The organism is Pseudomonas sp. NyZ201, assembly GCF_049860765.1.
GTDB lineage: Bacteria > Pseudomonadota > Gammaproteobacteria > Pseudomonadales > Pseudomonadaceae > Aquipseudomonas > Aquipseudomonas bharatica.
On sequence record NZ_CP187557.1, the window covers coordinates 947501 to 1399817 of the forward strand.

Annotated in this window: 402 protein-coding genes, 6 tRNA genes, 2 rRNA genes, 1 other RNA gene and 16 pseudogenes (2 of these 427 cut by a window edge); 221 read left to right on the top strand and 206 right to left on the bottom strand. The window is 62.9% G+C overall.

The genetic code is table 11. The annotated features are described in order from the left end of the window. The 5 genes from ACPFMA_RS04330 to ACPFMA_RS04350 form a co-directional block, all read left to right on the top strand. Positions 1–2168: ribosomal RNA gene (locus ACPFMA_RS04330) — 23S ribosomal RNA — on the top strand; it begins 723 nt to the left of the window's first position. Between the two features lie 136 nt (positions 2169–2304). Then, positions 2305–2420: ribosomal RNA gene (rrf, locus tag ACPFMA_RS04335) — 5S ribosomal RNA — on the top strand. 116 nt (positions 2421–2536) lie between these two features. Beyond that, the gene (locus ACPFMA_RS04340; RefSeq protein ID WP_279899596.1) at positions 2537–3196 is read left to right on the top strand and encodes a paraquat-inducible protein A; all 660 of its coding nucleotides are present in this window, start codon (positions 2537–2539) and stop codon (positions 3194–3196) included. Further along, the gene (locus ACPFMA_RS04345; RefSeq protein ID WP_009403533.1) at positions 3183–3806 is read left to right on the top strand and encodes a paraquat-inducible protein A; all 624 of its coding nucleotides are present in this window, start codon (positions 3183–3185) and stop codon (positions 3804–3806) included. Before ACPFMA_RS04340 ends, ACPFMA_RS04345 begins: the two co-directional genes overlap by 14 nt. Then, complete coding sequence (locus ACPFMA_RS04350) at positions 3790–6105, top strand: intermembrane transport protein PqiB (RefSeq protein WP_425929732.1); 2316 nt, start codon at positions 3790–3792, stop codon at positions 6103–6105. Before ACPFMA_RS04345 ends, ACPFMA_RS04350 begins: the two co-directional genes overlap by 17 nt. A gap of 111 nt (positions 6106–6216) precedes the next feature. On the opposite strand, the gene rpsT is transcribed toward ACPFMA_RS04350, so the two are convergent. Continuing rightward, on the bottom strand, positions 6217–6489 hold the full coding sequence (rpsT, locus tag ACPFMA_RS04355) for a 30S ribosomal protein S20 (RefSeq protein WP_009403531.1): 273 nt from the start codon (positions 6487–6489) through the stop codon (positions 6217–6219). A gap of 252 nt (positions 6490–6741) precedes the next feature. Here rpsT and murJ point away from each other — a divergent pair, with 252 nt between their 5' ends. Beyond that, positions 6742–8280, top strand: a complete 1539-nt coding sequence (gene murJ / locus ACPFMA_RS04360; protein ID WP_009403530.1) for a murein biosynthesis integral membrane protein MurJ — start codon at positions 6742–6744, stop codon at positions 8278–8280. A gap of 13 nt (positions 8281–8293) precedes the next feature. Here murJ and ACPFMA_RS04365 read toward each other — a convergent pair whose 3' ends face one another. Continuing rightward, positions 8294–8491: a hypothetical protein gene (locus ACPFMA_RS04365; protein WP_167654060.1), complete on the bottom strand. Its 198-nt coding sequence runs from the start codon at positions 8489–8491 to the stop codon at positions 8294–8296. On the opposite strand from ACPFMA_RS04365, the gene ribF reads away from it, so the two are divergent. From ribF to ispH, 5 genes are read left to right on the top strand one after another with little or no spacing between them, the layout of a single operon-like run. Beyond that, complete coding sequence (gene ribF, locus ACPFMA_RS04370) at positions 8399–9349, top strand: bifunctional riboflavin kinase/FAD synthetase (RefSeq protein ID WP_009403528.1); 951 nt, start codon at positions 8399–8401, stop codon at positions 9347–9349. The two genes, ACPFMA_RS04365 and ribF, sit on opposite strands and share 93 nt — an antisense overlap. After that, positions 9346–12177, top strand: a complete 2832-nt coding sequence (gene ileS, locus ACPFMA_RS04375) for an isoleucine--tRNA ligase (RefSeq protein ID WP_064304369.1) — start codon at positions 9346–9348, stop codon at positions 12175–12177. Before ribF ends, ileS begins: the two co-directional genes overlap by 4 nt. After that, positions 12170–12685 carry a signal peptidase II gene (gene lspA / locus ACPFMA_RS04380; RefSeq protein ID WP_009403526.1) on the top strand — a complete coding sequence of 172 codons (516 nt, stop codon included), beginning with the start codon at positions 12170–12172 and terminating at the stop codon, positions 12683–12685. Before ileS ends, lspA begins: the two co-directional genes overlap by 8 nt. Beyond that, positions 12678–13115, top strand: coding sequence for an FKBP-type peptidyl-prolyl cis-trans isomerase (gene fkpB, locus ACPFMA_RS04385; RefSeq protein ID WP_009403525.1), 438 nt, complete (start codon positions 12678–12680; stop codon positions 13113–13115). The genes lspA and fkpB overlap by 8 nt, the downstream gene beginning before the upstream one ends. A gap of 14 nt (positions 13116–13129) precedes the next feature. Then, positions 13130–14077: a 4-hydroxy-3-methylbut-2-enyl diphosphate reductase gene (gene ispH / locus ACPFMA_RS04390; RefSeq protein ID WP_064304371.1), complete on the top strand. Its 948-nt coding sequence runs from the start codon at positions 13130–13132 to the stop codon at positions 14075–14077. Here the strand turns inward: ispH and ACPFMA_RS04395 are convergent. Next, entirely contained in the window at positions 14070–14579 is a 510-nt protein-coding gene (locus tag ACPFMA_RS04395; protein WP_420059577.1) for a GspH/FimT family pseudopilin, read from the bottom strand. The two genes, ispH and ACPFMA_RS04395, sit on opposite strands and share 8 nt — an antisense overlap. A 103-nt stretch (positions 14580–14682) precedes the next feature. On the opposite strand from ACPFMA_RS04395, the gene pilV reads away from it, so the two are divergent. Genes pilV through thiO form a run of 5 tightly spaced genes read left to right on the top strand, consistent with a single transcriptional unit; the run spans position 14683 to position 17764 of the window. Next, positions 14683–15033 (top strand): type IV pilus modification protein PilV, encoded by a 351-nt coding sequence (gene pilV / locus ACPFMA_RS04400; protein ID WP_425929733.1) that lies wholly within the window; start codon positions 14683–14685, stop codon positions 15031–15033. Between the two features lie 41 nt (positions 15034–15074). Further along, positions 15075–15674 carry a PilW family protein gene (locus ACPFMA_RS04405; protein WP_425929734.1) on the top strand — a complete coding sequence of 200 codons (600 nt, stop codon included), beginning with the start codon at positions 15075–15077 and terminating at the stop codon, positions 15672–15674. Then, entirely contained in the window at positions 15664–16194 is a 531-nt protein-coding gene (locus tag ACPFMA_RS04410) for a pilus assembly PilX family protein (protein WP_425929735.1), read from the top strand. Before ACPFMA_RS04405 ends, ACPFMA_RS04410 begins: the two co-directional genes overlap by 11 nt. Further along, a complete protein-coding gene (locus ACPFMA_RS04415) occupies positions 16194–16604 on the top strand; it encodes a type IV pilin protein (protein ID WP_081263259.1) in 411 nt (136 codons plus the stop codon). The genes ACPFMA_RS04410 and ACPFMA_RS04415 overlap by 1 nt, the downstream gene beginning before the upstream one ends. Positions 16605–16660: 56 nt before the next feature. Beyond that, positions 16661–17764, top strand: a complete 1104-nt coding sequence (thiO, locus tag ACPFMA_RS04420) for a glycine oxidase ThiO (protein WP_425929736.1) — start codon at positions 16661–16663, stop codon at positions 17762–17764. A gap of 13 nt (positions 17765–17777) precedes the next feature. Here thiO and ACPFMA_RS04425 read toward each other — a convergent pair whose 3' ends face one another. Continuing rightward, positions 17778–18008, bottom strand: a complete 231-nt coding sequence (locus ACPFMA_RS04425) for a PP0621 family protein (RefSeq protein WP_420058545.1) — start codon at positions 18006–18008, stop codon at positions 17778–17780. A 104-nt stretch (positions 18009–18112) separates the two neighbouring features. After that, complete coding sequence (locus tag ACPFMA_RS04430) at positions 18113–19129, bottom strand: outer membrane protein assembly factor BamD (RefSeq protein WP_425929737.1); 1017 nt, start codon at positions 19127–19129, stop codon at positions 18113–18115. A 151-nt stretch (positions 19130–19280) separates the two neighbouring features. On the opposite strand from ACPFMA_RS04430, the gene rluD reads away from it, so the two are divergent. From rluD to ACPFMA_RS04470, 8 genes are all read left to right on the top strand, one after another. Further along, entirely contained in the window at positions 19281–20243 is a 963-nt protein-coding gene (rluD, locus tag ACPFMA_RS04435) for a 23S rRNA pseudouridine(1911/1915/1917) synthase RluD (RefSeq protein WP_425929738.1), read from the top strand. Then, positions 20240–20980 (top strand): peptidoglycan editing factor PgeF, encoded by a 741-nt coding sequence (gene pgeF / locus ACPFMA_RS04440; protein ID WP_425929739.1) that lies wholly within the window; start codon positions 20240–20242, stop codon positions 20978–20980. Before rluD ends, pgeF begins: the two co-directional genes overlap by 4 nt. A 124-nt stretch (positions 20981–21104) precedes the next feature. Beyond that, the gene (gene clpB, locus ACPFMA_RS04445) at positions 21105–23669 is read left to right on the top strand and encodes an ATP-dependent chaperone ClpB (protein WP_425929740.1); all 2565 of its coding nucleotides are present in this window, start codon (positions 21105–21107) and stop codon (positions 23667–23669) included. 291 nt (positions 23670–23960) lie between these two features. Then, positions 23961–24036, top strand: a tRNA-Asn gene (locus ACPFMA_RS04450). Between the two features lie 10 nt (positions 24037–24046). Then, positions 24047–24123 (top strand) — tRNA-Pro (locus tag ACPFMA_RS04455). A gap of 5 nt (positions 24124–24128) precedes the next feature. Beyond that, positions 24129–24204 (top strand) — tRNA-Lys (locus tag ACPFMA_RS04460). Between the two features lie 98 nt (positions 24205–24302). Beyond that, positions 24303–24379, top strand: a tRNA-Pro gene (locus ACPFMA_RS04465). A gap of 235 nt (positions 24380–24614) precedes the next feature. Further along, positions 24615–26696, top strand: a complete 2082-nt coding sequence (locus tag ACPFMA_RS04470; RefSeq protein ID WP_425929741.1) for a multicopper oxidase family protein — start codon at positions 24615–24617, stop codon at positions 26694–26696. Between the two features lie 161 nt (positions 26697–26857). Here the strand turns inward: ACPFMA_RS04470 and ACPFMA_RS04475 are convergent, their stop codons facing one another. From ACPFMA_RS04475 to ACPFMA_RS04485, 3 genes are all read right to left on the bottom strand, one after another. Next, a complete protein-coding gene (locus tag ACPFMA_RS04475) occupies positions 26858–28153 on the bottom strand; it encodes an NAD(P)/FAD-dependent oxidoreductase (protein ID WP_009403504.1) in 1296 nt (431 codons plus the stop codon). Positions 28154–28243: 90 nt separating this feature from the next. Beyond that, positions 28244–28417, bottom strand: coding sequence for a DUF3094 family protein (locus ACPFMA_RS04480; protein ID WP_009403502.1), 174 nt, complete (start codon positions 28415–28417; stop codon positions 28244–28246). A gap of 287 nt (positions 28418–28704) precedes the next feature. Next, on the bottom strand, positions 28705–29334 hold the full coding sequence (locus ACPFMA_RS04485; protein ID WP_009403501.1) for a DUF1780 domain-containing protein: 630 nt from the start codon (positions 29332–29334) through the stop codon (positions 28705–28707). Between the two features lie 140 nt (positions 29335–29474). On the opposite strand from ACPFMA_RS04485, the gene ACPFMA_RS04490 reads away from it, so the two are divergent. Beyond that, the gene (locus ACPFMA_RS04490; protein ID WP_425929742.1) at positions 29475–30158 is read left to right on the top strand and encodes an energy-coupling factor ABC transporter permease; all 684 of its coding nucleotides are present in this window, start codon (positions 29475–29477) and stop codon (positions 30156–30158) included. Here ACPFMA_RS04490 and yacG read toward each other — a convergent pair. The 4 genes from yacG to ACPFMA_RS04510 are packed head-to-tail and all read right to left on the bottom strand — an operon-like array spanning position 30155 to position 33058. Continuing rightward, positions 30155–30361, bottom strand: a complete 207-nt coding sequence (gene yacG / locus ACPFMA_RS04495) for a DNA gyrase inhibitor YacG (protein ID WP_009403497.1) — start codon at positions 30359–30361, stop codon at positions 30155–30157. The two genes, ACPFMA_RS04490 and yacG, sit on opposite strands and share 4 nt — an antisense overlap. Next, positions 30358–30981, bottom strand: a complete 624-nt coding sequence (gene coaE, locus ACPFMA_RS04500; RefSeq protein WP_009403495.1) for a dephospho-CoA kinase — start codon at positions 30979–30981, stop codon at positions 30358–30360. Before coaE ends, yacG begins: the two co-directional genes overlap by 4 nt. Continuing rightward, positions 30981–31850, bottom strand: a complete 870-nt coding sequence (locus tag ACPFMA_RS04505; protein ID WP_425929743.1) for a prepilin peptidase — start codon at positions 31848–31850, stop codon at positions 30981–30983. Before ACPFMA_RS04505 ends, coaE begins: the two co-directional genes overlap by 1 nt. 2 nt (positions 31851–31852) lie before the next feature. Then, positions 31853–33058: a type II secretion system F family protein gene (locus tag ACPFMA_RS04510; RefSeq protein WP_425929744.1), complete on the bottom strand. Its 1206-nt coding sequence runs from the start codon at positions 33056–33058 to the stop codon at positions 31853–31855. A gap of 208 nt (positions 33059–33266) precedes the next feature. On the opposite strand from ACPFMA_RS04510, the gene ACPFMA_RS04515 reads away from it, so the two are divergent. The 3 genes and pseudogenes from ACPFMA_RS04515 to ACPFMA_RS04525 form a co-directional block, all read left to right on the top strand. Continuing rightward, on the top strand, positions 33267–33683 hold the full coding sequence (locus ACPFMA_RS04515; RefSeq protein ID WP_420058552.1) for a pilin: 417 nt from the start codon (positions 33267–33269) through the stop codon (positions 33681–33683). Positions 33684–33740: 57 nt separating this feature from the next. Continuing rightward, a tRNA-Thr gene (locus ACPFMA_RS04520) sits at positions 33741–33816 on the top strand. 349 nt (positions 33817–34165) lie between these two features. Next, a pseudogene (locus ACPFMA_RS04525) lies at positions 34166–34487 on the top strand (transposase domain-containing protein); the annotation flags it as partial. Positions 34488–34556: 69 nt separating this feature from the next. Here the strand turns inward: ACPFMA_RS04525 and ACPFMA_RS04530 are convergent. Then, on the bottom strand, positions 34557–35483 hold the full coding sequence (locus ACPFMA_RS04530) for a LysR family transcriptional regulator (protein ID WP_425929745.1): 927 nt from the start codon (positions 35481–35483) through the stop codon (positions 34557–34559). Between the two features lie 261 nt (positions 35484–35744). On the opposite strand from ACPFMA_RS04530, the gene ACPFMA_RS04535 reads away from it, so the two are divergent. The 3 genes from ACPFMA_RS04535 to ACPFMA_RS04545 all read left to right on the top strand — a co-directional run bounded on the left by ACPFMA_RS04535 (position 35745) and on the right by ACPFMA_RS04545 (position 38173). Then, positions 35745–37181, top strand: a complete 1437-nt coding sequence (locus ACPFMA_RS04535; protein ID WP_425929746.1) for an NAD-dependent succinate-semialdehyde dehydrogenase — start codon at positions 35745–35747, stop codon at positions 37179–37181. Positions 37182–37191: 10 nt separating this feature from the next. Beyond that, on the top strand, positions 37192–37506 hold the full coding sequence (locus ACPFMA_RS04540; RefSeq protein WP_425929747.1) for a carboxymuconolactone decarboxylase family protein: 315 nt from the start codon (positions 37192–37194) through the stop codon (positions 37504–37506). Between the two features lie 541 nt (positions 37507–38047). Next, entirely contained in the window at positions 38048–38173 is a 126-nt protein-coding gene (locus ACPFMA_RS04545) for a hypothetical protein (protein ID WP_425929748.1), read from the top strand. Positions 38174–38258: 85 nt separating this feature from the next. Here ACPFMA_RS04545 and ACPFMA_RS04550 read toward each other — a convergent pair. The 4 genes and pseudogenes from ACPFMA_RS04550 to ACPFMA_RS04565 all read right to left on the bottom strand — a co-directional run bounded on the left by ACPFMA_RS04550 (position 38259) and on the right by ACPFMA_RS04565 (position 40835). Continuing rightward, positions 38259–39242, bottom strand: a pseudogene (locus ACPFMA_RS04550) (IS5 family transposase). An 86-nt stretch (positions 39243–39328) separates the two neighbouring features. Continuing rightward, positions 39329–39538, bottom strand: a complete 210-nt coding sequence (locus ACPFMA_RS04555) for a hypothetical protein (protein WP_425929749.1) — start codon at positions 39536–39538, stop codon at positions 39329–39331. Positions 39539–39627: 89 nt separating this feature from the next. Then, positions 39628–40410 carry a DNA adenine methylase gene (locus ACPFMA_RS04560; protein ID WP_425929750.1) on the bottom strand — a complete coding sequence of 261 codons (783 nt, stop codon included), beginning with the start codon at positions 40408–40410 and terminating at the stop codon, positions 39628–39630. Positions 40411–40574: 164 nt separating this feature from the next. Further along, positions 40575–40835, bottom strand: a pseudogene (locus tag ACPFMA_RS04565) (hypothetical protein). A 56-nt stretch (positions 40836–40891) separates the two neighbouring features. Between ACPFMA_RS04565 and ACPFMA_RS04570 the strand changes: the two are divergent. The 4 genes and pseudogenes from ACPFMA_RS04570 to ACPFMA_RS04585 all read left to right on the top strand — a co-directional run. After that, entirely contained in the window at positions 40892–41248 is a 357-nt protein-coding gene (locus ACPFMA_RS04570) for a hypothetical protein (RefSeq protein WP_425929751.1), read from the top strand. A gap of 525 nt (positions 41249–41773) precedes the next feature. Further along, positions 41774–42169, top strand: coding sequence for a hypothetical protein (locus ACPFMA_RS04575; RefSeq protein WP_425929752.1), 396 nt, complete (start codon positions 41774–41776; stop codon positions 42167–42169). 302 nt (positions 42170–42471) lie between these two features. Further along, positions 42472–42708, top strand: a complete 237-nt coding sequence (locus tag ACPFMA_RS04580; protein ID WP_425929753.1) for an excisionase — start codon at positions 42472–42474, stop codon at positions 42706–42708. Beyond that, a pseudogene (locus tag ACPFMA_RS04585) lies at positions 42663–43080 on the top strand (site-specific integrase); the annotation flags it as partial. The gene ACPFMA_RS04580 and the pseudogene ACPFMA_RS04585, both read left to right, overlap by 46 nt. Here the strand turns inward: ACPFMA_RS04585 and ACPFMA_RS04590 are convergent. The 3 genes and pseudogenes from ACPFMA_RS04590 to ACPFMA_RS04600 all read right to left on the bottom strand — a co-directional run. Continuing rightward, a pseudogene (locus ACPFMA_RS04590) lies at positions 43076–43398 on the bottom strand (IS5/IS1182 family transposase); the annotation flags it as partial. The pseudogenes ACPFMA_RS04585 and ACPFMA_RS04590 overlap by 5 nt on opposite strands. Before the next feature lie 127 nt (positions 43399–43525). Beyond that, positions 43526–43897, bottom strand: coding sequence for a histone-like nucleoid-structuring protein, MvaT/MvaU family (locus ACPFMA_RS04595; protein WP_425929754.1), 372 nt, complete (start codon positions 43895–43897; stop codon positions 43526–43528). Positions 43898–44173: 276 nt separating this feature from the next. Beyond that, positions 44174–44502, bottom strand: a pseudogene (locus tag ACPFMA_RS04600) (IS5/IS1182 family transposase); the annotation flags it as partial. Positions 44503–44906: 404 nt separating this feature from the next. Between ACPFMA_RS04600 and ACPFMA_RS04605 the strand changes: the two are divergent. From ACPFMA_RS04605 to ACPFMA_RS04640, 8 genes and pseudogenes are all read left to right on the top strand, one after another. Continuing rightward, positions 44907–45158 carry a hypothetical protein gene (locus tag ACPFMA_RS04605; RefSeq protein ID WP_425929755.1) on the top strand — a complete coding sequence of 84 codons (252 nt, stop codon included), beginning with the start codon at positions 44907–44909 and terminating at the stop codon, positions 45156–45158. A 162-nt stretch (positions 45159–45320) separates the two neighbouring features. Continuing rightward, positions 45321–45948 (top strand): annotated as a pseudogene (locus tag ACPFMA_RS04610) (IS5 family transposase); the annotation flags it as partial. Positions 45949–46049: 101 nt separating this feature from the next. Then, positions 46050–46370, top strand: coding sequence for an IS66-like element accessory protein TnpA (gene tnpA / locus ACPFMA_RS04615; RefSeq protein WP_425928707.1), 321 nt, complete (start codon positions 46050–46052; stop codon positions 46368–46370). Further along, complete coding sequence (tnpB, locus tag ACPFMA_RS04620) at positions 46367–46702, top strand: IS66 family insertion sequence element accessory protein TnpB (RefSeq protein WP_003189483.1); 336 nt, start codon at positions 46367–46369, stop codon at positions 46700–46702. Before tnpA (ACPFMA_RS04615) ends, tnpB (ACPFMA_RS04620) begins: the two co-directional genes overlap by 4 nt. Before the next feature lie 63 nt (positions 46703–46765). Further along, positions 46766–48316 carry an IS66 family transposase gene (gene tnpC, locus ACPFMA_RS04625; protein ID WP_425928706.1) on the top strand — a complete coding sequence of 517 codons (1551 nt, stop codon included), beginning with the start codon at positions 46766–46768 and terminating at the stop codon, positions 48314–48316. 15 nt (positions 48317–48331) lie between these two features. Continuing rightward, positions 48332–48484 (top strand): annotated as a pseudogene (locus ACPFMA_RS04630) (transposase); the annotation flags it as partial. A 113-nt stretch (positions 48485–48597) separates the two neighbouring features. Then, the gene (locus tag ACPFMA_RS04635) at positions 48598–49146 is read left to right on the top strand and encodes a GNAT family N-acetyltransferase (RefSeq protein WP_425928705.1); all 549 of its coding nucleotides are present in this window, start codon (positions 48598–48600) and stop codon (positions 49144–49146) included. A 417-nt stretch (positions 49147–49563) separates the two neighbouring features. Then, complete coding sequence (locus ACPFMA_RS04640) at positions 49564–49995, top strand: response regulator (protein ID WP_425929756.1); 432 nt, start codon at positions 49564–49566, stop codon at positions 49993–49995. Positions 49996–50106: 111 nt separating this feature from the next. Here the strand turns inward: ACPFMA_RS04640 and ACPFMA_RS04645 are convergent, their stop codons facing one another. The 5 genes and pseudogenes from ACPFMA_RS04645 to tnpA (ACPFMA_RS04665) form a co-directional block, all read right to left on the bottom strand. Then, the gene (locus tag ACPFMA_RS04645) at positions 50107–50970 is read right to left on the bottom strand and encodes a methyl-accepting chemotaxis protein (protein WP_425930569.1); all 864 of its coding nucleotides are present in this window, start codon (positions 50968–50970) and stop codon (positions 50107–50109) included. Next, positions 50962–51732 (bottom strand): annotated as a pseudogene (locus ACPFMA_RS04650) (MCP four helix bundle domain-containing protein); the annotation flags it as partial. The pseudogene ACPFMA_RS04650 and the gene ACPFMA_RS04645, both read right to left, overlap by 9 nt. A gap of 204 nt (positions 51733–51936) precedes the next feature. Beyond that, entirely contained in the window at positions 51937–53472 is a 1536-nt protein-coding gene (tnpC, locus tag ACPFMA_RS04655; RefSeq protein ID WP_425929757.1) for an IS66 family transposase, read from the bottom strand. A gap of 63 nt (positions 53473–53535) precedes the next feature. Further along, entirely contained in the window at positions 53536–53871 is a 336-nt protein-coding gene (tnpB, locus tag ACPFMA_RS04660) for an IS66 family insertion sequence element accessory protein TnpB (protein ID WP_003189483.1), read from the bottom strand. Beyond that, positions 53868–54188, bottom strand: coding sequence for an IS66-like element accessory protein TnpA (gene tnpA, locus ACPFMA_RS04665; RefSeq protein ID WP_425929758.1), 321 nt, complete (start codon positions 54186–54188; stop codon positions 53868–53870). The genes tnpB (ACPFMA_RS04660) and tnpA (ACPFMA_RS04665) overlap by 4 nt, the downstream gene beginning before the upstream one ends. 101 nt (positions 54189–54289) lie before the next feature. Between tnpA (ACPFMA_RS04665) and ACPFMA_RS04670 the strand changes: the two are divergent. Next, positions 54290–54652, top strand: a pseudogene (locus tag ACPFMA_RS04670) (transposase); the annotation flags it as partial. Positions 54653–54818: 166 nt separating this feature from the next. On the opposite strand, the gene ACPFMA_RS04675 reads toward ACPFMA_RS04670, so the two are convergent. From ACPFMA_RS04675 to ACPFMA_RS04685, 3 genes are all read right to left on the bottom strand, one after another. Continuing rightward, entirely contained in the window at positions 54819–55808 is a 990-nt protein-coding gene (locus tag ACPFMA_RS04675; protein WP_425930570.1) for a diguanylate cyclase, read from the bottom strand. A gap of 74 nt (positions 55809–55882) precedes the next feature. Continuing rightward, positions 55883–56095 carry a hypothetical protein gene (locus ACPFMA_RS04680; protein ID WP_425929759.1) on the bottom strand — a complete coding sequence of 71 codons (213 nt, stop codon included), beginning with the start codon at positions 56093–56095 and terminating at the stop codon, positions 55883–55885. A 752-nt stretch (positions 56096–56847) separates the two neighbouring features. Continuing rightward, on the bottom strand, positions 56848–57597 hold the full coding sequence (locus ACPFMA_RS04685) for a substrate-binding periplasmic protein (RefSeq protein WP_425929760.1): 750 nt from the start codon (positions 57595–57597) through the stop codon (positions 56848–56850). Between the two features lie 259 nt (positions 57598–57856). Here ACPFMA_RS04685 and ACPFMA_RS04690 point away from each other — a divergent pair. Both ACPFMA_RS04690 and ACPFMA_RS04695 read left to right on the top strand, forming a co-directional pair. After that, positions 57857–58840 (top strand): annotated as a pseudogene (locus ACPFMA_RS04690) (IS5 family transposase). A 479-nt stretch (positions 58841–59319) separates the two neighbouring features. Beyond that, on the top strand, positions 59320–59691 hold the full coding sequence (locus ACPFMA_RS04695; protein ID WP_081263125.1) for a response regulator: 372 nt from the start codon (positions 59320–59322) through the stop codon (positions 59689–59691). A gap of 11 nt (positions 59692–59702) precedes the next feature. On the opposite strand, the gene ACPFMA_RS04700 is transcribed toward ACPFMA_RS04695, so the two are convergent. Continuing rightward, positions 59703–61253, bottom strand: a complete 1551-nt coding sequence (locus tag ACPFMA_RS04700) for a sensor histidine kinase (RefSeq protein ID WP_425929761.1) — start codon at positions 61251–61253, stop codon at positions 59703–59705. A 523-nt stretch (positions 61254–61776) separates the two neighbouring features. Here ACPFMA_RS04700 and ACPFMA_RS04705 point away from each other — a divergent pair. Continuing rightward, positions 61777–62142, top strand: a complete 366-nt coding sequence (locus ACPFMA_RS04705) for a response regulator (protein WP_425930571.1) — start codon at positions 61777–61779, stop codon at positions 62140–62142. A 100-nt stretch (positions 62143–62242) separates the two neighbouring features. On the opposite strand, the pseudogene ACPFMA_RS04710 reads toward ACPFMA_RS04705, so the two are convergent. Next, positions 62243–62410 (bottom strand): annotated as a pseudogene (locus ACPFMA_RS04710) (integrase); the annotation flags it as partial. A 144-nt stretch (positions 62411–62554) separates the two neighbouring features. On the opposite strand from ACPFMA_RS04710, the gene ACPFMA_RS04715 reads away from it, so the two are divergent. Both ACPFMA_RS04715 and ACPFMA_RS04720 read left to right on the top strand, forming a co-directional pair. Further along, positions 62555–62761: a hypothetical protein gene (locus ACPFMA_RS04715; protein ID WP_009403477.1), complete on the top strand. Its 207-nt coding sequence runs from the start codon at positions 62555–62557 to the stop codon at positions 62759–62761. A 153-nt stretch (positions 62762–62914) separates the two neighbouring features. After that, complete coding sequence (locus tag ACPFMA_RS04720; RefSeq protein WP_425929762.1) at positions 62915–64045, top strand: DUF4365 domain-containing protein; 1131 nt, start codon at positions 62915–62917, stop codon at positions 64043–64045. A gap of 365 nt (positions 64046–64410) precedes the next feature. On the opposite strand, the pseudogene ACPFMA_RS04725 reads toward ACPFMA_RS04720, so the two are convergent. Both ACPFMA_RS04725 and ACPFMA_RS04730 read right to left on the bottom strand, forming a co-directional pair. After that, positions 64411–65784, bottom strand: a pseudogene (locus ACPFMA_RS04725) (transposase). Between the two features lie 177 nt (positions 65785–65961). Then, positions 65962–66207, bottom strand: coding sequence for a helix-turn-helix domain-containing protein (locus ACPFMA_RS04730; protein ID WP_009402735.1), 246 nt, complete (start codon positions 66205–66207; stop codon positions 65962–65964). A 172-nt stretch (positions 66208–66379) separates the two neighbouring features. Between ACPFMA_RS04730 and ACPFMA_RS04735 the strand changes: the two genes are divergently transcribed. Continuing rightward, positions 66380–66634 (top strand): hypothetical protein, encoded by a 255-nt coding sequence (locus ACPFMA_RS04735; RefSeq protein ID WP_425929763.1) that lies wholly within the window; start codon positions 66380–66382, stop codon positions 66632–66634. 217 nt (positions 66635–66851) lie between these two features. Here ACPFMA_RS04735 and ACPFMA_RS04740 read toward each other — a convergent pair whose 3' ends face one another. The 6 genes from ACPFMA_RS04740 to ACPFMA_RS04765 all read right to left on the bottom strand — a co-directional run bounded on the left by ACPFMA_RS04740 (position 66852) and on the right by ACPFMA_RS04765 (position 71901). Continuing rightward, complete coding sequence (locus ACPFMA_RS04740) at positions 66852–67658, bottom strand: hypothetical protein (RefSeq protein ID WP_425929764.1); 807 nt, start codon at positions 67656–67658, stop codon at positions 66852–66854. Positions 67659–67775: 117 nt separating this feature from the next. Continuing rightward, on the bottom strand, positions 67776–68048 hold the full coding sequence (locus tag ACPFMA_RS04745) for a helix-turn-helix domain-containing protein (protein WP_425929765.1): 273 nt from the start codon (positions 68046–68048) through the stop codon (positions 67776–67778). Between the two features lie 99 nt (positions 68049–68147). Then, complete coding sequence (locus ACPFMA_RS04750; RefSeq protein ID WP_425929766.1) at positions 68148–68741, bottom strand: hypothetical protein; 594 nt, start codon at positions 68739–68741, stop codon at positions 68148–68150. Between the two features lie 10 nt (positions 68742–68751). Then, a complete protein-coding gene (locus tag ACPFMA_RS04755) occupies positions 68752–70107 on the bottom strand; it encodes a tyrosine-type recombinase/integrase (protein ID WP_425929767.1) in 1356 nt (451 codons plus the stop codon). Positions 70108–70416: 309 nt separating this feature from the next. Continuing rightward, a complete protein-coding gene (locus ACPFMA_RS04760) occupies positions 70417–70683 on the bottom strand; it encodes a hypothetical protein (protein ID WP_420058553.1) in 267 nt (88 codons plus the stop codon). A 252-nt stretch (positions 70684–70935) separates the two neighbouring features. After that, complete coding sequence (locus ACPFMA_RS04765; protein WP_425930572.1) at positions 70936–71901, bottom strand: GlxA family transcriptional regulator; 966 nt, start codon at positions 71899–71901, stop codon at positions 70936–70938. A 95-nt stretch (positions 71902–71996) separates the two neighbouring features. Here ACPFMA_RS04765 and ACPFMA_RS04770 point away from each other — a divergent pair, with 95 nt between their 5' ends. Continuing rightward, the gene (locus ACPFMA_RS04770) at positions 71997–72446 is read left to right on the top strand and encodes a tautomerase family protein (RefSeq protein WP_425929768.1); all 450 of its coding nucleotides are present in this window, start codon (positions 71997–71999) and stop codon (positions 72444–72446) included. A 118-nt stretch (positions 72447–72564) separates the two neighbouring features. Continuing rightward, positions 72565–73626 (top strand): hypothetical protein, encoded by a 1062-nt coding sequence (locus ACPFMA_RS04775; RefSeq protein ID WP_009402721.1) that lies wholly within the window; start codon positions 72565–72567, stop codon positions 73624–73626. Here the strand turns inward: ACPFMA_RS04775 and ACPFMA_RS04780 are convergent. After that, entirely contained in the window at positions 73613–73861 is a 249-nt protein-coding gene (locus tag ACPFMA_RS04780) for a helix-turn-helix domain-containing protein (protein ID WP_420058555.1), read from the bottom strand. The two genes, ACPFMA_RS04775 and ACPFMA_RS04780, sit on opposite strands and share 14 nt — an antisense overlap. A gap of 103 nt (positions 73862–73964) precedes the next feature. Here ACPFMA_RS04780 and ACPFMA_RS04785 point away from each other — a divergent pair, with 103 nt between their 5' ends. Next, on the top strand, positions 73965–74276 hold the full coding sequence (locus ACPFMA_RS04785; RefSeq protein WP_425929769.1) for a DUF3077 domain-containing protein: 312 nt from the start codon (positions 73965–73967) through the stop codon (positions 74274–74276). 82 nt (positions 74277–74358) lie between these two features. On the opposite strand, the gene ACPFMA_RS04790 is transcribed toward ACPFMA_RS04785, so the two are convergent. Beyond that, positions 74359–74796: an acetyltransferase gene (locus tag ACPFMA_RS04790; protein ID WP_425929770.1), complete on the bottom strand. Its 438-nt coding sequence runs from the start codon at positions 74794–74796 to the stop codon at positions 74359–74361. Between the two features lie 641 nt (positions 74797–75437). On the opposite strand from ACPFMA_RS04790, the gene ACPFMA_RS04795 reads away from it, so the two are divergent. Next, a complete protein-coding gene (locus tag ACPFMA_RS04795; RefSeq protein WP_425930573.1) occupies positions 75438–91709 on the top strand; it encodes an autotransporter-associated beta strand repeat-containing protein in 16272 nt (5423 codons plus the stop codon). Positions 91710–91821: 112 nt separating this feature from the next. Then, positions 91822–92385 carry a hypothetical protein gene (locus ACPFMA_RS04800; RefSeq protein WP_425929771.1) on the top strand — a complete coding sequence of 188 codons (564 nt, stop codon included), beginning with the start codon at positions 91822–91824 and terminating at the stop codon, positions 92383–92385. A gap of 187 nt (positions 92386–92572) precedes the next feature. Here ACPFMA_RS04800 and ACPFMA_RS04805 read toward each other — a convergent pair whose 3' ends face one another. The 4 genes from ACPFMA_RS04805 to ACPFMA_RS04820 form a co-directional block, all read right to left on the bottom strand. Further along, positions 92573–92914 (bottom strand): HopJ type III effector protein, encoded by a 342-nt coding sequence (locus ACPFMA_RS04805; protein ID WP_009395092.1) that lies wholly within the window; start codon positions 92912–92914, stop codon positions 92573–92575. Continuing rightward, positions 92907–93203: a DUF1244 domain-containing protein gene (locus ACPFMA_RS04810; protein WP_064302383.1), complete on the bottom strand. Its 297-nt coding sequence runs from the start codon at positions 93201–93203 to the stop codon at positions 92907–92909. The genes ACPFMA_RS04805 and ACPFMA_RS04810 overlap by 8 nt, the downstream gene beginning before the upstream one ends. A 14-nt stretch (positions 93204–93217) precedes the next feature. After that, positions 93218–93907, bottom strand: a complete 690-nt coding sequence (folM, locus tag ACPFMA_RS04815) for a dihydromonapterin reductase (protein WP_425929772.1) — start codon at positions 93905–93907, stop codon at positions 93218–93220. A gap of 82 nt (positions 93908–93989) precedes the next feature. Next, complete coding sequence (locus ACPFMA_RS04820; RefSeq protein ID WP_009395098.1) at positions 93990–94571, bottom strand: hypothetical protein; 582 nt, start codon at positions 94569–94571, stop codon at positions 93990–93992. A gap of 216 nt (positions 94572–94787) precedes the next feature. On the opposite strand from ACPFMA_RS04820, the gene ACPFMA_RS04825 reads away from it, so the two are divergent. Continuing rightward, complete coding sequence (locus ACPFMA_RS04825) at positions 94788–95735, top strand: MerR family transcriptional regulator (protein WP_064302386.1); 948 nt, start codon at positions 94788–94790, stop codon at positions 95733–95735. Here the strand turns inward: ACPFMA_RS04825 and ACPFMA_RS04830 are convergent. Beyond that, positions 95732–96340, bottom strand: coding sequence for a hypothetical protein (locus tag ACPFMA_RS04830; RefSeq protein WP_009395101.1), 609 nt, complete (start codon positions 96338–96340; stop codon positions 95732–95734). The two genes, ACPFMA_RS04825 and ACPFMA_RS04830, sit on opposite strands and share 4 nt — an antisense overlap. Positions 96341–96397: 57 nt before the next feature. Then, on the bottom strand, positions 96398–96859 hold the full coding sequence (locus tag ACPFMA_RS04835; protein WP_064302387.1) for a PAS domain S-box protein: 462 nt from the start codon (positions 96857–96859) through the stop codon (positions 96398–96400). A 208-nt stretch (positions 96860–97067) separates the two neighbouring features. Here ACPFMA_RS04835 and ACPFMA_RS04840 point away from each other — a divergent pair, with 208 nt between their 5' ends. Next, the gene (locus tag ACPFMA_RS04840) at positions 97068–97523 is read left to right on the top strand and encodes a flavodoxin (RefSeq protein WP_420058561.1); all 456 of its coding nucleotides are present in this window, start codon (positions 97068–97070) and stop codon (positions 97521–97523) included. A gap of 1 nt (position 97524) precedes the next feature. Here the strand turns inward: ACPFMA_RS04840 and ACPFMA_RS04845 are convergent, their stop codons facing one another. Next, positions 97525–98412, bottom strand: coding sequence for a LysR family transcriptional regulator (locus tag ACPFMA_RS04845; RefSeq protein ID WP_420058605.1), 888 nt, complete (start codon positions 98410–98412; stop codon positions 97525–97527). A gap of 100 nt (positions 98413–98512) precedes the next feature. Between ACPFMA_RS04845 and ACPFMA_RS04850 the strand changes: the two genes are divergently transcribed. From ACPFMA_RS04850 to ACPFMA_RS04870, 5 genes are all read left to right on the top strand, one after another. Further along, entirely contained in the window at positions 98513–98899 is a 387-nt protein-coding gene (locus ACPFMA_RS04850; protein WP_425929773.1) for a CidA/LrgA family protein, read from the top strand. Continuing rightward, positions 98889–99575, top strand: a complete 687-nt coding sequence (locus tag ACPFMA_RS04855; RefSeq protein ID WP_064302390.1) for an LrgB family protein — start codon at positions 98889–98891, stop codon at positions 99573–99575. Before ACPFMA_RS04850 ends, ACPFMA_RS04855 begins: the two co-directional genes overlap by 11 nt. A 146-nt stretch (positions 99576–99721) precedes the next feature. Beyond that, positions 99722–100627 (top strand): alpha/beta fold hydrolase, encoded by a 906-nt coding sequence (locus ACPFMA_RS04860; protein ID WP_037058698.1) that lies wholly within the window; start codon positions 99722–99724, stop codon positions 100625–100627. A gap of 109 nt (positions 100628–100736) precedes the next feature. Next, positions 100737–101651 carry an SDR family oxidoreductase gene (locus tag ACPFMA_RS04865; protein ID WP_064302391.1) on the top strand — a complete coding sequence of 305 codons (915 nt, stop codon included), beginning with the start codon at positions 100737–100739 and terminating at the stop codon, positions 101649–101651. Between the two features lie 66 nt (positions 101652–101717). Beyond that, the gene (locus ACPFMA_RS04870; RefSeq protein WP_064302392.1) at positions 101718–102056 is read left to right on the top strand and encodes a hypothetical protein; all 339 of its coding nucleotides are present in this window, start codon (positions 101718–101720) and stop codon (positions 102054–102056) included. A gap of 385 nt (positions 102057–102441) precedes the next feature. Here ACPFMA_RS04870 and ACPFMA_RS04875 read toward each other — a convergent pair whose 3' ends face one another. After that, positions 102442–103227, bottom strand: a complete 786-nt coding sequence (locus ACPFMA_RS04875; RefSeq protein WP_425929774.1) for an IclR family transcriptional regulator — start codon at positions 103225–103227, stop codon at positions 102442–102444. 203 nt (positions 103228–103430) lie between these two features. On the opposite strand from ACPFMA_RS04875, the gene hmgA reads away from it, so the two are divergent. From hmgA to maiA, 3 genes are read left to right on the top strand one after another with little or no spacing between them, the layout of a single operon-like run. Further along, a complete protein-coding gene (hmgA, locus tag ACPFMA_RS04880) occupies positions 103431–104732 on the top strand; it encodes a homogentisate 1,2-dioxygenase (protein WP_425929775.1) in 1302 nt (433 codons plus the stop codon). A 2-nt stretch (positions 104733–104734) separates the two neighbouring features. Then, positions 104735–106027, top strand: a complete 1293-nt coding sequence (gene fahA / locus ACPFMA_RS04885; protein ID WP_425929776.1) for a fumarylacetoacetase — start codon at positions 104735–104737, stop codon at positions 106025–106027. A gap of 16 nt (positions 106028–106043) precedes the next feature. Then, on the top strand, positions 106044–106679 hold the full coding sequence (maiA, locus tag ACPFMA_RS04890) for a maleylacetoacetate isomerase (protein ID WP_064302396.1): 636 nt from the start codon (positions 106044–106046) through the stop codon (positions 106677–106679). 109 nt (positions 106680–106788) lie between these two features. On the opposite strand, the gene ACPFMA_RS04895 is transcribed toward maiA, so the two are convergent. Next, complete coding sequence (locus ACPFMA_RS04895; protein ID WP_064302397.1) at positions 106789–107595, bottom strand: transglutaminase family protein; 807 nt, start codon at positions 107593–107595, stop codon at positions 106789–106791. 116 nt (positions 107596–107711) lie between these two features. Here ACPFMA_RS04895 and ACPFMA_RS04900 point away from each other — a divergent pair, with 116 nt between their 5' ends. Further along, positions 107712–108737, top strand: a complete 1026-nt coding sequence (locus ACPFMA_RS04900; protein WP_064302398.1) for a Leu/Phe/Val dehydrogenase — start codon at positions 107712–107714, stop codon at positions 108735–108737. A 3-nt stretch (positions 108738–108740) separates the two neighbouring features. On the opposite strand, the gene ACPFMA_RS04905 is transcribed toward ACPFMA_RS04900, so the two are convergent. Then, entirely contained in the window at positions 108741–109007 is a 267-nt protein-coding gene (locus ACPFMA_RS04905) for a YebG family protein (protein ID WP_009395127.1), read from the bottom strand. A 246-nt stretch (positions 109008–109253) separates the two neighbouring features. Between ACPFMA_RS04905 and ACPFMA_RS04910 the strand changes: the two genes are divergently transcribed. The 9 genes from ACPFMA_RS04910 to ACPFMA_RS04950 all read left to right on the top strand — a co-directional run bounded on the left by ACPFMA_RS04910 (position 109254) and on the right by ACPFMA_RS04950 (position 119480). Next, on the top strand, positions 109254–109724 hold the full coding sequence (locus tag ACPFMA_RS04910; RefSeq protein WP_009395129.1) for a phosphate-starvation-inducible protein PsiE: 471 nt from the start codon (positions 109254–109256) through the stop codon (positions 109722–109724). Positions 109725–109905: 181 nt separating this feature from the next. Then, positions 109906–110847 (top strand): fatty acid desaturase, encoded by a 942-nt coding sequence (locus ACPFMA_RS04915; RefSeq protein WP_425929777.1) that lies wholly within the window; start codon positions 109906–109908, stop codon positions 110845–110847. Between the two features lie 12 nt (positions 110848–110859). Continuing rightward, positions 110860–111627, top strand: coding sequence for a phosphate/phosphite/phosphonate ABC transporter substrate-binding protein (locus ACPFMA_RS04920; RefSeq protein WP_425929778.1), 768 nt, complete (start codon positions 110860–110862; stop codon positions 111625–111627). A gap of 100 nt (positions 111628–111727) precedes the next feature. After that, positions 111728–112234, top strand: a complete 507-nt coding sequence (locus tag ACPFMA_RS04925) for a sigma-70 family RNA polymerase sigma factor (protein WP_064302401.1) — start codon at positions 111728–111730, stop codon at positions 112232–112234. Position 112235: 1 nt separating this feature from the next. After that, entirely contained in the window at positions 112236–113177 is a 942-nt protein-coding gene (locus ACPFMA_RS04930) for a DUF4880 domain-containing protein (protein WP_425929779.1), read from the top strand. Between the two features lie 105 nt (positions 113178–113282). Next, positions 113283–115943: a TonB-dependent receptor domain-containing protein gene (locus ACPFMA_RS04935; protein WP_425929780.1), complete on the top strand. Its 2661-nt coding sequence runs from the start codon at positions 113283–113285 to the stop codon at positions 115941–115943. Between the two features lie 110 nt (positions 115944–116053). Further along, a complete protein-coding gene (locus tag ACPFMA_RS04940) occupies positions 116054–117058 on the top strand; it encodes an ABC transporter substrate-binding protein (RefSeq protein ID WP_064302403.1) in 1005 nt (334 codons plus the stop codon). Further along, positions 117058–118074 carry an ornithine cyclodeaminase family protein gene (locus ACPFMA_RS04945; protein ID WP_064302404.1) on the top strand — a complete coding sequence of 339 codons (1017 nt, stop codon included), beginning with the start codon at positions 117058–117060 and terminating at the stop codon, positions 118072–118074. The genes ACPFMA_RS04940 and ACPFMA_RS04945 overlap by 1 nt, the downstream gene beginning before the upstream one ends. Further along, positions 118071–119480 (top strand): HAL/PAL/TAL family ammonia-lyase, encoded by a 1410-nt coding sequence (locus ACPFMA_RS04950; RefSeq protein ID WP_064302405.1) that lies wholly within the window; start codon positions 118071–118073, stop codon positions 119478–119480. The genes ACPFMA_RS04945 and ACPFMA_RS04950 overlap by 4 nt, the downstream gene beginning before the upstream one ends. Before the next feature lie 49 nt (positions 119481–119529). Here ACPFMA_RS04950 and ACPFMA_RS04955 read toward each other — a convergent pair whose 3' ends face one another. Both ACPFMA_RS04955 and ACPFMA_RS04960 read right to left on the bottom strand, forming a co-directional pair. Beyond that, complete coding sequence (locus ACPFMA_RS04955) at positions 119530–119853, bottom strand: DUF3509 domain-containing protein (protein WP_064302406.1); 324 nt, start codon at positions 119851–119853, stop codon at positions 119530–119532. 165 nt (positions 119854–120018) lie between these two features. Next, on the bottom strand, positions 120019–120474 hold the full coding sequence (locus tag ACPFMA_RS04960) for a universal stress protein (protein WP_420058574.1): 456 nt from the start codon (positions 120472–120474) through the stop codon (positions 120019–120021). Positions 120475–120624: 150 nt separating this feature from the next. On the opposite strand from ACPFMA_RS04960, the gene ACPFMA_RS04965 reads away from it, so the two are divergent. The 5 genes from ACPFMA_RS04965 to ACPFMA_RS04985 all read left to right on the top strand — a co-directional run bounded on the left by ACPFMA_RS04965 (position 120625) and on the right by ACPFMA_RS04985 (position 126460). After that, positions 120625–121530: a LysR family transcriptional regulator gene (locus tag ACPFMA_RS04965; protein ID WP_064302408.1), complete on the top strand. Its 906-nt coding sequence runs from the start codon at positions 120625–120627 to the stop codon at positions 121528–121530. Between the two features lie 106 nt (positions 121531–121636). Further along, positions 121637–123178: an MFS transporter gene (locus ACPFMA_RS04970; protein WP_425929781.1), complete on the top strand. Its 1542-nt coding sequence runs from the start codon at positions 121637–121639 to the stop codon at positions 123176–123178. A gap of 27 nt (positions 123179–123205) precedes the next feature. Next, positions 123206–124267: an HlyD family secretion protein gene (locus ACPFMA_RS04975; RefSeq protein ID WP_425929782.1), complete on the top strand. Its 1062-nt coding sequence runs from the start codon at positions 123206–123208 to the stop codon at positions 124265–124267. Beyond that, positions 124264–125727, top strand: a complete 1464-nt coding sequence (locus tag ACPFMA_RS04980) for an efflux transporter outer membrane subunit (RefSeq protein WP_425929783.1) — start codon at positions 124264–124266, stop codon at positions 125725–125727. The genes ACPFMA_RS04975 and ACPFMA_RS04980 overlap by 4 nt, the downstream gene beginning before the upstream one ends. Before the next feature lie 490 nt (positions 125728–126217). Next, a complete protein-coding gene (locus tag ACPFMA_RS04985) occupies positions 126218–126460 on the top strand; it encodes a hypothetical protein (protein WP_081263132.1) in 243 nt (80 codons plus the stop codon). 54 nt (positions 126461–126514) lie between these two features. On the opposite strand, the gene ACPFMA_RS04990 is transcribed toward ACPFMA_RS04985, so the two are convergent. The 3 genes from ACPFMA_RS04990 to ACPFMA_RS05000 all read right to left on the bottom strand — a co-directional run bounded on the left by ACPFMA_RS04990 (position 126515) and on the right by ACPFMA_RS05000 (position 128299). Further along, complete coding sequence (locus ACPFMA_RS04990; protein WP_425929784.1) at positions 126515–127339, bottom strand: SDR family oxidoreductase; 825 nt, start codon at positions 127337–127339, stop codon at positions 126515–126517. A 65-nt stretch (positions 127340–127404) separates the two neighbouring features. Continuing rightward, on the bottom strand, positions 127405–127758 hold the full coding sequence (locus ACPFMA_RS04995; protein ID WP_425929785.1) for a hypothetical protein: 354 nt from the start codon (positions 127756–127758) through the stop codon (positions 127405–127407). Between the two features lie 76 nt (positions 127759–127834). Further along, entirely contained in the window at positions 127835–128299 is a 465-nt protein-coding gene (locus ACPFMA_RS05000; RefSeq protein ID WP_425929786.1) for a multidrug transporter, read from the bottom strand. Between the two features lie 131 nt (positions 128300–128430). Here ACPFMA_RS05000 and ACPFMA_RS05005 point away from each other — a divergent pair, with 131 nt between their 5' ends. After that, entirely contained in the window at positions 128431–131214 is a 2784-nt protein-coding gene (locus ACPFMA_RS05005) for an RHS repeat domain-containing protein (protein WP_425929787.1), read from the top strand. A gap of 47 nt (positions 131215–131261) precedes the next feature. Here ACPFMA_RS05005 and ACPFMA_RS05010 read toward each other — a convergent pair whose 3' ends face one another. The 13 genes from ACPFMA_RS05010 to yaaA form a co-directional block, all read right to left on the bottom strand. Continuing rightward, positions 131262–132713 carry a mannose-1-phosphate guanylyltransferase/mannose-6-phosphate isomerase gene (locus ACPFMA_RS05010; protein ID WP_064302415.1) on the bottom strand — a complete coding sequence of 484 codons (1452 nt, stop codon included), beginning with the start codon at positions 132711–132713 and terminating at the stop codon, positions 131262–131264. Positions 132714–132749: 36 nt separating this feature from the next. Beyond that, positions 132750–133406 carry an alginate O-acetyltransferase AlgF gene (locus ACPFMA_RS05015; RefSeq protein WP_009395042.1) on the bottom strand — a complete coding sequence of 219 codons (657 nt, stop codon included), beginning with the start codon at positions 133404–133406 and terminating at the stop codon, positions 132750–132752. Positions 133407–133418: 12 nt separating this feature from the next. Continuing rightward, on the bottom strand, positions 133419–134570 hold the full coding sequence (locus tag ACPFMA_RS05020) for an alginate O-acetyltransferase (RefSeq protein ID WP_425929788.1): 1152 nt from the start codon (positions 134568–134570) through the stop codon (positions 133419–133421). An 11-nt stretch (positions 134571–134581) separates the two neighbouring features. Then, on the bottom strand, positions 134582–136039 hold the full coding sequence (locus ACPFMA_RS05025; RefSeq protein ID WP_064302417.1) for an MBOAT family O-acyltransferase: 1458 nt from the start codon (positions 136037–136039) through the stop codon (positions 134582–134584). 191 nt (positions 136040–136230) lie between these two features. Continuing rightward, positions 136231–137322 carry a mannuronate-specific alginate lyase gene (locus ACPFMA_RS05030; protein ID WP_420058580.1) on the bottom strand — a complete coding sequence of 364 codons (1092 nt, stop codon included), beginning with the start codon at positions 137320–137322 and terminating at the stop codon, positions 136231–136233. Between the two features lie 7 nt (positions 137323–137329). Then, a complete protein-coding gene (locus tag ACPFMA_RS05035; RefSeq protein ID WP_064302419.1) occupies positions 137330–138772 on the bottom strand; it encodes an alginate O-acetyltransferase in 1443 nt (480 codons plus the stop codon). A 12-nt stretch (positions 138773–138784) separates the two neighbouring features. After that, a complete protein-coding gene (algG, locus tag ACPFMA_RS05040; RefSeq protein WP_064302420.1) occupies positions 138785–140353 on the bottom strand; it encodes a mannuronan 5-epimerase AlgG in 1569 nt (522 codons plus the stop codon). A gap of 18 nt (positions 140354–140371) precedes the next feature. Further along, positions 140372–141859 (bottom strand): alginate export family protein, encoded by a 1488-nt coding sequence (locus tag ACPFMA_RS05045; RefSeq protein WP_425929789.1) that lies wholly within the window; start codon positions 141857–141859, stop codon positions 140372–140374. Continuing rightward, positions 141856–143271, bottom strand: a complete 1416-nt coding sequence (algK, locus tag ACPFMA_RS05050; RefSeq protein ID WP_420058582.1) for an alginate biosynthesis TPR repeat lipoprotein AlgK — start codon at positions 143269–143271, stop codon at positions 141856–141858. The genes ACPFMA_RS05045 and algK overlap by 4 nt, the downstream gene beginning before the upstream one ends. Before the next feature lie 119 nt (positions 143272–143390). Next, positions 143391–144557 (bottom strand): PilZ domain-containing protein, encoded by a 1167-nt coding sequence (locus tag ACPFMA_RS05055; protein WP_425929790.1) that lies wholly within the window; start codon positions 144555–144557, stop codon positions 143391–143393. 39 nt (positions 144558–144596) lie between these two features. Then, positions 144597–146078, bottom strand: a complete 1482-nt coding sequence (gene alg8, locus ACPFMA_RS05060; protein ID WP_009395031.1) for a mannuronan synthase — start codon at positions 146076–146078, stop codon at positions 144597–144599. A gap of 70 nt (positions 146079–146148) precedes the next feature. After that, positions 146149–147465, bottom strand: coding sequence for a nucleotide sugar dehydrogenase (locus ACPFMA_RS05065; RefSeq protein WP_425929791.1), 1317 nt, complete (start codon positions 147463–147465; stop codon positions 146149–146151). A gap of 819 nt (positions 147466–148284) precedes the next feature. Continuing rightward, positions 148285–149064: a peroxide stress protein YaaA gene (yaaA, locus tag ACPFMA_RS05070; RefSeq protein ID WP_425929792.1), complete on the bottom strand. Its 780-nt coding sequence runs from the start codon at positions 149062–149064 to the stop codon at positions 148285–148287. A gap of 121 nt (positions 149065–149185) precedes the next feature. Between yaaA and ACPFMA_RS05075 the strand changes: the two genes are divergently transcribed. The 6 genes from ACPFMA_RS05075 to ACPFMA_RS05100 all read left to right on the top strand — a co-directional run bounded on the left by ACPFMA_RS05075 (position 149186) and on the right by ACPFMA_RS05100 (position 154251). After that, complete coding sequence (locus ACPFMA_RS05075) at positions 149186–150310, top strand: polysaccharide deacetylase family protein (protein WP_425929793.1); 1125 nt, start codon at positions 149186–149188, stop codon at positions 150308–150310. Positions 150311–150619: 309 nt separating this feature from the next. Further along, positions 150620–152014: a PhoH family protein gene (locus ACPFMA_RS05080; protein ID WP_009408163.1), complete on the top strand. Its 1395-nt coding sequence runs from the start codon at positions 150620–150622 to the stop codon at positions 152012–152014. A 99-nt stretch (positions 152015–152113) separates the two neighbouring features. Then, entirely contained in the window at positions 152114–152587 is a 474-nt protein-coding gene (gene moaC, locus ACPFMA_RS05085; RefSeq protein WP_064302425.1) for a cyclic pyranopterin monophosphate synthase MoaC, read from the top strand. Beyond that, entirely contained in the window at positions 152584–152829 is a 246-nt protein-coding gene (locus ACPFMA_RS05090; RefSeq protein ID WP_425929794.1) for a MoaD/ThiS family protein, read from the top strand. Before moaC ends, ACPFMA_RS05090 begins: the two co-directional genes overlap by 4 nt. 1 nt (position 152830) lies before the next feature. Further along, the gene (moaE, locus tag ACPFMA_RS05095) at positions 152831–153277 is read left to right on the top strand and encodes a molybdopterin synthase catalytic subunit MoaE (protein ID WP_425929795.1); all 447 of its coding nucleotides are present in this window, start codon (positions 152831–152833) and stop codon (positions 153275–153277) included. Between the two features lie 194 nt (positions 153278–153471). Beyond that, positions 153472–154251: an ABC transporter substrate-binding protein gene (locus ACPFMA_RS05100; RefSeq protein ID WP_064302428.1), complete on the top strand. Its 780-nt coding sequence runs from the start codon at positions 153472–153474 to the stop codon at positions 154249–154251. Between the two features lie 31 nt (positions 154252–154282). On the opposite strand, the gene ACPFMA_RS05105 is transcribed toward ACPFMA_RS05100, so the two are convergent. The 5 genes from ACPFMA_RS05105 to ACPFMA_RS05125 form a co-directional block, all read right to left on the bottom strand. Continuing rightward, positions 154283–154903, bottom strand: a complete 621-nt coding sequence (locus ACPFMA_RS05105) for a helix-turn-helix transcriptional regulator (RefSeq protein ID WP_064302429.1) — start codon at positions 154901–154903, stop codon at positions 154283–154285. A gap of 74 nt (positions 154904–154977) precedes the next feature. Continuing rightward, positions 154978–156108 (bottom strand): NAD(P)/FAD-dependent oxidoreductase, encoded by a 1131-nt coding sequence (locus tag ACPFMA_RS05110; RefSeq protein WP_425929796.1) that lies wholly within the window; start codon positions 156106–156108, stop codon positions 154978–154980. Between the two features lie 15 nt (positions 156109–156123). Further along, positions 156124–157074: an ornithine cyclodeaminase family protein gene (locus ACPFMA_RS05115; RefSeq protein WP_425929797.1), complete on the bottom strand. Its 951-nt coding sequence runs from the start codon at positions 157072–157074 to the stop codon at positions 156124–156126. A 224-nt stretch (positions 157075–157298) separates the two neighbouring features. Next, a complete protein-coding gene (gene rhlB, locus ACPFMA_RS05120) occupies positions 157299–158753 on the bottom strand; it encodes an ATP-dependent RNA helicase RhlB (RefSeq protein WP_425929798.1) in 1455 nt (484 codons plus the stop codon). Positions 158754–158855: 102 nt separating this feature from the next. Continuing rightward, positions 158856–159512 (bottom strand): alpha/beta hydrolase, encoded by a 657-nt coding sequence (locus ACPFMA_RS05125; protein WP_064302433.1) that lies wholly within the window; start codon positions 159510–159512, stop codon positions 158856–158858. A gap of 335 nt (positions 159513–159847) precedes the next feature. Between ACPFMA_RS05125 and ACPFMA_RS05130 the strand changes: the two genes are divergently transcribed. From ACPFMA_RS05130 to ACPFMA_RS05145, 4 genes are all read left to right on the top strand, one after another. Beyond that, positions 159848–160876 carry an amino acid ABC transporter substrate-binding protein gene (locus ACPFMA_RS05130; RefSeq protein WP_009408182.1) on the top strand — a complete coding sequence of 343 codons (1029 nt, stop codon included), beginning with the start codon at positions 159848–159850 and terminating at the stop codon, positions 160874–160876. A gap of 67 nt (positions 160877–160943) precedes the next feature. Beyond that, positions 160944–162113, top strand: a complete 1170-nt coding sequence (locus ACPFMA_RS05135) for an amino acid ABC transporter permease (RefSeq protein ID WP_064302434.1) — start codon at positions 160944–160946, stop codon at positions 162111–162113. A gap of 10 nt (positions 162114–162123) precedes the next feature. Continuing rightward, a complete protein-coding gene (locus ACPFMA_RS05140; protein ID WP_009408186.1) occupies positions 162124–163218 on the top strand; it encodes an amino acid ABC transporter permease in 1095 nt (364 codons plus the stop codon). An 11-nt stretch (positions 163219–163229) separates the two neighbouring features. Continuing rightward, positions 163230–163994, top strand: coding sequence for an amino acid ABC transporter ATP-binding protein (locus ACPFMA_RS05145; RefSeq protein WP_420058589.1), 765 nt, complete (start codon positions 163230–163232; stop codon positions 163992–163994). 139 nt (positions 163995–164133) lie between these two features. Here the strand turns inward: ACPFMA_RS05145 and algW are convergent, their stop codons facing one another. Next, the gene (algW, locus tag ACPFMA_RS05150; RefSeq protein WP_009408189.1) at positions 164134–165294 is read right to left on the bottom strand and encodes a Do family serine endopeptidase AlgW; all 1161 of its coding nucleotides are present in this window, start codon (positions 165292–165294) and stop codon (positions 164134–164136) included. Between the two features lie 241 nt (positions 165295–165535). Here algW and ACPFMA_RS05155 point away from each other — a divergent pair, with 241 nt between their 5' ends. From ACPFMA_RS05155 to cysN, 3 genes are all read left to right on the top strand, one after another. Further along, positions 165536–166294: a Nif3-like dinuclear metal center hexameric protein gene (locus ACPFMA_RS05155; RefSeq protein ID WP_009408191.1), complete on the top strand. Its 759-nt coding sequence runs from the start codon at positions 165536–165538 to the stop codon at positions 166292–166294. Between the two features lie 137 nt (positions 166295–166431). After that, positions 166432–167349, top strand: a complete 918-nt coding sequence (cysD, locus tag ACPFMA_RS05160; protein WP_009408193.1) for a sulfate adenylyltransferase subunit CysD — start codon at positions 166432–166434, stop codon at positions 167347–167349. A 15-nt stretch (positions 167350–167364) separates the two neighbouring features. Next, complete coding sequence (gene cysN, locus ACPFMA_RS05165; RefSeq protein WP_064302437.1) at positions 167365–169266, top strand: sulfate adenylyltransferase subunit CysN; 1902 nt, start codon at positions 167365–167367, stop codon at positions 169264–169266. A 68-nt stretch (positions 169267–169334) separates the two neighbouring features. Here the strand turns inward: cysN and ACPFMA_RS05170 are convergent, their stop codons facing one another. From ACPFMA_RS05170 to ACPFMA_RS05185, 4 genes are all read right to left on the bottom strand, one after another. Beyond that, positions 169335–169598, bottom strand: coding sequence for a bacteriocin immunity protein (locus ACPFMA_RS05170; RefSeq protein ID WP_064302438.1), 264 nt, complete (start codon positions 169596–169598; stop codon positions 169335–169337). Beyond that, complete coding sequence (locus tag ACPFMA_RS05175) at positions 169595–170140, bottom strand: S-type pyocin domain-containing protein (protein ID WP_425929799.1); 546 nt, start codon at positions 170138–170140, stop codon at positions 169595–169597. Before ACPFMA_RS05175 ends, ACPFMA_RS05170 begins: the two co-directional genes overlap by 4 nt. Then, complete coding sequence (locus ACPFMA_RS05180; protein WP_425929800.1) at positions 170119–171834, bottom strand: S-type pyocin domain-containing protein; 1716 nt, start codon at positions 171832–171834, stop codon at positions 170119–170121. Before ACPFMA_RS05180 ends, ACPFMA_RS05175 begins: the two co-directional genes overlap by 22 nt. A 114-nt stretch (positions 171835–171948) precedes the next feature. After that, entirely contained in the window at positions 171949–172428 is a 480-nt protein-coding gene (locus ACPFMA_RS05185; RefSeq protein ID WP_420058606.1) for an Lrp/AsnC family transcriptional regulator, read from the bottom strand. A 128-nt stretch (positions 172429–172556) separates the two neighbouring features. On the opposite strand from ACPFMA_RS05185, the gene ACPFMA_RS05190 reads away from it, so the two are divergent. Further along, positions 172557–173753 (top strand): methionine gamma-lyase, encoded by a 1197-nt coding sequence (locus ACPFMA_RS05190; RefSeq protein WP_425929801.1) that lies wholly within the window; start codon positions 172557–172559, stop codon positions 173751–173753. A 55-nt stretch (positions 173754–173808) separates the two neighbouring features. Here the strand turns inward: ACPFMA_RS05190 and ACPFMA_RS05195 are convergent, their stop codons facing one another. Next, a complete protein-coding gene (locus ACPFMA_RS05195) occupies positions 173809–174243 on the bottom strand; it encodes a YhcB family protein (protein WP_420058592.1) in 435 nt (144 codons plus the stop codon). 140 nt (positions 174244–174383) lie between these two features. Between ACPFMA_RS05195 and ACPFMA_RS05200 the strand changes: the two genes are divergently transcribed. From ACPFMA_RS05200 to zapE, 3 genes are all read left to right on the top strand, one after another. Next, positions 174384–175019, top strand: coding sequence for an alpha/beta hydrolase (locus ACPFMA_RS05200; RefSeq protein ID WP_009408210.1), 636 nt, complete (start codon positions 174384–174386; stop codon positions 175017–175019). Positions 175020–175042: 23 nt separating this feature from the next. Beyond that, the gene (locus ACPFMA_RS05205; RefSeq protein WP_420058593.1) at positions 175043–176392 is read left to right on the top strand and encodes a tryptophan--tRNA ligase; all 1350 of its coding nucleotides are present in this window, start codon (positions 175043–175045) and stop codon (positions 176390–176392) included. Between the two features lie 81 nt (positions 176393–176473). Then, positions 176474–177568 carry a cell division protein ZapE gene (zapE, locus tag ACPFMA_RS05210; protein WP_009408214.1) on the top strand — a complete coding sequence of 365 codons (1095 nt, stop codon included), beginning with the start codon at positions 176474–176476 and terminating at the stop codon, positions 177566–177568. 90 nt (positions 177569–177658) lie between these two features. Here the strand turns inward: zapE and ACPFMA_RS05215 are convergent, their stop codons facing one another. Further along, on the bottom strand, positions 177659–178555 hold the full coding sequence (locus ACPFMA_RS05215) for a GlxA family transcriptional regulator (RefSeq protein WP_167654031.1): 897 nt from the start codon (positions 178553–178555) through the stop codon (positions 177659–177661). 473 nt (positions 178556–179028) lie between these two features. On the opposite strand from ACPFMA_RS05215, the gene rplM reads away from it, so the two are divergent. From rplM to ACPFMA_RS05250, 7 genes are all read left to right on the top strand, one after another. Further along, positions 179029–179457, top strand: coding sequence for a 50S ribosomal protein L13 (gene rplM / locus ACPFMA_RS05220; protein WP_009404632.1), 429 nt, complete (start codon positions 179029–179031; stop codon positions 179455–179457). A 14-nt stretch (positions 179458–179471) separates the two neighbouring features. Beyond that, entirely contained in the window at positions 179472–179864 is a 393-nt protein-coding gene (rpsI, locus tag ACPFMA_RS05225) for a 30S ribosomal protein S9 (protein WP_009404633.1), read from the top strand. 263 nt (positions 179865–180127) lie between these two features. Further along, entirely contained in the window at positions 180128–180721 is a 594-nt protein-coding gene (gene petA / locus ACPFMA_RS05230; protein WP_064302446.1) for a ubiquinol-cytochrome c reductase iron-sulfur subunit, read from the top strand. After that, positions 180721–181932, top strand: a complete 1212-nt coding sequence (locus ACPFMA_RS05235) for a cytochrome b (protein WP_037059365.1) — start codon at positions 180721–180723, stop codon at positions 181930–181932. The genes petA and ACPFMA_RS05235 overlap by 1 nt, the downstream gene beginning before the upstream one ends. Further along, positions 181932–182714 (top strand): cytochrome c1, encoded by a 783-nt coding sequence (locus ACPFMA_RS05240; protein WP_009396637.1) that lies wholly within the window; start codon positions 181932–181934, stop codon positions 182712–182714. Before ACPFMA_RS05235 ends, ACPFMA_RS05240 begins: the two co-directional genes overlap by 1 nt. Before the next feature lie 117 nt (positions 182715–182831). After that, the gene (locus ACPFMA_RS05245; RefSeq protein WP_009396639.1) at positions 182832–183455 is read left to right on the top strand and encodes a glutathione S-transferase N-terminal domain-containing protein; all 624 of its coding nucleotides are present in this window, start codon (positions 182832–182834) and stop codon (positions 183453–183455) included. A gap of 10 nt (positions 183456–183465) precedes the next feature. Beyond that, complete coding sequence (locus tag ACPFMA_RS05250) at positions 183466–183885, top strand: ClpXP protease specificity-enhancing factor (protein ID WP_064302447.1); 420 nt, start codon at positions 183466–183468, stop codon at positions 183883–183885. Between the two features lie 117 nt (positions 183886–184002). Here the strand turns inward: ACPFMA_RS05250 and ACPFMA_RS05255 are convergent, their stop codons facing one another. The 4 genes from ACPFMA_RS05255 to ACPFMA_RS05270 form a co-directional block, all read right to left on the bottom strand. Then, positions 184003–184581, bottom strand: a complete 579-nt coding sequence (locus ACPFMA_RS05255; protein ID WP_009396643.1) for a BON domain-containing protein — start codon at positions 184579–184581, stop codon at positions 184003–184005. After that, entirely contained in the window at positions 184578–185171 is a 594-nt protein-coding gene (locus ACPFMA_RS05260; RefSeq protein WP_064302449.1) for a phosphoheptose isomerase, read from the bottom strand. The genes ACPFMA_RS05255 and ACPFMA_RS05260 overlap by 4 nt, the downstream gene beginning before the upstream one ends. Positions 185172–185293: 122 nt before the next feature. Beyond that, positions 185294–185665 (bottom strand): YraN family protein, encoded by a 372-nt coding sequence (locus ACPFMA_RS05265; protein WP_279898134.1) that lies wholly within the window; start codon positions 185663–185665, stop codon positions 185294–185296. Between the two features lies 1 nt (position 185666). Further along, positions 185667–187481 (bottom strand): penicillin-binding protein activator, encoded by a 1815-nt coding sequence (locus tag ACPFMA_RS05270; RefSeq protein ID WP_425929802.1) that lies wholly within the window; start codon positions 187479–187481, stop codon positions 185667–185669. Between the two features lie 176 nt (positions 187482–187657). Here ACPFMA_RS05270 and rsmI point away from each other — a divergent pair, with 176 nt between their 5' ends. The 18 genes from rsmI (at position 187658) to lpxC (ending at position 207056) form a co-directional block, all read left to right on the top strand. Then, positions 187658–188533: a 16S rRNA (cytidine(1402)-2'-O)-methyltransferase gene (gene rsmI / locus ACPFMA_RS05275; RefSeq protein WP_425929803.1), complete on the top strand. Its 876-nt coding sequence runs from the start codon at positions 187658–187660 to the stop codon at positions 188531–188533. A 67-nt stretch (positions 188534–188600) separates the two neighbouring features. Next, positions 188601–188960, top strand: an RNA gene (gene rnpB / locus ACPFMA_RS05280) — RNase P RNA component class A. 312 nt (positions 188961–189272) lie between these two features. After that, positions 189273–189728, top strand: a complete 456-nt coding sequence (mraZ, locus tag ACPFMA_RS05285) for a division/cell wall cluster transcriptional repressor MraZ (protein WP_009396653.1) — start codon at positions 189273–189275, stop codon at positions 189726–189728. Next, complete coding sequence (rsmH, locus tag ACPFMA_RS05290) at positions 189725–190672, top strand: 16S rRNA (cytosine(1402)-N(4))-methyltransferase RsmH (RefSeq protein ID WP_064302453.1); 948 nt, start codon at positions 189725–189727, stop codon at positions 190670–190672. Before mraZ ends, rsmH begins: the two co-directional genes overlap by 4 nt. Further along, positions 190669–190962 carry a cell division protein FtsL gene (gene ftsL, locus ACPFMA_RS05295; RefSeq protein WP_009396658.1) on the top strand — a complete coding sequence of 98 codons (294 nt, stop codon included), beginning with the start codon at positions 190669–190671 and terminating at the stop codon, positions 190960–190962. The genes rsmH and ftsL overlap by 4 nt, the downstream gene beginning before the upstream one ends. Further along, on the top strand, positions 190962–192692 hold the full coding sequence (locus ACPFMA_RS05300) for a peptidoglycan D,D-transpeptidase FtsI family protein (protein ID WP_009396660.1): 1731 nt from the start codon (positions 190962–190964) through the stop codon (positions 192690–192692). The genes ftsL and ACPFMA_RS05300 overlap by 1 nt, the downstream gene beginning before the upstream one ends. Next, the gene (locus tag ACPFMA_RS05305) at positions 192692–194155 is read left to right on the top strand and encodes a UDP-N-acetylmuramoyl-L-alanyl-D-glutamate--2,6-diaminopimelate ligase (RefSeq protein WP_425929804.1); all 1464 of its coding nucleotides are present in this window, start codon (positions 192692–192694) and stop codon (positions 194153–194155) included. The genes ACPFMA_RS05300 and ACPFMA_RS05305 overlap by 1 nt, the downstream gene beginning before the upstream one ends. Continuing rightward, the gene (locus tag ACPFMA_RS05310) at positions 194148–195515 is read left to right on the top strand and encodes a UDP-N-acetylmuramoyl-tripeptide--D-alanyl-D-alanine ligase (RefSeq protein ID WP_425929805.1); all 1368 of its coding nucleotides are present in this window, start codon (positions 194148–194150) and stop codon (positions 195513–195515) included. Before ACPFMA_RS05305 ends, ACPFMA_RS05310 begins: the two co-directional genes overlap by 8 nt. Beyond that, on the top strand, positions 195515–196597 hold the full coding sequence (gene mraY, locus ACPFMA_RS05315) for a phospho-N-acetylmuramoyl-pentapeptide-transferase (protein WP_009396666.1): 1083 nt from the start codon (positions 195515–195517) through the stop codon (positions 196595–196597). Before ACPFMA_RS05310 ends, mraY begins: the two co-directional genes overlap by 1 nt. A gap of 5 nt (positions 196598–196602) precedes the next feature. After that, positions 196603–197949 carry a UDP-N-acetylmuramoyl-L-alanine--D-glutamate ligase gene (gene murD / locus ACPFMA_RS05320; protein WP_425929806.1) on the top strand — a complete coding sequence of 449 codons (1347 nt, stop codon included), beginning with the start codon at positions 196603–196605 and terminating at the stop codon, positions 197947–197949. Then, positions 197946–199163 carry a putative lipid II flippase FtsW gene (gene ftsW, locus ACPFMA_RS05325; protein WP_064302456.1) on the top strand — a complete coding sequence of 406 codons (1218 nt, stop codon included), beginning with the start codon at positions 197946–197948 and terminating at the stop codon, positions 199161–199163. Before murD ends, ftsW begins: the two co-directional genes overlap by 4 nt. Further along, the gene (gene murG, locus ACPFMA_RS05330) at positions 199153–200232 is read left to right on the top strand and encodes an undecaprenyldiphospho-muramoylpentapeptide beta-N-acetylglucosaminyltransferase (protein ID WP_425929807.1); all 1080 of its coding nucleotides are present in this window, start codon (positions 199153–199155) and stop codon (positions 200230–200232) included. Before ftsW ends, murG begins: the two co-directional genes overlap by 11 nt. Beyond that, positions 200225–201679: a UDP-N-acetylmuramate--L-alanine ligase gene (murC, locus tag ACPFMA_RS05335; protein ID WP_064302458.1), complete on the top strand. Its 1455-nt coding sequence runs from the start codon at positions 200225–200227 to the stop codon at positions 201677–201679. The genes murG and murC overlap by 8 nt, the downstream gene beginning before the upstream one ends. Next, positions 201676–202635 (top strand): D-alanine--D-alanine ligase, encoded by a 960-nt coding sequence (locus tag ACPFMA_RS05340; protein ID WP_064302459.1) that lies wholly within the window; start codon positions 201676–201678, stop codon positions 202633–202635. The genes murC and ACPFMA_RS05340 overlap by 4 nt, the downstream gene beginning before the upstream one ends. Before the next feature lie 4 nt (positions 202636–202639). After that, the gene (locus tag ACPFMA_RS05345; protein WP_009396675.1) at positions 202640–203509 is read left to right on the top strand and encodes a cell division protein FtsQ/DivIB; all 870 of its coding nucleotides are present in this window, start codon (positions 202640–202642) and stop codon (positions 203507–203509) included. A gap of 15 nt (positions 203510–203524) precedes the next feature. Next, entirely contained in the window at positions 203525–204778 is a 1254-nt protein-coding gene (gene ftsA, locus ACPFMA_RS05350) for a cell division protein FtsA (protein WP_009396676.1), read from the top strand. A 57-nt stretch (positions 204779–204835) separates the two neighbouring features. Next, positions 204836–206032, top strand: a complete 1197-nt coding sequence (gene ftsZ, locus ACPFMA_RS05355) for a cell division protein FtsZ (RefSeq protein ID WP_009396678.1) — start codon at positions 204836–204838, stop codon at positions 206030–206032. A 112-nt stretch (positions 206033–206144) separates the two neighbouring features. Beyond that, positions 206145–207056 (top strand): UDP-3-O-acyl-N-acetylglucosamine deacetylase, encoded by a 912-nt coding sequence (lpxC, locus tag ACPFMA_RS05360; RefSeq protein ID WP_009396681.1) that lies wholly within the window; start codon positions 206145–206147, stop codon positions 207054–207056. A 163-nt stretch (positions 207057–207219) separates the two neighbouring features. On the opposite strand, the gene ACPFMA_RS05365 is transcribed toward lpxC, so the two are convergent. Then, positions 207220–207684, bottom strand: coding sequence for a DUF721 domain-containing protein (locus tag ACPFMA_RS05365; protein WP_064302460.1), 465 nt, complete (start codon positions 207682–207684; stop codon positions 207220–207222). 282 nt (positions 207685–207966) lie between these two features. Here ACPFMA_RS05365 and secA point away from each other — a divergent pair, with 282 nt between their 5' ends. From secA to ACPFMA_RS05380, 3 genes are all read left to right on the top strand, one after another. Continuing rightward, positions 207967–210702, top strand: coding sequence for a preprotein translocase subunit SecA (gene secA / locus ACPFMA_RS05370; RefSeq protein WP_009396687.1), 2736 nt, complete (start codon positions 207967–207969; stop codon positions 210700–210702). Between the two features lie 120 nt (positions 210703–210822). Continuing rightward, complete coding sequence (gene argJ, locus ACPFMA_RS05375; RefSeq protein WP_064302461.1) at positions 210823–212040, top strand: bifunctional glutamate N-acetyltransferase/amino-acid acetyltransferase ArgJ; 1218 nt, start codon at positions 210823–210825, stop codon at positions 212038–212040. Between the two features lie 61 nt (positions 212041–212101). Beyond that, complete coding sequence (locus ACPFMA_RS05380; protein ID WP_425929808.1) at positions 212102–213046, top strand: Nudix family hydrolase; 945 nt, start codon at positions 212102–212104, stop codon at positions 213044–213046. A gap of 127 nt (positions 213047–213173) precedes the next feature. Here ACPFMA_RS05380 and ACPFMA_RS05385 read toward each other — a convergent pair whose 3' ends face one another. Genes ACPFMA_RS05385 through ACPFMA_RS05395 form a run of 3 tightly spaced genes read right to left on the bottom strand, consistent with a single transcriptional unit; the run spans position 213174 to position 216731 of the window. Continuing rightward, positions 213174–213734: a cob(I)yrinic acid a,c-diamide adenosyltransferase gene (locus ACPFMA_RS05385; RefSeq protein WP_064302463.1), complete on the bottom strand. Its 561-nt coding sequence runs from the start codon at positions 213732–213734 to the stop codon at positions 213174–213176. Between the two features lie 2 nt (positions 213735–213736). Continuing rightward, the gene (locus tag ACPFMA_RS05390; protein WP_420059330.1) at positions 213737–215767 is read right to left on the bottom strand and encodes an ATP-binding protein; all 2031 of its coding nucleotides are present in this window, start codon (positions 215765–215767) and stop codon (positions 213737–213739) included. 46 nt (positions 215768–215813) lie between these two features. Then, positions 215814–216731 carry a putative 2-dehydropantoate 2-reductase gene (locus tag ACPFMA_RS05395; RefSeq protein ID WP_425929809.1) on the bottom strand — a complete coding sequence of 306 codons (918 nt, stop codon included), beginning with the start codon at positions 216729–216731 and terminating at the stop codon, positions 215814–215816. A 114-nt stretch (positions 216732–216845) separates the two neighbouring features. Here ACPFMA_RS05395 and ACPFMA_RS05400 point away from each other — a divergent pair, with 114 nt between their 5' ends. From ACPFMA_RS05400 to ACPFMA_RS05410, 3 genes are all read left to right on the top strand, one after another. Continuing rightward, complete coding sequence (locus ACPFMA_RS05400) at positions 216846–217331, top strand: YajQ family cyclic di-GMP-binding protein (RefSeq protein WP_009395536.1); 486 nt, start codon at positions 216846–216848, stop codon at positions 217329–217331. A gap of 108 nt (positions 217332–217439) precedes the next feature. Further along, the gene (locus ACPFMA_RS05405) at positions 217440–218285 is read left to right on the top strand and encodes a mechanosensitive ion channel family protein (protein WP_009395538.1); all 846 of its coding nucleotides are present in this window, start codon (positions 217440–217442) and stop codon (positions 218283–218285) included. A gap of 208 nt (positions 218286–218493) precedes the next feature. Further along, positions 218494–219717, top strand: coding sequence for an MFS transporter (locus tag ACPFMA_RS05410; protein ID WP_420059332.1), 1224 nt, complete (start codon positions 218494–218496; stop codon positions 219715–219717). Here ACPFMA_RS05410 and ACPFMA_RS05415 read toward each other — a convergent pair whose 3' ends face one another. After that, positions 219718–221289 (bottom strand): AmpG family muropeptide MFS transporter, encoded by a 1572-nt coding sequence (locus ACPFMA_RS05415; RefSeq protein WP_425929810.1) that lies wholly within the window; start codon positions 221287–221289, stop codon positions 219718–219720. It abuts the gene before it with no gap. Positions 221290–221332: 43 nt separating this feature from the next. Next, complete coding sequence (locus ACPFMA_RS05420) at positions 221333–221686, bottom strand: MGMT family protein (RefSeq protein ID WP_064302467.1); 354 nt, start codon at positions 221684–221686, stop codon at positions 221333–221335. A 144-nt stretch (positions 221687–221830) separates the two neighbouring features. Between ACPFMA_RS05420 and ACPFMA_RS05425 the strand changes: the two genes are divergently transcribed. The 5 genes from ACPFMA_RS05425 to groL all read left to right on the top strand — a co-directional run bounded on the left by ACPFMA_RS05425 (position 221831) and on the right by groL (position 226442). After that, the gene (locus ACPFMA_RS05425; protein WP_064302468.1) at positions 221831–222838 is read left to right on the top strand and encodes a DUF481 domain-containing protein; all 1008 of its coding nucleotides are present in this window, start codon (positions 221831–221833) and stop codon (positions 222836–222838) included. Positions 222839–222936: 98 nt separating this feature from the next. Continuing rightward, positions 222937–223668: a HugZ family protein gene (locus ACPFMA_RS05430; protein ID WP_420059333.1), complete on the top strand. Its 732-nt coding sequence runs from the start codon at positions 222937–222939 to the stop codon at positions 223666–223668. Positions 223669–223731: 63 nt separating this feature from the next. Then, positions 223732–224202: an FxsA family protein gene (locus ACPFMA_RS05435; protein WP_425929811.1), complete on the top strand. Its 471-nt coding sequence runs from the start codon at positions 223732–223734 to the stop codon at positions 224200–224202. A gap of 257 nt (positions 224203–224459) precedes the next feature. Further along, a complete protein-coding gene (locus ACPFMA_RS05440) occupies positions 224460–224753 on the top strand; it encodes a co-chaperone GroES (protein WP_009395550.1) in 294 nt (97 codons plus the stop codon). A 48-nt stretch (positions 224754–224801) separates the two neighbouring features. Beyond that, on the top strand, positions 224802–226442 hold the full coding sequence (gene groL / locus ACPFMA_RS05445; protein WP_009395552.1) for a chaperonin GroEL: 1641 nt from the start codon (positions 224802–224804) through the stop codon (positions 226440–226442). A 235-nt stretch (positions 226443–226677) separates the two neighbouring features. Here groL and ACPFMA_RS05450 read toward each other — a convergent pair whose 3' ends face one another. Beyond that, positions 226678–227424: a phosphatase PAP2 family protein gene (locus ACPFMA_RS05450; protein ID WP_425929812.1), complete on the bottom strand. Its 747-nt coding sequence runs from the start codon at positions 227422–227424 to the stop codon at positions 226678–226680. Between the two features lie 191 nt (positions 227425–227615). Here ACPFMA_RS05450 and colR point away from each other — a divergent pair, with 191 nt between their 5' ends. The 5 genes from colR (at position 227616) to ACPFMA_RS05475 (ending at position 231324) form a co-directional block, all read left to right on the top strand. Next, entirely contained in the window at positions 227616–228299 is a 684-nt protein-coding gene (colR, locus tag ACPFMA_RS05455; RefSeq protein WP_009395556.1) for a two-component system response regulator ColR, read from the top strand. After that, on the top strand, positions 228289–229581 hold the full coding sequence (locus tag ACPFMA_RS05460) for a sensor histidine kinase (protein WP_420059335.1): 1293 nt from the start codon (positions 228289–228291) through the stop codon (positions 229579–229581). Before colR ends, ACPFMA_RS05460 begins: the two co-directional genes overlap by 11 nt. A 129-nt stretch (positions 229582–229710) precedes the next feature. Beyond that, positions 229711–230391, top strand: coding sequence for a class I SAM-dependent methyltransferase (locus tag ACPFMA_RS05465; protein WP_064303865.1), 681 nt, complete (start codon positions 229711–229713; stop codon positions 230389–230391). A gap of 4 nt (positions 230392–230395) precedes the next feature. Then, positions 230396–231106, top strand: a complete 711-nt coding sequence (locus ACPFMA_RS05470) for a lipopolysaccharide kinase InaA family protein (protein WP_064303866.1) — start codon at positions 230396–230398, stop codon at positions 231104–231106. Continuing rightward, the gene (locus ACPFMA_RS05475) at positions 231106–231324 is read left to right on the top strand and encodes a hypothetical protein (RefSeq protein ID WP_009394722.1); all 219 of its coding nucleotides are present in this window, start codon (positions 231106–231108) and stop codon (positions 231322–231324) included. Before ACPFMA_RS05470 ends, ACPFMA_RS05475 begins: the two co-directional genes overlap by 1 nt. Before the next feature lie 82 nt (positions 231325–231406). On the opposite strand, the gene ACPFMA_RS05480 is transcribed toward ACPFMA_RS05475, so the two are convergent. From ACPFMA_RS05480 to ACPFMA_RS05525, 10 genes are all read right to left on the bottom strand, one after another. Next, positions 231407–232764, bottom strand: a protein-coding gene (locus ACPFMA_RS05480; protein WP_425928249.1) for an IS3 family transposase whose coding sequence is annotated in 2 segments (ribosomal slippage) — positions 231407–232288 and positions 232291–232764 — 1356 coding nt in all. Because the reading frame shifts where the segments join, the coding sequence is not laid out codon by codon here. A gap of 88 nt (positions 232765–232852) precedes the next feature. Beyond that, positions 232853–235900 carry a multidrug efflux RND transporter permease subunit gene (locus ACPFMA_RS05485; RefSeq protein ID WP_009394723.1) on the bottom strand — a complete coding sequence of 1016 codons (3048 nt, stop codon included), beginning with the start codon at positions 235898–235900 and terminating at the stop codon, positions 232853–232855. A gap of 12 nt (positions 235901–235912) precedes the next feature. Beyond that, positions 235913–237034: an efflux RND transporter periplasmic adaptor subunit gene (locus tag ACPFMA_RS05490; RefSeq protein WP_009394724.1), complete on the bottom strand. Its 1122-nt coding sequence runs from the start codon at positions 237032–237034 to the stop codon at positions 235913–235915. Between the two features lie 67 nt (positions 237035–237101). Next, the gene (locus ACPFMA_RS05495) at positions 237102–238199 is read right to left on the bottom strand and encodes a DUF1513 domain-containing protein (protein ID WP_425929813.1); all 1098 of its coding nucleotides are present in this window, start codon (positions 238197–238199) and stop codon (positions 237102–237104) included. Between the two features lie 2 nt (positions 238200–238201). Then, positions 238202–239266 carry an imelysin family protein gene (locus ACPFMA_RS05500; RefSeq protein WP_009394726.1) on the bottom strand — a complete coding sequence of 355 codons (1065 nt, stop codon included), beginning with the start codon at positions 239264–239266 and terminating at the stop codon, positions 238202–238204. 16 nt (positions 239267–239282) lie between these two features. Next, positions 239283–240710: a di-heme oxidoredictase family protein gene (locus ACPFMA_RS05505; protein WP_425929814.1), complete on the bottom strand. Its 1428-nt coding sequence runs from the start codon at positions 240708–240710 to the stop codon at positions 239283–239285. 270 nt (positions 240711–240980) lie between these two features. Beyond that, positions 240981–242321 (bottom strand): imelysin family protein, encoded by a 1341-nt coding sequence (locus tag ACPFMA_RS05510; protein WP_009394729.1) that lies wholly within the window; start codon positions 242319–242321, stop codon positions 240981–240983. 152 nt (positions 242322–242473) lie between these two features. Continuing rightward, on the bottom strand, positions 242474–244525 hold the full coding sequence (locus ACPFMA_RS05515) for a putative bifunctional diguanylate cyclase/phosphodiesterase (RefSeq protein WP_009394730.1): 2052 nt from the start codon (positions 244523–244525) through the stop codon (positions 242474–242476). Between the two features lie 295 nt (positions 244526–244820). Beyond that, complete coding sequence (locus tag ACPFMA_RS05520) at positions 244821–245417, bottom strand: superoxide dismutase (protein WP_009394731.1); 597 nt, start codon at positions 245415–245417, stop codon at positions 244821–244823. A gap of 190 nt (positions 245418–245607) precedes the next feature. Then, positions 245608–246207, bottom strand: coding sequence for a LysE/ArgO family amino acid transporter (locus ACPFMA_RS05525; protein WP_420059341.1), 600 nt, complete (start codon positions 246205–246207; stop codon positions 245608–245610). Between the two features lie 198 nt (positions 246208–246405). On the opposite strand from ACPFMA_RS05525, the gene ACPFMA_RS05530 reads away from it, so the two are divergent. The 3 genes from ACPFMA_RS05530 to ACPFMA_RS05540 all read left to right on the top strand — a co-directional run bounded on the left by ACPFMA_RS05530 (position 246406) and on the right by ACPFMA_RS05540 (position 249220). Beyond that, positions 246406–247335, top strand: coding sequence for a LysR family transcriptional regulator ArgP (locus ACPFMA_RS05530; RefSeq protein ID WP_420059342.1), 930 nt, complete (start codon positions 246406–246408; stop codon positions 247333–247335). A 13-nt stretch (positions 247336–247348) separates the two neighbouring features. Beyond that, the gene (locus ACPFMA_RS05535; RefSeq protein ID WP_009394734.1) at positions 247349–248344 is read left to right on the top strand and encodes an NAD-dependent epimerase/dehydratase family protein; all 996 of its coding nucleotides are present in this window, start codon (positions 247349–247351) and stop codon (positions 248342–248344) included. Between the two features lie 90 nt (positions 248345–248434). Further along, positions 248435–249220 carry an ATPase gene (locus tag ACPFMA_RS05540; protein WP_420059343.1) on the top strand — a complete coding sequence of 262 codons (786 nt, stop codon included), beginning with the start codon at positions 248435–248437 and terminating at the stop codon, positions 249218–249220. 77 nt (positions 249221–249297) lie between these two features. Here ACPFMA_RS05540 and ACPFMA_RS05545 read toward each other — a convergent pair whose 3' ends face one another. Genes ACPFMA_RS05545 through ACPFMA_RS05555 form a run of 3 tightly spaced genes read right to left on the bottom strand, consistent with a single transcriptional unit; the run spans position 249298 to position 251843 of the window. Beyond that, positions 249298–250347: an alkene reductase gene (locus ACPFMA_RS05545; protein ID WP_064303873.1), complete on the bottom strand. Its 1050-nt coding sequence runs from the start codon at positions 250345–250347 to the stop codon at positions 249298–249300. Between the two features lie 10 nt (positions 250348–250357). Continuing rightward, complete coding sequence (locus tag ACPFMA_RS05550) at positions 250358–251527, bottom strand: MFS transporter (protein WP_064303874.1); 1170 nt, start codon at positions 251525–251527, stop codon at positions 250358–250360. Positions 251528–251540: 13 nt separating this feature from the next. Next, positions 251541–251843 (bottom strand): ArsR/SmtB family transcription factor, encoded by a 303-nt coding sequence (locus ACPFMA_RS05555; protein ID WP_064303875.1) that lies wholly within the window; start codon positions 251841–251843, stop codon positions 251541–251543. A 245-nt stretch (positions 251844–252088) separates the two neighbouring features. Between ACPFMA_RS05555 and ACPFMA_RS05560 the strand changes: the two genes are divergently transcribed. Further along, positions 252089–252691: an ACP phosphodiesterase gene (locus ACPFMA_RS05560; RefSeq protein ID WP_009394739.1), complete on the top strand. Its 603-nt coding sequence runs from the start codon at positions 252089–252091 to the stop codon at positions 252689–252691. Here the strand turns inward: ACPFMA_RS05560 and ACPFMA_RS05565 are convergent. Both ACPFMA_RS05565 and olsB read right to left on the bottom strand, forming a co-directional pair. After that, positions 252667–253452, bottom strand: coding sequence for a lysophospholipid acyltransferase family protein (locus tag ACPFMA_RS05565; RefSeq protein ID WP_425929815.1), 786 nt, complete (start codon positions 253450–253452; stop codon positions 252667–252669). The genes ACPFMA_RS05560 and ACPFMA_RS05565 overlap by 25 nt on opposite strands. Next, on the bottom strand, positions 253452–254207 hold the full coding sequence (olsB, locus tag ACPFMA_RS05570) for an L-ornithine N(alpha)-acyltransferase (protein ID WP_064303877.1): 756 nt from the start codon (positions 254205–254207) through the stop codon (positions 253452–253454). Before olsB ends, ACPFMA_RS05565 begins: the two co-directional genes overlap by 1 nt. Positions 254208–254340: 133 nt before the next feature. Here olsB and ACPFMA_RS05575 point away from each other — a divergent pair, with 133 nt between their 5' ends. The 7 genes from ACPFMA_RS05575 (at position 254341) to ACPFMA_RS05605 (ending at position 259650) form a co-directional block, all read left to right on the top strand. Further along, a complete protein-coding gene (locus ACPFMA_RS05575; protein WP_420059344.1) occupies positions 254341–255231 on the top strand; it encodes an acyl-CoA dehydrogenase in 891 nt (296 codons plus the stop codon). 331 nt (positions 255232–255562) lie between these two features. Further along, positions 255563–256585, top strand: coding sequence for a serine hydrolase domain-containing protein (locus tag ACPFMA_RS05580; protein ID WP_425929816.1), 1023 nt, complete (start codon positions 255563–255565; stop codon positions 256583–256585). Beyond that, positions 256582–256878, top strand: a complete 297-nt coding sequence (locus ACPFMA_RS05585; protein WP_064303880.1) for a hypothetical protein — start codon at positions 256582–256584, stop codon at positions 256876–256878. The genes ACPFMA_RS05580 and ACPFMA_RS05585 overlap by 4 nt, the downstream gene beginning before the upstream one ends. 45 nt (positions 256879–256923) lie before the next feature. Continuing rightward, positions 256924–257505: a YceI family protein gene (locus tag ACPFMA_RS05590; protein ID WP_009394745.1), complete on the top strand. Its 582-nt coding sequence runs from the start codon at positions 256924–256926 to the stop codon at positions 257503–257505. A gap of 1 nt (position 257506) precedes the next feature. Next, the gene (locus tag ACPFMA_RS05595; RefSeq protein ID WP_064303882.1) at positions 257507–258664 is read left to right on the top strand and encodes a phospholipase D-like domain-containing protein; all 1158 of its coding nucleotides are present in this window, start codon (positions 257507–257509) and stop codon (positions 258662–258664) included. A 93-nt stretch (positions 258665–258757) separates the two neighbouring features. Then, complete coding sequence (locus ACPFMA_RS05600) at positions 258758–259339, top strand: DJ-1/PfpI family protein (RefSeq protein WP_009394747.1); 582 nt, start codon at positions 258758–258760, stop codon at positions 259337–259339. 11 nt (positions 259340–259350) lie between these two features. After that, the gene (locus ACPFMA_RS05605) at positions 259351–259650 is read left to right on the top strand and encodes a ribbon-helix-helix domain-containing protein (protein ID WP_009394748.1); all 300 of its coding nucleotides are present in this window, start codon (positions 259351–259353) and stop codon (positions 259648–259650) included. Positions 259651–259720: 70 nt separating this feature from the next. On the opposite strand, the gene ACPFMA_RS05610 is transcribed toward ACPFMA_RS05605, so the two are convergent. Then, entirely contained in the window at positions 259721–261244 is a 1524-nt protein-coding gene (locus ACPFMA_RS05610; RefSeq protein ID WP_009394749.1) for a fumarate hydratase, read from the bottom strand. Between the two features lie 269 nt (positions 261245–261513). Here ACPFMA_RS05610 and ACPFMA_RS05615 point away from each other — a divergent pair, with 269 nt between their 5' ends. Continuing rightward, positions 261514–262449, top strand: coding sequence for an iron-sulfur-binding ferredoxin reductase (locus ACPFMA_RS05615; RefSeq protein WP_425929817.1), 936 nt, complete (start codon positions 261514–261516; stop codon positions 262447–262449). Between the two features lie 145 nt (positions 262450–262594). Here ACPFMA_RS05615 and pyk read toward each other — a convergent pair whose 3' ends face one another. Beyond that, a complete protein-coding gene (gene pyk, locus ACPFMA_RS05620; RefSeq protein WP_009394751.1) occupies positions 262595–264046 on the bottom strand; it encodes a pyruvate kinase in 1452 nt (483 codons plus the stop codon). 232 nt (positions 264047–264278) lie between these two features. Here pyk and ACPFMA_RS05625 point away from each other — a divergent pair, with 232 nt between their 5' ends. From ACPFMA_RS05625 to sbcB, 3 genes are all read left to right on the top strand, one after another. After that, a complete protein-coding gene (locus ACPFMA_RS05625; RefSeq protein ID WP_009394752.1) occupies positions 264279–264665 on the top strand; it encodes a tetratricopeptide repeat protein in 387 nt (128 codons plus the stop codon). Between the two features lie 146 nt (positions 264666–264811). Further along, complete coding sequence (locus tag ACPFMA_RS05630; protein ID WP_064303885.1) at positions 264812–265171, top strand: hypothetical protein; 360 nt, start codon at positions 264812–264814, stop codon at positions 265169–265171. Between the two features lie 32 nt (positions 265172–265203). After that, the gene (gene sbcB, locus ACPFMA_RS05635; RefSeq protein ID WP_425930574.1) at positions 265204–266640 is read left to right on the top strand and encodes an exodeoxyribonuclease I; all 1437 of its coding nucleotides are present in this window, start codon (positions 265204–265206) and stop codon (positions 266638–266640) included. Positions 266641–266707: 67 nt separating this feature from the next. Here sbcB and mvaT read toward each other — a convergent pair whose 3' ends face one another. After that, the gene (gene mvaT / locus ACPFMA_RS05640) at positions 266708–267088 is read right to left on the bottom strand and encodes a histone-like nucleoid-structuring protein MvaT (RefSeq protein ID WP_009401198.1); all 381 of its coding nucleotides are present in this window, start codon (positions 267086–267088) and stop codon (positions 266708–266710) included. Between the two features lie 314 nt (positions 267089–267402). Between mvaT and purU the strand changes: the two genes are divergently transcribed. Further along, entirely contained in the window at positions 267403–268254 is an 852-nt protein-coding gene (gene purU / locus ACPFMA_RS05645; protein ID WP_064303887.1) for a formyltetrahydrofolate deformylase, read from the top strand. 4 nt (positions 268255–268258) lie between these two features. Then, positions 268259–268393 (top strand): annotated as a pseudogene (locus ACPFMA_RS05650) (hypothetical protein); the annotation flags it as partial. Positions 268394–268399: 6 nt separating this feature from the next. Here the strand turns inward: ACPFMA_RS05650 and ACPFMA_RS05655 are convergent. From ACPFMA_RS05655 to ACPFMA_RS05675, 5 genes and pseudogenes are all read right to left on the bottom strand, one after another. Next, positions 268400–269392: a lysylphosphatidylglycerol synthase transmembrane domain-containing protein gene (locus ACPFMA_RS05655; RefSeq protein ID WP_425930575.1), complete on the bottom strand. Its 993-nt coding sequence runs from the start codon at positions 269390–269392 to the stop codon at positions 268400–268402. Further along, the gene (locus tag ACPFMA_RS05660; protein ID WP_425929818.1) at positions 269389–270153 is read right to left on the bottom strand and encodes a DUF2334 domain-containing protein; all 765 of its coding nucleotides are present in this window, start codon (positions 270151–270153) and stop codon (positions 269389–269391) included. The genes ACPFMA_RS05655 and ACPFMA_RS05660 overlap by 4 nt, the downstream gene beginning before the upstream one ends. Next, the gene (locus ACPFMA_RS05665) at positions 270146–271261 is read right to left on the bottom strand and encodes a glycosyltransferase family 4 protein (protein ID WP_420059348.1); all 1116 of its coding nucleotides are present in this window, start codon (positions 271259–271261) and stop codon (positions 270146–270148) included. The genes ACPFMA_RS05660 and ACPFMA_RS05665 overlap by 8 nt, the downstream gene beginning before the upstream one ends. A gap of 153 nt (positions 271262–271414) precedes the next feature. Further along, entirely contained in the window at positions 271415–272179 is a 765-nt protein-coding gene (locus tag ACPFMA_RS05670; protein WP_376699740.1) for a methyl-accepting chemotaxis protein, read from the bottom strand. Positions 272180–272269: 90 nt separating this feature from the next. Continuing rightward, positions 272270–273289 (bottom strand): annotated as a pseudogene (locus tag ACPFMA_RS05675) (cache domain-containing protein); the annotation flags it as partial. 173 nt (positions 273290–273462) lie between these two features. Here ACPFMA_RS05675 and ACPFMA_RS05680 point away from each other — a divergent pair. Beyond that, a complete protein-coding gene (locus ACPFMA_RS05680; RefSeq protein ID WP_420059349.1) occupies positions 273463–274929 on the top strand; it encodes a helicase HerA-like domain-containing protein in 1467 nt (488 codons plus the stop codon). A gap of 102 nt (positions 274930–275031) precedes the next feature. Here ACPFMA_RS05680 and ACPFMA_RS05685 read toward each other — a convergent pair whose 3' ends face one another. Both ACPFMA_RS05685 and ACPFMA_RS05690 read right to left on the bottom strand, forming a co-directional pair. Next, positions 275032–276504 (bottom strand): inorganic phosphate transporter, encoded by a 1473-nt coding sequence (locus tag ACPFMA_RS05685; RefSeq protein ID WP_064303892.1) that lies wholly within the window; start codon positions 276502–276504, stop codon positions 275032–275034. A gap of 328 nt (positions 276505–276832) precedes the next feature. Next, positions 276833–277039, bottom strand: a complete 207-nt coding sequence (locus tag ACPFMA_RS05690; protein ID WP_064303893.1) for a hypothetical protein — start codon at positions 277037–277039, stop codon at positions 276833–276835. Positions 277040–277575: 536 nt separating this feature from the next. Between ACPFMA_RS05690 and pcaR the strand changes: the two genes are divergently transcribed. The 7 genes from pcaR to pcaC all read left to right on the top strand — a co-directional run bounded on the left by pcaR (position 277576) and on the right by pcaC (position 285534). Then, positions 277576–278451: a pca regulon transcriptional regulator PcaR gene (gene pcaR / locus ACPFMA_RS05695; protein WP_425929819.1), complete on the top strand. Its 876-nt coding sequence runs from the start codon at positions 277576–277578 to the stop codon at positions 278449–278451. A gap of 266 nt (positions 278452–278717) precedes the next feature. Next, positions 278718–280064 (top strand): MFS transporter, encoded by a 1347-nt coding sequence (locus ACPFMA_RS05700; protein WP_425929820.1) that lies wholly within the window; start codon positions 278718–278720, stop codon positions 280062–280064. Between the two features lie 234 nt (positions 280065–280298). Continuing rightward, a complete protein-coding gene (gene pcaF / locus ACPFMA_RS05705; RefSeq protein WP_170394296.1) occupies positions 280299–281504 on the top strand; it encodes a 3-oxoadipyl-CoA thiolase in 1206 nt (401 codons plus the stop codon). Between the two features lie 122 nt (positions 281505–281626). After that, a complete protein-coding gene (locus tag ACPFMA_RS05710; protein ID WP_425929821.1) occupies positions 281627–282916 on the top strand; it encodes an MFS family transporter in 1290 nt (429 codons plus the stop codon). A 45-nt stretch (positions 282917–282961) separates the two neighbouring features. Beyond that, the gene (locus tag ACPFMA_RS05715) at positions 282962–284326 is read left to right on the top strand and encodes a 3-carboxy-cis,cis-muconate cycloisomerase (RefSeq protein WP_420059089.1); all 1365 of its coding nucleotides are present in this window, start codon (positions 282962–282964) and stop codon (positions 284324–284326) included. An 11-nt stretch (positions 284327–284337) separates the two neighbouring features. Further along, positions 284338–285129: a 3-oxoadipate enol-lactonase gene (pcaD, locus tag ACPFMA_RS05720; RefSeq protein WP_425929822.1), complete on the top strand. Its 792-nt coding sequence runs from the start codon at positions 284338–284340 to the stop codon at positions 285127–285129. A gap of 12 nt (positions 285130–285141) precedes the next feature. Further along, a complete protein-coding gene (gene pcaC, locus ACPFMA_RS05725) occupies positions 285142–285534 on the top strand; it encodes a 4-carboxymuconolactone decarboxylase (protein ID WP_009401183.1) in 393 nt (130 codons plus the stop codon). Between the two features lie 90 nt (positions 285535–285624). On the opposite strand, the gene ACPFMA_RS05730 is transcribed toward pcaC, so the two are convergent. After that, positions 285625–286149, bottom strand: a complete 525-nt coding sequence (locus tag ACPFMA_RS05730) for a DUF962 domain-containing protein (RefSeq protein WP_420059091.1) — start codon at positions 286147–286149, stop codon at positions 285625–285627. Between the two features lie 88 nt (positions 286150–286237). On the opposite strand from ACPFMA_RS05730, the gene ACPFMA_RS05735 reads away from it, so the two are divergent. Beyond that, entirely contained in the window at positions 286238–286927 is a 690-nt protein-coding gene (locus ACPFMA_RS05735; protein WP_064303445.1) for a Crp/Fnr family transcriptional regulator, read from the top strand. Here ACPFMA_RS05735 and ACPFMA_RS05740 read toward each other — a convergent pair. The 5 genes from ACPFMA_RS05740 to ACPFMA_RS05760 form a co-directional block, all read right to left on the bottom strand. Continuing rightward, the gene (locus tag ACPFMA_RS05740) at positions 286913–287842 is read right to left on the bottom strand and encodes a LysR family transcriptional regulator (protein ID WP_009401180.1); all 930 of its coding nucleotides are present in this window, start codon (positions 287840–287842) and stop codon (positions 286913–286915) included. The genes ACPFMA_RS05735 and ACPFMA_RS05740 overlap by 15 nt on opposite strands. A 193-nt stretch (positions 287843–288035) precedes the next feature. Beyond that, entirely contained in the window at positions 288036–289292 is a 1257-nt protein-coding gene (locus ACPFMA_RS05745) for an OprD family porin (protein ID WP_064303444.1), read from the bottom strand. 363 nt (positions 289293–289655) lie between these two features. After that, entirely contained in the window at positions 289656–291089 is a 1434-nt protein-coding gene (adeC, locus tag ACPFMA_RS05750; protein ID WP_009401178.1) for an AdeC/AdeK/OprM family multidrug efflux complex outer membrane factor, read from the bottom strand. Next, positions 291086–294238 (bottom strand): multidrug efflux RND transporter permease subunit TtgB, encoded by a 3153-nt coding sequence (gene ttgB, locus ACPFMA_RS05755; protein WP_425929823.1) that lies wholly within the window; start codon positions 294236–294238, stop codon positions 291086–291088. Before ttgB ends, adeC begins: the two co-directional genes overlap by 4 nt. Positions 294239–294241: 3 nt before the next feature. After that, on the bottom strand, positions 294242–295393 hold the full coding sequence (locus tag ACPFMA_RS05760) for an efflux RND transporter periplasmic adaptor subunit (RefSeq protein WP_009401176.1): 1152 nt from the start codon (positions 295391–295393) through the stop codon (positions 294242–294244). A 266-nt stretch (positions 295394–295659) separates the two neighbouring features. On the opposite strand from ACPFMA_RS05760, the gene ACPFMA_RS05765 reads away from it, so the two are divergent. Together ACPFMA_RS05765 and ACPFMA_RS05770 are read left to right on the top strand one after the other, a co-directional pair. Then, on the top strand, positions 295660–296292 hold the full coding sequence (locus ACPFMA_RS05765; RefSeq protein ID WP_420059094.1) for a TetR family transcriptional regulator: 633 nt from the start codon (positions 295660–295662) through the stop codon (positions 296290–296292). 156 nt (positions 296293–296448) lie between these two features. Next, positions 296449–297333 (top strand): DMT family transporter, encoded by an 885-nt coding sequence (locus tag ACPFMA_RS05770; protein ID WP_425929824.1) that lies wholly within the window; start codon positions 296449–296451, stop codon positions 297331–297333. On the opposite strand, the gene ACPFMA_RS05775 is transcribed toward ACPFMA_RS05770, so the two are convergent. Both ACPFMA_RS05775 and ACPFMA_RS05780 read right to left on the bottom strand, forming a co-directional pair. Beyond that, on the bottom strand, positions 297334–298734 hold the full coding sequence (locus ACPFMA_RS05775) for an MDR family MFS transporter (protein ID WP_425930576.1): 1401 nt from the start codon (positions 298732–298734) through the stop codon (positions 297334–297336). Between the two features lie 430 nt (positions 298735–299164). Beyond that, positions 299165–300073 carry a LysR family transcriptional regulator gene (locus ACPFMA_RS05780; protein WP_425929825.1) on the bottom strand — a complete coding sequence of 303 codons (909 nt, stop codon included), beginning with the start codon at positions 300071–300073 and terminating at the stop codon, positions 299165–299167. A gap of 123 nt (positions 300074–300196) precedes the next feature. Here ACPFMA_RS05780 and ACPFMA_RS05785 point away from each other — a divergent pair, with 123 nt between their 5' ends. Next, entirely contained in the window at positions 300197–300811 is a 615-nt protein-coding gene (locus tag ACPFMA_RS05785) for an NAD(P)-dependent oxidoreductase (protein WP_420059096.1), read from the top strand. Positions 300812–300898: 87 nt separating this feature from the next. On the opposite strand, the gene ACPFMA_RS05790 is transcribed toward ACPFMA_RS05785, so the two are convergent. Continuing rightward, positions 300899–301771 (bottom strand): LysR substrate-binding domain-containing protein, encoded by an 873-nt coding sequence (locus tag ACPFMA_RS05790; protein WP_425929826.1) that lies wholly within the window; start codon positions 301769–301771, stop codon positions 300899–300901. Between the two features lie 116 nt (positions 301772–301887). Between ACPFMA_RS05790 and ACPFMA_RS05795 the strand changes: the two genes are divergently transcribed. Continuing rightward, positions 301888–303525 (top strand): 5-guanidino-2-oxopentanoate decarboxylase, encoded by a 1638-nt coding sequence (locus ACPFMA_RS05795; RefSeq protein WP_425929827.1) that lies wholly within the window; start codon positions 301888–301890, stop codon positions 303523–303525. Here ACPFMA_RS05795 and ACPFMA_RS05800 read toward each other — a convergent pair. Next, positions 303522–304421 carry an AraC family transcriptional regulator gene (locus ACPFMA_RS05800; protein WP_064303435.1) on the bottom strand — a complete coding sequence of 300 codons (900 nt, stop codon included), beginning with the start codon at positions 304419–304421 and terminating at the stop codon, positions 303522–303524. The genes ACPFMA_RS05795 and ACPFMA_RS05800 overlap by 4 nt on opposite strands. A 305-nt stretch (positions 304422–304726) precedes the next feature. Here ACPFMA_RS05800 and ACPFMA_RS05805 point away from each other — a divergent pair, with 305 nt between their 5' ends. Next, positions 304727–305020, top strand: a complete 294-nt coding sequence (locus ACPFMA_RS05805; RefSeq protein ID WP_009401167.1) for an antibiotic biosynthesis monooxygenase family protein — start codon at positions 304727–304729, stop codon at positions 305018–305020. Positions 305021–305058: 38 nt separating this feature from the next. Further along, complete coding sequence (locus ACPFMA_RS05810) at positions 305059–305289, top strand: hypothetical protein (protein ID WP_009401166.1); 231 nt, start codon at positions 305059–305061, stop codon at positions 305287–305289. Positions 305290–305296: 7 nt separating this feature from the next. Here ACPFMA_RS05810 and ACPFMA_RS05815 read toward each other — a convergent pair whose 3' ends face one another. Further along, positions 305297–305902 carry a flavin reductase family protein gene (locus ACPFMA_RS05815; RefSeq protein ID WP_009401165.1) on the bottom strand — a complete coding sequence of 202 codons (606 nt, stop codon included), beginning with the start codon at positions 305900–305902 and terminating at the stop codon, positions 305297–305299. A gap of 117 nt (positions 305903–306019) precedes the next feature. Beyond that, the gene (locus ACPFMA_RS05820; protein ID WP_425929828.1) at positions 306020–306385 is read right to left on the bottom strand and encodes a hypothetical protein; all 366 of its coding nucleotides are present in this window, start codon (positions 306383–306385) and stop codon (positions 306020–306022) included. A 333-nt stretch (positions 306386–306718) separates the two neighbouring features. Between ACPFMA_RS05820 and ACPFMA_RS05825 the strand changes: the two genes are divergently transcribed. Next, positions 306719–307471, top strand: coding sequence for a hypothetical protein (locus ACPFMA_RS05825; RefSeq protein WP_425929829.1), 753 nt, complete (start codon positions 306719–306721; stop codon positions 307469–307471). A 61-nt stretch (positions 307472–307532) separates the two neighbouring features. Here ACPFMA_RS05825 and ACPFMA_RS05830 read toward each other — a convergent pair whose 3' ends face one another. From ACPFMA_RS05830 to bglX, 4 genes are all read right to left on the bottom strand, one after another. Further along, a complete protein-coding gene (locus ACPFMA_RS05830) occupies positions 307533–308858 on the bottom strand; it encodes an MFS transporter (protein ID WP_279900345.1) in 1326 nt (441 codons plus the stop codon). A gap of 269 nt (positions 308859–309127) precedes the next feature. Beyond that, the gene (locus tag ACPFMA_RS05835; protein WP_425929830.1) at positions 309128–310462 is read right to left on the bottom strand and encodes a sigma-54-dependent transcriptional regulator; all 1335 of its coding nucleotides are present in this window, start codon (positions 310460–310462) and stop codon (positions 309128–309130) included. Further along, on the bottom strand, positions 310456–312213 hold the full coding sequence (locus tag ACPFMA_RS05840) for an ATP-binding protein (protein WP_009401158.1): 1758 nt from the start codon (positions 312211–312213) through the stop codon (positions 310456–310458). The genes ACPFMA_RS05835 and ACPFMA_RS05840 overlap by 7 nt, the downstream gene beginning before the upstream one ends. A 60-nt stretch (positions 312214–312273) precedes the next feature. After that, a complete protein-coding gene (gene bglX / locus ACPFMA_RS05845; RefSeq protein ID WP_425929831.1) occupies positions 312274–314571 on the bottom strand; it encodes a beta-glucosidase BglX in 2298 nt (765 codons plus the stop codon). Between the two features lie 185 nt (positions 314572–314756). Here bglX and ACPFMA_RS05850 point away from each other — a divergent pair, with 185 nt between their 5' ends. The 5 genes from ACPFMA_RS05850 (at position 314757) to ACPFMA_RS05870 (ending at position 318756) form a co-directional block, all read left to right on the top strand. After that, positions 314757–315353: a LemA family protein gene (locus tag ACPFMA_RS05850; protein ID WP_009401156.1), complete on the top strand. Its 597-nt coding sequence runs from the start codon at positions 314757–314759 to the stop codon at positions 315351–315353. Continuing rightward, positions 315353–316090 carry a TPM domain-containing protein gene (locus ACPFMA_RS05855; RefSeq protein WP_064303426.1) on the top strand — a complete coding sequence of 246 codons (738 nt, stop codon included), beginning with the start codon at positions 315353–315355 and terminating at the stop codon, positions 316088–316090. Before ACPFMA_RS05850 ends, ACPFMA_RS05855 begins: the two co-directional genes overlap by 1 nt. Before the next feature lie 127 nt (positions 316091–316217). Continuing rightward, positions 316218–316835, top strand: coding sequence for a TPM domain-containing protein (locus tag ACPFMA_RS05860; protein WP_064303425.1), 618 nt, complete (start codon positions 316218–316220; stop codon positions 316833–316835). Positions 316836–316913: 78 nt separating this feature from the next. Then, the gene (locus ACPFMA_RS05865; RefSeq protein ID WP_420059105.1) at positions 316914–318125 is read left to right on the top strand and encodes a class I SAM-dependent methyltransferase; all 1212 of its coding nucleotides are present in this window, start codon (positions 316914–316916) and stop codon (positions 318123–318125) included. Positions 318126–318513: 388 nt separating this feature from the next. Further along, on the top strand, positions 318514–318756 hold the full coding sequence (locus ACPFMA_RS05870; protein ID WP_009401152.1) for a hypothetical protein: 243 nt from the start codon (positions 318514–318516) through the stop codon (positions 318754–318756). 127 nt (positions 318757–318883) lie between these two features. On the opposite strand, the gene ACPFMA_RS05875 is transcribed toward ACPFMA_RS05870, so the two are convergent. The 4 genes from ACPFMA_RS05875 to ACPFMA_RS05890 form a co-directional block, all read right to left on the bottom strand. Then, positions 318884–321445: a TonB-dependent hemoglobin/transferrin/lactoferrin family receptor gene (locus ACPFMA_RS05875; protein ID WP_425929832.1), complete on the bottom strand. Its 2562-nt coding sequence runs from the start codon at positions 321443–321445 to the stop codon at positions 318884–318886. A gap of 237 nt (positions 321446–321682) precedes the next feature. Further along, positions 321683–322630 carry a FecR family protein gene (locus ACPFMA_RS05880; RefSeq protein ID WP_420059107.1) on the bottom strand — a complete coding sequence of 316 codons (948 nt, stop codon included), beginning with the start codon at positions 322628–322630 and terminating at the stop codon, positions 321683–321685. Continuing rightward, positions 322627–323169, bottom strand: a complete 543-nt coding sequence (locus tag ACPFMA_RS05885) for an RNA polymerase sigma factor (protein WP_425929833.1) — start codon at positions 323167–323169, stop codon at positions 322627–322629. Before ACPFMA_RS05885 ends, ACPFMA_RS05880 begins: the two co-directional genes overlap by 4 nt. Before the next feature lie 75 nt (positions 323170–323244). Beyond that, on the bottom strand, positions 323245–324267 hold the full coding sequence (locus ACPFMA_RS05890) for a DUF4917 family protein (protein ID WP_064303420.1): 1023 nt from the start codon (positions 324265–324267) through the stop codon (positions 323245–323247). Between the two features lie 114 nt (positions 324268–324381). Here ACPFMA_RS05890 and ACPFMA_RS05895 point away from each other — a divergent pair, with 114 nt between their 5' ends. The 3 genes from ACPFMA_RS05895 to ACPFMA_RS05905 all read left to right on the top strand — a co-directional run bounded on the left by ACPFMA_RS05895 (position 324382) and on the right by ACPFMA_RS05905 (position 327575). Continuing rightward, entirely contained in the window at positions 324382–325449 is a 1068-nt protein-coding gene (locus tag ACPFMA_RS05895; RefSeq protein ID WP_425929834.1) for a glycerophosphodiester phosphodiesterase, read from the top strand. 54 nt (positions 325450–325503) lie between these two features. Further along, complete coding sequence (locus tag ACPFMA_RS05900) at positions 325504–326139, top strand: LysE family translocator (RefSeq protein ID WP_064303418.1); 636 nt, start codon at positions 325504–325506, stop codon at positions 326137–326139. Between the two features lie 134 nt (positions 326140–326273). Then, positions 326274–327575 carry a transposase gene (locus ACPFMA_RS05905; RefSeq protein ID WP_425928556.1) on the top strand — a complete coding sequence of 434 codons (1302 nt, stop codon included), beginning with the start codon at positions 326274–326276 and terminating at the stop codon, positions 327573–327575. Positions 327576–327615: 40 nt separating this feature from the next. Here ACPFMA_RS05905 and ACPFMA_RS05910 read toward each other — a convergent pair whose 3' ends face one another. The 12 genes and pseudogenes from ACPFMA_RS05910 to ACPFMA_RS05965 all read right to left on the bottom strand — a co-directional run bounded on the left by ACPFMA_RS05910 (position 327616) and on the right by ACPFMA_RS05965 (position 339159). After that, positions 327616–329346 (bottom strand): SulP family inorganic anion transporter, encoded by a 1731-nt coding sequence (locus tag ACPFMA_RS05910; RefSeq protein WP_420059112.1) that lies wholly within the window; start codon positions 329344–329346, stop codon positions 327616–327618. Between the two features lie 264 nt (positions 329347–329610). Next, positions 329611–330558, bottom strand: coding sequence for a cation diffusion facilitator family transporter (locus ACPFMA_RS05915; RefSeq protein WP_009401144.1), 948 nt, complete (start codon positions 330556–330558; stop codon positions 329611–329613). A 29-nt stretch (positions 330559–330587) separates the two neighbouring features. Then, positions 330588–331343 (bottom strand): methyl-accepting chemotaxis protein, encoded by a 756-nt coding sequence (locus ACPFMA_RS05920; RefSeq protein ID WP_425930577.1) that lies wholly within the window; start codon positions 331341–331343, stop codon positions 330588–330590. Positions 331344–331445: 102 nt separating this feature from the next. Then, positions 331446–332654 (bottom strand): annotated as a pseudogene (locus ACPFMA_RS05925) (HAMP domain-containing protein); the annotation flags it as partial. A 65-nt stretch (positions 332655–332719) separates the two neighbouring features. Continuing rightward, a complete protein-coding gene (locus tag ACPFMA_RS05930) occupies positions 332720–334072 on the bottom strand; it encodes an APC family permease (RefSeq protein WP_064303415.1) in 1353 nt (450 codons plus the stop codon). A gap of 518 nt (positions 334073–334590) precedes the next feature. Next, positions 334591–335013: a type II toxin-antitoxin system YafO family toxin gene (locus tag ACPFMA_RS05935; protein ID WP_425929835.1), complete on the bottom strand. Its 423-nt coding sequence runs from the start codon at positions 335011–335013 to the stop codon at positions 334591–334593. 6 nt (positions 335014–335019) lie between these two features. Further along, positions 335020–335175 (bottom strand): hypothetical protein, encoded by a 156-nt coding sequence (locus tag ACPFMA_RS05940; RefSeq protein ID WP_167654044.1) that lies wholly within the window; start codon positions 335173–335175, stop codon positions 335020–335022. Between the two features lie 124 nt (positions 335176–335299). Beyond that, a tRNA-Gly gene (locus ACPFMA_RS05945) sits at positions 335300–335373 on the bottom strand. 148 nt (positions 335374–335521) lie between these two features. Further along, positions 335522–336406 carry an alpha/beta fold hydrolase gene (locus tag ACPFMA_RS05950; protein ID WP_425929836.1) on the bottom strand — a complete coding sequence of 295 codons (885 nt, stop codon included), beginning with the start codon at positions 336404–336406 and terminating at the stop codon, positions 335522–335524. A 324-nt stretch (positions 336407–336730) separates the two neighbouring features. After that, positions 336731–337423: a pseudouridine synthase gene (locus ACPFMA_RS05955; protein WP_425929837.1), complete on the bottom strand. Its 693-nt coding sequence runs from the start codon at positions 337421–337423 to the stop codon at positions 336731–336733. 34 nt (positions 337424–337457) lie between these two features. Continuing rightward, positions 337458–337679 carry a cysteine-rich CWC family protein gene (locus ACPFMA_RS05960; protein WP_425929838.1) on the bottom strand — a complete coding sequence of 74 codons (222 nt, stop codon included), beginning with the start codon at positions 337677–337679 and terminating at the stop codon, positions 337458–337460. After that, on the bottom strand, positions 337672–339159 hold the full coding sequence (locus ACPFMA_RS05965; RefSeq protein ID WP_420059117.1) for a sensor domain-containing diguanylate cyclase: 1488 nt from the start codon (positions 339157–339159) through the stop codon (positions 337672–337674). Before ACPFMA_RS05965 ends, ACPFMA_RS05960 begins: the two co-directional genes overlap by 8 nt. A gap of 215 nt (positions 339160–339374) precedes the next feature. Here ACPFMA_RS05965 and ACPFMA_RS05970 point away from each other — a divergent pair, with 215 nt between their 5' ends. After that, positions 339375–339794, top strand: coding sequence for a hypothetical protein (locus ACPFMA_RS05970; RefSeq protein WP_009399894.1), 420 nt, complete (start codon positions 339375–339377; stop codon positions 339792–339794). Positions 339795–339817: 23 nt separating this feature from the next. On the opposite strand, the gene ACPFMA_RS05975 is transcribed toward ACPFMA_RS05970, so the two are convergent. Then, a complete protein-coding gene (locus tag ACPFMA_RS05975) occupies positions 339818–340924 on the bottom strand; it encodes an enoyl-CoA hydratase/isomerase family protein (RefSeq protein WP_425929839.1) in 1107 nt (368 codons plus the stop codon). 129 nt (positions 340925–341053) lie between these two features. On the opposite strand from ACPFMA_RS05975, the gene ung reads away from it, so the two are divergent. Continuing rightward, positions 341054–341746, top strand: a complete 693-nt coding sequence (gene ung / locus ACPFMA_RS05980; protein WP_009399891.1) for a uracil-DNA glycosylase — start codon at positions 341054–341056, stop codon at positions 341744–341746. A gap of 112 nt (positions 341747–341858) precedes the next feature. Here ung and ACPFMA_RS05985 read toward each other — a convergent pair whose 3' ends face one another. The 5 genes from ACPFMA_RS05985 to ACPFMA_RS06005 form a co-directional block, all read right to left on the bottom strand. Continuing rightward, positions 341859–342902: an AbrB family transcriptional regulator gene (locus tag ACPFMA_RS05985; protein WP_064303407.1), complete on the bottom strand. Its 1044-nt coding sequence runs from the start codon at positions 342900–342902 to the stop codon at positions 341859–341861. After that, positions 342895–344409 carry a tripartite tricarboxylate transporter permease gene (locus tag ACPFMA_RS05990; protein WP_425929840.1) on the bottom strand — a complete coding sequence of 505 codons (1515 nt, stop codon included), beginning with the start codon at positions 344407–344409 and terminating at the stop codon, positions 342895–342897. Before ACPFMA_RS05990 ends, ACPFMA_RS05985 begins: the two co-directional genes overlap by 8 nt. 1 nt (position 344410) lies before the next feature. Then, on the bottom strand, positions 344411–344869 hold the full coding sequence (locus ACPFMA_RS05995) for a tripartite tricarboxylate transporter TctB family protein (protein WP_009399885.1): 459 nt from the start codon (positions 344867–344869) through the stop codon (positions 344411–344413). A gap of 135 nt (positions 344870–345004) precedes the next feature. Further along, positions 345005–345991, bottom strand: a complete 987-nt coding sequence (locus ACPFMA_RS06000) for a Bug family tripartite tricarboxylate transporter substrate binding protein (RefSeq protein WP_376699743.1) — start codon at positions 345989–345991, stop codon at positions 345005–345007. 29 nt (positions 345992–346020) lie between these two features. After that, positions 346021–347310 carry an OprD family porin gene (locus tag ACPFMA_RS06005; RefSeq protein ID WP_420059121.1) on the bottom strand — a complete coding sequence of 430 codons (1290 nt, stop codon included), beginning with the start codon at positions 347308–347310 and terminating at the stop codon, positions 346021–346023. Positions 347311–347513: 203 nt separating this feature from the next. Here ACPFMA_RS06005 and ACPFMA_RS06010 point away from each other — a divergent pair, with 203 nt between their 5' ends. After that, a complete protein-coding gene (locus tag ACPFMA_RS06010; protein WP_064303404.1) occupies positions 347514–348185 on the top strand; it encodes a response regulator in 672 nt (223 codons plus the stop codon). Next, the gene (locus ACPFMA_RS06015; protein ID WP_425929841.1) at positions 348178–349560 is read left to right on the top strand and encodes a sensor histidine kinase; all 1383 of its coding nucleotides are present in this window, start codon (positions 348178–348180) and stop codon (positions 349558–349560) included. Before ACPFMA_RS06010 ends, ACPFMA_RS06015 begins: the two co-directional genes overlap by 8 nt. Before the next feature lie 99 nt (positions 349561–349659). Here ACPFMA_RS06015 and ACPFMA_RS06020 read toward each other — a convergent pair whose 3' ends face one another. Both ACPFMA_RS06020 and ACPFMA_RS06025 read right to left on the bottom strand, forming a co-directional pair. Continuing rightward, positions 349660–350469 (bottom strand): HDOD domain-containing protein, encoded by an 810-nt coding sequence (locus ACPFMA_RS06020; protein WP_420059122.1) that lies wholly within the window; start codon positions 350467–350469, stop codon positions 349660–349662. Positions 350470–350528: 59 nt separating this feature from the next. Then, the gene (locus tag ACPFMA_RS06025) at positions 350529–351458 is read right to left on the bottom strand and encodes a YgfZ/GcvT domain-containing protein (protein WP_009399875.1); all 930 of its coding nucleotides are present in this window, start codon (positions 351456–351458) and stop codon (positions 350529–350531) included. Between the two features lie 145 nt (positions 351459–351603). Between ACPFMA_RS06025 and ACPFMA_RS06030 the strand changes: the two genes are divergently transcribed. Next, positions 351604–351858 carry a succinate dehydrogenase assembly factor 2 gene (locus ACPFMA_RS06030; protein ID WP_003252043.1) on the top strand — a complete coding sequence of 85 codons (255 nt, stop codon included), beginning with the start codon at positions 351604–351606 and terminating at the stop codon, positions 351856–351858. After that, positions 351842–352294 carry a protein YgfX gene (locus ACPFMA_RS06035; RefSeq protein WP_425929842.1) on the top strand — a complete coding sequence of 151 codons (453 nt, stop codon included), beginning with the start codon at positions 351842–351844 and terminating at the stop codon, positions 352292–352294. The genes ACPFMA_RS06030 and ACPFMA_RS06035 overlap by 17 nt, the downstream gene beginning before the upstream one ends. Here ACPFMA_RS06035 and nadB read toward each other — a convergent pair. Beyond that, entirely contained in the window at positions 352263–353879 is a 1617-nt protein-coding gene (gene nadB, locus ACPFMA_RS06040; RefSeq protein ID WP_009399867.1) for an L-aspartate oxidase, read from the bottom strand. The two genes, ACPFMA_RS06035 and nadB, sit on opposite strands and share 32 nt — an antisense overlap. A gap of 457 nt (positions 353880–354336) precedes the next feature. On the opposite strand from nadB, the gene rpoE reads away from it, so the two are divergent. The 10 genes from rpoE (at position 354337) to pdxJ (ending at position 364505) form a co-directional block, all read left to right on the top strand. Next, on the top strand, positions 354337–354918 hold the full coding sequence (gene rpoE, locus ACPFMA_RS06045; RefSeq protein ID WP_003252049.1) for an RNA polymerase sigma factor RpoE: 582 nt from the start codon (positions 354337–354339) through the stop codon (positions 354916–354918). A gap of 31 nt (positions 354919–354949) precedes the next feature. Then, entirely contained in the window at positions 354950–355543 is a 594-nt protein-coding gene (locus ACPFMA_RS06050; protein WP_064303394.1) for a sigma-E factor negative regulatory protein, read from the top strand. Between the two features lie 26 nt (positions 355544–355569). Continuing rightward, complete coding sequence (locus ACPFMA_RS06055) at positions 355570–356535, top strand: MucB/RseB C-terminal domain-containing protein (protein WP_064303393.1); 966 nt, start codon at positions 355570–355572, stop codon at positions 356533–356535. A 316-nt stretch (positions 356536–356851) separates the two neighbouring features. Next, on the top strand, positions 356852–358231 hold the full coding sequence (locus ACPFMA_RS06060) for a DegQ family serine endoprotease (protein WP_420059134.1): 1380 nt from the start codon (positions 356852–356854) through the stop codon (positions 358229–358231). Positions 358232–358500: 269 nt separating this feature from the next. Beyond that, on the top strand, positions 358501–360300 hold the full coding sequence (lepA, locus tag ACPFMA_RS06065; RefSeq protein WP_037060434.1) for a translation elongation factor 4: 1800 nt from the start codon (positions 358501–358503) through the stop codon (positions 360298–360300). Between the two features lie 5 nt (positions 360301–360305). Next, complete coding sequence (lepB, locus tag ACPFMA_RS06070; RefSeq protein ID WP_009399851.1) at positions 360306–361160, top strand: signal peptidase I; 855 nt, start codon at positions 360306–360308, stop codon at positions 361158–361160. Positions 361161–361394: 234 nt separating this feature from the next. After that, positions 361395–362084: a ribonuclease III gene (gene rnc / locus ACPFMA_RS06075; protein WP_009399849.1), complete on the top strand. Its 690-nt coding sequence runs from the start codon at positions 361395–361397 to the stop codon at positions 362082–362084. Beyond that, the gene (gene era / locus ACPFMA_RS06080; protein ID WP_009399847.1) at positions 362077–362979 is read left to right on the top strand and encodes a GTPase Era; all 903 of its coding nucleotides are present in this window, start codon (positions 362077–362079) and stop codon (positions 362977–362979) included. The genes rnc and era overlap by 8 nt, the downstream gene beginning before the upstream one ends. Positions 362980–363033: 54 nt before the next feature. Beyond that, positions 363034–363717, top strand: a complete 684-nt coding sequence (gene recO, locus ACPFMA_RS06085) for a DNA repair protein RecO (RefSeq protein WP_425929843.1) — start codon at positions 363034–363036, stop codon at positions 363715–363717. Positions 363718–363761: 44 nt separating this feature from the next. Continuing rightward, on the top strand, positions 363762–364505 hold the full coding sequence (gene pdxJ, locus ACPFMA_RS06090) for a pyridoxine 5'-phosphate synthase (RefSeq protein WP_009399844.1): 744 nt from the start codon (positions 363762–363764) through the stop codon (positions 364503–364505). A gap of 88 nt (positions 364506–364593) precedes the next feature. On the opposite strand, the gene ACPFMA_RS06095 is transcribed toward pdxJ, so the two are convergent. The 4 genes from ACPFMA_RS06095 to cmoA form a co-directional block, all read right to left on the bottom strand. Then, positions 364594–365973, bottom strand: coding sequence for a heavy metal sensor histidine kinase (locus ACPFMA_RS06095; RefSeq protein WP_420059126.1), 1380 nt, complete (start codon positions 365971–365973; stop codon positions 364594–364596). Then, positions 365970–366644, bottom strand: a complete 675-nt coding sequence (locus tag ACPFMA_RS06100; protein ID WP_420059127.1) for a heavy metal response regulator transcription factor — start codon at positions 366642–366644, stop codon at positions 365970–365972. The genes ACPFMA_RS06095 and ACPFMA_RS06100 overlap by 4 nt, the downstream gene beginning before the upstream one ends. Before the next feature lie 252 nt (positions 366645–366896). Beyond that, entirely contained in the window at positions 366897–367853 is a 957-nt protein-coding gene (gene cmoB / locus ACPFMA_RS06105; protein ID WP_425929844.1) for a tRNA 5-methoxyuridine(34)/uridine 5-oxyacetic acid(34) synthase CmoB, read from the bottom strand. Beyond that, complete coding sequence (gene cmoA / locus ACPFMA_RS06110; RefSeq protein ID WP_205884625.1) at positions 367850–368629, bottom strand: carboxy-S-adenosyl-L-methionine synthase CmoA; 780 nt, start codon at positions 368627–368629, stop codon at positions 367850–367852. The genes cmoB and cmoA overlap by 4 nt, the downstream gene beginning before the upstream one ends. Positions 368630–368811: 182 nt before the next feature. On the opposite strand from cmoA, the gene ACPFMA_RS06115 reads away from it, so the two are divergent. Together ACPFMA_RS06115 and ACPFMA_RS06120 are read left to right on the top strand one after the other, a co-directional pair. Beyond that, complete coding sequence (locus ACPFMA_RS06115; RefSeq protein WP_420059130.1) at positions 368812–370020, top strand: alpha-xenorhabdolysin family binary toxin subunit A; 1209 nt, start codon at positions 368812–368814, stop codon at positions 370018–370020. Continuing rightward, entirely contained in the window at positions 370017–370970 is a 954-nt protein-coding gene (locus ACPFMA_RS06120) for an alpha-xenorhabdolysin family binary toxin subunit B (protein WP_425929845.1), read from the top strand. Before ACPFMA_RS06115 ends, ACPFMA_RS06120 begins: the two co-directional genes overlap by 4 nt. On the opposite strand, the gene ACPFMA_RS06125 is transcribed toward ACPFMA_RS06120, so the two are convergent. Together ACPFMA_RS06125 and lon are read right to left on the bottom strand one after the other, a co-directional pair. Continuing rightward, positions 370967–371365, bottom strand: a complete 399-nt coding sequence (locus ACPFMA_RS06125; RefSeq protein ID WP_425929846.1) for a protease inhibitor I42 family protein — start codon at positions 371363–371365, stop codon at positions 370967–370969. The genes ACPFMA_RS06120 and ACPFMA_RS06125 overlap by 4 nt on opposite strands. Positions 371366–371559: 194 nt before the next feature. Further along, positions 371560–373983 (bottom strand): endopeptidase La, encoded by a 2424-nt coding sequence (gene lon / locus ACPFMA_RS06130; RefSeq protein ID WP_064305054.1) that lies wholly within the window; start codon positions 373981–373983, stop codon positions 371560–371562. Positions 373984–374160: 177 nt separating this feature from the next. Here lon and ACPFMA_RS06135 point away from each other — a divergent pair, with 177 nt between their 5' ends. Continuing rightward, entirely contained in the window at positions 374161–374610 is a 450-nt protein-coding gene (locus tag ACPFMA_RS06135) for a ubiquitin-conjugating enzyme E2 (RefSeq protein WP_425929847.1), read from the top strand. Between the two features lie 106 nt (positions 374611–374716). Here the strand turns inward: ACPFMA_RS06135 and ACPFMA_RS06140 are convergent, their stop codons facing one another. Beyond that, complete coding sequence (locus ACPFMA_RS06140) at positions 374717–377125, bottom strand: glucose/quinate/shikimate family membrane-bound PQQ-dependent dehydrogenase (RefSeq protein ID WP_420059471.1); 2409 nt, start codon at positions 377123–377125, stop codon at positions 374717–374719. Between the two features lie 45 nt (positions 377126–377170). Then, positions 377171–378508 carry a carbohydrate porin gene (locus ACPFMA_RS06145; protein WP_420059470.1) on the bottom strand — a complete coding sequence of 446 codons (1338 nt, stop codon included), beginning with the start codon at positions 378506–378508 and terminating at the stop codon, positions 377171–377173. Positions 378509–378791: 283 nt separating this feature from the next. Here ACPFMA_RS06145 and ACPFMA_RS06150 point away from each other — a divergent pair. Further along, positions 378792–380149, top strand: a protein-coding gene (locus ACPFMA_RS06150; RefSeq protein ID WP_425928249.1) for an IS3 family transposase whose coding sequence is annotated in 2 segments (ribosomal slippage) — positions 378792–379265 and positions 379268–380149 — 1356 coding nt in all. Because the reading frame shifts where the segments join, the coding sequence is not laid out codon by codon here. 91 nt (positions 380150–380240) lie between these two features. On the opposite strand, the gene ACPFMA_RS06155 is transcribed toward ACPFMA_RS06150, so the two are convergent. Further along, positions 380241–382280 carry a TonB-dependent receptor gene (locus tag ACPFMA_RS06155; protein WP_425929848.1) on the bottom strand — a complete coding sequence of 680 codons (2040 nt, stop codon included), beginning with the start codon at positions 382278–382280 and terminating at the stop codon, positions 380241–380243. 162 nt (positions 382281–382442) lie between these two features. Between ACPFMA_RS06155 and ACPFMA_RS06160 the strand changes: the two genes are divergently transcribed. Further along, on the top strand, positions 382443–382676 hold the full coding sequence (locus ACPFMA_RS06160; protein ID WP_009399821.1) for a VF530 family DNA-binding protein: 234 nt from the start codon (positions 382443–382445) through the stop codon (positions 382674–382676). Between the two features lie 4 nt (positions 382677–382680). Next, a complete protein-coding gene (locus ACPFMA_RS06165; RefSeq protein ID WP_064305051.1) occupies positions 382681–383319 on the top strand; it encodes a Pr6Pr family membrane protein in 639 nt (212 codons plus the stop codon). Between the two features lie 6 nt (positions 383320–383325). Here the strand turns inward: ACPFMA_RS06165 and ACPFMA_RS06170 are convergent, their stop codons facing one another. The 3 genes from ACPFMA_RS06170 to ACPFMA_RS06180 all read right to left on the bottom strand — a co-directional run bounded on the left by ACPFMA_RS06170 (position 383326) and on the right by ACPFMA_RS06180 (position 387961). After that, positions 383326–384093 carry a siderophore-interacting protein gene (locus ACPFMA_RS06170; RefSeq protein ID WP_425929849.1) on the bottom strand — a complete coding sequence of 256 codons (768 nt, stop codon included), beginning with the start codon at positions 384091–384093 and terminating at the stop codon, positions 383326–383328. After that, on the bottom strand, positions 384090–384647 hold the full coding sequence (locus ACPFMA_RS06175) for a PadR family transcriptional regulator (protein WP_425929850.1): 558 nt from the start codon (positions 384645–384647) through the stop codon (positions 384090–384092). The genes ACPFMA_RS06170 and ACPFMA_RS06175 overlap by 4 nt, the downstream gene beginning before the upstream one ends. A gap of 146 nt (positions 384648–384793) precedes the next feature. Further along, positions 384794–387961 carry a transglycosylase domain-containing protein gene (locus ACPFMA_RS06180; protein ID WP_425929851.1) on the bottom strand — a complete coding sequence of 1056 codons (3168 nt, stop codon included), beginning with the start codon at positions 387959–387961 and terminating at the stop codon, positions 384794–384796. 203 nt (positions 387962–388164) lie between these two features. Here ACPFMA_RS06180 and ACPFMA_RS06185 point away from each other — a divergent pair, with 203 nt between their 5' ends. After that, entirely contained in the window at positions 388165–389502 is a 1338-nt protein-coding gene (locus ACPFMA_RS06185; RefSeq protein WP_425929852.1) for an amino acid permease, read from the top strand. A 104-nt stretch (positions 389503–389606) separates the two neighbouring features. On the opposite strand, the gene ACPFMA_RS06190 is transcribed toward ACPFMA_RS06185, so the two are convergent. The 3 genes from ACPFMA_RS06190 to ACPFMA_RS06200 form a co-directional block, all read right to left on the bottom strand. Beyond that, on the bottom strand, positions 389607–390731 hold the full coding sequence (locus ACPFMA_RS06190) for an OpgC family protein (RefSeq protein ID WP_425929853.1): 1125 nt from the start codon (positions 390729–390731) through the stop codon (positions 389607–389609). A gap of 145 nt (positions 390732–390876) precedes the next feature. Then, positions 390877–392496, bottom strand: a complete 1620-nt coding sequence (locus tag ACPFMA_RS06195; protein WP_009399809.1) for an FMN-binding glutamate synthase family protein — start codon at positions 392494–392496, stop codon at positions 390877–390879. A 66-nt stretch (positions 392497–392562) separates the two neighbouring features. Beyond that, positions 392563–396834, bottom strand: coding sequence for a DEAD/DEAH box helicase (locus tag ACPFMA_RS06200; protein ID WP_425929854.1), 4272 nt, complete (start codon positions 396832–396834; stop codon positions 392563–392565). A gap of 105 nt (positions 396835–396939) precedes the next feature. Here ACPFMA_RS06200 and ACPFMA_RS06205 point away from each other — a divergent pair, with 105 nt between their 5' ends. Together ACPFMA_RS06205 and ACPFMA_RS06210 are read left to right on the top strand one after the other, a co-directional pair. Further along, the gene (locus ACPFMA_RS06205) at positions 396940–397338 is read left to right on the top strand and encodes an NUDIX hydrolase (protein ID WP_064303645.1); all 399 of its coding nucleotides are present in this window, start codon (positions 396940–396942) and stop codon (positions 397336–397338) included. 111 nt (positions 397339–397449) lie between these two features. Then, positions 397450–398088: a LysE family translocator gene (locus ACPFMA_RS06210; protein WP_279899610.1), complete on the top strand. Its 639-nt coding sequence runs from the start codon at positions 397450–397452 to the stop codon at positions 398086–398088. 3 nt (positions 398089–398091) lie between these two features. Here ACPFMA_RS06210 and metR read toward each other — a convergent pair whose 3' ends face one another. Together metR and ACPFMA_RS06220 are read right to left on the bottom strand one after the other, a co-directional pair. Beyond that, the gene (gene metR, locus ACPFMA_RS06215; protein ID WP_009399801.1) at positions 398092–399009 is read right to left on the bottom strand and encodes a transcriptional regulator MetR; all 918 of its coding nucleotides are present in this window, start codon (positions 399007–399009) and stop codon (positions 398092–398094) included. 93 nt (positions 399010–399102) lie between these two features. Further along, positions 399103–404253, bottom strand: a complete 5151-nt coding sequence (locus ACPFMA_RS06220; RefSeq protein ID WP_425929855.1) for a dermonecrotic toxin domain-containing protein — start codon at positions 404251–404253, stop codon at positions 399103–399105. A gap of 244 nt (positions 404254–404497) precedes the next feature. Here ACPFMA_RS06220 and ACPFMA_RS06225 point away from each other — a divergent pair, with 244 nt between their 5' ends. Then, on the top strand, positions 404498–405493 hold the full coding sequence (locus tag ACPFMA_RS06225) for an alpha/beta fold hydrolase (RefSeq protein WP_425929856.1): 996 nt from the start codon (positions 404498–404500) through the stop codon (positions 405491–405493). A 20-nt stretch (positions 405494–405513) separates the two neighbouring features. On the opposite strand, the gene ACPFMA_RS06230 is transcribed toward ACPFMA_RS06225, so the two are convergent. From ACPFMA_RS06230 to ACPFMA_RS06275, 10 genes are all read right to left on the bottom strand, one after another. Beyond that, positions 405514–406839: a sigma-54-dependent transcriptional regulator gene (locus tag ACPFMA_RS06230; RefSeq protein ID WP_009399787.1), complete on the bottom strand. Its 1326-nt coding sequence runs from the start codon at positions 406837–406839 to the stop codon at positions 405514–405516. Beyond that, entirely contained in the window at positions 406836–408752 is a 1917-nt protein-coding gene (locus ACPFMA_RS06235) for a sensor histidine kinase (RefSeq protein WP_425929857.1), read from the bottom strand. The genes ACPFMA_RS06230 and ACPFMA_RS06235 overlap by 4 nt, the downstream gene beginning before the upstream one ends. Before the next feature lie 63 nt (positions 408753–408815). Further along, positions 408816–409550 carry an amino acid ABC transporter ATP-binding protein gene (locus tag ACPFMA_RS06240; protein WP_009399781.1) on the bottom strand — a complete coding sequence of 245 codons (735 nt, stop codon included), beginning with the start codon at positions 409548–409550 and terminating at the stop codon, positions 408816–408818. Next, on the bottom strand, positions 409547–410218 hold the full coding sequence (locus ACPFMA_RS06245) for an ABC transporter permease subunit (protein WP_009399779.1): 672 nt from the start codon (positions 410216–410218) through the stop codon (positions 409547–409549). The genes ACPFMA_RS06240 and ACPFMA_RS06245 overlap by 4 nt, the downstream gene beginning before the upstream one ends. Beyond that, complete coding sequence (locus tag ACPFMA_RS06250) at positions 410218–410964, bottom strand: amino acid ABC transporter permease (protein WP_009399778.1); 747 nt, start codon at positions 410962–410964, stop codon at positions 410218–410220. Before ACPFMA_RS06250 ends, ACPFMA_RS06245 begins: the two co-directional genes overlap by 1 nt. Positions 410965–411110: 146 nt before the next feature. Further along, the gene (locus ACPFMA_RS06255; protein ID WP_009399777.1) at positions 411111–412031 is read right to left on the bottom strand and encodes a glutamate/aspartate ABC transporter substrate-binding protein; all 921 of its coding nucleotides are present in this window, start codon (positions 412029–412031) and stop codon (positions 411111–411113) included. Between the two features lie 372 nt (positions 412032–412403). Further along, positions 412404–413924: a glycerol-3-phosphate dehydrogenase gene (glpD, locus tag ACPFMA_RS06260; protein WP_064303650.1), complete on the bottom strand. Its 1521-nt coding sequence runs from the start codon at positions 413922–413924 to the stop codon at positions 412404–412406. Between the two features lie 185 nt (positions 413925–414109). Continuing rightward, positions 414110–414865 carry a DeoR/GlpR family transcriptional regulator gene (locus ACPFMA_RS06265; RefSeq protein ID WP_009399774.1) on the bottom strand — a complete coding sequence of 252 codons (756 nt, stop codon included), beginning with the start codon at positions 414863–414865 and terminating at the stop codon, positions 414110–414112. A gap of 124 nt (positions 414866–414989) precedes the next feature. Beyond that, positions 414990–416489 (bottom strand): glycerol kinase GlpK, encoded by a 1500-nt coding sequence (glpK, locus tag ACPFMA_RS06270; protein ID WP_064303652.1) that lies wholly within the window; start codon positions 416487–416489, stop codon positions 414990–414992. Positions 416490–416546: 57 nt separating this feature from the next. Beyond that, positions 416547–417398, bottom strand: a complete 852-nt coding sequence (locus ACPFMA_RS06275) for an MIP/aquaporin family protein (RefSeq protein WP_425929858.1) — start codon at positions 417396–417398, stop codon at positions 416547–416549. Positions 417399–417700: 302 nt separating this feature from the next. On the opposite strand from ACPFMA_RS06275, the gene ybaK reads away from it, so the two are divergent. After that, positions 417701–418171 (top strand): Cys-tRNA(Pro) deacylase, encoded by a 471-nt coding sequence (gene ybaK / locus ACPFMA_RS06280; protein WP_009399764.1) that lies wholly within the window; start codon positions 417701–417703, stop codon positions 418169–418171. A 114-nt stretch (positions 418172–418285) separates the two neighbouring features. Here the strand turns inward: ybaK and ACPFMA_RS06285 are convergent, their stop codons facing one another. Together ACPFMA_RS06285 and argF are read right to left on the bottom strand one after the other, a co-directional pair. After that, positions 418286–419392 (bottom strand): ABC transporter ATP-binding protein, encoded by a 1107-nt coding sequence (locus ACPFMA_RS06285; RefSeq protein WP_425929859.1) that lies wholly within the window; start codon positions 419390–419392, stop codon positions 418286–418288. Next, on the bottom strand, positions 419389–420309 hold the full coding sequence (gene argF, locus ACPFMA_RS06290; RefSeq protein ID WP_009399755.1) for an ornithine carbamoyltransferase: 921 nt from the start codon (positions 420307–420309) through the stop codon (positions 419389–419391). The genes ACPFMA_RS06285 and argF overlap by 4 nt, the downstream gene beginning before the upstream one ends. Before the next feature lie 392 nt (positions 420310–420701). Between argF and ACPFMA_RS06295 the strand changes: the two genes are divergently transcribed. Both ACPFMA_RS06295 and grxD read left to right on the top strand, forming a co-directional pair. Beyond that, positions 420702–422810 carry a molybdopterin oxidoreductase family protein gene (locus tag ACPFMA_RS06295; protein ID WP_425929860.1) on the top strand — a complete coding sequence of 703 codons (2109 nt, stop codon included), beginning with the start codon at positions 420702–420704 and terminating at the stop codon, positions 422808–422810. A 92-nt stretch (positions 422811–422902) separates the two neighbouring features. After that, positions 422903–423238 (top strand): Grx4 family monothiol glutaredoxin, encoded by a 336-nt coding sequence (gene grxD, locus ACPFMA_RS06300; RefSeq protein WP_009399752.1) that lies wholly within the window; start codon positions 422903–422905, stop codon positions 423236–423238. A gap of 190 nt (positions 423239–423428) precedes the next feature. On the opposite strand, the gene bfr is transcribed toward grxD, so the two are convergent. After that, positions 423429–423899: a bacterioferritin gene (gene bfr, locus ACPFMA_RS06305; protein ID WP_064303656.1), complete on the bottom strand. Its 471-nt coding sequence runs from the start codon at positions 423897–423899 to the stop codon at positions 423429–423431. A gap of 208 nt (positions 423900–424107) precedes the next feature. Continuing rightward, the gene (locus ACPFMA_RS06310) at positions 424108–424329 is read right to left on the bottom strand and encodes a bacterioferritin-associated ferredoxin (protein ID WP_009399750.1); all 222 of its coding nucleotides are present in this window, start codon (positions 424327–424329) and stop codon (positions 424108–424110) included. Positions 424330–424559: 230 nt separating this feature from the next. Between ACPFMA_RS06310 and ACPFMA_RS06315 the strand changes: the two genes are divergently transcribed. Next, complete coding sequence (locus tag ACPFMA_RS06315; protein WP_009399747.1) at positions 424560–425162, top strand: peroxiredoxin; 603 nt, start codon at positions 424560–424562, stop codon at positions 425160–425162. A gap of 63 nt (positions 425163–425225) precedes the next feature. Here the strand turns inward: ACPFMA_RS06315 and rnt are convergent, their stop codons facing one another. Both rnt and pyrC read right to left on the bottom strand, forming a co-directional pair. Then, positions 425226–425900, bottom strand: coding sequence for a ribonuclease T (gene rnt, locus ACPFMA_RS06320; protein ID WP_064303657.1), 675 nt, complete (start codon positions 425898–425900; stop codon positions 425226–425228). Then, the gene (gene pyrC / locus ACPFMA_RS06325) at positions 425897–426943 is read right to left on the bottom strand and encodes a dihydroorotase (RefSeq protein ID WP_425929861.1); all 1047 of its coding nucleotides are present in this window, start codon (positions 426941–426943) and stop codon (positions 425897–425899) included. The genes rnt and pyrC overlap by 4 nt, the downstream gene beginning before the upstream one ends. Positions 426944–427073: 130 nt before the next feature. Between pyrC and ACPFMA_RS06330 the strand changes: the two genes are divergently transcribed. Both ACPFMA_RS06330 and ACPFMA_RS06335 read left to right on the top strand, forming a co-directional pair. Continuing rightward, positions 427074–428069, top strand: coding sequence for a flagellar protein MotY (locus ACPFMA_RS06330; RefSeq protein WP_420058985.1), 996 nt, complete (start codon positions 427074–427076; stop codon positions 428067–428069). 128 nt (positions 428070–428197) lie between these two features. Further along, the gene (locus tag ACPFMA_RS06335; RefSeq protein ID WP_009396513.1) at positions 428198–429415 is read left to right on the top strand and encodes an argininosuccinate synthase; all 1218 of its coding nucleotides are present in this window, start codon (positions 428198–428200) and stop codon (positions 429413–429415) included. 30 nt (positions 429416–429445) lie between these two features. Here ACPFMA_RS06335 and ACPFMA_RS06340 read toward each other — a convergent pair whose 3' ends face one another. Next, positions 429446–429964: a hypothetical protein gene (locus ACPFMA_RS06340; RefSeq protein WP_425929862.1), complete on the bottom strand. Its 519-nt coding sequence runs from the start codon at positions 429962–429964 to the stop codon at positions 429446–429448. Between the two features lie 463 nt (positions 429965–430427). On the opposite strand from ACPFMA_RS06340, the gene ACPFMA_RS06345 reads away from it, so the two are divergent. Then, positions 430428–431054, top strand: a complete 627-nt coding sequence (locus ACPFMA_RS06345) for a response regulator transcription factor (protein WP_009396511.1) — start codon at positions 430428–430430, stop codon at positions 431052–431054. 67 nt (positions 431055–431121) lie between these two features. Here ACPFMA_RS06345 and ACPFMA_RS06350 read toward each other — a convergent pair whose 3' ends face one another. The 7 genes from ACPFMA_RS06350 to metG all read right to left on the bottom strand — a co-directional run bounded on the left by ACPFMA_RS06350 (position 431122) and on the right by metG (position 436902). Beyond that, positions 431122–431301: a PA3496 family putative envelope integrity protein gene (locus ACPFMA_RS06350; RefSeq protein ID WP_009396510.1), complete on the bottom strand. Its 180-nt coding sequence runs from the start codon at positions 431299–431301 to the stop codon at positions 431122–431124. A 104-nt stretch (positions 431302–431405) separates the two neighbouring features. After that, positions 431406–432044, bottom strand: coding sequence for an endonuclease III (gene nth, locus ACPFMA_RS06355; protein WP_064303660.1), 639 nt, complete (start codon positions 432042–432044; stop codon positions 431406–431408). Further along, positions 432041–432568 (bottom strand): Rnf-Nqr domain containing protein, encoded by a 528-nt coding sequence (locus ACPFMA_RS06360; protein WP_425929863.1) that lies wholly within the window; start codon positions 432566–432568, stop codon positions 432041–432043. The genes nth and ACPFMA_RS06360 overlap by 4 nt, the downstream gene beginning before the upstream one ends. Next, positions 432565–433173: an RnfABCDGE type electron transport complex subunit G gene (locus tag ACPFMA_RS06365; RefSeq protein ID WP_425929864.1), complete on the bottom strand. Its 609-nt coding sequence runs from the start codon at positions 433171–433173 to the stop codon at positions 432565–432567. The genes ACPFMA_RS06360 and ACPFMA_RS06365 overlap by 4 nt, the downstream gene beginning before the upstream one ends. After that, positions 433170–434141, bottom strand: a complete 972-nt coding sequence (locus ACPFMA_RS06370) for an RnfABCDGE type electron transport complex subunit D (protein ID WP_425929865.1) — start codon at positions 434139–434141, stop codon at positions 433170–433172. Before ACPFMA_RS06370 ends, ACPFMA_RS06365 begins: the two co-directional genes overlap by 4 nt. Further along, positions 434138–434800 carry an Rnf-Nqr domain containing protein gene (locus ACPFMA_RS06375; protein ID WP_064303664.1) on the bottom strand — a complete coding sequence of 221 codons (663 nt, stop codon included), beginning with the start codon at positions 434798–434800 and terminating at the stop codon, positions 434138–434140. Before ACPFMA_RS06375 ends, ACPFMA_RS06370 begins: the two co-directional genes overlap by 4 nt. 59 nt (positions 434801–434859) lie before the next feature. After that, positions 434860–436902: a methionine--tRNA ligase gene (metG, locus tag ACPFMA_RS06380; protein WP_420058990.1), complete on the bottom strand. Its 2043-nt coding sequence runs from the start codon at positions 436900–436902 to the stop codon at positions 434860–434862. 154 nt (positions 436903–437056) lie between these two features. Between metG and apbC the strand changes: the two genes are divergently transcribed. Beyond that, a complete protein-coding gene (gene apbC, locus ACPFMA_RS06385; protein ID WP_009396492.1) occupies positions 437057–438151 on the top strand; it encodes an iron-sulfur cluster carrier protein ApbC in 1095 nt (364 codons plus the stop codon). 155 nt (positions 438152–438306) lie between these two features. On the opposite strand, the gene ACPFMA_RS06390 is transcribed toward apbC, so the two are convergent. Continuing rightward, positions 438307–438516: a cold-shock protein gene (locus tag ACPFMA_RS06390; RefSeq protein ID WP_009396490.1), complete on the bottom strand. Its 210-nt coding sequence runs from the start codon at positions 438514–438516 to the stop codon at positions 438307–438309. A gap of 335 nt (positions 438517–438851) precedes the next feature. Here ACPFMA_RS06390 and dcd point away from each other — a divergent pair, with 335 nt between their 5' ends. Both dcd and ACPFMA_RS06400 read left to right on the top strand, forming a co-directional pair. Further along, positions 438852–439418, top strand: a complete 567-nt coding sequence (dcd, locus tag ACPFMA_RS06395) for a dCTP deaminase (RefSeq protein WP_009396478.1) — start codon at positions 438852–438854, stop codon at positions 439416–439418. An 84-nt stretch (positions 439419–439502) separates the two neighbouring features. Next, positions 439503–439727 (top strand): hypothetical protein, encoded by a 225-nt coding sequence (locus tag ACPFMA_RS06400; RefSeq protein ID WP_009396477.1) that lies wholly within the window; start codon positions 439503–439505, stop codon positions 439725–439727. 2 nt (positions 439728–439729) lie between these two features. Here the strand turns inward: ACPFMA_RS06400 and pdeM are convergent, their stop codons facing one another. From pdeM to ACPFMA_RS06435, 7 genes are all read right to left on the bottom strand, one after another. Next, the gene (pdeM, locus tag ACPFMA_RS06405; protein WP_425929866.1) at positions 439730–440389 is read right to left on the bottom strand and encodes a ligase-associated DNA damage response endonuclease PdeM; all 660 of its coding nucleotides are present in this window, start codon (positions 440387–440389) and stop codon (positions 439730–439732) included. Then, positions 440373–442838: a ligase-associated DNA damage response DEXH box helicase gene (locus ACPFMA_RS06410; protein WP_425929867.1), complete on the bottom strand. Its 2466-nt coding sequence runs from the start codon at positions 442836–442838 to the stop codon at positions 440373–440375. Before ACPFMA_RS06410 ends, pdeM begins: the two co-directional genes overlap by 17 nt. A gap of 54 nt (positions 442839–442892) precedes the next feature. Beyond that, complete coding sequence (locus ACPFMA_RS06415) at positions 442893–443657, bottom strand: ABC transporter ATP-binding protein (RefSeq protein WP_420058993.1); 765 nt, start codon at positions 443655–443657, stop codon at positions 442893–442895. A 10-nt stretch (positions 443658–443667) separates the two neighbouring features. After that, positions 443668–444783 carry a succinylglutamate desuccinylase/aspartoacylase family protein gene (locus ACPFMA_RS06420; protein ID WP_420058994.1) on the bottom strand — a complete coding sequence of 372 codons (1116 nt, stop codon included), beginning with the start codon at positions 444781–444783 and terminating at the stop codon, positions 443668–443670. A gap of 12 nt (positions 444784–444795) precedes the next feature. Beyond that, positions 444796–445506: an ABC transporter permease gene (locus ACPFMA_RS06425; RefSeq protein ID WP_420058995.1), complete on the bottom strand. Its 711-nt coding sequence runs from the start codon at positions 445504–445506 to the stop codon at positions 444796–444798. Further along, entirely contained in the window at positions 445503–446231 is a 729-nt protein-coding gene (locus ACPFMA_RS06430; protein ID WP_009396468.1) for an ABC transporter permease, read from the bottom strand. The genes ACPFMA_RS06425 and ACPFMA_RS06430 overlap by 4 nt, the downstream gene beginning before the upstream one ends. A 64-nt stretch (positions 446232–446295) precedes the next feature. After that, complete coding sequence (locus ACPFMA_RS06435) at positions 446296–447078, bottom strand: transporter substrate-binding domain-containing protein (RefSeq protein ID WP_420058996.1); 783 nt, start codon at positions 447076–447078, stop codon at positions 446296–446298. Between the two features lie 327 nt (positions 447079–447405). Between ACPFMA_RS06435 and ACPFMA_RS06440 the strand changes: the two genes are divergently transcribed. The 5 genes from ACPFMA_RS06440 to ACPFMA_RS06460 all read left to right on the top strand — a co-directional run. After that, a complete protein-coding gene (locus tag ACPFMA_RS06440) occupies positions 447406–448068 on the top strand; it encodes a LuxR C-terminal-related transcriptional regulator (protein ID WP_420058997.1) in 663 nt (220 codons plus the stop codon). 371 nt (positions 448069–448439) lie between these two features. After that, a complete protein-coding gene (locus ACPFMA_RS06445) occupies positions 448440–449870 on the top strand; it encodes an NAD(P)/FAD-dependent oxidoreductase (protein ID WP_425929868.1) in 1431 nt (476 codons plus the stop codon). Further along, the gene (locus tag ACPFMA_RS06450) at positions 449867–450712 is read left to right on the top strand and encodes a N5-glutamine methyltransferase family protein (protein WP_425929869.1); all 846 of its coding nucleotides are present in this window, start codon (positions 449867–449869) and stop codon (positions 450710–450712) included. Before ACPFMA_RS06445 ends, ACPFMA_RS06450 begins: the two co-directional genes overlap by 4 nt. Then, positions 450709–451977 (top strand): aminotransferase class I/II-fold pyridoxal phosphate-dependent enzyme, encoded by a 1269-nt coding sequence (locus tag ACPFMA_RS06455; protein WP_425929870.1) that lies wholly within the window; start codon positions 450709–450711, stop codon positions 451975–451977. The genes ACPFMA_RS06450 and ACPFMA_RS06455 overlap by 4 nt, the downstream gene beginning before the upstream one ends. Before the next feature lie 17 nt (positions 451978–451994). Beyond that, positions 451995–452317 carry the 5' portion of a chorismate mutase gene (locus ACPFMA_RS06460; RefSeq protein WP_425929871.1) on the top strand. Its footprint extends 16 nt past the window's final position, so only the first 323 of its 339 coding nucleotides appear in the window; the start codon lies at positions 451995–451997; its stop codon lies off the right edge, out of view.

The window sequence follows — 452317 nt, forward strand, 5'->3', positions numbered from 1 at the left end:
GAACCGACTACCGTTGAAAAGTTAGCGGATGACCTGTGGATCGGAGTGAAAGGCTAATCAAGCTCGGAGATAGCTGGTTCTCCTCGAAAGCTATTTAGGTAGCGCCTCATGTATCACTCCAGGGGGTAGAGCACTGTTTCGGCTAGGGGGTCATCCCGACTTACCAAACCGATGCAAACTCCGAATACCTGGAAGTGCCGAGCATGGGAGACACACGGCGGGTGCTAACGTCCGTCGTGAAAAGGGAAACAACCCAGACCGTCAGCTAAGGTCCCAAAGTCATGGTTAAGTGGGAAACGATGTGGGAAGGCTTAGACAGCTAGGAGGTTGGCTTAGAAGCAGCCACCCTTTAAAGAAAGCGTAATAGCTCACTAGTCGAGTCGGCCTGCGCGGAAGATGTAACGGGGCTCAAACCATGCACCGAAGCTACGGGTATCACTCAGGTGATGCGGTAGAGGAGCGTTCTGTAAGCCTGTGAAGGTGAGTTGAGAAGCTTGCTGGAGGTATCAGAAGTGCGAATGCTGACATGAGTAACGACAATGGGAGTGAAAAACTCCCACGCCGAAAGACCAAGGTTTCCTGCGCAACGTTAATCGACGCAGGGTTAGTCGGTCCCTAAGGCGAGGCTGAAAAGCGTAGTCGATGGAAAACAGGTTAATATTCCTGTACTTCCGGTTATTGCGATGGAGGGACGGAGAAGGCTAGGCCAGCTTGGCGTTGGTTGTCCAAGTTTAAGGTGGTAGGCTGGAATCTTAGGTAAATCCGGGATTTCAAGGCCGAGAGCTGATGACGAGTTGCCTTCAGGCGACGAAGTGGTTGATGCCATGCTTCCAAGAAAAGCTTCTAAGCTTCAGATAACCGGGAACCGTACCCCAAACCGACACAGGTGGTTGGGTAGAGAATACCAAGGCGCTTGAGAGAACTCGGGTGAAGGAACTAGGCAAAATGGCACCGTAACTTCGGGAGAAGGTGCGCCGGCGAGGGTGAAGGACTTGCTCCGTAAGCCCATGCCGGTCGAAGATACCAGGCCGCTGCGACTGTTTATTAAAAACACAGCACTCTGCAAACACGAAAGTGGACGTATAGGGTGTGACGCCTGCCCGGTGCCGGAAGGTTAATTGATGGGGTTAGCTAACGCGAAGCTCTTGATCGAAGCCCCGGTAAACGGCGGCCGTAACTATAACGGTCCTAAGGTAGCGAAATTCCTTGTCGGGTAAGTTCCGACCTGCACGAATGGCGTAACGATGGCGGCGCTGTCTCCACCCGAGACTCAGTGAAATTGAAATCGCTGTGAAGATGCAGTGTATCCGCGGCTAGACGGAAAGACCCCGTGAACCTTTACTATAGCTTTGCACTGGACTTTGAATTTGCTTGTGTAGGATAGGTGGGAGGCTTTGAAGCGTGGACGCCAGTTCGCGTGGAGCCATCCTTGAAATACCACCCTGGCAACTTTGAGGTTCTAACTCAGGTCCGTCATCCGGATCGAGGACAGTGTATGGTGGGTAGTTTGACTGGGGCGGTCTCCTCCTAAAGAGTAACGGAGGAGTACGAAGGTGCGCTCAGACCGGTCGGAAATCGGTCGCAGAGTATAAAGGCAAAAGCGCGCTTGACTGCGAGACAGACACGTCGAGCAGGTACGAAAGTAGGTCTTAGTGATCCGGTGGTTCTGTATGGAAGGGCCATCGCTCAACGGATAAAAGGTACTCCGGGGATAACAGGCTGATACCGCCCAAGAGTTCATATCGACGGCGGTGTTTGGCACCTCGATGTCGGCTCATCACATCCTGGGGCTGAAGCCGGTCCCAAGGGTATGGCTGTTCGCCATTTAAAGTGGTACGCGAGCTGGGTTTAGAACGTCGTGAGACAGTTCGGTCCCTATCTGCCGTGGACGTTTGAGATTTGAGAGGGGCTGCTCCTAGTACGAGAGGACCGGAGTGGACGAACCTCTGGTGTTCCGGTTGTCACGCCAGTGGCATTGCCGGGTAGCTATGTTCGGAAGAGATAACCGCTGAAAGCATCTAAGCGGGAAACTTGCCTCAAGATGAGATCTCACTGGAGCCTTGAGCTCCCTGAAGGGCCGTCGAAGACTACGACGTTGATAGGTTGGGTGTGTAAGCGCTGTGAGGCGTTGAGCTAACCAATACTAATTGCCCGTGAGGCTTGACCATATAACACCCAAGCAATCTGCGCTGAGAAGCCGGATTGTGGTGGTGAAGACGCAATGAACCGAAAGTTCGTGCAAACCACAACTGTCACATACCCGATTTGCCGAGGCGTCGAAAGACGAGTTGGCACACAGAATTTCTTGACGACCATAGAGCATTGGAACCACCTGATCCCATCCCGAACTCAGCAGTGAAACGATGCATCGCCGATGGTAGTGTGGAGCTTCTCCATGTGAGAGTAGGTCATCGTCAAGATTCAATTCCGAAACCCCTATCTGCGTATGCAGGTAGGGGTTTTGTCTTTCCGGCTTCCCCACAAACCCGAGCGGCGCACTAGAATAGACCTCGACGCCGTCATTCAGAATTTTCCTATGTCCGATCCTGCCGACTCCCGGCCGCTTGCCAATCTGCCGCTGGACGAACTGGTGGCCTGCCACGAGTGCGACCTGCTGATGCGCAAGCCTGTACTCAAGCGCGATGAGAAGGCTGTGTGCCCCCGTTGTGGCTATGAGCTGTATGCCCACCGGCATAAGGTCGTAGAGCGGAGCCTTGCCCTGGTCCTCGCGGCATTGATGCTTTATGTCCCGGCGAACTTCTTGCCAATCATGCAGCTCCATTTGTTGGGGCAGAATTCGGACGACACCGTCTGGAGTGGCGTGCTCGGCCTCTACGATTCCGGGATGCGTGGCGTTGCCGTGGTGGTATTTCTCTGCAGCATGGCAATTCCGCTACTTAAGTTGCTATGCCAGCTTGCCGTGTTGTTGAGCATTCGCTGGAATGTCGGAAGAGGCTATGGCTTGCTGCTCTACCGTATTTATCACCATCTACGCGACTGGGGCATGCTCGAGGTCTACTTCATGGGTGTGCTGGTGGCTATCGTCAAGCTGGTGGACCTGGCCGAACTGAGTCTGGGTCTTGGGCTTTTGTGCTTTATCAGTCTGTTGCTTGTCCAGGTCTGGTTGGAAATAGTCATGTCGCCACACCAGATCTGGGTGGCGTTGTCGGGAGAAGACCTGCATGCGGGCGATTGATGCCGGGATCCTTATTTGTTGCGAGTGTCATGAACTCAACCGCCAGCAGCCTGAGTCCAGTTCACAGGTGTGTACCCGCTGCGGTGCGATCGTGCATGCCCGCCGTCCCAATAGTCTTGTCCGTACCTGGGCGTTGCTGATTACCGCGGCGATTCTTTATATTCCGGCCAACGTATTGCCCATCATGACCGTCAGTACCCTGGGGCAGGGTAGCCCCGACACCATCATGTCCGGGGTCATCACCTTGATGAAGCACGGCATGCTGCCGATCGCGGCTGTCGTATTCATCGCCAGTATCCTGGTGCCCACCTTCAAGTTGGTCGGTATCGCCCTGCTGCTCTATTCGGTGCAGCGCCACCAGCCGCTATCCGCTCGGCAGCGCATCCTGATGTACCGCTTTATCGAGTTCATCGGGCGGTGGTCGATGCTGGATATCTTCGTCATTGCGATTCTCGTCGCGGTGGTGAATTTCGGACGCATTGCCAGCGTCGAAGCCAACCTGGGCGCCGTCGCCTTTGCCAGCGTGGTGATACTGACGATGCTCGCAGCAGTAACTTTCGATCCCCGACTGATCTGGGATAACACGGAGTCGGATGACGACCATGAGTGACGATTTGCCTACGGCTAGAACCCGCCCAGCTTCGAACTGGTCGGCTATCTGGATTTTGCCCCTGATCGCCCTGGTCATTGGCGGCTGGCTTGGCTGGCAGGCCTACCGGGACTCGGGGGTGAATATCGAGGTCCGTTTCAAGAGCGGAGACGGCATCGTCGCCAACAAGACCGAGGTGGTCTACAAGGGGATGCCGGTCGGTAAGGTCAAGAGCCTGGTCCTGGATGCCAAGGGTAGTGATGCGGGAGTGGTCGCCACCATCGAAATGAATCCCGCCGCAGAGCCTCATCTGCTGACCAATACGCGTTTCTGGCTGGTCAAGCCCAGCGTCACGCTCGCGGGTATCACGGGGCTGGAGACTCTGGTTTCGGGTAACTATATTGCCGTCAGCCCGGGCGATGGCGAGCCGACCAGGTATTTCGTCGCCTTGCCGGAAGCGCCGCCGCTGTCCGATAGCGAGCCGGGCCTGCACCTGACCCTGAAGGCCGATCGCCTCGGCTCGCTCGACCGTGATAGTCCAGTGTTCTACAAGCAGATCCAGGTGGGTCGGGTGAAGAGCTATCGTCTGGCCGAAGACCAGGGAACGGTGGAGATCAAGGTCTTTATCGAGCCAGCCTATGCCTCGCTGGTGCGCAAGCACACGCGGTTCTGGAATGCCAGCGGGGTCAGTGTCGACGCCAGCCTGTCGGGGGTCAAGATTCGCAGCGAGTCCCTGGCCAGCATTGTTGCCGGCGGTATCGCCTTCGCCACGCCGGAATACCGCAAGGACAGCCCGCCCACGGATCCGAGCCTGCCGTTCCGCCTCTACGAAGATTTCGATGCGGCCCAGGCCGGTATTCGGGTGAAGGTCAAGCTAAGCGACTTCGAAGGTTTGCAGGCCGGTCGCACGCCAGTGATGTACAAGGGTATCCAGGTCGGTACGCTGAAAGCGCTGAAGGTCGAGTCCGATCTTAACAGTGCGATGGCCGAACTGACCCTCGATCCCCTGGCCGAGGACTACCTGGTGCAGGGCACCCAGTTCTGGGTAGTGAAGCCGTCGATTTCCCTTGCGGGCATCACCGGCCTTGAGGCCTTGGTCAAGGGTAATTACATCGCGGTACGGCCGGGCGACAAGGGCGCCTCGCCGCAGCGCGAGTTCGAGGCCCGGGCCAAGGCGCCACCTCTCGATCTCAAGTCGCCTGGCCTGCATCTCGTGCTGTTCACCGAAAATCTCGGATCGCTGGAAGTCGGCAGCCCTATCCTTTACCGCCAGGTGAAGGTTGGTACCGTGCAGAGTTACCAGTTCTCCCGTAAACACCAGAAGCGTCTGCTGATAGGTGTGCATATCGAGCCGGAGTATGCCGGCCTGGTCAACGGCTCGACGCGGTTCTGGAATGCCAGTGGCATTACGCTCACGGGCGGCTTGTCGGGCATCCAGATCAAGAGCGAGTCGCTGCAAAGCCTGATGGCGGGCGGTATTTCCTTCGATACCCCGACGCCCAACGTCCCGCTCAAGCGCCGGATACCTACCTTCCGCCTGCATGAAAGCCAGGAGGCAGCCAATCTTTCGGGTATCCCGATTACGATCAAGGTTGCCGACGCCGATGGTTTGAAAGTCGGCACGCCGATTCGATTCAAGGGGCTGGATGTCGGCAAGATCGAGGCCGTCGATCTTAGTGCCGATTTGCAGTCGGTGCTGCTTAAGGCGCGGATTACCGAGGTCCCCGAACGTATCGCTCGAGTAGGTACGCAGTTCTGGGTGGTCAAGCCGGCGTTGGGGATCGTCAAGACGGAGAACCTGGGCACCCTGATAACCGGACAATACCTGGAAGTTCAACCGGCAGCCCAGAACAAAGGGCCGCAGCGCGAGTTCACGGCCCTGCTGGAGGCGCCACAAGTCATCGGGCCGCCGGAAGGCCTGGCGCTGGTCTTGAGTGCGCCGAGGCGTGGTTCGATCAAGCCGGGGGTGCCGGTGACCTATCGGGAGATCCCCGTAGGCAAGGTGACGGGCTTCGAGTTGGGGCAGACCGCTGACCGCGTGCTCATCCATATCCTGATCGAGCCGCGATACGCAGCTCTGGTTCGCGGTGGCAGCCGGTTCTGGAATACCAGCGGCTTTGGTTTCGAATTCGGTTTGATCAAGGGCGCGACGATCCGGACCGAGTCCCTGGAAACCATGATCCAGGGTGGAATCGCCTTCGCCACGCCGGAAGGTGAGCAGATGGGCAGGCCTGCCCTGCCGCAGCAGACCTTCGCCTTGTTCGAAAAGGCCGAAGATGAATGGCTGCAGTGGGCGCCGAAGATTCCTATCGGCAAGTAACCAGGCAGGCCCGGGTGCATGAAGCGTCCGGGCCTCTTTCAACTAGCGATGGAAGAAATCGCAGGCAATAAAAAACCGACCCTAAGGTCGGTTCTTTAACAAGCTTGTCGCTTAGGCAGCAGCTTTCAGCGCCTTGATGTGGCCATTCAGACGGCCTTTATGGCGAGCAGCCTTGTTCTTGTGGATGATGCCCTTGTCGGCCATACGGTCGATTACAGGCACAGCCAGGATGTAAGCAGCTTGCGCTTTTTCGGCGTCTTTTGCGTCGATGGCCTTGACTACATTCTTGATGTAGGTACGAACCATGGAACGCAGGCTGGCGTTGTGGCTGCGACGCTTCTCAGCCTGTTTTGCACGTTTTTTGGCGGAAGGTGAGTTGGCCACCGTCGAGCTCCTCGAAAGACTTGGTAAATAGCAAACAAAATAGGCCGCGAATCATGCCGATGAGTTGACTGCTTGTCAAGGCCACGAGCGGGGTTCCGCTCGGCGGTCATTCTCTCCATCGGGATGATTCCCTTCTGGTGCACGACCTGTAAACTCGGGAGCTTTTGCGCTGCCTGTTTTGCGCGGCGCGCATTATTGCACATTCAAATGGCGTTCGGCCTGCACTTCATCCCACGACGTGAAAAACTTTCGATGAATCTCCTCAAATCCCTGGCTGCGGTCAGTTCCATCACCATGGTGTCGCGGGTTCTGGGCTTCGTCCGTGACACCATCCTGGCGCGCATCTTCGGCGCCGGCGTGGCCACCGACGCCTTCTTCATCGCCTTCAAGCTGCCCAACCTGCTGCGTCGGATCTTCGCCGAGGGCGCTTTTTCCCAGGCGTTCGTACCGATTTTGGCCGAATACAAGACCCAGCAGGGGGAGGAGGCGACCCGCACCTTCGTCGCCTACGTTGCTGGCTTGCTCACCTTGGTCCTGGCTCTGGTCACCGCCCTTGGCGTGCTGGCTGCGCCCTGGATCGTCTGGGCCACGGCGCCGGGTTTCGTCGACAGTGCGGAGAAATTCCAGCTGACCACCGATCTGTTGCGCGTGACCTTTCCTTATATATTGCTGATCTCGCTGTCGTCCCTGGCAGGCGCGATCCTCAATACCTGGAACCGCTTCTCGGTCCCGGCCTTCGTGCCAACCCTGCTCAACGTCGCGATGATCGTGTTCGCGCTGTTCCTCACGCCGTACTTCGATCCACCGGTCATGGCGCTGGGGTGGGCCGTGCTGGTCGGTGGGGTGTTGCAGCTCGCGTTCCAGCTCCCCCATTTGAAGAAGATCGGCATGCTTGTGCTGCCGCGCCTGAATCTGCGCGATACCGGCGTCTGGCGCGTGCTGAAGCAGATGTTGCCGGCCATCCTGGGAGTTTCGGTCAGCCAGATCTCGCTGATCATCAACACCATCTTCGCCTCCTTCCTGGTGGCCGGCTCCGTGTCCTGGATGTATTACGCCGATCGCCTGATGGAATTGCCCTCCGGCGTGCTTGGCGTTGCCTTGGGTACCATCCTTCTGCCGACCCTGGCCAAGACCTACGCCAACAAGGATCGCCAGCAATACTCGCAGATTCTCGACTGGGGCCTGCGCCTGTGCTTCCTGCTGGTGCTGCCCTGTTCCCTGGCCCTGGCGATTCTGTCCGAGCCGCTGACCGTGGCACTGTTCCAATACGGCAAGTTCGGCGCCTTCGATGCGCAGATGACCCAGCGCGCGCTGATCGCCTATTCGGTGGGCCTGCTTGGCATCATCATGATCAAGGTCCTGGCCCCTGGCTTCTATGCCCAGCAGAACATCCGTACGCCAGTGAAGATCGCCCTGTTTACCCTGGTGTCGACGCAATTGCTCAACCTGGTATTCATCGGCCCGTTGCAGCATGCCGGCCTGGCCCTGGCGATCAGCGTCGGTGCCTGTCTTAACGCAGGTCTGTTGTACTGGAAACTGCGCCAGCAGCGCCTGTTCGAGCCGCAGCCCGGCTGGACCGCTTTTCTGGTCAAGCTGGTGATCGCGGTGTTGCTGATGTGCGCCGTGCTGCTGGTCGGCATGCAGTTCATGCCACCCTGGGCACAAGGGGAGATGCCGATGCGCTTCCTGCGCCTGGGAGGACTGATTGTCGCAGGCGTAGTGACTTATTTTGGCTGCCTGTTCCTGTTCGGCTTCCGCCCCCGGGACTTCGCCCGCAAGGCCCTGCACTGACGGGCGGCGCAGGTCAGGCGTCGGTTTGGTGAAATCGGCGTGCTGGCGAGGTGCTGTTGCCTGTCGTCGGCGCCCGGGTATGGTTATAATCGACCACTTTATGAGCAAGAAGCGCGTTATGCAGCTGGTTCGAGGCCTTCAAAACCTTCGCCCCCGGCATCGGGGCTGTGTTGCTACCATTGGCAACTTCGACGGAGTTCATCGCGGTCACCAGGCCATCCTGGCGCGACTGCGCGAGCGTGCGGTGGAGTTGGGCGTGCCCAGCTGCGTGGTGATTTTCGAGCCGCAGCCGCGCGAGTACTTTGCCCCGGAAACCGCCCCGGCACGCCTGGCACGCCTGCGTGACAAGGTTGCCCTGCTTGCCGCGGAAGGGGTCGATCGGGTCCTGTGCCTGGCCTTCAACCAGCGCTTGAGCAAGCTTGGCGCCGACGAGTTCGTCGAGACCATCCTGGTCGACGGCCTCGGCGTGAAGCATCTGGAGGTCGGCGACGACTTCCGCTTCGGCTGCGACCGCCTCGGCGACTTCGCCTTCCTGCAGGACGCCGGCCAGCGCTACGGTTTCACTGTAGAAGCGGCGCGGACCGTCGAGCTGGATGGCCTGCGGGTCAGCAGCACCCAGGTGCGTGATGCCCTGGCCGCGGCGGACTTCGCCCTGGCCGAGCGCCTGCTGGGGCGGCCGTTCCGTATCGGCGGGCGGGTCCTGCATGGGCAGAAGCTGGCCCGGCAGTTGGGTACGCCCACCGCCAACGTACAACTCAAGCGCCGTCGCGTGCCACTGAGCGGGGTCTACCTGGTCAGTGTGCAGATCGACGGCAAGGTGTGGCCGGGGGTCGCCAATATTGGCGTGCGCCCCACCGTCGCCGGCGACGGCAGCGCCCACCTCGAAGTGCATTTGCTGGATTTCGCCGGTGATCTGTATGGCCGGCGCCTGACGGTGGAATTCCACCACAAGCTGCGTGAAGAGCAGCGCTTCGCCTCCCTGGAGGCGCTCAAGTCGGCGATCGATGCGGATATCGCCGCCGCTCGTGCCCATTGGCACGCTCAACCGCTAACCAAGAGCCTGAAATGACCGACTATAAAGCCACGCTAAACCTTCCGGACACCGCCTTCCCCATGAAGGCCGGCCTGCCACAGCGCGAACCGCAGATCCTGCAGCGTTGGGACAGTATTGGCCTGTACCGGAAGCTGCGCGAGATTGGCAAGGATCGTCCTAAGTTCGTCCTGCACGACGGCCCTCCCTATGCCAACGGCAAGATCCACATCGGTCACGCGCTCAACAAGATCCTCAAGGACATGATCATCCGTTCGAAGACCCTGTCGGGCTTCGACGCGCCTTATGTTCCGGGCTGGGACTGCCACGGCCTGCCGATCGAGCACAAGGTCGAGGTCACCCATGGCAAGAACCTGACGGCGGACAAGACCCGCGAGCTGTGCCGTGCCTACGCTGCCGAGCAGATCGAAGGCCAGAAGGCCGAATTCATCCGCCTGGGCGTGTTGGGCGACTGGGACAACCCATACAAGACCATGAGCTTCGCCAACGAGGCCGGCGAAATCCGCGCCCTGGCGGAGATGGTCAAGCACGGCTTCGTGTTCAAGGGCCTGAAGCCGGTGAACTGGTGCTTCGATTGCGGTTCGGCCCTGGCCGAGGCCGAGGTCGAGTACGCCGACAAGAAATCCCAGACCATCGATGTCGCCTTCAAGGCGGTCGATGAAGACAAGCTGGCCGCCGCGTTCGGCCTGGCGTCCCTGGGCAAGCCGGCCTCCATCGTGATCTGGACCACTACCCCGTGGACCATCCCCGCCAACCAGGCGCTGAACATCCATCCGGAGTTCACCTATGCCCTGGTCGATGTCGGCGACAAGCTGTTGATCCTTGCCGAAGAGCTGGTCGAATCCTGCCTGAAGCGCTTCTCCCTGGAAGGTTCGGTCATCGCCACCGCCCCGGGTTCGGCCCTGGAACTGATCAATTTCCGTCACCCGCTGTACGATCGCCTGTCGCCGGTCTACCTGGCCGACTACGTCGAGCTGGGCGCCGGTACCGGCGTGGTCCACTCCGCTCCAGCCTACGGTGAAGACGACTTCGTCACCTGCAAGCGCTACGGCATGGTCAACGACGACATCCTCACGCCTGTGCAGAGCAACGGTGTCTACGTCGACTCGCTGGAGTTCTTCGGCGGCCAGTTCATCTGGAAAGCCAACCCGCATATCGTCGAGAAGCTGGCCGAAGTCGGTGCGCTGATGTTCACCGAGACCATCAGCCACAGCTACATGCACTGCTGGCGCCACAAGACCCCGCTGATCTACCGCGCCACCGCGCAGTGGTTCGTCGGCATGGACAAGCAGCCGAACAATGGCGACACCCTGCGCGCACGCGCCCTGAAAGCCATCGAAGACACCAAGTTCGTCCCGGCCTGGGGCCAGGCGCGCTTGCATTCGATGATCGCCAACCGTCCCGACTGGTGTATCTCGCGCCAGCGCAACTGGGGTGTGCCGATCCCGTTCTTCCTGCACAAGCAGACCGGCGAGCTGCACCCGCGCACCGTCGAGCTGATGGAGGAAGTGGCCAAGCGCGTCGAGCAGGAAGGCATCGAGGCCTGGTTCAAGATGGACGCCGCCGAGCTGCTCGGTGACGAGGCCGGCCAATACGACAAGATCGCCGACACCCTCGACGTCTGGTTCGACTCCGGCACCACCCACTGGCACGTGCTGCGCGGTTCGCACAACATCGGCCACGAGACCGGCCCGCGCGCCGACCTGTACCTGGAAGGTTCCGACCAGCACCGCGGCTGGTTCCATTCCTCGTTGCTGACCGGCTGCGCCATCGACAACCACGCGCCCTACCGCGAGCTGCTGACCCACGGCTTCACCGTCGACGAAAACGGTCGCAAGATGTCCAAGTCGCTGGGCAACACCATCGAGCCGCAGAAGGTCAATGACACCCTGGGTGCCGATATCCTGCGCCTGTGGGTATCTGCCACCGATTACTCGGGCGAGATGGCGGTTTCCGAGCAGATCCTGCAGCGCAGCGCCGATGCCTATCGTCGCATCCGCAACACCGCCCGCTTCCTGCTTTCCAACCTGTCCGGCTTCGACCCGGCCCGCGACCTGCTGCCGGCCGAAGACATGCTGGCACTGGATCGCTGGGCCGTAGACCGCACCCTCCTGCTGCAACGCGAGCTGGAAGAGCACTACGGCGAATATCGCTTCTGGAACGTCTACTCGAAGATCCACAACTTCTGCGTGCAGGAGCTGGGCGGCTTCTACCTGGACATCATCAAGGACCGCCAGTACACCACCGGCGCCAACAGCGTTGCCCGTCGTTCCTGCCAGACCGCGCTGTACCACATCGCCGAAGCGCTGGTGCGCTGGATCGCGCCGATCCTGTCGTTCACCGCGGACGAGCTGTGGCAGTACCTGCCAGGCGAGCGCAATGAGTCGGTGATGCTCAACACCTGGTACCAGGGCCTCGCCGAGCTGCCGGAAGGCACCGAGCTGGATCGCGCCTACTGGGATCGCGTGATGGCGGTCAAGGCTGCCGTCAACAAGGAACTCGAGAACCAGCGTTCGGCCAAGGCCATCGGTGGCAACCTGCAGGCCGAAGTGACCCTGTTCGCCGACGAGGCCCTGGGCAACGACCTGACCAGGCTGGGCAACGAGCTGCGCTTCGTGCTGATCACCTCCGCTGCAAGCGTCGCGCCGTTCGTCGAAGCGCCTGCCGATGCCGTGGTCACCGAGGTTTCCGGCCTGAAGCTGAAGGTGGTCAAGTCCGCGCATGCCAAGTGCGGCCGTTGCTGGCACTTCCGCGCCGATGTCGGCATCAACCCGGAACATCCGGAAATCTGCGGTCGTTGCGTGGACAACATCAGCGGTAACGGCGAGGTGCGTCACTATGCCTAATGTGTCTGCGGGGCGGTTCGGCCGCCTCGCCTGGCTCTGGCTGAGCGCGCTGGTCCTGGTCCTCGACCAGGCCAGCAAGTTCCATTTCGAAAACTCGCTGAGCATGTACCAGCAGATCGTGGTCATTCCCGACTACTTCAGCTGGACCCTGGCCTACAATACCGGCGCCGCCTTCAGCTTCCTTGCCGACAGCTCCGGCTGGCAGCGCTGGCTGTTCGCCCTGATCGCCGTGGTGGTCAGTGCGGTGCTGGTGGTCTGGCTCAAGCGCCTGGGGCGCGGCGAGACCTGGCTGGCGATTGCCCTGGCCCTGGTCCTCGGGGGCGCATTGGGCAACCTGTACGACCGTATCGTGCTCGGCCACGTGATCGATTTCATCCTCGTGCACTGGCAGAACCGCTGGTACTTCCCGGCCTTCAACCTGGCCGACAGCGCCATTACCGTCGGTGCGGTGATGCTGGCGCTGGATATGTTCAAGAGCAAAAAGTCCGGAGAACCTGTCCATGAGTGACATCCGTATCGGCCAGAACACCGAAGTCACCCTGCACTTCGCCCTGCATCTGGAAAACGGCGATACCGTCGACAGTACCTTCGACAAGGCTCCGGCGGTGTTCAAGGTCGGCGATGGCAACCTGCTTCCCGGTTTCGAAGCGGCGATCTTCGGCTTCAAGGCCGGCGACAAGCGCAGCGTCACCGTGATCCCGGAAAACGCCTTCGGTCAGCCCAATCCGCAGAACGTGCAGATCATGCCGCGTTCGCAGTTCCAGGACATGGAGCTTTCCGAAGGCCTGCTGGTCATCTTCAACGATGCTGCCAACACTGAACTGCCCGGTGTGGTAAAGGCTTTCGACGATGCCCAGGTGACCGTCGATTTCAACCACCCACTGGCTGGCAAGACCCTGAACTTCGAGGTGGAAATCCTCGACGTGAAGGCCGTCTGAGCCGGGAGTCCCTCATGCAGATCAAACTCGCCAACCCTCGTGGCTTCTGTGCCGGCGTGGACCGGGCGATCGAAATCGTCAACCGCGCGCTGGAAGTCTTCGGGCCGCCGATCTATGTGCGTCACGAAGTGGTGCACAACAAGTTCGTCGTCGAAGACCTGCGCGCCCGCGGGGCCATCTTCGTCGAAGAGCTGGACCAGGTTCCGGACGACGTCATCGTCATCTTCAGTGCCCATGGTGTTTCCCAGGCCGTGCGCCAGGAGGCTGCCGGGCGCGGCCTGAAGGTGTTCGACGCCACCTGTCCGTTGGTGACCAAGGTGCATATCGAAGTCGCGCGCTACAGCCGCGACGGCAAGGAATGCATCCTGATCGGCCATGCCGGGCACCCGGAAGTCGAAGGCACCATGGGCCAGTACGACGACAGCAACGGTGGCTCCATCTACCTGGTCGAAGACGAGGACGATGTCGCCAGGCTCGAGGTGCGCAACCCCGATAGACTGGCGTTCGTGACCCAGACCACGCTGTCGATGGACGACACCAGTCGCGTTATCGATGCCCTCCGCACGCGCTTCCCGAGCATCGGCGGGCCGCGCAAGGACGACATCTGCTACGCCACCCAGAACCGTCAGGATGCGGTGAAGCAGCTGGCTGACGAGTGCGATGTGGTGCTGGTGGTCGGCAGCCCGAACAGCTCCAACTCCAATCGCCTGCGCGAGCTGGCCGAGCGCATGTCCACCCCGGCCTACCTGATCGATGGTGCCGAGGATCTGCAGCGCAACTGGTTCGACGGTGTCGAGCGGGTCGGCATCACCGCCGGGGCCTCGGCGCCGGAAGTGCTGGTGCGTGGTGTGATCCAGCAACTGCGCGAGTGGGGGGCCAGTGGAGCGGAGGAGCTCGATGGCCGCGAAGAAAATGTCACCTTCTCCATGCCCAAGGAATTGCGGGTCCGGACCGTCAACTGACGTCCCCGCCGCACAGCGGCTGGTCAGGCGGCGCATGGCGCAGGCTGACACGGCCGCTGGCCGACAGCCGCACCTGGTACAGCCTTTCCTGACCGGACGCCCCGCATACCAGCAGGGTTCCGGCCTGGAACGCGCCGCCCTCGCGCAAAGGAACGCCCGATCCGCTGAAGCGCACTTTGCGCGCCACCGGCTGATTACCGATCACCCTGATTCCAGCGCCGACCGAATATTCCCGTAACAACTGCTCCGGACCCTGTTCCAGGCGTATCTGCCAGCCGTTGCTCCAGTCATCCTCCAACGCTTGCAACACCACCACCTGGTTGCGTAGCAAAGCCTCGCTGCGCGTGGCGCGCAGGGCCAATGCGAGGTTCTCGGCGATGGCCTGCTGTTGCAGGTCGTGGCTCATCTTGCTGTAGGCCGATATTCCCAGCGGTGTCAGCAATGCCAGCAGCCCTGCTGCAAACAGCATCTGGATCAGTGTTACTCCCTGTTGCTTCACCATGCGTTCCTCCCTGGAAGTGCTTCGCTTAGGTTCAACTGCGCTGCGCTGGATGTCGAGTCAGCCGGGTTTGCAGTGTGCCGGGGAAACTTCGCAGGAGGCGGGTATGGCAAGAAAATGGCAGCGGGGGCTGACCCTGATCGAGGTGATGGTTGCGCAGGCGTTGCTGGCGCTGGGACTGCTGGCGGCGGCGGGGCTGCAACTGCGTTCGGTGCAAGGGACAGACAGTGCGCGGATGGTCAGCCAGGCGGCTTTCATCGCTCACGGGATGCTGGAGCGGGCGCGTTCGGCGCAGGGTGTCGACGGGCGTGACCAGGCCGAACTGCAGCGTCAGGTCGAGGCTTTCGCTGGCGCGGGGGGACGCGCTGTGTTTCGTGGAAATGGCGTGCTGGTCAGTTGGAGCGATGAGCGCGCCGGGGGAGGGCAGCGGTCCATCGAGCTGGGCGTCTCACGATGAGGTGGGCGGCGGGGTTCAGCCTGATCGAGGTGTTGCTTGCGATGAGCCTGGGGTTGCTGCTGATACTCGGTGGCAGCCGCGTGTTCATCGGGGCCTTGCACAGTTGGAAAGTACAGGAGGCGGCGGCGCGCTTGCAGGAGGATGCGCGCCTGGTGCTGCACCGGATGGCCGGGGATATTCGCATGGCTGGTATGTTTGGTTGCTTGCGTCGGGAGGCGATGAGCTTTCCCGAAGCGGAAACGGCGCGGGTATTCGCGCAGGCGGTGCGGCTCGAGCCGGCGAGCGATGGTGGGCTGGGCAGCCTGACGCTGGTCGCAGCCGAATGGGGCGAGTTGGCTGGCGCTCCCGACTGGACGCTGGTGACCGATTGCCTGGCCAGCGCCACGGTTGTGAAAGGCCGTGCAACCGCCGGCCCCGGCCAGTTCGCGGTGCCCATCCGACAGCAGGCCTACCGACTCGACGGTCGGAGCCTGTTGCTTGGCAGTGGGGGCAGCAGTGCGGTGCTGGTCGACAATGTTGGCCGATTCGGTGTTCGTCGGGATGATGATCGGATGCTGCTCAGCCTGACGTTGGAGGATCCCGGACAGCGGGTGCGCCCGCAGACCTATGAACTCACGGTAGTCCTGCGCAATGCGCTTTGAGCAACGCCGCCGACCCTGTGGGAGCGGGTTCACCCGCGATTGCGTCGGTGAATTCACTACCGCAATCGCGGGTGAACCCGCTCCCACAGGTCCGCGTAGGCAACGAGGCGCAGTACTGGCATTGGTCATGATTCTATTGGTCCTGTTGGGCATCCTCGGCTGTTTCGCCATCCAGGCCAGCACCCAGCAAACCCGCATGGCCAGCAACCACCTGGCCTCGCTCCAGGCCTTCGAAGCCGCAGAAAACCTCCTGGCAACAGCCGAAGCCCGCCTCACCGAAACGCCCCCATCCGGCTGGCAATCGTTCGGCACGGGGCGCTACCTCATCGAACACCTCGGCCAGACCCACCAGGCCGCGCACATGCCGGAAAACCTCCCCGTCATCCTGTTCCGCCTCACTGCCACCGCCGAAGAGCGCCAGGCCCGGATCACCCTGGAAAGCGTCGTGGCCTGGCCACTCTCGCCCGACCACGGCCCCGCCCGCCGCATCCTCTGGCGCCAGCTACCGGGAGAGTCTTGATGCAGCGCATGCAGAACGGCCTGAGCCTGATCGAAGTGTTGATTGTCGTCGCGCTGGTCGGCATGCTGGCGGGCATTGCCTACCCCGGCTACAGCGAGATGGTTCGCAAGGCCGCGCGCACGGAAATAAGCGCAATCCTGTACGAAAGCGCGCAGCACCTGGAGCAGCATCATTCCCGTACCGGCCGTTACCTCGATACCGATGCGTCGATTGTCCCGCTGCCGGACGGAAACGCCCACTACCGCCTGAATGCCCGGCGTGAAGCCGACAGCTTCCTGCTGAGCGCCACCCGGCGCCCGGATGGTGCGATGGCCTTCGATGCGTGTGGTGACTTCGAGCTGGATCATCGTGGCGTGCGCGGCAATCCCGGTGGCGACGCAGATGCCGGCAACGGCTGCTGGGGTGGTTGAAGGCATTCATGGCGCCTGTGTGGCGTCGCGGTTCATTTCGGGTACTGGATCTACAGATGAGCAAGCAAGTAGTGATTGTGGGGGGCGGCGTGATCGGCCTGCTGACGGCATTCAACCTGGCCGCGGAAGTGGATCAGGTCGTCGTCTGCGACAAAGGCGATCTGGGCGGCGAGTCGTCCTGGGCCGGCGGCGGTATCGTGTCGCCGCTCTACCCGTGGCGCTACAGCCCGGCGGTCACGGCCTTGGCGCATTGGTCGCAGGATTTCTATCCACAGCTCGGCGATCGCCTGCATGCTGCCACCGGTATCGATCCACAGGTCCATGTGACCGGCCTGTATTGGCTGGACCTGGACGACGAGGCCGAAGCGCTGGCCTGGGCCAGAAGGGAAGGGCGGCCATTGAGCAAGGTGGCGGTAACCGAAGCCTATTCGGCCGTGCCAGTCCTTGGGCCCGGTTTCGCCAGCGCCGTCTACATGGCCGGGGTCGCCAATGTGCGCAACCCCCGCTTGCTCAAGTCGCTCAAGGCGGCGTTGCAGAAACTGCCGAACGTGATCCTGAAAGAGCATTGCCCGGTGACCGGTTTCATCCGCGAAGGTGAACGTATCGCTGGCGTGGAAACGGTCGAAGGTGTCATCGCCGCCGATGAGGTGGTGCTGACTGCCGGCGCCTGGAGCGGCGACCTGTTGCGGCCCTTGGGCTTCGAGTTGCCAGTGGTACCGGTGAAAGGGCAGATGATCCTGTTCAAGTGCGCGGAGGATTTCCTGCCGAGCATGGTCCTGGCCAAAGGACGCTACGCGATTCCGCGACGAGACGGGCATATCCTGGTGGGGAGCACGCTGGAGCATGCCGGTTACGATAAAACCCCTACCGACGAAGCCCTGGACAGTCTACGGGCCTCTGCCATCGAGCTGGTTCCGGCATTGGCTGGCGCCGAACTGGCAGGTCATTGGGCCGGGTTGCGTCCGGGTTCGCCGGAGGGTGTGCCCTATATCGGCCGGGTCCCTGGTTGCGAAGGGCTGTGGCTGAACTGCGGGCATTACCGCAATGGCCTGGTGCTGGCCCCGGCTTCATGCCAGTTGTTCAGCGACCTGCTGGCCGGGCGCGAGCCGATCATCGATCCGGCACCCTACGCGCCGCAAGGGCGTCTGCAGGCGCTCTGAGCCCCTTGAGGCCTCAGCGCTTTTCGGCGGGGCCTTGCTCAAGGTGTGCAGTGCTGCAATACCACTCGTTGCCACGGTGCAGCGCGCGGTCGTTGGGCAGGTGCACACCGCAATGGGCGCAACGCACCATCTTGAGCGTGGCGTCCTGCTGCGGCTTCGATGAGGAGGCATTGCCGGCCTTGAACTTGCGCCACAGCCAGAAGGCGGCGGCGATCAGGGCAATCCAGAAAAGTAGGCGAACCATAATGTCCAGCTTATTCAGTGAAGATGCGGCAGTGTAGAAGAGCCGTCAGTCGCGGCCAATAAAAAAGGGAAGCCCAAGCTTCCCTTTTTTGTATTCGGTTGCGATCAGTCAAACACGCCGAACGTCATGTAGCTGAACCAGGAGCGGTCCTCATTGTTGCCTTCGGCTTCATGGTTCTCTTCTTCCACGGCGTCGCCGTCCTTCGGCAGCAATTCCTCCGGAATGGCTTCCTTGGCGTCCTCGTACTGCTTGATCACGTCCTGGTTGGCGCGGGTTTCGCCCGGTGGCAGCGGCGCGGCAGTGTTGATCAGGCCCAGGGTGGCCTTGGACAGCCAGGAGCGGTTGTCGGCCTCTTCCTGGCGCGGAACGAACTGGCCATCGACCAGGCTCGGATGGTCAGGGTAGTTCAGCTTCAGGGTTTCCAGGCTGGTGGCGGCCAGGTCGTCCAGGTGCAGGCGCTGGTAGGCTTCGGTCATCACTGCCAGGCCGTCACCGACCGATGGGGTTTCCTGGAAGTTCTCGACCACGTAGCGGCCACGGTTGGCGGCGGCGACATAGGCCTGGCGGGTCAGGTAGTAGTCGGCAACGTGGATTTCATAGGATGCCAGCAGGTTGCGCAGGTAGATCATGCGCTGCTTGGCGTCCGGCGCGTAGCGGCTGTTCGGGAAGCGGCTGGTGAGCTGGGCGAACTCGTTGTAGGAGTCGCGGGCGGCACCCGGGTCGCGCTTGGTCATGTCCAGCGGCAGGAAGCGCGCCAGCAGGCCGCGGTCCTGGTCGAACGAGGTCAGGCCCTTCAGGTAGTAGGCGTAATCGACGTTCGGGTGCTGCGGGTGCAGGCGGATGAAGCGCTCGGCCGCGGACTTGGCTGCTTCCGGCTCGGCGTTCTTGTAATTCGCGTAGATCAGCTCCAGCTGCGCCTGGTCGGCATAGCGACCGAACGGATAGCGGGACTCCAGGGCCTTCAGCTTGGAAGTGGCGCTGGTATAGCTGTGGTTGTCCAGGTCGGCCTGCGCCTGCTGGTACAGCTCGGCTTCGCTCAGGTTTTCGTCGACGACTTCCTTCGAAGAACAAGCAGCGGTGAGTCCGAGGATGGCGATCAGCAGCAGGTGTTTCACTTGCATGGCGGCTTGCGTCCCTATGACGGCCGCTGTCTTGGGCACGGCCGTCCTGTTATGATGAGCACCCCGTGGAGCACACCCGGGGCAAAAGACGCCGTATTTAACCACAAGCGCGCAGCCGAAACCAAAGGCTGTGCCGTCGCCTTGTCAGAGCATGTCCGAGATCATTCAACTTAGCGCAGAGGTGCCGTCCGAAATGGGCGGGCAACGCCTCGACCAGGTCGCCGCCCAATTGTTCGCCGAGCATTCGCGCTCGCGTCTGTCCGCCTGGATCAAGGACGGCCTGCTGACCGTCGACGGCAACGTCATGCGGCCCCGTGACATTGTCCACGGCGGTTCCGTGCTGGCGCTGCAGGCCGAACAGGAAGCCCAGGGCGAGTGGGTGGCCCAGGATATCGAGCTGGACATCGTCTACGAAGACGAGCAGATCCTGGTGATCAACAAGCCTGCGGGCCTGGTGGTCCACCCGGCTGCGGGCCATGCCGACGGCACCCTGCTCAACGCCTTGCTGCACCATGTGCCGGGCATCATCAACGTGCCGCGCGCGGGTATCGTGCACCGCCTCGACAAGGACACCACCGGCCTGATGGTGGTGGCCAAGACACTGGAAGCGCAGACCAGCCTGGTCACCCAGTTGCAGAGCCGCACGGTCAGCCGCATCTATGAATGCATCGTGGTTGGCGTGGTCACCGCCGGTGGCAAGATCAACGCGCCGATCGGCCGCCACGGCGGCCAGCGCCAGCGCATGGCGGTGACCGAGGGCGGCAAGCCGGCGGTCAGCCACTATCGCGTGCTCGAGCGCTTCCGCTCCCACACCCACGTGCGGGTCAAGCTGGAAACCGGTCGTACCCACCAGATCCGCGTGCACATGGCCCACGTCAACTTTCCGCTGGTTGGCGACCCCGTGTACGGCGGGCGCTTCCGCATTCCGCCGGCCGCCAGCCCGACCATGGTCGAGGCGGTCAAGACCTTCCCGCGCCAGGCCCTGCACGCGCGCTTCCTCGAACTGGAGCATCCGGAGACCGGCAAGCGCATGAAGTGGGAGTCTCCGCTGCCGGATGATTTCGTCTGGCTGCTGTCGTTGCTCAAGCAGGATCGCGAGGCCTTCATCGGATGAGCGACCTGGCCCCAAGCCTGCTGATTCCGGACTGGCCTGCGCCAGCCGGAGTCCGTGCGTGCGTGACCACGCGCGCGGGCGGGGTCAGTCTTGCACCGTATGACACCTTCAACCTGGGTGACCATGTCGGCGATGCGCCAGGCGCGGTGGCCGAAAATCGTCGCCGTCTCACCGATGAATGTGCCGCCCGTCCGGCCTGGCTCAAGCAGGTACACGGCCTTGCCGTCGCCTATGCCAACCCGCAGGTGATCGACGAGGCGGATGCCAGCTGGACCGACACGCCCGGCATCGCCTGCGCCGTGATGACCGCCGATTGCCTTCCCGCCCTGTTCTGCGATCGCGCCGGTACCCGGGTGGCCGCAGCCCATGCCGGCTGGCGCGGCCTGGCAGGTGGTGTGCTGGAAGCCACGCTCGACACCCTCGCTACCGATCCTGCCGATGTGCTGGTGTGGCTCGGCCCGGCCATCGGTCCGCACGCCTTCGAAGTGGGTGCCGAGGTTCGCGAGGCGTTCATCGCAACCCATCCCGATGCCGATGCAGCCTTCGTTGCAGGCGCGCAGCCGGGCAAGTTCATGGCCGATATCTACCAGCTGGCGCGCATCCGCCTTGCGGCGCGCGGCGTCACTGCCGTTCATGGTGGCGGTTACTGCACCGTGAGCGACCCGCGCTTCTTCTCCTATCGCCGCGCTTCCACCACCGGTCGCTTCGCCTCCCTGGTCTGGCTCGAATCACGCTGACCTGCGTCAACCCGTCTACGCTTGAATCTTCCAGAATGATCCCTATCTAGAGGGTATCTCAGGCAGGCTTTTCTTCATCAGGTGTGTCCATCGCTCCGGCCTGCCCTTTATAGGAAGGTAACTCATGCGTATAGACCGTTTGACCAGCAAGTTACAGCTGGCGTTATCCGATTCCCAATCCCTGGCCGTTGGCATGGACCATCCAGCCATCGAGCCCGTCCACCTGTTGCAGGCCCTGATCGACCAGCAGGGCGGTTCGATCAAACCGCTGCTGATGCAGGTCGGTTTCGACGTCAATGGCTTGCGGGCTGCGTTGAGCAAGGAACTCGACCAGTTGCCGAAGATCCAGAACCCCACTGGCGACGTGAACATGTCGCAGGACCTGGCGCGCCTGCTCAACCAGGCCGATCGCCTGGCTCAGCAGAAGGGTGACCAGTTCATCTCCAGCGAGCTGGTGCTGCTCGCCGCCATGGACGAGAACAGCAAGCTCGGCAAGTTGCTGCTGAGCCAGGGCGTGAGCAAGAAGGCCCTGGAGAATGCCATCAGCAACCTGCGCGGTGGCGAGGCGGTGAATGACCCTAACGCCGAAGAGTCGCGCCAGGCCCTGGACAAGTACACCGTCGACCTGACCAAGCGCGCCGAGGACGGCAAGCTCGATCCGGTGATCGGCCGTGACGACGAGATCCGTCGCACCATCCAGGTCCTGCAGCGGCGTACCAAGAACAACCCGGTATTGATCGGCGAGCCCGGCGTGGGTAAAACCGCCATCGCCGAGGGCCTGGCCCAGCGCATCATCAATGGCGAAGTGCCGGATGGCCTTAAGGGCAAGCGCCTGCTCTCCCTGGACATGGGCGCACTGATCGCGGGCGCCAAGTTCCGCGGTGAGTTCGAGGAGCGCCTGAAAGCGTTGCTCAACGAGCTGTCCAAGCAGGAAGGCCAGATCATCCTGTTCATCGATGAACTGCATACCATGGTCGGCGCCGGCAAGGGCGAAGGTTCCATGGATGCCGGCAACATGCTCAAGCCGGCCCTGGCCCGTGGCGAACTGCATTGTGTCGGTGCCACCACGCTGAACGAATACCGCCAGTACATCGAGAAGGACGCGGCGCTGGAGCGGCGTTTCCAGAAGGTGCTGGTGGAGGAGCCGAGCGAGGAAGACACCATCGCCATCCTTCGTGGCCTCAAGGAACGCTATGAAGTGCACCACAAGGTGGCGATCACCGACGGTGCCATCATTGCTGCGGCCAAGCTCAGCCATCGCTACATCACCGACCGGCAGTTGCCGGACAAGGCCATCGACCTGATCGACGAAGCCGCCAGCCGCATCCGCATGGAAATCGACTCCAAGCCGGAAGTGCTGGACCGTCTGGAGCGCCGCCTGATTCAGCTCAAGGTGGAATCCCAGGCGTTGAAGAAGGAAGACGACGAAGCCGCGCTCAAGCGCCTGGAGAAACTGACCGAGGAAATCGCCCGCCTGGAGCGCGAATACGCTGATCTGGAAGAGGTGTGGACCTCCGAAAAGGCTGAAGTGCAAGGTTCCGCGCAGATCCAGCAGAAGATCGAGCAATCCCGCCAGGAGCTGGAAGCCGCCCGGCGCAAGGGCGATCTCAGCCGCATGGCCGAGTTGCAATACGGGGTCATCCCCGACCTGGAGCGCAGCCTGCTGATGGTCGACCAGCACGGCAAGGCCGATAACCAGTTGCTGCGCAACAAGGTGACCGAGGAGGAAATCGCCGAAGTCGTCTCGAAGTGGACTGGTATCCCGGTGTCGAAGATGCTTGAAGGCGAGCGGGAAAAACTGCTGAAGATGGAAAGCCTTCTGCATGAGCGGGTAATCGGCCAGGAAGAGGCGGTGGTGGCAGTCGCCAACGCGGTACGGCGCTCCCGCGCCGGGCTGTCCGATCCGAACCGTCCGAGTGGCTCGTTCCTCTTCCTCGGCCCGACCGGTGTCGGCAAGACCGAACTGTGCAAGGCCTTGGCCGAGTTTCTCTTCGATACCGAGGAGGCCATGGTGCGCATCGACATGTCCGAGTTCATGGAAAAACACTCCGTGGCTCGTTTGATCGGCGCCCCGCCAGGCTATGTGGGTTATGAAGAGGGTGGTTACCTGACCGAGGCCGTGCGGCGCAAACCGTATTCGGTGGTGCTGCTGGACGAGGTGGAGAAGGCTCACCCGGATGTGTTCAACGTGCTTCTTCAGGTTCTGGAAGACGGTCGCCTGACTGACAGCCACGGACGCACGGTGGACTTCCGCAATACCGTGATCGTCATGACCTCCAACCTCGGTTCGGCGCAGATCCAGGATCTGGTGGGCGACCGTGAGGCGCAGCGTGCTGCGGTGATGGATGCCGTGGGCGCGCACTTCCGGCCGGAGTTCATCAACCGGATCGACGAAGTGGTGGTCTTCGAGCCACTGGGCCGCGACCAGATTGCCGGCATTACGCAAATCCAGCTCGGACGCCTGCGCAGCCGACTGGCCGAGCGCGAGCTGAGCCTGGAGCTGAGCCCGGAAGCCCTGGACAAGCTGATCGCCGTCGGCTACGACCCGGTCTATGGCGCTCGGCCGCTGAAACGGGCGATCCAGCGCTGGATCGAGAACCCGCTGGCGCAGTTGATCCTGGCGGGCCGCTTCCTGCCGGGCACTGCGATCACGGCGAAAGTGGAAGGCGAGGAGATCGTTTTCGCCTGATTTTCCACCGCTTGGATGAAGGCCCCGAAATTCGGGGCCTTTTTTCTTTGCATTTTCTTTCGAGTGCTTGTAAAGTGCGCCCCGCTGTAAGTCATCCCGGTTTCCAGGCAGTTTTGGAAATCTGAAAACAAGTTGCAAATCAGTAAGTTGAATGCAAATTGGGGGTTGACAAAGGTTTTGAAGGTTGTAGAATGACGCGCCTCAGAGACATGAACGCAGCGATGCACAAGGTCGATGGGTTCGAAGCGGTAGTGATACAGCGTTCGAAATTGCAGTAGATGAAATTGATGTTCCGCGATAGCTCAGTCGGTAGAGCAAATGACTGTTAATCATTGGGTCCCTGGTTCGAGTCCAGGTCGCGGAGCCAAATTTCAAGCCGGGGTATAGCGCAGTCCGGTAGCGCGCCTGCTTTGGGAGCAGGATGTCAGGAGTTCGAATCCCCTTACCCCGACCATTTTTGGGTCGTTAGCTCAGTTGGTAGAGCAGTTGGCTTTTAACCAATTGGTCGTAGGTTCGAATCCTACACGACCCACCATTTTCGAATCCGGTTCGCTGGGTTCGAATCTTAAAAGACTGGAACGCCATTAGCGTCCAGTCGTAAAAAAGGCGCCTTCATCGGTGCCTTTTTTTTACCGGGGTATAGCGCAGTCCGGTAGCGCGCCTGCTTTGGGAGCAGGATGTCAGGAGTTCGAATCCCCTTACCCCGACCATCTTCAGAAAAAGGGCACCTCGCAAGGGTGCCTTTTTTCGTTTTTGCAATGACCTTTTCCTGACCCTTCCTGTTGCGCTCCTGCACCGACCTTCACTAGGGTTGGCTGCGCAGGGATAGCACTTAGCCATTTCTTTCACGGACTCCTTTCCGTGCCTTTCCCTGCGCCATGGCCAATCCTGGCAGGCGGGGAGCCTGTCTGGTTCGCCTTATTTCGACTATGCAGGAGCATTGGCATGACAGGACTTCACCGACACAGGCACCTCGCCCTGAGCACATTGGCGTTGATGTGCGCCGCAGCGACGGCCCAGGCTGCGCAGGAACGTGCGTTCAATAACCCGCCCTCCCTCGAACAGGCCGCGCCGACCCTGGAGGCGGCCCGTGGAACACTGCTGATGAGTGCGGAACAGCCGGTCAATGCTGCTCCGCAACCCCACGCCGGTCGCGAGCGATTGCTCGACCTGGTGATCCAGTACACCCACAACACCATCTATAACCCGGGTACCAGGACCTACGTGCCAGTGTACCTGCGCAGCTACACCGGTACCGATGTCGACCCGCAGGTGCCGTTCGTCGCTCCGACGATCGACGTCACACCGGGTGACACGGTGCGCATCAACCTGGATAACCGTCTTCCACCGGATGAGACCTGCACGGCCACCGGTCCGGCGAAAATGAACAATCCTCACTGTTTCAACGGCACCAACCTGCACTCCCATGGCCTGTGGGTCAGTCCGGCGGGCAATAGCGATAACGTGCTGCTCAAAATCAATCCCGAGCAAAAATTCCAATACGAATACAACATTCCGTCTGACCATCCGGCCGGTACCTTCTGGTATCACCCGCATCTGCACGGCTCCACGGCGTTGCAGGTGGGCAGCGGCATGGCTGGCGCTCTGGTGATTCGTGGCGACCGCTTGCCAAAGGCCGACAAGAGCGGCGCCATCGTGCGTAACGGTGACATCGACACGCTGTTGAAGCCGATCAAGGGGCAGGAATTCCCTGAGCGGCTGCTGGTGATGCAGCAGATTCCCTATGCCTGCGTCGGTGACAAGGGCGAGGGCCCGGTCAAGAAGAAAAAGATCGTGGAAAAGGGCCAGGAAATCGAAGTGGTCGACTGGAGTTGCAAGGAGGGCGAGATCGGCGTGGTCAAGTCCTATGACCAGTTCAGCCCGAAAGAGTGGCAGCGCTCCGGCCGCTACACCAGCATCAACGGCCTGGTGCAACCGGTGTTCACGGCGCGGACCGGTGAAGTCCAGCGCTGGCGCCTGGTGCATGCCGGCATCCGCGACACCATCACCCTGAAAATCGTCAAGCTGAAGGATAACAAGCAGTTGAGCACGCTCGAGACGCCGCAGAGCGACGCCATCGACGCGGCCAAGGCCTTCATCGACCAGAGTTGCACCGGCGAGACCGTGCCGTACGAGGTGATTGCCGCCGATGGGCTGACCTACGCCAAGGCCCAGGGCAAGGAGACTGTGACGCTGCAGCCAGGCTACCGCCATGATCTGCTGGTGTCCTTCCCGAGCGACGGCGGATACTGCCTGATCGACGAATCTTCGCCACAGGCGGGCAGCGTCTCCCAGGAAAACAACACGCCTCAATTGCTGGGTTATGTGAAGGTCGAAGGCAAGGCGGTCACTGATGGCAAGGAGCACATCAAGAACACCCTGATCGCGGCGGCACAGAAGAACATGCCCGAAGGTGCGGTACGCAGCAAGGTGGTCGCGGACCTGAAGGACGGTCTTCAGCTCAACAGCTTCGTGCCGCATCGCACCGTCGAGCAAAGCGAGTTGCAGCCTGAAGTGCAGAAACTGGTGTTCAACATTTTCCAGAACAAGGAAAAGGTGACCCAATTCGCCATCGGCGAAACGGCGGAAACCGCCAAGGCCTACCAGCCGGGTGTGGTTGACCGTGAGCTGAAACTGGGCAACGCCCAGCAATGGCAATTGCAGTCGGCATTGGCCGGGCATCCGTTCCATATCCACGTGAACCCGTTCCAGATCGAGAAGATCATCGGCCCGGACGGCAAGACCGACCTCAGCGAGCCGGGCGCCGTGGACGTGGATGGCGATACGCAGTACGCGGGCCTCAAGGGCGTCTGGAAAGACACCCTGTTCGTCAAGCCCGGCGTAAAGAACAAGGCTGATCCGAACAAGCTCGACTACTACACCGTCTACGTCAACACCCGCTACGAGCGCTACATCGGCGAGTTCGTCTTGCACTGCCACATCCTCGACCACGAGGACCAGGGCATGATGCAGAACGTGCGGATCTCGCTGGATGGCAAATCCGGCGATGCCCACAGCGGGCATTAAAAAAACCGGGCCCTGATGGGCCCGGTTTTTCTTTGTCCTTTCCGGCCTCATCGCACAAAGTCCGTGGCGCACGCGCAACCTGTGGGAGCTGGCTTGTCGGGACGCCGCACCGCAGCGATGAGGCCGTGTCAGTCACTCAAAGGCTGAATGACTCACCGCCATCAGTGCAGCTTCAACCGCGGCTCGGTCCCACGTCCGATCCGGCTGCCGAGCATCAGCATCAAGGTGCGGAACGTGCCGTACAGCGCCATCTGGTGCATGCGATACAGCGATACGTAGAACATCCGCGCCAGCCAGCCTTCGAGCATGACGCTGCCGGTCAGGTTACCCATCAGGTTGCCCACTGCCGAGAACCGCGACAGCGATACCAGCGAGCCGTAGTCACGGTAGGCGTAGGTCGCCAGCGGTTTGCCTTCCAGGCGAGCCTTCAGGCTTTTCGCCAGCAGCGAGGCCTGCTGATGCGCTGCCTGCGCCCGTGGCGGCACATTGCGGTCGCTGCCAGGCTGCGGGCAGGCCGCGCAGTCGCCGAAGGCGAAGATATTGTCGTCCAGGGTGGTTTGCAGGGTGGGGCGCACCACCAGCTGGTTGATCCGGTTGGTTTCCAGCCCGTCGATATCCTTGAGGAAGGCCGGGGCGCGAATCCCCGCCGCCCAGACTTTCAGGCCGGCTTCGATCACGTCGCCGTTGGCGGTCTTCAGGCTGTCGGCATTGACTTCGCTGACGGCGGCATTGGTCATCACCTTCACGCCGAGTTTTTCCAGGGTCTGGTGCACTGGCACGCTGATGCGTTCCGGCAGCGCAGGCAGTACCCGCGGGCCGGCCTCGATGAGGGTGATGTGCATGTCTTCCGGTTTGATCCGGTCCAGACCATAGGCCGCCAGTTCATGGGCAGCATGGTGCAGCTCGGCGGCCAGTTCGACACCGGTGGCACCGGCGCCGACGATGGCGACGCTGATCTTTTCCTTGGCCTGGTCACCGGCATGGGCGCGCAGGTAATGGTTGAGCAGTTGCTGGTGGAAACGCTCGGCCTGCTTGCGGGTATCGAGGAACAGGCAATGCTGCGCCGCGCCCAGGGTGCCGAAGTCGTTGGTATTGCTGCCAACGGCGATCACCAGGGTGTCGTAGCCCAGGGTACGTGCAGGCAGCAGCTCGCGACCCTCTTCGTCGAGGGTGGCGGCGAGCTGGATCTGCTGGCTGGCGCGATCGAGACCACTCATGCGCCCGAGCTGGAACTGGAAGTGATTCCACTTGGCCTGGGCCACGTAGTTCAGTTCGTCTTCCGAGGAGTTCAGCGAGCCGGCGGCCACTTCGTGCAGAAGGGGCTTCCAGATGTGGGTCAGGTTGGCGTCGACCAGGGTGATCTCGGCGCTGCCTTTTTTACCCAGGGTCTTGCCCAGGCGGGTCGCCAGTTCCAGGCCGCCGGCGCCGCCGCCGACAATCACGATACGGTGAGTCATGGAGATATCTCATAAGGTTTACGGAATTCGGATTCGTGGCCTGAGTGACCGTCCGCGCAGGGCGGACGGAGCGGGCGAGCGCAAGGCAGCTCATAGCACCAGCAAACTCAGGAGGCGACTCAACAGGCCCAGACCCACAGTCACGCCCACCACCAGGACAAGGAGCAGCCAGGGCCGGAAAGGCTTGCGCTCGACTTGATGATGGGGGGCTTGCAGGTATTGATCGACACGTCGCTGGTCTTCAGGGGTCAGGCGGCTGGTCATGGTGGCCTCGGCAAGGTAGACGCTTGTGACTGTGGGAAAGCTACAGTGTTCACTGTAGCCGTTTGCCACTGGCGTACCTGCCGGCAACTGCTCGGGAGCGGAATGATGCGTTTTGTATCACCGCTGTCGGGTTTCTGCCAATCCTGCTTTGTGAGAACAGCAAACGAAAGCACGACGCGTACCCTGTGGGAGCGGGTTCACCCGCGATTGCTATGGTGACTTCACTACCGCAATCGCGGCGGTTCGGCGGTCCGATGAAACCGCTCCCACAGGGGGGCGATGAGGACCTAGAGACTGATACCCACATCGAAAACAATGCTGCGCCCCAGATTGCTGCGCAGGAAATCCGGTGCATCCGGATGGGCGAAGATCACCCGGGCAAAGGTCGGCCCGACCAGCGACAACGACCGCCACCCTTGTCGCAAATACTCGGTCGGCGCCGGAAAGTGACTGTTCAGGTCCAGTGTTTCCCGCTTCAGGGCGGTGAAGGCGATGATATCCAGCTCGCCCAGGTCCAGCCCGCGCTCGCGGTAGTTGTGCGCCTTCTTGCGCAAGGTTGGCGCCAGGCGCTGCAACAGCTCCGGTGCGCCGATCCGTCGTGGCCGGGCTTCGCGGCGCACCAGTTGCGCCAGGGAAAACGCACTGCGCCGCCGCTGCAACTCCTCGCGCCATTCGTCGTTCAAGCGACGCCCTTCATCCAGGACGAAAAACACCTCGAACGCGGCATCGCGGAACAAAACATCCGGCGGCTCTTGCCCGGCGGGGGTGAAGTCCTCGCTACGGTAGGGAATGTTCAAGCCTTGCAGCAGGCGCTGGCAGACCCAACGCTCGCGTTCCCATTTGCGGGCATTGGACAGGAATGCATTGGCTTGTTCGGCCTGGAGGGTGAGCAGGCGCAGGTAGTCTGAGTCGTCCATGGCAACAAGCTTAGCGCCCAATCGCCCGCTTGCGCGGAGCAAGTGGCTGATTCTGGTCGGGTTTGCCTGCCCCAGCGCAGGGCAGGAGGGCGGGGCGGGTGTAGACTTCGAGGATTCCCCGTGAACAAGGGCTGCCTGCCGTGATCTCTGCGCATCTGCTATCGGACCTGAGCCTGACCCTTGGCTGGCTGGCCTTCGTGCCCTTGCTCCTGTGGGCGGTGGCGCGCACGCGCTGGGTCGAGCTGTTCACCGACAGCCAGCGCCAGCATCTGCTGTTCGGCACGGTGTTCGCGCTGTTCGCCCTGTGGTTGGTACGCCGTGACTTCGACACCGGTGTGTCCTACCACTTCATCGGCATGACCGCCGTCACCCTTCTGCTGGACTGGCCACTGGCGGTGCTCGGCGCTTTCCTCGCCCAGCTTGGGCTTATCGCCCTGGGCCGTCAGGACCTTGCCGCCATGGGCGTCAACGGTGTGCTGCTGATCGGGGTTCCGGTCCTGGTCACCGAATGCTGCGCGATCCTTGTCGAGCGGGCGCAGCCGCGCAACCTGTTCGTGTACATCTTCTGTTCGGGATTCTTCGCCGCGGCGTTGTCGGCACTGCTGTGCCTGCTGGCGAGTCTGGGTGTGCTGTGGCTGGACGGGCGTTTCGCGATGCCGGTATGGCTGGAGGACTTTATTGGCTACCTATGGCTGATCATGTTCCCCGAAGCCTTTATCAACGGCATGGTGATCAGTGCGCTGGTGGTGTTCCGCCCGGAATGGCTGGAGACCTTCAACAGGACCCGCTATCTGCAGGCCCCATGGAAGGACGATGAACCTTAATGGTGGTCGCGCGGCATGAGTTCGCCGGAAAACAGTTCATCCTCGGCGTCCGGTGCCACCGGAATCTTGTGTTCTTCGGCAGCCCAGGCGCCCAGGTCGATCAATTTGCAGCGATCCGAGCAGAATGGGCGGTAGGTGCTGGCGCTGCTCCATTCGACGGGTGCGCCACAGGTCGGGCAATCAACGGTGATGGGCTGGCTCATTCACGGCCTCCTCGTAAAGTCAGGTAGAAAGTGTGCAGTCGGTCGACCTCCGCATGCAGCCAGGCGATATCGCGGTCATTGACCAGGATGTCGTCGGCGTGGCGCAGGCGTTCCTCGCGATTGGCCTGGGCCTTGAGGATGGCCTGGACCTGCTCGGGGCTGGTCTGGTCGCGCAGCAGGGTGCGTTCGATCTGCAGGTCTTGCGGCGCATCGATCACCAGCAGGCGGTCGGTGCGCTTGTATTGGCCCGACTCGATCATCAAGGGTGAAACGAATACCGCATAAGGCGACTCGGCCTTGGCCAGGTAGCTGAAGATCTCCTGGCCGATCAGCGGATGCAGCAGGGCCTCGACCCAGCGGCGCTGCTCCGGGTCGGCGAAGATCACCTGGCGCAGGGCGGCGCGGTCGAGTTGGCCATCTTCCAGCAGCATGCCGGGACCGAAGCGTTCGACGATGCTGGCCAAGGCCGGACGTCCGGGCTCGACCACCCAGCGCGCGGCCTGGTCGGCGTCCACCAGGTGCACGCCCAGCTCGACGAAACGTTGCGCGGCCGCACTCTTGCCGCTGCCGATGCCTCCGGTGAGGCCGAGAATCCAGGGGGTGAAAGCGGGCGTTGTCATCAGGATCCAGCGAAATGCAGATAGGAAGCGGGTATTTGACCACCCCAGAGCAGCGCGATCCACCCCGCGAGCGCCAGATAGGGACCGAAGGGTATCGGCGTGCCGGCCTGCTGGCCACGCGTACGCAGCAGGATCAGGCCGACCAGCGCCCCTGTGACCGAGCTCAACAGCAGGGTAAAAGGCAGGATCTGCCAGCCGCCCCAGGCCCCGAGGGCCGCCAGCAGCTTGAAGTCCCCATAGCCCATGCCGTCCTTGCCGGTTACCAGGCGAAACAGCCAATACATCGACCACAGGACCAGGTACCCGGCAACCGCCCCCCATAGCGCCTGGGCCAGCGGCACGAACAGACCGAACGCATTGACGATCAAGCCCAGCCACAGCAGCGGCAACACCAGCACGTCGTGCAGCAACTGGTGCTCGATATCGATCAGGCTCAGGGCCAGCAGGCCCCAGCTCAACAGCATGAAGGCTGCCGCATGGGCGCTGACCCCGAAGTGCCAGGCAGCGATCAGTGTCAGCACGGCACTGGCCAGCTCCACCAGCGGATAACGCCAGCTGATACGGCTGTTGCAGGCAGAGCAGCGCCCGCGCAGCAACAGATAGCCGAGCAGCGGAAGGTTTTCCCAGGGGCGGATCCGATGCTGGCAATGCGGACAATGGGAAGGCGGGAGAAACAGATCGAGGCGCTGCCTGGCCGGGGCCGCCGGCAAACCCAGGACTTCACGGGCTTCGTCCTGCCAGCGCCGCTCCATCATCAACGGCAAGCGATACACCAGCACATTGAGGAAGCTGCCAACGATCAACCCCAGCAGAAGAGCGCTGCCGAGATAGAGGGGCGGATGGCTGGCGAACAGGTCCCACAGGCTCATGGTCAGATCACGCTACCCAACTGGAAGATCGGCAGGTACATGGCTATCACCAGGCTGCCGATCAGAAGACCGAGGACCAGCACGATCACCGGTTCGAGCAGGCTGGTGAGGTTTTCCATCAGTTGATCGATGGACTGCTCATGGTGATTGGCGATGCGATCGAGCATATCGTCGAGGGTGCCGGATGTCTCGCCGATACTGCACATCTGCACGCAAAGATGGGGAAACAACGGGCTGGCGCGCATCGCCGTGCTGAGCGCCAGGCCATTGCCGAGGTCCTGGCGCAGGCGGCGGATCGCCCGTTCGTAGAGTGCATTGCCACTGGCCTTCGCCACGGGTACCAGCGCGTCGGTCAGCGGTATGCCTGCGGCAAGGCAGGTGTGCAGGGTGCGGGCGAAACGCGCCATCGCCGCATGCTGCAACAACCTGCCCACCAGTGGCAGGCGATGAGCCAGGCCCAGCACCCGCAGGTGAAACGCCTGGTGGTGACGAAAGAGCTGGCGCACACCGACGGCTGCCAGCGCCAACGCCAGGCTCAGGGCCAGGATGTGGGCGGACAGCCAGTCGGCGAGGCCGATGACCATCCGGGTAAAGGGTGGAAGCTCCGAGCCCATCCCGGCGAACAGCACCTCGAATTGCGGCACCACCTGCAACAGCAGCAGGCTGGCAACGCCCAGTCCGACCATCAACACCAGCAGCGGATAGAGCATCGCCTTGCGCATGCGCGAGCGCAGGGCGGCGCGCTTTTCCTGGTAGGTCGCCAGTTGGTCCAGCAGGACATCCAGGCGTCCCGACGCTTCGCCCACCGCCACCAGGTTGCAATACAGGGCATCGAAATAGCGCGGATGCTTGCGCAGCGATTCAGCCAGGCTGTTGCCCGCGCTGATGTCGCGCTTCAGCTCGGCCAGCAGCTTGATCATGCGTGGGTGGCGGCTGCCGTCGGCGATGATGTCCAGGCCGTGCAGCAAGGGAATTCCCGCCTGGAACAGCGTGGCGAGATGGCGGCTGAGCTGGGTCAGTTGTGCGGCATCGAGTTGCCGCGACCAGCGCAGGGCTGCGAGCCGCCGCGAATGGCGGATGCGGGTGGTATGGATACCGCGTTTGCGCAACATGGCCTTGACCAGCGCCGGGCTCTGCCCGTCACTGCGGCCGCTGACCCGGGCGCCGTTACGGTCGACGCCCTGCCAGCTATAGGTTCTGGTTTTCATGTGATGCCACGTCCTTGTCGCAATTGGCCAAACACAATTTCCGTTACAGCTCCAGCCGGCAGCGTTACCCGGCCCGCACTAGAGTAGACGAGCCACGCCGGGCGGCCCTGTTCAGCGAGGTGACAAAAGATGTCGGTTCGGGCCTACTGGCGCGCTTGCCGGCCCGCCCGGCCGAAATGACCTGGAATTCGAGAGGGGAAGCATGCCCATGAGGATGCAACGCGGTATTACATTGATCGAGCTGATGATCGTGATCGCCATCATTGGCCTGCTGATGACCATTGCCTTGCCGTTCTACACCGACCACCAGGCGCGAACCAAGGCCACGGCCGGCCTTGCCGAGATCAGCGCCCTGAAGACCGCCTTCGAAGTGCGCCTCAGCCAGGCCCAGGACGTTACCGGCCCGACCCAGCTCGGCGGCCAGGAGCGCACCGCCCACTGCACCATCACCGCCACGGGAACCGCCTCCGCCGGCACCGGCAGCATCACCTGCGCCCTGCTCGACGCCCCGGCGCCGGTGCAAGGCAAGGTCCTCACCCTGACCCGCTCCGCCAGCGGCTGGGCCTGCAGCACCGACGCCAGCGAAGATCTCGCGCCGAAGGGGTGTACCAGCACGGCTCAATAGTCGTTAGGAAACAGTGAATTGCGTAACCCGCGCGGCAGTGGTAGCGTTGCTGCCACCGCCGGTGTAGCTCAGTCGGTAGAGCAGCGCACTCGTAACGCGAAGGTCGCAGGTTCGATTCCTGTCCCCGGCACCAGTAAAATCAAGGCTTGCAGCGATGCAGGCCTTTTTTATTTTTGAGCGGGCTAGCACAGGGCTAGCAGGGTAGAGGATCTGAATTTCGAAAGAGCTTGAGCTTGGATTCGACTCCTGCTGGTTCACACGCTAGGAAACATTAGGATTTCTGCCCCTTTTTCTTGAGAGTTCCTCATCTAGTGACATGATCAGATCCGTGGCCCATCGCAAGCTACTTCCAGTCATTAGAGGCGGAATTCGGTTGATGCAGCATTGGGCTGGCGATTCTATCCGCCCCTTTTTCTCCGGAGCTCGCCAGTAGGGTGGCTGACGTGACCCTTAGTGCGCTTCTTTTTTTCTACATCGTTTGATCAGCCACGGCCAAAGCCCTCGATTACAGCTTGAAATGCTGAGTAGCGCTGACGCGCTACCTGGAAGATGGCATCTGTGCCCCTCGACAATAATCAGGTCGAGCACCAGATATGGCCATGGGCACTCGGGCGCTCGAACTGGCTGTTTGCCGGATCGCTGCGCAGCGGTAAACGAGCAGCTGCAATCACGAGCCTGATCCAATCGGCGCGCATGAATGGTGATGATCCGTATGCCTATCTCAAAGATCTGCTGACGCGCCTGCCGACACACCAGGCCAGTGAGATCGGGCAACTGCTGCCGCATCAGTGGATGCTGCGCTGACTTACGCAAGGTGAGTTCGCCGGACGCTTCCTCAGTGGCGCTCATCGTGGGAAATTGGATCTCCAGGGGTTACTTAACGAGCTCTGTTGTAATCGCAGACAGTTGGCCGCCAACTCGTGCTTTTAGAGCTTCGATAAAACGCGAAATTTTTGCGTCCACGAACTGGCGTGATGAGTACACAGCGTAAACGTTGCGCTCTTGGGTGTGGAAGTCCGGCAGCACTCGCACAATTTTTCCAGACCGCAGATCGTCTATTGCCGAGAATCCGGCCAGCAATCCAATTCCAGCACCGTCACGTACGGCGACGGCCATGGATTCCATATCGTTCACGCTGAAGCTGGGCCCAGTGGGTGCGAACGTCACTGAACCTGACTTGCTCATCAACTGCCACTCATCCTTGGCGTAATCAACCGTGCTAAGTAGCAAGCATTGATGATCGCTCAGGTCGTCGGGATGAGTCAGAGCTGGGCGCTGCGCGAGGTACTCAGGCGAAGCGACCAGCACGCAATGGCTGACTCCTATTTTCTGGCTAACGTACGCAGAATCCGGCAGGGTTCTGGCAATCAAGATCGATAGATCCAATTGGTCTTCCAGCAGGTTGGGCATCCGTTGAGACAGCAGAAGATCGACTGAAACCTCTGGATATTCCTTCCGGTAATCAAGTACAGCGCGCGTGATCAGATGGCGCGCGAGGCCTGGAACACAGTGCACCCGCAACATACCTTTTGGCTCTTGGAGCGTATCGCTCGCTTCAGCTTCGGCATGCTCAAGATCAGCCAGGATGGTACGGCAGCGCTCGTAGAATCGACGGCCAGCGTCTGTCACTGATAGCCGTCTGGTTGAACGTTGCAGCAGTCGGGTATTGAGCAGTGTTTCCAACGCTGAAACGGCGCGCGATACGTTGCCCACGGTCGAGTCGAGGTGATTGGCGACAGCAGTGAAGCTCCCCATTTCAACGACTTTTACGTACACAGCCATGTTGGAAAGCTTGTCCATTTGAACCGTCCTAACGGCAATTCTTATGCGTGCTTCGAGCACGCCTGATTTGTGAGCTTGGCAGCAAGGAAGGCCGAGAGCGTACCCCAAAAAAACTTCGCGATATTTGCTCTGTGCACAATATTACTTCCCATTCTTCGGACTAAATCAAAGCTGCCGCCCTCCATAGACTTGATTGCACAGGCCTGCTGAAGCGGACTCGCCACAGACGACACCCGCATCGGTGGCAATCATATTTCTGGTTATCAATGAGAGGCAGCAATGAACGCATTCTACGATTCGCTTTACCTGTTTATCGGCGGTGAGTGGATTGACGCACAACGGCGCGATACCGCTGCGGTCGTCAATCCGGCCACAGGGAGCGAGATCGGGCGTCTCCCACTCGCCACGGCTGAGGATCTCGATCAAGCCCTTGACGTAGCTCAGCGCAGCTTCCAGCAGTGGCGTCAGACGGTACCTGACCAACGTGCGAAAATCCTGAAGCGAGCTGCTGACCTAATCTTGGAGCGCGCTCCTCACATTGCCACTCAGATGACTCTGGAAGAGGGTAAGCCTATCGGAGAGGCGATGGACGAAGTCACTCGCGCCGCCGAGTATTTCGAGTGGTTTGCAGAGAGCGCTCGGCGTATTGATGGCCGCGTCGTCCCGGCAAACCGACCAGGCGTGCTGCAAATGGTGAAGCGCCAAGCGATCGGCCCAGTGGCAGCATTTACGCCTTGGAACTTCCCGGCCATCACGCCAGCTCGCAAGCTGTCTGCCGCTCTCGCAGCAGGGTGCAGTGTGATCCTCAAGCCGGGCGAAGAAAGCCCTTCTACGGCATTGGCTCTGGCGCGTGCGCTCGACGACGCAGGGCTGCCCAAAGGGGTTCTCCAGTTGGTGTTCGGTGTGCCCGACCAGGTGTCCAGCCACCTGATCGCCTCACCGGTGATTCGCAAGGTGACATTCACCGGCTCTGTACCCATTGGCCGTCTGCTCTCTGCCAGAGCGGCTGAGGGTGTGAAGCCAATCACGCTGGAGTTAGGCGGCCACGGCCCGGTACTCGTGTTCGATGATGCCGACATCCACAAGGCTGCCGTGGAAGGTGTTGCCAACAGGTTCCGCGGCACAGGTCAGGTCTGCATTTCATCTACTCGCTTTCTTATTCAGCGGGCGGCGTACGACCGCTTTGTCGAATCCTTCGTTACCGCAACCAAGGCGTTGCGAATTGGCAATGGCCTGCACCCTCACACTCAAGTGGGGCCGCTCGCAAACCCACGACAGTTGGGGAAGATGGAAGAGTTGATCGCTGACGCCGTGGCAAAAGGTGCACGCGTTTTGGCCGGAGGCGAGTGTTTGCCGGGGCAGGGTTTCTTCTTCGAGCCCACGGTGCTGGTTGATGTGCCCATGGATGCTCGGGTTATGCACGAGGAGCCCTTCGGACCTATCGCGATCCTGATGCCTTTCGACGACCTGAGCGACGGCCTTGCAGAAGCCAACCGGCTGCCTTACGGACTGTCCGCCTACGCCTTCACCTCCAGCGCACGCACTGCAATCGATGTCGCTGATGGCCTAGAGGCCGGAATGATCGGCATCAACCAATACCGCATCGTCGCTACTGAATTGCCGTTCGGAGGCATGAAGGAAAGTGGTCATGGTTCCGAGGGCGGTATCGAGGGCATCGAACACTACCTTACCAACAAATTCATCAGCCAGATCTGAGGGCGATTCCATGTCGAGCATCAATTTCAGCAGTCCACGTGAAGCTGCCAGGGCCTTCACTTCAAAGCTCTCTCAACTCGTGGATTCGACGCTTTATCCGCAGGACTGGGCCGATCCGGCGCTATCCCCACGTGATCGTAGCCTGACTACCCTCACGGCTTTGATTAGTGGAGGCCACGCAGACGAGCTGCCTGCGCATCTACGTCGTGCCGTGGCCAACGGCGTCACCCATGAGGAAATCGATGCAGCCATCACTCACTTGGCGTTCTACGTCGGATTTCCGGGCGCTATCACGGCGTCTGCTATTGCCAACGCTATCCTTTAATGCGAAGAGATTACTCAGCCATGAAAGCCATTCAGTTCGAAACGTTCGGTGATGCTGATGTCATGCAACTGGCCGATGCTGCAAGGCCAGAAGTTCGAGCCACCGATCTGCTTGTAAGGGTGTACGCAGCCGGGGTTAACCGAGCCGATCTAACCCATCGCACTGGTGGCTATGGACGCCCCGGTTACGCTGTCGGTGATCGTGTGATGGGGTAGTCGGCGGTGGTGCTTATGCGGAGCTGGCGCGCATTGACTATCGCATGGCCATGCCTATCCCGGCGCAGTTGGATTAGGTGCATGCGGCAGCTATTCCCGAGGTATTCGTCACCGCCCATGAGGCGATGTTGCACTTGGGCCAGCTAAAGGCAGGCGACTCGGTGCTAATCCATGCGGCTGCTGGCGGCGTTGGTTCGGCGGCAGTCCAACTTGCTTATGCGTCGGGTGCAACGGTGTACGCCACTACCGACGTCAGCAAGCTGTCTCGGATCGAGCACCTCGGAGCCGATTACGCCATTGATTACAAGACATAGGATTTTGCCGATGTGATCGCGACCAAGACAAATGGTCGCGGTGTCGATGTCATCATCGATTTTGTGGGTGAGCCTTATTTCGCCCGCAATCTCGCGTCGTTGGCTAGGGATTCTCCGATCAAGTTGCTCATCACCTGAAAATGGACGGTTTGGGCATGCCGAAAAGCCCGATTTTCAGCCGCTGATTATTGGATAACCAAGGCGTAGCCTTGGTTTTCTGCCTTCACGGGCGCACCACTCCCGCAGCAGGCAATAATTGCCGGCGCACCATCCACAGATTCGACAGTGCAAACAGCGTGGTCAGTTGCGCCGTGTTCTTGACCAAGCCACGGAAGCGGGTTTTCACATAGCCGAATTGGCGCTTGATCACACGAAATGGGTGTTCGTCCTTCGCTCGCGCCTGCGCTTTGACCTTCTCGATCTTGCGTCTGGCTTTGTAGAGCACGCTGCGCTTGCTCAAGTGCTTGTAGGTGCTACGACGAGCGGCAATCTGCCAGATCACCTGCCTTTCTTCATGCTCCGACCGTTTCTCCACGCCGGTATAACCCGCGTCGGCACAGATAACATTTTCTTCGCCATGCAACAGGTGAGCGACCTCCGTTACATCAGCCACTTCGCCGCTGTGCCGTGGACGTGGTGCACCAGCCCCGACTCAGCATCGGTACCAATGTGCGCCTTCGTGCCGAAGAAATACTGATTACCTTTCTTCGTCTGATGCATTTCAGGATCGCGCTTGCCTTCCTTGTTCTTGGTCGAACTGGGCGCATGGATGATGGTGGCGTCGACGATGGTGCCCTGGCGCAACGACAGGCCCTTGTCTCGCAGGTAATTGTTGATGGTTTCCAAAATGCCCGCCGCCAACTGATGCTTCTCCAGCAGGTGCCGGAAATTCATGACCGTCGTATCGTCGGGGATCGGAGCGCTGAGCGTCAGACGAGCAAACTGGCGCATCGAAGTAATCTCGTATAGCGCCTCTTCCATAGCGGGATCACTCAACGAGAACCAGTTCTGCAGCAGGTGAATGCGCAGCATGGTTTCCAGTGGATACTGGTTTGCGGCCACCGCCAGCCTTTGGGTAGTGAGGCTCGATCAACGCCACTAACCCACTCCATGGAACCACCTGCTCCATCTCGGCCAGGAAACGCTCGCGACGGGTTTGCTTGCGCTTACCGGCGTACTCGAAATCGGAAAAGCTCATCTGACTCATGGGATGGCGGGCTTGTAGAGGGCAGTTGGACGGACGGCTATTTCAGCACAGGTCAGATGGCCTGTGCTGACTTGATCGGAGAATCCCTAATGAAGCGTCTGCTGCTGATGACCAATATTGCGAAGCTGATAATCCGTCACGGCTTGAAACAGCGAATCCGCCAGGAGTCGTAAGCGCTCAACTTCTTCAGGTGCTGCCCTGGAGGCCTGGGCCTCGTGATACTGACGAAGCGCGGTGATCGCCTCCTGTATCAGCGGCTCACCTGCCTGGACCATCCCTTCAATAGTTCGCTTCATGATCAAGCCCTGCCGAGGTGATCAGGGAATTATAGCGGCCCCACAACCCCTATTGTCGCCTCGGCCAAGCGGTTGGTTTCCCGCGACCTTCACTTGTTCTGCACGGACCAGTTCATGATTACCAGTTCTGCAGCCTTCTTGGCCGCAGCAGTGCGTTGGTTGGTCGTCGTGTAGCTGGTCGCCAGGTGCTCCAAGCGGAACCCGGCGAACACCTCCCGGATCACCGGATGGTCGTTGATGCTGAGCATCACCTTCCCGTCACACCGTCGCATGAAGTCAGCCATGGCCTGGTATTGATCCAGACCGAAGTCCGCGCCATAGCCCTCGGTCTCCAAGTACGGCGGGTCCATGTAGTGAAAGGTATGCGGCCGATCGTACTTCTCAGAGCACTTCAGCCAAGACAGGTTTTCAACGTAGATTCCCGCCAGCCGTTGCCAGGCCTGCGACAGGTTCTCCTCGATCCGCAGCAGGTTGATCGGCCCGCCGGTAGTGGCGGTGCCAAACGTCTGGCTGGTGGGCTTTGCACCGAAGACGTGCTGCTGCAGGTAGAAGAAGCGCGCGGCGCGCTGGAAGTCCGTGAGTGTTTCCGGCCTGGTCATCTTCTGCCATTCGAAGATCTGGCGGGACGACAGCGTCCATTTGAACTGACGCACGAACTCTTCGAGGTGATGCTGGACGACGCGGTACAAGCACACAAGGTCTCCGTTGAAGTCGTTCAGTACCTCGACCTTGGCGGGCTCTGGTCGCTTGAAGAACAGCGCGGCCCCACCGGCGAACGTCTCGACATGGCAGGTGTGGTCAGGGAAAAGAGGAATGAGGGATTTGGCCAGGCGGCGCTTGCCACCCATCCATGGAACGATTGGGTTGGTCATTTTTGCAAACCTTTACTGTATGGATAAACAGGCGTTAGCCTCGCTCGGCTTTGTGCACGGAGCGGGAGCCTCGGTTGGGTTTGCAGGAATAGTCTGCAGATCTGGCGGTCAGCATGGATGTTGACGCATCCTGCTGGCCGCTCCTTTTGCATGAGGCGCCTGCCCTATCGACATGCGGCGACAGCCGCCTCAAGCTGTTTCTCGTACCCGATGCGCTGCCGGCGCTCGGCGAGCAGCGCACGCAGTTTCAATTCCAAGCTATCTGACCTGCGTAAGCCGGCAGTTGCCCACGGCGGATTAGTGACAGCCGGGGTGCGACAAGGCACCTGCACCGGTACCTCGACGCGCACGTATTACACCTGCGGCTCGACCTGGCCAACGCAGCCGGCCACCGCCAGCGCGACTACGATCAACAGTTTTCTCATAGCCCGAGCTCCTGGTTAATGATCGAGGTGCCTTCAGCATCGACGACCACGTCCGCATGGCTGCCGATGCTCGCTGGTATCGCCACCTGCGTGATCGTAAGTGCATCGAGGATTCCGCCACAGATTTGCTGGTGCTGCGCGGCGACACCTGGGTTACCGGCGATGAGCTAGACCGGGAGATCGACACAGTCCTGCGCCTGGAGGCCTTGCAGCACGTGGTGCAGGGAGCAGCAGCCATGAGCCAGGCCCGACAGGTACGGAACGAATTCGAGGACCTGGGCGAGCGCATGGTGCGCTTCGGCCGAGCCCTACAGGACAGCACCACCAGCGTGGCCAAACTCAACCAACTGGCACGCGAATGCGGTATCACGCTGCGCCTGCGCGCCGTTGCTCAATCGAGGGTCAAGCCATGAATGAGCACCATCCGACCTTGACTGCAACCACGTTATGCCGCCAACCGGAACGGCTAGCAGCAATGACGCTAGTCCGGCTCGGGAGGCGCATATCTCTTCTTCGTCACGTCAGCAATCTGAAGGCAGTGATCACCACTGTTGGCAAAACTTCGGGCTCGCTCCGTTCCCCACGTCAATGCGTGGGAAATAGCCTCCCCCTCGCGTCTCGGATAGTACTCCTCGAGGAGCATGGTCCCATCTTTTCTATAAACCCCGACAAAGAGCTGTGTAATCCCTTCCCTGGACAATCTGGATTGAACGTCGATGAGCAAGCCATCCGACAATCTTTCCTCATGGCAGCGACTATGCAGCTCGCGGTCGGCCCAGTCCCAAAACTTAGGTCCGCGACGGCGCATTTGTCTTTCACCTCGGTTATTCGCCCGCAAAATCCCGGCAGGCCCATAAAGGCTTATATGCCCGATGGACCTTTGTCAAAGGTGTGTCAAAAAGTAAGCAGCGTCTTACATTCATCAAAAGAGGTGAGCCATGGGCAGCCTCGCTGAAATGGCGCTGCAGCACGCACGCCTGCGCCTCGCAGGCAAGACCATGCCCGTCGCACAACCCCGCGCTGTTGAGACCCCATTGCCAACAGCGCAGGCCAAGAGCCTCGAGATCGTGGTCACCGGCCCGATCAACCACTTCATGTTTCTGGAGGGGCGCAACTGGAGGGTCGATATTGTCGCCTCGCTCCGCGCCGCACCGGCAGACGTTGTAATCGAGCGATTCACCCGCGCGACTGCAGGGCGGCCTGGAAGTTACGCCGCCTGCATCCAATCGGTCATCAAGGAGCTGCAGGAGGCCGCGAGTGAAGACGATGCTGCGCTCCCGCCACGACGGAGTGGCGTTCTATCTCAACACGGAGACATCGAGCCCTGGCAGTGACCACCGAAACAGGTACCGCCTGTTCCGGACATCTGGTCACGGCCGCAGCAAAGACAGATGGGTTCAGGTTGGTTCGCAGGATGGACAGCGCCTCTTGGCGATCGCCGACGAGCACGATCTGTTCCTGGCCTGCCAACGCCTGTTCGAACTGAAACAACCGAAAGCGTACTGACCGCAGGAGACGATCCGCGGGCAAGTGGGCGCCTGGGAGGGCGAAGCCTTCAAAACCAGGGTAAAAAAAGCTGACACGTCAGCTTCGCAAGAGAAACGAAACCTGACGCGACAGGCGTCGAGGTAGAGCAATGCGCTACATGACCGTCAGAAAATTCGCCAGCGAGTCTGGCTACACCGAAGACGCGATCCGCTCCAAGATCCGTGACGGGGTCTGGCGGCTGGGTGAAATCTGGGTAAAAGCGCCGGACGGCCGGACGCTTATCGACATGGACGGATACGAGGCATGGGTAGAGGCGGGAGTGGTGTCAGGGCAGTCTCAGATCCATTCTCACCCGAGGAACAGCAGGCCATCCTGGGCGCGCTGAGCGGCCAGGCCAAGAACATGGTGCAGTTCGCCTTGTGGACTGGGCTGCGGACGAGCGAGCTGGTTGCCCTGGACTGGGGGGATGTGGACTGGCTGCGGGGTGAGGTGATGATCAGCAGGGCAATGACCCAGGCGGCGGGTGGCGAGGCTGAGGTGAAGAAGACGGCAGCGGGACGCCGCTCTGTGAAGCTGCTCAAGCCGGCGATGGAGGCGCTCAAAGCGCAAAAGGACCACACCTTCCTTGCTGGCAAGGAAGTGTTCCAGAACCCTCGAACGCTGGGTCGGCGACCAGCCGATCCGGAAAACCATGTGGCATCCGGCGATGAAGAAGTCTGGTGTGCGTTACCGGCGCCCGTACCAGACCAGACATACTTAACCGTGCAAGTATCTCGACCACTCGTGGCCATTAAGCGTGATTAGGATTGGTAATAGATGCTTGCTGATCTGGGCTGGCGTGAAGTTGCGCTTCAATGTCCTTGAGCTTCGTCATCTACTGTTTCAGCTTTTCTATTTTTTCGCGTAGCCGTTCAGCCTTGGCCTCGGCGACCTCGGACGCTGCCCGATCCGCCGAATCTATCGCCGCAAGATAGTGGTCAACACACTGCTTGATCTGCTGCATGCGCGCCTTGATCTTGCCTTGAGTAAAGTTGCGGTCGCGGTTATTTACGGCTTTGAATGTGCTGCCGTCGATGACCTCCCTGTTCCAGCTATCCTCAATTTGGAAACGACTGGCCCTAAGCTGCCGTTCACCCTGACCGCAACCGGCCAGGAGCTATCATCAAGAGTCTACGAATTTAAGGGAGATTCAGTGTCGCCAGTTAGTTGGACAGCCATGACTCAACTGTCTCTGCCCCATACTCGGATTTCCAGGCCTTCAAGCGGCTATGGTTACCGCCCTTGGTCTCGATGATTTCACCGTTGTGTGGGTTCTTATAGACCTTGAGGGCGCGGGGTTTGCGAACGATGTTTGAAGGCGTCACTGCCGGTGGCGCTTTTCGAACAGCCGCAGCAGGATCAAGCAGGTTGATCACGTCGTGGAGGCTGAAGCCGTAATCCACGAGTAAGGTACGCAGTTTCTCTTCGAACTCAATTTCTTTCTTCAGCTCCGAGTTGCCTTTCAAGGCTTCCAGCTCTGCCAGTTGCTCTGCAAGTTGCTGTTCAAGTTTCCGAAACTCAGCCAGGCGTGACATCGCGCGGTTCCTTACTGTGAGGGCCATTTGGAGGGACGCAGGATTGTAAATGATCCACGAAAAAAGAGAAATCATTACTATCTGATCGAATGATCTCGGACTGCGATTTTTCCACGAATAGCTTGTCGGTCTACAGCGCGACTTTGAGCCCAACGAGTACAGCAAGATGTCCAGGATAGAACCAGTAGGCACATCGAGCCATAGGCGCGCCCTGTATGGTCAGGCTCAACCAGCGCAGCTTTACCCAGCATAGGTACCAAAGCACCAATATTCTGCAAACAAATCAGCGACCAGCGTCCATTCTGCGTCCGTCAGACAACTAGGTAGCGCTGTTCAGGCAGCTGACGCCGGTGGGCCTCGGTGTAACCATAAGACTTACGAGGCTCGGGTGGCTGGAAGCTACCTTTGGCTCGTTCCTTTACGCGAACGATCCCGGCCAGCTTGAGTGCTTTGGCAAAGGTATCGGGATGAGCGGTGATACCCGTTTCAGCATGGAATGCTTGCGCCAGTTCGGCTTGGCTGGAATAGGGCTGCGCATGAGCGAGTCTGGTCAGCAGAGGGTAATGCTCCGCAGCGATTACTGGCGGGCGTCTGTTTTTTGGCATGGTGAAATGCTGTGTAGGCAAGGTACAAACAGCTTAGTTTATTTTGTCTACACCCTCCTAAGTGGGTAAATTCGAGAGTATCATCTGGTCCTCAGTTATACGTACAATAGAGGTTGTCGGCAATGCGCTCTTTGGGCACCAGAAAATAATTTGTTGACCGGGGGGGGCATTCCTGATATCTCACTGAATGAGAGCACCAAAAAGTTGCCGGGGAGAGAACCACCCCGATTTCTATTCGACTGGATCGAATCCTCCATAAGACGCCGGCAGCCTAACCTGAAGCCTCTGCATTTAGCCTTTCACACGTGGCATAGATACCTTTGAGCCTCGACGAATTAAAGGCGAAAGCCCCATCTCACGCTTCAGTTTGCTGCGACCTCTAGGGTCGGGCACGAGCAGTCCCCATGCCGAGTTCCAAGTGTTTCTACACCCATGAAATGCTGTATCGCGGCTTTAAAGCCACCTTTAAGCTGAACTCGTCCTCTGTCGGCAGTCCCTGGAGAGCGGAACAGCGCACCGTCATTCAAGGAGACAATTTCGGCTACATTCTGATTCAGCCGCTCAAGGACGGAGTTATCCTCGATACGCTACTGCAGGTGTTCCAGGCTCGGGTGATGTCTATAGTGGATGAGCACTGCTATTCAAAAACTTCATAGGGCCTCAAATAGGGCGTTAGCTGTTCTCCACGGTTGGCAGTAAACGGGCTGACCTACTAAGAGTCCTACTGCCTAGGGATTCTCCGATCAAGTCAGCACAGGCCATCTGACCTGTGCTGAAATAGCCGTCCGTCCAACTGCCCTCTACAAGCCCGCCATCCCATGAGTCAGATGAGCTTTTCCGATTTCGAGTACGCCGGTAAGCGCAAGCAAACCCGTCGCGAGCGTTTCCTGGCCGAGATGGAGCAGGTGGTTCCATGGAGTGGGTTAGTGGCGTTGATCGAGCCTCACTACCCAAAGGCTGGCGGTGGCCGCAAACCAGTATCCACTGGAAACCATGCTGCGCATTCACCTGCTGCAGAACTGGTTCTCGTTGAGTGATCCCGCTATGGAAGAGGCGCTATACGAGATTACTTCGATGCGCCAGTTTGCTCGTCTGACGCTCAGCGCTCCGATCCCCGACGATACGACGGTCATGAATTTCCGGCACCTGCTGGAGAAGCATCAGTTGGCGGCGGGCATTTTGGAAACCATCAACAATTACCTGCGAGACAAGGGCCTGTCGTTGCGCCAGGGCACCATCGTCGACGCCACCATCATCCATGCGCCCAGTTCGACCAAGAACAAGGAAGGCAAGCGCGATCCTGAAATGCATCAGACGAAGAAAGGTAATCAGTATTTCTTCGGCACGAAGGCGCACATTGGTACCGATGCTGAGTCGGGGCTGGTGCACCACGTCCACGGCACAGCGGCGAATGTGGCTGATGTAACGGAGGTCGCTCACCTGTTGCGTAAGCGTCCGGCGAACTCACCTTCCGAACTCCAGCTTTAAGGGCGATGGTGTCCGCGTATTTTTAAGCGGACGCGATCGCCCTTATCGCCAGGATTTCAATGCGCCAACGAAACTCTTATCCGAAACCGTTCAAAGCCCAGGTCGTTCAGGAATGCCTGCAACCTGGCGCATCCATTTCCAGTGTCGCCATCAGCCACGGCATCAATGCCAACGTCATCCGTAAATGGATGCCGCTCTATCGAGATCAGCCCACAGCAACTTCACTACCGGCATTCGTCCCGCTAAAAGCCGCACCTAAACGGCCAGCCGAAGCGTCAGTGATCATCGAGTTGCCCATGGCCGGCCAAGTGATCACTGTGAAATGGCCAACCTCAGATCCCGAGGGCTGCGCGCAATTTATCCGGGCTGTCGCTCAATGATCCGCATCGATGCAATCTGGCTGGCCACCGAGCCGATGGACATGCGCGCCGGCACCGAAACGGCATTGGCCCGAGTGATCGCGGTGTTCGGTGCGGCGAAGCCGCACTGCGCTTATCTGTTCGCCAATCGCCGGGCTAACCGGATGAAAGTGCTGGTACACGACGGCGTGGGAGTCTGGCTTGCCGCACGGCGATTGAATCAAGGCAAGTTTCACTGGCCCGGCATTCGCCATGGTTGCGAAGTCGAACTCGACAGCGAGCAACTCCAGGCATTGGTACTGGGCCTGCCGTGGCAGCGGGTCGGCTCAGGCGGTGTGATCAGCATGCTGTAACCGCCGGCCATTTGGCCGGTCTGCTTGTCGTCGTTTCGCGCCTGCTCTGACACAATCGGCGCCATGACTTTCTCGCCTAACCTCGATCAGATGACCCCGGAACAGCTTCGTGCCTTGGCGGCACAGGCGTTGCAGTTGCAGTCCCAAGTCGAGGCGATGAGCAGGAAGATCCAGAACGATGAAACCATCATCGAACAGCTCACTTACGAAATCGCCCTGCTCAAACGCCACAAGTTTGCCAAGCGCAGCGAGCAAATCAGTCCGGCGCAAGGCAGCTTGCTGGATGACCTGCTCAATACAGACCTTGAAGCTATCGAAGCTGAGCTAAAACAGCTCCTCCCAGCTTCGTCACAGGCCGAGCCACGGCAATCACCCAAACGTGCGCCATTGCCACCGCATTTTCCGCGTACCGTGATTCGCCACGAGCCAGAAAACACTCATTGCGCCTGTGGCTGCCAACTTCAGCGTATTGGTGAAGACGTCAGCGAGAAGCTGGATTACACGCCGGGCGTGTTCACGGTCGAGCAACATGTGCGTGGCAAATGGGCCTGCCGTCAGTGCGAAACCTTGATTCAGGCGCCGGTGCCAGCGCAGGTCATCGACAAAGGTATTCCAACCGCAGGCCTGCTGGCCCACGTGATGGTGGCCAAGTTTGCCGATCACTTGCCGCTCTACCGGCAGGAGAAAATCTTTGGCCGCGCCGGGCTGGCAATTGCTCGCTCGACCTTGGCCCAGTGGGTCGGACAAACCGGCGTGCGGCTCCAACCTTTGGTCGATGCACTGCGTGAAGCGGTGCTGAACCAGGGCGTGATTCACGCTGACGAAACACCGGTTCAAATGCTTGCGCCGGGCGAGAAGAAAACCCACCGGGCCTACGTCTGGGCCTACAGCACTACGCCGTTTTCGGCGCTCAAAGCCGTGGTTTACGATTTCAGCCCAAGCCGTGCAGGCGAACATGCGCGCAACTTCCTGTGCGACTGGAACGGCAAGCTGGTCTGCGACGACTTTGCTGGCTACAAGGCTGGTTTTGAACAAGGCATCACTGAAATCGGCTGCATGGCCCACGCCCGTCGCAAGTTTTTCGATCTGCATGTCGCGAACAAAAGCCAGTTGGCCGAACAGGCGTTGCATTCGATTGGCGGTTTATACGAGATCGAGCGCCAGGCTCGGGACATGAGCGATGAAGATCGGTGGCGAATACGTCAGGAGTTGGCGGTACCGATCAGCAAAACACTGCATGAGTGGATGTTGGCCCAGCGCGACCTCGTGCCCAACGGATCAGCCACGGCCAAAGCCCTCGACTACAGCCTAAAACGCTGGGTAGCGCTGACGCGCTACCTGGACGATGGATCTGTGCCCATCGACAACAATCAGGTCGAGAACCAGATACGGCCATGGGCACTCGGGCGCTCGAACTGGTTGTTTGCCGGGTCGTTGCGCAGTGGCAAACGGGCTGCGGCGATTATGAGCCTGATTCAGTCGGCGCGCATGAATGGGCATGATCCGTATGCCTATCTCAAAGATGTTCTGAGGCGGTTGCCGACGCAACGGGCCAGTGAGATTGGGCAACTGCTACCGCATCGGTGGGTACAGGCCTTGCTTAGGCAAAGTTAGTTGGGCAGACGCTTACAACGGAACATCATCGAGCCTATGTTTGGCTGGGTGAAAGAGAGCCGGAGGATCGGCACCCGCTACGACAAGCTCGCCAGAAGTTTTGGCGCGATGGTCACGCTGGCTTGCGCGCTGCGATGCCCAAGGCAGTATTTTTCGTACAGAACCTAGAATGCTGTCGGCCTGATGCCGTTGCAGCCTCTCGAAAAATTTAGATCAGGACTTGCTGAGGGCTCAGCGATATCGTGGCAGTTGGGGGCAAGCCTGTTCGCTATGGGGGAAGAATGATTGAAACAAAGCGGTTGAAGCTTAGGGATTGGAGAGAGGCGGATAAGCCCCTGTTGAGCGTAATTCATGCTGATCCTGAGGTGATGCGGTTCCTCGGCGGCACGAAGACCGCGTCAGAGACCAGCAATATCGTTGACCAACTGACGCGGCTTTCCGAAGGCGGCGAGCCGACCTTTTGGGCTGCCGAGCGTATCGAGGACGGCTCGTTGATAGGCGCAGTTGGCCTACATTGGCTTGGGATTGATTTTCCATTCGGGCCGGCTTTAGAGGTGGGGTGGCGCCTTGGTCGAGATTATTGGGGCAACGGTTATGCGACAGAAGCAGCTCGCGCGGTCCTCAATTATGCGTTTGGCACCTTGGATGTGCCCCGCGTTTACGCCTTCACCGCATTGGCGAACAAGCGCTCTGAGACTGTAATGCAGCGGCTGGGGATGGCGAGAGTTGAAGGCGGGGAGTTCCCTCATCCCGATTATATGCCGACCGACCCTGGCCAAATGCACATGCTGTATGTTGCTGAAAAAAGCACATGGATGTCGGGTACTTAGGCTTTAAGCTCACAGAAGCGAAGTGTTGCCCGTAAGCGTCCGGTGATCACATCCGCCCTGGGTGCAACAAGGGGCGGCGTTCATTAGAAAGCGAGCGTATTGGCCGTACGCTTACACCATTTCCCTATTGGTGTCAGCTCATTCACCATTGTTTCCAAGGACTGACAGAAGGAAGGACAGACGGCGCAAGAGCGCAAGGCATGCGCACTCTAAAGGTATGGCGATGTCCGGCCGGATGTTCCGGTAAAGCCAGCGTGCTGAACTGGAGAATTGACCTGCAACTGACAAGTAATCGATCGATGCTGACCCACCGCTCGCATGCGACTTGACTTGCCATTTGTGGGCCGACCCGCGACACCTTAAAGCGGCAAGTAAAATCAGATGCTTTTAAACGCAGATATATGTTCGAGTGCTAGTATGAAATATTTTCTTCCAGTGACGAAGACACCCCGCCCTAAAGTTCTCGTTGTGGAGGACGAACCTATGCTTCGAGAGTTGCTGACGCTAATGATAGAAGATTGGGGTGCTGCCGTTACAGCGGTAAGCACTGCCGACGAAGGCCGTGAGCAACTGAGAAAGCCAGGCTGGTGCTTAGTGGTCACTGATACACAGACGCCAGGTTCGCTCAGCGGAGTGGATATTGCCTGGATTACCAATAAGGAACACCCTGAGGCTAGCATTATTGTCATGAGCGGACAATACGAGTTTGAAATCGGGTCTCTACCTGATCGCGCTATATTTCTGCCGAAGCCTTGGCAGGTGAAAAGCTTAGAAGAATTAGTTTCGTCGCACCTTAGCGCCCCAAAAAAAGCTTATAAACAAAACAACAACCCTCAAGACAACACTTAACAACATACAAGCAAAGAGAAATCCAAAACCATACTTACGACTGAGATCTCCTGCGTAACGTCATTAAAAAGCATCCCTGCCATCATAAGTGCGAAAAACACAAGCTAGAGATTAAAGCTTGAAGTCTTGCACTACACGATTGAGGCCAACCGCAAGATTGGAGACTTCCCCGCTGGCACTGGCCGTCTGGCTTGCACCGGCTGCGCTTTGAGTGGACAAATCCCGAATACTTGTGAGGTTTCGATCAATCTCTCGTGCCACCTGGGCCTGCTCTTCGGAAGCAGTCGCGATCAGAACATTTCGCTCATTGATCATAGTGATTGAATGAGAAATTTCCTCTAGCGACTCACTGGCCAGCCGTGCGACAGAGGTAGATTCATCAGCCATTTTCTGACTTTCGGCCATCGCCTTAACAGCCTGAAGCGAATCATTCTGGATAGAGCCAATCATTTGCTCAATTTCCTGAGTTGATTGTTGAGTACGATGGGCCAGAGCTCTAACCTCATCTGCAACAACTGCAAAGCCTCTACCTTGCTCCCCAGCCCTTGCGGCCTCAATTGCAGCATTCAATGCCAGTAAATTGGTTTGTTCAGCGATGGCTCTAATCACCTCAATGACTTTACTGATGTCTTGAGCTCGAGAAGAAAGCGTTTGGATCTGCTCACCCGTGGACTCAACATAGGAGGATAACGCTTGTATAGCTCCTAGGGTTCTCTTAACATTTTCGAGTCCAGATTTGGTTAGTTGTTGAGCTCGCCCGGATGCATCAGCGGCTTCCGCAGCATTGACGGCCACTTCATCAACTGCGGCACTCATCTCATTGACAGCGGTTGCAGCTTGATTGACTTCATCGTTTTGCTTGACTAATCCTCGACTACTTTCTTCAGTGACTGCTGCCATTTCTTCGGCAGCCGAAGCGAGTTGCGTTGAGCTTTCGGAGATATGGGCAAGGGTATCTTTTAAATTATTTTGCATTTGAGAGATAGCAGCAAGCATTGCAGCTGCCTCGTCCCGACCTGATACCTTGAAAGCCTGCGAGAGATCCTTGTTAGCTATAACCTTGGCAATTGAAAGCGCTTCATCCAGAGGCTGAGTCACACTCCGCACCAGCATGTAGCCGAGAACAACTGTAAGTGTCACCACAACCAAAAGCAGACTATAGATTGTGGCTAATCCGCTATGATAGATTTCACCTGTTAATACTCCTGCTGCTTTCGCACCTTGATCATTATAATCCATCAAATCAGAAATCTTATTAACAAGATCATTGGTAAGCGGGCGAATAGTTGAGCTAATCAGCGCAGACGCAGCTTCATTATCGCCAGAGAGAAGCATTGGCTCTAACTGATTCAAGAGTACGTCATATCTGTCAGCACTTGCCCTCACCTTGTCATATAGTGACTGCTCCTCAGGGCTCGCCACCACCGACTCATATTTTCTTACAAAACCTGTGAATTCCTGCCGATAATCTGGAAAGGTTTTCACTGTCTGATCACGAACAACAGGATCATTCGTGGTAGTAGCTCGAAGACTTTCCAACCTTAGTCTAAGAACACTTGAGTTTATAAGTCCAGCCAAACGTATACTAGCCATCCAGTTTTTTTCAACATCCTGTTCCGCTAGACGAAGCCTCTCCAACTTATTAGCAGAAAGCAGCCCCATTACGACAACTATCGAGACAATAATGGCGAAAACCAGCGTCGCACGCAGCCCTATTTTAAAATCACGGAACTTCATACTAAACCTCAATCGTACACACACGTGTACATTTATCGACCGAATCGTTTAATTCTTTAGGGTTGTAGAAAAAAATGACCAGTGGTTTTTTTCGTTGAGCCCCGGCTCTCCTGCATTAACCATCACACCAGACCCGAAGATGGATACCCAGTTAGTGGAGGCGCGCCTGCGACGTAAGCGTCCGCCCAACTCACCTTGCGTAAGTCAGGCCGGTACCCACTGATGCGGCAACAGTTGCCCGATCTCACTGGCTCGCTGTGTTGGCAACCGCGTCAGCACATCTTTGAGATAGGCATACGGATCATGCCCATTCATGCGCGCCGACTGGATCAAACTCATGATCGCCGCCGCCCGTTTGCCGCTGCGCAGCGACCCGGCAAATAACCAGTTCGAGCGCCCGAGTGCCCATGGCCGTATCTGGTTCTCGACCTGGTTGTTGTCGATAGGCACAGCTCCATCGTCCAGATAGCGCGTCAGCGCTACCCAGCGTTTCAGGCTGTAATCGAGGGCTTTGGCCGTGGCTGATCCGTTGGGCACCAAGTCGCGCTGGGCTAGCATCCAGTCATGCAATGTTTTGCTGATCGGTACTGCCATTTCCTGACGTATTCGCCAACGGTCTTCGTGGCTCATGTCCCGAGCCTGGCGTTCAACCTCGTACAAACCGCCAATTGAGTGCAGCGCCTGTTCGGCCAGCTGGCTTTTGTTCGCCACGTGCAGATCGAAAAACTTGCGACGGGCGTGAGCCATGCAGCCGATTTCAGTGATGCCTTGTTCAAAACCGGCCTTGTATCCTGCGAAGTCGTCGCAGACCAGCTTGCCGTTCCAGTCGCCCAGGAAGTTGCGTGCATGTTCTCCGGCACGGCTTGGGCTGAAGTCGTAAACCACCGCTTTGAGTGCCGAAAACGGCGTGGTGCTGTAGGCCCAGACATAGGCCCGGTGGGTTTTCTTCTCGCCTGGTGCAAGCATTTGCACCGGTGTTTCATCGGCGTGGATCACGTCCTGGTTCAGCACGGCTTCACGCAGTGCATCGACCAGTGGCTGAAGCCGCACGCCAGTTTGTCCGACCCACTGCGCCAGGGTCGAGCGGGCAATTGGCAGCCCGGCGCGGCCAAAGATTTTTTCCTGTCTGTACAGCGGCAAGTGATCGGCAAACTTGGCCACCATCACGTGGGCCAACAAACCTGCGGTCGGGATGCCTTTATCAATAACCTGGGCTGGTACCGGCGCCTGGATCAGGGTTTCGCACTGACGGCAGGCCCATTTGCCACGCACATGTTGCTCGACCGTGAACACGCCCGGCGTGTAATCCAGCTTCTCGCTGACGTCTTCACCAATACGCTGAAGTTGGCAGCCACAGGCGCAATGAGTGTTTTCTGGCTCGTGGCGAATCACGGTACGCGGAAAATGCGGTGGCAATGGCGCACGTTTGGGTGATTGCCGTGGCTCGGCCTGTGACGAAGCTGGGAGGAGCTGTTTTAGCTCAGCTTCGATAGCTTCAAGGTCTGTATTGAGCAGGTCATCCAGCAAGCTGCCTTGCGCCGGACTGATTTGCTCGCTGCGCTTGGCAAACTTGTGGCGTTTGAGCAGGGCGATTTCGTAAGTGAGCTGTTCGATGATGGTTTCATCGTTCTGGATCTTCCTGCTCATCGCCTCGACTTGGGACTGCAACTGCAACGCCTGTGCCGCCAAGGCACGAAGCTGTTCCGGGGTCATCTGATCGAGGTTAGGCGAGAAAGTCATGGCGCCGATTGTGTCAGAGCAGGCGCGAAACGACGACAAGCAGACCGGCCAAATGGCCGGCGGTTACAGCATGCTGATCACACCGCCTGAGCCGACCCGCTGCCACGGCAGGCCCAGTACCAATGCCTGGAGTTGCTCGCTGTCGAGTTCGACTTCGCAACCATGGCGAATGCCGGGCCAGTGAAACTTGCCTTGATTCAATCGCCGTGCGGCAAGCCAGACTCCCACGCCGTCGTGTACCAGCACTTTCATCCGGTTAGCCCGGCGATTGGCGAACAGATAAGCGCAGTGCGGCTTCGCCGCACCGAACACCGCGATCACTCGGGCCAATGCCGTTTCGGTGCCGGCGCGCATGTCCATCGGCTCGGTGGCCAGCCAGATTGCATCGATGCGGATCATTGAGCGACAGCCCGGATAAATTGCGCGCAGCCCTCGGGATCTGAGGTTGGCCATTTCACAGTGATCACTTGGCCGGCCATGGGCAATTCAATTGTCACTGACGTTTCGGTGGGCCGTTTAGGTGCAGCCTTCAGCGGGACAAATGCCGGCAGCGAAGGTGTTGCGGGCAGATCTCGATAGAGCGGCAGCCACTTGCGGATAACATTGGCGTTGATGCCGTGGCTGATGGCGACACTGGACACGGTTGCACCAGGTTGCAGGCATTCCTGAACGACCTGGGCTTTGAACGGTTTCGGGTAAGAGCTTCGTTGGCGCATGGAAATCCTGGCGATAAGGGTGATCGCGTCCGCTTAAAAATACGCGGACACCATCGCCCTTATCGTTGGGATTCTGAAGGTGTGTTCGCTGGCCGCTTACCCTGTTGCATGGCGAAGAAAATGTTATCTGTGCCGACGCGGGTTATACCGGCGTGGAGAAACGGTCGGAGCATGAAGAAAGGCAGGTGATCTGGCAGATTGCCGCTCGTCGTAGCACCTACAAGCACTTGAGCAAGCGCAGCGTGCTCTACAAAGCCAGACGCAAGATCGAGAAGGTCAAAGCGCAGGCGCGAGCGAAGGACGAACACCCATTTCGTGTGATCAAGCGCCAATTCGGCTATGTGAAAACCCGCTTCCGTGGCTTGGTCAAGAACACGGCGCAACTGACCACGCTGTTTGCACTGTCGAATCTGTGGATGGTGCGCCGGCAATTATTGCCTGCTGCGGGAGTGGTGCGCCCGTGAAGGCAGAAAACCAAGGCTACGCCTTGGTTATCCAATAATCAGCGGCTGAAAATCGGGCTTTTCGGCATGCCCAAACCGTCCATTTTCAGGTGATGAGCAACTTGTTCGGAGTTTCCCTAGCCATCATTTCTCCTTACAGCGCATTGAAGCGTTTAGCAAGGTGCGGCTACTTCGACTCTATCTCGATTCTGTCACGGCCTCTTTTCTTTGCTAGATAAAGAAGCTCGTCCGCCTTGGCGAACCATTGTATCGCTGTTTCAATGTCCTCCTGCCAGCCCGCGACTCCTATACTTATAGTAAGCGGTTTGCCTAACAGAGAGTTGCTTTCTTCCTTAAAGTTCATAAGAATACGATTCAAAATCGTAACTGCTTGGTCCGCAGTTGAATAATTCATCACAACACAAAACTCATCGCCTCCGAGTCGACCCACGAGATCGGTAGATCTCATTGAGTTTTTTAGAGTTCTGCTGAGAAGGCGAAGAATAGAGTCGCCAGTTGGATGGCCGTAGGTGTCATTTATTTCCTTAAAGTGATCTATATCAATAACAGCGAGAAATGTTTGATGTGCGCGGGCGCTATTGGTTGCTATTTCTATTAGTGTTTGATCAAAATGCCTGCGATTAATAAGGCCCGTAAGCCCATCAGTTATGCTTAACCTATTCAGCGTGGATTTTATTTTGTGAAGTTCCGTCGAAAGCTTGTACGATGCCAAGCCGACTGTCATGGGGTAGAGTGTCAAAAGTGGCAAGCTTGCCCACGCTGTTATCAAGGTGCTCTGCTCGAACTTTATGCCAAACAAAATATAATAAATGAGCAGACCGAGAAGTTGAAGAATGATTGTGATTTTTAACGCTTTTATGCCTCCGGTTGCGGTGGCATTCATAGCTACCATAGATGACATTGCAATAGATGATAGTGGATTCATCCCCATTACCCCTATCCAAACTCCACAAAATAGGGAGTCCGCTCTTAAGTTGTGCAGCTCTGCTATGTATGGATTTTTTGAATATTTAGATAAGCAATATGCAATGTGTGGCCATGCCCCTGCGTTGAGTGCTAGGCATATCCACATGAGTGCACTTTCATTCTCTCTAGATATTGACTCTGCAATCAATATGGCGCAAAGAATAGTACCAATTATTCTAGGTCCGTACATTAGTCTGTAGAAGCGTTTACCGTGCTGCAACCTGTCCAAAGCCCATCACCCGATAGTTTTTTGTATGCTGACATTTACTGTAAAGCTACGCCAGTATGGCATTTAAAAATTCCTTTTGCCGAAGGCTGTTCTAGAATGCTTATCGCTTGCATTTTAAATTTCAATGTAAAGAACCCTTTAATGCGGCCAACTCCCTCTTCTTCATCATCACGAAGCGACATTGAATACTCGGCGGTCGCAAGATTTTGCATCCGTAATCCACCCCGCCTAAGCGCCTGGTCGCTCATAGAAATGCTATCTAGCTAAGACTGCGGTTCCGTAACTCTTCAGATATGATAGTTATCCATAGGTTTTTGGCCCTGATGCCTGCTGGGGAACCGGCAGAAGGCATCCAGAGTCCGGACACGCGGCCAATCATTAGCCAGAAAGGAGGCATCTGTAAATGGCCGCTTTAGGTCGAAAGGGGTCGTTCGGGAGCGACTGCTTCCGACCCAAAGCTGACAGGCGCGGAACAATTTCGTCGGAAGTTGCTGGAGAAAGACACAGATGGAGCTTCAGGAGCCACGATGAACGAAGCGAGTGCGTAGGAATCTACTCGGATATGATGGAACGATGCCATCTGGATAACGTCATGACCGCAAACGAAGATTTGATTAATTGGAATACCCGCTGGCGACTTGCTGGTGGAGTTGTGTCTTGCAGGACATGTCATTCCCGACAGGCTGTGACTCACCGAGGAAGGCTTTTGAGCAGCTTCCGGGTTGTGGTCATGCGGGGCAGTACAGTACGCCGTGGGATGACCTAGACATGATCTGCCAGAGCTTCAAACACTACAAATGACCTGTTATCCCAATCAGTCGTAGTGGCACCGACTGCTTCTGGCCGTTAGCGACGGCCTGACTTCCACCGTCGCCATGCGGCTATCCCCTTATTCCAAGGCTGATGGCTGCGTGTTGCAAAAATGTTCTTGACTTATCCTCAAAGTTGAGGGTGTCGAGGCTGGATGGATGCGAAGCGGGCTTGCGCTGGTTCCGCGCTGTCATTGCCCGATGGGGTGATTGTATCGATCCTGGATGCGCTCCAGCTCGCCCGAGTGGCGCAGTTGCTCTAGGGCGTGGGCCCAGGAGGCTACCAGTTCATCGTCACAGTCGCGGCTGAAGGCGATGTACAGCGATGAGCGATAGAGCTCGATGGGAATCTGCCGCAGCGCGCCGGGGGCGATGTTCAACTGGCGGCTGTAGTAAACCACTCCCGCATCAGTGTCGCCTATGATGATATCGGTGCGCCCGGCTAGCAGCATGCGATAGAGCTGCAGGCTCTCGGTTGCAATTTTTTCGAGGTTGTTGAAGCCCCGCGACTGCAGAGTCTCGGGTATCAGGCCGGCATGTCTCGTCGTAATTTTTGGGGCGTGAAGTAGCTGCTCCAAGGAATTCACCGGCTGTTGCGCATTGGCTAACTGATAGGGGTGAATGGACTCTTCCACGATCGGTCCGACCCACTTGTATAGCGGTTCGCGCTCTGCCGTGCGGAATAGTGAATACATGATGGTCTTGGGCCGGGTTTTCAATGCACGGGCGCTTCGCATACTGGGCAGCAGCGCCACCTCAAAGTCATCCCCGGTCCGCGCCATTATGGCTCGAACGATCTCCGTCGCCATGCCGGTGAGGTGATTTTTCTGCCGGTAGTTGTACGGCGCCCACTCTTCAGTAACGACCTGATACTGCTCGGCCCTGACGGGAGTGCCAAGTAATAGGCAGAGCAGCGCGGCAGTAAGTGTCGAATGTTTCACGCGTTCTGCCTGGTGGGCTGTGCGGTGATTAAGGATGGATCTGATCAAAAGAGCGAAACTAGTATAGACCCTGACACGCGTCAAGCGCTTGATACAGTCCCGTAAACCGTCACCACGGTGACTGATACATACGAACCAGTACGCATTGGCGTAGGTATCTCAAGAGCGTTTAGGGATTCTCCGATCAAGTCAGCACAGGCCATCTGACCTGTGCTGAAATAGCCGTCCGTCCAACTGCCCTCTACAAGCCCGCCATCCCATGAGTCAGATGAGCTTTTCCGATTTCGAGTACGCCGGTAAGCGCAAGCAAACCCGTCGCGAGCGTTTCCTGGCCGAGATGGAGCAGGTGGTTCCATGGAGTGGGTTAGTGGCGTTGATCGAGCCTCACTACCCAAAGGCTGGCGGTGGCCGCAAACCAGTATCCACTGGAAACCATGCTGCGCATTCACCTGCTGCAGAACTGGTTCTCGTTGAGTGATCCCGCTATGGAAGAGGCGCTATACGAGATTACTTCGATGCGCCAGTTTGCTCGTCTGACGCTCAGCGCTCCGATCCCCGACGATACGACGGTCATGAATTTCCGGCACCTGCTGGAGAAGCATCAGTTGGCGGCGGGCATTTTGGAAACCATCAACAATTACCTGCGAGACAAGGGCCTGTCGTTGCGCCAGGGCACCATCGTCGACGCCACCATCATCCATGCGCCCAGTTCGACCAAGAACAAGGAAGGCAAGCGCGATCCTGAAATGCATCAGACGAAGAAAGGTAATCAGTATTTCTTCGGCACGAAGGCGCACATTGGTACCGATGCTGAGTCGGGGCTGGTGCACCACGTCCACGGCACAGCGGCGAAGTGGCTGATGTAACGGAGGTCGCTCACCTGTTGCATGGCGAAGAAAATGTTATCTGTGCCGACGCGGGTTATACCGGCGTGGAGAAACGGTCGGAGCATGAAGAAAGGCAGGTGATCTGGCAGATTGCCGCTCGTCGTAGCACCTACAAGCACTTGAGCAAGCGCAGCGTGCTCTACAAAGCCAGACGCAAGATCGAGAAGGTCAAAGCGCAGGCGCGAGCGAAGGACGAACACCCATTTCGTGTGATCAAGCGCCAATTCGGCTATGTGAAAACCCGCTTCCGTGGCTTGGTCAAGAACACGGCGCAACTGACCACGCTGTTTGCACTGTCGAATCTGTGGATGGTGCGCCGGCAATTATTGCCTGCTGCGGGAGTGGTGCGCCCGTGAAGGCAGAAAACCAAGGCTACGCCTTGGTTATCCAATAATCAGCGGCTGAAAATCGGGCTTTTCGGCATGCCCAAACCGTCCATTTTCAGGTGATGAGCAACTTGATCGGAGAATCCTTAGCGGATTGTCTCTTATCGATATCGGTTGGAACATGTTGTGACCGTCCGGTTCTGGCCGACTTCTGCCTTTGGCCACCGGCAGCTATGGGTCATAGCGGTCAGTGGCCACCGGCGGCTGTCGGCCACAAATGGCAAGTCAAGTCGCATGCGAGCGGTGGGTCAGCATCGATCGATTACTTGTCAATTGCAGGTCAATTCTCCAGTTCAGCACGCTGGCTTTACCGGAACATCCGGCCGGACATCGCCATACCTTTAGAGTGCGCATGCCTTGCGCTCTTGCGCCGTCTGTCCTTCCTTCTGTCAGTCCTTGGAAACAATGGTGAATGAGCTGACACCAATAGGGACATGGTGGGGGAATCTATGCGTGGGCTAGTGCTGGTGGTAGAGGATGACGACATCCTCCGATGGTTGATGACTGAAGTCGTAACGCACTTGGGACATGACGTCGTTGAGTGTGCAAGCGCCGATGACGCCATGCAAAAACTGCAAGAGGGTCAACCGCTGGCATTGTTGATTACCGATGTACGCATGCCCGGTCACTATGACGGTCTGGATCTGGCCAAGGCGGTCTGGGCGTTGCGCCCGGAGCTTCCGGTCATTATCGTTTCAGGCAATACGGTGCTCCAGCCTGGTTTTCTTCCGGCAAACGCTCGGTTCATCACCAAACCGTGCACTCTGGATGTATTAAGCCACGCGATCAATGAGCTTCTAGGCCCTGAAGCACAGAGTTAGCAGTCAAGCCCTTACACCTTGAATCGCACGCGGATGGTGCTTTTTCCGGACTGTCTGTCGATCGAGATGGCCGCATCCCCGTATCCGCAGTAATTCTTGACCAGGCGCATACCCAACCCGGTACCGGTCGGCTTAGGATAGGTGTCCGGGAAACCATCCCCCTCATCTGAAACGCTGATCAGGGCATGATCGCCGGCATCCTTCACCTCGACTTCAATGGTCCCTTTCCCGTATTTCAGCGCATTGGTGATCAACTCCGAAACCACCAGGCCTAACGGCGCCATGCGTTCCGGAGGAAGCACCAATGGGTCGGAATCCAGCTCGATTTTTCGGTCAGCCAGTGCTCGACCCAAGTCGCCCAGCAACGCCTTGAGGTAGTCCGATGCCAGAATGGCTTGCTCTTGCGAGGCGTTGTATAGGCGCTCATGCACGGTGGCAATGGTGACGACGCGACCGGCCGCTGTTTGAAGCTGAATCCTGACAGCCTCATCGGGAGTCAGGTTGGCTTGTAGGAGCAGCAAGGTATTGACCAGATGGAGGCTGTTCTTGACCCGGTGATGGACCTCCTCGACGTCCATGTTACTTCTGTTGAGTTGGGTGTTTTGCGCTTCGATCAGCGATAGCAACTGGGCTTCGTGATGCCGACGCTCTGTAATGTCCCGGGAGACCGCAATCACTTTTTCTACAGTGCCTTCAGGACCCAAGATAGGGGCGACTGTCACATCCCACCATTTGGGCTCACCGAGTGCTGTAGGACAGAGGGCCTCGAAACGCGTGGACTGCCCGCTCACGACCTTTTCCAATGCATCAAGTACCAGTGATTCGGACTCTTGGGGCCACAGATGCCACCAGGATTTGCCTTTGACCTGAGCCAGGTCGCCGATCTGCATCAAACACAGGCCGGCGTCGTTCATGAATTCGATTTCCCCCTCGGTTGAAAGAACCTTTACACAATCGGGACTGGCGTTGAGCATGCTTTCCGAATAAGGGTTTGGAGCGGGAACGTCAGCGTCGGAGGCCAGTCTTTCCAAGGTCATCGAGATAACGTTGGATATGCCTTCCAGAAAGACCAGGTCGCTTTCGATGAAGTCATCACCGTCACTACTGTCAGCTTCCAATACCCCAAAAGGAACCGAGATGCCCCGGATAGGCACGTTGATCGCGCGCTCTATGCCGTATCTCTTCAGCAGCTCTGGAGTCCGAAAACGCTCTTCCTGCCCGAGATGGTTAGAAAGCACTGGACGGTAGGTCGATATCGCATAGCCGGCCGGGCTTGCGACATCGCCACCTACAACCGCGCTACCGATGTCCTCCTCATCCCAGCCAACCCCGTAAGCAAGGAGGAAATCATTGGTGTCCTCAATCGGAGTAAGGACCTTGGCAAAGCGCGTTTGCATCCCCTCTGCCACCACCGTACATGCCTGATTAATCAACGGATCAAGGCTGTTCGATTTCAGCGAGTGAACACCAAACTCGACAACCAATTCATGCTGCCTCTTGAGTCGGGCATGAGTCTTTCGTAGCGCAGCCCGGATCGTCTCATCAGGAGTCGAGTGTTCCATAAACGGTGTTCCACAACGGGAGTGGGGGGGGCGTTATCGTCGCACCGGCGCACTACAGAAACAATCGCATCGATGATGGAGCTTCAGCGGTACTTGGGCAGCTCTCCAGCATAGTTCAGCCGCAGAGCGAATATCCTGGTCCTGGACCTTTAGGAGAAGGCTTTGTCGAGGATTAAGGCGTCCGCTTTCGCCGGGCCTGATAGCGTGCCAGGAGAGAGTGAACAGAGAGACCATGCGCAGGGAATACCACGCGATGGCTGAAAATTGCGGTCAAGCGGATCTGCTGGAGCCAAGCGCTCCTGAGGATGAGAGCAGCGCGTAAATATCAATCAGCAACGCTAGCCTGGAGCGTTTGATAGATTTGGTGAGGCAGAATGAATTTATCTTGAGCAAGCGATGTCGTAATGACATCGCGCACCAAGCCGCCTTGAAGACGGCGACGGGATGTCAACTCCGACCTAGTGCGCGTTACGCGAGCCAGATGATAAAACACACGATTTCCGCTCCACCGTTTCCCCCCGTGATGCTTGTAGAAGACGAACCTGCGTTAAGAGAAACCCTCACCTTTATGCTCGAGGATCTCGGAGCTGTGGTGACCAGCTTTGCAACCGCTGCTGAAGGACTCGCCGCTCTAAGTACTCAGAAATGGGCGTTGGTCCTGACGGACGTTAGAACCCCAGGGCCTGTCGATGGGCTTGCTCTTGCAACCACAGTCCGTGCAAGACTTCCTGCGGCTGGGGTCATAGTAATGAGCGGGTTCTATGAAGAGATGGGAAGACCACTGCCGATGGGAGTGTCTTTTCTGCCCAAACCGTGGCCTTCAGAGTGTTTTGACCAACTGGTAATGCCCGTTCTCGAACAGTTCAGCAAGCGGATGTACCCAGAGTAGGTGATTACCGGATCAAGGCTTGTCCGACGGCTTCAATGAGTTGTTCAAGTGTCCAGGGTTTGAAAAGGAAGATGGTCCGGGGATCGAGCCCACCTGTGTCCAGCTTGTTGTCTATGGCCAGATCGAAGAGAGCTAGGTCACGGGTTCTCCCTCCAATTTGAAGCCTTACTCGTATAGCCCAGATATCTCTCAGTCGGAGCGGAGCTTTCTGCCCGACCAATTTTCCTTTGTTCCAGGGCTGACGACCGCAGGTTGAGATGATGTTCATAGCAAATCCTCCACGTGTGGGAGGATAAGGATGGTTAGCCAGAGCAGCGGTCGCTAATGACCCAGTGCTGCCCTTGGCGGCGAGCAGCTAACGGCCTGAACTGCTAGGCGTCCTATACTGCGTAGGTCACAAAGGGAGGGCAGCATGGACGACTTACGAGACAAGATAGAGGCGAGTGAGCCGCTGATGCAGCAAGCCATTGAGGCACTGCGACGGTACCACGAAGCCAAAGCCGCAGAGAGCCCGCCCGATGAAATCGAGCGCCTTAAAATGCTAGCAGACTCGTTGTTCCAAGCCGTCTCGGAGTATCAACTTCGGGCGCTTGGAGGGCCAATTAGACCCCTTCAGTAAGTGTTGATGCCAACGGCTGCTTTCGACCCATTGCAGCCGTTCACGGCAGCCAGCTATCGGCCAGGACCGACCATCCAATACGTGCAAAAATCTCCGGGCAGTTCATCGAGCAATCTATATTTGTCACAGCTCGCCTGAGCAGGAAATGATCACTTGAAGGGGGAACTGGTCCGGAGGACATCTTCTCCCCCCTGCCAAAATGGCGAGCCGACTTATAATGCCCATCGCCAACCCGATTACCCACACGATACGCCGTTTCGCCCGCCTGAGGCAGCCATGAACCAACCCAGAAAACGCCGCTCAATCAACCAAGTAAAAGAAGAGATTTCCGTACAAGTCCTCCGAGAACGCCTTCCGGTGCAGTGGGTCATCCATGACTATGGTGCCGACTACGGCATCGACTGCGTGATCGAACTGTTTGACTTCGTAGAGGGCGATGCCACGGTTGCGGAGACGCTGGGGGAGAACATTTTCGTACAGCTCAAGGGGTCCAGCTCAATCAACTACGGTACGCGACGAGCGTATCACCGAGGAAACGTTGTCAAGGGGCCACTGGCCGAGTCCCGCGACCAGTACGATGATATCCCCGTCGCGAAATTCCAGCTTGAGATGTCCGAGATTCTGACGGTGCAAGCTATGGGCGTAGCAGTGCCTGTCCTGCTGGTTCTCGTAGATACCGCTACTAGGGAAGCATATTTCGTATGTCTGAATGACTACATTGACAAAGTGATCATTCCAGAAGACCCGCTGTACTACGAGAAAGGGCACAAAACCATAAACATTCCGCTAGCAAATAAAATCAGCACTCACGAGGATGGCTTGGTTCCGCTTCGGGCTTACGGCAAACGCTCGAAAATGTATGGTGCATTCGGGACATTCCATTATCAGCAGCAAGAAATTCGCCGAGCGCGAGGTAAGATGCTTGTAGAGGAGGTTAGGTCCCGAGAGGGCATAATCGCCATGGTCAACACCTTCACATCGGTGGCCCTCCGTCTAGATATCTGGAAAGGGCACGAGTTTTGGCAGCCTATGGGATGGAGCCATAAAGAACTCTCGGACATCCTCGAAAACATTCAGTCAGGCTTCGCTATTGAAAACTTCGAAGGCCTACTGGAGTATTGTGATCTGCATGTATGGCGCAGGCTGGCAAACCTTTCAAGCATGTATGAAGAGCTTGTGAGGGAATGGTTTATGCCTACTAGTCTTGCCGTTCTGTGCTCGTACCCCTCTAATTCCGAGGAGATGCCATATAACAATGATGCGATTGCCAGCAACGCCGGTTGAAATCGTTGCGCTCTCTCTAAAATGCTTAAATGGCCGGAGCTTGGCAATATTGCTACGCTTCGGCGCAGCATGTAAAAAAGGCCCCTTTGGACAGAGCACTATGCCGGCGACTAAGGCTTTCCTTAAACTGCAAAAGGTCGATTACAGCTCTCGGCGAAGATATCAACCCGCTGAAATCTACCATTACCGACTGGCAGCTTTGGGTCGATTCTGTTGAAAAAGTCGGTTTTTCAGCTGACCTGAACTCAGGCACGACCATCGCCTAAGAACCGACTCACCACATTGAGTGGTTTCTCGGCCCTTCGTTGACCGTTGCTGCTCAGTTAGTGGGTTAATTTGAGGTTTTTTGCTGAGTGCAGGCGCACCTATCCCGTGGCAGGTGGCCCTTGAGATGTAAATTTAGCCAGCCGTCGCAGGTTCTGTACCGCGGCGGCCAGCGTGAATTCATCGGTCGCGCCACTCATGCCACGTAGTCTCAGGCGATCCAGTTTCAGGATGCGCTTGAGGTGGGCAAACAACATTTCGACCTTCTTACGTTCGCGGCGAGAGCGCACGTACGCAGGTGTCGTTGCGATGCGCCGAGCCACATCGCGTGCGGTTTCATGGACGCTGCGGGCGATCTTGCGGACCGCAGTGTTCGGGCAACACTTGGCTTTCATCAGACAGGCAACGCAGTCGGTCTGCCTGGATCGGAAGATGATGGTGTTGGCTTTGGTGACGTGCGAACGCTTGTTCTTGAAGGCTCGCCATTCGCTACGTAATGCATTGCCAGCCGGGCAGCAGTATTCCTCAGACTCTTCATTCCAGCGGAAATCGTTGCTCGAAAAACTGTCGTTCTTGCGTTCGGTTTTGTCCCACACCGGCACATGTGGCTCGATGCCCTTTTCCTCCACCATCCAGGCCAGCATCGGCGCGGTACCGTAAGCGGTGTCGCCAATCAGGCGTTCCGGCTTGATGTCGAACTGCGCTTCGACCCGATCGATCATCGTCTTGGTGCTCTCGACTTCTGCGGTTCGATGAGCCGGTGTGGGTTCCACATCCATGATCACGCCGTGCTCGGTATCGATCAGATAATTCGTGGAGTAAGCGTAGAACGCTGGGCCACCTGGAGCTGCGGTCCAGCGGGCTTGAGGATCAGTCAGCTATAGGCGCTTCGGTAGCGTTTCGGCCAGAGCCTCTTCATCGAGCGCCTCAAGATACTCACGCACGGCGCGGGTGCTCAGGGCCGGATCGCTCCAGTTGACCGGTTCATCGCCCGGTACGCCGCGCTGCCGGCTGGCATCCGCCTTGATGATGCTGGCGTCCACGGCAAAGCCTTCACCTTTGACCAAGCCAGCGTCCATGCAACGACGCAGCACTTCATTGAACAGCCAGCGAAACAGATCGCTGTCCCGAAAACGGCCGTGTCGATTTTTGGAAAAGGTCGAGTGATTGGGGACCTCATCTTCAAGGCTCAACCGGCAGAACCAGCGATACGCCAGGTTCAAATGGGTCTCTTCGCACAGCCGCCGCTCTGAGCGAATGCCGTAGCAATAGCCCACGATCAGCATGCGGATCATCAGTTCGGGATCAATCGACGGACGCCCAATCGGGCTGTAAAAATCGGCGAGGTAATGGCGCAAGTCGCTCAGATCGAGACACCGATCAATGCTACGCAGAAGGTGATTGGCGGGGATGTGGTTTTCAAGGTTGAATGAGTAAAACAGCCGTTCCTGCCCACTCGATAACTGTCCCATCATGCTGCGTGCTTCCCTGCTGGCCGATGCGCAGATTTTGCTGCAGGCCAGACAGGGGAGCTACTTTTTCAACAGAATCGGTCGGAAGCGGTCGCTCACCAACGACCCCTTTTGACCCTTTGCAGCCGTTCGAGGTGTCTACGAAACTAGGGGCGATTCAGGCTTCCACTCGGCTAGGTGCTAGAGACTCGCATCGACTAGCAACTCGGAAGGCTTGCATTCCACAGCAACAGCTATTCGCAGGATGTTGAGAAAAGTGACATTCCTTTCTCCCCTCTCGATTTTTCCCATGTGAGAACGATCCACCCCCGCTGCGTCGGCTAATGCTTCCTGGGAAAGTGCGAGCGCGAGGCGACGGGCCCGAATTGCTGCACCGAGCTTTTTCAGACTGCCATCGTTGTCGAGGGTTGCGGAGATTCTTGCCATGACAAGAATCGTCTAGATATGATGCCTATATGACCACGGTATTTACGACTCATTTCATGGGCGTCGTGGCTACACCCAGGGGCGTCTAGGCGGCTGTAACACGATCAGAGAGAGCATCCATGGAAGGAGCGTGCGGAGCGCGCTGCTTGAGCGCGGTGGCGGTGTGACTGCGATGAACAGCCGTGCATGCAGCGAGCTAGGTATCAGGCGATCACGGCTTGGCTGGTTGAGCATCAGGTTCGATGGCGGCCCGTTTTATCCTGAGATGCTGGAAGCACTTCAGCAGGCGGTAATTGAATTTGGAGGTCTCGTCAGGCGGGGTGAGAGCTTGACTGCCGCCGAATGGCTTCAAAGAATCGATGCTATCGGCGGCAGGATCACGCCAGCTCAAATCCTGGCTATTCGAACGCTCATGTGGCCGCAGTGAAGTCGCAAGTAGCTTGCGTTTATCGGGGCTCAGGGCATTCGATCAGGCTCGGGAAACATTAGCTTTTGTGAGCTTTAGCTCTGCAAAGTCGTGGCAGTCGAAACGCTCCGGGGGGACCACCAGGACGACAAGTAGCTTGCTTCGACTGGTTGAGCTATTCGCGTCTGCCGTTGTGCGGTGGCAGGCCCGCAGGATGAGCGGGCCGGACCTACAAGAGTCAGGCTTGACTGCAGAAGCGGGCTGTCCACTCGTCTATATCTTGTAATGGTGGAGGCTTTTGCGCCGGTGGCAATTGAAATACAACACCGCTGCTCCTGTTTACCGCTTTACCGTGCTGCGAGCTGCACGTGTTTGATCTCGCCTGTGAGCCTTGTTTCCCGTGGCCTGCAGCGAATTCGTTGTCTGGCAGAGTTGTCCGGGAATTGTCTGCCTTTTGGCTGGATACTGTCAGGCTGTTGTCTGCCAGAAAAGCCCTTTTTATCTGCTCAGCAGTTACCGAGAGGGGGCGTAACGTCTTGCGGTCAAGGCGTTCGGAGCCACTGTCGCTACCGTCGGCGATGAACAAAATTCCCTTCAAGTTGCCCATGTAGTCGTGGAATGAGGACAATCGCGGGGGAATCTTCAGGCCGGAGCGCTCCCAGAATTTGTGAAATCCCCACCGCTGATTTTTAATTCGAAACTGGCCAGGAGGTAATCTCCCACCTTTTTTGCCTGTTATCGTATTTCTAGATCGAGATAGATCAGCGTTGTAGATCACATAGGCGTGGTTCCGTTTCACCACGGAGCGAAAATGGAGGGTTACGCCGGGGCAACGTTTCGGTCCGTAATAATCTGCTCCATATTCGTAATACTGGTATGCGTCTATTCCTAGCACAGAAAGAATATCTTTTATAATCGCTTCTGAATGTTCATCTAGCCATTCTTTCGGTACTGCCTTCTTACTCTTCGGGCGGATAGCTAGTCGTCCAGCTTCGATACTAACTTCGTCGCCTTTGTTAAGTAGTCGAGTGAGCATATTTGCCATTGAGCTAATGTACTTGTCGATGAGGTGCAGAAAAATTCGATTCGCGCAGCGCTTATGCGCGCCTCGGAGAGGTGCACAAGCGCCACGGTAGAAAACCGCCGAGAAAGCCGGCTTAGCTCAGAGGGACTTTCCGGTGTGGTCGGCAGTGCGGCGGGCCATGAACTCGGCCAGGCCACTCACTCGATAGCGCACCAGACGACCGACTTTCAGGAAGGGGAGGTTGTAGCGACCGGTAGAGCGCCAGACGGAGAGAGTGCTGACCTTCACACCCAGGATTTGGGCTGCTTGCTTGTCGTCTACATGAACAGGAGGGGTTTTGGGGTCGTATCCGAGTTGCGTGGCGATTTCGTTCTTGATTGCGTCGATCTGATTAGTAGTCGTGTCCTGCATGATGAATCCCTTTACGGCAGTAAGCTAGGCGGGGCTGCATGAAGCCCCGTATGTATTGATTGACCAGAGCTATGTTCCGTAAAGTTGACTGACGTGTCGTTACACCGAGGGCGTTAGCTGTTTCAGATATTCCTTAACCCAGCCCCTGACGGTTTGTGGGCGGTTTAGGCTTTCGTACTTTTCGCACATCTCTTCAGCGAATTTTACGATTTTCTTGTTGTCGTTGACTTCGAGTTGACCGCTTTTGATCCTTTCTATCAGTATTCCTTCAACCCTTTGTCTGTCTTTGCTACGTGTGAGGCGAGGGCGACTTGCAGCCGAACGAGCCTGTTTCGATTGAAGTTCCTTGTAAGCGTGGTCTCGGACAGCATGAGCGTTCTGGATGAGCCGCTGCGGCAAATATTTTGCTAGATCGTCGGGGCGAATGGTCTGGGCCAGCGCGGTCGCTTTGCTGACTTCGTAGATTGCTTTCTGCTCAAGCTCATCAAGGAGACAGAACAAAAGTGTTGGGGATAACCCTCCCGCTTTCTCCAGCTCGGGAGTGAGGCGCTCCATCCGCTCCTTCAGGTCATCTTCAGTCGCCGGGCTGTCTGTCCATAAAAAGCCCAAGAACTCCTGTTTCAGCAGCTCTACCACTGCGAGTTGAAGTTTGAGTTTCTGCTGCCCCTCGATGATTTTTTCAGTTATGGACATTCTGTTTCCATTAGTTAAGTCTTGGTTTACGACGTAGGTTTATCACCTCTGCAGCTCGCCTCAGGCCAGCTGCTTTCAGCATCGCTTGCGTGGCTGTATTGACCGATTGGCGAACGGGGTCCAGGTCAAGGCGGGCGTAAATCTGCGTTGCCTGATGAGTCTTGTGGTTGAGGCTTTTGCCAATGATTGCCAGCGAGGCGCCGGTTTTCGCCTGCCAACTGCCAAGCGTGCGGCGCAAATCGTGAATGCGTAGGTCAGTCATGTCATACAAAGCCGCGTCTATGGCGAGGCTATCTGCCAGTGCCCGGTATTTCCTTTCTGCTTTTGCCGAAGCGGTCAGAAGTTCGAAGTCAGCGGCCTGGCGTTCTTCGGTGCCCAGCTTGTTCTCTTTCTCCAGCAGATCCAGCAAGCGTCTCATGCTGGCACGGCGTAGCACTGTTGCCCACGCCTTCTTCGGTTCGACCAGATGTCCAGTTTTCCCCGTTCCTGGAAACACAAAGCTGGAGCCCTTCTTTTCAGGTTGCCGGTTTTTGAGTGTCGCCACGGCCTCCGGGGAGAGAGTGACGTTTTGCGGGCTTCCATTTTTGGTCATACCAAGACGCCAGATGCCCGCGTCGAGGTCGAGGTCGCGCCATGCCATCTCTTGCACGTTCGAGCGGCGTGCGCCTGTCAGCAGTGACAGCAAAAAGAAGTCGCAAAGATCTGACTCGGCGATGGCTTCCATCAGATAAGGAAGCTCCGGGCCCAAGGCGAATCGATCTCGCGATGGGGCGGGGTTCTTTTGGATGCGGCTTGCAGGGTTGCTGCCCGTGAACAGTTCGAGATCAGCGGCAAAGTTGTAGACCGACGATACGACGATGATCGCGCGATCAGCTTGAGCAGGGCTCTTCTTCGTAGTTCTGGAGTGAATCGTTTTGATCTCGGTCCGTGTGATCTGGGACAGCTTGCTGTCATGGATAGGTGCCAGGTACATGTTCACCACATCCGTATAGTCGCGCTTGGTGCGTTCGCTGAGCGGGGAGCCGTCGCGCTTTTTCTTCTCAGAAAGGTACTGCGTGAACACTTCCAGGAAGGTGGGTTCTTCCCGGATGGCTCGACGAACTGCTGCTGGGTTGGCGCCATTGGCGAACTCGCTCAGGACTGTCTGCGCTTTGATGCGAGCCTGCTCAACAGTCGTCTCCGGGAATGATCCGAGTTTGACCCATTCCATTGCACTTGAAACGCGCTTGATCACGTAGAAGGTGCGGCTGCCTGCTGCTGTGATGCGAAGCACCAGCTTGGGTATCTCGGTGTCGTACACGTTCAGGCGATTGATGGCTGGCGGTGCGATGGCTGTCAGGGCGGATTTGGTGAACTTGAGCTTCATGGCGGCTTCAACCTGAGTCGCTTGGCTAGCGCTGGGCTAGCGTGGGCTATCAAAAATGGTCCATCTTGGTGATGGTTCGTTAAGCCAAGACTAAGCTGAAAGCCCCATTCTGCATAGGTCTGTAGAGGGTGGTAAAGATTGGTGAAGCACCAGAGCATCTAACTCGTAACGCGAAGGTCGCAGGTTCGATTCCTGTCTCCGGCACCAGAAAAATCAAGGCTTGCAGTGAATGCAGGCCTTTTTGGGTTTTAGGGGCTGGAGGGGCTTAGGGCAAAAATAGATCTGTCCCCTTTCTGGCCAAATGCCTGCCTAGTTCTTCCTTTCTTCCTTTGCCTTGTTATCAATCGCGTCCCCATAGACGTCCCCTTGAATTCGGCTTTTGGCATCAAGCAGCTTTACTTCCAAGTTGTTCATATGCCACCAGAGTTCAGATTGCTTTACGTCTATTGGCACATCTTCACACAGAGCTAGCAGGGTTTCGACCTCTTGAAATGTCAACCGAACATCGGTTTCTCGCTTTCCCAGAGGTTTCTTGTCTAGCTCGTCCTGGACTCTCTGCTCGAATGACTTCGTCATGTTTAAGCTCCTTTGAAGTGGCCCCACTTAGATACAGCGCTTCTGCGGCTTCTAGCAAGGCCAGCTCGGTGGCGCGAACGCCAGTGACAGGGAAAAGGGGAAAAGGGGCAGATTTATTCTCTCCTCCGTCAGGAGGGGGCGAAGTTAGAACTACTGGTTGGATGGAGCAAAGAGAAATAAATCCGTCCCTATTCCGATTCCCATTTCCACTGACCCACAGCAGTCGGAAAAACCAGCGCTCCTGCAAACCAATCAACCAAGACGCAATTGCCGCGGAGTTACATCCAACAGACGACGCATCAAACGCCTAAGCGCCGTTGGGTCCCGATAGCCCACCCGTGTCGCGATTTCCTCAACAGAATATTGGCCGGATTCCAATAGCGCTCTTGCCTTGTTGAGCTGCACCCGCTGGATGAGCTGTCGGGTCGAGTGCCCTGTCGCTTTGTGCACGTGGCGCGACAAGGTTCGTTCCGACATGCCGACGCTCTCGGCCAGCGCCCTCACGCCGGTAAGCTCCGGCAGCGAGTCTTCGATCTGGGCGGTCAGGCGCGATACCAGGGCATTACCTTGCACCAGCACGGCGGGGATGACGAAAGGCGACTGCAGTTGCCGGCGGTCCAGCAGGAGTGCCTTGCCCACCCTGTCAGCGATGTCAGGTGAAAGGCGCCGACGCAGCAGGTGCAGTATCAGGTCGGTTTGCGCGAAGGCGGCGCCCGCTGTGGTTAGCGGGGGATCGGCCAGCACCATGAAGTCCGGGTCTACGCGGCAGCCTGGAGCATGGGCCTGCAGGTACGGAGCCAGCCACCAGGAGGTTGTAACCCGCCTCCCGTCAAGTAGCCCTGCTGCATGGAGTAGAAAGACGGCCGAGCAGGATGCGGCAACTTCCTTGCCGTTCCGGACGTGATTGGTCAACGCAGTGAGGAAGGGCGCTGACCAGGGTTCCGCGAGGCGCTCTTCAAGGTGCTCGACATCACTGATACCTATGCCTGGTATGACCCAGCAGGAGTTGTCCTCGGCACTCCGCTCTATCGGTTCCACCTGCAGCGCCAGGCCATGGCCGAGTGTCACGTGCCCAGGCTGAGGGCCGCAGATCCGCCAGCGCGGTGTGGCGAGGCCGCGCTGTTCAGCGATGGTTGCTGCGGTGGCGAGGATGTCCAGCGTGGAGGTCACGCTAGAAGCGAATGCGCCGGGTACGACCACAATCGTGAAATCATGCATTGTCGGATTATGCTCGAAAAAGGACGGATCGGACACTTTTGCCAGAAGCGAATGACAGGCCAAATAAAGCTCAATTCATCGCCAAGGTTTCAGCCATGCCCAACATCCTTATCAAGGTTCCTACTGGTGCTTTCAGCGCGGCGCAACGTGAACACCTGTTGAAGCGTGTCAGCGAGGCGGCTATCGCGCACGAGCGCATAGGCAACGATCCGCGGCAGCGTAGCCTGTGCTGGGTGCTTATCGAGGAGGTCCAGGCTGCCAACTGGTTATGTGGTGGTGTGAACGTGCACGCTCAGGCCATCCCCTGCATCGTTCTGGTCAAGGTGCCGGCCGGAGTCCTCGACGAGCAGATGCGCGCGGATTACGTATCGGGCCTGCACCAGGCTATCGAGCAATGCAGAGGAAGTGATGATCAGCGGATGCTGATGACGTCGATTCAATTGGTGGACATCGTCGATGGCACATGGGGGGCGAACGGGCGTCTCTGGCGCCTGAGCGACTTCACTCGCGCCGCCGGTTACGGACATCTTTTTCCTCGGCTCTAGAAGGTGTGCCGGCCCTTTCCCTGATTGACTGCCGGGCCCGCGCCGTCTACAACCATCGGTGGTCCGGATGCGATGTTATTTCGCCATCTCCATGCCCCCCACCAGCAAGGATGCAACCATGGTGCAGACAGTCGAATACTGGCGTGAAACCGATCAGTCCTGGCATCAGGGTCCGCCGGGGATTGCGGTGGTGACGGGGGATGACAACTACATCGGCAACCATCCGGTGACTGGCGTGGCACAGTTCATGACCTTTCCCGCGACGTTCCGCGGCCTGGTCGGCGATGCGCTGCGCTACATCCATGCGACCCCGGCCGGTCGGCAGATCCTGCTGCCGTTGTCGGCAGCCAGCGTGGTGTCGATCCTGCCGTCGCAGGGAGGGAACACGGTGGCGACGCGAGGCGGTGGGGCGATGAACCTGGTGGCCGAGGAGCTGACCCCGGCGAGCATGATAGGCGGCGTCACCCAGGCGGCGCTCAATCGCATCAATGTTCCGCACTATGCCCAGGCGAGCTGGCTGACCCATATGATCAACAGCTCTCCCGAGCTTCTGCTGGATGCGGTGCCGGGCGCCGGTACGGGGTTCTTCGCCCGGCTTGAGAAAGCCCGCCAGTACGCCAACCAATGGGGGCTGCTGGCCGACCGCCGTTACCTGCGCTGGACCAGTTCCAACGAGGGCTACTTCAATGACCAGACCCTGGGCCGCTCGCTTGACGCCGGGGGCTACAACATCGGCATCACGCTCCATGAAGTCGCCGGCTGGATCGCTGGCAATCCACTGCCGGCACGCCTGTCGCCGCGGGCGCAGAACCATGCGCTGGTCGCGACCCTCGCAGCGCTGCGCGATGTTTCACCGTCCGCCAATGGTGCCGAATCCGTGATCGGCTGGAATCCCTATGCCAGCAATCCGCTCAATCTCAGCCGTCCGCCTGCCATTGGCCTGGCCCATGAGCTGATTCACGCCTATTACAGCGGGCTGGGCCAGCAGCTCGGGCGTGATTTCGGGCATCCCAGCACGGTGTTGTTCGAGTTTCTCTGCGTCGGGCTCGGGCCGTGGGACGAGGCGCCGATTTCGGAAAACGGCATTCGCCGGCACTGGTATTCCCATGCGGTGCCGTTGATGGGGCCGGGGGAGAAGCAGAGTCGCAAGGCGATGCCGAAAAGGATCAAGTATCTGTAGGCATTACAAAAACAATCTCTTCGAGCATCTTGTGTGGGTCACTCCCCAGGCTCCTCGCGATCTCCAGAAACTCGATCACATCCAGTCTCCGTTCCCCCCGCTCGAACTTGGAAACGTACGATTGAGGCCTTCCCAGCCGCTCCGACAACTCCTGTTGTGTGAGTCCGGCCTCCTTCCGTGCCTTGACCAGCAGGAGAAGGAAGCGTTGATAAGCAGCGGTGTGAATCGTCTTCATCGTGGTGTGCCGGTTGATAAGCCGACCTACCTAATAAACCTGAAACAGGTTTATCCCAAAACGGGTTTTTGGTAGGCTCGGCCACTCATCACGGAAGAGGTCGATGCGCATCATGAATTCCCGAATGAATTTCAGCCCGGTAAACACCACCGCTGGCATCGCTACGTTCAGTAACTGCACTGCCGTCAGTGAGCCCTTGTTCCGTGTGAATCCTGGAGTACCGAGCACTGAGGCGCTGGCTCAGGCGTCCGTGCTGATGGACTGCATCAACCGCTTGACCCTAATCGGTGGCGTGGATGACGAAGGCGGCGCTCCGGTCTGGGCAGCCCATTATCTGGGCGAGCAGGTGAAGGCACTTATCGATGATGTGGGCATGGGGCTTCGCGACGGGCGAGGGGCAAAGGAGGCAGACTGATTTTCTGCTGGGCAGGATGAAGCTGGCATCAAATCTTAAAAAAGGCCCGCATCCACGCGGGCCTTCTTGTTTTACACGGGCCTCAGCCCCCCAACCTCATATGCAACAACGGAAACGGCCGCCCCTCGCCATCCAGCGGCGAGCGGCCGGTCTGCACGAATCCGTAGTGCAGATAAAAGCCCACCGCCTCGGGGTTCTGTTCGTTGACATCGACACTCAGCCCGCTGCACGAATGGCGGGCGTGGTCCAGCAGCGCGCGGCCAATCCCCTGGCCGCGCAGGTCCGGTTCGATGAAGAGCATTTCCACATGGTTTTCATTCAGGCCGATAAAGCCCGTTGGTAGGTCCTGGTCATCCACCGCTACCCATAACTCGACAGCAGGCAGGTAGATGTCACGAAGCTGCGGTAGCAGCGCGTCTATGTCGGACGGTTGCAGGAAGTGGTGGGTGGCGCGAACGGAGCGCAGCCAGAGGTCGAGCAGCAGCGGGTGGTCGGCGTTGGTGGCCTGACGAATGAGCATGAAAGCATCCTCGTGCACTTGATGTGAAAAACCAGGCTCGCCAGTAAATGGCGGCCATAAGTGCCGGCGAGATGGATGACCGCTTCGCGAATCAACGCCTGGCGGTGCACTACAGTGGGGCCGGGAAGGAGGGAGGCGGGACGATACTTAGAAGGCTATCGGGTCGTCAATGAGTCTGGATCGTTCGCCGGGATGGAGATTATCCGATCGAATGTTTTGCCATTCGAAAGCTCATCAAGGGTTCACCTTGAAACATTTTGAAATACTTTCCTAAGTCGACAAGCCTGAAGGAAATTTCATTCAGCCCCTACCGTTCGTCGGCTAAAACCCGCATGACACCTCGGTTTCACCCCATGTTCATAGGGGTTATCACTAAAGAATTAATACTAAGCGCGTGTACGAATTGTCCGGCGTGGATCCAATTTTTTGGCTACAAATCTCTCCCCATATGGAACCTGTATTCGCCAAGGTCAGGCTTTTCGACATGCAGTGTGTGTAGTTCCTCAAAGCTCTAGCACGCATTCAGAGACGGATTTGCCTGATCCACGAAGGAGTCGCACGTGGACAGAAGATTCGCCAAGAAAACCTTTACCGCTCGTTTTGCACCCTTGCCGCTGGCCGTCAGCATGGCGGCAGCCGGGATGGTTTCCGGATTCTTCAGTCCACAGGCGCAGGCCCTGTGTACAACAGTCGGCTCGACAATTTCCTGTACTGGCATCACCGTGGGCCTGGTCACCTCGACCAGCAACCTGACGGTCAACGTGCAGAACGGCGCGCAGATCTATCCTGGCGTTATCGATACGGTCAATGCGGTGTCGCTCACCGGTACCGGCACTACCGTGAACAACGCCGGGCGTATCGACCCTTCGCTGCTGCCGGGCCTGGTTTCCCTGGCTTCCGGTCTTAACCTCAGCAATGCCGCTGGCAGCACGGTGCTGGTCAACAACCTCTCCACCGGCCAGATCATGGGCACGTCCAGCCTGCTCGGAGCAAACCTGCTGGGCCTCGGCGGGATCGGCCTGGTGGTGCAGAACGGCGCGGGCGGCACCACCACGGTGAATAACACCGGCCTGATCAGCGGCGCTGCGCTGCTCAGCGCCGCTGTACTGCCGGAAGACATGGCCGTGATCGCGCTGCGCGGCGGGGCCAGGAACGTGCTGACCAACAATGCGTCCGGCCTTATCACCGGCCGCGTGGCGATGCAGGCGTCGGCCGCAGGCAACACCTTCACCAACGCCGGTACGGTCACCGGCAGTATCAACTTGGGTGCCGGTGCCGGCGCCAACACCTTCAATGCCATCACCGGTTCCGTGATGAGCGGCGGGGCGGGGGTCGGCGTCGATCTGGGTGTGCTCGGCGGCCTTGGCCTCGCCTACGTGGCGGCGGGTATCGTCAACGGCGGTACCGCCAACAACGGCAACACGCTCAATCTGCATAACGCCATCGGTGGCGGCGTCGGGCTGACGGGCTCTGGCACCATCGACGGCAGCAAGTACGTCAATTTCAGCAACCTGAATATCACCAGCGGTACCTGGTCCCTGACCAACCAACTGTTCGCGGGCGGCACCGTCAACCCGGCGGTCACGCTCAACGGCGGCCTGCTCAATGTGGACAGCGCGGCCCTCACCGGCGCAACCATTACCGCCAACGGCGGCGGCCTCGGTGCTGCGGTAGCGGGTGCCACGGTGAGCAACGGCATCACCCTCGGTACCAATGGCCTGCTGGTCAGCAACAGCGCCAATGGCCTGGTCCTGTCCGGCGTGCTCACCGGTGCCGGCGCCCTGACCAAGACCGGCACCGGCAACCTGACCCTCAGCGGTGCCAATGACTTCAGCGGCGGCACCACCCTGGCCGCCGGCACCCTGACCCTCGGCAATGCCGCGGCGCTTGGAGCCCAAGGCTTGAACGTCACCGGCGCCAGCACCCTGGCGAACTCGAGCGCGTTGTCCGTGAACAATGCCATCCTGCTCAACGGCGCCAACCTGACGGTGAACAGCGGCGCTGCCCTGACCCTGGGCGGGGCGATCAACGGCACCGGCTCGCTGACCAAGACCGGCACCGCCGACCTGACCCTGAGCGGCGCCAACAACTTCGGTGGCGGCCTCAACATCAACGCCGGCAAGCTGATCCTGGCCAACGCCGGGGCCACCGGCGGCGGTACCATCACTGCCGGCGTCGGCGGCACGGGGGCGCTGGACACCAGCACCGCCCAGACCCTGACCAACCTGATCCAGCTCAACGGCAACCTGACTCTGACCGGCAGCAACGACCTGACCCTGGTAGGCAAGATTTCCGGTACCGGCGGGCTGAACAAGGCCGGGACCAATACCCTGACCCTGAGCGGTGCCAACGATTTCACCGGCAACTCGACGCTGGGTGGCGGCACCCTCATCCTGCAGAACGCTACCGGCCTGGGCACCGGTCAACTGACCCTGAGCGCCAACTCCAGCCTGGATGCCAGCGGGCTCTCGCTCGCCAATAACATCAACCTGGCGACCCGCAACCTGACCCTGACCAACAGCACCGCCACCACCCTGGGCGGCGTGCTCAGCGGCACCGGTTCGCTGATCAAGGGCGGCGCTGGCGACCTCACGCTGGCTGGCGCCAACGCCAGCTACAACGGCGTCGTGCAACTGACCAACGGCAGGCTGGTGATCGCCAACGACGCCGCCATCGGCATCGGCAGCCTGCGGACTTCGGCCAACACCACGCTGGACAGCGATGCCTCGCGCACCATCAACAACGCCGTTCAGTTGCTGGGCAACCTGAACCTCGCCGGCAGCAACGACCTGGCCATCAACGGCAGCATCTCCGGTAACGGCGGGCTGACCAAGAACGGCTCGGCGACCCTGACCCTCGGCGGCGCCAGCACCTATGTCGGTGGTACCCGTCTTAACTCCGGTACCCTGGTCCTTGGCGGCAATACCTCGCTGGGCAACCCCAATAGCCGGCTGACCGCCGCAGCCAACACCACCCTGGATGCCAACACCGCCGTTTCCATCCTCAACCGCGTGGACCTCGCCGGCACCCTGACCATCGGCGGTACCTCGGCCCTCGGCCTGAATGGTGTGATCGACGGTGTCGCTGGCGCCGGCCTGATCAAGAACGGCACGGCCGACCTGATCCTCAACGCGGCCAACACCTACAGCGGCGATACCCAGCTCAACGCCGGGCGCCTGGTCGTCGGTAATGCCGGCGCGCTGGGATCGGGCAGGCTGCTGGCCAATGCCGGAAGTACCCTGGACGCCAACACCGCGCTCAACCTCGGTACGGCCATCACCCTCAACGGTGCAGTCAACGTCGGTGGCACTGCCGACCTGACCCTGAGCGGGCTGATCGATGGCACCGGCAGCCTGGTCAAGGTCGGTCCGACCAACCTGACCCTCACCGGCACCAACACCTACAACGGCACCACGCTGCTCGGCGGTACCCTGGCCCTGAGCAACGCCGGCGCCATCGGCAGCGGCGATATCACCGTCGGCGGCGTGTCCACCCTGGTGGGCACCACTGCGCTGGCGCTGGCCAACAATGTCCACCTGAACTCCGTCCTGAACCTGCCGGTCGGCAGCAACGCCCTGACCCTCGATGGTGTCATCGACGGCACCGGCAGCCTGAACAAGACCGGCAGCGGCACCCTGACCCTGAATGGCGTCAATACCTACGGCGGCGGCACAGTGCTGGCCGCCGGTACCTTGGCGGTGGGCAACGGCAGCGCCCTGGGCAGCGGCACCCTGAGCACCGCCGCCGGCACCACCCTGGATACCGCCGGCCCAATGACGCTCGGCAACGCCCTGAGCGTCAATGGCCAACTGAACCTGAGCGGCAGCAACCCGCTGACCCTGACCGGCAACATCAGCGGCACCGGCGGCTTGAACAAGAACGGCGCCAGCATCCTGACCCTCAGCGGCAACAACAACTACGCCGGGCTGACCAACCTCAACAGCGGCACGCTGGTGCTGGGCAGCAACACTGCACTCGGCATCGGCCTGCTCAATGCCGCAGCCAATACCGCGCTGGATTCCAGTACGGCCGTGGCCCTGACCAACCAGGTCAACCTGGGCGGCAACCTCACCATCGGCGGCAGCGCCGACCTCGCGCTGAACGGCCTGGTCACCGGCAGCGGCGGGCTGACCAAGAATGGCGCCGGCGTGCTGACCCTGGGCGGTGCCAATACCTTCCAGGGTGGTAGCCAGCTCAATGCCGGCACCCTGGTGGTTGGCAACAACACCTCGCTGGGGCTCGCCGCCCTGACCGTCGCCGGGCCGGCAACGCTGGACAACAGCGCCTCGGTCATCCTCAACAACCAGGTCACGCTCAATGGCGACCTCACCCTCGCCGGCAGCAACAACCTGGGCCTGAACGGAAGCCTGGGCGGCAGCGGCAACCTGATCAAGAACGGCGCAGGCAACCTGCTGCTCGGCGGCGTCAACGCCGGGTTCAGCGGCAACACCCTGCTGAACGCCGGTCTCATCGCGATCAGCGCCCAGAACGCGCTGGGTTCGGGCACCCTGATCGCGGCGGACGGCACGGGGCTCAATGCGCTGGCCGGGGTGAACCTGGCCAATGCCGTGATCCTCAATGGCGCGCTGTCCGTCGGCGGCACCGGCAACCTGGGCCTGGGCGGTCCCATCACCGGCACGGGCAGCCTGGTCAAGAGCGGCAACACCACCCTGACCCTGAGCGGCACCAACGACTATCTCGGCGGTACCACGCTGAACGCCGGTACCCTCAACATTGCCAGCGCCGGAGCCATCGGCAGTGGCGACCTGACCATCGCCGGCGCGTCCAGCCTGACCACCAGCGGCGCGCAGATCCTGGCCAATGCCGTGCACCTGAATGCCGGCCTGACCCTGCCGGGCAGCGCCAACCTGACCCTCAACGGCGTGCTCGACGGCCTCGGCAGCCTGACCAAGACCGGCACCGGCACCGTGACCCTGAACGGCGCCAATACCTACGGCGGCGGTACCCTGCTGACCGGCGGTACCCTGGTGGCAGGCTCCAATACCGCGTTGGGCAGCGGCACGCTGACTGCCGGCGCTGGCGCCTCGCTGGATGCGAACAAGGCGGTGAGCCTGGCCAACGCCGTGGCCCTGACCGGCAACCTCAACGTGCTCGGCGGCAGCGACCTGACCCTGGCCGGCGACATTGCCGGCGCGGGTGGCCTGACCAAGACCGGCAGCGCCACGCTGACCCTTTCGGGCAACAACAGCTTCGCCGGCCCGGTCAACCTCAACGGCGGCACCCTGAGCCTGGGCAGCAACACCGCGCTCGGCCTCGGCGTGCTCAACGCCAGCGGCAACGCGATCCTCAAGGCCGCCACGGCCGTCAGTATCAACAACCAGATCAACCTCAACGGCGGCCTGATCCTGGGCGGCAGCGCCGATCTGTCGCTCAATGGCCTGGTCACCGGCAGCGGTGGCCTGACCAAGCAGGGCACCTCGACCGTCACCCTGAACAGCGCCAACACCTATGGCGGCGGCACCACCCTGGCCAGCGGTACCCTGATGCTGGGCAACAGCCAGGCTTTGAGTGGCGGCGCAATTACCGTGACCGGGCCGGGCACGATCGACAGCCTCAGTGTCATCAACCTGGGCAACGACATCACCCTGAATGGCGCGCTGAGCATGGGCGGCAGCGCCGACCAGACCCTCAGCGGCGTGCTCAGCGGCGCCGGCTCCCTGACCGCCAACGGCCAGGGCAACCTCAGCCTCACCGGGGTCAATACCTTCAGCGGCGGCACCTTCCTCAGCGCCGGCAGCCTGACCCTCGGCAATGCCGGCGCCCTCGGCAGCGGTCGCCTGACCGTTACCGGCGCTTCGAGCCTGAACAACACTTCGCCGCTTGCCTTGGCCAACAACGTCACCCTGGGCGCCAACCTGAACCTCACCGGCCACAGCGACCTGACACTCAATGGCGTCATCGACGGCGCGGCCGGCCTGGTCAAGAGCGGTGCGGGCAATCTGACGCTCAACGGCGTCAACACCTACCTCGGCGGCACTACGCTCAATGCCGGCACGCTGACCTTGGGCAATGGCCTTGCCCTTGGCAACGGCAACCTGAACGTCACCGGTGCGGCCACCTTGAACAACAGCGCGGCCTTCGCGCTGGGCAACGGCATTAACCTTGGCGCCGACCTGACCCTGACCGGCAACAACGCCCTCAACCTGGGCGGCGTGATCAGCGGCAGCGGTGGCCTGGTCAAGACCGGCAGCGCCGATCTGATCCTCAGCGGCGGCAACAGCTTCACCGGCACGGTGGACATCCTCTCCGGCAGCCTGACCACCCTGGGTACCGGCTCGCTGGGCAATACCTCGGGTGTGAATGTCGCCACCGGCGCGCAACTCAACCTCGGCGCCAGCGCCACGATCGGTGGCCTGAACGGCGGCGGTGCGATCGCCCTGGGCAACAACACCAGCCTGAGCGTCGGCAGCGGCAACCTCGGCGGCCTGTTCAGCGGTGCGATCTCGGGCAACGGCAGCCTGGTCAAGGTCGGCAGCGGCAGCCTGCAACTGGCCGGCAGCAACACCTATACCGGCAATACCCAGGTCAATGGCGGCGTGCTGAACGTCAGCGGCACCCTGGCCGGCGGCCAGGTGCAGGTCAATACCGGCGCGACCCTGACCGGCAGCGGCAGCATCGCCGGCCCGGTGAATATCGCCGACGGTGCCCACCTGGCGCTGAACAGCGGTGCGCAGCTCGGCGTCGGTTCGCTGGTGCTCAATGGCAACTCCAACCTCGATGTGGGCCTCGGCTCGCCATCCACCGGCGGCACTTCGCTGCTCTCGGTGGGCGGCAACCTGACCCTCGACGGCAACCTCAATGTCAGCGATATCGGTGGCTTCGGTGCCGGTATCTATCGCCTGATCGACTACACCGGGACCCTCACCGACAACGGCCTGGTGATCGGCAGCGTGCCGGGCAGCGTCCAGCCGGGCGACCTGCAACTGCAAACCGCGATCGGCGCGCAGGTCAACCTGCTGGTGGGCGGCGCCAATGGCAGCGTGCTGTTCTGGGATGGCACCGGCACTGCCAACGATGGTGTGATCCAGGGCGGCAGCGGTACCTGGGATGCGGCCAGCACCAACTGGACCACGGTCAATGGCACCGGCAACCGCGACTGGAGCAGCAACTTCGCGGTGTTCCAGACCCCGGGTGGCACGGTCACGGTCAATGGCACCCAAACGCTCACCGGTATGCAGTTCACCACCGACGGCTATGTGCTCAACGGCCCGGGCGCGCTGCAACTGGTCAACAACAGCAGCGGCAATACCACTTTCCGTGTCGATCCGAACGCCACCGCGACCCTCAACCTCGGCCTGACCGGCAGCGGCCTGTTGAACAAGGTCGACGGCGGTACCTTGGTACTCAACGGCCCGAACAGCTACACCGGCGGCACCGTGCTCAATGGCGGCACCCTGGTGGTCGGCAATAACGCTGCGCTGGGTAACGGGACCCTGGTCACTGCGGCCAACACCACCCTGGACAGCAACACCGCGGTCACCTTGGGCAACAACATCGGTACCTTCGGTGCGCTCAACCTGACCGGCAGCAACGACCTGGTCCTGAACGGCCTGGTCACCGGTGGCGGCAGCCTGGTCAAGAACGGCAGCGGCACCCTGACCCTGAATGGCGCCAACGCCTACGTCGGCGGCACCACGGTGAATGCGGGTGCGCTGGTGCTGGGCAACGACACCGCCCTCGGCAGCGGCGCCCTGCACGTAGCCGGCGCGGGTGTCAGCCTGGACAACAGCCCGGCGCTGACCCTGGCCAATGCCATCGACCTGGGCAACAGCCTGACCCTGGCCGGCACCAGCGACCTGACCTTGAACGGTGTGGTCAGCGGCGCAGGCGGGCTAATCAAGAATGGCGCGGGCAACCTGGCCCTCAACGGTCTCAATACCTTCGGCGGCGCAACCACCCTGGCGGCCGGCTCCATCACCGTCGGCAACGGTGCCGCGCTGGGCAGCGGCGCGCTGAACGTGACGGGTGCTGCCAGCCTGAACAACAGCGTCGGCGTTGCCCTGGGCAATGCCGTCAACCTCGGTGCCGACCTGACCCTGCCGGGCACTGCCAACCTGACCTTGAACGGGGTGATCGCCGGTACCGGCGGCCTGAACAAGGTCGGCAGTGGCGTGCTCACCCTCAATGGCGCCAATGCCTACCAAGGTGCGACCAACCTGGCGGCGGGTACCCTGGTCGTCGGCAATGCCGCGGCCCTGGGCAGCAGCCAGCTGACTGCCGCAAACGGCACGGCGCTCGACAACAACACCGCCCTCAGCCTCGCCAACGGCATCACCCTGGCGGGCAGCCTGAACGTGCTCGGCAGCAACAACCTGACCCTGGCCGGCACCCTCGATGGTGCGGGCGGCCTGGTCAAGAGCGGCGCGGGTGTGCTGACCCTGACCGGTAATAACAGCAATACCGGCACCACCACCCTGAGCGGTGGCACCCTGGTGGTCGGCAGCAACACCGCGCTGGGTGCCGGCAGCCTGGATACCGCCGACGGCGTAACCCTCGGCACGCTCGCTGCGACCCTGCTGAACAACGCGGTCAACCTCGGCGGCAACCTCAACCTCACCGGCACCTCCGACCTGACCCTGGCGGGCGTGATCAACGGCGCGGGGGGCCTGACCAAGAACGGCGCGGGCAACCTGACCCTGACCGGCGCCAATGGCTACACCGGCCCGACCAACCTCAACGCGGGCACCCTGACCCTCGGCAACGATGAGGCCATCGGCACCGGCAGCCTGAATGTTGGTGGCGCTTCTACCCTGGCCGGCAGCACGGCCATCAACCTGGGCAACGCCGTCAACCTCGCGGCGCTGCTGACCCTCAACGGCGGCAACGACATCACCCTCAACGGCGCCATCGGCGGCACCGGTGCGTTGCTGAAAACCGGCGCGGGCACCTTGACCCTCAATGGCCCTGGCAGCTTCAGCGGTGGCACCAGCCTGGCCGGCGGCACCCTGCGCCTGGGCGACAACACGGCGCTGGGCAACGGCGCCCTGAACGTCACTGGCGCCGGAACCTTCCTCGATGCGGCCAACAACAGCGGCATCGCCGTGGCCAACGCCATCGCCCTGGGCGGCAACACCCTGACCCTCGGCGGTGGCAACGCACTGACGCTGAACGGCAACATCACCGGCACCGGCGGCCTGGTCAAGAACGGCCTGGCCGAGCTGACCCTGGGTGGCAACAATACCTTTGGCGGTGGCGTGCGCCTGAATGCCGGTACCCTGACGTTGGCCTCCCAGACCGGGTTGGGCAACGGCGCCCTGACCGCCGCCGGCGGCATCCTCAACAACACCGTCAGCGCCAGCCTGGGCAACGCGGTGCACCTGGTCGGCAGCCTGACCCTCAGCGGCGCGCAGAACCTGGCGCTCAATGGTGTGATCGACGGCACCGGCAACCTGGCCAAGACCGGCACCGGCGACCTGCTGCTGACCGGCAGCAACACCTATACCGGCAACACCTTCCTGCTCGGTGGCACCACCACCGTTGGCAGCAATACCGCGTTCGGTACTGGCTCCGTCAACACCGGCATCGCCAGGCTCGACAGCACCTCGGCCGTGACCCTGGCCAACAACTTCAACCTGCTCGCCGCCCTGACCGTAGGCGGCAGTTCCGACCTGACCCTGGCCGGCACGCTCGCCGGCACCGGTGGCAGCCTGGTCAAGAATGGTGCCGGTACCCTGACCCTGAGCGGCAACAACACCTACACCAACGGTACCGTGCTCAACCAGGGCACCCTGGCGGTCGGCCAGAACGGTTCGCTCGGCTCCGGCAACCTGACCGTCGGCGGCACCTCCACCCTGGTGGCAGCCAACAACGGCCTGGCCCTGGCCAACGGCGTTCAGCTCGATGGCGGCCTGACGGTCGGCGGCAGCAACGACCTGAGCCTGGGCGGCGTCATCGCCGGCAACGGCAGCCTGACCAAGGCCGGCACCGGTACCCTGACCCTCAACGGCGTCAACACCTGGAATGGCGGTACGGTACTCAACGGTGGCACGGTGGTAATCGGCAACAACGCCGCGTTCGGCAGCGGCGCGATCACCGCCAATGCCGCCACCACCCTGCGCAACAACCAACTGCGCATTCTCGGCAATGCCGTCGCGGTCAACGGCGACCTGACCCTGGAGACCAACAACGAACTCCAGCTCGCCGGCGCGCTCAGCGGCAACGGCACCCTGACCAAGACCGGCAGCGATGAAGTGCTGCTGCTGTCCGCCGGTACCTTCACCGGTAGCGTCAACGTACTGGGCGGCTACATCACGGCGATCGCCGCCAACTCGCTGGACACCCTGGCGTCTGCCAACCTGGCGGCCGGCGGCGGCCTGACCACTGCTGGCGATATCACCATCGGCAGCCTGACCGGTGCCGGCCAGCTCAACCTGTCCAATGCCGGACGCCTGAGCGTGGCCGGCAACAACCTGGACAGCCTGTTCGCCGGCTCGCTGGCCGGCAACGGCGGCCTGGACAAGTTCGGCGCCGGTGTACTGGAACTGTCCGGTACCAGCACCAACTCCGGCGTCAACAACGTGAAGGCGGGCACCCTGAAGGTAACCGGTGCGCTGAACGGGATCGGCGGTGTGAACGTCGATGCCGGCGCGAGCCTGACCGGTACCGGCAGCATCGCCGGCACCACCACCATCGCCGATGGCGGTACCCTGGTGGGCAACAGCGGCGAGACCCTGAGCTTCGGTTCGCTGGTGCTGTCGCAGAACAGCAACCTCGACCTCAACCTCGGCTCGCCGGTCACCGGCGGCACCTCGCTGTTCAATGTCGCCAGCGCGCTGACCCTGGGCGGCTCGATCAACATCGCCGACGCCGGTGCCCTGGGCAACGGTGTCTATCGCCTGTTCACCTACGGCGGCGGCCTGACCAACCTGGGCATCGGTTTCGGCAACCTGCCCAACGGCGTGGACGTTACCGAACTGTCCCTGCAGACCGGCCTCGCCGGCCAGGTCAACCTGCTGGTGAACTCGCCGAACCTGATCATGCAGTTCTGGGACGGTGTCGATACCACCAACAACGGCCTGATCGAAGGCGGTAGCGGGGTATGGGACGCCACCACCAGCAACTGGGTGCTCGGCGACGGCTTCAGCAACGATACCTGGCTGAATCAGTTCGCGGTGTTCATGGGCGCTACCGGCACCGTCACCGTGGATGGCCCGCAGTCGGTCAACGGCATGCAGTTCATGACCGATGGCTACCAACTGGTGGCGGGCACCAATGGCTCGCTGGATATCAACAACCGTAACGGCACCTACTTCGCCGTTCGTACCGACGCTGGCGTCACGGCGACCCTGGACCTGCCGCTGACCGGCACTGGCACCTTGAACAAGCTGGACACCGGCACCCTGGTGCTCAACGGTGATAACAGCTACAGCGGCGGCACCACCCTGAGCGGCGGCACCCTTGTGCTTGGCAACGACAACGCCCTGGGCACGGGGGCGCTGAGCACTGCCACCGGCACCACGCTGGACAGCAATACGGCGGTTGCCATCGGCAACGCCGTGGCCGTCACCGGCCAGCTCAACCTGGCCGGCAGCAACGACCTGACCCTCAATGGCGTGGTCAGCGGCAACGGCGGCCTGGTGAAGAACGGCGCCGGGGTGCTGACCCTGGGCAACGTGAACACCTTCCTGGGCGGCACCACCCTCAATGCCGGTGGCCTGGTCCTCGGCACCGACGGTGCGCTGGGCGCTGGCGCGCTGACCGCGGCCAACGGCACTACGCTGGACACCCTCGGTGCGGTCACCCTGGGCAACACCGTCAACCTGGCCGGCAACCTCCAGGTACTGGGCAACAACGACCTGACCCTGAGCGGTCCGATCAACGGTGCCGGCAGCCTGACCAAGCTGGGCGCCAACACCCTGACCCTCAACGGGCTGAATGCCTTTACCGGAGGCCTGAACCTGGCAGCCGGCCAACTCAGGCTGGGCAATGCCGGGGCGCTGGGCAGCGGTACCCTGTCCGTCACCGGGCCGTCCCAACTGGATAACAGCAGCCCAATGGCCGTGGCCAACAACGTGTTGCTGGCTTCCGGCGCTTCCGACCTGACCCTGGATGGCAGCAATGACCTGACCCTCAACGGCGTGATCTCCGGCAACGGCCGCCTGCTGAAGAACGGTCTTGGCAAGCTGACCCTCAATGGCGCCAACAACTTCGTCGGCGGCGTGACCGTCAACAGCGGCGACCTGACCCTGGGCAATGCCTTGGCACTGGGCAGCGGCGCGTTGCGCATCACCGGCACCACGCTACTGGACAACACCAGCGCCCTGGTGCTGGCCAACGATGTCGAGGTCGACAGCACGCTCTCGGTCGCCGGCAACAACGACCTGACCCTCAACGGTGTGCTCAGCGGCAACGGCACCCTGAACAAGAACGGCCTGGCCAACCTGACCCTGGGCGGTACCAATACCTTCGCCGGTATCCTCAACATCCTTTCCGGCAGCCTGACCGCCACCAACGGCGGCGCCCTGGGCAACCCGGCGCAGATCAACCTCGGCAGCGGGGCCTTGCTCAACCTCAACGGCAACACCAACCTCGGCGCCCTGCAAGGCAGCGGTGACGTGAACGTGGCCGCCGGCAACACCCTGACCCTCAGCGGTGGTGCCTTCGCCGGCTCGTTGAGCGGCGCGGGCCTTATCGACAAGGTGAGCATCGACACCCTGACCCTGACCGGCAGCAACAGCCACAGCGGCGCGACCACCATCAGCAATGGCAGCCTGGTGGTGGACGGCAGCCTCGACAGCGCCACGGTTTCGGTCGGCAACGCGGCCAACCTCGGCGGCAGCGGCGACCTCGCCGGCGCGGTAACCGTGACCAGCGGCGGCAACCTGAACCTGCAGAGCGGCAATACCCTCAACGTCGGCTCGCTGGTGCTGGACAGCGGATCCAACCTCAACACTGCCCTGGGCGCAGCGCTCGCAGGTGATCCGGCGCTGATCAGCGTCGCCGGCAACCTGACGTTGGGCGGCAACCTCAACGTTACCGATTTCGGCGGCTTTGGCGCCGGTGTCTACCACCTGGCCGGCTACGGCGGAACCCTGACCAACAACGGCCTGACCATCAACAGCCTGCCGGGCACCGTCAATCCGGGAGACGTGCTGGTACAGACCGCCGTCAGCAACCAGGTCAACCTGGTGGTCGGCGGCGCCAGCAACGTGCTGTTCTGGGATGGCAGCGAGACGGTCGGCAACGGTGCGGTACAGGGCGGCTTCGGTGTCTGGGACAGCACCAACAGCAACTGGACCAGCGCCGACGGCACCCTCAACCGGGCCTGGAACAATACCTTCGCGGTGTTCCAGGGCACGGGCGGTACCGTTACGGTCAACGGCAGCCATGCCATCACCGGCCTGCAGTTCGCCGGCAACGGCTACACCCTCAACGGCGGCATCGGCGGTGAACTGCTTACCAGCGCCGGCGCCACCAACGTGCGGGTCGATAGCGGCAATACCGCGACCCTGGGCGTAGCGATCAACGGCGCAGGGACCCTGACCAAAGTGGATGGCGGCACCCTGGTGCTCAATGGTGCCAACGGCTACACCGGCGGCACCGCACTCAACGGCGGCACCCTGGTGGTCGGCAATAACGCGGCCCTGGGCAGCGGCGACCTGACCGCCGCCGCCGGCACCACCCTGGACAGCAACACCGCAGTGGTCCTGGCCAACAACACCGTTCTCAACGGCGGTCTGAGCATCGGCGGCAGCCATGCCCTGACCCTCGATGGCGTGGTCAGCGGCAGCGGCAGCCTGACCAAGAACGGCAACGCCAACCTGACCCTGAACGGCATCAACACCTACGGCGGCGGCACCGTGCTCAACGGCGGCAGCCTGACCCTGGGCAACGATGGCGCCCTGGGCAGCGGCGGCCTCAGCGTGACCGGCGCCTCCGTGCTGGACAGCACGGGCGCGCTGCAACTGGCCAATGCAATCAACCTGACCTCGCAGCTGACCCTCGCCGGCAACCAGGACACCAGCCTCAGTGGCGTCATCAGCGGCACCGGCAGCCTGGTCAAGAACGGCAACGGTTCGCTGACCCTGGCGGGTGCCAACAACTACAGTGGCGGCACCACCATCAACGCCGGCAGCGTGACCGGTGACACCACCAGCCTGCAGGGCGCGATCCTTAACAATGGCGCGTTGACCTTCGCGCAGAATACCGATGGCACCTACGGCGGCAGCCTCACCGGTTCGGGCACCCTGACCAAGTTCGGCGCTGGCCGGCTGCTGCTCACCGGCAACAGCGGCTTTACCGGCAATACCCTGGTCAGCGCCGGCAGCCTGGTCAACAACGGCACCCTGGCCAGCGCCAACGTGCAGGTCGCCAGCGGCGCCAGCCTGGGCGGCAGCGGCACCTACAGCGGCACCGTCACCATCGCCGATGGTGCCAACCTGAACGCCGGCAGCGCCACCGCACCGCTGAGCGTGGGCAACCTCAACCTGTCGTCCGGCAGCAACCTGAACTTCGACCTCGGTGCGCCAGGTGGTTCCACCACCCTGGTGTCGGTGGCGGGCAACCTGGTGCTCGACGGTACGCTGAACATCAGCAATGCCGGTGGCTTCGGCCTTGGCGTGTACCAGTTGTTCACCTACGGCGGCAGCGTCACCGACAACGGCCTGGTGTACGGCAGCCTGCCGGGCACCACCTTGCCGGCCGACCTGACCCTGCAGACGGCCATTGCCAACCAGATCAACCTGGTGGTGGGCAGCGACACCGCCCTGCAGTTCTGGAACGGCAGCAAGACGGCGGCCGACGGCACCATCAGCGGTGGCAGCGGTACCTGGAACAGCAGCAGTAGCAACTGGACCAACACCACCGGCACCACCAGCAACGCCTGGGCCAACCAGTTCGCGGTGTTCGGCGGCCCGGCCCCGGTCAACACCCTGTACTCGGTCACTGTAGAAGGCCAGCAGACCTTCACCGGCATGCAGTTCCTGACCGATGGCTATGTCCTGAGTGCAGGCGCGGGCGGAGCCCTGGCGGCCAGCGGCAGCCAGGCAGCGATCCGCGTCGGTACCGGCACCGCAACCATTTCGGCGCCGCTGGTCGGCACCGGTGGTATCGAGAAACTCGACGCAGGCACCCTGGTACTTACCGGCGCCAACACCTACACCGGCGGCACCACCGTCAGTGGCGGCACGCTGATGGGTAACACCACCAGCCTGCAAGGCAACATCGCCAACAACGCCAACCTGGTGTTCGAGCAGGCCACCGCAGGCCAGTTCCGCGGCATCCTCAGCGGCAACGGCAGCATCGTCAAGCAAGGTACCGGCGACCTGCTGATCGTCGGCAGCCAGCCGTTCAACGGGGCCTTCGCGGTCAACCAGGGCAGCCTGACCGTGGGCAATGCGGCCAACCCGGGCACCGTGTTCGGCGCCCAGGTCACCGTCGCCAATGGCGCCGGCCTGACCGGCACCGGTAGCGTCGGCTCGGTGGACAACCATGGCACCGTCGCCACCGGTGCCAATGGCGCCAACCTGAGTGTGGCGGGCAACTTCACCAACGCCGCCGACGGCACCCTGGCCGTGAGCCTGTCGCCGGCGACCACCAACTACCTCAACGTGGGTGGCACGGCGAACCTGGGCGGCAGCCTGCAGGTGGGCAACCTTGGCGGATACACCGGCGACAGCCAATACACCCTGGTGTCGGCTACCGGCGGGGTCAACGGCACCTTTGCCAGCAACAACCTGGACAACCTGACGTTCCTCGATACCACGCTCAACTATGGCGCCAACGCCGTGACCCTGAACGTGGCGCGCAACGGCACCGCCTTCGCCAGCGTGGCGCAGACCGACAACCAGCGTGAAGTGGCCCAGGCCCTGGACAGCGCGTCGGCGCCGGCCAGCCTGCGCAGCACCATCATTGGCTCCAGTGCCGGCGATGCGGTGGCGGCGTTCGAAAGCCTGTCCGGCGAGATCTACGCCAGCACCGCGACCGTGCTGATCGAGGACTCGCGCTACATCCGCGACGCGGTCAATGACCGCATGCGCGATGCCGGCTGCAGCGACGAGCAGGACCCGCGCCGCACCCTGGCACCCAACAGCAACCAGCAGACCACCGGTCGTGGTTGCGGCGGTGAAGGGGTAGGCTGGATCCGTGCCGTGGGCGGCTGGGGTGACTACGACGGCGGCCACAATGCGGCCAACGTCAAGCGCGACCTGTCCGGCTTCCTGATCGGTTTCGACAACGACCTCAACGACCAGCTGCGCGCCGGTATCGCTGCCGGTTACACCAACAGCAGCATCAGCGCCAAGGGCAAGCCGCAGGACGCCTCGGTGGACAGCTACCACCTGGCGGCCTACCTGAGCTACCAGATGGACGCCCTCGCCGCACGCCTGGGCGCCGGCTACACCTGGCACGACATCGACAGCAAGCGCTACGTCGAGGCCGGCAGCTACAGCGAACGCCTGAAATCGAGCTACAAGGCGCGCACTGCCCAGGTGTTCGGTGAAGTGGGCTATGCCATCGATGCAGGCAACGGCGTGGCGCTGGAGCCGTTCGCCGGCCTGGCCTACGTCAACTACGACAGCGACAAGGCCCGCGAGAAAGGCGGGGCAGGGCGCCTGGAGGGCGATACCCAGCAGGACAACGTGTTCTCCACCGTCGGCCTGCGGGTTGGCAAGTCGTTCACCCTGGATAACGGCGCGACCGTCACGCCACGCGGCAGCCTCGGCTGGCGGCATGCCTTCGGCGACACCAAGCCGGACGCGGACCTGCGCTTCATCGAAGGCGGTGCCGGGTTCAGCAACTCCGGTGTACCGATCGCCAAGGATGCAGCGGTGGTCGAGCTGGGTGTCGACATGAACGTCGGCCCGATGAGCAAGGTGGGCGTGGGTTACTCCGGCCAGTTGGCCAGCGAAAGCCGCGACAACGCGGTGACCGTGAGCTTCAGCATGGAGTTCTGACAAGCGTCTGACTCGAGGGCCTCATCGCTGGCTTGCCAGCGATGAGGCCCTCAAGTCAAATCACCAAATTGCTGTATTGTCCCGGTTTCATCTCGCCACCCAAGGTCGCCGCATGGCGCGTCTCTACGTCACCCTCAGCCTTCTCCTCTATCTCCTGGCCCTGTGCCTCGATGCTGTGCACCTCAGCGGCGGCAATACGGTCACTGCCCAGCAGGCGCTGTTCCAGGGCCCTTGGGGCGTGGTCTTCGGTCTGTTCGGCTGGTTCGCCAATCCTCTGTTTGGTCTCGCCCTGCTGCTGCGCCGGCGGCTGCGCTGGCTGGCACTGTTCCTCGGTGCCTGGGCCCTTTACCTGGCGGTCATGAGCCACGCCATCGAGCGCCTGCCGGACAACATCAACTACAGCTTCCATGACGTCATCGGCTTCGCTCCGGGCTATTACCTTTGGGCGCTCGCCATCGCCGCCTTCTGCATCGGCCAGGCCTGGTGGTGCAGCCGCGGACGCGATGTCGAGGTGCCGCGCTGGAGCCTGCCGGAAGGCGCGCTGGCGCTGTTGCTGCTGGTGGTGATGGTGATCGGCCTGCGCGATGAAAACCTGCGCTTCGATTTCGACAAGCTGTTCGATATGCCGCCGTCAGTCTGGGAAATGCCGCCGCCGGCCCGGTACGAGTCGATCTGATGAGCCCAGAGCAAAACATAACTCTCTGATTTGCAGTGACTTTGTGGGAGCGGGTTTACCCGCGATTGCTGTAGTGAATTCACCTTAGTAATCGCGGGTGAACCCGCTCCCACAGGAACTGTTCTCTGCGCTACAGCGCAGCCTGAAGGGCTTGCCAGCGATCAGGCCATCAGCTGCATCAAAAGGCTCAAGCCTTGCGCTTGAGCGGCTCACCCTCGAATTTCACCCCGGCCAGGCCATGGGCGATCAGGGCGCGGATGTTGCCGTGGTCGGTGCCTTCCGGCGTTGCCAGCACCGAGCGGTAGTGCTCGCCGAACGCCAGCAAGGTTTCCTGGTCGCTCAAACCTTCCAGCAGGGCCAGGCCCAGGGTCTTGCACGAACCTTCGTTCTGTCCGGCGGCGCTGGCCAGGCCGCCATTGTCGAAGGCGGTCTGCTGGTAGTCGTAGTGCTCGGCAACGAAGGCCAGGGTATCGGCGAACTGGTGTTCGCCGGTGGCCAGGCTGGCACGCAGTTGAATCAGGTCAGTCATGGGTTTTTCCTTTGGCGAACGCGGCTTGCTGCTCGGCGCTGGCTTCTTTCTGGTATTGGCTTTTCCACTGCTCGTAAGGCATGCCGTAGACCACCTCGCGGGCGTCATCCAGGCTTACCTCGATCTGGCGTTCGTCCGCGGCGGCCTTGTACCACTTGGACAGGCAGTTGCGGCAGAAGCCGGACAGGTTCATCAGGTCGATGTTCTGCACGTCGGTACGGTTGCGCAGATGTTCGACCAGGCGACGGAACGCCGCCGCTTCGAGTTCGAGTTGCTCTTGTGGGGTCATGGCTGTCTCGTTGATCAGGCGATTCGGTTCTTCAGGTGGCGGCCACCGTTGATGACCACGTTGCTGCCGGTGCTGTACTGGCTTTCGAGAAGGAACAGCACCGCGTCGATCAGCGGCTGGGCGCCGGGTTCGAATTCCAGCAGGGCCTTCTTCAGGGTCTGCTGGCGATACTGTTCGTCGCCGCCCTCCTTGAGGATCAGCAGGCCCGGCAGGATACCGTTGACCCGCACCCTGGGCGCGTACTTTTCGGCGAAGGACAGCACCATGTTCTGCAGCGCGGCCTTGGTCGCGGCATAGCCGATATGGCTCTTGCTGCCGCGGGAGGAGGTTTCGTCGCAGATGTGGATGATGTCCGACTTGTCGAGCTTCAGCAGTTGCTCGCCCAGGGCCAGGTTGAGGTGGTAGGGCGCCTCGACGTGCAGCTTGAACATGGTGTTCAGGTTGTCGAGGTCGTCGTCCAGCCACAGCGAGGCATTGTGGACGATGGCGCGCAGGCCGTCGTACTGGGTGCGCAGGTGCTCGATCAGCGCTTCGCGATCGCGTTCGCTGCACAGGTCGGCCTGGAACGGGATGATGTTCGGGTGCGCCGGGGGGATCTTGCTGCGGCTGGCGCTGACCACCGTGTGGCCGGCCTGCGCCAGTTGCGTGGCCAGCGCCAGCCCGACTCGCTGGCTGCCACCGGTAACTAGGATTGGGCTGTTCATATGCGGGGACGGTCAACTTTTTCAGGTTCGCGGTCAGGTGCCAGCATACCCGAACTCGCCCGTATTGACCGCCCCCGGGGCGTCAGCGGCTTTCCAGGGATTCGCCGCGGTTTTCCCGTGCCGTAGCGGGCGCGGGCCGGGCATCGAGCCAACTGGCGAGGCAGCGGGTCGATAGCGGGATGAACAGGTACACCATCAGCGGCGTCAGGCCGAGGGTACTGAGCAGCACGCGCGGCAGCAGGTCCAGTTGCGCCAGCCAATGGCCGAACAGCAGGTTGAAGACCAGCGACACGGGAAAGAACGCGAGCCAGATCGCCACCGCCTGCTTCCAGCGGGGTGGACGCTGCGCGGCACTGTTGCCGAACCAGCCCTCTATACCGCTGACCCGCTGCTCGGTGGGTTGCTTGAACAGGCCGTTGCCGCGTGCCAGCCAGGCACTGCGCGAGGCTGAGAATTCCCAGGCGTGCAGGGTCTTTTCATCGACGAAGCGGAAGATGATCTGGAACTCGTCGCCCTGGGGCGGCGGGGCCAGTACGCCGGAACCGAGGTAGCCGGGGAAGTCGGTGGCGAGCTGCTCGCCTTCGTGGAGCCAGGCGATCATGTCCTGGTAACGGCCTTCGGCAACGCGCCGTGCGACCATCAGGGTGACGGGTGAGGTAGACATCGTGTATCTCCGGGCAAACGGGTCGCGGCGGGTAGCCTCGATCCTGGATACCACCCGGGGTATTGGGTGGCGTCCGAACTCAAGCAAGGATTATTCCGTAAATAATGTGACCCGTCAGTGTCAGTTTTCTCTCAAGTTGACCAAGGGTTTGTTCCGGCCGTTGACGAGCGGGGTAGAATGCGGGTCTTTTTCCTACAATCCGCAGCGTACAAGGCGATGATCGAATTTTCCCCGCCGCCACCCGGCGAACGTACCCTGGATCACGAGGAGTTGTTTCCCATCCGGGAAGTCGCACGGCTGACCGGGATCAACCCGGTGACCCTGCGCGCCTGGGAGCGCCGTTACGGGCTGGTACAGCCGACTCGCACCGAAAGTGGGCACCGTTTGTATTCCCGCGCCGATATCGACGAGGTCCGTACGATCCTTGGCTGGATCGAGCGGGGCGTGGCCGTGAGCAAGGTCGGCAAGATCCTCGCTCGCAACAGGGCTGCGCACGCCCGGCCCGAGGAGGCCGCGCAACCGCCTGCGAAGGATCATCAGCACTGGCAGAACCTGCTGCGTCAGGCCGCGCAGGGTTTCGATGAAGCGCGGCTCGAGCGCATCTATGGCCAGGTCTTCGCCAGCTACCCGCTGGAAGTGGTGTTCCAGGAGATCGTCATGCCGCTGTGGCAGGAGCTGCGTATTGCCCATGACGGCTTCGGCCGCCTCAGCGAATGGCTGTTCTTCGACACCTTCCTCCGTGCCCGGGCCTGGCAGCGCCTGCAACTGACCCGGGACGAACAGCCTACGCGCGTGCTCCTCGCCGGGCTGCCGGAGCAGTGCCGGGAACTCGAATTGCTGGTGTGCGCCCTGATGCTCGGCAGCAGCGAGGTGGCGGTATCGCTGCTGGCACCCGGACACCCCCTGGAAGAGTTGAGCCTGATCTGCGAGCGCATGGCGCCGGATGCCGTGGTGCTGTTCTCCAATCACGCCCCGGCGGCGGACCTGTCCAAGCGCCTGGCGCGCCTCTGTCTTGGTCTGGACTGCCCGCTGCTGTTCGCCGGCGAGGCGTCGGAAATGGCCCAGGACAGCCTGGTCGGGTCACAGGTGGTGTGTCTCGGCGGGGAAGGGCGCCTTATGCGTCGACGCCTGCAGCAGTGCCTCGACGGGCACCTCGACAGTTAACCGGCATGCAGCTCGGGGTGAGCGCGCCGGTGCTGCTGCAAAATGTACTGGCGCAGCCGTTCGATTTCTTCAGCCGGGCGCTGGCTCAGCCGGTAGGCGGCCAGGCCCTCGGCGGTGATGCGTTGCAAGGTGCCGCGCAGGGCGATGGGGGCGATGCCGTCGGGGGCGAACCAGAGGTTGAAGGACTTCGGCGGCTTCTTGCCTTGCGGTAGTTCCACCAGCACGCCCTTGAAGGAAATCTCCCGCACCTTCAGGCCACTGCTCAGCCCCAGCTGGTCTTCCAGCATCACCGGCTGGTCGAGGCTCAGGCGCCAGGGCCGGACCACCGCACCTTCCTCATAGATGCTCGGCGCCCCCAGTTGCAGGTGCAGGGCATGGAACTCGTCTTCCACCAGCAACAGCGGAAAGCTCATGTGCTGGTTGTCCACCTTTGCCTGCACCGTGACCTGCTCGTTGGCCACCAGCCGGGTCAGCAATTGCTGGACATCGCTGCGGCCATTGAGGCGCAGGCTGGAGTTCGGGTCCACGCGGTTGAGCTGGGGCGAGCGGTGCACGCTCTGGATATAGTCCAGCTCATCCTGGGTCAAAAGGGCGTCGGCTTGCATGGTCGTGAATACTGCGAGTCTACGGGGTGTTGAATGGACAGCGGATAAGTGCCTTTGTTAAGACCGTTGGTCGCTTTCCAGCGCCCGGATCCGCGCCCGTGCCTCGGCCAGTTCGCGTTCCAGCTCGGCGATCCGCTGCTCGGCTTCGACCTGAACGGTGACGTCCTTCTGCACACCGATGAAATAGGTGAGCTGGTCGGCTTCGTTGAACAGCGGGGTGATCGACAGCTCGTTCCAGAACGCGCTGCCGTCCTTGCGGTAGTTGCGCAGGATCTCCCGGCACGGCTGGCGGCTGTCCAGGGCCTGGCGGATACGCGCCCGGGCCGGCTGGTCGCGGTCTTCGCCCTGGAGGAAGCGGCAGTCGCGATAGAGAATGTCGCTGGCCTGGTAACCGCTCAAGCGCTCGAAGGCCGGATTCACGTAGATCAGGATGGTGTCTTCGTCGCCTTCCTGTTCGGCGACCACGATGCCATCGTTGGAGGCATCGATCATGCGTTGCAGCAGTTTGGCGTTGATCATCGGCGGGACCGGTCCAAGGCTTCGGATGAGCGATTCTAGTGCATGTGCGAGCAGGGGATAAGGCCTTGTGCCAGCCAAGGGTGCCAGGCGCTGCACGAAAAGCCTCGATACCCGTTCCTGCTGCGTTGAAAACAGTCTGACCTTCGTCTCAAGGCTTTTCGTACAGAACCTAGTATCCTGCGCGTTCGCTCAAGTAATGGAATCCCTCATGAAAGTGGTCATCCTGTCCGGTTCGGTCTATGGCACCGCCGAAGAAGTCGCCCGTCACGCCCAGTCGCTGCTCAAGGCCGCCGGTTTCGAAGCCTGGCACGCGGCCCGGGCGACCCTTGCCGATATCCAGGCATTCGAGCCCGAAGCGCTGCTTGCCGTGACCTCCACCACCGGCATGGGCGAACTGCCCGATGCACTGCTGCCGCTGTACAGCGAAATCCGCGACATCCTGCCTGCCGCCTGGCGCGGCTTGCCGGGCGGGGTCATCGCCCTGGGTGATTCCAGCTACGGCGATACCTACTGCGGCGGCGGCGAGCAATTGCGCGAGCTGTTCGCCGAGCTGGGCGTCAACGAGATCCAGCCAATGCTGCGCCTGGATGCCAGCGAGACCGTGACCCCTGAAGTCGACGCCGAACCCTGGCTCGCCGGGTTTGCCGACAGGCTGCGTGGCTGATTCATTGCCCCTGCGGAGACTCTTTCAACAGGTCCAGCCAGGCCCGGGCCGCCGCCGACAGGTAGGCGCCCCGGCGCCAGATGAAGGCGATGTCCCAGCGCAGGTCCTGCGGTTCGCGCAGGGCCAGGCGCACGACGCCGGGCCGTTCCAGCGCCCTCGCCACGATCCGCGGCAACAGCACCACGCCCTGGCCGGCTGCCACCAGCGCGGCGAGGAAATCCGCCTGTCCACTGCGTCCGCCTTCCCTGGGCGTGAAACCCAGGGCCTGGCAGGCACTCAATAGCCGGTCGTTGAGCACGAAACTGCGCTGATAGAGCAGGAAGGGCGTGTCTGCCAATTCTCCCAGGTGCACGCTGGCATTGCCGGCCAATGCGTGGTCCAGCGGCAGCAGGGCGTCCAGCGGTTCGTTGCAGAACGGCTGCCAGTCGAAGGCCGGATCGTTCGGCGTCAGGCTGCCGCCCAGCTCCAGTTCGCCACTGAGGACCGCCTGTTCGATGGTGCGGCTGCCGCCTTCGAGGATTTGCACCTTGATATTCGGATAGCGCCGCCGGTATTCGGCGAACAGCCCGGCGAACAGCGCGTCGCTGCCCAGCAACGGCAGGCCGAGGCTGAGCTCGCCGCGGGCCAGCTGGCTGAGGTCGTCCAGTTCGTTATGCAGGGCCTGGCTCAGGTGCAGGATGGCTTCGCCACGTTCCAGCACCACCTTGCCGGCGGCCGTCAGGTGCAGGCGCGAGGCGTGCCGTTCGAGGAGCGTTACACCGAGGTCCTGCTCCAGCTGGGCCACCTGCTTGCTCACTGCCGACTGGCTGATATGCAGGGTTTGCGCGGCCTGGGTGAAGCCGCCGCGGTGTATCACTTCGATGAAACTGCGCAGTTGCTTGAAGTCCATGCTCTTGAATTCCATTCTGGAATGCCGTGCAGTCTAACAATTCGCTTTTTGCATGGGTGAGCGCGATTTTAAAATGGGGACCTGCAGAGGAACCCCGTCCATGACTTTCGCTAATTTCAAATGCCTTGCGCGCCTGCTTGCCGAGCTGGGCGTGCTGCTGGCGTTGTACCTGCTCGGCGGGCAACTGGTGGCCTGGTTCGGCTGGCCCATACCCGGCGGTGTGATGGGCCTGGCGCTGCTGCTGGTGCTGTTCGCCCTCGGCTGGCTCAAGCCTGCCGCCTTGCAGCGCGGCGCCGGGGTGCTCATGGCCGAGATGCTGCTGTTCTTCATCCCGGCGCTGATGAGCCTGCTGGACTACGGCACGCTGCTGCGCGACGACGGCTGGCGCATACTGCTGGTGATAGCGGTCAGTACCTTGCTGGTAATGGTGGTCACCGCCTTTACCGTGGAATGGGTGTGCCGCCGGAGCCTGCGTCATGAGTCTTGAACCGATGCCGCTGTTCTGGCTGGCCCTGACCCTGCTGGCCTACCTGGGCAGCCGCTGGCTGTACCGGCGCACCGGGCGCTACCTGTTGTCGCCGCTGATCCTGGTGCCGGCGGTGCTGCTGGCCATTGCCGTGCCGCTGCATACCGCCTACGCCGAATACTCTCGCGACACCCACTGGCTGATGGCGGTGCTCGGCCCGGTGACCGTAGCCTTCGCGGTACCGATCTGGCAGCAGCGGCGCCTGCTGGCCAGGCATTGGAAGGCCCTGTGCCTGGGGATGCTGATGGGCAGTACGGCATCCATCGCCAGTTCCTGGGTGCTGGCACGGTTGCTGGCGCTGGACAGTTCGGTGAGCCTGTCGTTGCTGCCGCGCTCCATCACCACGCCGTTCGCCATGCCGCTGGCGCAGCAACTGGGCGGTGTGCCGGAACTGACGGCGGTGTTCGTGATGTTTACCGGGGTGCTCGGTGCGGTGTTCGGTGGCGTGCTGCTGCGCTACCTGCCGCTGCGCACGCCGCTGGCCCGGGGCGCGCTGTTCGGTGTCGGTGCCCATGGCGCCGGTGTCAGCCGGGCGCGGGAGGTGGGCGGCGAAGAGGGCTCGGTGGCGGGGCTGGTGATGGTCCTGACCGGTCTGCTCAACCTGTTCGCCGCGCCGTTGCTGACGATGGCGCTATAAGCCGTTCGGCGCGTGACCCGCAAGGTCAGCAAGCTGGCTGCCAAGGCAACTCCCGCCCTGGCGGCGGCTGACTATGCTCAGCGACAGAGCACAATCATGTGCCGCCGTGACCAACACTGATAACAACCACCAGCCGAGATCTCGCTATGCCTTTGGCAGAGATACCCTTGTGCGTCTGGCGGACACGGAGCCTGGGATACACGTTCCGCGGCCAGAGCATTCGCTACTGGACGGCAGGGCAGGGAGAGCCACTGCTACTTATTCACGGATTTCCTACCGCCAGCTGGGACTGGCACTACCTCTGGCAACCCTTGGCCCAGCGCTTTCGGGTAGTCGCCTGCGACATGCTGGGGTTCGGCGATTCGGCCAAACCGCCGGGGCATCGCTACAGCCTGCTGGAGCAGGCCGATCTGCAGCAGGCGTTGCTGGAGCATTTGCATATCCATGAGCCCGTGCATGTGTTGGCCCATGACTATGGCGGCAGCGTCGCCCAGGAACTGCTGGCGCGGCATCACGAAGGGCAGGGCCGGATCGCCAGTTGCGCGTTTCTCAATGCCGGGTTGTTTCCCGAGTGCCATCGCCCGTTGCTGCTTCAGCGCCTGCTGATCAGCCGGCTCGGCTGGCTGGTGGCGCGGGTCTTCGATCGTGACGACCTGGTGCGCAATGCCGGACAGATCTACGGGCCGGGTACCCAGCCCAGCGAAAGCGCGCTTGACGACTGCTGGAGCCTGATCGTGGCCAATCGCGGCAATCGCATCCTGCATCGGCTTTCGGAATACCTGATCGAACACCAGGCACATCGCCAGCGTTGGGTCGGGGCCTTGCAGAACGCGAGCCTGCCGCTGCGCTTCATCAACGGAGCGGCAGACCCGCTGTCGGGCGCGCACATGGTCGAGCGCTACGAGGAACTGATCCCCGAGCCCGATACCGTTCTACTCCATGGCATCGGGCACTATCCGCACACCGAGTCGCCGGCCCAGGTGCTGCGCCATTACCTGGATTTCCGTCACCAGCCGCTGGCCTGGAGCCTGCAGAAGGTGGCCTGGTCCTGACCCAAGCGTCACTTATCATCCGCCATTCAGCGCCCGCCCGGTTCGTTGTCCGGGCACAGGTGCTGGCCGACACTGGCGGCTCCGTTCCCTGTTCAGTTGGAGTTGAGCCATGACCGATTCGGTACGCCTGGAAGATAGAGTGGTGATCGTCACGGGGGCCGGCGGTGGCCTTGGCCGCGCCCATGCCCTGCTGTTCGCCCGGCACGGGGCGAAGGTGGTGGTCAACGATCTGGGCGGCTCGACCCACGGCGAAGGGGCGAACGCCTCGGCGGCCGACCGGGTGGTGGCGCAGATCCGCGAGGCCGGCGGCGAGGCGGTGGCCAACCATGACTCGGTGACCGATGGCCAGCGCATCGTCGAACAGGCCCTGGACAGCTTCGGCCGGGTCGATGTCGTGGTGAACAACGCCGGGATCCTGCGTGACAAGACCTTCCACAAGATGGAAGACGCCGACTGGGACCTGGTCTACAAGGTGCACGTCGAAGGTGCCTGGAAAGTGACCCGCGCCGCCTGGCCGCACCTGCGCGAGCAGAATTGGGGCCGGGTGATCTTCACCTCGTCCACGTCGGGCATCTATGGCAACTTCGGCCAGGCCAACTACGGCATGGCCAAGCTCGGCCTCTACGGCCTGACCCGCACCCTGGCCCTGGAAGGGCGCAAGAACGGCGTGCTGGTCAACGCCATCGCCCCCACCGGGGGCACGCGCATGACCGAAGGCCTGATTCCGCCGCAAGTGTTCGAGCAACTCAAGCCCGAGCTGATCAGTCCGTTGGTGGTCTACCTGGGCAGCGACCGCTGCCAGGACAGCGGCAACCTCTATGAGGTCGGCGGTGGCTGGATCGGCCAGGTGCGTTGGGAGCGCAGCCTCGGGGCCGGCTTCGATCCCCATGAAGGCTTCAGCGTCGAAGACGTGGCGGCCAGTTGGGGGCAAATCGGCGACTTCGACAACGCCGTGCATCCGAAGGACAGCCTGCAGGCCCTCGAGCAGATGATGAGCAATTTGCAACGATTTGCCCGGCGCTGATTTCTGTCGCGATCGGCGGATCTTTCCTAAGCTGGCTAGCCCGTCATCGCGACAAGGAGCGCGCACATGTATGAATCGAAGAACGAAGAAGTCATCTCGGCCGAACAGTTCCGCAGCCGGCTGTTGCTTCATGCGCTGGGTGCGCTGCTGTTGCTGCTGGGCTCGATCCTGATCGGCGTGGCCGGGCACCTGCATTTCGAGGAAGGGGTGAAGTGGTACGACGCGGCGTTCAACGCCACCCTGCTGCTGGGCGGCATGGGGCCGGTGGCGCTGCCGGAAACCCAGGGCGGAAAGTTGTTCTTCGCGGTGTACGGGCTGTATGTGGGGCTGGTTTTCGTCGCCAGTATCGGCCTGATCCTGGCGCCGGTGGCGCATCGGTTGCTGCACCGGTTTCATTGCGATTAAAAGCACACCGCGGGCCCTGTGGGAGCGGGTTCACCCGCGATTGCCATATTGGACTCACCGACGTAATCGCGGGTGAACCCGCTCCCACAAGGTCCGTGCAAGCCCCAAAAATAAAAAAGGCCGCTGCAAACGCAGCGGCCAACAAAGACGCAGATCAAGGAGCTTCAAAATCGACGTCGGTGAACTGAAGGGGACGCTTCGGAGCAACAATCGGGAGCACTCTAGGGGAAAAGCATTAACCGACCATTAAGGGGTCCGAAGCGTCAACTTCGCGCCCTGGCGAACACCGGATCGTCAGGGCAAGGCAAGGATAGTCAGGCGCAACCCACGGAAAAATAGCCCTTTCTGACATTCACTGTTGCATCCTCGGCAACAGTGCACCAATTCAGTTCACTGACGCCTGATAGCCCATCCGCCAGCTGATGGCGTTTGCCGTGGCAACCAGGCGCTGCGCTGCCGGGCCTTGTTCATCGGCATGGAAGATCGAGGTTGGCCCGACCACGGTGATTACCGCGGCGATCTGGCCCATGGCGTTGAACACCGGGGCCGACAGGGCGTCGACACCGGGCATCAGCAGGCCGTGGACATGATGCAGGCCGTGTTCGCGGATGGTGGCGAACAGGGCATCGTAATGGGCGATGTCGTGTCCGCTCTGCGCCAGTTCCCGATCCCGCAGTTCCACGGTTTCCCGTTCCGGCAGATAGGCGCCGAACACCAGTCCGGTGGACGAACTCAGCAGCGGCAGCACCGAGCCGATCTGGGTCACCACCGTCACCGCGCGCACTGCCGGTTCGATATTCACCACGGTCGCGCCCTGGTTGCCCCACACCGCGATAAAGCAGCTTTCATTCAGGTCGTCGCGCAATTGCGACAGCGGCATTGCCGCCACTTTCAGAACGTCCATCCCGCCCAGCGCCGCCAGGCCCACGCGCAACGCCTCGCGTCCGAGGCCGTAATGGTTGGTGGCCGGGTCCTGCTCGGCGAAGCCGCTGGCGATCAGTGCCTGCAGATAACGGTGCACCTTGCTCGCCGGCATGTCCACATGCTCGGCCAGGCGCGACAGCGAGGTAGCGGGGGAAAGCTCCGCCAGCGCCTTGAGAATGTCGGTACCGACCTCCGCCGAACGAACCTTCTGTTTACCGCTATCGGTGCTGGACGGAGCTTTACTCATGGGCGCTGTTTTCTCTGTGGGAGCGAGCGTGCTCGCAAAGGACCGCACGGCGGTCCCGGAATGGACGGCGATCTTTATAGCTTGACGCCATGGTGCGAGCAAATTACGTTATGCGTAATCCGTTTACGAATTAAAACAATGCAGAAGCACTTCCCTCTTGCCTGGGCGACAGGGTTGACAATCTGCCACCCCATGGAGGCTCGATGAACATCGACAACCCGTCCGACCTCGCTTACCAAAGCGGTTTCGGCAATGAGTTCGCCAGCGAAGCCCTGCCCGGTGCCCTGCCGGTCGGCCAGAACTCCCCGCAAAAAGCGCCCTACGGCCTGTACGCCGAACTGCTCTCCGGCACCGCCTTCACCATGAGCCGCCATGAACAGCGGCGCACCTGGCTGTACCGCATCCGCCCTTCGGCGCTGCACCCGGCCTTCGTGCGCCTGGAGCGGCAACTGGCCGGTGGCCCGCTGGGCGCGGTCACCCCCAATCGCCTGCGCTGGAGCCCGTTGGACATGCCCGGCGAGCCCACCGACTTCATCGATGGCTGGGTGACCATGGCTGCCAACTCGGCCGGCGACAAACCGGCCGGCGTCAGTATCCATATCTACCGCGCCAACCGTTCCATGGAGCGGGTGTTCTTCAACGGCGACGGTGAACTGCTGCTGGTGCCGCAACTGGGCCGTTTGCGCCTGGTCACCGAACTGGGCGTGCTGGAGGTTGAGCCGCTGGAGATCGCGGTGATCCCGCGCGGCATGAAGTTCCGCGTCGAGCTGCCGGATGGCGAAGCCCGCGGCTACATCGCCGAGAACCACGGCGCACCGCTGCGTATCCCGGACCTGGGCCCGATCGGCAGCAACGGCCTGGCCAATCCGCGAGATTTCCTCGCGCCGGTGGCGCACTACGAGGAAGCCCGGGGCCCAGTGCCTTTGGTGCAGAAGTTCCTTGGCGAGCTGTGGGGCTGCCAGTTGCAGCATTCACCGCTGGACGTGGTCGCCTGGCACGGCAACAACGTGCCGTACAAATATGACCTGCGACGTTTCAACACCATCGGCACGGTCAGCTTCGACCATCCCGATCCGTCGATCTTCACGGTATTGACCTCGCCGACCAGCGTGCCGGGCATGGCCAATATCGATTTCGTGATCTTCCCGCCGCGCTGGATGGTGGCCGAGAACACCTTCCGTCCGCCGTGGTTCCACCGCAACCTGATGAACGAGTTCATGGGCCTGATCAAGGGCGAATACGACGCCAAGGCCGAAGGCTTCCTGCCTGGTGGCGCCTCGCTGCACGGTTGCATGAGCGCCCACGGTCCGGATGCCGAAACCTGCGCCAAGGCCATCGCCGCGGAGCTGGCGCCGAGCAAGATCGACAACACCATGGCCTTCATGTTCGAGACCGGCCAGGTGCTGCGTCCGACCCGCCATGCCCTGGACTGCCCGCAGTTGCAGAACGACTACGATAGGTGCTGGGCCACGCTGCCGAGCACCTTCACCCCGAATCGGAGATAAGCATGAACCAGACCGCCATTGCCCGCAGTTGGGTCGAACACGCCAATGGGCATAGCGACTTCCCGTTGCAGAACCTGCCGCTGGGTATCTTCAGCCGCGCCGGCGGCGAGCGCCGCAGCGGCGTTGCCATCGGCGACGCCATCCTTGACCTTGAAGCGGTACTGGCTGCCGGTCTGTTCGAAGGCGAAGCCAGGGCGGCCGTGGAAGCCACTCGCGGCGGTGCACTGAACGCCTTCTTCGCCCTGGGTCGCAGTGCCCGGGTAGCCCTGCGCGAGCGCCTGCTGGCGCTGCTCGGCGAGGGCAGCGAGCACCAGGCCACGCTCAAGGCCGCGCTGTACCCGGCCGGCGAATGCGAGCTGCACGTGCCGGCCAGGATCGGCGACTACACCGACTTCTACGTCGGCATCCAGCATGCGACCAACGTCGGCAAGCTGTTCCGCCCGGACAACCCGTTGCTGCCCAACTACAAGTACGTACCGATCGGCTACCACGGTCGCGCCTCGACGATTCGCCCGTCCGGCACCGAAGTACGGCGCCCGAAAGGCCAGACCCTGCCGGCCGGGCAGAGCGAGCCGAGCTTCGGCCCTTGCGCGCGCCTGGACTACGAGCTGGAACTGGGCATCTGGATCGGCCAGGGCAACGACATGGGCCAGGCCATACCGATTGGTGACGCCGCCGAGCACATCGCCGGCTTCTGCCTGCTCAACGACTGGTCGGCGCGGGATATCCAGGCTTGGGAATACCAGCCGCTGGGGCCGTTCCTGTCCAAGAGCTTCATTTCCACCATTTCGCCCTGGGTGGTTACCGCCGAAGCCCTGGAGCCGTTCCGTTGCGCCCAGCCAGCCCGTCCGAACGGCGACCCGCAACCGCTGTCGTACCTTCTGGACAAGCGTGACCAGGCGGCCGGTGCCTTCGATATCGAACTGGAAGTGCTGCTGATCACCGAGCGCATGCGCGAGCAGAACCTGCCTGCGCATCGCCTGGGCCTGAGCAACACCCTGAGCATGTACTGGACCGTGGCGCAGCTGGTGGCGCACCACAGTGTCAACGGTTGCCAGTTGCAGCCGGGCGACCTGTTCGGTTCCGGCACGTTGTCCGGTGCCGAGCCCGGGCAGTACGGCAGCCTGCTGGAGATCACCGAGGGCGGCAAGCACCCGGTGGAACTGGCGTCGGGCGAGGTACGCAAGTTCCTCGAGGACGGCGATGAAATCATCCTGCGCGCCCGCGCCAGACGCGACGGCGTGGCCAGCATCGGCTTCGGCGAATGCCGTGGGAAAGTCGTTGCGGCGAACTGAAAGGGCCCTGAACCCAATGGAACTCTTCACTTACTACCGCTCCACCTCGTCGTACCGGGTTCGCATTGCCCTGGCGCTGAAGCAGCTGGAGTTCCAGTCGCTGCCGGTCAACCTGCTCAAGGGCGAGCAGCGCGCGGAACACTACCTTGCGCTCAATCCCCAGGGCCGGGTGCCGATGCTCAAGGCCGATTCCGGGGAATTGCTGGTGCAATCGCCGGCGATCATCGAGTACCTGGAAGAGGTTTATCCACAGCCGGCACTGCTGCCGCACGATCCGGTGCAACGGGCCCGGGCGCGGGGAGTGGCGGCCTTGATCGGTTGCGATATCCATCCGCTGCACAACGTCAGCGTCCTGAACCTACTGCGCGAGACGGGGCAGGATGAGGATGCGGTGAATCGCTGGATCGCGCACTGGATCAGCCAGGGGCTGGAAGCGGTGGAACGGTTGATCGGTGACGAAGGCTTCTGCTTCGGCGCGCAGCCGGGGCTGGCGGATGTCTACCTGATTCCGCAGGTGTATGCGGCCAGGCGCTTCAATGTCGATCTGGGCGGGTACCCGCGGATCCTGCGGGTGGTGGGGCTGGCGGAGGAGCATCCGGCGTTCGTGCTGGCGCATCCTTCGCGGCAGCCGGATACACCGGCTGCAGGCTAACGGCCTCCACGGGCCTTGTGGGAGCGGGTTCACCCGCGATGACGTCGGTGGGTTCACTATCGTCCTCGCGGGTGAACCCGCTCCCACAAGGTCCGCGTAAACCCGGCGGTCAATGCACGGATCGTTTCCCGCTGGGCAAATGCCCCAACCGCTCCGTCAGCCGCAGTCGCTGGATCGGGTCATCGGTCAGCAGCAAGGCATGCTCCAGGTCATGACGCTCGGCCTGCGGGCAATCGAGATGCTGGTACAGCGTGGCCCGGGCCAGGTAATCGCTGGCCAGTGGCGCTCCGAGCTCCATCACCCGCTCGGCATCCCTCAGCGCCGCGATATCGTCGCCGTGGGTCGAATGCAACTGCCGCAGATTGCGCGATAGCCGCTGGATCATCTCCCGCGCACTGGCCGTTTTCAGATGCTCGGCGGTCAACGGCACTTGCGGGCCGAACTGGCGCCCCAGCAGTTCCCGGCAATCGGCCGGATACAAACGCCGGCCGCCACAGGGATCGAGCAGATGGTCGGCACCCGGTACGCGCAAGAGGAAATGCCCCGGGAAATTCACCCCTTCCAACGGAATCGACAACCCCCGCGCCAGCTCCAGGCTGAGCAGGGCCAGGGCCAGCGGCTGGCCGCGACGACGTTGCATGAGTTGATCGAGCAGTGCCGCCTGGGGCCGCAAGGGGTGGTATTCGTCTTCCTGGAAACCCATCGAGCACAGCTTGCGCAGCAGCGGCTGGGCCAGCTCGTTCAGCGGCAGCAGCGGCAGGTCATTGCTGACCTCATGCTGCAGCTCGCGCAGCCCGCGCATCACCTGCGCCGGATCGACCTTGGCGTCATGCTCGGCAGCCACCCACAACCCGGCTTCGAACAAGGCCGGGGGCGTGCGTTCCAGACAGGCCAGGCAGGCGTGGCGTGGGTTCATGGCGATCTCCGTCGAGAGCTTCTGTTTTAGCCCTGGCACGGCGTTTCGTCCAGTGCTGCGGCAGCCATCGAGGGCACACCTATACTGGATGCAGCACTGTTCAAGAGGGCCCGCAGATGTTCGCTCTCATGCAAAGCACCCGCACCCGATCACTGCACCTTTGTACCGACCCGGCCACCGGCCTCAAGGCGGTGATCGCCATCCACAACGAGCAACTGGGCCCGGCGCTGGGTGGTTGTCGCTACCTGGCCTACCCGGATGACAACAGCGCCATGAGCGATGCCATCCGCCTGGCCCAGGGCATGACCTACAAGGCCGCCCTGGCCGGCTTGCCGCTGGGCGGCGGCAAGGCGGTGATCATCCGCAATCCCCATGTGGAAAATCGCGCTGCGCTGTTCGAAGCCTTCGGCCGTTTCATCGAGTCCCTCGAAGGCCGCTATATCACCGCCATCGACAGTGGCACCTCGACCCTCGACATGGACTGCATCGCCCAGTCCACCCGGCACGTCACCAGCACCACCCGCGCCGGCGACCCCTCGCCGCATTCGGCGATGGGCGTGTTCGCCGGCATTCGCGCCACGTCCATGGCGCGCCTGGGCAGCGACAACCTGGAGGGCTTGCGGGTAGCGGTGCAGGGGCTGGGCAATGTCGGCTATGCGCTGGCCGAACAGCTGCATGCGGCGGGCGCCGAGCTGCTGGTCAGCGACCACGACCAGGGCAGGGTGCAACTGGCGATGGAACAATTCGACGCCCAGCCCGTGGCTGCCGAAGCGATGGTAGGCACCCCTTGCGATATCTTCGCGCCGTGCGGCCTGGGCTCGATCCTCACCGGGCAAAGCGTGATGCAACTGCGCTGTGCGGCGGTGGCCGGCTCGGCCAACAACCAATTGACCAGCCTGCAGGTGGCCGATCAACTGGAAAGCCGCGGCATCCTTTATGCGCCGGACTACATCATCAATTCCGGCGGCCTGATCTACGTGGCACTGACCCATCAGGGCCAGGCACTGCCCGACATCACCGCCCACCTGGCGCGGATCCCCAGCCGGTTGACCGAGGTGTTCGCCCACGCCCAGGCGGAAAAACGCTCGCCGGCGCGGGTGGCGGAGCAATTGGCGGAGCGCCTGGTATACGGTAACGCCTAGGGCTCACTCCGCGTCCGCAGGTGCCTCGAGCAGTTCGGACAGGGCATCCGGCTGGCTCTTGAAGGCCTTGGCGAACACGTCGCGGTTCTTCGCCATGTAGATACCGATGTCATCGACCTGCTGTTCGTCCAGCGACGGCACGGCCTTCTTCAGGACTTCAGCCAGCATCTCGGCCAGCTCGAGCATCTTGTCGTGACGGTCTGCTTCGGCTTTATCCATGAACAAACGCTCCAGGTCGCGGCTGCTGCGGTACACCACTTCGACGGCCATTCATCACCTCACGCCTTTTTCGAAATTGAAGGAATACGGAATACTGGGTATTTATACAGTAATCGCCCGGTATTGGATAGTGGCCTTTTTATAGCCCAGATTTTTGCAGGCGGAGGGTATGCGGGCGTGCCTTGCGGCAATCGGTCGCCTTCTCAAGCGAGGCCGCTGGCCTTTTTACTGCATGCAGGCATAGCCGTCATATGCCGGCAGCATCCTTCTTCCAAGCCGTATCGGGGAATTCGCATCGTGAACATCAAATGGGCTGAAAAACTGCGCAAGGGCCTGCATGGCGGGGCCGACTCGCTGGGCAACCTGTGCGTCGAGGCGTTCCACTACCTGGCCCTGTTCGGGATCGGTGCCATCACCGCCTATGCGGCGGTCGCCACCTTCATCGACATGATCGGCAAGGGCGGGGTCAGCGTCGACGACATCTTGCTGCTGTTCATCTACCTGGAGCTGGGCGCGATGGTGGGGATCTATTTCAAGACCAACCACATGCCGATCCGCTTCCTGCTCTATGTGGCGATCACCGCGCTGACCCGCCTGCTGATCGGTGACGTCTCGCACCACAAGGCACCCGACGAAGGGCTGCTGTACCTGTGCGGCGGCATCCTGCTGCTGTCGTTCTCGATCCTGGTGGTGCGCTACGCGTCGTCGCGCTACCCGTCGAGCCGGGCGATCGATGCCAGTGGCAAGGATGTGGAGGAAGGCAGGTAGTTTTGCTTTGTTCTTGAAGGCCCTATCGCTGGCAAGCCAGCTCCCACAAGGATCCTGTGGGAGCTGGCCAGCGATGAGGCCCTCAAAACAACAAAAGATCCTGCTCTTTATAACCAATCGATCTGCAAGATTTTCCCGCCTCACTCCACAAGGGGTTATCCGCCATTTCAGGATCCCCTTCATGCCTCATTACCTCGACGACGCCCAGCGCGATGAAGTGCTGCGCCTGCACGCCAGCTTCCTCGGGCGCAGCGAGTGGCCGACCTGGCTGCTGCTGATAGGGGTCTATACCGGCTGGTTCGCCCTGTTGCTGGGCAGTTCGTTGCTCGGCGCCGGGCTCACCACTGTCCTGCTGATCCCGCTGCTGGTGCTCTGGCTGTCGTTGCAACATGAGCTGCTCCACGGCCATCCGACCCGCTTCCTCTGGCTGAACAAGCTGCTCGGCTACGCGCCGTTCGCCGTCTGGTACCCCTATACCCTGTATCGCGACAGCCATCTGCTGCATCACCGCGACGAAGATCTCACACTGCCGGGCCGCGACCCCGAAAGCCGCTACCTCGGCCAGCAGGCCTGGCAACGCACCCGGAAGACCGACCGGGCCCTGCGCTGGCTCGACAAGACCGTTCCCGGACGCCTGCTGACCGGCGCTCCGCAAGCCCTGTTCGGCCTTGCCCGGGAACAACTCGCCCGGCTGAAACAGGGGGACCGCCAGGCCTGGCGCATGTGGCTGACGCACGGTTTCTGCACACTGCTGATGTTTGCCTTCATCGCCGAATACAGCGCCCTGTCCATTGCCCAGTATGTATTCCTGGCCAGCGTGCCGGCGTTGTCCGTGGCCATGCTGCGTTCCTTCTACGAGCACCGCCCCGCCGAACGCCCGGAGCACCGCACTGTCCTCAACGAGGCCGGCTGGCCCTGGACCTGGCTGTTCCTGCACCTCAACCTGCACCTGGTGCACCACGACCTGCCAGGCCTGCCGTGGTATTTCCTGCCAACCGTCTACCGCCAGCGTCGCGAGCAATGGCTGGCGCGCAGTGGCGGCTATCTGGTGCACGGCTATGGCGAGCTGATCCGCGCGCACAGCCTGCGTCCCATCGACAGCCCCGAACATCCTTTCGCCTGACCCGGAGTACCCATGGCCTACGCCGAACTGCTGATGTACGTGGCACCCTCGCGGGTTCGCGCGGCCAGCGAATCCTGGCTGCAACACACGCTGGATCTGCTTGGTGGGGTACGTGAGGACGCCAGTGCCCTCGACCTGCCCACCCTTTGGCAATCGCCGAACCTGTTGTTCGCCCAGACCTGCGGCTACCCGCTGATGACCCTGCTGCGCGGCAAGGTCCGGGTCATTGGCCGCCCGGTCTACGAACTGCCCCACGCCAGCGCCGGCAACCATTGCAGCCTGCTGGTGGTGCGCGAAGACGATCCGCGTTGCACGCTGACCGACTTCTTCGACAGCCGCGGCCTGCTCAACAGCCCCGACTCCAATTCCGGCATGAACCTGTTGCGCCATCGCCTCGCGCCCTTGCAGCGGGACAACCGTTTCTTCTCCGCGATCCAGTACACCGGCGGCCACCGCGACAGCCTCAAGGCCCTGAAGGCAGGGCAGGGCGATCTGGCGGCGATCGACAGCATCACCTGGGATTACCTCGCCCGCGACCGCAGCGAAGAAGTCAGCGGCCTGCGGATTCTCGATAGCAGTGCGCCGAGCCCGACCTTGCCCTTCATCGGCCCGGCCCACCTCGACGAGACCGGCGCCGAACGCATCCGCCAAGCGCTGAACCAGACGCTGCAGGCGTTCGCCGACACCTTGGCGATCCGCGAAGTCCTGCCTGCCAGCGAAGCCGATTACCAGATCCTGCTCGACTACGAGCGCGATGCCGCTAATTTCAAATTCGAATAATCGAATGCTTTTTAAATATTTTTAAAGCATAAGCCCTCCCTCTAGCATGGCGTCACCGGACCACCGGACATCTCAAGCAATCCTCCTTCTGGAGTCATTCATGTCCGGTCTCGACCACGCCCACCGCGAATATGTGGGCTCGCTGTTCCGCAACCATTACCAGTGGCTGTGCCTGCGCCTGCGCCGACACCTGGGCGATGGTGGCGCTGAAGATATCGCCGCCGACACCTTCGTGCAGTTGCTCAGTGCTCCGGTCGCCGAGCCGATCCGCCAGCCGCGGGCACTGCTGACCACCATTGCCCAGCGCCTGATGTACCAGCTGTGGCGTCGCCGCGACCTGGAGCGCGCCTATCTCGATGCCCTGGACCTGGACGACGAGGCGCAGGCACCCTCGCCGGAAGAATTGGCGCAGATGCTCGAAGCCCTGCAGATCATCGACGAACTGCTCGACGGCCTGCCGGCCAAGGTCAAGGCGACTTTCCTGCTGTCCCAGGTCAACGGCCTGACCTACCCGGAAATCGCCGCGCAACTGGGCATCTCGCAACGCTCGGTGAGCGACTACATGGCCAAGGCCATCCACCGTTGTCTCAAGGCCAGCCTGGAGTGATATGAGCGCCGAACAGGAACGCCTGCTCGAACAGGCCACCCACTGGATCGTCCTGCTGCGTTCAGGCCAGGCCAGCGATGCGGAGCGCCAGGCTTTCCTGGCCTGGCGTGCCCGCGATCCGCGCCATGAAGAACTCTGCCTGCGCCTGGAACGCACCCTCGGCGTGTTCCAGGTGCCGATTGCCCAGGGTATCGATGGCGGTGTGCTGCAACGGGCGCTGGATGCGCCGTCGAGCCGGCGCAAGGTGTTGCAGCGGGCCTTGCTCGGTGCCGGCCTGATGATCGGCGGCGGCTGGAGCCTGACGCCGACTTTCGACTCGCTGAGTGCTGATTTTTCCACAGGCATCGGCCAGCGCCAGACCGTGCAGTTGGACGACGGCAGCGAACTGGTGCTCAACGCGCAAAGCGCCGTCGATGTGCAGTTCGACAGCCAGCGCCGCCTGCTGAAATGGCGGGATGGGGAAGGGCTGCTGCGGGTGGCCGCCGACCGCCGCCCCTTCATCCTGCAAACCAGTGGCGGCGAGGTGTATGGCCGCGATGCGCGGATTCTTCTGCGTGATCGCGACAGCCAGTGCCGGGTCGGCGCCATGCAGGCGCCGCTGCAGATCGTTACCCGTGGTGGCGACCGCCTGCAGTTGCAGCCCGGCCAGGAGGTCACCTTCGACCGCTTGCGTTTCGGCAGGGTTCAGGCCCTGCGCAGCGGCGACAGCGCCTGGGTCAATGGCCTGCTGGAGGTACGCGGCAGCCCGCTGAGCGAAGTGATCGAGGCCCTGCGCCCTTATCGCCATGGGGTGCTGCGCCTCGACCCGGCCATCGCCGATCTGCGGGTCAGCGGCCTGTACCGCCTCGACCAGAGCGATGTAGTCCTCGAAGCACTCAGCCGTACCTTGCCGATCCGCATCAATCGACGCAGCGATTACTGGGTCACGCTGACGGCGGCATAAGCCCATAACCAAACGATCTGCAAGATTTCCCCGGCCCGCGCCACACCCTTCCCGCAAGCGTTGCCGAGGGAGCAGCGCGGTTTGGATTCCGTGGGGGGAATCGTTGTGCGCAAGAATCAATACAACACGCAACGCAACAAGACATCCGTGGCCATCGCCTTCAGCCTGCTGCTGAGCGGTGCGGCCTTCGCCGACGAAGCGCGCCAGGCCTGGCATCTCGAATCCGGCCCGCTGGACGAGGTGCTGCTGAACATCAGCCGGCAGAGCGGCCAGGTGATTTCCTTCACGCCGGAGCTGGGGCGTTATTCCTCGGCGCGGGTCGACGGCAACCTGTCCGCGGCCCAGGCCATCGAGGCGGCGCTGCAGGGAACCGGGCTGGCCCTGGAAGTCAGCCCGACCGGCGCCTTCATCATCAAGGACAAGGCCGAATCGTCGTCGGCGACCGGCACTGCCAGTGCCAGCCGGATCGCCAACCGCGAAACCTCCGCCGCCAGCGTGCCGACCCTGGATCGCGTGGTCGCCCTCGGCACCCGCCGCAGCGACGCCACCGCCCTGACCAGCGCCGCGCCGGTAGATGTGATCAACAGCGAGGAACTGGTGCAGACCGGCGCCACCACGCTTAACCAGGCGCTGTTCCAACTGCTGCCGTCGTTCAACTTTCCGCAGAACCAGAGCGCCACCCGCGGGCAGAACCCCAAGGGCGCCTCGCTGCGCGGCCTGGCCCCGGACCAGACCCTGGTGCTGGTCAATGGCAAGCGCCGGCATGCCTCGGCGGTGGTGAACATTTCCGGCGGCGTGCCGTTCATTGGCGCACAGCCGGTCGACCTGGACATGATTCCGATCAGCGCCATCGACCATGTCGAGGTGCTGCGTGACGGCGCGTCTGCCCAGTACGGTTCCGACGCGGTGGCCGGGGTGGTCAACATCGTGCTCAAGGAGCGCGACAGCGGCGGCCAGCTCAATACCCAGCTGGGCAAGTACGCCCAGGGCGACGGCTTCAGCAAGAGCGCCGATGGCTGGTACGGCCTGGGCCTGCCGGGGGACGGCTTCCTCACCCTGAGCTTCAACGGGGTCAATACCAAGCCCACCGATATCGGCGACCAGTACCAGGCCGGCGGCACCTGGCAGGACCCGCGCTGGGGCGGTGCGTCTCGCGACAAGTACAACCTCGCTGCCAACGCCGAGGTCGGCCTGGATGACCAGTGGCGCCTTTACAGCTTCGCCACCTTCGGCCAGGACAAGTCGATCAACAACACGCCGCCGTTGCTGGCGTCCAACCCGAACAACGTCGCCGCGCTGTATCCCGGCGGCACCATTCCCAAGTATCGCTACCGCTACGAAGATGCCTCGTTCACCGTCGGCTCGCGCTTCGAAGACGAGGCCATCGGGCGCTTCGATTTCAGTGCCACCTATGGCCGCGACAAGCATGACGAGCTGGCCTTCGATACGGTCAACCCGAGTTATGGCGCCAACAGCCCGACCAAGTTCGATGTCGCGACCCTGGTCAACGAACAGACCAACCTTGGCATCGACTACGCCAGGGACCTGGCCGTGGCCTGGTCGGACAACCCGCTGACCGTCTCCGCCGGCATCGCCTATCGCCACGAGCAATACCGCCTCGAAGACGGCGACTACGACTCCTACTCCTATGGCGGCATCGATGGCGTGCAGGTGGGGGCGGTGCAGGCTTCCGGCCTGATGCCCGACGACGCCGGGACCTACAAGCGCGATGTTGGCGGGGTGTATTTCGGCCTGGAGAACCAGGTCACCGAGAAATTCCAGGTGGGCATCGCCGGGCGTACCGAGCACTACTCGGACTTCGGTTCGGCCACCACCGGCAAGCTCTCGGCGCGCTACGAGCTGACCCCGCAGGTGGGCCTGCGGGCCACGGTCAACAGCGCCTATCGCGCGCCGACCCTGGGCCAGATCGGCACCTCCTGGACCACCACCACCAACGTCGATGTCAACGGCAACCCGGTGTTGACGCGGATCCTTCCGGTCGATCACCCGGCGGCCCAGGCCCTGGGGGCCGAGGCGCTGAAGCCGGAGAAATCCACCAACTACTCCCTTGGCGTGGTATTCCGGCCGAGCGAGCAGGCGTCGCTGACCATCGACGCCTACCAGATCACCATCCGGGATCGCCTGCTCTACAGCGGCGGGATTTCCGGCCCGGACGCGGAGCGCATTCTCGCCGCCGCCGGTTACGGCCAGTACAGCTGGGCACAGTTCATGACCAATGCGGCCAATACCCGCACCCGGGGCGTCGATATCGTCGGCAAGTACAACCTGGATCTGCAGCGCTTCGGCAACCTGGCATTGTCGGCGGGCTATACCAAGGCGCGTACCACCATCGAATCGGTGAACGCCAACCCCTACGGTTTCGATGTGCTGACCCGCGAGGCGCGCGGCTTCCTCGAACACGGTTACCCGGAAGACAAGCTGGTGCTGGGCGCGGTGCACCGCTATGGGCCGTGGACTGTCAGCCTGGCCCAGACCCGTTATGGCGAGTACCGCAAATACGCGGCCTCGGCGGCCAACGCGCAGTACGACCAGACCTTCTCGGCGCAATGGAACACCGACCTGGACGTGAACTACGCGTTCAGCAAGCAACTGAAGCTGTCGGTGGGCGCCAACAACCTGTTCGACAGCAAGCCGGACGACTTCAACCTGCGCCTGCGCCAGACCCCGGGGCAGCAGTACAGCTACCTCGCGCCTTCGGCGCCCGAGGGGGCGTTCTATTACACCAAGCTCACCTACGACTTCTGATCTTCAGTGCCCTTCAGGGCCTCATCGCTGGCAAGCCAGCTCCCACAGTGTGGGAGCTGGCTTGCCAGCGATGAGGCCCTGAGGGACACAGCCGAACCCGAGGCATTAGCATGAAACTCCTGAAAACCCTGTTGGGCACCGCCCTCGTCACCCTCTCGTTGCTCACCCACGCCGCCGACAAACCCCAGCCCATCCACTTCGGCGACATCACCTGGGAAAGCGGCAGCTTCATCACCGAGGTCCTGCGCCTGCTGGTGGAAAAGGGCTACGGCTACACCACCGACACCCTGCCCGGCAGTACCGTCAGCCTCGAAGCGGGGCTGGCGAAAAACGATATCCAGGTGATCGGTGAAGAGTGGGCCGGCCGTAGCCCGGCCTGGGTCAAGGCCGAAGCCGAGGGCAAGGTATTCGGCCTCGGCGATACGGTGAAGGGCGCCACCGAAGGCTGGTGGGTGCCGGAATTCGTCGTCAAGGGCGATCCCGAACGCAATCTCCCGGCCCTGGCGCCGGACCTGAAATCGGTTGCCGATCTGCCGCGCTACGCCAAGCTGTTCCAGGATCCGGAAGCCCCGGACAAGGGTCGCTTCCTCAACAGCCCCACCGGCTGGACCTCGGAAATCGTCAATAGCCAGAAGCTCAAGGCCTATGGCCTGACCGACAGCTTCGTCAACTTCCGTACCGGCTCCGGTGCGGCGCTGGATGCCGAAGTGGCCTCGTCGATCCGCCGCGGCAAGCCGGTGTTGTTCTACTACTGGTCGCCGACCCCACTGTTGGGCCGCTACAAGCTGGTGAAGCTGGAAGAGCCGCCATTCGATGCCGAAGCCTGGAAAACCCTGGCCAACGCCAATCATCCCAATCCCCGGGGCAGCCGCTCGATGCCGGCACGCCTGGCGATTGGCGTGTCCGCACCTTTCCATGCCCAATATCCGGAGCTGGTGGACCTGTTCGGCAAGGTCGATCTGCCCATCGAGCTGCTCAACCAGACCCTCGCCCGCATGAGCGAAAAACGCCTGCAACCTCGCGCTGTTGCCGAGGATTTCCTGCGTGACCATCCACAGGTCTGGAGCGCCTGGGTGCCAGCCGACGTCGCCGCGAAAGTCAGCGGGAGCCTGTGATGAGCAGCGTGCATGAACCGATCTACATCGACTTTCTGAATGGTCTCGACGTCGCCGAACTGAACCTCGACAACGACGAAATCCTCGCCGCCGTCGAAGCCGGGCTGGCTTTGCAGGGGCAGGGCGAGGCGGTGATCGAGCCACGTACCCACCTGATTCCCGGTGCCGGGATCAATGGTCATTTCAATGTGCTGCGCGGCGTGCTCGGTGGTGGGATCGGCCGGGCCGGGGTCAAGGTGGTCGGTGATTTCGTCGACAACTATCGCCAGGGCCTGCCGTCGGAGCTGGCGATTCTCAACCTGCTGGACCCGGCCACCGGTGTGCCGAAGGCGATCCTCGATGCCTCGGCGATCACCGATATGCGCACCGGTGCACTGACCGCCATCGGAGCCCGGCACCTGGCCAGGCCCGGCAGCAAGGTGCTGGGGCACATCGGCGCGCGGGGCACGGCGTACTGGAATGTGCGCCTGCTGGATCACCTGTTCGATTTCGACGAGATCCGCGTGCATTCGCGTCGGGTCGAGAGCCGCGAAGCCTTCGCCGAGCGCCTGCGTCGTGACCTGGGCAAGCCGGTGGTGGTGACCGAGGACTGGGAGAGCACCGTGCGCGGCGCCGATATCGTGGTCGAAGCATCGCGGCTGGAACGGCCCGAGCCGTTGTTGCGCACCGAGTGGATCGAGCCGGGCGCCTTTGTCGTGCCCTACGGCACCATGAGCGCGGTGGAACTGTCGCTGACCGACATCATGGACAAGCTGGTGGTGGACGATTGGGGACAATGCAAGGGTGGGCAGTTCGGCTCGCTGCGTGCCCATGTCGAGGCAGGGCGGCTGAGCGCGCAGACCTTGCATGCCGAACTCGGGCAGATCGTCGCCGGGCTGAGGCCGGGGCGCGAGCATCCGGACGAGACCATCCTGTTCTGGCATCGCGGCTTGAGCCTGAGCGATATCGCCCTCGGCCATGCCTTGCTGGACAAGGCCCGGCACTTGGGGATTGGCCAGCGGTTGCGTTGGGCATGAGGCCCATCGAGCGTTTGCTGGCGGTGGTGGATGGCGAGGTGTCGGCGCGACTGGATGAAGGTATGCGAGGGCGCATCGACGCCGGGCATGCCTTGTTGCTGGAACTGATCGCAGCGGGTGCGCCCATCTATGGTGTGACTACCGGGCTGGGGGCTGCGGTGGATCACGCGCAGGGCGATGCCGGGTTCCAGCAGCGCATTGCTGCCGGCCGGGCGGTGGGTGTGGGGCGGCTGGCGTCGCGGCGGGAGGTACGGGCCATCATGGCGGCGCGGCTGGCCGGGCTGGCCCTGGGACGCTCGGGCATTTCTCTCGCCAGTGCCATGGCGCTTGGGGATTTTCTGGATCACGGCATTCACCCCGAGGTGCCGTTGCTCGGCTCGCTTGGGGCAAGTGACCTAGCGCCCCTGGCCCATGTGACCCTGGCTTTGCAGGGGCAGGGCTGGGTCGAGTATCACGGCGAGCGCTTGCCAGCGGCTGAAGCCTTGCAGCGGGCCGGGCTGGCGCCGTTGGTGCCACGGGACAAGGACGGCCTGGCGCTGGTCTCGGCGAATTCGGCAAGTATCGGGCTGGGGGCCTTGCTGGTCAGCGAGACGCAGCGGTTGCTGGACCGGCAGCGGGGTGTGCTGGCGTTGTCCTGCGAAGGTTATCGCGCTGGTGTGGCACCGTTTCAGGCGGCGCACTTGCGGCCCGCGCCGGGGCTGGTGGAGGAGTCGACAGCGTTGCTGGCCTTGCTCGAAGGCGGCGATCGGCAGGCGCGGCGATTGCAGGATCCGTTGAGCTTTCGCTGTTCCACGGTGGTGCTGGGGGCGGTACGTGATGCACTGGCGCGGGCCCGGGACATCGTCGTGATCGAGCTGCAGAGCGGGGCGGATAACCCGGCGCTGGTAGTGAAAAGCCGTGAGGTGCTGGTGACGGCGAACTTCGACAGTACCCATCTGGCGCTGGCATTCGAAGGTTTGGGGCTGGCCTTGAGCCGACTGGCGGTCGCCAGTGCCGAGCGAATGGCGAAGCTCTTGTCGCCTGGGTCCAGCGAGTTGCCGCACTCCTTGAGTCCGCGTCCGGGCAGTGTCGGGCTGGCGGCCCTGCAGCGCACGGCTGCGGCGCTGGTGGCGGAGATCGTGCACCTGGCCAATCCATTGCCGGCGCTCAGCGTGCCGGTGGCGGACCGGGTCGAGGATTACGCGGGGCAGGGGCTGGCGGTGGTGGAGAAGACCGCGCGGCTGGTGCAACGGGTGGAGTGGCTGGTCAGGATCGAGGCGGTGGTGGCGGCGCAGGCGGTGGATCTGCGGGCGGGGATCACGCTGGGTTCGGAGGCGTCCGCGATCTACCGGCAAATCAGGCAGGTGGTGGCGTTCGTGGAGGACGACAGGGCCATCGATGTGACCGGGGAATTCTGGGGCCGCTAGCGCGGCCCAATCGCTGGCAAGCCAGCTCCCACAGGTTTGATGTAGGGCTTCAGATCTGCGCGGACCCTGTGGGAGCTGGCTTTCCAGCGATGAGGCCCCAACGGCCACCGCCATGGCGCTCGGTCATCGCCGCCAGGATATCCACCGCGCTATGCCCCTGCTCGATGGCAATCCCGAACCTGATGCTGTCGATCAACCGCTCCAGCCGTTTCGGGCAATCTCGTTGCTCCCGGCTGATCAAGCGCTTGGCGACCACGCGCCCGTGTTCATTGGACAGGGTCAGCATGATGCTGCCGTCCAGGCGTTCGATGCTGAGGTTGACCCGGTACTCGTCCGAGAAGGCATCGCTGATCTGCTGAAAGGGATTGTGCATGGTGCTCACCTGACAAGGACATGCATCGATTGACTAAGCGCTCGATGGGTAGTTCCACAGGGTTGCAAGGCCCGGGCCGAGTGGTCATGTCAGTTCACAGATCTTTCGGTGCCCACCATCCCTGTGGGAGCTGGCTTGCCAGCGATAAGGCCCGAAAGATCGCCATCAATGCCCGGTAGCCCCCACCAGCACCGGGCACCCCACCTGATCGATCACCTTCCCGCTCACCGACGGATCCAGCAACCGCCCCAGCCGCGACAGGTGCCGGTGGCCCATGACGATCAACTCTACACCCAGCTCTCGCGCCGTACCAACGATCGCCTCCACCGGCTCGCCGGTCACCAGGCTGCCGGTGCAATCGCCGAACCCGGCCGTGCGCAGCGCCTTGACCGCCTCGCCGACCGCCCGCTCGGCCAATTGCTGTTCGTCGCAGGCCGCCGGGTATTCCTCCAGCTCGCCCCGGGTGTAGGGCGCAGGATGATCATGCACCGCGAAGGTGCTGTCGATCGCCAACAGCACATGCAGACGGTGCAGTTCAGGGCGGCAGTAGCGGCGCGCCAGGTCAAGCAGGGTGCTGCAGGCGGGAGAGGCATCAATGGCGATCAGTACCGGACTGGACATGCGGATTCCTTGGAAAGGAGCAGGAAACGGCATTCTCCGCCCATCGCCGCGCCCCGATAAATGGCCTGCCATGCACTGGAATGTTGCGTCCGGCGCAATCCAGCCAGCTGTTAAGATCGCATTTTCATCACTCGACAAACGGAAGCCGGCATGCAACTCCCGGACATGAACCTGCTGGTCGCCCTCGACGCCTTGCTCGACGAGGGCAGCGTGGTTGGCGCCGCCCAGCGCATGAACCTGAGCCCGGCGGCCATGAGCCGGACCCTGGGGCGTATTCGCGAAGCCCTGGGTGATCCGATCCTGGTCCGTGCCGGTCGCGGCTTGGTGCCGACGCCGCGGGCCCTGGCCCTGCAGGAGCAGGTGCGGGGGCTGGTGGAGCAGGCCGGGCAGGTCTTTCGCGGTGGCGACGAGGTGGACCTGCTCAACCTCGAGCGTGCCTTCAACATCCGCACCAACGATCTGTTCATCGCCTTGTATGGCGCGCAACTGCTGCGCGCCATGCACGAACAGGCACCGCGCACCGTGCTGCGCTTCGTTCCGGAAAGCGGCGGCGACGACGACGCAGTGCTGCGTGACGGACGCACCGACCTGCTCATCAGTTCAAGCATCGAGCTTGGGCCGGAGATCAAGGTGCAGAGCCTGTTCAATACCATCTACGTTGGCCTGGCGCGACGTGACCACCCGATCTTCGACAAGGAGATCACGCCTGAAACCTTCGCCGCCTATCCGCAGATCAGCGTGTCGCGCCGTGGCCGGGCCAACGGGCCTATCGATGTCGAACTGGCCAACTACAAGGTGCAGCGGCGAGTGGCGCTGATTACCCCGAGCTTCCACTCGGCGATGTTCTCCTTGCCGGCTTCGGACCTGATCCTGCCGATGCCGGCCAACATCCTCAACAGCGTGCACCGGCTCGGCTTGCCGCTGCGCTCCTTCGAGATTCCACTGCCGATGGAGCGGGTAACGGTGATGCAGGCCTGGCATCCACGCTTCCATAACGACCCCGCCCACCGCTGGCTGCGCCAGACCTTGAAGGCCTGTTGCGCAGTGGATCCGTGAGGCACGGATTGCGTCTGGCGCAACTGTAAGCTGTCGAGAAGTCAGTTTTCGTCAGCATTCGAGGTTTCTAGACTTTCTCCAGTCAATTTGTTGCTGGAGATTTCAATTGTCGTCCTTATCCACCCCTCTTGCCGCGCCTGTCGTTGCTGCTCAAACGACGGCCCCGGCGCAGCCGGCCTTCGGCCTGCAGGTGGTGGTCGGGCTGTTCGGCGTGTTGCTGGCGGTGCTGTGCGCCGGGCTCAACGAGATGGTGACCAAGATCTCCCTCGCGGACATTCGTGGTGCCATGGGCATCGGTGCCGACGAGGGCGCCTGGCTGGTCGCGGCCTATGCCGCTGCGTCCGTCTCGGCCATGGCCTTCTCACCGTGGCTGGCCACCACCTTTTCCCTGCGTCGCTTCACCTTGTCCGCCATCGCCCTGTTTGCCGTGCTCGGGCTGCTGCAGCCTTACGCCCCGGACCTGTACAGCCTGATGCTGCTGCGCATCCTCCAGGGGCTGGCCAGCGGTGCCCTGCCGCCGATGCTGATGAGCGTGGCCCTGCGCTTCCTGCCGCCGGGGATCAAGGTCTATGGCCTGGCCTGCTATGCCCTCACTGCCACCTTCGGCCCCAACCTGGGTACGCCCCTGGCCGGACTGTGGACCGAATATGTTGGCTGGCAGTGGTCGTTCTGGCAGATCATCGTGCCGTCGTTGCTAGCGATGTTCTGCGTCGGCTGGGGCCTGCCCCAGGACCCGCTGCGCCTGGAGCGTTTCCGGCAACTGGACTGGCGCGGCGTGCTACTGGGCCTGCCGGCGATCAGTTCGCTGGTGCTCGGCCTGAGCCTTGGCGACCGCTGGGGCTGGTTCGATTCGCCGCTGATCTGCTGGCTGCTCGGCGGCGGCCTGGTGCTGCTGGTGCTGTTCATGTTCAACGAATGGTCCGAGCCGCTGCCGTTCTTCCAGTTGCGCATGCTGGGCCGGCGCAACCTCAGCTTCGCCCTGGTGACCCTGGCCGGGGTGCTGATCGTGCTCTCCGCGGCGATCAGCATTCCCTCGGCTTACCTGGCCCAGGTCCAGGGTTATCGCCCGGCCCAGACCAGCCCGCTGATGCTGCTGGTGGCCATGCCGCAACTGATCTCGCTGCCGCTGGTGGCGGCGCTGTGCAATATCCGCGCAGTGGATTGCCGCTGGGTCCTGGCGTGCGGCCTGGGGCTGCTGGCCCTGGCCTGCCTCGGTGGCACCCAGCTGACGTCGGCGTGGATCCGCGACAACTTCTATGTCCTGCAACTGCTCCACGTGTTCGGCCAGCCGATGGCCGTGCTGCCGCTGCTGATGCTCTCCACCAATGGCATGAGCCCGCAGGAAGGGCCGTTCGCCTCGGCCTGGTTCAACACGGTGAAGGGCCTGGCGGCAGTGGTCGCCGGTGGCCTGCTGGATGCCCTCGGCACCCTGCGCCGGCATTTCCACTCCACCCACCTCAGCGACAGCCTGGGCAACGCGCCCTTGCTCGACGACAGCGCCGCCGGCCTTGCCGGGCGCATCCATGAACAGGCCCTGGTACTGACCTCGGCCGACCTGTACCTGGTCATGGCCTGCATCGCCGTGGCCCTGATCTGCCTGATTCCTTTCGTGCCTACACGGGTCTACCCACCGCGCGCGGTGGCCTGAGCCCGGATGAATTCGAGATTTGCCGACATGACCCCTACCCGCAAGAACATCCTTATCGGCTCGGTGCTCGCCATCGCCGTCCTCGCTGCTCTCGGCGGCCCGCACCTGCTGGGCAGCGACCAGCGGCAGAGCACCAACGATGCCTATGTCAGTGCCGACTACACCGTGGTCGCGCCCAAGGTGGCCGGTTTCATCAAGCAGGTGCTGGTCGAAGACAACCAGCAGGTCCAGGCCGGGCAACTGCTGGCGACCCTCGACGACCGCGATTACCAGGCTGCCCTCGATGCAGCCCAGGCGCAGTTGCTGGTGGCCCAGGCGCAGAGCGCCGATGCTCGTGCCACGCTCGTGCGCCAGGCTTCGCTGATCGCCCAGGCCGAAGCGGCGGTCAAGGCGGCGCAGGCGGAAGCGGCCTTTGCCGATCATGAAACCACCCGCTACAGCCGCCTGGCCGAGCAGGGCGCCGGTACCGTGCAGAATGCCCAGCAGGCGCGCAGCCGCGTGGACCAGGCCCGTGCACGGCTGGCCAACGCCCAGGCCGCCTTGCTGGCGACCCGCAAGCAGGTGGACATCCTCGAAGCCCAGGTAGCCAGCGCCGACGGCCAGCTCAAGCGGGCCGAAGCGGGTGTGGAAAAGGCCAACCTGGACCTGTCCTACACCCGCATCGTCGCCCCGGTGGACGGCATGGTCGGCGAGCGGGCGCTGCGCGTCGGTGCCTACGTCAACCCAGGAGCGCGCCTGCTCTCGGTGGTGCCGCTGGACCGCGCCTATGTCGTCGGCAACTTCCAGGAAACCCAACTGACCCATGTCCAGCCCGGCCAGCCGGTGAGCATCAGTGTCGATACCTTTGCCGGCGAAACCCTGCGCGGCCATGTGCAAAGCATCGCACCGGCCACCGGGGTGACCTTCGCCGCGGTCAAGCCTGATAACGCCACGGGCAATTTCACCAAGGTGGTCCAGCGCATTCCGGTGAAGATCGTCTTCGATGCCGACCAGCCGCTGCTAGAGCGCCTGCGGGTCGGCATGTCGGTCGAGGCGGTGATCGACACCCGGGGCGATACCCTGGATGGCAAGGAGGTCAGCGCACGATGAGCCAGCTGTTTCGCTTGACCCCGATCGTGCTCGGCATGCTGCTCGCCGGCTGCACCCTGGGCCCGGACTTCCAGCGCCCGGATAGCCAGGCGCCACAGCAGTGGACGCCCTTGCAAGGCGAGGCGGCGGCCAGCCGGCCGACGGCCGAGCCGCTGGACCTGCGCTGGTGGGAGAATTTTCACGATGCCCGTCTCAGTGCGCTGATCGAGAAGGTCGTGGCCAACAACCTCGACCTGCGCATGGCCAGCGCGCGCCTGCTGCAAAGCCGTGCCTTGCGCAGCAGCATCGCCGCCGATGAAACGCCATCGCTGGGCTTCAGCGGCGGCTACAGCCGGGCGCGCAATAGTGCCGAAGGGCTGAACGATCCGTCCGGGAATTCAGGCAAGGCCGCCTACAACCTTTGGCAGGGCGATCTGGTCGCCGGCTGGGAGCTGGACCTGTGGGGCCGGGTACGGCGTCAGGTCGAGGCGGCCGATGCTGGCGTGGAGGTGGCCGAGAACGACCGTCGCGGCGTGTTGCTGGCGTTGCTGGCGGAGACTGCGGGCGACTACATCCAGCTGCGCGCGGTGCAGCACACCCTGGCGGTGACGCGCGACAACCTGAAGGTCGCGCAACACAGCCTCAAGCTGTCCAATGACCGTCAGGTCCAAGGGGTCGCTACCCGTCTCGATGTGGCCCAGGCCAGTGCCCAGGTGGCCTCCATCGAGGCGCGCCTGCCGACGCTTGAAGCGCGCCAGGCCGACCTGATCAACGCCATCGGCCTGCTCGCCGCCGAACCCCCGCGCACCCTGCAAGGCGAGCTGCTGGAAAACGCCGAATTGCCCGCGCCGCAGCAGCGCTTCGCGATCGGCGTGCCGTCGCAACTGGCCGAGCGCCGGCCGGATATCCGCCAGGCCGAGGCCCGCCTGCATGCCGCCACGGCCAGCATCGGCGTGGCCAAGGCGGACTTCTACCCAAGTATTCGCTTGTCCGGGAATTTCGGTTTCCAGGCCATGCAACTGAGTGATTTCGGCGCCTGGGACTCACGGCGCTTCGCCATCGGTCCGCAGATTTCCCTGCCGCTCTTCGAAGGCGGGCGCCTGAGCGGTGTGCTCGAACTGCGCGAGGCACAGCAGCAGGAAGCGGCGCTGAACTACCGCAAGGTGGTGCTCGGCGCCTGGCATGAAATCGACGATGTGCTACGCCTTTACAACGCCAGTCAGTTGCGTCGCGACCATCTCGCCGAGGCGGTCAGGCAGAACCGCATCGCGCTGGACACGGCACAGCGGCAGTACGTCGAAGGCGCGGTGGATTTCCTCAATGTGCTGACCGTGCAAGGGGCATTGCTCGCCAGCGAGGAGCAATGGATCGACAGCTCGGCGGCGGTGTCGCAGGCGCTGGTGGGGTTGTACAAGGCGCTGGGTGGCGGCTGGCAGGCGTTCGATCTGGCTGAAACACCACAAATGGCCCAGTACCACTAAACCCTGTGGGAGCGGGTTCACCCGCGATTGCTATCGTGGATTCACCTCCGCAATCGCGGGTGAACCCGCTCCCACCCAATCTCCGTCGTTCTTTCGATTGATCTAACACCAGGAGGCCCACATGCAAACCTGTGGGAGCTGGCTTGCCAGCGATGAGGCCAGGATGAACAACACATCCATAAACTGTTGCATATCAGCTGGGAACTGCACCGACTTCCGACTTTCTTGCAGGTAATTTCCCAAGCATACTCCCGGACCCTGACTGGTGGTTGCGTCATCTGGAAACCGTACCTAGTCTTCGCGGGTCGTTGCGGTAATGACGACCGGTTTTGACAGACCGTTTTCCAGACGCCAGTGCTTATGGCAGCTGTGCGTGTGGGCGTCTTCGGGCGCGCCGGGCACCTGGACCGGTCTGTCAACCCACGTACAGCTGCCACCATCCGTTTGACAGCAGGTAGTGGCAGCTCCGTTTGTTTCCAGGAGCTAAACCATGAAGAAAATCGTTCCCGATCCACCCCCAACGCTCTGTGTCGGTCCAGGTCTCTCCCATGAGGAAGCCATCACCCGGGCTGCGGAACATCTCAACAGAGCGATACTTCGCGCTGCCTATCTTCCCGACCCTCCCGAAGCACACCACCGTGAAATGCTCAGCGACGCCTTGCTGAACATGCGGATCTCCAAGGCATTGCTGGCCATCGCCCAATCGCCATCGTCGGTAACCATCGCGGTGTGAAGAAAGGCCGCAGAGTGATCTGCGGCCCTTTCCGGGGTGTTGTTGATGAGCGCCTCACAAAGCCCGATTCAACCCAAACTTCTTCTTCAGTACCCCCTGCAACAACCGCGAAGGCAACAGGTTCGCCAGCAGCGGCAACGCCCGGCTGCCATTGCCCAGCCTGACCAGCCCCGGCACCGGCGTCTTGCGCACCGCCGCCAGTACACCGGCAGCGAACTCGCTTGCCGGTGTCGGCCGGTCCTGCGAGGCACGCGCCCGTGCCCGAATATTCTCGCGCAATGGCCACCAGGCCGATTCCGGTGTCAGCACCTGCTCTGCCTCATGCCCGGCATTGCTGGCGAAACTCGACTGGATCGCCCCCGGTTGCACTTCCATCACCCGGACGCCGAATGGCGCCAGTTCCAGGCGCAGGGCATCGCTCAGGGCATGTACCGCGGCCTTCGATGCGCAGTAGGCGCCGGCGAAGGGCGTTACCAGTACCCCGGAGACGCTGCCGATATTCACCACCAACCCGCGCGCGCGACGCAGCGCCGGGAACAGCGCGCGGGTCACCCCGACCACGGCGAAGACATTGGTCTCGAACTGCCGCTGCATCGCTTCGACCCCGCCATCCAGCAACGGGCCCATGGCGCCATAGCCGGCGTTGTTGATCAGCAGGTCAAGGCCGCCATGCTCGGTGTCGATGGCTTCGGCCAGATGTTGCAGCGCGCGGGCATCATTGACATCCAGCGGACAGGCGCGGAAACCGGCGGCGGCGAGTTTTTCCACATCCCCGGCCTTGCGCGCGGTGGCCCAGACCGTATAGCCGGCATCGCGGAACGTGTCGGCGAGGGCGCGGCCGATGCCGCTGGAGCAACCGGTGATCAGGGCGACAGGCATGGTGGGCGGTCCTTCGTGTCTAGGGAGAAGAGCCCGATCATACCGGTTCATCCGCGTCATGCACCTCAATACAGAAAGCGCAGGGCCCTCTTGATCGCCATCATGCTCACCGCGTTGATCACGCTGGGCCGGCAACCCCGGCTTGGCAGGAGAATCTGTGCCGGCAGCCTTTCGATACCAATGTCGTCAAGCAGGAGACTTAGCGTCCGGTCCTGCTCCGGGGAGCCGTAGTCGTCGAGATCGAACTGATAGAAGACGAATTGCGGATAGATCGGCGTATCGCGGCGAACCTCTTCCAGGAGGTCGCAACTGAGGCGGTCGCTGGCCGAGCCGACCAGGATCATGCCGGGGGCGTCGCGTTCATCGGTTTCCAGCAAGCGCGCCAAGGCATCGACTCCATTCAAAGGGCGGACGTCCATGGGCTTTCTCCTTCATGGTGAGCCTTCACCAGCTAATTGAAGACCCGACGCGCGCATCGCGAAACTGACAAAAATGCTAGTTGGCAAAGCTGCCTTGCAGGTGTTCGGCGCGGAATTCGAGGGTTTGCGGGCGATAGCCGGAGCGCAGCGGCGGCAATGGCAGGCAGTCGCTCCAGTCGGCGCCGGCCTGAAGTTCGCCGGGGCCGCGGTAACGCGGCGCGGCGTAGGTGTTTTCGGCAAGATTGACGCTGTCGCCGGGCGCATAGGCGGCGACGCGCCAGCGCAACTCGGTGAGTGGCACATCATTGCCATTGTTCATGCGGACCCGCAGCGGGCGTCCGGCGGGGCATTCCTGCGGCAGGTAGTCCAGGCGCAGTTCCAGGCGCGCCAACTGGCGAGCCTCGCGGGTGTCCAGCCACGCCACCCAGCCGCCTACCATCACCAGCCCGAGCAGCGCTGCCAGCGACACCGGCAGTGCCTTGGCCGGGTAACGCAGCAACAGGACCAGCCAGGTCAGAACAAGGAGGATGCCGATGAGCATGGTCGAAGCCTCGGGAAAGACGATTCCCCGATCCTAGCGACAAGGGCTCGACCTGTCATTTCTGCCAGCTGTGGCGGTGCGGGTTTGCGGTTATGTTGCAGCGATCGAAGACCAGCGCAAGGATTCCCGGCATGTCCCTCGCTGTCCATGCATTGACGCCTGTCCTGGCCGTTCGCGATGCCCGCGGCCTGGGGCTGCGCGAGGTGAATTACTGTCGTCGTGCGCCCGCCGATCCGTTGCAGCCGCGCATTCAAGGCAGCCAGTACGATGCCGCTGGACGCCTGCGGGCGTCCAGCGACCCACGCCTGTGGGCGCTGCAGGAACAGGACGCCGCGACGCCAGCCAACCTGGGCCAGGTGCATTCCTTGTCTGGCCGGGTGGTATGGCGTGAGAGCGTGGACTCGGGAAGTGTTTGCAGCCTATTCGGCGAAGCGGGACAGGTGGTGCGGGCCGAGGATGGCAAGGGCATTTGCCGTGAGTTCGACTACGACGCGATGCTGCGGCCCACTGCGCTGCATGAGCAGGCCAGCGGTCAACCGCGAGCCTGTCGCGAGCGCCTTGGCTATGCCGATGCCGCCCCTGAGCACGCTGCGCAAAATGCCTGCGGGCGCCTGCTGCGCCACGACGACACGGCGGGAACCCGGGAATTGCGGGGTTACGCCCTGAATGGTGAGGTCCGCAGCGAGGTCCGCCGTTTCAGCCGTGATGTGCAATCGCCGGACTGGCCGCTGCCGATTGCGGAGCGGGAGCTGCTGCTGGAGCCTGATACCGCAGCGGTTCTCTACTGTCACGGCCCGCTCGGCGAGGTGCTGGAACAGACGGATGCCAGCGACAATCGCCAGTCGCTCGGCCTGACCCTGTGCGGTGAGCTGCGCGAAGTGCGGGTGCAGCTCAAGGATGGCCGCCAGCACGTGCTGCTGGCGGCTGCCCGCTACAACGCCTTCGGCCAGCTGGAAGAGGAAATCCTGGGCAATGGCGTGCGCCTGCAACGTCTTTATCGCGAGGAAGATGGCCGCCTGTCGCAGCTTGCAGCCCGGCGCAGAAACGGCGATCTGCTGCAGGAGCTGCACTACGAATACGATCCGGCAGGCAATGTGCTGTCCATCGAAGACCGGGCCATGCCGGTGCGCCATTTCGCCAATCAGCAGGTCGAACCTCGTTGCGAGTACGGCTACGACAGCCTTTACCAACTGATCGAGGCGAAAGGCTGGGAAGCCGGCGCGGCCAGCAAGGGACCAGGTTCGCTGCTAGACCCCGGAGCGGTGAGCAATTACCGGCAAAGCTATGAATACGACGCCGGGGGCAACCTCCTGCACCTGGTGCATGCCGGCGCCCAGGCCCACGGTCGCACGCTGGTTGCGGCAAGACACTCCAATCGCTGCCTGCCGGCCAATGAAGACTTCGAGAAAGGCTTCGATGCCAACGGCAATCTGTTGAGCCTGCAACCGGGGCAGGCGTTGCTCTGGAACACGCGTAACGAACTGCGCGAAGTCCGGCCGGTGATCCGCGCAGGCGGCTCCGACGATTGGGAGCGGTATCTTTACGACGGTGCCGGCCGGCGCGTACGCAAGCTCGGCAGCGCGCAAGCCGCGAAGCGCACCCACAGCCGCGAGGTGCGGTATCTCCCGGGGTTGGAGCGGCATGACAACGGTAGCGAGCGTCTTGAGGTCATCACGGTCCAGGCCGGGACCTGCGGTGTGCGCATTCTCCACTGGCTGCAAGGGCGGCCTGCCGGCGTGGCGCAGGATCAGGTGCGTCATGCGCTTGGCGATCATCTCGGCTCCGTCTGCCTGGAACTGGATGGCGAGGCCGCGCTGCTCGGTCGTGAAGTCTTTCATCCCTTCGGCAGCACCGCCTGGTGGGCGGGGCGCAACGAGGTGGAGGCGGGCTACAAGACGGTACGGTATTCGGGCAAGGAGCGGGATGCGAGTGGGCTGTACTACTACGGTGCTCGCTATTACCGGGCCGATTGGCAGCGTTGGTTGAATCCGGATCCTGCGGGAGAGATGGATGGCCTGAATTTGTTCCGCATGGTGGGAAATGCGCCGATCAATCGCCGTGACTTCGATGGTTTGCTGGGGCATGACTCCATCGACCATGCCGAAACCATCCTAAGCACTGATGGCAATCGCCTTGTCGCCGATGGCTTCGACAAGTTCGAGCCTGAGTGGCAAAACAAGGTTCGCGAGGCCGTGCAGTGGGTTCAGCAGTGGACGACTGCTGCTAGAAAGGCATTGCAAGGAGAACTTGATCAACAATATCTGGAAGCTGCAATTGCCGCCTCGTTTGGTCCCGACCTGCTCAAACTGCCGGAGTCGCTGGATACCGTGAAAAAAGATCTTGGCGCCAGGTTGCAGAGCGCCGAAGACTTTCTTCAAGGTGCAATAAGCGACAGCGGAGGGCGCCTGCTTGTCGCAGAGTACGCAAACGAGCAACTGCAGGCTTTAACGCTGAAGTTTGGCCAGTGGGGGGCGCGAATTGCCCTTTCCGCTTCCGTAATACAGGGCAGCAAGCTCAATCTGGCGGCCACGCTGCTGCATGAAGCACTGCACGCAGCGGGCACGCAAACGGGGCGGGGTTGGGATCAGGATGATGTGCTGGATCACTGGTACGTGCTTCCGACACTGGTCGATGCTGAAGTTGGTCCAGGGCTCGAAGCCATGTTGCACAGTAGGGCGATCAGTACGGTGCAGGAAGGGCCGGACGAGCAAAAGATGAGCCCCTTCAACAGGCCGTTGTATATCGGCCTGATGGATAGGTTGACGAAGCAGTATCGGCGTCCGCCGGCCGCGTCGGCGGATGAGCGAGCACGGTATTTCAGGAATTATCCGCGCATGCGCCAGGCCGTCATTCTTCGTAATGCGGACTCCATCACTGCTTTCGCAATGACGTTCGATCGTTTCCGCACGGGTTGAAAATCCCGTCAGCCGGTATTGGCTGACGGGATCGGTTGGCGTGCAGGCTACTGCGCGATGGTCTTGATCGAAACCCCACGCTCCACCGGCGTCGAACGCCCGTAGATATCCTCGAAGCGTTCGATATCGTCCTCGCCCAGGTAGCTGCCGGATTGCACCTCGATGATCTCCAGCGGGATCTTGCCCGGATTGCGCAGGCGGTGGACGGAGGCGATGGGGATGTAGGTGGACTGGTTTTCGGTGAGCAGGAAGACGTTTTCGTCACAGGTCACTTCGGCGGTGCCGGACACCACGATCCAGTGCTCGGCACGGTGGTGGTGCATCTGCAGCGAGAGGCTGGCGCCGGGCTTGACCGTGATGTGCTTGACCTGGAAACGCCCGCCCATGTCCACCGAGTCGTAGGAACCCCACGGCCGGTAGACCTCGCAGTGGGTCTGGGTTTCGCTGCGGCCCTGGGCATCCAGGGTGTTGACCAGTTGCTTGACCCCCTGAACCTTGTCCTTGTGGGCGATCATCATGGCGTCCTTGGTTTCGACGACCACGATGTTCTCCAGGCCGATCACCGAGACCAGCTTGCCGTTGCCGTGGATCATGCAGTTGTGGCTGTCCTGCACCACCACATCGCCCTTGGTGACGTTGCCGTTGTCGTCCTTGGGGTGCACGTCCCACAGCGACGACCAGCAGCCGACATCGCTCCAGCCGGCGGTCAGCGGCACCACGCAGGCGCGCTGGGTCTTTTCCATCACCGCGTAGTCGATGGAGTTGTCCGGGCAGCAGGCGAAGGTGGCTTCGTCGATGCTCAGGCTGTCGCCGTCTTCCTGGCTGCGCTCGAGGGTCAGCAGGCAGGTGTCGTAGATGTCCGGATCGTGCTTTTTCAGCTCTTCGAGGAAGCGGCTGGCGCGGAACAGGAACATGCCGCTGTTCCAGAAGTAGCCGCCGCTCTGGACGAATTCGCGGGCGCGCTTTTCATCGGGTTTCTCGACGAACTGGGCGACCCGGCTGATGCCCTCGGGCAGCAGCGCGTCCTGGCTGGAACGGATGTAGCCGTAGCCGGTTTCCGGCTTGGTCGCAGGGATGCCGAACAGCACCATCTCGCCACGCTCCGCGGCCACGGTGGCCAGGGCCAGGGCGCGTTGCAGGGCTTTCTGGTCATCGATCACATGGTCGGCCGGCAGCACCAGCATCAGTTCGTCACGGCCTTCATTGACCAGCTTCATGGCGCTCAGGGCCACCGCTGGCGCGGTGTTGCGGCCGAAGGGCTCCATGAGGATGGCCTGGGTCTGCAGGTTCAGGCTTTGCAGTTGTTCGTTGACGATGAAACGGTGGTCCTTGTTGCACACCACGATGGGTGCGTCCATGCCTTCGAAGACCAGGCGCGAGAGGGTTTGCTGGAACAGCGTGTGCTCACCGGTCAGGGCGAGGAACTGCTTGGGGAACTGCTTGCGCGACAGGGGCCACAGGCGCGAACCGTTACCGCCGGACAGGATGACTGGAATCATGGTTTTGCTCTCCGAATCTAAAAGTTGGGCAGTGGATTAGCGGGTCGCTACCGGGCGCTTGACCCAGACCGGGGACAGGTTGCTGCCCGAGCCGGTGACGTAGAGCACGGCGGCTTCACCGCGCTCGAGGGCGACCGGTTTCAGGTCGCTGACTTTCTTGTCGCCTTCGTACAGGGCCAGGTTGACCTTGACCGGGTTGATCTCGCGCTCGCCACGGCTGGCGGCGGCCACCGGCTTGACCACTTCGGTCTTGCCGTCGGCGGTCTTCAGGGTCAGGGCCTGGTCACTGAGGTTCTGCACCCGCACCAGGGATTTCTGCTTGTTGCGGAATGGCGGTTCTTCAACCAGCTGCGGCTTGCCGTTGGCGTGGTTGACCAGGGTGTAGTAGTGGTCGGCCGCCAGCTTCACCGGCAGGGTGGCGTTACCCACCTTGGCGCTGTAGTCGCCTTGCGGCATGAAGCTGAAGTCGCTGCTGGCCTGGGCCCCCACCTGGTTGATCGGGGTGTTGCCGACGCTGGCGGCGACCGGCTGGCTGGAGGCGTTGTACAAACGCACGAAGGTCGAGCCCTTCGGCGCGCTCGGGCCGTAGAGTGCGGCGTCGCCGCCGGCCCAGGCTTGCAGCGAGGCGAGGGTGAGGCCGGCAGCGAGGGCGCAGGCTTTGGCGATACGGTGCTTGGACGTGTGCAAGGTCATGTGCATTTCCTCTTAGTGTTCGGTCCGGTTGGACGTCAGGGCCAGCTCTTGATTGGCGTTGCGGGTTTTCTTCAGTTGCGCGATCCATTGCGGGTCGAAGCCGCTGAGGTCGTTCTTGATTGGCAGATAACGCTCGGGGAACTCCCAGACCACGAGTTGCGGCGGGCTGTTCTTGAATTCATCGCTTTGCAGGTACTTGAGCATCGGCAGGATCGGCCCGTGGCCGTCCTCGGCGTAGTTCGCCACGTCGCTGCGCAGGGCCTGCTGCAGGGCGCCGACGAAGTTCCAGTTGGGGTTGGCGCTGTAGCTGGTACCGACCAGTGCCACGGGGATCTGCTTGTCGGCGAACAGCGCATCGTCACCGCCGTCGTCGGCGGCACGGGTGCTGCGCTTTTGCAACTGGTCCGGCTTGGGCAGCAGCTCGGTGAACAGCGGGTCCAGCGGCAGGAAGTTGGTCAGGTCGCCCTTGTACGGCGTCTGTTCCTGGTTCTCGGTGATGAAAGTCTGCGGCTGGCCGTTGAGCAGGGTCTGCCGGGCCACGGCCTCGGCCAGTTGCTGGGCGGCGACTTCCGCGCCCATGGGCGTCCAGTGGCTGTCGGTGCGCAGGAACACCTGGCCGCGGGCCTTGGCCGCTTCCAGCGGACCGAACAGGTCGGGGGCGAAGATGTTGGCCTGGCGCGCCTGGGCGTGGAACGCGTTGTACAGGTCATGGTGGACGCTGGCCGGGGTCTTTTCGCCGAGGTACTCGGGATAGACCCGGGCCTTGGCCGGGATGATCGCCAGTACCAGTTCCACGCCGTGCTGATGCAGGGTGTCGCGCACGCCACGCAGCAGGGCCAGGTTCTCGTTGCGGCTCAGTTCACCGTCGGCTGCCGGCTTGAACTCCTCGTCGCTGAACAGCCACTGGTCGCGGCCCAGCACCACGCCGGGGCGGCCTTCGTTGAACAGCTTGAAGTCCAGCGCCGCCCACAGGTTGGTGCCGATGCGCTTGAGCGGGAACTGCTCGTCGTAGTGGGTTTCGGCGGCCTTGGCCAGCTTGCCGTCGAGCAGGCTCATCTGCGCCGTGCGCTGGAAGCCGGCGAGCCCGCCGAGGGACCACAGCCCCAGGGCGGTGAGCAGGGCGAGGAACAGCAGCGAGTAAAGGATGCGAAGTGATCGGGTCATGGTCGGCTCGCTCAGAACTGGAAGTAGAGGAAGGGCGAGTAGCTCTGCGCCGAGAGCTTGAGGATCGACGCGACGAACAGCAGCAGAACCAGCACGCGGGTGGCGTACAGGCTCCAGTCGAGGCCGACGCTGCCGTCGTGGTGCACCACCACCGGGCTGGCTTTCGCGGTCGGCCTGGCATTGCGGTAGAAGTCGCGCAGGCCGAACCAGGCCAGGGTGAGGTAGGCCAGGACCAGGGTCGCCACCTGCAGGCCGGTGAGGCTGGCGCGGTTAAGCTCCGACAGGTTCCAGTCGCCCAGGCTGAACATCGCGGCGTACATGCGGCCGGCGACGTGCAGGTTCTCGGCGCGGAAGATCACCCAGCCGATTACTACCAGCAGGAAGGTGAAGGCCCATTTGACCGGGTTGAAGCGCTGCGGGTTGGTGTCGATGCCCAGGGCCCGCTCGATCGCCAGCCACATGCCGTGCCAGGCGCCCCAGATGATGTAGGTGAAGTTGGCACCGTGCCACAGGCCGCCCAGGAGCATGGTCAGGAACAGGTTGCGGTAGGTGGCGAAGGTGCCGCCGCGGTTGCCGCCCAGGGTGATGTACAGGTAGTCGCGCAGCCAGGTGGACAGGCTGATGTGCCAGCGCCGCCAGAACTCGGTGATCGACTGGCTGATGTACGGCTGCTTGAAGTTCTCCATGAAGCGGAAGCCCATCATCAGGCCCAGGCCGATGGCCATGTCGCTGTAGCCGGAGAAGTCGAAGTACAGCTGCGCGGTATAGGCCAGGGCGCCGAGCCAGGCGTCGCCGGTGCTGGGGTTTTCCAGGGCGAAGCAATGGTCGGCGACCACCGCCAGGGTGTCGGCGATGAATACCTTCTTGATGAAGCCCTGCATGAAGCGGGTGCAGCCCTCGGCGAACTTGTCGACGGTGTGGGTGCGGTGGTTGAACTGGTCGGCGAGGTCCTTGAAGCGCAGCACGGGGCCGGCGATCAGGTGCGGGAAGATCGCGACGAAGGCGGCGAAGTCGATCAGGTTGCGGGTTGCCGGGGTGTCGCCGCGGTATACGTCGATGATGTAGCTGATGGACTCGAAGATGTAGAACGAGATACCGATCGGCAGCAGTACGTGGGTCAGGATGAACGGCTCGAGGCCGAACGAGGCCATGATCGCGTTGATGCTCTCGACACCGAAGTTGGCGTACTTGAAATAGCCGAGGATGCACAGGTCCACGGCCACGCCGAGCAGCAACCAGCGCTGGGCCGGTTTGGTCCGTACGCCGGCGGCGCCGACTTTCAGGCCGATCCAGTAGTTCCACAGGGTGACCCCGGCGAACAGGGCCAGGAAGTCCACCCGCCACCAGGCGTAGAACAGGTAGCTGGCCAGCAGCAGTAGCAGGTTGCGATAGCGTTGCCCGCTCAGGTAGTACAGGCCGAGGAAGATCGGCAGGAACAGGAACAGGAACACATTGGACGAGAAGACCATCCCGGTTCTCCTTGGTGGTCAGCTACGGGGCAACAGCGCCCCCCAAACCCCCCAGTCAGAAACCGGGGGAAACCGATGTTTCAATGTCACCGCCGATCCCCTGTGGGAGCGGGTTCACCCGCGATTGCAGTGGTGGGCTCACCGACGTCATCGCGGATGAACCCGCTCCCACAGGGGACGCATAACGGCTGCTATTTGCGCTCTGCCGCCGGGTCGTAGACCCGGGTTACATCCCCGCCGAGGCGGAAGCTGTTGAACGGTTGCATGCCATGCCGGCGCTGCTGCACATCGGCATTGCACTGATAGAGGCTGCACCAGGGTTCGAGCCAGGCGTACTTGCTGTCGACCTTGAGGTCGTCCATATCCTGTTTCTCACCGTTCTTGCTCCTGAACGCCGAAGGATCCTTCGACCCACCCAGCACCCGCTCGCCCAGCCGTTTCAGCGCCTGGTGGTTTTCATCCTTCAGGTCCACGCCGTTGACCTGGGCGAAGCTGGCGATCATCGCCAGTGGCGGCAGGGCATAGTTGTGGTAGGCCAGGGCACGCTGCCTGCGCTTGAGCTCGTTGGGCAGGAAGCCCTGGTCATCCACCTGGTTGGCGGCGACGCGGTACTCCTTCACCGACCAGTCGAACAGGTCGCGGCGGTCGGTGGCCACGGCGGTGGCCATCACCGACCAGGCCGCCCAGTAGCTGTGGTTGTTGATCTTCGCCAACGGCAGGTCGCTCCAGTCGCTGACCACCTGGTCGGCGACGCGGCCGAACCATTTCTCGATCTCTTCGGCCTGGGCCTGGTGCGCCGCCAGCGGCTTGGCGTTGGAAAACTTCAGGCGCAGCCACGAGCCGCTGAGGCTGCCCAGCGCCCATTTGCGCATGGACTTGCCGGTGTGGTTGAAGTCCTTCGACAGCAAGGCGTCGGCGCGGGCCCAGGTGTCCAGCCAGGTCAGGGCGCAGTCGAGCTGCGCCGGGCGGCCGTCGCGCATGTACTGGGTGACCAGCTTGGCCACGCCGCGCTCCAGGGTGGTGATGTCCTTGGTCGAGTCGCGGAAGGCTTTCTCCGACACCGCGTTCAGGGTCGAGCGCGCCGAGTCCGAGCCCTCGTACTTGCTGCGGAATTGCAGGCTGCCGGTGTAGGGCGTGGGCACCGCTTCGCACTGGAAGTTGCCGTCGCCGGTCTTCTGTTTCTCGATGCCGGCGTAGTAGCCCTGGGGCGGTACCAGCCCGGCGAATGCCTGGCTGGAGGCCGCGAGCAATACCGCGCTGGCGATCATGCTGAGTCTGTTCATGGGGTCCTCACAGTCCGGCCTGGGCGTTGCGCGGGGCATCGCCGACAGGGCCGCGTTTGCACAGGGTGGCCTGGACTTTCTGGGTACCGCTCTCCGGCCCTTGCAGCTCGACGGCGAGCAGGGTCTGCCCGGCCCAGTCCTCGTCTTCACGCAACTGGAAGGCGAAGCGGCCATCGGTGTCGGAGGTGGTCGGCTTCTCGATCTTGATGTCCTCGTGGCGGCCGTTGAGGTACCAGAGGGTGGCCTGCATGACCTTGACCGAGGTGTCTTCGAAGCGGATGTCCAACTGGTGGTTGCGGTTGGTCAGGTCCTTGATCACGCCATCGCGGCCGTTGACCATCAGCTCGTTCTTGCCTGGCTTTATCGCGGTGCTGGCGCTCATTTGCGCCGGCTTGCCTTCGCAGCCGTTGTCGAGCAGGGCGAGCATCTGCCGCCAGATGGTTTCCTGGTTCAGCGGGTACAGCGGGGAGAATTCCCAGATCAGGATCTTCGGCGGGTTCTTCTTGAATTCCTCGCTGCCCAGGTACTGGATCATCGAGCCTTCCAGGCCGCCACCGGGGAAGGCGACGTTGAGCACGTCGGCGCCGATGTACTGTTCCAGGAAGCCCGAGAAGTTGTAGTTCTTGCCGCTGTGGCTGGTACCGACCAGGGTGATCTGCGCGTTGCCGGAATCACCGAACAGGTCGTCGCTGCCGCCGCTGGAGCCCTTCGGCTCGGTGGCGAACTGGTCCATGTACTGCACCGCATAGCTGGTGCCGCACAGCTGGCCGGCGACGTTGTGCAGGGTGCCGGTCTTGCCCATGCGCCCGGACTTCTTCGTCTCGAACTCCTTGCGCGGGATGCCTTCGAAGGCCGGCATGGCGTGCACGGTCTGGGCCACGATCTTCGCTGCGCGCTCGGCGCCGTACGGGGTCCAGTGCTGGTCGCCGCGGAAGTAGAAGTCCTTGCCCTGGTCGGCGGCGGCCAGTTGCTCGTTGGTCAGCGGCGACAGGTCGGGAACGTTGTAGCCCATGGCGCGGAAGCGCTTGAGCATGGCCTGGTAGTTGCCCAGGGCCTTCTGGTAATCGAACTTCGCCTTTTCCTCGGGGGTGAGCATGTTGCGGTTCACCAGGCCGCGGGTCGGCTGGTAGACCACCACCAGCTCGATGCCGCGCGCCTTGAAGGCGTCATGCAGTTGTTGCAGGCGCTTGTAGCCGGCGGGCGTGGTGTCGAATTCGGTACGCAGGTCTTCCCGGGTACGGAACAGCCAGTCGCCCTTGGCCTGGACCAGGGTGGTGAAGTTCTGCTGGTAGCGCGTGGTGTAGCGGCTCGCGTCGTGGGCCTCGGGGCACAGCTGGCAGCACGGCTCGGCGGTGAAGCTTGGGGCGGTGACCTGGTCGGCGCGCGCGCCGTTGGCGATTGCCAGCAGGGCGGCGCTGAGGCCCAGGAGTTTGATCAGGTGTGGAGTCATGTTCGGGCTTCCTCAGTCTGCCATTTCGGTCTGGCGTTCGACCGGATCGATCAGCACGGCCTTCTGCTGGCGCACCATCAGGTCGAGGATCTCGTTCTGCCGTTCGCCCAGCACGCCGGACAAACTGATACCGCTGGCCTTGCTCGGCGCCAGCATCGACACGCGGTACAGCTCCACGCTCAGCGGCGAGTCGATGGACAGCGGGCCGCTGCCGTTGGCCGCCAGCTCGCCGCCGACCACGATCAGCGAGACCTTGGTGTCGAAGGGGTCGAGGGCGATGTTGCGGTCGGTGTCGGAGAGGTCCTTGATGTGGCCGTAGACACCGACCAGGCCGTTGGCCATGGCGAGGTTTTCGTACAGGCGGATATTCACGCTGTTGCGCACGCGGATGCCGTGGCGGCGGTTGCTGATCAGCTTGTTGCCCCAGATCAGGTTGTCGCCGCTTTCATACAGGGTGATGCCGTCGGTGTGGTTGCGGTAGATCTCGTTGTAGGCGATCAGGTTGTTGACGCTGTTGCGGTCGATCACCACGCCGGAGAGCTTGTTGTCATAGCTCTTGTTGTTGATGATCCAGCTGTCGTTGACCTCCCGGGAAATGATGATCCCGTGCTTCTTCTTGGTGCCGTACACCGTGTTGCCGGCGATGATCAGGCGGTGCGAACGGTCGTGGGGGTCGATGCCGTAGACGATGTTGTCGCTGTAGGTGTTGTCCTTGACCACGAAGTCGCTGGTTTCATAGCAGTAGAAGCCGTACCACATGTCGCTGAAGGTCGAGCCGATGATCCAGCCGGTGGGTTCGGCGCGGCCCATCTGCTTGGCCATGTTCGGCGTGTACTGCGAGATGCTCACGCCATAGGATTTGCTTTTCGCATAGCCGAAGCTGGCCATGGTGCTGTTGACGATGTAGGTCTCGGTGCCGCCCCAGGACAGCAGGAACGGACGGAATTCGTCGGGCTTGCGGAAGGTCGCCGGGCCGTTGTCCTTCTCGCGCCAGCCGATCACCCGGGTGTCGCTGACGAACAGCTTGCCGTCGTTGACCAGGAACGAACCGCCCTCCTGGGACAGGCGCAGTTCCTTGACCTTGCCGTCGATTTCCAGGGTTGCGCCGTTGCCGACCACGATTGGCAGGCGGGCCAGGTACACGCCTGGCGAGGTCTGGCGGAGGAAGCGCTCGGGAACCTTCTTCGCCAGCTCGGTGAAGTTCACGTGGCCGCCGTCGATGAAGATCGCCTGGGGAATGCCGCGCTGGCGGGCCACCCATTCGGCGCCCTTGTTGTCGCCACCGATGAACTCCTTGAGCACGTCTTCCTGGAGCATGCGTCGCACCGAGACCTTGCCCGGCTTGCGCCGGTCGATCTTCTTCTGCACGGCCTCGGCGGTATAGCCGGAGAGGTCCGGCAGCTTCGGCGGATCGAGGTGCAGCGGCTCCACCGGCGCGGTGCTGACGGTGTAGGTCTTGGCCTGTTGCAGCTCCTTGGCCACTGGCGCCGGCGCCTGGCCGTTGCTGGCCTGGGCGACGCTGGTGGCCAGCAGCAAGGCGCCGGCCAGCAGGGTGTGAAGCCTGTTCGGGTGAAGGGTCATGTCAGTGCTCTCCGCTCATCAGAAGCGCCAGACCACGTCGATGAAGGCGCGGTGCATGTACGAGTCGGCCTCTTTGCCGTAGGCGTCGCCCGGCTTGAACACGCCGCCGCGAAAACGCACCAGTGCCGAGGGTTCGTCGATGGATTTGCTCAGGGCCGCCGGTAGCAGGCCCTGCTTGAAGTACTTGGTGACCACCAGGTCCATCTCCTGCCCGACATCCTTCTCGCCCTGGACCAGCGGACGGTTGATGCCGCCATCGTCGACCACCGCGTTGATGCCGCTGCCGCCGATGTTCTGGTCGCCGTCGACGCGCCAGAACTTGTGGTAGATCAGGCTGGCGTCGTAGTCGTCGCGCAGTTGCCAGGAGGTGAACAGGGTGGCCGCCTGCAGGTTGCCCAGTTCGCCGCGGAACGCCTCGCCGAAGCGGTGCACGCGCGAGCGCGTGCCGGTCCAGTTGGAGCGGTTGGATTCCAGGCCGGTCTGCTCGTAGTTGCTGGAGCCGTCGTCGCCGCCGCCGCCGCTGCCACGGGCATAGGCCGCACCGACCTGCCAGTTGGGGTCGAGGCGCAGGCGAATGCCGAGGTCGGTGGCCCAGGCGTTGACGTCGCCGCTTTGCTTGCCGGTGGCGACCTGCTCGCCGCCCACGCTGGTGCTGCTCAGGGTGTCACGATCGCCGGTCAGCCAGGTCACGCTGCCCCAGTAGTTGAGGGTGTTCTGGTTGCGCCAGTTGTAGGCGTCGCTGTTGGCTTCCAGGCCCAGCCAGGTGAGGTCGCCGGTGCGGGTCTTGTCGAGGGCGTCGAGGGTCTCGCCCGGGCTCTTGAGCTTGCCGTCGTCGTGGGTATGGTGGGCGCGCAGGCCGACCCAATGGCCCGGCGTCCACTGCGCGGCGATATCGCCGTAGACGTGCAGGCGGTCCTTGTCTTCGGCTGCCAGTTCGGTGAGGTCGGTGCGGTATTCGCTGAAGCGCTCGGCCACGCCCAGGTTGGCGCGCAGCAGGGTGGTGTCGAAGGTCCAGTTCAGCGCTTCGATATTGGTGTCGCGCCACATGCCGTCGTCGTTGCGCAGGCGCTGGCGGCCGAAGCGCAGCTCTTCGCCGGGGTAGGCGGTGAAGCCCTTGTAGCCGACCCAGAACTCGCGCATCGCCAGGTAGTTCTTCTTGGCTTCGCGGTCGTCGTTGCTGCTGTTGGAATCCTGGATCTCGCTGCCGTCGGCGGACTGGCGGCTGGTGTCGGTCTCGATGATATCGGTGGCCGCCACCGCCTGGCCCATGGCGTAGGCGCTCCAGTCGCCGCGCTCGAAGTACACCCAGGGGCGCAGGTCGATACCGAGGCCGTTGACGTCGCCACCGTCGCGGGTGCCGAGGTCGCGGTCGTCCTCGGACTGGCCGGTGATCTTCACTTCCAGGCCGAAGTTCTTCTCAGCGGTTTCGGCGGCCAGGGTCGGGCACGCCCAGAACAACGCGAAACTCAGGCCGATACCGGCTTTCATCCACGGGTTGAGCATCATAGGGAAGAGTCCTCACCTTGTTCTTCTTCATCGCCTTTCACGGCATGCAGCGCCAGCGCACCCGGGCCTGGACCGAGGGCGCCGCGGGCGGCGCGCTCCTGTTCCAGCAGGCGCTGGGCGGCGGCTTTCTGTTGCGGATTCAGTTGGCTGTCCAGCTCGCCGGCCAGGGCGGTGGACTGTTCGCTCGGGTTGGCCTGCGCCAGTTGCGCGAAGACCCATGCATTGACCGGGTTCTGGCGAATGCCGTGGCCTTCGCTGTACAGCTGGGCCAGGGCGTAGTCGGCGCTGAGCTGGCCGCCTCGGGCGGCCTGGAGCAGATGGTCGACCGCTTTCTGCGGTTCGACGGTGCCCAGGTAGCCGCGGCGATAGAGCTGGCCGAGGTAGTAATGGGCGCTGACCTCGCCGGCTGCGGCAGCGGCCAGCAGATGGGTCTCGGCCAGCTTGGCATCGGCGGGGATGCTCTTGCCTTCGTAATAGAGGCGACCGAGCAGCAATTCGGCGCGTGGCTGTTCAGCGTCGCGGCCCTTGTCGATGTATTCCATCAGCTTGTCGCTGTCGCCCAGTTCGGGGAAGTCGTACAGCAGTTGCGCCAGGCTGACCCACGACGCCGGATTCTGCGGGGCGATGTCTTCGAGCAGGGCCTGGGCGGTTTTCTCGTCGGTCTGGCCGAGGCTGCGGTCGGCGAGCACGCGGGCCACGCTGTCGACCCGGCTGGCCGGAACGGTGCCGCGCTGGTAAGCGTTCTTGAGCTGGTCCAGCAGCGCTGCCTGCTGTTCCGGCTGGGCGCGTTTCTGGTACACGGTGGCCAGTTCGACGTAGCAGATATCGGTGCTGTTCAGGGCCGCCTTGCAGATCCGTTCGACCTCGTCCAGATGCTGGTCGTAGGTGCCTTGGGTGCGGTAGAGCAGGACCTGGGCCAGGCCGGCCTCCGGGTAGCCGGCGCTGCGCCACTGGTCGATCTGCTGCTGGGCGTTCACCTTGGGGAAGCTCTGCGGGTATTGCAGGTAGAGCATCGCCAGGGGAATCAGGGTGTTGCTTTCGCCATTGGCGAAGGCCTGTTTCAGCAGGGTTTCGGCTTCGTGGCGTTCGGCTTCGCTGCTGTCCGGCTTGGCCACCAGCAGGCGACCGAGACGGGCCTGGGCGCGGGACGAGGTTTCAGCGGCAGCGCGGTAGGTGGCCTCGGCCTGCTTGAGTTCGGCCGGGTCACCGGTTGCCACCTGGATGTCGGCGAGGCCGACCTGCGCTTCGCTGTAGCCGAGGTCGGCGAGTTGCCGGTAGTTGCGTTCGGCGGTGGCGGTGTCGCCGTTCTTCAGGGCCTCGTTGGCCAGGCGCTGGTCGGGCAGGCCGGCGCAGCCGGTGAGGCTGATCGCCAGGGCCAGGGCACAGAGCAGTGGTACTGCTGAGGGCCTCATCGCGAGTGAACCCGCTCCCACAGGGGTTCCGCGCTCTCCTGTGGGAGCGGCGGTTCGGCGCCCCGATTTACCCGCGATTGGGTGCGACACGTAGTAACTGTTCATCACCGAACTCCTCTTCAGAGCCCATGCGCCATGGCGCTGTCGATCAGCCAGTCCAGCGACGGGCCGCGCTTGGCGTTGACGCTCGCCGGCAGGCCGACCATCTGGCTCGGCAGCGGTGCATCCGGCTTGATCTGCACGCGGATGTCCGAGGACAGGTCGTCGCTGTTGAGGTTGGCGCTGCTGACGATGCGCCCGGTGCGCTCTTCGCCGTCGCCGGCGATCTGGAAGTTGACCCGGGTGCCTGGCTTGACGTCGTCGAACTGGCGATAGCTGAAGCGTGCGTCGATGGTCGGGGTGCTGGTGCGCGGGATCAGCTGGAAGATCACCGCGCCCTTGGCCGCGTACTGGCCGTCATCCACCAGTTGGCGGGCGACGATGCAGTCGCACGGGCTGGTAAGGGTGCCGCTCATCTGCTTGCCGAACAGTTCCTCGACCTTGGCCGGTTCCAGTTGCTCGTCGTCCAGGTGGCCCTTGAGCAGGTCGAGCATGCTGGTGCTGAACGAAGCCAGCGGCGCGCCCTTGACGACCTCGGCACCGTTTTCCACCAGGGCCTGCAGGGTGCCGTCGCGCGGCATGGTGACCTGGGTGGTGGGCACGCTGACCACGCCGGCTTCGGCATGGCTGACGAAGTACACGCCGTACACCGACTTGGCGATGAAGGCGAAGGCGGCGACGCCGACTACGAACACGCCGAGGCTGAAGGTCACGGCGCGCAGGCGGCCCAGCGGGCTGAGGCCGCCGCCGTCGTTCTTCTGCTTGCGCGCCTTGGTGAAGTTGTCGCGCTGCAGGGTACTGAGCACGTCGCCGATGCTGATCAGCTCGCCGGACAGGTGCGAGGTGATCAGGTGGCGCAAGGTGGCGATGTCGCGTGGCTCGAGGTTCTGGAACTGCACGCCGGTCCGGCCGTCGGCCGCGTTGTGCGAGCGCACCTGGAACTCGATATCCATCGACAGGCCCAGGTTGTCGACGGTGAACTGCAGGCGTCCGCGCATCACTTCGCCCACGGGCAGCGGCTGTTTGGCGTGGAAGCTCAGGCCGCCTGCGGAAAGGTCTTCGACCTTGACCTCGACGGTCTCGCGGTTCGCGTTCAGGTAGCGCAGCCTGGCCGGGATCTTGACCCGGGCATGCTGGCGCTGGGTTTCGGACTCATGCACGACATTGACATTCACGGCGGTATTCATGGCGATGTTTTCCTGTTGGATCCGTAGGGTTGCGGCGACTCACACGACCACGAACAGCACAGCAACGAAGATGCTGGCCGCCGAGAAGGTCATGGTCCGGGAGGACCAGGTGTTGAACCATTGCTGGAAGCTGGCGAGGTCGCGTTTGAGTGCGGTGGGCTGGCGGGTCCAGGACTGGCGGTCGAGGCGGAAGAACACGTAGATCTTCATCAGCGCGCCGACGATCTGGTTGTAATAGAGGATCAGCGGGTAGGCCGGGCCGATCTTGTGTCCGGAGCACAGCAGCATGATCGTGAGGATCAGGCGGGTGATGCCGATCCACAGCAGGTAGGCGAGGATGAACTTGCCGCCGAACTTGAAGCTGGCGATCAGCGCCACGGTCAGGCCGAGCAGGCTGGTCCACATCGAGACGCGCTGGTCGAACAGCACCACGCTGGTGAACAGGCCGAGGCGGCGCATCCCCAGGCCCAGGGCGCGGGAGTTCTGCCGCAGGTTGTTGCCGTACCAGCGGTACATCAGCTTGCGGCTGGCCTTGAAGAAGCTCTTTTCCGGCGGGTGCTCGACGGTGTTGATGTCGGCGTCGGGCACGTAGAAGGTGTCGTAGCCCAGGCGCATCAGGCTGAACCAGCTGGACTTGTCGTCGCCGGTGAGGAATTTGAAGCGGCCGAGGCGCCAGTGGTACAGCGAGTCGCTTTCGACGTCGGCGATGAATTCGGGGTTGGTGACTACCGTGGCGCGGAACATCGACATGCGCCCGGTCATGGTCAGCACGCGCTTGGACAGGGCCATGGAGCACATGTTGATGTGGCGTTGGGCGAAGCGCAGCTTATGCCATTCGCTCATCACGTAGCCGCCGCGCACTTCGCAGAATTCGTTGGTGGTCAGGCCGCCGACATTGCCGAACAGCTTGAACCAGGGCACGGTCTTGCGTACCACGCCTTCGCCGAGCACGGTGTCGCCGTCGATCACCGCAACCACGGCATTCTCGTCCGGCAGGTGGCGGGAGATGGCGCGGAAACCGAAGGCCAGGCCGTCGCGCTTGCCGGTCCCGGCGATGCGCACGAAGTCCAGGCTGACGTGTTCCGGCGGGTTGTACTTGGCCCACAGGCTCTTGATCAGCAGCTCGTCGGACATTTCCACCAGCGAGCAAACCACGGTGGTCGGGTAGCCGCACTGGATCGCTTCGCGGATAACCGAGCTGTACACCTGGGCGGTGGTCAGGGCGTCGATGCGGAAACTGGTGACCATCAGGTACACGTGGGACGGATCGGCCGCCTTGCCCAGCTTGCGCACCTGGCGCCGCAGCCGTGGGTAGACCACGTAGAGGAACAGCATGCCGCGCACGAAGTGGGTCGCGCCCATGGAATAGCGCCAGATGCCGACGGCGCCGATCAGGAACAGGAAGTCCTTGGAGTCGGGGTCGAACAGGGTGTTGGGCAGGGCCAGGGCGATCAGCATGAGCAGGCTCACGTAGAACAGCCAACCGGCGGCCTGCAGCAGGCCGTGCTTGAGGCTTTGCATGTTCAGCATCCGTATCGGTGACGGGACGTTCGAAAAAGCGCGCGGGGCCGCAGGGCCCCGCGCAGCCTGCTTACCAGCAGATACCTTCGGTACGGCTGGCCGGGCAGGTGGTCTTGCTCATGAAGCCGACCAGGTCGATCACCTGCTTGCCGGCCGGGGCCTGCTGGGCCAGGGCACGGAACTGCTCGTCGCGGTTGCCCAGGACGATGATCTCGGCGTCGTCGATGACCTTCTGGAAGTCGTCGTTGAGCAGCGAGGAGACGTGGGGGATCTTCGACTCGATGTAGTCCTTGTTGGCGCCATGGACCCGGGCGTACTGCACGTTCTGGTCGTAGATGTTCAACTGGTAGCCCTTGCCGATCAGGCGTTCGGCCAGTTCCACCAGCGGGCTTTCGCGCAGGTCGTCGGTGCCGGCTTTGAAGCTCAGGCCGAGCAGGGCGACCTTGCGCTTGTCATGGCTTTCGATGATGTCGAAGGCGTTCTGCACCTGGGATTCGTTGCTGCGCATCAGCGAGTCGAGCAGCGGTGCCTTCACGTCGAGGCTGCCGGCGCGGTAGGTGAGGGCGCGTACGTCCTTGGGCAGGCACGAGCCGCCGAAGGCGAAGCCCGGGCGCATGTAGTACTGGGACAGGTTGAGGGCCTTGTCCTGGCAGACCACGTCCATCACCTCGCGGCCATCGACGCCGACGGCCTTGGCGATGTTGCCGATCTCGTTGGCGAAGGTGACCTTGGTCGCATGCCAGACGTTGCAGGTGTACTTGATCATCTCGGCGACTTCGATGTCCTTGCGGATGATCGGCGCATCGAGTTCCTCGTAGAGGGCTTGGAGCACGTCGCCGCTGGCCTTGTCCAGCTCACCGATGACGGTCATCGGCGGGTGGTCGTAGTCCTTGATCGCGGTGCTTTCACGCAGGAACTCGGGGTTGACCGCCACGCCGAAATCGATGCCGGCCTTCTTGCCCGAGCAGTCTTCGAGGATCGGGATCACCACGTTCTTCACGGTGCCCGGCAGTACGGTGCTGCGTACCACGATGGTGTGACGGCTGGCTTTCTCGCGCAGGACGAAGCCGATCTCGCGGCACACCGACTCGATGTACTCCAGGCCAAGGTCGCCGTTCTTCTTGCTCGGGGTGCCGACGCAGATCATCGACAGGTCGCTGTCGCGGATGGCCTGGGAGAAATCGGTGGTGCCACGCAGGCGACCGTTGGCGATACCCTGTTGCAACAGGGTTTCCAGGCCGGGTTCGACGATCGGGGACTTGCCCTGGTTGATCAGGTCGATCTTGGTTGCGGAAACATCCACGCCGATGACCTCATGGCCCCGGGCAGACAGGCATCCGGCACAGACTGCACCCACATAACCCAAACCAAAGATGCTGATACGCATCGCATTCACCTCATGTAGTTAGCTACGCCGATTCCATTCAAAGAACCGGACCGGGTTGATTACCAGCCGTTTTTCGGGCGCGCGAAACCGAAGCGAAAGTTCCGGGGTTCGCACGCAGGCATAAGTAAGTTGTGAGCGCTTAAATACATGCACTCAAATAAGGCAGCCAATGGCCATAAAACGGGGCATGCCCCAAACGCTAGCCGTCTTTATTGCAGTACCGCTGTTTCAATACTGCAGTGCTTGTTCTTTCAACTGGATTAAATCCTTTGAAATCAACCACTAGGACGAATTTTGAGTGCGTCTTCTCCTGGGCCTGAGCGGTGCTCCGGACGGGTTCCGGGCATAGGCTCGACTGGGTCCGTACAACTTCCACACTGGAATGTTTGTTATGTAAGTCATTTCTCACATGCTGCTCTGGAAAATCGTTACCGGTGGTATGAGCGGCTATCCGAGGGATAGTTCCGGAGGTGCGGGAGGCGTGGTGAAAGATTTTTTAATATTTTTTAATGGTGGAATACTTTCAATCTGATAGCACGCGGGAGTTTCACCCCGATATATACGGGGCGAACTTGGGGTGGGATGGTTTTGTGCCATTACGGAAAATTTTTTCAGGATTTTTCGTCAAAAAACTACGAACGGTCTTATGGCGTTTTGCGATAACGCAAGAAGGGTGGTTTTTTGGCGCCGGGATGTTGGCGGATTTGAGGGGCAGGGGGATTTGTTTTGTTCATGATGGCCTCATCGCTGGCAAGCCAGCTCCCACAGGTTCCGTGGGAGCTGGCTTGCCAGCGATGAGGCCATCGGCCATACGGCAGATCAATCGTCAGGATGATCCCGCAGGAACACCAGATTGTCCGGTTTCGACTGCTCGGCACTGTAGTAGTACCCCTGCACATCGAACTGCTTGAGCTGTTCCGGGTCGTTGATCCGCTCCTGGATCACGAAACGGCTCATCAGGCCCCGGGCTTTCTTGGCGTAGAAGCTGATGATCTTGTATTGCCCGTTCTTCTGGTCGCGAAACTCGGTATTGATCACCCGGGCCTTGAGCGCACTGCGTTTCACCGCGCTGAAATACTCGTTGCTGGCCAGGTTGAGCAGCAGGTCGTCGCCTTGCTCGGCCAGCGCCTGGTTCAACCATTCGCTGATCCGCGTGCCCCAGAAGGCGTACAGGTCCTTGCCGCGGGCGTTGGCCAGCTTGGTGCCCATCTCCAGGCGGTAGGGCTGCATCAGGTCCAGCGGGCGCAGCAGGCCATAGAGGCCGGAGAGCATGCGCAGGTGGTCCTGGGCGTAGCTGAAGTCGTCCTCGTCCAGGCTTTCGGCATCCAGCCCGGTATAGACGTCGCCCTTGAAGGCCAGCAGCGCCTGCTTGGCGTTGACCGGGGTGAACTGCGGGGTCCAGCTGCCGAAGCGCGCGGCATTGAGGCCGGCGAGCTTGTCGGAAAGGTGCATCAGCTCGCTGATCTGCGCCGGAGACAGCTCGCGCAGTTGCAGGATCAGTTCCTGGGAGTCGTCCAGGTATTGCGGCAGGGTGAAGCGCGAGGTCACCGGCGGGGTGTCGTAGTCGAGGGTCTTGGCGGGGGAAATCACCGTCAGCATAAGGTCGGCTCCTTGGATCGTCGGGCGATTCTACGGGGCGCGACTAATGTTCTCCAGCTATCGCGGCGATAGGCACAAGCGCTGCTATAGTGCCCGGCGGATCAATGCAAGAGTGTTCATCGTGCGTAAAGCCCTCGTCGCCCTGACCGTCCTGCTGGCCTTCGGCGCCCAGGCCGCTGTGCAGCCCGTTGCCGTTTTCGATCGTGCTGCCTGGCCGGAGACCCTGGATACCCCGGTGCTTTTCGACGTGGCCTCGCGGGCCGAGATCCTTTCCTTCGCGCGGGTACTGAGCGAAAGCGAAGTCCTCGACGACGCGACCCTTACCGCCCGGCTGCAACTGCGCCAGGCCAATATGCCGATGATCCGCGAAGTGCGTGAGCGCTTATGGCGCACCCTGTGGCGCAACTACGACATGGCCCAGCAAAGTTGCGAGCAGGATGCGTCGTTCTGCTACGTGGTGGAAAACCTCGGCGACCTGCGCCGTACGGCTGCTACCTTCGCCGTCGAGGCCGACTCCTTCTATGCCGGTTGGGCCGAACCGAGCCGGCAGTTCCATATCGCCTACCTGAACGAAATCCTGCGCAAGGCCGCGCTGTTTCCTCAGACCGCCAGCGAGGTGGCGCTCTTCTCGCCCCAGGAACTGACGGGGGACCGCCTGAATGACCGCCTGTTCCTGCTTAGCTTCGACGGCGGCCCCAGCGTGATCCCCGGCAATACCGAAGCCCTGGCCACCTTCCTGCGCAAGCAGAAGCTGCATGGCCTGTTCTTCGTTCTCGGGCAGAACCTGCAGAACCGCCGCGACCGGCAGTCGCTGCAGGCGCTGCGGGACATGTATCGCGGGCAATGCGTCGGTACCCAGGGCTGGCAGTACCGTTCCCATGCGCAGTGGAAGGACTGGGAGGACTCGGTGATTCGCGGGGTGGCGCGGGCGCAGAGCGATCTGCCGGAGCAGTACGTGCCGCTGTTCCGCCCGCCCTACGGGCAACGTCGTGCCGACAGCCCGGCCTTCTTCGCCAGTCAGAACCTCAGGGTCGCCCTGTGGGATATAGACGCCCAGGATCTCGGCGCACTGACCGCCGAGCAGTCGGCGCAGCGCACCCTGACCTTGATGCTGCTATGGCGTCGCGGCCTGATCCAGCTCAACGACAGCCAGCCCAAGGCCCTGGAAGTAGTGACCTGGCTGCTGACCAATACGGCACGAAGCGGGATCGGCTGGGAGGACTGCCGCGACTTCGCCGGGCAGTGATCGGACGGGGAGTGGTGAAAGGATTCAACGCAGTCCACTCCTGACTGTAGTCGGGGTTTCCCGGCTCGCCAAGGGCTATTCGTCAAAGCGAAAAATAAACTTCACCAACCGGTAAAAACGCTTTTTCCTGCAATGGTTTTTGCGGTATGTAGGAGTCAGACGGCCGAATCCTGCAGCCAGGTGGCGTCTCCAGGGACCTTCCTTATGCAGGTGTACTTCCCGCCCGTAACGACGCGGATACGGGAAGAACGGCGTCACTCTGCGATGCAGCCGTAGCGCATCGTGTAGCCCCACATAAGGTGACCGAGTATGGATGACCAAGGACGCACTTCTTCCTCCGACCAGCCAATCCTGTATGTGTTGGACACCAACGTCCTGATTCACGACCCCAATGCCCTGCTCAATTTCGAAGAACACCACGTCGCCATTCCCATGACGGTGCTGGAAGAACTCGACAAGCTCAAGACCGGCAAACATACAGTCGCCGCCGAATGCCGCCAGGCCATCCGCCTTATCGACCAGACCCTGGGCGATGCCACACCGTCCGATGTCGAGTTGGGTGTCCCCATCCAGCGCGGCAAGAGCGGTCCGAAGGGGTCGCTGTCGATCCTGATGACCGAGCGCACCGAACCCAATCGCCTGCTCCCTGAACACCTCAACGACAACATCATCATCAACCAGGTCCTGGACCTGCGCAGCAAGCACAAGCATCGCGACGTGGTGCTGGTGACCAAAGACATCAACATGCGCCTCAAGGCCCGCGCCTGCGGGATCGCGGCCGAGGACTACAGCACCGACCAACTGGTCGATGACGTCAGCCTGCTATCCAAGGGCTATCACTCGGTGACGGGCTCCTTCTGGGATCGCGTTGCGAAGGTCGAAACCCGTCAGGAGCGCGGCCGTACCTGGCATCGGGTGCAACTGATCGACAACCTGCCGGCGGTTCATGTGAACGAGTTCATCATCGATGAACAGGGCTTCGTTGGCTGGATCAAGGGCATCAAGGACAGCGAGCTGCTGCTCCTGGACCTGCACCAGGAACCGCTGCTGCACCAGGAGGCCTGGGGCCTCAAGCCGCGTGACATCCACCAGGGCCTGGCGCTGTTCGCCTTGCTCGACCCGGATATCCACCTGGTCAACCTGACCGGCGCCGCCGGTTCCGGCAAGACCATCCTGGCGCTGGCAGCGGCGATCGAGCAGACCATGGTCAGCAAGCGCTACCGGCGCATCATCGCAACCCGCAGCGTGCAGGGCCTGGACCAGGAAATCGGCTTCCTGCCCGGCACCGAGGCGGAAAAGATGGAGCCGTGGCTCGGCGCCATCACCGACAACCTCGAAGCCCTGCACATGGATGACGAGAGTACGCACGGCAGTGTCGAATACATTCTCGAAAGGGTCCCGTTGCAGTTCAAATCCCTGAACTACATCCGCGGGCGCAGCTTCCAGCAAAGCCTGATCCTCATCGACGAATGCCAGAACCTCACCCCGCACCAGATGAAAACCATCATCACCCGTGCCGGTGCAGGCTCCAAGGTGATCTGCCTGGGCAACCTGGCGCAGATCGACACGCCCTACCTCTCGGCCACCAGCTCGGGCCTGACCTACCTCACCGAGCGCTTCAAGGACTTCCCGAACGGGGTGCATATCACTCTGCAAGGGGTACCGCGGTCGATTCTGGCCGAATACGCCGAGTCGCATCTGTAAACGACAGCACCGGGCGGCCCAGCGCCGCCCGGCTTTTTTTCGCTGCCAGATCCTGACTCGCGGGTTTACAATCCCTACCCCCGATCAGGAGTTCCCTCTGTGCTGACTCATCTCGATTCCCAGGGCCGTGCCGCGATGGTCGATGTGACCGACAAGGCCGTGACCTTCCGCGAAGCCGTGGCCGAAGCGCGTGTGCGCATGCTGCCGCAGACCCTGAGCATGATCGTCGACGGTGCCCATCCCAAGGGCGATGTGTTCGCCGTGGCGCGTATCGCTGGCATCCAGGCGGCGAAGAAGACCAGTGATCTTATTCCGCTGTGCCATCCGCTGATGCTGACCGGGGTGAAGGTCGAGCTGAGCGCCGAGGGCAGCGACTGCGTGCATATCGTTGCGCGCTGCAAGCTGTCCGGGCAGACCGGGGTGGAGATGGAGGCGCTGACGGCCGCCAGCGTCGCCGCGCTGACCCTCTATGACATGTGCAAGGCGGTGGACCGCGGCATGACCATCGAGAGCGTGCGTCTGCTGGAGAAACTCGGCGGCAAGAGCGGCCATTACCAGGCTGATGCGCAATGAAGATCAATGTCGTGTATTTCGCCCGCTACCGCGAGGTGCTGGGGCTCGATGGCGAAACGCTGGAAGGCGATTTCGTCCGTATCGAGGATGTGCGCCAGGCCCTGCTCGGCAAGGGCGAGGCCTATGCGGTGCTGGCCGGGCAGAACCTGATGTGCGCGCGCAACCAGGATCTGTGCAGGACGGACGAAACCCTTGCAGACGGCGACGAAGTGGCTTTCTTCCCGCCGGTTACCGGAGGTTGAGATGAGCGTCAGGGTACAGGCTGCGCCTTTCGACCCGGGAGCGGAAACCAGTGCCATGCATGCGGCCAATGTCGGTGTTGGCGCGGTGGTGGCGTTTGTCGGCTATGTCCGCGATTTCAATGATGGCCTGGATGTGGCCGGGATGTTTCTCGAGCACTACCCAGGCATGACCGAAAAGGCCCTGGGCAAGATCGTGGCCGAGGCCGGGCAGCGCTGGCCGTTGCTCAAGGTCGAGGTGCTGCACCGGGTCGGGGCTCTGCAGCCAGGCGAGCCGATCGTCTTCGTCGGCGTCGCCAGCGCCCATCGCCAGGCGGCGTTCGACGCCTGCAATTTCATCATGGACTACCTCAAGACCCGGGCACCGTTCTGGAAGAAGGAGCAGACCAGCGAAGGGGAGCGCTGGGTCGAGGGCAGGCAGAGCGATACCGATGCGGCGGGGCGTTGGTAGACAACACTTCTGAAAACCATGCAAAACCCTGTGGGAACAGGGTTTTGTGTTGTTCTGGCGATTTAGGCTGTTGTGTTTCCATACGATAAAGTCCAGTATGGATTAACAAGTACAAATAACCACCGGCCCTCGGGCCCGACTCCTTTCCTCTGTCTTGTCACCCCCAACACAACAACGAGCGAGAGAGCCCCATCATGAAGACCACCCACCTGATCGCCGGCCTGGCCCTCGGCCTGCTGGCCAGCAGCCCGCTGTTCGCCGCGGAAAAGACCCTGCGCATCGGCATCGAGGCGGCCTACCCACCGTTCGCCTACAAGACCCCGGACGGCAATATCGCCGGCTTCGACTACGACATCGGCAACGCCCTGTGCGCCGAGATGAAGGTCGAGTGCAAGTGGACCGAACAGGAATACGATGGCCTGATCCCGTCGCTGAAGGTGAAGAAGATCGACGCCGCGCTGTCTTCGATCACCATCACCGAGGAACGCAAGAAATCCGTGGACTTCACCCACAAGTACTACTTCACCGGGGCGCGCCTGGCGATGAAGGAGGGCAGCCAGGTCGATGACCAGTACGAAGCCCTGAAAGGCAAGCGCATCGGCGTGCAGCGGGCGACCACCACCGACCGTTATGTCACTGCGGTGCTGGTGCCCAAGGGCGTGGAAGTGGTGCGCTACACCACCAACGAAGAAATCTTCATGGACATGGCCTCGGGCCGGCTCGACGGGGTTTTCGCCGACACCATCCCGCTGCAGTTGGGCTTCCTCGAGAGCGACAAGGGCAAGGGCTTCGCGTTCGTCGGCCCGGAACTGAAGGATCCCAAGTTCGTCGGTGAAGGCGCCGGCATCGCCGTGCGCAAGGGCAATACCGAGCTGGTCGCGGAACTGAACAAGGCCATCGATGCGATTCGCGCCAATGGCGAGTACCAGAAGATCCAGGCCAAGTACTTCAAGACCGATATCTACGGCGACTGATCTGTCGCCCCAAGCCAGGGCCTGACGCTGTTCAGGCCTTGAGCTCCTTCAGGTGCTTGTACACCGTCGCCCGCCCCATGTTCAGCACATTGGCCACATAGTTGGCCGCACTCTTGCCCTTGAACGCGCCTTCGGCATGCAGGGCCAGGACCAGTTCGCGCTTGTGATCGCGGGTGAGCAGGTTGAGGCTGAGCTGACGCTGGCGCAGCCAACTGTTGAGGAAGGTGTTGATACGTTCCTGCCAATCATCGCGGAACAGTGATTCCGGCTGTGGAATCAGCTTGCCCGGCGAAAGGAACAGGTCCAGCGCCGCCTTGACGTTCTCGAACAGGGAAATGTTCAGGTTGATGCACAGCACCGCCAGCGGCTGGCCCGACGGGTCGCGCAGCACGGTGCTCAGCGAGCGGATCTTCTGGCCGTCCCAGTTGAGCTTTTCATAAGGGCCGATATTGGTTTCATCGGTGCCCTCCTCGAACATGTCTTCCAGCGCCGCGTCGTCGCCGATCTCGCGCTTGGACAGGTTGTTGGCGATGTAGTCGATCTTCTGCGTGCGCAGGTCGTGCAAGACCACTTCGGCGTGGGGGAAGAACAAGGTGGCGATGGCATCGGCGATCGCCCGGTAGTTCTGCAGGAATGGATCGGGGCTGGACATTCTGGCGGGCTCCGCGATGGGGTCGGCGCCCTGGGTGCAGGGCGCTGGGAGTTTGCCGCAAACGGCCGGAGGAGTCACCCGCCGAGGCGCGCGGGTGACAGTTGTGCGGCGCTCAGGCCGAAGCCACGCAATTCGGCCGGCAATTCTTCTCCACGCACCAAGGCGGCGCTGGCCTGGCCCATGGCCGGCGAGGTCTGGATGCCATAGCCACCTTGTGCGGCGACCCAGAACAGGCCGCTCACCAAGGGATCGAAGCCGGCCACCAGGTCACCGTCGGCAACGAAGCTGCGCAGCCCGGCCCAGGTGCGGAAGGGGCGGCGGATCGTCAGGGTGGTGGCTTCCTCGATCTGGTAGATGCCCAGGGCGATGTCCAGCTCTTCCGGCTGTACATCGTGGGGCTCGACCGGGTCGGCGTTGCACGGCGAACCCAGGAGCATGCCGGCGTCGGGCTTCATGTAGAACGACTCGTCCAGGCTGACCAGCATCGGCCAGGCGTGGGTGTCGATGCCTGCCGGCGCTTCGAAGATGAACGCGGCGCGGCGCTTGGGTTGCAGGCCCAGCGGCCTGGCCCCGGCCAGCTCACCGATCCTGTCGGCCCAGCCTCCGGCGGCATTGATCAGCACCGGGGCGCGGAACTTACCGCGTGAGGTTTCGACGAGCCACTGACCCTGCGCATCCTTGTCCAGGCCCAGCACCTCGCAATCGCCATGGATCTCGCCCTGCTGGCGACGGATGCCGCGCAAGTAGCCCTGGTGCAGGCCGTCGGTATCGATATCGCTGGCGCTGGGGTCGTACAGGGCACCGTGGACCTTTTCCCGCTTGAGCACCGGAATCCGCGCGCAGGCTTCATCGGCGTCGAGCAACTGCATGTCCGGCACGCAGGCGCGGGCGCTTTCGAACTGGCGCTGGAGTTCTTCGGCATCGCCTTCGAAGTCCACGGTCATCTCGCCGCGCGGGGTCAGTAGCGGGTGGTCGGCGAAGCCAGCGGGCGGCTGGTCGAAGAAGGCCCGGCTGGCGAGGGTCAGGGCGCGTACCTGCGGCGTGCCGTAGGCAGCGGTGTAGAGCGCCGCCGAGCGACCGGTGGAGTGATAGCCCGGCAGGGTTTCGCGCTCCAGCAGCAGGACCTTGCCGTGGGGCGCCAGCCAGTAGCCGGTGGACGCGCCGGCAATGCCGGCGCCGATGATGATGTAGTCGGCCTGTTGCATGACAGTCTCCGCGACTCAGTGGCTGCACTGCAGATGGTAGAGGGCATTGGCCAGGGCGATGTCTTCCAGGCCGAGGCCGATGGAGCGGAAGAACGCATGGCGCTTGTATTCGGGGCGGGCGGCATGGCCGCTGACCAGTTCCGGCAGGTCGCCGACGATGGCGGCCTGGTTCCAGCCATGCTGTTCGGCGGCCAGGCGCATTTCGCCGGCGCTGCCCGGGGTGGTCCTGCGGTAGTCGCAGTAGACGTCCATCGCTGCCAGGCTGGCCGGTGGTACTTCGTGGGCGCGTACGGCGTTGGTGCTGATCGAGGTGATCAGCGCCGGTTTGCTCAGCTTGGCCGGGTCGATCACCGGCTTGGCCGAAGAGGTGCAAAGCAGGATCACATCGGCGTCGTGCAGCGCGCTATCGAGGTCAGCATGCAGGTCCAGGCGGCTGTCCAGGGCGAGAAGGGCGTTGCGCTGCTCGGCGCTTTTGCCGTGCAGGGAGGGCGAGTACAGGCGGATGTCCTGCCATTCGCGCAATTCGCTGACGTAATGCAAATGGGCGAGGGCGATCGGACCGCTGCCGATGATGGCCAGGCGCCGGGCGTCGGCCGGGGCCAGGTTATCCACCGCAACGGCGGTGGTGGCGGCGGTACGCGCCGTGGTCAGTTCGCCGGCGTCGCAGAGCAGCAGGGGCTGGCCGCTGTCCATCGACATCAGCAAGGTCCAGGCGGTCACCAGCGGCCCCTGGTCGCGGACGATGTAGGGAGACGTCTTGACGCCATAGACCCGTTCTTCGGCGAGCACGCCGCCGTAGTTGATGAAATCGCCCTGGCCGGCGGGAAACTCCACCAGTTGCTGTGGCGGTTGCACCGCCTGGCCGGCGGCCAGGTCGCGGAACAGGTCGCGCAGCACCCGGGGAACATCCACCCGGGCGAGCAGTTGGCGGGCTTGCTGCTGATCGATGACTAGAGGCGCGGCCATTGGGTGGGGCTCCGGGGTTGGTTGATAAACTAATTTTTCCATTATGGACTTTTAGTTTAAGTATTTTCCATCCCCAAGGTCTGAAATTTGTGGTGTTGCTGATGGCCCTATCGCTGGCGCGCCGCCGATCCTGTGGGAGCTGGCTTGCCAGCGATGAGGCCATCAGCATCACCAACAATCTCCAGGCATAAAAAAACGCAGTCCGAAGACTGCGTTCCTTGTCATCACCCGTGCTTTTTCGGCACCGGCTTGAGCAACTCCGTAGGCGGCATCTCGCAACTGATCTTGCGCCCGAGCAGTTCCTCGATCGCCGGCAATTGGTAGGAATCGTCCTCGCCGGCAAAGCTGATCGATACCCCGCTGGTCCCGGCCCGGCCGGTGCGGCCGATGCGGTGCACGTAGTCGTCCGGATCTTCCGGCAGGGTGAAGTTGATCACGTGGCTGATGCCATCGATGTGAATACCGCGACCGGCGACGTCGGTGGCGACCAGCACGGTGATGCGGCCTTCGCGGAAGTTCTCCAGGGTGCGGATGCGCTTGTGCTGCGGCACGTCGCCGGACAACTGCGCAGCGTTGACACCGTCGCGCACCAGGCGCTCTTCGATCCGCCGCACTTCGTCCTTGCGGTTGGCGAAGACGATGACCCGTTCCCACTTGTTCCCGGTGACCAGGTTGTACAGCAGCTTGTACTTGTCGCTGCCGGCAACGGCGTAGACATGCTGCTCCACGGTTTCGCTGGCAACGTTCTCCGGCTCGATCTCGACGATGGCCGGATTGGTGGTCCATTGCTTGGCCAGGTTCATCACGTCTTCGGTGAAGGTGGCCGAGAACAGCAGCGTCTGGCGCTCGCTCTTGGGCGGGGTCTGGCGAATGATCTGGCGCACTTGCGGAATGAAGCCCATGTCGAGCATGCGGTCGGCTTCGTCCAGCACCATCACCTCGACCATGTCCAGGTGCACTTCGCCACGCTGGTTGAAGTCCAGCAGGCGGCCCGGGGTGGCGACGAGGATGTCGCAGTGGCGGGCTTCGAGGGCCTTGAGCTGCTTGTCGTAGTCCATGCCCCCGACGAAGGTCATCACGTTGAGGCCGGTGTACTTGGTCAGCGCCGCGGCATCCTTGGCGATCTGCACCACCAGCTCGCGGGTCGGGGCAATGATCAGTGCCCGCGGCTCGCCCATGTAGCGCTCCTTGGGCGGCGGGGTCTGCTGCAGCTGGGTGATGATCGAGATCAGGAAGGCCGCGGTCTTGCCGGTGCCGGTCTGGGCCCGGCCGATTGCATCCTGGCCGCGCAGGGTGAACCCCAGCACCTGGGCCTGGATCGGCGTGCAATAGGGGAAGCCGAGGTCGTGGATGGCATGCATCAGCTCCGGCGAGAGCTTGAAATCATGGAAGCGGGTCTTGCCTTCCTGCGGCTCGACCACGAAGTCTTCCAGCTTCCAGGTCGAGGCCTGGGGCTTCGGCTTGCGTTCGCGGCGCGGCTTGGCGGCAGGCTGGCTGCGTGCAGGCTTGGCCGCCTCCGTGGTCTCTGCGCGGGCTGGCGTTTCGGCTTTGCGCTGGTCGACGGCGGGCGGTGCGGGAGCGGGAGCCGGGGCAGGTGGCTGCATCACGGGGGCAGCGCTTTCGGCGACGAGTTGCTCAACCTCGCCTTTGCCGAACATCTTCTTGAGTGCTTTGAGCACGATCTTCTCATCGATTGGTTAAGGAATGTACGCCGGGCAGTGTAATGCAAGATTCGGGCTCGGCGTAGTGGATTGATCCGACAACTACAGGTAATGCGACTTTCAGCGCAGACGCTGGCTCAGCCAGTCGAAGATGTCGCGGATTTCGTCCGGTACCACCTCGTGCTCCATCGGGTACTCCAGCCAGTTGACACTGACACCCCAGTGCTTGAGGTACTCGAACGCGGTTCTGCCCATGGCCGGGAGCACCACCGGGTCATTTACGCCGTGCAGGCACAGCGCCGGGATGCGCTGCTGGCTGGCGGTAAGCTGGGTGTCGTCCTTGAAGGTCGGCGCATAGGTGGACAGTGCCAGCACGCCTCCGAGCGCGCCTTGCCACCTTATATAGGCGGTATGCAGGACCACCGCGCCGCCCTGGGAGAAGCCGGCAAGAAAGATCCGGTTCGGGTCGATGCCGGCGGCGCGCTGATCTTCGATCAGACCGATGACCTGCTCGGCGGACTCTTCCAGTTGCGCCTCGTCGATGGCCCGGGCCGGGCTCATGGCCTTGATGTCGTACCAGCTGGGCATTTCATAGCCGCCGTTGATCGTCACCGCGCGGCTTGGTGCCTGGGGCATAACGAAACGGGTGGTGAGCAGATGCTCCTGCAACATCTCGGCAACCGGCATGAAGTCGTAGCGATCGGCCCCCAGCCCGTGCAACCAGATCACACAGGCGTCGGCGGTCTTCTGGGGTTCGAGAATCAATGGGTTGGTCATGACTGCTCCGAAGTAGTGCACGCGATCTCAATGCGGTGCATGAAAAAAAGGCACGCGAGGGCCACGGGGAAAAAAGATGTCGCATTGCTATAACTTTGCCAGTTGCCAAAGGCTGAACCGCTTTAGCCAAGCGATGTGGTACGCGCTTTGCTACACCCCCTTCGACATGATGTGGCGTGTTTCCTCGGTAACACCTCCTCATGGGAAAACCAAGGCTGTCACAGAACAGCGAATTGCGCCAATTGACCCAATAACAAGCCGAAACGGGTCGGATGCGCCTCATAAGGGTGCGGTGCAAGCCGGCTCAACACAATAAGAGCGAACTGGAGGTTTTAATGAAGATGTTGAAGTCCACCCTGGCAGTCATGACGGCTGCCGCAGCGCTGGGCCTGAGTTCCTTTGCCCAGGCGGGTGCAACCCTGGATGCGGTGCAGAAGAAAGGCTTTGTACAGTGTGGGGTCAGTGACGGTCTGCCGGGCTTCTCGGTGCCGGACGCCAAGGGCACCATCGTCGGTATCGACGCTGACGTCTGCCGCGCCGTGGCCGCCGCAGTGTTCGGCGACGCGACCAAGGTCAAGTTCAGCCAGCTGAACGCCAAGGAGCGTTTCACCGCGCTGCAGTCCGGTGAAGTCGACGTGCTGTCGCGCAATACCACCTGGACCAGCTCGCGCGATGCCGGCATGGGCCTGGTGTTCGCCGGTGTCACCTACTACGACGGCATCGGCTTCCTGGTGAACAAGAAGCTCGGCGTTTCCAGCGCCAAGGAGCTGGACGGTGCAACCATCTGCATCCAGGCCGGTACCACCACCGAACTGAACGTCTCCGACTACTTCCGTGCCAACGGCCTGAAGTACACCCCGATCACCTTCGACACGTCCGACGAAAGCGCCAAGTCGCTGGAGTCCGGCCGTTGCGACGTACTGACTTCGGACAAGTCGCAGCTCTACGCACAACGCTCCAAGCTGGCCTCGCCGACCGACTACGTCGTTCTGCCTGAAACCATCTCCAAGGAACCGCTGGGCCCCGTCGTGCGCAAAGGCGACGAAGAGTGGTTCTCCATCGTGCGCTGGACCCTGTTCGCCATGCTCAATGCCGAAGAGGCGGGCGTCACCTCGAAGAACGTCGAGGCTGAAGCCAAGTCGACCAAGAACCCGGACGTGGCCCGTATGCTCGGCGCCGACGGCGAGTACGGCAAGGACCTGAAACTGCCGAAGGACTGGGTCGTACAGATCGTCAAGCAAGTGGGCAACTACGGCGAAGTGTTCGAGAAGAACCTTGGCAAGAGCACCCCGCTGCAGATCGACCGCGGCCTGAACGCCCTGTGGAACAACGGCGGCATCCAGTACGCGCCTCCGGTGCGCTGATCGGGTCGGCCCGCGGTGACGTTGCTGTCACCGCGGGCCGTAGCGTTTCTTCTCTTCGGGGCCTTTCATGCACAATCCACCCAGGGGCTTGTCCCTTAGCGATCCACGCGTTCGCGCGTGGCTGTTCCAGATCCTCACGATAGTCTTCGTGGTCGGTCTGGGCTGGTATCTGTTCCACAACACCCAGACCAACCTGCAACACCGGGGCATCACCTCCGGCTTCGACTTCCTCGAGCGCAGCGCCGGCTTCGGCATCGCCCAGCATCTGATTCCCTACACCGAATCCGATTCCTATGCACGGGTCTTCGTCATCGGCCTGCTCAACACGTTGCTGGTGACCTTCATCGGTATCATCCTCGCGACCTTGCTCGGCTTCATCATCGGTGTGGCGCGGCTGTCGCCGAACTGGATGATCAACAAGCTGGCCACCGTCTACGTCGAGACCTTCCGCAACATCCCGCCGCTCCTGCAGATCCTCTTCTGGTATTTCGCGGTGTTCCTGACCCTGCCGGGGCCACGGGGCAGCATCAACATCAACGACACCTTCTTCATCAGCAACCGCGGGCTGAACATGCCCGGGGCCTCGCTGGCCGAAGGTTTCTGGCCGTTCGCGGTAGCCGTGCTGCTGGCGATCGTCGCCGTGGTCGCCATGGTGCGCTGGGCCAATCGCCGCTTCGAGGCCACCGGCGAGCCGTTCCACAAGTTCTGGGCCGCCGTCGGCCTGCTGCTGGTGATTCCGGGCTTGAGCGTGCTGCTGTTCGGCAACCCGCTGAGCTGGCAACTGCCGGAGTTGAAAGGCTTCAACTTCGCCGGTGGCTGGGTGCTGATTCCCGAGCTGCTGGCGCTGACCCTGGCGCTGACCATCTACACCGCGGCGTTCATTGCCGAGATCGTCCGTTCCGGGATCCGCTCGGTGAGCCACGGCCAGACCGAGGCGGCACGCTCTCTGGGCCTGCGCGAAGGGCCGACCCTGCGCAAGGTGATCATTCCCCAGGCCATGCGGGTGATCATTCCGCCGCTGACCAGCCAATACCTGAACCTGGCGAAGAACTCCTCGCTGGCGGCCGGTATCGGTTACCCGGAAATGGTTTCGCTGTTCGCTGGCACCGTGCTCAACCAGACCGGGCAGGCCATCGAGGTGATCGCCATCACCATGAGCGTGTACCTGGCCATCAGCATCAGCATTTCCCTGCTGATGAACTGGTACAACAAGCGCATTGCGCTGATCGAGCGGTAAGGAGACGCGCATGAGTACCCATGTTTTCAAACCCGACATGCCGCCACCGGTGAAGACCGTCGGTGTCGTCGCCTGGCTGCGGGCCAACCTGTTCTCCAGCTGGCTCAACACCCTGCTGACCCTGTTCGCCATCTACCTGGTCTGGCTGATCGTGCCGCCCTTGCTGCAATGGTCGATCTTCGACGCCAACTGGGTCGGCACGACCCGCGCCGACTGCACCAAGGAGGGCGCCTGCTGGGTGTTCGTCCAGCAGCGCTTCGGCCAGTTCATGTATGGCTATTACCCCACCGAGCTGCGCTGGCGCGTTGACCTGACGGTGTGGCTGGCAGTGATCGGCGCGGCGCCGCTGTTCATCTCGCGCTTCCCGCGCAAGGCGGTCTACGGCCTGTGCTTCCTCGTCGCCTACCCGATCATCGCCTACACCCTGCTGCATGGTGGCCTGGGCATGACCACGGTACCCACCAGCCAGTGGGGCGGCCTGATGCTGACCCTGGTGATCGCTACCGTGGGCATCGTCGGCGCCTTGCCGCTGGGCATCCTGCTGGCGCTGGGCCGGCGTTCGAAGATGCCGGCGGTGAAGGTGGTCTGCGTGACCTTCATCGAGTTCTGGCGCGGCGTGCCGTTGATCACCGTGCTGTTCATGTCCTCGGTGATGCTGCCGCTGTTCCTGCCCGAGGGCATGAGCTTCGACAAGCTGCTGCGCGCCATGATCGGGGTGATCCTGTTCCAGTCGGCCTACATCGCCGAAGTGGTGCGCGGTGGCCTGCAGGCCATTCCCAAGGGCCAGTACGAAGCCGCCGCCGCCATGGGCCTGGGCTACTGGCGCGCCATGGGCCTGGTGATCCTGCCGCAGGCCCTGAAGCTGGTGATTCCCGGCATCGTCAACACCTTCATTGCCCTGTTCAAGGACACCAGCCTGGTGATCATCATCGGCCTGTTCGACCTGCTCAACAGCGTCAAGCAGGCGGCTGCCGACCCCAAATGGCTGGGTATGGCGACCGAGGGCTACGTGTTCGCGGCCCTGGTGTTCTGGATTTTCTGTTTCGGTATGTCCCGCTACTCCATGCATCTGGAGCGCAAGCTGGATACAGGCCACAAGCGTTAGGAGAGATTTTGATGAGCGAAGCGATCAAACAGCCTGTAGGCCCTGAAGGCATTATCCAGATGCAGGGCGTGAACAAGTGGTACGGCCAGTTCCACGTGCTCAAGGACATCAACCTGAATGTGCGCCAGGGCGAGCGCATCGTCCTGTGCGGGCCGTCCGGCTCGGGCAAGTCCACCACCATCCGTTGCCTCAACCGTCTGGAAGAGCACCAGCAGGGCCGCATCGTGGTGGATGGCGTGGAACTGACCAACGACCTCAAGCAGATCGAGGCGATCCGCCGTGAAGTCGGCATGGTGTTCCAGCACTTCAACCTGTTCCCGCACCTGACCATCCTGCAGAACTGCACCCTGGCACCGATGTGGGTCCGCAAGATGCCCAAGCGCAAGGCCGAGGAAATCGCCATGCACTATCTGGAGCGGGTACGGATTCCGGAGCAGGCGCACAAATTCCCGGGGCAGTTGTCCGGTGGCCAGCAGCAGCGCGTGGCTATCGCCCGGGCGCTGTGCATGAAACCGAAGATCATGCTGTTCGACGAGCCGACCTCGGCACTCGACCCGGAGATGGTCAAGGAAGTGCTGGATACCATGGTCAGCCTGGCGGAAGACGGCATGACCATGCTCTGCGTGACCCACGAGATGGGCTTCGCCCGGACCGTGGCGAACCGGGTGATCTTCATGGACAAGGGGGAGATCGTCGAGCAGGCGGCACCGGATGACTTCTTCGACCGGCCGCAGAATGACCGGACCAGGTTGTTCCTGAGCCAGATCCTGCATTGATTGAGGTGGCTGGCAGATCCAGGTCTACCAGCCGTTCCTTGTGGTGCTCTTGAGGGCCTCATCGCTGGCAAGCCAGCTCCCACAGGTGTGGGAGCTGGCTTGCCAGCGATGAGGCCTCAAGAGCAATAAGACTCCTGGATCAGTTCTCTTCTTCCTTCACCACCGGCGCCGGTGGTGGCCGCAGCCCAACCTCGGCTACCAGCTTCAACTGCTTGCCATTGCGCATGACCTCGATGGCCACTTTCTCGCTCGGCTTGATCCGTGCCACCTGGTTCATCGAGCGCCGACCGTCCCCGGCCGGTTCGCCGTTGATACTCAGGATCACGTCACCCAGTTGCAGGCCAGCCCTTTGCGCCGGCCCGTCGCGGAAAATCCCCGCGACTACGATACCCGGGCGACCCTTCATGCCGAACGACTCCGCCAGCTCCTCGCTCAGCGGCTGTACTTCAAGGCCCAGCCAGCCGCGAATCACCTGGCCATGCTCGATGATCGACTTCATCACCTCCAGCGCCAGCTTGGTAGGGATCGCGAAACCGATGCCCTGGGAGCCGCCTGACTTGGAGAAGATCGCCGTATTGATCCCGGTCAGGTTGCCGTTGGCGTCCACCAGCGCGCCGCCGGAGTTGCCCGGGTTGATCGCAGCGTCGGTCTGGATGAAGTCCTCGTAGTTGTTCAGGCCCAGCTGGTTGCGGCCGGTGGCGCTGATGATGCCCATGGTCACGGTCTGGCCTACGCCGAAGGGGTTGCCGATGGCCAGGGCGACATCGCCGATGCGGATGGTGTCGGAGCGGCCGATGGTGATCGCCGGCAGGTTCTTCAGGTCGATCTTCAGCACCGCCAGGTCGGTTTCCGGGTCGCTGCCGATGACCCGGGCCAGGGTTTCACGACCGTCCTTGAGCGCCACCACGATCTGGTCGGCACCGGCGGTCACGTGGTTGTTGGTCAGCAGATAGCCTTCCGGGCTCATGATCACCGCCGAACCCAGGCTCGACTCCCAGCGGCGCTGCTTGGGCAGGTTGTCGCCGAAGAAGCGGCGGAACTGCGGATCCTCGAACAATGGATGGGCGGACTTGTTGACCACCTTGGTGGTGTACAGGTTGGCAACGGCCGGCGCCGCGTGGGTCACCGCGTCGGCGTAGGACACCGGACCCTGGACCACATTGGTGGTCTGCGGTGCCTGTTGCAGGTTGACGTCCTGGCTGGGCAGGCCGACCCACTCGGGAAAACGCTGGATGACCAGCATGGCGATCAGCACGCCGGTGAACAGCGGCCAGCCGAAGTAACGCAGAGCCTTGAACATTTAACGCATCCTGGGGGAGTTGGCCCGAGCCGGTGACGCTATGGGGAAAGTGGTTTGAAGCGCGCGATGATACTTCGGCAAGCACCCGGCAGGAACCGCTAAATCACTCGGCGAGCGATGCCTGCCACCGAGTGCCCCGGGGCATTGCCGGCGGTTTCCCCGAAACCGTCGACGGCCCATAATGGCCGGCATTATACGGGGCCTTGCGCCGCGCTGAACTGCTGAATTGAGGAGTCTTTCCATGGCTGTTGCCCTGACTACCCTGGTCGAGGAAGCCGACCGTTATCTCGGTAGCGCAAAAATCCAGGATTACTGCCCTAACGGCCTGCAGGTCGAGGGGCGCCCGCAGGTGACCCGCATCGTCAGCGGCGTTACCGCCAGCCAGGCACTGCTGGACGCGGCGGTCGAGGCGGGAGCGGACCTGGTGCTGGTGCATCACGGCTATTTCTGGAAAGGCGAGAACCCGTGCATCACCGGGATGAAGCAGCGGCGTTTGAAAACCCTGCTCAAGCACGACATCAGCCTGCTAGCCTACCACCTGCCGCTGGACGTGCACCCGGAGGTGGGCAACAACGTGCAGTTGGCCCGGCAACTGGACATCACCGTCGAAGGCCCGCTGGATCCGGCCAACCCGCGGGTGGTGGGGCTGGTCGGTTCGCTGGCCGAGCCAGTGTCGGCGCGAGACTTCGCCCGTCGGGTCAGTGAAGTCATGGGGCGTGAGCCGCTGCTGGTCGAGGGCGAGGACGTCATCCGCCGGGTGGGCTGGTGCACCGGCGGCGGCCAGGGCTATATCGACCAGGCGATCGAGGCGGGTGTGGACCTGTTCATCAGCGGCGAAGCGTCCGAGCAGACCTACCACAGCGCCCGGGAGAACGGCATCAGCTTCATCGCTGCCGGCCACCACGCGACCGAGCGCTACGGCGTCCAGGCGCTTGGCGATTACCTGGCCCGGCGTTTTGCCCTGGAGCATCTGTTCATCGACTGCCCCAACCCTGTGTGAGCCCAAACGGTCGGGCATATCCATAGATTGTTTCGTTCTAGCTACCCTCCTAAATAGAAGCGGGCGCTGTGATAGAGTGGCCCGCTCGAACACGGCCCGTTTGGCCGTCCACAAGATCGTTTTTCCCGTGAGTAGCCATGGTCGACAAACTGACGCATTTGAAACAGCTGGAGGCGGAAAGCATCCACATCATTCGTGAGGTGGCCGCCGAGTTCGACAACCCGGTGATGCTTTACTCCATTGGCAAGGATTCGGCCGTGATGCTGCATCTGGCACGCAAGGCCTTCTTCCCTGGCAAGCTGCCGTTTCCTGTGATGCACGTCGACACCCAGTGGAAATTCCAGGAGATGTACCGCTTCCGCGACAAGATGGTCGAGGAAATGGGCCTGGAGCTGATCACCCACGTCAACCCTGAAGGTGTTGCGCAGGGCATCAACCCGTTCACCCACGGCAGTTCCAAGCACACCGACATCATGAAGACCCAGGGCCTCAAGCAGGCGCTGGACAAGCACGGTTTCGACGCCGCCTTCGGTGGCGCGCGCCGCGACGAAGAGAAGTCGCGGGCCAAGGAACGCGTGTACTCCTTCCGCGACAGCAAGCACCGCTGGGACCCGAAGAACCAGCGTCCGGAGCTGTGGAACGTCTACAACGGCAAGGTCAACAAGGGCGAGTCGATCCGCGTGTTCCCCCTGTCGAACTGGACCGAGCTGGACATCTGGCAATACATCTATCTCGAGGGCATCCCGATCGTGCCGCTGTACTTCGCCGCCGAGCGTGAAGTCATCGAGAAGAACGGCACCCTGATCATGATCGACGACGATCGCATCCTCGAGCACCTGAGCGACGAGGAAAAAGCCCGCATCGTCAAGAAGAAGGTGCGTTTCCGTACCCTCGGCTGCTACCCGTTGACGGGTGCCGTCGAGTCGGAGGCCGAGACCCTGACGGACATCATCCAGGAGATGCTCCTGACCCGTACGTCCGAACGTCAGGGCCGTGTCATCGACCACGATGGCGCAGGCTCGATGGAAGACAAAAAACGTCAAGGCTACTTCTAATTTCAGGGTTACTCCATGTCGCACCAATCCGAATTGATCAGCGAAGACATCCTCGCTTATCTGGCTCAACACGAGCGTAAAGAACTGCTGCGTTTCCTCACCTGCGGCAACGTGGACGACGGCAAGAGCACCCTGATCGGTCGCCTGCTGCACGATTCGAAGATGATCTACGAGGACCACCTCGAGGCCATCACCCGTGACTCGAAGAAAGTCGGCACCACCGGCGAAGAGGTCGACCTGGCACTGCTGGTCGACGGCCTGCAGGCCGAGCGCGAGCAGGGCATCACCATCGATGTCGCCTACCGCTACTTCTCCACCGCCAAGCGCAAGTTCATCATCGCCGACACCCCGGGCCACGAGCAGTACACCCGCAACATGGCCACCGGTGCCTCCACCTGCGACCTGGCGATCATCCTCGTCGACGCCCGCTATGGTGTGCAGACCCAGACCCGCCGGCACAGCTACATCGCCTCGCTGCTGGGTATCAAGCACATCGTGGTCGCCGTCAACAAGATGGACCTGAAGGGCTTCGACGAGCAGGTCTTCGAGTCGATCAAGGCCGACTACCTGAAGTTCGCCGAAGGCATCCAGCTCAAGCCGAGCAGCCTGCACTTCGTGCCGATGTCGGCGCTCAAGGGCGACAACGTGGTCAACCGCAGCGAGCGTTCGCCGTGGTACACCGGCCCTGCGCTGATGGAAATCCTCGAGACCGTCGAAGTCGCCGCCGACCGCAACTTCACCGACCTGCGTTTCCCGGTGCAGTACGTCAACCGTCCGAACCTGAACTTCCGCGGCTTCGCCGGTACCATCGCCAGCGGCCTGGTGCACAAGGGTGACGAAGTGGTGGTCCTGCCGTCGGGCAAGAGCAGCCGCGTCAAGTCCATCGTCACCTTTGAAGGCGAGCTGGAAAGCGCGGGTCCTGGCCAGGCCGTGACCCTGACCATGGAAGACGAGATCGACATCTCCCGTGGCGACCTGCTGGTCCATGCCGACAACGTGCCGCCGGTGACCGACCAGTTCGACGCCATGCTGGTATGGATGTCCGAGGAGCCGATGCTTCCGGGCAAGAAGTACGACATCAAGCGCGCCACCAGCTATGTGCCGGGCTCGATTGCCAGCATCACCCACAAGGTCGATGTGAACACCCTCGAGCAGGGCGCTGCCAGTGCGCTGCAACTGAACGAGATCGGCCGGGTCAAGGTGGCCCTCGACGCTTCGATCGCCCTGGACGGTTACGACAGCAACCGCACCACCGGCGCCTTCATCGTCATCGACCGCCTGACCAACGGCACCGTCGGCGCCGGCATGATCATCGCCCCGCCAGTCCTGCCGCACGGCAGCACCGGCCAGCATGGCAAGCAGGCCCACGTTTCCACCGAGGAGCGTGCCCTGCGCTTCGGCCAGCAACCGGCCACCGTGCTGTTCAGCGGCCTGTCGGGCGCTGGCAAGAGCACCCTGGCCTATGCCGTCGAACGCAAACTGTTCGACATGGGCCGTGCGGTCTACGTGCTGGATGGCCAGAACCTGCGTCATGACCTGAACAAGGGCCTGCCGCAGGACCGCGCCGGTCGTACCGAGAACTGGCGTCGTGCCGCGCATGTGGCGCGTCAGTTCAACGAAGCCGGCCTGCTGACCCTGGCCGCGTTCGTCGCGCCGGATGCCGAAGGCCGCGAACAGGCCAAGGCGCTGATCGGCAAGGACCGTCTGGTCACCGTCTACGTCCAGGCCTCGCCGCTGGCCTGCCGCGAGCGTGACCCGCAAGGCCTGTACGCCGCCGGCGGCGACAACATCCCGGGCGAGAGCTTCCCGTACGATGTGCCGCAGGATGCCGATCTGGTGATCGATACCCAATCCACCAGCGTGGAAGAGGGCGTGAAGCAGGTGCTGGATGTGCTGCGTGCGCGTGGTGCGATCTAAGCGTTAGGGCTGAAGTGAAAGAACCCGCGATGATGAAAGTCATCGCGGGTTCTTTTTTAAAGCAGGTATTAATCAGGCCTGAATCCCGGTTTACCGTTTGCAGTCCGCCACTCTTTGATGATTTTTATGATGTTCTCCGGCGTATCCAGTCCATCTTCCTCCGGCCAATAGATCAGATCGGACCCACTTGGGTGTTCAGTTATTTCTTCAAACAGGGCGATGCGCTGGTCATGAGCCCGTTCACTGACTCCGTCCTCAGGGTCGGTAATGGAGCGTAGAAAAATCTGAAACTCCTGCTCCGTGAAATCACTGAATTTTTTCTGTTGGCTCATGGCTTGTCTCCATAGTGGATCTGCTGATGGCTTGCTGGTGTGACTACCCTGATGTTATCGAGGTCGTAGACGCTGCCGCCTTTTGCGATCGGGTTTACATGGTGGAGGATGAATTTCTTGTGCGATTTATGATGATCCTGCTTTCTGGAAGTGGGCGAATGTCCATCCTTTCTCATTCTTTTGAGGTTTTCTCCAGAGAACTGCTTCGAAAGCAATTCGTCATTGGCAACTGCCCTCCAGAAAGCCGCTCTGAACTCATTGAAGTTTTTGAAATCCCTGCCTCTGAGGAGATCTGCAATCTGTGCTGGGATCGCAGCACCGCCTCCTCGCGCTGCTTCGCCTAGCCAAATGCCTTCCGTTAATTCTCCTCTGCCCGTTACCCTTCCAGGCTCCATCCGCCGATCCTTGAACATCACCAGTATCGGCGCCATCCCGGAATCCGCCGGGAAGGTGATGATGATGCGGTCCTGATCGATCAGGTCGAGCGCCGGATAGCCTTCAACCTGTGCCTGCACCGGAGTCAGGCTGGCGCCTTCATACACCGAGCCTTCTGGACGATGTTCAGGCAGGGGTGTGATACCCGGGGATTCGGTTCCAGGGGCCTTGGTGTCCAGGTGAGGATCCGCTGCGGATGCTCCAGGGCGACGCTGTAAACCTGCTGCTGCGCATCGAATTGCGCTGCGACCACCGGGACCCGGGCAATCGGGCTTGCATCAGGTGTGGCCGCGATGAGCAGCGTGCTTTGTTCATCGTCGTCCAGGGTGATCGGCACATAGGGCAGATCCACCGTCGATGCGGTGAGGTCGAGGCCTTCGGGTGGGGACAGGTCGGCCAGGGGTATCGAGAGGGCGGTCTGGCGTTCGTCGTCCTTGGGCCAGAGAATCACGATCGCGCCTACCACGACCGTGGCGATCAGTACCGGGCCACTCACCAGGGCAGCGACGCGCAACGCGGGGATGGCAAGGCGAACCGCCGATTGCAGCGCGCCATAGGCCGCCGGGCTCAGGTTGAAAGCACCATTGCCCATCGGTGCCAGGAAGGGCAGCGTGGTCGCGCTGGCTGTGGACGTATAGGTGATGCGTGCCTTGCGTTCCGCTTCCACGCGCTTCGCTGTTTCCAGGGCTTCTTTCTCGAGCAGCAAGCGCGCTGCTTCTATGGCATTGGCTTGCTCCAATTGCCGTTCAAGCTGCTCCGCCCGTTTCTGCAATGCGCTGAATGCCGTCAGCGTGTTCTGCATGTGTCGAGCGTATTCCCGGTGCATCAGGGCAGTGTGGTAGTCCTTCCAGCGAGGCCCGATGATTCCGGTGCCTTGTCCTTCGACAAGGCTCGCAAGCGCTTCGAGTTCAGCTCTGGTCAGCGGCGTATTTATTTTCGGGTTGGCGCGGGAGTAGGGGTGGATGGATGCGTTCTGGTTGTTGATGAGGTTCTGCAGAACTACTTGGTAATTCTTCAGCGCCTCTGCGGCAGGCATGTCTTGAATATGCCCACTCCATTTGATGACCTCCGCTTGCAGAACGGAGGGCAATATATGGAAATGGGCTTGTTGTTCGACTCTGATGCGCCGGGCCTTTTCCGCCAGGACTTTTGTTTTCCCTGAATGATCGAGGGTGCTGAGGTCCTCCCGCTGGTCGATGGCGTTTGCCGCCGCGCCCAGATGGGCAAGGGCGGCTTCCAGCGTTTGGTCGATTATTCGGGACTCATGAGCCGCCCCGTAGGCGTGTATGTAGTCCGCGAAAAAGTTGTCGAACTTGCCGCGCTTTGCAGCCTCCTGTGCCGAGTGGGCGAGGAAGAAGGATGGTTTGTAGAAGGGGCTCGTGCCCCAGAAGGAGTAAGCCAGAGTGGTCTGCTGGTTGTACTCGCTCTGTTTCTGTTCGATGAACTTCTCAAGACCCAGGTACTCCAGACTGGCGCGCTGCACATCGGTTGTTGCGCTTTGCGCCGCTTGGGTTTTTGCGTCGTGCAGTTGGGTCTGGATGGTGTTGTTCAGTGTGGCGTAACGTGGTTGGAATTCGCTGTCGACCATCGCGCTCATGGCGACATGTTCTTCGATGATGACCGTCTTGAAGCCCGGTATTGCTGGCCCGGTGAACCTGCCGGTGCCGCCTTCTCCCCGACGCGGGCCGGAAGACAGGCCCCAGCCACCGCCGCCTCCGCCCCAGCCAATCCTCAGGTCCGGATTGCCCTCGATGTTGATGGGGGGAAGTTCGTGTGTAGGGGGCGGATTTTGTTGTGCCATTCCTTTCGCTCCTTCGAAATTGGAATGGCGATGCTCTTTCAGGTTGCCGAGTTGAATCTGTCCGGCAGTGGCGGATTTGTCGTAGGGCAGTTCAGGTAAAAGTGTCTGTCGTTGCTAGATGTGCTTCTCCGAAACGGGAATCACCCGCTTCTCCTTCACCGCCTTGTACGAAAAGCTCGAATAGATCTCCTTCACCCCCGGCAGCGACTGCAGGGTTTCCCGAGCGAATTCCCCGAACGACTCCAGATCCCGAGCCAGCACCTCCAGCAGAAAGTCGTAACGTCCTGAAATGTTATGGCAGGCGACAATCTCCGGAATCTCCATCAGACGTTGCTCGAAAGCCCGGGCCATGTCCTTGGTATGCGAATCCATCATGATGCTGACGAAGGCGGTCACCCCGAAGCCCAGCGCCTTGGGTGAAAGGATCGCCTGATAGCCGGTGATATGCCCGCTTTCCTCCAGTTGCTTGACCCGCCGCCAGCACGGCGACGTGGTCAGGGCCACGCTGTCGGCCAGCTCGGAGATGGTCAGACGCGCGTTCTCCTGCAGGGCGCCGAGCAGGGCGCGATCGGTGCGGTCAAGCGCATTGGGCAGGATTTGCCCCGATTTCAGCGGATCGTGGAATTTCATGCCCGGAGATCCCCGTGGTGGTGGTCATATTTGGAAAAATATTAGTTCATCGCTGGCATAAGCTTATAGCAAGCCAACAAGAGGGCATCGCCATGAGCGGCTCCAGCAAGCAGCAAGGATTTGCTACCCGTGCCATTCACCATGGCTACGATCCGCAGGCCCACGGAGGGGCGCTGGTGCCGCCGGTCTACCAGACGGCCACGTTTGCCTTTCCCACTGTCGAGTACGGCGCGGCCTGTTTTGCCGGCGAGGAGGCGGGACATTTCTACAGCCGTATCTCCAATCCGACCCTGGCGCTTCTGGAAAGCCGCATGGCTTCGCTGGAGGGCGGCGAGGCGGCCCTGGCCCTGGCGTCGGGAATGGGCGCGATCACGGCGACACTCTGGACCCTGTTGCGCCCCGGTGATGAAGTTCTGCTCGGCAGCACCTTGTACGGCTGCACCTTCGCCTTCCTGCATCACGGCATCGGTGAATTCGGGGTCAGGCTGAAACATGTCGATATGGCTGACCTGAAAGCCGTAGAAGCAGCGATCACTCCGGCCACGCGGGTGATCTATTTCGAATCCCCGGCCAACCCCAACATGCACCTGGCCGATATCGCCGGCGTGGCGAAGATCGCCCGGCGACACGGCGCGACGCTGGCGGTGGACAACACCTACTGCACGCCGTACCTGCAACGTCCGCTGGAGCTGGGTGCCGACCTGGTGGTGCATTCGGCGACCAAGTACCTCAGTGGGCATGGCGATATCACTGCCGGGCTGGTGATCGGCGCGAAGGCGCTGGTGGACCGGATTCGTCTGCAAGGCCTGAAGGACATGACCGGTGCGGTGCTGTCACCCCATGACGCCTCGTTGCTGATGCGTGGGCTGAAGACCCTGAATCTTCGTATGGAACGGCACTGTGCCAATGCCCAGGCGCTGGCGGAGTTTCTCAGGAAGCAGGCGGAAGTGGAGGTGTTGCATTACCCCGGTCTGCCGTCTTTCCCGCAGCATGCGCTGGCGAAAAGGCAGATGGCCTTGCCGGGCGGCATGCTGGCATTCGAATTGAAGGGTGGGATCGTTGCCGGGCGGCGCTTCATGAATGCGCTGCAACTGTTCTCGCGGGCGGTCAGCCTGGGCGATGCCGAGTCGCTGGCGCAGCATCCGGCGAGCATGACCCATTCCAGCTACACGCCGGAAGAGCGGGCGCGCTATGGAATTTCCGAAGGGCTGGTGCGGTTGTCGGTGGGGCTGGAGGATATCGATGACTTGCTGGGGGATGTGCGGCAGGCACTCAGGGCCTGCGCGTAAGCGAGTGACAAAAAAAGGGGCGCCAGTGACGGCGCCCCTTTTCATTACAACGAATTCAGCGTTTCAGGCCATAGCTCTCATCGAGCATGCCCGGGCTGTTCGGCGCTTTCGGCGCGTAGTCCCGCGGCACTTCGGTGTCCCGCGGCGGAGTCAGGCGATCGCGCTGGCCTTGGGCTGCATCGGAGTGCAGGGCAGCCAGCAAGCGTTGGCGAGTCAGTTCGTCCAGGGCCAGGCGGTTGGCGCCATCGGCCAGATGATCCTGCACTTCCTGGTAGCTTTGCGTGAGTTTCTTGACCAGAGCCGCAGTGCTGTTGAAGTGGGTTACCACTTCGTTCTGGTAGCTGTCGAAGCGTTCCTGGATATCGTCCAGTTGCCGCTGGGTGCTGCTCGGTGCGGCATTGGGCAGGAGGCGGGCTACCAGGAAACCAACGACGACGCCCACTGCCAGGGCCAGGGTCGGCAACAACCAAACTAAGAGCGAGAGTTCCACGAGTCCTTCCTCTATAAACGGCTTTGCTTTACGTTAACGGCTCGGACCTGCGCTGTATACCGCGAAGCATCGCAAATATTTCAGAACAGAATCATTCAGCTAGACGAGTCGACCCTTGCCGGGGTCACGGAGTTTATTCCTTGCTTACCCGCGAATCCCCCGTTCTCATCGACGGCCCGGTCGGTCAACTGGAAGCCCTGTACCAGGAGGTGCCTGACGCCCATGGACTGGTGCTGATCTGCCATCCCAACCCGGTACAGGGCGGGACCATGCTCAACAAGGTGGTGTCGACCCTGCAGCGCACCGCCCGGGATGCTGGCCTGACCACGCTGCGTTTCAATTATCGCGGCGTCGGCGCCAGTGCCGGGAGCCACGATATGGGCAGCGGGGAAGTGGACGATGCCGAGGCGGCTGCCGCCTGGCTGCGTGAACGGCATCCGCAACTGCCCCTGACACTGCTCGGATTCTCCTTCGGCGGTTTCGTCGCTGCCGCCCTTGGCGGGCGTCTTGAGGCGCAAGGTGTGGCGCTGAAGCATCTGTTCATGGTCGCTCCTGCCGTCATGCGCCTGACCGGCAGCGAGGCTGCGCCGCAGAACGTGCAACTGACCATCGTCCAGCCGGACGCCGACGAAGTGATCGAGCCGCAGATCGTCTACGCCTGGTCCGCTGCGTTCCCGCGCCCCCATGAGCTGCTGAAAGTGGCAGAATGCGGACACTTTTTTCATGGCAAGCTGACCGACCTCAAGGATCTGGTACTGCCGCGTCTTTCGAACTGAGCCAAGCTGATAAGCGAATACCCATGACTACGCGCATTCTCACCGGCATCACCACCACCGGCACCCCGCATCTGGGCAACTACGCCGGTGCCATCCGCCCGGCGATCCTCGCCAGCCGCCAGCCCGGTGCCGACTCCTTCTATTTCCTCGCCGATTACCACGCCCTGATCAAATGCGACGACCCGCAGCGTATCCAGCGCTCGCGCCTCGAGATCGCCGCGACCTGGCTGGCCGGCGGCCTGGATGCGGAGAAGGTGACGTTCTATCGCCAGTCCGATATTCCTGAAATCCCCGAGCTGACCTGGCTGCTGACCTGCGTCAGTGCCAAGGGCCTGCTCAACCGCGCCCATGCCTACAAGGCCTCGGTGGACAAGAACCTGGAAAACGGCGAGGACCCGGACGCCGGCGTGACCATGGGCCTGTACAGCTATCCGGTGCTGATGGCCGCGGACATCCTGATGTTCAACGCGCACAAGGTTCCGGTCGGTCGCGACCAGATCCAGCACGTGGAAATGGCGCGTGACATCGGCCAGCGCTTCAATCACCTGTTCGGCAACGGCAAGGAATTCTTCGTTCTGCCGGAAGCGGTGATCGAGGAAAGCGTGGCGACCCTGCCTGGCCTGGACGGTCGCAAGATGTCCAAGAGCTATGACAACACCATCCCGCTGTTCAGCAGTGCCAAGGACATGAAGGACGCGATCTCGCGCATCGTCACCGACTCCCGCGCGCCGGGCGAGGCGAAGGATCCGGACAATTCGCACCTGTTTACCCTGTACCAGGCGTTCGCTACTGCCGAGCAGTCCGCAGGCTTCCGTGACGAACTCCTGCAGGGCCTGGGCTGGGGCGAAGCCAAGCAGAAGCTGTTCCAGTTGCTGGACGGGCAACTGAGCGAATCCCGTGAGCACTATCAGCAACTGATTGCCCGTCCGGCCGATCTGGAAGACATTCTCCTGGCTGGCGCGCAGAAGGCCCGCAAGGTCGCCACGCCGTTCCTCGAGCAACTGCGCGAAGCCGTGGGGCTGCGTTCCTTCCGCTCCATCGCCCAGGGCACGGTCGAGACGAAGAAAAAGGCCGCGAAGGCCGCACGCTTCGTCAGCTTCCGCGATGAAGACGGCAGCTTCCGCTTCCGCCTGCTGGGCGCCGACGGCGAGCAACTGTTGCTGTCGCGCAGCTTCGCCGACGGCAAGGCCGCTGGTGCGGTGACCAAGCAATTGCAGCAGGGCCAGGAACTGGACGTACGCGCCGAAGGCCTGGGCTTCAGCCTGTGGCTGGACGGCGAGGCCGTGGCCGAAGGTGCGCAGTTTGCCGACGCCGCTGCTCGTGATGCCGCCATCGAGGCCCTGCGTGCCGCCCTGGCACCCCAACAGGACTGACGGCTTATCGGAAGTCTGATTGCCATTACCCGGGGCCGTCGCTACAGTGACGGCCCGCTTTTGTTGCCTTGCTAACGAATTATGACGCCCCTAGAACGATATCAAGCAGATCTGAAACGTCCCGACTTCTTCCATGATGCGGCGCAGGAAACTGCGGTGCGCCATCTGCAGCGCCTGTACGACGATCTGATCGCGGCGCAGAACAACAAGCCGGGCGTGTTCGGCAAACTGTTCGGCAAGAAGGAGCAGGCGCCGGTCAAGGGCCTGTATTTCTGGGGCGGGGTAGGGCGGGGCAAGACCTATCTGGTCGATACCTTCTTCGAGGCGCTGCCGTTCAAGGAAAAATCCCGCACGCACTTCCACCGTTTCATGAAGCGTGTGCACGAAGAGATGAAGGGGCTGAAGGGCGAGAAGAACCCCCTGACCATCATCGCCAAGCGTTTTTCGGAAGAGGCGCGGGTGATCTGCTTCGACGAGTTCTTCGTGTCCGACATCACCGACGCGATGATCCTCGGTACCCTGATGGAAGAGCTGTTCAAGAACGGCGTGACCCTGGTGGCGACCTCCAACATCGTACCGGACGGGCTGTACAAGGATGGCTTGCAGCGGGCGCGCTTCCTGCCGGCCATTGCCCTGATCAAGCAGAACACCGAGATCGTCAACGTCGACAGCGGCGTCGACTATCGCCTGCGCCACCTGGAGCAGGCCGAACTCTTCCACTTCCCGCTGAACGAAGCCGCCCACGAAAGCCTGCGCAAAAGCTTCCGGGCGCTGACTCCGGAATGCACCCAGGCGGTGGAAAACGATGTGCTGATCATCGAGAACCGTGAGATCCGTGCCCTGCGTACCTGTGACGACGTGGCCTGGTTCGACTTCCGCGAATTGTGCGACGGCCCGCGCAGCCAGAACGACTACATCGAACTGGGCAAGATCTTCCATGCCGTACTGCTCAGCGGCGTGGAGCAGATGGGCGTGGCGACCGACGACATCGCGCGGCGCTTCATCAACATGGTCGACGAGTTCTACGACCGTAACGTGAAGCTGATCATCTCCGCCGAGGTGGAGCTGAAGGACCTGTATACCGGTGGTCGCCTGACCTTCGAATTCCAGCGGACCCTCAGCCGCCTGCTGGAAATGCAGTCCCACGAGTTCCTGGCGCGAGCGCACAAGCCTTAACCACTCTCGAAAGCACAACACCGACCCTGTGGGAGCTGGCAAGCCAGCTCCCACAGGTTTTTTATCGGCAGGGAGATTTGTGCTCGAGGCTCAGGCTTCCTGCATGAACTGCTGCCGATACTGATTCGGCGATAGCGCCGTATGCTGCCGGAACAGCCGTGCGAAGAAGCTGGCGTCGTCGTAGCCGACTTCGTAGCTGATGGTCTTGATGCTCTTGCGCGTGCCCGAGAGCAATCCCTTTGCCGTTTCGATGCGCAACCGCTGCAGGTAGTGCAGGGGCTTGTCGCCGGTGGCGGTCTGGAACCGCCGCATGAAATTGCGGATGCTCATGCCGTGGTTGCGTGCGACGTCCTCGAAGCGGAACTTGTCGGCGAAGTGTTCTTCGAGCCAGTGCTGGATCTGCAGGATGATCACATCCTGGTGCAGTTTCTGCCCGCCGAATCCCATGCGCCCCGGCGTGTAGTTGCGCTGGACTTCGTAGAGGATGTCGCGGGCCACCGCCTGGGCGACGTTGGCACCACAGAAGCGTTCGATCAGATAGATGTAGAGGTCGCAGGCCGATGTGGTGCCGGCGGCACAGAACAGGTTGTCGGCGTCGGTCAGGTGCTTGTCCTGGTTCAGCTGGACCTTGGGGAAGCGCTCGGCGAACTGATTGAAGAAGCGCCAGTAGGTGGTCGCCTCCTTGCCATCGAGCAAGCCGGCCTCGGCCAGCCAGAACACACCGCTGGCCTCACCGCACAGCACTGCGCCGCGGGCATGCTGCTGGCGCAACCAGGGCAGGACCTGCGGATAGCGTTCGCACAAGGTCGAGAAATCATCCCAGAACGCCGGGAGCACGATGACGTCGGCCTCTTCCAGGCCACTGTCGACCGGCACCTGGACATCGCTGAAACTGCGCACCGGCTGGCCGTCGGGGCTGACCAGGCGGGTTTCGAACATCGGTTGCAGGCTCAGGCCCAGTTGCTTGGCATAGCGCAGGCTGGCCAGGTGGAAAAAGTCCTTGGCCTGCATCAGGGTCGAGGCGAACACCTTGTCGATCGCGAGGATGCTGACGCGCCGCAGGGGCACGTTGGGTTGGGTAAACATCATTTTCTTTATTCTTATAGGTCAGAGTGGTCAATCACCGGCTGGATCGTCTTATTTTTTGGCGATTGTGTCCAGTCTCCCGCCCGAGGCACGGGTACCTGCGTGCACAGGGTCACGCCTGTGCGGGGGCGGAGCAGGCCGGCGTGGAAAATCCGCTTGATATTTTTCTGGTAATCCGGATAATCCGCCGTCTGTTTCTACGGTGGGAGTGATGCCCCGTCGCTGAAAAAGAACCCCGCCAAGTATCGAACGCGCTGACCCGAGCCCCCGAAAGCGTTCGTATTCGGCTGCCTTTGACCTTGTCAAAGTAAGCACTATTCAGTAAGATTCGCCGTCTATTTTTTTGCTGGGCGGCCTCTGAGGCTTATTAAAGAATGAAAACTTTTACTGCTAAACCGGAAACAGTAAAACGCGACTGGTTCGTCGTTGACGCTGCTGGTCAGACCCTGGGTCGTCTGGCCACTGAAATCGCGAGCCGTCTGCGTGGCAAGCACAAGCCAGAGTACACCCCTCACGTTGACACCGGCGACTACATCGTCGTGATCAATGCCGAGCAGGTACGTGTTACTGGTGCCAAGACTTCGGACAAGATGTACTACTCCCACTCCGGCTTCCCGGGCGGTATCAAGGAAATCAACTTCGAGAAGCTGATTGCCAAGGCCCCAGAGCGCGTGATCGAGACCGCGGTTAAAGGCATGCTGCCGAAGAACCCGCTGGGTCGCGACATGTACCGTAAGCTGAAAGTCTATGCGGGCGCTACTCACCCTCATACTGCTCAGCAGCCCCAAGAACTGAAGATTTAACGGAATAGTTCATTATGTCGGCGACTCAAAATTACGGCACTGGCCGTCGCAAGACTGCAACCGCTCGCGTTTTCCTGCGTCCGGGCACTGGCAACATCTCCATCAACAACCGTTCCCTGGACGTGTTCTTCGGTCGTGAAACCGCGCGCATGGTAGTTCGCCAGCCGCTGGAACTGACCGAAACCGTCGAAAAGTTCGACATCTACGTCACCGTTGCCGGTGGTGGTGTCAGCGGTCAGGCCGGTGCGATCCGTCACGGTATCACCCGCGCTCTGATGGAGTACGACGAAACCCTGCGTGGCGCTCTGCGTCGTGCTGGTTACGTGACTCGCGACGCTCGTGAAGTCGAGCGTAAGAAAGTGGGTCTGCGTAAAGCACGTAAGCGTCCACAATACTCCAAGCGTTAATTCGCCAGGAGTTTCAAAAAAAGCCCGGTTCCAAGTGGAACCGGGCTTTTTTTATGTCTTGAATAAAGGGGGTCGGCCATTTGTGTGACAACTTGCCGCATAGACGCAGATCAAGACCTGCGTGGGATGCAGGCCTATGGCCAGGGTAATAACCTTGCCAGTCATGGGTCTTTTCTTTACCATGCGGCAAATTTTTAGCGCTTCAGAAATTACTTAGTAGATGCCTGTTTCAACAGGCCACAAAGCTGATGGGAGAGGACTGAATGAGCAATGACGGCGTCAATGCAGGCCGGCGTCGCTTCCTGGTTGCAGCCACATCCGTTGTGGGCGCAGCAGGGGCGGTGGGGGCTGCGGTCCCGTTCGTAGGGTCATGGTTTCCCAGTGCCAAGGCGAAAGCGGCCGGTGCACCGGTGAAGGTCAATATTGCCAAGGTGGAACCTGGGCAGCAGTTGGTGGCCGAGTGGCGCGGTCAGCCGGTTTTCATCGTCCGTCGTACCGAAGAGATCCTGGGTAATTTGAAGAAGATCACCGCAGATCTCTCGGATCCGGAGTCCAAGGCTTCGGTTCAGCCTGCCTACGTCGACCCGTCGAATCGCTCGATCAAGCCGGAAATCCTGGTGCTTGTCGGCCTGTGTACCCACCTCGGCTGCTCGCCGACTTTCCGTCCTGAAGTCGCGCCTGCCGACCTTGGTCCGAAGTGGGTCGGTGGCTATTTCTGCCCCTGCCACGGCTCTCACTACGACCTTGCCGGCCGCGTCTACAAGTCCCAGCCAGCGCCGCTCAATCTGCCGGTGCCACCGCATTCGTACGAGTCGGATGACGTCATCGTCGTCGGCGTCGATCAGGAGAAAGCGTGATGAGCAAGTTCATGGAATGGGTTGACGCCCGCTTCCCCGCCACCAAGATGTGGGAAGACCACCTGAGCAAGTATTACGCGCCGAAGAACTTCAACTTCCTGTACTTCTTCGGCTCCCTGGCGCTATTGGTGCTGGTCAACCAGATCGTCACCGGTGTCTGGCTGACCATGAGCTTCACTCCTTCGGCCGAGGAGGCATTCGCCTCGGTCGAATACATCATGCGCGATGTCGAGTACGGCTGGATCCTGCGTTATCTGCACTCCACCGGCGCCTCGGCGTTCTTCATCGTTGTCTACCTGCACATGTTCCGCGGCCTGCTTTATGGTTCCTACCAGAAGCCCCGCGAGCTTGTGTGGATCTTCGGCATGCTGATCTACCTGGCGCTGATGGCCGAGGCCTTCATGGGCTACCTGCTGCCATGGGGCCAGATGTCCTACTGGGGCGCCCAGGTGATCATTTCGCTGTTCGGTGCCATTCCGGTAATCGGCGATGACCTGACCCAGTGGATCCGTGGTGACTACCTGATTTCCGGCATCACCCTGAACCGCTTCTTCGCCTTGCATGTGATCGCCTTGCCGATCGTGATCTTGGGCTTGGTAGTCCTGCACATCCTGGCGCTGCATGAAGTCGGCTCGAACAACCCCGATGGTGTCGACATCAAGAAGAAAAAGGACGAGAACGGCATTCCGCTGGATGGCATTCCGTTCCACCCGTACTACACCGTCAAGGATATCGTCGGCGTAGTGGTGTTCCTCTTCGTGTTCTGTGCCGTGGTGTTCTTCTTCCCGGAAATGGGTGGGTATTTCCTGGAAAAACCTAACTTCGAGCAGGCCAACGCCTTCAAGACCCCCGAGCACATCGCGCCGGTCTGGTACTTCACCCCGTTCTACGCGATTCTGCGCGCGGTTCCGGACAAGCTCTTCGGCGTCATCGCCATGGGTGCTGCGATTGCAGTGCTGTTCGTCCTGCCGTGGCTTGACCGCAGCCCGGTGCGCTCGATGCGCTACAAGGGCTGGCTGAGCAAGATCTGGCTGCTGGTGTTCTGTGTCGCCTTCGTGATCCTCGGCGTGCTGGGTGTCCTGGCGCCGACGCCGGGCCGCACGCTGCTGTCGCAGGTATGTACCTTCCTGTATTTCGCCTACTTCATTCTGATGCCGTTCTACACCAGGCTTGAGAAGACCAAACCGGTTCCGGAAAGGGTGACTGGCTGATGAAAAAGCTATTTGCAGTATTGATTCTGGCAGTGATGCCTGCCCTGACCTTCGCTGCCAGCGAGCATGGTCCGGAACTGGATAAAGTCGATATCGACCTGACCGACAAGGCCGCCATGCAGGACGGTGCCCGCACCTTTGCCAACTATTGCATGGGTTGCCACAGTGCCAAGTTCCAGCGTTACGAGCGTGTTGCCGATGACCTGGGCATTCCCCATGAGCTGATGCTCGAAAAGCTGGTGTTCACCGGTGCCAAGATCGGCGACCACATGAACATCGGCATGCAGCCGGCCGACGCCAAGGTCTGGTTCGGCGCTGCGCCGCCCGACCTGACCCTGGTCGCCCGGGTGCGCGGTACCGACTGGCTGTACAGCTACCTGCGCGGCTTCTACGAGGATCCGGCGCGGCCATGGGGCGTGAACAACAAGATCTTCCCGAACGTCGGCATGCCGAACGTGCTGGTGGGCCTGCAGGGGCGCCAGGTCGTGGGCTGCAAGCAGATCCAGACGGTGGTCGATGGCAAGAAGCAATTCGACCCGCTGACCGGTGCGCCGCTGACGCATGAAGCCTGTGACCAGCTGACCATCGTGCCGAAATCCGGTACCCTGAGCGAAGAGCAGTTCGACGAGAAGGTCAAGAACCTGGTGACCTTCCTGGCCTATTCGGCCAACCCGGTCAAACTGGAAAGCCAACGCATCGGTACCTATGTACTGCTGTACCTGGCCTTCTTCTTCGTATTCGCCTACCTGCTCAAGCGCGAATACTGGAAGGACGTGCACTGATCACGCAGTAATTTTCTGGTAGTTGAACGCGCGCCCTGGGGCGCCTCCGGAGTTCGGAGGTACCCCAGGGCGCGTTTGCGTTTATAGCTTTTACCATTCCATGCGAGGAGGAATCTTATGGGCATGACCAATCGGTTGGCCTGCTACTCCGACCCCGCTGACCACTATTCTCATCGGGTACGCCTCGTCCTCGCCGAGAAAGCTGTCAGCGTCGAGATCATCGACGTCGTAGCCGGCAGCCAGCCGGCCAAATTGCTTGAGGCCAATCCGTACGGTAGCTTGCCGACCTTGGTCGACCGCGATCTGGCGCTGTATGAATCCACCGTGGTGATGGAGTACCTCGACGAACGTTATCCTCATCCGCCATTGCTGCCGGCTTATCCGGTGGCGCGAGCGAACAGCCGGTTGCTGGTTCACCGTATCCAGCGCGATTGGTGTGCACTTGTGGACCAGATCCTCGATCCGCGGGCAAAGGACACCGTCCGCGCCCAGGCGAGAAAGGAGTTGCGCGAGAGCCTTACCGGGGTATCCCCGTTGTTCGCTGACAAGCCCTGTTTCCTCAGCGAGGAGCAAAGTCTGGTGGATTGTTGTCTACTACCCATCTTGTGGCGGTTGCCGATCCTCGGAATCGAATTGCCACGGCAGGCCAAGCCTCTGCTTGACTATATGGAGCGACAGTTTGCCCGCGAGCCCTTCCAGGCGAGCCTGTCCGCTGCTGAACGAGAAATGCGCAAGCTTTAAGGAGCTGTTGATGAACTCCAGTCGCCCCTACCTGGTGCGTGCACTGTACGAGTGGATCGTGGACAACGATTGCACGCCTCATATCCTGGTGAATGCCGAGTACCCTGCGGTACAGGTGCCCCAGGGTTTTGCCAGCGACGGACAGATTGTCCTGAATATCTCGCCGAACGCCGTGCGCGGTCTGCAGATGGAAAACGACGCGGTCAGTTTCGAAGGGCGTTTCGGCGGCGTGGCCCACAGTCTTTATGTGCCGACCGCGGCCATTCTCGGCATCTACGCCCGTGAGAATGGTCAGGGCATGGTCTTCGAGCTCGAGCCGCCAATGGCCGATGACGAAGAAGATGATGTCGAGCCGGATGACGACGGTCCGCCGGACGGCGGGCAGCCGCCGCGTCCGAGCGGGCGGCCGAGTCTGAAAGTGGTTAAATGAAAAAAGGCGACCTGTGAGGGTCGCCTTTTTCGTATCTGGATGCTGGCATCTAACCTGCGGGAGATCTGAAGGACAAGTGTTCCCAAAACCCCCGGGAGCGGCTTTTTCTGTTTGCTGTCAGTCGATGTATTCGAACAGCTTGACGATCTTCTGCACGCCGGACACGCCCTGCACCAGGTTGGTAGCGCGGTTGGCTTCGGCCTGGGTCAGCAGGCCGAGCATGTAGACGATACCGTTTTCGGTGATGACCTTGATTCGCGTAGCAGGGATGTTGGCGTCGGTCAGCATCTGGGTCTTGATCTTGGTGGTCAGCCAGGCGTCGTTATTGCGTGCCAGCAGCGAGGAAGGCTGGAGCACCTGCAGCTCGTTGTGCACCTTCTTGACCTTTTGCACCTGGCCGGCGGTTTGCTCGGCCAGGCTTTTCAGGTCGGCGCGCGGGGTCTGGCCGGCCAGCAGGACAACGCCGTTGTAGCTGCTGACGACGATGTGCGAGTTCTTGTCCAGGTCAGGGCTGGCTTTGGCAACGTTGACTGCCACCTTGGTCTCGATCAACGAGTCGTCGATCTTGCTGCCCAGGGTGCGCGTGCCGCGGTCGTCATCGATCGGGGCTTCACGGCTGGCAGTGATCACCGAGCTGCAACCGCTCAGGCTCAGGCACAGGGTCAGGGCCATCAGGCCGAGGCGTTTTGGGGTCATTCTTCACTCCCGAACAATTGGCTGTCGATCAGGTCGCAGAGGCAGTGGATCGCCAGCAGGTGGACTTCCTGAATACGTGCGGTGACATTGGCCGGAACGCGAATCTCGACATCTTCGGGCAGCAGCAGCGAAGCCATGCCGCCGCCGTCGCGCCCGGTCAATGCTACGACAATCATTTCGCGATCATGTGCCGCCTGGATCGCCTGAATTATGTTCGCCGAGTTGCCGCTGGTGGAGATCGCCAGCAGCACGTCGCCTGGCTGGCCGAGGGCGCGGATCTGCTTGGAAAACACCTCGTTGTAGCTGTAGTCGTTGGCGATCGAGGTGATGGTCGAGGTGTCGGTGGTCAGGGCGATGGCCGGCAGGCTCGGGCGCTCGCGTTCGAAGCGGTTGAGCAGTTCCGAGGAAAAGTGCTGGGCGTCACCGGCCGAGCCGCCATTGCCGCAGGCAAGCATCTTGCCCTCGTTCAGCAGGGCGTTGACCATGAGCTGGCTGGCTTGCTCGATGTGGGGTGCAAGAACTTCCATCGCCTGTTGCTTGGTGTTGATGCTTGCCTGGAATAACTGGCGAATTCGGGATTGCATGTCCATCAGTGTGACCTTAAATGGGGCTGGCCGGGCGGGGATTGAAAGGCTCCCGGCACATGTCTGTGCAGCCCGCGAAGCAAAGAGCAAAAAGTTGAAAGGGTAAAGGTGCGTCCGTCGGCGCGGGGTCAACTGTCGAAGGCATTCTGCAGCCAGTCGAGCGGTTGACCCGAATGACCGCTGCCTTGCAAGGCGATTACATCGAAGCGGCAGGGGTGGTTGGCCCAGCGCGGTTCCTCCATCAGGAAATGCTGTGCGGCGAGCGTCAGTTTTTCCTGCTTGCGGGCATCGATGCTGCCGAGGGCGCCGCCAAAGCCCGCATGCAGGCGATAACGAACTTCGACGAATACTACTGTATCGCGGTCGAGCATGACCAGATCAAGCTCGCCGCGCTTGCACCGCCAGTTCCGCGCCAGCAGCACCAGGCCCCGGGTCGTCAGATAATCCAGGGCCTGTTGCTCGGCCGCCATTCCGGCGGCCTGGCGTGAAGGTGCGGGCATTTCAGCGAGGCGTGTCAGGCAGGCGCTTGACCTGGCCGCCGGCGAACTCTGCCCACGGCAACTGGCGCTCGATGCGCTGGTTCGGGCTCATGCCAAGGCTGCCGGACAGGCCCTCGATACGATTGTCCGGCAGGGTTTTCAGCTGGCCCAGGCGCGGTGCGAGGCTGTAGGCATCGACGCCCATGGCGTAGAGGCGGCCAAGGCTGCCGGCCGCCTGTGGCCACTGGCGAACGACCTGCAGGCGCAGTCCGTTGGTGGTGTCGAGCAGCCATGGGGTTTCGCAGAAGCGGATACCGGTCATGTCGTTGTACTGGTTCACGTCGCCGCTGGCACTGTAGACGTTGGAGGTTGCGTATACCGGCACGTCACCTGCGTACTGGAAATTGAGGGTCGGCTTGATCTGCTGGGCCTGCTGCGGAGTCGAGGCGAGGAAGATGAAGTCGATGTCCTGGCGACGCGATGGTTGTGCCGAGACATTGCCGCCCACGGTGCTTTGCAGGCTCTTGGCACGGCCTTCGCTCTGGCGTAGCTGGAACAGGTCGGCGATCTGCTGGGCCAGCGCCACCGGCTGGGCCACGCGCTCGGCGGCGAGCAGGGTGCCGCCCTTGGCTTCCCAATCCTGGCGGAAGGCGTTGAGCACGCGATCGCCCCATTCGCCACTCGGCACCAGTGCTACGGCACGGCGCATGCCGTCGGCGTAGGCGCGGCGGGACACCTCGCGGGCTTCGTCTTCGGCGGCGAGGCCGAACTGGAACAATTGCGGCGGGGTGTTCTGGCCGGCATCGCTGTAGTTCAGGGCGAGGGTAGTGATCGGCAGTTGCGGGTAGGCGGCGAGTTGCTTGACCAGCGGTTTTTCCAGCGGTCCGACCACCAGTTGCACGCCGGCGGCCTGGGCCTGGCGGTAGAAGTCGTCGAGGGAGGTCAGGCGCGAGCTGTCGAAGACCTGGATGGCCGGCGGATTCTGGCCCGCCTGCTGGGCCTGGAAGTGCGCAGCCATGAAGCCGTCGCGCAGGGCGCGGGCAACGCCGGCGAGTTGGCCTTCCTGCGGCAGCAGCAGGGCGATCTTGCCCAGTGGCTGGCTGGTCAGGCTTTTCAGTTTGACCAGGAGCGTGGGCAACTGCAGGGCGGCCGGGTGGTTGGGGTTTTGCGCTTTCCAAGTGTCGATGGCGGCCTGTTGCTGCTCCAGGGTGCCGGCGCTCTTCACGGCCAGGGCCAGGCTGGTCCAGCCACCAAGGGTGTCGCTCGCGCCGGTTTGCAGTTGCTCGGCGGGCAGGGCGGCCACCAGGCTCCAGATCGCATCGTTGTTTGCCGTGGCGGCATCGCCGTTCAGCAGCGGTGCCAGTGCGATGCGCTCCTTGGCGGCGGCGAGGGGCTGGCCGTCCGCTTCGAACGCAGCGGCGTGGGCACTGCGGGTGCGGGCCTGCAGGTCGGCCGGCAGTTCGTTCAGGTGTGCCAGGCTCGGATGACTGAGGGCGGTCAGCGCTGCTTTCGGCTGGTTACGGCTTAGCGCCAACTCGGCGGAGAGCGTACTGGCGAAGACCTGCTGGGCAGGTTTCAGGGTATCCAGCTGGACTTGCTCGAGGATGCGTGCGGCACGTGCGTTGTCTTTCTGCCGGTAGGCCAGGTCGGCAGCGCTCAGGCGCAGCAGGGCGGCCTTTTCCGGCGTCTTGCTGTTGGCGGCCTGGTCGAGCAGTTGCTCGATGCTGGCGTCCGGGGTGCGTGGCAATTCGCCCAGGCTGGACGAAGGCGAACTGGCACAGGCTGCCAGCAGGGCGGCGAGGCAGAGGGCTGAGAGTAGCCGCAGGCATGCGATCATGTACGGGTCCTGTTACTCGATCAAATTAACCTGCGATTGTACCCAAGCACTGGCCGTGGCGCGATCTTGCTGGCGTGAAACCTTCGCTTCAGGTCGCAGGACGGGCCTTCGATGGCGAATTACCACCGGCGATCGCGCTACAATGGCGGCTTTAATCCAGAAAACAGGTGTTTGTTGTGAGCGATGTTCCAGGTGCTTCCAATCCCGCTGCCGGGACCCTTTACGTCGTGGCCACGCCCATCGGCAACCTGGATGACATCAGTGCCCGGGCCTTGAAAGTCCTGGGTGACGTCGCTTTGATCGCGGCCGAGGACACTCGCCACTCGGTGCGGCTGCTGCAACATTTCGGTATCAATACGCCGCTGGCGCCCTGTCACGAACACAATGAACGGGATGAGGGCAACCGTTTCGTCACCCGTCTGCTGGCCGGGGAAAACGTTGCGTTGATTTCCGACGCGGGGACGCCGTTGATTTCCGACCCTGGCTATCACCTGGTGCGCCAGGCGCGTGCGGCTGGCATCAGCGTCGTGCCAGTGCCGGGGGCCTGCGCACTGATTGCTGCACTGTCGGCTGCGGGGTTGCCTTCCGACCGGTTCATCTTCGAAGGTTTTCTGCCTGCCAAGGCCGTTGGGCGTCAGGGGCGTCTGAATCTGCTGAAGGAAGAACCGCGTACCTTGATCTTCTACGAGGCTCCGCATCGCATTCTCGAATGCCTGCAGGATATGGAAGCGATCTTTGGCGGCGAGCGTCCGGCAGTGCTCGGGCGCGAGCTGACCAAGACCTTTGAAACCCTGAAAGGCTTGCCCTTGGCGCAGTTGCGCGAGTTCGTCGAAAACGACAGCAATCAGCAGCGCGGCGAGTGTGTGGTGCTGGTGGCAGGCTGGACCGCGCCGGAAGATGAACAAGCGGTAAGCGGGGAAGTCTTGCGCATCCTGAATTTATTGCTGGCGGAAATGCCGCTCAAGCGCGCGGCGGCGTTGGCTGCGGAAATTACCGGGGTAAGGAAGAATGTTTTGTATCAAGTGGCTCTGGAAAAACAGAAAAATAAATGATGTCACATTGATATTATCTGTTTTGTCACTTGTTCTCCGGGGCCGCTGCCGTTAATCTTTGCGGCGGAGAGTCGATTGGACAGTCGCTGCCTGATTTTGTTCCGCAAAAGCAGGGGGAGGAAAGTCCGGGCTCCATAGGGCAGAGTGCCAGGTAACGCCTGGGAGGCGCGAGCCTACGGAAAGTGCCACAGAAAACAACCGCCTAAGCACCTCGGTGCCGGTAAGGGTGAAAAGGTGCGGTAAGAGCGCACCGCACGACTGGTAACAGTTCGTGGCTAGGCAAACCCCACTCGGAGCAAGACCAAATAGGGTTCCACATGGCGCGGCCCGCGTTGGAACCGGGTAGGTTGCTAAAGGCGTCCAGTGATGGCCGTCGTAGAGGAATGACTGTCCTCGACAGAACCCGGCTTACAGATCGACTCTCCACTCCCTCCTTCCTTTCTGCTTGATTCGATAGCAGAAGCCGCTTCGGTAATATCAAAAAAGTCTTACTCTTAATAAATTACTTTAACTTCGCGCTCTATTCGTCTGAGTGCAATCGCTTTTTCCTTCCGGAAATCCCTTCCAAGTAGCCTGATGCCTGCCCTTGTTACGCTAAATCTCCGATCTGTAAGGGTTTTCCTTATATGCGCGCCTTGACGGTGCGGTGGGCGGATTCCTATAGTGTGCGCAAGTGGCAGAAAGTGGCATGAAGTGGGTTTTCAGACACAAAAAAGCTAACATTTAGGGAAGCGCAGCCGTGTTCCGCGGAGCAAACGCAATCAATCTCGACGCCAAGGGCCGTCTCGCCATGCCGAGCCGGTACCGTGACGAGCTTGATTCACGTAGCTCGGGGCAATTGATCGTGACGATCGACGCTGTGGATCCCTGCTTATGTGTATACCCGCTGGACGAGTGGGAACTGATCGAAGCGAAATTGCGCGCCTTGCCGTCGTTGCGTGAAGAGAACCGCCGCCTGCAGCGCTTGTTGATAGGTAATGCGGTGGATCTCGAGCTCGACGGCAGTGGACGTTTTCTGGTTCCGCCGCGTTTGCGCGAATACGCGAAGCTCGACAAGCGCGCGATGCTGGTGGGTCAACTGAACAAATTCCAACTGTGGGACGAGGATGCCTGGAACGCTGTTTCCGCAGCGGATCTGGCAGCCATTCAACAACCGGGTGCCATGCCCGATGAACTGCGTGATCTGATCCTGTGACTATCGATAGCGGCTTTAACCACATCACCGTACTTCTGGACGAAGCCGTCGAGGCTCTGTCCGTGCGCGCGGATGGCTGCTATCTGGATGGCACGTTCGGTCGCGGCGGGCACAGCCGACTCATACTGCAAAAGCTTGGACCGAATGGCCGCCTCCTGGGGTTCGACAAGGATCCTCAAGCGATTGCCACCGGGCAAGCGCTGGCGGCCGAAGACGGCCGCTTTGTCATTGTGCAGCGCAGTTTTGCCGAGCTGGGTTCCGAAGTGGCCGAGCGCGGGCTGGCCGGCAAGGTCAGTGGCGTGCTGCTCGACCTCGGCGTGTCCTCGCCACAACTGGACGACCCTGAGCGCGGCTTCAGCTTTCTGAATGACGGCCCGCTGGACATGCGCATGGACCCGACCCGTGGTTTCAGCGCCGCCGAATTCATCGCGACGGCTCCCGAGGAGGAGATCGCCCGCGTATTCAAGGAATATGGCGAAGAGCGCTTCGCCAGGCGCATGGCCCGTGCCGTGGTCCTGCGCCGCGAGGAGCAGCCGTTCACCCGTACCTCCGACCTGGCCGAAGTGCTCAAGGTCGCCAACCCTGCCTGGGAAAAAGGCAAGAACCCGGCGACCCGTGCATTCCAGGGCCTGCGCATCCATGTCAACAACGAACTGGGCGACCTCGAGGCTGGCCTCGACGCGGCCCTGGATGCGCTGGAAGTCGGTGGTCGCCTGGCGGTGATCAGCTTCCACTCCCTCGAAGACCGCATCGTCAAGCTCTTCATGCGCAAGCTGGCCAAGGGCGAGCAGGATAATCTGCCGCGCAACCTGCCAGTACAGCACAAGCCGTTCGAGCCGAAGATCAAGCTGATCGGCAAGGCGCAGTTCGCGTCCGATGCCGAACTCAAGGCCAACCCGCGGTCGCGCAGCGCGGTCATGCGTGTGGCGGAGAAGCTTCGGTGAGCAGGCTCTATGCCAAACCCCTGCCAGGCGGAAGCTTCCTGATGCTTCTGCTGTTCATCGGCGTGCTCGTATCCTCGGTCGCGGTGTCCTACAGCGCCCATTGGAACCGGCAACTGCTCAATACGCTTTACGGCGAGCTCAACGAGCGCGACAAGGCCCAGGCCGAGTGGGGCCGGCTGATTCTTGAGCAGAGCACCTGGACCGCCCATAGCCGTATCGAGAACCTCGCCAGCGAGCAGTTGAAGATGCGCATCCCCGCGGCTGACGAAGTGCGGATGGTGGCGCCATGATGAAGCTCGAAGGCGCCCTGTACCCCTGGCGCTTCCGGGTGGTGCTGGGCTTGCTCGCCTTGATGGTCGGCGCCATTACCTGGCAGATCATCGATCTGCAGGTGGTCGATCGCGACTTCCTGAAAAGCCAGGGCGATGCACGCAGCATGCGGCATATCCCCATTCCTGCGCACCGCGGCCTGATCACCGACCGCAACGGCGAGCCCCTGGCGGTCAGTACGCCGGTCACCACGTTGTGGGCCAACCCCAAGGAAATGCAGGGCTCCAAGGAGCGTTGGGGGGCATTGGCAACAGCGCTCGGGCAGAACCCCAAGCAACTCACCGAACGTCTGGAGCAACAGGCCAACAAGGAGTTCATCTACCTGGTCCGCGGCCTGACTCCCGAGCAGGGGCAGGCGGTTCTCGACCTGAAGGTTCCTGGTGTCTACGGCATCGAGGAATTCCGCCGTTTCTATCCAGCCGGCGATGTGGCCGCGCATATGGTCGGCTTCACCGACCTCGACGACCACGGTCGCGAGGGCGTGGAGCTTGCCTATGACGAGTGGCTGGCCGGCGTGCCCGGCAAGCGCCAGGTGATCAAGGACCGACGCGGCCGCTTGATCAAGGATGTCCAGGTCACCAAGAACGCCAAGGCAGGGAAGACCTTGGCGTTGTCGATTGACCTGCGCCTGCAATACCTGGCCACCCGCGAGCTGCGCAACGCCATCGCCGAGCAGGAAGCGAAAGCCGGCAGCCTGGTGATCATGGACGTGAAGACCGGCGAAGTCCTGGCCATGGTCAACCAGCCTACCTACAACCCGAACAATCGTCGCAGCATGTTCCCGGCGGCGATGCGCAACCGGGCGATCATCGATGTGTTCGAGCCGGGTTCGACGGTCAAGCCGCTGTCCATGAGTGCCGCGCTGCAGAGTGGTCGCTGGAAACCGACCGACAAGGTCGAGGTCTATCCCGGCACCCTGCAACTGGGCCGCTACACCATTCGTGACGTTTCCAAGACCGAGGGGCCGATCCTCGACCTGACCGGCATCCTGATCAACTCCAGTAACGTCGGCATGTCGAAGATCGCCTTCGATATCGGTGGCGAGGCCATCTACCGGGTGATGTCGCAGTTGGGCCTGGGCCAATACACCGGCCTTGGCTTCCCGGGCGAACGCGTCGGCAACCTGCCGAACCACCGCGAGTGGCGCAAGGCGGAAACCGCGACGCTTTCCTACGGCTACGGCGTGTCTGTCACTGCGCTGCAACTGGTACATGCCTACGCCGCGCTGGCCAATGACGGCAAGATGGTGCCGTTGAGCATTCTCAAGGTGGACAAGGCGCCGGAATCGACCCAGGTGGTGCCGAAGGAAACCGCGGAAACCATCCAGCAGATGTTGCAGCAGGTGATCGAGGCGCCGCGTGGCGTGTTCCGCGCGCAGGTGCCTTCGTATCATGTCGCTGGCAAGTCGGGTACCGCGCGCAAGGCCACCATCGGTTCCAAGGGCTACACCGAAAATGCCTACCGCTCGTTGTTCGCCGGTTTCGGGCCGATGAGCGATCCACGCTATGCCATCGTCGTGGTGATCGACGAACCGAGCAAGGGCGGTTACTTCGGTGGCCTGGTTTCCGCGCCGGTGTTCAGCAAGGTCATGTCGGGCACCCTGCGCCTGATGAACGTACCGCCGGATAATCTGCCGGTTGCCACGCAGCAGGCCGATGCCGCTGCGCCCGCCAAAGGAGGGCGCGGTTGATGACGATGCCATTGAGTAAATTGTTCGCCAACGCCAGCAGCGATCCGCTGATTCGCGAACTGACCCTGGACAGCCGCAATGTCCGCCCCGGCGACCTGTTCCTGGCTGTGCCGGGTGCCAAGGTCGATGGTCGCGACCATATTGTCGATGCGCTCAAGCGCGGCGCGGCGGCAGTTGCCTATGAAGTGCAGGGTGCCAAGGTATTGCCGATCACCGATGCGCCGTTGATTCCGGTCAAGGGCCTGGTCGCGCAGTTGTCGGATATCGCCGGACGCTTCTATGGCGAGCCTAGCCGTCTGCTCGAACTGGTAGGTGTTACCGGCACCAACGGCAAGACCAGCGTGACCCAACTGGTCGCCCAGGCCCTCGACCTGCTGGGCCAGCGTTGCGGCCTGATCGGCACCCTCGGTACCGGCTTCTACGGTGCGCTGCAAAGCGGCCGCCTGACCACGCCCGATCCGCTCGCCGTGCAATCGACCCTCAATGACCTGAAGAAGGCCGGCGCGCGGGCCGTGGCCATGGAAGTGTCGTCCCATGCATTGGAGCAAGGGCGGGTCGCCGCACTGGCGTTCGATATCGTGGTGATGACCAACCTGTCCCGCGACCATCTCGACTATCACGGCAGCATGGAAGCCTACAAGGCAGCCAAGGCGAAGCTCTTCGCCTGGTCGAACCTGCGTTGCCGGGTGGTCAATCTGGATGACGATTTCGGTCGCGAACTGGCCGCCGAAGCGCGCGAGTCGCGGCTGATCAGCTATAGCCTGAAAGACCCGGCAGCCACCCTTTATTGCCGCGAAGCCAGCTTCGACGATGATGGCGTGCGCGCCGTGTTGGTAACGCCGCAAGGCGAGCACATGCTGCGCAGCCGTCTGCTCGGTCGGTTCAACCTGAGCAATATGCTGGCGGCGGTCGGCACCCTATTGGCGATGGATCATCCGCTGGATGAAATTCTGAAGGTCACCGCGAAGCTCGAAGGCCCTGTCGGCCGCATGCAGCGCCTCGGCGGTGGCAGCAGGCCGTTGGTGGTGGTCGATTACGCCCACACCCCGGATGCCCTGGAAAAGGTCCTCGAAGCCCTGCGCCCGCATGCCCGTGGCCAGTTGACCTGCCTGTTCGGCTGCGGCGGTGACCGTGATCGCGGCAAGCGCCCACTGATGGCGGAACTGGCCGAACGCCTGGCCGATCAGGTGGTGGTCACCGACGACAACCCGCGTAGTGAAGATCCTCAGGCCATCTTCGACGATATTCGTCCTGGCTTCTCCAAGGCGGATGCCGCGCAGTTCATCCCCGGCCGTGGTGAGGCGATCGCTCGTGTGATCGCCGCTGCCGGCGTCGACGACGTCATCGTCCTCGCTGGCAAAGGCCACGAGGACTACCAGGAAATCAACGGCGAACGTCACGATTTTTCCGATCTTGTTGAAGCCGAAAAGGCGCTTGCAGTCTGGGAGGCCTCTCATGCTTGAACCCCTGTCCCTGAGCCAGTTGACCGAACCGTTGCAAGGGCGCCTGCTGGGCGCCGATGCGCGTTTCGACGGGGTCAGCATCGACAGCCGAAAGATCGCGCCGGGGCAATTGTTCATCGCTTTGGCCGGGCCGCGTTTCGACGGCCACGACTACCTCGACGAAGTAGCGGCCAAGGGCGCCGTTGCGGCGCTGGTGGAGCGTGAGGTTCCGGGTTCCAGCCTGCCGCAACTGCTGGTGGCGGATACCCGACTGGCCCTGGGGCAACTCGGCGCGCTGAATCGTCGCGCCTTCAAGCATCCGGTGGCAGCGATCACCGGCTCCAGCGGCAAGACCACGGTCAAGGAAATGCTTGCCAGCATCCTTGGCACCCGGGGCCCGGTGCTGATGACCCGGGGCAACCTGAACAACGATCTCGGCGCCCCGTTGACCCTGCTCGAGCTCGGCCCTGAACACAGCGCCGCCGTCATCGAGCTGGGCGCCAACCACATTGGTGAAATTCGCTACACCGTTGGCCTGACCCGGCCTCAAGTGGTGCTGATCAACAACGCGGGCACGGCTCATGTCGGCGAGTTCGGTGGGCCGGAGAAGATTGTCGAAGCCAAGGGCGAGATCCTCGAAGGATTGGAGGAGGGTGGTGTCGCGGTATTGAACCTGGACGACAAGGCCTTTGGCATATGGAAACAGCGCGCCGGGAAACACGCCGTGCTGAGCTTTGCCCTGACCAGCACCGCCGCCGACTTCTATGCCAGCGATATCGCCCAGGACGAACGCGGTTGCCCGTCGTTCATCCTGCACGCACCGCAAGGCCAGGTGGCGATCCAGCTCAACCTGCTGGGCACCCACAACATCGCCAACGCCCTGGCCGCCGCCGCCGCCGCGCAGACCTTCGGTGTCGCGCTGGAGGGCATCGCCGAGGGCCTGAACACCGTGCAACCGGTCAAGGGCCGCGGCGTCGCGCAGGTCGCGCCCAGCGGCATCCGCGTGATCGACGACACCTACAACGCAAACCCGACCTCCGTGTGCGCGGCCATTGATATACTCGCCGGCTTTTCCGGCCGCACCGTCCTGGTGCTCGGGGATATCGGTGAGTTGGGCCAGTGGGCCGAAGAGGGCCACCGCGAGGTCGGGGACTACGCCAGGGGCAAGGTTTCGGCGCTGTATGCCGTAGGTCCGATGATGGCCCATGCGGTCAAGGCCTTTGGCCAGAATGCCCGCCATTTCACCAATCAAGCTGACCTGATCGCTGCCGTTCGCGGCGAGCAGGCCGTCAACACCACTATTTTGATCAAGGGTTCGCGCAGCGCTGCGATGGAAAACGTCGTGGCGGCCCTGTGCGATTCCAGCGGGGAGAAACATTAATGCTGCTGCTGTTGGCCGAGTATCTGCAACAGTTCTACAAGGGCTTCGCGGTCTTCCAGTACCTGACCCTGCGCGGGATCCTGGGCGTACTGACCGCGTTGTCGCTGGCCCTGTGGCTGGGCCCGTGGATGATCCGTACCCTGCAGATCCGCCAGATCGGCCAGGCCGTGCGTAACGACGGCCCGCAATCGCACCTGTCCAAGTCCGGCACCCCGACCATGGGCGGGGCGCTGATCCTTTCCGCCATCGGCGTGAGCACCCTGCTCTGGGCCGACCTGAGCAACCGTTACGTGTGGGTGGTGCTGATCGTCACCATGCTGTTCGGCGCCATCGGCTGGGTCGACGACTACCGCAAGGTGATCGAGAAGAACTCCCGCGGCCTGCCGAGCCGCTGGAAGTATTTCTGGCAGTCGGTATTCGGCCTGGGCGCGGCGATCTTCCTTTATATGACCGCACCGACCAGCGTCGAAACCACCCTGATCGTGCCGATGCTGAAGGACGTCACCATTCCCCTGGGCGTCGGTTTCGTCGTGCTGACCTATTTCGTCATCGTCGGCTCGAGCAACGCGGTCAACCTGACCGACGGCCTTGATGGCCTGGCGATCCTGCCGACCGTGCTGGTAGGCGGTGCCCTGGGCATCTTCTGCTACCTGTCGGGCAACGTGAAATTCGCCGAATACCTGCTGATTCCCTACGTTCCGGGCGCAGGCGAGCTGATCGTGTTCTGCGGCGCGCTGATCGGCGCCGGCCTCGGTTTCCTCTGGTTCAACACCTATCCGGCCCAGGTCTTCATGGGCGACGTCGGTGCCCTGGCACTGGGCGCAGCGCTGGGCACCATCGCCGTGATCGTTCGCCAGGAAATCGTCCTGTTCATCATGGGCGGCGTGTTCGTCATGGAGACCCTGTCGGTGGTCATCCAGGTCGCGTCGTTCAAGCTGACCGGCAAGCGCGTATTCCGCATGGCGCCGATCCATCACCACTTTGAACTCAAGGGCTGGCCCGAGCCGCGCGTGATCGTCCGCTTCTGGATCATCACCGTGATTCTCGTGTTGATCGGCCTGGCAACCCTGAAACTGAGGTAGAACGCGTGTCCTTGATCGCAACTGACCACTTCCGCATCGTTGTCGGCCTCGGCAAGAGCGGCATGTCCCTGGTTCGCTTCCTGGCGAACCGGGGCATTGCGTTTGCGGTCGCCGACACGCGCGAGAACCCTCCGGAGCTGGCGACCCTGCGTCGCGACTATCCGCAGGTCGAAGTGCGCTGCGGTGAGCTGGACGTGGACTTCCTCTGCCGCGCCGACGAGCTGTACGTGAGCCCCGGGCTGGCCCTGGCCACCCCGGCCCTGCAGCAGGCTGCCGCCCGTGGCGTCAAGCTCTCCGGCGATATCGAGCTGTTCGCGCGTAACGCGAAGGCGCCAATCGTGGCCATCAGCGGTTCCAACGCCAAGAGCACCGTGACCACCCTGGTCGGCGAGATGGCCGCAGCGGCGGGCAAGCGCGTGGCGGTGGGTGGCAATCTCGGCACTCCGGCCCTTGACCTGCTCGGTGACGACGTCGAGCTGTACGTGCTGGAGCTGTCGAGCTTCCAACTGGAAACCACCGACCAGCTCAATGCCGAAGTGGCCACCGTGCTCAATGTCAGCGAAGACCACATGGACCGCTACAGCGGCCTGCCGGCCTACCACCTGGCCAAGCACCGGATCTTCCGTGGCGCTCGCCAGGTCGTGGTCAACCGTCAGGACGCCCTGAGCCGTCCGCTGCCGGTGGAAGGCCAGCCCTGCTGGACCTTCGGCCTGAATACGCCTGACTTCAAGGCCTTCGGCCTGCGCGAAGAAAACGGCGAGAAATATCTGGCCTTCGAATTCCGCAACCTGATGCCGGTTCGCGAACTGAAGATCCGCGGTGCGCACAACCAGTCCAACGCCCTTGCCGCGCTGGCCCTCGGGCATGCCGTCGGCCTGTCGTTCGAGGCCATGCTGGAAAGCCTGCGCAGCTTCGCCGGCCTGGCCCATCGTTGCCAGTGGGTCCGTGAGCTGAACGGCGTCAATTACTACGACGACTCCAAGGCCACCAACGTTGGCGCGGCGCTGGCCGCCATCGAAGGCCTGGGTGCCGATATCGACGGCAAGCTGGTACTGATCGCCGGCGGCGACGGCAAGGGTGCGGACTTCTCCGCCCTGCGTGCGCCGGTCGGCGAACATTGCCGTGCCGTGGTCCTGCTCGGCCGCGATGCCGAACTGCTGGCCGAAGCCCTGGGCGACAGCGTGCCACTGGTTCGGGTCAAGACCCTCGAGGACGCTGTGCAGAAAGCTGCCGAACTGGCCCGGTCCGGCGACGCCGTGCTGCTGTCCCCGGCTTGCGCCAGCCTCGACATGTTCAAGAACTTCGAGGAGCGTGGGCGCCTGTTCGCCCAGGCCGCAGGAGAACTGGCATGATCTTCGGCGCCATCAAGCCCTATCCGTCGCCGCTGATCAGCGGCCGTGGCATCGACCTGGATTTCCCGTTCCTGGTCGGGTGCCTGGCATTGCTCGGTCTGGGCCTGGTGATGATTACCTCGGCGTCGTCGGAAGTCGCCGCGGCGCAGTCGGGCAATCCGCTTTACCACATGTTCCGCCACCTGATTTACGTCGGTCTCGGCGTGGGTGCCTGCATCGTCACCATGATGGTGCCGATCTCCACTTGGCAGCGCATGGGCTTCCTGATGCTGATCGGTGCCTTCGGCCTGCTGGTGGCGGTACTGATCCCGGGTATCGGGCGTGAAGTGAACGGTTCGATGCGCTGGATCGGCTTCAGCTTCTTCAACGTCCAGCCTTCTGAAATCGCCAAGGTCTTCGTGGTCGTCTACCTCGCCGGTTACCTGGTGCGGCGCCAGCAGGAAGTACGTGAAAGCTGGATGGGCTTCTTCAAGCCGTTCATCGTCCTCCTGCCCATGGCCGGCCTGTTGCTGATGGAGCCGGACTTCGGTGCCACGGTAGTGATGATGGGCTCGGCGGCGGCGATGTTGTTCCTTGGCGGCGTGGGGTTGTTCCGCTTCGGCCTGATGGTGGTGCTGGCGGTAGGCGCGGTGTTCGTTCTGGTGCAGGCCCAGCCGTACCGGATGGCCCGCCTGATCACCTTCACCGACCCCTGGGCCGACCAGTTCGGTTCCGGCTACCAGCTGACCCAGGCGCTGATTGCCTTCGGCCGTGGCGAGTGGTTCGGCGTCGGCCTGGGCAACAGCGTGCAGAAGCAGTTCTACCTGCCGGAGGCGCATACCGACTTCGTGTTCTCGGTGCTGGCCGAAGAGCTGGGCGTGGTCGGCTCGCTGCTGACCGTTGCCCTGTTCGTCTTCGTCACCGTGCGCGCGCTGTACATCGGCCTGTGGGCAGAAAAGGCCAAGCAGTTCTTCGCCGCCTATGTGGCCTTTGGCCTGGCCTTCCTGTGGATCGGCCAGTTCCTGATCAACATCGGAGTGAACGTCGGCCTGCTGCCGACCAAGGGCCTGACCCTGCCGTTCCTCAGCTATGGCGGCAGCTCGCTGGTGATCTGCTGTGCCTGCGTCGGGTTGCTCCTGCGCATCGAATGGGAGAGCCGTACTCACCTGGGCAGCGAGGAACACGAATTCAACGAAAACGATTTTGCCGAGGAGCCGACCCATCATGGCCGCTGACGGCAAGAACGTATTGATCATGGCCGGCGGAACCGGCGGCCATGTGTTCCCGGCGCTGGCTTGCGCCCGGGAATTCCAGGCGCGCGGTTTCACCGTGCACTGGCTGGGAACGCCACGCGGCATCGAGAACGAACTGGTACCGCAGGCCGGCCTGCAACTGCACCTGATCAACGTCACCGGGCTGCGTGGCAAGAGCAAGCTGTCGCTGCTCAAGGCGCCGTTCACCCTGGTCAAGGCGGTGCTTCAGGCGCGGCGGATCATCCGTCAGGTCAAGCCGGTCTGTGTGGTCGGCTTCGGTGGCTATGTCACCGGTCCAGGCGGCGTAGCCGCCAGGCTGTGCGGCGTGCCGGTGGTGATCCACGAGCAGAATGCCCGTGCCGGTACCGCCAACCGCCTGCTGGTGCCGCTGGCTGGGCGGGTCTGCGAAGCCTTCCCGGACACCTTCGGGGCCAGTGCCAAGCGCCGCACCACCGGAAACCCGGTACGCGCCGAGCTGTTCCTGGAGCCTGCGCGCCAGGCCCTGCCGGGACGTCGGGCGCGCCTGCTGGTACTGGGCGGTAGCCTGGGCGCCGAGCCGCTGAACAAGCTGCTGCCCCAGGCCCTGGCCCTGGTGCCGGAAAGCCTGCGGCCCGAGGTGTTCCACCAGGCCGGAAAGAATCACGACCAGGTCACCGCCCAGCGTTATCGCGACGCGGGGGTCGAGGCTCAGGTAGAACCGTTCATCAAGGACATGGCCCAGGCCTATGGCTGGGCCGACCTGGTGGTATGCCGTGCCGGCGCGCTGACCGTCAGCGAGCTGGCCGCCGCGGGACTGCCGTCGCTGCTGGTGCCCTTGCCCCATGCCATCGACGACCACCAGACCCACAACGCCCATTATCTGGCACGCGAAGGCGCCGCCTTCCTGATGCCGCAAGCGACAACTGGCGCAGCGCAGCTCGCTGAACGCCTGAACGAGGTGCTGATGCAACCGGAAAAACTCGACACCATGGCCGCCACCGCACGACGCCTGGCCAAGCCCGCTGCAACCCGCACCGTGGTCGATATCTGCCTGGAGGTGGCCCATGGTTGAGAACCAGAAAGCCATGCCCCAGCCTGAAATGCGCCGTATCCGTCGCATCCACTTCGTCGGTATCGGCGGCGTGGGCATGTGCGGGATCGCCGAAGTACTGCTGAACCTGGGCTACCAGGTGTCCGGTTCCGACCTCAAGGAGTCGCCCGTTACCGAGCGCCTGAAGTCCTTCGGTGCCGAGATCTTCATCGGCCACCGCGCCGAGAACGCCGCCAGCGCCGATGTGCTGGTGGTGTCCAGCGCCATCAACACGGCCAACCCGGAAGTTGCCACCGCCCTGGAGCGGCGCATTCCGGTAGTGCCGCGTGCCGAGATGCTGGCCGAACTGATGCGCTACCGCCATGGCATCGCCGTTGCCGGTACCCATGGCAAGACCACCACCACCAGCCTGCTGGCCTCGGTCTTCGCCGCAGGCGGCCTGGACCCTACCTTCGTCATCGGTGGTCGGCTGAACGCTGCGGGTACCAATGCCCAGCTCGGCACCAGCCGCTACCTGATCGCCGAAGCCGACGAGAGCGATGCCAGCTTCCTGCATCTGCAGCCATTGGTCGCGGTGGTCACCAATATCGACGCCGACCACATGGCCACCTATGAAGGCGACTTCAACAAGCTGAAGAAAACCTTCGTCGAGTTCCTGCACAACCTGCCGTTCTACGGCCTGGCCGTGGTCTGCCTGGACGACCCGGTGGTTCGCGAGATCCTGCCGCTGGTCAAGCGCCCGGCAGTGACCTACGGCTTCAGCGAAGAAGCCGACGTGCGCGCGATCAATGTGCGCCAGTCGGGGATGCAGACCCACTTCACCGTGCTGCGCCGTGACCGTGCGCCGCTGGATGTGTCGGTGAACATGCCGGGTAACCACAACGTGCTCAACGCCCTGGCGACCATCGCCATCGCCACCGACGAGGGCATCAGCGACGAAGCCATCGTCCAGGGCCTTTCCGGTTTCCAGGGCGTCGGCCGACGCTTCCAGGTCTACGGCGAACTGCCGGTGGAAGGCGGCAGCGTGATGCTGGTGGACGACTATGGTCATCACCCGACCGAGGTTGCCGCGGTAATCAAGGCCGTGCGCGGCGGCTGGCCGGAGCGTCGCCTGGTCATGGTCTACCAGCCGCACCGCTACAGCCGCACCCGCGACCTCTACGACGATTTCGTCCAGGTCCTGGCCGACGCCAATGTGCTGCTGCTGATGGAAGTCTACCCGGCGGGCGAAGAGCCGATTCCGGGCGCCGACAGCCGTCAGCTGTGCCACAGCATTCGCCAGCGCGGTCAGCTCGATCCGATCTACATCGAGCGCGGCATCGAACTTGCGCCTCTGGTCAAGCCGTTGCTGCGTGCCGGCGACATCCTGCTGTGCCAGGGTGCCGGTGATATCGGTGGCCTCGCGCCACAACTGTTGAAGAGTCCGCTGTTCGCTGGTGCAGGTACCAGTCAGGAGAAAGCGAAATGACTGCCGAAGCCTACGCCAAGCTGCATTCCACGATCGCCCCGAAAGATTTCGGCCGTGTCGCCGTGCTCTATGGCGGCAAGAGCGCCGAGCGCGAAGTCTCGCTGAAATCCGGTGCCGCGGTGATCGACGCGCTGAAAAGCGCCGGAGTCGACGTGGTTGCCATCGATGTCGGTGACGACCTGCTGGCCCGCCTGCAGACCGAGAAGATCGACCGCGCCTTCATCATCCTCCACGGCCGTGGCGGCGAAGATGGCAGCATGCAGGGCCTGCTGGAGTGCCTGGGCATTCCCTACACCGGCAGCGGCATCCTCGCCTCGGCCCTGGCCATGGACAAGTTGCGTACCAAGCAGGTGTGGCAGAGCCTGGGCATCCCGACCCCGCGCCATGCCGTGCTGGCCAGTGAAGCCGACTGTATTTGCGCAGGCGCGGAACTGGGCTTCCCGTTGATCGTCAAACCGGCCCATGAAGGTTCCAGTATCGGTATGGCGAAAGTGTCCAGCGTCGCGGAATTGATCGCGGCCTGGAAAGACGCCGCCAATTACGATTCGCAAGTCCTGGTCGAGCAGTGGATCCAGGGTCCGGAGTTCACCGTGGCGGTGCTGCGTGACCAGGTTCTGCCGCCGATCGCCCTGGGCACCCCGCATTCGTTCTACGACTACGACGCCAAGTACCTGGCTTCCGATACCCAATACCGGATCCCGTGTGGCCTGGATGCAGCCAAGGAACAGGAATTGATCGACCTCACCGCCCGCGCCTGCGACGCCATCGGCATCGCTGGCTGGGGCCGGGTGGATGTAATGCAGGACGAGCAGGGCCGCTTCTGGCTGCTTGAAGTCAACACCGCACCAGGCATGACCGACCATAGCCTGGTGCCCATGGCGGCACGTGCGGCCGGCCTCGATTTCCAGCAGTTGGTGCTGGCGATCCTGGCGGCCAGTGTCGAGGCGCGAGGTTAAGCCCATGCAAGGCGCGATGTTACGTCATCAGCAACCCGCCCCCGGCCGTAACAAGCCGGTGCCGCGTGGTGCCAGCCGAATGGTGGCCAAGGAGCCACTGTCGGCGCGCCTGCCCAAGCCGAACTTCAGCATCTTCAAGAAGCTGCTGTGGCCCGTGCTGCTGGTCGTCGCGGGCTTTGGCGCCTACGAAGGCGCGCAGCGCCTGATGCCCTACGCCGACCGGCCGATCACCAAGATCGCCGTGCAGGGCGACCTCAGCTACATCAGCCAGCAGGCGGTGCAGCAGCGTATTGCCCCTTATGTCGCGGCGAGTTTCTTCACCGTCGACCTGGCGAGCATGCGTACCGAACTGGAGCAGATGCCCTGGATCGCCCATGCCGAAGTACGTCGGGTTTGGCCGGACGAAGTGGTGATTCGCCTGGAAGAACAGTTGCCGGTGGCGCGCTGGGGAGAGGATGCCTTGCTCAACAACCAGGGCCAGGCCTTCACCCCGCGCGAACTGGCGAACTACGAGCACCTGCCGCAGCTTTTCGGGCCGCAGCGCGCTCAGCAACAAGTGATGCAGCAATATCAGGTTCTCAACCAGATGTTGCGCCCCCTGGGTTTCTCGATCGCTCGCCTGGAGCTGCGCGAGCGGGGCAGTTGGTTCCTCACCACCGGCGCCGGCAGTGCCGGCCCGGGTATCGAACTGCTGCTGGGGCGCGACCACCTGGTGGAAAAAATGCGCCGTTTCATTGCCATCTACAACAAGACGCTCAAAGAACAGATCACGAACATCGCCCGCATCGATCTGCGTTACGCCAACGGCCTTGCCGTTGGCTGGCGGGAACCGATTGCACAGCCCGCGGCCCAACCCGCCGTGGCGAAGAATTAGAGAGAGGCAGGACCCATGGCAAATGCGCATAGCGGCAAAATGATCGTCGGGCTGGATATCGGCACGTCCAAGGTGGTTGCACTGGTAGGCGAAGTCGCCGCCGACGGCACCCTGGAGATCGTCGGTATCGGCACCCATCCATCGCGCGGGTTGAAAAAAGGCGTGGTGGTCAATATCGAGTCCACCGTGCAGTCGATCCAGCGTGCCGTCGAAGAGGCGCAGCTGATGGCTGGCTGCCGGATCCACTCGGCCTTCGTCGGCGTGGCCGGCAATCACATCCGCAGCCTGAACTCCCACGGCATCGTGGCGATCCGCGATCGCGAAGTCAGCACCGCGGACCTGGAACGGGTACTGGACGCGGCCCAGGCCGTGGCGATTCCGGCCGACCAGCGCGTGCTGCACACCCTGCCGCAGGACTACGTGATCGATAACCAGGAAGGCGTGCGCGAGCCGCTGGGCATGTCCGGCGTGCGCCTGGAAGCCAAGGTCCATGTGGTGACCTGCGCAGTCAACGCGGCGCAGAACATCGAGAAGTGCGTGCGCCGCTGCGGCCTGGAAATCGACGACATCATCCTCGAGCAACTGGCCTCGGCCTACTCGGTGCTCACCGATGACGAGAAAGAGCTGGGCGTGTGCCTGGTGGATATCGGCGGCGGCACCACCGACATCGCCATCTTCACCGAAGGCGCGATCCGTCATACCGCGGTGATCCCGATCGCCGGCGACCAGGTGACCAACGACATCGCCATGGCCCTGCGTACGCCGACCCAGTACGCCGAGGAAATCAAGATTCGCTACGCCTGCGCCCTGGCCAAGCTGGCCGGTGCCGGCGAAACCATCAAGGTGCCGAGCGTCGGCGACCGTCCGCCGCGCGAGCTGTCGCGCCAGGCCCTGGCCGAGGTGGTCGAGCCGCGCTACGACGAGCTGTTCACCTTGATCCAGGCGGAGCTGCGCCGTAGCGGTTACGAGGACCTGGTACCAGCGGGCATCGTCCTGACCGGTGGTACCTCGAAGATGGAAGGCGCGGTCGAACTGGCCGAGGAAATCTTCCATATGCCGGTACGCCTCGGCGTACCACACAGCGTTCGGGGGCTGAGCGACGTGGTTCGCAACCCGATCTATTCCACTGGCGTTGGCCTGCTGACCTATGGCCTGCAGAAACAGTCCGACGGCGTGCCAGTGCCAGGTATCAGAAACGACAGCTATGGCGATGAACCGAAGGCCCCGGTGCTTGAGCGCTTCAAGCGTTGGGTCCAGGGAAACTTCTAAGTTTCAAAAGCAGTAGTGGTAGGCGCAAAAAACTAGAGAACTGAAAGGAGAGGGAAAATGTTCGAGCTCGTAGACAACGTCCCGCAAAGTCCGGTCATCAAAGTGATCGGCGTCGGTGGCGGCGGTGGCAACGCCGTCAACCACATGGTCAAGAGCAACATCGAAGGCGTCGAATTCATCTGCGCCAACACCGATGCTCAGGCCCTGAAAAACATCGGTGCGCGCACCATTCTGCAACTGGGTACCGGTGTGACCAAGGGCCTGGGCGCGGGTGCCAATCCGGAAATCGGCCGCCAGGCCGCACTGGAAGACCGCGAGCGTATCGCCGAAGTGCTGCAGGGCACCAACATGGTCTTCATCACTACCGGCATGGGTGGTGGTACCGGTACCGGTGCTGCGCCGATCATCGCCGAAGTGGCCAAGGAACTGGGCATCCTCACCGTTGCGGTGGTGACCCGTCCGTTCCCGTTCGAAGGCCGCAAGCGCATGCAGATCGCCGATGAAGGCATCCGCTCGCTGGCCGACAGCGTCGACTCGCTGATCACCATCCCCAACGAAAAACTGCTGACCATCCTCGGCAAGGACGCCAGCCTGCTGTCGGCCTTCGCCAAGGCGGACGACGTTCTGGCCGGTGCCGTGCGCGGTATCTCCGACATCATCAAGCGTCCGGGCATGATCAACGTCGACTTCGCCGACGTGCGTACCGTGATGAGCGAAATGGGCATGGCGATGATGGGTACCGGCTGCGCCAGCGGTCCGAACCGTGCGCGTGAAGCCACCGAAGCGGCGATCCGCAACCCGCTGCTCGAAGACGTCAACCTGCAGGGCGCCCGCGGCATCCTGGTCAACATCACTGCCGGTCCGGACCTGTCGCTGGGTGAGTACTCCGACGTGGGTAGCATCATCGAGGCGTTCGCCTCCGACCACGCGATGGTCAAGGTCGGTACCGTGATCGATCCGGACATGCGCGACGAGCTGCACGTCACCGTGGTCGCTACCGGCCTGGGTGCCAAGATCGAGAAGCCTGTGAAGGTCATCGACAACACCCTGCAAAGCGCGGCTGCCCAGGTTTCCACCCCGGCTCCGGCACCGGTGCGCAACGAGCAGCCTGCGGTCAACTACCGTGACCTGGAGCGTCCGACCGTGATGCGCAACCAGACCCACGCCGGTGCGGCAGCGGCTGCCAAGCTCAATCCTCAGGACGACCTGGATTACCTGGACATCCCGGCATTCCTGCGTCGTCAGGCCGATTGATGGAATTTATCAGGGGTATTAGGGTGATTGGTGTTCAGCAAAGGTTGGGTCTGTTATCATCCCCAGCCTTTGTTGATACCAGTTCGCAATCTGTGCTGAAGCGGCCAATGCCATGATTAAACAACGCACCCTGAAAAATATCATCCGTGCCACAGGTGTCGGCCTGCACTCCGGGGAAAAGGTATACCTGACCCTGAAACCTGCGCCTGTGGATACCGGCATCGTATTTTGCCGAGCCGACCTCGACCCCGTGGTGCATATCCCTGCCCGTGCGGAAAACGTCGGCGAGACCACCATGTCGACCACGCTGGTCAACGGCGATACCAAGGTAGACACGGTTGAGCACCTGCTCTCGGCCATGGCTGGCCTGGGCATCGATAACGCCTACGTCGAGCTCTCCGCCTCCGAAGTCCCGATCATGGACGGTAGCGCAGGCCCCTTCGTATTCCTGATTCAATCCGCCGGCCTGGAAGAACAGGACGCGCCGAAGAAATTCATCCGCATCCTGCGTGAAGTGACAGTGCAAGACGGCGACAAGCGCGCCACTTTCCTGCCTTTCGACGGGTTCAAGGTGAGTTTCGAGATCGATTTCGACCACCCGGTGTTCCGCAACCGTACCCAAAGCGCCAGCGTCGACTTTTCCAGCACCTCGTTCGTGAAGGAAGTCAGTCGCGCCCGCACCTTCGGGTTCATGAGCGACATCGAGTACCTTCGCAAGCACAACCTCGCCCTCGGCGGCAGCGTCGAGAACGCCATCGTGGTGGACAAGGACGGTGTATTGAACGAGGACGGCCTTCGCTATGAAGACGAATTCGTCAAGCACAAGATCCTCGATGCCATCGGCGACCTCTACCTGCTGGGCAACAGCCTGATCGGCGAGTTCCGCGGCTTCAAGTCCGGTCACGCGCTGAACAACCAGCTGCTGCGCAAGCTGATCGAAGAAACCGATGCGTGGGAAGTCGTGACTTTCGAAGACGCCAGCACCGCACCGATCTCCTACATGCGTCCGGTTGCCGCTGTATAAGCTCGAATACTCTCTCTAGTTTGAAGGCCGCCCTCGGGCGGCCTTTTTTATACATCTCGAAAACACAACGCGGGCCCTGTGGGAGCGGGTTCACCCGCGATTGCGATAGTGACTTCACCACCGTAATCGCGGGTAAACCCGCTCCCACAGGGTCCGTGTCGCTTTATGAATTGTCTTTATTGCTCTTGCGATGGCTCGCCAGGCGCTCCAGCGCCGCACGCAGGTTCGGATCACTGATCCCCTGCGCCGTGGCCTGGATGGTTTCCGCCGATTTGTCCGAGATATCGATGACGTGGCTGGGCGGGCGCGGAGTAGTGGCCACCGGCTGCACCTTGAACAGGATCCGGTTCAGGTTCACGAAGGCGTCCAGTTGCTGCAACTGGCGTTGCAGGCGCTTCTGCTGGTAGCGCAGGCGTGTTGCCCAATGCCCGTCGGTGACCACCAGCGTCAGGGTACCTTCGCGCCAGGTCGCCACCCGGCAATGCTCCCGCGCAGCCGGCTGCAACTGGCTTTCCACCAGGCGCTGCAACTGCGCCAGGCGCTGCGCCTGGTTGAACAGCGCCTTGAGCGGACGGGCCTCGCGCAACAGCGTGCCGGGCGCGCGGGCGGGAGAGGGGCGGTAGGCCATGATGACACCTGCAAAGACGATCCGCGCATCTTAACAGATCGCCCGCGCAGGGCTGGAGAGCCGCTATCCACATGAATCTTGACCCACGCGGGTTGAAGTTGGCGAAAAAGCCCTTATTGTAAAAAAGCCCCCGTCACAGCGCTGTGCCAGCATCGTGGAACTCCACCACTTTCCTCACCATCGTTTCCGGGTAGAATGCTCGTTCGCATGCGGCCAATAAGGGCTGCACGGGCGACTTCACGGGGCCGCCCTCCATCCCTATGTGTGGAAGATCCTGCCGATATGTTTGCGCCTTTGTTAAAGAAACTTTTTGGAAGCAAGAACGAGCGTGAAGTCAAACGCATGCTCAAGACGGTCCAGATCGTCAATGCCTTCGAAGAGCAGATGGTGGCCCTCTCCGATGAACAGCTGCGGGCCAAGACCCCCGAGTTCAAAGAGCGCCTGGCCAAAGGCGAGACCCTCGACCAGCTCCTGCCGGAAGCCTTCGCCGTCGCGCGCGAGGCCGGCAAGCGGATCATGGGCATGCGCCACTTCGATGTGCAGTTGATCGGCGGCATGACCTTGCACGAAGGCATGATCGCGGAAATGCGCACCGGTGAGGGCAAGACCCTCGTGGCAACCCTCGGTGTCTACCTCAATGCGCTGTCCGGCAAGGGCGTGCACGTGGTCACGGTCAACGACTACCTGGCCCGTCGCGACGCCAACTGGATGCGTCCGCTGTACGAATTCCTCGGCCTGACCGTAGGCGTCGTCACCCCGTTCCAGCCGCCGGAAGAGAAGCGCGCCGCCTACGCCGCCGACATCACCTACGGCACCAACAACGAATTCGGTTTCGACTACCTGCGCGACAACATGGCGTTCAGCCTGGAAGAGAAATTCCAGCGCGAGCTGAATTTCGCCGTGATCGACGAAGTCGACTCCATCCTGATCGACGAAGCCCGTACCCCGCTGATCATTTCCGGCCAGGCCGAAGACAGCTCCAAGCTGTACATCGAGATCAACAAGCTGATCCCGCGCCTGACCCAGCACATCGAGGAAGTGGAAGGCCAGGTCACCCAGGAAGGCCACTTCAAGATCGACGAGAAGAGCCGCCAGGTCGAACTCAACGAAGCCGGTCACCAGTTCATCGAGGAGATGCTCACCCAGGTCGGCCTGCTGGCCGAGGGCGAGAGCCTCTACTCCGCGCACAACCTTGGCCTGCTGACCCACGTCTACGCCGGCCTGCGTGCGCACAAGCTGTTCCACCGCAACGTCGAGTACATCGTCCAGGACGGCCAGGTCCTGCTGATCGACGAACATACCGGCCGTACCATGCCGGGCCGTCGTCTCTCCGAAGGCCTGCACCAGGCCATCGAAGCGAAGGAAAACCTGAATATCCAGGCCGAAAGCCAGACGCTGGCCTCGACCACCTTCCAGAACTACTTCCGCCTCTACACCAAGCTGTCCGGCATGACCGGTACCGCCGACACCGAAGCCTTCGAGTTCGCCCAGATCTATAACCTCAACGTTATGGTCATCCCGCCGAACAAGCCGCTGGCGCGCAAGGACTTCAACGACCTGGTGTACCTGACCGCCGACGAGAAATACGCCGCGATCATCGCCGACATCAAGGAAAGCATGGCCTCCGGCCGTCCTGTCCTGGTCGGTACGGCAACCATCGAAACCTCCGAGCACATGTCCAACCTGCTCAAGAAGGAAGGTATCGACCACAAGGTCCTGAACGCCAAGTACCACGAGAAGGAAGCCGAGATCATCGCCCAGGCCGGTCGTCCCGGCGCGCTGACCATCGCCACCAACATGGCCGGTCGCGGTACCGACATCCTGCTGGGCGGCAACTGGGAAGTCGAAGTGGCTTCCATGGAAAACCCGACGCCCGAGCAGATCGCCCAGATCAAGGCCGACTGGCAGAAGCGTCACCAGCAGGTGATCGAATCCGGCGGTCTGCACGTGATCGCGTCCGAGCGCCACGAGTCGCGCCGTATCGACAACCAGCTGCGTGGTCGTTCCGGTCGCCAGGGCGACCCGGGTTCGAGCCGCTTCTACCTGTCCCTGGAAGACAGCCTGATGCGCATCTTCGCCTCCGACCGGGTGAAGAACTTCATGAAGGCCCTGGGCATGCAGTCCGGCGAGGCCATCGAGCACCGCATGGTGACCAACGCCATCGAGAAGGCGCAGCGCAAGGTCGAAGGTCGCAACTTCGACATCCGCAAGCAGCTCCTGGAGTTCGACGACGTAGCCAACGAACAGCGCAAGGTGATCTACCACATGCGCAACAGCCTGCTGGCTGCCGAGAACATCGGCGACACCATCGCCGAGTTCCGCCAGGAAACCCTCGACGCCACCTTCGCCCAGCATATCCCGCCGCAATCGCTGCCCGAGCAGTGGGACGTGGCCGGCCTGGAGGCATCCCTGGCCAGCGACTTCGCGGTGAAACTGCCCATTCAGCAGTGGCTCGACGAAGACGACAAGCTGTACGAGGAGACCCTGCGCGAGAAGGTCCTCAACGAGCTGGTCACCGCCTACAACGAGAAGGAAGACAGCGCCGGCGCCGAAGCCCTGCGTACCTTCGAGAAGCAGATCCTGTTGCGCGTCCTCGACGACCTGTGGAAAGACCACCTGTCGACCATGGACCACCTGCGCCACGGTATCCACCTGCGCGGCTACGCCCAGAAGAACCCGAAACAGGAGTACAAGCGCGAGTCGTTCACCCTGTTCCAGGAACTGCTGGAGTCGATCAAGCGCGACACCATCCGCGTGCTTTCCCATGTCCAGGTCCGCCGCGAGGACCCGGTCGAGGAAGAAGCCCGTCTGCGCCGCGAAGCCGAGGAGCTGGCCCAGCGCATGCAGTTCCAGCATGCCGCGGCGCCAGGCCTGGAAGCTGCCGAGCAGCTGGAGGAGGGCGCTGAAGTCGCCGTCGCCGCCGCGCCGGTACGCAACGACCAGAAACTGGGCCGCAACGAGCTGTGCTGGTGCGGTTCCGGCAAGAAGTTCAAGCACTGCCACGGGCAGATCAACTGATCGAGCCGTGTCACGCTGAAACCTGAACACCGCGCCGCGACCGGTCTCCACCGTCGCGGCGTTGTTCCATCTCAAGCACCGTCGGATTGCCGGCGGTGAATTTTTTCTAGGAGCGCTTTCATGGCTGTTGGTCTTGGTCCTTTGCCAACGTTGCACCCGGTTCCCGGTTTCGAACTCGGTATCGCCTCTGCGGGCATCAAGCGCCCGGGGCGCAAGGATGTGGTGGTGATGCGCTGTGCCGAAGGCTCCAGTGTCGCTGGCGTTTTCACCCTGAATGCCTTCTGCGCCGCCCCGGTGATCATTGCCAAGCAGCGCGTGCAGGGCACCGTGCGTTACCTGCTGACCAACACCGGTAATGCCAACGCCGGTACCGGCGCCCCGGGCCTGGCGGCCGCGGAACGCACCTGCGCCAAACTGGCCGAACTGACCGGCGTCGACGCCAGCGCCGTGCTGCCGTTCTCCACCGGTGTGATCGGCGAGCCGCTGCCGGTCGAGAAGATCGAAGGCGCCCTGCAGGCCGCCTTGGACAACTTGTCCGAGAACCACTGGGCCGAAGCCGCCACCGGCATCATGACCACCGACACCCTGCCCAAGGGCGCCAGCCGTCAGTTCCAGCATGAAGGCGTGACCATCACCGTCACCGGTATCAGCAAGGGTGCGGGCATGATCCGCCCGAACATGGCTACCATGCTCGGCTACATCGCCACCGACGCCAAGGTCGCTCCGGCAGTGCTCAAGGACCTGATCCTGGACGGCGCCAACAAGTCGTTCAACCGCATCACCATCGACGGCGACACCTCGACCAACGACTGCTGCATGCTGATCGCCACCGGCAAGGCCGACGTGGCCGAGATCACCGAAGCCAGCGGCCCGTTGTTCGAAGCGCTGAAGACGGCGGTATTCGAAGTCTGCATGGAAGTGGCCCAGGCCATCGTCCGTGACGGCGAAGGCGCCACCAAGTTCGTCACCGTGCAGGTCAACGGCGGTGGCAACCACCAGGAATGCCTGGACGTCGGCTACGCCGTCGCCCACTCGCCACTGATCAAGACCGCGCTTTTCGCCTCCGATCCGAACTGGGGCCGTATCCTCGCGGCGGTCGGCCGTGCCGGCGTTCCGAACCTCGACGTCAGCCTGATCGACGTGTACCTGGACAACGTCTGCATTGCCTCCAAGGGCGGCCGCAGCGCGACCTACACCGAAGACCAGGGCGCTGCGGTCATGGCCCAGGAAGAAATCACCATCCGTATCGAGCTGGGCCGTGGCCAGTGCAGCGAGACCATCTGGACCACCGACCTGTCCCACGAGTACGTGAAGATCAACGCGGAATACCGCACCTGATCGAACGCCGCCGCCTGGCCTGGCCAGACGGCGGCATCCTCTCAATCAGCGGAGTTCAAAGTTGAAACGGATTCATGTCGCCGCCGCCGTCATTCGTGGCGCGGATGGCCGTATTCTCATCGCCCGGCGTGGCGAAACCCAGCATCAGGGCGGCCTGTGGGAGTTTCCCGGGGGCAAGGTCGAGGACGGCGAGGCCGTCGAGGCAGCCCTGGCCCGCGAGCTGCATGAAGAGCTGGGCATCGGGGTAAGCGCCGCGCGGCCACTGATCAAGATCAGGCACGACTACCCGGACAAGCAGGTCCTGCTCGACGTCTGGGAGGTCGATGCCTTCACCGGCGAGCCCCATGGTGCCGAGGGCCAGCCGCTGGCCTGGGTATCGCCACGGGACCTGGGGCAATACGAATTCCCCGAAGCCAACCGGCCCATCGTCGCGGCGGCGCGCTTGCCAGGCGACTACCTGATTACCCCCGACGACCTGGAAGCCCCGCACCTGCTGCGCGGTATCCAGAAGGCGATTGCCGGCGGGATCAAGCTGGTGCAATTGCGCGCGCCGAACATGTACGACCCGAAATATCGGGATGTCGCGGTCGATGCCGTAGGCCTTTGCGCTGGCAAGGCGCAGTTGATGCTCAAGGGGCCGCTGGAATGGCTGGGCGACTTTCCGTCTGCTGGCTGGCACCTGACTGCCGAGCAATTGCGCAAGTATGCGCCCAATGGCCGGCCCTTCCCCAAGGAGCGCTGGCTGGCGGCGTCGTGCCACAGTGCTGAAGAACTGGCGCTGGCCGAGCGGATGGGCGTGGACTTCGTGACCCTGTCGCCGGTGCAGGCGACCCTGACCCATCCCGAGGCTCAGCCGCTGGGTTGGGACGCGGCGCAGCAGATGATCGATGGCTTCAACAAGCCGGTGTTCCTGCTCGGTGGCGTCGGCCCGAACGAGCGTGAGCGCGCCTGGCAGATCGGTGCGCAGGGTGTTGCCGGTATCCGCGCGTTCTGGCCCGAAGCCTGATCGTTGTTGATGGCCTCATCGCCGGCAGCGCCGGCTCCCACAGGGATCGCGTGCGCCGCCGGACCTGTGGGAGCTGGCGTTGCCAGCGATAGGGCCAGGCCTGACAACATCGTTGTTCTTGCCGACTTCAGGGTTTCGCGGCAGCCTGCCAGAGGATTTCGCCGATGCCCTGGCGCCGGGCGATCAAGCGCGCTGCAACGAACAGCAGGTCGGAAAGCCGGTTGATATAGGCCAGCCCAACTCCTGCCAAGGGCTCCACTGCATTCAACTGCTGGCAGCGCCGCTCGGCACTGCGTGCCAGGCTCCGGCACACGTGGGCCTGGGCAACCAGCGCCGAGCCTCCCGGCAGGATGAAGTTCTCCAGCGGCCCGAGCTCCTCGTTCCACCGATCGATCGCCGTCTCCAGCCGCTCTATCTCGATCTTGTCCAGCGCCTGGTAAGTGGGCATCGCCAGCTCGCCACCCAAGTCGAACAGCCGATGCTGACAAGGCGCCAGCACCTCGATCAGCTCCGTCAGTCCCTCGCCGTCCAGTCCCGCCAGCAACAGCCCCAACTGGCTGTTCAGCGTATCCACCTCGCCGATCGCTTCGATGCGCGGATGGTCCTTGGGCACTCGGCGCCCATCGCCCAGGCCGGTTTCACCCTGGTCCCCGGTGCGGGTGTAGATCTTCGACAGGCGGAAACCCATGCTCATGACTCCAGTTTGCGCGGGGCCGGCAGTGGCGAGGCCGCCAGAGGCAGGCGCAGGGTGAAGCAGGTGCCCTGGCCCGGACTCGATTGCACTTCCATCTGGCCCTTGTGGTTGTTGGTGATGATGAAATACGAAACCGACAGCCCAAGACCGGTACCCTGGCCGATCTCCTTGGTGGTGAAGAAAGGCTCGAAGGTGCGCTTGCGTACCGCTTCGGGCATGCCGATACCGTTGTCCTCGACCTGGATCTCCGCCCAGGGCGGGTTCAGCCGGGTACGCAAGGTGATGCGCCCGGGTTCGCTGTTGTCCTGGCGCAGGTGGATGGCCTGGGCGGCATTCTTCAGCAGGTTGAGCAGCACCTGTTCCAGTTCGTTGGCGGTGCCCGGTACCGGGCCGAGCTCCGGGTCGAACTGGCGGACGATGGCCTGGCCCTTGAAGTCGAAGCCGATCGTCAGGTCGAAGTCGTTGCCGGCGATCTCCACCGCTTGGTCGATCAGTGCCGGCAAGTCGCAAGGCGCCATCTGCCGGTTGCTGCGGCGGCTGAAGCTGAGCATATGGGTGACGATCTTCGCCGCCCGCGCCCCGGCCTGCTGGATGCCGTCGAGCAATTGCGGGACCTGGCGCGCTTCGAGGTAGCGATTGACCGTGCCCAGGTCGATCCCGGCCTCGCTGGCGGCTTCCAGGTTCTTCGGCAGATCGGGCGAGAGGCGCCGGCGGATGTTCTGCACGTTGTGCAGGATGGCACCCAGCGGGTTGTTGATCTCGTGGGCCATGCCGGCGGCCAGGCCGCCCACCGAGAGCATTTTTTCCGACTGCACCATCATTTCCTCGAGCGACAGGCGCTGGGTAATGTCGTCGATGCGGATCACCACGCCACGGCCGCCACCGCCCATCAGCGGGTAGAAGGTCAGGGCGTAATGGCGCGGCTCGTCGTCGCGTGTCCAGGTCACCCGCTCGATCTTCGCCACACGGTGCTTTTCCACGCTTTCCTTGAGCTGCGGCAGGAACGGCTTGAGCGGTTCGAAGGCGAGGAAGATCGGCTGGTTCAACGCCTCGTCCAGCGGTGTGCCGGAGAGGCTGCTGGCTTCCTGGTTCCATTGGGTCACGTACAACTGCTCGTCGAGGGCGATCAGCGCCGACGGCATGGAGTCGATGATGCTGTTGAGGTAGTTCTGGAAACCGGTGAGCTTGCGCTCGATCTTGCCCCGTACCTGGACTTCCAGTTCCAGCTTGCGGTTGGTATGGCGGGTTTCCTCGGCCAGGCCCTGGGCCTGGTCGTAGGCCTGCTGGAACTCGTCGCGGGCGCGCTTGAGCTGCTGCTCCCGGGCCTCGATGCGCGACAGCATGGTGTTGAACGCCTCAGCCAGGCTGCCGATCTCGTCATGGTTGCCGGGGCGTGCGCGCAGGGCATAGTTCTCTTCCCGGGTGACCTGGCGCGACAGTTGTTCCAGCTGGTAGATCGGCTGGGTGATCAGGCGCTTGATCTGCCGGGCGATGATCATCCACAGCAATACGCTGAAGACCAGGATGCCGAGGCTGGCGGTCAGCGTGCCGGTATAGAAGGCGGCGGGCAGTTCGCTGCTGGCCACCAGCAGCAGATGGCCGGGAGGGCTGCCGGTACGGGGCAGGCGAATCAGCTGGGTATTGCGGAACTCGGTCAGGCGCCAGCCTTCGATATTGCGAAAGCGCTTGGGCAGGGCGATCGGTTCGCCATGCTGCAACTGGGCGAGGATCCTGCCATCGCTGCCATACAGTGCGGCAGCGCGCAGCGGGGTGTAGGTGTCCAGCTCGTCGAGCAGGCGGTTGGCCGCTTCCGGCGAGTCGGTCGCCTGTTGCGCCAGTTGCGGATTGGACACCAGGCGCCCGATGGTCTGCAGGGCCTGGGGAGCCATCGCCTCCTGGGAAATCCAGTAGGCAGCGCTGATGAAGGTCAGGTTGGCCACCAGCAGGATGGTGATCAACAGCACCAGCAGGGCCGCCAGCAGTTTCTGGCCGACCGGCAGGTTTTCCAGGCGTTCGCGCAAGGGCATGGTGACGGCAGAATCCTGTGGGTGGAGGGGCAGGGTAGCGCTGCCCTCAGTCGCTGGGCAATCCGTGGCTGTCCAGGTGTTCGACCAGGCGCCGGTAGAGCCGTTCCAGGTGCGGCAGCGGCTGGCCGTGGCGCATTGCGCTGCGGCAGGCATGGCCGAGCAGGTAGTGGATTTCGGTACGCCGGCCGTTGCGTACGTCCTGGTACATCGAAGAGTAGTTCGCGGCAGTGGCCTGGATCACTCGCTGGACCTCGTTTTCCAGATTTTCCGCCGCTTGCGGCTGGCCACAGCGTTGCAGCAGGTCGGCCAGCTCGGCGCACAGCGTCGCCACTTCGCAGTGATGCCCGGCGAGCCCGCCGTTGCGGCAGTCGTAGAGCACGGTCAGTGGATTGATCGCACAATTCAGGGCCAGCTTGCGCCACAGGCGGGTGAGGATATCCGGCGTCCATTCATGGGGAATGCCGGCCTCGGCCAGGTCATCGAGCCAGGTCGGCGCCAGCGGATTGGCCGGATCGCCCAGCCAATTGAAGCCGTGCCCGGCGAAATTCACCTGCCAGTCGTGTTCGCGAAAGGCGCCCTCGGTACTGGAGGCGAAGATGCAACGGGCCCGGGGGACCCGTGCGGCGACTTCGTCCTGGCTGCCCAGGCCGTTCTGCAACAGGATCAGCTCGGCGCCCGGGGCCAGCCGATGGGCGATGCTGGCGACGGCCTTGTCTGCGTCATAGGCCTTGCACGCCAGCAGCAGGCGCTGGATCGGGGTTTCTGCGTCGAGGGTTTCGGCGGGGATGGCGAAGCTTGTCCGTCGCTCTTGTTCGACCAGGGTCAGGCCGCCTGCCTCGGTGTAGTCGTGCAGGCGCTGGGGGCTACGCAGGATCAGGCGGACCGGTTTGCCGGCCCGGGCCAGGCGGCAGGCCCAGAGGCTGCCGAGGCTGCCGGCGCCGAGAATATGCCAGGTGCTGCTCATCAGCGTTTCCCAAGCGTTTATAATGACCCGGCATTTTAACCGTCAAACCCGGTGCGCTCCATCGCACTCCCTTCAGGAGTGCCAGCGCACCTTTTATTTTCTGGAGAAAAAGGTATGCCGTCGTTCGACGTGGTATCGGAACTGGACAAGCACGAAGTCACCAACGCCGTGGAAAACGCCATCAAGGAACTGGACCGCCGCTACGACCTGAAAGGCAAGGGCAGCTTCGAGTTCAAGGAGAAGGACCAGACCGTCGTCCTGACCGCCGAAGCCGAGTTCCAGCTCGAAGCCATGGTCGAGATCCTGCGTCTGGCCCTGGTCAAGCGCAAGATCGACGTCCAGTGCCTGGAACTGAAGGATGCCTACGCCTCCGGCAAGGAAATGAAGCAGGAAGCGGTGTTCAAGGAAGGTATCGATAAAGAACTGGCGAAGAAGATCGTCGCTCATATCAAGGACGCCAAGCTCAAGGTGCAGGCGGCCATCCAGGGCGAGCAGATCCGCGTCACCGGCAAGAAGCGCGACGACCTGCAGGAGTGCATCGCCGCCCTGCGTGGCAAGGAGTTCGGCATGCCGCTGCAGTTCAACAATTTCCGCGACTGACCGCCGCGCTTGTGGAACCTTGGCGTTGTGACAGCGTCCGAGGTTCCTTGCGTCGCTGAATCGTTTGCGGTGCTTTAATTCGTGTTTCGTGCCGCATCAGGAGGGCATATGGATTTGAATGCAGAGGTCGATCAACTGGTCAGGACGTCGCAGACGTGGATTCCGTTGATCATGGAATACGGCAGCCGCCTGGCCCTGGCGCTGGTCACCCTGGCGATCGGCTGGTGGCTGATCAACAAGGTCACCGCCAAGCTGGGCAAATTGCTGGCCTTGCGCAATGCCGACATGGCACTGCAAGGTTTTATCAGCACCCTGGCCAACATCATTCTGAAGATCCTGCTGTTCGTCAGTGTGGCTTCGATGATCGGCGTGGAAACCACCTCCTTCGTCGCCGCCATCGGTGCCGCCGGCCTGGCCATCGGCCTGGCCTTGCAGGGCAGCCTGGCGAACTTCGCCGGTGGCGTGCTGATCCTGCTGTTCCGTCCGTTCCGCCTGGGCGACTGGATCGAGGCGCAGGGTGTCAGCGGTACCGTGGACAGCATCCAGATCTTCCACACCGTGCTGCGTACCGGCGACAACAAGACGGTGATCGTGCCCAACGGCAACCTGTCCAACGGCATCATCACCAACTACAACCGCCAACCGACCCGCAAGGTAGTGTTCGACGTAGGTGTCGACTACGAGGCCGACCTGCAGAAGGCGCGCAACGTCCTGCTCGAGCTTGCCAACAACGACCCGCGTGTCCACAAGGACCCGGCGCCGCAGGCGGTGGTCTCGACCCTCGGTGACAGCTCCATCACCGTTTCCCTGCGCATCTGGGTGAACACCGCGGATTACTGGGACGTGATGTTCATGCTCAACGAGCATGCCCGCGACCGGCTCAAGGAAGAAGGAATCGACATTCCCTTTCCGCAGCGCGTGATCCGTGTGGTGCAGGAGACTGCGGCCCAATAGCAAATAGCTTTCTGATTTAGCAGGGACCTTGTGGGAGCGGGTTCACCCGCGATTACGGTAGTGAGTTCACCGGCGCTATCGCGGGTGAACCCGCTCCCACATTGTCCGCGTTGCCCCGCCCATTACACTTCTTCACTTCTCCCCGCTATCGGTCCACAGGGCTTTTCTGGCATACAAGCCGGTCTCGATTCCCTCTGCCGACCGAACCATGACTCCGCTGATCAAGATCACCCCTTTCCGGGCCTTCTGCTTTGCCCTGACCCTGGCCCTGTTCGAACTCCTGACCTACCTCGCCAGTGACGTGGTGATGCCGGCCATGCCGCAGGTGGTCAGCGACCTCGATGCCAGCCCCGAATTTATCCCCCACGCGCTGAACCTCTATCTGCTCGGTGGCGTACTCCTGCAATGGCTGATCGGCCCGCTGGCCGACCGCTATGGGCGGCGGCCGTTGTTGCTCGGCGGCTGCGCGTTCTTTTGCCTGGCGTGCCTGGCGACCTATTGGGTCGATGGCATCGAAGTGTTCAACCTGTTGCGCCTGTTGCAGGGCATCGGCCTGGGCTTCGTGGTGACGGTCAGCTATCCGGCGCTCAACGAAGCCTTCAGCGAAGCGGACGCGGTACGGATGATGGCACTGCTGGCCAATATCGCTTTGCTCTCGCCACTGCTCGGGCCCCTGGTGGGGACGCTGTTGCTGGAATGGGTGTCGTGGCGCTGGCTGTTCGTGCTGTTCGGCGTAACCGCCGTGCTGGCCTGGCTGGCCCTGTACCGCTTCATGCCGGAAACCCTAGGCGTCGAACGCCGTGATGGTTCGCGCCTGGAGTTCCAGCCGATTCATCTGCTGCCGTTGTTGTCCGGGTACGCGCAACTGCTTGCCAACCGTCGCTTCGTCGCGGGCAGCGCTGCCCTGGGCTTGATCGGCCTGCCGCTGATCGGCTGGATCGGCCTGTCGCCCGTGCTGCTGATCCATGACGAAGGGCTCAGCAAGATGGAGTACGCCCTGTGGCAATTGCCGGTGTTCGGCGGCTTGATCCTCGGCAACCTGATCATCAACCGTATCGCCGATCGCTACCCGTTGAAGTCACTGGTACGCGGCGCGCTGTGGCCATTTCTGATCGGTCTGGCGGCGGCCGTGCTGGCAAGCTGGATCTACCCGAGCGTACCAAGCCTGGTGGTCGGCCTGGCGATCTACGCCCTGGGCCTCGGCATCGGTAATGCCGTGCTGTATCGCATGACCCTGTTCAGCAGCGAGCAGAGCAAGGGGCTGGTATCGGCGATGCTGGGAATGATCACCATCGCCCTGCTGGGCCTGGGCGGCGCGGTGATGGCGATGCTGGGGGCAGGCGCCAGCCTGCTGGCCTTCGCCCTGGCCTCGGCAGTGGCCGGTGTGCTGGCGCTCTGGCCGCTAGCAACGGTGCTGCGGCAGCAACCCTGATCAGGGCTGCTGCTGTTCGCTGGCAGGCGGCGCTGCGGGTTGCCCGGCCTGCTGTTGCGGTTCCTTGTCGCGGCGGATCTCCTGATGCCAATGCACGGCGATCAGGATCAGGGTCGGGACGCCAAGCAGGGCGGTGATCAGGAAGAAATCGTGGTAGCCGAACTTCTCCACCAGCACGCCCGAGTAGCCACCGATCAGGCGTGGCAGGAGCAGCATGATCGAGCTGAGCAGGGCGTACTGGGTGGCGGAGAACTTCAGGTTGGTCAGGCTCGACAGATAGGCGACGAAGGCCGAGGTGGCCAGGCCCGAACTGAAGTTGTCGAGGGAAATGGTGACGACCAGCATCTGGATGTTCGGGCCCATGTCGGCCAGCATCACGAACAGGATATTGGTGGCGGCCGAGGCGGCGCCGCCGATGAACAGGATCGGCAGGATACCGAAGCGCACGATCAGCAGGCCGCCGACGCCGGCGCCGAGCAGGGTCATGACCAGGCCGAAGATCTTGCTGACGCTGGCGATCTGGTCCTTGGTGAAGCCCTGGTCGATGTAGAACACGTTGGCCATTACGCCCATCACCGTGTCCGACATGCGGTAGGTGGCGATCAGGCCGAGCAGCAGCAGGGCCTGCCAGCGGTAACGGTGAATGAAGTCGTTGACCGGTGTCAGCACTGGCGCCAGGCCGCGGCGGCCCATTGACGAGAGGCACAGGCAGGTCAGGGTGGTGTAGAGGATGGCGCGCAGGAAGGCGCGGTCTTCGAGCAGCAGGTCGAGCAGGCTGACGCCTTCGAACAGCACGCTGGCGAAATCGGTGTTGTACAACTGGGTGAACATCGCCGGAACCGAAACCAGCAGCACGATCAGCACGAATACCGACATCAGCTGATGGCCGAAACCATAGCGCGCCGCCTGCAACTGGGTTCGCAAGGGGACTGGCGGTTCGCGCATCAGCAGCGTGGTGATCACCGCAGGCAGCATCATCACGCCGAACAGCACGTAGGTGCCGGTCCAGGCCTTGTGCAGGTAGCTGAAACCGGTGGAGCCGAACCATTCGGCAAAGAACAGTGCGCCAGCGGTAGCCAGCAGGGCGGCGACCCGGTAGCCGGCCATATAGCTGGCGGCGAGTGCGGCCTGGCGCTGGTCGTCGGCAATCTCCAGGCGGTAGGCATCGACGGCGATGTCCTGGGTGGCGGAGGCGAACGCCACCAGGACTGCCAGGGCGATCAGCCAGGACAGGTGCTTTTGCGGATCGCAGAAGCCCATGCCGATCAGCCCGACCAGTACCAGGATCTGCGCCAGCACCAGCCATGAACGGCGCCTGCCAAGCTTGCCCAGCAGCGGCAGGCGCCATTGGTCGAGCAACGGCGACCAGACCCATTTGAAGGCGTAGGCCAGGCCGATCAGGCTCGCGTAGCCGATGGTCTCACGGGCCACCCCGGCCTCGCGCAACCACACCGAAAGCGTCGAGAACACCAACATGTAAGGCAGGCCGGCGGCGAAGCCGAGCAGCAGGAGCACCACGGTCGACGGGCTGGCATAGGCAGCGAGCGCAGCGCGCCAGGTTTTACGGGGCATGGGCCAACATCTGCCTCAAGATTACGAACACAAAGCGCGCACTCTAACTGTTGTGATCCATCGGACGCCAGCCATGCCGTGACATATTGACACGATTGTTGTGCATGCCGACCCCTTCGGCGCGCAGCCGCGCCCGTTGTTCATCGCCCGAGGGCGTTCCTTGTTCGAGGCTGAGGCGACCGCCGGCGCCCAGTACCCGGTGCCAGGGCAGGCGCGTGTCGGCCGGCAACTGGCTGAGCGTGCGTCCGACCCAGCGCGCGGCGCGGCCCAGGCCGGCCATTTCGGCCAGTTCGCCATAGCTCACCACCTTGCCCGGCGGGATCTGGTTGAGCACCAGGTAGAGGGCCGTTCGTCGGCTTTCGGCACTTTCCTGGGTCATGTCGAGGGCAGAACTCATTCGCGTGGTATCCGTCTGGTGACACACACGCGGGCATACCTGGTAATTGAACTCATTGGCATTGGGTGGGTCTTTCCTTGCTCTGGTCCCGGGCATCCGGATAATGCCCGACTTTTTTCGCGAACCTGAATTCCAGTATTGCCTATGTATTCTAGAACCCTGTTGTGCCTTGCACTGGTTGGCGCCTGTACGCCGGCTCTCGCCGATACCGTGTGGATGAAGAACGGCGACCGCCTGAGCGGCAAGATCAAGGTGTTCGATGGCGGCAAACTGCTGCTGGAGACACCCTACGGCGGCTCCATCGCGCTGGACTGGAAGCAGGTCAAGACCCTGGAGAGCGACCAGGAACTGCTGGTCAAGCAGGACGAATACAACGGTGAGCGGGCCAAGTCGCTGCACGCTGCCGAGGAGGGCCAGGTCACCCTGGCCAACGGTGAAGCGCCAAAAACCGTGGAACTGGCCAGTATCCAGCAGATCATGAAGCCCAAGCCGGTGGTCGAGGACCTGATCTGGAAAGGCAACGTAGACCTGGCCCTGGACTACAAGCGCGCTGAAACCGATACCGATGACTATGACGTCGACTTCAAGACCACCGCTCGTCACGGGCGCTGGCGGCACAATGCCGAAGGCGAATACAACCGCGACAGCAAGGACGACGTCACCACCACCAATAACTGGAGCGCCGAATACGCGCTCGACCGCTTCATCACCGACCAGTGGTTCTGGCAGGGGCGCCTGGAATACAAGCGCGACCACATCGAGGACCTGGCTCGCCAGCGCACCGTGGGTACTGGCCCGGGCTACCAGTTCTGGGACGACGAGCTGGGCGCCTTCTCCCTCGGCTCGCTGCTCAACCGCACCGATTACGAGTACGCCGACGGCGGCAAGGACAACTTCTACTCGATCGGCATGAAGTGGAACTACAACCGCTTCCTGATCGGCAAGAGCGTCGAGCTCTTCACCAATGGCGAAGTCGGCAAGCCGCTGGGCAATGTCGCCGACTACAGCCTGGATGCCGAGCTGGGCCTGCGCTACAAGGTCACCGAATGGGCGTCGCTCAATCTCAAGGCCGAGAAGGACATCATCAGCGGCACCCGCGACAGCGACCTGGACAAGACCCGCTATACCGCCGGCTTCGGCGTGACCTGGTAACCGCAGCCGGGAGGCGGGCCCTTGGCATCGGCAACGATAATGATTAGCTTGTCGTGGTCGCCGCCCGTGCCGGGCGGTTAGTTTCCAGGAGTGCAGACGTGAGCGCCAACGTAGCCAGGCCCGCCCGAGAATTGCTGTTGAAGGAGTACCGCGGGGTGCTCTCGACCCATTCCAAGTCCATGCCCGGCTTTCCGTTCGGTTCCGTGGTGCCGTACTGCCTGGATGCCGAGGGTAACCCGCTGATATTGATCAGCCGTATCGCCCAGCACACCCATAACCTGCAGAAGGACCCTAAGTGTTCGCTGCTGGTGGGCGAGCGCGGGGCCGAGGATGTCCAGGCGGTGGGTCGCCTGACCGTGCTGGCCGAGGCGCGCAAGCTGGAACAGGCCGAGGCCATCGAAGCCGCAGCCGAGCGCTACTACCGGTACTTCCCCGAATCGCGCAACTACCACAGCGCCCATGATTTCGATTTCTGGGTGCTGCAGCCGGTGCGCCATCGTTATATAGGCGGCTTCGGCGCCATCCACTGGATCGACCAGCTGACCCTGGCCAACCCCTTCGCCGGCAAGGTCGAGGCGGGCATGGTGGAACACATGAACAGCGATCACGCCAAGGCGATCGCCCATTACGTCGCCCTCAGCGGCCTGCCGGATTCGGTACCGGCGCAACTGGCCGGGATAGACAGTGAAGGCGTGCACCTGCGCATCGGCCAGGCGCTGTACTGGCTGGCATTCCCGGAGCCTTGCAACACGCCGACACAAGTCCGTGAAGCCCTGGTTTTGCTGGCCCACGCCGAGAAATGGCCGCAGTCGCAGACGGCCGAGGCTTGAAATTACGAGCTAAAGTTACCATCTGGGGTCTATTGGAAGATGTCTTCCGCTGAGGAAACCTCGATGCGTGCCTTTCTACTGTTGTTTCTCGTTTTCCCGATCCTGGAGCTGTACGTCTTTTTCAAGGTGAGCAGCGCCATCGGCTTCTTCCCGGCGCTGCTGCTGATCTTCGCCGGCTCCGCCCTGGGTATCCTGGTGGTGCGGGTGGCGGGCCTGGCCACCGCGCTGCGTACCCGTGACAGCCTGCAGCGCGGCGAAATGCCCGCCGAGGACATGTTCCATGGCCTGATGCTGGCGCTGGGCGGCGGCCTGCTGCTGATTCCCGGCTTTATCAGCGATGTCTTTGGCCTGGTGCTGCTGCTGCCGTTCGTGCGTCGCCTGCTCGGGCGCAAGCTGCGCGAGCGCGCCGAGGCGCAGGCCATGCGCCAGCGCGCGTTCGCCGATGAGTACATGAACAACCAGCCCGGTGCCCAGGGGCGTAATCCGCGGCAGCCGAATGTGATCGAGGGTGAGTACGAACACCGCGATTCCTGAATCACGACCCTCCCCGAAAACGGCCCTTCCAAGGGCCGTTTTTCATTCCGTGGCGTTCATTGCAAAAAAATTCATGGGCGAGGCTTGTAATCCCCTTGGGCGCCCCTATGTATGGGTCACCGCAAGGTTTCTGGGCATTTCGCACCAGACAAACACGAGCGTGGCCCGCCCCCGCGAGCCACCACCGGCAACGCCGGAAGCAACCACCCGCCGGTCATGGACCGGCCGATGAAAACCACAATCAGGAGAGATCGACAATGAAGCTTCGTCCTCTGCATGACCGCGTCGTTATCCGCCGCAGCGAAGAAGAATCGAAAACCGCTGGCGGTATCGTTCTGCCAGGCTCGGCCGCTGAAAAGCCCAATCGTGGCGAAGTAGTCGCCGTTGGCACCGGTCGCATCCTGGACAACGGTGAAGTGCGCGCGCTGGCCGTGAAAGTGGGTGACAAAGTCGTTTTCGGCCCTTACTCGGGCAGCAACACTGTGAAAGTTGACGGCGAAGACCTGCTGGTAATGAGCGAGAACGAAATCCTCGCCGTTGTCGAAGGTTGATTCCGCTGGTTTCCCGTTACTCGAAAAGTATTCAAGGATTAAACGATCATGGCTGCTAAAGACGTAAAATTCGGCGATTCCGCCCGCAAGAAAATGCTCGTTGGTGTCAACGTTCTGGCTGACGCAGTAAAAGCGACCCTGGGCCCGAAAGGCCGCAACGTAGTCCTGGCGAAGAGCTTCGGCGCTCCGACCATCACCAAGGACGGCGTATCCGTCGCCAAAGAAATCGAGCTGAAAGACGCCTTCGAAAACATGGGCGCCCAGCTGCTGAAAGACGTTGCCTCCAAGGCCAACGACGAAGCCGGTGACGGTACCACCACCGCTACCGTACTGGCCCAGGCCATCGTCAGCGAAGGTCTGAAATCGGTTGCCGCCGGCATGAACCCGATGGACCTCAAGCGCGGCATCGACAAGGCCACCCTGGCCATCGTCAAGGAACTGAAGGCCCTGTCCAAGCCATGCGCCGACTCCAAGGCCATCGCCCAGGTAGGCACCATCTCCGCCAACTCCGACAACTCCATCGGTGACATCATCGCCGAAGCCATGGAAAAAGTCGGTAAAGAAGGCGTGATCACCGTCGAAGAAGGCTCGGGCCTGGAAAACGAACTGTCCGTCGTCGAAGGCATGCAGTTCGACCGCGGCTACCTGTCCCCTTACTTCGTCAACAAGCCGGACACCATGGTTGCCGAGCTGGACGGCCCGCTGCTGCTGCTGGTCGACAAGAAGATCTCCAACATCCGCGAACTGCTGCCAGTCCTGGAAGCCGTTGCCAAGGCCGGCCGTCCGCTGCTGATCGTGGCTGAAGACGTCGAAGGCGAAGCGCTGGCGACCTTGGTCGTCAACAACATGCGCGGCATCGTCAAGGTTGCTGCGGTCAAGGCGCCTGGCTTCGGCGACCGTCGCAAGGCCATGCTGCAGGACATCGCCGTCCTGACCGGCGGTACCGTGATTTCCGAGGAAATCGGCCTGAGCCTGGAATCCGCTACCCTGGAGCACCTGGGCAACGCCAAGCGCGTCACCCTGTCCAAGGAAAACACCACCATCATCGACGGTGCTGGTGCAGAGTCCGACATCGAAGCACGCGTCAAGCAGATCCGTGCCCAGATCGAAGAGACCTCGTCCGACTATGACCGTGAAAAACTGCAAGAGCGCCTGGCCAAGCTGGCTGGCGGTGTTGCCGTGATCAAGGTCGGTGCTGGCACCGAAGTCGAGATGAAAGAGAAGAAAGCCCGCGTTGAAGACGCCCTGCACGCTACCCGTGCAGCCGTCGAAGAAGGCGTGGTGCCTGGCGGTGGTGTCGCCCTGGTTCGCTCGCTGCAAGCGATCGCCGACCTGCGTGGCGACAACGAAGACCAGAACGTCGGTATCGCCCTGCTGCGTCGCGCTGTTGAAGCGCCACTGCGCCAGATCGTTGCCAACGCCGGCGACGAGCCAAGCGTGGTGGTCGATAAGGTCAAGCAAGGTACCGGCAACTTCGGTTACAACGCTGCCACCGGCGAGTACGGCGACATGATCGACATGGGTATCCTGGACCCTGCCAAGGTCACCCGTTCGGCGCTGCAAGCTGCTGCTTCGATCGGCGGTCTGATGATCACCACCGAGGCCATGGTTGCCGACCTGCCTGAAGACAAGCCTGCTGCCGGCATGCCGGACATGGGCGGCATGGGTGGCATGGGCGGCATGATGTAAGCCAGCCTTGCCCTGCTGCAAAAAAGAGCCCCGCTAGATGCGGGGCTTTTTTATGCCCGGTCGGGCCTCATCGCTGGCAACGCCAGCTCCCACAGGGCCATGTGTCGGACACAAATCCCACAGCTGGCTCAGGACCTTGTGGGAGCTGGCGTTGCCAGCGATTGGGCCCGACCTGACACCATCGTTGCTCAAGCCGACCTCATTGCTGGCAAGCTCCCACAAGCTTCCGTGTTGTTTATCCGGCCTGGGCAACCTTGACGGCCTCGGCACTTGGCTCCGGCGCCTTGCGGCGGTACAGCACCAGGTAATAGCACCCCAGTCCGATCAGCCAGCAGAACACCGCGGTCCACACGTTGTGCGAGAAGAAGTGCGCTCCTTGCAGCATGCGCCCGATGGAGAACACCGTGCCGAGGGCAAAGGCGAACACCAGTGCAGCCTTGGCCATGCGCGGCCGACGATCGCGCAATACGAAGAACAGCGCAAACAGGGTAAAGCCGGTAGCGGCATGCCCACCTGGCCAGCAACGGCCGGGTTTGTCGGTCTGGGGGCGCGCTTCAAGGAGCTTGCTGTAGGTTTCCTTGCCGCCGAACTCGCTCAGGCTCCAGGGGCACTGTACGGCAGTCACCGCCTTGAGCGGGGTGACGAAGCCGGTGGCCAGGCCCAGGGTCAGCACCAGGCAGCCCAGCTCACGGCGGATCGGCTTCAGCCGCTGCATGGCGAAGCTGGCCAGGAAGCCGATGATGGCCAGTACGCTGAAGCCGATCACCACCTGCTTGGCCCGGTCATGCAGGATATTTTCCAGGAAGTAGCTATGGCGCCCGATGAACTGGCCGGCGCTGTGATCGAAGAACTGGTTGGCCAGGATCATGTCCAGGTCGGTCATTTCCAGAAGAATCAGGATCACGGCGGTCAACAGGGGGATGCCCAGTACAATCCACGGATTGAGCGGGCGCGACGGATGGAAATCGTAGGCTGCGGGCATGGGTGATCCTGACGGAAGGGAGACGACCCGCGATTCTCCGTCCTGGCACATGGGCCGTTCGTGAATCCGTCGTGAAAAAAATGTCAGGTGACAATGTAGGCGTAATGCCCTAGCGGGTTGTCTACTATGACCGTAAGCTGCGCCACCTGAAGGGCCGACTGAAGGCCGCCAGCACGACGAAGAGGGACGCCATGCGCATTCTACTGGTTGAAGACAACCGCGATATCCTGGCCAACCTGGCCGATTACCTGGGGCTCAAGGGCTACACCGTGGATTGCGCACAGGACGGCCTGTCCGGTCTGCACCTGGCCGCCACCGAGCACTACGACCTGATCGTCCTCGATATCATGTTGCCCGGCATCGACGGCTATACCCTGTGCAAGCGCCTGCGCGAGGATGCCCGACGCGACACCCCGGTGATCATGCTCACCGCCCGCGACCAGTTGGACGACCGCCTGCAGGGCTTCCGTTCTGGTGCCGACGACTACCTGCTCAAGCCGTTCGCCCTGTCTGAGCTGGCCGCGCGCATCGAGGCCGTGCTGCGCCGGGCCCAGGGTGGCGGGCGTCGCAGCCTGCAAGTGGGCGACCTGAGCTATGACCTGGACACCCTGGAAGTTACCCGTCAGGGCCGCCTGCTCAAGCTCAACCCGGTCGGCCTCAAGCTGCTCGCCGTGCTGATGCAGAAAAGCCCCCACGTGCTGCGCCGCGAGGTTCTGGAAGATGCCCTCTGGGGCGACGACTGCCCGGACAGCGACAGCCTGCGCAGCCACGTTCACCAATTGCGCCAGGTAATCGACAAGCCTTTCGACAAGCCTCTGCTGCATACCGTGCACGGTGTCGGTTACCGCCTGGCCGAGGGCCGTGATGGAGTTTAAGCAAAGCCTCGCGCAGCGGATCATCATTGCCTTTGCCCTGATGAGCGCACTGGTGGCCGGGGCCTTTGCCTTCGGTATCGTGGCTACCGTGCACCTGGTGGAGGAGCGCCTGATTTCCTCGGTGCTCGGCGGTGACCTGCAGCGCCTGCTGCTGATGGACAGCGTCAGCGAATGGAGCCACCGGCCCCGCCCCGACCAGTTGTTCTACTACAGTGGCGGCCGCGACGATTTCGCCCTGCCATCGGACCTTCGCCATCTCAATCCCGGTTTCCACGAGGTGTTCCGCGAACACCTGTCCTACCACGCCATGGTCGAGGTGGTGGACGGACGGCGCTATGTGCTGCTGCAGGACCAGAGCGATTTCGAAGAGCGCGAGCGGGTGCTGTTCGCCGTGGTGGTGGTGGGGTTCGTGCTCAGCCTGGCGCTGGCGGTATTCCTCGGCTGGGTCCTGGCACGCCGGGTAATGGCGCCGGTGATCCGCCTGGCGCGTCAGGTACGTCATCGCGACCAGTTGCTCGGCCTGGCGCCGCCGCTGGCCCCCGATTATGCGGCAGACGAAGTGGGCCAGCTGGCGGTTGCCTTCGACGCCACGCTCGGGCGCCTGCGCGACGCCTTGACCCGCGAGCGGCTGTTCACCAGTGACGTCAGCCATGAATTGCGCACGCCCTTGATGGTTCTGGCCAGCTCCTGCGAGCTGTTGATGGAGTATCCCGGTATCGATGGTCGCGCCCGCGCCCAGGTGGAACGGATCGCCCGGGCCACCGAGGAAATGCAGGAGCTGGTCAAGACTTTCCTGATGCTTGCCCGGGCCCAGCGCGACGAAGGCGCGGTGGCGTCACGGACCACCCTGAAGGAGGCCGGCGACGACCTGATCGGCGTCTGGCGCGACACCATCGAGCAGAAAGGCCTGAAGCTGAGCCTGGTGGTCAACGACCTTTCACCGAAGCTGTACAACGCCACCTTCCTGCATTCGGTCATGGGCAACCTGCTGCGCAACGCGGCCCATTACACCGATGAGGGCTTCATCCGCCTGACCCTCGAGGCCGATGGCTTTACCGTGGAGGACAGCGGCGTAGGCATCCCCGAGGAACAGCGCGAGGCGATGTTCCAGCCGTTCGTGCGTGGCGCAGAGAAGCGCGGCGAAGGCCTCGGGCTTGGCCTGTCATTGGTGCAGCGGATCTGCGATGACCAGGGCTGGGTGGTGACCCTGAGCGAAACCCAGCCCCATGGCTGTCGTTTCCATGTGAACCTGGGCGACAAGGGCGTGGCGCCGGATGCCTGAGGGACAAGGGAAGGGCGGTAATACTTTGTAAAACCTCGGTTTTGATCTGACGTTTTTTTTACAACGACATGACCTGACGGCAACGTCGCCACTCGTAACGTGGCGCTCATTGCAGTCAGGAGATCCTTCATGTCCAGCCCTATCAAGCTTGAGTTTTCCAACAAGTACGACCGCCAGCACGCCCAGCAGTACTACGAAAAACACCAGGCCAGCCTGGCCCGTCGCCTGTCCCATCAGCGCGATGAGCAACTGGCCCGGCGTGCCCTGACCCTGGCCGGCGAGCCAGGCCTGGTGCTGGACCTGCCGTGCGGTGCAGGGCGTTTCTGGCCCCTGCTGGCGGAAAAGCCCAACCGGGTGATCATCGGTGCCGACAATTCGCCGGCCATGCTGGAGACCGCTTGCCGGTCGCAGCCCGCGAATATCGTAGAACGGGTACGTCCTTTGCAGACTTCTGCGTTCGACATCGATTTGCCTGATAACGCCGTCGACAGCATTTTCTGCATGCGCCTGTTCCACCATATCGGTGAAGCACCTCACAGGATGAAAATCCTCAAGGAATTTCAAAGAGTTACCCGTGATAGCGTGATCCTTTCGCTATGGGTCGACGGCAATATCAAGGCTTGGCGCCGGAAAAAGCTCGAAGCACAGCGTATCGCCCGCGGTGAGACCGGGGGTTACCAGAATCGCTTCGTGTTACCGGCGGCTACGGTCGAGGAAGAATTCAGGGCGGCAGGTTTCCGTATCCAGGAACGAATGGACTTCCTGCCGTTCTATGCCATGTGGCGGGTTTATGTATTACGAAAGGGTTGAGTGAATGGATGTTACAGATGCGGGCCGACAGGCCGGAAATGACCGATTCAAGTATTTCTGGCAGCAACAGGGCGAGTGGGTGGAAGAGCCCAACCAGCGTCGGGGCGGCGAAAGTGGTGTACAACGCCTGCGTGACGACAGTGGACACCTGCTCTATGCCAAGCGCCAGGTCGGACATATCTACCGCAGTCTGTTGCATCCCTTCGGCCGCCCCACGGTGTTGCGCGAATATGCCGCACTGACCGGTTGCGGGCAGTTGGGCGTGCGGGTCCCCAGGATCGTCTACTGCGGCGTCGAGCGCGATGCCGAGCGGCAATGGCGGGCGCTGCTGGTCAGCGAGGCGCTGGATGGCTTCGAGGAAATCGACGTCTGGTACGCCAAGGGTGGTCGGGAGCGTCATGGCGAAGCACTGCACGACAGCATCCTCGAGGATCTGGCACGCAACCTGGCGCGCATGCACACGGGGCGTTGGCAGCATGGCTGCCTTTATTCGAAACATGTTTTCGTCAAAGTGACGGGTGAGGGCAAAGAGGCGCGTGCCGAAGTGGCACTGCTGGATCTGGAAAAGTGTCGGCAGCGCTTCAGCAAGCACCGCGCCGCCGCCCATGATCTGCGCCAGTTGCGCCGCCATTCGTCGTTCAGCGACGCCGATTGGGAAAAGCTGCTCTACTTTTACCGTATGGCGTTTGGCAGCGCAGTCAAAGGTTTAGAGTGATGAAACTAGAAATAGCTCGAAGTGTGTTTCTTCTGGCTGCCCTGGCTACCGCGACCGTTGCGGTCGCCGCCTGGGAGCAGCCTCGTCCGGGTGTGATCAGTGCCTCCACGCACTGTCCACTGCCACGGGCGGCGAAACCGCAGGTCCAGGTGCAGCCCGACCATGACCTGCTGCTGTTTCTGTTCGGCATGAGCCAGGGGCTTCGTGCTCAGGGCTGAAGGGCTGCTTCAACCAGGAGGGCCTCATCGCCGGCAATGCCGGCTCCCACAATGTGGACTGCCCCCGAAAAGTTGGACAGTTTTAGCTAGCAGCTTGAGCCCTGTAATCGACAGGGCTTAGGCCGTTTAACCTCAGCTTGATGCGGTCATGGTTGTAGTAGCGGATGTACTCGTCCAGACCGGTGGTCAGCTCTTCGATGCTCTCAAACCGCTTCAAATAGAAAAACTCAGACTTGAGCGTGCCGAAGAAGCTTTCCATAGCGGCGTTATCCAGGCAATTTCCTTTGCGCGACATGCTCTGCTTTACCCCACGCTGCTCAAGTTTTTCGCGGTATTGGCGCTGCTGATAATGCCATCCCTGATCAGAGTGGATGACCAGCTTCGGCTCCTTTCCCAAGCTACTCAGGGCTTTTTCCAGCATGTTCCCCACCAGCTCATAGCTTGGGCGGCGAGCGATCTCGTAGGCCACGATCTCACTGTTGTACAAGTCCATCACTGGTGAGAGATAGAGCTTTTGCTGAGCCACTTTAAACTCGGTTACGTCAGTTACCCACTTCTGATTGGGCCGCTGGGCAATGAAGTTTCGCTCCAGCAGATTCTCGGCAATCCTGCCTATTTCTCCTCGATAGGACCGATACTTTTTAGGCCGCACGACCGCCCGCAAACCTTGGTCGGCCATCAGCCGCTCCACAACCTTCTTGTTCACCAGGATGCCTTGATTCTTGATCGCAAGCGTCACACGCCGATACCCATAGAGCCCTTTTTCCTTGTGATAGACCTGACCCACCAGCTCTTTCAGATCGGCGTGTTTATCCGGCTTTTGAAGGCTTTTGAGCTGGTAGTAGAAGGTGCTGTTCGACAACTCGACCAGGGCCAACAACGCTGACAGCGGGAATCGGGTTCGGAGTCTGGAGACGATCAGCGTTTTTTCTCTTGCCTTCGTTCCTTCTCCTCTCTCAAAGCCTTCAGCTCCTTTAGGACAGCGTTCTCCATGCGCAGATACTCGAGTTCTGCCATGAGCTGATCTCGCGGCTTCAGCGCGTCGTCAGTGTCAGTGGGTTTGAGTGGCTTGATCTTCTTGGACACGTCGGCAGACTTTTTTCGTTGAGTGGCAGTAGAGGTGGCAAGGTTGCCACTGTAGTACTGGTGCTCCCAAATGCCTACCCGGGAGGACTGTCCCAAGCCGAAGTGAGCTGCCGTTTGACGCAGGGAAAGCCGATGCTCGCGCATGTACTGCACGACCCTGCGCTTGAAATCGATGTCGTAGCGCTGACCGTGAGGTATGGGACTGATAGTGGAACGGGCTTTATAGCTCGCCACCCAGCGCCTCAGCAGGCTGAAATCGATACCGAAATGCTGGGCTACCTTTCGGAAACCATCGGTGCCCTCCAGGTAGGCAGTGATGGCTGTGAGCTTGAACTGCTCGGTGTACTTACTCATAACTCCCCCAAGGGTTGGATTAGTCTCCAACTTCTTGGGGGCAGTCCAATGTGGGAGCCGGCGTTGCCGGCGATGAGGCCCTCAATGTTTACACGGTCTGCTCGACCGTACGCGGTTCATCCTTCTTCGCCAGCAACGTATAGACGCAAGGCAATACGAACAGGGTAAACAGCGTCCCCACCGACATCCCCGTGGCGATCACCATCCCGATATCGAACCGGCTAACCGCACCGGCACCCGTGGCAATGATCAACGGCACCATGCCGAACACCATCGCCGCCGTGGTCATCAGCACCGGGCGCAGGCGAATCGCCGCAGCTTCCTCGATCGCTTCCCTTACCGACAGTCCCTTGTGCTCGCGCAACTGGTTGGCGAACTCGACGATCAGGATCCCATGCTTGCTGATCAACCCGATCAGTGTCACCAACCCAACCTGTGTATAGATATTCAGGCTCGACAGGCCGAGGAACAACGGGATCAGCGCCCCGCAGATCGACATCGGCACCGTCACCAGGATCACCAGCGGATCGCGGAAGCTTTCGAACTGCGCCGCCAGCACCAGGAAGATGATTGCCAGGGCCAGGCCGAAGGTGACCCACAGGGCGCTGCCCTCCTGCACGTATTGCCTGGCCGCACTGGCATAGTCGAAGGCGAAGCCGGCCGGCGCCTCTTCCTGGGCGATGCTGCGCACCTCCTGCAAGGCTTCGCCCATGCTGACCAGCGGGAAACCGGAGATGATCGCCGAGTTGAGTTGCTGGAACTGGTTGAGTTGGCGCGGCCGGGCCCGATCGCTGACGGTGATCAGGGTGGACAGCGGCAGCATTTGTCCGTCCTGGTTCTTCACGTAGTAGCTGTTCAGCCAGTCCGGGTTGTCGCGGTAGGCCCGCTCGACCTGGGCGATCACCTTGTAGCTGCGCCCGTCGATGGTGAAGCGGTTGATCTCCGCCTCGCCGAGCAGGGTCGCCAGGGTACTGCCCAGCACATCCATGGACACCCCCATCTGCGCGGCCTTGGCCCGGTCGATATCCACCACCACTTCCGGCTTGTCGAAGGCCAGATCGATGTCGAGGAAGGCGAACTTGCCGGACTTCTCCGCGCGCTCCTTGACCCGCTGGGCCACATCCAGCAGCGACTCGTAGTCGTTTGGCGTGTTGATCACGAAGGCGAACGGCAGGCCCTCGCCCGTGCCTGGCAGCGCCGGCAGGTTGAAACCGAAGATCTGTAGCCCGGCGATGCTGTCGAGCTTGTGCTGCACCTCCGGCAACAGCTCCATCTGCGTGCGCTTGCGATCGCCCCACGGCTTGAGCAGGAAGCCGCCGATTCCCGACTGCACGCCATTGAAACCATTGATCTGGAACGACGAGTAGTACTCCGGGAATTCCTTGAAGATCTTCGTGAACTCGCCGGTGTAGGCATTCAGGTAATCCAGGTTGGCCGGCTGCGGCGCCGTGGCCATCATGAAGATGATCCCCTGGTCCTCGTTCGGTGCCAGCTCCGAGGTGCTGAACTTGAGGAACACCGGGATCAGGCAGAGCACGATGATGCCGAAGACGATCACCACCGGCCGGGTGTCCAGGGTGGCGTGCAGCAGCTTCTGATAGCGCAGCTTGAGCCGTTCGAAAATCAGGTCCAGGCGATGGGCCAGGCCGCTGGGATTCTCCTCGTGGCGCAGCAGCTTGGCGCACATCATTGGCGACAGGGTGAGGGCGACGATCCCGGAGATGATCACCGCCCCGGCCAGGGTCAGGGCGAACTCCTTGAACAGGGCTCCGGTCAGCCCTTCGAGGAAGCCGATCGGCGCATACACGGCGGCCAGGGTGATGGTCATCGACACCACCGGCATGGCGATTTCCCGCGCCCCTTCCAGCGATGCCTCGAACGGCGTCTTGCCTTCCTCGATGTGCCGATGGATGTTTTCCACCACGACGATCGCATCGTCCACCACCAGGCCGATGGCCAGCACCATCGCCAGCAGGGTCAGCAGGTTCAGCGAGTAGCCCATCAGCTGCATGAAGAACAGCACGCCGATCATCGACAGCGGGATGGTGATCACCGGGATCAGCACCGAGCGCAAGGCCCCGAGGAACAGGAACACCACGACGATGACGATCAGCACCGCCTCGACCAGGGTCTTCACCACCTCGTCGATCGAGGCCTGGATGAACAGGGTGGCGTCATAGGCGATGGAGGCCTTGAGGTTCGGCGGCAGCTGGGCCTCGAGTTCCGGCATCAGCTTGCGCACTTCCTTGATCACATCCAGCGGGTTGGCCCCGGGCGTGGCCTTGATGCCGATGTACACCGATGGCGTGCCGTCGAAGGAACTGACCGTGTCGTAGTTCTCCGCGCCCATTTCCACCCGCGCCACGTCGCCGAGCAGGACGCGGCTGTTGCCGCTGGTCTTGAGTGGAATGCTGGCGAACGCCTCGGCGGACTTCAGCTCGGTGTTGGCGTTGATGCTGGTGACCACGTACTCGCCCTTCACCTCGCCGGCGGCGGACAGGAAGTTGTAGCGACGCACCGCGTCGGTCACGTCGCTGGCGCTGAGGCCATAGCCGGCCAGGCGCACCGGATCGAGCCACAGGCGCATGGCGAACAGCTGGTTGCCGAGGATCTCGGCTTCGGCCATGCCCGGCAGGGTTGCCAGCTTGGGCTGGATGACCCGCGATAGGTAATCGGTGATCTGCGGATTGCTCAGCTCGCTGCTGTAGAAGCTGATGTACATCAACGCCGAGGCGTCGGCCGCCTCCTTGCTCAGCACCGGGTCCTCGGCGTCCTGGGGCAGCTTGTTCTTCACCTCGTTGGCCTTGGCCAGCAGTTCGGTGAACAGCCGGTCGCTGTCCGAGCCGATACGTGCGTAGATCGAGATCACCGAGAAATTCTGCCGGCTCACCGAAGTCATGTAGTCGATGCCCTCGGCACTGGCCAGGCTCTGCTGCATCGGTTGGGTGATATAGCCCTGGATGGTCTCGGCGTTGGCCCCGGGGTAGGCGGTGGTGACCGTGATCAGGGCATTTTCCATCTGCGGGTACTGGCGGATCGGCAGCTTGCTCCAGGCCTGGAAGCCGAGCAGGACGATCAGCAGGCTGACCACGCTGGCCAGCACCGGGCGGCGGATGAACGGATCGGTAAAGGCCATGGTGCCTCCTTGTCAGTTGGCGCCTGGCTGTTCGAGGGTCTTGTCGGGGCTGATGGTGACCGATGCGCCCTGGGTCAGCTTGAGCTGGCCGGCGGTGACCACCTGCTCGCCGGCTTTCAGGCCCTTGCTCACTACCACCAGGCCGTCACGGTGCTCGCCCGTGGTGACGAAGCGCCGCTCGGCGATCAGGGCGTCCTTCTCCTGCTCGCCGTTCTCGTTTTTCTTCGGCACTGCGACATACACCGAATTGCCGTACAGGGTGTAGGTCACCGCGCTCTGCGGTACCACCACCTGGTTGCGCGGGTTGGGCAGCAGTACCTGGACGTTGGCGAACATCCCCGGCAGCAGCTTGCCGTCGGGGTTGGCCAGGGTGGCGCGGACCAGCACGTTGCGCGTGGCGTCCTCGACCTTGGGATTGATCGCGCTGATTCGCGCGGGGAAGGTCTGGCCGGGGTAGGCGGCGACGTCGATCAGTACGTCCTGGTCGAGGCCGACCTTCGGCAGGCTCTGCTCCGGAATGGAGAAATCCACGTACAGGCTGCTGAGGTCCTGCAGGGTGGCGATCACCGTGCCGCTGGGCAGGTACTCGCCGACATCCACCTGGCGGATGCCGATGGTGCCGCTGAAGGGCGCAGCTATGCTTTTCTTGTCCAGGGATGCCTTGAGTTGCTCGACCACCGCCTTGTTGCGCCGGAACTGCGAAGTGAGGCGATCGAACTCGCCCTTGGAAATGGCCTGGCTGCCGACCAGTTGGCTGCCGCGGCCGAAGTCCACTTCCGCCAGCTTGAGGTCGGCCTGGGCGGTGCCGAGCAGGGCGATCTCGGCTTTCTGGTCCAGCTCCAGCAGCGGCTGGCCCTGCTTGACCTGCTGGCCGGACTCGAACATAAGCTTGGTCACCGTGCCGTCGGTTTCCAGGCTCAGGTCGACGCCCTGCAGCGCCTTGAGGCTGCCCACCGCCGGCAGGCGGCTCTGCCAGGCGAGCTCCCGCGCCTCGGTGGCCGCCACGCTGATGGCGGGCTTCGGTGCGGAGAACATCTGGATCTGCTTGTAGATCGAGAAGCCTTTGTAGCCTCCCAGGACCAACACGATCAGCAGCACGATGCCCAACATGATCAGCATGCGACGGCGCAGCATAGTTCCATTTCCCTGGATGCAAGTGGGCGAAGTTTAGTCCGTTTGCCCTATGCCCTGCAGCCTCTATTCACACCAGGTGCAGGTGGTTGTCCCATAGTCCTGATGGCAGTTGCAGCGGCTGGCCGACCAGCGTCTCCTGACGGCAGTCGTACAGGCGGCAGCGCCCCTGTCCCGAGGTGACCACGAAGCCGTCGGCCACCGCGCCCACGCCGGCGCAGTCCGGCATCGGCGCATCGAGGCGCACGCTGGCATCGTCGAGGTTCCAGATGAACAGGCGGTTGGCCCGTGGTGCGGTCATCGCCACCAGGCGCAACTCGCTGTGCACGGCGACGCTGGCGGTGTACTGGGCCATCGACTGCAACTGGTGCTCCGGTACCGGGAACGCCTCGAAAGGCTGGCCTGGGCGCTTGATCGCCAGCAACTGGGCGGTCTCGTGGGCGTCGCCCATGAACTGCTGGCAAGCGACCACGGTACCATCGCTGCCGATGGCCAGGTGGCGCACGCTGTTCATCTGCTGGGCGAGGGTTTCCTTGCTGATCAGGCTGCCGTCGCGGCGCATCAATACCAGGCTGGGTTCCATGGCGTCGAGGTTCATTTCCACCCGGCTTTCCGCTTCGGTACGGATACCGCCGTTGGCCACCACCAGGGTTTCCCCGTCGGGCAGCCAGCTCACCTGGTGCGGGCCGATGCCATGGGTGGACAGCTCGCCGCTGTGGACCAGGCGCTCGCCGTCGAAGCGGTACACGCCGAGCACGCCGCGCCCCGGGTCGGTGGTGTCGTTCTCCGTGGCGTACAGCCATTCGCCACTCTTGTGGATCACCGCGTGACCGTAGAAGTGGCGGTTGGGCTGCGAGGTGACCGTTTGCAGCAGGCGCCCGTCGCGCAGGTCGATCAGGTAGCTTTCGGTCCCCGGCCGACGCGCCACGAACAGGGCGATGGGCAGTTCGGGATGATCGATGATGTCGTGGCAACGCTGGGCCACCCGGGTGGCGAACACCCGGGTGCCGTCCAGGCGATAGCCGACCGCGTAATGCTGGCCGTCCGCATCATCGCGGGCAGACAGCAACAGGGGCGGCTGTTCCTTTTGCCGCAGCAGGGTCCAGCCGCCCAGGGTCAGGGCGCTGAGCAGCACGCTACCGAGTTTCAGGGCCTGGCGTCGCAGCATGATCAGTCACCGTCGTTGGCATTGAAGCCGAGCTGGATGTTCAGCGCCTTGGCCAGTTCGCCTTCATGCAGGCGGTGCACCACGTTCAGGCTGTCGTAGATGGCGTTGAGCTGCTGGCGTCCGGCATCGTCCTGGAGCAGTTCGTCGAGGGTGCGCTGGTTGCCCTCGAGCTTCTTCGTCGCGTCGGCGTAGGCGGCGTCGATCTTGTCGGCCAGGGCTTTCTGGTCCTTGCCCAGCAGGCCGCGCAGGCCCTGGTTGTCGACACCGACCCAGACGGCCTGGGCCGCGGCCAGGCTGGCGGCGATACTCTTGAGCGACGACTGGCTGCGCCAGGCCTCGGCCTGCAGCGGCTGCGGGATGCCCTTGCTCATGCGGCCCATCGGCGTGCCGAGCTTCTTCTTCAGGGTATCCAGGGCAGTCACCTGGGCGCGCAGCAGGTCGGCGATGGCCTCGTGGGAGTCGGCGTAGCGCTGGTTGGGGAACTTGGTCATCTGGGCGAGCATGCCGTCGGTGCTGTTCCAGCTCTTGAGGATGTCCTCGGCCATGGTCTTCTGGTAGTCGGCGATGGCCACCAGCAGCGGGCAATAGCGCGCCTTCTGTTCCGGGTTGGCGGCGTCCGGCTTGCTGTCGAAGAGGATGTATTCGTAGGCGGACAGGCCGCGCACCACCACGCTGGACTTGGCCACGGTCTCGGCGTCCACCGGCGCGTCGCCACTGACCAGCGCCTCGACCTGGCGGCCGACCAGGTTTTTCTTGTCCGGCCAGAACTGCACTTGCCAGGCGCGGTTGCCTTCGGCCAGCGGCCCGATCAGCAGGGGTTGCAGCTCGGCCCAGGCTTTCTGCGCGTGCAGGTAGTCGGCACGGGCGGTTTCCAGGCTGGCCTTGCCTTCGCAATAGGCCAGGGCGCTGACGGCCAGTTGGCGGTCGGCTTCGACCCAGCGGCTGTAGGTCGGCATGATCACCTGCTTGGCGATGGCGGCGGAGGTCACCGCCTGCGGGTCTTGCGGCGAGCAGGCGCCCAGCGCGAGGGCGGCGAGGCTGGTGAACAACAGCTTGGGACGGAACATGTGTCCGGCTCCTCTCTCAGAGTGAATTCAGGAAAGCCAGCAGCGCCTCGCGCTGGCCGGCATCGAAGGACAACACACGCTGGCGGGCGGCTTCTGCCTCGCCGCCGTGCCAGAGCACGGCTTCGAGCAGATTGCGGGCCCGGCCATCGTGAAGGAACTGGGTGTGGCCGCTGACGATCTGGTTCTTGCCGATGCCCCACAGCGGCGGGGTGCGCCAGTCCTGGCCGCTGGCGGCGAACTCGCTGCGCTGGTCGGCCAGGCCCGGGCCCATGTCGTGCAGGAGCAGGTCGCTATAGGGCCAGATGGTCTGGTTGGCCAGCTCCGGCTCGGCGGCATTGGCCGAGGTCACGAACTTGGGCGTGTGGCAGCCTTGGCAACCGGCCTGGTAGAACAGGTTCTTGCCCGCCAGCACCTGGGGCGAATCGACGTCCTTGCGTGCCGGTACCGCCAGGTTGCGGGTGTAGTAGAGGATCAGCCGCAGGATGTTGTCGCTGACTTCCTGCTCGCCATTGGCGCCGTTGCCGTTGGGCGCGGCCAGGCAGTCGGCCTGGGCCGGGGTGCAGTCGTCGAAGGGCCGCAGGGTGGTGGTCAGGCCCATGTCGCCAGACAGCGCGTGGACGTTCTGCTGGTTGAGGTTGGGTTGTCCGGCCTTCCAGCCGAAACGGCCGAGCACGGTCTCGCCCCGGGCATCGTCCCAGACCCGGTTGGGCCGGCCGCGGATGCCGTCGCCGTTGCGATCGTCGGGGTCGGCGTTGGCCAGGATCGCTTCCTCGGGAATGGCTTCGAGCAGGCCCAGGCCGATCATGGGCGGGGCGATGCGCGCGGAGAAACGGGTGTCCGGGTGCATGGGGCCATAGCCGAGCTGGGTGATCGCCAGCCTGGGCTTGCGCAGTTCGACCTGGGTGCCGTCCTTGAAGGTCACGGTCTGCGGCTCGTACTCGACCCGCACCTTGCCTTCCGGCGCGACCCCGGGGATCGCCATGTCCTGCAACTGACCGCCGTAGACGGGTTCGGGAACGATGCCCAGGCGTTCGATGACCTTGGCGTATTCCGGCTGGTCGGGGATCGACAGGCGCACCAGCATCGACACCGCGTTGTTGTCGCCGGGCTCTGGCGGATGACCGCGACCGTCGCGGATATGGCAGTTCTGGCAGGCATTGGTGTTGAACAGCGGGCCGAGGCCGTCGCGGGCGGTGGTGGTCGAGGGGGCGATCACCCAAGGGTTGCGGAAGAAGCTGTTGCCGACGTTGAAATCCAGGCGGCGAGCGGGTGTCAGGTTGGCCGAGGGCATCTGGTAGGCCCCGCGATCACCGCGGTTCACCGTGGTATCGCCACCGGCACGGGCTTCGCCCGGCTCGGCCTGGGTGAAGCGCGGGGCTTCGTCGCAGGCGGCCAGGGACAGGGCCAGCAGCAGGGGCAGACACAGGCGACGCAACGAGGGCATGAACGATCCGGACGGTGTTCGAAAACAGCCCGCAAGCTTAACAGGAGCGGGCGAAGTGAATAAGAGGGATTTGCGTTTGCCGGATGAAATCGTTGTCAGGTGTGTGGGATTGCTGAGCTGGACGCGGACCCTGTGGGAGCGGGTTCACCCGCGATTACGTCTGTGAATTCACCATCGCAATCGCGGGTGAACCCGCTCCCACAGGGTCCGCGTCCAGCCGGGGAATAAAAAGGCGACCCGAAGGTCGCCTTTCTCGAAACCGGAGCCGGATCAGAATTCGTGATCGGCGGTATCCGGGTTCAGGTCGGTGATGCCCAGCTTGGCAGCAGCCTGTTCGATCGCGCCGGTCTGCTTGACCAGCGAAGCGATGGCGTCACGCACGATCTGGTTGCCGGCGGCATTGTCGGCGGCGATCAGCTGGTCGTAGTGCTCGCCCTTGAGGGCATGGTCGACGATGACCTGGATCTTGGCCTCGGTTGCGGCCAGGTCATCCTGCAGGGTCTTGTCCGCCGCCGGATCGACCTTGGCCACCAGCGACGACAGGCTCGGGCCGGTCAGCTTGCTGCCATCGACACGGGTGTACTCGCCCAGGTAGACGTTGCGGATGCCCTTGGCGTCGTAGAAGTGCGAATAGTGGGTGTTGTCGCTGAAGCAGTCGTGCTCGTCTTCCGGCGAGTTGGCTTCCAGGGACACCTTCATGCGCTCGCCCGCCAGTTCACCCAGCGACAGGCTGCCCATGCCGAACAGCATCTTGCGCAGGCCGTTGGCGACCGGCTCGGCCTCCAGGCTGGCGCGGTAGTTGTCGGTGACGTTCGGCGCCCAGTTCTTGACCATTTCCTCCAGGTCGCTGACCAGCAGGTCGGTGACGGCCTTGAGGTAGGCGCGACGGCGATCGTTGTGGCCGCCGGTGGCACCCTGGCCTTCCAGGTAGTCCGAGGCCGGACGGTTGCCGGCGCCCGGGCCGGTGCCGTTCAGGTCCTGGCCCCAGAGCAGGAATTCGATGGCGTGGTAGCCCGTGGCGACGTTGGCCTCGGAACCGCCCAGCTCGTTCAGGGTGGCGAGTTTTTCCGGGGTGATGTCCTTCACGTCGATCTTGTCTTCGCCGACCTGGATCTCGGTGTTGGCGATGATGTTGGCGCTGGCCGCCGGGTTGCCCAGGGCGTGCTCGTAGCTCTTGTCGACGTAGTCGATCAGGCCTTCGTCCAGCGGCCATGCGTTCACCTGGCCTTCCCAGTCGTCGATGATGGTGTTGCCGAAGCGGAACGCCTCGCTCTGCAGGTACGGGACGCGGGCCGCTACCCAGGCTTCGCGGGCTGCCTTGAGGGTTTCGTCGTTGGGCTTGGCAAGGAAGGCGTCGATGGCGCCCTGCAGGGTTTTCGCGGTGCTCAGGGAGTCGCTGTAGACCGCATAGACGATCTCGGCGTAGTGCTTGACCACGGCCTGGGCGGCCGCTTCGTCGACCGCGCCGGCGGCGGCTGGAGCAGCCGGGGTGGCGGCAGCTGCCGGTGCCTGGGCTTGCGGGGCGGCGGCCTTGTCCTTGCCCTCGCCGCAACCGGCGAGGGAGATGGCGATGGCCAACAGACTGGCGGTAGCCAGAGGCATACGAATCATGGCGAATTCCTGCATCGAAGGTTGAACAGACGTGCAGAAGGCCGCACGCGAAAAAAAAGCTGCGACATAATGCGAAAGATTTGCATTTTGTGTAAAGAGGCCATCACGCAAATATTCCAGGCGTGTCGTACCCGGACAACCTTGATGTCGTCCTACAGCACCGAGACCTGACTGCGTTGGGCCTGCTTGAGGAATGCCGTGAGTTCACGGGCGGGCAGCGGCTTGCTGTAGTGATAGCCCTGGCCCTCGTGGCAGCCCTGGGCAACGATGTAGGCCTCCTGCTCGGCGGTTTCCACGCCCTCGGCGATCACCTGCATGCCCAGGCTTTTGCCAAGCTGGATGATGGCGCGGACGATGGTGGCGTCGTCGTCGTCCTCCAGCAGGTCCTGGACGAAGCTCTTGTCGATCTTGATCTTGTCCAGAGGCAGGGATTTCAGGTAGCTCAGGGAGGAATAGCCGGTGCCGAAGTCGTCGATGGCGATCAGTGCACCGGAGCGGCGCAGGCTCAGCAGATGCTGGGCGGCGGTGCTGATGTCTTCCATCAGGCCGGTCTCGGTCACTTCCAGTTCCAGGCTGCGCGGCGGCAGGCGGTAGATCTGCAGCAGGTTGTTGACCACCCGCGGCAGCTCGCTGTGGTGCAACTGCACGGTGGACAGGTTGACCGCCATGCGCAGCTCGCTGAAGCCCTGGTCGTGCCATTCGCGCAACTGGCGGCAGGCCTGGTCGAGTACCCATTCGCCGATCGCGACGATATTGCCGTTCTGCTCGGCCAGCGGGATGAACTGGTCGGGCGGGACCATGCCCAGTTCCGGATGCTGCCAGCGCAACAGCGCTTCGACACCCACCACGCGCTGGTCGCGGTAGCTGATCTGCGGCTGGTAGACGAGGAACAGCTGGTTGCGCGGCAAGGCTTCGCGCAGGTCCTTTTCCAGTTCCCGGCGGCGGCGCATCTCGCTGTCCACGCTGGCGATGTAGAACTGGTAGCGGTTGCGCGAGCGGGACTTGGCCAGGGTCATGGTCTGTTCGGCTTTCTGCAACAGCTTCTCGGTGCTGTCGCCATCTTCCGGGAACAGGGTGATGCCGATGGTGGCCCGCAGGCGTATCTCCTGCAGGTCGAGGGCGAAGGGGGCCTCCAGGTCGTCGAGGATGCTCTGGGCCAGTTCCGCCGCTTCGTAAGGCTGTTCGATATCGGCCTGGACCAGGGCGAACTGGTCGCCGCCCAGGCGGGCGAGGGCACCCAGCCGCCCGCTATGGGCGCGCAGGCGGTCGGCCAGGGCCAGCAGCAACTGGTCGCCAGCCTGGTAGCTGAACTGTTCGTTGATGCCCTTGAAGTCATCGAGGCCGACGCAGATCACCGCGACCCGGCGTTGCAGGCGCCCGGCATCGACCAGGATCTTGTCCAGTTGCTGCTGGAGCTGCTGGCGATTGGGCAGGCCGGTAAGAAAGTCGTACTGGGCCATGCGCAGCAGGCTGTTTTCCGCCTCGTGGCGCAGATGGGTGTTGCGTTCGATCGAGGACAGCAATTGGTTGTGGGTGTTGATCCATAGCCCCAGTTCGTTGGTCTCGTGACCCTTGAGCAGCGGCAATTGATGCTCGCTGGGGCGGTCCGGGTTGATCTGGGTGAGGTGCTCGATGATCCGCGACAGCGGCTTGGTCAGCAGCCAGTGATAGACCAGGTACAGCACCAGGCCCATGGCCAGGGCCCGCAGCACGCCGGAAATGAAAATGATCACCGAGCTGAAGATGAAGCCCTGGCCGTAACTGGCGGTATCCAGGGTGATGTTCAGGTCGCCGTAGTATTCGCTGTAGGGACCCCGGCCGACCAGTTGGGTGGTGAAAGTGCGTTCCTGGCCAAGGATCAGGTCGGTCAGCCAGCGGGTGTTGTTCTGCTGCAGCGGGCGGGATTTTTCCGCGAGCATGGTTTCGTTGGGGTGGCCGATCGAGGCCATGCGCACCGCCTGGTCCTGGAACAGCCCCTCGATGACCTGCATGCCCATTTCCCGGTCAAGGCTGTACACCGCCTGGGTCGACGGGTCGCGGAACATGTCGAGGATGCGCTGGGCATCGCTGGCCACGGCCTGGCGGGTCTTGTAGGCGTCGAACACGATCTGCGCACAGCTGAGCACCACTCCGACGATCAGCGCCGAAAGCAGGACAACCCTGAGCAACTTGACCGATAAGCTGTTCTTGAATTCCAGCTTCAATGGGGAGTTCCTTAATCCATGCGCATGGCATCATTTTGACATCAATGATGACAGTCCACTATTGGCCTTTGCACGGAAAATGTGTGGCGTTCTGGCATTTTCCGCAGCCTGGTCCATCTCGTCCGGCAGACCTTCAGCACTGTATCGGTAGGGCTCCCGAACGACTTGAGTACCGGATGTCGGAAGATTCCCAAGGGATTGATGTTAGCGTGCCTGATTCAGGCAGCAAGCGTGTGGCTCTTTCCCGAGCGCAAAAAAACCCGGCAAGGGCCGGGTTTTTTCAGAAGCGGGCGACTCAGGCAGTGAAGGTCTTGCCTTCGAACTGCTCGGCGACGAACTTCCAGTTGACCAGGTTCCAGAACGCCTCGACGTATTTCGGACGGACGTTGCGGTAGTCGATGTAGTAGGCGTGTTCCCAGACGTCGCAGGTCAGCAGCGGGGTATCGCCGTTGGTCAGCGGGTTGCCGGCGCCGATGGTGCTGGCCAGGGCCAGGGAGCCGTCGGCTTTCTTCACCAGCCAGCCCCAGCCGGAACCGAAGGTGCCGACGGAAGTCTTGGTGAACTCTTCCTTGAACTTGTCGAAGGAGCCGAACGCAGCGTTGATGGCTTCAGCCAGGGCGCCGGTCGGTTGGCCACCGGCGTTCGGTGCCAGGCAGTTCCAATAGAAGGTGTGGTTCCAGACCTGAGCGGCGTTGTTGAAGATGCCACCCGAAGAAGTCTTGACGATTTCTTCCAGGGTCTTGCCTTCGAATTCGGTACCTGGGACCAGGTTGTTCAGGTTCACGACGTAGGTGTTGTGGTGCTTGTCGTGGTGGTATTCCAGGGTTTCCTTGGAAATGTGCGGCTGCAGGGCATCGTGGGCGTAAGGCAGCGGCGGCAATTCAAAAGCCATGTGGATTCTCCTAATCAGGTCTGGTGCGGTGAACGCAAGGCCGATCACGGGCGGCCGGAAAATGCATCGGCGAGTTTGTACTCTTTGCGACGCAGGCTCCGGATCATAGCACCGGGCCCGAGGGTAAACCACGCAACAAGTGTATGGACAAGAGGTTCCAGAGCCTTTTGCCCATACGGATGAGTGGCCTTCAGCTGAAGATCAGTTGTGCCGCCACGGCGAACATCATCACCGCCACCATCAGGTCGAGCAGGCGCCAGGTGCCTGGCCGCGCCAGCCACGGGGCCAGCCATGCCGCACCGAGGGCGAGGGTGAAGAACCACAGCAGGGACGCGCTGGCGGCCCCGGCGACATAGGCGCCGGGCACGCTCTGCTGGGCGCCGAGGGAGCCGATCAGCAGCACCGTGTCGAGGTACACGTGCGGATTGAGCAGGGTCACCGCCAGTGCACTGAGCAGTACGGCACGGCGCGAGCGCAGGCCCTGGCCGTCCCCCTGCTGCAGGCTCTGGCTGGAACAGGCGCGCATCAGCGCCTTGCTGCCGTACCAGACCAGGAACACGGCGCCACCCCAGCGGGCAATGGCGAGCAGGGTCGGATTCTGCGCCAGCACCGTCGCCAGGCCGAACACGCCGAGGGCGACCAGCACCGCATCGCAAAGCACGCACAGCGCGGCCACCGGCAGGTGATGTTCCCGGCGCAGGCTCTGGGCGAGGACGAAGGCGTTCTGGGTACCGATGGCCATGATCAGGCCGAAGGCGACGAGGAGGCCGTTGAGGTAGCTTTGCCACATGGGGAAATGACTCCGAACAACAGATCTTTGGTATTACACGGACCCTGTGGGAGCGGGTTCACCCGCGATGACGGTGGTGAATTCCCTGACGTCATCGCGGGTGAACCCGCTCCCACAAGGTCCGCGCATGGCTTCAATTCTGAGGAAAAGAGGAATATAAGAAAAACCAATAACCTTCATCCCGCATTAGGAAATCTGATGTTCGACTACAAGTTGCTCTCGGCCCTCGCCGCCGTCATCGAACAGGCCGGTTTCGAGCGCGCCGCACAACTGCTGGGCTTGTCGCAATCGGCGATCTCCCAGCGCATCAAACTTCTCGAGGCCCGGGTCGGACAGCCGGTACTGGTGCGTGCCACTCCCCCGACGCCCACGGAAATCGGTCGCCGCCTGCTCAACCATGTGCAGCAGGTGCGCCTGCTCGAGCGCGATCTGCAAGGCCAGGTCCCGGCGCTGGATGAAGAGGGCTTGCCGGAACGCCTGCGCATTGCGCTCAACGCCGACAGCCTGGCGACCTGGTGGGCCGAGGCGGCCGAGGACTTTTGCGCGCGGACCCAGGTGCTGCTCGACCTGGTGGTGGAAGACCAGGAAGTCGGCCTCAAGCGCATGCGTGCCGGCGAGGTGGCCGGTTGCCTGTGTGCCAGCGAACGCCCGGTGGCCGGGGCGCGCAGCGTGCTGCTCGGGGCGATGCGCTATCGTGCGCTGGCCAGCCCGGCCTTCATGGCCCGGCATTTCAACGAGGGCGTCGATCCGCAACGCCTGGCCCGCACCCCGGCGATCGTGTTCGGCCCGGATGATTTTCTCCAGCATCGCTACCTTGCTTCATTAGGCATCAGCGATGGTTTCCTGCATCATCTGTGTCCTTCATCCGAAGGCTTCCTGCGCCTGACCGAAGCCGGCATGGGCTGGGGCCTGGTGCCCGAACTGCAGGCCAGGGAACAACTGGCGAGCGGGCGGCTGGTGGAAGTCCTCCCGGAGCGACCCATCGATGTGCCTTTGTACTGGCACCATTGGCGCAACGGCGGGCAACTGCTGGCCCGGCTCACCGATCATCTGCGCCGCAGCGCCGGGCAGTGGCTGGTGCCGTGGGACGCCCGGACGGCGTCTGCACCTTCAGGAAAAAAAACGTAAGGCGGAGTGCTTCATGGGAATTCTGGTCACCGGCGCAAGCGGCTTCATTGGCGGGCGCTTTGCGCGTTTCGCCCTGGAGCAGGGCCTGGACGTTCGGGTCAACGGGCGTCGCGCCGAGGGCGTCGAGCACCTGGTGCGACGCGGCGCCCAGTTCATTCCGGGCGACCTGTCCGACCCGGAAGTGGCCCGACGCCTGTGCCAGGGCATCGACACCGTGGTGCATTGCGCCGGTGCGGTGGGCAACTGGGGACGCTACCAGGACTTCTACCAGGGCAACGTGGTGCTCACCGAAAATGTCGTCGAGGCCTGTCTCAAGGAGCATGTGCGCCGCCTGGTGCACCTGTCCTCGCCGTCGATCTATTTCACCGGGCGCTCGCGCACCGGCATCACCGAGGACCAGGTCCCGCGGCGCTTCTACGATCATTACGGGGCGACCAAGCACCTCGCCGAGCAGAAGGTCTTCGGCGCCCAGGAGTTCGGTCTCGAAGTCCTGGCCTTGCGCCCGCGCTTCGTCACCGGGGCCGGCGACGTCAGTATCTTCCCGCGCTTGTTGCAGATGCAGCGCAAGAAGCGCCTGGCGATCATCGGCAACGGCCTGAACAAGGTCGATTTCACCAGCGTGCAGAACCTCAACGAAGCCCTGCTCGCTGCGATCAATGCCGGGCCCGAGGCGCTGGGCATGGCCTACAACATCAGCAACGGCCACCCGCTGCCGGTGTGGGACGTGGTCAATTACGTGATGCGACGCCTGTCGCTGCCCCAGGTCACCCGCTATCGCTCCGTCGGCCTCGCCTACACGGCGGCGGCCATCAACGAAGGCGCCTGCATGCTCTGGCCGGGCCGCCCGCAGCCGACCCTGAGCCGCCTGGGCGTGCAGGTGATGAGCAAGGACTTCACGCTTGATATCAGCCGCGCCCGGCATTACCTCGATTACCGGCCGCAGGTCAGCCTTTGGGCCGCGCTGGATGAATTCTGCGCCTGGTGGCAGGCGCAGCAGGGTGGCCACTGAACCAGATCCCCGGATCGTGGTCGATGAGGGCGCCGTGCAAGCGGTTTATACTAGCGCCCATTTTGCTATCACCGTGGTTGAAAACTACCCATGCGCAACGATGCTCGAGATGATTTTGACGACGTGCCCACCCTCAAGGCGGTGGAGCGCGATGATGACGAGTTCGCTCCGCCGGCGCACCCGCGCAGCGCCCGCAAGCGCGCGGGCAGGGCGCCGCTGGTCGGTCCGTTGTGGGCGTTGCTCGGTGCATCTTTCATCGCCCTGGGCGGGTTGGCCTGGTGGAGCTTCCAGCAGATCTCGCTGATGGAGCAGCAACTGGTGGCGACCCAGGAAAGCTTCGCCCGCATCAGCGAGGAAGCGGCGGGGCGTTTGCAGGCGATTTCCGGCAAGGTCAGCGCCACCGAGTCTTCGGCCAATAGCGAGAACGAAGCGCTCAAGCTCCAGGTGCGCCAGTTGCAGGCCAGCCTGGGCGAGCAGGGCAAGTTGCAGGAAGGTGTGGCCGGGCAGGCTGGTGAACTGGGCAAGCGCCTGGAAGCGGCGATGGCCCAGGTCAGCCAGCAGCAGGCGGCCAATGCGCAGTTGCAGAACGAATTGCAGAGCCAATTGAAGGCAGTGGCGCAGGAACTGGCCACGCTCAAGGCTGCGCAACTGGATGGCGGCAAGATCGATACGCAACTGAAGAATCAGGCGGCGGCGACCCAGCGCCTGGAGCAGGACCTGATCGTGCTCAAGAGCGAGCAGGAGAATCGTCCGGCGGCCAGTCCTGGTGCCTCCACGGCCGAATTCGATGCCTTCCGTGGGCAGATCACCCGCAACATCAACACCCTGCAAAGCCAGGTGCAGAACCTGCAACAGCAGATCAATGCCAGGAATTGATTGACCTTCAGGGCCTCATCGCGGGTCGCTGCAAAACCCTGTGGGGCTTGCCAGCGATGAGGCCCTGAAGAACACCATCACATCCGCGGATAATCGATATACCCCACCGGCCCCTTGCCATAGAAGGTCTCCGGCCGCGCTTCATTCAACGGCGCATCCGCTGCCAGCCGCGCCGGCAGGTCGGGGTTGGCGATGAACGGAATGCCGAACGCCACCGCATCCGCGGTTCCTGCCGCCAGCGCCGCATTGGCGCTTTGTTTGTCGAAGCGCTCGTTGACGATGTAAGGCCCGCCGAAGGCCGCCTTGATCTGTGGCCCGAGGCTGTCGTCGGCTTCTTTCTCGCGCGAGCAGATGAAGGCGATGCCACGCTTGCCCAGTTCCCGGGCGACATAGGTGAAGGTTTCGGCACGGTTGGCATCGCCCATGTCATGAGCATCGGCCCGCGGCGCCAGGTGTACGCCGACACGCTTGGCACCCCATACCTCGATCACCGCATCGGTGACCTCCAGCAGCAGGCGCGCACGGTTCTCCAGGGAACCGCCGTACTGGTCGCTGCGCTGGTTGGTGCTGCTCTGCAGGAACTGGTCGATCAGGTAGCCGTTGGCCGCATGCACTTCGACGCCATCGAAGCCGGCGGCCTTGGCGTTTTCCGCGGCGGTCCGGTAGGCGTCGACGATATCGCTCAACTCGGCGGTTTCCAGCGCCCGCGGGGTCGGGTAATCGGTGGTCGGCCGGACCAGGCTGACATGCCCCTTGGGCTGGATCGCACTCGGCGCCACCGGCAGTTCGCCGTTCAGGTAGCTCGGGTGGGAGATGCGTCCCACATGCCACAGCTGCAGGAAGATCCGCCCGCCAGCGGCATGTACCGCCTTGGTCACGTTGGTCCAGCCACGCACCTGGTCGTTGGACCAGATACCCGGGGTGTCCGGGTAGCCGACGCCCATCGGCATGACCGAGGTCGCCTCGGTCAGGATCAGGCCGGCGCTGGCGCGCTGCACGTAGTACTCGGCCATCAGCGCGTTGGGCACCCGGCCTTCATCGGCACGGCAACGGGTCAGCGGGGCCATGATGATACGGTTCGGCAATTCGAGATCGCCAAGGGTGATCGGATCAAACAGAGTCGTCATTGCTCAAACCTCAGTGGGTTGCGGGAGCCAGTTCGGCGTCGTTGCCGCCCTGGCGGAATGTGATAAGGGTGACGATCAGCGCCAGCACCGCGAGGGCGGCAGCGGCGAGGGGTACGCGGGTAAGACCCAGGCCCTGCTCGATGACCAGGCCACCGGTCCAGGCGCCCAGGGCGTTGCCCAGGTTGAACGCGCCGATGTTCAGGGTCGAAACCAGGTTCGGCGCGGCCTTGCCGAAGGTCACCACGTTGACCTGCAGGGCCGGCACGGCGGCGAAGGCGGCAGTGGCCCAGAGGAACAGGGTGATCTCCGCCGGGACCAGCGCGCTGCTGGTCCAGGTCAGGGCGGTGGACACGATGGCCATGGCCGCGAACACGCCGACCAGGGTGGCGCCGAGACGCCGGTCGGCCATCTTGCCGCCGAGGATGTTGCCCAGGGTCAGGCCCAGGCCGATCAGCAGCAGGGTCCAGGTCACGCCGCGCGGCGACACGCCGGTGACATCGCCGAGCAGCGGCGCAACGTAGGTGAACAGGGCGAACATCGATGCCGAGAACAGCACGGTCATCGACAGCGACAACCAGATCCCGGCGCCTTTCAGGGCGGCCAGCTCGGCGCGCATATCGAGTCTTTCCTCGTCATGGCGCAGCGGCAGGAAGCGGATCAGGCCGAGCAGCGCGATCACGCCGATAGCGGTCACTGCCCAGAAGGTCGCGCGCCAGCCGGCGACCTGGCCCAGCGCGGTGCCCAGCGGCACGCCAAGCACATTGGCCAGGGTCAGGCCGGTAAACATCAGGGCCACCGCCGAAGCGCGGCGGTTGACCGGTACCAGGCTGGCCGCCACCACCGAACCGATGCCGAAGAAGGCGCCGTGGCACAGGGCGGTGACCACCCGGGCGAACATCAGCAGGTTGTAGTCGCTGGCGATCGCGCACAGCAGGTTGCCGAGGATGAACACCCCCATCAGGGTGACCAGTGCCAGCTTGCGCGGCAGCTTCGAGGTGGCCATGGCCATGAACGGCGCGCCGATGGCGACGCCCAGGGCATAGCCGGTCACCAGCCAGCCGGCACCGGGGATCGATACCCCGAGGTCCCGGGCCACATCCGGCAGCAGGCCCATGATGACGAACTCGGTGGTGCCGATGGCGAAGGCGCTGAGGGCCAGGATCAGGAGTGAAAGGGGCATGGATGTTCCTTGTTCAGAGCTCGCGGCTCAGTTGCGCGAGGAACGCCTGGATGGTGTCCTCGTTGCGTTTGAAGAAATTCCACTGCCCGACCTTGTGGCTGCTGACCAGGCCGGCCCGTTGCAGGGTCGCCAGGTGCGCCGATACGGTGGACTGCGACAGGCCGCAGCGCTGGTCGATCTGCCCTGCGCACACGCCGTTGTCGAGGCTGTGGTGCTGGTCGGGGAAGCAGGCCTGCGGATCTTTCAGCCAACCGAGGATTTCTCGCCGCACCGGGTGGGCAAGGGCTTTTATTATTTCGTCGAGATCAAGAGGCATGGTCGGGCTCGTGGGTGTGTAGCGGTATATCGCGATGGGGCGAAATATAAATCGGTATTTCGCGATATACAAATATGAAAAGGTTCGGGGCGTAGAAAAAATCGGTATATGCGGTGCTCCTTCGGGCCCTATCGCTGGCAACGCCAGCTCCCACAGGTTTCGCGGTGTGCGCGGTCATTGTGGGAGCCGGCGTTGCTGGCGATGAGGCCAGTGAGAACAGCACAAATGCCTTAGACTCACACCCCATGAACTACCTAGCCCACCTCCACCTCGGCGGCGACCAGCCCGAGCAACTGCTCGGCAGCCTGTACGGCGACTTCGTCAAGGGCCCGCTGGAAGGCCGTTTCCCGCTGCGCCTGGAACAGGCCATCCGCCTGCACCGGCACATCGACACCTTCACCGACAGCCATCCGCTGGTGCTCGCCGCCCTGGCGCGCTTCCCCGCCGGACGCCGGCGCTTTGCCGGGATCATTCTCGATGTGTTCTTCGATCATTGCCTGGCCCTGCACTGGCACGACTACGCCACGCAGCCGCTGCCGCAGTTCACCGCGCGGGTGTATCAGGTACTGAACGGGGAGCCGGCGCTGCCGGGCCGCCTGGCGCAGATCGCGCCCTTGATGGCGGCCGGCGACTGGCTGGGGTCGTACCGCGAGTTCGCGGTGCTGGAACAGGTGTTCCGCGGCATCGCCCGACGCCTGTCACGCCCGGAAGGCCTGGCCGGGGCCATGGGCGAGGTGGAAAGCCTGTATCCGCTGCTGCTGGAGGACTTCCGCCAGTTCTATCCGCAGTTGCAGGCCTTCGCCGCTGCGGCGCTGGCCGATCCTCAGGCCGCCCTAGCGCGGCGCTGAGGCAGGTTTTCGGCTGCCTCGCCGAACAGCGCCCGGCTTACCGCCTGCTGCGCCTGGAATGCCAGCGCCGCCCGTTCCTCACCTTTGCTGGCGATCGGTTCCAGCAACTGCACCTCGACTTCACTGCACGGTTGGCCGAACAGGCGTATCAGGTGCGACAGCAGATCGTCATCGCCAATGAACGGTGCGATCGGGTCTATCCGGCCTTCGCGCAGATAGCGCACAGCTACTGGTTGCAGCGGCACCTCGCTGTCGATGGCGCTGGCCAGCAGCCGGCCGTGGAAGGTACGCAGGCCACGGCCATCGGTGGTGGTGCCTTCGGGGAAGATAAGCAGCGGGCATTGCCGGGCCAGGTGCTGGGTGATCTGCCGGCGCAGCAACTGGCTGTCGCCACCACCACGGCGGATGAACAGGGTCCCGGCCTTGTGTGCAAGCCACCCGGCCACCGGCCAGGTGCGCACTTCGGCCTTGGATAGGAAGGACAGCGGAGCCAGCATGCCCAGCACCGGGATATCGGTCCACGACACATGGTTGCTGACCCACAGCATCGGCTGGCTGGGCAGTTCGCCGATCACCTTGACCCGCAGCGGCAAGGCATTGACCAGGCGCTTCATGAAGATCTGCGACCAACGCTGGCGGCGTTGCGCCGACGCGTTCATACCCAGGCGCTCGAACAGGCCGAACAGCGTGGCCATGCCCAGCCCCAGCGCCACCACCAGCAGCAGCCGGGCGATGCGGGCGAACACCCGCAGGCGCTGCATCACACCGCCGCCTTGAAGTGCCGGGCGTAGCGCGGGCAGAGCTCGTCGCGCTTGAGCAGGATGAACACATCGGCGACCTGGAAATCCTCGTCCCAGCACGGTTCGCCACAGATCTTCGCGCCCAGGCGCATGTAGGCCTTGAGCAAGGGCGGCATCTGCGCCACCACGTTGCCCGGCAGGGCCAGGCTCGGCAGCGGGTTCTTCGGCTCGGCGCGCAGGTGGTCGGTGCACAGGTGCTGTTCGCGCAGGCGCTGCATGATCGCATGGGCCTGGACCCCGCCATCCTGCATCGGGATGCTGGCGCAGCCCATCAGGTAGCGGTACTGGCCTTCGTTGAGGATCTCGGCCAGTTCGCTCCACAGCACGGCGATGGTGCCACCGTTGCGGTAGGCGGCATCGACGCAGGTGCGGCCGAGCTCGAGGATCGGGCCTTGCAGATGCACCAGCCCGTCCAGGCTGAACTCTTCCTCGCTGTAGAAGCGGCCCAGGCTGCTGGCGGCGCGATGGTCCAGCAGGCGGGTGGTGGCGACGAGGCGGCCGCTATTGAGGTCGCGCACGCCGATATGCATGCAGTGGGCGTCGTAGTCGTCCATGTCCAGGCCCAGCTCGGCACCCTTCAATTTCGCCTTGAATTCACCGCTGAACACGCTGAAGCGCAGGGCCTGGGCTTCGCGAAGGGCCGCCGGGCCCACCAGGCGTTCGGCTTGCAGACGGCGTTCAGTGCAGTTGTCGCCAGAGCGAGCGATCCGAGTCATTGCGTGTCTCCATAAGCCAGCCATGGGGTTGCGGCCGGTCGGCTTTGTTGTGCAAGCTCAGCCTAGGCAGAGGGGGTGTCACCCCCATGAATGTTTGGTGATGCTTGTATGACAGGCCTCAAGGAGTTCCTCGATGAGCTGGCTGGAACGTCTCGATCGACCGCTTTCCCAACCCCTTCCGGTCAACCTCGGCGACAGCTGGGCGGCGCTGCTGGAGCGTCTCGGGCCGGTGTCGCCCTTCGAACTTGCGGTGCTCGGTGGCAAGGCCATGCCGACGCCGGGGCTGGCGTTCCTGGCCGGTTACCAGGCGGCCTTGCGGGTACTCTGGCCCAGCGCACCGGAGGGCCTTGGCGCACTGTGTGCCAGCGAAAAACGCAGCGTGCGCCCGGCTGACATGCACATGCGCCTGGACCTGGAGGCACTGCGCCTGACCGGCAGCAAGGATTTCGTCACCGGCGGGCACGAGGCGGACTGGCTGCTGGTGGCGGCGCGCAGCGAAGCACCGGGCGAAGCACCACGGATCAGCCTGGCGGTGGTCTATCCGGGCGAGCCGGGAGTGCGCCTCGATCCGTTGCCGACCTTACCGCTGATGCCGGAAGTGGGGCATGCACGGCTGCACCTGGAGCAGGCCTTGTGCGAGCGCTTGGCAGGGGATGGCTGGGATGCCTATGTGAAGCCGTTCCGCTCGCTGGAAGACCTCTACGTGCTTAGCGCATTGATCGCCTGGTTGTACGGCATCGGTCGCTCCCAGGGCTGGTCCCAAGGGTTGATCCTGCGCTTGCTGGCGCTGCTGGGCGGGTGTGCCGAAGGCAGCCGGCAGAACGCCGAATCGCCGGCCTGTCACTTGTTGCTGGGCGGGTTGTTCGCCCAGTTCGGCGAACTGCGCGACGAGATCAACGCAGCGCTGGCGGCGAGCGAAGGGGAGTGGGCCGACCTGTGGATGCGCGATCAGGGGATCCTGGAAATTGCCAGTGCGGCGCGGGCCAAGCGCCTGGCCAAGGCCTGGGGACGGGCCGGGTTCTGAGTTGTGGCTGATGGCCTCATCGCTGGCAAGCCAGCTCCCACAGGTTACGCGACCCTGTGGGAGTCCGCCCAGCCTTTCAGGCTGCGCTGTCGCGCAGAGAAAAGCTCCAAAGCACGACGCGTACCCTGTGGGAGCGGGTTTACCCGCGATTGCTATGGTGAATTCACTACTGCAATCGCGGGTGAACCCGCTCCCACAAGGTCCCTGCAACTCAAAGAATTATGTTTTGTTCTATGGGAGCTGGCTTGCCAGCGATGAGGCCCGAGAGAACACCCACCACCTGTCATGAACCCCGGCTACCCTTGCCCGATCACGCACCCGGGTACCGACCATGCGCACCGCGCTTATCGCCTTCCTCCTCTTTATCCTCACCCCCGCCCGGGCCGACGAGTCGGCGTTGCAGGCCTACGCCTTCCCCCCGCGCGACGACCAGGCCCGCGAAGGCATCCGCACCGATGCCCTGCTGGTGATCCAGAACGGCAGGATCGTCTACGAGCACTACGCCGCGCCGACCGGCGCCGATACCCCGCACCTCACCTGGTCCGTCAGCAAGAGCGTGATGGCCACGGTCCTCGGCGTGGCCTACGGTGAAGGCCGCTTCAAGCTGGATGACCCGGTTGCCACCTTCTACCCGCCGATGAAGGACCATCCCCAGGTGCGCATCCAGGACCTGATGCACTGGGCCAGTGGCCTCGACTGGCAGGAAGACTACGAATATGCCCCGCTGAAATCCTCGGTGGTCGCCATGCTCTACACCACCGGGCGCAAGGATATGGCCGGCTTTACCGCTGCCCGTGGTTCAGCCGCTGCGCCGGGGGAACGTTTCCTTTATTCCAGCGGCGACAGCAACCTGCTCGCTGCCGCCCTGCGCCGGATGGTCGGCGCCGAGCACTACGCCGACTATCCCTGGACCGCGCTGTTCCAGCCCCTCGGTATCGAAAGGGCGGTGTGGGAACGGGACGCCGAGGGTACCTTCGTCGGTTCCTCCTACCTGTACATGACCGCCCGCGAGCTGGCGCGCATTGGCCAGCTGATGCTCGACGACGGCCGCTGGCAGGGCCGGCAACTGCTTCCGGCGGACTGGGTGGAATTCACCCGCACGCCGTTCGCCGGTGCTGCTGTCGAACCTGGCGAAGCGACACCCGGCGCACAATGGTGGCTGAACAGCGCCCTGGCCTGGCCGGACGCGCCGAGCGACACCTTCGCCGCCCTCGGCCACTGGGGCCAGGGCCTCTATGTGCTGCCGAAACAGAAGCTGGTGATCGTGCGCTACGCCGACGATCGCGACGGCAGCTTCCAGCACAACACCCTGCTGCGCCATGTCCTTGCCGCCTTCCCCGGAGAACAGCCATGAAACGCCTGTTGCTGCTGGTTCTCCTTGGCCTGCTGGCCTGGGGCTGGTCGGAGCGCGCGGCCTTGAGTGCCTTCCCCGGCATTCTCAGCGCCTACTCGGCCAAGGAGTTCTGCTCGTGCCGCTATGTGATGGGCCTGGATACCGGCTACTGCCAAACCTACGTGAGGCAATGGCTGCCGTTGAGCGAGCTGCATGACGACCTGCTGGCCCGCCGCGTCGATGCCCGTGGGCTTGGGCGCAGTGCCAGCGCCCAATGGCTGGGGCCACGCGAGGGCTGCCGCTTGCTGCCGTGAGGACGGGCGGTTAAGGTTGAGCGCCAAAGTGTTTCAGGATTTCGCATGCCCAGTCCGCTCCGCCTTCTGCTCGCCTCCCTGGCGATCGTCTGTCTTCCCGTTCAGGCCAACTGGTACCTGGACAACGAGTCATCCCGCCTTTCCTTCATCAGCAGCAAGAACGGCGATGTGTCCGAAGTGCACCGCTTCCTGGTGCTGCACGGCAAGGTGGATCGCAAAGGGGCGGCGGCATTGCAGGTGGAGATGGATTCGGTCAGCAGCGGCATCCCGCTGCGCGACGAACGCATGCGCAAGGACCTGTTCGCGGTAGAAACCTTCCCCGAGGCGACCATCAGTGCCCAGCTCGACCTGCGTCCGATCAACGACCTGGCCAATGGCGCGCAACTGGAACTGCGCCTGCCGGTCAACGTGACCCTGCACGGCAAGACCCACGCCTACAACGCCCAGTTGCTCGCCACCCGCCTCGACGAACGCCGCTTCCAGGTGGTAACCCTGGAACCGTTGATCCTGCGCGCCGAGCATTTCGATCTGGCCCCCGGCCTGGAAACCTTGCGCAAGGCCGCCGGACTGAAGTCGATCAACCTCTCGGTGCCGGTGGGTGCGGTGCTGATCTTCACGGCGCGCTGACATGGCCGGGCCGGTCTTCCCCTGGCGTTCCGGAAACCAATTCGAACTGCTGATCGACGGCCCGGCGTTTTTCCCGCCCATGCTCACGGCCATCGCCCGGGCCGAATTCCAGGTGGACCTGGAACTGTACCTGGTGGAAGCGGGCGCCTGCGCCGAAGCCATGGTCCAGGCCCTGGTCAGCGCGGCGGAGCGCGGTGTGCAGGTGCGTTGCCTGTTCGATGACTATGGCTCGCTGGCCTTCACCCTGGGCCTGCGCCAACGCTTGCAGGCGGCGGGTGTCGAGCTGCGCTGGTATAACCGTCTGCGCTGGCGCCGGGGTTTTCGCAATCTTTATCGCGACCATCGCAAGATTCTCCTCGTCGATCAGGCCGTTGCCTGGGTGGGCGGAACCGGGGTTACCGACGAGTTCTGGAACCCCGTCGAGAACGCCAGCGACTGGCATGAAGTGATGGTGCAGATGCAGGGGCCGCTGGTGGCAGACTGGCAAATGCTCTTCGATCGCCAGTGGCGCGCCAACCTGCGGCGTGTCGCCTGGCGGCCGCCGACCCATTTCGGCCTGCCGCGCTTGCCGCGTGCGCCGGCCAGCGGCGAGGGACTGGGCCGGGTGGCCTATGCCGACGCCCGGCAGCACCGCGATATCCTGCAATCGCTGGTGCGCGCACTGAACAGCAGTCAGCGTCGCATCTGGCTGGCTACCCCGTATTTCCTGCCGACCTGGAAAGTCCGTCGCGCCCTGCGCCGTGCCGCGTCAAGGGGCATCGACGTACGCCTGCTGCTGACCGGGCCGCGCACCGATCATCCGTCGGTACGCTACGCCGGCCATCGCTATTACCCGCGCCTGCTGCGTGCCGGGGTGAAGATCTTCGAGTACCAGCCGTGTTTCCTGCACCTGAAGATGGTGGCGGTAGACGACTGGGTCAGCATCGGCTCGTGCAACTTCGATCATTGGAACCTGCGCTTCAACCTCGAAGCGAACGTCGAAGCCATCGACCCGCTGCTGAACCAGGCGGTGAGCGAGAGTTTCGTCCGCGATTTTGCCTTGAGTCGCGAGGTCAACCTCGATGACTGGCGCGCCCGGCCGCTGTGGCGGCGGGTGCAGCAGCGCCTCTGGGGCTGGCTGGATCGGCTGGTGGTGAATCTGCTGGATCGGCGCGATTGATCCTGACGTAGTAGGCACCTATTACCCGCAAGCCTGCGCCAAGGTCTAACGTGTCTGGGTACCTTTTCCCCTGCACACGAAGGAGAACGTGAAATGGCGGCCAAGAAGATTCTGATGCTGGTGGGCGACTACGTCGAAGACTACGAGGTGATGGTGCCGTTCCAAGCCCTGCAGATGGTCGGCCATACCGTGCATGCGGTGTGTCCGGGCAAGCAATCCGGGCAGTCGGTACGCACCGCGATCCACGACTTCGAAGGCGACCAGACCTACAGTGAAAAGCCCGGCCACAACTTCGCCCTGAATTTCGATTTCGCCAAGGTCAGGTCCGAGGACTACGACGCCCTGGTGATCCCGGGCGGCCGCGCGCCGGAGTACCTGCGCCTGAACGAGGAAGTGCTGGCGCTGGTGAAAGCCATCGACCAGGCCGGCAAGCCGATTGCTGCGGTTTGCCACGGTGCGCAACTGCTGGCCGCCGCCGGGGTGCTGGAAGGGCGCGAATGCAGCGCCTATCCGGCCTGTGCGCCGGAAGTGAAACTGGCGGGCGGCCGCTATATCGACATCGAGGTCACCCAGGCTCATGTCCAGGGCAATCTCGCCAGCGCCCCTGCCTGGCCGGCGCATCCTGCCTGGCTGGCCGGTTTCCTCGGGCTTCTGGGTACCCGTATCACCCTGTGAGGTAACCGCAGATGTGCGAGCTTTACGTCAAGGCCGACCCGATTCTCTACGAGTCCCGTAGCCGCTCGCTGCGCATTCGCGGGGTGGTGACCACCTTGCGCCTGGAAAACCAGTTCTGGGATGTGCTTCGGGAAATCGCCGAGGTCGACGGGATGACCACCAACCAGCTGATCAGCAAGCTGTACGACGAGGTCATGGAGTACCGCGGCGAAGTGGTGAACTTCGCCTCGTTCCTGCGGGTGAGCTGTATCCGCTACCTGGGCCAGCGCCGCAGCGCCGAGCCGGTCCCCTTGAAAGCCGTCGCGCGTTGACCCAATAAAAAAGCGGCGTGGAATCCACGCCGCTTTTGCTCTTGAAGCTTGCCGCTTGAAGCGTGCGGCGTTACTTCACTTCCACCGCCAGGCTTTCGGCGATCTTGCTCTGCCAGATCGCAGGGCCGGTGATGTGTACCGACTCGCCCTTGCTGTCCACCGCGACGGTGACCGGCATGTCCTTGACCTCGAACTCGTAGATCGCTTCCATGCCCAGTTCGGCGAAGGCCAGCACCTGGGACTTCTTGATCGCCTGGGCGACCAGGTAGGCAGCGCCGCCCACGGCCATCAGGTACACGGCCTTGTTGTCCTTGATCGCGTCGATCGCGGTCGGGCCACGCTCGGACTTGCCGATCATGCCCAGCAGACCGGTCTGCTCGAGGATCTGGCGGGTGAACTTGTCCATGCGGGTCGCGGTGGTCGGGCCAGCCGGGCCAACCACTTCTTCGCGGACCGGGTCGACCGGGCCGACGTAGTAGATGAAGCGGCCCTTGAGGTCCACCGGCAGCTCTTCGCCGCGGTTGAGCATTTCGACCATGCGCTTGTGCGCAGCGTCGCGGCCGGTGAGCATCTTGCCGTTGAGCAGGATGGTCTCGCCCGGTTTCCAGCTCTGCACCTCTTCCGGGGTCAGGGTGTCGAGGTTGACACGGCGGGCCGACGGGCCGGCTTCCCAGACGATTTCCGGGTAGGCGTCCAGCGACGGTGCTTCCAGTTCGGCCGGGCCGGAGCCGTCCAGCACGAAGTGGGCGTGACGGGTAGCGGCGCAGTTCGGGATCATGCACACCGGCAAGGACGCGGCGTGGGTCGGGTAGTCCATGATCTTCACGTCGAGCACGGTGGTCAGGCCGCCGAGGCCCTGGGCACCGATACCCAGCTGGTTGACCTTGTCGAACAGCTCCAGGCGCAGTTCCTCGATGCGGTTCTGCGGGCCGCGGGCTTTCAGCTCATGGATGTCGATCGACTCCATCAGCACTTCCTTGGCCATCACCGCGGCCTTCTCGGCGGTACCGCCGATGCCGATGCCGAGCATGCCGGGCGGGCACCAGCCAGCGCCCATGGTCGGCACGGTCTTCAGTACCCAGTCGACGATCGAGTCGGACGGGTTGAGCATGGCCATCTTCGACTTGTTCTCGGAACCGCCGCCCTTGGCTGCCACGTCCACTTCCACGGTATTGCCCGGGACGATGGAGTAGTGGATGACCGCCGGCGTGTTGTCCTTGGTGTTCTTGCGGGCACCGGCCGGGTCGGCCAGGATCGAGGCACGCAGGACGTTGTCCGGGAGATTGTAGGCGCGACGCACGCCCTCGTTGATCATGTCGTCGACGCTCATGGTGGCGCCGTCCCAGCTCACGTCCATGCCGACGCGGACGAACACGGTGACGATGCCGGTGTCCTGGCAGATCGGACGGTGGCCGGTGGCGCACATGCGCGAGTTGATCAGGATCTGGGCGATGGAATCACGCGCGGCTGGCGACTCCTCGCGCAGATAGGCTTCGTGCATCGCCTGGATGAAATCGACGGGGTGGTAGTACGAAATGAATTGCAGGGCATCGGCGACGCTCTGAATCAGGTCGTCTTGCTTGATCACGGTCATGCAGCGCGCTCCTCTTAAACACGGGAACATTCAATAGGTATTCCGACGCGGACAGGCCGAGGTGTCGAAACGACCTTTCAGACGCGCCGCGACAAAATGCCCGACGCAAAAAAGGCGCGGCAGTATAGCGCGGCTCGGCCGTTGGTACACGCGCCAGTGGTCCAACCATGGTCGGTGATCGCACGGCATCGTTCTTGCTGTTTCTCCTGGCCTGTCAATCGGAACGAGCCTAGATTTGGCGCATGAATAGTCAGTGGAGATGAACAGCAATGCCTGAACTGCAGGTCGGCGAACGCCAATGGTCCGTTGCGCCCGGCAGCAATCTGCTCGATGCGCTCAATGATGCAGGCTGTGGCGTGCCCTACAGCTGTCGGGCCGGGAGCTGCCATGCCTGCCTGGTGCGCTGTGTCGAAGGCGAGCCGGAGGACGGGCGGCCGGAGGCCTTGAGCGCGGCGCAGCGCGAGTTGGGCTGGCGCCTGGCGTGTCAGTGCCGGATCGGGATGGACCTGCGGGTTGCGTTGTTCGATCCGAAGACCGATGGCCAGCCGGCGCAGGTCGTTTCCGTGGCTTGGCTGGGCGATGTCCTGCGCTTGCGTCTGAAACCCCTGAACGGCTTGCGCTACCAGGCGGGGCAGCATCTGTTGCTGTGGAACGCCCTGGGCGTGGCACGGCCCTATTCCCTGGCGAGCGTGCCGGGGGAAGATCCGTGGCTGGAGTTCCATATCGACTGTCGCCAGCCGGGTGCATTCTGCACGCCAGCGCGGCATCTGCTCGAAGGCGCGGAGTTGCGGCTCGGCGAGCTGCGCGCCGGCGGCCTCCATTACGACCCGGACTGGCAGGAGCGGCCGCTCTGGCTGCTGGCAGCGGGGACGGGGCTGGCGCCGTTGTGGGGCATCCTGCGCGAAGCCTTGCGCCAGGAGCATCGCGGGCCGATCCGCGTGCTGCATCTGGCGCGGGACGAGGGCGGGCATTATCTGGCCGAGGAATTGAAGGAGAGGGCGGCGCGGCATCCGCAGTTGCAGGTGGAGCTGGTGACACCGACGGAATTGCCTGTGGCACTGGCGGCCTTGCGCGTGCAATCGCGGCAGACGGTGGCGCTGGTGTGTGGGGCGCCGGGGAGTGTGGAGGCGTTTTCGCGGCGGTTGTTTTTGGCGGGGGTGCCGAGGAACCAGGTGTATTCAGACCTTTTTGTAGGGCATATGTAGGCCCTATCGCTGGCAACGCCAGCTCCCACAGGTATCGTGTACTCCGCCGATCCTGTGGGAGCCGGCGTTGCCGGCGATGAGGCCCGAAAGAACAATGAAAAACGCCCGGCTCAAGTCCGGGCGTTTTTTATTCACAGCAGCAACATCAAACCAGCGGATCACCGACATGCAGGATCTTCATGCCATTGGTGCCACCGATGGTGTGGTAGCTGTCACCCTTGGTCAGGATGACCCAGTCGCCCTGCTCGACCACGCCGAGCTTGAGCAGCTCGTCCACCGCGGCCTGGCTGACCTTTTCCGCCGGCAGCGCGGCCGGATCGAACGGCACGGTGTAGACCCCGCGGAACAGGGCCACGCGGGCCTGGGTTTCGCGGTGCGGGGAGAAGGCGAAGATCGGGATCGAGGAGCGGATCCGCGACATGATCAGCGGGGTGTAGCCACTTTCGGTCAGGGCGATGATCGCCTTGACGCCCGGGAAGTGGTTGGCGGTGTACATGGCGGCCAGGGCGATGCTTTCGTCGCAGCGGCTGAACTGGGTGCCCATGCGGTGGCTGGAGGTCTTGCTGGTCGGGTGCTTTTCCGCGCCAAGGCAGATTCGCGCCATGGCCTGCACGGCTTCCAGCGGGTAGGCACCGGCGGCGCTCTCGGCCGAGAGCATCACGGCGTCGGTGTAGTCCAGCACGGCGTTGGACACGTCGGACACTTCGGCGCGGGTCGGCATCGGGTTCTGGATCATCGACTCCATCATCTGGGTCGCGACGATCACCGCTTTGTTATGGCGGCGCGAGTGCAGGATGATCTTCTTCTGGATGCCCACCAGCTCGGCATCGCCGATTTCCACGCCGAGGTCGCCACGGGCCACCATCACCGCGTCACTGGCGCGGATCAGGCCGTCGAGGGTCTCGTCGTCGGCCACGGCCTCGGCGCGCTCGATCTTGGCCACCAGCCAGGCAGTACCGCCGGCTTCGTCGCGCAGGCGGCGGGCATATTCCATGTCGGATGCATCGCGGGGGAAGGACACGGCCAGGTAGTCCAGGTCCATTTCCGCAGCGAGCTTGATGTCGGCCTTGTCTTTCTCGGTCAGGGCCGGGGCGGTCAGGCCGCCACCCTTGCGGTTGATGCCCTTGTGGTCGGACAGCGGGCCGCCGATCAGCACCACGCAGTGCAGCGAGTCGGCGGTGGCGGTTTCGACGCGCATGACCACGCGGCCATCGTCGAGCAGCAGTTCGTCACCGACGCCGCAGTCCTTTACCAGGTCCGGATAGTCGATGCCGACGATTTCCTGGGTACCGGCGGTCAGCGGGTGCGCGGTGGAGAAGGTGAAACGGTCGCCCACCTTCAGTTCGATACGTTTGTTGGTGAACTTGGCGATGCGGATCTTCGGACCCTGCAGGTCGCCCAGCAGCGCCACGTGGCGATTGTGGCGGGCAGCGATGTCACGGATCAGCCGGGCACGCGCCTTGTGCTCGTCCGGGGTGCCGTGGGAGAAGTTCAGGCGGGCGACATCCAGGCCGGCGAGGATCAGCTGTTCGATTACTTCCGGTGAATTGCTGGCGGGGCCGAGGGTGGCGACGATTTTGGTACGGCGGATGGTCATGCACAGACTCCTGTAGTGAAGCGCAGCGAAAGGCTACTCCTGAAAAACGCTGTAGTCATTGTTCCTTTGCACTACCTTGGGCCGGGGCAGGGCGGGCGTTTGAACGGGACTTCGAGCTGCAAGCTACAAGCCGAAAGCTACAAGTAAAAACGGATCGCGTATTCTCTTGCAGCTTCGTGGTTGAAGAATTCCGGTCAGGCGCCGATACATTGCCTATCAAAGGAGAATTCCCATGCGAGCCCTGATTGTCTTGGCGCTGGCGACCAGCGTCGTCGGCTGCACCCGCTGGTCCATGGACCACCATCTGAACAATGCCTACCGGGCCTATGACCGTGGCGATTGCGAGCGGGTCACCCTGGAGTTGTCGCAGGTCGATCGCACCAGCCGCGCGCGACCGTTCATCTGGCCGGAGACGGCGTTGCTGCGTGGCCAGTGCCTGGAGCGGCAGATGCTGTTCGTCGACGCGGCGCAGACCTACAAATTCATCATCCAGCAGTACCCGCAGAATGAATACGCCTACCGGGCCCGTGCGCGCCTGCAAACGCTTGAACAGCTTGGACATTATCGCGAGGGCGAGGCCGCGACCCCGCGCCCGGCTCCGCTCGCACCGTTGCGGTGAGGCGACGGGGGGCCAATTTGCGCTGGATGCCTTGCTCCGGTCTGCGCTACTCTGAGTGAAACAGACTGTGTACAACCAGCGTGCACCTGTACAAGACGGCACTAGCGCGACCCTGCTCTAAGGGTTATCCATTGCGACCCATTGCCATGTATACCGAGCGCCGAATCGAGCGACACCTGCTCCCCAGCTTCCTCAAGGTCTACAACCGTTTCACCGAACAGCCCATCGGCTACCTGGGCTATGCATCGGAGGACGGCCTCATGCTGATCAGCACCCTGCCTTTGCTGGTCGGCCCCGACTTCGAACTGCAATTGCGCATTCCCGCCAAGGCCGGCGCCTGGCAGCGCATCAACATCACCGCCAGTTGCCTGTGGTGCCACGAGGACGAAAGCCCCGGCTTCTACGACTCGGGATTCATGTTGCTGCAGGCGCCCCGGGAGTACGACCAGTTGGTGGCGGCCCTGTTCAACTACTTCAGCTTCAGGCCGTTGCCGACATCGGCATGAGGTAGACTTCGGCGATTTACCGTTCAGGATGAATCGCCGTGACCTCCAGCATTTTCTGGCACGACTACGAAACCACCGGCATCGATCCACGCTGCGACCGGCCCTTGCAGGTCGCCGGCGTGCGCACCGATCTGGACCTCAACGAGATCGAAGCGCCGGTCAATCTGTTCTGCCAGCCGAGCGACGATATCCTGCCGCACCCGGCCGCCTGCCTGATCACCGGGATCACTCCAGCGCAACTGGCCCGTGATGGCCTGGCCGAAGCCGATTTCATGACCCGGGTGCATGCCGAGCTGGCTCGTCCCGGTACCTGCGGCGCCGGCTACAACACCCTGCGCTTCGACGATGAAGTGACCCGCTACAGCCTGTACCGCAATTTCTTCGATCCCTATGCCCGTGAATGGCAGGGCGGCAACAGCCGCTGGGATCTGATCGACACGGTGCGCACGGCCTATGCGCTGCGTCCCGAGGGGATCGAATGGCCGCAGGTGAATGGCCAGGTCAGCCTGCGCCTGGAACTGCTCAGCGCGGCCAACGGCATCCATCACGGCCAGGCACACGAGGCCTTGTCGGACGTGCGCGCAACCATCGCCCTGGCCCGCCTGATCCGGCAAAAGCAACCGCGCCTCTATGAGTGGCTGTTCGAGCTGCGCAGCAAACATAAAGTCCTCGATCAGATTCGCCTGTTGCAGCCCTTGGTACATATTTCCGGACGCTTTTCGGCGGCGCGTAATTATCTTGGCGTGGTGCTGCCGCTGGCCTGGCATCCCGCCAATCGCAATGCCCTGATTGTTTGTGACTTGCACCAGGATATTGCACCGTTGTTGAAGGAAGATTCCGAAGTATTGCGCCAGCGTTTATACATGCGTCGCGAGGAAATGCCTGAAGGACAATTGCCTGTTCCTCTCAAGTTGTTGCACATCAATCGCTGCCCGGTAGTGGCGCCATTGGCGGTATTGCGCAAGCAGGATCAGCTGCGCCTGGGCCTCGATATGTCCGAATTGCTACGCCGTGGTGAACAGCTGATTGCCGTGCGGGAGCAGTGGGAAAATAAATTGACGCCAATTTATGAAGGTCGGGAATTTGCTCCTGGTGAAGATCCCGAGCAGCAGCTGTATGACGGATTTTTCGGTGACCGCGACCGGCGTCTATGCGAGCAGGTACGCATGGCCGATCCCCAGCAATTGGCGAGTGGGCAGTGGATGTTCGACGATCCGCGTCTGACAGAGTTATTGTTCCGATATAGGGCCAGGAACTTTCCGGCGAGCCTCAGTGAAACGGAGCAAGTGCAATGGAGAACATTCTGCCAGCAGCGTCTTAATGACGAAGCGATGGGCGCGCCGCATACCCTCGCCGCCTTTGAAACCGCGCTGCAGGAGGCTTTGGCAACGGCCGATGGCGCGCAGCTGGCCTTGCTTGAGGCGTGGCGTGCACATGCCAATGGCCTGCGCCAGCGGCTGGGAATGTAAGCAATGTAAAGACCACCCAATAAAAAACGCCGGCAATGCCGGCGTTTTTTATTGGTAGGGGCGCAAATCAATCCAGCAGGGTAGCCCAGCCTTCTACAACGTCACCGCCCCACTTGGCTTTCCACTCTTTGAGGGTTTTGTGGTTGCCACCTTTGGTTTCGATGATTTCACCGTTGTGCGGGTTCTTGTATTGCTTGACCTTGCGAGCGCGCTTGGTGCCGGCGGGTTTAACTGCAGCGCCACGTGGCGCCTTGTTCAGCTTGGCGTCCGGGTCCAGCAGGGCAATGATGTCTTTCAGGGATTTACCGTAGGTCCCCATCAGATCGCGCAGCTTCTTTTCGAACTCCAGCTCTTGTTGCAGCTTGTTGTCTTCGGACAGATTCTTCAGGCGGGCTTGCAGTTCTTTGATGGCTTCTTCGGTGGCGCGATATTCGTTGATCAGGGACATGAGTCGTTCCTTGCAAATTGGGAGTTCTGGGTAACAGTGGGGCAATAATAGTCAGACAATTTGCTCAAGTAAACATTCGAATGCGGCACCTTTGATTGTTTATTCCCGGCATCGATTGTGGCGCTGGCACTTTACAACTCACGTCGGGTGAAATTCGCAACTAACTGAATTTTGCTTTCCCGCGCCCGGACCGACAGTCCAAGGCCCGGATGCAACGGCGTCGGCAGCGGCTCCCCGGATGTCACGTGGATACTGTAGTTTTGCCCGGCAATCGTTAGAATGTGCGCCTTTGCGAAGTTCTGGAGCCCCCCTGCATGCGTACCTATCGGCTGGTGATCGCCTGCCCCGACCGTGTCGGCATCGTCGCCAAAGTCAGTAATTTCCTGGCGTCCCACAATGGCTGGATCACCGAAGCGAGCCATCATTCCGATGACCTGAGCGGCTGGTTCTTCATGCGTCACGAGATCCGTGCCGATACCCTGCCGTTCGGCATCGAGGCGTTCCGCGAGGCGTTCGCGCCGATCGCCGAAGAGTTCTCCATGACCTGGCGCATCACCGACACCGACCAGAAGAAGCGTGTCGTGCTCATGGCCAGCCGCGAGTCCCACTGCCTGGCCGACCTGCTGCACCGCTGGCACAGCAACGAGCTGGACTGCGACATTCCCTGCGTGATCTCCAACCACGATGATCTGCGCAGCATGGTCGAGTGGCATGGCATTCCGTTCTTCCACGTTCCGGTCGACCCGAAGGACAAGCAGCCGGCGTTCGCCGAAGTCTCGCGCCTGGTCAAGGAGCATGGTGCCGATGTGGTGGTACTGGCGCGCTACATGCAGATCCTGCCGCCGCAGCTGTGCGAGGAATACGCGCAGAAGGTCATCAACATCCACCACAGCTTCCTGCCATCCTTCGTCGGTGCCAAGCCGTACCACCAGGCCTCGCTGCGTGGTGTGAAGCTGATCGGCGCGACCTGCCACTACGTTACCGAAGAGCTGGACGCCGGGCCCATCATCGAGCAGGACGTGGTGCGTGTCAGCCACAGCGACAGCATCGAGGACATGGTTCGTTTCGGTCGTGACGTCGAAAAGATGGTCCTGGCCCGTGGCCTGCGTTACCACCTGGAAGACCGCGTGCTGGTGCACGGCAACAAGACCGTGGTGTTCAACTGAGGCCATGGCCGATCCGCTCGACAAGGCTGCGGCCCATCCCCCGCCTACCCTGGGCGAGGGTTGCCTCAGCCGTTATGACCCGGCCGCCCTGGGCAGCGAGGACGGCACCGATTTCCCCGGTGCCGCCGAGCTGTGGCAGGCGCAGCTAGCGGCGCAGGCCGCTGATCCGCTCGAGCAGCGGCTTGCCCAGCAGGCAGAGGAAGACCGGCCCGCCGGCGACCAGGTAGAAATAGTAGGTAACAACCCGCCAGACCAGCACCGCGGCCGCGGCCGTTGATTTGCCGACCATCGGCGTCAGCAAGGTTGCAGAGGTCAGTTCCGCCGCACCCGCGCCGCCCGGCAGCAGGCTGAATTGCCCGGCACTCAACGACAGCACCTGGACCAGGAAACTGGACACCCACTGCAGGTTGCCCCCCAGCCCCGCCAGGACCAGGTAAAGCACGCTGTAGCGAAGCGCCCAGTGCAGGCAGGTGAGCATGAACACCAGGGCCAGCACCCTGCGCGGCAGACGCAAGGTCGCCCGGAACGCCCGGAAGAAATGCAACAGTCGTCTTGCCCAGCGCCGCCGCGTTGCGCTGCGTACATTCAGTTTTTTCAGCAGGCGGCCATTCCAGCGCATCCAGTCGCGCCGCCAGCGCAGCAACCCGATACCCATGCCCAGTACCGCGAGCATCAGCAGCGCGCTGCCCAGCAGCATGCCTTCAAGGCTGCGCCCCAGGTTGTGGAACAGGGTGTAGATGACGATGGCGAAAACGGCGCAGAGGAAAAACAGCAGGTCATTCAACTGGTCCATGGCGAATACCGCGCCACTGTGGGCCGGCCGCACACGTTCGCGGGAAAGCAGGGCCATCAAAGTCAACGGGCCGCCGCTGCCGCCGGGTGTGGTGCAGATGGCGAACTCCGTGGCCATGACCACCCCGAGGCTGCGCAGGCGGCCAATCTTCTCGCCCTGGCTGCCCAGTAACAAGCGCAGGCGCAACGAATTGAGCGCCCAGCACAGGACGATCATGCCGAACAATGCCACCAGCAGCCCTGGAGGAAAGCCGCGCAGGCGAGGCAGCAGGTCACTGCCGCCGAGCAAAACCGGCACCAGCGCTGCCATCACCAGCGCTGCCAGCAGCCAGCCGAAGCGGTTCACGGCACCGGCCTGCTGGCCAGCCACGCCATCTTGGTCATGGGCGTACGCCCGTCGGCGAGCAGGCGCTGCAAAGTATCCAGCCAATAATTGCGGGAAAAGTCATGACGCATATCCACCGGATGCAGGCCCAGGCGCAGGGTGCTGGCACCGTGCATGCGTCGCTCCTGCAGTGTGCTGACGGCTTTCGACAAGCCCCGGCGCCAGGCGCTGCGTGCGCTCCACACCAACCCTGGAGCCTTGATGGCGGTGAAGTCCGGCAGTCGATAAAGATGCTGGGGGTCGCTGGTGTAATGCAGCGGTAGTTGGCGCAGTGCCTGACGAGTGCCTTCGCTCATCAGCCAGGCGGGGGCGACGAAGCCGGTCAGTGGCCAGTCCAGGCGCTGGAACAGCTCGACCCCTGCTTCCAGGCGCTGCAATGCCTGGGCCTCGCTCAAACCGTAGAACTCGCCCTCCCAGGTATAGATGCGGCGCATGAAGTAGTCGCGAAGCGAGCGCGGGGCGGGCCCATCGTCGGCGTGGTAATAACCGTGCAGGGCCAGTTCGTCGCCGCGCACCAGCCGTCGTTGCATGATCCGGCGAAACCCGGCGTCTTGCTCCAGGGCATTGCGCTTGTGGAAATCCGGGACCACCAGCAGGGTCATGGGCACCTCGCCCAGGGCGTCCACGGCTTCGACGAAGGGCTGGTAGTCCGGCCAGGTTTCCGGCGCTACGTCGTGTAGTACCAGCAGCACGCTACGGCCGGCAGCGAGGCGCTCATGCATGGGCGCGTACCGGCAGGTCGCTGTAGCCGAGCACCGCGCGGTAATGGGCAAGCAGGCCGCTGACCACGTTGTCCCAACTGTAGTGCCGCTCGACATGCCGCCGTGCCTGTTGCCCGAGTTCATGGGTGCCGCGCTCGAAGACCTCGCGCACCGCATTGGCCATGGCCTGGCCGTCACCCGGCTGGCAAAGCTGGCCACAGCCTGGATCGACGATCTCGGTAAAGGCCCCGGCGGCCACCGCGACCACGGGGGTACCGCTGGCCATGGCTTCGAGAATCACCAGGCCGAAGGTTTCCTGGTCGCCGGCATGCACCAGCAGGTCGGCGCTGGCCAGCAGCCGGGCGACTTCGCTGGCCGGGCGGAAGCGGTCGAACACCGTGACGTTGTCCGGCACATTGGCGGGCATATGCGAGCCCACCAGCAGCAGGTGCCAGGGCTTGCCGAGGCGCTGGATGCAGTCGAGCAGCACCGGCAGGTTCTTTTCCCGCGAGCCGCGTCCGGCGAAGACCAGCAGGCGGGTATCGTCGCTCAGCCCGAGTTCGGCGCGCAGGCCAGGGTCGCGGCGTTCTGGATGGAAGGTCTCCAGGTCGACGCCCAGGCGCTGCACATGCACATCACGTATGCCAAGTCTGCGCAGCTTGTGGGCCATGACCTGGCTAGGTGCGAGAACCCGGTCGAAATTGCCGTAGAGCCTGCTGACATAGGCTTCGACATTGGGGGTAAACCAATTGCCCATGCGGTTGCTGACCAGCAGCGGCAGATCGGAGTGATAGAAACCGATCACCGGCACGTCCAGCCGGCGACGCGCATCCAGCGCAGCCCAGGCGGTGAGGTAGGGGTCGCCGACCTCGATCAGGTCGGGCTGCAGCTCGCGCAGGACATTGCACCAGGGCGCCAGGCGCAGCGGAAAACGGTAGCCGTTGCCGAATGGCAGCGGCGGGGCGGGTACTTCGTGGATTCCGTTGTGGTGGCGCGCGCTGGCGCCGGGAATCAGCAGGCTGTGTCGAACATTCGGTGCAAGGCCCAGGCGGCGGTGTTTGGCATCAAGATAGGTACGCACTCCGCCGCTGGCAGGGGCGTAGAACATGGTGATGTCAGCGATATGCACGATCAGCATCCCTCCCGGATCTTCTTTCGGACAGTCATGCGGCGCAGGCAAGCCGCAGTTACGTGCCTTAAGGTTGACCCTGGACAAGGATAGTTTGTTCGAATTGTTACGGCAGGGTCCGGCGGCAATGTGCCGCCGGACGGGACGGTGGGATCAGATGCGGAAGCTGCCGACCAGGTGCTTCAGGCGACCGGCCTGCTGCTCCAGGTCCGCGCAGGCGCGCAGGGTCGATTGCAGGTTTTCGACACCTTCCTGGTTGAGCATGTTGATTTCACTGATATCCATGTTGATCGAATCGACCACGGCGGTCTGTTCCTCGGTGGCGGTGGCCACCGACTGGTTCATGCCGTCGATCTCGCCGATGCGCTGGGTCACGCTGCTCAGGCGCTCGCCCGCCTGGTTGGCGATGCTTACGCTGTCGTGGCTGTGGCGCTGGCTTTGGCTCATGGTTTCCACGGACTCGCGGGCACCGACCTGCAACTCCTCGATCATGTTCTGTACTTGCTGCGCCGACTCCTGGGTGCGGTGCGCCAGGTTGCGCACCTCGTCGGCCACCACCGCGAAGCCGCGCCCGGCCTCGCCGGCGCGTGCCGCCTCGATGGCGGCGTTGAGCGCCAGCAGGTTGGTCTGCTGGGAAATGCTGGTGATCACTTCGAGGATCTGGCCGATGTTCACGGTCTTGCTGTTCAGCGTCTCGATGTGGGTGCTGGAGGTGGAGATCATGTCCGACAGACGATTCATCGCCTGAATGCTACGGTCCACTACCTGCTGGCCTTCCTCGGCCAGATGACGCGCCGAGCTGGCCTGTTGCGAGGCCTGGGCAGCGTTATGGGCGATCTCCTGGGCGGCGGCACCGAGCTGGTTGATGGCCGCGGCAACGCTGTTGGTGCGGTTGCTCTGCTCATCGGAGTTGACCATCGACGAGTTGGAGGCCGCGACCACGCGCAGGGCCACCTCGTTGACATGCTCGGTGGCCGAGGCCACTTCGCGGATCGACTGGTGGATACGTTCGACGAAATGGTTGAAGGCCTTGCCGAGCATGCCGAATTCGTCGTGGTTGTGGATGCTCAGGCGACGGGTCAGGTCGCCTTCGCCTTGGGCGATGCCTTCCATCGCGCGGATCATGGTGTGCAGCGGACGCATCAGCACGTTGATGAGCAGGCCCAGCAGGCCGATGATGAAGCCCACTGCAATGAGGGTGGCGATCACTGCCGACGTCCGGAACTTGCTGAGCATGCCGTAGGCCTTGTCCTTGTCTACAGCCAGACCGATATACCAGTTGGCCGAAGGCAGGCCTTTGACGGGGGTGAAGCTGAGGATGGTCGGCTTGCCGTCCATTTCCACTTCCACCGGCTTCTTGTCCAGGCGTGGGGTATTGTTCGGGAACAATTCGCTCATGGCCTTCATGGTCAGGTCCTTGTTCGGGTGAACGAGGATCTTGCCCTGGTCGCTGACCAGGAAGGCGTAGCCCATGCCGCCGAAATTCAGCGAGTTGATGATTTCCACCAGGCCATCGAGGGCCAGGTCGCCCCCGACCACGCCGATCTGCGTGGATACCGGGGTGACGATGGAAATCACCATCTTGCCGGTGCTCATGTCGATATAGGGCTCGGTCAGGATGGTCTTGCCGGCGGCCAGGCCGTCCTTGTACCAGGGACGCGCACGCGGATCGTAGCCATCGGGCATCTTCAACTGCGGGCGAATGGTGAAGTCACCATTCGGATGGCCCATGTAGGTAGTAAGGAAGCTGGATGTCAGTGCTTTCTGGCCGAGCACGGTGCCGACGTTCTGCGGATCGGCAGCGATGTTCTGCACCGCGTTCTCTACCAGCAGAATGCGACCATCAAAAAGATTCTTGATATTGGTCGCCGTGGTATCGCCCATCTCGCCGAGATAGTTCTCCAGGTTTTCCCGGATGGCATTACGCTGCAAGTAGTCGTTGTACAAGGTGAACAGGCTGAACGCGAGCATCACGATCAGTGAGGCAGCCAACAATATCTTGTGGCTGAAACGGAGATTTTTATTCATGGCGTGTTGGGTCCGCTAAGGTCTTGAATATCCGGGTGGTTCGCACGGAGTCGCTGATGAGAGTCAGAGAGAGGTCCCATGTCCTTATCGGGGATTTCCTGTTTTTCGAGCGATCAATCACATTTTGATATCGGCTGATTCACACAAAAGCTTTATATGGAGGATGAAAAAACATGCCGGACTCCACGCAATTCGTTCTGGGTGCAGACCTTGACGGACAGCCGGTTTCCCAGGCACTGCGCCTGACCAACCGGCACGGCCTCGTCGCGGGTGCCACCGGCACCGGAAAGACCGTAACCTTGCAACGCCTGGCGGAAGCTTTCAGCGATGCCGGCGTGGCAGTGTTCGCCGCCGATGTGAAGGGCGACCTTTGTGGCCTGGGTGCAGCGGGCAATCCCCAGGGCAAGGTGGCCGAGCGCATTGCCGGGATGTCCTGGCTGAATCATCGTCCCCAGGCCTATCCCGTGACTTTGTGGGATATCCACGGCCAATCCGGTCATCCACTGCGGACTACCTTGAGTGAAATGGGGCCGCTGTTGCTGGGCAACCTGCTGGAGTTGAATGACAGTCAGCAGGCGGCACTGTATGCCGCCTTCAAGGTAGCGGACCGGGAAGGCTTGTTGCTCCTGGATATCAAGGACCTCAAGGCGTTGCTCGGCCACCTCAAGGACAACCCGCAAGTATTGGGCGAGGACGCTGCGCTGATGACCAGCGGATCGACCCAGGCCTTGTTGCGACGCCTGGCGACCCTGGAGCAGCAGGGCGCCGAGGCGCTGTTCGGCGAGCCGGCACTGCAACTGGAAGATCTGTTGCACCCTGCACCGGACGGACGCGGGCGCATTCATCTGCTCGATGCCAGCCGCCTGGTTCACGAGTCGCCCAAGGTCTATGCCACCTTCCTTTTATGGCTGCTGGCGGAGTTGTTCGAACAGCTGCCGGAGCGCGGTGATGCGGACAAGCCATTGCTGGCGCTGTTCTTCGACGAGGCGCACCTGCTGTTCAATGGCACGCCCAAGGCCTTGCAGGATCGGCTGGAGCAGGTGGTGCGGCTGATTCGCTCCAAGGGCGTGGGCGTGTACTTCGTGACCCAGTCGCCAGCTGACCTGCCGGATGATGTGCTGGCCCAGTTGGGCTTGCGGGTTCAGCATGGTTTGCGCGCCTTTACCGCGAAGGAGCAGAAGTCGCTGCGTGCGGTGGCGGACGGTTTCCGGCCCAACCCGGCGTTCGACACCCTTACGGTGCTCACCGAGTTGGGAATTGGCGAAGCGCTGGTGGGCACCTTGCAGGATAAAGGCACCCCCGGGATGGTGCAGCGCGTGTTGATCGCCCCGCCACAATCGCGGATCGGCCCCTTGAGCGAGGCTGAGCGGGCGGCGCTGGTGGCCGGGTCTCCATTGGCGGGGCGTTATGACAAACCGATCGACCGCGAATCGGCCTATGAAATCCTGATGGCACGCAAGGGCGAAGCGCCGGTGGTAGCCGCCAAGGAGGAGGAGAGCCTGGCGGACAAGGCCGGGGAGTTCCTGCAGAGTGCGGCAGGGCAGGCGATCAAGTCGGCGGTGCGGCAGGCGGCGAACCAGTTCGGGAGGCAGTTGGTACGGGGGTTGATGGGGTCTTTGCTGGGCGGCAAGCGCAAGTGATGTGTTGTTCTTGAGGGCCTCATCGCTGGCTTGCCAGCGATGAGGCCCGAGAGGGCAATAAAAAAGGCGCCTGTAGAGGCGCCTTTTTCAATTCTCTGCAAATCAGCCAACGAACCGCGTCGACAACCAGAACAGCCCGGCCGCCAGGCCCATCGAGGCCGGAAGGGTCAGCACCCAGGCGAGCAGGATGGTCCGTACGGTGCCGCCCTGGAGGCCGCTGCGGTTGGCGACCATGGTTCCGGCCACACCGGACGACAGCACGTGGGTGGTCGATACCGGCAGGCTGAAGACGTTGGCCATGCCGATGGCGCACGCCGCGGTGATCTGTGCCGACATGCCCTGGGCATAGGTCATGCCCTGCTTGCCGATCTTCTCGCCGATGGTCAGCACGACGCGCTTCCAGCCAACCATGGTGCCCAGGCCCAGGGCCAGGGCAACGGCCAGGATGACCCAGAACGGCGCATATTCGGTAGTGGCGGTGAGGTCCTTGCGCAGCTTGTCGAGGTCGGACTTCTCGCGAGCCTCCAGGCCCGGCAGCTTGCCGACCTTCTTCGCGGTGTCGTCCAGGCACAGCAGGTAACGACGCACTTCGACACGCTTCTCGGCGCTCAGCACGCGATAGTCGGCGACGCCTTCCAGCGATTGCTGCAACGCGGCGATGGTCGGCTCGGTCTGGTGCGGGTTGCAGCTGAACTGCTCGGGCAGATCGCCCTTGGCAGCCTTGCCCAGGGCCAGGAACTCACCGAGGGTTTCGTGGTTGCGCTGGTAGAACTGGCTCAGGTGCAGGGTGGCGTCGCGAGTCCGCTCGATCTGGTAGGTGGTGCTGTTGAGGTCAAGAACGAATTGCTGCGGAACGATACCGATCAGTACCAGCATGATCAGGCCGATACCTTTCTGGCCATCGTTGGAGCCGTGCACGAAGCTTACGCCCATGGCCGACATGACCAGCACCAGGCGGTTCCAGAAAGGAGGGTGCTTCTTGTCGTCGAGCATGCGCCGTTGCTCCGGCGTCTTGTGCATCTTCGACAGCGGACGCCACCATTTCAGGCCCAGCAGCACCAGCGCGGCGACCAGGAAGCCGGCCATCGGCGAAAGGACCAGGGACATGCCGATATCGATCGCTTTCTGCCAGTTGACGCCATCGCCCAAGGGAATGTCGTTGAGCAGCGCATTGGCCAGGCCTACGCCGAGGATCGAACCGATCAGGGTGTGGGAACTGGAGGCCGGAATGCCGAAATACCAGGTACCCAGGTTCCAGGCGATGGCGGCGGCCAGCAGCGAGAAGACCATGGCCAGGCCGTGCCCGGTGTTGACGTTGATCAGCAACTCCACCGGCAACAGGTGGACGATGGCGTAGGCAACACCGACACCGCCGAGCAGCACGCCGAGGAAGTTGAAGACACCGGAGGCGAACACCGCCAGTTGCGGGGGCATGGCCTTGGTGTAGATGACTGTCGCTACCGCGTTCGCGGTGTCATGAAAGCCATTGATGAACTCGAAGGCGAGTACGAAGGTCAAGGCGAGGATGAGGCTCACCAGTACCCACGCATCAAGTCCGCTGAATAATTCGATCATGAAGGTTTTCTGACCCGGTCATAAGGGGGCGCGATTATGCCAGAAATCCCCCGTAATCAATGCACTGGCTGCTGACCGGTGGAGGGCCGCAGAGTACTGCAGGTTCACCCGCGTGGACGAGTGGCTGGAAGAAAAATGCGGCTAAAATCGACGAGAAAGCGACTATTTGATGAGAAAGTCGTGAATTCTTGATGTCAGAAAAAATTCAAACGAACGTATGAAATTTGTCAGAAACCATTACGGTTTCATCTTCAATAGCGGATGCAGGCAGCGGGGTACCTGTATGGACAGGTACCGTTGCGGTCCGGATCGGGTCGGCGCCGAGGGCTCAAGGCTCCTCGGGCTTGCCGTCCTTTTCCTGTTCCATCTTGCGCAATTCTTCGGCGAATACCTGGTCCATCACCGTGGCCCGCTTGCGCCACGGCTTGCGTTCCGGTTCGGGTTGCGCGGCATAGGTGGTGACTTCGCCACCATAGACTTCCTTGAAGCGTTGTTCCTGGCGCTCAAGTTCCGCGCGCAGTTCGTCTTTCGTCACAGTGCTACCTGTCGATCAAGTTACGCTGGCTTACGCGAGGCGTTAGTGCTGAGGTGACGTAACGCGCGCGCGGCTACGGTTGCCAGAGTTGATAAAGGCTGTCGTAGCAACAGACTTTCGTCTGGTGTCGGCGCAGGGTTGCGCCTGACACGGGGATTCGGCAAGTCCAACAGGGAATCCATATCGACGAGGCCCGGACGGGCGACATCGTTGCCCGAGTATAGCAAGTGACGGGAAGATGGATACGTCCAATTATGGGGTAGAAGAATCAGGACATTAAAAGAAGGGACTTTGTTTCCCTCTTTTGTTGCGTAAAACAATATATACGCAAGAACCGCTTTTAATCGGTTCAAAGAAAAACGGCCTCGCTGGTGGGCGAGGCCGTACCCGGGACTTCTACGGTGGGTACCTGACCAGTCTCTCCAAGAAGCCACAAGGGCGGAGAAAAGGTATAAGCAATTATGGCGTTTGGTCAATTGCGATTATCGGTCGATGGTTCGATAATCGCCCTCGTGAGAGTGTGACCGAGGTGAGTCATGAGCGATGAAACAGTCCCGAAGGGTTCAGGTTTGAGCGACCAGGTACGCAATTCATTCTCGTCACTGGCGCCGCCTATCGTGGCGTCGCCAGCCAGGCGCATCCAGGCGTTCACCGGCGATCCGGATTTCATGACTTCCCTGGCCCGTGGCCTGGCGGTGGTGCAGGCATTCCAGGAGCGCAAGCGGCACCTGACCATCGCCCAGATCAGCCACCGTACGGAGATTCCCCGGGCGGCGGTGCGGCGCTGCCTGCATACCCTGATCAAGCTGGGCTATGCCACGACCGACGGGCGCACCTATTCCTTGCTGCCCAAGGTCCTGACCCTGGGCCACGCCTATCTGTCGTCTACGCCGCTGGCGGTTTCCGCCCAGCCGTACCTGGACCGCATGAGCGACCAACTGCATGAAGCCTGCAACATGGCGACCCTGGAAGGCGACGACATCCTTTATATAGCCCGGTCCGCCACTGTTCAGCGGCTGATATCGGTGGACCTGTCGGTGGGTGGGCGTCTTCCGGCCTACTGCACCTCGATGGGCCGCATCCTTCTCGCTGCCCTGGACGACGCCAGCCTCCACGAATACCTCGATCGCGCCGACCTGCAGCCCAAGACCAGCCGCACCATCCACGACCCGCAAGCGCTGCTCGAATGCCTGCAGGTGGTCCGCCAGCAAGGCTGGTGCATCGTTGACCAGGAACTGGAGCAAGGCCTGCGCTCCATCGCCGTGCCGGTCTACGATGCTTCGGGGCAAGTGCTGGCGGCGCTGAACGTCAGTACGCATGCCGGCAGGGTCAGCCGCAGCGAGCTGGAGCAGCGTTTCCTGCCGATCATGATTGCTGCCAGTCGCGATCTCAGCGCCCAGCTTTTCGCCTGAAAGGCATGCAAACCTGTTCGATAAACGCACACTGATGCGTTTATCGAATTGCGCGGTTTCGCGGCCCTTATTAATGTCGCTCGCAACGGCCGGCCTGACCGGTCCGTCAATAATAATGAGCGAGAGGCACAGTCCAATGACCCGCACATCCATCCCTAGCCGCACCGGCTAGATCTCGTTTACCAGATCTTCCTTGTCCAGACCCGCGCTTCGCGTTTAGCCAAGACGCGCTCGCGCCTGCTCGCCTGATTTATCGGATAACAACAATGAACAGCCCGCACGCTGCTACCGGAACTTCCCTGGACGTCCAGTCCTTCATCAATGCCCAACCCTTGTCGCGTTATCAGTGGCGCGTAGTGATCCTCTGTTTCCTGATCGTATTCCTCGATGGCCTGGACACCGCTGCCATGGGCTTCATCGCTCCGGCACTGTCCCAGGACTGGGGCATCGATCGCGCCAGCCTCGGCCCGGTGATGAGTGCCGCGTTGATCGGCATGGTCTTCGGTGCCCTGGGCTCCGGGCCGCTGGCCGACCGTTTCGGCCGCAAGGTAGTGCTGGTCGGTGCGGTCGTGGTGTTCGGCGGCTTCAGCCTGGCTTCGGCCTACAGCACCAATGTCGACCAGTTGCTGGTACTGCGCTTCCTGACCGGCCTGGGTCTGGGCGCCGGCATGCCAAACGCCACGACCCTGCTGTCGGAGTACACACCCGAGCGTTTGAAGTCGCTGCTGGTGACCAGCATGTTCTGCGGTTTCAACCTGGGCATGGCCGGCGGCGGTTTCATTTCCGCCAAGCTGATCCCGGCCTACGGCTGGCACAGCCTGCTGCTGATTGGCGGTTTGTTGCCGGTAGTGCTGGCGCTGGTCCTGGTGTTCTGGCTGCCGGAGTCGGCGCGCTTCCTGGTGGTGCGCAACCGTAGCATCGACAAGATCCGCAAGACCCTTGCCCCGATCGAGCCGGCCACCGTAGCCCGGGCCAGCAGCTTCAGCGTGCCGGAACAGAAGACCGTCAAGAGCCGCAACGTGCTGGCGGTGATCTTCTCCGGTACCTACAGCATTGGCACCCTGCTGCTGTGGCTGACCTATTTTATGGGCCTGGTGATCGTGTACCTGCTGACCAGCTGGCTGCCGACGCTGATGCGCGACAGCGGTGCGAGCATGGAGCAGGCTGCGTTCATTGGCGCGCTGTTCCAGTTCGGTGGCGTGCTCAGTGCAGTGGGCGTCGGCTGGGCCATGGACCGCTTCAATCCGCACAAGGTCATCGGCACCTTCTACCTGCTGGCCGGGGTGTTCGCCTACGCGGTCGGGCAGAGCCTGGGCAATATCACACTGCTCGCGACCCTGGTGCTGATCGCCGGCATGTGCGTGAACGGCGCTCAATCGGCGATGCCTTCGCTGGCGGCACGCTTCTACCCGACCCAGGGGCGGGCGACCGGTGTGTCGTGGATGCTCGGGATCGGTCGCTTCGGCGCCATCCTCGGTGCCTGGATGGGCGCGACCCTGCTGGGCCTGGGCTGGAACTTCGAGCAGGTGCTGACGGCGCTGGTGATTCCGGCAGGCCTGGCCACCGTGGCGGTGATCGTCAAGGGTGTGGTCAGCCATGCTGATGCGACCTGATTTCGGATGCTAGCGCGGGCCTGTTGGAGCGGGTTCACCCGCGATTGCGTCGGTGAATTCACCACCGTAATCGCGGGTGAACCCGCTCCCACAGGGGCAGCGTCGCTCTAAATACCCCGACAATATGTTCGATAAACGAACGCTATGCCGATTATCGGATTGAACCGCCCCAACCCCCGCCGTACTCTCATCTCCATACCACCCCGCCCATAGCGCCGGAACTCAGGAGAAGCCTTGATGCGTGATGTATTTATCTGCGACGCCATTCGTACACCCATCGGCCGTTTCGGCGGCGGGCTGGCCGGCGTGCGCGCCGACGACCTGGCGGCAGTCCCGCTGAAGGCGTTGATCGAGCGCAACCCGACCGTGCAATGGGACCAGATCGACGAAGTCTTCCTCGGCTGTGCCAACCAGGCCGGTGAAGACAACCGCAACGTGGCGCGCATGGCGCTGCTCCTGGCCGGACTGCCGGAGAGCGTGCCGGGCGTGACCCTCAACCGTCTCTGCGCTTCGGGCATGGACGCGGTGGGCACTGCCTTCCGCGCCATCGCCAGCGGCGAGATGGAACTGGCCATCGCCGGCGGCGTAGAGTCCATGTCCCGTGCGCCGTTCGTCATGGGCAAGGCCGAAAGCGCTTACTCGCGCAACATGAAGCTGGAAGACACCACCATCGGCTGGCGTTTCATCAACCCGCTGATGAAAGCGCAATACGGCGTGGACGCCATGCCGCAAACCGCTGATAACGTCGCCGACGACTACAACGTTTCCCGCGCCGACCAGGACGCCTTCGCCCTGCGCAGCCAGCAGCGCACCGCAGCGGCACAGGCCGCCGGTTTCTTTGCCGAGGAGATCGTCCCGGTACGTATTGCCCACAAGAAGGGCGAGACCGTGGTCGAGCATGACGAGCATCCGCGCGCGGACACCACCCTGGAAATCCTGAGCAAGCTGAAACCGGTCAATGGCCCGGACAAGACCGTCACCGCCGGCAATGCCTCGGGTGTCAACGACGGTGCTGCCGCGATGATCCTCGCCTCCGCCGAAGCCGTGAAGAAACACGGGCTGACCCCGCGTGCCCGCGTGCTCGGCATGGCCAGTGCCGGTGTGGCACCCCGGGTAATGGGGATCGGTCCGGTTCCGGCGGTGCTCAAGCTCACCGAGCGCCTGGGCCTGGCGGTCAGCGATTTCGATGTGATCGAGCTTAACGAAGCCTTCGCCAGCCAGGGCCTGGCGGTGTTGCGCGGCCTGGGGCTTGCCGATGATGCGCCGCAGGTCAACCCGAACGGCGGCGCCATCGCCCTCGGCCACCCGCTGGGCATGAGCGGTGCGCGTCTGATCCTGACTGCCTTGCACCAACTGGAAAAATCCGGCGGCCGCAAAGGCCTGGCGACCATGTGCGTCGGCGTTGGCCAAGGCCTCGCACTGGCCATCGAGCGCGTGTAAAACCAATGACCCCGGACGGGCGGCCTCCACGCAAGGCCAATCGTCCGGGGTGATTGTCAGGCGGAACGAGAGTGTTACCGGGTGTGTCTAGACTCGTTAATACACTCCAGGAGTATGCAGTCATGACCTCAAGCTATTACACCGGCGAAGAACGCAGCAAACGCATCTTCGCCATCGTCGGTGCGTCCTCGGGCAACCTGGTCGAATGGTTCGACTTCTACGTCTACGCCTTCTGCGCCATCTACTTCGCCCCCGCATTCTTCCCGTCCGATGATCCCACGGTGCAATTGCTCAACACCGCCGGCGTGTTCGCCGCAGGCTTCCTGATGCGCCCTATCGGTGGCTGGCTGTTCGGCCGCATTGCCGACCGCCATGGCCGCAAGAATTCGATGATGATCTCGGTGCTGATGATGTGCGCCGGTTCCCTGGTGATCGCCTGCCTGCCGACCTACGCCAGCATCGGCGTTATGGCTCCGGCGCTGCTGCTGGTGGCGCGGCTGTTCCAGGGCCTGTCGGTCGGTGGCGAATACGGCACCACCGCGACCTACATGAGTGAAGTGGCCCTGCGTGGCCAACGTGGTTTCTTCGCCTCGTTCCAGTACGTGACCCTGATCGGCGGCCAGTTGCTGGCGGTGCTGGTGGTGGTGATCCTGCAACAGCTGCTGACCGAGGACGAACTGCGCGCCTGGGGCTGGCGGATTCCCTTCGTGATCGGCGCCATCGCCGCGGTGATCTCCCTGCTGCTGCGCCGCTCGCTGGAGGAAACCAGCAGTGCCGAAACCCGTAGCGACAAGGAAGCCGGCAGCATCAAGGGCCTGTTCCGCAACCACGCCGCGGCCTTTATCACCGTACTCGGCTACACCGCCGGCGGCTCGCTGATCTTCTATACCTTCACCACTTACATGCAGAAGTACCTGGTGAACACCGCCGGGATGAGCGCCAAGACCGCCAGCTTCATCATGACCGGCGCGCTGTTCCTGTACATGTGCATGCAGCCGCTGTTCGGCATGCTGTCCGACCGTATCGGCCGGCGCAATTCGATGCTGCTGTTCGGTGCCCTGGGCACGCTGTTCACCGTGCCGATCCTGATGGCCTTGAAAACCGTGACCAGCCCGTTCCTGGCCTTCGTGCTGATCACCCTGGCCCTGGCCATCGTCAGTTTCTACACCTCCATCAGCGGCCTGGTGAAGGCCGAGATGTTCCCGCCCCAGGTACGGGCGCTGGGTGTTGGCCTGGCCTATGCCGTGGCCAACGCGGTGTTCGGCGGTTCGGCGGAGTTCGTCGCCCTGAGCCTGAAGGCTGCCCATGTTGAAAGCGCGTTCTACTGGTACGTTACCGCGATGATGGCGATTGCCTTCCTGTTCAGCCTGCGCCTGCCGAAACAGGCCGCGTACCTGCACCACGATCATTGACCTATCGACGCGCTGCGTGCAGCGCGTCCTGTTGAAGGACCAGACATGCAACCACGTCCGGGCAACCAGCTGTTCGATGCCTACTTCACCGCACCGGCCATGCGCGAGATCTTCTCCGACCGTGGCCGGGTCCAGGGCATGCTCGATTTCGAGGCCGCCCTGGCCCGCGCCGAAGCCGCCGTCGGGGTGATCCCGGCGGTGGCGGTGGCGCCCATCGAAATGGCCTGCCAGGCCGAACGCTACGATTTTGGCGCACTGGCCGAGGCCATCGGCAGCGCCGGCAACTCGGCGATCCCGCTGGTCAAGGCATTGGGCAAGGTCATCGCCAGCGGTGTGGCCGAAGCCGAGCGCTATGTGCATCTGGGCGCTACCAGCCAGGATGCGATGGATACCGGGTTGGTCCTGCAACTGCGCGACGCCCTGGCCCTGATCGAAGACGAGCTGGCACAACTGACCGACGTGCTCGCCAAACAGGCCAGCGCCCATGCCGACACCCCGCTGGCCGGGCGCACCTGGCTGCAGCACGCGACCCCGGTGACCCTGGGCATGAAGATCGCCGGTTGGCTCGGCGCCCTCGACCGCAGCCGCCAGCGCCTGGCCGAACTCAAGCCGCGCCTGCTGACCCTGCAGTTCGGCGGCGCCTCCGGCACCCTGGCGGCGTTGGGCGACAAGGCGCTGCCGATCGCCGAGGCCCTGGCCGACCAGCTCAAGCTGGGCTTGCCGGAACAACCTTGGCACACCCAGCGCGACCGTCTTGTCGAGTTCGCCTCGGTCCTCGGCCTGGTCGCCGGCAGCCTCGGCAAGATGGGCCGCGATGTCAGCCTGCTGATGCAGACCGAAGCCGGTGAGGTGTTCGAGCCGTCGGCGCCGGGCAAGGGCGGTTCCTCGACCATGCCGCACAAGCGCAACCCGGTTGGCGCGGCGGTGCTGATCGGTGCCGCGACCCGCGTGCCCGGCCTGGTCGCCACCCTGTATTCGGCGATGCCGCAGGAGCACGAACGCAGCCTCGGCCTGTGGCATGCCGAATGGGAAACCCTGCCGGAAATCTGCTGCCTGGTCTCGGGAGCGCTGCGCCAGGCGCGGATCATCGCCGAGGGCCTGGAAGTGGATGCCGAGCGTATGCGCCGCAACCTCGATCTGACCCAGGGCCTGGTGCTGGCCGAGGCCGTCAGTATCGTCCTTGCCCAGCGCCTCGGGCGCGACCATGCGCACCATCTGCTGGAAACCTGCTGCAAGCGTGCGGTGGCCGAACAGCGTCACCTGCGCGCCGTGCTCGGCGACGATGCTCAGGTGAGCGCGGAACTGTCCGCCGAAGAACTCGACCGCCTGCTCGACCCGGCCAACTACCTCGGCCAGGCCAAGGCCTGGGTCGAGCGTGCGGTGGCCGAACATCAACGATTCAAAGCCTGAAGGAGGCTGCTGTGGGAAGCGTACAACTCGCCGATGGCGTTCTGAATTACCAGCTCGACGGTCCTGAAGGCGCACCGGTGCTGGTGCTGTCCAACTCGCTGGGCACCAACCTGCATATGTGGGACACCCAGGTCCCGGCGTTCGCCGCGCATTTCCGTGTGCTGCGCTACGACACCCGTGGCCATGGCCAGTCGCTGGTCACCGAAGGGCCGTACAGCATCGAGCAACTGGGGCGCGACGTGCTCTCGCTGCTGGATGCGCTGGAGATCGACAAGGCGCATTTCTGCGGCCTGTCCATGGGCGGCCTGATCGGCCAGTGGCTGGGGATCAACGCCCCCGAGCGCCTGGACCGCCTGGTGGTGTGCAACACCGCCGCGAAGATCGCTTCGCCCGAGGTCTGGAACCCGCGGATCGAAACCGTGCTGCGTGACCGCGAGGCGGCCATGGTCGGCCTGCGCGATGCCTCCATCGCGCGCTGGTTCACCCCGGCGTATTCCGAAGCCAATCCCGAGTCGGCCAAGCGCATCACCGATATGCTCGCGGCCACTTCGCCCGAAGGCTACGCGGCTAATTGCGCGGCCGTGCGCGATGCCGATTTCCGCGATCGACTCGGCGAGATCAAGGCGCCGCTGCTGGTGATTTCCGGTTCCGCCGATGCGGTCACGCCGCCATCGGGCGGGCTGTTCATCCAGGAGCATGTGCCCGGTGCCGAATACGCCGAGTTCCATGCCGCCCACCTGTCCAACGTCGAAGTGGGCGAGCCGTTCAGCCGCCGCGTCATCGATTTCCTGCTGGCCCGTTGAGGAGCTGTACCCGTGGATGAGAAACAACGTTACGACGCCGGCATGCAGGTTCGCCGTGCGGTGCTGGGCGATGCCCATGTCGATCGCAGCCTGACCAACCTCACCGAATTCAACAGTGAGTTCCAGGAAATGATCACCCGCCACGCCTGGGGTGATATCTGGACCCGCCCGGGTCTGCCGCGCCACACCCGCAGCCTGATCACCATTGCCATGCTCATCGGCATGAACCGCAACGAAGAGCTCAAGCTGCACCTGCGCGCCGCCGCCAACAACGGCGTAACGCGCGACGAGATCAAGGAAGTGCTGATGCAAAGCGCGATCTACTGCGGCATTCCAGCGGCCAATGCCACCTTCCACCTGGCTGAGTCGGTGTGGGATGAGCTTGGGGTCGAATCGCGTACCTAAGAGCGACGCGTACCCTGTGGGAGCGGGTTCACCCGCGATTACGTCGGTGAATTCACCATTGCAATCGCGGGTAAACCCGCTCCCACAAAGTTAGGCAGTCGCCTTCTTCTGCCGAACACAAACCGGCCCCGCATTCCGCTCGATGTCTGCCTTCAACGCTGGCAACAGCCCGAACATGAACGCCAGCTCCGCCACTACGAACAACGGCCCGACGATCAGCCCGCTGACATCGTCGACGAACGCCGGCTTGCGCCCTTCGTAGTAGTGCCCGACGAACTGGATCACCCAGCCCACGAAAAACAGCCCCAGCCCGGCTCCCAGCCACACCGCAGTGCTCTGCAGCGCCAGCACTTTCCCGGCCCACAGGCATAACAGCAACAGCCCGGTCATCAGCACGCCCAGGTTCAGGCTCAGCCGCAAGTAGAACCCCATCGACAGTAACGCCACCAGCAACGCCGGCGACAGCCACAACCCGCCCAGTTCGACGCCCGGCCGCGACAACAGCACGGTCACCGCCACCACGATCATCGGGATCCCCACGAAGTGCGTGGCAATATTGCGTGGATCACGGTGGTAGCTGGCGTATTGACTCAGATGTTCAACGAGGTTTTTCATTGTTGTTCCTCCGTCAGGGATGACCCAGCATGCCCGGCGGGTCCGTCCCAGTCTGTCGCCTGCCCGACAGTCGCTTCCGAGGCTCCGGATGAACGATACCCACGCCTGGCGCGAACAGTTGCAACACGGCCATTGGTTCAGGCAGTTATCGCCTGCCTTGCAGGACCGCCTGCTGGAGGCCGCCCGGCCCTTGGCGCTGGCCGCAGGCGAGCGCCTGTTCCAGCGCGGCGATGCGCCCTGTGGCCTGTATGCGGTGTTGTCCGGGGCGATACGCATCGGGGCGGTGAGCGCCGGCGGCAAGGAAGCCCTGCTGACCCTGGTCGAGGCGCCGCACTGGTTCGGTGAGATCTGCCTGTTCGACGGCCAGCCGCGCACCCACGACGCCTATGCCGAAGGTGCGACCCGGTTGTTGCGGGTGCCGCAGGCCAGCGTACAGGCGTTGCTCGACGAGCAGCCCCGCTATTGGCGCGAGTTCGCCCTGCTCATGAGCCACAAGCTGCGCCTGGCCTTCGTCGCGCTGGAGCAGCAGAGCCTGATGGGGGCCGCGCCTCGCGTGGCCTTCCGCCTGCTGCAGATGGCCGCAGGCTACGGCGAGGTGGACGGCCCTCGGCGGGTGCTGCAACTGTCCCAGGAGCAACTGGCGCTGATGCTCTCGCTGTCACGCCAGACCACCAACCAGATCCTCAAGAACCTGCAACAGGAAGGTGCGCTGCGCCTGGGCTACGGCGAGATCGAGATTGTCGATAGCGCCCGTCTCGAGCAGCTAGCCAAGGGCTAGTTCGTTGGCCGCCGGCTGGTGATCCAGCTGCACCAGCGTTTCGATCATCGCCCGCGCCGCCGGTGACAGCCGATAACCGCTGCGGCTGACGATGCCGCAGCGGGCCTTGAGGCTTTCCTGGTTCACCGGCAGGTTGCGCCAATGCAGTTCCACCAGCTCCCCTGTGGCGATCTCGTTGGCGAAGGCTTCTTCCGGACCGATGCCGATGGCATTGCTGTCCAGCACCACCTTGAGCAGGGTCGGCAGGTGCTCGGTCTGTACTTGGGGCGAGAAGTCGGTCTTGCCGCTGAGGTTGGCCAGCAGCTTGCGTGCGCCGGGGAGTATCTGTGGCGTGGCCAGCGGATAGTCGAACAGGTCGTTGGTGGACAGGCTGTCCTTGCTCAGCAGCGGATGTCCCGGGCGGCAGAAGAACAGGCCGCGACGTGGAGTCAGGGCGCGGGTCTGGAAATTCGGGTCGGCTTCGAAATGACGGATATCGGCGATGAAGAACTCGATTTCTTCGCGGCTGAGGGCGCGACTCAGGTTTTCCCAATTGTCCACGCGCAGGCGCGTCTGCACCCGCGGATGGGCCTTGAGGAAGCTGGTCAGGGCACGCGGCACCAGGTCTACGGCGGGGGCGGGGCCCGCGCCGAAGTGCAGTTCGCCGGCATCGAGCTTGGTCATGCGGCGCACGTCGTTGCTGAGCTGGTTGGCGCCCTGGACCAGGCGCAAGGCGTGCTGCAGGACCATCTGGCCTTCGGGTGTCGGGCGCAGGTCCTTGTTGCCGCGATCTACCAGGATGCAGCCCAGTTCCTGTTCCAGGCCCTGGATGCTGCGGCTGAAGGCCGGCTGGGTGATGCCCATGGCTTCGGCGGCACGCACGAAGCTGCGGTGGTCGTTGAGCGCGATGAAATAGCGCAGTTGGCGGAGATCCATTTGAAATACCGGTGTTTCAGGAAGGGCAGTGTTGCCAATGGGGCCGCGCAGCGGCCCCCGGCATCACCGACTAAAACCGGTGTTGTAAAGCTATCGGCTTATTTCGTCCAAGAATGAATTCTTGACTGTTTAGCTCGGTATTGCATAAGAAAAACGGGCGACGGCGAGAGAGGGGCCGCCGCCGCCCCAAGGGTCAGAGCAGGCTGATCGGGTAGCTGATGATCAGGCGGTTCTCGTCGAAGGCATTGGTGCTGTAGTCCCGGCGCATCGTGGAGTTGCGCCATTTCACCGACAGGTTCTTCAGGGTGCCGGACTGGATCACGTAGGCCAGCTCCGATTCCCGCGCCCATTCCTTGCCGTCGTCGACGGTGGCGGTGTGCACGTTGTCACCCTTGATGTAGCGGTTCATCAGGGTCAGGCCAGGCACGCCGAGCACAGCGAAGTTGTAGTCGTGGCGCAACTGCCAGGAACGTTCCTTGGCGTTGTCGAAGCTGGAGTTGTAGCTGTCGTTGGCCAGTGTCCCGCCGCTGGTGCCGTTGACCCGCATCCACTGGTCGTCACCGCTGACTTTCTGCAGGCCGACGTAGAAGGTGTTGCCGCCGTACTTGGCCGAGAGCATGGCCGAGGCGGTGCGGTTGTCCAGGTCGCCGGCGCGGGCCGAGCCGTCTTCCTTGCCGAGGAAGTAGCCGAGGTTGGCACCCAGGGTCCAGTCGCCCAGCGGCTGGCTGTGCACCAGGTTGATGTACTGCTGTTGGTAGATGTCCTTCAGTTGCGCGTTCCACAGGCCGACCATGGTGCGCTTTTCGTTGAAGGTGAACTCACCGCCGGCGAAGTTGAAGCGGTCCGAGGTGAAGGCCGCCTTGCCGTTCATGAACATGTCTTCCATGCTCGCGTCGTTGCGCGGGCTGTTGCCGCGGAACTGGCCGGCATAGAGGGTCAGTCCGTCGATTTCCTGGGAGGTGACCTGGCCGCCGCGGAAGGTCTGCGGCAGCGAGCGGCCGTCGTCGGAACGCAGGATCGGCAGCACTGGCATCCATTCGCCGACCTTCAGTTCGGTCTTGGAGATCTTCGCCTTCAGGGCCACACCGAGACGGCCGAAATCGTCGGCCGGACGGCCGTCGTCATGCACCGGCAGCAGGTGGGTGCCCGCCGTGCCCTTGCCGCCATCGAGCTTGACCGAGTACAGCCCGAGGATATCCACGCCAAAGCCGACGGTGCCTTGGGTGAAGCCCGATTTGGCGTCGAGGATGAAGCTCTGGGTCCACTCTTCGGCCTTGCCCTGGGGGTTGGCCGGGTCGACGAAGTTACGGTTGATATAGAAGTTGCGCAGGTTGAGGTTGGCCTTGGCGTCCTCGAGGAAACCGCTTTCAGCGGCCATGGCGGGGAGGGCGCAGGTCATGGCGAGAACGCCGGGAAGCAGGTGCCGTGCTGTGTGCGGAGTGTTCTTCATCGATGTATCTCTTGTTTTTATGTAAGCCGAAACCATCCGCTGCGACTGGAAAGGCGCAGATCGGGTTGCGTGCTTTTTGGGTGTGCTTGGGGACAAGCGGCAGGGAGGATGGTGCTGTGCGGGGCGGGGGTGAATCAATTCGTTACAGGCGGTTTTGGGCGATAATCGAACACTAACTGAATAGTTAGTTTTATTCAAAAGCTGGACGCGGACCTTGTGGGAGCGGGTTCACCCGCGATTACGGTAGTGAGTCCACCACCGCAATCGCGGGTGAACCCGCTCCCACAAGGTCCGCGTCATGCTTTGGATTTATATAAAAAAGCCCACCTGGGAGGTGGGCTCTTTGTTCACAGCGCTACAGCATCAACGCGAAGCCTGGGCATCGCCGGTCTTTTCATACCAGCCGCCACCCAGTGCCTTGTACAGGTTCACCTCGCTGACCAGTTGCGACAGCCGGTCGCCGATCAGTGCCTGCTGCGCGCTGAACAGGTTGCGCTGGGCATCGAGGAACACCAGGTTGCTGTCGACGCCGATGCGGTAGCGACGCTCGGCCAGGCGGTAGTAATCCTGGTTGGCGGCGACCAGGTCGCGCTGGGCCTGCAACTGTTCGTTGTAGGTCTGGCGCGCGGCGAGGCCATCGGAGACTTCCTGGAAGGCGGTCTGGATGGTCTTTTCGTACCTGGCAACGTTGATGTCCTTCTGGATCTTCGAGTAATCCAGGCTGGCCTTCAGCGCACCGGCATTGAAGATCGGCAGGCTGATCGACGGCTGGAACAGCCAGGTACCCGAACCGCCCTTGAACAGCCCGTCCATGTCCGGGCTCAGGGTCCCGGCATTGGCGGTCAGGCTGATGCGCGGGAAGAATGCCGCGCGGGCCGCGCCGATATTGGCGTTGGCCGCCTTGAGCAGGTGCTCGGCTTCCATGATGTCCGGGCGCCGGGTCAACAGGTCCGACGGCAGGCCGGCCGGCATTTCCGAAAGCAGGTCGCTGTCCAGCGGCCTGGCCGCCGGCAGGTTCACCGGCAGCCCGGCACCGACCAGCAGGGTCAGGGCGTTGAGGTCCTGGGCCACCAGGCGCTGGTACTGCGCCAGCTTGACCCGCGCGCCTTCCACGGCGGTGCGCGACTGGCTCAGGTCGAGCGCCGACGCCACGCCAACCTCGGCGCTGCGCTGGGTCAGCTTGAAGCTTTCTTCGTAGGTCTTGAGGGTCTCTTCGGTCAACTTGAGCAGCGACTGGTCGGCCTGCCAGGTGAACCAGGCATTGGCGACGCTGGCCACCAGGGCGATCTGCGTCGAGCGACGTGCCTGCTCGCTGGACAGGTAGGTTTCCAGGGCCTGCTCGCTGAGGCTGCGCACCCGGCCGAACAGGTCCAGCTCGTAGGCGCTGACGCCGACGGTGGCCGAGTACTGGCTGGTGATGCCGGAGCGACCGGTCTGCGACATGTCCGCCGGAACCCGCTGGCGCGAACCGCTGGCGTCGGCCGACACCGCCGGGAACAGGTCGGCACGCTGGATGCGGTACTGGGCGCGGTAGGCGTCGATGTTCAACGCCGCGACACGCAGGTCGCGGTTGTTTTCCAGCGAGCTCTGGATCAGTTGCTGCAGCGCCGGATCATGGAAGAACTGGCGCCAGCCCTGTTCGGCCGCGGCGACCTGGGCCGACTCGGCCGGCGAGTACGCCGGGCCGGTCGGCCACTGGGCCGCCACCGGCGCCTCGGGGGTCTTGTACTCGGGAATCAGCGAGCAACCGCTCAGGATGAACGCGGTCACCGCCAGGGACATCAAGGACTTGGTCATTGCCCAGCCTCATAACGTGGGGTTTCAGGTGTGGCGTCTTCTTCCGGCTTCTTGCTGCCGAACCACGACGACACGCTTACGAAGAACAGCGGTACCCAGAAGATGGCCAGGATGGTCGCGGTGAGCATGCCGCCGATCACCCCGGTACCGATCGCGTGCTGGCTGCCCGAGCCTGCGCCGCTGGCGATGGCCAACGGTACCACGCCGAGGATGAACGCCAGCGAGGTCATGATGATCGGGCGCAGACGCATGCGGCAGGCTTCGATGGCCGCGTCGATCAGGCTGCGGCCCTGCTCGTGCAGTTCCTTGGCGAACTCGACGATCAGAATGGCGTTTTTCGCCGCCAGGCCGATGGTCGTCAACAGCCCGACCTGGAAGTACACGTCGTTGGACAGTCCGCGCAGGCTGGTGGCCAGCAGCGCACCAATGATCCCCAGGGGCACCACGAGCATGACCGCGATCGGGATCGACCAGCTTTCATACAGCGCGGCCAGGCAGAGGAACACCATCAGCAGCGACAGGGCATACAGGGCCGGTGCCTGGGAGCCCGACAGGCGCTCCTCGTAGGACAGGCCGGTCCAGGAGTAGCCGATACCCGACGGCAGTTGCGCGATGATCCGCTCGACTTCGGCCATGGCGTCGCCGGTACTGTAGCCGGGAGCCGGCGCACCGAGGATTTCCACCGCCTCGACGCCGTTGTAGCGCGACAGCTTGGGCGAGCCATAGATCCACTCGCCGTGGGCGAAGGACGAGAACGGCACCATCTCGCCAGCCGCGTTGCGCACGTACCATTTCTGCAGGTCTTCCGGGCTCATCCGCGACGAAGCCTCGCCCTGGATGTAGACCTTCTTGACCCGGCCACGGTCGATGAAGTCGTTGACGTAGCTGGCACCCAGGGCAATCGACAGGGTGTTGTTGATATCGGCGATGGTTATGCCCAGGGCACTGGCGCGCTCGTCGTCGACGGTCAACTGGTACTGCGGCTCGTCGTTCAGGCCGTTGGGACGCACTGCCGAGAGAATCTTGCTTTGCGCCGCCAGGCCGAGGAACTGGTTGCGCGCTTCCATCAGCTTGTTGTGGCCGACGCCGGCACGGTCCTGCAGGAACACGTCGAAACCGGTGGCGTTACCCAGCTCCAGTACCGCAGGCGGGGCGAAGGCGAACACCATGGCGTCGCGGAAGCTGAAGAAATGCTGCTGGGCGCGGGCCGCCAGGTTGAACACGTTGTTCTCGGCGGAGCGCTCGCCCCATGGCTTGAGCATGATGAAGGCCATGCCCGAGCTCTGGCCACGGCCGGCGAAGTTGAAGCCGGTCACGGTGAACACCGAGGAAACGGTATCGGCTTCCTTGTCCAGCAGGTATTCGCGCATCTGGTCGACTACCACCTGGGTGCGCTCGGCACTGGAACCGGCCGGAGTCTGCACCTGGGCGAACAGAACGCCCTGGTCTTCCTCGGGCAGGAACGCGGTTGGGATGCGGGTGAACAGCCAGACCATGCCGACCACGATCAGCAGGTACGCCAGCAGGTACGGCGTCTTGTGCCGCAGCATGTTGCCGACGCCGCGCTCGTAGCTCTGCACGCTGCGGTCGAAGTTGCGGTTGAACCAGCCGAAGAAACCACGCTTGGCGGTGTGGTGCTCGCCCTTCTTGACCGGCTTGAGCATGGTTGCGCACAGCGCCGGGGTGAAGATCAGCGCTACCAGCACCGACAGGGCCATGGCCGAGACGATGGTGATGGAGAACTGCTTGTAGATCACACCGGTGGAGCCGCCGAAGAACGCCATCGGCAAGAGTACCGCCGAAAGCACCAGGGCGATGCCCACCAGCGCACCCTGGATCTGGCCCATGGATTTCTTGGTCGCTTCCTTGGGCGATAGTCCCTCTTCGGTCATCACCCGTTCGACGTTTTCCACCACGACGATGGCGTCGTCCACCAACAGGCCGATGGCCAGGACCATGCCGAACATGGTCAGGGTGTTGATGCTGAAGCCGGCCGCGGCGAGGATGCCGAAGGTGCCGAGCAGTACCACCGGCACCGTCATGGTGGTGATCACCGTGGCGCGGAAGTTCTGCAGGAACAGGTACATCACCAGGAACACCAGCACGATCGCTTCGATCAGGGTGTGGATCACACCGCTGATGGACTCGGTCACCACCGGCGTGGTGTCGTACGGGAAGACCGCTTTCATGCCCGGCGGGAAGAACGGTTCCAGGTCGGAGATGGTCTTGCGCAGGGCCTTGGCGGTATCCAGGGCGTTGGCGCCGGTGGCCAGTTTCACCGCCAGGCCGGAGGCCGGCTTGCCGTTGAACTGGGCGCTGACCGCATAGTTTTCACCGCCCAGGCCGACCTTGGCGACATCGCCCAGGCGCACTTGCGAACCGTCGCGGTTGACCTTGAGCAGGATCTTCTCGAACTGCTCGGCGGTCTGCAGGCGGGTCTTGCCGATGATGGTGGCGTTCAGTTGCTGGCCGGGCAGGGCGGGCAGGCCGCCGAGCTGGCCGGAGGACACCTGGACGTTCTGTGCGGCGACAGCGGTTTTGACATCGACCGGGGTCAGCTGGAATTTGTTCAGCTTGGCCGGGTCGAGCCAGATGCGCATGGCGTACTGGGCACCGAAGACCTGGAAGTCACCGACACCGGCGGTGCGGGAAATCGGGTCCTGCATGTTGGAGACGATGTAGTTGGCCAGGTCGTCCTTGGTCATGCTGCCGTCTTCGGAAACCAGGCCGATCACCAGCAGGAAGTTCTTCACCGCCTTGGTCACGCGGATACCCTGCTGCTGCACTTCTTGCGGCAGCAGCGGGGTGGCCAGGTTCAGCTTGTTCTGCACCTGGACCTGGGCCGTGTCGGGGTTGGTGCCCTGCTCGAAGGTCGCGGTAATGGTCATGCTGCCATCGGAGTTACTTTCCGACGACACATAGCGCAGGTTGTCGATACCGTTGAGCTGCTGCTCGATCACCTGGACCACGGTGTCCTGCACGGTCTGCGCCGAAGCGCCCGGGTAGGTCACGGCGATGGCGATCGCCGGCGGAGCGATGCTCGGGTACTGGTTGATCGGCAACTTGAGGATCGACAACGCCCCGACCAGCATGATCACCAGGGCGATCACCCAGGCGAAGATCGGGCGATCGATAAAGAATCTCGACATGGTTTACTCCCCTTTGGCCCCTGCGCTCGCGGCACTGGCCTGGGTTGGCTGGGCAGGCTTGACGTTGGTCGCATCGCTGACCTTCACCTCGATGCCTGGCTTGACGTACTGCAGGCCCTCGGTAATCAGGCGGTCACCGGCATTCAGGCCTTCTTCCACCAGCCAGTCGTTACCGACGGTGCGGCTGGCCTTGAGCTGGCGCAGCTCGACCTTGTTGTCCTGGTTGACCACCAGGGCGGTGGCCTGGCCTTTCAGGTCGCGGGTCACGCCTTGCTGCGGCGCGAGGATGGCGGTTTCGTTGACGCCGTTGTTCAGGCGGGCATGAACGAACATGCCGGGCAGCAGGTTGTGTTCCGGGTTGGGGAACACGGCACGCAGGGTCACCGAGCCGGTGGTTTCGTCGACCGATACTTCCGAGAATTCCAGGCGACCTTTCTGCTTGTAATCGCTGCCATCTTCCAGCTTCAGGCTGACTTCGGCGGCGTTGTCGCCGACCTTCTTCAGCTTGCCGCTCTCCAGCTCGCGACGCAGCTTGAGCAGTTCGGCCGAAGACTGCGTCACATCGACGTAGATCGGGTCGAGCTGCTGGATGGTGGCCATGGCCGTGGCCTGGCCGTTGCTGACCAGGGCACCTTCGGTGACTGCGGAGCGACCGATACGGCCGCTGAGCGGGGCGAGCACCTTGGTGTAGCGCAGATCGATCTCGGCGCTTTTCAGCGTGGCTTCAGCCTGCAAACGTTTGGCCAATGCATCGTCGTAGTCCTGGCGGCTGATGGCGCGTTCGTCCACCAACTGCTTGTAGCGATCGGACAGCGAGCGGGTCGATTGCAGGTTGGCCTTGGCGCTGGCCAGGGTCGCTTCGTAGACCGACGGGTCGATCTGGTAGAGCTGCTGGCCTTCCTTCACCTCCGAGCCTTCCTTGAACAGGCGCTTGAGGATGATGCCGTTGACCTGTGGACGTACTTCCGCCACCCGGTACGCGATGGTGCGGCCCGGCAGGTCGGAGACGAGGGTATAGGATTGCGGCTGGAGGGTGACGACGCCGACCTGAGGAGCCTGCGCCACGGGCGCCGCTTCTTCCTTTTTACAGCCGCTGAGCAGTGTTGCCAGGGCGACGGCGGATACCAGAGCGGTAACAGCTGGCTTGAGTTGCATGAAGATCCTCGGGTCAGAATAGAGCTGAAGACGCTCAAGAATAATGGAAAACGGATTAAGGAAAATTAACGGGTCCGGCTAGATAAGTAGCATGCTAAGGAATATACTTACATTCATGCTTGTTTGTAAATACCCGCTACCTTGTCAAACACAGGCTGCAAGGCGCGATACCAGAACTCCCGGCGGGCGCCCTGAACAAGGCCGCCGCCGCTCAGAACCCGGTTACCCGACGCAGGCGACCGGCTCCTTGATGAGGTTGTACTGCCATGGTCCGTCGAACCAAAGAGGAAGCACAGGAAACCCGTAACCAGATTCTCGAAGCTGCGGAAAAAGCCTTCTACAAGCGTGGAATAGCGCGTACCACCCTGGCGGATATCGCCGAGCTGGCGGGCGTCACCCGGGGAGCCATCTATTGGCACTTCGATAACAAGGCCGAACTGGTCGAAGCGCTGCTCGACAGCCTGCAGGAACCGCTGGACGCCCTGGCCCGCGCCAGCGAAAGCGAGGACGAACCCGACCCGCTGGGTTGCATGCGCAAACTGCTGGTGCAGTTGATGCACCGGATGGCCAGTGATCCGAAAACCCGGCGCATCAATGAGATTCTTCATCACAAGTGCGAATTCACCGATGAAATGTGCGAGATCCGCGTCCAGCGGCAGAACGCGACGACCGATTGTCACGAGCGCATCACCCGTAGCCTGAGCAATGCCGTCAAGCGCGGGCAGTTGCCGGCCGATACCGATCCGCAGCGTGCGGCGCTGGCCATGTTCGCTTACATCGACGGGCTGATCCGGCGCTGGCTGCTGCTGCCGGACAGCTTCGACCTGCTCGGCGATGCCGAACGCTGGATCGATGCGGGGCTGGACATGCTGCGCTTGAGCCCCTCCCTGCGCAATTGAGGTTTTGTGAGCATTTGTGAATCTTTGTATTTCCAGATTCCGTTGGTAGTGTAGGCGCCGGTCCAGACGAAAGTCGGACCGGCGTCAACATTATGTAGGCTTGGGTCCGTCCGGATACTTAGCTGGCTAATTAAATTTTCTTCATCGAGTCCGCACATGACCGCGCAAACCCCGACACTGAAAGGCGCCGTTCAACCGCTGCGGGGGATCGCCCTGATCTGTCTGGCGGTCTTGCTGTTCGCCAGCCACGACGCCTTGTCCAAGTACCTGTCCGGGTTCTACGCCATCGTCATGGTGGTATGGGCGCGCTATGTGGTTCACACCCTGTTGATGCTGGTGGTGTTCGTGCCGCGCACCGGGCTTTCGGCGGTGGTGCGTACGCGGCGGCCGTTGCTGCAACTGGCGCGAGCGCTGTGCCTGATCGGCACCAGCCTGCTTTTCACCACCGGCCTGCGCTATATCCCGCTGGCCGAAGCGACTGCGGTCAACTTCCTCGCGCCCCTGATGGTCACTGCGCTGTCGGTGCCATTGCTCGGCGAGCGGGTTACCCGAGGGCAATGGATGGCCGTGTCGGCAGGCTTTATCGGTGTGCTGATCGTGATCCGGCCGGGCGGCGCGTTGTTCACCCCGGCCATCCTGTTGCCCTTGGGCTCGGCCTTCTGTTTCGGCTGCTACCAGTTGCTCACCCGCAAGCTCAGCGCCACCGACAGCCCGACCACCAGCAACTTCCTTACCGGCATCTTCAACAGCCTGATCATGACTGCCCTGGTGCCGTTCTTCTGGACCCTGCCCAGCTTCACCCACGGCCTGTTCATGATTGGCCTGGGCACCTGCGGCATGCTCGGCCACATGCTCCTGACCTCAGCGTTCAAACATGCGGCACCGGCCATGCTGGCGCCGTTCAGTTACGGGCAGATCCTCTTTGCCGGAATGTTCGGCTACCTGGTCTTTGGCCACAGCCCGGATATCTACGGCGTGGTCGGCATCGCCATCATCTGCCTCAGCGGCCTGGCCGTGGCCTGGGTGCAGCGGCGCGGCTGATCAGTGCCCACGCAGTTCGCGGTTGGGCAGGGCCAGCGCAGCGGCCAGGCCCAGCAGCGAAATCGAGGCGCTGCCCAGCAGCAGGTTGCGGAAGGTTACCGACAGCTCGGCCTGTACCTGAAGACTCGCCTCGCCCGTACGCAGGCTGCCCAGCAGGGCCTCGCCGGCCAGCGCATAGCCACCGTCCTGCAGCATCGCCAGCAACAGCGCCGACATCAGTGCCACGCCCATCGCACCGCCGAGGGAGCGGAACAGGTTGGTGGTACTGGTGGCGACGCCGATATCCTGCGGCTGCACCGAACTCTGTGCCGCCACCAGCGAGGTCGGGAACTGCGTGCCGCCGGCGATGCCGGTCAGCAGCATGAAGAAACCACTGAGCAGGGTGGCTGACGGCGGGCTGAACGCCATGCCGATGATCGCCAGCGGCATCAGCACACTACCGAACAGGATCTGCGGCTTGAAGCGCCCGGTCAGGTTGGTCAGGCGACCTGCACTGTAGGCGCCGATCGGCAGGCCCATGGCCAGCGGCAGCAGGTGTAGCGCCGCGCTGTCGGCGCCGGCGCCGGTGATGCTCTGGTAGCGCAGAGGCATCAGCATAGTCAGGGAGATGGCCTGGAAACTGGTGAAGAAGATCGCGCACCAGCACAGCACCGCGACCTTGTTGCCGAACAGCTTCAAGGGCAGCAATGGCTCCGGTGCCCGGCGCTCGTACAGGATGAACAGGGTCAGGCCGACCAGCGCCACCCCGAGCAATGCCAGCACCGCCTCGCCATGCCAGGCATGGCCCTGGCCGATCAGGGTAATGGCCAGCAGCAGGCTGGTCAGGCCGAGGATCAGCAGCAGCGCACCGGGGTAGTCCACCCTGGCTGCCCGTTGTGGCGTCGCCAGCCCGCGCAGGCTGTTGCGTGTCACCCACCAGGCGACCAGGCCCAGTGGCAGATTCAGCCAGAACACCCAGCGCCATGACAGGTATTCGGTCAGCAAGCCGCCCAATACCGGCCCGACCACGCTGGCGGCGGCGTACATGCTGCTGAAGTAGCCCTGGTAGCGCCCGCGTTCCCGTGGCGCGACCAGATCGCCGAGGATCGCCTGGCTCACCGAGACCATGCCGCCCGCGCCGATGCCCTGGATCACCCGCGCCAGTACCAGTTGTTCCATGCTCTGGGCCATGGCACAGCACACCGAAGCCAGGGTAAAGATCGCCGTACCGCCGAGGATCATTCGCCGACGGCCATAGAGATCGCCCAGCTTGCCGTAGATCGGCGTGGCCACGGTCATTGCCACCATATAGCCAGAAATCACCCAGGCCAGCAGGCCGACATCATTGAATTGCGCGGAGATCGCCGGCATGGACACGGCAATGATGGTCTGGTCGAGGGCACCGAGAAAGATCGCCAGCATCAGGGCGACGAGCACGGTACGGATGGCGGGTTGCGGTGGGGTGGTGGGTAGGGTCACGGCGGGGCTCGGATGTTTTTTCACGCGAGTTTAACCGATAGCTTGCTAAGCGTCTTCACGGGCCTCATCGCTGGCAGCGGTGCATACAATCCCTGTGGGAGCTGGCTTGTCGGACCGCCGCACCGCAGCGATGAGGCCGGTGCAGGCGACCCTTATCTCAACGCGCTAAGCGTGGCCGTATGCGGCACACAATGAACCAGCGAACAACTCGCCGCGGACCAGGGCTGGTTACGCGCCTGCTCGACCCGCCAGGCAGCTGTGGCATACAGCCCCATGACGGCGGCGATGGCGAAGACGACCGCGCATTTCCTGGATTTGACACCCATGATGCTGACCTCCCGCTACGACACACCCTGCTACAAGCCTAGTTCACTTATGGCAGGTCGCGATCCCATTCCGGTGGATCGGTGAAGCGTTCGGCGAGGAAGTCCAGCATGCTGCGCAAGGTCGCCGGCATATGCTTGCGCGAGGTGTACACCGCATGCAGGTTCAGGGTCTTCGGCCGGGCCTGGGGCAGCAGCTGCACCAGCTCGCCGCTGCGCAACGGCCGGTGTGCCAGGTAGGTCGGCAGCATGGCGATACCGGCGCCGGCCAGGGCCGCCTGTTGCAAGGTCAGGGCCTCGTTGGCGCTGATAGTGCCCTGGATCGGTACCGACACGTTTTCCCCGTCCACCTCGAAATGCCAGAGGCTATGGCCGAAGTAGGAATGGGTCAGGCAATTGTGCCGGGCCAGGTCCTGCACCGTTTGTGGCCGCGGATGCTCGCGCAGGTAGGCCGGGGCGGCGCAGATCACCGAGCGGCAAACGCTCAGGCGCCGGGCGATCAGGTTGGGATCGATATCGTTGCTGGTACGGATCGCCAGGTCGATGCGTTCATCCACCAGGTTGACGGTGCGATCGAGCATCTGCAGGTCGATCCTGACCTGGGGATAACGGCGCACGTATTCGGTGATCGCCTCGAGCAACTGCGCCTGGCCGAACGAAGTGCTCACGCTGATGCGCAATTCTCCCCGGGGCGTCTGGTCCGGGGTCGCGACGGCGGCCTGCAGGTCACCGGCCAGCTCCAGCATTTGCCGGCAGCGTGGCAGGGTTTCCTTGCCGGCGGCAGTCAGGCTCAGCTTGCGGGTGGTGCGCTGCATCAGGCGCGCGCCGACCCAATCCTCAAGGTCCGCCAGGTAGCGGGATATGACCGGGCGCGACATATCCAGATGATCGGCGGCGGCGGATTGGCTGCCAAGATCGACCACGGTGACGAAGACCCGCATGGCGGTGAGACGGTCCATTGATCTGTCCGGTTTCAGAAACAAACTATGCGCAAGAATCGCATTTTTTGCCCCGGATCGCGCAACTAAGCTGTGCTCAGTCGTCGTCTTCGAGACAGGTTCAACTCTCAGTGGAGGTTTGTCATGAGCAAGATCGCAATCATCGGTGCAACCGGCCGTGCCGGCAGCCAGTTGCTGGAAGAAGCCCTGCGCCGTGGCCATAGCGTCACCGCCATCGCCCGGGACCCGGCGAAACTGCAGGGCCGCGCCGGGGTGAACCCCGTGGCGCTGGACATCAAGGATGGCGCGGCGCTGGCCAAGGCCCTGGCCGGGCACGATGCGGTGCTGAGCGCTGCGCACTTCACCGGGATCCCCGCGCAGACCCTGCTGGCGCCGGCAAAGCAGGCCGGGGTCAAGCGCGTGCTGGTGGTGGGTGGGGCAGGCAGCCTGCTGCTGCCGGACGATTCGCGGGTGATCGACAGCCCGGACTTCCCCGAGGCCTACAAGGCCGAGGCCAGCGCGGGTGCGGTCTATCTGGAAACGTTGAAGCAGGAGCAGGACCTGGACTGGACCTTCCTCTCGCCTTCGGCGGAGTTCGTGGAGGGCCCGCGGACCGGGTCGTACAAGTTGGGCAAGGATCATCTGCTGATCGGTGCCGATGGCAGGAGCTGGATCACCTTTGCCGACTACGCAATTGCCTTGCTGGATGAGCTGGAGCAGCCGAAGCATTCGCGGCAGCGGTTCACTGTAGGTTACTGAATTGTTCTTCAGGGCCTCATCGCGGGTGAACCCGCTCCCACAGGTTACTCTGTGGGAGCGGGTTCACCCGCGATAGGGCCCGAAAGATCACCGCCTACGGGCCTGCTCCCCCAACCATGCAACCAGCTCCACCAACCCCGGTGCCGCCACCTTCCCCGGCATTGCCAGGTAGTAACCTTTCCCGGTAGGCACCTTCAAATCAAACGGCATTACCAATCTGCCGCCGAGCAGATCATCCCCGATCAACGCCCAATCCCCGATCGCCACCCCGGTTCCTTGCGAGGCCATGGCCATCGCCATGTCCAGCGTCTCGAAATGCTGGCGCCGGCCCTGGATCTCCAGCCCGCTTCCGGCCGCCTCCAGCCAGGTCTGCCAGTCCCGCTCGTCCCGAGTCGGGTGCAGCAGCATGTGCCCGGCCAGATCCGCCACCTCGCGCAGCGGCGTGGTACCCGCCAGCAAGTGTGGCGAGCAGACCGGCGTCAGTTGCTCGTCGAACAGTTTCAATGCCTCGCCCTCCGGCTCGGCACCATAGACCACCGCCGCATCGAAGCCCTCCCGGCGAAAATCCACCCCGTGCTGGATGGTGGTGGTCAGTTCCACCGGCACGTCCGGCCGCAACGCCTGCCATTCCATCAGCCGTGGCAGCAGCCAGCGCATCACGCAGGTCGGCGCCTTCAATTGCAGGGTGCCGCGTGGCGCGCCGATCTGCTGCACGCCGTCTTCTATCAGGCTGAACACCTGCTGTACCCGGGGCAGCCATTCCTGCCCTTCGCGGGTCAGGCTCAAGCCGCGGGCCTGGCGGATGAACAGCGGATAGCCGAGGTGTTCCTCGAGCCCGGCGATCTGCCGGCTGACCGCCCCCTGGGTCAGGTGCAACTGCTGGGCAGCCCGGGTGAAGTTGCAGCATTGGGCCGTCACCAGGAAGGTATGCAGGGCGGCAAGGGGAGGGAGTCGTTTCATCGGAATAAGCCATGATCTGGGCGCATGGCTAGTATGAGGAACTTTGCCTTGTGCCGGTAGCCACCCGGCGGTCCAATGAAGGCCTGGCCCCGAACACAGACAATAGGCTCACGAACATGGCGACTTGCGGCGAAGTGCTGGTAAAACTCCTCGAAAACTACGGTGTGGACCATGTGTTCGGCATCCCGGGCGTGCATACCGTGGAACTCTATCGAGGCCTCGCGGCGTCCGCTATCCGGCATATCACCCCGCGCCACGAGCAAGGCGCCGGCTTCATGGCTGACGGTTATTCGCGCACCCGTGGCAAACCTGGCGTGTGTTTCATCATCACCGGCCCGGGCATGACCAACATCACCACCGCCATGGGCCAGGCCTACGCCGATTCGATCCCGATGCTGGTGATTTCCAGCGTGCAATCGCGCAGCGCCCTGGGCGGCGGGCGGGGCAAGTTGCATGAACTGCCGAACCAGAGCGAACTGGTGCGCGGTGTCGCTGCCTTTTCCCATACCCTGATGTCCGCCGACGACCTGCCGCAAGTCCTGGCCCGTGCCTTTGCCGTGTTCGATGGCGCACGACCGCGGCCTGTGCATATCGAGATTCCGCTGGATGTGATCGTCGAGCCGGCCGATCACCTGCTGGGCAGCGAGCCGGTGCGCGTCGAGCGTGCCGCCGCAGCCCCGGCTACTGCGGCGAAGATGGCCGCCCTGCTGGCAAACGCCCGTCGTCCGCTGATTCTTGCCGGTGGCGGCGCCATCGGCGCCAGCGCCTCGCTGACCCGGCTCGCCGAGTACCTCCAGGCGCCAACCGCGCTGACCATCAATGCCAAGGGCATGTTGCCATCCCGTCATCCGCTGCTGATCGGCTCGACCCAGTCCCTGGCCGCCACCCGTGAACTGGTGCGCGAGGCCGATGTGGTGCTGGCCATCGGCACGGAACTGGCCGAGACCGACTACGACGTCACCTTCAAGGGCGGCTTCGAGATCCCTGGCACCCTGCTGCGCATCGACATCGACCCGGACCAGACCGTACGCAACTACCCGCCGAAGCTGGCCATGGTCGCCGATGCCGGGCATGCCTGCGATGCGCTGCTGCATGCCCTTGGCGACCAGCCGTCACCGGTTCGCGCCGGTGAGTGGGGCCCGGCCCGCGCGGCGCGGCTGAAAGAAACCCTGGCCGCACAGTGGGACGACGCGGCAACTGCCCAGACCCTGTTCCTCGATACCATTCTTGAAGCTTTGCCACAGGCCGTGCTGGTGGGCGATTCGACCCAGCCGGTGTACACCGGCAACCTGACCCTCGACCTGGACCATCCGCGCCGCTGGTTCAATGCGTCCACTGGCTACGGCACCCTTGGATATGCCCTGCCGGCGGCCATGGGGGCCTGGCTGGGCAGTGCGCAGGAAGCCGCACAGCGCCTGCCGGTGGTCTGCCTGATCGGCGACGGTGGTATCCAGTTCACCCTGCCCGAGCTGGCCAGTGCCGTGGAGGCACAGGTGCCACTGATCGTCCTGCTGTGGAACAACCAGGGCTACGAGGAAATCAAGCGCTATATGGTCAACCGCGATATCGAACCGGTGGGCGTGGATATCCACACGCCGGACTTCGTCACCATCGCCAAGGGCTTCGGCTGCGCGGCGCAAGCGGTGAGTGAAGTCCAGGCCCTGAAGGCGGCACTGGTCGCCGCTGCCGGCCGCCAGGGACCGACGCTGATCGAGATCGACCAGCGCTGCTGGACCGACAACGCCCTGGATTAAATCGCGTTGCGCAGGCGCGCCATGTCCCGCAACGGGGGCGCGCCGTACAGCCGGCTGTATTCGCGGCTGAACTGCGACGGGCTTTCATAGCCGACTCGATAGCCCGCCACCGCCGCCTCCAGGCCATCGTTGAGCATCAGCCGACGAGCCTCCTGGAGGCGCAGTTGTTTCTGGTACTGCAACGGGCTCATCGAGGTCACCGACTTGAAACGGTGATGCAGTGCCGAGACGCTCAGGTTCACCTCGCGGGCCAGGTCCTCGATGCGCAGCGGCTTATCGTAGTAGTCGTTGAGCCACTGGATCGCCTGGCAAACCCGATGGGTCTGGCTATTGGACATGGCGATTTCATACAGACGGTGGCCCTGTTTCCCGCGCAACAGGCGGTAAAGGATTTCCCGTCGGATCAACGGTGCCAACACCGGGATGTCCTTCGGCGTATCCAGCAGGCGGATCAGGCGAATCAGCGCGTCCAGCAGCGCCGGGTCCAGGCGCTCGACGAACAGCCCGCGCTCGGACGCCGCCGGCACGCCCATGGGCCCGGCATCGGCGATCAGGTTGTTGATTTCTGCGGGGTCGATGTCCAGGCGAATGCCCAGGCTCGGGTTTTCCGGGCTGGCATCCAGGTACACGCCGCTGATCGGCATGGCCACCGACACCACCATGTAATGCAGCGGGTCGTAGACATAGCGCTCGTCGCCCAGGTGCACGGCCTTGCTGCCCTGGGCCAGGATGCACAGGGCAGGGTGGGCCAGGGTCGGCATGGAGCGGATGTTCTCTTCATGGCGGACCAGGAACAGGCCATTGATCGCCGGCGAGTCGACATGCCGGCGGACCAGGTCGGCAAGGGCTTCACGCAGCGCTTCGAGGGCAGGATCGAGAGGTTCGGCGGATGACATGGACGAGCTTCCTCAGCAGGATTTTCGCAGCATAGGTTTGTGCAAGTCCCGGCGCTAGCCGAAAGCTGTCGGGTTCTTGCACGATCCTGCCGGGACAGGCGGATCGCTATTCACCTTAAGCGGTTGGACTGTGTTGCGGGATTCATGGCACCGCCTGGGCGTTTCATCGACTGCCCGGCCGTCTCATGGTCGTCATGCAGGATCAGGCAATTTACCGACAGCATCGGCCTAACGGTGATGGCGGCGGGCTGGCTAATCTTGGCAGCCTGGCAGTTTCCCCTGACCGCTTCAAAGGAGCACCGCACATGACGACATCTCGACCGGTCAGCCACCTCTCCTTCGTGCGCGCCAGTGCAGGGCGCTCGGCAGAGCTGGGCGAACGTCTTCAACAATTGCGCGAGCCGACCCGCAGCACCCCGGGTTGCCTGGGCTTCAGCCTGCAACGCTCGTCTTGCGACAGCCACCTCTGGTTGCTCAGCAGCCAGTGGCAGGATCCATCGGCGATGAACGACTACTTCCACTCGCCCAGCCTGCAACTGTTCGGCGAACTGGTGCAGGCACGGGTTCTGGAGAGCCTCGATCTGCACACCTTCAGCTAGAATGACGGCCTTTTTCGCAATCATCGGGTTTGACGACAATGGCGCGCAGGGTATTCGTAGGGTTTGAAGCGGTCGCGGCGATGGTGCCGACCGAGGGTGGCTACCATGCCGCGATCGCGGTAAAGGGCCTGGGCGCCGTGGGCGCGCCGACCTTCCACAAGGTACTCGATGGCCAGGTGTTCAAGACCGCCACCGCCGCCGACGAAGCGGCGAATGCCGAACTGCAGCGCCTGCAAGGCGTCAGCGCCGACGCCGAGCTGGTCTGGTAGGCGCGCTTCAGCGCTGCGGGCGGCCCATCTTGAACAGGTTGCCCAATTCGAAATAGTCCGCCGGGCCGCCGCCACGCAGGATCGGCTCGGCGGCGGCGGTATCGTAGATACCGTCCTTGAGCAGATGCTCGGCAATATGCACCGCCACCACTTCGCCCAGGATCAGCCAGCTTGGTACCGGTTCCTGATCGGCGCGCTTGAGCTGGATGATCTGGCTCACCTTGCACTCGAACGACACCGGGCTCTCCTGCACCCGCGGCACCGCGATCACCCGCGAGGCTGCCGGGGTCAGTTGGCTCAGGGCGAATTCATCGACCTCCGGCGCGACTGGCGCGCAGCTTTGGTTCATCGCCTCGGCCAGCGGACGGGTGGCCAGGTTCCAGGCGAACTCACCGGTCTGCTCGATATTGTTCAGGCTGTCTTTGCGCCCGACGCTGCAGAAACCGATGATCGGCGGAATGTAGTTGAAGGCGTTAAAGAAACTGTAGGGCGCCAGGTTCAGGCGGCCTTCGGTGTCGTGGGAAGAGATCCAGCCGATCGGGCGCGGACCGACGATGGCATTGAACGGATCATGGGGCAGGCCGTGGCCTTTGGCGGGTTCGTAGTAGTACATCGGGCGGGCCTTGTTGGCGGGTACAGGGGGAAGGACACCTAGTGTGCCAAGAGTGGCGGGCCCTGAAAACGATTAAGCCCGGCCGGAGCCGGGCTGTGGGAGGTGAAACCGCAGGTCTTAGCTGAAGCGATGGGCCTGGGTGCGGTCGAAACCATCGGCGGCGAATTGAGCGCCCTTGGTGCGATCGAAGCCATCCTCGGCGAATTTGGCGCCGTTGGTGCGATCGAAACCGTCTTCGGCGAATTTGGCGCCGTTGGTGCGATCGAAGCCGTCTTCGGCGAATTTGGCGCCGTTGGTGCGATCGAAACCGTCTTCGGCGAATTTGGCAGCGCCGGTGTGATCGTAGCCATCTTCGGCGACTGCGGCCGCCTGGGCTTGCGGGTGGCTGAAGTTATGGCTGCCAGTGCGGTCGAAGCCGTCGGCGGCAAAAGCGTTGGCGGTCAGGACAGAGAAGGCCAGGGTCAGGATCAGTTTGCTTTTCATGGTGGTTGCTCCGGGGTAGTGAGTGGGTTGCTTGTTTCTATGGGTTTGATACTACGCCGATTAATTTGATTAAAAAGCGCAAAAAATCGGCCATAAGGATCGACTAAATCGATTTAATGGCGTTCGCGGATCCCTGTGGGAGCGGGTTCACCCGCGATTACGTCAGTGAATTCACCACCGTAATCGCGGGTGAACCCGCTCCCACAGGGATCTGCGCCGCTCAAAGGAAAAATGAAAGAATTTTCACCTACGCATTTTTCATTTTTCACCCACGCTTTTTTCATCGCTCCCTGAGCAATCTCCGCGGCACTTGACCCTGGAGCGATTCCCACAATGAATAAACTTCCGCAAATCACCCTGGCGTTCTGGATCATGAAGATCTGCGCCACCACCCTTGGCGAAACCGCCGGCGACCTGCTGTCGATGACCCTGAACGTCGGCTACGCGCTAAGCTCGGTGATCCTGATCAGCCTGTTCCTCGCCACGCTGCTGGCGCAGTTGGTCTCGCGCAAATACCACCCGGCGCTTTACTGGCTGGTGATCCTCTCCACCAGCACCGCCGGCACCACCATGTCCGACTTCATGGACCGCACCCTGGGCCTGGGCTACGCCACCGGCTCGGCGATCCTGATCGGTATCCTCGCGTTGACCTTCGCCCTGTGGCGCATGAGCGGCAACACCCTCAACGTCAACCACATCAGCAGCCGGCGCGGCGAGATCTTCTATTGGGTGGCGATCCTGTTCTCCAACACCTTGGGCACGGCGCTGGGCGATTATCTGGCGGACGATTCGGGGCTGGGCTTTGCCGGTGGTGCGCTGCTGATCGGTTCGGCGATCTGCCTGGTGGTGATCGCGCGCTACGTGACCCGGATTTCGCCGGTGGCGCTGTTCTGGATCGTCTTTGTCCTGACCCGGCCGTTCGGCGCGACCCTGGGGGACTTCCTGACCAAACCCTACGAGAAGGGCGGGCTGGATTTCGGCACCGTGGGCTCGTCGGCAGTGCTGGGCGGGGTACTGCTGCTGATGGTGGGGATGGCTTATTACTTCAATGCCCGGCGTGTGCAGCGGGTGGTTGGAACCGTCTGACAGCGGGAACAAAAAAGCCCCCGACCTTCCGGCCGGGGGCTTCGCTTTTCAGCAGATCGACTCAGTCAGTCACGATCCGCGAGTGCTTCTGCGTGTCCTTCATGAACACATACACCAGCAGCGAGCAGGCGATGCAAGCGGTGACGTACCAGTAGTAGCCGGTCTCCATGCCCGCGCTCTTGAACCACAGCGCTACGTATTCAGCCGTACCGCCGAAGATCGATACGGTCAGCGCGTACGGCAGGCCGACGCCCAGCGCGCGGATCTCGGTAGGGAACAGCTCGGCCTTTACCACGGCGTTGATCGAGGTGTAGCCGCTGACGATGATCAGCGCCGCCATGATCAGGAAGAACGCGCCCCACCAGCTTTGCACGGTGTGCAGGGTCGAGAGGATCGGCACGGTGAAGATCGTGCCGAGTACGCCGAAGGCGATCAGGATCGGACGCCGGCCGATCTTGTCCGACAGCGCGCCGATCACCGGTTGCAGGCACATGAACAGGAACAGGGTGGCCGCCGAGATCATGGTCGAGTCGGTGATGCTCATGCCCACGGTGTTGACCAGGTACTTCTGCATGTAGGTGGTGTAGGTGTAGAACGCCAGGGTGCCGCCCATGGTCAGGCCGACCACGGTGGCGAGTTCCTTCGGATGGCGCAGCAGGGTGCGCATCAGGCTTTCCTTGGCCTTGGGCTTTTCCTTTTTGGTGAAGGACTCGGTCTCTTCCATGCCGCGGCGCAGGTACAGCGCAACCACCGCGCACAGCGCGCCGATCACGAAGGGTACGCGCCAGCCCCAGGCGTACAGTTGCTCGGTGGTCAGGGTCTGTTGCAGGACGATCAGCACGGCGAGGGCGATGAGCTGGCCGGAGATCAGGGTCACGTACTGGAAGCTGGAGAAGAAACCACGGCGTTTCTTGTCGGCCATTTCGCTGAGGTAGGTGGCCGAGGTGCCGTATTCGCCACCCACCGACAGGCCCTGCATCAGGCGGGCGATGACCAGCAGTATCGGCGCGGCGACGCCGATGGTTTCATAGCCCGGGGTCAGGGCGATGACCAGGGAGCCGAAGCACATCAGCAGCACCGAAGCCATCAGCGCCGCCTTGCGTCCCTTGCGGTCGGCGTACAGGCCCATCAGCCAGCCGCCGATCGGGCGCATCAGGAAGCCCACGGCGAAGATCGCGGCGGTGTTGAGCAGTTGCGCAGTGGTGTCGCCGGCGGGGAAGAAAGCCTTGGCGAAGTACAGGGAGAATGCGGCGTAGACGTACCAGTCGTACCACTCGACCATGTTGCCCACCGACCCGCTGAAGATCGATTTGAGGCGGCTGGAGGTGGTCTTTGGCGCAGCCGTGGCAGTGGCTGCCCCGGCAGGCAGGGTGGAAGTGTTATCCATTGGACGGAACCTTCATGTTGTTTTTGTGGTGGCGCGTTGGAGCGCGGCCTGCGGGGGCTATAGCAGGAGGTGTGCCAGGGGGATCAAGGTGGTCCCATCGGTGGCAACGCCAGCTCCCACAAGTCCGCTGCAGGCCGCGGAATCAGGGCTCGGCACGGACCTTGTGGGAGCTGGCGTTGCCAGCGATGAGGCCGGTACAGGCAACAACAATGAAAGGATCAATAAGCGGATTTCCGCCTATGGAATGCAGGAAGCAAGCGGAAATCCGCTCATGGCCTATCGAGAAAATCCTCCCGCACCAGCCTATGGCGCTGCATTTTCTCGTTCAGGGTCCGCCGCGGCAGTTGCAGCTCCTCCATCACCGCCTTGATTTCCCCTTTATGCCGGCGCAGCGAGGTACGCAGGCAGTTGGCCTCGAACGCCTCGCTCTGCGCAGCCAGCGAGGAGTCCGCCGCCACCTGCGGCGCCGAGGGATCGCTCAGGCCCATGGCATGGCGTTCCGCCGCATTGGCCAGCTCGCGCACGTTGCCTGGCCAGTCATGTCCGAGCAATTGCCCGAGCTGGGCGATGCTCAACGGCGGCGCGGTGCGGCCGATGCGCTCGGCGGCATGCCGGGCGAAATGTTCGAACAGCAGGGGAATGTCCTCGCGCCGTTCGCGCAGCGGCGCCAGGCGCAGCTCGGCAATGTTCAGCCGGTACACCAGGTCCTCGCGAAAGCGCCCGGCGCGGGCTTCTTCGAGCAGGTCCGGCTTGGTCGCGGCGACGATGCGCAGATCCACCTCGATGCTCTGGTTGGCCCCCAGGCGTTCAAGCTTGTGCTCCTGGATCACCCGCAGCAGCTTGGCTTGCTGCGCCAGGGGCATGCTTTCGATCTCGTCGAGAAACACCGTGCCGCCGTTGGCATATTCCAGCTTGCCGATGCGTTTGCCTTGGGCGCCGGTAAAGGCCCCGCTCTCGTGGCCGAACAGCTCGGCCTCGAACAGGTGCTCGGGGATAGCCGCGCAGTTCAGGGCCACGAACGGCTTGGCGGCCCGCGGCCCGAAATCATGCAGGCAACGGGCGACCTGCTCCTTGCCGCTGCCGGTTTCGCCGCGGATCAGCACGTTGACCGGCAACGCCGCCAGTTCCAGCACCTGGCGGCGCAACTGCTGCATGCCCTGGGTCATGCCGAGCAGGGTGGCTTCGAGGCGGGTCCTGAGATCGGCCTGTTCGTGCAGGCGGCGGTTCTCCAGGATCAGTCGACGCTTCTCCAGCGCTCGTTGCAGGCTGCCCAGCAGGCTTTCCGGGCTGAAGGGTTTTTCCAGGAAGTCGTAGGCACCGTTGCGCATGGCCTCCACCGCCATCGGCACATCACCGTGGCCGGTGAGCAGGATCACCGGCAGGTCGGCATCACGCGCTTGCAGCGCTGCCAGCAGTTGCAGGCCATCCATGCCGGGCATGCGTACATCGCTGAGGATCACCCCGGGGAAATGCGCCGGCAGTTGCGCCAGGCATTCTTCGGCACGGCTGAACGGCTGCACCTGGAAACCGGAGAGCCCCAGCCATTGCTGGACCGCCGTGCGGATGCTGGCTTCATCGTCGACGACAATCACCGAATTCAACATACGGGCTCCGGATCACGGGGAAGGGTAAAGCTGAAACGGGCGCCGCCCGGCTGGTTCTCGACCACCAGGCGGCTGCCGGCCTCGTGGATGATGCCATAGGAAATCGCCAGGCCCAGCCCCAGCCCCTCACCTACCGGCTTGGTGGTGAAGAACGGGTCGAAGACATTGCCCAGGTGTTCCGGGGCGATGCCGCCACCGCTGTCCAGCACGCTCAGGCGCCAGCCATCGGTCTCGGCCTCGATGCGGATTTCCAGGCGGCGAAAGCCCTTGTCGAGCATGGCGTCGAGGGCGTTGTGCAGCAGGTTGATCAGTACCTGTTCCAGGCGGATCGCATCGCCGCGCACCCAGGCCGGTCGCGCCAGGTACAGCGCGGTGCTGACGTTTTCCGCGCGGATGCGTGCATCCAGCAATTGCAGGGCGTGGTCCACCACCGTGGCCAGGTCCAGCCGTTCGCGCAGGCCGCTGGGGCTGTTGCGGGCGAAGGTCTTGAGGTGGCCGGTGAGCGAGGCCATGCGCGTGAGCATCTGTTCCAGCGGTACCAGGGCCTGGCGGGCGTCTTCCAGGCGATCGTGGTCCAGCAGCAGGCGCAAGGTCGCCAGTTGCATGCGCTGGGCCGTCAGTGGCTGGTTCAGCTCGTGGGCCAGGGCGGCGGACATCTGCCCCAGCGCCGCCAGCTTGGTCGATTGCACCAGGCCTTCCTGGGCAGTGCGCAGCTCGCGTGTGCGTTCTTCCACCAGCCGCTTCAACTCCTCGCGGCTGCGCTGGCGCAGGCGGGCCAGGCGCAGGCGCTGGCTGACGAAGAGCACGGCGAAGACCAGGCTCAGCCATATCGCCGCCGCCGCCAGCGCGGCATTCCTGCCGTCGTTGCCGGTCTGTGGCTGGCGCAGCAGGTGCAGGGTCCAGCCTTCGCTCTCCAGCGGCAGGCTTTCCCACAGGTAATCGACCGATCCCTGTGGTCCCTGCACCCGCACCAGGTTGCTGGTGTCGTCGAAGCGTTCGAGCACCTGGCGCTGCAGCGGTACCAGCGCTTGCTTGTCGTATTGCCGGGTCTGTTCCAGCTCGTTGAAATCATGGGCCGACAGCGTATTCAGCTTGCGATAGCGCCAGCCATCCTGGTTGGCGATGAAGATGATCCCGCGCGAGTCGGTGACCAGCACCACGTCGTTGCCCTGGCGCCACTCCCGTTCGAGCTCGGGAAACTCCAGCTTGACCACCATGGCGCCGAGGAAGCCCTGCTGTTCGTCGGTCACCGCACTGGAGAGGAAATAGCCGGGAATCCCGCTGGTCACCCCGACCGCGTAGAAGCGCCCGGTGCCCTGGCTGCGGGTCTGCTTGAAGTAAGGGCGGAACGCATAGTTGTGGCCCACGTAGGTGGTGGGCAGCCGCCAGTTGCTCGCAGCCACGGCCAGGCCGGTGCGGTCGAGCAGTTCCAGGGTCGAAGAGTTGGCCGCGCCGTTGATGCGCTCCAGCTTGTGGTTGAGATGGTCCTGGGTGGCTCCCTCGACCGGGCCGCGCAGGGCGCTGATCAGTTCGGGATCGAGCGCCAGCACCGCCGGCAGGGCGCGGTAGCGTTCGATCAGGGTATGCAGCGAGTTGGCGTACAACCCGAGCTGCTGGCTGGCGCGGGCGGCGTCCTCGAGCATTGCCTGCTGCTCGGCGTGCTGCCGCGCCCAGGTGGCGGCGATCAGGGTGCCGGCGGCGATCGCGAGGACGATCAGGCCCAGGCGCAAGGTGCGAAAGGAAAGCGACATGGCAGGCCATCCGGGCGAGGGGGAAGGCCGGAGGGCGCTTCCCCTTGGGCGTGGCGACGCTTACAGCAGCTCGAAGCTCTGCTGCTGCACCGACTCGGAATCCAGGCCGACCTGTACGTTGAACTCGCCCGCTTCGGCGGCGTACTTCAACTGGCTGTTGTAGAACTTCAGGTCGTCCTCGCTGATGCGGAAGGTCACCGTACGTTCTTCGCCCGCCTTGAGCAGGATCTTCTGGAAGTTCTTCAGTTCTTTCACCGGCCGGCTCATCGACGCGGCGACGTCCTGCACGTACAGCTGGACCACGGTTTCGCCGTCGCGCTTGCCGGTGTTCTTCACCGTGACGCTGGCTTCCAGGCTGCCGCCTTTCTTCAGGGTCTTGCCCGACAGGGTCAGCGGCGACAGTGAGAACTCGGTATAGCTCAGGCCATAGCCGAACGGATACAGCGGGCCGTTCGGCTCCTCGAAGTACTGCGAGGTGTAGTTGCCCGGTTTGCCCGGGGTGAACGGCCGGCCGATGCGCATGTGGTTGTAGTACATCGGGATCTGCCCCACCGAGCGCGGGAAGGTGATCGGCAGCTTGCCCGACGGGTTGTAGTCGCCGAACAGCACATCCGCGATGGCATTGCCGCCCTCGGTGCCGGAGAACCAGGTTTCGAGGATGGCGTCGGCCTGCTCGCGCTCCCAGGCGATCGACAGCGGACGGCCGTTCATCAGTACCAGCACCAGCGGCTTGCCGGTGGCCTTCAGGGCCTTGATCAGGTCGCGCTGCACCGCCGGGATTTCCAGGGTGGTACGGCTGGAGGATTCGTGGGACATGCCACGGGATTCTCCGACCACGGCCACCACCACGTCGGCGCCGCGGGCGGCCTTGACCGCTTCGTCGATCAGCACCTGGGCCGGACGCGGGTCGTTGACGATTTCCGGGGCGTCGAAGTTGAGGAAGTTCAGGTAATCGAACATCGCCTTGTCGCCGGTGATGTTCGAGCCCTTGGCGTAGACCAGCTTCGCCTTGTCGCCGATGGCGCGGCGCAGGCCTTCGCGGACGGTCACCGAATGCACCGGCTTACCGTCGGCGGCCCAGCTGCCCATCATGTCGATCGGTGCATCGGCCAGCGGGCCGACCAGGGCGATGGTGCCGCTCTTCTTCAGCGGCAGGGTCTGCGCGCGGTTTTCCAGCAGCACCAGGCCGCGGCGCGCCACGTCGCGGGCGGCCTCGCGGTGCAGGCGGGCGTCGGCGTAGTAGTCCGGCACATCGTTCTCGGCCTTGCCGATACGCACGTAAGGGTCCTTGAACAGGCCCATGTCGTACTTGGCACCCAGCACTTCGCGTACCGCCTGGTCGAGCTCGCCCTGGCTGACTTCACCGGACTTGAGCAGGCCCGGCAGTTCCTCGCCGTACAGGGTGTCGTTCATGCTCATGTCGATGCCGGCCTTGATCGCCAGCTTCGCCGCTTCGCGGCCGTCGCGGGCCACGCCATGGCGGATCAGTTCCTGGATGGCGCCGTGGTCGCTGATGGTCACCCCATCGAAGCCCCATTCCTTGCGCAGCAGGTCGTTCATCAACCAGGTGTTGGAGGTGGCCGGAACGCCGTTGATCGAGTTCAGCGCCACCATCACCCCGCCGGCACCGGCGTCGATGGCCGCGCGGTAGGGAGGCAGGTAGTCGTTGTACATCTTCGGCAGGCTCATATCGACCGTGTTGTAGTCGCGTCCGCCTTCCACCGCGCCGTACAGGGCGAAGTGCTTGACGATGGCCATGATGCTGTCCGGCTCGGCCGGGCTCTTGCCCTGGAACGACTCGACCATCACCTTGCCGATCTTCGAGGTCAGGTAGGTGTCTTCGCCGAAGCCTTCGCTGGTGCGGCCCCAGCGCGGGTCACGGGCGATATCGACCATGGGCGCGAAGGTCATGTCGAGGGAGTCGGCGGCGGCTTCGACGGCCGAGGTGCGGCCGACCGTGGCGATCGCCTGCATGTCCCAGGACGAGGCCATGCCCAGGCCGATCGGGAAGATGGTGCGGTTACCGTGGATGGTGTCGTAGGCGAAGAACATCGGGATCTTCAGGCGGCTGCGCATGGCGGCGTCCTGCATCGGCCGGTTCTCCGGGGCGGTGCGCGAGTTGAAGGTACCGCCGATGCGGCCGGCGGCGATCTCCTCGCGGATCTTCTCCCGGGGCATTTCCGGGCCGATGGAGATCAGGCGCAACTGGCCGATCTTCTCGTCCTGGGTCATCTGGCCCAGCAATTTGTCGACGAAAGCCTTCTTTTCCTGCAACTGCGCGGCGGCGGCGGAGGTATCGGCCAGGGCGACCTGACTGGCCAGGCTGACGAGCAGACCCAGCAAACACAGTTTCTTCATGAATTCTGTTCTCGTGGCTCACACCGGTATTCACGGGCGATACCGGCCAGCCGAAATTGGGGGAGCGGCTATTGTTGTAGTTTGCTGGGGCACGTTTTTAGCCGATGGAACCCGTACTCGCCAGCAGCGGTCACGGATTATGCCTCAAGTGCGGCGGCAAACGGACAAACAAGGAGCTTCACACGATGGTTGCAATCACCCGTGGCAAAACCTGGGTGCTGATCCTGCTCGCCAGCCTGCTGGCTGGCTGCGGCATCAACAACATTCCCAGCTACGACGAACAGGTCAAGGCGGCCTGGGGCCAGGTGCAGAACCAGTACCAGCGCCGCGCCGACCTGATTCCCAACCTGGTGGAAACCGTGAAGGGCTACGCCAGGCATGAACAGGACACCCTCACCGCGGTGATCGAAGCCCGGGCCCGGGCCACCTCGATCCAGGTGGATGCGAAAACCCTCGACGATCCGGAAAAGCTCAAGCAGTTCCAGGCCGCCCAGGCCCAGTTGACCGGTGCGCTGAGCCGCTTGATGGTGGTGGCCGAGCAATACCCCAACCTCAAGGCCGACCAGAATTTCCTCGCCTTGCAGTCCCAGCTCGAAGGCACGGAAAACCGCATCGCCGTGGCGCGCAAGGACTTCATTGCGGCGGTGCAGAAGTACAACACCGAGATCCGCACCTTCCCCGGGCGCATCTGGCACAGCCTGATGTACAGCGACCTGCCGCTGCGCGAGAGCTTCGAGGCCACCAGCGCCAATGCCGACAAAGCGCCTGAAGTGAAGTTCTGATGCGCGCGTTCAAGGCCTTTGCCTTGCTGGCGCTGCTGCTGGCAGCGCTGGTGGTGCGTGCCGACGTGGTGTTTCCCGCGTTGAGCGGGCGGGTGGTGGACGATGCCAACCTGCTTGACGCCCACACCCGCGTCCAGTTGAGCCAGATGCTCGAAGCCCATGAACAGGCCACCGGCGAGCAGGTGGTGGTGGCCACGGTGCCTGACCTGCAGGGTTTGCCCATCGAGGAGTACGGTTATCAACTCGGCCGGTACTGGGGCATCGGCCAGAAGGGCAAGGACAACGGTGCCCTGCTGATCGTCGCACCGCAGCAGCGCAAGGTGCGGATCGAGGTGGGCTACGGTCTGGAAGGGCTGCTCACCGATGCGCAAAGCTCGGTGATCATCAACCGCATCATTCTCCCGGCTTTCAAGCGTGGGGAGATGAGCCAGGGCATCGTCCAGGGCAGTGCGGCGATCCTCCAGGTGCTCGGCGGCAATCCGCTGGCGCAGCCGTCCCGGGCCAGTGCCGCGGACGGCGAGGGCGAGCCGCCGTCGTTGTGGGCGATCGGTTTGTTCATCGTACTGGTGGTGGTTGTGCTTTACCTCCAGGGCCTGGGTGGCGGAGGCCGGCGCGGTGGGCCGGGCGGTGGATTCGGTGGCGGGTTTGGCGGACTGGGCGGTGGTCGCGGAGGTGGCGGCGGCTTTGGTGGAGGAGGCGGCAGCTTCGGCGGTGGCGGCTCCTCCGGTAGTTGGTAAGTCGATCGCGGACCTTGTGGGAGCGGGTTCACCCGCGATTGCAATAGTGAGCCCACCACCGCAATCGCGGGTGAACCCGCTCCCACAGGAGGCGTGTTGTTCTTTAGATTTTTGTTAAGGAAGCCCCATGGCACTACTCAACGAATTCCAGCAACGCCAGGTCGCCGAGGCCATCGCCGCCGCCGAGCGCGAAACCGATGCCGAACTGGTCACCGTCCTGGCCCGCAGCGCTGACGACTACGCCTATGTCCCGCTGGTCTGGGCCAGCCTGCTGGCGCTGCTGGTGCCGGGACTGCTCTTCTACCTCACCGGCTGGTTCAGCGCCCACGGCCTGCTGCTGACCCAATGGCTGACCTTCATCGTGCTGGTCCTGATCCTGCGGTTACCCGTCTTCACCAGCCGCCTGGTGCCGCGCCGGGTTCGCCAGTGGCGCGCGTCGAACCTGGCCCGTCGTCAGTTCCTCGAACAGAACCTGCACCATACCGCCGGCCGCACCGGAGTGCTGATCTTTGTCTGCGAGGCGGAGCGCTACGTGGAGATACTGGTGGACGACGGCATCGCTGCGCGCCTTGAAGACCAGGTCTGGGAGGCACTCGTCGCCACGTTCACCGCCCAGGTCCGCGCCGGCCAGGTGCTCGAAGGCTTCCTCACCTGCATCGCTGCCTGCGGTGATCTGCTCAAGGCCCATGTTCCGGCCACCAGCCAGCGCAACGAACTGCCCAATCGCCTGGTCCTGCTGGAGTGACGCGCTGATCGAAAACCTGTGCGCTGGCCGGGCATCCACGTAAAATGCCCGGCATTGAACCCGAGGCACCCCTTTCCCATGTCTGCTATTCCCTCCACCCAGGCCGCGCCGGATGCCCGTGCGCAGTTTCTCGCCCTGCTCGCCGACGCCCTGCACCAGCAGTCCCTGGTCAAGCTGGTACTGGCCCGGCATGTCGGCGACGAAGCCGACCTGCAGCGCATCACTGCCAAGCCGCTGACCGTCAAGGGCACGCCCAGCCTGCAATTCGTCTATCGCTACAAGACCCGCGACATCACCCGCAACCTGGCCCTGGACGAGGCCCTGGCGCAGATCGGCGAATGGCTGCCGGGCTCGTTCCGCAATGCCCACCTGCTCAGCCTGGCGGATGAAGCGCAACTGGAATTCAGCAAGAAGGGCAAGCCCATGCTCCACCGCAACGCCGCGCAACAGGTGCGCCAGGTTGCGGCAGGCGAGCATGACCGCGAGAAGAAGCGCTACCTGGAACTGAGCCGGCCCTTCCTTCACGACCTGGGCGTGACCGACAAGCAGCAGGCGCTGATTCCGGCGATGTCGCGCAAGTGGAAGCAGATCAACAAGTTCATCGAAGTGTTCTCCCACGCCTTCGGCAGCGTGGCGTTGCCGGCCGAACAGCCGGTGCGGGTGGCGGATTTCGGCTCGGGCAAGGGTTACCTGACCTTCGCCATCCACGATTACCTGAGCAATACGTTGCAGCGTCCGGCGCAGGTCACTGGCGTGGAGCTGCGCGCGGACATGGTCGAGCTATGCAACAAGGCCGCCAGCCACCTGGAGCACCCGGGGCTGGTGTTCGAACAGGGTGATGTGCGCAGCGTGGTGCCGGCCAGCATCGACGTGATGATCGCCCTGCATGCCTGCGATATCGCCACCGACTACGCGATTCATACCGGCATCCGTTGTGGTGCCGCGATCATCATGTGCTCGCCGTGCTGCCACAAGCAGATCCGCCCGCAACTGAGCAGCCCGGGGCTGCTCAAGCCGATGCTGCAATACGGCCTGCACCTGGGCCAGCAGGCCGAGATGCTCACCGACAGCCTGCGGGCCCTGTATCTGGAAGCGTGCGGGTACGAAACCAAGGTGTTCGAGTTCATTTCGTTGGAGCACACCAACAAGAACAAAATGATCCTGGCGACCAAGCGCAAGGAGGCGGGGGATCCTGCTGTGTTGCTCGGAAAGATTGCCGAGTTGAAGGCGTTCTATGGGGTTTCGGAGCACTGCCTTGAAACGCTGCTGCGGGCTGATGGGTTGATTTGAGGGGGTGGCTGATGGCCTCATCGCTGGCTTGCCAGCGATGAGGCCGGGATGGGCAACCCATCCATAAACTGTTGCATATCAGTCGTGAACTTCACCGATTTCCGACTTTCTTGTAGGCAATTTCCCAAGCATACTCCTCGACCCCGCCTGGTGGTTGCGTCATGTGGAAACGCTGCCTAGTCTGCGTCGGTCGTCGCGATATTGACGATGCCGGATTAGCAGTTCGGCTATGAGCAAACCATCAGCCAGCGCTTTATGGCGGCTGTACGTGTGGGCGCCTTTGGGCGCGCCGGGTTTGCTCATTGACCGGTCTGCTAACCCACGTACAGTCGCCACCCTTCGTTTAGCAGCGGATGTGGCCCACTCGAACTTCAGTGAGCAGCACACCATGAAAAAGCTTGTCCCCGATCCACCTCCCGCCCTCTGCGTCGGCCCCGGCCTCTCCCATGAAGAAGCCATCACCCGCGCGGTGGAACACCTCACCAGAGCCATCCTCAAGACCTCGTACCTTCCCGACCCGCCCGATGCACGGCACCGGGAAATGCTCAGTGACGCCGTGCTGAACATGCGGATCTCCAAGGCCTTGCTGGCGATTGCCCAATCGCCGTCGCCGGTGACCATACCGGTATGAAAAAAGCCGCGGGGCCTGGCTCCGCGGCTTTGTCGTTTATGGCTGCTGTACGCGAGGGCACCTCAGGGTGCGCCGGGTTTGCTCGTTGACCGGTCTGCTAACTCTCGTACAGCCGCCTCCACCCCCCTCAGAAGAACCGCGTCACACTCACCCTGGCATTGCGCCCGGTGCTGTAGACGTTGTTGTCACTCAGCATCGGCGCATAATCCCGGTTGAACAGGTTGTCGAGGACGAAGTTGACCTCGGTGCCCTTGAGGTAGGGCTGGCGCGGCTTCCAGCTGGCGAACAGACCCTGGACGTTGTAGGCGTCGTTGGCGCGGTGGTCCCAGGCGCTGTCGCCAAGGGCGCTGCCCAGGTCGCCCGGGCCGTACTTGTCGCTGGGCAGGCGGTCGGTCTGGCGTACCCATAGGCCTTTCCAGCCCACCACCGCATCCCATTCGGGAATCTTCACGCCCAGGCGCGCCACCCATTTCGGTGCCTGCACATCCCGCGCCCAGACATCCTCTGCCCAAGGGTTGGTGTAGGCACCTTCGTGCTTGCCGGTCATCCAGGTGTAGGACAGGGTGCCGAACAGCCTGCTGGAGTCGTAGAAGCTTTCCACCTCGAAGCCCTTGTAGGTCACGCCGTCGAGGTTGCGGTAGTTGCCGATCAGGTAGTTGCCGCATGCCCTGCTGATACTGGCACCGGTCGGGTTCTGCGCCTGGCACTCGACGCCGAGGTTCTTGAAGATCTCGTCCTTGACCTCGTTGCGGAACAGGGTGGTGCGCACCTGCAGGTTGTCGTCGTTGAACAGTAACCCGGAGAAGTCGGTGACATTACCGGCGCGCAAGGCGGTGATGCGTTCCGGGTCGAGGTCGCGGCTGGTGGCGCTGCGGGTGCTCGCGGCGCTCTGCACTTCGTACTGCTCGTCGATCACCGGGGCCCGCCAGGTTTTCGAGTAGTCGGCGAAGAAGGCGGTGTTATCGGTGGCACGCCAGAACAGCGCCAGGCGCGGCGACCAGCCGGTGTAGGTCTTGTCACCGTAGTCATGGCCGGCGGAGGCGACGTTGTAGAACGGTGCGTCGTTCTGCTCGCCACGGTTGCGCACGTGGTCGTAGCGCAGCGACGGGGTGAGGGTCACCTGGCCCAGGGTGATGGCGTCCTGCACGTAGGCGCTGTTGGTGTCCACCTTGCCGTGTGGCATGAAGGCCGGTTGGAAATGGCCGTAGTTGTAGTTCCGGGTGTTGTACGTGGCACCGGGCATCCACATGTCGACGTCCCGGGCATGCCGGTGCAGTTCGACGCCGGTGGTCAGCGAGTGCTCCAGCACGCCGGTGTCGAACTGCGAGGTGTTGCGCACTTCGACGTTGCGATCCTTGTACTCGGTGTCCATCCTGCGCCCGCCGGTGGCGAGCTGGAAGAAGGCGTTGGGCCCGCGCTCGTCGGTCTGGTCGACGTCGGATTCCGAGTATTTCACCTCGAGGTTGAGCCACGGGTTGTCCACCGGCTGGTAGCGGTATTTCACCGACCAGGTGGTGTCGATGGTTTCGCGGTCGGCCAGGAAGCGGCGAATGGCCTGGTCGTAGCCGTAGCGATCGATGTTGGCCTGGGTGGGTGGCGTCGAATAGTTGGTCGACGAATAGCGGGTCATGCGCTCGTTCTTCGAGCGCGAGTAGGAGAGGCCGAGGGACTGCTCGTCGGTGAGCTGGACATTCAGCTTGAACAGCCCGCCTTCCAGGTCCTGGGCGCTGTCGGGCAGGCGCTTGGGGTTGATCGGGTACTGGTTGCGCGGGTCGGGCAGCGACGAGGCCAGCTTGAAGTCGTCGCCATCGCGCTTGGTCAGGTACACCAGGGCGTCGATGCGGCGGTCCTCGGTGCGGCCGAACAGTGCCGAGCTGTACACCTGCTGATGATCGTTGCTGGAGTAGCCGTACTTGACCATCGCGCCGCTATCGCGACCTTCTTCGAGCAGGTCCGGGGCGTCCTTGGTGGTCATGTTGACACTCCCGCCGAGGCCGCCGTTGCCGACGAAGGGCGAGTGCGGGCCTTTCTCCACTTCGATGTGCTTGATCAGTTCCGGCTCGATGAACATGGTGCCTTGCTGGTAGCGCTCGAAGCCGGTCTTGGTCGCGCCATCGACGGTCAGCTGGATGTCCTCGGCGTCGCCCATGCCCCAGATATTGATCTTCTGTCCGCCGGGCAGCATCGAGCCGGCCATCTCCACGCCGGGCAGGGTGCTCAGCAGGGTGGGCACGTTGTTCGCCTGTTCGCGATCGATATCGCGCTGGGTCAGGGTCGAGCGGCCGACGGTGGCGGGGGTGACCTGCTGGCCGTCGCCGACAATGCTCAGGGCGCCAAGCTGGAGGCTGGTGTTGTCGTTGCCGGGAGGCGTGGTCTCGCTCTCCCGGGGCCGGACCACGAAGGTGTTGCCGACCTTGACCAGGGCGAAGCGGCTGCGGGCGAGCAGGCGGGTGATGGCTTCCTCGGCGCTGAACTCGCCGTTGATGGCCGGCGCGGACACATTGCGCAGCAGGTTTTCGTCGAACAGCAAGGGCACCTTGGCCTGCTGCGCCACCTGGCTCAGCGACGTGGCCAGCGACTGCGCCGGCAATTGCAACTGCACCGGCGCGGCCTGGGCCTGCAGGCTCAGGGCCAGGCACACGGCAAGCAGCGATGGGCGGGCTGACAACGGCTTGAAAGCTCGAAACATGAATTCCCCCGGAACGGCCAAAGGCCAAAAAAAGACGGTGTTGACGGCGCAGTCGGGGAGGAAGACGCGGGGCGGGGAGAAACCCTCACCTGCGAATGAAAATATTTCTTACCAAGCTCTTCTGAGACAGAACACGGACCCTGTGGGAGCGGGTTCACCCGCGATTGCGTCGGTGAATTCACTACCGTAATCGCGGGTAAACCCGCTCCCACAGGGTTTTGCGGTGTTGCGCGAATCTCACTTGCGCTCGATACGCATCCGCCCGTCCGCCAGCGCCACGGTCTTCACCGGCAGCAACACCGGCAGGGCATTCAGCAGTGCATCCGGATCATGTACATCGAGGTTGCCGGAAACCTTGTATCCGGCCAGCCCCGGATCGGCCAGCAGCACCGCCGCCGGCCGGTACAGCGACAGCTCGTCCACCAGGCTCGCCAGCTCGCGATTGCGGAACGCCACGTGCCCGCCGCGCCAGTCAGCCACTTCGCCGTCGCTCAGGGTCTGCCGGCTCAGGTCGCCACGGGCCAGGTTGTACACCGCGCGCTGGCGTTCGCCCACCAGCAAGGGCTGGCGACGTTCCCCCGGGGTTTCGAAGGCTACCAGGCCATGGGACACGCTGAGCACCAGCTCGCGCTCGCCGCGGCGCAGATCGAAGGCCGTGCCCACCACCCGCAAGCGCGCAGTGCCGGCATCGACGAAGAGCGGCCGTTCCTTGTCCGGGGCGACATCCAGATAGACCTGGCCCTGCTCCAGATGCACCAGGCGCCGCTCGGCATCGAAGTCGATGCTCAGCCGCGTGTTGGCATTGAGTTGCAGGCGTGTGCCATCGGGCAGGGTGACGTTGGCGGGCTGTCCGTCCTGGCTGGACAGCTGGCGCTGGACCGAGGTGGCAGGCACGCCGATAGTGCCGGCGAGCAGGGCGCAGACCAGCGCCGCCGCCGTTGCCAGCGCGGGGCGCCAGGACGCGGTCCTGCGTGGCCGCAACTGGACCGGTTTGTCCAGGGCCTTCAGCGCGGCGAGATCGTCCCACAGCTCTTCGAACTGCTGGTAGGCGCGGGCGTGGCCGGGCTGTTCCAGCCACTGCGCGAACGCCTTGCGCGAAGCCCGCGTGTGGTCGTTGCGGTTGCGCGTGAACCAGCTCGCCGCCTGGGCGTCGAGCGAACGGATGTCCGTTTCAGGTAGGGTCATTCCGGTTGCTCCGCAACGTTGTCACTGTCCAGGCGCTGTTTGCAGTAGAGCAATCCAGCGGCGATGTGCTTTTCCACCATGCTGACGGAAATCCCCATGCGTTCGCTGATCTGTGCCTGACTCAAACCTTCGAAGCGGTGCAGCATAAGGGCTTCGCGGCGGCGCGGCGAGAGCTCGGCCAGGACTATTTTCAAGCGTTCCAGGCGTTGCATGCGCTGCGCTGCAGCCAGGGGATCGGCCGCGCAAGCTTCGCTGGTGCCTGCTTCTCCACTGTCGGCCTGGTCGTCGATCACCCCATGGCGGACTTTCTGCCGGCGCCAATGATCGCGCAGCAGGTTGCGTGCCATCTGGAACAGGTACGCGCGCGGCTGCTCGACCCGGGCCCGGTCGCGGTAGCCCAGCCATTGGGTGAAGACGTCCTGGGTCATGTCCGCGGCATCGCTGGCGTTGTCCATGCGCTTGCGCAGGAAATGCAGGATATCGGCGTAGAAGCCATGGCAGGCGTCCTGTGCGAAGCGATCGGGTTTGGTGCGCTGCATGCGAACTTTCCAGGAAATGCCGGAAGGGAAAGGTCGCAAATGTTATCGAGAATTATTGCTATTTGCTACTCGATATCAGCGGCGTCGCCGAGTGATCGCCGTCGGTGCTGGAACATTAAGGTCGGCACTGCCCAGCGGGTGGCTGGTGGCGTCGAAGAAATACAGGGCGATATCCGGCGTTTCCCCGAAGATGCGCATGAAATGCTGCTTCTGGCTGATGATGGCGGCCTCGCTCAACGGCAGGATCGCGATGGCCAGATGAGGCGGCCGGGCCTGCTGGATCGCGTGCAGCAGATGGCGGTCGGCGCGGTCCAGGTGATGGCCGAACAGGCACAGGCCTTCAGCATGGTTGGACAGGGCCGCGTAGCTCCAGGTCAGGTAGTCGGAGCTGCGGATCGCCCTGAGCTTGTGCTCGCTGGTGCATTCGTTGACGAACAGGGGCACGTCCCCCGGCGTGTTGATGGCAAAACCGTCGAGCAACTGGCTGCCAGTGGCGGCGCGCAGGCGTGTACCGCCGTTTTCGGTGCGCAGCAGGTGCAGGCCGCCATGCAGGTAGTGCAGGCGGGTGCCTTGGCCGTGGGTGCGGCTGACATCGAAGTGACCATCCTCGTCGAACAGCGACTGGAAGCCTTGCGGGTCATGGCTCATCGCCCAATGGCAGAGCAGGTCGTAGTTGCCGCTGAACACGCTGCGGTAGTTGCGCAGTTCGCTGTTGATCGTGGCGAGGGTGGCCTCGGGCAGCAGCTTCCAGGGGATGTGCACGCTGCGTACGGCATGGATCAGCGCTTCCTTGATCGCGTAATAGCGGTTCAGCGGCGCCGACGAGCCGATCGCCAGCGCGGCGTTGACCCGCACCGTGGTGTTGAGGGCGCTGAGCACGGGCTCGAACAGCTCGCTGCCCAAGGACTTGAACAGCGCCTGGTCGCTGACCCCGAGCGGCTTGTTGCGCACCCGCTGGGCGATTTCGAACAACGAGAAGTAGCTGAACGGCCGCCAGACCGCCCGGCTGGCACCATTGCCCAGCAGCAGGCCAGTGCAGGGATGGCGGGCGGCAAGGTCTGGCCAGGAGGCGAGGGAGGCGTCTAGGTCGGCGGTCATGGCGTATCTCGTAGGAATCTGTTGCAAATCGGCAGGGCGGGACTTTAGCACGCTACGGGTTGTCATCCGGGACGGCGACTATGCTTCGGGCCGGTTTTTACAAGGAGACAGCCAATGCGATTGAAGGACATCTGCCTGGGCCTGGCCCTGTTCGGCCTCACTTTCCAGATCCAGGCCAGCGACACTGCGGCGCTGGCGAAAGCCCAAGGCATACCGTATCCCGCCGTTATCGCCCACCGTGGTGCTTCCCATGACGCCCCGGAATCCACCGCCCCGGCCTACCAGCTTGCCCGGGACCTTGGTGCCGACTACCTGGAGCTGGATCTGCAACGCAGCCGTGATGGCGTGCTGGTGGTGGTGCATGATGACGACCTGGGTCGCACCAGCGACGTGGCCGAGCGTTTTCCCGAGCGCAAGGCCAGTCCGGTCAGTGCCTTCACCCTGGCCGAATTGAAGACGCTGGATGCCGGCAGCTGGTTCAACCGTGCTTATCCTGACCGCGCGCGACCCGCCTTCGCTGGCTTGAAGATCCTCACCCTGGACGAGGTGATGGATATCGCCGAAGCCAATCCGGCGCGCACGCCCGGGCTGTATATCGAGACCAAGGTGCCGAACCAGTTTCCCGGGATCGAACAGGACCTGCAAAAGGCCCTGGAAAAGCGCGGCTGGCTCGATCAGCCCGGGCGGGTAGTGTTGCAGACCTTCGACCGCAACAGTCTGGCCCTGCTGCACAAGGCCATGCCGCAAACGCCGAAGGTCTTGCTGTTGTGGCTGGGCAAGGACCATGTCGAGGCAGCGCCGGGGCAGGCCTTCGCCGAATCCGGCCTGCCCGACAAGGCTGCCTGGTATGCCCGCCAGCAGCCGAAGGACCGTGGCGAATTCGAGCGCTGGCTGGACATCGCCAAACACACGGGCGCCGTCGGCATCGGGCCGTCCACCGCACTCGCCGCCGGCGGCGAGCAGAGTTATGCCGACCTGGCCCAGCCGTGGATGAATCGCATGGCGCATGAAAAGGGCCTGCTGGTGCATGTCTACACCGTCGATGAGCCGGTGGATTTCAAGCGGGTCAGCGAGGCGGGCGTGGATGGCATCTTTACCAACAGGCCGGGTGCGCTGCTGAAATACCATGGCCGACCGGTCGCGCAGGATGAAGCGCTGCTGCTCGGGGCCGGCGGCTGGTAAGCCTCCCTGGAGGCGGCGTAGACTGCGGCCTCCACCTTTTGGGACCCCAGCGTCATGACCTTCTCGCTGCTGCTCGCTGTGCTTGCTTCCGGCTTCATCTACGGCATCACTCCGGGGCCCGGAGTGCTGGCCGTGCTCGGTATCGGCGCCACCCGCGGCCGGCGTGCCGGCGCCGGGTTTCTCTGCGGTCATCTGCTGGGAGATGTGCTCTGGTGCAGCACTGCATTGGTGGCGATCGTCGGGGCGCGGCAGATCGGCAGCTCGGTGTTCGACATCCTTGGCGTAATCAGCGGCCTGTACCTGGGCTGGCTGGGCTGGCGGGCGTTGCGCAGCCAGCCGGGCAATGGCGCCGAGCAGAGCGCGGTGCGGCGGCCGTTCTGGCATGGCGTGGTATTCGGGCTGACCAATCCCAAGGCTTATCCGGTGGCGGTAGCGACCTTCACCGCGCTGTTGTCGAGCCGGGCCGAAGCGCTGGACTGGTCGATGCTGCCGGCGTTGATTGCCCTGAGTTTCCTCGGCGGGCTGCTGGCGTACCTGATTCTGATCGTGCTGGTCGGGGCGCGGCAGGTGCGTACCTTGTATATGCGCTATGAGCTGTGGATTACCCGGGCTTGCGGGGTGATGTTCATCGGGTTTGCGCTGAATGCGCTGATGCATGCCGTACCGGGGCTGATACCTCGGAAAGGCTGATGGCCTCATCGCTGGCAAGCCAGCTCCCACAGGTGCGGTGCATGCAATCCCTGTGGGAGCTGGCTTGCCAGCGATAGGCATAGGTATCTACACAACTCCCATCATGGTCTATAAAAGGACCGCATGGATTCGAAATGACCGGGCTCGATGCCCGACTGATCAAGCGGTACGACGAGTTAGTGATGGGACATACCAACGCACTGGCGGGCTTGGCCGCCGGAATGAAGGCCCTGCCGCGTAGCGACAGGGCCTTTGCGCAAACACAGGCCATGTGGCGGTTTCTGGGAAACGATCGGGTTAAACCCAGTGATCTGGTGAAACCCTTGCTGGCATTGGCTCATGAGGGATGCAGCGAGGATTGCGATGAGTACGCATTGGTCATGCATGACTGGTCGCGTATCAACTTCATGCACCACCACAGCAAGACTGATCGACTGCAGATGACCCACAAGGGCGATGTCGGTTACGAACTGCAAAGCAGCCTGCTAGTGAGTGATCGTAATGGATCACCCATCTGCACGCCCGCTCAAAACCTGTCTGTGAAGGACGGAATACTCAGCACCCGTACTGATGAGCTCATTGCTCATGGCAAGCACATGGACGAGTTGGTGGACCGTGCTGCATGGCTTGAACAGCAAGGCTTTACCAAACCGCTGGTGCATATCGTCGATCGCGAAGCAGACTCGGCGGGACATCTGAGGCAACTGCAAGCTGGCAACCATCTTTGGTTGGTGCGGGCCAGGATGAACTCCACGGCTCAGTACCAGAATCGATCCCTCTCACTGAAGCTCATCGCTGAAGACTTGCCCTTCAGAGCCGCCCGAGGCGTCGTTTTCAAGGGAAAGCCGGCGATACAGTGGGTCGCAGAAACAGACGTAGTACTGACCCGAAAAGCCCAGCCAGCGGCTAAAAGCAGAGCAGAACGATTCAAGCTCCGCCAGCCAGGAACGCCTCTTCCTGCGCGCCTGGTTGTCAGCCGAGTCATGAGCGAGGCAGGAGAGCTGCTAGCCACCTGGTATCTGCTGAGCAATGTGGGCGAGGACGCAAATGCTGAGCAGATTGCGCTTTGGTACTACTGGCGGTGGCGAATCGAGTCCTACTTCAAACTGCTCAAGGAAGGTGGACAACAGCTCGAAAGCTGGCAGCAGGAAAGTGGTGAGGCCGTGTTCAAGCGACTGCTTATCGCAAGTCAGGCCTGTGCAGTAGCTTGGCGACTGATGCGTGCCGAGGGTCAGTTTGCCGAGCAAACCCGAACATTCCTGGTGCGGTTATCTGGCCGCCAGATGAAACGATCCCAGCCTGTGACTGCTTCAGCGTTGTTGGCAGGGTTGTACATGCTGTTAGCCATGACAGAAACGCTGGAGCAGTACAGTCCTCAGGAGCTTGCCGCATTTGCAAATGAAGCTGTTGGCTGGCTACCGAGGCAAAGGCGTTAGAGATGTGTAGATACCCATGCAGCGATAGGGCCCTCAAGAACTAAGGAAGATTCGGAACGGGCGCGGCTTTCCCGGCATCCGTCTCCTCCCTCCTGACCCGGTTACGCCACAACCGATAAGCCCGGATTCCCGCCCTGACCGACCCATACAGCAGGTGGTTCTCCATCTCCCGCGCCAGCCCCGAGCGCACCAGCATCCGCAGGAAGGTCCCGCGTGCCCGGGCGATCCCCAGCTCGATGCCACGGGCTTTGAGGGTATCGCGCACTTCCCGCAACGCCGCGATGCCGCTGACATCGATGCTGCTCACCGCCTCGGCATCGAATAGCACCGCCTTGGCATCGCCCTCGCGCTGTACCGCTTCGAGCAGGCGCATCTTGAAGTAGTCGGCATTGAAGAACAGGATCGCGTCGTCGAAGCGGTACACCACCAGCCCCGGCACGGTGCGCGCGTCCTTGTGCCGGCTGATGTCTACCTGGCCCTCGACCCCCGGCGCCCAGCCCAGCACCGCATCGGTGGGCTGGTAGATGCTGTAGAGCAAACGCAGGATCGCCAGGGTCACGGCGATGATGATGCCCGGCAGCACGCCGACGCCGAGCACGCCGATGGTGGTGAGCACGCAGAGGCACAGTTCGAAACGGCTCAATGCCCAGATCTTGCGCAGCGACTGGATATCGATCAGGCCCCAGCCGGCCATCAGCAGCACGGCGCCCAGCGCCGCCTGGGGAATCCAGGCCATTGGTGCGGTGAAGAACATCAGGATCAGCGCAATCACCAGCGCGGCGACGATGCCCACCAGTTGGCTCTTGCCGCCGACCATGTCGTTCACTGCGGTGCGCGAGTCGGCGCCGCTGATGGCGAAGCCCTGGGACACCCCGGCGGCCAGGTTGGACACGCCGAGGGCGACGAATTCATGGTTGGCGTTGATCGCATAGCCATGCCGCGCGGCGAAGCTGCGGGCGGTGAGCATGGCGCTGCAGAAGCTCACCGTGGCGATACCCAGGGCATCGCGCAGCAGGCTTTTCATTTCTTCCAGGGAGGTCTGCGGCCAGGCCAGCTCAGGCATGCCGCCGGGCACATGGCCGAGTACCGCGACACCATGGTTGTCGAGGCCGAAGACGCCGGCGATCAGGGTGAACACCGCCACCGTCACCAGCGCCGCCGGCAGTTTCGGGTAGCGGCGCGGCAGCCAGATCAGCAAGGCCAGGGCCGCCAGGCCGATGCTCAGGGTCAGCCAGCGGATCTCGTCGAGGCGCTGGAAGAAATTGATCATGGCGAGGATGAAACCGCTGCCTTCGATCTTGAACCCGACCACCTTGCCCAGTTGTCCGGCCAGCAGGCTCAGGCCGATACCGTTGAGGTAGCCGATCAGGATCGGTCGCGAGAAAAAGCTGGCGATGAAGCCGGCCCGGGCCACCCCGGCGGCGATCAGCATCAGGCCGACCAGCACCGTGACCACCACCGACAATTGCAGCAGGCGATCAGGGTCGCCCATGGCCAGCGGCGCGATGGCCCCGGCGACCATGGCGCAGGTGGCGGCGTCGGGCCCGACCATCAGTTGCCGGGAACTGCCCACCAGGGCGTATACGATCATCGGCAGGATGCACGCATACAGGCCAACCTGCGGCGGCAGGCCGGCGATCTGCGCGTAGGCGATGGCGATGGGGATCTGGATGGCGGCCACCGACAGGCCGGCCTGCACGTCCGCGCGCAACCACTCGCGCCGGTAATGCAGCAGGTTGGCCAGGCCCGGAAGCCAGCGGGAAAGAAACATGTTCAGGTCCTTTTGATGTATCTGACAGACGCTAGCGCAAAAGCCCGGCACCCGGCGCTTCGGGGAGAAGGCCGGGAGGAATTGGGCATTTGGCCAGCATCGTAACCGCTGGAGAAGGAGGAGGCCAATCGGGGGAGGTTGAAATACAGAGCGTTGGTTCATACCGAACCCTGTGGGAGCGGGTTCACCCGCGATAGCGGTAGTGGATTCACCATCGTAATCGCGGGTGAACCCGCTCCCACAGGGGCTGTGTTGGTCTTTCGATTATTCAGCCCACTCAGGATCCCCGGTAAACACCACGGTCAACCAGCGATCCGGCCCTTCGCCGCCAATGGCCTCGCCGATCTCGTCGCGCCAGGCGTCCCATTCGGCGATATTCCGCGCCGGCATGGTCCTGGGCACGATGAAGTACAGCTCGATCTCCCGCGAGCGCCCGACCTTCGCAACGTAGGCCCGATACGACAACATGGCGTGCCGCTCGACGAACGCCTGCGCCACGTCGTCCACATGCTGCTTGAGGTCACCTGGGGTGACCAGGAACATATCCGCCAGGGCCTGGCGAATCACCGACAGCGGCAGCGGAATGATCACCAGGCACACCAGCCCCAGCACCGCCGGGTCGATATAGGGCGAGATCCACTCCCACTGCGTGCCCTGCACCGCAATACCCACGCAGAACGCGATCAACAACGCTGCGGTGATACTGGCTGACATCACCCAGCCTTTCACATCCATGCGCACGAAGTCCGAGCCGATCCGTCGGTTGGCCCGGGCCTCCAGCACGGCGATGGTCAGGCAGGCGATCACCGTCAATACGGCATAGATCAGCGCCAGGCCGAACTCCAGGTCGCGCCCGCCTTCGAGCAGGCTGAGCACGGCGTTGATCAGCGCATAGACCGCCACCCCGGTAAGCAGGATGCCGTTGAGCGCCAGGACCATCGGCTCCAGGTGCCAGAAGCCCATGGTGAAGCGCTCGCGCAGCTTGCGCGACAGGTGTGCACTGCGGGTGTGGGCGGTGATCAGCCGCACCACCACCAGCGACAGCCCGCTCATGCTCGCGTCCACCATCGAGTAGACGCCGTCGAAGACGATCGAGAACGAGCCCGAAGCGAGGCCGAAGCCGATGCCGATCGCGGCGATGAACAGGGTGACGGCAATGGACGTACGCAATACGCCCTGCTCGTCGTTCAAATCGAAAAACCTGGTTGCCACCACGGCCTCCTCAATAAGACGCCGGGCCGTCAGACCCGGAATTGCTCCATCAGCGCCTGCTGCTGGTTGGCCAGGCGATTCAGCGCCTGGCTGATACGTGCGGACTCGCCGGCCTGCCCGGACAACGACTCGGTGACATCGCGGATCCCGGCGACATTGCGATTGACCTCCTCGGCCACGGCGCTCTGCTCTTCGGCGGCGGAGGCGATCTGCAGGTTCATGTCGCTGATCACCGTGACCGCCTCGCCGACCCGTTGCAGCGCCGGTACCGCCTGCTCCATGCGGGTCACGCTGTCCCGCGCCTGGCGCTGGCCGTCGTGCATGGCCTCGACCACGCCCCGGGTGCCGCCCTGCAAAGCTTCGATCACCTGGCGGATTTCTTCCACCGAGACCTGGGTGCGTTGCGCCAGGTTGCGCACTTCGTCGGCGACCACGGCGAAACCACGCCCGGCCTCGCCAGCCCGGGCCGCCTCGATGGCGGCATTGAGCGCCAGCAGGTTGGTCTGTTCGGCAATGGCGCGAATCACCTCCAGCACCGAGCCGATCTGCTCACTGCGTCCGGCCAGGGCCTGGACCCGTTCCATGGCCAGGTCCATGTCGGCGGCGAGCTGGTCGATGGCCTGGCGGGTATGGCCGATCAGTTCCAGGCCTTCGCGGCTGGCCTGGTCCGCACCGCGCGCGGCATGGGCCGCCTGTGCGGCGTTGTTGGCGACATCGTGGGCGGTGGCGCTCATTTCGTTGGCGGCGGTGGCCACCTGCTCGATCTCGCGCTGCTGTTGCTGCATGCCGCCGCTGGTCTGGCTGGCGATGGCGGCGGACTGGTCGGCGGTGCCACGGGCCTCTTGCAGCGAGCCTTTGACCTGCACGATCACCGGTTGCAGCTTGTCGAGGAAACGGTTGAACCAGCCGCTCAACTGGCCCAGTTCGTCATCGCGGAAATAGTCGAGGCGCTGGGTCAGGTCGCCGTCGCCGCTGGCGATTTCGCGCAGGCGCTCGGCCACCGCGAGGATCGGCCGGGTCACGCCACGGGCGGTCAGCCAGATCAGCACCAGCCCGGCCAGGGCGGTGACCAGGGCGATCAGCAGGTTGCTCAGGTTGGCGCTCCGGTTGCGGGCGTCGAGGCGCTGGTTGAGCTGGATGGCCGGGGCTTGCAGGACGCTTTGCGGCACTTCCAGCAAGACCTGCCAGGGTGTTGCGTCCGGGATCGGCGAGAAGGGGCGGGCAATGCGCATCAGTCCGTCTTCAACGGACCTGGGTGCCTGCTTGCTCAACTGCGAGGCATCGGCGCTGTGCCCGGCCAGCAGCCCGGCAGGGCTGACGATACTGACCTGGCCCTGGCCCTCGTAGACTTCCTTGCGCCCTTCGAGGGCCAACTGTTGCAGGTTGTCCAGGCCGATATCCAGGCCGACCACGCCGACCACCTTGCCCTGGTCCAGCAGCGGCAGGGCGATGCTGGTCATCAGCACCTGCTTGCCGTTGACCTCGTCGAAGTACGGGTCGAGCACGCAGGCCCGGGCGGTTTCCAGCGGGCAGGTCAGCCAGCGGTTGTAGGACGAGCCGTTGGCGCCGAGGCTGGCGTCGGCGAGCATGGATTCGGGCATGGCTTCCGATTCCAGCTCGCCGGCGGCATTGCGCGACCAATACAGGGAAAAGCGCCCGCTGTCGTTGCTGCCTTGCTCGGCCTGCCCTATGAAGCGGGCGTCCTGGTGGTCGAGGGCATCGGGCTGGAACACCAGGTACAGGCCGATCAGGTCGCGGTTACCGGCCAGCGCGGTGCGGGCCTGCGTGACCAGGGCGCTGCGCAGGTCACCGTCGCCACGCCCGCGCAGTACCTGGGCCAGGCGGGCGAAGCCGTTGCCGTACTGGTACGCATCCATGAAATAGCGCTGGATGCGCAGCGCCTGGGTCTCGCCATGGGCCTGCAGGCGCAGGCGGGCGTTGTGCTCGAGCAGTTCGGTATTGGCCTGGAACACCTCGGCCGCACTGCGCCGCGACTGGGTCAGCGACGTGACCGCCAGGACGATGACGATGGCCAGCAGGCACAGGCCGGCGAGCAGGATGATCTTCCACTGGATGGACAGGCGGCGCGGGAGCATGAGGGGTTTCCTTCTCGGTCATGAAGCGCGCCCGCGCTTTGCGCGGGCGCGTTCGACGGGCGGTCTCACTCGGCGATGTAGCTGGGCGGCGCGACCCGGAACGACTTGGTCAGCCAGCCCAGGTAAAGCACGCCGGCCGCTGCCCAGACCCCGCCGAACAGCAGCGAATGCTCGTTCAGGTCGAGCCAGAGCAGGGCGATGATGCAAAAGCCGATGGTCGGCAGGATCAGGTGCTTGAGCTTGTTGCCCAGCCCCTGCTTCATGCCCTGGCGAAGGTAGCAGTGGTTGATGACCGCCAGGTTGACGAAGCTGAAGGCCACCAGCGCGCCGAAGTTGATGATCGAGGTGGCGGTGACCAGGTCGAAGAAGATCGCCGACAGCGAGATCAGGCCGACCACGATGATGTTCAGCACGGGCGTCTTGTAGCGCGGATGCAGGCGGGCGAACAGGCCATGGGGAATCACCTTGTCGCGGCCCATCACATAGAGCAGGCGCGAGACGCTGGTCTGCGAGGCCAGGCCCGAGGCGATGGTGTTGATCACCGTGCAGGCGATGAAGATCGACTGGAACAGCTTGCCGCCGACATACAGGGCGATTTCCGGCAGCGCCGCTTCGTGGTCCTGGAAGCGCTCCATGGTCGGGAAATAGGCCTGGATGAAGAACGAGATCAGGATGAACACCGCGCCGCCGATCAACGCAGTGAGGAAGATCGCCCGCGGGATGACTTTCTCCGGCTGGTGGGTTTCTTCCGAGAGGGTGGTCACCGCGTCGAAGCCGAGGAAGGAGAAACACAGGATGGTCGCCCCGGCCATCAGCGCGCTGAGCTGGGTCTTGTCATCGCTGAACGGGGTCAGCGTCCACGGCGTGCCCTGGCCTTCGCCCTGGCCGAGGCCGCGCAGGCACAGGTAGACGAACACCGCCATGATCACCAGTTGCACGCCGACGAACAGCACGTTGAAGTTCGCCACCAGGTTGATGCTGCGGATATTGATCAGGGTGATCAGGGTGACGAAGGCAGTGACCCAGACCCAGCCCGGCACCTCAGGGAACATCGCGCCCAGGTAGAGCTTGGCCAGCAAGGCGTTGACCATCGGCAGCAGCAGGTAATCCAGCAGTGACGACCAGCCCACCAGGAAGCCGACATGCGGGTTGATCGCTTTTTGCGTGTAGGTGTACGCCGAACCGGACTGCGGGAAGTGCCGCACCAGCACGCCATAGCTCACGGCGGTGAAGAGGATGCCCAGCAGGGCCAGGATGTACGCGCTGGGAACGTGCCCGGAAGTGAGGCCGGAGACGATGCCGAAGGTGTCGAACACGGTCATGGGCGTGAGGTAGGCCAGGCCGATGATCACCACCTGCCACAGGCGCAGGGACTTGCGAAGTTGCAGATTGCCGTGGGTGCTGTGCTCAGGCTGCATGCGGGCGCTGCTCCTGGTGTGGGACCAAGGACGGGGTTTGCAACGGGCACGACAGGGTCGAACGGGTGGGCTCCATGTTGTTCACCTTTTATGTTGGAGCTGGAATGGGCGCGGGCGAGGCGCCGGTGTCACTGGCAAGGACCGGACCGGTAAAACGAGCGTGCAGGTACGACGCGCGCGGGCGTCAAGGGGCGGCGCTGCTTGTTTTTGGGGTATCGGACGCTGGGCAAGGTGGGAAAAATAAGAAACGATTGGGGTGGGGTGCGTCAAGTAAATCGTTACATTATTTTTCTTTGATGGGGATTTATCGAGTTTTTAGGCGTTTTCAAGTGGATTGACGACGCTTTTGGTCAGAAGGTCGATTCCGCTGTTCGTAAAAGTTGACATTTTGTAGGGGGATTTTTATCAGCCCGATACCGTGCAAAGCGAAGATGCTGCAGCGAATTGCAAGCAGTGATGTCAGACGAATATGAGATTGGAAGCGCGGGAGGAGGGGCCCGTCGATCAGAGCGCTTGCTCTAATCGCCCTCATCAGGATCCGAATAGACAACGCGCCCCTTGATCCAAGGGTCTACGATTTTGGCGTGAATATCCCGCAGATAGGAGCCCCACTGCTGTCGGCTGTGCGCGTCAGGCCCCATGATGGTCAGCAGCAGATACTCGTCACGGAGCAGGTCATAGGCATAGACCAGCCAGAAATCTTCGTCGGGACGATCCGGGTCCGTCGTGCGCCTGAACTGGATCTTTGCAGCTCGCCACCTTGCCTGGACGGCCTCGGTGGCGGCGAGATGGATATGGAAAATGTCTTCGAGGTCAAGCGCCTCATCCCGGCCGAAGATATCGGGGAGGTCACCACAGAGCTTGTAGTTATGGAAATCGACAAAGAAGTCGTACCAGCCTGAGGACTCCTTGAACAGGTCAGAAACTTTTACTGATGACAAAAATACTCACTTGGAGGCCGGAAGCTTTCCGTGCTCGACATAGAAGTGGAACGCAGCCTCACCACCACGTGCGGCGGTGCGCACATCTTCGAACGTGAGTTGCTTGTCGGTTTTCTTGCGCTTTGCGACGACCTTTTTGGGAGTCGCGGTTTGAATGATCATCTCCGCCTCCTGAAGCGGTGTGCGATAGACCTATCCTAGGCGATGACTCTTTTTTGATCAATGCTGGAAGGGACGCAGACGAGAGGATCGCATGGCGCGATCTGGGGACATACCGAGGGGAATCTGGAGCGGGTGAAGGGAATCGAACCCTCGTTATCAGCTTGGGAAGCTGGAGTAATGCCATTATACGACACCCGCGCAGGGCCACTTTGTACCAGAACATTGCTGCAATTTGAAGCTTTATATCGGTAGGGTAGCGATGCGACCTGTAGCGCCGGGGCGTGGATCTTCCTTCTGCCCGTGGGGCCGATGATCCAGTTGGCCGGGCTACAGGCGCCCGTTTTCTTCAGACTGCCAGTGCATGCTGGCCCTGCACGTACTGGTAACGCCCACGCTGTTCACGCTGCGTCGGTTTCAGGAAGTCGATCAGCGCGGTGCGGGTGTCGCGGCAGGCCGATTTGTTTTCCATGTCGAGGAAGTGCCCGGCGCTGCGGATCTCGCTGAACTGAGAGTTGCGCACGTGCCGGCTGAACTGCCGTGCATCGGCGATGGTGGTGTATTCGTCCCACTCACCGTTGATGAACAGCACCGGAATATCGATGGCCCTGGCGGCAGTCAGGGCATTTTCCAGGTCGTGGTCGAGCACCTGGTGGATATGGAAGTGCATCTGCGCGTATTCGTGGTTGTCCAGGCTGCTGACATGCCGGTAGTTGAAGCGCTTGAACAGCGGCGGCAGGTACTTGCCGATGGTCTCGTTGACCAGGTTGCCCACCTGGTAGCGATCGCACTCGCGCAGGTACCTGGAACCACGCTCCAGGTAGTCGCGCATCGGTTCGTTGATCACCGGCGAGAACGAGCTGACCACCGCCCGCTCGATGCGCCGCGGCCTGTGGGCCAGGGCCATGAGGGTGCAGGCGCCACCCCAGGAAAAGGACATGACCTGGTCGGCCGCGAAGTGGTCGATGAGTTCGAGCAGGATCTGCCCTTCGGTTTCCTTGGTCAGCAAACGTTCGTGGTGGTTGTGCGGCTTCGACTTGCCGGCGTACGGCTGGTCGTAGAGCACCACGTTGAATTGCGGGTACAGGTTGCGCACCGCCTGGGAAAACGACGCCGTGGTGGCGAGCGAGCCGTTGATCAGGATGATCGTCTTCTCGGCTTCTTGCGAACGGTAGAACTCCGTGTAAACCCGGTACTGCCCCTGAATATCCAGCACAGCGGTTTCTGGCCTCATGTCATCGACTCCTGGCGCAAAAAAGGGTATCCGTCCAAGCAAGCTTGCACGTTCTATGTGACAGGTAGGCATACGCCTTGAAGTGAATCGAGGGGCCCTTGTCGATCCGCTGCACGCTGGTCGACGGGTGTTGTTCTAGGCGGGCGATTCCGTTGGTCGCCCGCGCATCGAGGGGCGGGTCGCCAAGGAAAAGGTGTCTTGGACTAAAGCTGTGACCGTAGAGTCACATGAAGACCGACGATTCGATTCAAGCAGCCCGGCCGCAATGTCGCAAGTGCCGTTCGGGCAATTGATGGAAAATTTTTGTCTGGCCCGTCGGCCATGTCAGACCGACAGGATCTCGTCGGCGCGCAGGGCCCGGTACCGCCCCGGGGCAAGTCCTGGATCGAGGACCAGCGACCCCATGCGCTCACGGTGCAAGCGCATGACCTTGTTCTGGTAATGACCGAACATCCGTTTCACCTGGTGATAACGTCCCTCGATAATGCTCAATCTTGCCGTGTGACTGCTGAGAAGAATCAATTCAGCCGGTTGGGTGACCAGGTCTTCGAAAGCGAAGTGGAAGCCCTCGCGAAAACGCGCCACGTACTCCTCGAGGATCGGCTGTTCGGTTTCCACGCAATAGACCTTGGGCAGCTTGGTCTGCGGCTGGGTCAGGCGTCGTGACCATTGGCCGTCGTTGGTCAGGATCATCAGGCCGGTGGTGTTGAAATCCAGTCGTCCGGCGATATGCAGCTCGTGCCTGTCCGGTTCGTCGATCAGGTCGAGCACCGTTGGATGCTCGGGGTCACGGGTTGCGCTGACGCAGCCCATGGGCTTGTGCAGCATGAAATAGCGCGCCGGTCGGCCGGCCTGCAACACCTGATCGTCCACTTCCACCCGGCTGAAGACCCGCACTTCGTGCCTGGGATCGCTCACCGCCACCCCGTCCACTCGCACGCGCCGCCCTGCCAGCAGCAGGCGCACTTGCTGACGATTGAAGCAGGGCAGGTTGGACAGGAAGCGGTCGAGGCGCATGGCAGTGAGGCAGGGGCAAGGAAGGGGGCGCAGTCTACTCGTTCGGCGTGTCCGCGGCAGCCTTCAATTGCTCATCGACCCGGGCGCAGGCCGGACACAGGCAGGCGGCATTGCGCAACTCCGCAGGCAGGGCTTCGAGCAGCGCCGGGTCGATGCTGACGCTGAAGCACCAGCAGGCACGATCGGCAGTACGCGGATCGGCCAGGGTGCATTGGTTGCTGGCGCCACAGGCGGGGCATAGACGCGGGTCAGGCATGTTCGGGGCTCGCGGGTTCGCTGCAGACACGGTTGCGCCCACTTTGCTTGGCGCGGTACAGCGCCTGGTCGGCGCGGGCGATCAGGCTGCGCAGGGTATCGCCGGGCGCCAGCCCGGTCACGCCGAAACTGGCAGTCAGCGACACGCGGCTGGCGTCGAAGGTGAATTCGCTGCGCTCTGTGCGCTGGCGGATCTTCTCCGCCACCGCCATGCCCTTGGCCAGTTCGGTGTCCTTCAACAGCACGACGAACTCCTCGCCACCCCAGCGGCACAGAATATCGGCCTGGCGCAGGCTGCCTTCGAGCAGGCGGGCGAACTGGCGCAGCACCTCGTCGCCGGCCAGGTGCCCGTGGGTGTCGTTGAGCTCCTTGAAATGATCGAGGTCGATCAGCACTGCGGTCAGCGGCAGCGCGCCGCGTTCGGCGTCGAGCAGTGCCTGGGCGGCCAGCAGATCGAAGGCGCGGCGATTGTGCAGGTGGGTCAGGCTATCGAGGGTCGCCAGTTCCTGGATGCCGTCCTGGTGGCGACGAACCATGCCGTTGATCATTGCCAGCACCACCGCCGAGATGATCGCGCAGATCGCCAGGTTCAGGTACAGCGATTGTTTCACTCCGTCCAGGCTGGCGCCGACCGGCTTTTCGACGAACAGGTACCAGTCCAGCTCCGGGATGAAGCGCACATTGAGAAAGTGCAGTTGATCGTCACGCTGGTATTCGCGGCTGCCGGTGCTCGGGGTGGGCATGCGCTCGACCAGCCCGGCCAGCGACGGGATGCTCTGCAGCGTGGTGCCAGGGCGCGCCCCCTCGGGCCCGCCGGTCGAGCCGGTAAGAACGATCTGTCCGCGCGGGTCGACGAAATACACCGAACGCTTGTAGCGCAACTGGTAGGCATCGATCAGCCTGACCACCGCGTCCACGGTCAGGCCTACGCCGGCGGCACCCATGAAGCGGTTCTGCTCGTCGAGTACCTTGTAGTTGATGAACACGGTCATGCGGTCCTTGTTGGCCATGTCCATGTCGACGTTGATCTCGTAGGGCGCCTGCATCTGCTTGACCCGGGCGTACCAGAGGTCGCGCGGGGTGCTCGGGTCGATCTTCTTGAGGATGCCCTTGGCCTGGTAGTAGATGCCGCTCGCTTCGGAAACATAGAAGGCGGTGTAGGCCCGCTGCTGGCGCTCGACTTCACTGAGATAGCGGGTCATGACCTCGGGATCGTGCTCGCCGGCCAGGGTCCAGTCGCGCAGCAGGGTGTTCTGCGCCAGCATCGACGAGACCACGATGGGACGGATCAGGTCCTTCTGGATTTCCGAATAGACGGTGTCCGAGGTCAGCGGCAGCTCGGTATTGATAATGCCGTCGCGGATCGCGCTGCGCGAGGCGTAGTAGCTCACCAGCGAGGTTGCGAGAAATCCACAGCCAAGCAGCAACAGCAGGGTCAACAGCAGGGAGCGTTGCGAAAACAGGGCGGAACGAAGGGGCATGGCAATCCCGCAGGCGGAGAACCGATGGCCTCTATTCTAGAGGCGGCGGGAAAAAATAACTGGACGAATTTCAGGGTCAAAGGGGTGGTTACAAATTATTTCCAAAATCGCACCGCACGCCGTTTTCGTTGTCTGATTCTGTGTCGATGAACGCTTGCCGATCGACGCCGACCAGCGCCGCTGGGTCCGGCAGTTTCGCGGTCCAGGAGGCCGCCATGTATCGCCGACTCGCTTTGCTTGCTGTCCTGGGTTTGCTGATTACCGCGTGTGTACCCTACGGAGGCGGTGGCTACTATCGAACCGATGTCTATTCCGTTGACCGTTACGCTTATCCGGCCTATCCCTACGGCTACAACCGTGGCTACTACGTCGCCCCGCAGCCACGCTACTACACGCCGGCGCCGCGTTATTACCGTCCGGCACCCGTGCCTTACTACCGTCCGGCACCGCCAGTGCGTGGTGGCTGGGATGCACGCGGGCCGGGACGCCCGGACAACCATGGCTGGAACCGTGGCTGGGACCGCGACCATGACCGGGGCGACAACCGCGGCCATCGCGACAACCGCGGCGACTGGCGCGACCGCCAAAACCGCCAGGGCGATCAGGACGACCGCGGTCGCGGCCGTTATCACTGAGTGACTCTTGCACCTTGCACCCCCTACGCCAGGTCGGCGAGGGGGTGTCTTCCTTCCCACACCTTGCTGAAATGCGCCTCGACCACCGCCGCCGGCACCTGGCTGATATCCGGCCAGTGCCAGCGTGGTGCGTTGTCCTTGTCCAGCAGGCGGGCGCGCACGCCTTCGCTGAATTCCGGATGGCGGCAGCAGTTCAGGCTCATCGCATATTCCATCTGCAACACCTGGCCAAGGGACAGGTAACGCGCCCGCCGCAGTTGCTCCCAGACCAGATGGGCCGTGAGCGGACAGCCCTTGAGCAGGGTTCCCGCGGCCTTGGCCAGGAGTACGTCGGGCTGGTGTTCAAGCTGCCCGATGGCGCGCCAGGCACAGGCCGGATCACTGACATCCAGCACCCGGTCGATCCGTTCGCGGCGCGGCAGCCACTGCGCCGCCGGCAATTCATCGCGGGCTTCCTGCTCCAGGGCCCTGAGCAGGCTGTTGAGCTGCATGGCGGTCTGTTCCTGCCAGTTCAGCTGCAGCAGCCCATCGATCAGTTGATCCTGCTGGTCTTCCTTCATGAACCGGCCGGCAAGCCCGAGATCGAGGGCGTCGCGTGCGTTGATCGGCGCGCCGGTCAGGCCGAGGAACAGGCCAAGGCGCCCGGGCAGCCGGGAAAGGAACCAGCTGCCACCGACATCCGGATACAGGCCGATGCTGATTTCCGGCATCGCCAGCCGGCTCGACGGCGTGACGATCCGCACCCCGGCGCCCTGAAGCAGGCCCATGCCGCCACCGAGCACATGGCCGTGGCCCCAGCACAGCAGCGGCTTGGGATAGTGGTGCAACAGATAGTCCAGGCGATACTCGGTGGCGAAGAACGTCGCCGCCAGCGGCGGCACTTCGCCGGGATGGTCGCGACACGCTTCGACCAGTTGGCGAACTTCCCCGCCCGCGCAGAAGGCCTTGGCGCCATTGCCGCGCAACAGCACGCAGACGATCGCCGGATCCTGTGCCCAGGCGCGCAGGTGGGCACCCAGTTGTTCGATCATCGGCAGCGACAGCGCATTCAGGCTCGCCGGGGCATCCAGGGTGGCGATGCCCAGGCGCGCGCCATCGACCCCGGTCAGAACTTCGAACTGCACAGCCATGGAAGACCTCGCTCGGTTGGAGCAGACAAGTATGGCCGCTGTGCGCGATCGCGGCGGTTGCCGGTCGGATCGATTGACAAGCGCGGACAGCTTTCCTAGTGTCCGCCCCATTGTTCAACGGATGGCCCCATGACCGACGACGACCGTATCAAGCTCGAACCCAGCTGGAAGGCCGCCCTGCGTGCCGAATTCGACCAGCCCTACATGCACGAACTGCGTGAATTCCTGCGTCAGGAAAAGGCCGCTGGCAAGGAGATCTATCCGCCCGGGCCGCTGATTTTCAACGCGCTGAATTCCACGCCGCTGGACAAGGTCAAGGTGGTGATCCTCGGCCAGGACCCGTACCACGGCCCGGGCCAGGCCCATGGGCTGTGCTTCTCGGTGCAGCCGGGGGTGCCGACGCCGCCGTCGCTGGTCAACATCTACAAGGAACTGCAGCGCGATCTGAACATCGAGATTCCGCGCCACGGCTACCTGCAATCCTGGGCCGACCAGGGCGTGCTGCTGCTCAACACCACCATGACCGTCGAACGGGCCAACGCGGCGTCCCACGCCAACAAGGGCTGGCAGTTCTTTACCGACCGGATCATCCAGGTCGTCAGCGAGCACCAGCCCAACTCGGTGTTCCTGCTCTGGGGCTCGCATGCCCAGAGCAAGCGCAAGCTGATCGATGCCAGCAAGCACCTGGTGCTGACCTCGGTGCACCCTTCGCCGCTGTCGGCCTATCGCGGCTTCCTTGGTTGTGGCCATTTCAGCCGCACCAACAAGTTCCTCGAACAGCACGGGATGGCGCCGATCGATTGGCAGGTGCCTGCCCTTTAGATTTATGCCGTAGCTTATGGCCTCATCGCCGGCAACGCCGGCTCCCACAGGTATTGTGTGCACCGCAGAACCTTGTGGGAGCCGGCGTTGCCGGCGATGAGGCCATCACCTGCTACACCTGCCTTTCGGCATCCCCCGCCATCCAGTGCCTGAACAACGGCTCGGCCAGAAACAGCACGAACAGCAGGCGCATCATCTGCAATGCCGTCACCAACGGCACCGACAGCTGCAAGGTCTCCGCCGTCAGGCTCATCTCGGCGATGCCGCCAGGCATCATGCCCAGGGTCAACGAACGCAGGTCGAGGTTGGTCGCGGCGCTCAGCGCCACGGCGGCGATGGCGGCGATGGCCATGGTCAGCACCGTTGCGGCCAGGGTCCTGGCAAGGAACGACGGTGCCCGGCGGAAGAACGCCCGGTTGAAGTGGCATCCCAGGCCACTGCCGATCAGCCATTGGCCGATCTGGCTGGCGCCGTCCGGCAGGCCCAGGTGCAGGTTCCAGCCGATACTGGCGACACCCGCCACCAGCAAGGGTCCGAACAGCCACGGGTTGGGCTGCTTCAGCCGTTGCCAGCCCCAGGCCACCAGCGCGCCGATGGGGAACACCAGCGCCAGCCAGCCCCAGTCCACCGCTCCCGCATGGCTCAGTGGTACGCCTTCGCCGAGCAGGTACTTGAATGCCGCCGGCACGCAAAGCACCACCACCAGCACCCGCAGGCTCTGGCCCGCCGCCACGCGGCCGAGGTTGGCGCCATTGCGCGCACCGAGGTTGACCATCTCCCCGGAGCCGCCCGGCATGCTGGAGAAGAACGCCGTGGCGCGGTCCTCGCCGGTACGCCGCAGCAACCACACCCCGACCACGCTGGAAAGGCTGGTGATCAGTGCGCCGAAGAAGATCAGGCCGAAATGGCTGGCGACCTGCTCGGCCACATGCGGGGTGAAGTGCAGGCCGATGCCGATGCCGACGATCCACTGTCCGCATTTGCGCCCGCCCGGAATCTCGGCGAGCTGCCAGGGTGTCAGGCAGCGCACCAGGATGATCGCCAGCAGCGAGCCGACCATGAACGGCAACGGCCAGCCGATGGCGCTGGCCGCGAACCCGCCGGCCAGGCCGACCAGCGGGGTTGCCCACCATTGCCTGAAGGTGGAATCAGACATTGGCCAGGGCGCGACGCTGCAGGACGCGACGGCGCCAGATGCGCACCAGCGGCAGGGCCAGCATCACGATGGTCAGGCTCCACACCGCCATGCTGATCGGGCTCGACCAGAGGATGTCCAGGGCACCGTTGGAGATCGACAGCGCACGACGCAGGTTCTGCTCCATCAGCCCGCCGAGGATGAACCCGAGGAGGATCGGCGACAGCGGGAAGTCCAGCTTGCGCAGGATGTAGCCCATGATGCCGATACCGACCATCAGGAACAGGTCGAAGGTGGTGGCATGCACGGCGTAGACGCCGATCGCGGTGATGATCGCGATCACCGGCACCAGCGCCCAGTTCGGCACGGCAAGGATGCGCGTGAAGATGCGGATCATCGGGATGTTCAGGATCACCAGCATGATGTTGGCGATGAACAGCGAGGCGATCAGGCCCCAGACGATGTCCGGTTGCTGTTCGAACAGCAGCGGGCCGGGCGTGATGTTGTACAGGGTCAGGGCGCCGATCATTACCGCGGTGGTGCCCGAGCCGGGTACGCCGAGGGTCAGCATCGGTACCAGGGCGCCACAGCAGGAGGCGCCGATTGCGGTTTCCGGCGCAGCCAGGCCGCGGGCATCGCCCTTGCCGAACTTGCCGCTGGTGCCGGCGATGCGTTTCTCGGTCATGTAGGCCACGGCGCTGGCCAGGGTCGCGCCGGCGCCGGGCAATACGCCCATGATGAAGCCGAGCAGGCCGCAACGGATGTTGACCACGAATACCGAGGCCGCTTCCTTGAGGTTGAACAGCATGCGCCCGGTGGCCTTGACCGCCTCGTGGCCATGGTGGGTTTTCTCCAGCAGCAGGAGGATCTCGCTGATGGAGAACAGGCCCAGGACCAGTACGACGAACTGGATGCCGTCGGCCAGGTGCACGCTGTCACCGGTGAAGCGGTACACGCCGCTGTTAGCATCGATACCGACGCTGGACAGGAACAGGCCGATCAGCGCTGCGATGAAGGTCTTCAGCGGCCGGTCGCCGGCCATGCCGCCGAGACAGACGATGGCAAAGACCATCAGCACGAAGTACTCCGCCGGACCGAAGGCGATCGCCCATTTCGCCAATAGCGGCGCGAACAGGACCATACCGCAGGTCGCGATGAGGGCGCCGATGAACGAACTCCACGCCGACAGCGACAGGGCCACGCCGGCCAGGCCCTGGCGGGCCATCGGGTAGCCGTCGAGGGTGGTCATCACGGTGGACGCTTCGCCCGGGATGTTGAGCAGGATCGAGCTGATCCGCCCGCCGTATTCGCAGCCGAGGTACACCGCGGCCAGCAGGATCAGCGCCGACTCCGGCGGCAGGCCGAGGGCGAAGGCGATGGGGATCAGCAGGGCCACGCCGTTGATCGGGCCCAGGCCCGGGAGCAGGCCGACCACGGTGCCGATCAGGGTGCCGCTGAGGGCGGTGACCAGGTTGTACGGGCTGAGGGCCACGCCGAAGCCCTGGCCCAGGTAACTCAAGGTATCCATATCAATTCTCCAGGACGTCGAGCAGGCCGAGGGGCAGTGGTACGTCCATTACCCGGTCGAACAGTACGTAGAGGGTGATGCTCATGAAGGCCACGATCAGGCCGCTGGCCGACCAGCGGCCGCCGTACAGCCGGGCCATGGGCACACCGACGAGAATGCTGCTGACGATGAAGCCGAGGCTTTCGAAGGTCGCGGCGAACACCAGCAACAGGGCGACGCACAGGCCGATCTTGTTCAGAGTTTCGCGGTCCAGCTCGGGCTCGTCCTCGCCACGCACGATGGGCGTCGGGCGAATGGCCAGGTAGAGCAGGGCCAGGCCCATCAGGCCGAGCATCAGCAGCGGGTAGGCGCGCGGGCCCACCGGTTCATAGGAAAACGCGGCCTGGTAGGGCCAGGCCATCACGGCCAGGGCGGCACAGACCGCCAGCAGGGCCAGGGCGAAGATGCGTTGCAGGATCATTTGATAGTCCTCGATCTAGAGGCGCACGCGTTCCCCTGTGGGAGCGGGTTTACCCGCGATGGCGATAGGGAATTCACCACCGCCATCGCGGGTGAACCCGCTCCCACAGGGTCCGTGTGGAGGCGGATTACAGGGTTACTGGATCAACCCGAATTCCCGGGCCAGCGTCTTGTAGTCGGCAACCTGTTTCTTGACGTAGGTGTCCAGCTCGTCCCCGGTCATGGCGAAGGGGAAGAGTTCGCGCTGGTCACGCAGCTTGGCGAAGTCCTCGGACGCCAGCAGCTTGTCGAACGAGGCTTTCCACCATTGGTAGTCCTCATCGCTGACCTTCGGCCCCACATAGAACCCGCGCACCACCGGCCAGACGATGTCGTAGCCCTGTTCCCTGGCGGTCGGGATGTTCTTCATCTCGGGCTCGTCCAGGCGCTGTTCGGAGAACACCGCGAGCAGGCGCATGTCGCCGCTCTGGATATGCGGCATGGAGTCGGAGATGTCGGTACTGCCGACCTGGATATGCCCGCCGAGCAGGGCGGTGGCGATTTCGCCGCCGCCTTCCAGGGCGACGTAGCGCAGGTCGCGCGGGTTGATCCCGGCAGCCTTGGCGATCAGCGCGGTCTGCATCCAGTCCTGGCTGCCGACGGTGCCGCCGGAGCCGATCACCACCTTGCTCGGATCCTGCTTCAAGGCCGCGACCAGGTCGTCGAGGGTCTTGTAGGGCGAGTCCTTCTTCACCGCGATGGCGCCGTAGCTGGTGCCGACCGCCGCGAGCCAGCGCACGGCGTTTTCATCGAAGCGGCCGAACTTGCCCTGCGCCAGGTTCAACAGCGAGCCGCTGGACCAGGCCACCAGCGTGCCGGCATCGCCCGGACGCTGGGCGACCACGGCGTTGTAGGCCACCGCGCCGACACCGCCGGGCATGTAGGTGACGCGCATGGGCTTGGTCAGGATCTTCTCGTTGACCAGCGCGCTCTGCACCAGCTTGCAGGTCAGGTCGAAGCCACCGCCCGGCGAGGCCGGGGCGATGCATTCGGGGCGTTTGGGTTCGGCGGCCAGGACCTGGCCGGCGAACAGCAGGCAGCCGGTGGCGATGGCGATTCGACGCAGTGAAAAGGTCATCTTCAGTCTCCGTAGCTTTAGTTGTTATAAGCGGATTACCACAGGGCGACGCTATAGCTCACCAGCAACCGCACCTCGTCCGCATCGCGGGCGAAGCTGGAGCGGTAGGTGGCGTTGCGCAGGCGGACTGCCACGTTCTTGAACGTGCCGTTCTGCACCACGTACTTGAACTCGGTGTTGCGTTCCCATTCCTTGCCTTCGCCGCCGTTCGCCAGGCTGACGTTGTCGCCGTTGATGTAACGGGTCATGAAGGTCAGCCCCGGAACGCCGAGCTTGGCGAAGTCGTAGTCGTAACGCACTTGCCAGGAGCGCTCGTCGGCCCCGGCGAAGTCGTTGATCTGGACGAAGTTGACCAGGTACGGGTCGGAGCCATCCACGTAGGGGAAGGCGCTGTCGCCGGACATGCTCTGGTACGCGGCGCTGAACTTGTGGCCGTTGAGGCCGTAGCTGAGCATGCCGTTGAGCGAGGTGTTGTCGATCTTGCCGCCGCGGGCCTGGCCCTGGTCATCGCTGAGGGCCAGGCGCAGGTCGGCGCCGAAGGTGCCCGGGCCCCACGGCTGGGTCGCGGTCAGGCCGGCGAAATGCTGGCGGTAGACGTCGTCGAGCTGGGCGAAGTGGTAGCTGCCGGTGATGCGGTCGGTGAACTTATAGTCCAGGCCGGCCATGTCGAAATGGTTGCCGGCGACGGTGCCAAGGAAGCGCCCGTTCTTGTTGTTCAGGGCGATGTCTTCCTTGTTGGTGTCATCGCGGTCCTTGGCCTTCTCCAGGCGGCCGCCGGTGAAGGTCAGGCCCTTGATCTCCTTCGACGTCAGCAGGCCGCCCTCGAAGGTCTGCGGCAGGATGCGCCCATCGTTGGGCTTGAGGGTCGGAAGCTCGGGGATCAGGGTGCCGATCTTCAATTCGGTGGCGGAGATCCTGACCTTGCCGGTCAGGCCGAGCTTGGAGTATTCGTCGGCGGCGCGGCCGTCGTCGTGGGTCGGCAGCAGGCCGGTGCCGGTGCGATCCGGGCTGGAATCGAGCTTGACCCCGAGCATGCCCAGGGCATCGATGCCGAAACCGACGGTGCCCTCGGTGTAGCCCGACTGCAGGTTGAGCATGAAGCCCTGTGCCCACTCGTCGCGCTTGGATTGCTGGGCGCTGGTGCCGTCGCGGAAGTCGCGGTTGAAATACATGTTGCGGGTTTCGAAGGTGGCACTGCTGTCTTCGAAGAAAGCGGCCTGGCTCAGCGGTGCGACGCTGCACAGCGTGATGGCGCTGACAAGCGGGTGGCGGCTGGAAAAAGGACGACGGATAGGCGCGAACGCCCGAGGCTGTGCTGACAGCATCTGGAATAAACCCCGTTTATTGTTCTTATTTGGTACGAACGCTGCGGTTCGTTCTTCGCCTCCCGGAGGGAGCCGTGAAGCGATGCTAGGGGCTCAACCTTTCGCTAACCTTTCAATTCACTTTCATTCTGGCGGCGGCTTCACAGGCGCCGCTTCCTCTGTAAACTCCGCGCCACTGAACGCGACGCGACCGGGAGAAACCCATGCGAGTGCTGCTCGTCGAAGACCATCTGCAATTGGCCGAAAGCGTGGCCCAGGCCTTGAAAAGCACTGGCCTGACCGTCGATGTGCTGCACGACGGGGTGGCCGCCGACCTGGCCCTGGCCAGCGAGGATTACGCGGTGGCGGTGCTGGATGTGGGCCTGCCGCGGATGGACGGTTTCGAGGTGCTGGCCCGCCTGCGCGCCCGGGGCAAGACCGTGCCGGTGCTGATGCTGACCGCGCGCAGCGACGTCAAGGACAGGGTCCACGGGCTCAATCTGGGCGCCGACGATTACCTGGCCAAGCCCTTCGAGCTGACCGAGCTGGAAGCGCGGGTCAAGGCCTTGCTGCGCCGCAGCGTGCTCGGCGGCGAACGTCAGCAGCGCTGCGGGCCGCTGGTGTACGACCTGGATAACCGGCGCTTCAGCCTGGGTGACGAGCCCTTGACCCTGACCTCCCGCGAACAGGCGGTGCTCGAGGCCCTGATCGCCCGTCCCGGCCGGGTGATGAGCAAGGAGCAACTGGCTTCGCAGGTCTTCGGCCTGGACGAGGAAGCCAGCCCCGACGCCATCGAGATCTATATCCACCGTCTGCGCAAGAAGCTCGACGGGCACGCGGTGGCCATCGTCACCTTCCGCGGCCTCGGTTACTTGCTCGAGCACCGCGATGCGTAGCACCGACAGCCTGCGCGGACGGCTGCTGCGCAACCTGGCGCTGCTGCTGGTGGTGCTGATGACCGCCAGTGGCCTGAGTGCCTACTGGAATGGTCGCGAAGCCGCCGACACCGCCTACGACCGCACCCTGCTGGCCTCGGCGCGGACCATCGCCGCCGGGCTGTCGCAGCGCGACGGCACCCTCAGCGCCGATGTGCCCTACGTGGCCCTGGACACCTTCGCCTATGACAGCGCCGGGCGTATCTACTACCAGGTCAACGACATCCAGCAGAAGCTGATTTCAGGCTACGAAAACATTCCCGGCCCGCCTCCCGGCACGCCACGTACCGATGACTACCCGGCCCTGGCGCGCTTCTACAATGCCCGTTACCTCGGCCAGGACGTGCGGGTGGTGAGCCTGCTCAAGGCGGTGAGCGAGCCGAACATGAACGGCATGGCCGAGATCCGCGTCGCCGAAACCGAAGAGGCGCGGGTGCGCATGGCCCGCGGTCTGATGGCCGATACCCTGTTGCGCCTGGGCATGCTGGCCCTGGGCGCGCTGCTGCTGGTGTGGTTCGCGGTGAGTGCTGCGCTGCGCCCGCTGGAGCGCTTGCGCAGTGCGGTGGAAGAACGCCAGCCGGACGACCTGCGCCCGTTGCCGTCGGTGGAAGTGCAACAGGAACTGGGGCCGCTGGTGCGTGCGCTCGATCACTTCACCGAGCGTTTGCGCGGGCAGTTCGAGCGCCAGGCGCAGTTCATCGCCGATGCTGCTCATGAACTGCGGACACCGTTGGCGGCGCTGAAGGCGCGGGTCGAACTGGGGCTGCGGGCCAAGGAACCGCAGGTCTGGCACGAAACCCTGGAGGCCACGGCGCAGAGCACCGACAAGCTGACCCACCTGGCCAACCAATTGCTGTCCATGGCCCGGGTCGAGAACGGTGCCCGGGCGATCGCCGAAGGGGGGGCGCACTTGCTCGATCTCAGCCAGCTGGCCCGTGAACTGGGCATGGCCATGGCGCCGCTGGCCCATGCCCGGGGCATCGCCCTGGCCCTGGAGGCCGAGGCTCCGGTATGGGTGAAAGGTGAGCCGACCCTGCTCAACGAGTTGCTGAGCAACCTGGTAGACAATGCGCTGGCCCATACGCCCAAGGGCGGCAATGTGATCCTGCGTGTCACGGCGCCATGCGACCTGGAGGTAGAGGATGACGGGCCGGGGATTCCACTTGAAGAGCGAGAGAAGGTTTTCGAGCGCTTCTATCGGCGTGGCGCGCAGGGGACTGGCCTGGGGCTGGCGATCGTCGGCGAGATCTGTCGGGCGCACCTGGCAAGTATCAGCCTGCATGATGGGGAGAAGGGCGGGTTGAAGGTCCGGGTGAGTTTCAATCCGGTTCAATAAGAGCGACACCGGCCCCTGTGGGAGCGGGTTCACCCGCGATTGCACTAGTGGATTCACTGCAGCAATCGCGGGTGAACCCGCTCCCACAGGGGCCGCGTTCTACCTGAACATCAGCCGTGCATCGAGCAGGTCATCCTCGGAAAACAACCCGGTCGCCGGTACCGCCAGGTGCCGATAGGCCGGCAACGCCGAAACCGCGCGCTCGCGTCCGGTCTTGTCGCACAACGCCCGTGCGATCTGCACGATATCCACGTAATCCACCTTTGCCGAATGCCGCTCCAGGTTCTGCACTTCCCCCGGCAGATTCGCCAGTTGTTCGGGAAATTCCCAGACACTGAGGATCTTGTCCCCCAGCACCGGATGAATCTGTTCGATCACATGGTTCAGGCACACCGGGTCCGAAAGCAGCTCGTTGTGCTCTTCGGCATAGGTCAGGATCGGCAGCACGCCGATCTGGTGCACCAGCCCGGCCAGGGCCGCCTGGTCTGCCTTGAGCTCGGTGTAGCGTGCCGCCAGTTCATAGCTCACGCCCGCCACTTCCAGGCTTTTAGCCCAGATTTCGCGCATCTTCTGTTCCACCGTCTCCGATCGGGCATGGAAGATCTGTTCGATCACCAGGCCGATCGCCAGGTTGCAGCTGTAGTTGACGCCGAGGCGGGTGATGGCGGTCTGCAGGTCGGTGACCTCGGTGATCGCCCGCAGCAACGGACTGTTGACCACCTTGATCAGGCGCGCGGCCAGGGCGGCGTCGCGGCCGATCACTTTGCTCAGGGTCGCGACACTGATTTCGGTGTCTTCCGCAGCCTCGCGGATGCTCATGGCAACTTCGGGCAAGGTCGGCAGGACCAGGTCGTCGTTATCGATGGCGCGCAGCAATTGCGTTTGCACCATCTTGGCCAGGGTGTTCATGGTGTCTTTCTCCCGCGTTCAGGGATGGCCCCGCCGGCATGCGGCGGGGCGGGGCGGGCTCAGCGCTGGATCTCGCGGTCGCGGTCCAGTTCGTAAGGCAAGGTCAGCAGTTCCAGGCGCGGGCCTTCGAGGCTGCCCAGGTGCAGGTTGCCGTCTTCCACGGAGTCGGCGCTCAGTACGGCGAGCAGTTCGCCACGGGCGGCGATCACCACTTCGCCCACCGACGAAGCATGGGTCGGCGAGAAGATCTCGCTGCCCGGCGCCGGCGTCTCGCCTTCGGCCAGGGCCAGGCGGTACAGGCGGCGCTTGAGCTTGCCCAGGTACTGCATGCGCGCGACGATTTCCTGCCCGGTGTAGCAGCCTTTCTTGAAGCTCACGCCACCGACGGCCTGCAGGTTGATCATTTGCGGGATGAACAGTTCGCGGGTCTGCTCCATGACCTGGCCGATGCCGGCGCGGATCTGGCCGAGCAGCCAGTCGTCCAGCCCGGCCTCGGGCAGATGGGCGGCCAGTTGCGCGCGGACTGCGTCGGCCTGGTCAGCCGGAGCCCAGAGTTCGACCCGGCCGGGAGATACGTTGACCGCGATCAGGCCGTCATGGCGTACGGTGGCACCGGCTTCGGCAGGTACATCGAGGCCCAGCGCTGCGAGGGCGGCGTCACCCCCGGTGAGGCCGAAGCGGACCCAGGCGTCGCTTTCATCGGTGAGCTTCGCCTTGGAAAACACCGCGTATTTTTTCAGGTCTGCCAGTTGCGGTTCGAGCAACTCGCGGGTCATTGCCAGAAGGAAACCGTCGCCTTGCGGCAGGATGCGGAAGCTCGACTGCATCCGGCCCTTCTGCATGCAGCGCGAGCCAAGGCTGGAGGTCTGTTCGTCGAGATAACCGATATGGCAGGTCAGTTGACCTTGCAGGAACTTGCCGGCGTCGGAACCGCGTACGGCGAGGACGCCTTCATGGGACAGGGTGCAGAAAAAAGCGGAATCGGCCATGGTTCATCGCAGGTAATTCAGGACTGGCGGCCATCATAGAGTGCGATTGGCAAAATAGGTAGCAGCCTCACGGCCCACTCGACCAACGCCGTGTGCCCATCGCCGGTTCGGTCTGTATACTGGCGGCCTTTTCGAGGAGGGCCCCATGGTCGAACAAACTGAACTCAATCGCCTGTTCTGGCACAGCCGCCGCGGCATGCTGGAGCTGGACGTACTGCTGGTACCTTTCACCCAGGAGGTCTACCCGACCCTGAACGAGACGGACCGCGAGCTGTACGTGCGTCTGCTGAGCTGCGAGGATCAGGACATGTTCGGCTGGTTCATGGAGCGCACCGAGTCGGAAGATCCGGAGCTGCAGCGCATGGTTCGGATCATCCTGGACCGTGTCCAGCCCAAGTGACCGCTTCGAGTGTCGCTGGCGGGGCTCGAAAACCCTGCTGGCGCTCTATCTCGCCTGCCTGGCGCTGGCCATGGTTGCCCTGGGCCTGCTGGCGATTCCCCTGTTTTTCATCGTTCCTGGCCTGGCGCTATGCCTGGGTCACGCCTGCTGGGTCATTCCGCGGCATATTCTCCTGACTCATCCCCACGCGATCACCGGCCTGCGCCGCGATGCCAGCGGCTGGCAGTTGTGGAGCGAGGCCCGTGGCTGGCACGCCGTGCGGATGCGCCCCGACAGCGTGGCGCTGCCGGGGTTGGTCATCCTGAGGTTTCGTCGTGCCGGGCAGTGGTTTGCACGCAGCCAGTGCATCGGCCATGACGCGCTGGAGCCGGTGCAGCACCGGCGCCTGCGGCTGCGCTTGAAGTTCAGTCGGAAAAGGTGGGCGGCTGCAGGATAGTGTCCTGCACCTCGGGCAATAGCTCCGGATAGTCCAGGGTGTAGTGCAGCCCGCGGGACTCCTTGCGCTGCATGGCCGAAAGGATCATCAGTTCGGCGACCTGGGCCAGGTTGCGCAACTCGATCAGGTCGCGGCTGACCTTGTAGTTGCTGTAGAACTCGTCGATTTCGTCCAGCAGCAGGCGTACCCGGTGCTGGGCGCGCTGCAGGCGTTTGCTGGTGCGCACGATGCCCACGTAGTCCCACATGAAGCGCCGCAGTTCGTCCCAGTTGTGCGCGATGATCACGTCCTCGTCCGAGTCGGTCACCTGGCTGGCGTCCCAGCAGGGCAGGGACCTTGGTGTTTCAACTTGGTCCAGTTGGGCGACGATGTCGGCGGCGGCCGAGCGGCCGTAGACGAAACATTCCAGCAGCGAGTTGCTGGCCATGCGGTTGGCGCCGTGCAGGCCGGTGAAGCTGGTTTCGCCGATGGCGTAGAGGCCGGGCACGTCGGTGCGGCCGTCCTGGTCGATCATCACTCCACCACAGGTGTAGTGGGCAGCGGGAACAACCGGGATCGGCTGGCGGGTGATGTCGATGCCGAACGTCAGGCAGCGTTCGTACACGGTGGGAAAATGGCTTTTGATGAAGTCTGCCGGCTTGTGGCTGATATCCAGGTACACGCAATCGGCGCCGATGCGCTTCATCTCATGGTCGATGGCGCGTGCCACGATGTCCCGCGGGGCCAGCTCGGCACGCGGATCGAAGCGTTCCATGAAGCGCTCGCCATTGGGCAGCCTGAGCAGGCCGCCTTCGCCGCGCAGGGCCTCGGTAATGAGGAAGCTCTTGGCCTGCGGATGGTACAGGCAGGTCGGGTGGAACTGGTTGAATTCCAGGTTGGCCACCCGGCACCCGGCGCGCCAGGCCATGGCGATGCCGTCGCCGCAGGCGCCGTCCGGGTTGCTGGTATAGAGATAGACCTTGGCCGCGCCACCGGTCGCCAATACGGTGAAACGTGCGCCGTAGGTGTCCACTTCACCGCTGCCGCGGTTAAGCACATAGGCGCCGAGGCAGCGCTCGCCGTCCAGGCCAAGGCGGCGTTCGGTGATCAGGTCCACGGCTACCCGCTGTTCGAGCAGTTCGATATTCGGACGCTGGCGGGCCTGTTCGAGCAGGGTCGTGAAGATCGCCGCGCCGGTGGCGTCGGCGGCATGGATGATGCGCCGATGGCTATGGCCGCCCTCGCGGGTCAGGTGGAACTCGAAACCACCGTCATCTACGCTGGCATGCTCATCGCGGGTAAAGGGCACGCCCTGGTCGATCAGCCACTCGATGGCCTCGCGGCTGTGCTCGACGGTGAAGCGCACGGCATCTTCATGGCACAGGCCGGCGCCGGCGTTGAGGGTGTCCTCGACGTGGGATTGCACGGTGTCGGTGTCATCGAGCACCGCGGCCACGCCGCCTTGGGCCCAGAAGGTCGAGCCGTTGGCCAGGTCGCCCTTGCTCAGGACGGCGATGCGCAGGTGCGCCGGCAGGTTCAGCGCGAGGCTCAGGCCCGCGGCACCGCTGCCGATCACGAGGACGTCATGTTGGAATTGTTGGCTCATGTCTTGGGATTTCCGCGCGGAGCGACCACGTAGGACACTGGAATAAGGGCAGTGGTATCGGCACAATGGTCAAGCGTTTATGGCATTGTGAAACTATCGTGAATCTCGGTGGGCTGCCTTTATAGCAGCCTCGACGCCCGGATTTCCATGTCATGACGCCGTTCTGCCTGTCGCATGTGGGAACTTTCTCGGAATCGCGAATATCCATAGAGGGTTGCCCATGAGTCAGCAGCCGTGATGACGGGAGGCAACAGCCGGTTTCAGCCGTTGCTCATGTATAGAAGACTGATTTATCGACGCAGCCGGCCACGACCGCGCTGCGTTTTCGTGCGAGCCAACCAAGGGCCGCAGGAAACTTGTCTGGAGGGGGAGAACTTTTGCACAAAGCCCGAGTCTATGGTTGCAAGCCTGAGCGATGGCCGAAGCGACACTCCTCCAGGTTCACCGAGGAGTGTTCATGCTAACCCAGGAAGAGGATCAGCAGCTGGTCGAGCGCGTACAGCGCGGCGACAGGCGAGCTTTCGATCTGTTGGTGCTGAAGTATCAGCACAAGATTCTCGGGTTGATCGTGCGATTCGTGCACGACACCCATGAGGCCCAGGATGTGGCGCAGGAAGCGTTCATCAAGGCCTACCGTGCTCTTGGCAATTTCCGGGGTGACAGTGCTTTCTACACCTGGCTTTACCGGATTGCGATCAACACGGCGAAAAACTATCTGGTGTCCCGCGGTCGGCGGCCACCGGACAGCGATGTCAGTTCAGAGGATGCAGAGTTTTACGACGGCGATCATGGCCTCAAGGACCTCGAATCCCCCGAACGCTCGCTGTTGCGCGATGAGATCGAAGGCACCGTCCATCGGACCATCCAGCAACTGCCGGAAGATTTGCGTACTGCGTTAACTTTACGTGAATTCGATGGTCTGAGTTACGAGGACATTGCCAGCGTCATGCAATGTCCGGTGGGTACCGTGCGCTCTCGAATTTTCCGCGCTCGGGAGGCCATAGACAAAGCCCTGCAGCCGTTGTTGCAGGAAACCTGAGACAGCGGCGACAGCCAAGAGAGGAACCGCCATGAGTCGTGAAGCTTTGCAGGAATCGCTGTCCGCGGTGATGGATAACGAAGCGGACGAACTGGAGTTGCGTCGGGTACTGAGTGCCTCGGACGACCCCGAAACCCGTGCCACCTGGTCGCGTTACCAGGTAGCCCGTGCAGCGATGCACAAGGAACTGCTGATGCCGAAACTGGACATCGCTTCGGCAGTCTCCGCAGCCCTGGCTGACGAAGCCGTTCCGGCCAAGGTCGCTCGCGGCCCATGGCGCAGCGTTGGCCGCCTGGCCGTCGCTGCCTCGGTTACCCTGGCCGTGCTGGCCGGTGTTCGCCTGTACAACCAGGATGACATCGCCGGTGCGCAACTGGCGGCCCAGCAGCCTGCCCAGCAAGGCCTGGCCGCTCCGCAAGTGCAAGGGCCGGCGGTCCTGGCGGGCTACAGCGAAAGTTCCGAGCAGGCTCCAGGCCCGATGGCCAACGGCGTTCTGCAGGGTCAAAGCGGCTGGCAAGACCAGCGTCTGCCTGGCTACCTGCGCCAGCACGCCCAGGAAGCTGCCGTGAAGGGTACTGAAAGCGCGTTGCCTTACGCCCGTGCGGCCAGCCTGGAAAACCGCTGAGAGCTGAAACACCCGTAAGGAGGATCATGCGCGCGCTACCTCTCATACCGCTCCTGTTCAGCGGCTGTCTGACCCTGCCGGCCCATGCTGCCAACTCGTCGACCGAAGCCGCTGACTGGCTGAACCGACTGGCCCGGGCCGATCAGGAGCAGAGCTACCAGGGCACTTTCGTTTACGAACGCAACGGCAGTTTTTCCACCCACGACATCTGGCATCGCGTCCAGAACGGCAAGGTCAGCGAGCGGCTGCTGCAGCTCGACGGCCCGGCCCAGGAAGTGGTGCGCGTGGACGGCCAGACCCAGTGCGTGAGCGGAGGCCTGGTGGCAGGCGTGGGCAACGCGACACAGTCCGTGGCGCGAGTGCTCGATCCCCTGAAACTGATGAACTGGTACGACCTGAGCGTTGCGGGGCAATCCCGGGTAGCCGGGCGCGACGTGGTGATCGTTACCCTGCGTCCGCGTGACCAGCACCGCTATGCCTTCGAGCTGCACCTGGACAAGCAGACCGCGCTGCCGCTCAAATCCTTGTTGATCAATGACAAGGAGCAGTTGCTCGAACGTTTCCAGTTCACCCGCCTGGATACCCGCGACATCCCCGACGATGCCGAGCTCAAGCCCAGCGCCAATTGCCGTGCGGTAGCCCAGGCTGCCGACAAGCCCCACGAGGCAGTGGCCGGCTGGCGCTCGGAGTGGTTGCCGCCCGGCTTCGAACTGGTCAACAGCAGCGTGCGCAAGGATGCCGACGGCAAGCACAGCGTCAGCAGTCTAATGTATGACGATGGCCTGGCCCGCTTCTCGGTATTCCTCGAGGCGCTGGACGGTGGTGGCGGCTTCGATACGCGCACCCAGCTGGGCCCGACCGTTGCGGTCTCGCGACAGCTCACCACGCCCAAGGGCGAGGTGATGGTGACGGTGGTCGGGGAGATCCCCATCGGTACCGCCGAGCACGTGGCCTTGTCGATGCGCCCGCAGGACGCCCAGGCAAGTCAGTAACGATGTTGGAGTTGCATCCATAACATGGACGAGAAAGGATGAAAGGCATGTCCCAGAGCCGCTGACATGATTGGTAAGCCTTCAAGTTTGCAAATCCATCCAGATTTTTCTATAGGTCAGGCCCTTGCGGGTCTGGCCTTTCCTGCTGTTGCAGCCTCAAGAAATGCCGATGTTCCAGGCCTGGTCGTAGCCCTCGGGTTGCAACCGGGCCTTTTTCATGGGCAGGACCCTACTGCTTAACCACGCTCGTTGTGACGGGAGCCGTATGTCGATACCACGCTTGAAATCCTACCTATCGCTATTTGCCGCCGTGCTGATGCTCGGCCAGATGGCCACTGCGCAAGCCGAAGCCCTGCCGGACTTCACCACCCTGGTCGAGCAGGCCTCGCCGGCGGTGGTGAACATCAGTACCAAGCAGAAGCTGCCGGACCGCAAGTACGCCACCGGACAGATGCCGGACCTGGAAGGCCTGCCGCCGATGTTCCGCGAGTTCTTCGAGCGCAGCATCCCGCAGCAGCCGCGCCAGCCCCGTGGCGACCGCCAGCGTGAAGCGCAATCGCTGGGCTCGGGCTTCATCATTTCCGATGATGGCTACGTGCTGACCAACAACCACGTGATCGCCGACGCCGACGAAATCATCGTTCGCCTGTCCGACCGCAGCGAACTGCAGGCCAAGCTGGTCGGCACCGACCCGCGTACCGACGTGGCGCTGCTGAAGGTCGACGGCAAGAACCTGCCAACGGTGAAACTGGGCGACTCGTCGAAGCTGAAGGTCGGCGAATGGGTACTGGCCATCGGCTCGCCATTCGGTTTCGACCACTCGGTGACCAAGGGTATCGTCAGTGCCAAGGGCCGCACCTTGCCGAACGATACCTATGTGCCGTTCATCCAGACCGACGTGGCGATCAACCCGGGCAACTCCGGTGGCCCGCTGTTCAACATGAATGGCGAAGTGGTCGGTATCAACTCGCAGATCTTCACCCGCTCCGGTGGCTTCATGGGTCTGTCGTTCGCCATTCCGATCGACGTGGCACTGGACGTCTCCAACCAGTTGAAGAAGGATGGCAAGGTCAGCCGCGGCTGGCTCGGCGTGGTGATCCAGGAAGTCAACAAGGACCTGGCCGAATCCTTCGGCCTGGACAAGCCGGCCGGCGCGCTGGTGGCCCAGGTCCTGGAAGACGGCCCGGCGGCCAAGGGCGGCCTGCAGGTGGGTGACGTGATCCTCAGCCTCAACGGCCAGCCGATCGTAATGTCCGCCGACCTGCCGCATCTCGTGGGCGGTCTGAAGGATGGTGCCAAGGCCCGTCTGGATATCATCCGCAATGGCAAGCGCCAGAACCTCGATGTGACCATCGGCGCCCTGCCTGACGAAGACGCGGAAGTCACCACCACCCCGGGCGGCGCCGTCGAGCGCAGCAGCAACCGCCTGGGTGTGAGCGTGTCGGACCTGACCGCCGAGCAGAAGAAAACCCTCGAACTGCAAGGCGGTGTGGTCATCAAGGATGTCCAGGACGGCCCCGCAGCCATGATCGGCCTGCGCCCGGGCGATGTGATCAGCCACCTGAACAACCAGGCGATCACCTCGGCCAAGCAGTTCACGGAGATCGCCAAGGAACTGCCGAAGAACCGTTCGGTGTCCATGCGCGTCCTGCGCCAGGGGCGTGCCAGCTTCATTACCTTCAAGCTGGCTGAATAACAGCCACAAGCGGTAAGGCATAAGCTGCAAGAGAGAGGCGCCTCTTTCTTGCAGCTTTTTGCTTTCTGATAATACAGCGCGGACCCTGTGGGAGCGGGTTCACCCGCGATTGCGTCGGTGAATCCACCACCGTAATCGCGGGTGAACCCGCTCCCACAGGGTCCGCGGCGCCCGGCGAACGGAATCTCCCACAACCCATCGGCATCAGGTACAATTCCCGGCTATTTTTCGGCGGGCGTCCGGCCCGCGGCCTTTTTGAGTGTTGATCCGTGAGTGATTTGAGTCATATCCGCAATTTCTCCATCATCGCCCACATTGACCACGGCAAGTCGACCCTGGCTGACCGGTTCATCCAGATGTGCGGCGGCCTGAGCGACCGTGAGATGGAGGCGCAGGTTCTCGATTCCATGGACCTCGAGCGCGAACGCGGAATCACCATCAAGGCCCACAGCGTCACCCTGCACTACAAGGCAGGCGACGGCAAAACCTACCAGCTGAATTTCATCGATACCCCCGGCCACGTCGACTTCACCTATGAAGTCAGCCGTTCGCTGGCTGCCTGCGAGGGCGCCTTGCTGGTGGTCGATGCCGGGCAGGGCGTCGAGGCGCAGTCCGTCGCCAACTGCTATACCGCCATCGAGCAGGGCCTGGAAGTCATGCCGGTGCTGAACAAGATGGACCTGCCCCAGGCCGATCCGGACCGGGTCAAGGAAGAAATCGAGAAGATCATCGGCATCGACGCCACCGACGCCGTGGCCTGTTCGGCCAAGAGCGGCATGGGCGTCAACGACGTGCTCGAGCGCCTGGTACAGACCATTCCGGCGCCGGAAGGCGAGATCGACGCGCCATTGCAGGCGCTGATCATCGACTCCTGGTTCGACAACTACCTGGGTGTCGTGTCCCTGGTCCGCGTGCGTCACGGCCGCGTGAAGAAGGGCGACAAGATCCTGGTCAAGTCCACCGGCAAGGTGCACCTGGTCGACAGCGTCGGCGTCTTCACCCCGAAACACACGGTTACCGCCGACCTCAAGGCCGGTGAAGTGGGCTTCATCATCGCCAGCATCAAGGAAATCCTCGGTGCGCCGGTGGGCGACACCCTGACCCTGTCCTCGACGCCCGAAGTCGAAGTGCTGCCAGGTTTCAAACAGATCCAGCCGCAGGTATATGCCGGCCTGTTCCCGGTGAGTTCCGACGATTTCGAAGATTTTCGCGATGCGTTGCAGAAACTGACCCTGAACGACTCGTCGCTGCAGTACACCCCTGAAAGCTCCGACGCCCTGGGCTTCGGCTTCCGTTGCGGCTTCCTCGGCATGCTGCACATGGAGATCATCCAGGAGCGCCTGGAGCGCGAATACGACCTGGACCTGATCACCACCGCGCCGAGCGTGATCTTCGAGGTCAAGCTCAAGACCGGCGAAACCATCTATGTCGACAACCCGTCGAAACTGCCGGACATCTCCTCGGTCGAAGACTTCCGCGAGCCGATCGTCGCAGCGACCATCCTCGTGCCCCAGGAGCACCTGGGCAACGTCATTACCCTGTGCATCGAGAAGCGTGGCGTCCAGCGCGACATGCAGTTCCTCGGCTCGCAGGTGCAGGTGCGCTACGACCTGCCGATGAACGAGGTGGTACTGGACTTCTTCGACCGTCTCAAGTCCACCAGTCGCGGCTATGCTTCGCTGGATTACCATTTCGACCGTTATCAGTCGGCCAACCTGGTCAAGCTCGATGTACTGATCAACGGCGACAAGGTCGATGCCCTGGCATTGATCGTGCACCGCGACAACGCGCACTACAAAGGTCGCGCGTTGACCGAGAAGATGAAGGAACTGATCCCGCGGCAGATGTTCGACGTAGCGATCCAGGCAGCCATCGGCGGCCAGATCGTTGCCCGGACCACGGTCAAGGCGCTCAGAAAGAACGTACTGGCCAAATGTTACGGTGGCGACGTGAGCCGTAAGCGCAAGCTGCTGGAGAAACAGAAGGCTGGTAAGAAACGCATGAAACAGGTGGGCAACGTGGAGATTCCACAAGAAGCCTTCCTCGCCGTGCTCCGGTTGGATAGCTAGGTCCTATGTCACTAAATTTCCCGCTGTTGCTGGTCATCGCAGTCTTTGTCTGTGGGCTGTTGGCGCTGATCGATCTGCTGTTCCTGGCCCCGCGTCGGCGGGCCGCCATCGCCACCTACCAGGGCAGCGTCAGCCAGCCCGAAGTGTCGGTGCTCGAGCAGTTGAACAAGGAGCCGTTGCTGGTCGAGTACGGCAAGTCGTTCTTCCCGGTGCTGTTCATCGTGCTGGTGCTGCGCTCGTTCCTGGTCGAGCCGTTCCAGATCCCTTCGGGATCGATGAAGCCGACCCTGGAAGTGGGCGATTTCATCCTGGTCAACAAGTTCTCCTATGGCATCCGCCTGCCGGTGATCGACAAGAAAGTCATCGAGGTCGGTGACCCGCAGCGTGGCGATGTGATGGTGTTCCGCTACCCGAGCGACCCGAACGTCAACTACATCAAGCGTGTGGTCGGCCTGCCGGGCGACGTGGTGCGCTATACCAGCGACAAGCGCCTGTACGTCAACGGCCAGCAGGTTGCCGAGCAACTGGTCGGTGCCGAGCCGGGTACCCTGGGCAGCGCCGAGCTGTACAAGGAAAAGCTCGGCGAGGCCGAGCACCTGATCCGCAAGGAAATGAGTCGCTACCGCATGCCGCCGGACCAGCAGTGGACGGTACCTGCCGGCCACTACTTCATGATGGGCGACAACCGCGACAACTCCAACGACAGCCGCTACTGGGACGACCCGTCGATTCCCAAGGAGCTGCTGGGAATGGTTCCGGACCAGAACATCGTCGGCAAGGCCTTTGCCGTCTGGATGAGCTGGCCAGAGCCGAAACTCAGCCACTTCCCGAGCCTGTCCCGGGTCGGGCTGATCAAGTAGCACCTTCACGGCGCTGTCCCAGGACGGCGCCGAATGCTTTTCTGGCATAGGCTGTAACGAGGGACCGGACGCGGTTCCCAGCCATCCGGGCGAGCAGCAATGAATCCAAAACGTTTTTCAGGATCCGCATTTGAACAAGGCTTTGATCTCGACGGCCGCTGGCCGGACTGAACCGAGCGGCATCGGCGCCCCGTCGTCGCCGCTGAACCGCCACGAACTTCGCGTGGGGTCACTGTGAGCCCTTCCCTGAGTCGCCTGGAGCGCAAGCTCGGCTACAGCTTCAAGAACCAGGAGCTGATGCTGCTGGCCCTGACCCACCGCAGCTACGCCGGCCGCAACAACGAGCGCCTGGAGTTCCTCGGTGACGCCATCCTCAACTTCGTTGCCGGCGAAGCCCTCTTCGAACGCTTCCCCCAGGCCCGCGAAGGCCAGTTGTCGCGCCTGCGCGCCCGCCTGGTCAAGGGCGAGACCCTGGCCCTGCTGGCCCGCGGTTTCGAGCTGGGTGATTACCTGCGCCTGGGCTCGGGCGAGCTGAAAAGCGGTGGTTTCCGTCGCGAGTCGATCCTTGCCGATGCCCTCGAAGCCCTGATTGGCGCGATCTACCTCGACGCCGACATGCAGACCGCCCGCGAGCGCGTGCTGTCGTGGCTGGCCGGTGAATTCGAAAGCCTGACCCTGGTGGACACCAACAAGGACCCGAAAACCCGCCTGCAGGAATTCCTGCAGTCCCGGGCCTGCGAACTGCCCCGCTATGAAGTGGTGGATATCCAGGGCGAGCCGCATTGCCGGACCTTCTTCGTCGAGTGCGAAGTGACCCTGTTGACCGAAAAAAGCCGGGGGCAGGGTGTCAGCCGGCGTATCGCCGAGCAGGTCGCTGCCGCTTCGGCATTGATCGCCCTGGGCGTGGAGAATGGCAATGACTGAACAGAACACCACCCGTTGCGGCTACGTCGCCATCGTCGGCCGTCCCAACGTGGGCAAGTCGACGCTACTCAATCACATCCTCGGGCAGAAGCTGGCGATCACCTCGCGCAAGCCGCAGACCACCCGACACAACATGCTGGGGATCAAGACCGAGGGTGATGTCCAGGCGATCTACGTCGATACCCCCGGCATGCACAAGAGCAATGAAAAAGCGCTCAACCGCTACATGAACAAGACGGCCTCGGCGGCGTTGAAGGACGTCGACGTGGTGATCTTCGTCGTCGACCGCACCCGCTGGACCGACGAGGACCAGCTTGTTCTCGAACGCGTGCAGTACGTGCAGGGCCCGGTGATCCTGGCGATCAACAAGACCGACCGCATCGAAGAGAAAGCCGACCTGATCCCGCACCTGCAATGGCTGCAGGAGCAACTGCCGAATGCCGAGATCGTGCCGATCTCCGCCCAGCAGGGGCACAACCTGGAGGCCCTGGAGGCGTTGATCGCCAAGCACTTGCCGGAGAACGAGCACTTCTTCCCGGAAGACCAGATCACCGACCGCAGCAGCCGTTTCCTTGCCGCCGAGCTGGTGCGCGAGAAGATCATGCGCCAGCTCGGTGCCGAGCTGCCGTACCAGATCACCGTGGAAATCGAGGAATTCAAGCAGCAGGGGCATGTCCTGCACATCCACGCGCTGATCCTGGTCGAGCGTGACGGGCAGAAGAAAATCATCATTGGCGACAAGGGCGAGCGCATCAAGCGCATCGGCTCCGAGGCGCGCAAGGATATGGAAGTGCTGTTCGACGCCAAGGTCATGCTCAACCTCTGGGTCAAGGTCAAGGGTGGCTGGTCCGACGACGAGCGCGCCCTGCGCTCCCTGGGCTACGGCGACCTGTAATCCGCCTGGCCCGATACCGTCCGGTGTCGGGCCGACTCTCCTGCGAACGCCATCATGGAACAGCCAGAGGCCCTGCCGGCCTACGTTCTGCATAGCCGTGCCTACCGCGAAACCAGTGCCCTGGTGGATTTCCTTACGCCGCAGGGGCGTTTCCGTGCGGTCATGCGCCGCGCCCGGGGCAAGGGCGGCAGCCTGGCACGGCCGTTCGTGCCGCTGGAGCTTGAACTGCGCGGGCGCGGCGAACTGAAGAATGTCGGTCGTCTCGACAGCGTCGGCGTCGCTGCCTGGCTGCACGGTGATGCGCTGTTCAGCGGGCTATATCTGAATGAGCTGCTGATTCGCCTGCTGCCGGCCGAGGATCCCCATCCAGCGCTATTCGTCCACTACGCCGCGACCTTGCAGGCACTGGCCGAGGGGCGCGCGCTGGAGCCCTTGCTGCGCAGTTTCGAATGGCGCCTGCTGGACGAACTCGGCTATGCCTTCGCCCTGGACCAGGACATCAACGGTGATGCCCTCGAGCCCGACGGCTGGTACCGCCTGCAGACCGATGCCGGGCTGGAGCGGGTCTGGCTGCTCCAGCCCGGCCTGTTCAGCGGCCGTGACCTGGCGGCCATGGCGCAGGCCGACTGGGAAGCCCCCGGTGTCCTGGCCGCGGCCAAGCGCCTGATGCGCCAGGCGCTGGCGGTCCACCTGGGCGGTCGTCCGCTGGTCAGCCGCGAACTGTTTCGCAAGCGCTGAGCACGACGTATGCTGTCGGGCTCAATCTTCAGGAGAGTTTCTTCGTGACCCACAGCAACCGCATCCTCCTCGGTGTCAACATCGACCATGTGGCGACCCTGCGCCAGGCCCGTGGTACCCGCTACCCGGACCCGGTCAAGGCTGCGCTGGACGCCGAGGAGGCCGGTGCCGACGGGATTACCGTGCACTTGCGCGAGGATCGCCGGCACATCCAGGACCGTGACGTACTGGTGCTCAAGGATGTGCTGCAGACCCGGATGAACTTCGAGATGGGTGTCACCGAGGAAATGATGGCCTTCGCCGAGCGCATTCGTCCGGCGCATATCTGCCTGGTACCCGAGACCCGCCAGGAACTGACCACCGAGGGCGGGCTGGATGTCGCCGGCCAGGAAGCGCGGATCAAGGCGGCGGTGGAGCGCCTGTCGAAGCTGGGCTCTGAAGTGTCCCTGTTCATCGATGCCGACGAGCGGCAGATCGAGGCTTCCCGTCGCGTCGGAGCCCCTGCCATCGAGCTGCATACCGGGCGTTATGCCGATGCCCATACTCCGGCGCAAGAGGCTGACGAACTGAAGCGTATTGCCGATGGCGTGGCCTTTGGCCTGGGCCAGGGCCTGATCGTCAATGCCGGGCATGGCCTGCATTACCACAATGTCGAGGCGGTGGCGGCGATCAAGGGTATCAACGAGCTGAACATCGGCCATGCGCTGGTGGCCCATGCCCTCTTTGTTGGCTTCAAGGGCGCCGTGGCGGAAATGAAGGCTTTGATCCTGGCCGCCAGCCGCGGTTGATCTTTCGGGCCTCATCGCGGGTGAACCCGCTCCCACAGGTTACGTGTACTCTGTGGGAGCGGGTTCACCCGCGATGAGGCCCTGACATTCAGTCGGGAAACACCAGGCTGAACCGTGTCGGCCCATCCACCGCACTCGCCACCTCGACCCGTCCCCCATGCACCTGCATGATCGACCTGACGATCGCCAGCCCCAGCCCGGTCCCTCCGTCCAGCCGCGAACGACCGCAGCCTGCCCGGTAAAACCGCTCGAACAGATGCGGTACGTGCTCCGCCGCAATGCCCGGTCCGTGATTCTCGACCCAGCAGCTCAGCCCGGCTTCCTGCGGCTCTATCCCGATCCGCACCGCTTGTCCCTCGGCGCCATGCCGGATGGCATTGCTCAGCAGGTTCGACAACGCCCGCTGGATCATCAGCCGATCCCCACGCACCGTACCCCAGCCGCGTACTTTCAGTTCTATCCCTTTGCTTTCCGCACTCAGCTCGAACAACTCCACCACCCGCCGGACTTCCTCCCCCAGCGCCACGGGGTTCAACGGCACCCTGGTGGAGGGCTGCTCCACCTGGGCGAGAAACAGCATGTCGGTGATGATCCGGGTCAGCCGGGTCAGTTCCTCGATGCTGTCTTCCAGCGCCAGCTTGTAGTCCTCTGGCGGGCGCTCGCGGCTAAGCGTCACCTGGGCCTTGCCCAGCAGGTTGCTGATCGGCGTACGCAGTTCATGGGCGAGATCGTCGGAGAATTGCGCAAGTTGACCCACGCCGTTCTCCAGCCGGTCGAGCATGACGTTGATGCTCTGCGCCAGGGTCTGCAATTCCAGCGGCAGACTGTCTTGCGGGAGGCGATGGTTCAGCTCCTGGGCCGAGACCTGTTCGGCGACTCGCCGGAAACGCCGCAGCGGCGCGAGCCCGCCCTGCACCAGGCGCCAGGCGCAGACCCCGATCAGCAACAGCAGCAAGGGCAAGGCGAGCAGGGTGGAGCGCAGGTAGGCATGGAGCAGGCCGAGGTCTTCGCTGCGATTGACCGTCAACAGTACCTGCACCGCCGTGCCGTCGCGCAAACGCATATCGCGTCCGGCGGTAAGCAGCGGGTTGTCCGCACTGTCGACCCATTCCCTGAAACCCAGGCGCGGGCCGGCCACGAAGGGTTCGGCGGGCGCTTCAAGGGCCGGGCCAAGGCTCAGGCGCGCCGGATGCCGGGCGCTCTGCTCGACCACGCTGAGGCTGAGATTGTCGTGCCCCATGACCACGTCAAGCAGCGGATGAGCGCCGGCACCCAGATCGGTGATCTTGAGATCGGCGTTCAGGCTGTGCTCGATCTGCTCCATCTTGCGTTGCAGATGGTCGCGGGCGCGTTGGTCCAGTTCACGGTCCAGGGCGAAGACCGCCAGGGCCGCCAGCAGCAGGACCAGCGCCGCGCCCATCAGGATCACGCTCAGGCCCAGGCGCAACGACAGGCGCGCCGGCTTCATTCGCGAGCTTCCAGCACGTAGCCGACACCACGCAGGGTGTGGATCAGCTTGCCTTCGAACGGATCGTCGATCTTCGCCCTCAGGCGGCGGATCGAAACCTCTACCACGTTGGTGTCGCAGTCGAAATTCATGTCCCAGACCAGCGAGATGATCTGGGTCCGCGACAGCACCTCGCCGCTCTGGCGCATCAGCAGATGCAGGAGGGAAAACTCCTTGGCGGTCAGGTCGATGCGCTGGCCGCCGCGCCAGGCACGATGACGGCCGGGATCGAGTTCCAGGTCGGCGACTTTCAGGGTGGCCGGTTGCAATGGCTGTTCGCTGCGGCGCAGCAGGCTGCGTACCCGGGCCAGCAGCTCGGGGAATTCGAAGGGCTTGAGCAGATAGTCGTCGGCGCCCAGGTCGAGGCCCTTTACCCGGTCGGCCAGGCGGCCGTGGGCCGTGAGCATCATGATCCGCGTCGCCGACTGCGCGCGCAGGCGTTGCAGCACGGTCCAGCCGTCCAGCTCCGGCAGGTTGACGTCAAGGATCACCAGGTCGTATGGCTGTTGCCGGGCCAGGTGCAGGCCGTCGGTGCCGGTCCGCGCGCAGTCCACCACGTAGCCGTTTTCGCTCAGGCCTTGTTGCAGGTAATCGGCAGTGCGGACTTCGTCCTCGATGATCAATAGGCGCATGGCAGGCTCTGGCATGGGAAAGGCGGCGAGTCTCGGGCCTGAAGTAGCTTCAGGGTCAAGCGAGGGGAGAGGTATGGTATGACAGGGTGTTGCAGAGGTGGGGAAGGTTACGGATTTGTAATCTTGCAGCCATTTGCGGGTTAGGTGTTCTCTCGGGCCTCATCGCCGGCAACGCCGGCTCCCACAGGGTTTTGTGTGCACCACATGACCTGTGGGAGCCGGCGTTGCCGGCGATTGGCCCTCAAGAGCAACCTATTTGCGAGTTACGAGCACCGCCCGCCGAGGCGCTGGCAGCCCTTCGATGGTCCGGCCGTGATCCTGCGGATCAAGGAAGTCACTCAGCGATTGATACTTCATCCACTCGGTACTGCGCTGCTCTTGCACGCTGGTGGTGCTCACATCCACACAGCGCACATCGCTGAAGCCGGCCCGTCGCAACCAGCGTTCCAGCGCCGGCACCGACGGCAGGAACCAGACGTTGCGCATCTGCGCGTAACGGTCCTCGGGCACCAGCACCTGGTGCTCGTCACCTTCGATCACCAGGGTTTCCAGGACCAGCTCGCCGCCCTTGACCAGGCAATCCTTCAGCGCCAGCAGATGCTCGATCGGCGAGCGCCGGTGATAGAACACGCCCATCGAAAACACCGTGTCGAAGCCTTCCAGCGCCGCGGGCAGGTCTTCCAGGGCGAAGGGCAGGTGCCAGGCCGGCAGGTCCGGCAGGTAGCGCTGCACCGCCTGGAACTGGCAGAAGAACAGCCAGTTGGGGTCGACGCCGATCACGCTGTCGGCACCGGCGCCGAGCATGCGCCACTGGTAGTAGCCGTTGCCGCAGCCGACATCCAGCACCCGCTTGCCACGCAGGTCCAGGTGCGGGGCGACCCGCGCCCACTTCCAGTCCGAACGCCATTCGGTATCCACATGCACGCCGAACAGGTCGAACGGTCCCTTGCGCCATGGCGAAAGGCCCATCAAGGCGGCGCGAGCCTGCTCGCGGGTGGCCTCGCCGCAGGCGAAGTCCAGGCGCAGGCCGTTGACCAGATCGACCTCGCTCGGCATCAGCGTTGGCAGCCGGTCCAGCGCGCTTTGCCAGCGTTCCAGGTCGCCATGGCCTTTTTCCAGCTTGGCATCGAGTTGCGCTTGCAGGCCTTGCGACCAGTGCGCCAGGGGCGTACCCGCCAGGCGGCGGACCAGGGGAGAAAGATCGATCATGGCAGGGCAATCAGGGAGGCGAAGTTCAGGCACTGGAACCACGGCACGACCTTGGAGAAACCGGCGGCCTCAAGGCGCGCGCGGTGTTCTTCGAGGCTGTCGGGTTTCATCACGTTTTCGATGGCACTGCGTTTCTGGGCGATTTCCAGTTCGCTGTAGCCGTTGGCGCGCTTGAAGGCGATATGCAGGTCGGTGAGCAAGGCATGTTCGCCGGCGTCTTCGAAGCGCAGTTTTTCCGAAAGGATCAGGGCGCCACCCGGCACCAGGGCCTGGCGGATCTTGCCGAGCAAGGCCAGGCGCGCTGCAGGCTCGATGAACTGCAGGGTGAAGTTCATCGCCACCACCGAGGCCGGTTGCAGTTCCAGCGCGGTGATATCGGCTTCGAGCACCTGCACGGGGAGCAGTTCCTGGTACATGGCGTCCTGGGCCTTCAGGTACTCGGCGCAGCGTTCGACCATGGCTGCGGAATTGTCCACCGCCAGCACCCGACAGCCGTCGCTGCGTACATGCCGGCGCAGGGCCTGGGTCACCGCGCCGAGGGAACTGCCGAGGTCGTAGAGCAGGGTATCCGGCCGGGCGAACTGCGCGGCGAGCACGCCGATGTTCTCGACGATGGTCGGGTAGCCGGGCACCGAGCGCTTGATCATGTCAGGGAACACCCGCACCACATCTTCGTTGAAGGTGAAGTCGGGCACCTGATCCAGCGCGGCGGCGAATAGACGGTCGGGTTCTTGGCTCACGGTCTGTACACGGGATGGTCGAAAACGGGGCGACATTCTAGCCAAGTGGGGAAGCCGTGCCTATGCGTTGCCGGACGGATGCCCGGCTTCGTCGCGGTTTGCCGGAGCTTTCCCGCCTTGTGTGGCGAAGTCCGGCGATTCCGCGCCGGTCTTGCGGCGCCTAGGGTGATCTCCTGCCTTGCGGCCAAAGGGCAGCTATTTTTGCCAAGGACAAGACCATGAACACCAAAGAAAATGATTCGTTGCAGGCGCTGGATACCCAGCAGCGTGCCGAATTCGTGCCCCAGCAGTATTTCGACGTCATTTCCAGGCGCGCCGACAACAACCGCATGCAGCCGGCGCTGATCTTCACGGACGACAACCTGAGAAGCATCAAGCGCTACGTTCACTACGTACTGCGCCTGCCCAAGAGCATCGAAGAGATCAACGGTGCCCACGACCTGTCGCTGCTCGGTATCGATGCCGCCCAGGTTCACCGGCTCTTTACCAACCTGCGTATCCATGTCGGGGCCTGGGATGTACTGGAGCGGGAAACCAAGAGCCTCGGCACCCGCCTTGAGATATTCGCCCAGTCCTTCATCACCGATGGCGGCGCGTTGATCACGACGCTCCAGCAGACCGAGGCTTTTCGCACGCTCAGGGCCCGCCTGCGTGACGTGGTCGACGAAGTCTCGCTTGCCCGTACGGGCTTCAGCCCGCTCGGGGAAGAAGATCGCAAGCAGGTAGCCAGCATTCGCAGCCACTTGGAGTTCATCGCCAAGGACATCAGCGATGTACGCGGGAGCATCACGGCGATCAAGACGCGTGCCCAGTGGTTCGCCGATGTGGTAGTCCATCAGCTGCGTCCGGAAACCGATGCACTGAACCGCCAGATCAAGGATATAAGCCCGGAAAAACTCATCGATGACCTGCGCCAGCAGATCGCCCCGCTCGACAAGCAAATCGAGGACATGGATGTCTCCTACCAGAAACTGGTTGGGCTGGCCTTCACCGGGCTGCTGTTCGGGCCCATTGGCGTAGCGATAACCGGCGGCATCTACGGTGCCCAGGCCGAGGCCGTGCGCGCGGCCAACAACCTCCTGCGCCGCAAGCGCGAGGCACTGGTGCAGCAGATCCAGGCGATAAGCCCCATGGTCGCGGTGTTCGAAACCACCACCCTGCAGATCGCCGACCTGAAGTTCCGCCTGACCGAAGTGCAGACCGCCGCGAAGAACCTCGAGGATGTCTGGAGCATGCTGGGCGTCTATGTCGAGCAGTCCGGCGAGGAGTTGGCGCTCATCGACAACGATATCGAGCTGGCGACCTTCATGCTGCGCTTCGAACGGGTCCTGCGTCCTTGGCACAGCATCCGTGAAATCTCTTCGCAACTGTCGAAGATCTTCAATGAAACCGTGGACGAAATCACTCAGGAAGGAACCTTCAAATGAACCAGCCCAACCCGCAGGCGTTGCCGGACATCAGCCGGATGAACGATCTGAAGGAAGATTTCCTCAAGCAGTTTTACAGCACCACCGGCGCCCTGCTGCCGGCGTTGCGCGAGCAGTTGGCCAGCCTGTCCGAGCGCCTGCTGGACACTGATCGCCTGCTTTCCGAGCGCGTGCTCAGCGCCCTGGTGCTGGTGGGCAATCACAAATGGGCCGACCTGGCATTCGTTCTTGCCCAGAGCCCTGGCCAGGGGCAGGTGCTGGAGCAGGACGCCCTGCGCGACAGGCAGCGTCTGGAAGCCAAGGGCCAGGAAATCGTCGATGCCCTGGCGCGCCTGGGCAAGGCGCGGCTTCCTGCGGTGCAGGAGCGCGCCGATTCGCTGGCCGGGCAACGGGATGCCTTGAGCGCGAACATCGCCAACCAGGAAGCGCGCATCGAGGGCTTCGATGCCCAGATCGATGCCATGAGCGAAGTGATCGACGCGTTCGAGGTGCCTGATCTGCAGAGGGTCTTCAAGGGCATGATCCCGAGCGAAGCGGAAATTGCCCTGCTACAGAAAATGCTGCTCAAGGGTGTCGACCCGGACAGCCTGATGGCGGCTGCACGGATCTTCGTGGACAAGGTCGCCGGGCTGCTGGAAGGGCGCAAGCTGAGCGAGGTGATCAAGTTGCGCACGAGGAAGGTCATCGAACGCGGTGTATTGCTCGATGAAGTCTGTGACTGGAAGGCACGGCGTGCAGCACTGGAGCGCGAGTTGGCGGAGTTGCCCGGCATAGCCGCCCTCGGCGGGGTACGGGACCAGTGGCTGGAACACGCAGCGACGCTGGCTCGCGGCTGGACAGAACGGGTCGAGGCGGTGGGCGCGCAGACCGGGCTGGAGGCCATGGCTGACGCCTTGTGCGCGATGGAGGCCTGGTTGCTGGCCGTGCGGCGTCGCTACGAGGAGCTCTAGCGCACCCTGACGACACAGTCCAGGCGTTGTGCAGGCCTTTCTTGCGGAGCCCAGGGTTGCTGGTAGACCAGGAGCAGACGGCCCTGCCCGGCGGCCTTGGCCCGGAAGCGCCAGGTGGACTGGCCATCGCTGCCGACCATGCCGTCGTTGTCGTTGCTGCGATAGACCTCGGGGCCCAGGGCGCCGAGGACGCTGCCAGCGGCATCCTGAACCTGCCAACGGTAACCGGTGCTGGGATTGCTCGGCAGGGTAAGGGTCAGCGCCTGGCCGATATCCAGGTCGATCGGGCATTGGCTCTGCTTTTCCACCACCACAGGCTCGGTGCGGGTAGTGTCGTGGGAGCAGGCGGCGAGAAGAGCGAGGCCCGACAGCAGGGCGGTACGGCGGATCGTCATGCAGCACTCCGGAACGCGGGTGGGCTTTGGGTATCGGTCTCGGAGCTTAAACCGGATGGGTTGTCGGGTTCTACCTGTTGATTTTGAGGGCCTTATCGCTGGCAAGCCAGCTTCCACAGGTCCAGCGGAGCACGCGGACCCTGTGGGAGCTGGCTTGTCGGACCGCCGCACCGCAGCGATGAGGCCTCAAAAACTCAGTTGAACAGAACCTTGGCCACATCCCCGAAGCGCTTGGCGAAATGCACCGTCAGCCCTTGTTTCAGGTACTCCGGCAACTCCAGGAAATCACCCCGGTTCGCCTCCGGCAGGATCAACTCGAAGATCTTCTGCCGGCGCGCCGCGATCACCTTCTCGCGTACCCCACCAATCGGCAGGACCGCTCCCGTCAGGGTCATCTCCCCCGTCATCGCCACGCCTTTCTTCGGCGCCTGGTCACGCGCCAGCGACAGCAGGGCGCTGGCCATGGTGATGCCAGCACTTGGGCCATCCTTCGGCGTTGCGCCTTCCGGCACGTGCAGGTGAACGAAGGCTTCGTTGAAGAAGGTCGGATCGCCGCCAAACTGTTTCAGGTGCGAACTGACATAGCTGTAGGCAATTTCCGCCGATTCCTTCATCACGTCACCCAGTTGCCCGGTCAGCTTGAAGCCTCGGTTGAGCGTATGGATGCGTGTCGCTTCGATCGGCAGGGTGGCGCCGCCCATGCTGGTCCAGGCCAGCCCGGTGATCACGCCCTTGCCGGCCAGTACCTGCTCGCTGCGGAACACCGGCATGCCCAGCGCCGCCTCGAGGTCCTTCGGACCGATCTTGATCACCGCGTCCGGCTCATCGAGCAGCCGTACCACCGCCTTGCGTACCAGCTTGCCCAGTTGCTTCTCCAGTTGACGCACACCCGCCTCGCGGGCATAGCCTTCGATGACCGCACGCAGCGCGGCATCGCTGATGCTCAGGCTGGCCTTGGCGACCCCGGCCTTCTGCAACTGCTTGGGCCAGAGATGGCGCTTGGCGATCGCCAGTTTTTCCTCGGTGATGTAGCCGGACAGGCGGATCACTTCCATGCGGTCGAGCAGCGGGCCGGGGATGGAATCCAGGGTGTTGGCAGTGCACACGAACAGCACCTTGGACAGGTCCAGGCGCAGGTCCAGGTAGTGATCGAGGAAGTCGACGTTCTGCTCCGGATCGAGGGTTTCCAGCAGTGCCGAGGCCGGATCGCCCTGGTAGCTCTGGCCCATCTTGTCGATCTCGTCGAGCATGATCACCGGGTTCATCACCTCGACATCCTTGAGCGCCTGCACCAGCTTGCCCGGCTGGGCGCCGATATAGGTGCGGCGATGCCCCTTGATCTCGGCCTCGTCGCGCATGCCACCAACGCTGAAGCGATAGAACGGCCGGCCCAGGGATTCGGCGATGGACTTGCCGATGCTGGTCTTGCCCACGCCTGGCGGGCCTACCAGCAGCACGATGGAACCGCTGATCTCGCCCTTGTAGGCGCCGACCGCGAGGAATTCGAGGATACGGTCCTTGACGTCCTCCAGCCCGGAATGATGCTGGTCGAGGACCTTGCGCGCATGCTTGAGGCTCAGCTTGTCTTCGCCATACACGCCCCAGGGCAGGGCGGTTGCCCATTCCAGGTAGTTGCGGGTCACCGCGTACTCCGGCGAACCGGTCTCGAGGATCGCCAGCTTGCCCATCTCTTCATCGATACGCTTCTGCGCAGCGGCGGGCAGGGTCTTGCCGTCGAGGCGTTGCTTGAACTGTTCGAGGTCGGCGCTGCGGTCGTCCTTGGTCAGGCCCAGCTCCTGCTGGATGACCTTGAGCTGTTCCTTGAGGAAGAACTCGCGCTGGTGCTCGCCGATCTGCCGGTTCACCTCGGCGGAGATCTCGTTCTGCAGTCGCGCGACCTCGACTTCCTTGCGCAGCATCGGCAGGACTTTCTCCATGCGCTTGAGGATCGGCACGCAGTCCAGCACTTCCTGAAGCTGCTGGCCGGTGGCCGAGGTCAGGGCGGCGGCGAAGTCGCTCAGCGGCGACGGGTCGTTGGGGCTGAAGCGATTGAGGTAGTTCTTCAGTTCTTCGCTGTACAGCGGGTTGAGCGGCAGCAGCTCCTTGATCGCATTGATCAGGGCCATGCCGTAGGCCTTCACCTCGTCGGTGGGCTCGGGGCTCTGGTGCGGGTATTCGACTTCCACCAGGTAGGGCGGGCGATGATGCTTGAGCCAGGTGCGGATACGCACCCGGGTCAGGCCCTGGGCGACGAACTGCAGCTTGCCGTTCTCGCGGCTGGCGTGGTGCACCTTGACCAGGGTGCCGTACAGCGGCAGGGCCGAGGTGTCGAAATGACGATGGTCCTGCAGCGGCTCGTCCATGAAGAACAGGGCCAGGCTGTGGTGCGGGGTCTTGGCTACCAGGTCGAGGGTTTCCGCCCAGGGCTCTTCGTTGACGATCACCGGCAGCACCTGCGCGGGGAAGAACGGGCGGTTGTGGATCGGGATCACGTAGACCTTGTCCGGCAGCTGCTGGCCGGGCAGGGCAAGGGTCCGGCCGGTGGGGTCGGTGGTATCGAGATGTTCGACTTCGGCGTATTCGTCGGGATGTTCCGGGAGATCCTGCTGGTCGCTCATGGGGCACCTGCGTGAATGACTATGGTGCTTAGATGGGGCGGTCCGAGGGTGGTTTCAATACCGGACGGCTTTTGTCGGGAAGGCCCGGTGAAAATGCAGCTTAGTGCATGTAGGGGAAACTGATTGCGAAGTGCTACTGTTGCTGCCTGTCGCCTGATCGGGTCAAAGGAGTCGCCAATGGACGTTGCACTGAAGCGCATCAACCGGGAACTGCAGGACATCAGCAAGGATCCGCCGGCCAATTGTTCGGCCGGGCCGGTGGGCGATGATTTCTATCACTGGCAGGCCACGGTGATGGGGCCGAGGGATACGCCCTATGAGGGCGGAGTGTTCTTCCTGGATGTGCAGTTTCCCCGGGAGTATCCGGCAAAGCCGCTGAAGCTGGTGTTCAAGACGCGGATCTGGCATCCGAATATCGATGAGGACGGCGAGATCGGGCTGGAGATTCTCGACGAAAACTGGAGCCCGGCGCTGACGTTGTCCAAGGTGCTGAACAGCGTGACGGCGCTGCTGGTGGATCCGGAACCGCGTGGGGCGTTGAACCTGGAAGCGGCGGCGGAATATCAGCAGGTGCGGGCGCAGTTCGACAGGACGGCGCGGGAGTGGACCCGGACGTTTGCCATGTAGATTTGCAGTGGGTTTGAGGGCCCTATCGCGGGTGAACCCGCTCCCACAAGGTACGCATACCCTGTGGGAGCGGGTTCACCCGCGATGAGGCCAGTAGCAGCGACGCTTAGTTAGGCAGTTTGTAAGCGATGATGTAGTCGCCCATCCTGGTCCCCAGCGACCCATGCCCGCCTGCCGTCACCAGCACATACTGCTTGCCGTCCTTGCCGGTATAGGTCATCGGCGTCGCCTGCCCACCCGCCGGCAGGCGCGATTTCCACAGTTCCTTGCCGGTATTGACGTCATAGGCGCGCAGGTACTGGTCCAGGGTGCCGCTGAGGAAGCCCAGGCCACTGGCGGTGACGATCGAGCCACCCATGCTCGGCACACCGATCGGCAGGCCGATCGGAATCGGCGAGCTGTCGCGGCTGGTGCCGTTCTTGTGCTTCCACACCACCTTGTTGCTCAGCAGGTCGATCCCCGCCACATAGCCCCAGGCCGGTGCCTGGCATGGCACGCCCAGTGGCGACATGAACGGGTGCATGGTTACCGCATAAGGCGCGCCGGTGTTGGGCTGCACGCCACTGGTCTCGCTTTCGCGCTTGCTGCCCTCGGCCACCTCGGCACGCGGCACCATTTTCGAGACGAAGGCCATGTAGTTCGGGCTAGTGAACAGCAGTTGACGCACCGGGTCCACCGACACGCTGCCCCAGTTGAACACCCCGACGTTACCCGGATACACCAGCGAACCCTGCACCGACGGCGGGGTGTACTGGCCTTCGTAGCGCAGCTCGCGGAACTGGATGCGGCAGAGCATCTGGTCGAACGGGCTGGCGCCCCACATGGCCTGTTCGGTCAGGTCCGGGCCGAGCAGGTTGAGGTCGGAGCGGGCCTGGGTCGGCGCAGTGTGGTCGCCCGGTACCGCGCCCTGCGGCACCGGGATCTCGCGGATCGGCACGATGGCCGTGCCGTCGCGACGGTCGAGGACGTACAGGCTGCCCTGCTTGGTCGGGGCGATCAGCGCTGGCTTGACGCCATCGGCAGTCTTCAGGTCGAGCAGGGTCGGTTGGCTGCCGACGTCCATGTCCCACAGGTCATGGTGAGTGAACTGGTAGTTCCAGCGCACCTTGCCGGTCGCCAGGTCGAGGGCAACGATGCCGGCGCTGAATTTCTCGGCGCCCGGCGTGCGGTCCGCGCCCCATTGGTCCGGGGTCTGGTTGCCAAGTGGCAGGTAGACCATGCCGAGGTTTTCATCGACGCTGGCCAGCGACCACATGTTCGCCGAGTTGCGGCTGTAGGTCTTGCCCGGGGCCAGCGGCTTGGTGTCGTCCGGGTTGTTGCTGTCCCAGTTCCACACCAGACGGCCGTCGTGCACGTCATAGGCGCGGATCACGCCGGACGGTTCGTTGGTCGATTCGTTATCGGTGACGTGGCCGCCGATGATCACCAGGCTGCGGGTGATGGCTGCCGGCGAGGTGGAATAGTAGCCACCGGCGGTGAACGGGCCGATGCCCTGGGTCAGGTCGATGGTGCCGTTGTTGGCGAAGCCTTCGCAGACCTTGCCGTTATCGGCGTTGAGCACGATCAGCCGGGCGTCGGCGGTCGGCAGGTAGAGACGCCGCGGGCAGGCGCGGGCCACGGCCTGGCCGGCTTCGCTGATCTTCGGTGCCGGGCTGCCGTCGGCGTTGACGTAGTTGTTCTCGTCGTAATAGGACACGCCGCGGCAGGTCATGTGGGCAAAGCCCTTGAAGCTGCCGGACGGGCTCTTGATCTGTGGGTCGAAGCGCCAGATTTCCGCGCCGGTGTCCGGGTCCAGGGCCAGCACCTTGCTGTGCGCCGTGCAGGCGTAGAGCATGCCGTTGACCTTGAGCGGAGTGTTCTGGTTGGTCAGCTCGACCGGGTCGTCCGCACTGGGCAGATCGCCGGTGCGGATGCGCCAGGCTTCTTCCAGTTGATAGATGTTGCTCGGGGTGATCTGCCGCAGCGGCGAGTAGCGATCGCCATATTCGGTGCGGCCATAGGCCTGCCAATCGCCGTCGGGCATGTCCGGTGCGGTACTGAACAGGGTGGTGGTGTCACGCCCCAGCTCGCCCTTGATTTCGCCCGGATGGGTGAACTGGCTGGCAATCGCGGTGGCGCCGGAAGCGACCACGGCTATGCCCAGCACCGCCAGGTTGACCCGCGCCGGCTGGCCGGCCAGGCCCCGCAGTGGCCGCCGCGCCCAGGGCAGCAGCAAGACCACGCCAAGGGCGAACCACAGGGACAGGCGCGGCACCAGTTGCCACCAGTCCAGGCCCACTTCCCACAGGGCCCAGGCGGTGCTGCCGAGCAGTACCAGCCCGTAGAGGCCAAGGGCGTGCTTGCGCAAGGCCAGCAGCATGATCCCGGACACGGCGAAGCCGATGCCGGCGATCAGGTAATACAGCGAGCCGCCCAGTTGCATCAGCTTGATGCCGCCGGCCACCAGGGCCATGCCCATCAGCAATAGCAGCACACCGAGCAGTCTCGGTAGCCAGCGGGTTCCGTCTGCGCTCATTGGAAGGTTCTCCATCAATGTTGAATCGTCAGGCCCGCGGGCCGGTTAAAAGTGGCTCTGGATCTTCAAACCGCCGACCAGCGCATCGTCCACTGCCTGTACCCCGCCCGGATGGCGGATGTATTGCAGGTTCGGGCGCAGGGTCAGCCAGTTGGCCAGGTGGATGCCGTAGTACAGCTCGGCGCTGTATTCGGTGTCCTGGACCGGCAGGAAGGCCGGTTCGTCGAAATCATCGACGCCGGCGACGCGGTTGTGCGCCGCGGCGTTCTTGCGGTAGGCCGGGTTGACGTGCACGCGGGCCAGGGCGAAGCCGATATCGTCCTGGGCCCTGGCGTCGAACGGCCCCTTGTACACCACACCTGCCTGAACGTAGTTGTCGATGGCATTGGTCTTCTTGTCGTGCAGCGTGGCATTGGCGAAAACGCTCAGGCCACGGGAATGGTCGCTGGCCAACGACGTCACCTGCTGCTGCGCGCCCAGCCAGAAACCATGCTTGCTCGAGCGGCTGCGGTAGGCTTGGCCGCTCAGCGCGGCAGGCTGGCCGTTGGCGTCGCGGTAAACATCCTTGGCGTTGGCATTACTGTAGTAGTACCCCGCCCGATATTCCCCCTTAAGGCTTCTGATTACCGGGCTCCAGACCAGTTCAACCGGGAACATCGCGCCCTGGGTGCCGCTGCCACTGAGTTTGAAGCCGTTGTTGCGTTCTAGGTTCGACGGGTTCTGCTCGAAGGCGCCCACCTGGGCGTACAGCTCGGGGCTGAAGTTGTAGCGCACCCGCGCGGCCCATTGGCTGACGGGCCAGTTGTACCAGCTGTCGCCGACCCAGTTGCCGACCTGGGAGCCGCAGAACGCCAGGTTCTGGAAGTCGCAGGGGAAGCTGTTGAAGTCCTCGCCTTCGCCGAAGCGCCCGGCCTTCACGTCCAGGGCACCGTCGAAGTACTTCTGCCTGATCCACAGCTGCGTCAGCCGCCAGGTCTGGCCACGGCCCCAGACTTCCTGGGCCGAAGTGAAACCACCAACGCGGGGATCGTTGATGCGGTCGTTGCTGATGTTGTTGCCGTGGCGCTCGGTGATGGTCAACTGGAACTCGGTGGCGTTCCAGCCGAGGATCCGGTCCAGGTCCAGATGGCTGCCGAAGGCGAACTGATCGCTGTAGCGCGCGCTGCGGTCGTGGTCGTAGCCGCCGTGCAGGTTGCTGCCCATTTCCCCGGTGTAGTCCAGGCTGAAGTCATAGCCGCGCTCGGCCAGCGCGCTGCGGGTGCCGTTCCAGTCGCCGAGCATCCATGGGGAGTCGGCGCTGAACATCGGCGTGGCCTGGACAGAGGCGGCGAGGGCGCACAACAGCGGTGCGGCGAGGAGTCGGAAAGCAGGGGGGCAGGGCATGAGATAGCGCTATCTTTTGATTGTTGAAAAAAACGGCAGATATCCCGGCGCTGGGAGTTCGCCAGGATTCTTCGGTAAATTCGGAGTGATTAAGCGTTTCAGCTTGGGGCGGGGAGGATATAGAGGATTGATGGGGTTGGAAAGGCTGGAGGTTGTCAGGGTGTTTTGTGGGATTGGTAATAATCCTGTGGTGACCTTACGGGCCTCATCGCCGGCAACGCCGGCTCCCACAGGTTGGACTGCCCCCAAGAAGTTGGAGACTAATCCAACCCTTGGGGGAGTTATGAGTAAGTACACCGAGCAGTTCAAGCTCACAGCCATCACTGCCTACCTGGAGGGCACCGATGGTTTCCGAAAGGTAGCCCAGCATTTCGGTATCGATTTCAGCCTGCTGAGGCGCTGGGTGGCGAGCTATAAAGCCCGTTCCACTATCAGTCCCATACCTCACGGTCAGCGCTACGACATCGATTTCAAGCGCAGGGTCGTGCAGTACATGCGCGAGCATCGGCTTTCCCTGCGTCAAACGGCAGCTCACTTCGGCTTGGGACAGTCCTCCCGGGTAGGCATTTGGGAGCACCAGTACTACAGTGGCAACCTTGCCACCTCTACTGCCACTCAACGAAAAAAGTCTGCCGACGTGTCCAAGAAGATCAAGCCACTCAAACCCACTGACACTGACGACGCGCTGAAGCCGCGAGATCAGCTCATGGCAGAACTCGAGTATCTGCGCATGGAGAACGCTGTCCTAAAGGAGCTGAAGGCTTTGAGAGAGGAGAAGGAACGAAGGCAAGAGAAAAAACGCTGATCGTCTCCAGACTCCGAACCCGATTCCCGCTGTCAGCGTTGTTGGCCCTGGTCGAGTTGTCGAACAGCACCTTCTACTACCAGCTCAAAAGCCTTCAAAAGCCGGATAAACACGCCGATCTGAAAGAGCTGGTGGGTCAGGTCTATCACAAGGAAAAAGGGCTCTATGGGTATCGGCGTGTGACGCTTGCGATCAAGAATCAAGGCATCCTGGTGAACAAGAAGGTTGTGGAGCGGCTGATGGCCGACCAAGGTTTGCGGGCGGTCGTGCGGCCTAAAAAGTATCGGTCCTATCGAGGAGAAATAGGCAGGATTGCCGAGAATCTGCTGGAGCGAAACTTCATTGCCCAGCGGCCCAATCAGAAGTGGGTAACTGACGTAACCGAGTTTAAAGTGGCTCAGCAAAAGCTCTATCTCTCACCAGTGATGGACTTGTACAACAGTGAGATCGTGGCCTACGAGATCGCTCGCCGCCCAAGCTATGAGCTGGTGGGGAACATGCTGGAAAAAGCCCTGAGTAGCTTGGGAAAGGAGCCGAAGCTGGTCATCCACTCTGATCAGGGATGGCATTATCAGCAGCGCCAATACCGCGAAAAACTTGAGCAGCGTGGGGTAAAGCAGAGCATGTCGCGCAAAGGAAATTGCCTGGATAACGCCGCTATGGAAAGCTTCTTCGGCACGCTCAAGTCTGAGTTTTTCTATTTGAAGCGGTTTGAGAGCATCGAAGAGCTGACCACCGGTCTGGACGAGTACATCCGCTACTACAACCATGACCGCATCAAGCTGAGGTTAAACGGCCTAAGCCCTGTCGATTACAGGGCTCAAGCTGCTAGCTAAAACTGTCCAACTTTTCGGGGGCAGTCCAGGTTTCGCGGCGCATGCTGGGCCCTGTGGGAGCCGGCGTTGCCGGCGATGGTGGCACCACGAATCAGAAGGTCGTCCGCAGCCCCACCTCCACACTCCGCCCCGCAGCCGGCGCCACGTCCCGCAGGATCGAGCTGGCATAGCGCACGGTCTGGTCAGTCAGGTTTTCACCGCGGACGAACGCCAGCCATTCGCTTTCACCCACATTGAAGCGATACCCGACGCTGGCGCCCAAGGTGGTGTAGCCATCGGTGCTGGTCTCGTTGGCCGGCTTGCGATGCTGTGATGCGGCGTGCTGCGCATCGATCCGTGCCTGCCAGCGATCCAGGTTCCACACCAGCCCGCTGTTCAGGCGCAGCGGCGCGATGCGCGGAAGGTCTTCGCCAGTGTCGAGGTTCCTGGCCCGGGTGTAGTCGCCGGACAGTTCCAGGGCGAAGCTGCCGTAACGATTTTCCAGCAATTGCCAGCGGTCCTGCGCCTCGATGCCGTAGAAGCGCGCCCGCACGCCGCTGTACAGGTACTCGGGGATATCACCGTCGTCGTGGTCATGGTCATGATCGTCATCGCCATGGTCGTGGCCTTCGCGCAGTTCGCCACTGGCCAGCAGGCCGATGTAGTTGCGGAAGTGGCTGTAGAACACGCCGACGCTGCCTTTGTGCGTACCGTTGTCGAAACGCAGGGCAAGATCGCCGGAGATGGCTTTTTCCTTCGACAGGTTGGGGTCGCCCACTTCGTAGGCGCCGGTGGCGACGTGGGCGCCGTTGGCATACAGCTCGTAGAAGGTCGGCGCGCGTTCGGTATAGCCGAGGCTGGCGGCCAGGGACCAGATCGGTGTCAGTCGATAGACCGCGCCCGAGGACAGGCTGGCAGCCGTGAAGCTGCTGGCGCTGTCGGCTGCGGCGAAGCGCTCGTTGCCCTTGGCGTCCGGATCGACCCGGGTGTGCTCCAGGCGTCCGCCCAGGCTCACGGCCAGGCGTTCGCTGGCTTGCCACTGCTCCAGGACGAACAGGGCGACGCTGTCGGTATCGGTCTGCGGGACGAAGGCTTCTTCGCCCAGGGCGGAGAATTCGTTGCGGTTGACCTGCGCACCGATCACCCCTTCCAGCGGCCCCAGTGGCTGGTGACGGGCTTCGACCCGGGCCTCGTAGCCCTTGTTCTTGAAGGTGGTGTGGACTTCGCCTTCTTCGAGTTCGCTGTGCTTGTAGTCGGTGTAGCCGAGATCGACCTTCAGCGAACTGAACGGGCCTTCCAGGTCACGGATTTCCGAAGCGAAGCCGTAGTGGTCCTGCTCCATGGCCAGGCGCACGCCGGGCTCGGCCACCGAGCCGTAGTTGCCGTCGTAGCGGCTGTAGGACACGCCAGTGTAGCCATGCTCCCAGGTATAGGAACCGCCGACCGCGCCACCGTCCTGGCGACCGTCGCTGTTTTCCAGGCGATGGCGGCTTCCGGGCTCGTCGGCGTCCCGTACCTTCGAACTGCGGGCGTAGCCGGGGATGCGCAGGTCGTTGAATTGCCGGCTGTTGGCGTCCAGGTGCAGGGCGAACTGCCCGTTGCCGGTCTCCAGTCTGCCTGCCGCGCTGCGTGTGGTATCGGCGCCGCCGTAGCGCAGTTCGCCGGCACCCTGGATACCTTCGATGGCCTCGGTCGGAATGCGATTGTCGAAGGTGTTGACCACGCCGCCGATGGCGTTGCCGCCATAGAGCAGCGCGGCCGGACCACGAACGATTTCCACCCGGTCGATGTTCACCGGATCCAGCGGCACGGCATGGTCGTAAGACAGTGACGATGCGTCGAGCGCGCCGATGCCGTTGCGCAGGATACGAATCCGGTCGCCATCCAGGCCACGAATGATCGGGCGGCTGGCGCCCGGTCCGAACCAGGTGGAGGACACGCCCGGCTCGCCATCGAGGGTTTCGCCGAGGCTGCCTTTTTGTTGCAGCAGCAGCCGGTCGCCTTCGAGCACGCTGCTCGGCGTCGCCAGTTGGGCGTTGCCCAGCGGATTGGCAGTGATCACCTGGGGCTCCAGTTCCAGGGCCTGGCTGGGCGATGACGCTAGCCAGAGCGCGACAGCGAGAGGAGAGAGCGGGTGGGGCAGGTAACGCATGGAGGGTCCTTGGCAGGTTATGAATGGTTACACTATAACATTGCAATAATGTCCATTTGCAATCCACCTGGAGGACCACCCCGCGAACTAGACTGTCTGGAGCATTGCCCCGCTGCACAAAGGGGCCTAAGGTGCGCACCTTCGTTTGGCTGGAGCACTGGCATGACCGCCACTGACAAGAACCCGCTGCATGGCGTGACCCTGGAACAGATCCTCAATGCCCTGGTGGCCCGCTACGAATGGTCCGGGCTGGCGCAGCGCATCGATATTCGCTGCTTCAAGAGCGATCCGAGCATCAAGTCGAGCCTGACCTTCCTGCGCAAGACGCCGTGGGCACGGGAAAAGGTGGAAAGCCTCTATCTGAAGATGCTGCGTGACATCAAGCGCGAGCAGTAGGCGCATGAGTGCAAAGGGCTGGACCGGTGCCGCGGCGGTGCTTGGCTGGTTCGGGCTGACGGTGCAGTTGTACCTGATCCTGATCGCCCGCTGGCAGGGCGACGCCAGCCTGCTGGGCGGGCTGGTGAATTTCTTCGGTTTCTTCACCGTGCTCAGCAACATCCTGGTTGCCACCGTACTGACCGCTGATGCCTTCGGGCGTGACGCTTCGGCACGGCGTTTCTGGCTGGCGTCTTCGGTGGTGTCCGGTGTGTTGGCGAGCATTCTGTTCGTGGCGATCGCCTACAGCCTGCTGCTGCGCCATCTCTGGCAGCCCCGGGGCTGGCAATGGGTTGCCGATGGCCTGTTGCATGACGTGATGCCGCTGCTGTTCGCGCTGTATTGGTGGCGGCGGACGCACAAGGGCGCCTTGCGCATTGGCCATGTGCTGGCCTGGTCGGGGTATCCGCTGGTGTATTTCGGCTATGTCCTGCTGCGCGGGCAGATGATCGGGTTCTACCCGTATCCGTTCATCGATGTCGCCGCGCTCGGCTACGAGCAGGTGCTGCTCAATGCGCTGGTGATGCTCGCGGCGTTCATGCTCCTGGGCCTGTGCGTCGTCGGCCTGGACCGCTGGCAGGGAAAGCGCCGGGGCCAGGCCTGAACGCTATCACTCCTCGTCGTGCGGATCGAGGCGCCAGTAGGCGGCGGCCTTGAGGCGATCGTCGGCCACGCCTTTCTCTTCAAGCAGCAGCGCCTTGGCCTTGCGGGTCAGGGCCTTTTCCAGGGCAACCCAGGCGTACAGCTCGCCGCCCGGCAATTGCAGGCCGGCCAGCACGTCCAGCACCGACTGCTTGTGCCGTTCGACCCAGATCACCTCGACATCGGCCTTGCTCGGCAGCGGCTGGCGCTCATGCTCGTCCTCGATTTCCACCACTACCAGCACCTTGCGCCCGCTGCCGAGCTCTTCGAGGCGCCGGCCAATGGCCGGAATCGCGGTCTCGTCGCCCACCAGCAGGTAGCTGTCGAAGATGTCCGGTACCACCAGCGAGCCCCGTGGGCCGGCGATATTCAGCCTGTGGCCGGGTTTGGCCTGGGCCGCCCAGGTCGATGCCGGGCCATCGCCGTGGAGAACGAAGTCCAGGTCCAGTTCGTTGTTGACCAGGTCGATACGGCGCGGGGTGTATTCGCGCATGGTCGGCTTGATGCCGTCCTTCGGCAGGTCGAGGGCATTCATGGCCGCCTGCTCTTCGGCGTTGTTGGCGAACAGCAGCTTGACGTGGTCGTCGCTGCCCAGGCTGACGAAGCCCTGCAATTGCTCGCCGCCAAGGGTGATGCGGCGCATGCGCGGGGTCAGGTCGACCACCTTGAGTACCGTCAGTTGACGGTGCTTGATCGGGTGCATGACGCGGTGGATGGTGTTTTCGCTCGAAGTCATTCGGATGGCTCCTGGGAAGGGGAGGTGAGAGGTCCGGCAACGATGGCTTTTGCGGTTTCATTGAGCAGGTGGCGTACCCGCTCTATTTCTTGTGCGTTCCAGCGCCCGCTGTGCATCTGCAGGGCATGGCGCAGGTTGTGTACGGCTTCGTGGATCTCCGGCGGCCGGTCATGGCCGCGCAACGAGCGCTTGCTCACTTCGATGCGGGTGCGCACGCCATCCAGGGCCACAGCCTGTTCCTTCAGTGATTCGCGCCCGGCCTCGGTGGCCTGGTAGCGCTTCTTGCTGCCATGGACTTCGCCAATGATCAGCTCGCTCTCTTCAAGGAAGGTCAGGGTCGGGTAGATGACGCCGGGGCTCGGGCTGTAGTTGCCGTCGAACAGGGCTTCGATCTGGCGGATCAGGTCGTAGCCGTGGCAGGGCTGCTCGGCCAGCATGGCCAAAAGCAGCAGTTTCAGATCGCCCGGGGCGAAAACCCGCGGGCCCCGGTCGCCGCGCTCGCGACGGCGTTCGAAGCCTTCGGGCTCGCGGTGGGAAGAGTGGTGATCGCGCATGGGAGGGGCTCCTGGTTGCTTGCGATATGTCTCAAGATATTACTCAAGATATATCTTATTGCAAGTCCAGGTGCTGAAAGGTGTGTTGAAGCAAAGGGCCCTATCGCTGGCTTGCCAGCGATAGGGCCCTCAAGAACAACGAAGATCTAATGTGCCTGGGTAACACTCGCCCCAGGCTCCGCCGTCAGCGGCACCGCACACTGGGTATTGCCACCCGGCTTGAGATACGGCAGCAGCATCGGTGCCATGCCCTTGAGCACCTGCACCGGCAGCGCCGAGGTGAATTTGAACGACTCCGCGGCGCGCCCCGGCACGAACGCCGTCAGCGTGCCGAAATGGTTATCGCCCAGGTAGAACACGAAGGTCGCGGTGCGATTGAGCGAGCGCGAGCCGATCAGCCGGCCACCGGCACCGAAGCTTTCGATGCGGTTGTCACCGGTCCCGGTCTTGCCGCCCATGGTCAGCACGGTGCCGTCATCCAGCTTGAAGGTCCCGGAAACCCGCCTTGCCGTCCCGGCATCCACCACCTGCGACAGCGCCCCGCGCAAGGCCCGGGCCACTTCGACGGACAGCACCCGCTCGCCGCGGTCCGGATCCCCGGCCAGGCTCACTTCGTAGGGCGTTCCGGCAGCGAAATGCAGGGTATCGATGCGCAACACCGGCAAACGCACGCCATCGTTCTGGATGATCCCGATCAACTCGGCCAGTGCCGCCGGGCGGTCGCCGGAGCTGCCGATGGCGGTGGCAAGCGAGGGCACCAGGTGGTCGAAGGGGTAGCCGACCCGCTTCCAGCGCTGGTGGATATCGAGGAAGGCTTCGACTTCCACCAGGGTGCGGATGCGGCTGTCGCGTGCGCCCTTGTGCTTGCTTTTGAACAGCCAGCCATAGACTTCCTGGCGCTCGAAATGGCTGGCCAGGGTCGCTTCCTGGAAGCTGGCGCTGGGGTGCTTGAGCAGGTAGCCGACCAGCCACAGGTCCAGCGGGTGCGACTTGGCGATGAAGCCCTGGTCGGGCAGGTCGTACTTGCCGGGGCCGTAGGCGGCGTAGAGGATTTCCAGGCGCTCGTCGCTGAGCGGGTCCTTTTTGCCACCGGCCGGCTTGGCGACCACGCCTTCCTTCTTCATATGGGCGCGGACGAAGGCGTTGAAGGTGGCCTGGTCGGCCTCCGGGAACAGGTAGCGGTGCACTGCGGCCAGGCGGATCGGCGTGACCCGCAGACCGTCAAGGAAGGTGTCGAGCCGTTCCTGGGAGGTCTTGCGCTGGTATTTTTTCCAGAACCGGCGCAGGAAATCGGTGCCTTCGCGGTCGGCGAAGCGCGCCAGGTATTCCTGGCGCCGCGGTTCGGCATCGTCCTTGAGCAGGGCCGCGCTGTTGCCCGGCGCCTGGTAGGTGCTGTAGCGCACCAGGTCGCGCATCAGGCGAATGAACGGCAGGTTGATCGACTCGCGCAGGGCGTCCTTGAGGGTCGGGATGCGCCCGTTGTCTTCCTTGCGGAAGTTGTTGAACACATGCAGCCCGCCGCCGGTGAAGAACGCCTCGCCGGGACTGGCCGAGTACTTGCGTTCAAGGGCGGCGTCGAGCATAGCGTTGATGTCGCGGTCCTTGTTCTGGATCAGCCAGTCGATGGACCAGCGGGTGATGAAATCGACATCGGCCACTTCGACTTTCTTCAGTTCAGCGACCGACATCTTGCCGTAGCGGTCATGCAGCTCGGAAATGATCTCCAGGTAGCTGGTCAGCACCCGCAGCTTCGCGGTAGAGCCCAGTTCCAGCTTGCTGCCTTCGTTGATATCGAAGGGCTGGTCGGTGCTGTCGGTCTGCACCCGCACCCGCGAGCCGTCGGCGGTGCGCTCCATGAGGGTGAAGCTGTAGCGCACCTGGGTGGTACTGGTGGGCGTCAGCAGCCGCTCGCCGAACAGGCCCATCTTCGCCGCGAACTCCGGATTGGCAAGGTCGCGCAGGTACTGGCTGATCTGTTCCTGCAGGTCCGATTGCAGGGTGCTGGTGGCCGACAGATCGAGGCGGTCGAGGTCGTACAGCGGGCGGTTGAGCATGCTCGACAAGCGGCTGCGGGCCACGCTGATGCCCTTGTTGGTGACGATCGGCACGATGGTCGGCTGGGCCACCCAGTCGCGGTAGATGGCCTTGCTCGCCAGGGCCGCGTCGGCCAGCGGCTTGTCGATGATGTTGTTGGCGGCGAGCAGGCGGACATGGCTGTCGGTCAGGGTCGCCAGTTCGTTGCGGCCCTTGGACAAAAAGTGCGAAGGCCGGCGCTGGGCGATCATCAGCGACAGTACCTGGCGCAGGGCCAGGCCACGGGCGGCAAGGGTGTCGGGGTCGGTGGCGGTGGACGACAGCAGGCGGTTGACCTCGGCGAAGTCGGCGCCATACCAGACCCGCAGGCCTTCGGCCATGCCGTGCACTTCGCCATGCCCGGGCACCGCCGACAGCGGCACGCTGTTGAGATAGTCGCGAACGATGCGTTGGCGTGCTTCCAGGGTCTGCGGGCCGTCCTGGTAGGCGCGCACGCTGGCGGAAATCATCTGGCGAATCTTCTCGGCGCCGGACACGGTCAGGCCGTCCGGCGAATGGCGGTATTTCTCCAGTTGCGTGGCCAGGGTACTGCCGCCCGCCGACTGGCCGGGCAACGCCAGGTACTTGGCGACCTGGGTGTAGGCCGCCTTGGCGAAGCGCGGCCAGTCCACGGCCGGGTTGGCATTGGGGTCATTGGGGTCGAGCAGGTCGCGGTTTTCGATGAACAGCAGGCTGTGCACCATCACCGGCGGGATCGAGGCGAAGTCGGGGTAGAGATGCTGGGGGTACTGGTACTGGTAAAGCACGCTGCCCTTGCAGTCGGTGATGCTCAGGCCGCTCTGGATCTTCTCGGTATAGGGTACGAAGAAGCCGTGGTTGACGTAGTCCATCAGTGCCGGGGAGAAGCGCGTCTGTTCCACTACCACGTAGTCCCGCTTCAGCAGGCGCGGGATGAACTCGCCGAGGGCGCTGTAGCCAAGGCGCTTGTCGAACGGGCCTTCACCCGGATAGACGATCGCATCGCTTGGCCCCTTGTGCATCGAGTAGCTGAGGGTGGCGGCGAAGCGGCTGAATTCCCGGGACTGGATGGCCGAGGTCTGCATTTCCTTGGCTGCCGCATAGGCCAGCAGGGCCAGGGTAACCAGCACGATCAGGAACAGCAGCCACCACAGCAGGCGCAGCCGGGAACGACGCGGAGGCGGTGGAGGGGACGGCGGTACTTCCGATTGCTCGGCGGCTGCGAGGTTACTGCCGTTATCGGAGTGCCACTGTGCGCCCATAGTCTTAAGCCTGATTTCGTTATTTCTCTTGCTTTGTCTGAAGCTTAGACGCTGGTCGCAGGCGTAGCGGAAATTGTTGGGTGTCGTCGGTTATTTCCTAAGTAACAGTAGGAAATATCCCGTTATGCTGCTTTGGCAGTTGGGCGACGACGTGTCGGACTAGGGTGATGGCCTGTCTCTCATCTCGAACGGGGATCGAACCCATGCCCACCCTGAAACGCGAGCTTGGCGAACGCCATATGCGCCTGATCGCCTTGGGCGCCTGTATCGGCGTCGGCCTGTTCCTCGGCTCGGCCAGGGCCATCGAGATGGCCGGGCCGGCGATTCTCCTGGCCTACCTCGCCGGCGGCCTGGTGATTCTGGTGATCATGCGTGCGCTCGGCGAACTGGCCGTGCACAACCCGGTAGCCGGCTCGTTCAGCCGCTATGCCCACGACTACCTTGGTCCGCTGGCGGGCTTTCTTACCGGCTGGAACTACTGGTTCGCCCTGATGGTGATCTGCGTCGCGGAAATCAGCGCGGTGGCTATCTACATGGGGGTCTGGTTTCCCGACACACCGCGCTGGCTGTGGGCGCTCGCGGCGCTGGCCAGCATGGGCGCGATCAACCTGCTGGCGGTGAGGGCCTTCGGCGAATTCGAGTTCTGGTTCGCCCTGGTCAAGGTGATCACCATCCTGGGCCTGATCCTGGGCGGGGTCGGCATCATCGCCTTCGGCCTGGGCAACGACGGCGTGGCAACCGGCATCGCCAATCTTTGGCGTCACGACGGTTTCATGCCCAAGGGCCTGGAAGGCGTGCTGATGTCGCTGCAACTGGTGATGTTCGCCTACTTCGGCACCGAGCTGATCGGCCTCACCGCAGGCGAAACCAGGTGCCCGGAAACCACCATTCCCCGTGCCATCGGTTCGATGTTCTGGCGGGTGATGCTGTTCTATGTCGGTGCGTTGTTCGTGATCCTGTCGATCTATCCGTGGCACGGGATCGGCAGCGGCGTTAGCCCCTTCGTGCTCACCTTCGAGCGCCTGGGCATTCGCACGGCGGCGGGGCTGATCAATTTCGTGGTGATCACGGCGGCCCTGTCGGCCTGCAACGCAGCGATCTTCAGCACCGGGCGGATGCTCTGCACCCTGGCGGAAAAGGGCCAGGCGCCGGCGCTGTTCGGGCGTACCACGGCGAGCGGGGTGCCGCGCAACGCGCTGCTGCTGTCGCTCGCCGTGTTGCTGCTGGGCGTGCTGGGCAATTACCTGGTACCCGAGCAGGTGTTTCTCTGGGCCACGGCCATCGTTACCTTCGGTGCGATCTGGACCTGGGCGGTGATCCTGCTGGCGCAACTCAGGTTTCGGGCCGGGTTGAGCCCTGAAGAACGTGGGCGGCTGGGCTATCCGATGTGGCTGTGGCCGTGGAGTTCGTACCTGGCCCTGGCGTTTCTCGGGCTGGTGCTGGGGGTGATGGGGTATTTCGGGGATTTGCGGGTGGCCCTTTATATCGGGCCGGGGTTTCTGCTGGGGTTGGCGGGAGTCTATTACTGGCTGAAGATCTGAAGGTGCTCTTCAGGGCCTCATCGCCGGCAACGCCGGCTCCCACAAGGTCCGGCAGTGTGGCGGACCTTGTGGGAGCCGGCGTTGCCGGCGATGAGGCCCTCAGATCAAATCACCTGTACCGGCACCACCCGGGTCAGCCTTTTGTTCCAGTCCAGCCACAACGCCAGCCCCATCATCAACCCGAGCCCCAGCAATGCGGTTACCACCTGCATCGCCCAATGATCCCCGGCCAGCGCATTGCCCATGTCCGCAAGCGGTGCCAGCAGCACGCCAAGGCAGAACACCTCCAGCGAATACCTGCCCATCCGGCAACTCTGCCGCGCCAGCCAGGTGTCCACCCACGGCCCGGCGGGCAGCAGCTTCGCCGTGCAATAGGCCAGCGCCAGGAAATGCAGCAAGCGCGTCGGCGACAGGTTGGTCTTGCTGATCGGATACAACCACTCCGCCAGCCACTTCGGCATCACCGCGTCATGCACCTCGGGCCAGCGCCACGACAGGGCAATCACGGCACACAGCACCAGGTAGATCGCCGAGACCACGAACAACGGCTGCCGAAGCAATGGCCGCCGCTCCGGCGCCTGCTCGCGCTGTCCATTGATCGCCACCGCGCCGCCAAGAATGAACAGCAACTGCCAGGCCAGCGGGTTGAAGAACCATACCCCGCCTTCCTGCGCCGCCAGGTTCCACTGGAACATCGGCGCCATCAGGTACAGCGCGACCGACACCCCGACCACGTATTCCGCCTTCCTCATCAGCAACGGCAGCACCAGTGGCAGCCCGAGCAGCAGCAGGATGTATAGCGGCAGCGGGTCCATCAGGTTGGGCTTGAAGCGCAGCAGCAGTTCGTCCACCAGTGCCTGCTGCGGATTGCCGAGGAAGTAGTAGAGGCCCATTTCCTGGATCATGTCGCGGGTTTCCACATGGTTATTGGCGACGAAGACGATGCCCATCAACAACACCAGCAGGAAGATATGCACCACGTAAAGCACCCACGCCCGGCGCAGGATGCGCACGCAGGCCACTACCCAGCCGTCGCGCAGCGCCACCTTGCCGTAGGCCAGCACCGCCGCGTAGCCGGCGAGGAAGACGAAGATCTCCGCGGCGTCGCTGAAGCCGAAATTGCGTACGGTCAGGTTGGCCAGCGGGTTGCCGGGAATGTGGTCCCAGAAAATGAAGACCAGCGCCAGGCCCCGGAAGAAGTCGATTCGATGATCGCGGGCATTGGTCATGCTGAAGGCTCGTGCGAAGGGTATTTCACTAGAGGATCGAGCGCAGTGATCCCCGGTTCCGCGCCGTCGGTCATAACCGATCGACGGCGCGGAGGGTGGGCAGTTTCAACGGCGATTGCAACGGAGGGATGTTACTGAATGTCTCTCAGGCCGCCGCTTCGCTGTGCGGCTCGAAGCTGTCTGCCCGCGCCATGCGCCACATGCGCTGGTAGAACTCGCCGCTGACCTCGCCGCCCAACAGTTCTCCCGGCTTGAGGAACACATGCAATTGGGAGAACAGCTTGATCTCGGTAGCCGACATGCGTCGCACCAGGTGCTTGGCCTCCAGTTGCGACGGATGATCCAGGCCAGCGGCGGCAAGCATTTCCGCCAGGGCCTTGAGGGTGTTGCGGTGGAAGTTGAACACCCGTTCGGCCTTGTCCGGCACCACCAGGGCGCGCTGGCGCAGGCCGTCCTGGGTGGCGACCCCGGTCGGGCATTTGTTGGTGTGGCAGCTTTGCGACTGGATGCAGCCGATGGCGAACATGAAGCCCCGCGCCGAGTTGGCCCAGTCGGCGCCGATGGCCAGGACGCTGGCGATATCGAAGGCGCTGACGATCTTGCCGCTGGCGCCGAGCTTGATCTTGTCGCGCAGGTTGAGCCCGACCAGGGTGTTGTGCACGAACAGCAGGCCCTCGCGCAGCGGTACGCCGATATGGTCGGTGAACTCCACCGGCGCCGCGCCGGTACCCCCTTCCTTGCCGTCGACCACGATGAAGTCCGGGAGGATGCCGGTTTCCAGCATGGCCTTGGCGATGCCCATGAATTCCCAGGGATGGCCCAGGCAGAACTTGAAGCCCACCGGCTTGCCGCCGGACAGCTCACGTAATTGCGCGATGAACTGCATCATCTCGATCGGCGTGGAAAACGCGCTGTGCCGTGACGGCGAAATGCAGTCCTCGCCCATCATGATGCCGCGGGTCTCGGCGATCTCCCTGGTCACCTTGTGCTTGGGCAGGATGCCGCCGTGGCCGGGCTTGGCGCCCTGGCTCATCTTGATTTCGATCATGCGCACCTGCGGGTCCCGGGCCTGGGCGGCGAAGCGCTCGGGGTCGAAACGGCCGTCGGCGGTGCGGCAACCGAAGTAGCCGCTACCCAGTTCCCAGGTCAGGTCGCCGCCATGTTCGCGGTGATAGGGGCTGATACTGCCCTCGCCGGTGTCATGGGCGAAGTTTCCCAGTTTGGCACCGAGGTTGAGGGCGCGAATGGCATTGGCGCTCAACGAGCCGAAGCTCATCGCCGAGATGTTGAACACCGAGGCCGAGTACGGCTGGGTGCACTGCGGCCCGCCGACGATCACGCGGAACGCGGTGGGGTCGGCCAGCGGCGCCGGGCGCATGGAGTGGCCGATGAATTCGAAGCCGGACTGGTACACATCGATCAGCGTGCCGAACGGCTTGTCCGACTGCTCGTTCTTGGCCCGGGCGTACACCAGCGAGCGCTGCGCCCGGGAAAACGGCAGGGCATCGCTGTCGGCCTCCAGCAGGTACTGGCGGATCTCCGGGCGAATGCCCTCGACCAGATAGCGGATATTGCCGAGGATCGGGTAATTGCGCCGCACCGCGTGGCGCTTCTGCAGCAGGTCGAACACACCGATCAGGCTCAACACCCCGGTGGCCAGGGCGAACGGCCAGAGCCAGTCGTGCCGGAGGAAAGGCAGGCAGGCGAGGGTGAAGATGACGCAGGCGACGAAGAAGGCGTAGCGGCTCAGGAGTGACAGGCTCATACGGTTTCCTTGTGGGGCACGTCAGGCAAGCCGTAAACCATATAGCGGATGTGGAATTGTATCCAGTCACATGCCCCGGATCAGACGCTCCCGCAGCAGGTTTTCATCTTGCCCATCCACCTCCGGCCACAGTTGCACCGCCCCCGCCACCAGCGCCGCCAGCGGCACGCCATCCCGATACAGCAAGCGGTTGCCCGCCAGCGCCGGGACCTTGCTGCCGGGCAGCAGGCTGCCGCTGAGGTTCAGCGGGTCGCTGCCGCTGACCACCACCAGGCTGCCATCCAGCGGCCGCCGCCGAACCCCGCGCAGCACGGCAATGGCCTCCGGCAAGGCGAACTGCTCCCCGGCCAGCCCGCTGACGAAGCGCCCGCCGCGGATCTCGCCACGGGCTTCGAGGCGGTGGAACGTGCGCAGCAGTTCGCGCCAGCTCGGCAGCCAGTCGGCCTCGCGCTCCAGCAGGCGCCAGAACACCACGCCGTAGCGGCGCAGCAGGACGCGGGCGATATGTTCATGGGTGTCCTCGCGCTCGGCGCTGCCCCGACGCAACAGGGCCCAGCGTCCGGCATCATCCATGCCGCCGAACAGCGGCCCGCGTCCGCGCCGGCTGCCGTGGGCCTGGCGCTTGCTGGCCGGCGTGATCAGCGCGCGCAATCCGGCAAAGCTGTCGGCACTGACCAGCCCGGCGGCCACTAGCTCCTGCAAGGCGTTTTCCAGTTCGGTGGGGAGCAGGCGGGCCTCGTCGCGCAGTTCGTCGAAGAACAGCGCGCCATGCTGGCTCAGCGCGGCATGCACCTTCTGCGCGCGAGGCGACAGGGCGTCGAGGTCGAACGCTGGCCCGAGCCCCTGCCAAAGCCCCAGGCGACTGCGCGGCAGCAATACCAGCGGCGTGCTGCGCAAGGTGCTGGCTGCCACCTTGGCCGAAGGCCCGAGCCGGGCCCAGGCGAACTTGCCGGCGCGGCAGGCTTCGTCCAGCCAGCGCGGGTTGTAGTCGCTCAACCGTGCCGGCAGCAGGTCGCTTTCCCAGGACCCGGCTGCCGCCGCGTAGCCTTCGAACTGTTCCAGCACTTCGCCCAGCGCCGCGTTGCCTTGCAGGCGTGCGCTCGTGGACAGGTGCTGCCAGTCGAAGAGAAAACGCATGAAGTCCTGCAGGCTGACCGGCTCGATCTCGCGGCGCAGGCGCTTGATGGTGTAGCGATGGATGCGCGCCAGCAGATGGCGTTCGCACCATTGTTCATCGGGTTGGTCGGGATGGAACCGGCCGCGCAGCACATAGCCTTCGCCTTCCAGCCGGGCCAGGGCCTGGTTCACCGTGGACAGCGGCAGGTACAGCGGCGCGGCGATCTGCGGCGCTGTCAGCGGGCCGAAGGCGCCGAGGCGGGCGCGGATCAGTTCGAGGGCGGCGCTGTCCGGGTCGATGACCTCATCGAAGCCCGGCAGCAGGGGCACCGCGGGTTCGACGCCAGACCCGGGATAGACAGCCAGCAACAGGTTCAGTCGCTCCCGCGCCAGCCACAGTCCGGCAACCCGGCAGGCACGCCCCGCCCTGGCGAGCGCGTCCAGCCACTCTGCCCAGCCCGGGTTGGCCGCCACCTCTTCGGCGCTGATTGCCCCCAGGGTCATCAACGCTTCATGCATCTCGTCGTTGCCGTTCGGCGTCGGCCAGGCCTCCGTCGCCACGGCGGCAATCGCATCGCGGTCCAGCGCGCCCAGTTCATCGCCGCTTTGCGGCTCGCTCCAGCGCCGGTTGAGCACGGCCTGGGTGCGCCGTTCTTCCAGCGGTGCATCGTCGAGGAAGGCATAGGGCCGGGCATTGAGAATCGCCGCGGCCAGCGGCGAGGGCGCCGGCAGGTCGCGGCACACCAGGCGGATAGCGCCGCTTTCGATACGCCGCAGCAGGGCCAGCCAGCCTTCGGCGTCCATGGCGTCGTGCAGGCAGTCGTCGAGGGTCTGTTCCACCAGCGGGTGATCGGGCACCTCGCGTTCGCCGGCGATATTTTCCAGACAGGCGAGTTGGTCCGGGAACACCGCCGCGGTCAGGTCTTCGCTGCGCATGCGCTGGATCTGCGGGGCGATGCGCTTGCCGCCGGCAAAGCGCGGCAGGGCCAGGGCAACCCCGGCGTTCCAGCGCCAGCGCACGCCGAACAGCGGCGCATCGAGCAGCGCCTGGATCAGGATGTGCTCGGCCGTGGCACTGGGCAGGTAATGCCAGACCTCTTCGAGGGGAAAGCTATGGCCGGCCGAAAGCGACAGGATGATCGCGTCCTCGCTGGCCGCGGCCTGCAATTCGAAGTTGAAGGTGCGGCAGAAGCGCTTGCGCAGGGCCAGGCCCCAGGCGCGGTTGATGCGGCTGCCGAACGGCGAGTGGATGATCAGCTGGGTTCCGCCGGATTCGTCGAAGAAGCGTTCCATCACCAGGGTGTCCTGGGACGGCAGGGCGCCGAGCACCTGGCGGGTGCGGCCCAGGTAATCCAGCAATTGCCCGGCGCTGTCGGGGCCGAGGCCGAGCGTGGCGGCGAGCCAGTCGAGCAGCGGTTGTTCATGGCCGCCGCTGTCCTGCAGGCGCTGGTCGATTTCCGCCTGGAGGCGGGCCACGGCACGCGACAGGTCGTCGCTGCGCCCCGGCGCTTCGCCAAGCCAGAACGGGATGTTCGGTGGCAGGCCCCGGGCGTCCTCGACCCGCACCTTGCCCGGCTCGACCCGCAGGATGCGGTACGAGGCGTTGCCGAGCTGGAAGATATCGCCGGCGATGCTTTCCACGGCGAAGTCCTCGTTGACGCTGCCGATGTTCAGCGCCTGGGGTTCCAGGAGCACGGCATAGTCGGCGTTGTCGGGGATGGTGCCGCCGCTGGTCAGGGCGGTCAGCTGGCTGCCGCGGCGGCCACGCAATTCGCCGCTGACCGCATCGCGATGGAGATAGGCGCCGCGCACGCCCTGGCGACCGCTGTAGCCCTCGGCGAGCATGCGCAGCAAGGCCACGTAGTGTTTTTCATCCAACGCGGCGTAGGGCTGGGCGCGACGGAAACAGTCGAGCAGCGCCTGTTCCGGCCAGGGCTGGCAACTGACCTCGGCAATGATCTGCTGGGCCAGCACGTCCAGTGGCGCGCGGGGGATCACCACCTCGTCCAGCTCGCCACGGCGCACGCAGTCGAGCAGGGCCACGCACTCGATCAGGTCGTCGCGGCTGGTGGCAAACAGACGGCCCTTGGGCGTGCCTTCCACGTGGTGCCCGGAGCGCCCGACCCTTTGCAGGAAGGCGGCGATGGAGCCCGGCGAGGACATCTGGCAGACCAGTTCGACCTCGCCGATATCGATGCCCAGCTCCAGCGAGGCGGTCGCCACCAGCACCTGCAACTCGCCGCGCTTGAGGCGTTGCTCGGCCTCCAGGCGGGCTTCCTTGGCCAGGCTGCCATGGTGCGCGGCCACGGCTTCGCGACCGAGGCGGTCGCTCAGATGGCGGGCCAGGCGCTCGGCCAGGCGCCGGGTATTGACGAAAACCAGCGTGGTGCGATGCTCGCGGGCGAGTACGGCGAGGCGGTCGTAGACACTGTCCCAGACATCGTTGGCCATCACTGCGCCCAGCGGTTGCGGCGGCACTTCGATGGCCAGGTCGCGCTTGCGGGCATGGCCGATATCGACGATGGCGCAGGGGCGCCCGGTGCCGACCAGGAACTGCGCGACACGCTCCAGCGGACGTTGCGTGGCCGACAGGCCGATGCGCCGCAACGGCCGTTGGCACAGGGCTTCCAGGCGTTCCAAGGTCAGGCTCAGGTGGCTGCCGCGCTTGTTGCCGGCGATGGCGTGGATTTCATCGACGATGACCGTGTGCACGGTCTGCAAGCCTTTGCGCCCGGATTCGGAACCCAGCAGCACATACAAGGACTCGGGGGTGGTCACCAGGATATGCGGGGCCTGCCGGCGCATCGCCGTGCGTTCTTTCTGCGGCGTGTCGCCGGTGCGCACGGCGGTACGGATGTGCGGCAGCGGCAGGCCGTCGCGTTCCAGTTCGGCGCTGATCCCTGCCAGCGGGTTCTGCAGGTTGATCTGGATATCGTTGGACAGCGCCTTGAGCGGCGAAACGTAGACCACCAGGGTTTCGTCCGGCAACTGGCCGTGGTTGTCCAGGCCCTGTTCGAACAGCTCGTCGAGCACGGCAAGGAAGGCGGTGAGGGTCTTGCCGGAACCGGTGGGCGCCGCCACCAGTAGCGACCGGCCAGCCTGGATCAGCGGCCAGGCGCGGGCCTGGGCGGCGGTGACCGTGGCGAAGCTGCGGTGGAACCAGCTGCGCACGGCCGGGTGAAAGGCGTCCAGTACCGGATGATCGAGGGCGGGAAGATTCATTCGCTGTTTATGCGGCCTTTGTGCGGTGCTTGCAAGGTGCCACTGGTCAGCTGTGGCAGGGGCATGGGATCCTTGCGCGTCTTTCTATCGTTGTGAGCTGTTTCCATGAGCAAGACCATCCGAATCGCCGCCGCCCTGTTGATCGATCCGCGCGGGCAGACCCTGCTGGTGCGCAAGCGCGGCACCCTGGCGTTCATGCAGCCGGGGGGCAAGATCGAGGCGGACGAAGCGCCGGTGACAGCGCTGGCGCGGGAATTGTTCGAGGAACTGGGGTTGCGCATCGATGAGGCGCAGGCCCGTTACCTGGGCAACTTCAGCGCGCCGGCGGCGAACGAGCCGGGGTTCGAGGTGGTGTGCGAGCTGTTTCGGGTGGAAACCAGTGCCGAGGTAGTGCCGGCTGCGGAAATCGAAGAGGCGGTGTGGGTGGATGGTATGAGTGCCGGGGAACTGGAGCTGGCGCCGTTGACCCGGGATTTGATCCTGCCGTTGTATCGTGGTGACTGAACCAACATCGCTGGCAAGCCAGCTCCCACATGCGGACCCTGTGGGAGCTGGCTTGCCAGCGATGAGGCCCTGAAGAACAACAAAGAAACCCACTGCAAAGGAGTGCCCCCGATGATCCCCCTTAACGACTGGCTGCTGTTCACCGGCGCCGCCCTGCTGATGGTCCTGACCCCGGGGCCGAACATGATCTACCTGATCTCCCGCTCCATCTGCCAGGGCCGCATGGCCGGGGTGACGTCCTTGCTCGGTGTGGTCGCCGGCTTCCTCATCCATATGACCGCCGCAGCCATCGGCCTGACCGCGCTGTTCATGGCCGTGCCCCTGGGCTACGACCTGCTGCGCTGGGGCGGCGCAGCCTATCTGTTGTGGATGGCCTGGCAGGCCGTGAAACCCGGCGCCCGTTCGCCCTTCGAACCCCGCGAACTGGCCCCGGACTCGCCGCGCAAGCTGGTATTGATGGGTTTCCTGACCAGCCTGCTGAATCCCAAGGTGGCGATGTTCTACCTGTCGATCCTGCCGCAGTTCATCACCCCGGAACACGGCTCGGTGCTGGCGCAGAGCCTGATCCTCGGCATCACCCAGATCAGCGTGAGCTTTACCGTCAACCTGCTGATCGCGCTGTTCGCCGCCGGCATTTCCGCTTGGTTCATGCGCTATCCGCTGTGGCTGATGCTGCAGCGTTATGTGATGGGCTTCGTCCTCGCTGCCCTGGCGCTGCGCCTGGTGCAGGAGCAGCGCAAGCTGGCCTGACCCTCAGCGCACGGCACTGACGCCGTCGAGGGTGGAGAACGAGGTGTCCTTGGCGGTCAGCAGGAAATCGCGCATATACGGCGCATCGAGCATATCGGTGCGCACTGCCGCGTAGAGCGTGGCGAACAGCCCTTTCTCACCCAGGCGCTTGGCCTTCACATAGCCTCGCGAGCTGTATTCGTGCAGCGCCCAGTGTGGCATGCCGCAGACACCCCGGCCGCTGGCCACCAGTTGCATCATCATCACCGACAGTTCCGCGGTGCGCACCTGCGCCGGCTCGACGTCCGCAGGTTCGAGGAAGCGGGTGAAGATATCCAGGCGATCACGCTCCACCGGGTAGGTGATCAGGGTTTCCTTGGCCAGGTCTTCCGGTACCACGTAGGGCTTGCTGGCCAGGGGATGCTGGTTGGCCACGGCGAGCATGGCCTCGTAGGTGAACAGCGGCACGTAGGTGATGCCGGCCAGGTCCAGCGGGTCGGAGGTCACGACCAGGTCGAGGTCGCCGCGGGCCAGGGCCGGTAGCGGGGCGAAGGCGAAGCCCGAGGCCAGGTCGAGTTCGACTTCGTGCCAGGCATCGCGGAACTGGTCGATGGTCGGCATCAGCCACTGGAAACAACTGTGGCATTCGATAGCCATGTGCAGGCGCCCCGCCGTGCCGCCGGCCAGGCGGGCGATATCCCGTTCGGCGCCGCGCAGCAAGGGCAGGGTGGCGTCGGCCAGTTGCAACAGGCGCAGGCCGGCGCTGGTGAAGCGGATCGGTTTGGTCTTGCGCACGAACAACTGCATGCCCAGGCGTTCTTCCAGCTCCTTGAACTGGTGCGACAGCGCCGATTGGGTCAGATGCAGGCGCTCGGCGGCTTCGACCAGGCTGTCGGCTTCGCGCAGGGCGTGCAGGGTTTTCAGATGGCGGATTTCCAGCACCCGGCAGTCTCCATGAGAAATCTTTAAGGAAAACAGAATGCCGGTGAGTTTCTCTCATGCAGCGCCGGCTGTCGACCGGCGCTGCTCGAACGGTTATTGCGAGGCCGGCTGACGGAACAGTTCGGCGAAGTGCTTCTTCGCCATCGGCCGACCGATATCACCGCGCCAGATGCGCTCGGCGCCCTCGCCCTGGGCCAGTTGCCATTGCAGGCCGAGACGGCGCTGCTCGGCGGTCTTCAGGTGGGCCTTGGTGAAGCGTTCGAAGCCCGGGGTCTGGCTCTGGTAATGGAAATGCGCATACCACAGGCTGTAGGGCTGGCCTTGGGTCAGGTCGCGGATCTCGTACTCCAGAAGGAAATCCGGCAGCCCATCGATGCGTTTGGGCAGCTTGGTCAGGGTGCCGATCTTGCGAATATCCACGGCTTTTTGTTCCACCAGGTAATCGAGGATGCCTTCGTTGGGCGTCTTGCTCGCCAGCGATTGGCGGATGCGCAGTGCGCGCCCGGTGCTGACCAGCTCGTCGGCCTTGCGCCGCAGCACGTCGAGCAATTCGGCTTGCGGGGCCTGCTCGGCAATGCGCTCGGCGCGTATGCGCAATTCGTTGGCTTCGCTGGTCAGCAGGTGTTCCAGGTTGCGCGGCAGCATGTCGCCGCGGGCATAGCTTTCCACCTTCTCCTGGTAGGCCGGCAGCTTGTCCAGGCGTTCGCGGGCTTCGCGCAGCAGGCGCTCCAGGTCCAGCGGCGTGCCGGGCCGCGAGCTGCCCGGTTCGTCGAGCCGGCGCCAGCGTCCGGCCTCGCCCGGTACATAGACCTCGGTACTGTTGTTGACCCGATTGATGGTCATGCGTCGTTGCGGGCCGCCGGTGTCTTCCTCGATGCCGATGAAGAACTGATGGTCCTCGGTCTCGAACAGCTTGCGCGCCACCGACGGGCCGCGCCCCGGACCGGGTTGCGGTTTTGCGGCAGGCTCGGGAATCTTCTGTTTCCAGCGCTCGGCCAGGTCACTGATCGATTGCAGGTGCTCCAGCAGCGGTTCGACGAAATCATGGTCGAAGCAATGCGCGTAGCTGGTGGTCCAGGCCCGCAGGTTGTAGCTGTAGCGCTCGAAGGTATCGATACAGGCTTCCAGCATGCGCTTGCGCTGCTCGCCGCTGCTGCGTACCGCCGGCAAGTGGAAAAGGTTGTTGAGGCTGCGATCCACCTCGGTCCGCGCCTGCGCCACGGGGATCTGCAGGTAGAACCAGGACTCGTCGGTGGCGGTTTCGTAGCGGTTGATCACTTCCAGGTAGTTGCGCACCTTGAGGATGTCGCAGGTGGCCTGGTTGAAGTTGTTGCGGGCGTAGGCGATATCCTCGGCCACCTTGGCTTTCTGCGTGGCATTGGTGATGCGCTTGCTCCACAGTTCGATGGCATGGGTGTAGTTGGCCACCGCCTGGAGCTTGCCGATCAACTGCACCCGCAGGACCTTGCGCCGCTTCATGATCTCGATATGCCGGGCGACCTGGGTGGCCGGGGTGTTGCGGGTCTGTTCGACCAGCCTGTCGACCTGGTCGAGGATCTCCGTGGCGCTGCGCTTGACCCCGTTGAGTTCGTTGGACAAGCGGTTGACCTGCAGCCAGGCGACCCGGCTCATCAGGTCGCGGGCGCGGGTGCGGTTGTTGCCGGCGCTGAGCTGTGCCAGCTCCTCCAGCTCCGGATAGACCTTTTCGGCGATCTGCCGTTCGTAGGCGAAGTGGTTGGCCAGTTTCTCCGCCTCGCGATAGCGCTGGCCGTCGTCGGTCAGGCGGTTGAAACGGCGTTGGGCATCCGCCGTTTGCAGGTTCAGGCGGTGCAGCTCGCGCAACTGGTAGTCGGTGCTGCTTTGCAGGGCACGCAGGCGGCGCAGCCCGGCATCCACCCACCAGCGCGGCAGGCGATCGCGGATTACCGTCGGCCACAGCGGATCGAGGCCGTCGGCGATATGGCCGAGCACGTTGCCGCCGCCGTTCACCGGACCGACCACATTGACGCCGTAGAGCGCGCCATGGGTGTCCCACTGGCCGTTGTCGTCCAGGGCGATCGGCTGGCGGTAACCCTTGTCCTTGCCGAGCAGGCGCCAGGTGTGCCGGCTTTCGTCGAACGTCACCTGGTACAGGCGACCGTGGTTGAGGATGAAGTCGCCCTGCTCGTGCCGGTAGATGTTGCGGTAGATGCCCTCGCTGGCCGGGGCGACCTCGGCCAGGGACAGTTCGCCGGCATATTCGTAGCCACTGAAGCGCTGCACCGCCGTGCGCCCGGCGATGCGCCCGGAGGATAAACGGTCGAGCCCGTTCAGGCGGCGCTGGCGGGTGACCTGGCGCAGGGCGGCCGGGTCGACGCTGATACCCGGCAGCAGATCCATCATTCCGTCGAGCAGGCACATCAATACCCACTCCAGTTGCTGCAGGGCCTCGCCATTGTCGCCACGCTGGAAGGCCGCGGCCGCCTCGTTGGCCGCCAGCCAGCCATCGAAGGCGGCCACCAGCGTGCCGACGAAGGGCACCGCGCCAAGGGCCATCTTGATGTAGTTGAAGACCATGCCGCTTTCCAGGGCATGGCGCTCCATGAACAGGTCATGGCGCGAGCGTGACGAGGAACGGTGGGCGACGATCAGCCGGCCCTTGTGCGCATCGCACAGGTGGGCGGCCAGGGAGGTGGTCGCCGGCCATGCCAGGCCGATGGCGATGATGCCGTCGAACTGGCGAATGCAGGCCGCCTCGATCCGGGCGAGATGGGCAGCGACATCGCCGGCCAGCGCACGGCCGGCCAGGTACCGGGCCATGGGAGCATCGAAACACAGGCGGAACACTGCCCGGCGTGCGCTCTCCAGGCTGTCGAACTGGCGCAGGAACTGGCCGTCCGGGCTGTCCGGAAGATACAGCAGGGTAGTGTCGGCGCCGTGGATCAGGGTGATGCCGGACAGGCCGGCCGCATGGCCTTCGGTATCCTCACCACCGCTGGCCAGGAGCACCGGCAGCAGGCTCACCTGTGGGCTGCCCATGTCGATGGCGGCGTCGAGCAACGCCTTGCCCTGCTGGTCGATGCGTTGCTGGCGCAGGGCCGCCTCGCCCTGGATGCGCAACATCAGGCGCAGCGGGTCGAGCAGGCATTGCTGGCGATACTCGGCGGCGAACGGCGACTCGCTGGTGCTGCCCATGAAGGCCGCGAGGATCTTCTGTTCATAGCGCCCGGCCACATCGAGGTCGCTGACCAGGGTTTCCAGCCAGTCCTGGGTGATGCCGGCCAGAACCCGGGGATGCTCGGCGCTGGCACTGCCACTGACCAGCACGCGCATGAACAGCAGGCGCTGCTGCATGGGCAGGTCGATGTTCTGCAGGGCCAGGTCTTCCAGGTACAGCCGGCTGCGCTCGCTGCTCGGGACGGTAATCAGTTTCGACGGCGTACCCGGCGCGCCGGAGCCGGGCACCGGGTCGCGGCTGTAGGTGACGGTGTCCGGCAGATCGACCTGCACCTGGACGTCACGGCTCAGGTTGAAGGCCTCGCGCAGGCGCGCCGCAACCTGCCGCCGGGCGAACTCGCCGCGCAGGGGCAGGGCACTGGCCAGGTAATTGCGCGAGCGTTGCACGGCGGCCAGATAGTCCTCGATGAGCTGCTTGAGCTGCTGGCGCTCGCTGGCCCCCAGACGATCGAGCCAGCCCGGGGCCTGGCGCGCCAGGACCAGCGTGCGGTGCTGTTCCAGCAGATGCTGGCGTGCCATGTCGCGGGCGGCATGGGCGGGCACCCGCAGTTTGTCCACGGTGTCCTCGCGCAGGGCGTGCACGGCGGACTCCAGGGTTTCATCCGTGCTGAGGGTGTGCAGTTCGCGCAGTGCCGCTTCGTACTTCGACAGTTGCCGGGCGAGGCTGTAATCGAAGGCATTTTCGGCCAGCGGCAGAAGGCCAAGGCTGCGTTCGCCGGGGGCGGTCTTGAAGAATTCCCGCTCCAGCGCCTGGCGCGAGGCGAAGCCCTGCAGGCCGCCGCCTGCACCCGGCCAGCAGAGCAATAGTGGTTGGGCCGCCGACAACTGCCCTTGGTCATCGCTATGACCGATCAGCAAAACACCTTCCAGCTCATGCACGCCGGGCTGGTCGTGGCCTTGCAGGTACAGCGTGGCGACGATCACCGGGTCCAGGCGCTGTGCGGCCTGGGGCGCCAGCAGTACAGCGTCGAGCAGGGCGCGCTGGCCGGCATCCAGCAGGTTCATTGCCTGCTGGATATCCGCTTCGGCGCGCAGGCCGGTGATACGCGCCTGTTTCAGGGCCTGGTAGTGGCCGCTGGTGCGATCGGGCACCTGCGGCGCGAGCAGGGCCGAGGCGGCGGCGAAGCTGGCGGTTTCGGCGCCGGCCAGGGTGTCGAGGGCATCGTGCAGGCTGGCGGGCAATTGCCCGGCATTGGCATCGGCCAGGCTTTCGAAAGCGGCGAGCTGCTGCTCGACCTTGGCCACCCGGGCGCTGAAGGGCAGGTCGTGATAGAGGCTGCCGAAGCCGTCGGCGCTGCGCGGGGCCTCGTCGTCGAGCAGGGGGATCGCCGTGGCCTCGGCCAGCAAGGGCGTGCTGCTGCGCCAATGATCGAAGGCAAGGGCGGCCTCTGCCGTGTCGGCGTCGAGGCGCCGGATGCGCACGGCACCGAGCAGGCGCTTGAAAGCGCTGTCCAGCGGCGCGGCGACGCTTTCGTGGTCGATGCCGACGCAGCCGTCGAGCAGGTCCTGGCGGCCCAGCAGGTACTGTTCCAGCGCCGTGCGGTTGTCGAACGCCTGCAACGCCGGGCTATGGCCCGGGAGGTAGAGCAGGTGTCCGGCGATGACCAGTGCGCCGGGCAGGGAGCGCTGGCTGCCCGAAGCCACGCGGCCGTGGGGGATGCTGGCCTGGCGGGTATGGTGCAGGTCTGGCAGTTGTTCGCTGCTTACCCGGCCCTCGGCGAAGGCAAGGGCGCAGGCGGCCTGGTAATGCCGGCGAAAATGGCCGGCGGCGTCGGTGTGACGGGCGACGGCGGTATGGCGCGCGCGGCCGTTCCACCAGGCCTGCCACTGGCGGTCGCGTTCGTCGCGGGATTGCCCGATATCGATGGTCGGGGCGTCTCGCAGCAACTCGAACAGGTGCTGGCGGCTTTGCTGCAAGGCGCGAGTGGCAGCGAGGAACAGGTTTTCGTCGAAATGGCGGGGGGCGAGGTGGCGGGTGAGGTCGAAATCGACCACGTCCATCAGGGGTTGGTCCGGGGTGTCGAGCATGGGGGCTTGTCCTTGAGAGTGGGCCGGGAAAGGCGGATTTCAGGACAAGCCATCAGGGGCAGGGCGGTAGTTATGTGTTGTTCTTCCCGGCCCTATCGCTGGCAAGCCAGCGATAGGGCCGGGAAGAACAACACAAGGCCACTCGGCAGGGTTCACGAAATTGTCACCGAACTGTGGCAGCGCGCCGGCACGAACATCATCACACTCGCGCTCTACTGGGGATTTCGTTTTCGGTGTTTCTTCCATGCGGATTTGTTTATTTCTGCTGGCGCTGTCATGCGTCTGTTTTTCGTGGGCGGCGCCGCGCTGCGATGTGCATGCGCCTGTCCAGCAGGCACAACTGAAGCAGGTCAGCCTGGCCTACCAAAGCGTCGGTCGCGCCAGTGATCCGGCCTTGTTGCTGATCATGGGTCTGGGCGGGCAGTTGATCCATTGGCCCGACGAGGTGGTGGAGGCGCTGTGCAAGCAGGGTTTCCGGGTGATTCGCTACGACAACCGCGATGTCGGCCTGTCGCGCTGGAACCAGCCACCGGCTGATGCCAGCCTGGCCTATGAACTGTTGCGCTATCGTCTAGGTCTGTCGGTGAGCGCGCCCTATACCCTGGAAGACATGGCCGAGGACAGCCTGGAACTGATGGCCTACCTGGGCCAGGAGCGCTTCCATGTCCTGGGCGTGAGCATGGGCGGAATGATCGCCCAGCACGTGGCGGCCATGGCCTCGGACAAGGTCGAGAGCCTGACCCTGATCATGTCCAGTTCCGGCGCCCAGGGCCTGCCGGCACCAAGCCCGGCGCTGATAAGCCAGTTGGCCCGGCGCAGCGCTCCGAACCGCGAGGTGGCCATCGAGCAGCAGGCCGATCTGCTGGCGGCGCTGGGCAGCCCGCAGGTTCAGGATGATCGTCGGGTGCTGTTGCAACAGGCGGCGCAGTCCTATGACCGTGCCTTCAATCCGGACGGGGTGAAACGCCAGATCATGGCGATCCTCGCCGAGCCGAGCCGGGTCGAGCTGCTCAATCGCCTGCGGGTGCCGACGCTGGTCGTGCACGGCACCGCCGACCCGCTGCTGCCGGTGATGCATGGCGTGCACCTGGCGGCGCATATCCAGGGCAGCCAGTTGGCCCTGATCCCCGGCCTGGCCCACCGTTTCCAGGAGCCGTTCAAGGCGGCGCTGCTGGCGGCGGTGCTGCCGTACCTGCAATCACACCGTGCTGACGATATCCGTCATATCGCCCAGCGTTAGTGGCAGCGGCCCCTGTCCGTTCAGCCCAGGCCGTACTTCTTCACCTTGTCGAACAGGGTGGTCTTGGCCATGCCCAGCTCCTGGCTGGCCTGGCTGAGATTGCCCCCGGTACGTTGCAGCGCGTCGCTAAGCAGGTTGCGTTCGAAGGCTTCCACCGCCTCGGCAAAGCCGACACCCTGCGACGTGGCGGCGCCGGCCTTCTTGAAGGCCGGCAGGCCGAGGGCGAAGCGCTCGGCGACATTGCGCAGTTCGCGCACGTTGCCCGGCCAGTCGTGGCTCATCAGGCGCGACAGGGTCTGGCTGTCCAGTTGCGGGGCTTCGCGGTCGAAGCGCAGGGAGGATTGCTGGAGGAAGTGCTCGAACAGTTGCAGGATGTCTTCCCTGCGCTCGCGCAGCGGTGGCAGTTCCAGCGTGACCACGTTGAGCCGGTAATAAAGGTCGCTGCGGAACTGGCCGCTTTGGCCAAGGGACTCCAGGTCGGACTTGGTGGCCGCGATCACCCGGCAGTCCACCGGGATGCTCTGGTTCGAGCCGAGGCGTTCCAGGGTGCGCTCCTGCAGGACCCGCAGCAATTTGATCTGCAGATTGATCGGCATGCTCTCGATTTCATCGAGGAACAGCGTGCCGCCGTTGGCGTGCTCGATCTTGCCGATACGGCGCTTGCCGGCGCCGGTAAAGGCATTGGCTTCATGACCGAAGATTTCGCTTTCGAACAGGTTCTCCGGCAACCCGCCGCAGTTCAGGGCAACGAAGGGCTGGCCCTGGCGCCGACTGAAGTCGTGCAGGCAGCGCGCCACCAGCTCCTTGCCGGTACCGGTCTCGCCTTCGATCAGCACGTTGGCCGAGGTGTCGGCGACATTGGCGATCAGCTCGCGCAGGCTCTGCATCGCCGGCGAGCGGCCGATGATGCGGCCTTCGAGGGTGCTGCGCTCGGCCAGCTGGCGGCGCAGGGCGAAGACTTCCCGGGCCAGGCCGCGTTGTTCGAGGGCACGGCGCACCACGTCCACCAGGCGCTCCGGCGAGAAGGGCTTTTCCATGAAATCGTAGGCACCGTTGCGCATGGCGCCGACGGCCATGTCGATGTCGCCATGACCGGTGATCAGCACCACCGGCAGGCTGCTGTCACGGGCCTTGAGGCGGGTCAGCAGTTCCAGGCCATCGATGCCGGGCAGGCGGATATCGCTGACGACGATCCCGGCGAAGTCGTCGCCGATCCGCTCCAGGGCCTGTTCTGCGCTGCCCACGCCTTCGCTGACGATATCTTCCAGGGCCAGCGCCTGCTGGCAGCCGAGCAGCACATGCGGGTCGTCTTCGACGATCAGGACGGTAAGGGGCGATGTGTTCATAGGGACTCGGCGGGTTCCGCGGATTCTGTGGGGGCTTGGAGCAGCGGCAGGCTGAGGATGAATGCGGTGCCGCCGCCGGCGGGATGTTCGACGCCCAGGCTGCCACCGGCGGCGGCGGCCAGGCTGGCGGACAGGGTCAGGCCGAGGCCGAGGCCGTGCTCGCCGGGTTTGGTGGTGAAAAAGGGTTCGAACAGATGCTTGCGGGTTTCGTCGTCGATGCCATGGCCGTTGTCGCGCACCCGCAGGCGATATTTGCCATCCTGCACGTCGCCTTCCAGCCACAGCTCCGGCAGCGGGACCGCGGCCATGGCATCGAGGGCGTTGCCGATCAGGTTGACGAGAATCTGTTCCAGGCGGGTCTGGTCGATCTTCAATTGCTGTTCGCTGTAGTTGCTGTGCAGCTTCAGGTGGCACGCCTCGATGCGCGCGGCGAGCACCTGCAGGGTGGCCTCCACCGCCTTGGCCAGCGAGGCCTGGCCGTGATCGTCGCCGCGCCGGGCAAAGGAACGCAGGCTGGCGGTGATGCGGCCCATGCGGTCGATCAGGTCGTTCATGGTCAGCAGGTTGGCGCTGGCGACCTCCAGCGAGCCGCGCTGGAGGAAACGCACGGTGTTGCCGGACAGGGTACGCAGCGCCGCCAGCGGCTGGTTCAGTTCATGGGCGATGCTGGTGGACATCTGCCCGATGGCCGCCAGCTTGCCGGCCTGGACCAGTTCGTCCTGGGCATGGCGCAGGGTTTGCTCGGCCTGGCGCCGCTCGCGGATCTGCGCCTTGAGGCGGTCGTTGCTGGCCCGCAGGTCGGCGGTGCGCTCGGCGATCTTGCGTTCCAGCTGGTTGTTGGCTTCTTCCAGGGCTTCGCGGGCGGCGAGGCGGGTGGCGATCACCTTGCGCCGCTCGTTCCAGGCGATGGCGAGGATGGTCAGCAGGGCGAAGGCGATGGCCACCAGCACGCCCTGGATGATCGACTCGCGGCGCAGGTCCTGCAGCGGTGTAAGCAGGGTGAAGTGCCAGGGCGTATCGGCCAGGCGCCGGGTCTGGGCCAGGAAGGCGACCTCATGGGTGCCGTCGTCGAGCCGGGCATTGGCCGGGAAGGTGAGTTTCTCCAGGCCGTCGCCGAGTTTCTCGCGGTCCAGCGGTTGCAGCTCGTCGAGCGAGAACCAGTAGTACTGCAGGCTGCGGGCCAGGCGTTCCTTGACTTCCGCGGGCAGCGGGCGCACCGACTTCAGGCGCCGGGCCGGATCGCTGGAGAGAATGATGATGCCGTTCTCGTCGCTGACGAATGCTTCCAGGCGGGCGCGCTGCCAGCGTTCCTCGAGGGTTTCCAGGCGCACCTTGATCACTGCGACGCCGATGATCTTGCCGTGTTCCTCCAGGCCGTGGGCCAGGTAATAGCCGGGTTCGCCGGTGGTGCTGCCGATGCCGTAGAAGCGCCCCGGCTGGCCGCGCACGGCATCCTGGAAATAGGCGCGGAACGACAGGTCTTCACCGAGGAAACTGTCGACGTCGCGCCAGTTGCTGGTGGCCTGGACCCGGCCGGTGGTGTCGAGGACGAAGATCGCCCGGCTGCGGCTGCGGCGGTTCAGGCCCTCGAGGTATTCGTTGACGGTCTGGCGGTGCTCGCCGTCCGGTTCGGTGAGCAGCTTAGACACGCTGTCTTCCAGCTCCAGCAGGCTGGGCAGGTAGGTGTACTTGCTGATCTCGCTTTCGACCGTGCGCGCGTGCAGCTCGAGCTGGCGCTCGCCGTTGTCGCTCAAGGTGCGGATGCCGTTGTGTTCGCTGACCAGGTAACCGGCGACGCCCAGACCGATCGTCAGCAGCAGGATCAGCGGCGGAATCAGCAGATGGCGGATCAGACGGGGTTTCACGGCAAGGGCAGGCTTGGCTGGGCGAAAGAGCGTGGGGTCGCATTTCATCACAGAGGCCTTGTAACGACCAGCGCCCGCCGTCCGTGAAACCGAACGACGGGCGCTGCCCGCTTAGTGCTGCAGGATCTTGCTGAGGAAGTGCTGGGTGCGCTCGTGGCGGCCCGACGGGTCACCGAAGAACGCTTCTTTCTGGCAATCCTCGATGATGCTGCCCTTGTCCATGAAGATCACCCGGTTGGCGACCTTGCGGGCGAAGCCCATTTCATGGGTTACGCACATCATGGTCATGCCCTCGTTGGCCAGTTCGACCATCACGTCGAGCACCTCGTTGACCATTTCCGGGTCCAGGGCCGAGGTCGGCTCGTCGAAGAGCATGACGATCGGGTCCATGGACAGCGCCCGGGCGATGGCCACGCGCTGCTGCTGGCCGCCGGAGAGCTGGCCGGGATGTTTCTTGGCATGGGCGCCGAGGCCGACGCGGTCGAGCAGGGCCAGGCCCTTCTTGGTCGCTTCCGCCTCGCTGCGGCCCAGTACCTTGCGCTGGGCGATGGTCAGGTTCTCGGTGATGCTCAGGTGCGGGAACAGCTCGAAGTGCTGGAACACCATGCCGACGCGGGAGCGCAGCTTGGGCAGGTTGGTCTTCGGATCGGCGATCGAGGTGCCATCGACGACGATGTCGCCCTTCTGGAAGGGTTCCAGGGCGTTGACGCACTTGATCAGGGTCGACTTGCCGGAGCCGGACGGCCCGCAGACCACCACCACTTCGCCTTTCTTGACCTCGGTGTTGCAGTTGGTCAGCACCTGGAAGTCGCCGTACCACTTGTTGACGTTCTTGATGGAAATCATACGGTTATCCTTTTCTGCAGACGCTTGACCAGGAAGGAAGCGGAGAAGCTGATGACGAAGTAGACGGCGCCGGCGAACAACAGGAACTCATGGGAGCGTCCGATGATATCGCCGTTGGCGCGGGCCGAGTTGAGGAAGTCCACCAGGCCGACGGTGTATACCAGCGAGGTGTCCTGGAACAGGATGATGCTTTGCTGCAGCAGCAGCGGGGTCATCTTGCGGAAGGCCTGGGGCAGGATGATCAGGCGCATGGTCTGGCCGTAGGTCATGCCCAGGGCCTGTGCCGCACCCATCTGGCCCTTGGAGATCGACTGCACGCCGGCGCGGACGATCTCGCAGAAGTAGGCCGCCTCGAACATCATGAACGCCACGACGCAGGAGGTGAACGCACCGATCGGCGTGTCCTCGCCGGTGATCCAGCGCAGCACGAACGGTACCGCCAGGTAGAACCAGGTGATCACCAGCAGCAGCGGGATGGAGCGGAAGTAGTTGACGTAGGCTCCCGCCAGGTTGGCCAGCAGCTTGCTCGACGACAGGCGCATGAGGGCGAGGATGGTGCCCAGGGCGATGCCGCCGACCACGCCCATGACCATGAGTTTCAGGGTCATCAGCATGCCGTCCCAAAGGGCGGGCAGGGCCGGGATGATTTCGCTGAAGTCCAGTTCCATCATTTACCTCCCACGGAAATCAGGCCGGGGACCGCGACCTTCTTCTCGACCATGCGCATGAGCAGCATCAGGCCCATGTTCAGGGTGAAGTAGATCAGCGTCGCCAGGGTGAAGGCTTCGAACAGGTTGGCGGAGAACTCGGCGGTCTGCTTGGTCTGCGCGAGCAGTTCCATCAGGCCGATCAGCGAGGCCACGGACGAGTTCTTGAAGACGTTGAGGAATTCCGAGGTCAGCGGCGGAATGATGATCCGGAATGCCTGGGGCAGCAGCACGTTGCGGTAGATCTGCGACAGGCTGAAGCCCATGGCCCGGGCGGCGGCTTCCTGGCCGCGGGGCAGGGCCTGGATACCGGTGCGCACCTGTTCGCAGACCCGCGCGGCGGTGAACAGGCCGAGGCAGATCACCACGCTGATCAGGGCCGAGGTGGTCGGGTTGAGGTCTTGCTTGAACCACTCCTGCAGGCCTTCGGGCAGCAGGTCGGGCACCAGGAAGTACCAGATGAACAGCTGCACCAGCAGCGGTACGTTGCGGAAGAGTTCCACGTAGCAGGTGGCGATGCCCGATACGAAGCGGTTCGGCACGGTGCGCATCACGCCGAGCACCGAGCCCAGCAGCAAGGCAATGATCCAGGCGGCGATGGCGATAGCGATGGTCCAGCCCAGGCCGGTGATGTACCAGTCCAGATAGGTTTCGTCGCCCACGCCGGTGGACTTGAAGAATACGCCCCAGTCCCAGTTGTAATTCATCGGGGTCTCCCCTCGGATAGTCGTTTCACGGGCACCTTCCAGCTTCCGGGGGCGCGGACACCCCCGGAGGAAAGGTTAGACACTAAGTGTTGGCCGTGCGGCTGATTCGTACGCTCGAATCAGCCACGTCCGGCATCAGGCGTGGATCAGGACTGTTTTTCGTCCGCGGCTTTGTCGGTGGGGTTCTCGATCAGTTTCTTCAGTTCGTCGCTCATCGGGAACTGCAGGTTCAGGCCTTTTGGCGGCACTGGCTGCTGGAACCACTTGTCGTAGATCTTGTTGATCTCGCCGGACTTGTAGAGGGCGACGATGGCGTCATCCACGGCTTTCTTGAAGGCCGGGTCGTCCTTGCGCACCATGCAACCGTAGATCTCGTAGGACTGCGGCGTACCGGTGATGACCCAGTCGCTCGGTTTCTTGGCCTTGGCCATTTCGCCGGCGAGCAGGGCGTCGTCCATCATGAAGGCCACGGCGCGGCCGCTTTCCAGCATGTTGAAGGCTTCGCCGTGGTCCTTGGCGGAGATCACGTTCATCTTCATCTGCTTGTCGGCGTTCATCGCCTTGAGCAGGCGCTCGGAGGTGGTGCCGGCGGTGGTCACCACGTTCTTGCCGGCCAGGTCCGGGAAGTCCTTGTAGGCGGGTTGACCGTCCTTGACCTTGGTCAGCAGGCGGGTGCCGACTTCGAAGATGCCGACCGAGAAGGCCACCTGCTGCTGGCGCTCGACGTTGTTGGTGGTGGAGCCGCATTCCAGGTCGACGGTGCCGTTCTGCACCAGCGGGATACGGGTCTGGGAGGTGACCAGGTTATAGCGGGCCTTGAGGTCCGGAGCGTTCAGCTCTTTCTTCAGGTGTTCGACCACCGCTACCTGGATGTCGTGGGAGTAGCCCACTGGCTCCGGCTTGCCGGCCAGGTAGGAGAACGGGATGGAGGAGTCGCGGTGGCCCAGGGTGATGGTGCCCGAGTCCTTGATCTTCTTCAGGGTGCCGGTCAGCTCTTCGGCCATGACCGGGGAAGAAATCACGGCGGCTGCGATTGCAGCGCCCAACAGATGACGAACGATACGCATCGAATTTTCCTCGAAGTGTGCTTGTTTTTCTTATGAGGCCGTTGGCCGGCCGTTCGTTCAGCGACCGCTGCGTTTGTACAACGGCGCATCCGGGTTGTGAGTGTAGAGCATGAGTCGTGCCAGGCCGTGATTTCGATCATCAAAGCCCGTCCTACAGGGGTAGCAGAGGTTTTCGACGGGAGGATTACAGGCTGGAATGTACGGAGGGCCGAATAGTGCGGGGTAGGGCGTTCGGGAAACCGAACGGCTCTTAAACATCTTGTGATTGTTGGCCCATCGGGACCTTGTGGGAGCGGGTTCACCCGCGATTGCGATAGTGAACGCACCACCGCAATCGCGGGTGAACCCGCTCCCACAAGTTTCGCGATCGAGTCAGGCGGCCTGGCTCAACTCTCGGCGCTGCAGATAACCCGCCAGGTTCTGCTGCTCAGCCTCGGTCATGAACAGCCCCAGCTTGCTGCGCCGCCACAGGATGTCCTCGGCCGACACCGCCCACTCTTCCCGGCACAGATAATCCACTTCCCGCGCGAACAACCCACCACCAATGGCTTCACCGAGGTCTTCCGGCCCCTTGGCGCCATCCAGCAACTGCCAGGTGCGGCTGCCATAGGTCAGCGCCCAGCGCCGGGCCAGTGCCGCCGGCAGCCAGCCGAAGCGGGCGAGGATCTCGTCGCACAGCGCCTGCGGTGTGCTCATGCCTTCGCCCCCTGGCAGCGGTGCAGTGGCGGTCCAGCTTGCGGTCATCCGGGGGAACCACGGTGCCAGTTCTGCCATGGCCGATTCGGCCAGCTTGCGGTAGGTGGTCAGCTTGCCGCCGAACACCGACAACAGGGGCGCCTGGCCGTCCTGGGAGGACAGCGCCAGGGTGTAGTCGCGGGTCACCGCCGACGGGTTGTCCGATTCGTCGTTGCACAGCGGGCGTACGCCGGAATAGGTGTGGAGGATGTCGTCGCGGCTGAGGCGCTGCTTGAAGTGCTGGTTGACTACCTTGAGCAGGTAGCCGGTTTCCTCTTCGCTGATGTTCACCTGGGCCGGATCGCCGCTGTACTCGCGATCGGTGGTGCCGATCAGGGTGAAGCGCTCCAGGTAGGGAATGCAGAAGACGATGCGCTGGTCTTCGTTCTGCAGGATGTAGGCGTGCTCGCCCTCGTAGAATTTCGGCACGATCAAGTGGCTGCCCTGGATCAGGCGGATGCCATAGGGAGCGTCGAGTTGCAGGTCGTCCTTGATGAACTTCGCCACCCAAGGGCCGGCGGCATTCACCAGCGAACGGGCCTGGATGCTTTGCAGGCTGCCATCGGCGTGTTCGATCTGCACGTTCCACAGCTTGCCGTGGCGGCTGGCGCTGACGCAGCGGGTGCGGGTGAGGATATGCGCACCGCGCTCGCGGGCGGCCATGGCGTTGAGGGTCACCAGGCGGGCATCGTCCACGGCGCAGTCGGCGTATTCGAAACCGCGGGTGATCTCCGCCTTCAGCGGGTTTTCCGGGCCGAAACGCAGGCTGCGCGAAGCGCCAAGCTTCTTGCGCTTGCCGAGGTTGTCGTAGAGGAACAGGCCGGCGCGGATCATCCAGGCCGGGCGCAGGTGCGGCCGGTGCGGCAGAACGAAGCGCATCGGCTTGACGATATGCGGCGCCTTGGCCAGCAGCACTTCGCGCTCGGCCAGTGCTTCGCGGACCAGGCGGAATTCGTAATGTTCGAGATAGCGCAAGCCACCATGGATCAGCTTGCTGCTGGCCGAGGAGGTGTGGCTGGCAAGGTCATCCTTTTCGCAAAGGAACACCGACAGGCCGCGTCCGGCCGCGTCGGCGGCGATGCCGACGCCATTGATGCCGCCACCGATGACGACGACATCATAGATTTCGGCAAGGGTGGGAGCATTGGACTGGGACACGGCACGGCCTCTCGAAAGTCGTTTGATATCTTTTCTGAACATTAATGTTCACATTCGAAAATGTTAGCCGAACAAAAACGCCGCTACCAGTGTCTTTTCATAGAAAATACTGATCGAATGACAAGCAAGTGAAAAATTTCGAACATTGACGCCGCCACCGGGTGCAGTGGCGGGCCGAGGCGGGATCAGACGACTTCGAGGCGGATCTTGTGCTGGTTGAGCAACTGGGTGAGGGCGCTGACCGGTGCCTGGTCGGTCACCAGGCAGTCGATCAGGCTGATCGGGCCCAGGCGTACCATGGCGTTGCGCCCGAACTTGCTGGAGTCGGCAGCGAGGATTACCTGGCGCGCGTTGGCGATGATCGCCTGGGACACGCGTACTTCCTGGTAATCGAAGTCCAGCAGGCTGCCGTCCTCGTCGATGCCGCTGATGCCGACCAGGGCGAAGTCCACCTTGAACTGATTGATGAAATCGACACTGGCCTGGCCGACCACGCCACCGTCGCGGCGCACGTTGCCGCCGGCCAGTTGCACCTCGAAATCGTCCTTGGCGCTGAGGATCGACGCTACATGCAGGTTGTTGGTGATGATCTTCAGGTGGCTGTGGTTGAGCAGCGCACGGGCGATGGATTCGGTAGTGGTGCCGATATTGATGAACAGCGAGGCATGGTCGGGAATCTGCCGCGCCACGGCTTCGGCGATGCGCTGCTTCTCGTCGCGCATCTGGTCGGCCCGCATGGCATAGGCGGTGTTCTCGATACTGGAGTCGTAGGCCGCGCCACCGTGATAACGGCGTAGCAGATTGACCTCCGCCAGCTGGTTGATATCGCGGCGGATGGTTTGCGGAGTGACGACGAACAACTGCGCCATTTCCTCGATGCTGACGTAGCCGCGTTCACGGACCAGTTCGAGAATTTGCTGTTGGCGTGGAGGCAGATTCATGGGCGTCCTTTGGGGCAGCCGAAAAATTCTGCAATGATGCCGGAGGAAGGTGCCGGGGACCAGTCTGAAGGCGGCCACGGCGTAGTCTGCGGCGCAGTCGAAACCGCGCCGCAGTGCTGAAACGTTATTCCTCGTGCGGCTCCCAGTCACGGGTACGATCGACCGCCTTGAGCCAGCCGCTGTAGAGCTTTTCTTTCGCCGCTTCGTCCAGTTGCGGGGTGAACTCCCGCTCGATCAGCGCCTTGCCGCGCAACTCGTCCAGGCCGCTCCAGAAACCGCAGGCCAGGCCTGCCAGGTAGGCGGCACCGAGGGCAGTGGTTTCGCGCATTTGCGGGCGCTCGACGCAGGTGCCGAGGATGTCTGCCTGGAATTGCATCAGGAAGTTGTTGGCCACCGCGCCACCGTCCACGCGCAGGGCGCTGAGACGCTGGCCGCAGTCTTGCTGCATGGCGTCGAGAACGTCGCGGGTCTGGTAGGCGATGGATTCCAGGGCGGCGCGGATGATGTGATCGACCTTTACCCCGCGGGTCAGGCCGAACAGCGCGCCGCGCGCATACGGATCCCAGTAGGGCGCGCCAAGGCCGGTGAAGGCCGGCACCAGGTACACGCCGTTGCTGTCCTTGACCTTGCTGGCGAAGTACTCGGTGTCATGGGCGTCGTTGACGATCTTGAGTTCGTCGCGCAGCCATTGCACGGTGGAGCCGCCGTTGAACACTGCGCCTTCCAGCGCGTAGGCCACTTCGCCGCGCGGGCCGCAGGCGATGGTGGTCAACAGGCCGTGGGACGACTGCACGGCCTTCTCGCCGGTGTTCATCAGCAGGAAGCAGCCAGTGCCGTAGGTGTTCTTGGCCTGGCCGGGCTCCACGCACATCTGGCCGAACAGCGCGGCCTGCTGGTCGCCGGCGATACCGGCGATGGCGATGTTGCTCTTGGTGTAGCCGTAGATTTCCGAAGAGGGACGTACCGGCGGCAGCATCTGCTTCGGGATGCCCAGCACTTCGAGCATCCTTTCATCCCATTGCAGGGTATGGATGTTGAACAGCATGGTCCGCGAGGCGTTGGTGTAGTCGGTCACATGCACCTTGCCGCCGGAGAATTTCCAGATCAGCCAGGTATCGACGGTGCCGAACAGCAGCTCGCCGCGCTCGGCACGCTCGCGCACGCCCTCGACATTGTCGAGGATCCACTTCAGCTTGGTTCCGGAGAAGTACGGGTCGGTGACCAGGCCGGTGGTTTCGCGGATGTAGTCCTGCAGGCCGTCGCGCTTGAGCTGCTCGCAGATCTCGGTGCTGCGCCGGCACTGCCAGACGATGGCGTTGTACACCGGACGCCCGGTTTCCTTGTCCCAGACCACGGTGGTTTCGCGCTGGTTGGTGATACCGATGGCGGCTACCTGGTCATGGCTGATGCCGGCCTGGGCCAGGGCCTCGACCATGGTGGCGCTCTGGGTGGCGAAGATTTCCATCGGATCGTGCTCGACCCAGCCGGCTTGCGGATAGTGCTGGGCGAACTCGCGCTGGGAGGTCCCGACGACGTTGGCGTCACGGTCGAAGATGATGGCCCGCGAACTGGTCGTGCCCTGGTCGAGGGCAATGATGTAGTTCTTGTTCTGAAGGTCGGTCATGTCGTTGGCCTTGCAGTGAATAGGGTTGGAGTCAGGGGTCGCTGATCGCTGCGCGGATCAGGACGCCTGGGTCTTGCCTTGAGCGGTGTCGTCGCTCGCGGCGGTGGCCGCAGCGGCAGTTGGCAGGCTGCGGGAAAACACGCCGCGGTACAGCGCGGCGCCAAGACTGGCTCCCATGATCGGCGCGAAAACCGGAACGAGGAAGTAGGGAATCTCGCGGCCGCCGGTAAAGGCGACTTCGCCCCAACCGGCGAGGAAGGTCATCAGCTTCGGCCCGAAATCACGCGCCGGGTTCATCGCGAAGCCGGTCAGCGGGCCCATAGCGCTACCGATCACGGCGATCAGCAAGCCGATCAGCAGCGGGGCCAGCGGGCCGCGGGGCAGGCCATTGTTGTCGTCGGTCAGGGCCATGATCACGGCCATGAGGATCGCGGTGATCACCACCTCGACGAGGAAGGCCTGGCCGGTGGACAGGGCCGGATGCGGGTAGGTGGAAAACACCGAGGCCAGCTCGAGGCTGGCCTGGCTGCCGCGGACCATGGCATGGGTCTGTTCGTAATCGAAGAACAGGTTGCTGTAAAGCGCGTATACGAGCGCCGCGCCGCAGAAGGCGCCAGCGACCTGGGCGAGGATATAGAACGGCAGTTTGCCTTTTTCGAAACCGGCGAACAGGCACAGGGCAATGCTCACCGCCGGGTTCAGGTGCGCGCCGGAAATCCCGGCGGTCAGGTAGATCGCCATGCTCACGCCGATCCCCCAGATGATGCTGATTTCCCAGAGGCCGAAGCTGGCACCCGCGACCTTGAGCGCGGCCACGCAACCGGTGCCGAAGAAGATCAGCAGCGCGGTGCCGAAGAATTCCGCCAGGCATTGGCTGGATAACGTCGGTTGTTGTAGAGCAGTCGTCATTCGATACCTCGGTTCTTGTTGTTGTGAGGCGCAGTGAGCGCTCGACGGAAAGCCCGGCGGAAATCCCCATTTCCGGTCAGGCGGGGGGTGGACATGCACCTTATAAGGGCAACTATATTCAGAAACGAAAAAATATAGACAAGAAACGCTGATGTCAAAGGTCGAAAGCGAACCATGATTCATAAACTGACTGACGGCCCACTGGTCGTCCGGGCCTTGTCCTACAAGCCGATGGTTGTATGTAGGGATTTGTCCTACAGTAGCCAGCGAATCGAAACCGAACATCGCTGTTGGAGCCCTGCATGACCCCTGCCCTGGATCTGTTGAAGAAGGTGCGCGCCGAACATCGCATTCACAGTTACGAACACGACCCCAAAGCCGCTTCCTACGGCCTGGAGGCGGCTGAAAAGCTGAATTTGAATCCGCAGCAGGTGTTCAAGACGCTGCTGGCGGCAACCGAGAAGGGCGAATTGCTGGTGGCGGTGGTACCGGTGGTGGGGACGCTGGACCTGAAGGCCCTGGCACAGGCTGCCGGGGCGAAGAAGTGCGAAATGGCGGATCCGGCGGCGGCGCAGCGTTCAACCGGCTACCTGGTTGGGGGAATCAGCCCACTTGGTCAGAAGAAGCGTCTGAGGACCTTTATCGACAAATCCGCAGAGGATTTTCCGACTATTCATGTCAGTGCCGGGCGTAGGGGGTTGGAAGTGGAACTGGCGGCGGGGGTGCTGGCGGAGCATACCCAAGGGAAGTTTGCGGCGATCGGGAAAGAATAGACGCGTGAGCGTTGTGCTATCCCTGTGGGAGCTGCCAGCGATTTGGCCAGACCTGACAACATCATTGTTCAGGCCGGCCTCATCGCTGGCAAGCCAGCTCCCACAGGGACCGAGTCAGCTTGAACTGTACCGGCGAACGCCGTTCTCGCCGGCAGGCAGCCTGGCCTCGACGCTACCCGACGCCGCAAACAGCACCAGGTGATCCGCCGCCACCGAGATCCCCACCTCCTGGTCAATCTGGTAGTCCAGATGGCTCGGGAAAATCGCTTCCAGTTGCGTACCGGTAGCCAGTTGCAGCCGGTACAGGGTCGAAGCCCCCTGGAAACTCTTGCCAATGACCTGCGCGTTCAGCGCGCTCCCGGGGGCATGCACGATATCGTCAGGCCGCAGCAGCACATCCACCGCGCTACCCACCGGCAGGGTATAGGCGCGATTGCCACGCAACTCACCCAGTTCGGTCTGCACGGTTTCCGGGCTGAGCAACTGGCCGCGGATGAAGTAACCCTGGCCGATGAAGCTGGCCACGAACGGCGTGGCCGGCTCGTGATAAAGGTTGTAGGGCGTATCCCATTGCTCCAGCCGGCCTTCCTTGAACACGCCGACATGGTCGCTGACGGCAAAGGCCTCTTCCTGGTCATGGGTGACCAGGATCGCGCTGGTGCCGCGGCTCTTGAGGATGTCGCGAACCTCATGGCTGAGGCGCCGGCGCAGTTCGACGTCGAGGTTGGAGAAGGGTTCGTCGAGGAGCAGCAACTGCGGCTCTGGCGCCAGGGCGCGAGCCAGGGCGACCCGTTGCTGCTGGCCGCCGGACAGTTCATGGGGGTAGCGCCCGCCAAGGCCGCCGAGCTTGACCAGTTCCAGCATCTCCTTGACCACGTCCTGCTGGCGCGGGTGCTTGCCGATGCCGAAGGCGACATTCTGCGCCACGGTCAGGTGCGGAAACAGGGCGTAGTCCTGGAACACCATGCCGATCCGGCGCTTTTCCGGGGCCAGGGTGAACCCTGCCCTGGAAATGACTTCGCCTGCCAGGCTGATTTCGCCGTCATGCACCGGCTCGAAGCCGGCGATGGCGCGCAGGGTGGTGGTCTTGCCGCACCCCGAGGAGCCCAGCAGGCAACCGATGTCGCCGGCATTGAGGTGAAGGTTGAGGTTCTGGACGATGCGCGCCTCGCCATAGCCGCAGGCGAGGTTGCGCAGGTTGAGCAACAGAGGCTGACTCATGCGTGGTGATAGGCCGGTTCGACAAGGAATTCGAGAAGTGCCTTCTGGGCATGCAGGCGGTTTTCGGCCTGGTCCCAGGCAACGGCACGCGGGTCGTCGAGCACGTCCATGCTGATCTCCTCGCCGCGGTGGGCGGGCAGGCAGTGCATGAACAGTACGTCGGCAGCGGCCAGGTCGAGCAGTTCGCGGGTTACCTGGTACGGCGCGAAATGTTCCAGGCGGCGGGCGGTTTCGTCTTCCTGGCCCATGGAGGTCCAGACGTCGGTGCTGACCAGGTGGGCGCCGCGCACGGCGTCTTTCGGATCGCGGACGATCTGCACGCGGTCACCGGCCTGGGCGACGAAGCGCGGATCCGGCTCGTAGCCTTCCGGGCAGGCAACGCGCAACTGGAAGTCGAACTGGATGGCCGCTTCTATATAGCTGTTGCACATGTTGTTGCCGTCGCCGATCCAGGCCACGGTCTTGCCCTGGATCGAGCCGCGGTGCTCGAGGAAGGTCTGCATGTCGGCCAGCAACTGGCACGGGTGCAGGTCGTCGGACAGGCCGTTGATCACCGGCACGCGGGAGTTGGCGGCGAATTCGGTCAGGGTGCTGTGGGCAAAGGTGCGGATCATCACGGCATCGAGCATGCGCGACATGACGATGGCGCAGTCGCCGATCGGCTCGCCGCGGCCCAGCTGGGTGTCGCGCGGGGAGAGGAAGATCGCCTGGCCGCCAAGCTGGATCATGCCGGCCTCGAAGGACAGCCGGGTACGCGTCGAGGACTTCTCGAAGATCATGCCCAGCACGCGGTTTTTCAGGGGCTCGAAGAGTACGCCGCGGTTACGCAGGTCTTTCAGCTCGATCCCTCGGCGGATCACACTGACCAGTTCATCGGCGGTGAAATCCATCAGGGAGAGAAAGTGCCTAGCGCTCATCATTGACTACCTTTTTGCAACAGACCGCAGATCAGCCAATACCGGTTTTCGGAAACACGGATGAGACCTGCGGCGTAAGCCGCACGGGGCGACGAAATAGGGGAAGGCGCAATACTATAATTAAATGTCGCGTCTTACCAAGTGGGGGCTGCCTCGACGGTCTTGGTCGAATACAACGCGTGCCGTCTGTCTGCTCCTTTTTCAAGAGCAAGGGAGCTTTTTACACTGCCCCGGAAGGACTTTGCAACGCAAGGACGGGGCTTTGTCGGCCTCCTGGGACCATCGTCCAGGCTGATGGCGGAGAATTCACCGGGCGAAGATCGCTGGCGGCGTGATGGGACCGGGGCCATAGTCGGGGACGGCACTCCCCCGATCCAGAACAAGAGGCGGCCATGACCAAGACCGTGCACCACCGAGCCTGTCACCTGTGCGAGGCCATCTGCGGCCTGACCTTCGAGCTCGACACCGACGACAGCGGCGCGCCGCGCATCGCCTCGATCAAGGGCGATCCCCAGGACAGTTTCAGCCGCGGGCATATCTGCCCCAAGGCGGTGGCCCTGCAGGATATCCAGAATGATCCCAACCGCCTGCGCGGCCCGGTCGTGCGGGTTGGCGAGCAATGGATTCCAATTCCTTGGGACGAAGCCTTCGAGCTGGCTGCGCGCAAGCTTCACGAGATCCAGCAGCGCCACGGACAGAACGCCGTGGCGGTGTACCAGGGCAATCCCAGCGTGCACAACTATGGGTTGATGACCCACAGCAACTACTTTCTTGGCCTGCTGAAAACCCGCAACCGCTTTTCCGCGACTTCCGTCGACCAGTTACCCCATCACCTGACCAGCTACCTGATGTACGGCCACGGCCTGCTGCTGCCCATCCCGGATATCGATCACACCGACTTCATGCTGATCCTCGGCGGCAACCCGCTGGCGTCCAATGGCAGCATCATGACCGTGCCGGATGTCGAGAAGCGTCTGAAAGCCTTGCAGGCCCGTGGCGGCAAGCTGGTAGTCGTCGACCCGCGGCGCAGCGAGACGGCGGCCATGGCCGACCAGCACCTGTTCGTCCGTCCGGGCGGTGATGCGGCGTTGCTTTGCGGGCTGCTCAATACGCTGTTCGAAGAAGGGCTGGCCCGTGCCAGCCATCTGCCGGTCAGCGGCCTTGATGAGGTACGGGCTGCGTTGCAACCGTTTACCCCGGAAGTGATGAGCCTGCTGTGCGGTATCGACGCGAGCCTGATACGCCAGCTCGCGCGGGATTTCGCCGCAGCCGACAAGGCGGTCTGCTACGGACGCATGGGCGTGTCCACCCAGGCCTTCGGCACGCTGTGCCAGTGGCTGGTGCAACTGATCAATCTGGTCAGCGGCAATCTCGACAGGGTCGGCGGCGCGCTGTGCACCGAGCCTGCGGTGGACCTGGTGGCATCCACCGGCGGCGGGCATTTCAATGTCTGGCAAAGCCGGGTATCCGGACTGCCGGAGTACGGCGGCGAGTTGCCGGTTGCAGCCCTGGCCGAGGAAATGCTCACCGAAGGCGAGGGGCAGGTGCGTGCTCTGGTCACGGTGGCCGGCAACCCGGTGCTGTCGACGCCCAATGGCCGACAACTGGAGCAGGCGCTGGACGGGCTGGAGTTCATGCTCAGCGTCGATCTGTATATCAACGAGACAACGCGTTATGCCGATCTCATCCTGCCATCCACCTCGGCACTGGAAAACGATCACTACGACACCACCTTCAACCTGTTCGCGGTGCGTAACGTCACTCGCTTCAACCGGGCCATCCTGCCCAAGCCGCAAGGGGCGTTGCACGATTGGGAAATCTTCGTTGGTCTGGCCGAGGCCTTTGCGCGTATCGCCGGCAAACCGCTGAAACCGACCATCCCTCCGGCGCACATGATCGACACGGGGCTGCGTGGTGGGCGCTATGGTGAAGGCTCGCCATACGACCTGTCGTTGAAAACCCTTGACCAGCATCCCCACGGCATCGATCTCGGGCCGTTGCAGCCAAACCTGGCGTCGCGGCTCAAGACCGAGAGCAAGGCCATCGAAGCGGCGCCTGCTGCGCTACTGGCCGACCTCCAGCGCTTCGCCGCACAACAGCCGCCAAGTGCTGCGCAACTGCTGCTCATCGGACGCCGGCATGTGCGCAGCAACAACTCCTGGATGCACAACTTCCATCGGCTGGTCAAAGGCAAGCCGCGTCATCAATTGCTGATGCACCCTCAGGACCTCGCCGGACGTCAATTGCAGGATGGCCAGCGTGTGCGGGTAACCTCGCGGGTCGGCAGCATCGAGGTGGAGGTCATGGCCAGCAGCGACATGATGCCCGGGGTGGTCAGTCTTCCCCATGGTTTCGGTCATGCCCGTCCGGGGGTACTGCTCGATATCGCCAGTACCCAGCTCGGCGCCAGCGCCAACGACCTGACGGATGATCGATTGATCGATGCGCTTTCGGGCAACGCGGTGCTCAATGGCGTGCCGGTGGAAGTGGTTGCCGCTTGATCGTCGGCAATGCCGAGCGTCGTGCACGGCTTTCCGATACAATGCGCCACCGTGCCGACAAACCAGGTCGGAAAGTCCAGCCGAGGTGCTTCATGGATATCATCGAAACAATCAAAGAGCAGATCGCTAACAACACCATTCTGCTGTACATGAAAGGCTCGCCGAATGCGCCGCAGTGCGGTTTCTCGGCAAAGGCGGCGCAAGCCGTGATGGGTTGCGGCGAGAAGTTCGCCTACGTCGACATCCTGCAGAACCCGGAAATCCGTGCCAACCTGCCGAAGTACGCCAACTGGCCGACCTTCCCGCAACTGTGGGTGGCGGGTGAGCTGGTCGGCGGCAGTGACATCATGGCCGAAATGTTCGAGAAGGGTGAGCTGCAGACCTTGATCAAGGACGCAGCTGCCAAGGCCAAGGCTTCCGAAGCCTGATAGCCTGCCGATAGCAAAAAGCCCCGCGAATACGGGGCTTTTTCATTTCAAATGGCGGTTCACCACATACCTTGTGGGAGCGGGTTCACCCGCGATTGCGGTGGTGAATTCCCCGACGCAATCGCGGGTGAACTCGCTCCCACAGGGCTGCATGAGCACAACGAATGGGCAAGAAAAAGCGTGCAGCCCCTCACTCACCCATCTGCGACTGCAGGTAGTTCTCCAGCCCGACCTTGTCGATCAGGCCCAGTTGGGTTTCCAGCCAGTCGATATGCTCTTCCTCGGATTCGAGGATGTCTTCCAGCAGCTCACGGCTGCCGAAGTCGCCAACGGTCTCGCAGTGGGCGATTGCCGCTTTCAGGTCGATCAGGCCTTTCTGCTCGATCTTCAGGTCGCATTCCAGCATCTCACGGGTGTGCTCGCCGATGAGCAGCTTGCCCAGGTCCTGGACATTGGGGATGCCTTCGAGGAAAAGAATCCGCTTGATCAGCTTGTCGGCGTGCTTCATCTCGTCGATGGATTCTTTGTATTCGTGCTTGCCGAGCTTATCCAGACCCCAGTCTTCATACATGCGCGCATGCAGGAAGTATTGGTTGATCGCGACCAGCTCGTTTCCGAGGATCTTGTTGAGATGCTGGATGACGCTTACGTCGCCTTTCATGGTGGGGTCCCGCCCTGTCTATGTGCCAATAACCGCGAGTGTGAGCCGGGCAGGTATGCATGTCAAACCTAAGCTATTGAATAATAAGTGAAATTTAATAGGAATAAGAATGTTTGTATTCCTCGTTTTAACGCTAACTAATTGAATTTCGGGCATAAAAAAACCGGACACGAGGTCCGGTTCTTTATAAACGGGGAAAAACAAATTTTCACGCTGCGGTGAATTCCACCGGGTAGGGCAGGGCGGCCGCCTGGCTGACCTGGATTTCCGTCAGGGTCTCGCGTACCACCTGCTTGGCAACGCATGCGCATTTGCCGCACTGGCTTGCCACGTTGGTGGCGGCGCGTACTTCCTTGTAGCTACAGCATCCTTCATAGATCGCATCGCGGATCTGTCCGTCGGTTACACCAACACAAAGACACACATACATAGAAAGAAGACCATCAGGCGTTAGGCTCGAATGCAGTGAAGCCTAATGGTAATGAGAATGCTTGTCAAAACTCTTTCTCAAAGATGCAGGGCAGAGCGACCGCCGGTAGGAAATCAGTCCATTGGCCATGACTCGGCGTGCCGCCCGAGGCCGTGTATGATGCTCAACCCGTGTCAGAAGGTTGCGGCCTTCTGCGTAGTCAGTTTCCAAACACCATCAGGAGATATCGAATGAGCGTGCTCGTTGGCAAAAAAGCCCCGGACTTCACCGTTGCCGCCGTACTGGGCAATGGCGAAATCGTCGACAGCTTCAACCTGGCTTCCGCTATCAAGGGCAAGTACGGCCTGGTGTTCTTCTACCCACTGGACTTCACCTTCGTCTGCCCGTCCGAGCTGATCGCCCTGGACCACCGCATTCCTGAGTTCCAGGCGCGCAACGTCGAAGTCATCGGCGTTTCGATCGACTCGCACTTCACCCACAACGCCTGGCGCAACACCCCGGTCAACAACGGCGGTATCGGCCCGGTCAAGTACACTCTGGCCGCCGACATCTCCCACGAGATCTGCAAGGCCTACGACGTTGAATCCGAAGGTGGCGTAGCCTTCCGTGGCGCCTTCCTGATCGACACCAATGGCGTGGTTCGCTCGCAGATCGTCAACGACCTGCCGCTGGGCCGCAACATGGACGAACTGCTGCGCCTGGTCGATGCCCTGCAATTCCATGAAGAGCACGGCGAAGTCTGCCCTGCCAACTGGAAAAAAGGCGACAAGGGCATGACCGCTTCGCCAGAAGGCGTTGCTGCCTACCTGAGCGAGAACGCTGGCAAGCTGTAATTTCGCCAGACACAAAAAAACCGGCCTTTCATCGGCCGGTTTTTTTGTGTCTGCACATTCCACTCAATCGTGGAAATCGTGCCAGCCGCCCATTTCCTTCCAGCGGTTGACGATGCCGCAGAACAGCTCGGCGGTCTTCTCCGTGTCGTAGCGGGCGGAATGCGCCTCACGGCCGTCGAAGTCGATGTCGGCGCTCTGGCAGGCCCGCGCCAGCACGGTCTGGCCATAGGCGAGGCCGGCCAGGGTGGCGGTGTCGAAGCTGGAGAAGGGGTGGAACGGATTGCGCTTGAGATCGTTGCGCGCCACTGCGGCGTTCAGGAACCCGAGGTCGAAGCTGCTGTTGTGGCCGACCAGGATCGCCCGCTTGCAGCCGTTGGCCTTCAGCGCCTTGCGCACGCCGCGGAAGATATCGGTCAGTGCCGATTCCTCGCTGACGGCCATGCGCAGGGGATGGTCGAGCTTGATCCCGGTGAACTCGAGGGCCGCCTGTTCGATGTTGGCGCCCTCGAACGGCTCGACGCGGAAGAAATAGGTATGTTCCGGGAACAGGAAGCCCTTTTCATCCATGCCGATGGTAACGGCGGCGATTTCCAGCAGGGCGTCGGTGGCAGCATTGAAGCCACCGGTCTCGACGTCCACCACTACCGGCAGATAGCCGCGGAAACGCTGCGCCATCGGGTGGCGCGAACCACCGCCGCCCAGACCTTCCTGGTCGTCGTCGAACTGATCGTCGCTCACTTGCTTTCCTCCAGCAGGCGCCAGCGCAGTTGCTCACCGGCGCGCAGCGGAACCACGGTGTTGTCGCCGAATGGCAGGCTGTCCGGGGCGGTCCAGTCCTCGCGGACCAGGGTAATGGTCTCGGTGTTGGCAGGCAGGCCATAGAACGCCGGGCCGTGCAGGCTGGCGAAGCCTTCCAGCTTGTTCAGGGCGTTGCGTTGCTCGAACGCTTCGGCGTACAGCTCGATCGCAGCAAAGGCGGTGTAGCAACCGGCGCAGCCGCAGGCCGCTTCCTTGGCATGACGGGCGTGGGGCGCCGAGTCGGTGCCGAGGAAGAACTTCGGGTTGCCGCTGGTGGCCGCGTCCAGAAGGGCGATCTGGTGGGTGTTGCGCTTGAGGATCGGCAGGCAATAGAAGTGCGGGCGGATACCGCCGACCAGCATGTGGTTGCGGTTGTACAGCAGGTGCTGTGCGGTGATGGTCGCGCCGACGTTGGCCGGCGCTTCCTTGACGAACTGCGCGGCCTCGGCGGTGGTGATATGTTCGAACACCACTTTCAGGGTCGGGAAACGCTCGACCACACGACGCAGGTGCTCGTCGATGAACAGCTTCTCGCGGTCGAACACGTCGATCTCGCCACGGGTCACTTCACCGTGGACCAGCAGGAGCATGCCGACTTCGGCCATGGCTTCCAGTGCCGGGAAGATCTTGTCGATGCTGGTGACACCGGAATCGGAGTTGGTGGTCGCGCCGGCCGGATACAGCTTGGCGGCGTAGACGAAACCGCTGGCCTTGGCCGCACGGATATCTTCCGGTTGGGTACGGTCGGTGAGGTACAGGACCATCAACGGCTCGAACGGGCTACCCGCCGGGCGTGCATCGAGGATGCGCTGGCGATAGGCACCGGCTTCGTCGGCGTTGCGCACCGGCGGCACCAGGTTGGGCATGATGATGGCGCGGGCGAAGGTGCGCGCCACGTCCCGGACGGTATGAGGCAGCACGGCTCCATCGCGAAGATGGATGTGCCAGTCGTCGGGACGCAGGAGGGTCAGGCGATCGGACATTGGGGTTTCCAGGCGGTTCGAACTCTGGGCGAATGCTACCGGAAAAGCCTTCCCCGAGCACTCGCTATCAAGTTTTGCCGCAGGCGTCCGATAGCCTGCTGGTAAGTGATGGAATTTTGTGGAGCCGCCCGTGCGCCAGCGTTATATAGCCCTGCTCAGTCTGTTCGCCAGCTTTCCGGTGGCCGCCCTCACGTTCCAGACGCGAGTGGAAAATATCGAATGGAAGGTCGAAGGCGATCAGTTCGAGTGCCGCCTGATCCAGCCCATTGCCGATTTCGGCACGGGCGAGTTCGTGCGCCGCGCCGGTGAACAGGCGACCTTCCGCCTGCGCTCGGGCAACAACATGCTCGGCAGCGGCTCGGCGACCTTGCTGGCCGCCGCCGCACCCTGGCAGCCGGGGCGCGGTGACATCAACCTCGGCTCGATCCGCATGGCCCGCAGCGGCGTGCTGTTCAACAGCTCCCAGGGCCAGGCCAGCCGCCTGATCAATGGCCTGATGGACGGGCGCAGCACGGTGATCCGCAACTATGCCGGCGAAGGCGGGCAGGTCATGGAAGTGCATCTGTTGCCGGTCCGGTTCACCAAGGCCTACGCCGATTACCAGGCCTGTTCGGCCAAGCTGCTGCCGATGAACTTCGACCAGATCCGCCAGGCGCGAATCGGTTTCCCGGGCAACGGCATCGACCTGGATGCCGACGCCCGTGCGCGCCTCGACGTGATCCTCGATTTCCTCAAGGCCGACCCGACCGTCAATCATATCGAGCTGGACGGACATTCCGACAACAGCGGCAACCGCCTGACCAACCGCGACCTGTCGCGCCGGCGAGCCCTGGCGGTGCAGGAATACCTCAAGGCCCATGGCGTGCCGGAAGAGCACATCGTGGTGCGTTTCCATGGCGAGCGTTATCCGCTGGCAGCCAACAATTCCGCAGCCAACCGTGCGCGCAACCGGCGCGTGAATATCCAGCTCGACCGCGTTGCACCGGTCGAAAAACCGGTCGCGGAAAAGCCGGCGGATCCGCTGATTCCCGCCGCTTCGACGCCGGCCGCCGCGCCGGCAACTCCTGCGGCGCCGACGAGTCCGGCGGCCCAGGCACAGCCCGGCAAACCTGCGCCGAAGTCCTGAGCGCGACCGCCCGTCGCGCCCACGACAGTTCCTGTCGCTTTGTCGTCACAAGCTGTCGCCCCACTGTAAATTCAAGCCGGAGAGCGGTAGAATCCGGGGTTTTCCGTACAACCCCGTGGAGTGATGGCATGGCGGACGTAAAAAAGGTCGTACTGGCGTATTCCGGCGGCCTTGATACTTCGGTGATTCTCAAGTGGCTGCAGGATACCTACAACTGTGAGGTGGTGACGTTCACCGCTGACCTGGGGCAGGGCGAGGAGGTCGAGCCGGCCCGTGCCAAGGCACAGGCCATGGGCGTGAAAGAGATCTACATCGATGACCTGCGCGAAGAGTTCGTCCGAGACTTCGTGTTCCCGATGTTCCGCGCCAACACCGTCTACGAAGGCGAGTACCTGCTCGGTACCTCCATCGCCCGTCCGCTGATCGCCAAGCGCCTGATCGAAATCGCCAACGAAACCGGCGCCGACGCCATTTCCCACGGTGCTACCGGCAAGGGCAACGACCAGGTCCGCTTCGAGCTGGGCGCCTACGCGCTGAAGCCGGGCGTCAAGGTCATCGCGCCGTGGCGCGAGTGGGACCTGCTGTCCCGCGAGAAGCTGATGGACTACGCCGAGAAGCACGGCATCCCGATCGAGCGCCACGGCAAGAAGAAGTCGCCGTACTCGATGGACGCCAACCTGCTGCACATCTCCTACGAAGGCGGTGTCTTGGAAGATACCTGGACCGAGCACGAGGAAGACATGTGGCGCTGGAGCGTTTCCCCGGAAAACGCACCGGACCAGGCTACCTACCTTGAACTGACCTACCGCAACGGCGACATCGTTGCCATCGACGGCGTCGAGATGACCCCGGCCACCGTCCTCGCCGAGCTGAACCGCATCGGTGGCGCCAACGGCATCGGTCGCCTGGACATCGTCGAGAACCGCTACGTCGGCATGAAGTCCCGCGGCTGCTACGAGACGCCCGGCGGCACCATCATGCTCAAGGCTCACCGCGCCATCGAGTCGATCACCCTGGACCGCGAAGTCGCTCACCTGAAAGATGAGCTGATGCCGAAGTACGCCAGCCTGATCTACACCGGCTACTGGTGGAGCCCTGAGCGCCTGATGCTGCAACAGATGATCGACGCTTCCCAGGTCAATGTGAACGGCGTGGTTCGCCTGAAGCTGTACAAGGGCAACGTCATTGTCACCGGCCGCAAGTCCGACGACTCGCTGTTCGACGCCAATATCGCCACCTTCGAAGAAGACGGCGGAGCGTACAACCAGGCTGACGCAGCCGGCTTCATCAAGCTCAACGCCCTGCGTATGCGCATTGCTGCGAGCAAGGGCCGTTCGCCGCTCTGATTCGCCACTGCGACACGAAGAACCCGGCATTCATTGCCGGGTTTTTTTATGCCCGGCCGTTGGGGAAGATTTCGGCGAACGTTCGGTGACAATGCTGACCCGGGTACCCCGTTCTACGTTATGCATGACTACGCCGCCGGCGCGGGGTTTGCGCAGGACGTGGCGGGCGACGACTTCCAGCAAGGCCTGCGCATCCGGGCCGGAAAGCACAACGGTGGAGTATTCCCGGCTGTGTGAAAACGCAAGTGCAAGTGTCGGAGAAGTTTGAGGCGGGGAAGTTTTTTCCGACAAGTCCGCGGCCAGCATGTCGCTTTCCGCATAATGACTTTCACTGCCGGCGTCCTCGGGGCCGTAGAGACTTTTGGTATTGAAGTTCAGGGTCAGGAAGAACAGCACTGTCAGAAACGGTGGAAAACCCACGAGGAACCAAGTGTAAATACCCTGGCTGCTTTCATCCAGAAACGGTAAGGACGCCAGGGCCGATGCTTCGATGATTCCGGCGAAGATGGCGATGATGGTCAGGGGGCTCTTCGGTTCTGGACTGCTCATGGGCCTGGTCTCTGTTTCGCGGTCTTCAGCTGCGTATCGGCGCGGGAAATGGGAAGGGTGCACGCAGTGTGCAACGCAATGGATCCATGCATCAGGGGGTGAAGGCTCTGGATGGAGCATTGCTTCCATGGGTGACCGCCGCGGGGCGCATGAATGATGCAAAGGCATTCAGACTTATTTCAGGGGCATTAAGGACATTTCCTTCATATGATTAGCCACTATTCTTAGCGATATTTTCGACCTCCCCGGCTAGCATCGTTATATGCCTATTTAATGCAAATAAGGCGCGAAGTTGTTTTCAAATACATTGCCTGTAGGAAATATCCGTAGGGTTTTTCCTTTATTCGGGTAGTCCCTTTCTGAGCGTGCACATGCGTGTCGCAGTGATCATGCATTGCTTCTACCGACTGGGCTATTGTGCGGGCTTCTAATAAGTCGAATAGTTTAAGAATGGATCTTGCCCATGAATAAAGTGCTGATCGTCGATGACCATCCTGTCATTCGCTTGGCCGTGCGCATGCTGATGGACCGGCATGGTTATGAAGTGATTGGGGAAACGGACAACGGCGTCGATGCGTTGCAACTGGCCCGGGAGCATCTTCCGGATATCGTCATTCTCGACATAGGGATTCCCAAGCTCGACGGCCTGGAGGTCATAGGCCGGCTGACGGCCAACGGTATCGTGATCAAGGTGCTGGTCCTCACTTCCCAGGCACCCGGGCATTTTTCCATGCGCTGCATGCAGGCCGGCGCTGCCGGATACGTCTGCAAGCAACAGGACCTGACCGAACTGCTCAGCGCCATCAAGGCCGTGCTGTCCGGGTACAGCTACTTCCCCAACCAGGCATTGCACTCGGTGCGGACCAACCTTGGCGGTTCCAGCGAGGCGGATATGGTCGGACGCCTGTCGGGGCGGGAAATGATGGTTCTGCAACAACTGGCGAAAGGAAAGTCCAACAAGGAAATCGCCGACGGCATGTTCCTCAGCAACAAGACCGTCAGTACCTACAAGACCCGACTGTTACTCAAGCTCAATGCCCGCTCCCTCGTCGACCTGATCGAACTGGCACAGCGCAACGGCCTGGTCTGATTCCGGCCCGCAATGCAAAAAGCCTCCGCTTTCACAGGAGGCTTTCGTGTTTTCGGACCATGGCGTTTCAAAGATCGAAGTCGTAATCAGCCAGTTGTCTTTGCAGGCGGCGTTCTTCAAGCAGGTTATCGATGGTGCGGCGCTTGCTCAGGTTGGTCTTGGCGACAAGCGCCGGGTTTTCCGCAACGAACTCTTCGGCTACCGGGGCGTCGTCGTCGATATCCAGGTCTTCTTTATCAGTGCTCATGTGTCACTCCGTTCCAAGAGGGCCGTTGGCGCCCCTTATATCGATATTCCAGAGACTGGTAAAAAAGATTTTTTCAATCGGAACGGCTGGTTTTTCCTATTTCTTCAATCGTCGCAGGTCTTGTGCTTGTACTCGCACAAGTCTTCGATTCGACAACTGCCACAACGGGGCTTGCGCGCCTGGCAAACATAGCGTCCGTGCAGTATCAGCCAATGATGGGCATCCAGCAGATAGGCCTTGGGCACGAACTTGAGAAGGGCTTTTTCCACTTCCACCACGTTCTTGCCCGGGGCGATACCGGTGCGATTGCTGACACGGAAGATGTGGGTGTCCACCGCCATGGCCAGTTGGCGGAAGGCGGTATTGAGCACCACGTTGGCGGTTTTGCGTCCTACGCCCGGGAGCGCTTCCAGCGCCTCGCGGGTTTGTGGTACCTCGCCACCGTGCTGTTCGACGAGGATGCGGCAGGTTTCGATAACGTTCTTTGCCTTGCTGTTGTACAGGCCGATGGTCTTGATGTACTCCGACAGCCCTTCCACACCGAGGGCATGAATGGCCGCCGGGGTATTGGCCACGGGGAAGAGTTTTGCCGTGGCCTTGTTGACCCCGACGTCGGTGGCCTGGGCCGAGAGAATCACGGCAATTAGCAGCTCGAACGGCGAACTGTAGGCGAGTTCCGTTTTCGGTTCGGGGTTGTCTTCGTGCAGCCTGCGAAAAATCTCCAGGCGTTTGGTGGCATTCATCTGTCAGCAGTTTCCTTCACGGTCGGAGCGGCCTGTTTTGGACAGGCTCGTTTGATCAAGGCCAGCAGCAAGCCGAGCAGCAACAGCGCTCCCGGTGCCAGGCTGGCGAGGTGCAGGGCGCCGCTGGCGAGCAACTCGCGGCAGGCACCGAGCAGCAGAAAAAGGCTGCCGTAGCCGGCAAGCAGCAGCGCCAGGCGACGCCACTGGCCAGGCGAACCGAGGCTCTGCTCGACCAGCAGGCAGGACACGGCGATCAATTCCGGATAGATACCCAGGGCCTGGCGCAGTTCCAGCGCCCAGGCGTGCAGGGCCAGGGTCTGGCAGGTCACCACGGCGGCGGCGAGCAGTATGCTGGCGATCACCGCGCAGGTTGCATCCAGTTGCCGACGCAGCGGCGTCATCAGGGCCCGGTGCACGACAATGGCCACGACGCTCAGCGCTGCCATGGTCGCGGCCTGCAGTAGCGTCTGGCTTGCACCCAGCAGTGGTGCCAGGCTCAGGGCGGCCAGCGAGAATCCATTCATGGGGCTGGGTCTCCTTTCAGCCATTGCGGCGCATGCTGGTCGAAGTAGCGCAAGGCGTCCTGGATCGCGTGGATAACGGCGCGGGAGGTGATGCTGGCGCCGGCCAACTGATCGAACTGGCCATTATCGCGTTTCAGCGCCCAGGCGCTGTCCGGTGTATTGCCCTGGCCGTGGCCGTTGAAGCCCTGCAGCCAGGTATTGCCCGGCTCTGCGATGCGGGCGCCCAGGCCTGGGGTTTCCTGCTGTTGCAGCACGCGACTGGCGATCACCCGGCCGTCGCGGTCGATGGCGATCAGCAGGTCGACCGGCCCGGCGTAGCCCGGGAAACGGCTGAGCAGCAGCACCGCGCTGGGCTGGCCATGCAAGGTAGCAAGGTAGCCGGCCTGAATGCGGCTATGGGCCAGGTCGGGCTCTGGCAGGGCGATCGGCTGCTGCAGTGGCTGGTTGTCATAGCTCGCATCTGGCAATACCGCGAGCCAGGCCCGGGCCTGTTGATCCTGTTCGGCAGCGGCAATCAGCGGCGCGCAGTAGTGCTGCCAAGCGATGCTGGCGCCTGCGCTGATCAGCGTCAGCAGGCCCACGACAAGCGGTCCGCGCAGGTTCATGCCGTCTCCGGACGTCGCTGTTGTGCCCAGCGATCCAGCGCCGGCACGCAGAGGTTCATCAGCAGCACCGCGAACGCTGCGCCATCGGGGTAGTTGCCCCAGGTGCGGATCAGGTAGGTCAACACACCCACCATTGCGCCGAACACCAGCCGGCCCCACGGGGTTTTCGGCCCGCTGACCGGCTCGGTAACGATGAAGAACGCGCTGAGCATGGTCGAACCTGCCAGCAGGTGCAAAAGTGGCGAACCGTTGGAGTCCGACCCTGAACCGTTCCAGCACAGCAGGCTAATGAGGAACAGGCTGCCAAGCATCGCCACGGGCGCCTGCCAACTGATCACCTTGCGTTGCAGCAGGAACAGCCCACCGGCGAGAAACGCCAGGCTGGCCCATTCGCTGCCGCGCCCGGCCAGGTGGCCGAAGCCGGGATGGCTGGCGAACAACTCGTCGATGGTCAGGCTGCGGTTCTGCCGCAGGCCGTCCAGCACCGTGGCCTGGGCCCAGGCATCCGGCGGTTCGGCAACCCCCGACAGTGCCTGCAAGGCATGACCGAGGTCCAGCGCCTGGGGGGCAGGCCAATGGGTCATCGGTACGGGAAACGACAGCAACACCACGGCGTAGCCAAGCATTGCCGGGTTGAATGGATTGCGCCCGACCCCGCCATACAGTTGCTTGCCCAGGGCGATGGCGCTGCCCGCCGCGATCACCGGTATCCACCAGGGCGCATAGGCGGGCAGGGCGACGGCCAGCAGGCAGGCGCTGACCAGCGCACTGCCATCGTTCAGCGCGGGCAGCACAAGGCGCCCGCGCAGGCGCAGCAGTGCGGCCTCGGTCAGCAAGGCGGAGGCGGCGCACAACAGCAGATTGCACAGCACGCCCCAGCCATATACCCAGAACAGCACCAGCACGCCGGGCAGGCAGGCCAGCAGCACCTGTTGCATGGCATCGCGCAGTCGCGGGTCGGTGTTCATGAGGCGAACAGTCCGTTGAAGCCAAGAAACGCCATGGCCATGATCCCGGCGCCCATCAGCTCGATGGGCAGTCCGCGAAAGGCCCTGGGAACATCTTCATGCTGGCTGCGCTGACGCAGATCGTCGAACAGGGCCAGCACCAGCCAGAACCCCAGGCCGCTGCCGAGGCCGACCATGGCGGCGTGCAGCACGCCTTGATGCTCGCCGCTCAGTTGCAGGCACAGGCCAAGCAATGCGGCGTTGCCGGTCAATAGCGGCTGAAGGTTGGTGAACGGCCAGCCCTTCAGCCAGCGTTGCAGGCCAGCGAGAATCGGCGCAGGGCCGAGCACGCAAAGCGGAAGGAAGACGAACAGGCGCAGGTAATCGAGTTGCAGGGGTTGCAGGGCGTAGCGGTAGAGTAACTGGCCTGAAACGCTGACCAGCAACATCGCTACCAGCGTCGCCAGGCCAAGTGCATGCACCTTGACGCGAAACGCGGACCTTGTGGGAGCGGGTTCACCCGCGATTACGGTTTTGAATCCACTACCGCAATCGCGGGTGAACCCGCTCCCACATGGGCCGCGTTCCTTGCGCAGCAGGGGATCGATCGCCAGCAGGTGCTGCAAGGCAACGTTATTGACCAGCGCGGCGCCGATCAGGGCGAGGATCAGTTCGGTCATGGCATCCGGCACCGACCATGCAATGAAAACGCCCCGGCGGTGAGGCCGGGGCGACGGGGTTACTTGATGCGCTGACCTGGCTTGGCACCGCTGTCAGGGCTCAGCAGGTAGATCTCTTCACCGCCAGGGCCGGCGGCCATGACCATGCCTTCGGAGACGCCGAAACGCATTTTCCGCGGTTTCAGGTTGGCGATCATCATGGTCAGGCGGCCTTCCAGGCTGGCCGGGTCCGGATAGGCCGACTTGATCCCGGAGAAGACGTTGCGCTGTTCGTCACCGATGTCCAGAGTCAGGCGCAGCAGCTTGTCGGCGCCCTCCACGGCCTCGGCCTTGACGATCAGGGCGACGCGCAGGTCCACTGCGGCGAAGGTATCGAAATCGATCTCCGGGGACAGCGGGTCCTTGGCCAGCTCGCCGTTGCCGGCTTGCGCCGCAGGGGCCTGGCTGGCGGCGAGATCTTCCTTCGAGGCTTCGACCATGGCTTCGACCTTGGCCATCTCGATGCGGGTCATCAGCGCCTTGAACGGGTTCAGCTTGTGGTTTTCCAGGCGGGTAAGGTGGTCGTTCCATGTCAGCGGGGCGACGTTCAGGAACGCCTCGGCCTCGGCGGCCAGCACCGGCAGGACCGGCTTGAGGAAGATCACCAGCTGGCGGAACAGGTTGATGCCCTGGGCGCAGATGGCCTGGACTTCGTCCTGCTTGCCTTCCTGCTTGTTCAGCGACCACGGCGCCTTGTCGGCGATCCAGGCGTTGGCACGGTCGGCCAGGGCCATGATCTCACGCATGGCGCGGGAGAAGTCACGGGCTTCATACGCGTCGGCGATCCCCGGTGCGGCGGCGAGGAAGGCCTCGGTCAGCTCCGGCGCGGCGTCGCCGGCAACCATCACGCCATCGTTGCCCTTGTGGATGAAGCCGGCGCAGCGGCTGGCGATGTTGACCACCTTGCCGACCAGGTCGGAGTTGACCTTCTGCACGAAGTCCTCGAGGTTCAGGTCGAGGTCGTCGACACCACGGCCGAGCTTGGAGGCGTAGTAGTAACGCAGGTACTCCGGCGACAGATGATCCAGATAGGTGCGCGCCTTGATGAAGGTCCCGCGGGACTTGGACATTTTCTGGCCGTTGACCGTCAGGTAGCCGTGCACGTTGATCGCGGTCGGTTTGCGGTAGCCGGCGCCCTGGAGCATGGCTGGCCAGAACAGTGCGTGGAAGTTGACGATGTCCTTGCCGATGAAGTGGTACAGCTCGGCGGTGGAATCCTTGTTCCAGAAGGCATCGAAGTCCAGTTCCGGGCGCCGCGCGCAGAGGTTCTTGAAGCTGGCCATGTAGCCGATCGGTGCGTCCAGCCAGACGTAGAAATACTTGCCTGGCTCGTCCGGGATCTCGAAGCCGAAGTACGGCGCATCGCGGGAAATGTCCCACTCCTGCAGGCCGGAATCCAGCCATTCGGCGAGCTTGTTGGCCACGGCGTCCTGCAGGGTGCCGCTGCGGGTCCACTCCTGGAGCATGGCCTGGAAGTCAGGCAGCTTGAAGAAGAAGTGCTGGGAGTCCTTGAGCACCGGGGTAGCGCCGGAAATCGCCGACTTGGGGTTCTTCAGCTCGGTCGGCGCGTAGGTGGCGCCACATTTCTCGCAGTTGTCGCCGTACTGGTCCTCGGCCGCGCATTTCGGGCAGGTGCCCTTGATGAAGCGGTCGGCCAGGAACATTTTCTTGTCCGGATCGAAATACTGGGTGACCGAGCGGGTGGCGATGTGGCCGGCGTCGCGCAGTGCCAGGTAGATCTGGCTGGACAGCTCGCGGTTTTCTTCGGCGTGGGTGGAATGGAAATTGTCGAAATCGACGAGGAAATCGGCGAAATCGCCAGCATGTTCCTTCTGCACACCATCGATCAGCTGTTCCGGAGTGATGCCTTCCTTTTCCGCGCGCAGCATGATCGCCGAGCCGTGTGCATCGTCAGCGCAGACGTAGATGCACTGGTTGCCACGGTGCTTCTGGAAACGCACCCACATGTCGGTCTGGATGTACTCGAGCATATGGCCAAGGTGGATGGAACCATTGGCATAGGGCAGGGCACTGGTAACGAGGATCTGGCGTGGCTCGGACATGGGGGCTCGGCTACTTAATTCGGCTATCAGGGGAAAAACGGTGATCGGCAACTATAAAGCGCCGGGAAATATATTTCACCCCGTGGGCGTCCCGGGGCGGACACACGGGTTAGCATAGCCGCCTGTTTCGATCAGTCTTTTATCGGGAGTCTCCATGAGCGCCGTCACTCGCGCAGCGGTTGAAGCCGTCCTTCGTCAATACACCGACCCTTACCTGAACCAGGACCCGGTCAGCGCCGGCTGCGTTCGCGCCATCGTGATCGAGGGCGACCGGGTTGGCGTGCTGTTGCAACTGGGCTACGCCGCCGGTCTGTTCAAGAATGGCTGGGCGCAGGTCCTGCAGACCGCCATCGAAGGGCTGGACGGCGTTGGCGCCGCCAAGGTGACCATCGACTGCGTGATCGAGCCGCACAAGGCCCAGGCGCAGATTCCCGGCCTCGCCAATGTGAAGAACATCATCGCCGTGGCCTCCGGCAAGGGCGGCGTGGGCAAATCCACCACCGCTGCCAACCTGGCCCTGGCCCTGGCCCGCGAAGGCGCGCGGGTCGGCATTCTCGACGCGGATATCTACGGCCCGAGCCAGGGGATCATGTTCGGCATCCCCGAGGGCACCCGGCCGCAGGTCAAGGAACAGAAGTGGTTCGTGCCGATCAAGGCCCATGGCGTGGAAGTCATGTCCATGGCGTTTCTCACCGATGACAACACGCCGATGGTCTGGCGCGGCCCCATGGTCTCCGGCGCATTGTTGCAACTGGTGACCCAGACCGCCTGGGACGACCTCGATTACCTGGTGATCGACATGCCGCCAGGTACCGGCGATATCCAGCTGACCCTGGCGCAGAAGGTCCCGGTGGCCGGCTCGGTGATCGTCACCACGCCCCAGGACCTGGCGCTGCTCGACGCCAGGAAAGGCGTGGAGATGTTCCGCAAGGTGAATATCCCGGTGCTGGGCGTCGTCGAGAACATGGCCGTGCATATCTGCTCGAACTGCGGGCACGCCGAGCATCTGTTCGGCGAAGGGGGTGGCGAGAAGCTGGCGGCGCAATACGGGGTCGAACTGCTGGCCTCGCTGCCGCTGTCGATGCTGATCCGCGAGCAGGCCGACAATGGCAAGCCGACCGCGATTGCCGAGCCCGAGAGCCAGATCGCCATGGTCTACCAGGAACTGGCTCGCTCGGTAGGCGCGCGGCTGGTGCTGCAAGAGGCGGCGGCGCCGGCGATGCCGAATATCACCATCAGCGACGACTGAGCCGTTCGGGCCCTATCGCTGGCAAGCCAGCTCCCACACGTGTGGGAGCTGGCTTGCCAGCGATAGGGCCAGTAGCCGCACCACAAAACCCAGGCATAAAAAAACCCGCCGGAAGGCGGGTTTTTTTGAACGCTATGAAAGCGAATCAGCAGAAGTTAGATAACTTCGACTTCTTCAGCTTGCATGCCTTTCTGGCCGCGGGTAGCGACGAAGGAAACCTGCTGGCCTTCTTTCAGGCTCTTGAAGCCGTCAGCCTTGATGGCTTTGAAGTGTACGAACAGGTCGTCACCGGATTGTGGGGTGATGAAGCCGAAGCCTTTCTCATCGTTGAACCACTTGACGGTACCGGTTTGGCGATTGGACATGGTCTGTCTCCTTGGACAAAGTTGATTACGGCTCAGGAACGCCCTGGCCGGGACTGAGTGCAAAAAGACAGAAAATTCATGGATGGGCGATCGAAATCTTGCATCAAGTAGAGATTCTCAGTGACAACGTGCAGCACAGTGGCGGCACCATAACCCTTTTTCCACGAGGTGCCAATGGTCTCGTGGGCCTTTTGCGCAATTCGTGACTGACGGCGCCGTTCGTGGCCTGCCGGGCTCCGTCCGGTAACCGGATGCAGGCTAAATCTTTGAAGCGCGCGCGCGTCCCGGTAAGATGCGCGTCACCTTTTTCACCCCGCTATTTCAGGAACCCCGCCATGAGCATCAAATCGGACAAGTGGATTCGCCGCATGGCGCAGGAACACGGCATGATCGAGCCGTTCGTCGAGCGCCAGGTGCGCAACGACGGCAATGACAAGCTGATCTCCTTCGGTGTCTCCAGCTATGGCTACGATGTGCGCTGCGCCGACGAATTCAAGGTGTTCACCAACATCAACTCGGCCACTGTCGATCCGAAGAACTTCGACGCCGGCAGCTTCGTCGATATCAAGAGCGATGTCTGCATCATCCCGCCGAACTCCTTCGCCCTGGCCCGTACCGTCGAGTATTTCCGCATTCCGCGCAACGTCCTGACCATCTGCCTGGGCAAGAGCACCTATGCGCGCTGCGGCATCATCGTCAACGTCACCCCGCTGGAACCGGAGTGGGAAGGCCACGTGACCCTGGAGTTCTCCAATACCACCACCCTGCCGGCGAAGATCTACGCCAACGAGGGCGTGGCGCAGATGCTTTTCCTCGAATCCGATGAAGAGTGCGAAGTGTCCTACAAAGACCGTGGCGGCAAGTACCAGGGCCAGCGCGGTGTGACCCTGCCCCGCACCTGATCGCGGGGCTTATCCGACGAACCGGGGGAATTCCCCCGGCTTTCGGCACTCCAACGAGGTGAATAGTCTCGTCAGGAGCAGCCAATGAAACTCGACCCGACCATCAGCGCCAAGCTGGCCTTGCTGCAGCCCAACCAGATCGGACTGCTGGCCTGGTCATTGCTCGCCCATCCGCCACTGCAAGCCGGTGGCGTGCCCGGGCAACCCGACCCGGACACCCCGCAACCGCCGCAGCCAGGTGACACGCCGCCCATGGAACCCGGCGAACCGACCCTGCCCGATGAACCGCCTCCCGCCCCGGTAGCCTGAGTTCAGCGCGCCAGCGGCCAGACCTGGCCGTCACCCGCCAGATACAGCCGTGCTGGCGGGCGCAGGTCTACTTCCCAGCCGCCGGTGAACTCGCCGAAGGCTGGCAGCAGGCTGACCTGCTCATCGATCACGAAGCAGTGCAGGCGCAGTCGCTGCCGCCCACGACCGCGCAATATCCACACCGGGTGCACGTGGCCGGCCAGCACGGTGTGTGTCGGGTGTGCCAGCGGTTCATGTTGCAGGGCGAACGGGCCTACCAGCCAAGGTTCATCGACCACCTCCACACCCAGTGCTGCTGGCGGATCGCCAGCGTGGCGGTCGTGGTTGCCGCGTACCAGATGGATATGCAATTGCGAATGACGCTCGCGCCAGGCCCTAAGCAGGGCGAGGGTTGCCGGTGCGCGCCCGGAGCGGGCATGGATGAAATCGCCCAGGACTATCATCCGTTCACAGGCGTAAGCGTCGAGCAGCCCGTCCAGGCGCTCCAGCGTCGCTGCGGTGGTGCCTCGCGGCACCGGTTGGTGCAGCGCGCGATAGCTGGCAGCCTTGCCGATATGCACATCCGCCACCAGCAATGCCTTGCGCGCCGGCCAGTACAAGGCGCGGTCGGCCAGCAGCCACAGGCGTTCGCCACGCAGTTCGATCTCAACGTGAGCGGGCACGGCGCGGCCTCCCGTCGGCAGCCTGTTCCAGGTCGGCGACCATGCGCGCGATGCGGTCGGCCAGCTTTTCCGTACTCATGGTCTCGCGCATGCCTTCGACCACCAGGGCAAAGGCCAGCGGGCCGGGGCGCCGCAGGTCGCGCAGGTCCAGGTGCAGTTCGTTCATCTTCAACAACTGGCGTTGCAGGCGTTCGATCTCCAGCTCCTCGCGCAGCACCTCGTCGCGTGCCTGGCCCAGCAGCAGGTTGCCGGCGTCATGACGGCGGAACACTTCGAAGAACAGCCCGCTGGAGGCCTGGATCTGCCGCGTGCTCTTCTGCGCTGCCGGATATCCGCCGAACACCAGCCCGGAAATCTGCGCGATCTCGCGAAAACGCCGCTGGGCCATTTCCCCGGCATTGAGGCTGGCGAGCACGTCTTCCAGCAGGTTGTCCGGGCTCAGCGCCGACGGCAGCAGCGCTGCCCAGTCCACGACGGTGGGCGTAAGCAGTTCGAAACCGTAGTCATTCACTGCGATCGATACGCTCAGCGGTGTTTCCTTGCTGGCGCGCCAGGCGATCAGGCTGGCCAGGCCCAGATTGGCCATGCGCCCGGCGAAGGGGTAAAGAAACAGGTGCCAGCCCTGCCGCGAATGCCAGGTCTCGGCCAGCAGGCTGCCACGTGTAGGCAGCGCCGACCATTCGCGTTGCAGCTCCAGCAGCGGGCGCACCGCCTGCATTTCCGCACCGATGAAGCGCCCATGGGCTGCGGCATCCAGTTGCGCCACCAGGGCATCGGCCAGCTCGCTGGACAACGGCATGCGCCCGCCATTCCAGCGTGCCAGCGCGGCCTTGCGCGAATTACTGCGGCGAACATAGGCGGTCATGTTCTCCACCCGCACCAGTTCCAGCACGCGGCCGGCAAAGACAAAGGCGTCGTCCGGCCGCAGCCGGGCAATGAAGGCTTCCTCGACGCTGCCCAGGCTGGCACCGCCTCCGCCCTTGCTCCAGAACCTGAGCTGGATGCTGGCGTCGCTGACGATGGTGCCGATGCCCATGCGGTGGCGCCGGGCCAGGCGCTCGCTGACCACCCGCCAGACGCCGTCCTCGCCGGGCTCGACCCGCTGATAATCGGGATAGGCGCTCAGCGAGCTGCCGCCATGCCGGACGAAATCCAGTGCCCACTGCCATTGGCTGTCGCGCAGGTCGCGAAAGGCCCAGGTGCTGCGCACCTCCTCCAGCAACGCCTCGGGGCGAAAGCCGGCGCCCAGTGCCATGCTCACCAGATGCTGGACCAGCACATCCAGGCACAGGCGTGGCGATTGCCGCGCCTCGATCTGCCCGGCCGCCAGGGCCTGGCGCGCCGCCGCGGCTTCCACCAGTTCCAGGCTGTGGGTCGGCACCAGGGTGATCCGCGAAGCCCGTCCCGGAGCATGCCCGGAGCGTCCGGCGCGCTGCATCAGCCGCGCCACGCCCTTCGCCGAGCCAATTTGCAGCACTCGCTCCACCGGCAGGAAATCCACCCCCAGATCGAGGCTGGAGGTGCAGACCACCGCCTTCAGCCCGCCGTCCTTGAGACTGCGCTCGACCCAGTCACGGGTGCTGCGGGCCAGCGAAGCATGGTGCAGGGCGATCAACCCCGCCCATTCCGGCCGTACTTCCAGCAGGCCCTGGTACCAGCGTTCGGCCTGGGCCCGGGTATTGGTGAAGACCAGGCAGCTCTGGCAGCCGTCGATCTCGCCGGCGACCTGCTGCAACTGGCTCAGGCCCATATGCCCGGCCCAGGGAAAGCGTTCGATCGCCTTGGGCAGCAGGCTGTCCACTAGCAGGCGCTTGTCCTGGCGCCCTTCGACCAGGCGACCGCCCCGGGGCAGCAGGACATCGAGGGCATGCTGCAGATTACCCAGGGTTGCCGACAATCCCCACACCACCAGGCCCGGCTGCCAGGTGCGCAGGCGGGCCAGTGCCAGTTGCAGTTGCACGCCGCGCTTGTTGCCGAGCAACTCGTGCCATTCGTCCACGACCACCATGCGCAGGCTGGCGAAGTCGCGCTGCGCCGAGGCCCGGGTCAGGAGCAGCGTCAGGCTTTCCGGGGTGGTGATCAGGGCCGAGGGCAGGCGTCGGGCCTGGCGGGCACGCTCTGCGCTGCCGGTATCGCCGCTGCGTACGCCGACGGTCCAGGACAGTCCGAGGTCGTCCAGCGGCGCTTGCAGGGCTCGCGCCGTGTCGGCGGCGAGGGCACGCATCGGTGTGATCCACAGCACCTGCAAGGGCGCGACCGACGAACCCTGGCCCACGAAGGCGCGCAGCGCCGCGAGCCATACCGCATAGGTCTTGCCCGCACCGGTGCTGGCGTGCAGCAGGCCGGATTCGCCACGTCCCACTGCCGCCCAGACCTGCCGCTGAAAGGCGAACGGGGTCCAGTCGCGGCTAGCGAACCAGGCATCGGCGAGGTTAGGAGTGGCGGGCATGGGCGGCTCGGCAAGGGCTATGTCTTCACAGACCATCGGCCGCCCCGGTTGGTTTTATTTCAGGTTGCCGCGCAGGAACTGCTGCAGGCGTTCGCTCTTCGGCTGGCCGAGCACATCCGCCGGTGCGCCTTGCTCCTCGACCAGGCCCTGGTGGAGGAACATGACCTGGCTGGACACCTGGCGGGCAAAGGCCATCTCGTGGGTAACCATGATCATGGTCCGGCCTTCCTCGGCCAGGCCCTGGATCACCTTGAGCACTTCGCCTACCAATTCCGGGTCGAGCGCCGAGGTGGGCTCGTCGAACAGCAGCACCTCCGGCTCCATCGCCAGGGCGCGGGCGATGGCCACGCGCTGTTGCTGGCCGCCGGAAAGGAAGGCCGGGTACTGGTCGGCCACCCGTGGCGCCAGGCCGACCTTGTCCAGGTAGCGCCGCGCCCGTTCCTCGGCTTCCTGCTTGCCGATCCCCAGTACCCGGCGCGGGGCCATGCAGATGTTTTCCAGCACGCTGAGGTGGCTCCACAGGTTGAAATGCTGGAACACCATGGCCAGCCGGGTACGCAGCCGTTGCAGCTCGTCGGCATCGGCCACGTGCATGCCATGGCGGTCGTGGACCATGCGGATGTCCTTGCCGTCCAGGGTCATGCGCCCGTCGTCGGGCTGTTCGAGGAAGTTGATGCAGCGCAGGAAGGTGCTCTTGCCCGAGCCGCTGGCGCCGATCAGGCTGATCACGTCGCCGGTCTTCGCCTTCAGGGACACGCCCTTGAGCACCTTGTGCTCGCCGTAACTCTTGTGCAGGTCTTCGATGGTCAGTTTGTACACGGATGATTCCTCAAGGCGACAGCAGGTAGCCGCTGCGGTAGGCCTCGCGGCCGGCGACATGGGCGATGACCATCCCGGCGGTGGCCATGCGTCGCAGCGAACGGGCATAGAGCAGGCCGGCCTGGGTGTTGCGTACCGGGGTCACCCGGTCGTTGAGGGGATCGATCACCTCGGCCACCAATTGCCCGGCTTCCAGGTACTGGCCTGGCGTCACGTGGAACACCAGCAGGCCACCCAGTGGCGTCGCCACCGGTTCCACCGCCGCCAGGGGCGTGGCCGGGTAGAGCAGCGGCGGCAGTGGCGTCGGCTCGCCTTCGATGGCGCCGAAGCGGGTCAGGTAGTCGAGGATCGCCGTGCAGTCGGCCTCGGCCAGCGGATGGCTGACATCGCCCTGGCCGCGCAACTCGACGGTTACCGAAAAACTGCCCATCGGGATCGGGAACTGCTTGCCGAAGCGCTGCTGCAATTGCCACCAGACCAGGGTGAAGCACTCGTCGAAGGACTGCCCGCCGGAATCGGTAGCCAGCAGGCTGGCCTGCACCCCCAGGTAGCGCGACAGCGGCTCGACCTGGGCCCAGGCTTCCGGCGTGGTGTAGAGGTGTTCCACCGCCTCGAAGTCGCAATGCAGGTCGAGGACCATGTCGGCATCGCAGGCCAGGCGTTGCAGGGTCAGGCGCTGGGATTGCAGCGGCGTGTTGGCCGGATGGGCGTCGAGGCCGCGGCGCAGGTATTCGCGGATCAGTTCGATGTTGTGCTGCGGATCCTGGCTCAGGTGGCCTTCGATCTGGTCGCCGATCTGGTCGCTGAGGTCGACGAAGCGCCGATTGAAGTTCTCGCCGCTTTGCAGTTCGTAGCGTCCCAGCGGGACGTCCATCAGCACCTGCTCCAGGCCCACCGGGTTGGCTACCGGGACCAGGACGATCTCCTTGCGCAGCACGCCGCGCGCCTCGAGCTCGGCCAGGCGCTGCTTGAGGTGCCAGGCCACCAGCATGCCGGGCAGTTCGTCGGCATGCAGCGAGGCCTGGATGTAGATCTTGCCGCCGGCCCGGGGGCCGAAGTGAAAGCTGTGGATCTGCCGGGCGATGCCGGGAACCGGGGCCAGCAGGTCGTGGGTCTTGTGGTGCATGGAAAATCAGTCCTAGTGAGCAGGGCCGAGGAAGGCCAGCCAGCGCCGTTCGGCGAGGCGGAACAGGCCGACCAGGGTAAAGGTGACGCCCAGGTAGATCAGCGCCGCGATGCCGAACGACTGGAAGGTCATGAAGGTCGCCGAGTTGGCGTCCCGCGCCACCTTGAGGATATCCGGCACGGTCGCGGTAAAGGCCACCGTGGTCGAATGCAGCATCAGGATCACCTCGTTGCTGTAGAACGGCAGCGACCGGCGCAGCGCCGACGGCATGATGATGTAAGCATAGAGTTTCCAACCGTGCAGGCCGTAGGCGCGAGCGGCTTCGATTTCACCATGGTGCATGCTGCGGATCGCCCCGGCGAAGATTTCCGTGGTGTAGGCGCAGGTGTTCAGGGCGAAGGCGAGGATGGTGCAGTTCATCGCGTCGCGAAAAAACGCATCCAGCAGCGGTTGCTCGCGCACTGCGGCGATGCTGTAGATCCCGGTATAGCAGATCAGCAACTGGATATAGAGCGGTGTGCCGCGGAATAGCCAGGTGTAGAACTGCACCGGCCAGCGTATCCATAGCTTGCGTGAAACCCGGGCGATGGATAGCGGGATGGAGACGAGGAAGCCGATGGCCAGCGAGGCGCTGAGCAGCCACATGGTCATGGCCAGCCCGGTGACATGGGTGCCGTCGGTATAGAGGAAGGCCCGCCAGTATTCCTGGAGCAGTTCGATCATCGCAGCGCCTCCCGGGTGCCGACGTTATAGCGCCGTTCCAGCCAGCGCAGGATCAGGTTCGAAGCGCTGGTGATGGCCAGGTAGATGAGCGCTGCCACGACCAGGAAGAAGAACAGTTGGTAGGTGCTCTTGCCGGCGTCCTGGGCGGCCTTGACCAGGTCGGCGAGGCCGATGATCGAGACCAGCGCGGTGGCCTTGAGCATCACCATCCAGTTGTTGCCGATGCCCGGCAGGGCGAAGCGCATCATTTGCGGGAAGACCACGAAGCGAAAGCGCTGCATGCGCTTGAGGCCATAGGCCGTGGCGGCCTCGACCTGGCCACGTGGCACGGCAAGGATGGCGCCGCGGAATGTCTCGGTGAAATAGGCGCCGTAGATGAAGCCCAGGGTGATGACCCCGGCGGCGAACGGGTCGATCTCGATGTACTCCCATTCCAGGTAGTCGGTGAGGCTGGTGAGCCAGGTTTGCAGGCTGTAGAAGATCAGCAGCATCAGCACCAGGTCCGGTACGCCGCGGATCAGCGTGGTGTAGAGCTGGGCCGGCAGGCGCAGCATGCGGATCGGCGACAGCTTGGCGCTGGCGCCGACCAGGCCGATGCCCACCGCCACCAGCAGGGACATGAAGGCCAGCTCCACGGTCATCAGGGTGCCTTGCCAGAGCAGCGGGCCGAAACCTTTCAGACTGAAAGCGGAAAGCCCGAGAAGGGCGAGCAGTTGGTCGAGCATGGAGGCGAACCCCGAGGCAGAAATAAAAGTGCCCACCCTTGTGGGGCGGGCACTGGTTCAGCGGTTACTTGCCGCTGTAGAGGTTCAGGTCACCGAAGTGCTTCTTCTGGATCTCGGCATAGGTGCCGTCGTCGTGTAACGCTTTGATACCTTTGTTCAGGAGTGCCTTCAGCTCGGTGTTACCTTTGCGGATGCCGATGGCGGTCTTGGACGGCAGCAGCTCGCTGTCCACCGGTTTGCTCACTTCATAGCCGGCACCCTTCTCTGACTTGAGGAAGCCCAGCTCGGCTTGCAGCATGTCCTGGATCGAGGCGTCGAGGCGGCCGGAAAGCAGGTCGGCGTAGACCTGGTCCTGGTTCTGGTAGGCCTGGGTCTTGACCTCGGCCTTGTCCAGCACGGCCTTGGCGTAGGCTTCCTGGATGGTGCCTTGCTCGTAGCCGACGGTCTTGCCCTTGAGCGAGGCGATATCGGCGCTCAGCCCGGAACCTTTCTTGTAGACCAGCGCGGTAGGGCCGCTGAACAGTTCATCGGAGAAGTCGATGGCTTTCTCCCGTGCCGGGGTGACGGTCATCGACGAAATCACGCCATCGAACTTGTTGGCCTTCAGCCCCGGAATCATGCCGTCGAAATCACTCTCGACCCATTTGCAGGTGACCTTGAGTTCCTTGCAGATGGCGTTGCCCAAGTCGATATCGAAGCCCACCAGGCTGCCGTCGGCGGCCTTGGACTCGAATGGGGCATAGGAAGGATCGACGCCGAAGCGCAGCTCTTTGTATTCCTTGGCGAAGGTACTGCCGGCAGCCAGGCACAGAGCAACAGCGGAAAGCGTCAGCCATGCTTTTTTCATCATGTAGTCCTTGTGAAACGGCGGATATTGGGTATGGCCGTGCACCGTTACCGGTCGCGGCCCGACATCACAGTGATAGCAATTTCCGCACCATCGTTCCAAAAGTGCTGTCCGGGTTGGGGTTGGGGGATTCAGGGGATGCGTAGCGCCGCCCTGTTTTGGCGCTGGGGGTGGGGCAGGGGGCTGTTTGTCGGTGCATGGGGGCTGGGTGCTATGGTGCTGCTGCTGGCCTCATCGCTGGCAAGCCAGCTCCAACAACCCTGTGGGAGCTGGCTTGCCAGCGATGAGGCCCTTGAGTGCACTACATCAAGGACAGGACCCCCGCCAATGAGGCCCACCCCCGACTTCATGCACTGGTGGCTCGAAGCCAATGCCTGCTTCGACGACTGCCACACCCCGGACGAACTGTTCGAGGAAACCGCGCGCCTGACCCGCGCCCTGGATTTCCAGCGCTTCGCCTGGGGCCGGCGCCGCGCCGTGCCGTTCAGCCAGGCGCGTGCGCAGTTCACCGGCAGCTATCCCGCCGCCTGGCTGGCCGACCAGGATCAGTTCCCGCCTCCCGGCCTGCTGCTCTGGGACCATAAGGCCGACGCCCCCGGCAGCCTGCGCGACTTCGGCTTCGCCAGCGGCGCCACCTTCACCCAGCGCTGCCGCGACAGTGGCTGGCACATGCTCTGCGTGGCCCGGCAGAAAGGCCCGCTCAAGTCCGCCGAGCTGGTACCCCTGAAGCTGTACCTGCGCAGCCTGCTGGAACTGCTCGACGAACACCTCGAACGGGTCGAAGGCCGCACTTGCGCGATCCAGCTCAGCGAGCGGGAAACCCAGATATTGCGCTGGATCGCCGATGGCAAATGCTCCAAGGGCATCGCCGCGATCCTCGAGCTTTCCGAGCACACGGTGAACTTCCATATCAAGAGCATCCTGCGCAAGTTCGACTCGCCCAACCGGGTACAGGCAGCGGCGCAGGCGGCCGCGCTCGGGCTGATCTGAGGCTGCCATCGGTCGCCCGGCAACCTGTCGTGCCGGCGAGTGTTTAAAGCGGATGCGCAGGTGCAAAACGCAGTTCCGACCCGATGAAAAAGTGAGCAGACCTGCGCGGTGGCGCCATTTGGCGGGACTTTTCCTACACGATTTCACCTGCCTGTTCCGGTAGTTGTCCCCCCGCGTCGATGCCCCTAGTGTCTTCGCCGTGCTGTCGAGCGGTGAACGACGCGAAAGGACAATCCCACCCTTTGTCCGCGTTGTTCGCCCTGGACATTCGGACGGGTTCGAGACAAGCCGGCAGCCTGTCTCCTGGCGCTGCACTCCTACAGTGCCAGCCGTCCTGTTTTATCGCTTTCACTACATCGCGGGAGACACCCATGATCCACGACGTTGTTGTGGTCGGCAGCGGTGCTGTCGGCGCGTCCATCGCCTTCGAACTGGCCAGCCGCGGACTCAGCGTCTGCCGGGTCGGCGAGACTGCCCGGCGCACTGCCGCTTCGCGGGCGGCCGGGGCCATGAACGGCTGTTTCGGCGAAGTCACCCGCGGTCTTCTGGCCAGTGACCATGGTCGCCTGAAACTGGCCATGGATATCCAGGCCAAGGGCCTCTGGGCCGATTGGTGCGAACGCCTGGCCCGGGCCAGCGGCAACCCGGCGGGCCTGCTCAGCGCCTGCGGTACCCAGGTGATCCTCAACTCGGCCGGCATGGCCGAGATCGACAGTGTCAACTTCGGCGCCATCGAACAGGCGCTGCGCGACTACCAGACCTTCTACACCCCGGTGCTTCCCGGTGAGCTGGACTGGATCAAGGCCAACGACCTGGTACGGCCGATGCAGGCCCTGCTGATCCCCGACGAAAACGCCATCGACGCCCACCTGCTTCTGGAAAAACTCGACGCCGCGCTGCTCGGCTGTGGCGGCGAAATCATCGACAGCAATGCCCGTGCGGTCCTCAGCGAGGGCTGGAGCACCACGGGTGTGGCCCTGCACGATGGCCGCCATCTGCCGGCCCGGCACGTGGTGGTTGCCGCCGGCGTGCACTCCCTGGAACTGTTCGACGGCCTGGAGGAAATCCGCCGGCATATCCCGCCGCTGTTCGCCGGTTACGGCGTGTCCATCCTTCTGCGCCCGCCTGCCGGGCGGAAGGTACCGCAAACGGTAATCCGCACGCCCAACCGCGCCTTCGCCTGCGGCCTGCACTGCGTTCCCCGTGGTGACGACCTGCTCTATATCGGCGCCACCAACATCCTTGCCGAGCAGCCGCGCAACCACGCCCAGGTGTCCGATGTGCAGTTCCTCCTCGATTGCGCCGTCGACCAGCTCAACCTCGACCTGCACGATGCCGCGATCGTCGATATCCAGGTGGGCAACCGCCCGGTCAGTGCCGACGGCTTCCCGCTGATCGGCGCCTGCGACTACGACGGCCTGTGGCTGGTCACCGGCACCTATCGCGACGGCCTGCACCAGTCGCCGCTGCTGGCGACCTGGATCGCCGACCGCATCGAGGGCCTGGACAACAGCCTCGACCTGTCCCGCTTCACGCCGATCCGCGAGCCCCTTGCCGGACTGCCGCGGGACGAGACGGTGGCCGAGACGGTACGGCAGATGTTCGCCACCGGCTACGAGTACCGCTGGAACATCAAGCCCTACTGGATGCCGCTGCTGGACCAGGGCATGAGCGAAAACTACACGCGCCTGATCACCTCGCTGCACCCGCGTTTCACCCCGCCACCGGAACTGGTGGCCTTCTCCTGGCGGTACCACTCGATGTACCAGCGCCTGGCCGCCTATTACGAGGCCTGGTCATGATCCTGTGCGCGTTCGAACATCATCAGGCCCTCGCCCTGCGCGAGTTGAGCGAGGCAGGCCTGTGGGATCCGCAGGGCGATCTGCAGGCCATCACCGACAAGCATTTCAAGGGCGGCCGCGCCCTCGATCCGCAGCGCCTGGATGCTTTTCGCGACGATATCGCCGAGCGCTGCTCGCGCATCCCGCTGGGGCATATCCTCGGTTACGCCGATTTCGACGGGCGCCGCCTGCTGGTCGGCAGCGGTACCTTCGTGCCGCGCCGGCAGAGCCTGGCCATGGTCCGCTGGATCGAGCGCAACCTGGCTTTGACCTGCGCGTCCACGGTCTATGACCTGTGCGCCGGTGTCGGCGCCATCGGCCTGGCCATCTGGGCCGCGACCGCTGCCCGGACCGTCTGCGTCGATAACGACAGCACCGCCCGGACCTACCTGCAACGCAACATCCGTCGCCTCGATGCGCAGCGGGAAGTCAGCGTGCTGGCCGCCGATATCACCCGCCCGGAGGCCTTCGCCACGGCCCGTGGTCGTGTCGACGTGGTGGTGAGCAATCCGCCCTATGTGCCGCCTGGTAGCGAACTGCTGCCGGAATGGGGCGAGCATCATCCGCCGGGCGCCATTTATGCCCGCCGTCAGGGCGCGGAGCTGATCGTCGCCAGTGCCGTCTGTGCCGCCGGCCTGTTGCGTGCGGGCGGGGTCGTGCTGATCGAGCACGGCGAAACCCAGTCGGAACAGGTCGCCGCTGCCCTGGAGCGCCATGGTTTCCAGGCCATCCACCATTGCCGGGACGATGACTTCAGCGATGCGACGGGAGCTTCCGTTTTCACCGTAGGGAGAGCGCCATGAACGACCATGCCCCGCTGCCGCACGGCAGCGAAGATAACTGGATGAACATTCGCCGCCAGCGCACCAGCGATGCACTCGACAGCGCCACGGCCGACGGCCTGACTGGTTTCGAGGTGATTGCGCGCAATGGCAAGCAACTGACCCTGCTGGACGGCAGCGTTTGCACCGAGTTCGTCTCCTGCTCCTACCTCGGGCTGGAGAACCATCCGGCCCTGGTCCTGGCTGCCCAGGTTGCGCTGGAGCGCTTCGGCGTGCACCTGTCGGCCAGCCGCGCGGCGATGAGCCCGCTGTATCTGCGCCAACTGGAGCAACTGCTCGGCGATATCTACGGCGGTTGCAGCGTCACCGTGTTCAGTTCAACCAGCAACGCCCACCTTGGCGTGCTGCCACTGCTCGGCAGCGGCGGCATGGACGGCTACCCGGTGCGCGAGCGCGGGGTGATGTGGCTGGTGGACCGCACCGCCCATGCCTCGATGCAGGTGCTGCGCGGCCTGCTTGCCCAGTTCGGGCCGGTGCGCCGGGTCGACAGCGCCGACCCCGACGGGCTCGAAGAAGCCCTGGTGCACTGCGCGCGCGAGCGCCTGACCCCGGTCATGCTCGTCGACGGCGTCGGCTCGATGTCCGGCCTGCTGCCGGTGGCCGAACTTGGCGAGCGCCTGCAGCGTCACCACGGCTACCTCTACGTCGATGATGCCCACGGTATTTCCATCAGCGGTTGCTATGGCGCCGGCTACGCCTTCGAGCATCTCGGCCATCGCCTGCCCGGCAACATCCTCATCGCCGGCTCGCTGAGCAAGGCCTTCGGAGGGGCCGGCGGCTTCATCGTCCTCAAGCACGGGGCGAATGCCGGGCAGTTGCGCGCCCTGGCCAATCCGCTGGTGTTCGGGCACAGCATCCCGCTGCCGTTGCAGGCAGCGAACGTAGCCGCCGCGCAGATCCACCTGTCATCGGAAATCCATACCTTGCAGCAGGCGCTGTGGAGCAATGTGCGCCGCCTCGACGAACAGGTCGGGTCGACCCTGCTCAATGCCGGCCTGCGTGCTCCGATCCGCGGGGCGCTGTTCGACGACGAGCGCCAGGGCAACCTCGCCGCCAGGGCCTTGCGAGCCTCCGGGCTGGTGGTGTTCCCGGTGTTCTATCCGATCGTCGAGACCGGTCGCGCACTGCTGCGTTGCGCGGTGTCGGCGGCCCACGGCAGCGAGCAGATCGATTGCCTGGCGCGCCAGCTCAACCTGCAGATCGGCCGGGCCAGTAGCCAGCACTGAAACGCGGAGGAACGCCCATGTCCCTGGATACTGGCAATGGCAATGCCGAGCTGCAGCCCTATCGCAAACAACTGGACCGGATCAACGAACTGCTGGTGGACCTGCTCGCCGAACGCATGCAGGTCTGCCGGCTTATCGCCAGGGTCAAGTCAGCCCGCGGCATCGCGATAATGCAGCCGCTGCGCGTGAACTCGACCCTCGATCAGGTTCGCGCCCTGTCCGGTCCGCGGCAGTTGCGCCCGGAGTACCTGGATGGCCTGTTCCGCCTGATCATCGAGGAAACCTGCGACGAGGAGCGGCGGGTCATGGCCGTACTCGAAGCGTCGCCGGAGGGGCGTGA

Excerpts from the sequence above, each read along its gene's own strand:
- ACPFMA_RS04340 (WP_279899596.1), top strand. The coding sequence starts at position 2,537 with ATGTCCGATCCTGCCGACTCCCGGCCGCTTGCCAATCTGCCGCTGGAC.
- ACPFMA_RS04345 (WP_009403533.1), top strand. The coding sequence starts at position 3,183 with ATGCGGGCGATTGATGCCGGGATCCTTATTTGTTGCGAGTGTCATGAA.
- ACPFMA_RS04350 (WP_425929732.1), top strand. The coding sequence starts at position 3,790 with ATGACGACCATGAGTGACGATTTGCCTACGGCTAGAACCCGCCCAGCT.
- murJ (WP_009403530.1), top strand. The coding sequence starts at position 6,742 with ATGAATCTCCTCAAATCCCTGGCTGCGGTCAGTTCCATCACCATGGTG.
- ribF (WP_009403528.1), top strand. The coding sequence starts at position 8,399 with ATGCAGCTGGTTCGAGGCCTTCAAAACCTTCGCCCCCGGCATCGGGGC.
- ileS (WP_064304369.1), top strand. The coding sequence starts at position 9,346 with ATGACCGACTATAAAGCCACGCTAAACCTTCCGGACACCGCCTTCCCC.
- lspA (WP_009403526.1), top strand. The coding sequence starts at position 12,170 with ATGCCTAATGTGTCTGCGGGGCGGTTCGGCCGCCTCGCCTGGCTCTGG.
- fkpB (WP_009403525.1), top strand. The coding sequence starts at position 12,678 with ATGAGTGACATCCGTATCGGCCAGAACACCGAAGTCACCCTGCACTTC.
- ispH (WP_064304371.1), top strand. The coding sequence starts at position 13,130 with ATGCAGATCAAACTCGCCAACCCTCGTGGCTTCTGTGCCGGCGTGGAC.
- ACPFMA_RS04395 (WP_420059577.1), bottom strand. The coding sequence starts at position 14,579 with ATGGTGAAGCAACAGGGAGTAACACTGATCCAGATGCTGTTTGCAGCA.
- pilV (WP_425929733.1), top strand. The coding sequence starts at position 14,683 with ATGGCAAGAAAATGGCAGCGGGGGCTGACCCTGATCGAGGTGATGGTT.
- ACPFMA_RS04405 (WP_425929734.1), top strand. The coding sequence starts at position 15,075 with ATGAGCCTGGGGTTGCTGCTGATACTCGGTGGCAGCCGCGTGTTCATC.
- ACPFMA_RS04410 (WP_425929735.1), top strand. The coding sequence starts at position 15,664 with ATGCGCTTTGAGCAACGCCGCCGACCCTGTGGGAGCGGGTTCACCCGC.
- ACPFMA_RS04415 (WP_081263259.1), top strand. The coding sequence starts at position 16,194 with ATGCAGCGCATGCAGAACGGCCTGAGCCTGATCGAAGTGTTGATTGTC.
- thiO (WP_425929736.1), top strand. The coding sequence starts at position 16,661 with ATGAGCAAGCAAGTAGTGATTGTGGGGGGCGGCGTGATCGGCCTGCTG.
- ACPFMA_RS04425 (WP_420058545.1), bottom strand. The coding sequence starts at position 18,008 with ATGGTTCGCCTACTTTTCTGGATTGCCCTGATCGCCGCCGCCTTCTGG.
- ACPFMA_RS04430 (WP_425929737.1), bottom strand. The coding sequence starts at position 19,129 with ATGCAAGTGAAACACCTGCTGCTGATCGCCATCCTCGGACTCACCGCT.
- rluD (WP_425929738.1), top strand. The coding sequence starts at position 19,281 with ATGTCCGAGATCATTCAACTTAGCGCAGAGGTGCCGTCCGAAATGGGC.
- pgeF (WP_425929739.1), top strand. The coding sequence starts at position 20,240 with ATGAGCGACCTGGCCCCAAGCCTGCTGATTCCGGACTGGCCTGCGCCA.
- clpB (WP_425929740.1), top strand. The coding sequence starts at position 21,105 with ATGCGTATAGACCGTTTGACCAGCAAGTTACAGCTGGCGTTATCCGAT.
- ACPFMA_RS04470 (WP_425929741.1), top strand. The coding sequence starts at position 24,615 with ATGACAGGACTTCACCGACACAGGCACCTCGCCCTGAGCACATTGGCG.
- ACPFMA_RS04475 (WP_009403504.1), bottom strand. The coding sequence starts at position 28,153 with ATGACTCACCGTATCGTGATTGTCGGCGGCGGCGCCGGCGGCCTGGAA.
- ACPFMA_RS04480 (WP_009403502.1), bottom strand. The coding sequence starts at position 28,417 with ATGACCAGCCGCCTGACCCCTGAAGACCAGCGACGTGTCGATCAATAC.
- ACPFMA_RS04485 (WP_009403501.1), bottom strand. The coding sequence starts at position 29,334 with ATGGACGACTCAGACTACCTGCGCCTGCTCACCCTCCAGGCCGAACAA.
- yacG (WP_009403497.1), bottom strand. The coding sequence starts at position 30,361 with ATGAGCCAGCCCATCACCGTTGATTGCCCGACCTGTGGCGCACCCGTC.
- coaE (WP_009403495.1), bottom strand. The coding sequence starts at position 30,981 with ATGACAACGCCCGCTTTCACCCCCTGGATTCTCGGCCTCACCGGAGGC.
- ACPFMA_RS04505 (WP_425929743.1), bottom strand. The coding sequence starts at position 31,850 with ATGAGCCTGTGGGACCTGTTCGCCAGCCATCCGCCCCTCTATCTCGGC.
- ACPFMA_RS04510 (WP_425929744.1), bottom strand. The coding sequence starts at position 33,058 with ATGAAAACCAGAACCTATAGCTGGCAGGGCGTCGACCGTAACGGCGCC.
- ACPFMA_RS04515 (WP_420058552.1), top strand. The coding sequence starts at position 33,267 with ATGAGGATGCAACGCGGTATTACATTGATCGAGCTGATGATCGTGATC.
- ACPFMA_RS04530 (WP_425929745.1), bottom strand. The coding sequence starts at position 35,483 with ATGGACAAGCTTTCCAACATGGCTGTGTACGTAAAAGTCGTTGAAATG.
- ACPFMA_RS04535 (WP_425929746.1), top strand. The coding sequence starts at position 35,745 with ATGAACGCATTCTACGATTCGCTTTACCTGTTTATCGGCGGTGAGTGG.
- ACPFMA_RS04540 (WP_425929747.1), top strand. The coding sequence starts at position 37,192 with ATGTCGAGCATCAATTTCAGCAGTCCACGTGAAGCTGCCAGGGCCTTC.
- ACPFMA_RS04555 (WP_425929749.1), bottom strand. The coding sequence starts at position 39,538 with ATGAAGCGAACTATTGAAGGGATGGTCCAGGCAGGTGAGCCGCTGATA.
- ACPFMA_RS04560 (WP_425929750.1), bottom strand. The coding sequence starts at position 40,410 with ATGACCAACCCAATCGTTCCATGGATGGGTGGCAAGCGCCGCCTGGCC.
- ACPFMA_RS04570 (WP_425929751.1), top strand. The coding sequence starts at position 40,892 with ATGGCTGCCGATGCTCGCTGGTATCGCCACCTGCGTGATCGTAAGTGC.
- ACPFMA_RS04575 (WP_425929752.1), top strand. The coding sequence starts at position 41,774 with ATGGGCAGCCTCGCTGAAATGGCGCTGCAGCACGCACGCCTGCGCCTC.
- ACPFMA_RS04580 (WP_425929753.1), top strand. The coding sequence starts at position 42,472 with ATGCGCTACATGACCGTCAGAAAATTCGCCAGCGAGTCTGGCTACACC.
- ACPFMA_RS04595 (WP_425929754.1), bottom strand. The coding sequence starts at position 43,897 with ATGTCACGCCTGGCTGAGTTTCGGAAACTTGAACAGCAACTTGCAGAG.
- ACPFMA_RS04605 (WP_425929755.1), top strand. The coding sequence starts at position 44,907 with ATGCCGAGTTCCAAGTGTTTCTACACCCATGAAATGCTGTATCGCGGC.
- tnpA (WP_425928707.1), top strand. The coding sequence starts at position 46,050 with ATGCGCCAACGAAACTCTTATCCGAAACCGTTCAAAGCCCAGGTCGTT.
- tnpB (WP_003189483.1), top strand. The coding sequence starts at position 46,367 with ATGATCCGCATCGATGCAATCTGGCTGGCCACCGAGCCGATGGACATG.
- tnpC (WP_425928706.1), top strand. The coding sequence starts at position 46,766 with ATGACTTTCTCGCCTAACCTCGATCAGATGACCCCGGAACAGCTTCGT.
- ACPFMA_RS04635 (WP_425928705.1), top strand. The coding sequence starts at position 48,598 with ATGATTGAAACAAAGCGGTTGAAGCTTAGGGATTGGAGAGAGGCGGAT.
- ACPFMA_RS04640 (WP_425929756.1), top strand. The coding sequence starts at position 49,564 with ATGAAATATTTTCTTCCAGTGACGAAGACACCCCGCCCTAAAGTTCTC.
- ACPFMA_RS04645 (WP_425930569.1), bottom strand. The coding sequence starts at position 50,970 with ATGCAAAATAATTTAAAAGATACCCTTGCCCATATCTCCGAAAGCTCA.
- tnpC (WP_425929757.1), bottom strand. The coding sequence starts at position 53,472 with ATGACTTTCTCGCCTAACCTCGATCAGATGACCCCGGAACAGCTTCGT.
- tnpB (WP_003189483.1), bottom strand. The coding sequence starts at position 53,871 with ATGATCCGCATCGATGCAATCTGGCTGGCCACCGAGCCGATGGACATG.
- tnpA (WP_425929758.1), bottom strand. The coding sequence starts at position 54,188 with ATGCGCCAACGAAGCTCTTACCCGAAACCGTTCAAAGCCCAGGTCGTT.
- ACPFMA_RS04675 (WP_425930570.1), bottom strand. The coding sequence starts at position 55,808 with ATGTACGGACCTAGAATAATTGGTACTATTCTTTGCGCCATATTGATT.
- ACPFMA_RS04680 (WP_425929759.1), bottom strand. The coding sequence starts at position 56,095 with ATGAGCGACCAGGCGCTTAGGCGGGGTGGATTACGGATGCAAAATCTT.
- ACPFMA_RS04695 (WP_081263125.1), top strand. The coding sequence starts at position 59,320 with ATGCGTGGGCTAGTGCTGGTGGTAGAGGATGACGACATCCTCCGATGG.
- ACPFMA_RS04700 (WP_425929761.1), bottom strand. The coding sequence starts at position 61,253 with ATGGAACACTCGACTCCTGATGAGACGATCCGGGCTGCGCTACGAAAG.
- ACPFMA_RS04705 (WP_425930571.1), top strand. The coding sequence starts at position 61,777 with ATGCTTGTAGAAGACGAACCTGCGTTAAGAGAAACCCTCACCTTTATG.
- ACPFMA_RS04715 (WP_009403477.1), top strand. The coding sequence starts at position 62,555 with ATGGACGACTTACGAGACAAGATAGAGGCGAGTGAGCCGCTGATGCAG.
- ACPFMA_RS04730 (WP_009402735.1), bottom strand. The coding sequence starts at position 66,207 with ATGGCAAGAATCTCCGCAACCCTCGACAACGATGGCAGTCTGAAAAAG.
- ACPFMA_RS04735 (WP_425929763.1), top strand. The coding sequence starts at position 66,380 with ATGAACAGCCGTGCATGCAGCGAGCTAGGTATCAGGCGATCACGGCTT.
- ACPFMA_RS04740 (WP_425929764.1), bottom strand. The coding sequence starts at position 67,658 with ATGGCAAATATGCTCACTCGACTACTTAACAAAGGCGACGAAGTTAGT.
- ACPFMA_RS04745 (WP_425929765.1), bottom strand. The coding sequence starts at position 68,048 with ATGCAGGACACGACTACTAATCAGATCGACGCAATCAAGAACGAAATC.
- ACPFMA_RS04750 (WP_425929766.1), bottom strand. The coding sequence starts at position 68,741 with ATGTCCATAACTGAAAAAATCATCGAGGGGCAGCAGAAACTCAAACTT.
- ACPFMA_RS04755 (WP_425929767.1), bottom strand. The coding sequence starts at position 70,107 with ATGAAGCTCAAGTTCACCAAATCCGCCCTGACAGCCATCGCACCGCCA.
- ACPFMA_RS04760 (WP_420058553.1), bottom strand. The coding sequence starts at position 70,683 with ATGACGAAGTCATTCGAGCAGAGAGTCCAGGACGAGCTAGACAAGAAA.
- ACPFMA_RS04765 (WP_425930572.1), bottom strand. The coding sequence starts at position 71,901 with ATGCATGATTTCACGATTGTGGTCGTACCCGGCGCATTCGCTTCTAGC.
- ACPFMA_RS04770 (WP_425929768.1), top strand. The coding sequence starts at position 71,997 with ATGCCCAACATCCTTATCAAGGTTCCTACTGGTGCTTTCAGCGCGGCG.
- ACPFMA_RS04775 (WP_009402721.1), top strand. The coding sequence starts at position 72,565 with ATGGTGCAGACAGTCGAATACTGGCGTGAAACCGATCAGTCCTGGCAT.
- ACPFMA_RS04780 (WP_420058555.1), bottom strand. The coding sequence starts at position 73,861 with ATGAAGACGATTCACACCGCTGCTTATCAACGCTTCCTTCTCCTGCTG.
- ACPFMA_RS04785 (WP_425929769.1), top strand. The coding sequence starts at position 73,965 with ATGCGCATCATGAATTCCCGAATGAATTTCAGCCCGGTAAACACCACC.
- ACPFMA_RS04790 (WP_425929770.1), bottom strand. The coding sequence starts at position 74,796 with ATGCTCATTCGTCAGGCCACCAACGCCGACCACCCGCTGCTGCTCGAC.
- ACPFMA_RS04795 (WP_425930573.1), top strand. The coding sequence starts at position 75,438 with ATGGTTTCCGGATTCTTCAGTCCACAGGCGCAGGCCCTGTGTACAACA.
- ACPFMA_RS04800 (WP_425929771.1), top strand. The coding sequence starts at position 91,822 with ATGGCGCGTCTCTACGTCACCCTCAGCCTTCTCCTCTATCTCCTGGCC.
- ACPFMA_RS04805 (WP_009395092.1), bottom strand. The coding sequence starts at position 92,914 with ATGACTGACCTGATTCAACTGCGTGCCAGCCTGGCCACCGGCGAACAC.
- ACPFMA_RS04810 (WP_064302383.1), bottom strand. The coding sequence starts at position 93,203 with ATGACCCCACAAGAGCAACTCGAACTCGAAGCGGCGGCGTTCCGTCGC.
- folM (WP_425929772.1), bottom strand. The coding sequence starts at position 93,907 with ATGAACAGCCCAATCCTAGTTACCGGTGGCAGCCAGCGAGTCGGGCTG.
- ACPFMA_RS04820 (WP_009395098.1), bottom strand. The coding sequence starts at position 94,571 with ATGTCTACCTCACCCGTCACCCTGATGGTCGCACGGCGCGTTGCCGAA.
- ACPFMA_RS04825 (WP_064302386.1), top strand. The coding sequence starts at position 94,788 with ATGATCGAATTTTCCCCGCCGCCACCCGGCGAACGTACCCTGGATCAC.
- ACPFMA_RS04830 (WP_009395101.1), bottom strand. The coding sequence starts at position 96,340 with ATGCAAGCCGACGCCCTTTTGACCCAGGATGAGCTGGACTATATCCAG.
- ACPFMA_RS04835 (WP_064302387.1), bottom strand. The coding sequence starts at position 96,859 with ATGATCAACGCCAAACTGCTGCAACGCATGATCGATGCCTCCAACGAT.
- ACPFMA_RS04840 (WP_420058561.1), top strand. The coding sequence starts at position 97,068 with ATGAAAGTGGTCATCCTGTCCGGTTCGGTCTATGGCACCGCCGAAGAA.
- ACPFMA_RS04845 (WP_420058605.1), bottom strand. The coding sequence starts at position 98,412 with ATGGACTTCAAGCAACTGCGCAGTTTCATCGAAGTGATACACCGCGGC.
- ACPFMA_RS04850 (WP_425929773.1), top strand. The coding sequence starts at position 98,513 with ATGACTTTCGCTAATTTCAAATGCCTTGCGCGCCTGCTTGCCGAGCTG.
- ACPFMA_RS04855 (WP_064302390.1), top strand. The coding sequence starts at position 98,889 with ATGAGTCTTGAACCGATGCCGCTGTTCTGGCTGGCCCTGACCCTGCTG.
- ACPFMA_RS04860 (WP_037058698.1), top strand. The coding sequence starts at position 99,722 with ATGCCTTTGGCAGAGATACCCTTGTGCGTCTGGCGGACACGGAGCCTG.
- ACPFMA_RS04865 (WP_064302391.1), top strand. The coding sequence starts at position 100,737 with ATGACCGATTCGGTACGCCTGGAAGATAGAGTGGTGATCGTCACGGGG.
- ACPFMA_RS04870 (WP_064302392.1), top strand. The coding sequence starts at position 101,718 with ATGTATGAATCGAAGAACGAAGAAGTCATCTCGGCCGAACAGTTCCGC.
- ACPFMA_RS04875 (WP_425929774.1), bottom strand. The coding sequence starts at position 103,227 with ATGAGTAAAGCTCCGTCCAGCACCGATAGCGGTAAACAGAAGGTTCGT.
- hmgA (WP_425929775.1), top strand. The coding sequence starts at position 103,431 with ATGAACATCGACAACCCGTCCGACCTCGCTTACCAAAGCGGTTTCGGC.
- fahA (WP_425929776.1), top strand. The coding sequence starts at position 104,735 with ATGAACCAGACCGCCATTGCCCGCAGTTGGGTCGAACACGCCAATGGG.
- maiA (WP_064302396.1), top strand. The coding sequence starts at position 106,044 with ATGGAACTCTTCACTTACTACCGCTCCACCTCGTCGTACCGGGTTCGC.
- ACPFMA_RS04895 (WP_064302397.1), bottom strand. The coding sequence starts at position 107,595 with ATGAACCCACGCCACGCCTGCCTGGCCTGTCTGGAACGCACGCCCCCG.
- ACPFMA_RS04900 (WP_064302398.1), top strand. The coding sequence starts at position 107,712 with ATGTTCGCTCTCATGCAAAGCACCCGCACCCGATCACTGCACCTTTGT.
- ACPFMA_RS04905 (WP_009395127.1), bottom strand. The coding sequence starts at position 109,007 with ATGGCCGTCGAAGTGGTGTACCGCAGCAGCCGCGACCTGGAGCGTTTG.
- ACPFMA_RS04915 (WP_425929777.1), top strand. The coding sequence starts at position 109,906 with ATGCCTCATTACCTCGACGACGCCCAGCGCGATGAAGTGCTGCGCCTG.
- ACPFMA_RS04920 (WP_425929778.1), top strand. The coding sequence starts at position 110,860 with ATGGCCTACGCCGAACTGCTGATGTACGTGGCACCCTCGCGGGTTCGC.
- ACPFMA_RS04925 (WP_064302401.1), top strand. The coding sequence starts at position 111,728 with ATGTCCGGTCTCGACCACGCCCACCGCGAATATGTGGGCTCGCTGTTC.
- ACPFMA_RS04930 (WP_425929779.1), top strand. The coding sequence starts at position 112,236 with ATGAGCGCCGAACAGGAACGCCTGCTCGAACAGGCCACCCACTGGATC.
- ACPFMA_RS04940 (WP_064302403.1), top strand. The coding sequence starts at position 116,054 with ATGAAACTCCTGAAAACCCTGTTGGGCACCGCCCTCGTCACCCTCTCG.
- ACPFMA_RS04945 (WP_064302404.1), top strand. The coding sequence starts at position 117,058 with ATGAGCAGCGTGCATGAACCGATCTACATCGACTTTCTGAATGGTCTC.
- ACPFMA_RS04950 (WP_064302405.1), top strand. The coding sequence starts at position 118,071 with ATGAGGCCCATCGAGCGTTTGCTGGCGGTGGTGGATGGCGAGGTGTCG.
- ACPFMA_RS04955 (WP_064302406.1), bottom strand. The coding sequence starts at position 119,853 with ATGCACAATCCCTTTCAGCAGATCAGCGATGCCTTCTCGGACGAGTAC.
- ACPFMA_RS04960 (WP_420058574.1), bottom strand. The coding sequence starts at position 120,474 with ATGTCCAGTCCGGTACTGATCGCCATTGATGCCTCTCCCGCCTGCAGC.
- ACPFMA_RS04965 (WP_064302408.1), top strand. The coding sequence starts at position 120,625 with ATGCAACTCCCGGACATGAACCTGCTGGTCGCCCTCGACGCCTTGCTC.
- ACPFMA_RS04975 (WP_425929782.1), top strand. The coding sequence starts at position 123,206 with ATGACCCCTACCCGCAAGAACATCCTTATCGGCTCGGTGCTCGCCATC.
- ACPFMA_RS04980 (WP_425929783.1), top strand. The coding sequence starts at position 124,264 with ATGAGCCAGCTGTTTCGCTTGACCCCGATCGTGCTCGGCATGCTGCTC.
- ACPFMA_RS04985 (WP_081263132.1), top strand. The coding sequence starts at position 126,218 with ATGAAGAAAATCGTTCCCGATCCACCCCCAACGCTCTGTGTCGGTCCA.
- ACPFMA_RS04990 (WP_425929784.1), bottom strand. The coding sequence starts at position 127,339 with ATGCCTGTCGCCCTGATCACCGGTTGCTCCAGCGGCATCGGCCGCGCC.
- ACPFMA_RS04995 (WP_425929785.1), bottom strand. The coding sequence starts at position 127,758 with ATGGACGTCCGCCCTTTGAATGGAGTCGATGCCTTGGCGCGCTTGCTG.
- ACPFMA_RS05000 (WP_425929786.1), bottom strand. The coding sequence starts at position 128,299 with ATGCTCATCGGCATCCTCCTTGTTCTGACCTGGCTGGTCCTGTTGCTG.
- ACPFMA_RS05005 (WP_425929787.1), top strand. The coding sequence starts at position 128,431 with ATGTCCCTCGCTGTCCATGCATTGACGCCTGTCCTGGCCGTTCGCGAT.
- ACPFMA_RS05010 (WP_064302415.1), bottom strand. The coding sequence starts at position 132,713 with ATGATTCCAGTCATCCTGTCCGGCGGTAACGGTTCGCGCCTGTGGCCC.
- ACPFMA_RS05015 (WP_009395042.1), bottom strand. The coding sequence starts at position 133,406 with ATGACCTTGCACACGTCCAAGCACCGTATCGCCAAAGCCTGCGCCCTC.
- ACPFMA_RS05020 (WP_425929788.1), bottom strand. The coding sequence starts at position 134,570 with ATGACCCGATCACTTCGCATCCTTTACTCGCTGCTGTTCCTCGCCCTG.
- ACPFMA_RS05025 (WP_064302417.1), bottom strand. The coding sequence starts at position 136,039 with ATGGTCTTCTCGTCCAATGTGTTCCTGTTCCTGTTCCTGCCGATCTTC.
- ACPFMA_RS05030 (WP_420058580.1), bottom strand. The coding sequence starts at position 137,322 with ATGAACAGACTCAGCATGATCGCCAGCGCGGTATTGCTCGCGGCCTCC.
- ACPFMA_RS05035 (WP_064302419.1), bottom strand. The coding sequence starts at position 138,772 with ATGACTCCACACCTGATCAAACTCCTGGGCCTCAGCGCCGCCCTGCTG.
- algG (WP_064302420.1), bottom strand. The coding sequence starts at position 140,353 with ATGACCCTTCACCCGAACAGGCTTCACACCCTGCTGGCCGGCGCCTTG.
- ACPFMA_RS05045 (WP_425929789.1), bottom strand. The coding sequence starts at position 141,859 with ATGATGCTCAACCCGTGGATGAAAGCCGGTATCGGCCTGAGTTTCGCG.
- algK (WP_420058582.1), bottom strand. The coding sequence starts at position 143,271 with ATGAGGCCCTCAGCAGTACCACTGCTCTGTGCCCTGGCCCTGGCGATC.
- ACPFMA_RS05055 (WP_425929790.1), bottom strand. The coding sequence starts at position 144,557 with ATGAATACCGCCGTGAATGTCAATGTCGTGCATGAGTCCGAAACCCAG.
- alg8 (WP_009395031.1), bottom strand. The coding sequence starts at position 146,078 with ATGCAAAGCCTCAAGCACGGCCTGCTGCAGGCCGCCGGTTGGCTGTTC.
- ACPFMA_RS05065 (WP_425929791.1), bottom strand. The coding sequence starts at position 147,465 with ATGCGTATCAGCATCTTTGGTTTGGGTTATGTGGGTGCAGTCTGTGCC.
- yaaA (WP_425929792.1), bottom strand. The coding sequence starts at position 149,064 with ATGCTGACGGTGATTTCCCCCGCCAAGACCCTCGACTACGACACCCCG.
- ACPFMA_RS05080 (WP_009408163.1), top strand. The coding sequence starts at position 150,620 with ATGGATGACCAAGGACGCACTTCTTCCTCCGACCAGCCAATCCTGTAT.
- ACPFMA_RS05090 (WP_425929794.1), top strand. The coding sequence starts at position 152,584 with ATGAAGATCAATGTCGTGTATTTCGCCCGCTACCGCGAGGTGCTGGGG.
- moaE (WP_425929795.1), top strand. The coding sequence starts at position 152,831 with ATGAGCGTCAGGGTACAGGCTGCGCCTTTCGACCCGGGAGCGGAAACC.
- ACPFMA_RS05100 (WP_064302428.1), top strand. The coding sequence starts at position 153,472 with ATGAAGACCACCCACCTGATCGCCGGCCTGGCCCTCGGCCTGCTGGCC.
- ACPFMA_RS05105 (WP_064302429.1), bottom strand. The coding sequence starts at position 154,903 with ATGTCCAGCCCCGATCCATTCCTGCAGAACTACCGGGCGATCGCCGAT.
- ACPFMA_RS05110 (WP_425929796.1), bottom strand. The coding sequence starts at position 156,108 with ATGCAACAGGCCGACTACATCATCATCGGCGCCGGCATTGCCGGCGCG.
- ACPFMA_RS05115 (WP_425929797.1), bottom strand. The coding sequence starts at position 157,074 with ATGGCCGCGCCTCTAGTCATCGATCAGCAGCAAGCCCGCCAACTGCTC.
- ACPFMA_RS05125 (WP_064302433.1), bottom strand. The coding sequence starts at position 159,512 with ATGACCAACCCATTGATTCTCGAACCCCAGAAGACCGCCGACGCCTGT.
- ACPFMA_RS05130 (WP_009408182.1), top strand. The coding sequence starts at position 159,848 with ATGAAGATGTTGAAGTCCACCCTGGCAGTCATGACGGCTGCCGCAGCG.
- ACPFMA_RS05135 (WP_064302434.1), top strand. The coding sequence starts at position 160,944 with ATGCACAATCCACCCAGGGGCTTGTCCCTTAGCGATCCACGCGTTCGC.
- ACPFMA_RS05140 (WP_009408186.1), top strand. The coding sequence starts at position 162,124 with ATGAGTACCCATGTTTTCAAACCCGACATGCCGCCACCGGTGAAGACC.
- ACPFMA_RS05145 (WP_420058589.1), top strand. The coding sequence starts at position 163,230 with ATGAGCGAAGCGATCAAACAGCCTGTAGGCCCTGAAGGCATTATCCAG.
- algW (WP_009408189.1), bottom strand. The coding sequence starts at position 165,294 with ATGTTCAAGGCTCTGCGTTACTTCGGCTGGCCGCTGTTCACCGGCGTG.
- ACPFMA_RS05155 (WP_009408191.1), top strand. The coding sequence starts at position 165,536 with ATGGCTGTTGCCCTGACTACCCTGGTCGAGGAAGCCGACCGTTATCTC.
- cysD (WP_009408193.1), top strand. The coding sequence starts at position 166,432 with ATGGTCGACAAACTGACGCATTTGAAACAGCTGGAGGCGGAAAGCATC.
- cysN (WP_064302437.1), top strand. The coding sequence starts at position 167,365 with ATGTCGCACCAATCCGAATTGATCAGCGAAGACATCCTCGCTTATCTG.
- ACPFMA_RS05170 (WP_064302438.1), bottom strand. The coding sequence starts at position 169,598 with ATGAGCCAACAGAAAAAATTCAGTGATTTCACGGAGCAGGAGTTTCAG.
- ACPFMA_RS05180 (WP_425929800.1), bottom strand. The coding sequence starts at position 171,834 with ATGGCACAACAAAATCCGCCCCCTACACACGAACTTCCCCCCATCAAC.
- ACPFMA_RS05190 (WP_425929801.1), top strand. The coding sequence starts at position 172,557 with ATGAGCGGCTCCAGCAAGCAGCAAGGATTTGCTACCCGTGCCATTCAC.
- ACPFMA_RS05205 (WP_420058593.1), top strand. The coding sequence starts at position 175,043 with ATGACTACGCGCATTCTCACCGGCATCACCACCACCGGCACCCCGCAT.
- zapE (WP_009408214.1), top strand. The coding sequence starts at position 176,474 with ATGACGCCCCTAGAACGATATCAAGCAGATCTGAAACGTCCCGACTTC.
- rplM (WP_009404632.1), top strand. The coding sequence starts at position 179,029 with ATGAAAACTTTTACTGCTAAACCGGAAACAGTAAAACGCGACTGGTTC.
- rpsI (WP_009404633.1), top strand. The coding sequence starts at position 179,472 with ATGTCGGCGACTCAAAATTACGGCACTGGCCGTCGCAAGACTGCAACC.
- petA (WP_064302446.1), top strand. The coding sequence starts at position 180,128 with ATGAGCAATGACGGCGTCAATGCAGGCCGGCGTCGCTTCCTGGTTGCA.
- ACPFMA_RS05235 (WP_037059365.1), top strand. The coding sequence starts at position 180,721 with ATGAGCAAGTTCATGGAATGGGTTGACGCCCGCTTCCCCGCCACCAAG.
- ACPFMA_RS05240 (WP_009396637.1), top strand. The coding sequence starts at position 181,932 with ATGAAAAAGCTATTTGCAGTATTGATTCTGGCAGTGATGCCTGCCCTG.
- ACPFMA_RS05245 (WP_009396639.1), top strand. The coding sequence starts at position 182,832 with ATGGGCATGACCAATCGGTTGGCCTGCTACTCCGACCCCGCTGACCAC.
- ACPFMA_RS05250 (WP_064302447.1), top strand. The coding sequence starts at position 183,466 with ATGAACTCCAGTCGCCCCTACCTGGTGCGTGCACTGTACGAGTGGATC.
- ACPFMA_RS05255 (WP_009396643.1), bottom strand. The coding sequence starts at position 184,581 with ATGACCCCAAAACGCCTCGGCCTGATGGCCCTGACCCTGTGCCTGAGC.
- ACPFMA_RS05260 (WP_064302449.1), bottom strand. The coding sequence starts at position 185,171 with ATGGACATGCAATCCCGAATTCGCCAGTTATTCCAGGCAAGCATCAAC.
- ACPFMA_RS05265 (WP_279898134.1), bottom strand. The coding sequence starts at position 185,665 with ATGCCCGCACCTTCACGCCAGGCCGCCGGAATGGCGGCCGAGCAACAG.
- ACPFMA_RS05270 (WP_425929802.1), bottom strand. The coding sequence starts at position 187,481 with ATGATCGCATGCCTGCGGCTACTCTCAGCCCTCTGCCTCGCCGCCCTG.
- ACPFMA_RS05300 (WP_009396660.1), top strand. The coding sequence starts at position 190,962 with ATGAAGCTCGAAGGCGCCCTGTACCCCTGGCGCTTCCGGGTGGTGCTG.
- ACPFMA_RS05305 (WP_425929804.1), top strand. The coding sequence starts at position 192,692 with ATGACGATGCCATTGAGTAAATTGTTCGCCAACGCCAGCAGCGATCCG.
- ACPFMA_RS05310 (WP_425929805.1), top strand. The coding sequence starts at position 194,148 with ATGCTTGAACCCCTGTCCCTGAGCCAGTTGACCGAACCGTTGCAAGGG.
- mraY (WP_009396666.1), top strand. The coding sequence starts at position 195,515 with ATGCTGCTGCTGTTGGCCGAGTATCTGCAACAGTTCTACAAGGGCTTC.
- ftsW (WP_064302456.1), top strand. The coding sequence starts at position 197,946 with ATGATCTTCGGCGCCATCAAGCCCTATCCGTCGCCGCTGATCAGCGGC.
- murG (WP_425929807.1), top strand. The coding sequence starts at position 199,153 with ATGGCCGCTGACGGCAAGAACGTATTGATCATGGCCGGCGGAACCGGC.
- murC (WP_064302458.1), top strand. The coding sequence starts at position 200,225 with ATGGTTGAGAACCAGAAAGCCATGCCCCAGCCTGAAATGCGCCGTATC.
- ACPFMA_RS05340 (WP_064302459.1), top strand. The coding sequence starts at position 201,676 with ATGACTGCCGAAGCCTACGCCAAGCTGCATTCCACGATCGCCCCGAAA.
- ACPFMA_RS05345 (WP_009396675.1), top strand. The coding sequence starts at position 202,640 with ATGCAAGGCGCGATGTTACGTCATCAGCAACCCGCCCCCGGCCGTAAC.
- ftsA (WP_009396676.1), top strand. The coding sequence starts at position 203,525 with ATGGCAAATGCGCATAGCGGCAAAATGATCGTCGGGCTGGATATCGGC.
- ftsZ (WP_009396678.1), top strand. The coding sequence starts at position 204,836 with ATGTTCGAGCTCGTAGACAACGTCCCGCAAAGTCCGGTCATCAAAGTG.
- lpxC (WP_009396681.1), top strand. The coding sequence starts at position 206,145 with ATGATTAAACAACGCACCCTGAAAAATATCATCCGTGCCACAGGTGTC.
- ACPFMA_RS05365 (WP_064302460.1), bottom strand. The coding sequence starts at position 207,684 with ATGGCCTACCGCCCCTCTCCCGCCCGCGCGCCCGGCACGCTGTTGCGC.
- secA (WP_009396687.1), top strand. The coding sequence starts at position 207,967 with ATGTTTGCGCCTTTGTTAAAGAAACTTTTTGGAAGCAAGAACGAGCGT.
- argJ (WP_064302461.1), top strand. The coding sequence starts at position 210,823 with ATGGCTGTTGGTCTTGGTCCTTTGCCAACGTTGCACCCGGTTCCCGGT.
- ACPFMA_RS05385 (WP_064302463.1), bottom strand. The coding sequence starts at position 213,734 with ATGGGTTTCCGCCTGTCGAAGATCTACACCCGCACCGGGGACCAGGGT.
- ACPFMA_RS05390 (WP_420059330.1), bottom strand. The coding sequence starts at position 215,767 with ATGCCCTTGCGCGAACGCCTGGAAAACCTGCCGGTCGGCCAGAAACTG.
- ACPFMA_RS05395 (WP_425929809.1), bottom strand. The coding sequence starts at position 216,731 with ATGAGCAGCACCTGGCATATTCTCGGCGCCGGCAGCCTCGGCAGCCTC.
- ACPFMA_RS05400 (WP_009395536.1), top strand. The coding sequence starts at position 216,846 with ATGCCGTCGTTCGACGTGGTATCGGAACTGGACAAGCACGAAGTCACC.
- ACPFMA_RS05405 (WP_009395538.1), top strand. The coding sequence starts at position 217,440 with ATGGATTTGAATGCAGAGGTCGATCAACTGGTCAGGACGTCGCAGACG.
- ACPFMA_RS05410 (WP_420059332.1), top strand. The coding sequence starts at position 218,494 with ATGACTCCGCTGATCAAGATCACCCCTTTCCGGGCCTTCTGCTTTGCC.
- ACPFMA_RS05415 (WP_425929810.1), bottom strand. The coding sequence starts at position 221,289 with ATGCCCCGTAAAACCTGGCGCGCTGCGCTCGCTGCCTATGCCAGCCCG.
- ACPFMA_RS05420 (WP_064302467.1), bottom strand. The coding sequence starts at position 221,686 with ATGAGTTCTGCCCTCGACATGACCCAGGAAAGTGCCGAAAGCCGACGA.
- ACPFMA_RS05425 (WP_064302468.1), top strand. The coding sequence starts at position 221,831 with ATGTATTCTAGAACCCTGTTGTGCCTTGCACTGGTTGGCGCCTGTACG.
- ACPFMA_RS05435 (WP_425929811.1), top strand. The coding sequence starts at position 223,732 with ATGCGTGCCTTTCTACTGTTGTTTCTCGTTTTCCCGATCCTGGAGCTG.
- ACPFMA_RS05440 (WP_009395550.1), top strand. The coding sequence starts at position 224,460 with ATGAAGCTTCGTCCTCTGCATGACCGCGTCGTTATCCGCCGCAGCGAA.
- groL (WP_009395552.1), top strand. The coding sequence starts at position 224,802 with ATGGCTGCTAAAGACGTAAAATTCGGCGATTCCGCCCGCAAGAAAATG.
- ACPFMA_RS05450 (WP_425929812.1), bottom strand. The coding sequence starts at position 227,424 with ATGCCCGCAGCCTACGATTTCCATCCGTCGCGCCCGCTCAATCCGTGG.
- colR (WP_009395556.1), top strand. The coding sequence starts at position 227,616 with ATGCGCATTCTACTGGTTGAAGACAACCGCGATATCCTGGCCAACCTG.
- ACPFMA_RS05460 (WP_420059335.1), top strand. The coding sequence starts at position 228,289 with ATGGAGTTTAAGCAAAGCCTCGCGCAGCGGATCATCATTGCCTTTGCC.
- ACPFMA_RS05465 (WP_064303865.1), top strand. The coding sequence starts at position 229,711 with ATGTCCAGCCCTATCAAGCTTGAGTTTTCCAACAAGTACGACCGCCAG.
- ACPFMA_RS05470 (WP_064303866.1), top strand. The coding sequence starts at position 230,396 with ATGGATGTTACAGATGCGGGCCGACAGGCCGGAAATGACCGATTCAAG.
- ACPFMA_RS05475 (WP_009394722.1), top strand. The coding sequence starts at position 231,106 with ATGAAACTAGAAATAGCTCGAAGTGTGTTTCTTCTGGCTGCCCTGGCT.
- ACPFMA_RS05485 (WP_009394723.1), bottom strand. The coding sequence starts at position 235,900 with ATGGCCTTTACCGATCCGTTCATCCGCCGCCCGGTGCTGGCCAGCGTG.
- ACPFMA_RS05490 (WP_009394724.1), bottom strand. The coding sequence starts at position 237,034 with ATGCTGCGCCGTCGCATGCTGATCATGTTGGGCATCGTGCTGCTGATC.
- ACPFMA_RS05495 (WP_425929813.1), bottom strand. The coding sequence starts at position 238,199 with ATGCTGCGACGCCAGGCCCTGAAACTCGGTAGCGTGCTGCTCAGCGCC.
- ACPFMA_RS05500 (WP_009394726.1), bottom strand. The coding sequence starts at position 239,266 with ATGTTCCGTCCCAAGCTGTTGTTCACCAGCCTCGCCGCCCTCGCGCTG.
- ACPFMA_RS05505 (WP_425929814.1), bottom strand. The coding sequence starts at position 240,710 with ATGCCCTCGTTGCGTCGCCTGTGTCTGCCCCTGCTGCTGGCCCTGTCC.
- ACPFMA_RS05510 (WP_009394729.1), bottom strand. The coding sequence starts at position 242,321 with ATGATTCGTATGCCTCTGGCTACCGCCAGTCTGTTGGCCATCGCCATC.
- ACPFMA_RS05520 (WP_009394731.1), bottom strand. The coding sequence starts at position 245,417 with ATGGCTTTTGAATTGCCGCCGCTGCCTTACGCCCACGATGCCCTGCAG.
- ACPFMA_RS05525 (WP_420059341.1), bottom strand. The coding sequence starts at position 246,207 with ATGTGGCAAAGCTACCTCAACGGCCTCCTCGTCGCCTTCGGCCTGATC.
- ACPFMA_RS05530 (WP_420059342.1), top strand. The coding sequence starts at position 246,406 with ATGTTCGACTACAAGTTGCTCTCGGCCCTCGCCGCCGTCATCGAACAG.
- ACPFMA_RS05535 (WP_009394734.1), top strand. The coding sequence starts at position 247,349 with ATGGGAATTCTGGTCACCGGCGCAAGCGGCTTCATTGGCGGGCGCTTT.
- ACPFMA_RS05540 (WP_420059343.1), top strand. The coding sequence starts at position 248,435 with ATGCGCAACGATGCTCGAGATGATTTTGACGACGTGCCCACCCTCAAG.
- ACPFMA_RS05545 (WP_064303873.1), bottom strand. The coding sequence starts at position 250,347 with ATGACGACTCTGTTTGATCCGATCACCCTTGGCGATCTCGAATTGCCG.
- ACPFMA_RS05550 (WP_064303874.1), bottom strand. The coding sequence starts at position 251,527 with ATGCCCCTTTCACTCCTGATCCTGGCCCTCAGCGCCTTCGCCATCGGC.
- ACPFMA_RS05555 (WP_064303875.1), bottom strand. The coding sequence starts at position 251,843 with ATGCCTCTTGATCTCGACGAAATAATAAAAGCCCTTGCCCACCCGGTG.
- ACPFMA_RS05560 (WP_009394739.1), top strand. The coding sequence starts at position 252,089 with ATGAACTACCTAGCCCACCTCCACCTCGGCGGCGACCAGCCCGAGCAA.
- ACPFMA_RS05565 (WP_425929815.1), bottom strand. The coding sequence starts at position 253,452 with ATGCAGCGCCTGCGGGTGTTCGCCCGCATCGCCCGGCTGCTGCTGGTG.
- olsB (WP_064303877.1), bottom strand. The coding sequence starts at position 254,207 with ATGACTCGGATCGCTCGCTCTGGCGACAACTGCACTGAACGCCGTCTG.
- ACPFMA_RS05575 (WP_420059344.1), top strand. The coding sequence starts at position 254,341 with ATGAGCTGGCTGGAACGTCTCGATCGACCGCTTTCCCAACCCCTTCCG.
- ACPFMA_RS05580 (WP_425929816.1), top strand. The coding sequence starts at position 255,563 with ATGCGCACCGCGCTTATCGCCTTCCTCCTCTTTATCCTCACCCCCGCC.
- ACPFMA_RS05585 (WP_064303880.1), top strand. The coding sequence starts at position 256,582 with ATGAAACGCCTGTTGCTGCTGGTTCTCCTTGGCCTGCTGGCCTGGGGC.
- ACPFMA_RS05590 (WP_009394745.1), top strand. The coding sequence starts at position 256,924 with ATGCCCAGTCCGCTCCGCCTTCTGCTCGCCTCCCTGGCGATCGTCTGT.
- ACPFMA_RS05595 (WP_064303882.1), top strand. The coding sequence starts at position 257,507 with ATGGCCGGGCCGGTCTTCCCCTGGCGTTCCGGAAACCAATTCGAACTG.
- ACPFMA_RS05600 (WP_009394747.1), top strand. The coding sequence starts at position 258,758 with ATGGCGGCCAAGAAGATTCTGATGCTGGTGGGCGACTACGTCGAAGAC.
- ACPFMA_RS05605 (WP_009394748.1), top strand. The coding sequence starts at position 259,351 with ATGTGCGAGCTTTACGTCAAGGCCGACCCGATTCTCTACGAGTCCCGT.
- ACPFMA_RS05610 (WP_009394749.1), bottom strand. The coding sequence starts at position 261,244 with ATGACCGTGATCAAGCAAGACGACCTGATTCAGAGCGTCGCCGATGCC.
- ACPFMA_RS05615 (WP_425929817.1), top strand. The coding sequence starts at position 261,514 with ATGCCTGAACTGCAGGTCGGCGAACGCCAATGGTCCGTTGCGCCCGGC.
- pyk (WP_009394751.1), bottom strand. The coding sequence starts at position 264,046 with ATGACCATCCGCCGTACCAAAATCGTCGCCACCCTCGGCCCCGCCAGC.
- ACPFMA_RS05625 (WP_009394752.1), top strand. The coding sequence starts at position 264,279 with ATGCGAGCCCTGATTGTCTTGGCGCTGGCGACCAGCGTCGTCGGCTGC.
- ACPFMA_RS05630 (WP_064303885.1), top strand. The coding sequence starts at position 264,812 with ATGTATACCGAGCGCCGAATCGAGCGACACCTGCTCCCCAGCTTCCTC.
- mvaT (WP_009401198.1), bottom strand. The coding sequence starts at position 267,088 with ATGTCCCTGATCAACGAATATCGCGCCACCGAAGAAGCCATCAAAGAA.
- purU (WP_064303887.1), top strand. The coding sequence starts at position 267,403 with ATGCGTACCTATCGGCTGGTGATCGCCTGCCCCGACCGTGTCGGCATC.
- ACPFMA_RS05660 (WP_425929818.1), bottom strand. The coding sequence starts at position 270,153 with ATGCATGAGCGCCTCGCTGCCGGCCGTAGCGTGCTGCTGGTACTACAC.
- ACPFMA_RS05670 (WP_376699740.1), bottom strand. The coding sequence starts at position 272,179 with ATGGTCAACTCCGATGAGCAGAGCAACCGCACCAACAGCGTTGCCGCG.
- ACPFMA_RS05680 (WP_420059349.1), top strand. The coding sequence starts at position 273,463 with ATGCCGGACTCCACGCAATTCGTTCTGGGTGCAGACCTTGACGGACAG.
- ACPFMA_RS05685 (WP_064303892.1), bottom strand. The coding sequence starts at position 276,504 with ATGATCGAATTATTCAGCGGACTTGATGCGTGGGTACTGGTGAGCCTC.
- pcaR (WP_425929819.1), top strand. The coding sequence starts at position 277,576 with ATGAGCGATGAAACAGTCCCGAAGGGTTCAGGTTTGAGCGACCAGGTA.
- ACPFMA_RS05700 (WP_425929820.1), top strand. The coding sequence starts at position 278,718 with ATGAACAGCCCGCACGCTGCTACCGGAACTTCCCTGGACGTCCAGTCC.
- ACPFMA_RS05710 (WP_425929821.1), top strand. The coding sequence starts at position 281,627 with ATGACCTCAAGCTATTACACCGGCGAAGAACGCAGCAAACGCATCTTC.
- ACPFMA_RS05715 (WP_420059089.1), top strand. The coding sequence starts at position 282,962 with ATGCAACCACGTCCGGGCAACCAGCTGTTCGATGCCTACTTCACCGCA.
- ACPFMA_RS05730 (WP_420059091.1), bottom strand. The coding sequence starts at position 286,149 with ATGAAAAACCTCGTTGAACATCTGAGTCAATACGCCAGCTACCACCGT.
- ACPFMA_RS05735 (WP_064303445.1), top strand. The coding sequence starts at position 286,238 with ATGAACGATACCCACGCCTGGCGCGAACAGTTGCAACACGGCCATTGG.
- ACPFMA_RS05740 (WP_009401180.1), bottom strand. The coding sequence starts at position 287,842 with ATGGATCTCCGCCAACTGCGCTATTTCATCGCGCTCAACGACCACCGC.
- ACPFMA_RS05745 (WP_064303444.1), bottom strand. The coding sequence starts at position 289,292 with ATGAAGAACACTCCGCACACAGCACGGCACCTGCTTCCCGGCGTTCTC.
- adeC (WP_009401178.1), bottom strand. The coding sequence starts at position 291,089 with ATGACCAAGTCCTTGATGTCCCTGGCGGTGACCGCGTTCATCCTGAGC.
- ttgB (WP_425929823.1), bottom strand. The coding sequence starts at position 294,238 with ATGTCGAGATTCTTTATCGATCGCCCGATCTTCGCCTGGGTGATCGCC.
- ACPFMA_RS05760 (WP_009401176.1), bottom strand. The coding sequence starts at position 295,393 with ATGCAACTCAAGCCAGCTGTTACCGCTCTGGTATCCGCCGTCGCCCTG.
- ACPFMA_RS05765 (WP_420059094.1), top strand. The coding sequence starts at position 295,660 with ATGGTCCGTCGAACCAAAGAGGAAGCACAGGAAACCCGTAACCAGATT.
- ACPFMA_RS05770 (WP_425929824.1), top strand. The coding sequence starts at position 296,449 with ATGACCGCGCAAACCCCGACACTGAAAGGCGCCGTTCAACCGCTGCGG.
- ACPFMA_RS05775 (WP_425930576.1), bottom strand. The coding sequence starts at position 298,734 with ATGCTGGCGATCTTTCTCGGTGCCCTCGACCAGACCATCATTGCCGTG.
- ACPFMA_RS05780 (WP_425929825.1), bottom strand. The coding sequence starts at position 300,073 with ATGGACCGTCTCACCGCCATGCGGGTCTTCGTCACCGTGGTCGATCTT.
- ACPFMA_RS05785 (WP_420059096.1), top strand. The coding sequence starts at position 300,197 with ATGAGCAAGATCGCAATCATCGGTGCAACCGGCCGTGCCGGCAGCCAG.
- ACPFMA_RS05790 (WP_425929826.1), bottom strand. The coding sequence starts at position 301,771 with ATGAAACGACTCCCTCCCCTTGCCGCCCTGCATACCTTCCTGGTGACG.
- ACPFMA_RS05795 (WP_425929827.1), top strand. The coding sequence starts at position 301,888 with ATGGCGACTTGCGGCGAAGTGCTGGTAAAACTCCTCGAAAACTACGGT.
- ACPFMA_RS05800 (WP_064303435.1), bottom strand. The coding sequence starts at position 304,421 with ATGTCATCCGCCGAACCTCTCGATCCTGCCCTCGAAGCGCTGCGTGAA.
- ACPFMA_RS05805 (WP_009401167.1), top strand. The coding sequence starts at position 304,727 with ATGACGACATCTCGACCGGTCAGCCACCTCTCCTTCGTGCGCGCCAGT.
- ACPFMA_RS05810 (WP_009401166.1), top strand. The coding sequence starts at position 305,059 with ATGGCGCGCAGGGTATTCGTAGGGTTTGAAGCGGTCGCGGCGATGGTG.
- ACPFMA_RS05815 (WP_009401165.1), bottom strand. The coding sequence starts at position 305,902 with ATGTACTACTACGAACCCGCCAAAGGCCACGGCCTGCCCCATGATCCG.
- ACPFMA_RS05820 (WP_425929828.1), bottom strand. The coding sequence starts at position 306,385 with ATGAAAAGCAAACTGATCCTGACCCTGGCCTTCTCTGTCCTGACCGCC.
- ACPFMA_RS05825 (WP_425929829.1), top strand. The coding sequence starts at position 306,719 with ATGAATAAACTTCCGCAAATCACCCTGGCGTTCTGGATCATGAAGATC.
- ACPFMA_RS05830 (WP_279900345.1), bottom strand. The coding sequence starts at position 308,858 with ATGGATAACACTTCCACCCTGCCTGCCGGGGCAGCCACTGCCACGGCT.
- ACPFMA_RS05835 (WP_425929830.1), bottom strand. The coding sequence starts at position 310,462 with ATGTTGAATTCGGTGATTGTCGTCGACGATGAAGCCAGCATCCGCACG.
- ACPFMA_RS05840 (WP_009401158.1), bottom strand. The coding sequence starts at position 312,213 with ATGTCGCTTTCCTTTCGCACCTTGCGCCTGGGCCTGATCGTCCTCGCG.
- bglX (WP_425929831.1), bottom strand. The coding sequence starts at position 314,571 with ATGAAGAAACTGTGTTTGCTGGGTCTGCTCGTCAGCCTGGCCAGTCAG.
- ACPFMA_RS05850 (WP_009401156.1), top strand. The coding sequence starts at position 314,757 with ATGGTTGCAATCACCCGTGGCAAAACCTGGGTGCTGATCCTGCTCGCC.
- ACPFMA_RS05855 (WP_064303426.1), top strand. The coding sequence starts at position 315,353 with ATGCGCGCGTTCAAGGCCTTTGCCTTGCTGGCGCTGCTGCTGGCAGCG.
- ACPFMA_RS05860 (WP_064303425.1), top strand. The coding sequence starts at position 316,218 with ATGGCACTACTCAACGAATTCCAGCAACGCCAGGTCGCCGAGGCCATC.
- ACPFMA_RS05865 (WP_420059105.1), top strand. The coding sequence starts at position 316,914 with ATGTCTGCTATTCCCTCCACCCAGGCCGCGCCGGATGCCCGTGCGCAG.
- ACPFMA_RS05870 (WP_009401152.1), top strand. The coding sequence starts at position 318,514 with ATGAAAAAGCTTGTCCCCGATCCACCTCCCGCCCTCTGCGTCGGCCCC.
- ACPFMA_RS05875 (WP_425929832.1), bottom strand. The coding sequence starts at position 321,445 with ATGTTTCGAGCTTTCAAGCCGTTGTCAGCCCGCCCATCGCTGCTTGCC.
- ACPFMA_RS05880 (WP_420059107.1), bottom strand. The coding sequence starts at position 322,630 with ATGACCCTACCTGAAACGGACATCCGTTCGCTCGACGCCCAGGCGGCG.
- ACPFMA_RS05885 (WP_425929833.1), bottom strand. The coding sequence starts at position 323,169 with ATGCAGCGCACCAAACCCGATCGCTTCGCACAGGACGCCTGCCATGGC.
- ACPFMA_RS05890 (WP_064303420.1), bottom strand. The coding sequence starts at position 324,267 with ATGACCGCCGACCTAGACGCCTCCCTCGCCTCCTGGCCAGACCTTGCC.
- ACPFMA_RS05895 (WP_425929834.1), top strand. The coding sequence starts at position 324,382 with ATGCGATTGAAGGACATCTGCCTGGGCCTGGCCCTGTTCGGCCTCACT.
- ACPFMA_RS05900 (WP_064303418.1), top strand. The coding sequence starts at position 325,504 with ATGACCTTCTCGCTGCTGCTCGCTGTGCTTGCTTCCGGCTTCATCTAC.
- ACPFMA_RS05905 (WP_425928556.1), top strand. The coding sequence starts at position 326,274 with ATGACCGGGCTCGATGCCCGACTGATCAAGCGGTACGACGAGTTAGTG.
- ACPFMA_RS05910 (WP_420059112.1), bottom strand. The coding sequence starts at position 329,346 with ATGTTTCTTTCCCGCTGGCTTCCGGGCCTGGCCAACCTGCTGCATTAC.
- ACPFMA_RS05920 (WP_425930577.1), bottom strand. The coding sequence starts at position 331,343 with ATGCAGCAACAGCAGCGCGAGATCGAGCAGGTGGCCACCGCCGCCAAC.
- ACPFMA_RS05930 (WP_064303415.1), bottom strand. The coding sequence starts at position 334,072 with ATGCAGCCTGAGCACAGCACCCACGGCAATCTGCAACTTCGCAAGTCC.
- ACPFMA_RS05940 (WP_167654044.1), bottom strand. The coding sequence starts at position 335,175 with ATGATCATTCAAACCGCGACTCCCAAAAAGGTCGTCGCAAAGCGCAAG.
- ACPFMA_RS05950 (WP_425929836.1), bottom strand. The coding sequence starts at position 336,406 with ATGAGGCCAGAAACCGCTGTGCTGGATATTCAGGGGCAGTACCGGGTT.
- ACPFMA_RS05955 (WP_425929837.1), bottom strand. The coding sequence starts at position 337,423 with ATGCGCCTCGACCGCTTCCTGTCCAACCTGCCCTGCTTCAATCGTCAG.
- ACPFMA_RS05960 (WP_425929838.1), bottom strand. The coding sequence starts at position 337,679 with ATGCCTGACCCGCGTCTATGCCCCGCCTGTGGCGCCAGCAACCAATGC.
- ACPFMA_RS05965 (WP_420059117.1), bottom strand. The coding sequence starts at position 339,159 with ATGCCCCTTCGTTCCGCCCTGTTTTCGCAACGCTCCCTGCTGTTGACC.
- ACPFMA_RS05970 (WP_009399894.1), top strand. The coding sequence starts at position 339,375 with ATGTATCGCCGACTCGCTTTGCTTGCTGTCCTGGGTTTGCTGATTACC.
- ACPFMA_RS05975 (WP_425929839.1), bottom strand. The coding sequence starts at position 340,924 with ATGGCTGTGCAGTTCGAAGTTCTGACCGGGGTCGATGGCGCGCGCCTG.
- ung (WP_009399891.1), top strand. The coding sequence starts at position 341,054 with ATGACCGACGACGACCGTATCAAGCTCGAACCCAGCTGGAAGGCCGCC.
- ACPFMA_RS05985 (WP_064303407.1), bottom strand. The coding sequence starts at position 342,902 with ATGTCTGATTCCACCTTCAGGCAATGGTGGGCAACCCCGCTGGTCGGC.
- ACPFMA_RS05990 (WP_425929840.1), bottom strand. The coding sequence starts at position 344,409 with ATGGATACCTTGAGTTACCTGGGCCAGGGCTTCGGCGTGGCCCTCAGC.
- ACPFMA_RS05995 (WP_009399885.1), bottom strand. The coding sequence starts at position 344,869 with ATGATCCTGCAACGCATCTTCGCCCTGGCCCTGCTGGCGGTCTGTGCC.
- ACPFMA_RS06005 (WP_420059121.1), bottom strand. The coding sequence starts at position 347,310 with ATGCTGTCAGCACAGCCTCGGGCGTTCGCGCCTATCCGTCGTCCTTTT.
- ACPFMA_RS06010 (WP_064303404.1), top strand. The coding sequence starts at position 347,514 with ATGCGAGTGCTGCTCGTCGAAGACCATCTGCAATTGGCCGAAAGCGTG.
- ACPFMA_RS06015 (WP_425929841.1), top strand. The coding sequence starts at position 348,178 with ATGCGTAGCACCGACAGCCTGCGCGGACGGCTGCTGCGCAACCTGGCG.
- ACPFMA_RS06020 (WP_420059122.1), bottom strand. The coding sequence starts at position 350,469 with ATGAACACCCTGGCCAAGATGGTGCAAACGCAATTGCTGCGCGCCATC.
- ACPFMA_RS06025 (WP_009399875.1), bottom strand. The coding sequence starts at position 351,458 with ATGGCCGATTCCGCTTTTTTCTGCACCCTGTCCCATGAAGGCGTCCTC.
- ACPFMA_RS06030 (WP_003252043.1), top strand. The coding sequence starts at position 351,604 with ATGGTCGAACAAACTGAACTCAATCGCCTGTTCTGGCACAGCCGCCGC.
- nadB (WP_009399867.1), bottom strand. The coding sequence starts at position 353,879 with ATGAGCCAACAATTCCAACATGACGTCCTCGTGATCGGCAGCGGTGCC.
- rpoE (WP_003252049.1), top strand. The coding sequence starts at position 354,337 with ATGCTAACCCAGGAAGAGGATCAGCAGCTGGTCGAGCGCGTACAGCGC.
- ACPFMA_RS06050 (WP_064303394.1), top strand. The coding sequence starts at position 354,950 with ATGAGTCGTGAAGCTTTGCAGGAATCGCTGTCCGCGGTGATGGATAAC.
- ACPFMA_RS06055 (WP_064303393.1), top strand. The coding sequence starts at position 355,570 with ATGCGCGCGCTACCTCTCATACCGCTCCTGTTCAGCGGCTGTCTGACC.
- ACPFMA_RS06060 (WP_420059134.1), top strand. The coding sequence starts at position 356,852 with ATGCTCGGCCAGATGGCCACTGCGCAAGCCGAAGCCCTGCCGGACTTC.
- lepB (WP_009399851.1), top strand. The coding sequence starts at position 360,306 with ATGTCACTAAATTTCCCGCTGTTGCTGGTCATCGCAGTCTTTGTCTGT.
- era (WP_009399847.1), top strand. The coding sequence starts at position 362,077 with ATGACTGAACAGAACACCACCCGTTGCGGCTACGTCGCCATCGTCGGC.
- recO (WP_425929843.1), top strand. The coding sequence starts at position 363,034 with ATGGAACAGCCAGAGGCCCTGCCGGCCTACGTTCTGCATAGCCGTGCC.
- ACPFMA_RS06095 (WP_420059126.1), bottom strand. The coding sequence starts at position 365,973 with ATGAAGCCGGCGCGCCTGTCGTTGCGCCTGGGCCTGAGCGTGATCCTG.
- ACPFMA_RS06100 (WP_420059127.1), bottom strand. The coding sequence starts at position 366,644 with ATGCGCCTATTGATCATCGAGGACGAAGTCCGCACTGCCGATTACCTG.
- cmoB (WP_425929844.1), bottom strand. The coding sequence starts at position 367,853 with ATGATCGATCTTTCTCCCCTGGTCCGCCGCCTGGCGGGTACGCCCCTG.
- cmoA (WP_205884625.1), bottom strand. The coding sequence starts at position 368,629 with ATGTCGCCCCGTTTTCGACCATCCCGTGTACAGACCGTGAGCCAAGAA.
- ACPFMA_RS06115 (WP_420059130.1), top strand. The coding sequence starts at position 368,812 with ATGAACACCAAAGAAAATGATTCGTTGCAGGCGCTGGATACCCAGCAG.
- ACPFMA_RS06120 (WP_425929845.1), top strand. The coding sequence starts at position 370,017 with ATGAACCAGCCCAACCCGCAGGCGTTGCCGGACATCAGCCGGATGAAC.
- ACPFMA_RS06125 (WP_425929846.1), bottom strand. The coding sequence starts at position 371,365 with ATGACGATCCGCCGTACCGCCCTGCTGTCGGGCCTCGCTCTTCTCGCC.
- lon (WP_064305054.1), bottom strand. The coding sequence starts at position 373,983 with ATGAGCGACCAGCAGGATCTCCCGGAACATCCCGACGAATACGCCGAA.
- ACPFMA_RS06135 (WP_425929847.1), top strand. The coding sequence starts at position 374,161 with ATGGACGTTGCACTGAAGCGCATCAACCGGGAACTGCAGGACATCAGC.
- ACPFMA_RS06140 (WP_420059471.1), bottom strand. The coding sequence starts at position 377,125 with ATGAGCGCAGACGGAACCCGCTGGCTACCGAGACTGCTCGGTGTGCTG.
- ACPFMA_RS06145 (WP_420059470.1), bottom strand. The coding sequence starts at position 378,508 with ATGCCCTGCCCCCCTGCTTTCCGACTCCTCGCCGCACCGCTGTTGTGC.
- ACPFMA_RS06155 (WP_425929848.1), bottom strand. The coding sequence starts at position 382,280 with ATGCGTTACCTGCCCCACCCGCTCTCTCCTCTCGCTGTCGCGCTCTGG.
- ACPFMA_RS06160 (WP_009399821.1), top strand. The coding sequence starts at position 382,443 with ATGACCGCCACTGACAAGAACCCGCTGCATGGCGTGACCCTGGAACAG.
- ACPFMA_RS06165 (WP_064305051.1), top strand. The coding sequence starts at position 382,681 with ATGAGTGCAAAGGGCTGGACCGGTGCCGCGGCGGTGCTTGGCTGGTTC.
- ACPFMA_RS06170 (WP_425929849.1), bottom strand. The coding sequence starts at position 384,093 with ATGACTTCGAGCGAAAACACCATCCACCGCGTCATGCACCCGATCAAG.
- ACPFMA_RS06175 (WP_425929850.1), bottom strand. The coding sequence starts at position 384,647 with ATGCGCGATCACCACTCTTCCCACCGCGAGCCCGAAGGCTTCGAACGC.
- ACPFMA_RS06180 (WP_425929851.1), bottom strand. The coding sequence starts at position 387,961 with ATGGGCGCACAGTGGCACTCCGATAACGGCAGTAACCTCGCAGCCGCC.
- ACPFMA_RS06185 (WP_425929852.1), top strand. The coding sequence starts at position 388,165 with ATGCCCACCCTGAAACGCGAGCTTGGCGAACGCCATATGCGCCTGATC.
- ACPFMA_RS06190 (WP_425929853.1), bottom strand. The coding sequence starts at position 390,731 with ATGACCAATGCCCGCGATCATCGAATCGACTTCTTCCGGGGCCTGGCG.
- ACPFMA_RS06195 (WP_009399809.1), bottom strand. The coding sequence starts at position 392,496 with ATGAGCCTGTCACTCCTGAGCCGCTACGCCTTCTTCGTCGCCTGCGTC.
- ACPFMA_RS06200 (WP_425929854.1), bottom strand. The coding sequence starts at position 396,834 with ATGAATCTTCCCGCCCTCGATCATCCGGTACTGGACGCCTTTCACCCG.
- ACPFMA_RS06205 (WP_064303645.1), top strand. The coding sequence starts at position 396,940 with ATGAGCAAGACCATCCGAATCGCCGCCGCCCTGTTGATCGATCCGCGC.
- ACPFMA_RS06210 (WP_279899610.1), top strand. The coding sequence starts at position 397,450 with ATGATCCCCCTTAACGACTGGCTGCTGTTCACCGGCGCCGCCCTGCTG.
- ACPFMA_RS06220 (WP_425929855.1), bottom strand. The coding sequence starts at position 404,253 with ATGCTCGACACCCCGGACCAACCCCTGATGGACGTGGTCGATTTCGAC.
- ACPFMA_RS06225 (WP_425929856.1), top strand. The coding sequence starts at position 404,498 with ATGCGGATTTGTTTATTTCTGCTGGCGCTGTCATGCGTCTGTTTTTCG.
- ACPFMA_RS06230 (WP_009399787.1), bottom strand. The coding sequence starts at position 406,839 with ATGAACACATCGCCCCTTACCGTCCTGATCGTCGAAGACGACCCGCAT.
- ACPFMA_RS06235 (WP_425929857.1), bottom strand. The coding sequence starts at position 408,752 with ATGAAATGCGACCCCACGCTCTTTCGCCCAGCCAAGCCTGCCCTTGCC.
- ACPFMA_RS06240 (WP_009399781.1), bottom strand. The coding sequence starts at position 409,550 with ATGATTTCCATCAAGAACGTCAACAAGTGGTACGGCGACTTCCAGGTG.
- ACPFMA_RS06245 (WP_009399779.1), bottom strand. The coding sequence starts at position 410,218 with ATGGAACTGGACTTCAGCGAAATCATCCCGGCCCTGCCCGCCCTTTGG.
- ACPFMA_RS06250 (WP_009399778.1), bottom strand. The coding sequence starts at position 410,964 with ATGAATTACAACTGGGACTGGGGCGTATTCTTCAAGTCCACCGGCGTG.
- ACPFMA_RS06255 (WP_009399777.1), bottom strand. The coding sequence starts at position 412,031 with ATGCGTATCGTTCGTCATCTGTTGGGCGCTGCAATCGCAGCCGCCGTG.
- ACPFMA_RS06265 (WP_009399774.1), bottom strand. The coding sequence starts at position 414,865 with ATGAATCTGCCTCCACGCCAACAGCAAATTCTCGAACTGGTCCGTGAA.
- glpK (WP_064303652.1), bottom strand. The coding sequence starts at position 416,489 with ATGACCGACCTTCAGAACAAGAACTACATCATTGCCCTCGACCAGGGC.
- ACPFMA_RS06275 (WP_425929858.1), bottom strand. The coding sequence starts at position 417,398 with ATGACGACTGCTCTACAACAACCGACGTTATCCAGCCAATGCCTGGCG.
- ybaK (WP_009399764.1), top strand. The coding sequence starts at position 417,701 with ATGACCCCTGCCCTGGATCTGTTGAAGAAGGTGCGCGCCGAACATCGC.
- ACPFMA_RS06285 (WP_425929859.1), bottom strand. The coding sequence starts at position 419,392 with ATGAGTCAGCCTCTGTTGCTCAACCTGCGCAACCTCGCCTGCGGCTAT.
- argF (WP_009399755.1), bottom strand. The coding sequence starts at position 420,309 with ATGAGCGCTAGGCACTTTCTCTCCCTGATGGATTTCACCGCCGATGAA.
- ACPFMA_RS06295 (WP_425929860.1), top strand. The coding sequence starts at position 420,702 with ATGACCAAGACCGTGCACCACCGAGCCTGTCACCTGTGCGAGGCCATC.
- grxD (WP_009399752.1), top strand. The coding sequence starts at position 422,903 with ATGGATATCATCGAAACAATCAAAGAGCAGATCGCTAACAACACCATT.
- bfr (WP_064303656.1), bottom strand. The coding sequence starts at position 423,899 with ATGAAAGGCGACGTAAGCGTCATCCAGCATCTCAACAAGATCCTCGGA.
- ACPFMA_RS06310 (WP_009399750.1), bottom strand. The coding sequence starts at position 424,329 with ATGTATGTGTGTCTTTGTGTTGGTGTAACCGACGGACAGATCCGCGAT.
- ACPFMA_RS06315 (WP_009399747.1), top strand. The coding sequence starts at position 424,560 with ATGAGCGTGCTCGTTGGCAAAAAAGCCCCGGACTTCACCGTTGCCGCC.
- pyrC (WP_425929861.1), bottom strand. The coding sequence starts at position 426,943 with ATGTCCGATCGCCTGACCCTCCTGCGTCCCGACGACTGGCACATCCAT.
- ACPFMA_RS06335 (WP_009396513.1), top strand. The coding sequence starts at position 428,198 with ATGGCGGACGTAAAAAAGGTCGTACTGGCGTATTCCGGCGGCCTTGAT.
- ACPFMA_RS06340 (WP_425929862.1), bottom strand. The coding sequence starts at position 429,964 with ATGAGCAGTCCAGAACCGAAGAGCCCCCTGACCATCATCGCCATCTTC.
- ACPFMA_RS06345 (WP_009396511.1), top strand. The coding sequence starts at position 430,428 with ATGAATAAAGTGCTGATCGTCGATGACCATCCTGTCATTCGCTTGGCC.
- ACPFMA_RS06350 (WP_009396510.1), bottom strand. The coding sequence starts at position 431,301 with ATGAGCACTGATAAAGAAGACCTGGATATCGACGACGACGCCCCGGTA.
- nth (WP_064303660.1), bottom strand. The coding sequence starts at position 432,044 with ATGAATGCCACCAAACGCCTGGAGATTTTTCGCAGGCTGCACGAAGAC.
- ACPFMA_RS06360 (WP_425929863.1), bottom strand. The coding sequence starts at position 432,568 with ATGAATGGATTCTCGCTGGCCGCCCTGAGCCTGGCACCACTGCTGGGT.
- ACPFMA_RS06365 (WP_425929864.1), bottom strand. The coding sequence starts at position 433,173 with ATGAACCTGCGCGGACCGCTTGTCGTGGGCCTGCTGACGCTGATCAGC.
- ACPFMA_RS06370 (WP_425929865.1), bottom strand. The coding sequence starts at position 434,141 with ATGAACACCGACCCGCGACTGCGCGATGCCATGCAACAGGTGCTGCTG.
- ACPFMA_RS06375 (WP_064303664.1), bottom strand. The coding sequence starts at position 434,800 with ATGACCGAACTGATCCTCGCCCTGATCGGCGCCGCGCTGGTCAATAAC.
- metG (WP_420058990.1), bottom strand. The coding sequence starts at position 436,902 with ATGTCCGAGCCACGCCAGATCCTCGTTACCAGTGCCCTGCCCTATGCC.
- apbC (WP_009396492.1), top strand. The coding sequence starts at position 437,057 with ATGAGCGCCGTCACTCGCGCAGCGGTTGAAGCCGTCCTTCGTCAATAC.
- ACPFMA_RS06390 (WP_009396490.1), bottom strand. The coding sequence starts at position 438,516 with ATGTCCAATCGCCAAACCGGTACCGTCAAGTGGTTCAACGATGAGAAA.
- dcd (WP_009396478.1), top strand. The coding sequence starts at position 438,852 with ATGAGCATCAAATCGGACAAGTGGATTCGCCGCATGGCGCAGGAACAC.
- ACPFMA_RS06400 (WP_009396477.1), top strand. The coding sequence starts at position 439,503 with ATGAAACTCGACCCGACCATCAGCGCCAAGCTGGCCTTGCTGCAGCCC.
- ACPFMA_RS06410 (WP_425929867.1), bottom strand. The coding sequence starts at position 442,838 with ATGCCCGCCACTCCTAACCTCGCCGATGCCTGGTTCGCTAGCCGCGAC.
- ACPFMA_RS06420 (WP_420058994.1), bottom strand. The coding sequence starts at position 444,783 with ATGCACCACAAGACCCACGACCTGCTGGCCCCGGTTCCCGGCATCGCC.
- ACPFMA_RS06425 (WP_420058995.1), bottom strand. The coding sequence starts at position 445,506 with ATGATCGAACTGCTCCAGGAATACTGGCGGGCCTTCCTCTATACCGAC.
- ACPFMA_RS06430 (WP_009396468.1), bottom strand. The coding sequence starts at position 446,231 with ATGCTCGACCAACTGCTCGCCCTTCTCGGGCTTTCCGCTTTCAGTCTG.
- ACPFMA_RS06435 (WP_420058996.1), bottom strand. The coding sequence starts at position 447,078 with ATGAAAAAAGCATGGCTGACGCTTTCCGCTGTTGCTCTGTGCCTGGCT.
- ACPFMA_RS06440 (WP_420058997.1), top strand. The coding sequence starts at position 447,406 with ATGAGGCCCACCCCCGACTTCATGCACTGGTGGCTCGAAGCCAATGCC.
- ACPFMA_RS06445 (WP_425929868.1), top strand. The coding sequence starts at position 448,440 with ATGATCCACGACGTTGTTGTGGTCGGCAGCGGTGCTGTCGGCGCGTCC.
- ACPFMA_RS06450 (WP_425929869.1), top strand. The coding sequence starts at position 449,867 with ATGATCCTGTGCGCGTTCGAACATCATCAGGCCCTCGCCCTGCGCGAG.
- ACPFMA_RS06455 (WP_425929870.1), top strand. The coding sequence starts at position 450,709 with ATGAACGACCATGCCCCGCTGCCGCACGGCAGCGAAGATAACTGGATG.